This is a genomic window from Myxococcales bacterium (assembly GCA_023898405.1).
GTDB lineage: Bacteria > Myxococcota > UBA727 > UBA727 > JABDBI01.
The window spans coordinates 57672-519044 of the sequence record CP060221.1 but is presented as its reverse complement, the minus strand read 5'-3'; the positions used below and the strand labels follow the sequence as shown (position 1 = coordinate 519044).

Genomic DNA, 461373 nt, shown 5'->3' with positions numbered 1-461373 from the left:
CCGGGGTATCAAGGCTCAGATGATGGAGGGCAGCTTACAGAGTTGGTAAGGCAAAAGCCATTTTCAGTGGTGCTCTTTGATGAAATAGAAAAAGCTCATATCGATGTTTTAAATGTATTGTTGCAGGTGCTTGATGAAGGACATCTGACAGATAGTAAAGGCAGGCAGGTTTTATTTAATAACACTGTCATCATTATGACATCAAATGTTGGATCCGATATTATTTTGGATTCACTTGGCGAGGAAAAAGATATTTTGCAACATCGAATTATGGATCGACTGTTGCAGCTTCTAAGACCAGAACTCATCAATCGTATTGACGAAATCGTCATGTTTGAGGCTATTGATAAAAAAGGATTAGCAGGTATTGCTGATCTGATGCTTGATAAACTCAAGCATCGTGTGTATGAGCAGGGATTTAGCTTAAGTATAAGTCCTCAAGCTAAAGAAATTCTTATCAATGAAGGATACAATCAAAAATTTGGTGCACGCCCTCTAAAACGAGCAATACAGCGTTTAATCGAAGCACCTTTGGCTGAAATCTTGGTAGAATCACAGCTGAATCGGGGGACATGTATTAAAGTTAATTGTGAAGATGGAATAATAAAGTTGCTTAAAAACAATTAAGATAGTCTCCTTTTTATAAAGAATAATGTGTTAATGTGATGTCTAAATTGATTTTATCGGTTAAAATAGTTTAAGATATTTTATGTTTTTATTGTTTAGGATTAATTATGATTAAAAAATTATTTAGAGTTTTTTTGGTATTGCTAATTACTGCATTATTTTCATGCAATGATAATTTTGCCAAGCCCAGTGAGCCGCCATCACCGGTATCGCCTAAGCCCAGTGTGCCGCCGCCGCCATCACCGGTACCGCCTAAGCCCAGTGTGCCGCCGCCGCCATCACCGGTATCGCCTAAGCCCAGTGTGCCGCCGCCGCCATCACCGGTACCGCCTAAGCCCAGTGTGCCGCCGCCGCCATCACCGGTATCGCCTAAGCCCAGTGTGCCGCCGCCGCCATCACCGGTATCGCCTAAGCCCAGTGTGCCGCCGCCATCACCGGTATCGCCTAAGCCCAGTGTGCCGCTGCCGTCATCACCGGTACCACCTAAGCCCAGTGTGCCGCCGCCGTCATCACCGGTACCACCTAAGCCCAGTGTGCCGCCGCCGTCATCACCGGTACCGCCTAAGCCCAGTGTGCCGCCACCGTCATCACCGGTATCGCCTAAGCCAAGCGTGCCGCCACCGTCATCACCGGTATCGCCTAAGCCAAGCGTGCCGCGGCCATCACCGGTATCGCCTAAGCCCAGTGCGCCGCTACCGTCAGCACCACCTGAAGCTGCTGCTGAAATAAAGCTAAAATTAAATGAAGACGAAAAAGAATTAGCTTCTTATCTCACTAATATTTCTATTCCTGAAGAAGTCAAAAAATTAGCTGAAATTGGTATTGATAATTATAAAAAAGCCTCTCTCAAAAGTCAGCGTGAAAAAGCAAGAAAAAGTAATTCAAATGGTGGGGGGCGTCAAGGTGACTGGATTAAAGCAAGCTTGGGCACGTCAGAAAATGAACTGGTTTCCGAACTAGAAAAAATAGATCCACCAAAAACATGGACTATCGGAAGCATTGATGATCTTTATAACAAGTTTGTTAAAGAGCATCCGCCAGTAAAGGAGTTGCCACAAATTACTCTTGTTAAGGGTTTTGGGGTAAATTATTTGCACGACTATCCCATGGGAAAAGACGCTATTGTCCAGCTTGCAAGCCAATTTAACTATTTAGAAGCAATAGGACCACACATAGCACCTGTAGCATCCTATCTCTTTGATAATACACAAGGACCTATGGGTTCAATCGAAGCTCTTAGTGCTGCTCTTCACAGAGAAGCTGCTGTTATGGCAGGAAAACTTTCTCATGCGCTCCATAATATTATTTCAGGTAACTTTCATGGCTCCTACAAAGATGGTTATCTCGAAGCATTTAAGTTAGCTTCTAAGGATCTAAAAGAACTGTTAAGGTTGAGTAAAGATAATATTAAAAAAATTGAAATATTAGCCCAGTGGGCTTTGTGTGAAGCATCAGGCAATTCTCAACTGCAGGTTTTTTCTGCAGCCCCTTCTTATCAAGGAGCTGGATCACCATCATTTGAATCTGATGGAGGCCAATTATGCGATACTTTGGTGTCAGCTCAATATGAGGCTATAGCAAAATTGGCTGTTATCAGGAGTATCCTTAGCAAAAAGGAAGTTGTGGTTCATTTGACATTGGTAGGACAGAATGCTTTCAATAATCCACCTGAGGTTATGAAAAACTCATTTAAAAAATATGCTCAGGCTAGTAAAGGCTATCCTTTGGTGAAAACTTTTATTCATGGATTCGGTCAAAAAGATCAGAATATTGTTCGAGATTCACATGATAATAATTATTTTCGGCTCAAGGAAATAACTGCAGAAGATTTTAAAAAGCTTAAATAGATTGGTATAAATTTCACGATTATAACGCCATGTTTGACAACAGGGGTAATGTAAAGAAAATGTTGAAAGGCTTCTTAATAAATTTTTTCACTAAGTCATCGCGTGTGCTGCGGAATCGTTCAAAAATTTATTAAGAAGTCTTTCAACATTTTCTGGATACGACCGATTGCCTCTATGCCTTGCAGCCGGCTATTCCTCATTTGAGCCGTTATTGTTAGCCTTATCCATTACAGTATGGGACCGATCTAAGAGCTCAATTGAATCAAGTGAACATTTAAAATATTTTTTCAATAGTCTGTTAGGGGGAATAGATGCTTGCTGAAGGCTTGTTAAGCATTATTGGTTCTTGAAATGTTGACGTAATTCGATGCTGAAGCTTTCAAAAAAACATCTTGGAGAGTGAAATGATTAAAATATGGATGACATTAATTTTTTGTTTGCTGGTGCTCGTTAATTGCGCAGGTGGTGAAAACAAAAGCGAGCAATCAAATAAAAAAAATAATCAGACATCTTCACAAACATCACAGCGCAGCAATAATAGTAAGCCTCCTATGCCAAATAATGCTGTCAGGTGGGATAAAGTCGTCTTATCAACTGGGGAGAGTATCTGCGCTCTGGCGGATAGCGGCGATCTTTATTGCTGGGGGATGAATCAACGGTCAACTGGCATAGCCATGGATACAAACGAAACACTCGATGCCCTCGGAACTGGTGATAAAAGTATAAATCTTTTTACTCCTAAAAAAGTGATTCACCCCCATCCTTGGAAGGATGTAGCCATGTCAGAAGCAGGCTTTCTTTGTGGAATTGATACTCAGGACTATTTATTTTGTTGGGGAGCAAATAGAATTTTTTCTTTTGGAGGGGGAGGACCTTTCTTTTATGCTGATGGTGCCTCAAGCAAAAAAATTATTGTGACAAGGCCTCATAAGATGAGTGATGAACAATTTGATTCATTGGCCATTGGAAGATCTACTGTATGCGCTATCAAAAAAGACGATGGATCATTGTGGTGCTTTGGAGATAACTTTTTTGGTTTTGATAAATCATCCCCATCTCCCATCAAGGTTAATGACGGACCATTTTTAAAACCTCTCATGACTGGCAGCAAGCTCATGGCAATGGACTCACGTGGCCACCTTTGGGAATCTGGCAAGGCTTTAATAAGCGAAAAATGGCAAAAGATTGTGGCTAATTGGATGCCAGACCGTGTATGCGGTATCAACGATGCTCATAAATTGCTGTGTAAGGGAAATAATCAAAAAGAAATTTTGGCTGTACAAGATAGCAGTCCTATGGTTACTAATTTTAGTCCTATAAAAGGTGGTGGAGATTTTATAGATATATCAACCAATGCTCGAAGTACCTGTGCAGTAAAAAATGACAACTCTCTTTGGTGTTGGGGGCAGAATACACTGGATATTATTGAAAATGGCGTTAATAAAAGTATGCAAGGAGTACTGGCAACAGGCTCGAATGATTCTTTTGTGACCAGTCCTCAACAAGTTATGGGTATAAAGCAAGCAAAAAAAGTTGTAGTAGCTGGCAATGGTTCCATATGCGCTCTGACCACCACACAAGAGATCTATTGTTTTGGTAGCAATACCTATCGAGATATAAGAGGGAATTTAAGATTAGGAGTTCTTGGTATCAATAATATGAAAGACAGAGTCGTAATCCAAGCTACTAGAGTTGGTAAAGAAAAGTGGGATGATGTATTTCTTTTTGATGGCGAGAGTGAGTTTGTCGCTTGTGCCATCAATGATAAAAAATCTCTATGGTGCTGGGGAGGAAAAGAATTTTCTTCCATAGCTCCCAATCAACCTATAGGAAAAGTACTTTCTTCTCCTGTGCTCATAACACTCTAAGACACTGTAAGCTGACTTTAAAGCTAAAGTAAGTGCCCCAATACTTTGGGGCATTTAAATAATTAGCAAGCCGAAATTATTTAGGAATGTACTCAATAAAAACGCTTGATCTATCTCTTATTAAGTCGTTTTTTCTCACAATAAATTCTATTTTTGAAGTTTTTCTTTTAAATGGTTCGTCTTTATACGAGATATCAAGAGAAATACGATCATTTTCGAAGCCTTTTTTATCGAGGGAAAAGCGTGCTGGAGTAACTACCAGGTTATCATCGTAGAGCAAGGTTTCCACTTCAGTTGACTCGGAACCAACATTATTGATCTGTATGCTTTGGGCTTGGGGGTGAGCACGAGTAAAAATAAGGTATGAACGATCGAGTTCTAATAATCCTGTATCAATGTATTTGTTTTGGACGTTTTTTAAGGCCTGGGCAGCATCAAGTGCTGTGGCACCGCAGCTTATATTTTGATCTCGGCAGCAAAGATCGGAACAATTGCTTTGTTCGTCACTATTTTTATTTTCTTCAGAGAGGCAATAGTTTTCACAGCTTAGTAATGGCAAGGAATGCGTTAAGAAGTACAGGGCACTTTTCCAAGAAAGAGTGGAATCTAGAGCTTTCATGAGCGATAGAGTTCCAGCAACAAAAGCTGCACTGATTGAGGTTCCAGCCGCGGTTTTGGTTAGATTGGCATAATTTATATCTATGTTTTCTCCTGGAGCTAAAATATCTATAGCTGGACCCCAATTACTAAAAGTACTGCGAGTTCCATTAAGGTTGAGTGCTCCAACATTGATGATGCTTGATGAATTTCCTGGAAAAAAATTTGTTGCATCAGCACCGTTATTTCCGGCTGCACTCACAACAATACAATTCTTTTGACTGATGGCATCCAGCATATCGGAAAAAAATTGCAAAAGATCTGGAGCGCTGTTGGCAAAGGGAAGCAGAATAATATCTGCCTTTTTATTAGCTTGGATGTTTTCAAAGTTTTTTGGGCAAGGGTAGGCACTTTGTTCACAAATATTTATTCCAGCTGAATAAAGAGCAGCGGCCATAGTTTGAGCATGACCAGGGGAAGCTCTTTGAACTGCTAAGAGTCTCGAATGCGAGTCTATTCCCATAGAAAAAGGAGAGTGAGTATTGCATGCTCCTAAGGCTAAGAGCATGAGTTCACCATGTGTAGAAGGAAGATTAGATTTTTTTTCATGCCCGAAAGGTTCGATGAATTCTATGCGGGAGCTGCAGGCTTTGAAGCGTTGAGCAAAGCTAAAAATTTCTTTTTGTAAAAAATTATCGATCACTGCTACTTTTACTTCGGGTGATCCTGTGCTTATGTCCCATGCCTCAGGCATGTTGAGAGCGTAGTTATTATTCTGTCTAGAAGCTAAATGTTGCTCTATTTTTGCATTTGTAATTTCATCTGTGCTCGCAACTTCAAGGGAAAAATTGTGCTGAGCATCGAGCACACTTGGATGTTTCAAAAGAGAATTTATAACCAACAGATCTTCTTGTGCCTCAGGCGAGTTTAAATTGATGGGCAGAAAATTTTTTTTATTTTTTTGAGCTACCAATACCCAATCAAGTATGGGAAAAACAAGCTCAAGATTGAGAGGTTTAAGCACTTCTTCAATATTGTTGGCATCCTTTTTGAATAACACTAAATATTGTCCATTAATAATTTGTTCAGATGCTGTGTATGGTCCCACCTTAAGATCAATATTGGGTAATCGGGGAATGTGGTGAGCGCGCACAAAAAAAAGCCCGATTCCGCTGCTTAAAAGCAAAATAAAAATAAATGCATTTATCAAAAGTTGGAGCTTATGGTTTATATACACGGGAGATCCTCAACTATGAGATAACATTATTCACGATATAATATCCTATATGTGAAGGGTAAGTCTCTAGACAAGCAGTGGTTTATGATTGAAGCTAGGCCATGGAATATTTTCTCTAGAGGCAGGAGCGTTGATGACCCACTCCAATTGTATGCAGCTCAAAATTGACCCAGAGTTTCCTGAACCTAGAATTATTTCTCATGCTGTCGCAGTTTTAGAACGCGGTGGAGTGCTCGCTTATCCGACCGATACTAACTATGGTATTGGCTGTGCCATTTATGAAACTGAAGCTATTGATCGTGTATTGAAGCTTAAAAATTTAGATAAATGTCATTTGCTTTCGATTATATGTCCTGATTTATCAGACATTGCCCGTTATGCAATTTTAGAAAATAACGCATACCAAATAATGAAGCGCCACCTGCCGGGACCTTATACTTTTATTTTAAGAGCAACTCCGGAAGTACCAAAGATGTTTCGTTCTGAGAGGCAAACTATCGGAATTCGCGTGCCCGACAATCCCGCCGTGTTGATGATGACACGAATTTTCAGAAAGCCAATAGTTTCCACATCAACAGTACTAAACAACCGTGTATGTAGAAGTGGTACTGAGGTGAACCGTGATTTTGGCTATGGCCTCGATCTTATTCTTGACTCTGGCACTATCGAAACAAAGGATTCGACCGTGATAGATCTAAGCGGGCCCTACCCTGTGGTTGAACGCCAAGGAGCAGGGGATATCAGCCGCATAGTGGTATGAACCAGAGATTGGTGCTACATGTTTTCACAAAGAGCTTGGGCAAACTCAGAGCATTTGAGCAAGCTTGCTTCAGACATCATGCGGTGAAAGTCATAGGTGACTTTCTTTTGGGCAATGGTTTGATTCATGCTCTTGATGATTAAATCAGCTGCTTCATGCCATCCCAAATAGCGTAACATCATTTCACCAGATAGAATTACCGAGCCTGGGTTAACCTTATCAAGATTGGCATATTTGGGAGCTGTTCCATGAGTGGCTTCAAATATTGCATGGCCTGTTTGATAGTTAATATTGCCGCCTGGCGCAATTCCTATTCCTCCTACCTGGGCCGCTAGTGCATCGCTCAAGTAATCGCCGTTAAGATTAAGTGTAGCGATAACGTCAAATTCTGTGGGGCGAGTGAGGACCTGTTGCAAAGTGATATCAGCAATTGAATCTTTTATGAGCAGTTTATTTTTCCAGCGGCCATCACCATGGCTGTGATAAATTTTTTCCAGAGTGCTTTCTACATCAGAAATTACTTTTTGTTGTTGCTCTGCTGTCATAAGGTCAAAGCCAGGTTCAATGGCTTTGGCATTTTCTTCGCTGTTTAAATTTTGGTTGTGATCTTTATTGGCAATAATCCAGCTTTCACGCTCTGTAATAATTTCATTTCGATAATTTTCGGTGGCAAGAGCATAGCACCAATCACGAAAGGCTCCTTCAGTGAATTTCATGATGTTGCCCTTGTGAACGATGGTGACACTTTTTCTTTTTTCTCTTAAGGCATAGTCTATAGCGGCTTCCATAAGTCTGGCACTGCCTTGTTGGGATACTGGCTTAATTCCGATCCCGCTTGTGTCGGGAAAACGAATTTTTGATACCCCCATACTTTCTTGCAAAAATGAGATTATTTTTTTGGCCTCTGTACTTTGAGCCTTAAACTCAATGCCTGCGTAAATATCTTCGCTATTCTCGCGGAAGATTACCATATCGACCGATTGGGGAGATTTTACGGGTGATGGTACGCCTTCAAACCAACGGACTGGGCGCAGACAAACATAGAGGTCGAGCATTTGTCTGAGAGCCACATTTAAGGAACGAATGCCTCCGCCAACTGGAGTGGTGAGAGGACCCTTGATACCTACCAAATAATTTTTAAATGCCAAAAGAGTATCATCGGGCAGCCAGCTGTTAAAACGTCGGAAAGCTTTTTCTCCGGCATAAACCTCAAACCAGGTAATTTCTTTTTTTCCTTGATAAGCTTTTTTGATTGCGTGATCGAATACTTTTTTGCTGGCACTCCAAATGTCCGCCCCTGTGCCGTCACCTTCGATAAATGGAATGATGGGGTTATCCGGTACATCGAGTATGCCATTATTTATTGTGATGGCTTTCCCTTTTTTTGGGGGGACGAGATCTTGGTATGGTGTGTTCATGGGGCTCCCTTTAAGCTTGGGATATTTAACAGCAAATTTTTCGGCACTATTTTTATTTTGTTGACTACATAAAAAATTTTTGGTGCTGTCAAGAAAATGTTGAAATCATAGCAATCCTAGAAATTAACTGAGCCTTTAATTCCTGAACGACCGTAGCAAAACGAATACCTCAATAACTGGATTAACTTTTCCGCCCCCCTGCGTCAATTCCATACTGTACTACGGCTGTTCTAGTAGTTTACGCATATATTTACTAGCTTCGCTCAAAGCTATATTCAGAGTCTCTGAAGGAGATAGGTTAAGATTTGTCTCACTAGGCCATAAAGGTACATGGGAAGATAAAGCATAAACGAATTTCTCAAATGGCTCGATAGATTTTGGCAGTGGATATTGAATAATTTTTGGATTGATATCCGAAGAAAGATTGTTAAATGAAAACCATTCATCCATAGTGAGCAATTTTTTATTATTGGGGGCAGGATCAATCACCATAATCTCACTTTTATTTTCTTCGTTTTTCACAAAAATAATGGCTGCTACATGATATTCCCATGTCTTACCCAATGATTCCCATCTATCAGATGTCTTATTGGGGTTATTTGGCGGTGTCAAATGTCCCTTGAGCCAAATTTTTCCGCTGCGATAACCTTCATTATGAAGCCAGTTGGCGATTATATGAGCGCGTGCGTAGCAACCATCATCGGTATAAGCAAAGGGGATATCTTTGTGGGCACTTATCTCATCAAATAATTTCTTGGCTTCATATAAAGTAGGCTCTTTACCTTCTGATTGAATCATCATTTTTTGATAATAATCTTTTTCTTCTAAGGTTAAACACTTATCATCACAGGGTATTTTTGTTTCATCTTTTAATTTATTGTAATCAGGAATAAATTTAGAAATTAACTGATTATTAACACAGGTAATATTTTGTACTATTGAAAGTTTTTCAACGCTCTTTTTAAGTTCGGATACAAGTTTATTAAAATGTGTAATTAAATTTGCAGCACTAATAAAAAAACCGATTTTATCAATGTTGTTCATCATTGATGTACTAAGACCAGTAAGTATACCTGGAGAAGAAAAGCTAAAATAATCTTGATCTGAAAATTCTTCTAATTGAGTAAGAACTTTATTATTTTCGTCCAATATTCTTATCTTTAAATTTGTTTCCAGGCCATTTTCAGAAAAAAACATAGGGAAAAATGGCTGGTTAGAATCATTTGGCTTGCAATCAAGCACTCCTTGATAAATTTTCCCTTTGCAAACCTTTATGCGCTCACTAAGAGGACCTTCACAATCAACTTCGCTATCATTTACCATTAATTTCAATTTTTCTATCTGGCTCAGATCAGATGCCACAGCCAGGTTATTAGTCAAACAGCTTAGTAAAATAATAGTCAATAAATTAAAAAAAAATTTTTGATATTCATATGTTATCCTGAAAAAAATAGTGAATAATGTAAAATGTATATCAATTATCATCAAAGTCTATGGGGGAATTGCTAAAAATTAAAATATTTTATTATGCAGATAAAGCTATAAATACGAGCTTTGCCTGGCAGAAAATGAGTTCTATTACTTGCCAGGCTCTATGTATTTGACAAGAAAGTTCTATATAGGCACGTCGTGCTTTCGTTACAACGATATCTTGGGATTAGCCGTCATCAATGTGCAGTAAAGATATCAGAAGCGAAAGTTTTAAATTATTTTTCACAGACTAGAGCTTTCATGAACTCATGATTGAGCTGACCGATGACTTGAGTGTTAATTTCTTTGGGGCACACAGCTTCGCACTCAAGCGTGTTGGTACATGAACCAAATTGTTCTTGCTCCATAGCCATTATCATATTTTTTACCCGCTCTTTGCGCTCAGGGTGTCCTTGAGGAAGGTGGCTTAAATGACTGACTTTAGCGCCAACGAACAGCATGGCAGAAGCATTTTTGCACGCTGCCACACAAGCACCGCATCCTATGCAAGCGGCAGCATCAAAGGCATGTTCAGCCATTTTTTTGCTGATGGGAATTGAATTTGCATCGGGAGCACCACCCGTATTTGCACTGACAAAGCCGCCGGCTTGGATGATGCGATCAAAGGCGCTGCGATCAACAACCAGATCTTTGATGATGGGAAAAGCCTGAGCCCTGAAAGGCTCGATATGAATTACATCGCCATTTTTGAATGAACGCATGTGCAGTTGGCATGTAGTGGTGCCTGAGTTAGGGCCGTGTGGTATGCCGTTGATAACCAAAGAGCAGGCGCCACAAATTCCTTCCCGGCAATCTGATTCAAAAGCGAAGGGTTCTTGGCCGTCATGAATCAATTTTTCATTTACGTGGTCAAGCATTTCTAAAAATGACATGTCAGGAGAAATATCTTGAGCTTGGATTGTAACAAATTCACCCTTAGCGTCCTTTGATGCCTGGCGCCATATTTTAAGTACCAAAGAAATATTTTTCATTTGTAGCTCCTTTGTTGAAGCTCAACATTTTCAAAGTTTAGCGGCTCTTTAAATAACTCGGGAGTTTTTCCCACACCTTGGTAAGACCAAGCCGCCACATAGCAGAAATCTTTATCGTTTCGCAATGCCTCTCCATCGGGGGTTTGATATTCTTCCCTAAAATGCCCTCCGCAAGATTCATTTCTCATTAAAGCATCGTGACACATCACTTCGCCAAATTCGAGAAAGTCGGCTACGCGCAGCGCTTTTTCTAAAACCAGATTGAGTTCTTTTGCTGTGCCCGGCAAAGCAAGATCGCGATAGAACTCTTCTCTTAGAGGAGGTATCAAACTCAATGCTTTCTTTAGCCCGGCTTCATTGCGACCCATTCCACAGTAATCCCAAATAATTTTTCCTAAACGACGATGAAAATTGTCGGGCGAACTTTTTCCCTTAATAGAAAAAAGTTTATCAATGCGATCATGCGTTGACTGCAAAGCTTCTTTGGCTTGTTGGCCTTGAGGATCGGCAGCACCTGATTTTACTTCATTGAGATAACGACAAATAGTGTAGGGGAGAACAAAATAGCCATCAGCAAGACCCTGCATGAGCGCGCTTGCGCCAAGTCGGTTGGCACCGTGATCACTGAAATTGGCTTCACCCAAAACAAAGAGCCCTGGAGTCGTACTCATAAGTTCATAATCAACCCATAAACCACCCATAGTGTAATGTGACGCAGGGTAGATGCGCATAGGAGTATGGTAGGGATTTTCACCGGTGATTTTTTCGTACATCTGAAAAAGATTGCCGTAACGATCTGAAATCGCTTTTAGACCCAAACGGTTGATGGCATCACCAAAATCCAAATAAACGCCTAAGCCAGAATCTCCAACACCGCGGCCTTCATCGCAGACCTGTTTGGCACCGCGGGATGCAATGTCGCGAGGGGCGAGGTTGCCATAGCTTGGATATTTTCTTTCTAGATAATAATCACGCTCAGAGTTAGGAATTTCTTGAGGAGCGCGCGTGTCACCAAGATTTTTCGGCACCCAAACTCTGCCATCATTTCGTAAGGATTCGGACATGAGGGTAAGTTTTGATTGATGGTCTCCAGATACTGGAATGCATGTTGGGTGGATCTGCGTGTAGCACGGATTAGCAAAAAGAGCACCGCGTTTATAAGCTCGATAGGCAGCCGAGATATTACAATTGACGGCATTAGTGGAAAGATAAAAAATAGCCCCATATCCACCCGAAGCCAGTACCACCGCATCTGCCATGTGACAGCTCAACTCACCAGTGACAAGATTGCGTACAACAATGCCTTTGGCGTGTCCATCAACAAGTATGAGATCGAGCATTTCTGTGCGAGCATGAAGTTTTACGCGACCAAGACCTATTTGCCTGCTTAATGCGCTGTAAGCACCTATAAGCAGCTGTTGTCCAGTTTGTCCCCTGGCATAAAAAGTCCGAGAGACAAGAGCACCTCCAAAAGAACGGTTGTCTAACAAACCGCCATAATCCCTGGCAAAGGGAACACCTTGGGCAACACATTGATCAATAATATTGACGCTGACTTGAGCCAGCCGATAGACGTTGGCTTCACGCGCTCTGAAATCTCCGCCCTTGACGGTATCGTAGAAGAGTCGGTAGATACTATCGCCATCGTTCTGATAGTTCTTGGCCGCATTGATACCGCCTTGAGCAGCAATGCTGTGTGCTCTGCGAGGGCTGTCGTGAAAGGTAAATACTTCAACGCCGTAACCAAGCTCTCCCAAACTCGCAGCAGCTGAAGCTCCAGCAAGCCCTGATCCTACAACGATAATTTTGTACTTTCGTTTATTGGCTGGACTCACCGGTTTCATTGAATCTTTGTAATTTTGCCATTTATCGGCGATGGGTCCGTTTGGTATTTTTGACTCGAACATTATGTGGCCTCACTAAGTTTAAGTATCAAGGGGCAAATAACCAAAGAGCACTGCTATGGGGATAGAAATAAATAAAATTGCGATCAGAGCAGAAAAAATAACGCCAATCTTTTGTACACGCTCGTAAACGACATGATTGCCTAGGCCGAGGGTTCTGGTGGCAGAGGAAATACCATGACTGATATGGAAGGCGAGCAATATTTGCGCGAGAATATAAAAACCGGAAACTAAGGGGTTAGAAAAACCCATGACGACCATGTTGTAGACATGATGACGGCCAAGGCTGTCATGGAGTAAAGCAAATTCAGGATTGGTAATACCCAAAGTATAATGTGCAAGATGATAGCCGATAAATACGAGCACAGTGAGACCGCTTATGAGCATATATCGCGAGCTAAAGCTTGCCTTGCGATTATTTTTATGAAGATAGTTTTGAGGTCTTGCGCGCCGACTTTGCTGAGTAAGATCGATGGTGAGCCAGATGTGCAGAGCAATGGCAGCAAGCAATACAATGCGAAATCCCCATAAAATTTTGGGGATGCTTTTTAAAAAAGCAGCGTATTGATTGGTGGCTTCCGGGCCAGAAAACATGCCAAGATTACCCAGAAGGTGAGCAACGACAAAAAATATCATAAAAAGACCTGTCAAAGCCACAAGCCATTTTTTTCCAATCGTGGAGCAACAGTAATGTTTTATTTGCATATGATCCCTTTTGCCTCTGAACACTCTGCATAAAAGAGCGCCTCAACGAGGCACTTTTCATGTGGGTTGGCCTCGCTTTTTGTTTAAAAACTTATCCACACACCAGGGGCCTACAAAAAAGTCTTTAATTCTTTAACCACTTTTTCAACCGAGGCCTTGGATTTATTAAAAGCTTCTTGCTCTTTTTGGTCGAGTTTGAGCTCTATAACCCGTTCTATCCCCCCAGCTCCGATAACGACGGGAACCCCCATAAACAAACCATCAACGCCGTATGCTCCACTCAAAAGGGCAGCACATGGAAGTATACGTTTTTGATCTAAAAGATAACTTTCAGCCATTTCAATGGCCGAGATTGCAGGAGCGTAAAAAGCAGAACCGTTACCGAGCAATTGAACAATTTCACCGCCGCCTTTGCGTGTACGCTCTATTAAAGCATCGAGTCTCTCTTGACTCAAGATACCCATAGCAACCAGTTCAGTGAGCGGAATGCCTCCTGCAGTAGAAAAACGTGGCAAGGGAACCATATCGTCACCGTGACCACCCAATACCATGGCGCTGACATCTTGTTTGCTCACCTTGAGCTCTTCGGCAATGAAGGTACAAAAGCGAGCAGAATCAAGAATGCCTGCCATACCGATCACTTTTTGTGGTGTAAGACCAGCAAGTTTATGAAATGCATAGACCATGGTGTCTATTGGATTAGTGATCATTATGACAAAAGCATTGGGTGCATAGGTCTTAATGCCATCGGCAACTTGTTTTACCACATCAAGATTTTTTTGAAGTAGATCTTCACGGCTCATACCTGGCTTACGAGGAAAACCTGCAGTAATAATGCATACATCTGCGTTAGCTATATCTTTGTATTCACCTGTTCCAGTGAGTTTGTTCTCACACATCATGCGGCTTGACATTTGGCTGATGTCTAGAGCTTTGCCTTGTGCTGTGCCAGAAAAAACATCAAATAAAACGACATCCCCCAAGTTTCTTTGGGTAGCGAGGAGGGCAAGGGTTCCCCCAATCTGTCCTGCACCAATCAATGCGATCTTTTTCCTTGTCATGACAATTTCCTTTATAGTGAGGATGGTGCTGTTGGTACCAGCGGTCTTTTTGTTCAACTACAAAAACAAGATGCGTATTGCAAATGGTTCTTAGTAATTAGGTGGAGAAAACATGAAAGTGAGTAGTGATTTTAAGTGCGATCAACGAGCAGAACAAGTACTAAAATTAAGCAAAGAAGTGCTGGGATCTAATTTAATAGAAATAGGAGTAGTTGCTTTAAAATTGAGTGAAAATTTTGAAACCAGTAAGGCAACATTTGAAGCCAAGCTGCTTGAAATATCTCAGGGGCAGCCCAAAGAGAAAAATATTACAGGAGAGGGAGTGGGGTTGGTAGATGCTTGTTTTGATGCTTTGATTAAATGTTATAATCAAACTTTTTGCTCGCTTGATTCCATTTCTATCGAAGACTTTATTGTCAGTGTGCATTTAGAAAGAGCAAGTCTCAGGAAATCTGATTCAAAAATATCAGCCCTATTGCGTGTAAAAAACTCTCTTGATCATGAGTATTCCTTTCAGTCAACTACAACTTCAATTAGTCGCTCAAGTGTATCGGTAGTGCAAGAAGCAGTCGCATTTTTTATCAATGCAGAGTTTGCTTATGAAAAACTCTACAGAGCGCTAGAAGACGCCAAGGAGAGAGCTCGTCATGATTTGGTTGAACGTTATCAAAATCAAATGGCTACGCTTGTTCACGCTACCTCTTATGAGAAATTAGTCGAAAAACTTAGAAAGGAAAAAAAATAAATTAAGCTTTGATTTATTCAAGAGCATTTTAAGTGCTCATAAAATTTTTTTGCTGGGCAGATACTGTTTTGAACGAAAATTATTCTGATCCTTGGGATAATTTTTTAACAGCGATCAGTGCATCTTCAAATAAATGAAAATTATTTGTTTGGTCTATAAGTTCAATGATGCGAGCTTTATTTAGTTTTTCAAGGACGCGCTCGTTTGCACCCGAGAGCATCACTCTCACTTTTCGTTTGTGTAGATTTTTAATTACTGATTCGAGCGTCTGAATTGCTGTGAAGTCTATAAATGGAGTCCACTTGAGGCGAATGATTAAGTATTTTGGGGTGGTGTAGCTTGCCTGAAGTGCGCGTTCAAAATTTTCAACAGCTCCAAAAAATAATGGCCCTTCGATTGAAAACACCAAAACATCAGGAGGAAGGGCCTGAGGACCCAAACGTGAAAATTCCTGTCCTATCTCATATTCACTCGCTTGTTTAATTTCAAAGCTGGCAGCCATGCGGCGTAAAAATTGAAGCATGGCTAAAATGACACCAACGTATACAGCGATGGTGAGATCAGCAAAAAGGGTTAAGAAAAATGTTATGAGCAAAATAGCTGTATCTGACTTAGGTGCTCTTTGCAGCATCTTGATGAAATGTTTGACCTCGCTCATATTCCACGCCACCATAAATAAAATTGCTGCCAGGGTACAAAGAGGAATATTTGTGGCCAAAGGCGCCAAGAGTAATAAAATAAGTGCGAGTGTGAGTGCATGCACAATACCAGAGAGCGGGCTGGTCGCTCCGTTGCGAATATTGGTAGCGGTTCGGGCTATGGCGCCAGTTGCTGCAAAGCCGCCAAGTAGAGGGGCAGCAATATTAGCAAGCCCTTGTCCCACAAGTTCCTGATTCGAATCGTGACGAGTTTGGGTCATTCCATCAGCAACCACTGCGGACAACAGCGATTCTATAGCTCCTAGCATGGCTATGGTGAATGCTGGTCCTATGAGTTCGATACATTTATTGAGGTTTAAAGAAGGGATTGTAAATTTGGGAAGCCCTTGGGGGATACTGCCGAAAGCGCTACCAATGGTTCTGATGCCATCAAAATCAAAAATAAGTTGCAAAGAGGTTACCACCAGCAGTGCAAATAATGGACCCGGTACTCGTCTGAGGAAAGTTATTCTTTGAGTGAAGATTACTAAAAATAACGAAGCAAAAGCCAGCAATGTGGTGTTGAGATGAAACTGCGGGAGCTCTTTAATGAGGTACATCAATTTTATGTGGAAATGTGAAGCATTAATTTCCTTTAGCCCAAAGAATTCTCTCCATTGTCCCACCCAAATGATAACGCCGATACCGGTGGTGAAACCTACAATGACGGGGCTCGGTATGAATTTGATGACCGACCCGAGTTTGAGTGCCCCAAACACGAGCAGTATAGCACCAGCCATCAAGGTTGCTATTTGCAGACCTTCTATTCCGTATTGAGCTGTAATGGTGGATAAAATGACAACGAAGGCACCTGTTGGTCCTGCGATTTGAAAGCGGCTGCCGCCAAAAATAGAAACAATTAGTCCTGCAATGATTGAAGTGTAAAGCCCTTGTTCTGGTCTGACCCCAGAAGCAATGGCAAAAGCCATAGCCAAGGGAAGAGCGACAATTCCAACAATTATCCCTGATACAAGATTGTTAAGCCAATGGTGTCGTCCCAATAAATGAGATTTTTTTGCTTCTAAAAGAGCTAACATTTATGTGTACCGATGCATGAGAAAAATTCCACTCCAAAGCAGTATCGCATCTTTATTGAAGTTCAATGGCAGAATTATTTATCCTTATAATCACCCCCGCATATCTGCGAGAGTTTATGAATGCTGTTGAAACAAGTTTATAAGCGTGAATGAATTACCAATGCCTCACTCACCGCTCGTTGTCCTAGAGGGAGCGGGTTTATGATTTCGTTGTTAATGACCATTGTGCTGGAGCCACCACCATCAAGATTGAGCCCGTTTATGCAGCCATAGTTTTTCATGACATTGCGAAATTCATCGATACTGAGCCCCATGCTTTTATATGTTTCTGCCGTTTGTAGTGAGGAAGATCCGCTGATGATAAAAAAGGCGAGTTTATGACTTTTGAGCTGACAAATACCGGTGCGAGCAAAACGGTGTGTGAGAAATCTTTCATTAGTTTGTTCAACACTAAAGTCAAAGATGGCCTTTGAATCTCTGATCAATAGAGGAGTGCCACCTATGATGTTTTCTACTTTACTCCAGTCATGGAGGTACACTCCTAAAAGATTTTTTTCTTGTTTGTAGAGTTGGTCGAAAAATACTTGCTGGCCATTGCGGTTAAAACCAAAAGCTCCTCGAGTTTTTGCTGGATAGGCGATGAGATTGCCATTTACCTTGAGTACGCCTGCTGGTGTTCCATCTGCCTGAAAAAAACCCCCATTAATGCAAGCCTTAGCTTTGCTTCTTTGGCAGATGGACTCCACTGTTTCTCTACCATTTTGTGCTCTTACAATGCTGAGTGGATATTCTTTTGCATCAAACTGCAAAGCAAAGAGTGTTTGTCCAGCAATATCAATTTCTTCTAGTGATAAAGATTCACGAGCCTGCGGATTGAGAGGAGCGAATTGGTGAGTGCATGAAGAAAAAATAAATAGAAATATGGCCGCATATAAAATTTTCATAGCATTTCTCTTTAACAAAGCTGTTGTGACAAAAGCCTGCTGTCATATGAGAAGGCTTTCGTAAAGCAGATATTTTTTTAGTTTTGTTTAATGGGACTGTTCAAGTTTATTAATGCCCCCTAAAAAGCCAAAGGCAAAACCTTGATCGAGGATTGCCATGAAATTTGAAATACCCCAAGCCTTCACTTTTAGCGATGTAAGTTTGATTCCCCATTACTCTGAAATATTGCCAAGTGAAGTTGATATAAAAATTAACCTCGCTCAAAAATTAACGCTCAATGCGCCCATCATGAGTGCAGCGATGGATACAGTGACAACTGCTTCTATGGCTATTGCCATGGCGCAGGTGGGCGGTTTGGGTATTATTCATAAAAATATGTCTATAGGGAAACAAGCTCAAGAAGTTTATCGAGTCAAGAAATATGAAGCCTGGGTTATCAATAATCCTATTACCATCACACCCGATGCGACCATCGCTCAGGCTAAAGCTTTAGTAAAAGAACAATGTGTCAGCGGTTTCCCTGTAGTGTCGAGCGAAGGCGAGCTACTCGGTATGCTTACTGCTCGCGATATTCGTTTTGCAGAAAGGTCGAGCCATTTAGTGCGCGATGTTATGAGTAGAGATTTAGTGATTGCACGGCAAAAATCTGATACTAATCACTGCTTGAGCTTAATGAAACAAAAGCGAGTTGAAAAACTGCCCTTGGTGGATGAGGAAAACAAACTCACAGGCCTGGTAACCATAAAAGATATTCATAAAGCTTTTACTTTTCCTGATGCAGTCCGCGATCAGCGAGGACGTTTGTGCTGTGGAGCTGCACTAGGCTGCACACCCGACCTAGAAGAACGAGCACATGCATTGGTGCAGGCTGGAGCAGATGTTTTAGTGATCGATGCCGCTCATGGGCATTCTATGAATGTTGGAAGAGCAGTTCAACAGCTGCGTACTTGGTTTAAGGAGCACTTGATCATTGCAGGCAATGTGGTGACCAAAGAAGGTGCACAATTTTTATCTGAATCGGGTGCAGATGCCGTAAAAGTTGGTGTTGGTCCTGGCTCAATTTGCACTACACGAGTGGTTGCAGGTGTGGGTATTCCTCAGTTGAGCGCTATTATGTCCATTGGTTTCGATGCCAAAAAACGAGGCTATTCAGTGATTGCAGATGGTGGTTTGCAATTTTCTGGTGATATTACCAAAGCGCTTGCAGCGGGTGCACATGCGGTAATGACGGGATCATTGCTTGCTGGAACCAAAGAAGCTCCCGGAGAGCGCCTTTTTTATGGTGGACGAGAATTTAAGGTGTATCGCGGTATGGGAAGCACCGGAGCTATGCGTGAAGGCTCGAAAGATCGCTATGGGCAATCTCAGGTTGAAGATGCAAAAAAATTGGTTCCCGAAGGCATAGAAGGTCGCATACCTTATCGTGGAAGTGTATCCGAAACAATATTTCAGTTGATGGGCGGTTTGCGTGCAGGTATGGGATATCTTGGAGCATCATCCATAGATGAGTTGCAAAAAAATGCCCAGTTCATTCGGGTAACACCAGCAGGACTTCGTGAAGGTCATGTTCACGATATAACCATTACCAAAGAAGCCTCGAATTATAATTTTCAAGATTAGAGTGTTTGAATTCTATAGGGGGCATAGATTGAGGACAAGCTTCTTTATTATCTTTCATTAATAACTATTTTTTGAGCCTAAGTTAGATGAAAATGCATTGAGATTATGAATGGATAATTTATACAAATGCCCCATAGAATTTTTTAGCTAGCGACGTAAAGAGCTTTAAAAGATGTGAGAGCTTAATGAAGTATAATTGGAGTTAGAGATGAAATATTCTTTGAACATAATTTTTATGCTGTTTTCACTTTGCCAAACAGTATTTGCTGAGTCTGAATATTTTTTGTTCGTAGGCAATCCAGGCGTTGGTAAAAGCAGCTTGATCAACTCTCTTGTGGGTAAACACGTAGCTGAATCTGGAGTAAATGCAGCTATTGGTTTAACTAAATTCTTCAGTCGCTATGAGCACGAAGGTAAGTATTATTTGGATACCCCTGGTCTTGCTGATGCGCAGATGCGAAAACGAGCAGCCAGAGAGATTGAAAAAGCACTGAAGCAAAATGGCACCTATCGAATATTTTTTGTCATGACTCTGCAACAAGGAAGAGTAAAGCCTGAAGATGTAACAACAATAAATACAGTCATGGAAGCCATCAAATCCAAGTCTGTGGGCTTTAATGTGATCATCAATCAGCTCACAAAGAAAGAAGAAAGAATGTACACCAAAGATCCTGTTGCGATGGGCTCTATTTTTGAGCAAATAAACTCTGGAAGTCACAAGACAAAAATTAACTTTGTTACGCACATTGTCAGTGATAGGCGCATCGAAGACGAAGAGAGTGAGTTTATAGAAATAGATGCAGCTCTGCACAATTTTATTTATGAAAAGAGTAATTCCATTGAAATCGCTAGTGAGGAGGTGGGCACGATCGAGACAGACCAGTACGAAGCTTTGATGGCTAAACATCAAGAAGAAATGGTGCTTTTGCAAAAACAGATTCAAGAAGGCAATGAGAGATATCACAATCTTTTTGAGCAGATGAGTCAAGCACAAATTGGGCTAGAGCGTGCTAAGACAGAGGCCGCGCAAGCAAAAATGCAGGCTGAAGTGGATAGGCAGAAGTTTAAATGTGAGATGCAGGAGAAGCTCAGAAAGCAGGATGATGATAATAAGGCAGAAATGAAAACAATGCAGCAGCGTCATGATGACCAAATCGATAGCTTGCAAAAGAGTCACCAGGAATTAATGAACAAGGCTGCAGATCAAGCAAAAGAAACTGAAAAAAGCTTTAAAAAATACACTGAGAAAATGATTGATAGGGACAGGCAAGCTCAGGGCGAAATAACAAAGGCTCAGGTTGAGGCTGCAAAGAAAGATGCTGAGCTTCGGGTTGAACAGGTGAGAAGAGAGGCGGCTGAAAGGGATGCTAATCGAAGAGATTCTGGCTTTTTAGAGGCTTTAGTCATCGGCTTGGTAAAATTAGCACTGCCACTCTAATCAGTTTTTAAGTTATAGCCGCGAAAGGGTTTTGTGAGGAATTTTTATGGAGCTAACAGTTCATTCTAAATCATTTGTGTTAATCGCGCTGCTCATTTTAGTGTGCGGGTGTGATTACAGTCTGAGGCCTCATCGCGTCACGGGAGACTCTCTTAGTGATAAAAGCTTTAAATCAGGAGGACTTTCTCAGCCATCGACCCCTCTGCGCCAGCGAAGCAAGAAGAGCAAATGTGATTTCGTAAAACAAAAGGAATGTGAGTTATGGTCTTATTCTTGCGCTTGGAATGTTGATGTCTGCATGGAGCGTTGGTCGAGTGAGTTGCCCGATCTGCCGGTCAAGCTTAAAAAGGTTAAGCAGATAAAGGCGGACGATTATGTTTGCGTCATTGATAAACAAGATGAACTTTGGTGCATGCATAGACGAGGAGGAAAATATGAAATTCTTCCCCATGAGACGAGAAAATTTATTCATGTTGAAACTCAAGGAGATCGTGTTTGCGGGGTATTAAAGGGGGGCGAAGGGATATGTTTTACCGAAGGAAAAAAAGATCCAATACCGACATTTAGCAAAAAACTGCTGAAGCTTTACCCCTTTGGTAAAAACATCTGCGGTATCTACCAAGATGGCAAGGTTTTTTGCGATGGTGATAATCAGCGAATAACCGAAATTGCTGGTATGGCACCAAAAAATCTAAGAGCGCTGGAGCTTGCTGTCAATCAAGATAGGCTCATCGAAATTCTCTATGAAGACAATTGGGCAGGTTTGTATGCGTATGAAAGCTCAGGATGGAGAAGAGGAGGGGAGTTAGGGGCGGGTTTTGCTATGTTCCGTGTCGCAGCATCGCAAAAATTTGACCTAACAGGTCTTGATCGTTGCTACATTATCGCAGGGAGACAGAGCTTGGTTTGTTCGGGACCGCATTACAAAAATGGTGAAATGAAAATTCCAAAGGATGTAGAGAAAAAACCTGTCAAGAGTGTGTCGGTGGGGTTTAACCATAGCTGTGCCATCTTGCAAGATGATGATGAAGCGAGATGTTGGGGATGGAAGAGCAAAGGGCAGCTGCAGATTCCTGCAAATCTAAAAGGGGTTAAGTCTATTGTCGCTGGCAATGAGATCAGCTGCTACATCACCAGTGAAAGCAAAGCCCAGTGTGTGGGTCGAGGAAAGGGTTTATAATAATCTTTCATTAATAACAATTTTTTGAGCCTCAGTTAGATGAAAGTGCATCAAGATTGTGAATGGATAATTTATATAAATGCTCCATAGAATTTTTTAGCTAGCGACGTAAAGAGCTTTAAAGATTTGAAAACTTAATCAGGTATAATTTGGAGTTGGAGATGAAATATTTTTTGAGCATAGTTTTTATGCTGTTTTCACTTTGCCAAACAGTATTCGGTAAATCTGAGAATCTCATCTTTATAGGTAACCCCGGGGTAGGCAAGAGCACTTTGATTAACTCTCTTGTAGGCAAAAATGTAGCTGCATCAGGGGTGAGTGCTGCTGTTGGCTTAACTAAATTCTTCAGTGGCTATGAGCACGAAGGGAACTATTATATGGATACCCCTGGTCTTGCTGATGTACAGATGCGAGAACAAGCAGCCAGAGAGATTGAAAAAGCACTAAAACAAAATGGCACCTATCGAATATTTTTTGTCATGACCTTACAACAAGGAAGAGTAAAGCCTGAAGATGTAACAACAATAAATACAGTCATGGAAGCCATCAAATCCAAGTCTGTGGGCTTTAATGTGATCATCAATCAGCTCACAAAGAAAGAAGAAAGAATGTACACCAAAGATCCTGTTGCGATGGGTTCTATATTTGAGCAGATAAACTCTGGAAGTCATAAGACAAAAATTAATTTTGTTACGCACATTGTCAGTGATAGACGCATCGAAGACGAAGAGAGTGAGTTTATAGAAATAGATGCAGCTCTGTACGATTTTATTTATGAAAAGAGTAACTCCATTGAAATCGCTAGTGAGGAAGTGGGCACGATCGAGATAGACCAGTACGAAGCTTTGATGGCTAAACATCAAGAAGAAATGGTGCTTTTGCAAAAACAGATTAAAGAAGGCAATGAGAGATATCGCAATCTTTTTGAGCAGATGAGTCAAGTACAAATTGGGCTAGAGCGTGCTAAGGCAGAGGCCACGCAAGCAAAAATGCAGGCTGAAGTGGATATACAGAAGTTTAAATATGAGACTGAGGAGGTGCTGAGAAAGCAGGATGCTGATAATAAAGCAGAAATGAAAACAATGCAGCAGCGTCATGATAACCAAATCGATAGCTTGCGAAAGAGCAATCAAGAATTTCGGGAAGTAGCGGCAGCTCAAGTGCGAGAAACTGAAAAAAGCTTTAAAAAATACACTGAAGAAATGATTGAGAGAGACAGGCAAGCTCAGAGCGAAATAACAAAGGCTAAGCTCGAGGCTGCCAAGAAAGATGGTGAGCTTCGGGTTGAACAGGTGAGAAGAGCTGAGGCTGAAAGAAGAGCTAATGAAGGTGTATGCCGGATATCTTAGCAATTTTTCTGTGATATGACGCCGCCCAGATCATGTGGGCGGTGCTTTGTAGATTTTAATAGTTAGCTTTAAATATTGACCGATGTCGCTGAGCAATTTTAATTCTTGTTCATTTTTATCGAAGGAAATTCCATTGTACTCACTTATACTGATAATTTCTGGTTTGCTTTGTTCTTCGATAGGCAATGCTCAAGATTATTCAAATCCGCAGCGAAGTTTTACTTTTTCAACAGCCTATGCAGAAAAAATATTTAACTCCAACGAGGGATTGGTTGATTTTCCTATAAGCGCACTTGAGTCCTATGGCGCACTTTTTGATGTTGCCACTAGTTCTATCAATAAAAGTTGGGGTGCGAGGCTACTTATTGCAACTTTAGAATTGCCGTTATCATATTGGTTTACTTTTTCTTTGGCGATTCCTTTCCACGAGTTCGGACATGCCCGGGCCGCATATGCTTTTGGACAAAACTATAGCTACAGGACTCAGGCTTTTGGTAAAACAGTCAGTGCTATTCCGAATTATTGGCTGCTTGGTTTGGCTCGACTTATAACTCCTCCTTTCTTTTTTCCTGGCACAGGATCTGCATGGACTTCTCATCAAGGTGCTCCTCGAGTTAATTCCAAGTTAAGTGAGTATTGGGGGATCGGTAGCACCACAATTATCACTTCGGCAGCAGGTCTTAATAATCAGTCGCTGTTTGCTAAGAAAATTGCACATGGTATATATAGTCAGAGAGGCCATATCAGCCAAACTCTCCACTATTTCATGAATAAGGTTTCAGGTTTTGTTTATTCTTTGTTGGACAGGCGACATAATGCTTTATTATCTGTGGGATCTAGTGATATCAGTGCTGTTATAAAGGGGTATCAAAACAAAGGTTATTCAATCACGCACGGAGATATAGAACTTCAGTCGCTGTTATCGCTCATAAGTGGAACAAGCTATGCCTTATTAAAAGGTTATTATGATTACATCGCTCATGGTGATGCCCGAGTATCTTCGCCTGAGCTTTTTAATGTACGCATACCCGATATAAATAGTTATATAAACGCCAAAGGTCTTTCGTTAGAATTCGTATCTGGTTACCGCTTTAGCGATAGCTTATTTTTTGATGTAGCTTATGAGCTTATATGGAAAGGTGAGCCTGTTCATCAGCTGACCCCGATGGTGCGTTTTGATGTGGCCTCACTTAATCCTTCTCTCAACAGCTTATGGTTGTGTGCCGATATTGTTATAGCTAAAGGTGTTGGTGGCAGTGTTAGCGCAGATTGGGAGCCTTTTAACGATAGGCATACTAGTTTTTGGCGACGTTTTTCTTATTTTGCCGCTTTGTATTTCCACAATGGGTACTCCCTTTATGGAGAGCGAAATATTAGCGCTCTTTTTAAAGAAAATACTTCTAATTTTAGTGGGTTTGCAGGATTGCGTTTAAATTATTAGAAAAACATGAGCCAAATTATTGTAACGGTCGTTTCAATTTCTAAATTATATTTCGTTATTCAAATTTTGAGTATTTTACATCGCTATTTAAAAAATCTATGGGGTCGTTTTTGTAAGTGTTAGTAATTGAAAAATAAATATATCTCTTATATTCAACGACAAAATCAGAGATTTGTTTTGATGAGCTTGGTAATAACTGGTAGGGATGACGAGCAATGAATTTATTCTTAATAATTGTTTCAATGATGCTGAGTTTATATTTTAACCAAGCTCATACTTGTGAAGCCGCGCTTGAAGTCATGGGGGTCGTCTCTGAAATTTTTTCCTGTTGCCCTAATATATTCGATTGTAAGAAATTGAAGGCCGAAGAATATGTATTGTTTGTTGGAAACCCAGGAGTTGGAAAAAGTACTCTTATTAATTCGCTTGTAGGTAAAGAGGTAACTGCATCAGGCATTAGTGCAGGCACCGGTCTAACTAAATCTTTTCAGCACTGCCTCCATGAAGGACGGCTTTACATAGATACTCCCGGCTTGGCCGATACTAAGATCAGTAATTTATCCGCAAGAGAAATTGAAAAAGCTCTGAAATTGAACGGTCCTTATCGCATTTTTTTTGTAATAACTCTAAATGCTGGAAAAGTTAGAGATGAAGACATTAAAACAATAAACAAAGTCATGAACGCTATTAATCAAAAAGGAAAATCATTCAACGTAATCGTTAATCAAATAACAACGAAAGAAAGACATTTGTTGCAAGATGCATCAGCAAGAAAAGTTATCATAGACCAAATAAATTCCGGTCGGCATAAAACGCAAAGTATTATTTTTGTTGGTAGGGATCGGGATCTTGATGACGAATTAACTCAGTTTCTAACTATTAGCGAAGAATTAAATCAGTTCATTTATCAAGATAGTCATTGCTTTTTTCTTGATAATAGAAATGTTTTCCCTGTTGGAGTACAAAATCTGGACTTGGTAAAAAGAAAAATGGCGCGGGACAAGGCCTTAGCTCAGCAACAGATAAAGGACCAAGAAAAAAAAGAAGCAGCAGCAAGGAAAGAGTTGAGCAACCGGGAGAGAACGGTCCGGATATTTCAGGAAGAAGAGAGACGTAGACGTGAAGAAGCTGCTCAACAGCTAAAGCAATTGCAAGAGCAGATGAGACAAGCACAGGCGCAAATTATTGAAGAGCAACAACGCAGAGATAAGTTTGAGAGAAAAGAGGCCATAGTAAAGTCAATAAAATGGCGTCTTATGGAAATAGGGGAAAATGCCAAATTGGAGGCGGAGTATTTCACAGCAGAATATAAGTGGAAACCGCCTGAAACGGTGACCTGGAAATCAGTGATAGACATATTAGGAAGAGCTCTAATTGCGTCAGAAAATACTAAAGAAAAAATAAGACAATTAGTAAGTGAAACTGCTGATAAATTATTTGAGATAGAGAAGGGTCTAAGTTCCGGGGAGACTAAATCAATAGAATCCTTCATAAATGCAGACAGAAAGAAGGATAAACTTAAAGTAGAACTTATGGAAAAGATTTGCCTAGATGAGGAAATCATGGGTGGATTTCTGAAGCATATACTATTAAATTTGCATACAGAATACCTCGTGGGTGGGAATGTGGGGGTTTAGTTTTGTTTACAAAGAATAAATCACCCTGTTATAAAATTGCCGTTATCCTGTAGCTAGACCTTTCCCTTGGCTGTTCTTCCCATGCGCCTCAACAAAAGTCGAGCTATGCACAAGATGCCCTAAGGCGCCCGATAAAGCTCAAAAGAAGCACATGACCAATCTTGATACGTGATTGCGCCGTCGAGCTGTTTGTCTTGGTAACGAGAATCCAAAGCCAGCACAGAGTGCGATGTGATTTTTGTTTTTTTATCAGGCTCAAAGAAAAGTGCAAAAGTAAAACGCTCTACATTCTCGTAAGATTTTTTCACAAAATGTTTGGTGGCTTTTATTTTGTCGTTGCTCGCAAGTTGTCCGAATTGTCCTACTTGAAAGAGACAGACCGATTTGTCGTGAGCATAGATTTTTTCATAACTTGCTTGCGATGTGGGCATGACATAGAGCCCCGCTTCTTCGGGCTCCACAACTAAACTATTATTTTGATAGTAATAAGCTGGCATAAGTGCGGTAAATACGCCGTGATCATATTGTTGACAGGATTCTGTTTAGCAAATATTCTTGTTTGGATATTTTTCCTGGGTATTGCAAATGAAAATCTGTATTGCATTTAATAAATTTACTATATTATTTTTAATTTTATCCCTGTTTTCCTGTTCTAAAGACAAGCAAAAAAACACTGAATTAATTTCTTCTGCGAAAAATAGTATAGACGACACCCTGAAAAATAGTATAGACGACACCCTTCTTAAGGGAGATTTTGAAGGATTTTATAGGTATGCAAAGGAACAGAACTTAGAAATATTAAAAAATAATTTAGAGCAGCTTGAACCTAAGCAAAGAGCAAGTCTTAATTATGGTGCATTACTTAATGCAGGTATAATAACCAAGGAAAATAGGCATCTGTTTAAACCTGATATTAAAAAAATTAATTATTATGTCGATATTAGTAATGATAATAGATGTTGGATGAATTCTACACTTTATAGTATAGCCAATAGTTATTTTTTTGATGATTTCCTTGAAGTCGACCTTATTCTTAAAGACACTTGGAAAAAACGACCCGCTGCTAATATTGATATTGCCAACAAAATAATGCGCTCATTGCGAGAAATAATATACGAAATAAGACTTGGCCCTAACACAACGAGTGAACGCTTGGTTAAAGCCAGAGAAAGGCATGCAGAGTCATTAAAAGTTTTGAAAGATTTGGCTGTAGCAGTTTCTTTTTATCATGAGCTCTTTGTTGGTTATAATTTAGAAGGAGTAGAGTATGTTGAAAAAGATATTAAATCTGCTAGATTAAATTTTATTTATACTTATAAGTATAATAGTATTAGCGATCTTAAATTATCCGAAGATATGATAGAAAATCTGAAACAACAAATAATGGAAAAAGGAATTGGCTCACAAGTTCAAGGTAATGGATGGGTCATTGCTAATCTTGGTAAGCAGTTGTGTTCTTCAATGCCAAGTTTTTATGAACCACATTATTTGGTGGCACTTTTTATTATGCTGGACCCTTGGGGGGCTACGGCACGATATTTCTCAGTTCGAATTACTGACCAAACAGTACCAGAAGACAAACGAGAGGTGTCCTATGGTGCTCCTTCGCTAGGGAACTTGCGGCTTACCCTTGATTCTGAAAATATTTATTTTTTTATTAAGGACTCCATTTTTAATGGCAATTATTTCAATTGGAATGATAATTCGTTATTCAAGCTACGTGATATAGCAACCAAGAAGCCTTTAGGCCACATAATGTATGAACGTGCGGCTGATGCTAGTTTAGATCTTACTTTGGTTGCTAAAACTAAAGGCAGCGAAAAAAATATCCACTTAATAGCTGAACTCTTTAACTTTATGCAAAAAAAATGGGAAACTCATAGATTTTTGAGTCCATTTACTTTGTCTAATACTGAAAGTTCATATGAAGATGGTAATTATAAAGACTATACTTTCTTCTATCAAAATAAAAAATAAGAGAGTAGTGAAGCAAATTTAAGGTACCCGATACATTTCAAAAGAAGCACGCGACCAATCTTGATACGTGATTGCGCCGTCGAGCTGTTTGTCTTGGTAACGAGAATCCAAAGCCAGCACAGAGTGCGATGTGATTTTTGTTTTTTTATCAGGCTCAAAGAAAAGTGCAAAAGTAAAACGCTCTACATTCTCGTAAGATTTTTTCACAAAATGTTTGGTGGCTTTTATTTTGTCGTTGCTCGCAAGTTGTCCGAATTGTCCTACTTGAAAGAGACAGACCGATTTGTCGTGAGCATAGATTTTTTCATAGCTTGCTTGCGATGTGGGCATAACATAAAGCCCCGCTTCATCGGGTTCTGCAACCAAGCTGTTGTTTTGATAGTAATAAGCTGGCATAAGTGCGGTAAATACGCCGTGATCATAATGAGGATTGCACCAATAGCTCTGATTTTTATGAGAGTCAGTGTCTTTTAAATAGTGAAGCATGCGCCCATAGCCGCTGTAATTTTTTAAACCCATCGACTCAGCTAAGTCGAGCAGGTTCAAAATTTTTTTGCCAGCAAGAAACATTATTTCCCCCAGAGCGCAATAAGCACTTCTAAGATCAATCTCTTGAGGCCAAATGTTTTTTTCTTGATCGGGAATGCAGGCATAAAAAGAACATTTTTTATCATCGATATGCCATTTGCCTTCACTGTCTTGAAATTGTTCAGCACCAATTTCAAAGCCTTCGGTCTGGCCCTTATCTCGGTCGGGTGCATAGTGATTTTTGATATCTTCTTTAAGCGCACAAAACTTTCGGGCTATTTCAATATAGTTTTTGGAGTTTTCTTTAAAGCCAGGAATATTTCGAACCCCAACAATACCTTTATTCTTGAGTGCTTCAATAAGAATATCTTTATGTAAGGACATGTCATTGTAATCGATAATATCTAGTTCCATCTCAAAAATTCCTCTTAAAAAAACAGCAAAATATGCTTGCGAAATTATTTGATTTACCAAAGCAGCAGCATCTTTTTGCTGATTTCTTATAGAGCTAAAGCGTGCTCATAAAGAGAGGTTAGAAATTTATTTTTTTTAGTCTGAAAATCCATAGTCGCAAATTTTCTATGTGTTCCATTGCTGTTTTTGAGTGCGCAATTTTTTCCAGGCTTGATAGCTTTATGCCATTTTGCAATTGAGGAATGCACTCAACATTAAATCCAAGTTCGCTAAAAAAAATTTTGACATCGTTTTCATCTTCAAAGGCATTATCTGAAAAATTACACCCTGTTTTTTCTTCGATAGCGCTGAGAAAATTTTTTTGTTGGTGTTGCTCTAAGATGTAGCCGTGCATGCTTTTTTTGCTTTCCATATCGGGAGTTATCCAACTACCTTCAAATTTTTCTAAAATAGAACGTATATTTTTCGCCGCTTTTAATTTTTCGTCTCGATTGAGATAGGGAAATAATCCTTCATTGATAATGCCAAGTTTTTTGTGTGGATCAAAATGTTTCAATGCTGGTTTGATTTGTTCCATATCCAAAATATTTGCCGGATGAAAAAATAAATTATTTCTATTTTTTATGCCGTGTTTGTTTTTGATTGTGTCCAGCAAGTTTTGTTTTTCACTATTCAGAGCCTCAAGATCAGTTTCAACATAGACCATGTCGGGATCTTTAGTCATGCTCAGCCCGCGCAGGGAAATACCGCTGGCAAATTCAAGAACTTGTTTAAAAGAATTATTCACCAAATAATTTTGTATGCATTTATACCGCAGTTCCAGGAGTGTGGACAATATACTGATGTTTAATTCACTCAGTTCAAGCATGCTAAAAGAAGTTTCGTAGAGCTCTTGCGCTTTAAAAAGTGTCGCTACGTCTTGAGCATAAGGAATATCGGTCGACTTCCGACAGTAGGCAACCAATTTTGCTGTTGGGATTATTTTTTCATGATGGCCGGTTTCTGTCATAAAATTCTCCTTTGAATATATAATTTATTTTATCACCACGTTTTTTTTATGGTTAAAAAAATAAGTTTGTGATGGTTAAATATTTTACTGGTTGAGCAGGTTGGTTGTTTTGTGTCTCTTTTTGGAGGGTAAAAAAATATGACAGCTTTTGGGATAGATATGAAAATTTTTGCTCTTGTTATATGCACCTTGCTGAGTTCCTGCTCGGGCGCGAAAAATAATGAATTTCAGACGTTGCAAATACAATGTTTGCAGGAGTTTGAGCAAAAAACCTATGCTTCAAAAGCTAAAACCGAGCTTGAGGGATTGAGCAAGGATTCATGGATAAAGCGCTGCGTAGATAGGGCGCTGGCCATGCTTTCAGCTAGCAAGAATAATAACGCGGCAGAAGCAGTAGATAATCTAAACAATAGCCAGCTTCTCTCAAAAAATTATTTTTTTCATCAAGACGAAGAACTTGATCTGCATGGAAAAAGGGTTACGAGCGCACAAGAGCTAATCACTGATTTTTTTAAAAATGCAGTAAAAAAAGGAAAAAAATATGTGCTAGTGATAACCGGCAAAGGCAACCATAGCAAAGAAGTAGAGTATTTATCTGACGGCTCTCCAGTTGGCAAAATAAAATATAATTTTTTGCGCTGGGTTCAAGAAAAATTATGGAGTGATTATGTAGAAAATATATCCTATGCCCATGGTATTCATGGGGGCGAAGGTGCATTTTATGTTGAGCTAAAACCTTGAAATTTTCAGTGCTTACAATAAAAAGCAAGCAAAGTAGATTTATTTAAGCTTGATATTTATGCCAAGAGAAATGGTTCATTTTTCCAAGCTAAATATTTTTTAAGTTTCGTGCTCTAATGCTTGCAATTATTGCTGTGCCTATTAATCCATATCTATGAGTAGCTTCACAACAACATCAAGAATGCCTGGATTTTTTGCCCTTTCTATTGAAGAACGTCGCACGTACTTGCAGAATGTTTGCCCAAAATTATCCGGTGAAAATTTACGGACTTTAGATCAAAGTCTCAGCCTTCATGAAGCAGATCTCATGAGTGAGAATGTGGTAGGGACTTTTTCTTTGCCTTTTTCTGTGGCTGCAAATTTCATGATTGATGGCAAGAGTGTTCTTGTACCAATGGTGACTGAAGAGCCAAGCATAGTAGCAGCTTCTTCAAAGATGGCTAAAATTGTTGCATCGGTCGGTGGTTTTAACACTAAGATTAACGCGCCTTTGCAAAAAGGTCAGGTACAACTTTTTGAACTAGCTGATATTGATAAAGCTTTACAACTATTTATTGAACATCAAGAAGAGATTATCCATGAACTCAATCAACTTTGCCCCAATATGCTTAGGCGAGGTGGTGGAGTGGTCAGGATTGAAAGTCGTGTTTTGTCTTCAGCAAAACTTGGCCCAATCTTATTGATTGAGCCTTTGGTTAATGTGGTTGATGCTATGGGAGCAAATATTGTTAACCACCTGATGGAAGCTTTAGGAGAGAAGCTTAAAGAGTTAATCGGTGGCACAGTTGTTTTGCGTATTTTGTCTAATCTATGCGATGAAAGGCTTGCACATGCACAGTGCCGTATTCCTGTGCAGCTTTTAAGCACTGACAAGACACATGATTTTGGTGAATACATCGCAAAAAAAATGATTGCAGCTCATACATTGGCAGAGATAGATCCCTATCGCGCTTGTACTCACAACAAGGGGATTATGAATGGGATCGATGCAGTGGCTTTGGCAACTGGAAATGATTTTAGAGCACTTGAAGCAGGAGCGCATGCTTATGCTGCACGCAGTGGAACTTATCAAGCGTTGACATCGATAACATTTGAACAAAATAATAAAAATCTTTTGGCGACCTTGACGATCCCACTCGCAATAGGTGTAGTCGGCGGTATTTGCCGCACTCATCGAGGAGTTAAAGTTGCTCACAAATTATTGGGAGACTATGCATTGAACAGCACAAAATTATCATCAGTGATGGTAAGTGTTGGGCTTGCGCAATGTCTAGCAGCTCTTTTAGCTCTCAGCAGCGATGGCATTCAAAAAGGCCATATGAAGTTACATAATAAAAAATCTCAGTTTTAGAGAAATGTCATCTTTTTGATGAGGCTCTTTATTTAATTATAAAAGCTCAGAGTATTTTTTTATTCGTGTTTGCACGTGACGCACGGCATCTTCAATAGCTTGTTTTGCATTGTGCTCGGAAAAAAACTCAGAAAAATTTATGTTTTGATATTGGCTGACTGCATGAGCAACAAATTTTCTTAAGGAATTAACCAGATCGTTGTTGCTGAAAAATAAAGCTCTTTTACCTGCCTGAAAAGTAAGATTTACGCCTGTGGCAACGATGCCATTTTTTAAACTTTCATTTCTAAGCTCTCTTTTGTCGTTTTTTAGTATGCGCAAAAGTTGCTGATTTTTCTCTATGATGCTGGATATATGATTTTTATCCTCAGTATTTTTTATGAAAAACTTTGGTTGTGAGATGAACAATGTATAGTAGCCAGGTTGAGTATCTTCCCTTGTAAACTCCATGGTGACTTCTGCTAGATTTTTGCTCTTGTAGTCATCATCCATATCGATAAAATCGGTGGCTGATCGCAGAACTACTTTTTCGTCGCTAGCTAAAACAGCAAAAGCATTCATTTTCATGTGGAATGGTTCAAATAAATGTAGCAAGTATTTAATTTGCGGATCAAAAGATAACCATGCATCTTGGGGAATAATGATAGTTCCAAATAAAGGTTTAGGCTCGCCATCTTTATTTCCGATCAAGGCCTCTCGGCGTTTTTTTTGTGTCGTTAATGTCCACGCGTCATTGGTGTGTAATCTTAAATAAAGTTTTCTTTTATTTTGTGTTGTGATCTCAATGGTGGAAGGTTCATCTGCTCCCAAGAAATAATGAAATTTTTTAAGTTCTATGGAAGAAATATAATGTTTTTTGTGTGGCGAGAGGGAAGAAAAACTAAGTATTTTTCCCTGGTAGTTCATATCGTTGTCAATGCCATAGAGAGCTTGGTGACTAAGATCGAACCCGTAGACATCAAAAGTTTTATCGCTGATTTGAGTAGCCTCGATAAATTCCCACTGAGTAGCATCGAGCATTTTTTGATAATAACCGGGCACACCATTTTGGGAACCGCGTACTTTGAGCATGCGTGCGCTGTTGCCTTGACCTGTAAGTTCAATGGAAATTTTTGTGGTGATAAAATCTTCACTGCCAAGTAGAATATCGGGCATTTTTTTCCACCCTGGAAGTGGAAGCCTTCTTTTAGCTTCAATCAAACCCAAAACACGATCAGGAATAGGAGCTTGAGTTTTTTGGTAAGTGTGTTGTTCTCCTGGACATGCACCATTGATCTCATAGTCGAACATGCGGGTGTATATCTCATATTTACCTTCAGGATTGAGCCCTATTACCATGATAGTGCTTCCTTGGGCGCTTAGATTTTGCGCAATAAAATTGCCGCGATGAGGAGTGGTAAAAGCTCGACCAAAATTGGCAGGTAAGCCCGTATCCCAATAGTATATTTTTCTGCCATCCTTGCTTAAAACATAGGCTGTCGTTGTAAAACCGAATTCAATTTTTTTATTGTCAGCATCTTCATAGTAGTGAACGATATCGTCAGGGTGCATGAACTCAATGCTTCGGCGTTGTTCGGGTTTTATTTTTAATGATGAACTCAGTGACCAGGTTTTATGGCCTCTTGGAATATAAAGTTTTTCAGGAATGGGAGCGCCAACAAATGAACTCCATTTTGTGGGAGTTTTAAATTCGGTTGGTTTAAAAATATGAAACTGACCTGTGTTATCAAGAGCAAAAACAATTTCAGACGCTACTGAAAACTGTACGATTTTTTTACCCTTGTCTAATTGAGGGCCGCCATTATTGTTGAAGAGATTCCATTCCGTTCGATTGCCTAATTTATTATTTTCTTGATGATGCTCCAGTTCACCAAATTTTATGATGTCAGCTTTGTTGCCCTTTTTAGGATTGGGTTTAATAAAAATTTTTCCATCTTTTTTTCTTAAGAAATAAAAAAAATTGCTGGTGAAATCTTGCTGATAGGTATCACGTATGTTGACTTCTTGCGGAAAAGGACTGGGAATATGTTCTAAATTTTTTTTAAGTGATCTCAACTCATAGTCAGAAAAAATAAATGAAGCCTGTCCTGAATAAGACTCATTTTCCTGTTGATATCGATTGATTTCTCGTAGTAAAGAGTTGCTAAATTCACCACTTAAAAGCCGTTTAATAATCTGAGGCATGCGCAGTGGCCAAGGGTTACAAAAAATTTGCTCGTTAAAACCTATGCGCAAGATGTCAAAAGTCTGTTTAGGGGAAAAAGGAAGCTTTTTAATCAGATATGCATATTTTTTGTAGGCTGAGCTGTTGGTAGGATGATCCTGCTGATTAAGAGCGTTGATGAATTGAAGTTCATCTTTGTAGTTCCAGCTCGCGTTGGCAAATACTGCCTGAGCTTGGTAGATTTCTTGGCACGTAGTGCTCCAAATATTCAATGGAATGAATGCAAAAAATGATAATAAAAAAAGGTAGTTGAATCGAATGTTCATTGCAGTATCCCAGAGCTTTGCGGCTTCTCTTAGGTGTATGATTTTCGATGAGTTTTTGGACTTTCACTCAGGCTTTGCTGAATTGGCTGATGGCAGGCCTAAATATAAGGCGCAGATGACTTGTCCAAAAAATATGGGAGCGCTAAAAGTTTAAGGGAGAACTTTTTTGGGAAATATGAAATGAGTAAAAAAATCAGCGCCAAGTCAGCTCGACTAATTACAGCAGTTATTGGTTTTCTCATGACGGTGGCAAGCATCTATCTCACCAATCACTATTTTGAGATTCACTTTCCCACTCAGTACAATATCGGTTCCTTTTGTAATATTTCACAGTTTTGGAATTGTGATGCAGCTGCATTTTCACCTCTTGGGAGCGTGTTTGGAGTTCCTACTTCGCTCTTTGGTGTTATTTTTGGTTTTTTCATAATGATCGGAGCGCTGCTCAACACTAAATCTGTGCGCGAAACTAATTTCTTTTTATCCGCGCTCAACCTTTTGGGTTGCGTTGCTCTGTTTATCTATTCGTTAATATTCCTGGGGGGTTTGTGCCCGGGGTGCACAATCTATTATGTGTTATCTTTGTTTTTGATTGCAGTCTTTGTTTGTGCAAAAAACCAAGACCTTCCCAAACCAAAGTTTGCAATTCTATTGGCTTATGGGGGAGTAGGCATAGCCGTTATGTCGGCGTCGTTATTCTATAACAAAGAGCGTATAGCTGCCCAAGAAGTAGCATTGCAAAAGTGGGTTCTAGAGCTAAAGCAGGCGCGAGTCTACGATGATAGCGCTTTAGATTTTTCTTTTGCGTTAGTAAAAGCTACAGACGATTTTAAAAATGCACCTTTGCGCATCACTATATTTTCTGATTTCCAGTGTCCATTCTGTAAAATTTTGGGTAATGAAATTGAAAAAATTTCCTCACGCTACCGAGGGAAACTTAATGTTCGTTATTTATTTTTTCCTCTTGATAGTAAGTGTAATGACAAACTTTCTTCGCAAATGCATCCCTTTGCTTGTGCTGCAGCACGCCTCGCTTATTGTGCCAAAAATAATTTTGTAAGCATTCACGATCAACTGTATGAGCATCAAACTGACTTAAGCGAACAGTGGATTTTGGATAAGAGTAAAGAACTCGGATTGAAAGAATGTTATGAAAACTCTCAGACTCAAGAAGCAGTAAAAGATCTCATCGATAGCGCCGATGGTTTTGACGTGGATGCTGCTCCTCATATGTTGGTAAATGGTCGAAAGATCTCAGGTCTAATTCCAAGCAAAGCTTTAGTTACATTATTGGATGCTTTACTTGTTTCCCATTAAACTCGACTTTGGCCGAAATTTAATATTTCATATGGAGGCAACTATTTGTTTAGGTCACTTGAGATAGAGCGTACAAGATAGCCTCTTCATGTTTTGATTTGAATATCGTTGGTGATAAAAAACGACTATCACACTATAGAAACCATATAGGCACTAAAGTGAGCACAGAATTTTTGCACCAAACTCGGGTTTTTTCAAGCCTAAGGTGCTCTTTGCATTCCTGGAAGGTCACCTCTATCGCCCACCGGCTTGTATAGAGAGATACTATTTGTTCTGGAGTAAGATTGACATCGGTAGAATAGAGATATTCTTCACGGTGGGTACCACTTCTGTCCTGGACATATACCCAACGAACTTTGACAACACCTTTTGCTGCGCGATACCAAAGCCCAGTACCACTTATGAGTCCAACATTCCGTGACTTGCCCCCATACCACGAGACAATGGCCTCTTTTGGTTCGCTTTCAGATACTACTGTTATTGGTCTTTTTATCCTTTTTCCCTTGATCCGTGGACGACCCATTTGCCCTAACTCCTTGGGTTTTGCAGCTTCATGCAATATTGCATCACGGTAAAATTTACTTGCCAAAGTCAGCTTGCTGCCTGAAAATGCTTTTGCACTAGCATGTTGCCCAAATCCTTGGTCACCCACAATAATGAAGCTTAAGTCGGAGAACCTTCTAGCGATCTTTGCTACCAAAAGCCTTGCAATATGTGCTGGAGTTTTATGCCTCTGATTATTTGCTTTGGCAAACACCTTCTTTCCCTTGTGCATCGATCGCAAGCACGAGCGTTTTGGTGCATTGTAGAAGGGTTTTTCTGATTAAAGTCAGAAGAGCAAATGACAAAGCCCAAAGCGAAAATCGATATCGTGAAAACAAATGAAGCCATGGGCAATTGTACGGCTCAAGCCTATAAACCCTAGCCAAATTTGTAATGGTACTTTTACCAACAGTGACGACTCTTGCAACAAAAAATTCTCTAATCCGCAGTAGTGCTGGGACGGTTGAACATCCCTAAAAGTTTTTAGTGAATGCATGAATAATTTGTGGTATGTGCATTTGTCGGCGCCTTGTAGAAAATGTTATTGATTTGCTTTTCTACTCTTGAGGCTGCCGATTTATTCTAATTTCGGCCAAAGTCGAGCTAAAGCCTATACTGCACTACGGGTATAAGTGCCTAATCCTCTGGAATGGGGAAAGCTTCATTAATCTTCATCTTAAGATATTTACTGATATTGCCTGGTCTGACGCCCTCAAGCTGAGGGATATCTTCTGCTTTGAAATAAGGCGCATAAGCTCCTAATATATTCCCCTGTATTTCCGCTACTACCGATTGAATGAGATTATATGTGGCACTGTATAAAAGAGCTCGGTGAATCGTATTTATTATTTTAACGCTTTTACCTTCGTATAATTTATCTAAGGTCTTATCAGTAGTTTCCCCATCAAAAATGTAGGGTTCAAATTCTTTACGAAGCTTACCATTATTAAAAAGTTTGTTTTGAATATCTGTGGGTATAGTATCCAGCATGTTTTTATCATCGCTCGTTAATTCCATTAACTTTTGCGCCTTTTCTAACTCTACAGAATTATTAGAGTCTTTTGCTGACGTGAATATTAATTTTACTGTTTTAAGCCTTCTATATTTCGTTCTTAAATCATCGATTGAAGGATATAGCTTAGCCTTTAGAAGCTGTAAAATAAATCAAAATTTAGGTGGTAAGCCACTTTTCCAATCGCTTTATGCACAAGCTTGCATGAGCGATGTAGTTCATTGATTCCTGGTGGCTTGTACTCTTCTCATAGTTACGAACCAGGCGCCTGTTTCTATTCAACCAGGCAAAAGTTCTTTCAACTGCCCAACGAAATATCTGTGGTACAAATCCCTTTTGTCCTTTCAGGCGTTCTGCCGCTTCGGTGCTTACTCCTACATTCAAGCTTGAACCTACATTTAGATAGGCATTATCACCAAGTATTTTCGCCATCCTGGGAAAGTTTTCACGCTTGTTGAGCTCAACGACTAATCTCTCACCGGCAACCTTATCAGCCATATTTGCTGCAGTGCAAATACACAGCAGCATCAGGCCCATGGTGTCAACAGCAATATGTCGCTTTCTTCCATTTATCTTCTTTCCTCCATCCAAACCTCGGTCATATACCCCAGGCTCAGCCGTCTGGGATTGAGAGTCAACGGAAGAAAGGGATGGAGTTGGTTCTCGACCTGCACAGCTCATCACCATTGCTACAAGAGCAGCATTTAACGCCTGCCACAAACCAGAAACAGACCAGGTGCGAAAGTAATGATAAACGATACCTCGTGGTGGGAAATCATTGGGCAAACAGCGCTACTTGCAACCATTTTTCAAAATATACAAAATGGCATCAACTAAGCTTCGCACGCTATAGAATCGAAGTCTGCCATTTTTTGAATCTGCAGGAAAAATGGGTTCTATTATTTCCCAGGCTGCATCTGATAGGCAGGTTTCATACAAGCGTGACATGGTATTTCCTCTCGAAAAAATCTCATGTCATACTTTCAATTCTCGACGTTATTTTGGGAACCTATTTATCCTAAAAGACTTTTTTTACAGCCTCTTACCGCGAGAAAAATGGCTCGGGGAGAATTGGCACGAATGTCACCATAGGGCGGTAATGGAGCAGGGGGGTAAAGCGGGCTAGGTTAAATTTCCTATCTTCCTCAAGTCATAGCCATTCGCCTAGCGGATTGAAACTCCTCTAGCCGAGATAAGAGGAAAACCGAGATTCCTTTTAACATTTGTCTTTGTGTTTACCTGGTAGACAGTGGAATAAAAATTGCTATAGACAAGCCCAAAAGCAAGACTTTGGTGCAAGACGCTTCTCGTCTTTGTATTCCGCTAAATTTTTTTTTAATTGGAGTGAGTAAATGTTGCGCTGCATTTGTATCTATCTTGTCATTGTATTTTGTTCAGCTACTCCTAGCTTTGCGTTTGGCGGCAAAAACCGTCGGTCCCAGGAAAGTCAAAAAGTCGATTTGAAAACAAGGAGGGACAATCGGCAAAATCAGAATTCGTTTCATAGAAAACATAGCTCGTACCACAGATTTCTTGGTGACATGACGTTAACCTCGCACCAAATAATGGCACTTGGTATGATTTATTTGATCACCGTAAACAGCATACCCGTCATGGCTCAATCTACTCCGCACACAGGCACTCTTTCAAATAGGCAGCTTGATCGCGCGACCGGATTAGTCTGTAACACGGGCAACGAGCTGGTTTGCGATGCTGCGCATGGTTGTGTAGATTTGATGTTAACAACAACCAATGCCATTGGTAGAATCCTCTGTCCTTCAGATACTCCTCACTGCGTTTCAATCGCCAATAATCGGGTTACCTGCTCTGGAGATGGCGCGGTTGTCGAGCATTGCCAAAGACAAATAAATGATCTTGACAAGATACGAAAAGAGGTCGTTCCAGTGACCCCTGCGCACGGCAAGACCAAGGCATACCCAGACGAAACGCTTCCTAGTTTTGATGTATTTTCCGGTTGCCTCGGTTTTCCAAAAGATACCTTTGCCAATCTCGATATTGTTGACCACCCACATGAACAAAAGATTGCTCTTGAATATGACGGAGCTTTCAACGTGAAAACGGCCGATAGCTTTTTGCAAACGCTGCGTGAAGAAAGCCCGTTTTTTAAGTTTATTCTTGACCAAGATTCGCAGTTGATTGAAGTTAACAAGAAGCGCGTCTTTATTCACTATCGAGCTTTTAATACCTATTTGGGCTCTACCCTTCCCAAATTCATGCGAAATGAAGGCGATATCGCATCAGTGAGCTTTCCTTTAGATCACGTGCTAAAGAAAATCATCGCCGCAGTGAGTGGACCCGTCGCTCTCGAGCCAGGTCAAAAGGATGGCCACTTCAGAGTCGCGACTATTACCGATGAGAATTCAGGCGATGAATCAAGCATGCTCAACACAAAAATATACCTTGATCAAAGCGGCAGCATGGACGGCGCTCCCATAGCAAGCCTAAATGCAATGGTTCCCGAATTGCTCGTACGACTTCAAAAAGAGTTAAAGCATGAGCAAATGGTCAATGTCACGGTTTTTACTTTTGATGACAAAGTTCGCGAGCACCAATCCATGAAGATTACCGAAGGAAGTCAAATCCCTCCTTGGCAAGAGGTGCCCACTCTAGGTCTAACCAATCTAATCCCAATCGGTGAAGGCCTGAAATTAGATGATCCTCAGGCACCGCAAATGGTCATTGCATTTACCGATGGTGCACACAATGGTCCGAGCCTAGAAGCCCATTATGATTTTCTTAGTCAACTGCAAGCGTCGGGACAATTTGCCGAGCCTCATCTGTGCAAGGTAGGCGACATAGCTGACCAATACTTCGATCGTATTAGTAAAATTTTTGCAGGTTCTGTTCATCAAGGCAAATCAGTTCCAGAATGCATTGACCACATTATCCAGGCCATCCCAAAACTAATTAAACCTAAAAAGCCCATCGTATTAACGGTCAGAGATGGCAACCTCGTTGTATGGCAACAGGTTGCAACGGGCGTGCAAACTACCTCTGAAACGGTAACTGACGGTGATACGATCACCTTCGGCAAATTCAAAGCAGTGGTAAGTACAGTCCAAGTAAATAAAGAGAGCAAAGAAGAAAAACTCGAGCGCTTGCGTCGTGAAATTGAGGCCCTAGAGTCGGAAAAATAATTGGCAGGCAGGCAAAGCGTGCATTAATGGCGGCCCTCAATAGATTTTTGGGCCGCGAGCTTCTAAATAAGTTCACATTGATGATTTCCGATTTATGTCATTCTTATTCAAACTTCTAAATAAGTTCACATTGATGATTTCCGATTTATGTCATTCTTATTCAAACTTCTATAAAACTTACACACTACTTTAAAATTGAACACTCTTCTAAAACGGGATGATTATTCGTCTTCTGACAAACAATCTCACCAATGATATTATCGGTAGTTATGCTGACCAAGCTTATAATCGGGCATTTAGCACCAATGCTACGCCGGCCTTTAAAGTTGAGAGAAATTTGTTTTGTTATTGTAAAATTACTTCAATTATTAGCAGGCCATCAGTTTATATCCAAGTTCTTGGGCTCGCCTCTCCAAGGATAGCAATTGTTTCGCTTTATACGCCTGTTCGTAGGCGAGTTGGCCAGCTTCGTTAAAACTCTTGCGCTCCCTCAGCATCGTATACAGGATCTTGGCAAGCTTGTGGGCAGTTGCTGTAATTGCTTTTGGAGCACCAAGTCTTGCCCGCATTCGACGGAAATAGGCGCCAAGGGCCGTTTTAGAGCGGTAGAGAGAATTGGCTGCCAGGCGCAGGGCTTGTGATGCTCGATTGGCAGTTGGCTTGCTCCTACTGCTCAAAACCTTTCCACCGGAGATTTTATTGCCAGGGCAAAGGCCAAGCCAGGAAGCAAAGTGTTTCGAGCTTGGCCATTTTGACATATCGGTACCGGTTTCAGCCAGGATTTTTATAATGCTATTGGCTTCCAAACCAGGAATATCTGTGAGATTGACGTGAAGAATCTTTTCCAAAGTGATATCCGCTTCAAAGTGATAGGGGCTGGGATTGGATTTTGTTTTCCTCCGCGCTGTTCGCCGGTTTGTTGGAGATTCCTCCATCGAACTTGGAATCTCAGCTAGGGCTTCTTTTGCTCGTTCAGAAACTTGCCATTTCTTCAGCATTTGCTCTACAGCATCTTCACATTCTAAAGCCTGCTGGTGGAAAAAATCATAAGCCTCAAGTGCGTGTTTCAAGGCTAGTAGATGCTCTTGCCGATAGTTGCCATCGAGAGCTTTGGCTATTTCCTTTTCTTCTTTTTTGCATCGGCAATCTCGATATTTGGCCAAGGCTACTGGATTTCGCTCGCCAGAGACTATCGCCCGAATGATGCTCATCCCTGTAACACCGGTAATGTCTGTTACCACGTGGTTGAGTTGAAGATTCATTTGCACCAGAGCTTTATGCATCAATTGTACTTGCTGCGATGCCAACTCAAATAAACGGCTTCTCTGTCTTACATACCCACGGAATATCACCCCTTCGTCATCAGGGCGAAACGAACCTCGCAGTAACCCATAGGCGTGTAACTGTTGAATCCATTGGCAATCCTTCACGTCTGTTTTTCTACCTGGCACCGTTTTGAGGTAGTATGCATTTACTAGCATGACGTCTATGCCAGCTTGGGCCAAAATATCATAAACCGGGATCCAGTACACACCTGTGGACTCCATCGCTACGCTCTGGATACCATTTTGTTGGATCCACCTCAGCATATTTTTGAGATCTTCTGTGAAAGTCAGATATTCGCGTATCTCTTGGTGACCGTCGGCAAAACCAATACAAATAAATACAGACCTAGAGCCAATGTCTATGCCAGCAACACATGGATTCATGGGTGTTAGCCTAAAAGCAGATGAGGGTTGAGATTTTGGATATTTCTTGTTACTTCTCTTTGTCATGAAAAAAACCTCTTGCATGATCGGTTGTTGTTAAGTCGTTCATACAAGGGGTTATTACTTTTATGCAGGCCCCTCCGGGCTATGCTAGGTCAACACTTATTTTTAGACATTGCCAAGGATGCAGGCCTGGTGGGGAGCTTATAAGTAGGACCAGCGGGCGCATTTGAACGAAAACCTACGGTTTTGAAATCAGTACTTCCAAAGGCCCTCAAACCTCATACTAGAAGTTCTAGTGTAATGTACGGTATGCCGTGGGTCTCGATGTCCAAGGTAGTCTTGGATGAGGCGTAAATCATAACCTTTGTTTGCAAGATAATACCCACAGGAATGCCTAAGCATGTGAGGGTGCACTTTAGTTAGGCCTGCATTTTTAGCCGCCCTTGTAATTATATAATTCACGGGGTTTTAAGTCCAATGGTACAGAAACGTACGCTAAGGGTTTTTAGCATTACTAATTTGCTCAGAATCTTTAACTAATTTGTAAACTGTCGATCGACCAATACCCATTGTGCTGGCTATTTTAGTGGCTCCTAGGCCATCATTTCGTAACTTCATAAGCTGCTTTCTATCTATCGTTGGCTTGCGTCCAAATTTAACGCCTTTACTTTTTGCTTCAATGCGCCCTTCATTAGTTCTTTCCAAAATGCGCATTCTCTCAGCTTGAGCAATGGCAGATAGAATGGTGACAACCATTTTCCCCGTAGCGCCTTCTGTATTGATTCCATCATCCAAGAAACGAATAGCAACTCCGATATCATCAAATTGTTTTACCAGCCTAATCATGTCGGCAGTATCGCGACCTAATCGATCAAGTTTTTTAACAAGTATTACGTCACCTTCTTCAACTTTCATACGCAAAATTTCTAATCCATTTCTTTCCGTGTTTTTGCCCGTTGCGGTATCACTAAAAATTCTTTTCTCCTTCACACCAGCTTCTTTTAGAGCCTTTATTTGGATTTCTAGTGATTGTTGGCTTGTAGATACCCGAGCATAACCAAAAAGTCGCATGATTTTTGTCTCCTAAATCGATTTTTGGATTTATTGTCTATCAATATAGCAAAATACGATTTATTAGACGAGAAAATTCGGGAGGTTATTGGTGTCTCCCAACTTGTAAATTTATAGACACTTTATCGCACTTATTTTGGTTGAAATTTCCTTAGCGTACATATCTGTACCATTGGACTTTAAACCCCTAATAAGGGCTTTCTGGGCGATAGCTTTATTCAAATGCCGCCAATCAAGATAGTTTTTGGCTTTGCACCTGGTTTTTGAGCAGGCCCAAGAACTCATAAAAGAAATTATGAAAACTCTTAAGATTAGTAATGCTGTTTTGGCTCCAAATTACTGGTTTCGTTAGATGGCTGTTTTCAAAAAAAGCGGTTTATACTACTTATAAGCTCCCCACCAGGCCTGCATCCTTGGCAATGTCTAAAAATAAGTGTTGACCTAGCATAGCCCGAAGGGGCCTGCATAAAAGTAATAACCCCTTGTATGAACGACTTAACAACAACCGATCATGCAAGAGGTTTTTTCATGACAAAGAGAAGTAACAAGAAATATCCAAAATCTCAACCCTCATCTGCTTTTAGGCTAACACCCATGAATCCATGTGTTGCTGGCATAGACATTGGCTCTAGGTCTGTATTTATTTGTATTGGTTTTGCCGACGGTCACCAAGAGATACGCGAATATCTGACTTTCACAGAAGATCTCAAAAATATGCTGAGGTGGATCCAACAAAATGGTATCCAGAGCGTAGCGATGGAGTCCACAGGTGTGTACTGGATCCCGGTTTATGATATTTTGGCCCAAGCTGGCATAGACGTCATGCTAGTAAATGCATACTACCTCAAAACGGTGCCAGGTAGAAAAACAGACGTGAAGGATTGCCAATGGATTCAACAGTTACACGCCTATGGGTTACTGCGAGGTTCGTTTCGCCCTGATGACGAAGGGGTGATATTCCGTGGGTATGTAAGACAGAGAAGCCGTTTATTTGAGTTGGCATCGCAGCAAGTACAATTGATGCATAAAGCTCTGGTGCAAATGAATCTTCAACTCAACCACGTGGTAACAGACATTACCGGTGTTACAGGGATGAGCATCATTCGGGCGATAGTCTCTGGCGAGCGAAATCCAGTAGCCTTGGCCAAATATCGAGATTGCCGATGCAAAAAAGAAGAAAAGGAAATAGCCAAAGCTCTCGATGGCAACTATCGGCAAGAGCATCTACTAGCCTTGAAACACGCACTTGAGGCTTATGATTTTTTCCACCAGCAGGCTTTAGAATGTGAAGATGCTGTAGAGCAAATGCTGAAGAAATGGCAAGTTTCTGAACGAGCAAAAGAAGCCCTAGCTGAGATTCCAAGTTCGATGGAGGAATCTCCAACAAACCGGCGAACAGCGCGGAGGAAAACAAAATCCAATCCCAGCCCCTATCACTTTGAAGCGGATATCACTTTGGAAAAGATTCTTCACGTCAATCTCACAGATATTCCTGGTTTGGAAGCCAATAGCATTATAAAAATCCTGGCTGAAACCGGTACCGATATGTCAAAATGGCCAAGCTCGAAACACTTTGCTTCCTGGCTTGGCCTTTGCCCTGGCAATAAAATCTCCGGTGGAAAGGTTTTGAGCAGTAGGAGCAAGCCAACTGCCAATCGAGCATCACAAGCCCTGCGCCTGGCAGCCAATTCTCTCTACCGCTCTAAAACGGCCCTTGGCGCCTATTTCCGTCGAATGCGGGCAAGACTTGGTGCTCCAAAAGCAATTACAGCAACTGCCCACAAGCTTGCCAAGATCCTGTATACGATGCTGAGGGAGCGCAAGAGTTTTAACGAAGCTGGCCAACTCGCCTACGAACAGGCGTATAAAGCGAAACAATTGCTATCCTTGGAGAGGCGAGCCCAAGAACTTGGATATAAACTGATGGCCTGCTAATAATTGAAGTAATTTTACAATAACAAAACAAATTTCTCTCAACTTTAAAGGCCGGCGTAGCATTGGTGCTAAATGCCCGATTATAAGCTTGGTCAGCATAACTACCGATAATATCATTGGTGAGATTGTTTGTCAGAAGACGAATAATCATCCCGTTTTAGAAGAGTGTTCAATTTTAAAGTAGTGTGTAAGTTTTATAGAAGTTTGAATAAGAATGACATAAATCGGAAATCATCAATGTGAACTTATTTAGAAGAAGCAACCCTATTAATCAGTTGACATATTACAGGTTGTTAATAATTTAAATAAAAATTACTCGAGCATATAATTTATGACAAAAATAATATTTCTTTCATTTTTACTAAGCATTTCGTTATCAGCAGTGCAAATACCTTGGGCAAAGCAGGGCTCAACGGGTGATATGGTAGAAGCTGATTCAGCAGTTAAAAGCGATGGACCATTTTTTTGTTTTGAATGCAATGGCGAACTTATTTTGCGTCAAGGCCAGATTCTTGCGGCACATTTTGCTCATAAGCATGATGCAAATATTAATTGCAGCGGAGGAATTGAATCGTGGCAGCATGTACGAGCAAAAGAACTATTGGCTCACAATTTAGATGCCTGGAAATTTGTGTTCACATGTTCTCATTGCCACCTGCAAAAAGGACTTGCTCATTCTTTCAAAGCGATGGAGGGTTTTATTGGCCACATAGAATATTCTTACGATCGTTTTTTTATTGACGTCATGGTGGTTAAAAATTCTATTGAAATTGCTGCTCTTGAAGTTAAATTTACCCACGCTGTTGACGATGAAAAAAGACAATTTTTTAAGTCACGCGATATTCCTATTTTTGAGGTTAAGGCTGAGCAAATTATTCAGGCCTATGAAGAGGGTTCTTTTGAAGCGCTGGTTCAAGAAAGATGGCTTTGCCACAAGTGCGAGCAAAAAAATCGGCGGCCTTGTTTTCAGTGTAAAACATGGCAATCAAAAGATCTTCTTGTTGAAATACCTTCCCCACCTGGGCACCGCTATCCTTGCGCTTTTGTCTGCAATACATGCAGCGCACAATGCCCTGATTGCCAAACATATACCACTAAACATCACATCACCCTTGATGGCCGTTGTTGTTTGTGCAGTCAACAAATAAAGACATGGAACAGTAAAGTTCAAAAACTTATTAAAGAAAAAAACTTGGATGGACTTGAGTCCATCATGAGTGCAGCGCCAAAGGGCATAGACATCAAAGAACTCAAGGAAAAATATGAAGAGATAAAAGCTGAGCGTGAAGAGTTAAACGCAAAAAAGCGCGAACATGAAGTTCAGCTGAAAAAGCAGCGCGAGCATGCATTACTCGAGCAGTGGAAACTAAACGTTGATCAAGCGCTTCAAGAAAAAAACTATGGCCACATAAGAGAGCTGTTACAAAGTGCGCCTGATAATTCTGAAATTGCAAAAGAATATGAGATGCTTCAACAACAACTCTTAGAGCTAAAACCTCGCTGGCAAAAGCATCTACAAGAAAGAGCTGAAGAAATCATTGCAACCAACCGTATAAGCTTAAAAGTACCTTTTATAGATCGTCATTCGGTGGAAAAACTCGGTGGGATTTGGTACGGCGATGAAAATTATGTTGTTGCCGCTAAACATATCAAAGCGTGCTTAAATTGGCTTAAAGATGGCCCAGAAATCCTGCCGCTGGTAGAGCCTTGGTTAAAACAGCAACTAAAAAAGAAGAGCCCTCAAAAAAGACGCACGCAACATAGGCCAACCAATCCTTTGCAAAAAAAGCAGTGTATTACTAATTTTTTTAAACCGAGCCCTAAAAAGGAATAAAACAGTTCACTGAGCACTTAGCATGAGCAGGGAAGAGTTCCTCGAAAATACTTCCGTAGTGCAGTAATAAGGGCTTTCTGGGCGATAGCTTTATTCAAATGCCGCCAATCAAGATAGTTTTTGGCTTTGCACCTGGTTTTTGAGCAGGCCCAAGAACTCATAAAAGAAATTATGAAAACTCTTAAGATTAACCTGAAGTTTGCTCTCATGATTGATCACATCTTTTTGTTGACAAAGTCGTTTAAGCATTTTCAAGTTTAATTTGATGTGATCAAGTTTTTCAATGAATCATATAAGAACAGAATTTATAGAATCAAATCTTGGTGATAAGCGCTTAACTAAGCGCCTTTTATCAATTGTTAGCTCGGTTATTGAAAGTCCAGAGAAATCTTTTCCTGAGGCATTTAGGAGTTCGGCAGAATTAGAGGGGTTCTATCGGTTTGTGGAAAATCCTTACATAGAAATAAAAGACATTTTAGAACCGCACAAGCAAGCTACTTTAAAGCGTATGTGCAATAAGAATAATGATATTATTATTGCGCATGATTCGAGTGAGTTTGTATTTTCAGGAAAGAGACGAGACCTTGGAACAACCTCACTAGGTAAAAGTGCAAGCTTCTTTGGTCATTTCAGTTTAGCTATTTCTGCGTCAGATAGAGAACCATTAGGTACATTGGGGTTGCATTGTTTTAAGCGCGGTGAAAAAATCAGTCCTTATGCACTCAGAAAAAAAGGGATTCTTACACAGACTCAGTCTCGTCGCCTGCCATCGGAAAAACAAAGATGGAATGACGCAATCGATAGCATTTCTAAACTCAGCGAAAGCGCTAAAAATGCAATCCACGTATGCGATAGTGAAACAGATAGTTATGCTTTGCTTGCTGATTTATCGAACAAAGAACATCGATTTATTGTTAGGGGCTGCTATGACCGCGCCCTTGTAAACGGCAAGCATTTACGCGAGGAATTTGCAGAAGAAAGCAGATTGTTTTCTAAAGAAATACATCTTTCTAGAAGAAATAAAAAATCCGGCGGGGCTAATAATAAAAGGCTTGTTAAAAGAGATGCCCGCAATACGATAGTAGATATTAAAGCAAAACAAATTACATTAAAAAGATCAAACTGTGTAGATAAAAAATATGCATTATCTTTAGATATAAATGCTGTTCTTATTCTAGAGCGAAATCCGCCTAAAGATGAAAAGCCTATTGAATGGATTTTACTCACTCAAGAACCAATCGCTTCGCGCCAAGATATCGAAAAGATTATCGAATGCTATTGCTCACGTTGGGTCATAGAAGAATACTTTAAAGTCCTTAAAACTGGATGCTCATATGAAAAAAGACAGTTAGAAAGCTTTCACAGCCTGAAAAATTGTTTGGGAGTCTTTAGAGGCTGTAAAAAAAATCAAATCTCAGGTGGTAAGCCAATTTTCCAATCGTCTGATACATAATCTTGCATTAGCGATGTAGTTCATTGATTCCTGATGCTTTGTATTCTTCTCATAGTTACGCACCAGACGCCTATTTCGATTCAGCCAAGCAAAAGTTCGTTCTACGGCCCAACGAAATATTTGTGGTACAAACCCCTTTTGCCCTTTTAAACGTTCCGCAGTTTCTGTGCTTACGCCTACTCTCAAGCCTGAAGACAAATTCTTATATGCGTTATCTCCAAGAATCTTCGCTAATCTGGGAAACTTCTCGCGCTTATTGAGCTCAGTAACCAATTCCTCGCCGGCAACCCTATCAGATACATTTGCTGCGGTACAAATGCATAGGAGCATCAATCCCATCGTATCAACAACGATGTGGCGCTTTCTTCCATTAATCTTCTTTCCCCCATCCAAACCACGCTCATCTACTCCTGGTTCCGCTGTCTGTGATTGGGAGTCGATGGAAACAAGTGAGGGGCTTGCATCTCTGCCAGCACAGGTTCTGACTATTGCCACGAGAATGCAGTTTAAGACCGCCCACAAACCAGAAACAGACCAGGTGCGAAAATAGTGATAGACAATACCGTGAGGAGGAAAGTCATTGGGTAAACAACGCCACACACAGCCGTTCTTTAAAACATAGAATATGGCATCAACTATGCTCCGAAAGCTATAGACACGACGTCTGCCTCGTTTGGCGTTAGCAGGAAAAAGTGGCTCAATCACTTCCCAGGCACAATCTGACAAACAGGTCTCATACAAGCACGACATGATATTTCCTTTCAAAAAGGTTTTCACGTCATACTTTCGTCACAGCGACATTTATTGAACCAGAATTGCCAAATTGATTTTTTTTACAGCCTCTTATACCAATAGCCTGGTTTCTCCTGCGGCTACGCAATAAAGCAAATGAAGCAAATAGCTCACCAGAACTTTATATACCGCCTCCATTATTAGCTATGCTGCAAAATTATACCGCGGAATCATTGCTTACTGTCGATGAAGTTTTAAGGCAAATAGCAAGGTTGGGAGGACACATTAAATATAACGGTCCTCCTGGATGGCTCGTCTTATGGCGAGGGCTTAGAGAACTTTATGCTATGTATAAAGGTTACCAAATCGCCGAATCTATCTTGTCAACAAAAAGATGTGATCAATCATGAGATATCGCTTAAGCCATTTTTGGTTTTGCCGGTCTGAAAGTATATGCGGCAAGACCTGCAAGCACGTTGACAAAGAATGCTCTGATTGAACGGTGTCTCGTATGCTCGATTTGGAAGATATTTTTTAGCTGATCGTTTACCGTTTCAATTAAGCCTCTGGCTCTCAAACATTTTTTCTCAAACGATGTTAACACGCGTTCGAAGCTCATGTTTTCTTTGACTTTAGTAATAAGTTTTATGCCCTTTTTTGCTAATCCAAATTCCAAATCATCGCTGATGTAGCCGCGATCTGCGATTAGCAAGCCTGAACGGCATTTCATAAGTTCTTTGACGGGTGCTCTATCATCACAATTGCCTGGGCTTAGTTTATGCGCCAGGATTTCACCTTCATCGTTTAATACCAGGTGAAGCTTCAGTCCGAAGAACCATCCCGTCGTCGTTTTAGCTGCTGCCGAAATAGATTTTAAAACTCGATTGCGGTAACGACGATTGAAGTGACAGGCTTTAATCGACGTAGAGTCAACAAAGGAAATGCCAGTATTTTTACCTCAATTTACCGTTAAAAAGATTTCAATAGGTAGTGCTATTTTTGAAGGTAGCAACGTTAAACGCTGGTAGCTGGGGAGTCGTGGAAAAAAGTCTTTAAATCGTGAGCACAGCAGCAAAAAATAGAAAGCTTTAAATGTTCTTACCTGGCTACACTGAAAAAATATCGCTATGGTCATGAGCTCACTCAAGCTCAACGTGTCTGAACAAAATCGTTTCTTGAAGCCAAATTCCTTAAGCATATATCGCAAGCGCTCTTCATACACCTTGCAAAAATCGTCTACTTTGACAAATATCTCAATGAGCTGTTCTTCCATGGCTACTTTCCTTTGCTGGGAAAACTAACCATATGGAATGAATGGCTTTTTTCGATCAGGGTCCCTTAAATGATATTCAGGTAAATTAAATATCTGAATTTATTCTTGCATTATATTTTTTAAATGTTACCCATCCATAGTATCTCGTTTTAAAAAAAAGTAAATTATATAAAATATAATACTAATAATAAGAGGTTAAATATGAAGAATTTTTGCTGTTTTTTTGTCTGCCTGTTTTTTACAGGCCTGTCTGTCAATGCGGATAATACTGAGCTGCAAAAGCGTGTGTTAAAGATTGGAGAAAACTCAACAACTGTAAATGAAATTAATGAACTCTTAGCTAATCATGAAGAATATAGAAATGAACTGTTAAGCACCTTAACAGAGAATTTGATAACTTTTATTAGTGAAAAATACCATGACGCCTATGAAAATCATGCCAAGCTAGCTGCTATACAAGTTGCCCATTATGTTGTATTTATGGATGCTACCTGTTCTACTGCCATGATGAATGCCTATAGGACTGCAGATAATGCTGCCAATGCTGCCTGGAATGCTGCCGTGGATTCTGCCTGGATTGCTGCCAGGAATGCTGACTATAATGCTGCCTGGAATGCTGCCTGGAATGCTGCCAGGAATGCTGTTTGGAATGCTGCCAGGGATTCTGCCAGGAATGCTGCCTGGAATGCTACCAAGAATGCTTTAAAAAAACTTAACCTTACTGACTCGGAAAAGATAGGACAAACAGCTTGGCAACTTACTGAGCTTTATATGCTGGCATTTGTTGGACAACCTCAAGGCGCTTTTATTAATACGCATTTTGTTGGAGGTTATGATGCTGTTTTTAATGTTCTGGAAAATGATAATGGCTTTAATACTCAATTCGATACAACCGAGAAGTTGTTAGATCATATAGCTGGGCACACCTGGAACAAACCAACTGAACTAAATAAAGAACCGCTAGCTAATAACCCCTACATACAAAGCTTGATGTTTGTAGTTGATCCTGGAAGCCGTTTTACATCTCAAATTGTAGAATATTTGGCAAGTAAAGATCTGCTAAAAATAAACCCTAGACCAAAACTTCTTAAAAACGCTAATAAAGTTTGGTAAACTGCTGCACCCCCACCCCATAGGCACAAGCTTTTGGGGTATAGATTTGCAGGAAGCAACGCCTTAATATTTTTAACAAATTAAACATCTGAATTTTTTCTTGAATTATTTGGTAGTGTTGCAAAAAATCCTGATTTAGTGAATGGGCTCCATTTTTACTACTATTGAGGGATGAGAAAACACACTTCATCAGATTTTAAATGGCGCCATTATCAAGGCGAAGCAATCCTTCTTTGCGTACGTTGGTATCTTTGTTACAGGGGCAGTTATCGTGACCTAGAAGAGATGATGAAAGAGCGTGGTCTAAATGCCGATCATACAACAATCTACCGATGGGTTCAGCACTATGCTCCCAAGATATAAAAGCGCGCCAGCTACTTTTTGAAATCACCAAATGATTCTTGGAAGCTTGATGAAACCTACGTCAAAGTAAAGGGGAAGTGGCTCTATCTCTATAGGGCTATCGATTCACGGGGACAGACTATCGATTTTTATCTTAGCAAAACCCGAAATAAAAAGCAGCTAGCTGAGCTTATAATTTTGTAAGCTTTAGTTTTTACCTTATAGGATTTTTAGCATGAAACATATCGATGAAGAACGTTTAGAAAGTGACAATTCCTACCGTTTTGAGTATTTAGCGGAATTTATGGGTTTTAGCTCTGAAGATATCAGTGCCATCCATGGGGCAGCAGATTTTCTAGCGCCCTTGGTGCCACAACTCGTTGATCAGGTTTATGAAAAACTCCAAGCTCAAGATGCCACCTGGCGCCATTTTTTACCAAGACAGCATGGCTACACTGGGGAAATACCAAATAAGCTCGAAGACCTTAAAGCTGATCACCCGCAAATAAGCTTTCGCAAACAACATCTCGCCCGGTACTTAGAACGCCTTGTCACCATGCCTTATAATGATTGCATGGTTAAATACCTAGATATGGTGGGCAAAATCCACACTTATTGGGCTGGCAATCCAGATATTTATATCCCGAATGTGCAGATGAATGCTTTAATGGGTTTTGTGAACGACGCTATAAATAAAACTATTTTGGAGTCAAACTTAGATTTTGCCATAAAAGCTAAGGCTATCAGGGCTTTTGGTAAATTATTGTGGCTACAAAACGACTTCATCCAAAAACACTACAGTCAAAAAACGCCAAACCACTGATTGTCCGTTATTTTTTGCTAAAAAAATACATAAGAAAATCAAGCATTTTGCTTAAGAATAATTTTTAGTTTAATCCGTTAATTTAGTTTAAAAAAATCCTTAAATATTAAGTTCTTCACTTTGTTAATTAATCAAAAAAAGTAACTGCAAGAAAGTCTTAAAATCAAAGGTGTTAGATGAACGCAAAAATTAATTGTAAAAAGGCGATGTTACGGGTGCTTCTTCTGGAATAGGACAGGCCCTGGCTTTAGAATTAGCTAAGCAAGGCTTAGATCTTTTTTTGACCGCGCGTTCTAGTGACAAGCTTGAAAAACTAGCCGGTGAGTTAAAGCAAAACTACGGTGTCGCCGTCCAGACCGCCTCGGTGGATTTGGGTTGTAAGGAAAGTGTCAAAGATTTAGCACAAACAATTTTAAACAGTGAGGAGAATTTTGATTTACTGGTCAACAATGCGGGTTTTGGAAAGTGGGGCTTATTTAGTGACATACCTTCTGAAACTTATTGGGACATGATTAACCTAAAAACATAAGCGTCCTGGTGGAGCTGTCTTATGCAGCCGCTAAAAAATTTAAGGCACAAAAGAAGGGAACCATCATCAATATTGCATCAACCGCCGCCTTTTCGCCCATTCCATATGCGGCAGTTTATGCTGCTTCAAAATCATTCAAGCTTTAAAAAATAATTATGCCGCACATTACTGGCGAAAAAAACCGCCAAATAATAAAAGCAGCCTCACAAATACCTCGAAAAAAATTAATTGAGGCAGCTAAGATTGGATTTAAGGCTTTAGCTATTGGACTAAATTATTAAATATGACGAGGCGTTTTTATTCATTTAAGGATAGAAATCGTAGAAAAATCTCAGTTTGATTTTTGTAGCACAAAATCCTTGGTTAAAGATTTTTCTCAAACAGAGATTTTTAAGGAAATAGATCAAATAAGGTATTGAAATTAGAAGACAATGACTTTAAGGAAGAAGGTCTGTATATTTTTGCCACAATATTACTTAGAAAAGATTTATGAAAGCTTATATCTCACACCTTTTTTTATTCTTGTTCACAAACATTTTATTTTCATTTTTTGTTTGCGGTGCATCTCTCGACTCGCAAATTGTTACTGATTTTTTTAAAAATCAAGATTTTAAGTGCTTATTAGATAAAGCAAAAAATGATGAAGAAATCATTATAGGCTTGCATGAATTTAAATTCGATCTAAATAGCTCATGGCATACTATCAATAAAGACAATATTAAATTTGTTAAAACCTCGGATTCACCTATAAACAATGTACATTTTGGAGCTGAATACTATTTTAATAAGGTAGAAATTAACGAGAACAATACTATTCGCGTAATTTTTGAGACGCGATATAACCCACATATTTCTAGCATGTTTAAGCACGAGTACGAAGCTACTAGCCCAAAATGCTATTGGTGGGAAGTACATAATAGTGACCAATATTCGCCACTATATTTTGTTGCTTTCACGTTAAAGCTTAGCCACAGTAAAATAGTTTCATAACCTAGCTTTAGTCCTTTTTTAAATACCATTTGAACCTAGGTATCGGTCAGAGTGTAATTTTTCCAAACGATCTTGTCGATTCCGGCGGGTAGGACCACACTTATTTGCTAGAAAGTAGCTTATTTGGCCTTAATGAATCCATGCTAGGCAGGGAATTTAGGAATAAGGATCCTCGTTTTTTTTGTCCTAATTTTCAAAAGACCCTGCCAAATGGCATTTTTACATGATCTAATCCGGGGCTAAAGAGAAATTTGGGCTTTGTCCTTCTATAAGCCTTGGGGAGAGTCTCCTCGTTTAGACATCACAACAAACAGCTCAACGTTCGCATAAGTTAGCTTGGCGGACGAAGGTTAAGAAAATGTCCTATGGAAATGGCGCTCAGCTCAAGTTCGATTATTGGACAGAAAGCCTGACATTTATGCTGGGGGAAAAAATAAGATAAGTGATCTCGATAATTTCGGTGCGCATTTTAATCCCTAGTGTTTCTGGAATAGCAATTTCAATGGATGAAAGATTTGGTCGATAGGTTAGATGCAACTTTTCAGATTCGAGGTAATTTTCTAGTTTTAAGCATTGCTCGGCTTCTGAGTCTTTGAGATAAATCATAGCGAGTGCTAGTTTAAGCGCGTACCTTTGGGTTTTTATTGTATTGCAAATTGGATCGGAGCTTTTCAAAATAGGCTCAAGCGTTTTATATGAATCATCTGCCAATTTTGCGAGCAAAAGAGAATGCTTTTCCCGTCTTGAGAAGTCACCTTCCTCAAGGTCAAAGCCGCTTAAAGCTGGATAGGCCATAAGAAAAAATGTGAGCACTAAATATTTCATAACATTCTCCCAAAGAACGGTAAGATAAAAGTTTGTGAACGGCGCTGTCGCACAACTTAAACAAATAAGTCCAATAAAAATATTTGCGCTAATGAATTAATTTCGTAAGCCCAACAAGGGCAGCTTTAAAAAAGGATTGAGTAGAGAATATCTTTAAAAGCAAATATACTCGACTGGGTTTGATGAGAGCGGACCAAAAAATACCTGGCGTTTTAGTAGTCAATAGGAACTGAGCATACAAAGTTACAGCCCACAATTGATTTTTAGGTTGTGGGCGTATCAATATGCACTAACCCAATTAACTAAGACAAGCTCAAAACCAGTATCTTCTAAATATTTTTGGAAATCTGGGCAATGATTATATCCGTAAAGGATACATAGTTTAGAGTGTTCGTTATTTTGTAATATTTCTTCAAGCTTAGAAAACACAATTTGGTTTATATTTTTTATGTCTTCAACTTGTCGTTTAAATTCATCTTCTACCACGTCGTCGCAGATATTTTTATGAAATTTTAACGAAGTATCCTCAAATAATTGGCGCAATCCTATAAATGATGCGGTTTTACTCAGTAAAGGTACGCCAGCGTATTCCAGCAATAATTCGCAGATATTTAATAGGGCAACAGGAAACTTATTGAGTGGAAACAGCACGCGATTCATTAGTAGCTGCTCTGAGTTTTTGAGCGTATTATGAAAATTTACTTTAGTAAATTCATCTGGAGGATAGTCAGCGTGAATTAATTCACAGGCTTTTTCGTAAGAAAGGCCTCTAAACTGATCACATGTCGCTCCAACTGAAAGAAATATAATTTTGTTGAGACAAGAGCTGTCGGAGGCTAATGACATGTAGCTGTATATTGTTCCAAGATTTTTAGATAAATAAATATATCGAGCGGCAGATTTTTCACTCAAACTTGTATATGAATTTTGTAAATCCTTAATCATATCAGCAGTAGCGTATTGTAGTTCATATAAGACCGCTTTGTTGTCGATGGCAGAGGATGCCTCAGTAAAAAAATCTTTTTGGGCATAGTGAGAAACAGCAATTACTGTAATTTCGACCCCATCTTTCTGAAATGTTTTGAAGGCGAGTTGTATTTTCCCAGCAAATTTTCTCATAAACGAAAAATGCTTGTCATCGCCTTGAGCATCAAAGGCAAAAGAGAAAGAAACTACAAACAAAAAAGTGATAATGCAAAAAAAAATTTTGGTATTAAGCATCATAAAAAGACCTTAGATACTATAAACTTCAAGATATAATTACAGCAATAAAAATCCTATCGATGATATGTTAGAGCCATTAAAAAACCAGTGAGCTTGCGAAATAATTTTTCCTGTAGCTCAGCATGGGATAGGTTTAGTAAATGTGAGCTTTATTCAAATGCCGCTAATCCTATTAGTTTTTGGCCCTTGCGTAGTTTTTCTGGTGCTCAATAATCGTCATATCAATCGTAAATCATTATGAGATTTAAAATGAACAAGACCTATATTGTAACAGGGGCATCGAGAGGAATTGGATTTTCAATCTCACAGCGTCTCTCGCGCCTAGGCCATCACGTTATTGGGTTGGCACGTTCGACGAGCACTGAGAAATTTCCTGGTGAGTTGATTTCTATTGATCTTGCCCAAAACAAAGATGACGAAATCCTCCATCGCATTGCTGCTGACAATCAAATCGATGGACTCGTTAACAACGTTGGTGTTGCAATCCCTGCTGAATTCAATGCGATTAGATTTTCCGATTTTTCTCAAGCCATGAATCTTAACCTTTTCGCTGCTATTCGCATATGCCAGATTTTTGCGCCAAGGATGCAAGAAAAGGAAAAAGGAAGAATCGTAAATATTGCAAGCCGAGCAGTATTAGGTCTTTCAGGTAATAGCATGTATGCAGCCTCCAAAGCGGGATTAGTTGGTTTCGCAAGAAGCCTTGCCTTAGAACTTGCTGAGTACGGTATTACAGTAAATACTGTGGCACCTGGACCAATCGAGACAGAAATGTATCGCAAGCATCGCCCAGAAGGAAGCTCCTTAGCGAATGAGAGGCTTATGAAAATACCGTTAAAACGAATCGGGAAGCCCGAAGAAGTTGCCGCAGTAGTTGAGTTTTTGTTGTCAGATGATGCGGGATTTATCACCGGGCAGACTATATTTGTCGATGGTGGCATGAGTATTGGCTAATGTTTATCACTGCTAAATAACAGACTAAAGCCATCTCGATGAAGACTGAAAACACAAATTGGTGCCTACCCGGGTTTGGCAGTTAATTTTCTCGAAACCTTGCCCCAATAGAATTTTTGATGGAACTTGTACTTGGGCTAAATCAAAAAGCTTTTATGGCACTTCAAATCTGCCAAAGAGATAGAAATAAATCCTCGCCAACGCAGTTTGCTGACATCAATTCAAGGCCGTATACCCGTCTAAAACTAGGAATTCTTATCTAAGAAAGCCTCTAGTACATCTAAGACAGTTTTCTTTACATCATCATCTTTCTCATCTTGTAACATTTGAGCTAGATATTGTTTAATCTCAAGGCGTTGAAGTTTGAGCTCAATAAGTACATTTTTAGCTGATTGGCAAATGAATTTATTTTCACTTTTTAAAAAGCCCAAGATTATTTTTATGCTCTCACTATCTATTGATTGATTCTCAACGAGCGTAATCCGAGCTTCGTACCTGACATCGGGCTTTTTATCTCCTACAAACTTAGCGATTTCGCTTGTCATCTCGGGAGTGACGAGCTTCATCATTCGAAGTAGTTGAAGAGCATTATAACGCACTAACCACTTGTTGCTTTTTAGATGCTTCAATAGTCTGTCTCGCAACTCAGTATTTTTTGGTAAAATTTCAGCAAGCATAGTGACAAGTTGATTACTATATGAGCTAATATCCTCTAAAAGTATCGCTATGGCCTCTTCATCTTGTGGCTTTATCGCAACAAGTACATTTGAGACAGTTTTCTTGACATCATCAACTTTCTCACTTTGCAACATTCGAGCTAGCTCTTGCACAATCTCAGGACTCTGTGGCTTGATCTGGATAAGTACTTCTGCAGCTGATTGCTTAAAATTATTATTCTCGCCAGATAAAAGGCCTAAAATTATTTTTATGGTTTCATTATCTCTTGGTTTAATCTCCCCGAGTGTAGACTGAGCTTCTACGCGAATATGGTCGTATTTATCTTTCAAAAGATGAGCGATTTCGGATGAAATCTTAGGAGTGTCGAGTTTCATCATTCGAAGTAGTTGAATGGCTTTGTAACGAACATAGTACTCGTTGCTTTTTAGAAGCCCCAAAAGTTTATCCAGCAGCGGACCATCTTTTGGCATGGTTTGCGCGAGCATAGAAATAAGTTGATCATTACACGAGTCAATATCTTCTAAAAGTATTGCTATAGTCTCTTCATCTTTTGGCTTGATGGCGACAAGTACGCTTGAGACGGCTTCCCTTAAATCGTTATCTTTTTTCTCATCTCGCAACACTAAAGCTAGCTCTTGCGCAATCTTAGAACTCTGTGGTTTGATCTGTATAAGTATATCTCTAGCTTCCGTTCTGCGCCAAGAGTCTTGCCGCATTACGTGAGATTTTAAAGATTCTAAAAGTATTGCTATGGTCTCTTCATCTTGGGGCTTTATTGCAACAAGTGCAGTAAAGACAGTTTTTCTAAAATCAGGATCCTGTGCACCTTGCAATATTAAAGCTAGACCTTGCGCAGTCTCAGGGTTCTGTAGTTTTAATGGTGTATTTGCAGCGGCGTCCTCAAGTGCATCTGCAGCTTTTTTTCTGAGCATATAATTTTCGCTTTTTAAAAAGTCTAAAATATTTCTAAGAGGTTCTTCATCTGTTGGTTTAATATGACCAAGTGATAATAGGATTCCAATGCTGTCGCGTCTGATATTAGTGTCATCGCTTTTTGAGGCTTTAAAAATTAAGTTTAAAGTCTCTTCATCTTTTGGGTTGATCGCAATAAGTACCTTTGAAACAACTTCCCTCAGATAGGCATTCTCATCTTGCAACATTCGAGCCAGCTCTTGCGCAATCTCAGGACTCTGTGGTTCGATTAAGATAAGTACATCTGCAGCTCGTTCCACGATCCTAAAATAATTCTTGCCTGATAAAAAACCTAAAATTATTTTTATGGTTTCGCTATCTCTTGGTTTAATCTCATATAGTGCAGACCGAGCTTCTACGCCAATATTGTCGTATTGATCTCCCACAAGATGAGCAATTTCGGCTGAAATCTTAGGAGTGTTGAGCTTCATTATTCGAAGTAGTCGGATGGCATTGTAACGAACTGACAACTCGTTGCTTTTTAGAAGCTCCAAAAGTTTATCCAGTAGCGGACCATCTTTTGGCATGGTTTGCGCGAGCATAGAAATAATTTGATCATTACACGAGCCAAGACTCTCTAAAAGTATTGCTATAGTCTCTTCATCTTTTGGCTTGATAGCAACAAGTATGTTTGAAACATCTTTCCTCAGGTAGTCATTCTTATCTTGCAGCATTCGAGCCAGCTCTTGCGTAATCTTAGAACTCTGTGGTTTGATCTGTATAAGTACATCTCTAACTTCTTCTCGACGCAAAACTAGGTTAGACTTAAAAGAGTCTAAAAGTATAGTTAACGTCCCTTCATCATGCGGCTTTATCGCAACAAGTGCGGTAATGACAGTTTCTCTAAAATCAGGATCCTGTGCATCTTGCAATATTCGAGCTAGCTCTTGCGCAATCTTAGGATTTTGAGGATCGATTTTTGCAAGTGCATTTGTAACTGCCCACTTAAGCGTACAATTTTCGCTTTTTAAAAGTTTTAAAATAATTTTAAGATGCTCTTTGTCTATTGATTTAATACGACCAAGTAATAACAGGATTCCAATGCTGTCCTGCCTGATGTCAGCGTCATCACTTTTTGATGTCTTAAAAATTAAGTCTAAAGACTCTTTATCTTGAGGACGGATATTAACCAATGCTATGAAAGCCGCAATTCTTACTTTCGAATCCGGATCCTCTAAAAATCTAGCGATCGCTGCTGCGATTTTATTATTCGTCCGCAGATTATCGATAAGTAGTTGGATGACCAATGTGCGACTTGAAACACGAGTATCTTTAAGGGCAAGCCTTACTGTTTCATCCAGGTTTTGTTCTAAAAAAGCGTCAATACAGTTAACACGTCCGAAAATCGTTAACTCAGGATTCTTGTCCAAGTAACTAGATTCTAGCCCCAATGTCTTAAGCTTGCCTAAAAGGAGTGATTCATAAGCTTCAACAGTTTTTAGATTATTATTTTTGTTTAATGCATTAAAAATTCGATCATTCTTATTTTTTATGAGAGTAGAAAAATATTGAATGTCCTTAATGTACTGGGTCCCAAATTCTTCTTTAGATTTTAGCGTATTCAAGATTCTATAAACTGTATTGCTTCTGTTTGATGCTTCTAGTTCTAGAATGAATTCAGAAAGCTCAGCTTTGGATAATGGGTAATCATGGTTATTATTGTTGATTTCACCGCCTATGCTTACATTTGCATCGACTTGGTTACCTTGCTCAAAAGAAAGAACAATGCCTGTTAAATTGTTGTCTATGTGGTCGTAATCTCCTCTGTTATATCCTGAGGCTGGGCTATAATTCTGTATGGCAAGCCTGAGATTTTTATTTTGATATGAAATGTCAACCTCTTCTGCTCCATTGATATGAGCTTTGTATACTCCCATTATCGAGGGATAATTTATTAAGCTAGCAATATTTTTGCTGATGGGAAGAACAATATAGTTGACACCAAATTGGTATTTTATTTTTTCAAAGCCTCTTAAGATTAGCTCTGCTTCTTGCGCGGTGACATTAACTCCGCTGATGGTATGAATGTAAAGCGCCTTTTCAAGCTTACCGTTAATTGTTAGCGACACTTCTGTTGCACTCACATATCCTTTAAGCTGATCTTTTTTCTTTAAGCTTTTGATGAAAAAGACTCTTTCATGGGGATCATTTGGGTATGGAAATGAATATTGTGATGAGCAATCTCCGCCTACGCATCCACGAAAAATTCCAATCAGTGGAGGCACCTCAATAAGCTCAACACTGCGAGTTGCTAGCGTCCTTTGAGATATTGTCTGTGATGCATAGGTATTAAACTCTTTATTAACTCGGCCTAATACTTTGCTTAAATTAGCTTCTTGCGTCTCATTGTTTAGAAGTGAAGTAAGAATAGGTGTTAATGCATCATTATCAGTGAAGAATATCAAATCATCAGCTTTAAGTTTTTCTATTGACTCTTTGGCCTCATGCCAATTGTATGGATTAAGATGGTTCAATACTGCGCCTAGAGGAAAAGAGTCCAGAACATCGTTATCAGATAAAATACCATCGATGACTCCTTTTATCTTTTCAGTCGTTGGAAGATGGGGGAGACCAACTAGAAACTCGGAATTTTCGAGGATACAAGAGTATTTTTCAGCCATTGTATTGAATTGTTTGCATTTTATAAGAATGTCGTTTCTGCTTTTAAACTCTTTAATCAGTCTAGCCTTTTCTTTTTTATTTTTAGTTTCAACAACTCCAATTTTATTTAGTAGGACCAACGGATCTAATTCTAGGAATTTATGAGCTGTTATTGTTTGTAGAAATTCGCCTGGTGTTTTAAATACTTCTTGAACAAGTGCTACTTTTTTACCCAAACTATCTTTCCAAGAAAAAATTGCCTGTGGGTCGATTTGTACGTCTCCAATATAGATGTTGTCGTTTGGGCGAATGGTTAGGTTGAGATACTGTTTTCTATTAAAAATTTTATCAAAATCAGGCTGTTGTTTTAATTCTTCAACGAGCTCAGATTCATTTTCTAGTAGGGTAAAGAGATCAATGTCGTGTTTGGCTGCATCAGCAAATAGTTTTGGCACGTTTTTTTTTATATAAAGCAAAAAAACCAATTTTTCATAGTCTGTCTTTAAAGAAGGAAGAGTGAAATCACTGAAAGCCAAAGATGCAACAAAAAAAATTAATAAACCGAAAACAGCTCTCATTAAAACCCCTAGAATGCTAAAAAAACAAAAGAAAACAAATAGTTTTATAGTGATAATCTTTAATTAGTGAGAGATTTATTATGTTGTCGTGTGAAATTAAAGTGTCAATATATGTAAGGGACGCCGTGTGTCGTTATCTTAGTTTGTGTTGTGAAAAATGCCTTATCATCACCGTAGTTTCTTACTGCAACATACTGTTAACATAGAGGCTGCTTTTAAGTCTTTTTTGGTCAAAAGCTTAAGCAAAGCTCAAAAATGTTTTGAAAGTATTTTTACTAAGCTGAGAAAATATTTTTGTCCACAATTATTTGTCATCCCCGTTTTAAGCACTACCATCACTTATCATTCCCGCCTACGCGGGGATGACAAGGGATAATGGTCAATATGACACGTGATCGTAGTCAAAACAGGGATGATAAGTGACTGCGCTTAATTTTTATATTTATTTAACGTGTAAATATTTTGCTAAAACGGCATAACAACGCCATATTGATTTTCAAAACAGTCTCTTAGTTGTTTAATGCCACTTTCCTTGTTAGAAGATTTCTTCGAATAATATTTTTCTTGAATAAGCTGTGAAATTTCAAAGGAATCCTTAGCAATATCGATTCCTAAAATTGGGATAACTTATTGAAGACTTATGTTAATTATTTATGTTTGGAAAAAATGTATGAATATAAAATTTTTTTGTTGTTGCTTTGGGCTTGCTGCTCAACTTTCTTTAGCACAAAACTCAACGATGTCTCCTCCAAATTTGATGAGCATTGACTTTATCTGCAATAGCGAACCCGCTGCCAAGGTGACTAATAAAACACGGCCTTTTTTTGCAAAAAATCACGATGAGCAAAATTTTACGAGCTCTATTTTTAGCCCTGACTATCGCGTGGTTAAGCAGAATTTCGATAGGCTGATTAATTATGCGGGTGTATGCGATTACAATGATAGAGTTTTGAACGGCATTGGTGAAAGTGAGCTGCAAAGGATAGATAAAGAATTAAATACTCATTACTTTGATTTTGATGAAAAATATTTAGAGCTTCTCGTACAATTGACCAACATCAATGTTCGATATCCTCCACAACCAGTATCAAGAGGTGAGCGCAAGGAGGAGTGTGACATAAGGGAAAGCATCTGTTTGGCTTATAGCCAGTTCCTTTTTCTCGTAGAAAGTCGCGCTGATGTGCAAGCAAACAGTCTGTGGTATTTTAGAAATTCTGATATTCGAGTTATTAAGCAACTGCCTTATTCTTTTCAAAATGCAAACTCGGTAAGCCACATTAAAAGAGCAAGTGAATTATATAAAAAATTAGAAGGTTTTAAGTTTCAGTTAACTGCTATTTGTTCAAAGAATACAGTTGGTAAAAGTGTTGCAAAATCGCATCCGTATAGTAGGAATTCTGCGCCTACAAAGCATTCTAGAGGAGATGAGGTAAGCAAAAATTGGCAATTTATTAATGAGGTGCCAGGTAAGTAGAATTTTTACTCATTCTAAGCTTGATGCCTATGCTTTGTTGCTTGAAAAATTTTTACCGGTCTTTTTTAATTTGTGAATTTATTCTAGGGAAGAAGGGGTTTGATTGAGTCCCATCTGCTAGGTAGCTCCTCATGTATGTTTCACAACCCTCCCAAGTTGCTTTTAGTTATGCTCCAGGGAAAGTAATTCTCGTGGGTGAGCATGCGGTTGTTTATGGTGCCAAGGCTATCGCTGTGCCTATTGATTGCGGAGTACGGGTGGCAGTGATGCCCAGGCCAAAAGAATACACAGGGGCTGAGGGGCCTGTGTTAAGAGGATTAGGCCCATTTTTTATGGGCGAAGCATATTTAGATTCGACCAATGGCCCTCAGGTACTTAAATCTGCCTTAAGTTATTTGCGTAATAATCTTGGTAAGCATGTGAGTGAATTGGCAATTGTGGTTGAAGGATCACTGCCTTTAGGGACCGGCCTGGGATCATCTGCCGCCTTAAGTGTTGCTTTAGTAAAGGGTGTTTTTCGCTACTTATCGAGAGAGGCTGACGAATTCGAGCTAGAACGGCATGTTATGGCTTTAGAAAGTATTTTTCATGGCCAAGCTTCCGGGATTGATCATGCAGTTATTATGAGGAATGTAGCTCTTTCATTTCGAAAGACGGCAATATCTGTGGAAGTACATTCAATAAAATTGGCTTCTCCTATCACTTTAGTTCTTGGAATTGCTGGCCCACACGAGGGAACAAAAAATGCTGTTCGGGAACTTGGGCTTAGAAAAAATCGCCAAGAAAAAGCCTATGAACATATTTTTTTAGGACTTGATCAAATAGCTGATGAAATGGAATTTGCGTTGATCCAAGGTCATAAATCTCAGGTAGGGGATCTAATGAATATTGCTCAAGGCTATTTGAATGCGCTTTCTTTATCCACACCTCAGGTTGAAAAACTTTGCGCCATCGCGCGGGAGAGAGGCGCTTTAGGAGCAAAACTGACGGGGGCTGGAGGTGGTGGTGCTGTGATAGCCTTGGCTGATGGAAATGAAACAGATATCTTTAACGCTTTTAAGGCTGCTGGGTACCAAAGCTTGATTGTACAGGTGCGACCGAATGAATTATCGTAAGAAAAAAGCAAAATCAGATGCAGAAGCGATTTTATTTCTCAATGCCCTTGATCTGAATGAGCCAGCGCTTATAGAACTTGGTGGTGGGGACGAGGCTATTCGTTATTATGCTCGCTTGTCTCCTATTAAAGATAGCAACAAATTTAAGCTTCACCTGCACGAAGGTTCCTTGTTGCTCGATGCTTTGCGTATGAAAAGGTGTCTTCAAGTTAATATGCTTATCAAAGAATATCGCTGCGAAGCCTCAATCAGTCTGAGTGGTAGTGGAATTTTCATTGTTGTTTCCGAATATGCCAAAATAATGGACACTCAATTTAAAATGATTTTTAGTACCTAAGCTTGTTATTTAGAGGTTTTCTATGGTCAAGACATTGCTGTCTTTAGTTTTGTTGTTATCTGTGGCTGCATGTAATCATAATGACCGCATTTTAAAAAAAAACAAAGATTCCGAGGCTAGTGTCGCTCAACCAGAGCGCAAATATGAAGAAGATAAGACAGACAAAAAACATGGCGAAGCTTCTTCTGAAAACGAGGGAAAAAATATTAGTTTGGAAACAAGGCAGCTGCTGATTAAACAAAAAAATAATTTTCCGAGCATTTTAAGCGAGTTAAAAAAACAAGGGCGAAAAATTTCTCACTGGATTTGGTGGGTGTTTCCAACTGAAAAACCTGGTGCTAGTGAGCCCTTGCCTAAAACTAAGATCGAAGAGAAGGAAGTTGAATATGTGCTGCAAAATACTGATGTTGACCAATGGGCGGAAATTTTAGAAGAGATATTTGGCCTGTTGAAACAACATCAAAAGGGTGAATGGAAAACGAGTGGTGGTAATATTCCCAATAGCGATATCATTCCCGCTATCGATCATGGCCGCATAGAATTTGCTCTTACATTTTGGCTCACTAAGGCTCATGATGAGCTCAGCAAAAGACCAAGACTTTTTAAGGCCTTTGCTAATTTGAGAAATTTTGCTTGGTACGAATGGTGAAGAGGACTTAAGCTTATGAAAATATGCCCTTCTTGTAAGGATGAATATCTGGATTATATCGAAGTTTGTTACGTATGTGACAAAAAATTACTGAGCGAAGAAGAAGCAAAAGTTGCGCCACCAAATGCTGATAGACTTTTGTCAAAAGAAGAACTTCTAAAAGAAGTTACTGTGCCGCTGGTTGAGGGCGGTCTTTCCCAATGCCGAGAGCTTGAAAGAATTCTTGAAAAGTCACGAATTTCGTCTGCCGTCTATCCTGTCAATTTGGGGTGTAATGATGGAAGCGCTGTAGTTGGAACAACATCCTGCTCTATGAAATATGTTTTGTTGGTGAAAGAGAGCGATGTGGGTGCATGCAAAGAAGCACTTGAAGGTCAGTTTCATGCTCAGGTTGCTAAAGAAGGAAAAGGGCAGGTAGTAAATGAGGTTATCGATCTGTCTCAGGAAATGATTTCATGCCCTGCTTGTGGCGAGAGCGGAGAGTTAAAAGAAGGCGAATGTGCTTTTTGCGGTTTATTTTTAGGTGAGCATTAGAAGTAAGTTGAAATTCTTTGGCCCTTGGTAATTAATTCGTACGAGTGAAAAAAAATCTTCATAGCCAAAGAATAGTCGAGCTCTTGAACTGACCTCTAAAATCTTTGGAAAAACTTAGAGGCACTTTATTGACAGTATATGCTTAAGCTGGCTTAGTGTGTTCACCCGGTATTTAGGCGCGTAGCTCAGGGGTAGAGCGCTTCCTTGACATGGAAGAGGTCGCTGGTTCGAAACCTGCCGTGCCTACCAAATAGAATAGCTCCGCATGCGGGGCTTTTTTCGTTTTTAGGGAGATATCTATGTCTGATATTCAAATAAAACTTCCTGATGGCAGTTCTCGAGCATTGGCTCAGGGAGCCAATGCTCGAGAGCTTGCGCGATCTATTTCACCGCAGTTAGCGAAAAAGGTGGTGGTGGCTCTTGTTAATGGAAAGATTCAGGATTTGGCAGATCCGCTTAATGATGGTGATCAAGTCGTTTTGCTTGATGCAAAATGCTCAGAGGCCCATGACGTGATCAATCACAGCTGCGAGCATGTTTTGGCCGCTGCAGTGGTAGAATTATTTCCCCAAGCTCAAGTTACGATGGGACCTAAAAATCACCAAGAAGGTTTTTATTATGATTTTGATATAGGAAGACCTTTCTTGGAAGAAGATATTGCCCTGATTGAAAAAAAAATGGCCAGTCTTATTAAGTCCGGCATCAGTTTTAAAAAAAGCTGGAAAAATAAAGCTCAGGCTAGAGAGATTTTTGAAAAATTAGGACAAAGATACAAACCAGAGATTCTAGACTGGATCGATGGGGACAGTGTTACTCTGTATGAGAGCGCTCATTTTATTGATCTATGTCGTGGTCCTCATTTGCCATCCGGAAACTTTATTAAGGCTTTTAAGTTACTGGGTGTCTCTGGAAGTTATTGGAGAGGAGACTCATCAAAAGAGATGTTGCAGCGTATTAGTGGCGTGGCTTTTGCCTCTCAACAAGAGCTCGATGAGTATATTTTTCGTCTTGAAGAAGCTAAACGCCGCGATCACCGTAAACTTGGTCCTCGCCATAATCTCTTTTTTGTCTCTGAAAAATTTTCTTCTTGGGATGATAATCATGTCGCAAGCAGTGAGGCTCGGGTTGTTGTGTCTGTGCCTGCAGCTCATGTAGGTCATAACTCTTTGCAGAAAATTGTTGCGCATTTGGAAGACTTGCTTATGCAGCTCAAAGAAAAACTGCCAAGCAAAAGCTTGTCTTTGCGGGGGATAAATGTACTGCCAAAAAGTGAAGACTGTGAAAAGGCTGTTGCAGATCTCAGAATATTCTCCTGCGCTCAGGATGCAAAAGTCAGAAAAGATGTCTTGGATGAAGTTTTGCGCTTTAACCAGAAAAATAATGAGTGTGAAGTAAAGTGTCAGTATGAGACGCATGCTATTGAAGAAGTCGGTCCTGGCCTCGTGATGTGGCTTCCTGACGGTGGTCGACTGCGTACTTTGGTGGAAGATTTTTCCAAGAAACGCCACATGGATAATGGCTACGATATGGTTTATTCTCCTCACATTGCTAAAAGCGATCTATGGCGAATTTCTGGCCACTTAGGTTTTTATCAGGATTCTATGTTTGCCCCTATGAACGTGGAGGGTAATGAGTATTTGCTTAAACCAATGAACTGTCCCTTTCATGTACTGATGTATAAATTCAAACCACGCAGCTATCGTGAATTGCCTTTGCGCTTGGCTGAATTTGGCACTGTTTACCGCTATGAATTAGCTGGAGTTTTGCACGGTCTCATGCGCGTGAGAGGATTTACTCAGGATGATGCCCATCTTTTTTGTCGCTGGGACCAATTAGATGAAGAGCTTGATAAAGTTTTAACTTTTGTTTTGAGTATGCTTAAGGCTTTTGGTTTTAGTGATTTTGAAGTCAATATTTCTACCAGGCCTGAAAAATATGTAGGTGATTTAAATGATTGGGTACGTGCAGAAAAAAGCCTGAAATTGGCGGTAGAGCGAACAAAATTGTCGTTTCAGACCGATGAAGGGGGCGGAGCATTCTATGGCCCTAAGATTGATATAAAACTTAAAGATTGTTTAGGGCGTATGTGGCAATGCTCGACTGTTCAACTTGATTTTAATAACCCTGAACGTTTTGATTTAAGCTTTATCAATAATAATGGGGAAAAAGAACGCCCTGTTATGTTGCATCGCGCTCTATTTGGTTCGGTCGAACGTTTTATTGGGATTTTGATCGAGCATTATGCAGGAGCTTTTCCTGCATGGCTCTCGCCTAAGCAAGTGAGGGTTTTAACTGTTAGTGATAAGCATAATGATCATGCTATGAAGGTTGCTCAAGCTCTCACAGGTGCAGGTATTAGAGCAGAATTTAAAGAAAGCCACGATAAATTAGGAGCGAAAATTCGTGATGCCCAGTTAGATAAAATTCCTATGATGGTGATAGTTGGTGACCAAGAAGTAAAGGAGAATGGCGGTACGCTGCGTTTAAGGTCGCAGGAAGTCAAAGGTTTTTATCCGTTAGATGCGTTGGTAGAGCTTATCCGTGATGAATGCAAGCAGCCTGTATAAGGTGAGAAGGTGTTGTTACCCCATTGCCAATAAAATCTGTGGCGGGAAAATCACGAAATAAGAAAATAACTTTAGGTTATGTGTAAAACAATGAATTATGGAGCAAGAATGAGCATGTCCAACCCAGGGGGGGGAGATTTTTCATCACAGCAGGGGCGCAAAGAACGATTTGATGAGCCAAGAGTCAATCGCCGTATTCGGGTGCCTGAAATTAGGGTAATCGGTGAAGATGGCGAACAGCTAGGAATTATGCCGACTATACAAGCCCTTAGACGAGCAGAACAAGCTAATCTTGACTTGGTGGAGGTTCAGCCACGTGCAAAGCCTCCTGTCTGTAAAATAATGGATTATGGCAAGTACAAGTATGAGCAAAGCCGTAAGTTGGCTGAATCAAAGAAAAAACAACAGCAGATAGAGCTCAAAGAAATTAAGTTTCGCCCTAAAACAGGCGATCATGATTTTGAAGTGAAGGTAAAAAGTTTAAGACGCTTTTTGGATAAAGGTGATAAGGGCAAGGTAACTGTTATGTTTCGCGGGCGCGAAATCGTTCACCCTGAAGTGGGGCGCGAAATGCTCAATCGGGTGATAGAAGCCTTAGGCGAAGACGCAATAATTGAGCAAAATCCAAGACTTGAAGGGCGGCAGATGGTGATGATTGTTGCGCCTGGCCGCAATGGTAGTAAGAAATCTGCATAAAGCAAAGTACAATTTCGGTAAGTCGGTATTGCGCATACGGGCAAATATATATATCTGCTCACTGACTTTGTTTTTTTAGTAGTTTAGAGAATATAAGGAATAAGATCCATGGCAGGATGTAACAAAGCTCGTGGTTTGAATAAACCAAAGATGAAAAGTAACCGCGCAGCTAAGAAGCGTTTTTCTCTGACAGGTACAGGTCTCGTGAAATATAAGAAGAAAAATCTTAGACACGGGATGTCCAATAAAAATCGTAAACGCAAACGCAATCTACGTAAAGCTGGCATTATGAGCGCAGGCGATGCTGGTTTAGTCATGAGATCGCTAGCAGTTTAGTTATTAATTTTTAAGAGGTTATTTATGGCTCGCGTAAAAGGTGGAGTGGTAACTCGTCGTCGCCACAAAAGAGTATTGAAGAGAGCAAGCGGTTACTACGGTAAGAAAAGCCGTTTGTTCAAATTAGCAAATCAGACAGTAAATCGCGCTATGGCGTTTGCTTTCCGTGATCGTAAACAGAAGAAACGTGAATTTCGTCAATTGTGGATAGCTCGGATTAATGCTGCAGTTCGTGAACACGGTTTGAGCTACAGCGCATTTATCGGTGGATTAAAAAAACATAACGTTGCTCTCGATAGACGCGTATTGGCTGAATTAGCCTGTTTTGATGCACCAGGTTTTAAGGCCGTGGTAGATTCGATCAAATAATACCCAAGTCAGGGCCTGATCGATTTCTGTAAAATTGCTTGTGGATTTATTCATGCAAACTCCTAATGAAACTTCTGTGCCCGATCTGAAATCCGCCTTGTTAAAACTTAAAGACGAGGCGCTTTCGAAATTTTATGAAGCTCAAAGTAAAGAGCAGCTGAATGTTCTTAAAGCGTTTTACTTAGGTAAGAAGGGCGAACTCAAAAAAGTGTTGTCTTCTCTTGGCAAGATTCCCGCTCAGGCGAGAGCTGATCTAGGCAAAGTAGCTAATGAAGTTAGAGACAGTCTCTTGAGTGAACTTGATATCAAAGAAAGAGCACTCAATGATGCAGCAAAAAGTGCACAACTTAAGAAAGCTATAGATACAACATTGCCTGGCCGCAGTCACGATTTCGGTGCGCTTCACCCTTTGACTGAAACTGCCGAGACAATTTTTGCGGTGTTGGAAAAGCTTGGCTTCGTAAAAGCAAGTGGCCCGGAAATTGAACACGATTTTTATAATTTTGAGGCATTAAATATTCCCAAAAGTCACCCCGCACGTGATATGCAGGATACCTTCTATGTCAGTGATGATGTGGTGCTTCGCACTCATACGAGTCCTGTCCAAATTAGGGCTATGTTTGCCAAAAAAGATCCGCCATTACGTATCATGAGTTTTGGACGGGTTTTTAGGCGTGATGACGATATTACTCACTCGCCCATGTTCACTCAGATAGAAGGCCTTTATGTCGACGAGCATGTTTCTCTTGCAGACCTTAAAGGGACACTTTCTGCTTTTGCTGCAGGTGTTTTTTCTAAAAGTGCTCATATTAGAATGAGACCAAGCTACTTCCCATTCACAGAACCATCAATGGAAGTTGATGTAAGTTGTTTTGCCTGTGATAAAGATCCTGCGTGCAGGTTATGTAAAGGCACCGGATGGATTGAAATTTTAGGAGCCGGCATGGTTGACCCTGCGGTATTCACCGCATGTGGGTACGACAGTGAGAAGTACCGTGGTTTTGCCTTTGGTCTCGGAGTTGAGCGAATAGCAATGCTGCGTCATGGTATCCCAGATATTCGTTTATTTTACGAAAATGACGTGCGTTTTCTTCGGCAATTTTAAATTTTTAAGGTGGAGCGAATTTCAGTAATGGCTTGCCTTTGGAGCTTCCATGCAAATTAGTCTCAATTGGCTCAAGGATTATCTCGATATCAAAGCTGAGACAGATGTTGAGCAGTTATGCCAGTCGCTCACCATGGCTGGTCTTGAAGTAGAAAGTGTTACACCATTAAAAGATTTTAATGACGTAGTTATAACATTGGGTGTTACGCCAAATCGTGCGGATGCTCTTAGTCATTTGGGCATTTCTCGAGAACTTGCGGCAATATTGGATTTGGGGACACGCTCTCCCATGCTTTCTCTTAAAGAAATGGCGGGGCCCGTGCATGAAAAAGTTTCTATTGAAATAGAAAATGCAGAGGACTGTCCTCGTTATGCCCTAAGAGTAATCGAAAATGTAAAAGTTCAGGAAAGCCCAGATTGGATACAAAAGCGCCTGGAAGCATGTGGAATTCGTCCGATAAATAATATTGTTGATATTACCAATTATGTCATGCTTGATCGTGGTCAGCCTATGCATGCTTTTGACTTTGATCGTTTAGCCAAAGATGGCATGAGACTTAAAATATCAGTACGTCGTGCATGTGACGGTGAAAAAATCACCGTTTTAGAGGGAAGCGAAATAGAGCTGAGCGCTCATGATGTGGTAATCGCCGATGCTGCTGGCCCAATTGCCTTAGCTGGGGTGATAGGCGGATCTGACAGCGCAATCAGTCATAAAACCACGACTGTTGTGCTTGAATCAGCCTATTTTGAGCCTAAAAATGTGCGCTTAAGTGCGCGTCATCATAATTTTTCTACCGAAAGCAGTTACCGTTTTGAAAGAGGAACTGACCCTAATGGAGTTGTGGATGCACTCAATTATGCAGCTCGATTAATTGTTGAAACAAGTGAAGCGAAGGCTTGTAGAGATCTTATCGATGCGTATAGGAAACGTATTGATCCTTTAGAAATACACATGCGACCTGAGCGTGCTCAGGAAGTTTTGGGAATGGATCCTGAAACCTTCGATCAAGATATCTTACGTAGAAAATTTTTACGTCTTGGTATTGAAACTGTAGCAAAACGTGGCGATGCTATTTATTTCCGAGTACCTACTTTCCGTTCTGACCTGACAAGGGAAATTGATCTAATAGAAGAAGCCGCGCGTATGATTGGCTATGATAAGGTTAATGAAAGTCTGGTTGGAACTATTAAAGATGCCTATTTATTTACTGATCCAAAAATAGAATCAGCTCTTAAAAAGCTGCGGGCTCGTCTTGTAGCCAGAGGTTTTTTGGAGGCCATAAATTATGCTTTTATCAGCAAAGAATATCAAAAACATTTTATAAACGATTCGCAGGAGCTTGTTGAAGTGCTCAATCCCTTGAGCGAACGCTACAGTGTGATGCGCGCAAGTCTCATACCAGGTCTTGTTAAAAATGTATTGCACAACCAAAGAAACCAAGAACCCAGTATCCAGCTTTTTGAAATTGGTACTGTTTTTTTGGGTAAGCGAGGTGAGGAAATCCAGCCAAATCCAGATCAGCTTTCCGGTAGTTTAGATTCAGATAGTTTTGCTGTTGAACGCCAATATTTTTCTGGAGTAATGACTGGTCTTGGAAGCTACAGAGCTTTTGATGCCCCCGAAACTCCAAGAGACTTTTATCACCTGAAAGGTGTTTTAAGTGAGTGCTTAAGTGCTTTAGGTCTGGGGAAGGATGGAGATAATGCTTCGCTTAGTTTCTCTCATGGAGCTCAAGAGTGTTATGTGCACCCAGGCCATAGTATAAGTGTTTTCATCGATGATGAATGGGCCGGTTGTTTTGGTAAGCTTCACCCAGATATTGCTTCGTCCTTGGATGTGGAGGGAGATGTATTTGTTTTTGAATTTGATTTGCATAAAATATCAAACCAGGCAGCAAAGGTAGCACACTACAAAGCATTTTCACGCTTTCCAGCAATAAACAGAGATGTTGCTTTTGTTATGGATGAATCGGTGTTGGTTGGAGATATATTTTCTTTAGCCAATGAGATAAATGAAAAATACAAAAATCTTTGTCAGGTAAGTATTTTTGATGTTTACCGCGGAAAAAACATTGGTGATGCAAAAAAATCTGTTGCCTTCAGACTAAGCTTTCAGCATCAAGAGCGTACTTTAGTTGATGAAGATGTGGATGTTTTTATGCAGGATTTTATAGATAAAGCTCGTGAAAAAACAGGTGCCACAGTGCGATAGAGGGATTTGGTTTATTTTGCACTACTGTTTGTCTGGTGATGTAAACAGAATGTTGAAAGGCTTCTTAATAAATTTTTGAACGATTCCGCAGCGCACGCGAGGACTTAGTGGGAAATTTATTAAGAAGCCTTTCAACATTTTCTGGACAGAACCTATGGTTTGATTGTGTTATTATCTTGCTGTTGATTTAGTTGTTTTAATATTAAGAATTCGGTGAAATTGTGGCGAAAAAAAATATTAAATATTGTTAGTGTTAGCAGTGTAATAGTTTGTCGTTTAAAATTCTTTTAGTTTTTATTCAATAATTTGACTTTGCACAGTGCTAAATGGTCTTCTAAATATGACGGCAAAAAAATTGTCATTGACGTCGGGAAAGGTATCACATGACCACCTTGATGGAAGTACAATGGCAGACAGTAAGTAAGGGTGTTCCATGGTAGAAAGTGCGGCTCATGATTCAAAGACGTTAACCAAAGCTGATATTGTGGAAAGCGTTCACCGCAAGATTGGATTTTCAAAAAAAGACTCTGCAGAAATTACGGAAAAAGTTTTCGAGTCGATTAAAAAATCTCTTGAAAGGGGTGAGTACGTTAAACTTTCGGGCTTTGGTAAATTTGAAGTGCGACAAAAGCGTAAACGAAGAGGGCGAAACCCGCAGACCGGAGAGGAAATAGAAATTACTGAGCGCAAAGTACTGTCATTCAAAGCAAGCCAAATTTTGCGTCATGCTTTATTGGAAAGCAAAGATGGCGAAGATAAATAAACTATCAAAAAATTATTGATGTAAAAATTTAAGATGATTTTAAGTAGATACACAGGCCAAAGAAATAATTTGCTTTCTTTGGCTTTGTTAATTGGTTTTTAGGTTTTTCTCAAGAAAATTTTTTTGGGCACCAAGAGAACAAAGTTTTGGAAGGGCTCTCTTGTTATCAAAAAAGTTAATTTTAATAAAGCCCAGGAAAAATAATAGTCGCTGCTATTCTCGAATTGTCAGTTGATAGCGCTTTGTTTTTAGCTCATAGCGAAAACTATTTTGAGTGAATAAATACGTGTCACCTTGAGCTATTCTTTTTTCAGGATTTTTAAATTCTTTTACACACCTAAGCTGGAAATACAGTTCTTGAGGTAATTGAGCGGTACTTTGTTTTTCTATTTGGCTTAATAAAACTTCTATATTTTTGAGTTGGTCACCATTGTTGTCTTTCGAAAATAGCCCAACGCTACCATGCCATGGCGATTTACCTGCTGCTTCTTTTAATTTTTCAGAAAACTCTACACTGCAAGAATCCCAATCTTTTTTAGAAAGAGCATCTTTTAATTCTAGCTTTAATGCTTGTGTTTTTGAGATTGTGTTCGATACAGAAGCTACCTTGAATAGTGAAGGAAGGTTATAATTAAGAACAAATTCTCGCTGACTCTCGCCAGTCCATTTAGTTTTTATTTTTATGTCTCTTTTATTTTCATCGAGTTGAGCTTTTTCCTTCAGGCTAACTCCTTCGGCACGGTAAACAAAACCATTGCCACCAACGGATGCCGTCGCTCTCTTTTTTGGCTGCGCAATCATTTTGTTGTTAACCCAAACCTCATCGATAGTAAAACTTCCCACTGGACCAGAATGATATGCAAGATCAAGTTCCGCTTCACTGCTGCCCAGTATCCTGGATAAATAAATGGTTGCATGGATATCTTTAGCATTAATATCCGATCCACAATAACTAAAGAAAAATATGAGAATTAAAGGTAAAGAAATTTTCAGTAGTTTTTGCATGTATTTTTCCTGTTTGCTTAAAAAAATAAAAAGTATTTTAAAAAGCACTTTGATCTGGATCAAGACAGTTCTAATACCTTTTCCAGATTTCATAATCATTGTTTAGAGACAATATTCATTTCATACGAAGTTATAGGAAGAGCTGTTTTACAGAGCAGCCGCAGATTTAAGCTCATCTCGATATTTTCAAATGAGCTTTTGTTAAGGCACATATCGAACTCCTATTTTGGGAGCTCGATGCTTTTGGGAAATTCTTTTTTTATATTTTGAAGTGCTTTTATAAGTGGTTGGTCAGTTCGCTAAGGTATCTTTGCTTGAATAGTGTCCTATTATTAATCTGTATGAACCTTGCATGACGATTTAATAATTTTCAGCAAACTTGGGCTATTACCACGCTTGATTTATGCTGTAAGTTTAATAACTAAAATTAGAAATTTCAATCGGTTGCAGTATTGTATAGATGACACATTGTATTGATTTGAAGCTATAGAAGGAGCGAGGGCGAGCGTGATAGCAAGAGAAATATTGATGAATGAAACACTTCCCAAAAAAAATTTTTTTAAATTATCAGAAGTAGCTAATTTATTAAGAGTTAAACCCCACGAAATTCATTTTTGGGAAACAGAATTTCCGCAAATTCGCTCGCAAAAATCTCAAAACGGTGTGCGTATTTACCGTAAGAAGGATGTAGTACTTTTTTCTGCTGTTAAGCACTTGCTTCATGAGCGCAAATTCACAGTATCTGGTGCGCGGCGTGTACTGACTGAATCTGATACGATGCTTGATGAAATCACATCGACAAGAAAGGAGCCAGAGGTTCTAAATACTGCAGTGCTATCTCCCGCTGTGCCTGCCAAAGAAGGTGAGGGAAAGCTTAGTTTAGAATCAGAAATTCTACAGGAGGCTGCGGCTATTTTGGATTCTCAAGATGAATATGATGAACAAACTCATAAAATTTATCAAAGCTGTGCAGACGAATTAGATGATGCTCTGCAGATTAACATTGAACCCAATCATGCTGGCGAAATACTAAATGCAGCAATAAATAAACAGAAAGAAGAACTGCACACCAAGCTGTATTTGAGTAAAGCCGAACAACAAAGGGCTTTAGATTTATTGATGGCATCAAAAAAATCACTTAACGAGGTTTTATTATCTTTGGATAAAATAAAACCATCCGATTTTTGGGGCGATTTTTAACTTAACCGCTTTTACCTAAATTTTTGATGCTTACTATAGCCATAGGGGTGGTGGTTGTGGCTATTTTTGCGATGCTGTTGAGGATAAGCGTAGTAATTGTCGTCGTAAGCATCTTTGAAACCATATCCGTTGTAAAGTCGGTCTGCAGGATCGTAGAAAAATTTTCCATCATAACCATCGTAGGCTTCAGTCCAAGGGTAGCTTTGGCCTTGGTAGATCTTTCTTAAATAAGGCCTGCAGGCTTTGGCTGTGTTGATAATATGAGCGGGATATCTCAAGGGATTGCAATAGTAGGGTAGCTGGCCGATGAACGGGCCAACGTAGTTATCATCGTTTTCGCTCAATTGGCTCTCTTTTCTGATACTCGTTGAGTTATTTGTTTTTTCTTGGGGAGAATTTTTTGTGCTTTTAGAGGCGAGACTAAGCTCTGAGTGTAGATCTTCGTTCCTCTGCGATTCATTAAGTAGCTTCGTTTCCTCTGGTGCTTCTTGCTTAGACCTTCTTCCTGCAAGGTAAGCTTGAAGTAAATCATCGTTCCCGCATGATGAAACTATGATCACGGAGGATATGCTTGCTGCTAAGCATCCTATTTTTATAACTAATTTCATGTAATCCCCCAAACGGAGCTGCGGGTAAAAGTAAGCTATTTTTTTAAGCAGCCTAGTGTAATAATTTACTTTTTTATATGCACATAAATTTTACAAAGTAAGATCCTGTTTTGGAGGTTGTTTGGTGAAAAAATACTTTTGAATTGTTAAGCTTAGTTGAGAATAAATTATGTATTAAATTAAGGGTGTTTGCTCTATGAAAAAAATTAGTTTTATTTTTGTGATAGCTCTTTTGGGCAGCACTTTGCTTGCTGGGCAAACTTCTAATAGACGCTCAAAGATTAATTTCAACGAAGCAAACATCAATACTTTTCAGGATGATCCTGATTATGTTTGGCGATATGTACCAAAATTTGGATGGCGAAAATTTTCCCCCGAAGGAGATGCTTATAAAGAGTGGAAAGATTGGAAAAGCGTGAGAAGGCCGCATCAGCATCACTGGTTTAAACATTGGTAGGAATTTCGTAAGTAGCGCGGTGTTTAAGTCGCAAAGAACGGCGTATCTTAGCGGCTTCTTGACGCTGGAGCTCTTCATCGTTTTCAATAATCAAAGAAGGGCACCTCAGAGGTTTGCTGTAGTCATCGAGACTCACAAAAGTGGCATAGGCCTTAACTGCAAGCTTTCGCTCTCCGGTACGAGGGTTTTCTGCACTTACTGATATGCCTATTTCCATACTAGAGTTAAAAACTGCATTTACTTGACTTTCCAGCAAAACGACAAAACCATGTTTGATAGGAATAACAAAATGCACTTCGTCAAATGAGACAGTAACAACATTGTTGCGGCAATGACGCTGAGCACTTACTCCAGCGCAAATATCCATCCAACTCATAATCTCGCCACCAAACACAGTGCCGTGAGGGTTGGTGTGTTGCGGCATAACCACTTGGGTCATGTGAACGCGAGTATAAGAAACAGTGCCTGGACGTAGTTGAGAGTGGCTCATGAAGACCTCTGCTTATATTGAAAGTTAAGTTTTAAAAAATAACTCATGCAGTTATCGAACAGCGTTTTGTTTTGTTGCAAAAAAAATAATCTGAAACATATATTTTCTTCGTTTAGATACAAGGGATTTAGATGGTAAACAAATACAAAATTTTTTTTTTGTGCAGCAAAGAGTTTTATTAAGGGTTTGTTGAAATTTTCCACTTATGAATCATATGGCCAATCCTTTCTATCTCCAATCGAATATTTTCAGGCAGTTGTTCAATCAGTGTGCCGGGGTCTATGTTGGAACGGAGTATATGGAGTGTATGGAATATGTGGTGGTGATTTATTCATCTTATATCCTCGCACTGATCCTTCATCTTTTTAATATTAAAAATAGAGCCATCTTGTAAGGAACATGCATCGGAATATCCATCAAACCCGGCAGGGAGAAGTCACGAGCAAGATTGCTCCATCACTGTTAGAGGAAAATGAAATTCTATTAGCCTGCTAATAGTATCAGGATAATTTAGCTCCATAACTTCCCTAGAGAATTTGTGGAAGCTCTCGATGTAATGAACTTTATCTTGAGGACATTGTTGAACTTTATTGTCTGAATTGTCTGAGTTTTGCTGTTGATCTTTCTTATTTTTGCTATCGCTCTTTTTTAATGTGTTTGCTTTGTTAGTAGCTTGGTGATTGCCTGTATGCTTTGTCTGTTGAGGGGAGCATGCAAAATACTCAAGGGTAAAATTATGTAACGTGTTATTATTTTTTAGTTTCATTACAGATGCTAGTTAAATCTGTGCAATGTAGTTGTAATATTTATTAAAAATAATCAACAGATTGCTTTAAAAATATTTGCCAAAAAAGTTTTTGAATATTTTAAAAAAAATCAATTATATGGTTAAAAAATTAAAAAAGCCCCTAAGGGCTAATAAAAATTTGGTGGAGGTGGCGGGATTTGAACCCGCGTCCGCAAGATATCTGCTTTAAACTTCTACACGTTTAGCCATCTGGTTTGCGCTCCCACAAAACGCCCAGTGGCAGGCTTTTTATGGCAGTTTTTAGCCTATTTCTCATCTTTAGGCCGACTAAAAAAGCCTAAAGACCAGCCTGTGGGGTTTTTCACCAGCTACCCGGCACCCAAGCCAGTTCCGGACCAGTGGCTACTCTAAGGTTATTAAGCTTAGGCAGCTACAGCAGCAAAGCCGCTGTGCGCAACATTTTTGTTTGCATTTATGTTTTTTCAGTATTTTTACGCGGTTACCGAAAAACCCGCGACGTGCCATTTAAAACTTCCATCCTCCGTCGAATCCATAATCACCCCCGCAGGCTAGTATAATCATCAAAAACTCATGGGGCAAGACCTGTTCTAAATGGTGTTGAGTTTTTGTAATAAAGCCGCTAAGACAGACACGAAATTACGAAAGGATTGCTATATGGCTCGTGTGACCGTTGAAGATTGTCTAAAAGTTATCGATAACCGTTTTGCTATGGTACTGCTTGCGGCTGCACGTACGCGGCAGTTAATGAAAGGAAGTCGCCCACTAGTGGATGGCTACAAGAATAACGAACAGGTGACAGCTCTTAGAGAGATAGCAGCCGGAAAAGTACGCTTTGATAAAGAAGTGAGATACGTGTTGGAGTCTTCTCTTTCTGATTTGAGTAAAGAATACCAGGCTAAACATGGTCTGCGCTCCTAGAGAAAGCTTGGGGAAATTCTATGTCCGATGCAAATAAGTCTGAACTGAGCAGCAATGTGGTAGAGTTTCCCTTGTCAAAAGAGCGTGTAAAAAAAGGGCAAGAAACTTCTGCATGTGTGCTCAATAGAAAGAAACGGGCACTTTTTGCTGAATGGTTAGAACATGGCACTGTCATGGTGCTTTTTGATGCAAGAGCTTCGGAAGTTAAAGTTCCTACAGAATTCAGCGTGCAAGGCAGTTTAAGACTAAATTTTTGTTATGACTTTCATGTGCCTGATTTTAGTTTCAATGAATATGGAGTGTGGGCGACTTTATCGTTCGATTCTGGAGAGCACTTTTGCATGGTGCCATGGGCGAGTGTTTATGGTATCCAATCGACAACTTTAAAATCTGATGCAATTTGGTTTGAGCACTTTCCAGCTGATCTGCAACCTGAGCTGGTTTTAGGTATGACCAAAGAGGAATTTCAGACGCTTTGCAAACAAGAACATTGCGAAGAAGAAGACTGCGATGAAAGTAATAATGTTATTTCAATTGATTTCGGCCAAAAATAGAGGCTCTTGATGGCCCAGTGCCATGATTTGGAAATTCATAATCAATTATGTAATTGTTGAGATGGTAGAGGCGTTTCTTCAGTCTTTTGCGATGTCTAGATATTGTTTGATTTAGCTGATGGTTATTATTTATGCCAGGTGTGCTTCGAGAAAAAAAACTAGATCCATCCTTAGCTTTGTCACTTTTCAAAGTCAAAAAGTCATTTGGTTCTCAAATAATCTGTCAAAATATTACGCTCGATGTAAAAAAATCTAAAGTTCTTTCTATTCTAGGGCCCTCTGGCTGCGGAAAAACTGTCACCATTAAGATGATTATCGGACTTGAGTTGCCTGATGAAGGCTCAATTCTTTTTGATGGAATGGATATTGCTGCGCTCGAAAAGGAAGATGATTTTTTGCCGGTTAGGCAACGTATTGCAATGGTTTTTCAGGGAGCGGCATTATTTGACTCCATGGATGTCTATGACAATATTTCATACCCTCTCGTTGTACAGAAAGCTTGTAGTGAAAGTGAAATAGCAGACCGAGTGCATATGACACTTGCCATGGTGGGCTTGCCTGATGCCGCGCATAAGATGCCAAGCGAACTTTCTGGAGGGATGAAAAAGCGTATTGGTTTAGCGCGTGCCATCATAACTAATCCAGAAATTATACTATATGACGAGCCAACAGCGGGGCTGGACCCAATCAATACCAGAAGAATTTTAGATCTTATATTGTTTTTGCAAGATCGCTTGTCGTGTACAAGTATTGTAGTTACCCATGATATGCCAGCAGTAAGGCTTATTAGTGATGATGTTGCATTTTTTTATGCAGGTAGGGTGCGCGCTTTCGGCAGATTCAGCGAGCTCGAGCGCAGTAAAGATGAGCTTGTGAGAGGATTTGTCCTAGGGGACCCTGCAGTCTTGTTGACAGTTCAAGGAGGTTTGTAGCCAATGACTGCTGTAAAGCGCCGTTCTTATGATTTAATTTTGGGTTTATTTGTCGCAATAGGGCTTATAGTCTTGGTCCTTTTGATCTTTTTGATTGGACGAGAGAGACGTTTGTTCGATAGCACGGTTTCCATTGAAGCTCACTTTCCTAATGTTGCAGGCTTAGCTTTGGGTGCTGATGTTATGCTCTCTGGTGTGGTTGTGGGGCATGTGAGTAAAATTAGGTTTCCTCTATTACGTTCAGATGCACCTGGATTATCGCGAGATATTACTGTAGTGATGGAAATTTCGAAAAGCGCCATGGATTGGATACGCGAGGATTCTATAGCTCGCGTTGATAGCAAAGGTCTATTGGGCGACAAAATTATTAATATCAGCATAGGCTCGTCTGAGCTGCCAAAAATGCAAGTTGGTGGGATGCTTAAGTCGACTCCGCCGGTCGACTTTAATAAAGCACTTCAGCAGGCCCAAGAAATCTTGGAGAACGTAACTGAAACAGTTTCAGATGCACGAGATGTTTTTAAGGGTTTTGTCGCTGAAGGCGGCGATGCTGCTTTGGCAAGCTCTGCTAAGTCATTAAGAAAGATTTTCAAGGAAATTGAATCGGGCAAAGGAGTTTTGCATGAACTCATTTACGATCATCAAGCAGGCAAAGACACTAAGAAATCTATAACAAGTATTAGTTCTACTGTAAAAAAAGTTGAGAACGTTGTTGCTGATATCCAGTCAATTACAAAAGCGGTAAAAGATGGGGATGGCTTAGTTCATGCTTTGCTTTACGATTCTGAAGGGCAAAAAACGGTAAAGCAAATGAACATCAGTTTTGCTAAGCTTTCGTCGCTGCTTGAAGAAATTAAATCTGGGCAAGGTGTGATACACGATTTAATTTATGCAAAGGATAATGGGCAGTTTATTCACTCATTGAATAGTGCAACGCACGACTTAGCCTTAATGACGCAAGATGTAAAAAATGGTAAAGGCTCTTTGGGGCTGCTTTTAAAAGATCCAAGCCTCTATAATGAAATCTATGGTTTGATTGGTAATTTGAGGAGAAATAGATTACTTAAGGCCGTTATTCGAGCAGGTATTTCGGGGCAACAGGATGCCAAATAATCACCCAATATACCAGTAAAGATATCTAAGGGAGTTTCAAAGTTTATCTAGTGGATTTTTTGCTCCCTTTTTTATCGATCGTATTGGTATTGAGCACAGTAGTTTTAGGAGACGAAGGTCCCATGTTCAGTAGAAAAATTAGATTAAAAATGAAGTTAACAAATAAAATCATCTGCATAGTTCTTGCAATGCTGTTTGTTGCGCCAGAATTATCCTGGACCAAAGAAGAAGCGCTAGGAGGGGAAGAGGCGCTTTTTGAAAATTTACCTCGCGTGGTGCTTTATTTAGGCGCTCAATATGGTGTGCCTACTAAAATTAAACCAGGAGCAATGCTTGCTGCATCGCTCGAATCCCTTGAATCAAGTATCGCTCGATTAGTGGTGACACTTCCAAAATCTCTTGAAAAAGAATTAGAGGAAAGCAAACAAGATAAAGACTCTTCTTCATCTTCAAGCTCTTCATCTTCGAGCAGCGGGCCGGAAGCTTCCAAAAAAGAAGTAGAAGTAAGTAAAAAAGATAAAGACTCAACTTCACGCTTATCGCCTTCTAGTGATGGGCAGTCTGCTTCTGAAGTCCAAGAAAAAATAATAATTGATCTTGGTGGCACGAAAAAAGTTTTTAGCTATAAGCCTCTAAAATCCGTTTGGGGTATGGTTTTTATTTTGCGCGACATTTTTAAATTTGTTGAGCTCGAAGCGAAAAAGCAAGGTTTAGCCATAAAATCAAAATCAAAAGAAGAGCCTATCAATTGGGAGAAAGTTGAATATGCCGTTATCAACGCAATGTTGGGGACTCTTGATCCTCACTCAGTTTTCCTTGAGCCCAAATACGCTCGTGATTTAACTCTAACCACGAAAGGTGAATTTGGCGGTATAGGAATATTTCTTTCGATACGCGATGGGGCACTTACTGTCATTAGCGCGATAGACGGTACTCCTGCTGCGATTGCTGGGCTTAAAGCAAAAGATAAAATTGTGAGAATCAATGAGGAGTCTGCCATAAACATGTCGCTCGAAGATGCGGTTACTAGACTGCGAGGAGCTCCAAAAACAAAGGTGAGCATCAGAGTGCAGCGTCCTAATGTTGCAGAAGAAAAAACCTTCGAAATTATGCGTGACATAATTAAAGTCGATTCGGTTTCTTTTGCATTGCTTGATGAGCAGACGGGCTACCTTCGTATCAAAGCCTTTCAGGGAAATACCGCGAAAGATGTGAAAAATGCCATTTTAAAAATGAAAACCAAAAGCCATAATAAGATGAAGGGGCTCATTATTGATTTACGTGATAACCCGGGCGGTCTTTTACGTGAAGCTGTAGCTATTTCAGATTTATTTTTAAGCAATGGTGAAGTGGTTTCAACTCAAGGGGCGCAAAAAGAGTCTAGACAAGTAGAAATGGCTACGCCTGGTCAAATTGATAAAGATCTTAAGTTGGCAGTCTTGATCAATGGCGGTTCTGCTAGCGCATCAGAAATTGTTAGTGCTGCTCTTAAGTATGGTGGTGTAACAGCCGATAATCCAGCAGGTGGAAGAGCAATTGTGATTGGTGATTCCGCCACCTTTGGCAAGGGTTCGGTGCAGATGTTGTTCGATTTTCCAAGTCTTAGAGAAGAAAAGAAAGAAAAAGACAAGCCCATTGAGCCCGCGGCATTAAAATTGACGGTAGCTGAATACCACGGCCCCCAAGATATAGTTATTCAAACCTATGGCGTGATGCCTGATATAAAAATTTCTCCTGTTAACGCAAGCGATTCAAAAGAGCTGAGCCTTTTTCAAAATACTGCAATGCGTGAGATCGATCTTGATGCTCATCTTTTGGCCAATAAAAAAGAAGAAGATAAATATCTTATGGACTTAAGTTTTCTGGCTCCTCCTGCTGAGGAAGAGATCGAATATGGCAAACTCAACTTAGAAAAGTTAAAGAAAGAATTTCCCATTATCGTAGGTCAAGAGTTTCTTAAGGCAGCTAAGAGTTCGAAGCGCAGCGATTTACTGGCCGAGGCAGATAAAGTAAAAGTGAATTTGGAAAGCCAAGAGAAAAAAAAGATTGTTGATGCACTCAAGAAATTTAAAATTGATTGGTCGGAAGGAGCAAAACTAAGCTCGCCAGAAGCGCTTAAAGCTACTGTTAGTTCCAATTCAGGAGCAAAGGCTGGAGAAAAATTAAAATTGTCTGTCAAAATTAAAAATGTTTCTGATAAACCGGCTTATCAAGTACATGCTATTACTCATTCAAAAACTCCCTTATTTGATCAACGCGAATTTATATTTGGGAAGCTTTTACCTAATCAAGAAGTTGAGAGAAGTATTGAACTTGAAATTCCCAAAGACGTTATTAGCCGCAAAGATCTACTCACTTTGGAGCTAAGAGATGTCGCTCAGCAGAAATTATCTCAGCTCAATATACCTCTATCAATTTCAGGTCTTGAGCGTCCGCGCTTTTCCCATATGGTTTTTGTAGACGACAGCAAAAATCAAAATAAAGATGAAGTTGAACTGGTAGTATGGCTCAAAAATATTGGAGAAGCCAAAGCTGAAGAACCCATTGTTGTTTTAAAAAATGAATCTGGTTCCAAAATATTTTTAAAAACTGGACGCGCTCAGCTTGATCCTCTTACACCTAATCAAGAAGGCAGTGCTCGGTTTTCGTTTAGAGTGAAAGAGCCAAGTGAAGTGGCAGATTTTGAACTGCAGATTTTTGACGGACAAATGCATGACATTTGGCGAGATAAAGTTTCATTAAAGCTGGGCAAAAATCACAAAGCAAAAATTGTTATGAAAAAATCTTCCTTACTTGTTTCGAGTAAGTCAGCACAGTTGAGGGAAGAAGCAAATGAAAGTTCTCAAATGCTTGCAACTTTAAAAGAGGGAGTGATGCTCGATGCCATTGGAGAGAACGATAATTATTACTTAGTGAAAGTCAAAGATAATTTATCAGGATTCATCAAGAAATCAGATGTGAAGCCAAATAATGGTAAAGATAAAAATATAAAAAATAACAAGAGTTCTCACTATAGTCTGAACTTTGAGAGAGTTCCTGCCAAGGTGCAACTTAAATTTGCTAATGGTGACGGATGGACAACCAAAGCTAAGGGGCAGGTTGTCGCAGATATTTCTAATGCCAGCAAAGTTTCTGAAGTGCTTTTATATGTCAATATGCGAAAGGTCATGTACAAATCTATGAAAAAATCTCAGACCGAAGAAAAAATTTCTCATGAAGTGGTGTTAAAACCTGGAGTCAATATTATTAGCATTATTGCGCGCGAAGACGCTATTTATGGGCAACGTGAAAATATTACGGTTTTTTATGACGATATGGGGCGAGTACTAGCTATGCCTCCCAAATTATCAACAGCTGAAACTTCAACGAAGAAGCCGGTGACCGTTGAGTAAGAAAAATTGCTGTTTTTGTTGCAAGCGGCATGTGCCGCTTTTTTTATGGGAAAAAAAATTTTATTTGTTTATTCTCTTTTCTAACTTACAAGATGATCGTATGTATAAATGCGCAAAGCTTAAGGAGAGAAGAATGAAAATGGAAATAGGAGCAGACCGAACACGAAGTGAAAAATTAAAGAGTTTGGATCTTGCTGTTCAAAATATTGAAAAACAATTTGGTAAAGGCTCCATCATGCGTTTAGGTAATGATGAAGCAATGACTAAAGATCTCGACGTAACTTCTACCGGTTCGTTGGGAATTGACGTGGCCCTCGGCATAGGTGGGTTTCCTCGTGGGCGGATAATTGAAATTTATGGACCGGAGTCAAGTGGTAAAACCACGCTGACCTTGCATGCAATCGCCGAGGTACAAAAACGCGGTGGTGTTGCAGCGTTCGTAGATGCTGAGCACGCTCTCGATGTTGGATATGCACGAAAGCTGGGAGTAAAAACAGACGATCTATTAATTTCTCAACCTGACACTGGTGAACAAGCATTGGAAATAACCGATATGCTTGTGCGCTCAGGTGCTCTTGATCTGGTGATTGTGGACTCTGTAGCAGCTTTGGTGCCAAAGGCTGAAATCGAAGGTGAGATGGGTGATTCCCATATGGGTTTGCAAGCACGATTGATGAGTCAGGCACTTAGGAAACTGACTGGAAGCATTTCTCGCTCGAAGACAAGTGTTATTTTTATTAATCAATTGCGTATGAAAATTGGAGTAATGTTTGGCAATCCAGAAACAACCACCGGTGGTAATGCCTTGAAGTTTTATGCATCAATGCGTTTAGATATAAGAAGAATTGGCGCTATTAAGCAGGGGGAAGAAGTAGTAGGCAATCGCACTCGGGTTAAAGTGGTGAAAAATAAATTAGCGCCACCATTTAAAGAAATTGAGTTTGACATCATTTATGGTCAAGGAATTGTTAAGCATGGTGAGCTCATTGATTTGGGTGTGCAATGTGCAGCAGTTGAGAAAAGTGGCTCTTGGTTTAGTTACGGCAAAGAAAAAATGGGACAAGGTCGGGAAAATGTGGGGCAGTTTTTGCGTGAGCATCCGGAAATAGCTTTGGAGATCGAAAATAAAATTCGTGCTCACTACAGTTTGCCCTTGGCGCAAGGACCTTCAGTTAATGGTAAAAGCCATACAAAGCCTGTGCTTGAAGCTACAGCTTAGCCTAAAATAATTTTGAGCTTCTTTGTGTAAAGAGCAACGAGCTCAAAATTAATAAATTTTAATAAAAGAAGCCAACACCTAATACTAAGCTCCGACATTAACCGAGCATTTAATTTCTTCCTAGTCCTCGCTTTGCTGCGATCGTTCAGAAATTAAATGCTTGCTTAATTTCTGGGACTGGTATTAGGTGCTGGCTTTTGGTATATGGGTTTTGCTAAATTTTTGCGCAAGTTGCTCTGCAGCTAAGTATAAAGGGTCCAATATTTTTCCAGGAAAACAATGCTGCTTGGTATCTGAGCGTTTTAACAAAGAAAATTCAGTGCACCCTAGTATGACGGTACCTTTTTTTATGCCAATACGATTCAGTACTTGATCTAGACTAATCCTATCTGTATTTCCCGCGAGAATTTCCATAATAAATTTCTGTGATAGCTCAGGCTGTGGATAATTTATAATGGTATTTTTTGAAAAATATGGCACGTGAATTTTTTCTGTAGCACTGGTAATGCTAGCCAAAATAGAGATAGGCTCTGTGCTAACCTGTAAGCTCATTTCAGTACAACACTTCGCTAGTAGTTTTAGTAAATGAATAGTATCATCGCCAAAAAAATTATCATCGACAAAATGATGAAGCGTCTGACATGCAATGACGATAGAATCGCATTTTTGCCCGCGTAAAAAACTTAGCGACCTATGAACTTGGTTTTTGACTTTATCTTCATTGAAGGAAGAGCCTAGCATGTCTTCAAAAGGTACACTATGCAAAATAATTTCAGGAAATTCCCAATCATTTACTGCATGAAATTTTTTTTGCCAAATATTAACCAACTGCTTAACAAAAAAGGCACTTGCCTCAGGGCCAGCTCCTCCAATAATTCCAATTTTCATTTTTGCCCTCTGAACGAAATATATCTTCTTACATGAGCTTTGTTTTTGATAGCCTTATCTTCGCTGTAGTGATAGTAAAGCAGGGATAGAATTTAGAGGCCGTGTCCAGAAAATCTATACTGGTCATATTTTTTATTGTGTCAAAAAATTAATCGTACAAAATAAAACCAGTTTTTAGTTTTTTAATTCAACTTTTTAAATGCTGATTTAAATGCCTCGATCGCAATAGCACGAGAAGAGCTTAAATCACAGATCGGAACACAGTAGTTAAGTTGCTGGAGTTGAGCATCAGACATTTTGCTAAATGGTGCATGAATAGATTTGTCCTCAAGCTGACTTAATTCAGGAACAAATTTTCTGATAAAATTGCCCGAAGGATCGTAGCGCTGGCTTTGCAAAACAGGATTAAAAATTCGAAAATAAGGTTGAGGATCAACTCCGACCGAAGCCGACCACTGCCAGCCGCCATTGTTAGATGGTACATCTGCATCGATAAGATTGCGCATAAAATAACGCTCGCCTTCATGCCAATCGATCAATAAATTCTTGCTCAAAAAAGAAGCAGTGATCATGCGCAAGCGATTGTGCATAAAGCCGGTTTGATTAAAAGCACGCATAGCTGCATCGACAATCGGAATGCCCGTAGTACCTTGTTGCCAAGCCAAAAGATCTTTGCTGCTGTGACGCCACTGAATGTTTTTACTCTCTTTGCGAAAGGGCTCTCCCTGAGAAAAATCAGGAAAAAAATTCCACAAATGTCGGTAAAACTCTCGCCACACGATCTCGGTGAAAAAAATATGAGCCCCAGAATGTGCGCTGTGAAGCAATCGAGGGTGGGTAGTGAATAGTTCGCTCAAAACCATCCGCTGTGATAAAAGACCCACACATAAATAAGGAGACAAACGGCTGGTTTGATGCTCGCCAAAATAATCGCGCAGCTGAGCATAGTTATTGATATCGTGCGAAATAAAATTCTTTAGTCGCTCCAGGCCTGTTTTTTCGCCCGGGGGAAACATAGCTTTATCGTAACTTTGAAGCTCAAGCCATGATGGAGGGCGAATATCTTTGGCATGGCGAGATATATTTTTCTTTGGGGCATTAAGATGGTGTAAAAGATTTTTATTGTGTGCAAGAAGTTCAGAAAATTTGCGGCAAAAGGGAGTAAATACTTTGAAGGGTTCGTGGGAGTTATTTAATACTTGCCCAGGGCGAAACAAAGTTTGATCGATGAAACTTTCGTGTTCACGATTTTTTATAAGAGTTTTAAATAATTTTTTATCATCATCATCGATTGGTTCATGAAAAAACAATGATGAAATTTTTTTATTTTTCAGCAATTGCTCAAAAGCTTGTTCGGCTTCTTTAGTATTTCTCGCTTCTAAAATATGAAAAGGAATACCTAAGTGAGCCAAGTTTTTTTCTAATAACTGCAGTGAGTCCATAAAAAATTGATTGCGCCTGCCACCGTATTTTTTGAAGCTCGGCTCAAAAAAGATGAAGCATGCGTGAGTGTTTGCATTATGTTTGAGAGCGTTTGTTAAAGCTTGATGATCTTTAATGCGAATATCGTTGGCGTAGAGAACAAGAGAGCTCATAAGTTTTCCTGAAGTAATTTTACCAATCCCAGAAATTAATTGACCTTTAATTTCTTCCTCGTTCTCACTTTGCTGCGGGCGTTCAGAAATTAAAAGCTTAGTGAATTTCTGGGATTAATATTGTAGTTCCAAAATTATGCTAAGCGCCGCAAAAAGCAAACGATTGAATTTGAATTTCAACTAATCCTTAAAATATAAACATGAGCCTGGAAATTTTTAAAACTAGATAAAATTTCTAGGCTTTTTAAGGATAAAGCGTATGAAGATTTTTATGGGGAGTAGCCTAACCCTCACACTGCTCATGAGTTTTAGTTGTGGCTTTATGGAAAAGGGCCTTCAGCTCAACGAAGGAATAACAGATAATGTGGATGATATTTCGGCTTTCAATCCAACGCTTGAAAGAGATTATTCCACTATTTTGACTCAAGAAAAAGACATTGTAAAAAATGCGCCTACAGCTCAGATAAATGCTTTAGCATTTAATATCTACGATCAGCTCAAAGATAAAGAAAACATAAGCTATTCACCCATGAGTATATCCATGGCTGTGGCAATGGCCTATGCCGGTGCTGGTGGTGAAACCAAAAAAGAAATGCAAGAAACATTGGGCTATGGTGCAGATGATGCAGCGGTGTTTAGTGGATATGGAAATTTTAGCGCATTGTTGACGCATAAAAATTTTGAAAATGTAAAACTCACTATCGCCAATGCCACATGGTTAGCGCAAGGTTTTGAGGTGCTTGAAGGTTTCCAAAATAAACTTAAATCAGCCTTTAGCATAAAATCCATCAGTCTTGATTTTAAAAATGAGCCTCAGCGTTCTACCGACATCATCAATAAAAGCATTGCCCAACAGACCAATGGCAAGATTGATAAACTGCTCAAAGCTCCCCTCGATAGCGCAAGCAAAATGGTTTTGACCAATGCCATTTATTTTACCGGTAAATGGGAAAATCAATTCGAAGAGCACAATACAAGTAATGCCCAATTTTTTGCTCACAACAGCGAAGAAATTAGCACAGACTACATGAATCAAGTGGCATATTTCGATTATGCTGAAGATGAAGAAAAGCAAGTTGTTCAAGCAAACTACGAAGGAAAAGAATTTTCAATGGTCTTTGTTTTGCCAAAACAAGGGCATGAAGATGTTTTTGCCAAAAAAATGACTAATGATGATTTTGCTCAGATGACGAACAGCCTTGTGAGTACCAAAGTAGATTTTAAACTGCCCAAATTCACTCAAAGGTTTTCGCCAGAAGTTGGACAGATAATGCAAAATATTGGCATGAAGCAGGCTTTTGATGAAGATCTTGCCGACTTTAGCGCTATAGAAACAAAAGAAAAACTTCATATCAGTAAAATTTTTCATGAAGCGGTGGTTGAGGTATCAGAAAAGGGAACCACTGCCGCAGCTGCAACAGCCATTATTATGGAGCCAGCAACAACTTCTATAGGTGGACCAGATGTTGTTGAGCCTCCTGTTGAATTTTATGCCACCAGACCTTTCATGTATTACATGATTCACAAGGCTACCAATGCCATAATTTTTATGGGCAAATATGATAGACCTCAATAATATCCATAGTGTTTAATGATAGAGCCGCTTTTTAAAGCGGCTTTTTTGATGGCACAGATTTTTATCCTTGTTTTCTACCGCTTGACGATGATGATTTGGTATACCAAACAAAAGTATGGTTTTTGGTGCGAGCAAGGGTGAATGAATGGAAGAATACAAAAGCTTTAGAGAAGTTCGTGGCCGCGGTACTGGTGACATAAGGCGAGGGCGCTTTGAAAAAATTCAGGTGAGCTATCTTTTAGAGGAAGCACGTCAAATAAAAACTCAGGTGTTTAAAGACACTTCACGCACCATTATTTCTTACAATGATAGTCCCGATGTTGGATTTAGTGCATCGCTCAATCCTTATCGTGGCTGTGAGCACGGCTGTCTCTACTGTTATGCGCGCCCCACCCATGAATATTTGGGATTATCTTTGGGGCTTGATTTTGAGACAAAACTTTTTGCCAAGATGGATGCTGCTGAACTTTTACAACAGGAGTTTGATAAAAAAAAATGGCAGCCTCAAGTAATTGTTATGAGCGGCGTGACTGATTGCTATCAGCCCATTGAAAAAAAATTAGAGCTCACCAGAGCTTGTTTAGAGGTGGCTGCTCGCTATAAAAATCCGGTGGTAATTATTACAAAAAATCATTTGGTCACGCGCGACATAGATATTCTTAAAGAGCTTAACCGCTATCAGGCAATCAAAGTTTGTATTTCCATTACAAGCCTCGATAAAAAATTGGCTACACAATTAGAACCGCGCGCATCACAACCCAAACGCCGTCTTTTGGCTATTGAACAACTCAGTGGGGCTGGCATTCCGCTTTGTGTCAATGTGGCACCGATAATTCCAGGGCTCAACGATCATGAAATTCCACAGATTTTAAAGCGAGCAAAAGAAGCGGGAGCCAAGGAGGCTTTTTATACGATGGTGCGTTTGCCTTACGGCGTAAAAGATATTTTTAGCCAATGGCTCGAGCGTTATTTTCCCGATCGAAAAGATAAAGTGATACATCGCATTCAAGAGGTGAGAGGAGGACAACTTAATGTATCGACCTTTGGTGATCGAATGATTGGAGTTGGACCTTATGCTGAGCACATTGCTCAAATGTTTAATCGCTATAGAAAATTGTACCAGCTCGATCAAAAAATCATCCTGAGCATCAAACATTTTAAACGTGAAAGTAGAGAGCAGCTCTCTTTATTTGAATAATTTTTAATCTAAATAAGAAACTTATTTTCCCCATAGCCGCTTATGGGCAGCACTGTAAAAGTTTACTGTGGAACTAAAAAGGAAAACGTAATGGCGCTCAAGAGAAGTTATCTTATTGACCCGATAGAGACATATCTCGATCTCATCCAAAAATTATCTTTGGGCTCTAAACATCTTCTTAAAGATGGTGAAGTTGCTCAGACTTTGGCGAGCTTGACCGGTTTGTCAGAGGACTTTTTTTTGAAAATTGTAGATGCTGACATTCTTTTTTCGGTTTTGAGCATGCTGCCTACCGATGAGCAAAAGGCCATCGCAGCCTTGATCTTGTGGCATGAAGATCAAAATACTCATGCTCAAATTGCTCGTAAAATTATTGACAGGATCAATCAGAAAGATATCGATGAGCGTGTTAGAGAAATAATTTCAAAATCTCTCTAGCGTGCGAATAGCATCAACGACTTTTACGGGAAGGGGAACTTTTTTGGCATTAGGATAATCGAAAGATACGATTATGCCTTCTCCTTCAGCGGCAATTTTTTGGTGGTGATGACTAAAGACAGCGTAGTTCATCAAAAATCGATCGCTTTCGATCAAGCTTACTTTGGTGCCGATGGATATGGTGTCGGGAAAAGTCAAAGGTATACGGAATGTGCACAAGGTAGATTTTAATATTGGACCTATGCCAGAGTGTTTCATCTCTTCAATTATTTTGATTTTGTGAAAGTAGGCGATGCGCGCTTCTTCAAAATAGCGAAAATAGAGCGTGTTGTTGACGTGCTGAAAGGCATCCATGTCGCCCCATCGAAGATTATCCTCAATTACCACTGAAAATTCTTTAAGCATGGTATCTCCTTGCAATAATTAGGTTTTTAAAGATGCTAGATTGTCAAAGAAGTCTGTCAATAAAATAAATTGATGCTGATAATCACAAATTGAATCACAAAGTGCGAATGAAGTATGAAGCATGCTCATAGGCTGTTGTGTCGAGGATGAGAAATGCTTTTGGCGAATTTTATTTTTGGTAAATCTAAATCCTTAGGAAACTGTTTTAAAAGTATTTAAATGTTGCCAGTCTTTTCACCATTAGGCGAATCATACATATTTTAATGAGAAGTTCTGACTCTAACTTCCTGGCTATACAGCGCATGGAATCACATACCTTCCGAGCGAAATGAATTTTTAAAGCTTTAGCACAAACTGCGCAGGATCTAACTGACCAAAAATGTTTCTTGGTTAAGGTACAAAAATCCAAAGGTCAACCTATTTTTAGCGCTCAGAGCAGCTGCTTATAAGCCTAAAATTTTTTGCACTCCATGAGCAATAAAAGCATCCGTCATTAAAGACGTTAAGCCGCTTATTAGCGCAAAAAGTGCAATTACTTTCGCCATTATTTTCTCCTGGAAAGATTAAGCAAAAATATATTCTTGTCTTAAGCTTGTCCAGGCCAATCAGGTCTTTACATTTTCATGAATTCACAAATTTTTGCTATATCAGTCAGTTCTCGCAATAGCATTTCAAGCACACTTTGATTAGGTAATATTTGAGTTAAATCTATATTAAACTTTACATTTTTAACATGGTTTTTTTGTGCGCTCTCAAGTACATCAATGATTTTTTTCATTGAAGAATCATTATTCAGTTCTCTTAGCTGCTCTTCATATGCGATTATCATAAAATTATCATAAATTGTAGAGCCTTTTTTTATCCAAAAATCGATTTTTCCTTCACCTATTTCAAAGGTAAATATAGCTATATTGTCATCATTTATTTTTACAAAATTACTGCTATTTGCTTCTTTAATCTTAGGAATTACTATGTTGCCGCCGATATTATTATTATTATTTTCTATGTTACAAATTTTAGGAATGCGAGATTCAATGGCTTTTCTCAAGTCATTATCAAGCGGGTTATTATCTTTAGATCTACTCCGATTTGCCCCCAAGCTAGCCCAGATGCTTTTTCCTTGTTTGTCTTTGATATTGGGGTTAGCATCAGCATTTAGTAACAGTTGAGCAATTTTTAAGCGAACTATATTATCTGCTTCTTCCAGATTATTGTGATTACCTTCCTCAAAATCATAAATGTACTTTCCATTATACCAAGCAGCATAATTAAGCGGAGTTTTTCCTCTGTAGTCTTGCGCGTTCACCATTGCCGAAATTGCTGCTTTTAGGAAATCTACGTCTATTTTTTCCCCTATAACAATTCTATTTAAAGCTTTAATTAAAGCGGCAGCTAATAACCGGCCTAAGGTTGGATTATCTCGAAGCGAGGTATTTATTTTTGAACTTATTTTATTGGCCACATTGGGATTCAAGTATATACTTGGGGGTTGATTTGCAACTTCTACCGCAGCATTAATCAACTCCACTAAAGCATCTAGTCCTTCGTCTTTGCTTATTTCTAAAATATCTACAAAACTATTTTCTTTGTAAAAACGCTCCATTGCTTCAATTGCGGCTTCTTTAACCTGATTTTCATCTATTAAGCGCTCTTTCAATAAATATCTAAAAGTGGCGATAACCCCTGAGCTAATGGCCTCTGATGGCATTTCTGTGGCTTCATCGATCCCTGTTTCAATTATTTCCTTTACTTCTTTGCCTAGGGCTTTAATGGCCACTAATAAGTGTTCCACCATTTTTAAGCGCCCTGCCATAACCGCAACATGCAAGGCAGTCGTGCATCTACTATTATCATCAAAGTCATCACTTAACATTAAATTTGCGCTGGATTCGAGCAAATAATTCAAAATTTCAACATTGCCTTCCATGGCTGCGATGTGAAGTGGAGCAAACCACCCATAAATTCCATCGTAAACTTCCTCATATTCGTCAGGTATGTAATCCCAAGCCCTCGTCGTTGCTCCATATTTAAGTAGGAGCTTTACCATTTCTAGTCGACCTTTCTTAACTGCGAATAGTAATGGCGCTCGAGCTGCTTTATCCACCCTATAGCAAGGGCCATCCACTTTAGCCCCTTTTTTCAGCAGCAGTTCAAGTATATCTAACCGATTATTTTTAATTACTGGATGAAGTATGGATTCACAATCACAATTTTCCGATGAGCCACATGGTGCATCTACCGATTCACAATAACTAAGTAAATATTTGATGATTACTCGATCACCAATACGATGCTTTATAGCCAATTTTAGCGGACTTAAACCTTTTCTATTTTGGGTATTAATATCTGCGCCATGCCCTAATAAATGCAGCACCTGATCCTGGTCTTGATTTTTCACAGCATTATGAAGAGGTGTGTTCCCGAAACAATCGCTCCCGCTGACATCTTTAGGAACCAAAGATTTTGCAAATGAGTCCTTCCACTTTTTTTTAGCATTTTCTAGCTGTTCATTTGCATGCTGCGTATAAGCTATAAAAGGTGAAAGAAAAAAGAAAACTGACGTGATTAATTTAATATACATTTTTACGTTAATCCATTATTTATTTTGTCACTGCGCAGTGCTTTACGTAAATGAACTGTGGTCGTCAACACTGTGTCGGCCAAAAATAATAATGAAATTATTGAGCATAATTAAGCCGTTTTAATGAGTAAAAATTCGCTTTATTTTTCAAGGACTCTTTGTTGTAAAAATTTATCGGGATATTTTGAGCTTTGGTTTGGGCTTTTTAGTTAAGTGCTGTGACTAAACTTTTTAAACTCAATTAATATTGACTGTGAAAAACCTGCGCTCATCGCTCTGAAATTTAACTGCTTAGATTTGTAGCAAGAACTCATGGATAAGGGTGCAGAAATAAATAACTCAGATTTTAACCTGTATTATGAAGCTGCAAATCAAATAGTTGAAACCTTCTTTGATTTGTATTTGAAGGAATTTACAAAGGCGAGCGTTGTTAGGGAAATGATAGCAAAGGGCGCGGATGTATGCCTTACCGACTATGGGGATAAAGCACCGCTTCACTTAATTTTAGAAAATAATAAACTCAATAGTGATAAAAAAAACAAATTCTTCATTTTGCAGCTCGCTGTGGCTCTATTGAGCAGATTGACCTTATTCTTAAATATGGAGCTAAACTTGATGTAGTTGGAGGAAATCCGAGACTCGCTTCTGTTCAACTTGCCTCATTTTTTGGCCGAAAAGAAATAGCTGCTTACCTGGGCGAAAAAAGCAATCAATAGGCAAGGAGAATACTTAAAAAATAGAAGTATATATAAGTATTGTTTGCTCGTCCAAGCAAACGGAGAATAACTTCGTTGCTATGATGAGCAAAGTTAGCCAGTGCAGTAATTACAGCTTGTTAAGCGGTAGCTTTACCTGATGCGCAATGGTAGTAAAAAAATCCTTACTCGTGTTATTAAAATGAATGATAATTTTAACGATAAAAAGAAAGATAAGGAAATCGTTAAAATAATAGCGGTTTTGTTGGTAGAAGTTTTAGATTATTGTTGCCAGAAATGTGGGCGAATAGTGGTATTTGTTGACTGCTTAAGTTTTTATGTTTTTACGTAATTAAAATGCTGTTTCACAAATGAAACTCAAGACATAATGCCTTCACATAGACAAGCAATAAACGACGTAACTAATCAGCTTCGTAAATAATTTATAGGATTTTTTTATTGAAACGTGCGCCTGATAAGGCGCATAGTTAACATTCAAGGTAGATAGCCTTGTCGAAAATAGTATTGATAAAATTCATTTATAGTATTTTAATGAATTTAGAACGATTTTTAAATGCTTTTTTCATGACATTGTAAATTATTAGCAATATATTCAATGCTCCAATTATACGCTGGAAAAGGTCCAGATGGCGATGTGAAATATTTTGCTATTTTATTATTAATGCTCGAGGACTGATATGAAGAGCAATAGTATCAATTATTAATGGTCGTGTTCCAATGGATGGAATCCCAGCGAGCGACAGTTTTTTTGACCAGGGCCCATATTGAAATATAGGGGTAGACTTCCCGTTTATATTTTCTGTGCCCTGCCTGATATTTATCACATCAGGTGTGCCTGAAAATGGAATTATAGCTTGCTGTTGCTGTGGGTATATTAACACCAGATTGTGCCGCCAGCAGGGCAAACATCTTTTCATCGCCTAGTTCATAGTTTTCCATATAATCCGTGTCGACATAAACTGATTCTTGATCGATAAATTCAGAATTGCATTCAAATCGCTTGGTAAAAGATAGAAAATCAATTTTATCCAAAGTTAGTAATAAAAGAAGGGGCTGTAGTAGCTAAGCCCAATTAAGGGTAAGCTACTTCAATGTATAAGAGACGCAGCCGTTTAACAGTGCGCCAGCAGAGCGAACTGATAAAATTATTTGTTGCTGGTGTAACCGCCAGAGCAGCATCAGAACTGGTTATTATTCAATCTAATACAGCCAGTAATTTCTTCTTAAGGTTAAGAAAATTAATAGCCAGCAAACTTCCAAGCTATGACTTAAGCGGAGAAATTGAAGTAGATGAAAGTTATTTTGGCGGAGTTCGAAAAGGCAAGAGAGGACGTGGAGCTGGAGGTAAAGTAGCTGTTTTTGGCCTTCTTAAGCGAGGTGGCAAGGTTTACACAGCCATCATTCCTAATGCAAAAACAGAAACTCTTCTGCCTATTGTAGAAGAGAAAGTTCTTCCGGACAGCATAGTTTATACAGATACCTTTAAATCATATAATGCCTTAGATGTATCTGCATTTCACCATATGCGCATTAATCATTCCAAGCTGTTTGCTGATAAGCAAAACCATATCAATGGGATTGAGAACTTCTGGAACCAAGCCAAACGCAATCTGCGTAAGTTTAATGGGATAAAACAGGATAATTTTTATTGGTTTCTTAAGGAATGTGAATGGCGCTTCAACGGAGGCAATCACCAACAGCTTCTAAAACAGCTAAAATACTGGTATAAACACACTAAACATTAACGCTTAGCTACTACAGCCCCTAAAAGAAAAATAAACTATAATGCAGAACTGAATGTTGAAAATAATGAAATTATATTCTTAGAAGGCTCCTCAGTTTGCTTTTAGGGCTTTTGCTTGAGCTTGGTTAACTTAATCGAAAACAAATAGCAAGGCTTTGCGGCGTGGTGCCATTTCCAAAGCGGAGAAAAAACTTTTATTGTCAAACTTGTGGCGGGAGAAGAAACATGCGCCCAATATGGTTGATTGTATGCAATTTTTATAAATTCGACACTAGCCTAATCAACGGGGTTCCGTAAAATTTCTGCTTTATTTTTCAAATTATTGTAAGCATCGAAAACGAAATGCTTTATAGATTCAAGTTTTTGTAATTGTATTTCACCCCATTTTTTTGATTCGCTCAATTGGTTGAAATAACTTGTTATAAAGTTAACTTTTAAGAATTCAAAAAAGTATTCCATGTGAGGATTTTTGCCATTGGCGAGCAATATTCTCTCTAGGGCAACAAGAAAATAAACGATTTCTAAAACCACAGGCAATTTCCTTAATCTGCCAAATGCTTCGCAATCAATAAGTTCCACTGTTTCGCCGTTTAAAAATATATTATTCGGCTGCAAATCGCCGTGAAGCTGAGCCTTCAATTTCCTTACATAACTTGGAAGATCAGATAATCTTTCCTCTGCGGAATCAGAGCTATCATCATACTTGATAGTAGCCAGATGAAATTCTGCGATTCTTTTGCCTAATAGGCTAATGAAATTTGGCAAATTCTCACCTTCAAGAATCTTAGCAAGAGGGGCTCCTTTGGCGCGTTCTGAAACTGAAATAAGTTGAACCAGTTTTTTATTTAGTATTGGATGCTTATAGGTAACGGCTAAATGTTTAAATGGTATCAATAATTTCACAGACCTAGAAATGCTTATCTGCTGTAATTTGCGGAATGCAGCAATACTCCCCTGTAATTCAGAATTAGCATGGTTACTCGAAAACTCTTCTTCTGCTATGAGGTCCTCTCTCGTTCTCCCCATTTCCAAATTTTCCTTTATCCATCCAGTATTTATGCCAAGTAACTTGAATATCAGCGTAGGTGTGGCCCAAATTCCTAAATTCTCAGCTCCTCCCTTAATTTCTTGGAGCATTTCAAGATCAGAATCAGTCATGGGAAGAAATTTTTGATTGGCTCTTAAAATAATTTTTATTGAATTTGCATCTCCGATGCCTTTTTGAGCAAATGGGAAATCATATAACAACACGTTATCACAGAAGATATTTGTCGCGAATAAAACAAATAATAATACGTAGTTGCACATATGATTTTTCCATTAATTTATATGCTGTAGACTCATAAGTATTACTTAGCAAATCGATCATTTTCAGGCATTAAAGATATGTTAATGAGATTGTAAAACATTAGAAACTGTAAAAAAATCAATTAGGCAATTCTAGTTCACCAAATATGACTGTGACTTAAAAGTATGACGTGAAAACCTTTTTGAAAGGAAATATCATGTCGTGCTTGTATGAAACCTGTTTGTCAGATTTTGCCTGGGAAGTGATTGAGTCACTTTTTCCTGCTAACGCCAAACGAGGCAGACCTCGTGTCTATAGCTTTCGGAGCATAGTTAATGGCATATTCTACGTTTTTAAAAAACGCTTGCGTATGGCGTTGTTTACCCAACGATTTTCCTCCTCGAGGCATCATTTATTACTATTTTCTCACCCGGTCTGTTTCTGTTGTGGGAGGACTTAAATGCCATTCTTGTGGCAATGGTCAGGACCAGTGCAGGCAGAGAAGCAAGTCCCTCACTTGTTTCGATTGACTTTCAATCACAGACAGCAGAACCGGGAATAGATGAGCACGGCTTGGATGGCGGAAAAAAGATTAACGGAAGGAAACGCCACATCATTGTTGATACTCTTGGATTGATGCTGCTATGTATTTATACCACAGCAAATGTAGCTGATAGGCTTGCCGGCGAGTAATTGGTTACTGAGCTCAATAGGCGTAAACATTTTCCCAGATTAGCGAATATTCTTTGAGGCAACGCTTAAAATTTGGTATCAGACTTGGAAGTAGGCGTAAACACCGAAGCTGCGGAACGTTTAAATGGGTAAAAGGGGTTTGTACCACAGATATTTCGTTGAGCCGTTGAGAGAACCTTTGCTTGGCTGAATAGAAAATAGGCGCCTGGTGCGAAACTATAAGAAGAATACAAAGCACCAAGAATCAATGAACTACATCGCTAATGCAAGATTATGTATCAGATGATTAGAAAAATGGCTCATCGCCTGAGCCTTGATTTTTTTACAGCCTCTTAGATGTGGGTTTTGATGGTGAAAGGTGATGTGTCCATTATCTTGCGAGGTGCAATCGTATGGAGCGTCTGAAACAGAAGAGAAAATGTAAGAGTTATCAGGAATTTTTTTATTTTTTACTCCTTAAATTTCAAAGTCTCATGATTGCTATATGAGCCAAGATATTATTTGGGCTGTATCAAGATTTTGAAAAATTTTGTTTTTTATTAAAAATTGTATTTTGTTGATTTAAAATGTGTTTATTTTAATAATATTAAAGAGCTTAAGTTTATTGTGACTTGCTCATGAGTGATAAAAATAGTGTATCAAGTAAAAAAATGCCCCGTTCATGTAATGACTGTACTGCTTGTTGTAAGGCCCTGAGAATTGATTCAATACCTGGCTTTTCCACGAGACTCGATACAGGCGAAGATATTGCCAAAAAAGCGGGTGAAGTTTGTGTTTTTCTCCATAAAAATGGATGTAGCATCTATGAAGTCAGGCCTCTGGTGTGTCGACGATTTAAGTGTGATTGGTTGGAGTACAGAAAAGGTTTTGCCGATAAAGACAAACCATCAAAAATAGGTGTTTTGGGAGTGAGAGGAATAAAAATTATTATTTGAAACGATAAAAATATAGGGGCTGTAGTAGCTAAGCGTTAATGTTTAGTGTGTTTATACCAGTATTTTAGCTGTTTTAGAAGCTGTTGGTGATTGCCTCCGTTGAAGCGCCATTCACATTCCTTAAGAAACCAATAAAAATTATCCTGTTTTATCCCATTAAACTTACGCAGATTGCGTTTGGCTTGGTTCCAGAAGTTCTCAATCCCATTGATATGGTTTTGCTTATCAGCAAACAGCTTGGAATGATTAATGCGCATATGGTGAAATGCAGATACATCTAAGGCATTATATGATTTAAAGGTATCTGTATAAACTATGCTGTCCGGAAGAACTTTCTCTTCTACAATAGGCAGAAGAGTTTCTGTTTTTGCATTAGGAATGATGGCTGTGTAAACCTTGCCACCTCGCTTAAGAAGGCCAAAAACAGCTACTTTACCTCCAGCTCCACGTCCTCTCTTGCCTTTTCGAACTCCGCCAAAATAACTTTCATCTACTTCAATTTCTCCGCTTAAGTCATAGCTTGGAAGTTTGCTGGCTATTAATTTTCTTAACCTTAAGAAGAAATTACTGGCTGTATTAGATTGAATAATAACCAGTTCTGATGCTGCTCTGGCGGTTACACCAGCAACAAATAATTTTATCAGTTCGCTCTGCTGGCGCACTGTTAAACGGCTGCGTCTCTTATACATTGAAGTAGCTTACCCTTAATTGGGCTTAGCTACTACAGCCCCAAAATATATTTTGAAAATATTATTTTCGGCAGCAGATCAAGCTAGCAAAATCCTCATATTGTAGCAGTGGCTTTAAAATTGGGGATTTATTTTAAAGCCAGAAACTTATTTGGAAACAAGTTATTAGATTTTTGCTGAAAGTGGGGAAGCTAAGAGCTTGCTCAGCTCGTTGTACCCGCCAATATATTTTCCATCGATAATGACATAGGGATAGCGAACATTATCTGGCACTTGGAATTTTTGTTTGACTTCTTGGGTCAGCTGATGGTTGCCGTGAATATTGATAGATTCGTATTTGATTCCTTTTTCTTGTAGGAGTTTTTCAGATGCGGTGCAAAGCCCACATCCCACTGGATTACCGTAGAGTTTAATTGAGCTTGTTGGGTTGAATGGCGATGGTGAAGTTGGTTGAGTTACCAAGGGTGGGTGAGGCACGGCAGGCGTGGGCTGAGTAGTCGTATTTAATAATCCGCTCAGCTCGTTGTACCCGCCAATATATTTTCCATCGATAATGACATAGGGATAGCGAACATTATCGGGCACTTGGAATTTTTGTTTGACTTCTTGGGTCAGCTGATGGTTGCCGTGAATATTGATAGATTCGTATTTGATTCCTTTTTCTTGTAGGAGTTTTTCAGATGCGGTGCAAAGCCCACATCCCACTGGATTACCGTAGAGTTTAATTGAGCTTGTTGGGTTGAATGGCGATGGTGAAGTTGGTTGAGTTACCAAGGGTGGATGAGGTGTAGGAAGCTGTGGATGGTTCATATTATCATCTGGGTGTGCAGTCTTGTTTGGGAAGTTTTGAACATGCTTAGTGGTTTGGGGAAGAGCATCGTCTTTTGAAGATTTTTTGGTCGAACTGTCCAAATCTAGTGACTGTGGATGGTTCATATTATCATCTGGGTGTGCAGTCTTGTTTGGGAAGTTTTGAACATGCTTAGTGGTTTGGGGAAGAGCATCGTCTTTTGAAGATTTTTTGGTCGAACTGTCCGAATCTGGTGACTGCTGAGATGTCACATCATTTCGACAAGCGCTTGTTGTAATTGCGCATCCTACCAGTAGTGCCAAATATAATTTCATAATGCAACCTTTGGTTTGAATCTGTTAGTTATTGTAATCGGGTTGCTGGAGTAATGTGTAATAATTAACTGTTTAAACTTTGACATATCGATGTAATATATTGTATTGTTTTTTATGGGGCATGTGGGCCTAAATCTTGCTAAATGAAATGATGATGGAGAAATAATTTAATGACAACAACAGATAAACGTAAGCGATCTTTGTATTTTCCTGATACTATTTTGCGGGAAATGCAAAGCGAAGCAAAAAGGCAGGAGCGTAGCTTGTCATGGATTGTTCAGTACGCTTGGCGTATTGCTAGAGCTGAACTTATGAGGCTGCCATCAGTTGGTGAATCAGGTTATCAAAATGAAAGCCAAGATGATGAACCGCAAAGTTTGAGTCCTACCCATGCTTCACACTCGGGTCCTGAAAGTTTCGAAGACCCAAGCCACTTTTCTCAACATGGTGGTTGATAATTTTCTTTTTCTGCCAAAAAGGTTGGGTTAGTAATCCAGCCTTTTTTTGTGTGAGAAAACATTTTACAGCTTTTCGATTGGATGTGCTCTTTAAAAACCAAGTTTAGTTTTTCGCTCTTCCGCTCCGGGGTAAGGATCCTGTTTTTGGGTAATGTTAGGTAAATTTGAAGCTTTTTCTGCATTAATTTTTATCCACTTTTCCTGATCACTAGGAATATTCGCTTCATCGTATATAGCTTCTACTGGACATTCGGGTTCACAAGCACCGCAATCGATACACTCATCAGGGTTAATATAGAGTTGCTCATCATCAGCATAAAAACAATCTACCGGACAAACAGAAACGCAGTCAGTAAAACGGCATCGTTGACAGTTTTCGGTAACTACAAAGGTCATAAGTGGCCCCATTGGTTTAAAAATCTTAGTTATTGATTAGTCTCTACGGCTTATAACGCATAAAGCCCGAACCGCAATATTGACACCTGTGATTAGGCTTCTTAGGCTATGCCTATCATGAATAATAAACAAGAAAAGACAGTGCTTTTGGAAGAGCAAAAGCGGTTATTAAAAAAATTTGCACATCATTTAAAACCAGTAGTCCAGATCGGAAAAAAAGGGGTCTCTTTAACTTTAATTAAAGAAATAAATCAGGCATTATTTGATCATGAATTAATAAAAATACAAATTTTGCCGATACAAAAAAATGAAATTGAAGAAAACATACGAGAAATAATTAAGGAAACCAACGCACATCATATTGCTACTATTGGAAATGTGATTGTTTTGTTCAAAGCTCGCGAAGAAAATTCGTCGTTCTTTACCGAAGAAAGAAAAGGATAGCTTCATGAATACTCTGTTCCCTCCTATCGAGCCTTTTAATCATTTCCATTTGCAGGTAAGTGAGCTTCATTCCATTTATGTGGAAGAGGTGGGAAATCCAGATGGTAAGCCAGTAATATTTGTACACGGTGGACCAGGCGGGGGAATTGAAGAAAAACATCGATGTTACTTTGATCCAAAAAAGTGGCGAGTTATTCTTTTTGATCAAAGAGGGTGTGGTAAATCAACGCCTTTTGGCGAACTCAAAGAAAATACCACTTTTGATTTAGTATCTGACATGGAGCGGATTCGCGAAAAACTACATATCGATGCTTGGCATGTTTTTGGTGGATCGTGGGGGAGCACCTTATCTCTAAGCTACGCTATTACACATCCCGAAATGACCAAATCTTTGGTGCTGCGGGGAATTTTTTTGGTACGCAAGCAAGAGATTGATTGGTTCTATCAACATGGTGCAGGTATTTATTATCCAGAAGAATGGGAGAAATTTTTAGAGCCGATTCCAAAAAATGAACGAGACGATTTAGTTAAGGCGTATCACAAGCGATTAAATAGCAGTGATAGCGCCACAATTCATAGAGCTGCTAAGGCATGGAGTGCTTGGGAGGGCGCAACCTCAAAGCTTAAGAAAAACCCACAGATGGTAGAAAGCTTTAGCGATGAGCATTTTGCCTATGCCTTTGCCCGTATCGAAAACCACTATTTTATTAATAATGCATTTTTTAAAGAGGATAACTGGATCTTGAATAACGCAGAAAAAATTAAAGAAATTCCAGGCGTCATTGTTCAAGGGCGCTACGATATGCCGTGCCCTCCTGTTAGTGCGTATGAACTGCATAAAAAATGGCCAAAATCGGAATTGATTATAGTGGAAGAAGCAGGGCACTCAGCAAGTGAGCCTGGAATTACCAGTGCTTTGATTGCCGCTACTAATCATTTTGCGAGCTAAATTATGAAGGAAAAATTATTACTTTTTAAACCCAAACATCCAGCACAGTTTAAAAAAAGCTCTTGGTATGGCGTAGTGATGTTTGTAAAAACTTTTGCTCTGTGCTCACAGTATTTGGCTCGAGCCTTGGCTGGCAAGGTAAATGTACCTATCACGGATAATTATCTTCGCAGGTTTTGGCAGATTCAGTTTAAAGAGACCTTTAGCACACTTTTTGTGACGGGGCGTAAGTTTCTTAAGCCCAATCACACCTATCTGTTTATGTCCAATCATGAATCGTGGCTCGATATTCCAGCAATGTTTGCTGCTGTGCCAATGAGTTTAAGGATGGTATCAAAAGCTGGAATAATGAGTATTCCTGTTGTGGGTCCTGCTATGGAAAAAGCTGGTTTTATTGCTGTAGATCGTAAGAATCGCAGTAAAGCCATTAGGCAATTGGAATTGGCAAAAAAACGTTTGAATGATGGTATCTCCATTTGGATGGCACCTGAAGGAACTCGCTCTCGCACTGGAGAAATAGCTCATTTCAAAAAAGGTGGTTTTCATTTAGCGACGAGTTTGGGCTTAGATATTGTGCCTGTTTTTATCGAAGGTGCGCGCGACATTATGCCCGCTGACACATTGATGATAAATAGCAATCGCTCAATGACAGTTCATTTTTGTGAACCAGTCTCTACTAAAGGGGTGGACAAATCTTCGATGAATGATTTAATGGAGAAGGTGAGGACTGCTATAATTTTGAAAAAACAACAAGTCAAAGCCATTCACGATGATGAGAGTGCATTATGAATTTTCATGAAAAAGTGAACTCGCTCGCCAATGCCTTAGAAAAAAGTATTTTGGGCCAGAAGAAACTTATTGATCGTTTGCTGTTGGCGCTTCTTGCAGACGGTCATTTACTAGTGGAAGGTGCTCCTGGATTGGCGAAAACCAAAGCTATTAAAGCACTGTCAGTTTTGATTGAAGGGGATTTTCACCGCATTCAGTTTACGCCTGATCTCTTGCCGGCAGATATCACGGGAACAGAGGTCTATCATCCCGATAAAGGAACATTTTCCTTTCAAAGTGGGCCAGTGTTTCATAATTTAATTTTGGCTGATGAAATTAACCGAGCTGCAGCAAAGGTACAATCGGCCTTGCTCGAAGCTATGGGTGAGAGGCAGGTGAGTGTGGGTAATAAAACCTATCAACTGCCCGAGCTTTTTTTAGTGATGGCCACACAAAATCCTATCGAACAAGAAGGAACATTTAGTCTTCCTGAGGCTCAACTTGATCGATTCATGATGCATGTAAAGATTGATTTTCCCGATAAAGAGACCGAGAAAAAAATTCTAGCGCTTAACCGTGAAGAAGTTCTTACCTCAAAGAAATCACATGAACAACAAGAAGTTTTGTCCCAACATGATATTTTTTCTATTCGCAAAGATATCTATGATGTGCATATGGATCCTGCGGTGGAAGAATATCTGGTGCAAATTATTATGGCCACAAGATTCCCCGAAAAAATTTCTGATACATTAGCTGGCATGATCGATTTTGGTGCAAGTCCACGTGCAAGCATCTATATGGATAGAACCGCACGGGCCGTAGCATGGTTAAAAAATAAAGATTTTGTTGCTCCAAGTGATATCCATGAAGTGGTACATGAAATTTTACGTCATCGTATTGGTTTGACCTTTGATGCCGAAGCCAAAGGGCTAACGCGTGATCAAGTAATCGATGAAATTCTCAATGCCCTTCCTTTGCCTTGAGGTGACTATGCCTGCTTTGTTTCGTCAGCAATCATCAAGCAATGTCGTTTCAAACGGCATTTTTTGTACTTTGGCCGAACTTTTTCATGAAGGGCAAAAGTCTCTCAATAAAACTTTGCATCTAAAGCGCAAAGCGAAAGCTCAGAGCGGCGGGCTTAAACGTTCAAGCATTAGAGGGCGAGGGATGGAATTTTTTGAGTCACGCCCTTATGTCCCTCAAGATGAAATCAGGAATATCGATTGGAAAGTAAGTGCCAGGCTCAACAATCTTTACACCAAGATTTTTGTTGAAGAAAAAAATAGACCAGTCTATTTGGCAATAGATATGCGTCCTCATATGTTTTTTGGTACCAAAAATTGTTTTAAGTCGGTTTTATCTGCTCGCATTGCTGCACGACTCGCTTTTGCAGCATTAAATGGTGCTGATCAAATTGGGGGAGCTATTTTCGATGGTCATCGTGTGATCGATTGTCCCCTAAGTATGCGTCGTAATTATGTGAGCCGTTTTTTAGGGCAAATAGCTAAGAGTACGGAAAAAAGCGGCGAAGAAGTTGCACCGAATTTTTGGCATGGGGTGTTTCAACACCTTTGCAATAGAGTTCATCGGGGATCACAATTATTTTTGATGAGCGATTTTTTAGATTTTGATTCAAGCATGCGAGCATGGCTGATTAGAATTTTAAAAAAAAATGACGTGATTGCGCTTAAGATTATTGACCCTTTGGAACTTGAACTTCCTTCAATTGGTCAGCTTGGTATGAGTTATGGAGAACATCAACTTATATTCAACAGCAATGACAAAAATATTCAGGAGCACTATAAAGATTGGTTCAAATCTCATAGCGCAATGCAAAAAGAATTTTTTCGAAAACTTGAGATACCTTTTCTTGAGTTTAAAACCAGCGATAATCTTGATGAAGAGTTAAATAAATTATTTTTGGGTAAGTGGTGAAACAATGGATGAGCAAATTTTAAGTGAGCTTAAAGATGTTCATTTGCCCCTTGAGCCTTCACTGTTGCCTTTGGCATGGGGATATTATGCGGTAATTTTAATTGTTCTATCTTTGGCCATTGCACTTTTTTTTCTGCTAAGACACTCACTTAAAAAGAGTCGCTTGAGAAAAAATTATATGGCTCAACTAAGCGCTATAGAGCTTAAATTTAATGAAACACATAATGTAAGCCAGCTTCAAACTCAACTTTCATGGTTAATACGCAATCTTGCACGCATGAAATATCCGGCAAACTCTTCTCTCGTAGCGGTTGAGAATGTGGAGTTGAGTCTTGAGCGTTTATGCAAAAATAAATCTAAGAAAGATGAGCTGTTAAGATTATTGAATCAAGATCGTTTTAGAGCCATCAGCCACGTGAATGGTGATGAATTACTTCAAATTTATAAAGAGCTGTCAAAAACATGGCGAGTATAGATTTTCAATGGCCTTACGCAGGTCTTTTAATCATTTTGATGATTCCTCTGTGGCTTATGGGAGGAAAATCTTCAAGTGTAGCTTTTTTGCACTCTAATCTGGTCAGCGTGGTCGAAAGAATTAGTGGCCATGCAGTGTTCAAGGCTCATAAAAGAAAAATTCCTTTTTGGTTTTTTATCTGCTGGTCTTTGTTGACCCTAGGGCTTATGCGACCTCAATGGGTGGGAAAACCCATCGAGATTGCTCGCTCGGCTCGAAGTATCATGCTTACGCTCGACACATCAGAAAGTATGCAAGTTAAGGATTTAGAGATCAAAGGCAAGCCTCTTGATCGATTAAGTGTGGCTAAAACGGTGCTGTTTGATTTTATCGATAAAAGAAAAGGAGACCGTTTGGGCTTAGTGGTTTTTGGCGCTGAATCATTTTTGCATGCACCTTTGTCTTTTGATCGAGAAATGATTAAACGTTTTTTGAGCGAATCCCAGATTGGTTTTGCAGGTTCTAAAACAGCTATTGGTAATGCTATTGGTTTATCGGTTAAAAAATTACTGGATCAAAAAGAGGGCGATCGAGTAATGATTCTTTTGACCGATGGACAAAATAATGCTGGCCAACTTAGCCCTATTCAGGCAGCACAGATGGCGCAAAAATACCACGTGAAAATATACATCATAGGGCTTGGAGCATCGCAGGTGATGGTGGATAGTTTTTTTGGTCCTCGGGCCGTGAATCCTTCGCGAGATCTCGAACAAGCCGAGCCTGAGTTGAAAAAAATTGCAGAAATGACTGGAGGTATGTATTTCAGAGCCAAGGATAGTGAAACTCTCATGCGTATCTATGAAAAGATCGATGCCTCAGAGCCTGTGAAGGTGGATAATCTTTTTAGCATTCCTAAAAAAGAATTATTTTATTGGCCCATAGCACTCATGCTTTTTGTCATGTCGGTCAGTGTAGCTCTGAGTCACGTGAGTATTGCAAGGAGAAACTATGCCAAGCTTTGAGCATTTTCATTTCTTAAGGCCATGGTGGCTTATGCTTATTCCCTGTGCAATCGTACTAGGGTGGTGGCGCTATCGTAAAAATATTCCAGCCTCTAATTGGGCTGCCGTGGTTGACGCACATCTTTTATCGCATTTGCTGAAAAATGGCGGTAAAACTCTGGCAAAACAAATGTATTGGTTGCCAATTTTTTTAACTCTGCTTGCGCTAGCGCTGGCAGGACCAACTTTAGAGAGGGTCAAGAATTTTAGCAATTTGGTGGGGCGGCCTCTCATCGTTGTGCTTGAGCTTTCCCATCACATGCTATCCACCGATATTAGCCCCAATAGACTCAAACGCGCACTTTTTAAACTCAGAGATATATTAGCCCAGGAAAAAGAACATGAAGTTTCTTTGATAGCTTTTGCTGGCGATGCACATGTGGTGACTCCTCTGACGACCGATCATTACACCATCCTTACTTTGAGTGATGAACTCAGTCCGGATATCATGCCTATCAAAGGGACTCGTCTTTTAAGTGCGTTAAAAGAAGCGGCCTCTATGAGTAGGACTGGGGCTGATATTTTGGTGATGACAAGCACCAATGTTGAAGAACAGCCTTCTACGCTATTGAAGTATATCGATGCCAATAAATTGCGCGTAATTATTTGGGGCTTTGCCACTAAAGCAGGTGCGCCGGTTATGGATGTGGATGGAAGGTTTCACTCAAAAAGTGGAGGCATGGTTAATATTTCATCGCTCAATCAGGACTGGTTGAAAGCTATGGAAGCAAATTCTAGGGTGAGCGTTGTGCCTTTTAGCGATGATGGAAGTGATGAGAAAAAAGTGATGTCTTTATTGAGCACTGAAGTTCAAGAATCGATGAATGAAGAAGGAAATGTCTTCGACCAATGGCTTGATTTAGGACCCTACGTTCTTATTATGGCGATGGCGGTATTTATACTCGCAAGCGCTTATCGGGGAGTTGAGTGGTGGATGTTTGCACTGCTATGTTGTATTTCAAGCCCCAAGAGCGAGGCGTGGTCTGTAAGTGATTGGTTTTTACGGTCCGATCAAAAAGCATACCGAGCTTTACAAAAAAATAATCCAGCCGAAGCCGCCAAGCTCTATGATGATGAATTTTCTAAGGGCACAGCATTTTATAAAGCCAAGGAATATGAAAAAGCAGCACAGCACTTGAGCACAGTAGCTAGTTCCGATGGCTACTATAATTTGGGCAATGCCTTAGCTCAGCTTAAAAAAATTCCTGAAGCAATCAATGCCTATTCCCAAGCTCTAAAACTAGATGGCAACAATGCTGATGCTCAAGCAAATAAAGAATTATTGGAAAAATTATTAGAAGAGCAAAAAAATAACCAAGAGCAAAAGCAACAAGAAAATCAAAATTCATCCCAAAATAAAGAAAAGCAAGACAACAAAGACAATAAAGATAATCAAAACAAACAAGACTCCGAGCAAAAAAAGCAATCGGAATCGCGGGACAAAAAAGAGCAGGGTGAAGAGAAAAAAGATTCTCAAAAGCAATCAGAAAAATCTGAAAAAAAAGAGAGCAAGGAAGAGCAAAAAGAATCAGGGCAAGAACAGGAAAATCAAGAAAATAAAAAGCCCGAAGAAAAGCCTGAGGAACAGCCAACTCAAGCTCAAAAAGAAAATGAAAAAGAACAACAAAAAGAGCACAAAGCGGTGAGGCAAAGTTTAGAAAACGAAGAGGTAGACCCCAATACTCGCTATTATTTTGATCAACTTGAACAACACAATAACTTTTTTTTAAAGCGAAAATTCCGCGAAGAATCGCTAAGAAAGTCGGAGGATCGCTGATGCGTAAATTTATTATCCTAAGCGTATTTTTATGCTCATCATTAGTTTTGGCGAAAGACCCTTTTAGCGCCTATGTCAGTAGTACGAGCATTAGTGAAGGCGACTCACTCACCTTGACGCTTGAACTTGAGGGAAAAGCATCTGGCGAACCTGATCTATCTGAGCTTGAAGAAAAGTTTGATATTTTATCGCAGTCTACCAGCAGTGAATCGACATTTATCAACGGTAAATTCAGTCGTAAAAATAAATGGATTTTGGAAATACAACCTCAATCATCAGCTCATACAATAAAAATTCCTTCGATAAAGCTTGGGTCGTATAAAACTCAAGCCATTGAAATCACTCAAAGCGAAGAAAAAAACTCAAAGAGCGAAAATGGTTTTTCCCTGGTGGCTACAACCAATAGCGATAAAGTCTATGTCAATGGAGAAATTATTTTAGACGTCGAACTTAAAACAAGTTTGCCTTTGCAAGATGGCGATTTGGGTACACCAGAGATTAAAGACGCCATCGTTGAGCCCTTGGTCGAGAATGATAATCGAAAATCAATTCAAAATGGCATGCGCACTTTAATATTTCACCGTTCATATGCGATATATCCGTCTAAGCCTGGAAAGCTCGAAATCCCAAGCATCCCTTTTCGTGGAATTGTCGCGGACCCCAATACTCGTCGAGGATGGTTTGCTCACAATCGCCGTGTAAGTACACGTTCAAAAGCAATAACTATTGATGTGAAGGATGTGCCTCCTTCTTATCCCAAAGATCAAGTTTTTTTGCCTCTAAAGAATCTTTTAGTTATCGAGTCATTTGATAGTCAGGATCCTAAATTTGAAGTGAACAAGGCCACAACCAGAAGATTTGAGATCAAAGCACTAGGCGGATTGGCCTCTTTTCTGCCGGTAATCGAGGCACCTACGCAGCCTGGGCTTAAGGTCTATACAGAGACAGGCTTGAAGGTAAATAAAAATACGCCGGATGGAGTAGAGGCAAGTTTAAAATTTTCTCATGTCTACATGCCGACAGCGCCAGGCGCTATTATCATCCCAGAACAAACTATTTTTTGGTGGGATAGTGAAAACGATAAACTTAGAAAAACTACCATTCGCTCTTTGACTTTTCAGGTTGAGGGGAGGGGTACTCCTGAGAGTACAACCGTGACTCCATCGCTCAATAGTGAAAAGAACTCTCAAGCGATCCAATCTCAATCACCACAAGCAAAAGTGCAAAAAAATAACGATGGTTGGATGATTTTTGCTTTGCTTTCCTTTGGCTTATGGTTTGTAAGCATACTTTTGTTTTATATGAACTATCGCAAGAAAAATAAAAAAATTATCCAAGCTGGTCCGTCGAAAATAAAAATATTGGTCAATGAAATAGTAGCAGCAGCAAAATCTGGAGATGTACGAAAAAGTTATACCCTTTTGCAGAATCTTAAGACGAGTGAGCATGCAGCTTTTTTTGAAGCTCGCCAGTCAGGCAACATTGAATTATTTATTGAAGAGCTTGAAGCTTTGCTTTATGGAAGCAACAAGGAGCAAGAAGTAAAGGAAATTTTGCAAAGAATTATAAGTCACTTAACTAAGTTGTTAAAAAATAACGAAGAAGCTAAGCAAAGCTTGTCTCAGATTTATCCTGAGTAATTGCTGCGAGTAAAAACAGTCCCCTGCATTGAAGATAGCCATGTCCTAAGAAAAGGATTATGAGCTTCTCCTTAATGTGCTTATTTATGACATTGCTAATTTTGCATTAGGGGCTTTCATGAAAGATAAAAATCATTATGAACAAAGAAGCCTGAAATCTTGATTTCAGGCAAAGATCATAAATATCATGCTTTTCTTAGAAACATTCCATACCCTTGACAAAGAATTGGTTTTGTTCGCTATTTGATGCCATGCAGGCTGCTGGGTCGTCTATTTTAGGGCAAACTTTTTCTGGACACGACCAGGGGGCCTTGATACTGGATAAAAAAAGTTCCGAGTGAGCATCCTTACAACACTCCGATTAGTATGTTATTTCATACAACACCTTATATAGGACTATCATAACAGGTTATAGTGAACTCGGCTGTTATGGAGATCTCCCCCATTATCAATCTCAACTAGGCAGAATTATATAAATTTAAGTACTTGGCTAGGTTTTTCTCAAAGTTGCGCTTTAATTACGATAGATTTCTTTCATTGTTTTTTTGCCGTCATAAACAATTCCCAATGCACGAGCAGCAGGAGTTTTATAAACAAAATCAAGATATTCAAAAATATATTCGAGCATCATAGGATTTTTTCTGATGTCTTTAATCGAAAAAGCTTTACAACCTTTGGAGTGCTGACGGTTAAAATAAAAATTATTTTTTATATCATCCACTTGATATGATTTTTTGCTGTATTCATTAATATTATTAACGATGGGAAATTGTTTTCCCAAAACATTGATATTTTTGGTGGGGAGCAAAATACTTTTTTCCATGCTTTGATTTTTAAATTGAGTTTTAAAAAATTTATCTGATTCATAACCCCACTCGCCATTGCCTTTCTCTTCGAAAACAAAAATGTCTAAATGTGGCATCATTGCGCTTGCCTCTACATAATTTAACCAGTAGTTTTCTAAATCAGCAGGACTTATTTCAGGGTTTTGGCTGAGCAACAGAGAAAAGAATTTATTTTTTCGATAAGCAACCTGGTAAATCCCCTGATAGCCAGTAATATTTCTCATCATTGAGGTGCCGAAGAGTGGCCTGAATTCAAAACCTTTTTGAAAGAGTTTTTTTCGTATGCGCTCAAGAACATTTTGATTTATTTCAGAGGCGAGTACCCCGAGGTCTACATCATCATCCCAGGGGAGGTGAGCATTAAATCTATAAGCAGCAATCGCTGATCCAGAATCGAGCCACCAGTTAATCTTTAAATCATTTAAGGCTTCTGAAGTATTGATGAGGAGGTCTTGCATTGCTACCAAGGTAATAGGTGATGCAAAGCATTGTTTGATGTCGCAACCCTTCTCACCAAGCTTTGGATTTTCAGCAAGGCAGTTTACAAGAGCTTCTTTGGGAGTTTGTTTAGAAAATAAATTAAATACCGGCAGCAAATCGCTACTGGGAAAACAGCCTGTAATCATCAAAAAAATTGGTGTTATTAAAAAAAATTTCATCTTGTTACCTAGTTTTAAAAGAAATAGCGCATGCCCAAAAATGCTACAGGAAATTGTATTTTGTCTGCCAAAGAACGCATTGACATGCGAATACGAAAAGGAATTCCTATATCAAAAGCAAAGTTTTTATTGAGCTGAAACATAATGCCGATCGGAATATCAAAAATAATATGTAAACTGTAAATATTAAGATCCATAAAACCGACTCCCAAACCACTGCCAATAAAAGGCCTGATGTTCTCACTCAACCTAAAGTAGTAGAACACTTGTGAGGAAAGATCCCAAAAAAGTGGAGAATGAGACAATGACTCTTGCTGGTTGATTGTGTGTTGATATTTGAAATTGAGTGTTGCTCTTAACTCCCAAGCCTCATTGATGAAATATCCAAGGTGTGGGCTTGTTTGTAATTTTAGTTGAAACTCGTTGTAGCGATTGATCTCTAAAGGCAGGGAAAAATTGCCGCCTATGTTTATCTGATGAGCGAGAGAGAAAGGCTTAATTTGTGCGGAAAGAGAACACGCAAAGGAAAAGCAAAAATAATAATAAAATAATTTTTTAAATGAAACCATGATAAACCCTTTAATGTCTTCAAAAAAATTTAATTTGTTTGCTGTTATTCACTTTTCAAGAATAAATATAATGTACTGCAGGAAAAAAATAAAAAAATAGTTAAAGAAATTTAAAAAAATTAAAGTCTCAAAATTTTTGCACCATTTAATTTAAGTCGCTCGAGAATAGCAAGCCGATTTGCATGAAGCTCATTTTTTTAGAACTGTAAAAGCGCTATCGTAATATAGTAAGGCTATTAGTCATGGAGATAGTTTATTCTCTTAGGATCTATAGAACTCATAGGATGCAAGATTATTGTGACTTCAAATTATTTAAAAAATGCCTTAGGGCCGGTATTAACCTTAACTATAGGAACTTTGGCAATTGGACTTTATTTTTCCCTTCAATTATTTTCGCTTGAATTATGGGGAATTCCTATCCAACTTCTTCCTCTTTTTGCTGTGATTGTGGGGAGTGGAATACCGCTGCTATGGCAGATTATTAAAAAACTTTTACAGCGTGATGTAGGCACCGACATTCTGGCCGCTTTGGCCATTGTTACCGCTTTTTTTCTTTCTGAATATTTAGCATGTGTTTTGGTCATAATGATGCTTGCAGCAGGAGAGGCGCTCGAAGTATTTGCTGTAAAAAAAGCTTCGTCCGCATTAAACGCATTGCTAGGTCGAATGCCTCTTAAAGCTCAACGAAAAACTGCTCAAGAGATCGAAAACATTTTTGTATCAGATATTCGTATTGACGATATTATTCTTGTTGCACCTCACGAAACATGTCCCGTTGATGGAGTTGTCATCAAGGGGCAGGGCTACATGGATGAGTCTTATTTAAGTGGTGAGCCTTATGGCGTAAAAAAAGCGCCAGGAGCACGCGTATTATCCGGATCAATTAACGGTGAAAATCTTTTATGGATAAAAGCACGAACTCTAGCAAAAGATTCTCGATATGCCCAGATTGTGCAGGTTATGAGAGATGCTGAAATGCGGCGTCCTCAAATGCGGCGTCTTGCCGATCGTTTGGGGGCTTTTTTTGCGCCTATTTCATTGTTTATTGCGATCGGAGCCTGGATTTATAGCGGTGAGTCTCTTCGCTTTTTAGCTGTATTGGTTGTTGCTACGCCTTGTCCTCTTTTAATAGCGATACCTGTGGCAATTATAAGTACTATTTCTATGGCAGCGCGCAGAGGAATTATTATTAGAGATCCAAGTGTATTAGAAAATTTACCTAAGTGTAGAACTGCTATATTCGATAAAACCGGAACTTTAACCTATGGCAAGCCAGAGTTAACTAGCTTTATCACAGCAGCCCAATTCCAAAAAGAAGATGTTTTACTTAAAGCGGCAAGCCTCGAGCGTTACTCAAAGCATCCACTTGCTGTTGCAATTTTAAATGCTGCACAAAAATTTCATTTATTTTTAAAGGAAGCTGGGCATGTTTCAGAAATACCGGGCAAGGGACTGGTCGGAAACGTTGATGGAGAAGAAATTATTATCACCCACCGAAAGGCTTTCAAAAATGATTTTTCCGATCAAGAATCATTACTACCCCCGAGTGCCTTAGGGCTTGAATGTATTATTTTGATTGACAAAAAATATGCAGCAACACTTCAATTCCGCGATACACCTAGGGCTTTTGGGAAAAATTTTATCGAGCATCTCGCTCCATTTCATGCTTTTACCCGGGTCATGCTTCTTTCTGGAGATAGAGATTCTGAAGTGCAATATCTAGCGAAAGAGCTGGGGATAGAAAATGCATATGCTTCGTTGAGTCCTGAGCAAAAATTAGAAATCGTCAAAAAAGAAGCTGCAAAAGCAAAGACACTTTTTATGGGAGATGGCATTAATGATGCCCCAGCGTTGGCAATGGCCACGGTAGGACTCGCTTTTGGGCAACAGACCAGTGTGAGTTCCGAAGCCTCGGGAGCAGTAATCCTTGAAAGTTCCTTAAAAAAATTAGATGAGCTTTTGCATATGAGCATGCGCATGCGCAGAATCGCTCTTGAAAGCGCTTTGGGAGGAATGGCATTAAGCTTTATTGCTATGGGTTTTGCTTTTTTGGGACATCTGAGTCCTGTATATGGTGCTTTGCTGCAGCAGGGAATCGATGCGCTAGCTATTATTAACGCTCTTCGTTTGGCCGTAGGAAAAAAAGTAGAAATAGATTTACCACATTGAAAATACAACTTTTAGAAAAAAACTTTTATAGCTTGGATTTAAGATAAATACTGAAGTTTAGATTTGTTTTAGAAAAAATTCAGAATAGAGAAAATGAAAATAAGAAATCTCTTTGTCTTTTGATTTGTTATTTAACACAGCCGTTTTGTATGCGTGCTAATTAAACCACTTAATTTTTTGGTGAAGCGCCTTATGAAAAGTTATTTCGTACACGTTTTGATTTTGGTTGCTAATTATTCTTTGTTTGCCGGAATTGATTTTCAAGAACAGCCTTCATTTGTCATTCCTGTAGATAATGCTCCTGTTGACTGTGGAGCTCACTCTCAAAATCATATAGAAGAAGACCACCAGACTTGGGCGTGCTGTGGCTGGTGTAACAAAGATCCAAAACAACAAGAAATCTATCAGGCAATGTTATCCAGTTCTGCTGTTCCTACAAAATGTGGATGTTTGTGTTGTAGTGCAAAATCAGAATCTCCCATCGAGTGTTCTTTTTTTGGTGGGTGTTTTAGTTTCAAAAAAGCGGGAGATCTACTTGAACAGTGTAAAGTTTTATGGTGTTGCTACTGCTGTGAAAGTGCGGATACACAATGAATATTGTGAGCTTAGAAAAAATTTTTAACTAAGCCCACTAATGTCCTTGTGTAAATTTGAGTTTAAACTATTTCGTTGCTGATTGAGCTGAATAATTGAGAAGTGCTTTTTGGGTTTCGGGCGATTGATACATTCCTGTCGAGTCATGACCGACATCATCAACAATGAAAAGCTTGTGATTTGAATAATCAGGATAAAAGGCTTTTAGAAAATTAAAAAAGTTTATACCTCGCGCTAATCGATGTTCTCCTTGGATTTTTCCTGAACAAGTCGTATCCAAATCAGAATCTTTTTCTTTATCGAGGCTGCCCAAAAAATAATAAACTTTTCTTTTGAGATACTGAGTTATCAATAAGTAATCTTCATTGTATTTGGAATAGGAATTTCTGTCGTTTAGACCATATTTGTAGTCGTTGTAGGAACTCGGGCAATTGCCGATTGTTTGTGCGAATACCGGCTCCATACCTAAATAATCTCCAAGGCGGTATGTCGGTAATACAAAATGATTGGGAAAGAATGGGTGAGGTCTGTATTCATTGAGGTAGGCATAACTCGAGGGATTTAATACTAGGAAAGAAAATTGCTGAGGATAATTATTAGGCATTGGTGTTGTGAGAGCATAACGTTGAGTAAATTGTCCACCCGCACTATGGCCTGTTACCGCTATGTGCACAATGTTTGAAAAATTTTTGCTTGATAGAATTGTATCAGTTATATCATCGATTACAGCGAATGAGCTGATATCCTTTGAGCCATTGTTTGATGTGTTACCAATTTTCCAACCAGAGCTGCTCCAAAAATAATCGTTACTTGCTGGTGAATCATCATTGGTCTTAAAGTAGGGAGCAATAAGCAGCACCTTTGATTCAGCATTTTGAGCTTGAATTGCACTTCTGACATCCTTAAAGCGAGTCCATGCATTTCTGGTGGTACCATGAATGGCAAAAACTACATGCTCAATATTTGTATTGCTTTGATCAAGGGGATAGTTGGAGTAGTAATCAATTTTTCTTGAACCAATTTGATGAGAACGAAGGCATTCTGATTGTCCATTGCATGGGCTTGCTAGGCTCGCTTGTAGCCAAGAAGCAAAAATAAAGCTTGTAAGTATAAGAGAGTATTGTTTCATCGTTTCTCCTGAATAGAACGTAGCTATCTTTTCGGAAACGAATACGAGATGAGTGTTCAAAATCAGTTAAAAAAATAATTAGAGATTGTTTGGAAAATAGTAGTTATTTCTTTAATCCGTCAAAAATAAAAACAACTTGAATGTTTCTTTTACATTGAGGGCATTGATTTTTTTGTGACTCTTTAAACCACTCGCGTAAACATTGTTCGTGAAATACGTGACCACACTCTTGTTCGGCTACAGTTTGGTATTTTTCGTTAAAATTAGCAAAGCAAATAGGGCAGGACTCGGTATCGAATGGAGAGCTGGTTATAAAAAGAGCGTCTTCACATGGGTGATGCCAGCTGATCCACATACATCCATTGTCAATACTTTTTAATTTAGCATTGAACTCAAGGTCATGTTGATATTCATAAAAGCTCAGCAAAGGGAAGCCATCGTGAATTAGTTGGTGGACGAGATTATTGCTTTTTGTACTATGAAAGCTTCTAAGCTCTTGCCACACTAAGTGGCAAAAATGTCCCAATATTAGTTTTGAGTGCGTATTGGGTAGATCTATGGAAATCAGATGGGAAATAAATTTATTGTCATCAGCTAAGGCCAAAGTGAGACATACAGACCAAATGTGCCAGGGAAAGATTTCTTGCATAAGGGATGGAATGTCACCTTGTTCTACTGCATGTTTGAAACTTCCATTTTTAAAAGATGAATAGAGCCAGGTACAAAGTTTATATGTCTGGGGAGTCCAAGCAAGACAACCTAGAAAAGTTTCGTTACTGAGATAGCTCAACAACAGAGCAGAGCTTCCGTAGAATGCCAATTTACGAGCGATATTGAGTGACAGATTTGCTAAATTTTCTTTGTTAAGAATGCTAAGATTCTTTTCAGCTTTTTTTTGGTACGCTGAACCTATCTGTTGAACAAGCTCTTCTAAATTGAGATGAGCAATTAGGATAACAGTTTTTTTTGTGTACTCTTTTAATGGGAGAAAATTTTTTATTTCATCGCTTTCAATTATGTGAGCTGAAATTATTTTTTCTTGCTGGGCATTTTCCATTGAAAAACCATTTTGAAAAAAAATAGTACTTACAATAAAAACAAAAATAATTTTCATGATTACTGACTACGACAGCAGCGCTTGAGAAAACCAATAAGGCGCAGGAATTAATTTTTTTGTTTCAAGCGAAATAAGCGCAAGCTTTAGGTGAGCAAAAAAATACAAATTTTGAATTGAGTGAAGTTCTTGTTTGAGATTTCCTTTGGGGAGGTTATTACTATCGCGAACAATAATTTGGGTCATATGCACAATAGATTTATTAAACTGGTCTACCTGCGATGCAATATAAATAGTGTCATCGAGTTCCAGCGGCCTGATAAATTTCATCTCTACCGAGGCTATAACAATGCCTATTTTGTGCTTAATAAGTTCTTTAATACCACAGTTTTTATCCAACAAACTCTGAGTGCGAGCTCGCTCAAGATATTTTAGGTAGACAGGATGATGAACGATAGATGCCGCATCAACATCCTCAAAGCGAACGATTTCTTTAAAAATATTAATTTTATTGTTCATAATGGCCTTTGTTTCCATGAATGATATGGCTTTTAAAAAAATTTAATGCCAACAGCGGCTAGCAATAATTTTTTACAATTTCAGCATGATACCTAAGGTGCTCTTCAATAAAAGTGGCCACAAAATAATAGCTATGGTCATAGCCTGGCCGCATGCGCAAGGTGAGAGGGTAATCATTTTTTTGTGCAGCATCACTGAGTTTTTCTGGCCGTAAGCTTGTGTCAATCAAATGATCAGAATTGCCTTGATCAACCAAGAGGGGCATTTTTTTTTGTGCGTGAGCTATCAAAAAACTTGAATCGTAATGTTTCCAAAGCTCTTGATCTTCGCCCAAATAGACACGAAAGGCATTTTGACCCGAAGGGGAAGTGCTGGGAGATGAGATAGGAGCAAATGCCGAGATAGATTTAAATAAGTCTTGATTCTTAAGACCCACCATCAAAGCTCCATGTCCGCCCATGGAATGACCAAAAATACCTTTGGCGCAAGGAACAGTAGGAAAGTTATCGTCAATAAGTTTTGGTAGTTCTTTTGAGACAAAACTATACATCTGATAATTTTTGCTCCACGGAGCTTGGGTTGCATCGACATAAAACCCAGCGCCTAAACCCAAATGTTCGCAATCACCTTCACCAGGGATATTTGCATGTCGTGGGCTGGTGTCGGGACATACAATTATTAATCCCAATTCATTTGCAACTCGTTGAGCTCCAGCTTTTGCCATGAAATTTTCTTCGGTGCAGGTGAGTCCCGAAAGCCAAAACAAAACCGGACATTTTTGTGTCTCACTCGCTTTGGGTAAAAAGATAGAAAAATTCATTGGGCCTTGGCACACCGCTGAATTAAAAGTGTAGTAAGCAGTTTGCCCAGAGAAACATAAACTTTTTTTATTGAGCCTTAGATCAGACATAGATACCTCTTGGAGCTTTTAAATATGCAAAAAATTAGGAAAATGTGATGATAGAACGAAGAGCACTGCCATTTTTCATGGCATCGAAAGCCTTGTTAATATCCAAAAGCGGATAGTAAGCGCTGATCATTTCATCGATTTTTATTTTTTTCTCGAGATAGTCATCGACAAATGTAGGAAGTTCTGAGCGCCCTTTAACACCACCGAAAGCACTGCCTTGCCACACTCTACCGGTGACCAGTTGAAAAGGTCTGGTAGAAATTTCTTCTCCGCTCCCAGCAACTCCGATGATGGTTGATTTGCCCCAGCCCTTGTGACAACACTCCAAAGCCTGCCGCATTAATTCCACGTTGCCGACGCATTCAAAAGAATAATCTACTCCGCCATCGCTTAGATCAATCAAATATGAAACGAGATCATTATTTAGTTTGTTGGGATTGATGCACTCTGTAGCACCCAAAGATGTTGCCAAAGAAAATTTATCTTCGTTGATGTCTATAGCAATAATGCGTTGTGCACGCGCCATGACTGCTCCTTGAATCACACTCATACCGATACCGCCGAGTCCAAAGACAGCAACACTAGATCCAGGTTCAACTTGAGCAGTTTTTAGTACCGCCCCGATACCAGTGGTAATGCCGCAGCCTAAAAGACACACTTTTTCTAAAGGAGCTTGCTTGTTAATTTTTGCGAGCGCTATTTCTGGGAGCACGATGTATTCGGAAAAAGTTGAAGTGCCCATGTAGTGAAAAATTTTTTTGCCTTTATAGGAAAATCTACTGGTGCCGTCGGGCATGAGGCCTTGTCCTTGGGTAACACGCAGGCTTTGACATAAATTAGTTTTATGTGAAAGGCAAAATTTACATGAGCCGCATTCCGGAATGTAGAGCGGAATAACATGGTCACCAGGTTTAACCAAACTTACTTCGCAGCCAATATCCTCGACTATTCCGGCTCCTTCATGGCCAAGAATTAACGGAAAAACTCCTTCAGGATCAGCACCAGAGAGGGTATAGGCGTCGGTATGGCATACACCACTTGCTTTAAGTCTAACCAATACTTCGCGCGCTTTTGGGGCATCAACATCTATTTCACAAATTTCTAAAGGAGAGGATTTTTCAAAAGCGATGGCAGCTCGTGATTTCATGCATTGCTCCTTGGCAAAGGATTTTTTTTATTTTTTCGATAACATTGATTATCAATAACAACAAGTTAAGAGTGAGAGCAGCAAAGAACTTCAAAAATAGGAAAGTATCAAACAGTAAATTTCTTTTTTTTCAATATGTGGGGAGTTACTATTCATAGCTACAGTGAAATAGTTGCTCAATGTGCCGAACAGCTACCTGAAGAAATTGTGCTGTTAACTTTTGATGAAGAAAAATTATTGTCGATATCAAAGAATGTTAAAAATCATTTTGAAAATAAAATATTGCTATTGATGAGTAAGTGTAGAAAATCTCTTAAGATATAAAATAGTGCTGAGAAAATGAGGTTGCATAATAAAAATTTTTAGCTGTTAAACAGGGGGGGAGCGAGGTTTTTTCTTATGAAAAAATTGCCTTGCTGGTATTTTATGAACGTGAAATTTATGAATATTGATTTTTTATGAGAGAAAATTTTTATCATAGTCATAAGCTTGATCAGCAAACATTATCGGAATTCAAAGCAAACGATAACGCTTTGTCTTATAAACGATTTTTTCAGCAGTATTTACTTTTTTGCCTTAGTGCCATAACAATTTTGTGGCCTCAGGATAAAGCTTCAATAATTTACTGGATTGCATTTTTTTTTGTGGCCATTTTTAGCATGAGTCTATTTGCTATTACACATGAAACTGCTCATAGAACTACTTTTCTGCAAAAGAAGATTAACGATATTGTTTGTTTTTTAGTATCTGTGCCTATTTTTTATTCTCCTTCTCTTTTTAGAGATTTTCATGCTGCTCATCACCGATACACTCACAAAGTTTTACTCGATCCTGAAGTAACTCTATTGGGAAAACCTGTTGCTCAAATATCCTCTTCGTGGTTTATGTATCTATCTTTTTTAACGGGACTTCCTTTGCTGCTTATGAAAATTTCAATGTTAATCGCAGCAGCCATTGGTCGCGGATCTTTCATCAAAAATAAATTTTTGCCATTTATAAATGAAAAAAATTGGTCACGAGTGAAATGGGAAGCTCGGTTCGTTATTTTATTGCATTTAGGATTAATTTTTACTTCTGATTATTATGGCTTTTTTATGGCGTTATTATTGGGGCATAGCCTTTTAAGTTTTTATTTAGCCGCAGAACATGACGGTCTTAGTCATGATGGCAGTATTTTTGAACGAACTCGATCTTTATCCTTTGGGTCACTACTAAATTTTATTATGTGGAATATGCCATTTCACGCCGAACATCATGCATATCCTTGCATTCCTTGGTATGCTCTGCCAAAATTGAGCGAGGTACTAAAGCAGGATATTATCCATAAAGAAAGCAATCTATTGCTGTTGCATAAAAATAATTTTCGCGCTCTGATAAATAAAAATCAGACGAAACAATCTTAGACAAAGCGCACCTAGAGTCTACAAAAGCAAATTAACTTTCACATTATCAACAGCGAGCCTGCTTGCTTCGAGCATCGCTTCATTGATATCTGGGCTGCCAATGCCGATCAGTTGTACTACTTTTTGTTGTGGGGTTACGCGTAGTGCTCCCTTTTCTTTCATCACTGTTAAAAGTTTGTTTGGATCAACATTGCTTTGCTTCGATAGACTGATGGATATAGATAAATGCTTTCCATCAGTAGCTCTACTAATTTCAAGTTTCAGTGCATGAATTTTTTTAAGATCAAGTTTGATGAGAGCGCTAACTCGTAATGCATGAACTTCTGGAGGTACGTCGCCATAGAGATCCTCCAAGTCCAAAATAACTCCGTCGATTTTTTGAGGACTATCAGCGCTGGCAAGTCGTTGATAAAAACTCATTCGTTCATGGAGATCCGGGCAGTATTTATCGGAAATAAGAGCACTTACTGGTAAAGTTACTTCAGGGTCGATGGCATCTTCGAGATGTTGACCTTTGAGTTCTTTTACCGCTTCTTTCAATAGTTCTGCATAGAGATCATAACCCACAGCGGCCATGTGTCCGTGTTGATTTTTACCCAACAGATCGCCTGCACCGCGCAATTCTAGGTCGTGTTGCGCAATTCTAAAACCAGCACCCAATTCTGAAAATTTGTGCAAAATTTCAAGACGAGTTTTTGCTATAGCTGTTAAATTTTCTCGCGCTGTGCGAACCAATAAAAATGCAAACGCTCTTTCTTTGCTTCTTCCGATTCGTCCTCTTAATTGATAAAGCTGCGAGAGTCCAAAATCGTCGGCATCGTCGATAAACATGGTATTGGCTGTGGCAACATCAATTCCAGTTTCGATGATGGTTGTGCACACTAAAACATTGATTTCATGATTCATGAAACTGAGCATTTTTTTCTCGAGCTCTGATTCACCCATCTGTCCATGGGCAACAGAAATTTTTGCTTCAGGAATGAGATTTTGTAGATAGTGAGCCGTTGCATTGATCGACTGAACTCGATTGTGCACAAAATAAACCTGACCGCCCCGAGAAATTTCTCGCATGATGGCTTCTCTGATAACTGCATCATCAAACTGCACAATGGAAGTTTGAATGGCTCTTCGATCTATTGGTGGGGTTTCAATGACACTGAGGTCACGCAAACCAAAATAACTCATCTGCATAGTGCGGGGAATAGGTGTTGCTGACATTGTTAAAACATCAACCAAAGTACGCATTTTTTTGAGATGTTCTTTAGCTTTGATACCAAAGCGTTGTTCTTCATCGACAACCATGAGCCCTAAGTTGGCAAATTCTACATCTGGCGAAAGTAAACGGTGAGTACCAATAACAATATCTACTTTGTTTTCTTTTAATGCACGCAAGGTGGCTTTGATTTCTTGAGTACTTTGAAAGCGACTGAGCACCGCAATATTGACGCCGGTATTTTTAAAACGCTTATTGAAAGTAATGCCATGTTGTTGAGCTAACACGGTTGTTGGTGCCAGGATCGCAACCTGGCGCTTGCTCAAAACTGCAAGCATTGCCGCGCGCATAGCAACTTCGGTTTTGCCGTAGCCAACATCACCGCACACCAAGCGATCCATAGGCTGTTTGCGTTGCATGTCGGAAATAACATCGTCGATAGCTTTTTGTTGATCGGGTGTGGTTTCAAATTCAAAGGCTGCTTCAAATTCATAAAAATGCGCGTCGGGAGCCAAAAATGGAGGACGTTCAGTGATCTCTCGTTTGGCGTAAAGCTTGAGTAAATCTTGCGCCATCGCCATGACAGCTTCTTTGACTTTAGTTTTTTTGCTCTGCCATGCGTTACCACCAAGCTTGTCAACTTTTACGTTGCCATCGACTTGGCCGTGAGCTTTGATCAGATTGATCCGATGAGTAGGTAGGTAGAGTTTTTCATCTTTAGCATAGGTAATGAGAATATAATCATTATCAACTCCTCTGAGATTTAGTCGTACCAGCCCTTTAAACTGACCAACTCCGTGATCGACATGAACAACAAAATCTCCGTTTTCTAAATCACTAAGGCTGGTTGAAAACCCTTTCTTTTTTCCATGTCCACCTTGACGTTTGGTACGTTTGCCAAAAATGTCGTCTTGGGCGATCAAGGCAAGTTTGAGCTCGTCAAATATTCCACCAAAGGCGAGCGTCTTTTTGCTGATATAGCTAAAGGCATGGACGTGCGCTTTATATTTTTTATTAAAATCTTCTTGCCAGTCGAGAGTATTGTTATAACTTTCGATATTGATGCCGAAAGGTTTTAGAAGATTTTTTGTTTCTCGTTCGTGCTCTTTGGATGAAAGGTTAATAATAATAAGCTTATTATCGCTGTGAAGTTTTTTGATACTTGCTGCAAGCGGTTTTAAAAGATGCGGTTCCTCATCTTTTGAGATGCTCATAGAGCTTTGCATAATTTCTTGGCGGATAAAATCGGTATCGCGAGAATTAAAATTAAAGACATTACTAGCATTTGTTTGTAGAGATCCGCGATTGCAATCGATAGACGAAAAATTTTTTAATAGTGCTGATAGTTCATCTGGGGAAATAAAATAATCTTTGGGTGAGAATAATAAATCCCCACGGAGCAATGCCGTTTGGTGTGCTTCATCGATATTTTGTTCGAAACTCTTGAGGGTATCAAAAATGGCTTCTTGATCATCGAATAACACAAGAGGACGATTTTTTTCTTCGCTCGATGAAAGAATGATCTCGAGCAAAGAGCTCATCTCATGGAAAAAAGCTGGTCGGAGCTTTTCTATGCCGTAAAAACTAAGACCGTTTTCGATATCTTTTAGTTTTTCATTGAGCTTTTTGGTGGGATAATTTATTTGGTCGGCGAGAGCTGTTAATTTTTCTTCAGCACGGGATTTTGTCTCATCATCTAAAAATATTTCTCTGACACCGCCAATCATGATCGATGCAATATTTTCAATGCTGCGCTGGGTGTTTTCGTCAAAACTTTTGATACTTTCGATGGTATCGCCAAAAAGATCGACTCTGATAGGTTTTTTTTCACCGTTGGCAAAAATATCAATGATACTTCCTCTGACAGCAAAGGTGCCTTTGTCGATTACTGTTGAAACCTTGCTGTAGCCAAGCATGAACAGGGATTGTATCAAATTATCTCGAGCAATGGTGTCATTGGTTATGAGCCATATGGCATGTTTTTGTTGCTCTTTGGGTGAAGGAAATTTTTCTAGTAAAGCTTGAGCTTGCACCAATAAAATGGGCGGAATCTCGCCTGTGGAAATTTTAAAATGGGCAGCACATTTTTCCATCGCTACAAGAGGATCACTGCTGGTGGCATGCATGATGTTTCTGTCATCAGCGGGCAAGGTCATGACTGTATGTTTGCAAAAAAAATTCAGATTTTTCAAACGTGCAGAAAATTTTTCTGAATCATTGCTGATGATGATGAGTGGCTTTTTATGGGCCAACTGACTGGCAATGAGTTCCAAAGAGAGCTTGGCTTTGGCGTGAATGGTAGAAGCAGGGGCAAGCTTTGAAATAAGTTGTGTTAATGTCATAAAAAAACTTAAGTTAAATCTAAATCAATACCGACAGGGCAATGATCTGATCCCGAAATATCAGGCCAAATGAAGGCATCTTTTACTTTGTTATTGATCTGTGGGCATGCAAGCACATAATCAATGCGCCAACCTACGTTATTTTCCCGTGCATTTGCGCGGTTACTCCACCACGTATAGTGTCCTGCATCATGATTGCGCATGCGAAAAGTATCGATAAATTCATCGCCCATAAAGTGAGTGAAATGCTCGCGTTCTTCTAAAAGAAAACCGCTTTTGTTTTGATTGGCCTTAGGACGCGCCAAGTCAATTTCTTGATGAGCAGTGTTGAAATCACCGATGATAATTTTGGGCATGCTGTAGCGTGAAAGAAAATCTTTTACTGCATCGTAGAATTCTAATTTGTAGGGCACGCGGCTGTTGTCACCGTCTTTGCCAGATCCATTGGGAAAATATGCGTTGACCAGGCAAAAATCATCAAAAAAAGCTGCTTGGAAGCGACCTTCGGCATCAAATTTTTCACCAAGTTCGCTGATTACGTCATTGGGCTTATTTTTTGAAAACAATGCCACACCGCTGTAGCCGGGTTTCATGCCGGTGCTGAAATAAAGATGGTAGCCTTGAAAAAAATCTATTAAAGGCATGATCTGAGCTTCTTGCGCGCGAATCTCTTGAAGTCCGATGATGTCAGCGTGAAGCGCTGGGATTTTTTCATGCAGGCCTTTTTGTACTGCGGCCCTAATACCATTTACATTCCAAGAAACTATGCGCATACATAAAGCCCTAAGCGAAAAATAACACGAACGTGTATATGAAATTATTTTTTTTAAAACAAGGACGGTTCTATGCCTAAAAATAAAAGCATGCGTATTACAGGCGGCTATTTGGTGCGCAGACGTTTTTTAATACCTGAATTGATTGATGAAAATGTAGTGCGACCAACTCCTGATCGAGTGCGTGAGGCAGTTTTTTCTATGATAAAGCCCCATTTGCCAGGTAGTACCGTGCTTGATCTTTTTGCCGGCAGCGGAGCACATGGCTTCGAATCTCTTTCAAGAGGAGCCTCAAAAGTAACTTTTATTGAAAAAAATTCAGCGATTGCTGCGGTCATTAAGAAAAATATCGAGCTTTTAGAGCTTGCTAAATCATGCACACTGGTTTTGGGTGATGCATTACATGTTGTTGAAAAAGCACAAGAAAAAGCAGATGTGGTGTTTGTAGATCCTCCTTATAGTGTGGTCTTAGGAACAGAATTTTTTGATAAGTTAGATGAAGTGGTCAACGATGATGGCATTGTTGTGTTTCGTTGCTTTAAGAAAGAAAAACTCAATATCACCGAAAAGTGGAAGATTGAGCGCGATCGTATTTACGGCGGCACGCGGGTTTTGATTTTGCAAAAAGCTCAACACTAAAGAGCTAAGAGATTGTTTTGAGAATCAAAAATTGGCGTTTTTAAGCCGTGTTAGCAAAATATTTGCAATTGCTAAATGAATAAAAATAGTAGAAGCAAGCAGTTCTTCGTAGTTTTTTGAGAGTTTCCTTGATTTGTTTGACCAAGCCGAGATGTTCTCGACTGCCTATCGTTTTGATCATTATTACTTGCCATCTCGGATTAGACCACCATCACGTGTCATTTTGAGCATTATCCCTTGTCATTCCCGCCATTCCCTTGTCATCCCCGCGTAGGCGGGGATGACACGTGATGGTGGTCAAAACGGGTAACAATTGATAGTGGTCAAAAATAATTACGAAGGCCGTCAAAAAACTATTTCAAATAGTCAACTTTAGTTGTTTTGGTATGCCAATACTTTTTTACCGATGTAGTCAGCAGCCCACTGGCCTGATTCGAGTGCACCTTCCATGAAGCCTGCATGCTCAAAGCTCCATTGCTCTCCAGCAAGAGCAAGATTGTGCACGCCTGGTGATTGCATAAATCTTCGCATATGCCACTGCCCAGGTAACAGCACTCCCGAAAATGCACCTTGGAAAAGTGGGTTGCTCGGCCAATGAATTGATGGTTCATAACCAAGATAAAATTTATGTATGTCTGGATAGAGCCTCTCGAGATGCTCGAGAACTTTTTTGGCGAATAGGTCGGCTGAGTCTTCCATGTTTTTTAGTGATTGCGGCTCACCCATGTAAATGGTCAAGTGAAAAAGCTTATTGCCTTTTTCATGAAAGCTGCTGTCCCAAATATCGTAGTTGTCACTCATTATTTCTGCTAAATCTGACGTATTTTTTCGCCACGGTGCCTGGGAAAATTTCATAATGAATTTTGTTACATTGCCGTAGCCAAGTTCGTTAATAACGCGAGAGATTTTTGGTGTGAGCAAAGTTTTATGGTCCATTTTAATATCGTTTTTTAGTACTGGATTTGGTAGTGCCACAATCACATAGTCGGCTTCGATGAGTTTGTGGTGAGTGTCGTTCTCAAAGAGCAATTTATAGGTATTGTTCTCTTGTTTAAAAGAAATCTCTAAAAGTTTATGACTAAAATTGATTGGATAGGTAAGTTCTTTCGCAAGCTTATCTGTAAGTAATGAATTTCCACCTTCAATTTTTTGTCCTTCATCACCCAAATTGCCATCCATGACAAAATATTTATTTTCTAGGTCAATACTAATGAGTTCATGCAGTAAAAGAGCGTTAAGCTTATTGATGCGTGCGCCATACTCGGTAAATTGAGTCGCGTCGGCAAGTCGCATAAAGAGTGGGGGAGCGTTCAGGTTTTTTAGATATTGCTCAATAGTGAGTTGATCGAGCTTATTTTCTTTTAACGATAACTGCTCAGGTTTTAAAAATTCTCTCTCTTTTGCGATCTGATCTATATCTGATTGAATTTGTTTCAGAGTTGGCAAAAAAGATTCAAATAAGTTATCGGGCGTTACGAGTTTATCGAACCAGTAAATACGATTTTCTCTGCCGCCTTGAGGGTTTTTGAGTTTTACCAAATTAAGTCCAAGTTCATGAGCAAGAGATTGAATTAACTGATGGTCGCTATCGATAAAAGAAGCACCCAGTTCAACTCTAAGAGGCTGTAAAAAAAATCAATTTGGCAATTCTGGTTCAATAAATGTCGCTGTGACGAAAGTATGACGTGAAAACCTTTTTGAAAGGAAATATCATGTCGTGCTTGTATGAGACCTGTTTGTCAGATTGTGCCTGGGAAGTGATTGAGCCACTTTTTCCTGCTAACGCCAAACGAGGCAGACGTCGTGTCTATAGCTTTCGGAGCATAGTTGATGCCATATTCTATGTTTTAAAGAACGGCTGTGTGTGGCGTTGTTTACCCAATGACTTTCCTCCTCACGGTATTGTCTATCACTATTTTCGCACCTGGTCTGTTTCTGGTTTGTGGGCGGTCTTAAACTGCATTCTCGTGGCAATAGTCAGAACCTGTGCTGGCAGAGATGCAAGCCCCTCACTTGTTTCCATCGACTCCCAATCACAGACAGCGGAACCAGGAGTAGATGAGCGTGGTTTGGATGGGGGAAAGAAGATTAATGGAAGAAAGCGCCACATCGTTGTTGATACGATGGGATTGATGCTCCTATGCATTTGTACCGCAGCAAATGTATCTGATAGGGTTGCCGGCGAGGAATTGGTTACTGAGCTCAATAAGCGCGAGAAGTTTCCCAGATTAGCGAAGATTCTTGGAGATAACGCATATAAGAATTTGTCTTCAGGCTTGAGAGTAGGCGTAAGCACAGAAACTGCGGAACGTTTAAAAGGGCAAAAGGGGTTTGTACCACAAATATTTCGTTGGGCCGTAGAACGAACTTTTGCTTGGCTGAATCGAAATAGGCGTCTGGTGCGTAACTATGAGAAGAATACAAAGCATCAGGAATCAATGAACTACATCGCTAATGCAAGATTATGTATCAGACGATTGGAAAATTGGCTTACCACCTGAGATTTGATTTTTTTTACAGCCTCTTAGCACGTTTTGGCGTTAGGAAAAGATCAGTGCTTCTGCCAAAGATATTTTTACTTGCCAATAATCTTTGGCAGCAAGGCCAACAACGGAACCTTTGAAAGCCAGCTAGTGCCTTAATCATTAATAGCAGCCGCCTGTTCATTTTTTTGCGGCAGAGTTTTATTAAGCGAAAGTTTAATGCCAAAAGCAAAGAACAAGGAAGCTAAGATTACGAGAGCAGCATAGCTATTTTTCTTATTAAAAAATTTAAAATATTTTTTATTTTTTTTTTCTTCTGAATCGTTGGTTAAAGAGGTTTCTTCTTGAACAATAATTTTATTTAACTCAGATAAGAATGCCTTTCCATCAACAAAGCGTTCATTGAGATTACGAGCAAGAGCACTGCCAAGCAAACTATCGAGTTCTTTTGGAGGGCCTCCTTTATCATCCCCTCGTTCACTAGGCATCAAATAACGACCAAGAGGTAAATCTCCAGTGAGCATTTCAAATAATATTACGCCGCAGGAATATAAATCTGAGCGATGATCCACTCTTTTTGCATCTACATGCTGTTCTGGTGCCATGTAATTTACAGTACCCATAGTAACTTTGCTTCGCGTAAGATTGGGGTGAGGATCAAAAGCAAGTCCCCCAATTCCTACCAAACCAAAATCCACCAGCACGACACGTGAAGGAAGCCGACTAAAATCGCTATCAGGATAGGCTAGCAATACATTTTCTGGCTTTAAATCTCTATGAATGATTCCGTGTTTATGAGCAGCTATCAATCCATTGAGGATTTGACCGGTAATTAAAAGAGCTTCTCGCCAAGGTATTGGACCGCGATTGATACGAGTCCTTAAGGTGATCCCATCAATGAATTCCATAGCAAAATAATGCACATCACCAATATGACCAGCATCGATAACCGTTACAACATTGGGATTTGAAAGAGACTTCAGTGCATAGGCCTCACGTTCAAAACGAGCTATCAAATCAGTTCGTTGCGATAACTCATAACTCAATACCTTGATTGCTACCAATCGCCCAGTTTTGATTTGGCGGGCCCTGTACACACTTCCCATCGCTCCACGGCCAACTTGATAGGAAATATCAAAACCAGGAATCGAAGGCATAGAGTTCATTTCTTTGATTTTTTCAATGCTGTTACGTCCTGCAAAAACTCCATGGTGGCTCGATTTTCCTAAAGTGCTGGAGGAGTACATTTTTGTCTGCGACTGCTCTCCAAATTTTTTTTCCAAAGCAGGATGAATGCCCAACTTGGTGGGCTGGGGATTTTTTTGCCGAACTTTGCAATTGCTGCATACGAAATTTCTATCACTCATCGTGTGAGATGCAACATATTGCTTATGGCAGCTATTACAAGTTAAAAGCACTCACATACTCCATAATATTACACAATAAAGTCATTATTTAATCTAACAAAATATACACCACTCACAAATCATTTTACTTGATTTGCTATTAATCATTTATATTTATTAACGATTTTGGAAACGAACTCGTCCTTGACGAGCTTGAGTTTGCGCAGGCGAAAATTCTAGTTGAAACTGATACCACTGCTCGCCATAAGCTTTCATTTTCATTTTTTTATCATTTTGTAAGGATAAGAGATTTTGTGCTAAATGTGGGTCTTTATCGCCCAAATAATTTTTTCCCTGGTTCAAGATACTAATAGCTTTTTGAATATCCCCATTTCGCCACACGCAATAAGCCCACAAACTCCATAATAGTCCTGCTTTTTTTACATGCTTGGTGGTATCTCTAAAAACCTCGTTTACTTTATCCATTTTTTTCTCGCGATAATATACCAAAGCGAGCATAGCCTTAGCCACCCAATGTCGCACAAAGGCACGTTCTAAAAAAGGTTTGGCTATTTGAAATTGACCTTTCATATAATAGATAGAACCGATTTGCCCATCGATGGTAGATTTTAGGAAAAACTGCCAATGACCATAGCGAGATTGAATGTTCTTGAGTGTAATAATCGCCTTATCGCTTTGCCCCTTCATCAAATCTGCTTGCAAACCCTTCATTGCATGTTCAAGTTTTTTTCCTAAACTGCGTGAGATAAGGAAAAATACGGCAATCAGTGCTATGAGGCTTGGCACTACAGCGCCAATAACTCCAAAGAAAAAATTGATTAGCCCAAACACAACCGCTGCTACGGCAAAAGATATAAGAGTCGTAAACATAGATCTCACCCAACGCTTAAAAACAGTTTTTTAAAGAAAGCCAAGGTGCTAATTTTTATCTACCACCATGCCCAAACACTAATTTACTACCTTTCTCTTTTAGGTCTGGCCACTCCCGACAGCCATCTTTCCCGACAATTGCTTCAAAAAGCTCACGCTTTTAAGCTCTTTAATGCCCAACACTCTAAGACGGCTGTGAAAAATACGCCCTAAACTCATAAGGTCATCAAAATTTTCGGATACGGCATTTTCTGGAATGCCTCCAAGTAGGGTTTTGGCAAGTTTAAGTGAAGAGTTTGTTATCGGAAAAGATTGCCCAACTGGCTCTTTTATCAAACGGCACGCTATAGGATCATAAAAAATATTTCCGTTATAGCCACTTTCTATTTCGTCAAAATCAGGCAAATAGCCACAAAACTCAAGCATATTGAGTTCAAACGCTCTTAAAATAAATGAGTGGGCCCCCATGCTGCTAAGCAAATAAACAGCTTTTTCAGCCAACAAATAAATTGGCTCACACTCTTCTTCTTCGGGCACCATCACTTCAATTAACTCAGCAATATAAGAAGCATAAGCAAAAGCTCTGAGCGATAAAGCATAACTCCCAGGCTCAATATCAAAAGATATCAAACGCGGCATTTTATTATCGCTCATCTCCACATAAGCCACTTTTGCCAAACTCGGTGCCTGCAGAGTACTAGCTCCTTTTCTAGCGGCTAAGCCATTTTTAAAAAAAGCCACCCTGCGTCCTTTATCGCGCAATAACAACCGTACGATGCAATCTTTTTCACCATAACGAACACTTGAAGTAACAAAAGCATCACCATGCACAGCTGGACGAGCAAATACTGAACGCGAACGTGTCATAACTTAACTATTGATCCACTTTTCAATATGATCGATCGCTTGGTTGATGTCATTCATAGAAGAAGCAATGCTCATTCGTAAAGATCCTGGACCTCCAAAAGGAGTACCTGGAACCATAGCGACGTGTGCTTCTTCAAGAAGTTTTACGCCAAGTTCAATATCATCTTTTAATTTTTTCTGTTTAATAACTTGTGAGTAATCAGCCCAAATGTAAAATGCACCCTGAGGTTTAAATACTTTTATCTGCGGCATAGTCTTAAAGCGCTCTAAACACACGTCTCGCCGTTCTAGATAAGCGTCGTTCATAGACTTTATGGCATTTCTCACATGTTCATCTTCCCGCAGAGCATAGGCAGCTGCATCTTGAATAAACTCAGGTAAGCACGTAGTTTGCTGTCCTTGCAACTTATTCATTGCCGAAATAATTTCTTTGCAAGCTCCCACAAAACCAACTCGCCAGCCAGTCATGGCATAGCCTTTTGACGCTCCGCTAATAAGAATAGTGCGCTTATACATGTCGTTATTGATGGCAGCTGGAGAATAATGTTTATGACCATCAAATAAAAGTTTTTCATATATTTCATCTGAAATAAGCCAAATACTGCTATCTTTTAACACATCAGCTAATTGTGTGAGCTGCTCAAGAGAAATCACTCCTCCGCTTGGGTTATTGGGAGAATTTAAAATTATAGCCTTTGTCTTGCTGGTTATCGCTGCTTTAAGCTCCTGTGCACTCGGCATAAAATTATTTTGAGCTTGGCAATTTACTACTACAGGAACAGCTCTAGCAAGCTTTACTTGTTCGAAATAAGAAACCCAGTAAGGCGCAAACACAATGACTTCATCGCCTTCATTGGCCACTGCATCAAGCGCCATCATGATAGCTGACTTGGCGCCCACAGTGCACATAAGCTGGTCTTCATCATAATCAACGCCTTGATCACGCTTAAATTTTTCTTGCATAGCGCTGATAATATTTTTAGTACCGCGAACGGGTGTGTAGTGTACTTTACCAGCATCAATTGATTGCTTAGCAACCGCACTTATAACCGATGGAGTATTAAAATTAGGCTCCCCCGCGCTCAATACCTTAACTTCAACTCCAGCATCTTTAAGCTTTTGGGCAGCTTGCGCCATTCCCAACGTTGCCGATACTTTCATATTTATTATTCGCTCACTGATGCTTAGTTTCGTCATTATCTGCCTCATATATTTTGATGGAGTTTTCTTTTTTCTTGCAAAGCCTTCGCTACAGGAGATGGAACCATTTTTTCAACATCTCCTCCAAGCATAGCCACTTCTTTTACCAAGCGCGATGACAAAAAATATGTCTCGCTGCTGGTCATAAAAAATACTGAATCAACCTGAGAGTTTACATGCCGATTCATAGCCGCCAATTGAAATTCATACTCAAAATCACTTGCGGCTCGCAATCCTCTCACAATAAAGCCGATCTTTTCGTCCTTAGCAAAATCTACCAACAAGCCATCAAAAGTTTTTACTTCGATGCGCTCACTATCAAGACTTTGCCTAATCAGATCTTGACGTTCTTCTATAGTAAACAGTGATGATTTTTCTTGATTTTGCGTAATCGCAATAAGAACGTGATCGAATACAGATAAAGCTCTTTTTACAATATCGATATGTCCATTGGTGATCGGATCAAAACTACCTGGATAAATTGCTTTCTTCATGTGGCATGTGTGATGGCTTGAGAGAATTATGTCAATCCTTCCTTAGAGGCTGTTTTGCAAATAATTTAGCTTAGGTGCTTGTTTTGGTAAGCCTTCAAAAAGTTAGGGGGATGGCTATTGCAGCTTAATAGCTTTGCATTCCATTTTAGCCTCCTAGTTATCTCCAAAATTAGCTCCATTACAGCTAATTTTTATACTAATGAGTGACCCTTTAAAAACTTTGATGTCGAGCTGTATCAATCTGCCCCGTCAACGAAAAATCATTTGTTAAATACTTTCAAAACAGCCTCTTAGCAAAACTGGAACTTTTTTATGTTGAGATTGAGATTGAAAATATCAATCTCAAAAGCAATACCCGAACCTTTAATATGAGTATAAGAAACCTTAAACTCGATAACTTGATCAAACAACTTCACAGGCGATTAATGAAAACTCACGTAGATAAATTTTTTATCGATTCCAAGTTGCCTGACATGTCATGGTTTTTTCTTCCATTGTGCCCCCTTGTCTGTCAGTGGAGATAACGGTCATTTTCCCTGTGGATTCTCTGGGTTGAAAACAGGATGAAGGCAGAACTAATGGCATTCCAAAACGGTCTCGAGGATGAAATCCTTCACAAAATGTGAACTCTTTTTCGAAGCTAAAGCTTGTATTAAGGCCTTCTAAATCAACTAACACTGAAAGTGCAAAATACTCATTGGAAAGATTCTTCATTTCGCTATAGGAAAATTTTAGTTCATTTCCTATTGGGTCAAAATAGGTGAGAGTTGAGTGAACAATTTCATTGTTATCCCAATGCAACTGAATAAGCTCTCCTTCACGCGTGGTGCACTCGTAATCAAGTGTGCCTGAAAAGGCGAAAGTGCAAAATATTGATGAAAACATAAGAACGTATCTAAGCATAAAGCTCTCCTTAACTATGTAAAACTCTAGCAATAAATTTTGATATCAAACTGTTAATTTGTTTGGTCTGTTTTTTTGTTTGACTATGGATTTTTTTTGATAGTAAACAGACTCAAAAAGAGCTTTTCTAAAGTATGAATATTTTTCTAAATAAATATGCGTAATCTTTTCATGTGCAGCAGTTTTTTAAGCTTATTCTTCAGGTGTAACATTAAGCCCACTTAATTCAGTTAAATTCAATTAGAGGCTGTAAAAAAAATCAAATCTCAGGTGGTAAGCCAATTTTCCAATCGTCTGATACATAATCTTGCATTAGCGATGTAGTTCATTGATTCCTGATGCTTTGTATTCTTCTCATAGTTACGCACCAGACGCCTATTTCGATTCAGCCAAGCAAAAGTTCGTTCTACGGCCCAACGAAATATTTGTGGTACAAACCCCTTTTGCCCTTTTAAACGTTCCGCAGTTTCTGTGCTTACGCCTACTCTCAAGTCTGAAGACAAATTCTTATATGCGTTATCTCCAAGAATCTTCGCTAATCTGGGAAACTTCTCGCGCTTATTGAGCTCAGTAACCAATTCCTCGCCGGCAACCCTATCAGATACATTTGCTGCGGTACAAATGCATAGGAGCATCAATCCCATCGTATCAACAACGATGTGGCGCTTTCTTCCATTAATCTTCTTTCCCCCATCCAAACCACGCTCATCTACTCCTGGTTCCGCTGTCTGTGATTGGGAGTCGATGGAAACAAGTGAGGGGCTTGCATCTCTGCCAGCACAGGTTCTGACTATTGCCACGAGAATGCAGTTTAAGACCGCCCACAAACCAGAAACAGACCAGGTGCGAAAATAGTGATAGACAATACCGTGAGGAGGAAAGTCATTGGGTAAACAACGCCACACACAGCCGTTCTTTAAAACATAGAATATGGCATCAACTATGCTCCGAAAGCTATAGACACGACGTCTGCCTCGTTTGGCGTTAGCAGGAAAAAGTGGCTCAATCACTTCCCAGGCACAATCTGACAAACAGGTTTCATACAAGCACGACATGATATTTCCTTTCAAAAAGGTTTTCACGTCATACTTTCGTCACAGCGACATTTATTGAACCAGAATTGCCAAATTGATTTTTTTTACAGTCTCTAACGCTTAGCTTGAGCTTACTCTGGTTTTTTATATTTGATTCTTTTAAATTTATTTTTCTGCATAAATTTGTGCGACAATTTTTTCTAATACACTAGAAAAGCGCATTGCGACTTTAGCATTATTTTCCATAACTTCTTCATGCGTGATTGTGTTTGTGCTTAGACCAGCAGCTTTGTTGGTCAGGCAAGAAATTCCTAAAACTTTTATGCCCATGTGGCGAGCAACAATTGTCTCTAAAACTGTACTCATACCAACAGCATCAGCTCCCATGCTTTTAAACATGCGGATCTCAGCCGGGGTTTCATAAGAAGGGCCGGTAACTGAAATGTAGACACCCTGGTGCATAGTAATTTTTTCTTGTTCAGCAGCTTTAAGAGCATATTCAATAAATCGCGGTTCATAGGCATGACTCATATCAACAAAGCGAGGGCCAAGTTCAGGATTATTGGGCCCAATCAAGGGATTAATACCGCTAAGATTGATATGATCTTTTATAGCCATTAACTGACCAGGCTCGTAGTTATCACCTATCGCTCCAGCAGCATTAGTGAGGATTAAATTTTTTATACCTAAAAGACTAAGAACACGGATAGGATTGGTGATCGTCTTTGCATTATAGCCTTCATAAAAATGAAGACGTCCGCTCATAGCAATTATTGGATGAGAATTGGTAAGCTTTCCCACAATCAGTTCACCACTATGCCCCTCAACAGTCGATGATGAAAAATGAGGAATATTTTTAAATGGAATTACTTTTGCGTAAGAGCTATTTTTTAAATTATCCGCAAAGTGAGAGAGTCCAGAACCAAGAACAACAGCAGTGTGAGGAGATAAATCTTTAATCGCTGTATTGGATACGATAAAATCACGGGCTTCTTTGAAGGCATTGATATCGATCTGCATAATGAATCTCCTTGTAAAATTTTTTGTTGAGACTATGTAAGCAGCCATGCAATGGCTGTAAAAGTTCAAGCATGAGAAATAAAAATTTTTATTTGCCAGAAATTTAGTTAGTTGACAGGCGTTCTTGACATAAAAGCGGCGCTGTCACCGATTGGGGCACAATACTTATAGCGCTTTCAAGCCGAAGTGTTGCCTCTTCAATTCCTTTTTGATCTGCATGCAGAGTGCAGAGAACTTGATCTTTGTCCACGTGATCGCCAATCTTTACATGCATTTCGATTCCGACGCTGGGATTAATTTCATCGGTCAGTTTGGTACGTCCACCGCCAAGCAGTCCAGCAGCAAGACCAACAAAACGGCTATCAATTTCGCAAATATAGCCAGCATTTTTGGACTTGATAACAATTTTTTGTTGAGCGGGACGAAAGTTTTTAGGTTCAATAATGTATTTTGTATCACCACCCTGAGCTTTCACCATCTCAATAAATTTATCGAGCGCACGTCCAGATGAAAGAGATTGTTCAACGAGCTTGCGGCCCTCTTCGAGTGAGGAAGCTTTTTTGGCCAAGAGCAACATTTCTGCTCCGAGCTCAACAGTGAGTTCTTGGCTGTCCTTGGGGCCGCGTCCGTGCAAGATATCTATGCTTTCAATAATCTCTAAAGAGTTTCCAATCATAACTCCCAAAGGTTGATCCATGTTGGTGAGGCATGCCGTAACTTTTTTGCCCATGTGCGCGCCGAGGGCTACCATGGTGGATGCTAGAGTGCGGGATTGCTCAATATCCTTCATAAAAGCACCAGAACCAAATTTTACATCCAAAACCAAACCATCGATGCCTTCGGCCAATTTTTTAGACATGATAGAAGAAGCAATCAGCGGGATTGATTCGACGGTGCCGGTTACATCTCGCAATGCGTAGATCATTTTATCCGCGGGGGCGATATCTTTGGTTTGCCCCATGATGACGCACCCTATTTCTTGCACTTGAGCCTGATATTGTTTACTGCTCAAATTGCAACGGAAGCCTGGGATACTTTCGAGTTTATCAAGTGTCCCTCCCGTGTGTCCGAGGCCGCGCCCTGCGATCATGGGAACTTTTACACCGCATGCAGCAATTGCAGGAGCAAGAGGAATGCTGATTTTATCCCCAACACCACCGGTAGAGTGCTTGTCAATCAGAGCCTGACCTTCTGAAAGGTGAGAAATAACTTCACCAGAATAGAGCATGGCATCGGTGAGATATGAAATCTCTTCTTCATTCATGCCATTGATGCAAACAGCCATCAAAAAAGCTGACATTTGGTAATTGGGGATGTCTCCCTTGACATAGTGCTCGATCAAAAAATTAATTTCTTTTTTTAAAAGTGGGCGCAGATCACGTTTTTTTTGTATTATCTCGATAACTTGCACAATGAAACCTCATAAAAATTAACAGCCTTGTAGAATTTCTTGCGAACGGGATGCACCAATCCTTGTTGCTCCAGCTTTGATCATAGCGAGTGCAGATGAAAAATCTTTAATACCGCCGGAAGCTTTAATGCCAATATGATCAGGTAAAAGGTGTCGCATTAGGGCAATGTCTTGCGCTTGAGCACCAGCTTTATGAAAACCTGTCGATGTTTTAATGAACTGAGCCTTTGATAGAGCGACAATCGTGATTGCAGAAGCAAGTTGCGCTTTGTCGAGCGCGCTTGTTTCAACTATTACTTTAACGGGGATAGGTCCTGCTGCATGCACAACAGCTGTAACGTCTTCGAGAGCTTTGTCGTAGTTTTTTGCAATCAGTGCCTCATAGTCAAGCACCATGTCAATTTCATCGGCACCCAAGCTAACAGCCACACGGGCTTCTTGAGCTTTTTCTTCACAGCTTTTTTGTCCAAAAGGGAAGTCAATGACCGTGATGATCTTGATCGATGATTGAGCCAAGTATTCTTTGGCTATCGGCACCCAGGCGAGCGGGATGCACACGCCAAAAACTTTAAGCCTCAATGCTTCATTAAGGTGTGTCAGGATGCGTTCTTCATTGAGGTCACCAGCAAGAAGGGTATGTTCGATCATAGAAGCAAGTTTTTTCGAAGTAATTTGAGAAGAGGAATTTAAATTAGCCATGTAACACTGAACTTTTTTATAAAGTGATTGCCTAAAGAACGTCCGAATGATTTTAAATTTTATCGAGAGGGTCAATACCGGAGGGTGATCTTCGCTTAAGAGGCTGTAAAAAAAATCAAATCTCAGGTGGTAAGCCAATTTTCCAATCGTCTGATACATAATCTTGCATTAGCGATGTAGTTCATTGATTCCTGATGCTTTGTATTCTTCTCATAGTTACGCACCAGACGCCTATTTCGATTCAGCCAAGCAAAAGTTCGTTCTACGGCCCAACGAAATATTTGTGGTACAAACCCCTTTTGCCCTTTTAAACGTTCCGCAGTTTCTGTGCTTACGCCTACTCTCAAGCCTGAAGACAAATTCTTATATGCGTTATCTCCAAGAATCTTCGCTAATCTGGGAAACTTCTCGCGCTTATTGAGCTCAGTAACCAATTCCTCGCCGGCAACCCTATCAGATACATTTGCTGCGGTACAAATGCATAGGAGCATCAATCCCATCGTATCAACAACGATGTGGCGCTTTCTTCCATTAATCTTCTTTCCCCCATCCAAACCACGCTCATCTACTCCTGGTTCCGCTGTCTGTGATTGGGAGTCGATGGAAACAAGTGAGGGGCTTGCATCTCTGCCAGCACAGGTTCTGACTATTGCCACGAGAATGCAGTTTAAGACCGCCCACAAACCAGAAACAGACCAGGTGCGAAAATAGTGATAGACAATACCGTGAGGAGGAAAGTCATTGGGTAAACAACGCCACACACAGCCGTTCTTTAAAACATAGAATATGGCATCAACTATGCTCCGAAAGCTATAGACACGACGTCTGCCTCGTTTGGCGTTAGCAGGAAAAAGTGGCTCAATCACTTCCCAGGCACAATCTGACAAACAGGTCTCATACAAGCACGACATGATATTTCCTTTCAAAAAGGTTTTCACGTCATACTTTCGTCACAGCGACATTTATTGAACCAGAATTGCCAAATTGATTTTTTTTACAGCCTCTAAGAGACTGTTGTAAATATTTTTAAAGCAGACTCAAATATTTATGCTAAGCGCTATTAATAAAATTATTTTTTGTTTCTCAGCTCTGCCAAGCTTATCCAAAGTTTTGTGGGTAATTTTATTAATCTGCAAAAGGAATTAAATTAAAATGTAATTTTTAAGGATGATGAGAGATGAATTTTATTTATATAGGAAGAGGTTATTGCTCAGCACTTTATTTAAGTTTTGGTAGGAATCATCATGTCTAAAAAAAATTTTTCTAAAGAAATTTTTGCTTACGGTATCCCCATGGAGCATCAGCCAATTAGTTTTTTAAAATTGCTTGGGCCGCATAAATTAAAAATGTTTTTTGGGCTGTTAGCGCTTGTTATTACCAATCTTCTAGCAGTGAGTCTGCCGTCGCTCATCAATAGTGGCATTGAATTGCTTAAAAATAGCGGAGAAAGAAGAGTAACAATTTTATTTTCCAAGTGGATATTTCACGATGTTCTTAGTGTTATCGCTTGTATAATAATTTTGGCGCTCTTTGGAGCAGTTGTCAGAACCTTAAGTCGTATCCTTATTTTTGATGTTGGTCGCATGGTAGAGCGAGACCTTCGTGAAGAAATTATCAAGCATGTTAGCGGGCTTGACGATAATTTTTTTTCTCACTTTTTGGTTGGCGATATACTCAATCATCTTACCAGTGACGTTAATAATATTAGAATGATGGCAGGCTTTGTGCTGCTCAGCATTTTTAACATGCTCATAGTTTTTATTTTTAGTGTGCCACTTTTATTCAAAATTGATATGATTTTGGCCCTGTGTGCCTTATTGCCTTTTCCTCTGGTAATGTTTGCTACCAGACGACTGACCAGACGAGTATTTGAGGCAACCAAAAATTATCAAGCATGTCTTGGTGCGGTAGTAAATCGTGTGCAAGAAAATTTGAGCGGAGCGCATCTTATACGTCTTTTCCATCAACAAGATGCTGAAGCACAGCGTTTTTATACAACAAATAACGATGCCTACGAGGCTGGGGTTAGACTTGCTAAGCTGAGAAATTTAATGTTGCCAACTATGCGATTGATGATCGGTTTTGCTATTGCTCTGGTATTGTTTGTCGGTGGAAATATGATTTTTATGGGACATCTTGGCGTAGGTGATTTGGTAGAAGTTAATGCGCGAATATTACAGCTTACCTGGCCTGCTATGTCTTTAGGTTTTGTTATTTCTATCATGAGCCGAGGCAAAGCCAGTATTGTGCGAATCAACGAAATTCTTAAATCTCGACCCATCATTATTGACGGTTCTGATGAGATAAGTGCCATACATCAAATTCATGTCTCCAACTTAAAATTGAACAAGGAAAATAAAATACCACTCAACTTTAAGCTTCATGCAGGTGAGATGCTAGGTGTTGTTGGGCCGAGTGGCTCTTATAAAACAAGTTTACTTAAAATGCTTTATCGAAGAGTAGTGGTCGATCCTGGGAAAATATTTTATAACCAGCACGACATAATAAATTTGCAGTTAAATTCGATTAGCAAAAATATTTGTGTGGTGGCTCAGGAGCCTTTTTTATTTCATCGAAGCATTAGAGATAATATAAATTTTTTTGCTCCACATGCTTCCGAAGAAGATTTGGTTAAAGTTATTGCGCAGGTCAGTCTTGATAAAGATATAAAAAATTTTAGCCAAGGTTTGGATACCGTCATTGGGGAGCGTGGCGTGACTTTATCTGGGGGCCAGCGACAGCGGGTAGCATTAGCGAGGGCTCTTCTTGCCAATAAATCGCTGTTAATTCTTGACGATGCTCTCTCAGCTGTCGATGCGCAGACAGAAGAGCATATTCTCTCGAGTATAAAAGAAACATTAAAAGATAGAGTGGTGATTGTGGCAACCCATCGTTTGAGTGCAATAAAAGATGCTCAACAAATTTTGGTTTTAGATGCAGGGGATGTGGTGGCTCGGGGAAATCACCAACAATTATTGGAATCAAATATTTTATATCAAGAACTATGGGGAGAAAGGTATGCATGATTTTGATCTGATAAAGAGATTGATTGCCGACCTTAGGCCTTATAAATATTTCCTTACTTTGGGTTTGATTCTCTATGTTCCATTGACGCTTTTAAATGTTTTGCAGCCGGTCATCATAGGTTGGGCTGTGAGCTATGGCATGCTCAATGGTTCATTTGAAAAAATTATTTCTTTTGCATTGCTTTTCTTGCTGGTAGTGGGACTTTTAGCAATTGTTGAGTGGGGACAGGGGTACTTCCTTCAAGTGGTCGGCCAAAGCTTAATTAAGGACTTGCGCCAAAAAGCCTTTAAGAAAGTTCAGCATTTGCAAATGGGCTTTCTAGATAATACTCCGGTGGGAAAAATAATTACCAGGCTTACCAACGATGCCGAGTCTGCTGCAGAATTATTTTCTATGGGTGCCATTCAAATTGTAGGAGATTTGCTATTTTTGGCTGGTACCTTTGTTATGTTGTTTTTTGTTGATTTACATCTGTCATTTTATTCGATGATGATTCTGCCGATTTTATTTTTAGGAATCTACTTTTTTCGCAACTGGACCAAGCGTGCCTTTATATCAGTGCGAGGAGTATTGTCGAATTTAAATGCTTATTTGCAAGAGTACTTATCGGGAATAGCTACAGTGCAGGGGGCGGGTAGACTTCAAGACAGCGCTCATGAATTTAAAAAATTCAATCAAGAGTATTTGGTGGCCAATCGTCAGGCAATTTTATTGGAGTCGGCTATTTATTCTTTTGTAGATGCTTTGAGTTATTGTGCAAGTGCCGCAGTTTTGTGGGGAGCCTTTAATCTCAAGCAAGATAGTGTTCTTGCCATCGGTGTGGTGGTAGCTTTTCTAGAAGCGCTTTCTCGCTTTTTTCAGCCAATTAGAGAGTTGTCTAATCGTTTTGCTGTGTTTCAGAGCGCAATGGTATCGCTTGATCGTATTTACCAATTGTTGGAGTGGCCTGAAGAGGATGATGAGGCCCAAGAACACAAAGCCCACTTTAACTCGGAGATTGAATTTTCTCAGATAAGTTTTGCCTATCAAAATGGTAAAAGAGTTTTGCATAATGTTAATTTAAAAATAAAAAAAGGTGAGCACATTGCTTTGGTTGGGCGCACTGGCGCAGGAAAATCCACCATCATAAAATTATTGAATCGCTTTTATCAGCTGAGTGAAGGTAAAATTTTTATCGATGGCAAAGATTTAAATCACATGTCTTTGAGAGACGTGCGCACACTTATTTCAGTGGTGCCCCAAGAAGTCTTTTTGTTTCAAGGCACCATTAAAGATAATCTCAGCTTTGCCAAAAAAAATGTGAGCGATGAAGAAATATGGCAAGCACTGCATACCGTGCAGCTTGAAGCATTAATTCAAAAACGAGGAGGGCTTTTGGCTGCAGTAGAAGTTCGGGGACTTAACTTTTCAGTAGGTGAGCGTCAACTCTTGGCGTTTGCTCGGGCGCTTATTGCTAATCCGCCCATTATAGTGCTGGATGAGGCGACTGCCAGTATCGATGCGCGTACCGAGTGGCGATTGCAAAAGGCAACCAAAAAACTTCTAGAGGATCGCACAGCGCTGATCATAGCTCATCGTTTGGCTACGGTTATGGATTGTGATCGAATAGTAGTTTTCGATAAAGGACAGATAGCAGAGCAGGGCACTCATCAGCAACTGATAGCCAAAGACGGCATTTACGCCCATTCTCTTCGTTTGCAAAAGTAAAATCAGAAATTATTGAACAGGTTTATCTGGCGCAAAATGCTTCATGATGTTTAGAGCAGCAGACATGATTGAACGAGGAAATGAGTCTTTCTGATAGTGCTTTTTCAGCTCGCGCAGCCTTTCTGTAATATCTTTTTGAACTTCCCCTGCAGGAAATTGTTCAGATAAAAGCAGGTGTTTCTGGTAGTTTTCGAAAGCTTTTTCAGGCGAGTAGACTTCTTCATAATCCTTTCTTAGAAGCTCATAGGTTTGTTCGCCAGAGGCTATGTTTAAGCAGGAATATAGAATAGAAATAAAAAAAATAATTTTCATGAAAATAAATCTCTCCCGTCGACAAACGAGAAATTTTATCAACAAAATTTTTATTTTCAAGTGGACTGGTTAGAAGAGTTAATTTATCTAAAATCAACCAGTATTGGATAGACTCTTGGGTCATGTCCTAAAATTGTTGAAACCTAAATTTTGAGACTAAATTCATATCTGTTAATGAACAATCAGAGCACGATATCGTGCATAGTATCGGACTTAGAGGTAGTTTTAAAAGTGTCTAAACCTAGCACAGAGTTCATATAACCCATAAATTAAGTATGGGTCTTAAATGAGTTACTCAACAGATGTAACCGCTGCAAAATTCAGTCACATAACAGATCTTCTTCTGCCCCGGCTGAACTTGATTTTTTTACGATAGTTGGTGTCGTGGTAAAGATTACGAACGCTATCCCCATATCTCAGAACTTCTCATTAAAATATGTATGATTTGCCTAATGGTGAAAAGATTGGCAACGTTTAAAGGCTTTTAAAACAGCTTCTTAGAGCAGCAGATGCTTCATTTATATCTTTTTCTGAGTCTTGGGCTGGTACAATAACCCACTCTGGGAAAATGATCATGACCATATTTCTGGCATAGCTGACTATCGAATGCCCTCTTCAGATTGCACACTCTAAACCTTTATGCGGGTTTTCTGTTCCATTGCTACTAAAACTCCGCAAAAGATTTCATTCATGAAAGAGCCAAAAGCGACTTTAGACATTCTCAGGTCTTTAAAAATGGGCACTGTTCCACCAGATTTTGAAGAGCCAGCAACTCGCACGATTGAATATGACTGGGAACAAGTTGATGGCATAGCAGAAGAAGCCTTCCCAATGCGGAATATTAGAACCAAAAGGCTTTTATGCTGACTATAAGCTTAAGCACCGCGATTAGATTTATAATGAACCTGCTAGGCTAATCAAAGATAAAAAGAGGGCGGTCCCCACTAAACTAATTATGCTAATGAGGAAACAATGAAAACTTTAGTTGCTTCGTTCTTATTAGGTCTTAGCGCACTCTCACTTCATGCTCATAGAACGGCAGAGGAGATTGTAAATCTTGGCAACTGGTCCGAAAGCGAATTGACCGATTTGTTGAGTCCAGAAAACTATCAAAGCCAAGTGGATGCTTTAAGGGAAAATTTGTATTCTGCACTACAAACAAATAGTGTGAGTGTCTTAAAGCCTGAGATGAACAACCCCAAGGCGCTTTTTAGCCTTTCTTTAAGCTTTGTGATGATAAACCTTGTTCCAATGAAAGATGCAGTAGGCTCTGCTATTTTTGGAGCCATAGACAAGGCACTGACTCCGCTGTTTAATAGAACGAGCCAAGATTTTCAGCCAAAAACCATTGCCAATGAAGCAAAGAGATTATTAAAAAATGCTGTAGCAGCATGCGTAGAATCTGCTCTTCAAACCTTAGGGGTGTATCCTCAATTTTCGAACGAGCAGTATAGAAGAGTTAAAAATCAGCTGTATCAGGTAGTCGCCCTAGCTTATATGAGCGAGACTACTTATTGCGGTTATTTCAACCGTCTCTATAAGTACGCAGATGACCATCTCAATAAAGATCCTCAATTTGGCGTTTCTTATGATCAATTTATAACTATTGTGGGGGACCCGACTTGGAATCAATCATCCTTAAAAGACTTCTGGGAAATTAAAACACTAAAGGCTCTGGTGAATCCATCGCGCTAAGTAGTGCAACACTGCAGTTTAAATCATTTTGATTTAAGTTTCGATTTTGTTTTTTGTTGTCAATTGCGTATTTCTCCACCTTAGCCATATAAAGGTAGTGTTGCAAAAAATCCTGATTTTGTGAGTGAACTCCATTTTTACTACTATTGATGGATGAGAAAACACACTTCATCAGATTTTAAATGGCGGCATTATCAAGGCGAAGCAATCCTTCTTTGCGTACGTTGGTATCTTTGTTACAGGGGCAGTTATCGTGCCCCAGAAGAGATGATGAAAGAGCGTGGTCTAAATGCTGATCATACAACAATCTACCGCTGGGTTCAGCACTATGTTCCCAAGATACAAAAGCTGCCAAGCTGTTTTTAGGCAAGTTATCAAGGTTAGGCAGGAGTGCTGAGCCGCTGACTTTAACTGTTGATCGCCACCCATCATATCCGGCTGCCTTATCTCAACTTCAAAGTGAAGGTAGGTGTCTCAATGTGAAACTTAGGCAAAGCAAATTTAAATAATATTATAGAGCAGGAACACAGAAGGATAAAATGGAAAGCGCGGCATAGCTGGGCTATTTCTCTTACAAGACAGCCGTCAATATAATTCACGGAATTGAAACAATGCATATGCTATTCAATGGTCAGCTCTACCACTTAATGGATAAAAGTTCACTATCAATTAAAAAGTACATCAACAGGCAATTTGGACTAAGTGACCCAATTCTTGAAATGTAATTTAACCTATTGAAGGGCCTCTTTGTACTCTGCCATTGCTTGCAACACTACCTATATTACGGTCTATGGAGCAACAATTTGATTGATTTTAGGCTGATTTTGGGGTGCTCTATAAACGATCATTTAGGTGATAAAGATGTTGATAGGATACATGAGGGTTTCCAAGTCTGATGGCTCACAAAAATTGGATGTGCAAAAAGATGCATTGATAGCAGTAGGAGTAGAAGAGCAAAACATTTACCAAGATGAAGCTTCAGGTAAGCTTGATGAGCGCCTAGGGCTCAATGCAGCAATGAAGGCATTAAGAAGAAACGATGTGCTGGTTGCATGGCGACTTGATAGGCTAGGTCGTTCTTTAAAGCATTTGGTCAATACAGTCCATGAACTAACAGAACGTGGCATTGGTTTTAAAGTTTTGCCAGGACAAGGGGGTACTATAAATACCACCACTACCTCGGGTAAATTGGTGTTTGGTATTTTTTGGGCTGTTAGCGCTTGAGCGTGAGCTTATCTCTGAGCACAGCAAAGCCGGTCTTGATTCAGCTCGCGCTCGTGGAAGAAGAGGAGGAACACCGTTTAGAATGACTCCTGCCAAATTAAGGTATGCTCAAGCTGCTATGGGTAAGACCGATACTAAAGTAGGAGAGCTTTGCAAAGAGCTTTCAATCAGCAGGCAAACTTTGTACAGGCATGTTTCTCCTCAAGGAGAGCTTCGTGGAGATGGGTTGAAGTTATTAGAGCAAAGAAGTTATTAGCTAGGAGCCCACAATGGGAATTATGTCGTAGCCGATTGAGATTTTAGGACCAAATGTTAGGGAAGGGTAGATGGGCATTTTCAAAAAAAGCGGTTTATACTTACTATACTCGGTGCCGCTGAATGACCAAAACGTGAATATCGAAGCCTGTAGCTTCGCCTAACTTAAAATCCATATCAGCTTTAATTGGGCCAAAGCTGCTTTTCTTTACGAAGAATTTTCAAAATTCTTTCCCTGAATTTTTCGGCAATTTGCAATTCTTTTTTTAAACTATCCTGAATTGCGTATTTTATGCCTTCTGGTCCCAAGCGTTTGATAATTTCTTCATTAGTCATGCTCAAATCGTCCAATTCCGTGTAGTTACTTCTTCTAAGTTTCAATTGAGTGTAATAATTATTTGTTTCAATTTTAATTTCATTCTGGAGCAGCTCAATCTCATCCGCAGGTTGTTGGTTCAAAATTCTTTTCTCTAACAGGTTATTCAAAGTATGAACCGCTACGTTAGCTTCTATCAAGGTAGATGCATCCTGAACGTATTTCTCTAGGGTGAGGAAAAACTGTTTTTTTAGATCGTCATCATGCTTCGATTCAAGCTCTTGAATCACATTGTTAAACAACTTTAAGTGTTCCATACCGCGACTGTTTTCAGTCACTTCTTCAAGGTCTCTAAGAAAAGCCTTTGCATTTTCATTATTTATTTCCGCATCTAGTAGGGCACGTTTGTTTTGTATCTGCAAATGTAAACATTGATCCTTGGCAATATCACTCAAGACGGAAATCAGTGGTACTAGATCTTGTTCTTTAATCATGTGCGAGAGAGTTTCTCTTCTATGCATGCATGCTGCCCTATTTAAATCTTTGGCCAATTTACTCAGTATTTCGTTGACGTTTACTTTCATCGTTTTAGTGTGTGGACTGTCTTCATTCAGTGCAGTTTCGTTATCAAACTTGTCTTCCTTGGGATTATGATCTGTTTTATTCTTTGTCGAGGTAACCTGCTGACTATCTTTTTGGGAATGACTGTCCTTATCTCGATTCCAAAAAATGACAATTATTAACAATATGAATGTAGCAACCGGGATAAAGAAAAATTTACGCATTGTGTTTGTTCCCTAACATGGTTCTTTATTTGCCACTTTCTTTTTGCCGTCATGGTTTGGCAAGAGTTTCGAGAATTCTTTTCGGAGCACCGATAATTAAGTGATCCTCCCCCGACTTTTCGGACAGTAATATACGAGGAAAGCTGTAGCCATAAAGGAAGAAGAAATGAAAAGGCGATTCAAGGGTTATACTCCGGAGTTTCGAGAAAAAGCTAGGTTGGTAGTGTCGCAAAATTGAAGGGGGGGCTAGAAAAATTGTGGTCGTGTCCAGAAAATGTTGAAATCATAGAGTGAGGCCAAATTCACAGTGCGTGATGGATCACTTTCGCGCTCAAGCATAGCTATATATTTATGGACTGAAGGCTAGCTTTTTTACATTCTGCCGATTGCCAACGATAACCTTGCTTTTCGTTGTGGGTGTAACCAAACGTAACTATCGTTTCAGTATCTCCACACGCAGGGCAGCGCACCTGTATTAGGACAGCCATTATTTCCTCAACAGATTGTGGGTTCAATTTGTTGTCGAGGTCACGTAAAAATTTTGGCTCAACATTTTCTTGGTACTACCGGTCAACTTTTAGTCTAGCTGACTATGAAAGTGCGCTGAGTACAAACTGTTATCAATCACTTAAAAAGTTTGTATCGGAATTTAAGGAATTATTTAATAACGCTTGCGAAGAAGCGAAGAAATTGTAAGCAAATTCTTTCCCACTTAATACTCGTTCAACACTTAAGGGTTCGGGCTCTGTATTGCAATAAATTAATTTAATTATAAAATTGCATAAAAAAATTTATGGGGTATTTAACATGATAAATACTGACAAATCAGAGTCGAATAAATCAATTGAATATATCAATAATTTAGATTTTTCTAATATCATCGAAAAATTAGTTCACCAAATGGGATGGCAAAAAGAACATGCTCTGCAAACCTGCCAGCTTTACCGTAACTACTTAATTCTAAAGAAAAAATTTGACCATCTATACGAGTTACCCCCATCGGAAGACATAGATGAGTTTTGGCACATGCATATTCTCGATACTAAGGCATATCAAAAAGATTGCGATATTATTTTTGGGTACTACCTAGAACATTATCCCTATTTAGGAATCGATAATAAAACGGACTTGAATGATTTGAGCAGTGCTTTTGATAGGACTCAAGAATTATATGAAAAAGAATTTGGCGAAGGGCCTATACCAAAAGTGCGTAGTTTTTTGGCAAAATTAAAAGCCTTTGTCAAAAGCGAATATAACAAAGCTTAATATCCCTAATTTAAAGCGATAAAATAAAAGCAAAACAAATAAAAAATGCTGAAATTACAAGAATCATACTGTCTCCATTGATTATTTTTTTTACTGTTTTATCCACATAAGTCAACTGAGGATTTTATACTTATTTTTTTATAATTTTATTATCTGAAGTAAACTTAGTTTGCGAATTAACCATTGGAATCCTAGCAAGCTATGAACGACTCCTCATCAGAAATCAACAAAAAAGACTCACTACGCATTAGCGTTCATATACCAGAAGTGAAGGTACTTGCTGATAGTTTAGAAAAATCAGCTGATAAATTTACCAAGAAAAAGAGGTACATTATCATTAAAGCCTTAGGTATCTCTACGGCGGTCTTTGCGGGGATATTTGGATATCTTCTTCAGATAAACACCGAATATGACAACAAGCAAGCGGCAACAATTCGCAAAAAAATTGAAGATAAAAGATTTTGGGTTCAAAAGATTGATATTGCCATAATGGAACTAAGAAAAACTACTGAACTTATTAAACAATCATGCCGAAGTAAAAAGCCAATAAGTATGGAAGAACAAAAAAAAGAAAGAACTCTGGCTCGAATAGAGTTTATTAAGTCTTTTAGTGGAATTTTGCAATATTTTGATAAAGAAGTACTAAATCTGTGCCTTCAAATAACTTCTATGGAGGAAAGTGTACCGGATATTTGTGTAGAGAACGTGCTTCAAGATAATAAGTTTCAAGCACTTATGGTTGAAGTCAATAAAAAAATGGAAAGTTCTATAGAGATTGACCAAGCAGAGTTGGCCAATCTCCATCGCGGAGTATTAAGTAATATACTGAAAGTACTCTAACACCACTATAAAAACTTAAAATTTTCCTGCGCCGCACATAGCCGCACCGCTTTTCTTAGAAAAAAACAAACGAGCAATCTTTTTAACCAATTTCATATCAATTCTCCGAAATTTTAAATCACCAATAAGTTATAATCTTGTTTGGCTTAACATGGTTTATATGGCGAAAAAAGCAGTTGTAAATAGGTTTTAAAATTTATTAAATAGAAAAATTTTTACATAAAAATAAATCAATTTATACAAAACAAAACCCGCTCTATTCCAAATGGCTTTAGGAGCTGCTTTAGTTTCAGCAATACATTGTCATGGTGCTTATTAATAACGTAAGCCAGGACTTCGCCAGTCTCGTGAGATATGGCATGCCACAGCCATCTTTGATTAATCTTATTTTGGATAAAACTCAATCGGTGAATAAATGGGAAGGGAAATTTTTTTCAACAATTTTTGGGTGCGACCGACTCTTGTCTAATACGAAATACTCCCCTATTGCAAATATCTGAGAATTTTATATTATACTTAATATTGTAAATATTTTTGGTAATTCTATGTACAACTATTTGTTTTTATTGATATTTTCCTGCGGAGTATGGGCAGGAGATTCTTCGTCAGAAGATTCCTTCTCATCAGAAGATTCCTTTTCATCAGAAGATCTCTCATATGATTCAGATTCAGATTCAGATTCAGATTCAGATTCTCTAAGCAAAGACTCTATCTCCGATGACGAATTTAAAAAAATTATGAATAAATTGAAAGGAGGTGCTCTAAGTGTCGGTCAGTTAAATGAACTGCAATCCGCTCTTGCTAGAAGTTATCCACCTCAGAGTAGCAATGGAGAAGCTCCAGCAAAGAAGATTGTTAAAATGTTTGAGCTTCCCAGGGGAGCACGTGTTTATGTCCTTAAAGGTGGAAAGTTATTAGAGAAGAAGAAATGGAACCCAAGGAAGGGCAAGTTTATAGTTTCGCCAAGCAAAGCTATGCAAGTTGTCTACGGCCACTTTGCTGTAGAAAAATATGGTGATAATTATATAGAAATTTCGGACAGAGTAGATGTTAATGATGTTATTAATAAATTAAATATAGCAGCATCTTCCAAGCTTGCTAAAGAAGATCTGTACAGGGTATTGCTCGAAACAGAACTTCAGTTGAGAAAGATTTTTAAAGATAAGCCTTCCGTATTGCGCTCTATCATCTACGTTGGTCTGGCTGAAGATATTCGTCACCGTAGTTATGGTCACGGAAGCGACATTGTTCACTCTCAAGGCCAAAAATTGGCCAGCAAAAAAGTCCATAATGAGGTCAATATTTTGGAATCTGGCAAAAATATTCGTATGAGCTATTTGGTGAAAAATATTCCCCAAAATCAATTAGCGGTTTTTGAAGCTTTGCTTGCAAAGTTGACTTTTGCATTTGATTTTGGCGCGAGTGCAGAAATCGCCGATGAGCAAAGTTGGCAAATTATCAATAATTATTGGCAAGATTCCCGAAGAGAGTTTGCTCTTGAACGTGCCGGTTTTGATAACGAAATTGAAAAGATGAGAGTTAGTATCAGAAATGAAATTATTAATGGTTCTACGACAAGCTTGGTTCAATAAGAAAATTTTGTCTTTTGAGTCAAGCTCGTAAAATTTTCGGACTAAAATTTTATTTCTCAAGCTCAGTATCCTGAGCTTTTTTATTTTCTGAATCATAAATTGCTGATAGAGCCTCAAGATATTCCCGAGCTTTATTTTCTTGGAATTGAGGTTCTTGTGGATGGTATTCAAGGCAGCAATGTTTGTCATAACCCCATGGAACCAAACAGCCCAGTACGCACTGAGCGAGAGTGCAAGGTATAAGAGCAGTCCAATAACAGCATTCTTGATCGTCTTTTCTGCTGCAAAATGTCTTACTAAAGCGCCCACTAAACGAACCATCACGGCTACAATCCATAAAATCTGGCCTGTAGAGGGAAAGGTCTGAAGGGTGGGTATAAAAATGGGATTTTGTTCTTCCCTCAACGCATTTTGCATCGTGATAAGATTGAGATAGTTTTGAATGTAGCTTGAGAATTGCCCCAAATGTATAGGGATTAATTTTTTCTGCTGTAAGCTCTCTAGTTATTAGCTGATCAATTTTTGATATTTCATCCCCAAGTCCCCCCTCTTTAGGAACAGAGGTATAGGTTGTTTTAGCAGACTGTCCTCCATAAAGAGCATGGGTAGATAAAATAAATATGAGAAATATCGGATAGTTAGAAAACAATGCCTTCATGTTTTACTCCCTACTTTTTGATGATGATCACTCGTGTAGACGAGCACGCTCGATTGAGCGAGACCTGTCCAAATATTCTTTCCATCAAAAAAAGGAGACTTTCCCATAAAGATGGGTGAGACTAAATGGCCTTATCTGATGGCCAAGTTTTAGAGACTGTCTTGAAAATAATTTTTCTCTAAGCTGAGAAAGCATTTTTGTTCACTATCACATGTCATTTTGACCATTATCCTTGTCATCCCCTAATTGATGGCCTTTTTCGGTTTATTTATGTGTTAATAACAATGTTTTTAATGTTATTGATTTGTTTGTTTGTTATATATGCGAAAGTGCTTAATTTGAGTGCTAGTTTATGTGTGTAATTGCGTAATTAATTGCGTGTTTATAAAGTCTGGAGGAATTTATTATGAGAATTTTATGTGGTGCGTTTCTTATGCTTCTAGTTTCTTTTAATACTTTTGCTGGCAGAAGCCTGAACGAGATAAAACAGGTTTTGAACTCTGCTAATACGGCAACATTTTCCAAAGAAAATCTTATGGTGGCAAGAATCTCCTCTGAAGATGAAGGCAAATGGAGGCAGGCTTTGGCTGGGACTAAGGAATTTGTGATAGAAAATCGCAAAATAGTTCCTCTTACCACTCCTATGGAGAATTACTTGGATCCTGTTTTTGCTGCCACTAATAGTGTTATTAATACCTTGAATGATGTCTATTATAATTGCATTAAAAATGCCGTTAAGAATAATAGTAAAAGGGATTCTGGTCTTAATTTCTTAAGCAATGAAGTTACCAGCTTTGATGAACAGGTAGATTCATCAAAGTTAAGTAAGACCTGCATTTCAACTAAAATAGCCAAACTCGATGCAACTAGATCAGAGCTTTCAAACTCGTTTGAAAATTTAAAAAGTAAAACAGTGATTTTATCATCTGAGGATGCGAGAGAGGCAATATATCTTGCCAACTTTATTCTGAGAACCGTTATCGATAAAATTAAGAGGGACGCACAGAAATTGTACGAAGCTGCCAATCTATAAAATCAGCGTACACAACTTGATAAATGATCATTGAGAGCAGGGGGCTCGGTGCTTTTGAGTCTCTTGTTTTTTGTATTTAGAATATTTATGAGCGTGTTGTTTTCCTATCTGCGTAAAAAAAGCAAAAGATGCGGCGGTAAAGCGCTTAGAGCCCAAGACTACTATCCTGGTGCAGTTACATTCATACAGATATTCGCTACCTGAGTGCTCTTGGTGAACAATCAGGTAAACCACTTTTAAGATTAATTGCTTCTGAGCAAATCAAAGAAGAAACTCCTGATCGCACAGTGATGGGTTTCAATCTCCATGCATCGGTAGCAATAGAGGCCACTGATAGGGTAGGGCTAGGTATATGGGTCGTCCTCCCTTATTATCTGAGCGGCTAAAAGTAGCCCCCGATGGGCAAAATCTGTTGCTGACGCTCAAAAGCCCATGGCGTAATGGAACGACGACCATTTTATTAACGCCGTTTGAGCTAATAGAACGTTTGGTGGCACTCATTCCCTATCCGCGCAAGAATTTAATCAGATACCACGGTTTTTTTGCCCCAAACGCGGAATTGAGAGAAGAAATAATTTCAGGTTTTGTTTCCCATCAAGGCCACGATTCCAAAAAGCCCGGCCGTCCAAATTTTGCCCAATTGATGGCCAGGGTGTTCGACATAGACGTACTGTTTTGCCCTCGATGTCATTCTAAAATGCAACTGATCTCATTGGTAACCGAACCACAAGCGATCAAAGATATTTTGCGATCGCTTAAGATGGGCACCGCTCCGCCTGATAGAGAAGAGCCATCGATGTATTCGATTGTTTATGAAAACGATGGCATAAATCTTGTGGATGACATATCCCAGATTGAATTTGTAGATTAAGCCTTTTATACCTCAATCGTAGTGCAGTATAGGATAGGCTTAGCGAGCGATAGCCTTATTCAAATGCCGCCAATCAAGATAGTTTTTGGCTTTGAACCTGGTTTTTGAGCAGGCCCAAGAACCCATAAAAGAAATTATGAAAACTCTTAAGATTAGTAATGCTGTTTTGGGTCCAAATGTTAGGGAAGGGCAGGTTGGTATTTTCAAAAAAAGGCTTTTTTATTACCTATACTCTATAGCCTGAGCTAAGCATGTGCCTCATGGGCACATGCATTAAACCGTTCGTGTGGAAAAGTTTTGTAAAGTTAAGAGATGTTTGTGTTGCGTACTTTTTTAACTTATCTGCGTAACCTGCGGCGGAATTTATCTAATATTGCCGACTCTAACGTCCCAAATACCTGCCGACCCCATAGAAAGGCGCTCACTAGGATAAAGGCAATTGTGAGTACTATGTTCTCGCGGGTATACATGTATAACACCCTCTTTATCTCGTATGAGAACCGATCCGTTACCGAGTGTTAAGGGGTATGGTGCTACCAGCCTTTGAGCGAATCCATTTACTACTACTTCCTCATGGTCCTCATTAGTTACTAATGCATTACTTATTTTGCGGGATTCGCCTTTTTTCAAATGGTATTCATCGCCGCTATAGGTATAAAACGCAAAAATTTTTCCGCTGTATCTGCCAATAGTCACGAACCTTCCGGATGCACGCGAATTCTCAACTGTTATAACCTCATCATCTTCAACCCATAATCTTTTACCATTAACAATCGCATTTGCCTTTTTGTATACAGCAGCGGCCAAGTCTCGCCTATGAGCATCTAACAACTTTGCTCTATCACTCTCACTAAGAAAGTCTAAGCTCCGTATACTTCTTTCAGGCACCTCGGACTTTTTTGGCCAAGTCTTGCTCTCTTCAGCTGCCTCTTGAGGGTCGATATTGAATTTCTCGCAACATCGCAAAAATTTTTCTCGGTACATTCCTCCTTCGCTTTTTAAAGCCGAAATTATTTGCGTCATTTCTTCTCTATGAAAACTAAATTTTTGTTCTTCAGGAATGAAGTTAAAAAGGCTTGAAACCTCAATCTCAACCATTTGATTAATACTCAACAATGACGAGCAAACATCATTTGAAGACGAATCTATTTTAACGCGTTTTTCCTTTAGGTAAGCCAGGATTTCTGAACGGTAACTACGGTCTTTAAAATTCTCACAAATAATTCTTATGTGTTCCCATCTCAGTTGGCCGAAGCTCTCTTCACTTAAAACCGATTGGGCAAACAATCTTGCATTACGTTGGGATTCAAATAGTTTTAACAGATAGAGCAGTTGTTCAAATTCCAATTTTTCGCTCAATCTTTTTGCATATTTTCCCGAAACTTCCCCATCTTTAGTTGCTTGGACAATGATTTCAAGTTGATGACTTCGAAGATTCTTTACAAATTTATCTATTATTTCTAACGACGATTTCGCATCATACGCATGGGTTTCTAATTCAACGATGAGATAGAGATGGTCTGAGTCATTAGATTCATCTATTTTTTTCGACTCGATGAGTAAAGTCAGGACCCTCCTTCGATCAGACGCAGAATCAATTTCTTTCAAAATCAAATGAACATCTTTCCAAGTAACAGTGTTAACGGAACCTAAGGCAAAATTTATACAAGTAACACGTTCGTAATATCCACCGCTCTTAAAAGTTTCATTACCTAGGAGAGCTTCGGACAAACTGTTTTGACCTAGACACGGCAGCACAAACAACATCGCTGCGAACAAAAATAATTTTCTCATTTTTCTCTCTTCGTTTTATGGGCAACAAAGCTAAACGTGGAGGCGCGCCAAAAAATGGCGTGCAAAAATTTTCCAACGAACTTGGCTAGGGCGTGTATCAGGATAATTAAAAGCCATCAATATGAACTACTTACGTAGGTGATGTTAGCTGACATAGATGGCGCGCTTCGCGCGGCAAATTATCACAACAAAAAAAGCGTGGGTAGATTATGAACTTATGAGCACGATTCCAGGTCTTTTTGTGCTCGAGGAAGCAAACTTTAGTGACCACGGTGCGAATCGCCTTGGAGCCAGCGCGCTTATGCAAGGCCTTGCTGATGGCTATTTTGTGCTACCTTATACCATTTGCCGCTACTTAAACGAAGTGCGTCCAGTAAAGGATGATCCCCAAGGTCCTAAAGCTCGAGAAACTCAACAAGCAACAGAAGCACGCATCGCACAATTATTTTCTATCAAAGGTACTCATTCTCCAGATAGTTTTCATCGGCGATTAGGAAAAATTATTTGGGATTACTGTGGCATGGGTCGTAATGAAGCTGGATTAAAAAAAGCGCTTCGTGTTGCAGATTTTCTCGAATTTGCAGAAGTTATGTGCCATGACGCACTGACACGTAAAGAATCATGTGGTGGACATTTTCGCGAGGAATATCAAACACCTGATGGTGAAGTACTGCGCAATGATCAAGATTTTTGCCATGTTGCCGCATGGGCGTATAAAGGCGACGGACAACAACCAGAACTTTATAAAGAACCTCTTAATTTTACGAGCATAGAGCTTCAACAAAGGAGCTACAAATGAAAAGTTTTAACGTTACCCTTAAAATTTGGCGCCAGGCCTCAAAAAATGACAAAGGTGAGTTTGTTACACTTGAAGCAGAAGTATCTCCTGATATGTCATTTTTAGAAATGCTTGATGGCGTAAACGAAACACTGATTAGCGAAGGAAAAGAGCCCGTTGCTTTTGAGTCCGATTGCCGAGAAGGTATTTGCGGAGCATGTTCTTTGGTCATTAACGGTATACCTCATGGTCCAAGTCCGGGTACTACAACATGCCAACTACATATGCGCTCATTTAAAGCCGGCGACACAATTACAGTTGAGCCATTTCGTGCTCAAGCATTTCCTACCGTAAAAGATCTTGTTGTTGAGCGCAGTGCTTTTGATCGCATTATTCAGGCGGGTGGTTTTATATCAGCCAATACTGGTGGTGCTCAAGACGCTAATAGTATCCTTGTTAGTCAAAAAATAGCAGAAAAAGCATTTGATGCAGCGGCATGCATAGGTTGCGGTGCCTGTGTCGCTGCATGCAAAAATGCTTCAGCCATGTTATTTGTGAGTGCCAAAGTAAGCCACCTAGCTCATTTGCCCCAGGGACATCCCGAACGCAAGGATCGTGTTGAAAATATGATTATGACTATGGAGCAAGAACAATTTGGTTCATGTACCAATACGCTTGAATGCGAAGCCGTCTGTCCAAAAGAAATCAATACAGAAGTCATAGGTAAACTGAATCAAGAGCTTATGAAAGCTATGGTAAGCGGCAAATAATCTTTGATGGATGAACTACATCCATCTAACCGCTCTGTAGCAACTACCACAAATGGCTTCCAATTCCCATATGCGTTCATTGAGTCTTCTTAGATATTTTAATCATCCAAAATTTGCTATATTTACAAGTAGATTATTACATATATTTACAACGTTATTCCCAAATAATTCATGCGTTAGACTACATCTCAAAACGAAGTAAGATCACTTTGCACCAGCTCACCTGGTTGCAGGAAAAAGTTGTGGGAAAATATGGCTTGTCTACTGCATTAAAAACAATTTTATGATAATCTAATGAACAATTAAATTTTTTGGTTACGCATTAATAATTTGCACTGATCATCAATTTTAGTTCAAACTTTTTAAATTTTATTTATGAGCAATTACCATGATAAGAATTATTTTTCCTTTTTTATTGTTTTCAACTTTTTTCCAGGTTCAGCTAGCATTTAGTGGAGATTACAATGGCGAGATGGTGGACAATGTTTCTGTTTATACAGAGAAATTTTTAAGACTCATTTTTGAAAATCTAAATGTAGCAAAAAATACAGAGCTCAGCGACGAAGATAAAGTTAAAAATAATCAATCAATCAATCAAGAAATATTTAGCCTACTAAACGGCCTTGACCGTGAAGCAAGAGAGTCAGTAGTCAATGTGGAGTTTCTAGAAATTAGTGAAGACGAGAAGAAGTCAGACACTATAAGGACACCGATTCAATATGCGTTATTAGCCAAAAACATGGAGTTAGTTTCACGATTGGCCGATGAAGGTGCTGATATGTTTTGTATTCCCAAAAATGGGAATTCATTATTTCATTTGGCATTAATAGACTTGGATATATTAAAAAAACTCATAGAAATTGTTAAAGAGAAAAAGGTGGTAGACCAAATTAGGGATCGCCATGCAAAGGTGATTATGTATGCAATTTATGAAAAAAAATTTGATCACTTAAAATTCTTAATGTCTGAAGGAAACCCATTCCATAAATTTGTTAACAGCACCGAATTGGGTCTTTCGCCGTTGCATATTGCTGTTGGAGAAGGTCACTCGGAAGCCGTCAGAATTTTGCTGGAGGCGGGAGCGAATGTTTTTCTTAAGGCAGGAAAGGATGAAGTTCAGCCAATTCATGTTGCAGCCGCTCATGGAGATGTTAATAGTTATTCACTTATAGAAAAACAAATAGAAGTTGAGATGGAAAAAAAAGGCGAAGCAAACAAAGAAAAGTTTTTTGCTCCGCTGACAAAAGAGTCTTTTATGACTCCAGCGCACTTTGCAGCATTTAGAGGGAATGCAAAAATTTTGCGCCTTCTATTAAATAAAACCTGCGTTAATCTTAATTGGCAAAATATGTCAGGAATGACGCCGCTTCATTTCGCGGTTAGCAAGAGCCATACGAAGTGTGTTAAGGCTATTCTTGTTCATCAACCCGATCTTTTTGTAAAAGATAGTATGTATAATGATGTTATTGATTATGCTGGCCATAAAAACACATATGGTTGCGGCGCACTGCTTGTGAATTATATAAATTCTTTTCACGATGAAATAAAAAATACGTATAGGAATCTCAATCTGCTTGAGGTGAAAATGTGGTGGTTGGTTTCATCGATTATCGATCGAGAAGAGCAGGATGAGGAGGTAACTAAGATAGTTGTTCACACCAATCCAACATTTAATGAGTTCATAGAAGATCTAAAAAAAATTCGAGAAGAACTTTTCAGGACTGCAAAGTTGGTTAAAGATCTTAACGGCGAAAAAAAGTGGCATAAGTTTAAACTTCCGTACTTGGAATTCAAATCAGAAGAAGGGGATTCTTATGGACCGGCGATTTTTAGAGATTACTTAAACAAAGGCGCCAAATTAATTTTTGACAATGAAAAGGATATTTTTTTGAGCGCCGATGGTGGAACAAGTTATGGGTTTGCTCACCGTGACGGAGAGATTTCCAAGGACTCCGAAATAATAGAGCTCATAGGAGTTTTTACGGCTCTAGCAATTCTTTATCATCCTGCTCACTTACCTTTTGCTCCGTATGTATATAAATCCGTTGCTGGAGAAAAGCTTTCTGTAGAAGATTTCATTGATGAGAGTGTTTATAATCGGTTGATTGAGTTTGAGAAGCTTACTAGTGAAGAGCTTGAGGAAATGCAAATTCCAGTTGAGTGGCGCATTCAGCTCAGTCGAGGCGAAAACGGCATTAAAGACGTTGTTCTGGTTGAGTCAGCGGAATTTCTTACCAAAGAAAACTTTCCAATTTATAAGAGGAACCTCACGAGACTCTTGATGAGCGGAGGAAACAGGTTTGAGCTTATTAAGGCGTTTAAAAAAGGGTTTTATACACTGATTCCGAAATTCTTTTTAAAGACCAATTTGAAAGAGTTAAATAGCAACTTATTTTCGTCTAAGGAACTTGTAGATATTATTGCTGAGTTGCCAATTGATGCTGATGAGTGGAAAAAATATACCGAGTATGAATCAGATGGAGTGGAGGGGTCCTTGCAAGTGCAGTGGTTTTGGAACTTTGTTCGCAGGAGCGACAATGATACTCGAAAAAAGTTATTACAATTCTGCACTGGTTCGGCGCGTCTTTATATTGGGGGCTTCAAGAGCATGAAGTTAAGCGGAACACCATTTTCTATTGAACTTGCGCGAGATAAAGAAATGGTGTTTCCACAGGTTCGTGCATGCTTTTATGAACTAGTTCTCCCTCAGGTTGAGGATGAAGAAACGTTTTATAAAAATATTTCCTTCGCTATTGAAAATTGTGAAGAATTTTCATTTATTTAATACAAATTTAGTCGCACTCTGCGAGTGCGCTTTTAGCTAGAGAGGGGCTTAAATCCGTAGTGCAGTATAGGATAGGCTTAGCGAGCGATAGCCTTATTCAAATGCCGCCAATCAAGATAGTTATTGGCTTTGCACCTGGTTTTTGAGTGGGCCCAAGAGCCCATAAAATAGCCTTATCAACTATGATTTTGGAAAAAATTTTCTTTAATCCTCGCATTTAAGATGACGATGATTTTACGCATAATCGCGACCAATGCGACTATTGGTTTTTTTCCTTTATGATTCGCACGCTATAGAATCGAAGTCTGCCATTTTTTAAATCTGCAGGAGAAATAGGCTCTATTACTTCCCAGGCTGCATCTGATAGGCAGGTTTCACACAAGCGTGACATGGTATTTCCCCTCGAAAAAATCTCATGTCATACTTTCAATTCTCGACGTTATTTTTGGAACCTATTTATCCTAAAAGACTTTTTTTACAGCCTCTTAAGTATCGCTTTGGGTCTATTAATAAAAACTCAACAAGGTATTGCTATTTTAAAAAGAATTTTTCTTTACCCGCGTCCGCTAAGCTACCTATTTCTGGACGTTGAGGTATTTGTTGTGCCCCCTAAACGAGAAGTCTAAATATGTTAAAAAATATAAATTTATTTTGTTTTTTGTTTGCATATTTTGCATGCCAAACATTAGCGTTTTCATCTGACAACATTGAAAAGATTGTGGCAATTGGACATAGAATTCTCGAAAGAGAACCCTCGACCAACGACCATATTCCTGAGTTTTTGCCTTTTATGGAAAATAATTTGGCAATTTTTGCCAAGCATATCAAAGAAAACAGACTTGACGAAACAGTGCTGGAGATTTTGCAGGCTGAGTTTTCTCAACGAGTGGCGAGTATGACTGTTAACTATAAATGGTGGTTTACGGCCCATTATCGAATGGCCATCGCTCTCACCAAGCCAGAAGATAGGCAAACATTTGCTGGAGGTAAAGAGTCTTTACTTTTGAAAGCTCTCTATGAGAAGAAGCTATACAAAACCCACGAAGAGTTTGAGGCAGCTATAAATATTGTGAAAGATCAGTTTCTCGCCCCACTGAAAAATCATCCAGATTTTGAAAAAGGCATAAGAGTGGGGATGAAGGTCTATATAGATGCCATATCTAAAGACGAAGAGTTAAATGAAAATCAAATTAAAAAACATGAAGAAACATTTAGAGAATTGATTGACTGCATTATTCTTGGCAAACAAGGGTTTAATGCTTACTTAATTTCAACCTATTCGAAAGAAACTATTCTAAAAAGCATTCCCCAACTATTGTGGCCAACATTTAATGGAAATTTGAGTATCGGCGATATCAATCGAACGATAGGAAGTAGTATTCATCTCGTTGGTTTGAGTGCAGCCACAATTTTTGCTGACGGGTTTTTAATGCATCCCGACCACTTTTTCACCCATGATCTTGTTCACTTTCATAACTTTATTGTTGCGTTAAATAAAAGCGATTCATCTATGACTGCTCTTAAAGACAGATTAATTGAGAAAAAATATCTAGCAGTCTCTGGCTTTAAAAGCAGGCCAGACTCCATAAGTGAAAAATGTTTTTGTGAAGCTGAATTTATTTATTTTCTCATTCACCACGAAATGTCGATTGCAGAAACGTTCTGCAATCCGATCGAAGCGCTAGAAGATCAAGAGGTTATCATAAACAATTTACGTCTAACTTCAGGTGACCCCCAAACGCCAACATTTATATCTTTTATTGAAGGGTTAAATAACGCCAACTATCTTCTACCGATTGCCCCTAAAAAAGATAAAGACAGTCCATACACTGGTGAAGACATAAAACAATGGATTCACTCATATAACAAAGTAATTAAACTTTCTGAGGGAACTGATCGAGTGTCAAAACTCGCTAAAGAGGACACCATTTTCGAGGACAAACAACTTTAATCAGCTGTAAATTCTAGGCAGCCTCTGATTACCACCTGACCATTGCTTATGGGGCTTATAATAAGCATAAAAGCCAAATTCACCTTTAGCCCCATGTACAAGGAGTATAGGTAATATACACTGTTTTTTTGAAAATGACTTTCTACCCTCCCCTAACATTTGGACCCAAAACCTCGATCTGCTACTCAAAAAGTTGACCAAATCACTTTTATTGGATCCTGGGCTCACGACAATACCAAGGCTCAAGACCAAAAAGTATCTTGATTGCCTGTATTGTAATAAAGTTTTCGCTTATAAAGCCCTCATTACTGCACTGGTGAGAATTTAACCAACAATGTAATGCTCCCTATTTATATACTCATAATATTTTAATACAGGGTTACATAATTCATGTATTAATCATCGACTTTTTTTGCTTAGGTAATACTTCATTTCCTATTCAGACCGCATAATTAAATTTTTGATTGGTGCCACTGGAAATTGTTTTAAATTTTTATAAACGATAGCGGGCATAGTTAAGCTGTAAGGATCATTGTTTATGTTTGATCGCTCTAGAAGAAATTTGTCAAATCTACTTCTATGGTTTTTCTGTATCGGCGCGTACATGCCAACAACCCAGCTTTCAGGTTTGGCTAGGCGCTCTATTCCACCATGTTCTCGCAAGCTTTCTTCTAGAAATTGCCATCGAGCGGGGGCAAATTCTGGCTCAAACCTTCCTAAATTTTTTCTTTCTATAACTGTTCGCCAAATTTCGGCCTTTCTATTTTTAAATTCTGATAAGCTCAAAACAAGCATGCCGCCATAAGTAAGGCCGGCATAGGTATCGTCCCCCACAGGCACAAGATACATCCCACACAACATCTTTATATTATAAGAGCTTAGTACCTGATAAATCTCTACTGAAGGATACAGGTATTCATTGCCAACTACCGTGTTTAGAAATGTCTCTGCTGACGTTTCATCTAACGTTTTCATTTTTAGGCAGGTGCTCAATAGTTTTTTTCTAAAATCTCTTTCTATTGTGGCAAATCCCAAGACCTTAGCCGCCCAGCTGCAACCTGAGACAACGTAAGGTTGGTTGTTTAATAGCAAGGAAACTGAACCTTCTTGCAGGTAACCTAACGTGTCTATTTCCATTAGGTTGCATTCTTCATCTCCAATCGGCAGGCGAATCTTTAAAATATTATTGAATTCATCAACAATATTTCTTACGAGATCTGGGTTTCGGTGGTTAGGGATTTCACATGTCAGCTTATAAACCAGTTCAGCTTCATCTTCAGCATCATCTATGTTAGTTGAAAATATCGGAAACGCGCTTATAATAATTGCCAAGATAAATTTCACTACTACCCCTATAACAATTTTGGTTGGGAGAAGAGAAGCGTTAACCCACTTTTTAAAACTACCCATCTTCTCATCTCTAGCATTTAGAACCAAAACAGCAATCAGCCACCATTTATGAATTCGACATTCGCGAGTAGCTAAAGAAAATCGAGCGAAAAAAGGCGAGCTGGGGCTAGTTGGCGCGTATTATCACCATGGACCGGCAAGCGGTTCTCACGCTGGTAATCAATAAACGTGGCGGTGTCATAGGGCTTATTTCGGAACGAAAAGCGTTCCAAAAATCTTGCTCGAGTAGCAATTTTTTAGGGAGCTTGTACATTGGCTAAAGGGAAAATTGGGCTTTATCCTGCATATAAGCCCGCTATGGACCCTGTGGACAAGCCGCAGGCCGATGGTTTTCACGTAGTATCATACTCAGGCATTTTGTTCTTTCTTATCTAAAACTGGGGTTAATTGATCCATCAGAGAAAAAAATGAAATTTATTTGGCTTTTATTATATCTGTCTTGCTCGGTATTAGGGGCGATCAATGACAATTTTAGTATTGAAGAAGAAGGTTTGGCTGAGTTACTAAGCCGAGCCAATACCAACCAATCAAAAATTGAAATTCCAGATGGCTTGATAAAAAGAACATTTGCCGGTTTTGAGTTTAGGTTTTCTGAGGCTAAAAGCAAAATACTCAATGATGATCGAAAAATATCATTAAATTTAATTAACGAATATTTATATGTAACAGATATTTTACTCACTAAATATCCGCCAGAAAATTACATATATGTTGCCCTAGGTGCAAGCCCAACTTTTATAATGGCAATATTAGCTAATATAGATGGCGCAAGAACAGTGGATTTTCCGCTTTCATTTAGAAATTATTCAGGAGAAATAAAATTAAATTATTCAGTGAAAAAATATATGGATGAAATTTTTAATAAAACATCAAACAATTACAGAGATTATGTTCTAATAGATTTTATATTTTCAGGTAAATCCATAGAAAGAGGTCTTAATTTATTGAAATTATACCTTAAAGATAAAAATTCACCAAAACAAGCTATTGCTTTTGGTTTGCGGCAAGAAGAAGAATTTTTTGACTCATATTTTTTATTTGATCATGTAAGGATGCCAAGAATACTGTCATTTCACATGCGGCTATGCGAAGGCAAAGAATATCGTAAATTTCCATCGATTTACTTCCATGGAATAAATGGTCAAAATCTTAATTTAACAACAAGTAAAAACTATATTAATTTGTTAAGATTCTTCGCGCAGTTAGCTGGGATAAACAGTGTATCCATGTTGTAACAGTGTTGATATTTAGCTGTTGATTAAATATTTAAATTTTATTATTAATATATTGGTTATTAAATGAAAATTAAATATTTTTTTATTGTGTTGTCGTTGTATAATTTTACCACAGAATCTTGGGCTGGAAATTTAAATAGTTTCCCCCAGCATTCGGGCTGGAAAAAACTCGTAGTTAATCAATCAAGTGTTCATTGTAGCGGGCCCAGTGACGCACGTTTTTGGCTCTGCGAAAGTGAGCAATATACTGGTTTTATTGACTTTGAAAAACCTAAAAAACGAGGTGTTCCTTACTTGCTTTATCTGTATTCTGCAGAGCAAAAAATAGAACCAAATTTGTACATAGAAAAAGAAATAGATTCTACTGGTAAAATATCTGAAAGTTATTTTTATGATTACCGAGATTTTTTGCTGTTTGATTTTGATGAAATTATGGAGCATTTAAGTATTTATATCGCTGATTATATTTTGGATATTGGGTTATACTTACGCTTAAAAGAAATTATTGAATGCTACAGTGAATCATTAATATCGTTTAAGCAAAGCTTTAAAAGTATCAATCTTATTCAAATTGTTTTTTGGAATGAAAATACTCTTTTTTCGGAATTTAGGCTTTGCTCAGCGCGTGAAAGTGAGCCAAGACAAGAAATTAAATTTTTAGGTAAGTTTTCAGCAAATGAACGTCATGATTATGATGAATTGGTTATAAAACTGGCAAGATTTGGCTGATTGGTAATTTGCACGATCCGCAAAATCCCAACATAGAGTGGAACTATCATGTAGCTGCTCTCGTTTATATTGAAACAGCAGAAAGCGAAGAGGCTTTTGTGGTAGATCCTTCTTCACTCACCAAAAGCATCCTTACGGTTGATGAATGGCTAGGGCATCACAGTGTGTTAACTAAACCTAAAATTATTAAATACCCAGCTCCGAGAGATTGTTCATTATTTGAAGAAAAGCTACTAATGTTTTCTTCTCATAATGCGTTTTGGGAAGACCATTATGATAAAAACCAAAGCGCAGAAGATAGGCTAGATTTAGCAACTGATTTAAATAGATATTTTCTTAAGAAACTTAAAAAAAATAATGAAAATACTTGCGAATAAAATTCTTATAATGTTTTTTCTAAAGTCACAGTTTTTGGTTTTGCTTTAGATAATGGCGACACCCTGAATAAACTTTGCTGGGATTATTTTTATGGCGTTTTATAAAAACAGCGAAACGGTAAATAATATTCCAGTTAAAATAAAAATTAGCATGGCTCTCTATACTTGAAACCCTCCCGCATTGAAATGTTTGCCTATTTTACAGCTTCCCGAACACTAGGCCTACGATGTGCTCTTTGGCATTAGCGGGCGTTAAAAAATTATCGCCGCCTTTTTCTGATGGATGTAAATCGGTGACTGGCTCACCCTTGAGCGATTCTAACGAATCAGCACGAAAAACCTCGCTCTCACCGCGATGCTCCCGACCGTCACGATAGCTAAAAACCCCTGTTTTGTTTAAGCGCGCATTGACCCGCAAAAAACCTTGCGCTGCGTGCTTAAAACTATTCGGGTTGCCATTAAAATCAAATCTTATTACTTCTTTCATTCAGCCTAGTATAAAGCTCGTTGATAAAAAGGGGGGGGAAATTTTTTGGGTTGTCATGATTTAGATTATAGGCTGATTAGTGCAAATAAAATCCCTGCCTAAATTAAAAAATTCTCTGGTGTTCTAAATACCTGCAAAAAAGATTTTATTATTACACTATGATCTTCAAAAACAGGAATACTCCGCCTTCCAACTTTGTTCACTCCCAACAGAAGAGTTTGTATTTTTAAACAACAATGAGAGACAAATTTTGATGTGTAAAAATTTTATTCTCTTTTTAGCTATATTTTTTGTTTTAAACTTATCAAACATTCTCAGAGCCTCTCATGAGTATCCCATTGAAATTATAATTGATCCTGGCTCTATTGAAGGCAGCGATACAACTACTAAATGCTCTTGCTTTTCTTCTATACGCGAGAAATTTTTCTGCTGCTGCAACACTTCATTGGAAGATCAGGAAAACAATCTTGAACAACAAGAAGACCGATTTAGTAAATTATGGGAGTTAAGAAAACAATGGATTAAGCGCCTGCATTTTTTAGGTTCTCCTCGCACAGCTATAGGAGTAACGGTAGCTTTTGGACTAAGCGCTGGAATTTCTAATTTCTTATGGGCATTCAATTGGGTCGAACATGCCGGTGCCTCTGAAGAGGCAGCTGCAATTATACAGGAAATTGGCGGACTGTCTGCTTCAGCTGAGTGTTTTTTGCTTGGAGCTGCCGCTCCGCTCATATTTTATTTCTACAATAAAAGAGCTCAGGCTCTAGAAGATGAAATCAATGCTCATGGGGACACTTAGAGATAGCTTTAAAAATAATTTTTTTAGTAGGACCATAACCGTATCTAAATTTTGTAGCTTTGCTATTTTTTTAACTACGCTTGAGTTAGAAGCTTAGGACTTACATTTCCCTACCATTAAATTTTTCAAACAAGTTGAGCTATGCAACACCGAATAAAAATTTTATAATGGTTGATTTTGCTTAATTTTTTACTTTTCTTAAATCAAAAAAAATCACTACATTAAAGCCGTGATAAAAATTGTATTCGAATGCTTTTTAAGTCTGTATCAAGCTTTATTTATCAAGCAATTGATGCTGACATATTTAAGGTGAATATATGCAATTAATTTCGGCGAAGACACCCAAAATTATTATTGCTGCCGTTACAACAATTAGCCTACTAAACTGTTCTTCAAAAAATATTTCTTTTGAACCTGATATTATTGACGCAAGCGACTATATCGTTAGTAAGCTTGATCACATTACACAAAAGAAAGTAAAAAAAACAAAGAAGAAAGATGATTCTTCACCTGCTCCAAAAACTCATTTTCCTCTTCCACCCCCACAAAAACGACCACTATCAAAACCGGACAAAAACTCAGATGATCTAAAACATAGTCAATGCGGAGATGGAATCATTGGCCCCAAAGAGCAATGTGATGATGGCAACCGCCGCTCTGGTGATGGCTGCAGCAGCAGATGCAAAAAAGAACGCTGTGGCGATGGTATCGTCAATAACATCGATGAAAATTGTGACGATGGCAATTCAGATGACAACGATGGCTGCAATAAAAAATGCCAAAGCGAATTAAGTTTCTATCAAAGCTATCGAAACAAATTAGAAGTGGGCAATTCTCACACCTGTTTTAAATCTCAAAATAATTGGCGTTTAAAATGTTGGGGCTCCAATGAGCAAGGCGAACTTGGCCAAGAGAATAAAGACAGCATTAGCAATGGCGTGGGAATAGAGATTAAAGAAGCTCGCACTATTCATATAGGACGAGGAATTTCTACCGCTTTGATTGCCGCAGGGGGAAATAACACCAGCAAATTCACATGCCTGGTTACCAGTGCAGGCACACTTAAATGTTTCGGAGACAATTCCTTTGGTCAACTGGGGCGTGGAGATACCATTGCTGTTGGCGCTAATAAGGATGAAATGGGCAAGGGTTTGAGTAAAGTTGCACTTGGATTTGCTCGTAGCGTTAAAGATGTTGATGCAGGCAGCCAACATGTTTGTGTTGTTTTAGATAACAGTAGCATTCAATGCTTTGGCAGAAATAACTATGGGCAACTTGGTTTGGGCGACACCAATAATCGTGGAGATGAACCTGGTGAAATGGGTCTTGCCCTCCCTTTTGTTAACCTTGGCGTTGCCCTCAGAGCACAGCATGTGGCTCTTGGACAAGATTTTAGCTGTGCCCTCATCGAGAACGGACAAATTAAATGTTGGGGCCGCAATGACTCTGGTCAGCTTGGGCAATCGCATACCAAAACGATTGGCAGCACGGCCCAACACATGGGGAAAAATTTACTTCCTATTGACTTAGGAGAAGGAAGAATTGCTACACAAGTTGCCGCGGGAGCAAAACATGTGTGCGCTCTTCTCGATGATAGCTCACTCAAATGCTTTGGTAATAATAACTTTGGTCAACTGGGGCAAGGAAATACAAATAATATCGGTGATGAAGAAAGTGAAATGGGTGACAAACTTTTGGCCATCAACTTGGGAACTCACCATAAAGTTCTTCAAGTAGCTCTGGGTGATAATCATAGCTGCGCACTGCTTGATGGTGGCTCACTCAAATGTTTTGGCAACAACAGTTTTGGCCAACTGGGGCAAGGAAATACAAATAATATCGGTGATGAAGCAGATGAAATGGGCGATACACTCTTAGCAGTAGATTTGGGAACACAACGCACAGCAAAACTAGTTGCTGCAGGAGGAAATACCACCTGCGTTATCCTCGATAATGATGAGCTCAAATGTTTTGGACAAAATACGGATGGGCAACTTGGGCAAGGTAATACAAACAATCTTGGTGACGAAGAAAATGAAATGGGCGATAATCTTTTGCCTATTCAATTGGGATACTGATTTAATCTTTGCCCATTTTCACAGAAGTGAATTCATAAAGTGTAAAAGTTCGGACGAGATCTGACAGTCACCATTAAAAATTAAAAATGGATTACTCCCACTCGCGAACTTATTAGTGACTAAAAAAACAAGGAGTAATCCATGAATATGGACGTTGTAAATCATAAAATCGTTAAGAATAAAATTGGTCTTTTGAATCTTGCTCAAGAACTAGGAGATGTATCCAATGAGCTTCGCAAAAAAGGAATATTTGTTTCCCCATCAGGCGTACGTTCTATTTGGCTAAGGCAGGTCTAGAATGCTTTTCCAAGCGACTGAAGGGCCCAGAAAAAAGAGCAGCCCAAACCAGCGCTGTTTTTACTGAAGCCCAAGTTCAAGCTCTGGAAAAAAAGAAGCTCGATGATTTGGCTAGCGGAGAGATTGAAACGGCCCATCCTGGCTATCTTGAAAGCCAAGATAGCTTTTACGTTGGAACGTTAAAGGGCGTAGGCCGGGTTTATCAGCAAACTTTTGTTGATACCTATTCTAAAGTTGCCTGCGCTAAGCTGAACACAAGCAAGCCCCCAATTACTTCTGCGGATTTGCTCAACGATAAAGTATTGCCACTTTTTGATGGACATAAGGTACCATTGCTGCGCATATTAACGGATCGGGGCAGAGAATATTGCGGTAAACATGATAGTCATGATTATCAGCTTTACCTTGGCATAAACGACATAGAGCACACTAAAACTCGGGTAAAATCACCGCAAACAAATGGGATTTGTGAGCGCTTTCACGGGACTATATTGCGAGAGTTTTACCAGGTAGAGGAAATGCAGGAGGACCTTGACCGATGGCTTGACAGGTATAACAATTACAGGACTCATCAAGGGAAAATGTGTTGTGGCAGGACCCCAATGCAGACTTTTTTGGATGGAAAAAATATAGTTTGGCAAAAAATAGATATTCTAAATTTCGCTGAATAATTTTGTTGCGATTGGGACTGTCTGTCTGATTAAGTATGAACCGTTACACTTAATCACTTTCCAGGCACAATCTGACAAACAGGTTTTATACAAGCACGACATGACATTTCCTTTCAAAAAGGTTTTCACGTCATATTTTCGTCACAGCGACATTTATTGAACAAGAATTGTCAAATTGATTTTTTTACAGCCTCTTAAAATCATATCCACAGAAAAGAAAGTATTGCCTCCCTCGCCTTGGAAAGATTACCTTCCTTTGAGTTAAGAAGCGTGGTCTCGTTTTGATAACAAGTGAATAATATTTTGATATTCGTTTTCTTGAGCATAATCCAACGGAGTTTTTTGATGCTCATCCACACTATTCACCTTAAGATAGGGGTAGTCTCTTAAAAGTTTTTTCAATGCCTCATGGTTGCCTATTTTGGAGTATTCAAACAAATAATATGTAAGAAAAAAATTGGCCATTCTATAGAATTCATCTTCGGGATTTTTATTACTTTGAAAGTGAGTTATTTGCTGGTCATTAAGATAATCCGCGTTAGATTCAGGATGTTCTTCACTTTGAGTTTGAGTTACTTGCTGGTTATTCAAATAATTTCTGTTAGATTCAGAATGTTCCTCAACTGGTGGAATAGCTCTATGCCAGATCTTCTCCATGTCACCCCAATCGGCAAAGTAAGGAAAATCATATGAAGAAAATACGCTAGAAGTAGTAAATACTGTTACTATCACAGCTACGCAATGTAATCCTCGATCTATCATAGACTTCCTCTCACTTGAAAATGATCCTTATCTCTCTTAGAAATAAAGATTATGGCGAACGAGGGGCTTATTCATTACCCCCTGGATCGGTCAAAGATAAGGCATAATTTCACTATTGACTAGGGATTGAAAACTACCCTTTACTTTTATGGTTGCAAAGCATCTTGGATTAGAGGCTGTAAAAAAGTCTTTTAGGAGAATAGGTTCCCAAAATAACGTCGAGACTTGAAAGTATGACATGAGATTTTTTCGAGAGGAAATACCATGTCACACTTGTATGAAACCTGTTTATCAGATGCGGCCTGGGAAGTAATAGAACCCATTTTTCCTGCAGATTTAAAAAATGGCAGACTTCGATTCTATAGCGTGCGAAGCATAGTTGATGCCATTTTGTATATTTTGAAAAATGGTTGCAAGTAGCGCTGTTTGCCCAATGATTTCCCACCACGAGGTATCGTTTATCATTACTTTCGCACCTGGTCTATTTCTAGTTTGTGGCAGGCGTTAAATGCTGCTCTTGTAGCAATGGTCAGGAACTGTGCAGGTCGAGAACCAACTCCATCCCTTTCTTCCGTTGACTCTCAATCCCAGACGGCAGAGGCTGGAGTCAGTTTGCCTCGCCGTGATTAATAACCCATAGGAATATTATTGAATCCGTTTCCGTAGTGCAATCATAAGGGCTTTATTGGCGATAGCCTCATTTCTAATGCTGGCAGTCAAGATATTTTTTGGCCTTGCCCTTGGTTTTTGCGATAGACACAAGACCCATAATCTAAATTATGTTAATATTTTTAATAGGGAAAACATTTTAATAATCGGTCACATTAATGATTACTTTTAGGAAAATATGGATCCAAGTTTTCAATGCCTGGTAAGTTTTTAGGGATTAATACAGCAAAATCTTGCTCTTTAAGAAACTCAAAAATAATTTTGGTGGAAAAATCATAGTTGCTATAAAAATCATCAATGAATTTATGTTTATTAGTGCCAAGAGTGTTTAAGTAAGTTTGCAACTCTTCATTTTCTTTGTTTTGTAGCATAATTTCTGCAAACTCATAATGAGGAATATGTCTTGCGCCAGTTCTTACAAAAACTCGGGGATGGCTTTTTAGTTTATTTTTGATGCTCTTAACCATGTTTTCATTTCTTTTTTTTATGGCGAGTTCATTTGTGTCACTAAGATTTAAGTCCCAACCAAATCCGGAGCCTTTATCCAGTGAGAGAGCGTCTAAGGCAAGAAATTCCTTGGTACTCTGAAATAACTTTACATATTTATTGTGAATTTTGCTTATAGATGTAGGTTTATATTTTATATCTAATTTTGATTTTTCATATGTGCGTGCGGCAAATATTAAAGAACTTAAGAACTCTGTAATATTATCAATTTTTAACTCTGGTTCAAGTCCTTCAAACAAGACTGCATCACCATCTTTAATTAATCGATTTATAACTCCTGCGCTCCAAATTTGATTAGCCGAATTAGTATGTTGTTCACCAAAGATAAAAACTTTAGCATTTTCTAGTTTTTCCACATTTTTAAATATATAAAAATATTTATTGATATCCTTGCCTTTGGGAGGAAAGTCTCTTACGTCTTTAAGAATCACATTGAATCTTTCAATGTAGTCTTTTTGTTCGTTGCTTAGTTGGTTGAATTTAGTGTTTTTATGATCTAAAACATTTTTATCTTCTAAATAAGTAGGCTCTTTACGGACTTCTTGCTGCCCGCAAGAAGAGAGCATAAGTAGTGTTATAATTGTGGTTATAATCATAGGGTTACCTGAATTATAAGAATATATGGATAAGTAATGTTATATTGTTTATTTGAAGTTGCAATATAATAGTAGTTTGTAGTCTCTTGCTTACATCTATCTTTTTACTTTGGGCTAAACTTTAAGGTCAAGAACATTTATTGAGCACGAGTAATACTATCTGAGTGATTCCAGTGAGTTTGCCAATTGGCTAAGTAAGAGTTGGCTAGCTGAGGGGAGTGCCTTAAAATTAAAACATTCTCTGCATTTTTGTTTTCGGCAGCCTGAGTGAAATTAAAAGAGCCAGTGATGACAGTGTGTTTATCAATGATCATCACTTTGTTATGATAAATAGCGTGTTTTTTATCAATGCGAATATTAAATCCTTGGTTGGTAAAAAAGCGGCTTGAAGAATATTTGGCAGAAAGCTGCGACTTATCCAAAATTATTTTTATGGTCACACCACGTTTTTTGGCCTGAAGTAAAGCCTGAGCGATGGCTTTGGAAGTAAAGCTATAAGCTCCCACAAAAATAGAGTTTTTTGCTTGGGATAGAGCACGTACAATTGTTGTTGTACCTCCACCATTAGGGCTAAATGCTACTTCAACATCTCGTGGCTGAGGCAAAGCTTGTGAGTTTTGAGCCGCACTCAAAGGGATGTATTTGTGGGCGTAATATATGATTTTGTCTTTTGCTAGGATGCTCAAACCCACGAGAGCTAAAATATTTATGGTGGTGGCTAAAAGTCGAAACATTAATATTCCTGGGTTTTTATAAAGTTTTTTATATTTTTTGGGCAGGGTAGTTGAGGCGTCTCATAAATCAATCGATGCTTCTTCAAAAAATTATTTTAAGACTGTTTTAAAAGTATTTAGCAACGAGAGCTTGTTTATCTCTTGCGTCTGCTTGCAAATTTTTGGACGTTGTAGAGAATGCCCAGCGGCAGAGATGTAAAGTTCGTGAGAAAATCAGATGCATGAAAAAATAGCGCTTTAGTTTTACAAGAGCTTCTTCATAAAAATACAGTAACTATCGTTAATATACCCGAGACGTTTGAAATCTTCTTTATAACCCAGGCTTTCATAGAATTTTTTAGCGTTTTGAAAATTCATTGTTTGTATTGTTGCAATACGACAATTATTTTGCCTACCCAGTTTATGTATATTTTCCATGATTTCTTTGGCATATCCTTGACCTCGATATTCCTTTTGAACCCATAGCTGATCAGTGTATATGCTCCCGTAAATCACAAATCCATTGGCGCCAGCAATAATTTTTTTGTTATTGTCTTTTATAAAAAAAGCAAATGGAAAAGCTTCCCCATGCTCAGAAGTTTCATGATTAATGTTTTGAGTTAAGAACGAAATATCAATGTCGCTTGGATTTTTTTGATGTTCAATAGTTTTCTTCATGTGGACAATATATTTGAATTTTATGTAGTCAAAAGGTGGGGTGGAACAATTTTAAATATTCGATATGTGAAGGATTATAGCGGTAGATTTAAAAAGATGTCTGCTTTGGGGGATTATCCAATCAGTGTGGCTTTTGTTAAATGCTAAGGGATAAACGACCAGCGCAAAGTATTTTTGAAAAACTTTCGGATTTCCTTAGAATTGCATCCAGTTTTTTTGCATGCTGCTTCTGCTGCATGATACAGGTTTAGGGCGCGTTGTTCACGATCAGTTCGAGAAGGGGTAGATGGTTGTAGTTTTAGTTGTCTGAAAAGCTCCGCTAAATATGCCTTTCCGCCAAATTTTTGACTCATTAGTATTAGCAAGCCAGACATCATATCGTTAATGCTTTGGTGCTGAGCCCATGGTAATAGCCAGACTTTCCAAGAATTATTGAAATTCCAGCGACTTGACCGCTATTTCTTGTCGTCCCCGCCTACGCGGGGATGACACAGGTAATCGCAGGCAAAAATGCTTTCTTAGGCTTAGTGAAAAATTATTTTCAAAACAGTTTCTTAGAAACCGATGATGTCACGATAGAAATATTTTTTAGTGATAAATTCTTCTTAGTTTGCTCAGTGCTTTGGGCTCACAAAGGGTTTAAAGTTTTGCAGAGGTTTGGAAAAATGAAAGCTCTAGGAAGGATTTTTTTACTGGTGACTTTATTGATGGGTGTTATACATGCTAATCAAGCTAATAACAGCAATGATAAAACTTTACTAAAATTATCAACAGAACAGTTAGCAGAGAAGTTCTTTCCTTTCCAGCTTTATGAGTTGTTGAAATATATTATTGCAGGACCCCAGGTGAGTGAACAAGACTATCAGATAGATTGGGCGCTTAAGCAGATAGATACATTAAACAAAAAGGAAAAACAAAGTTTAGGCGAAAAAGTTAGAAATGCATTTTTAATGCCACAACAAAATGAATGTTATTTGTTTGTTTGTGAAAGAAGGCAGCTTGAAGAACAGCGAGCAGAACAGAAAAAAGAGTGAAGTTAAAGTTAGTTTTGCCAGGAGCATTATTTGGCAAACATAAATGCATGAAAAAATAGCCTCAAATAGAAAAATAAATCCGCCCCGTTAGGGCGGACTTGCAAAAAATTAAATTGTATTCTCTTCGTATGTTTTTATTGTTTCCTCTGTTTTGCTAAGCCAAACGTATGTTGGTTTTCTATTAAAGAAGAAGAATTTAAAGAAGCCTTCATCATAAGCATCCTTTGAGTTTGGATGGGCCCAATTGATGATCAAAGCGTTATTAGCTATGAGTTCAGGATCTCGATTAATAAGATCGCTTACCGTTGGATAGTGAGTTTCAACGCTTTTCTCATTCGAAATTTTTATAAATTGATTTAGAGCAGGGTCTACAAGGATGAGCCGCCGAGCCGGACCGTTATGAGTAGGAGGCAAGCACATCAGCAATTGATTAATGCCTTGGGCAAAAATTGTGTTGCCAGAGCCAGATGAAATACGTCAAGAATTAAAAATAAATAAATTTTAAAAGCAGTACTTATTGCTGCCAAAAGACCAAATTCATGAATAATACACTAGCATTTACTATCAGGCATAATTGATAGGAGGGTTTATTATGCGAAGTTTTGTTGTGACAATGAGCTTGATGTTTGTGGCATTCTCGGGTTTTTCCGAGGATGCAGCTCTCATGTCGAGAGTGACGTCAGGTGGAATGACTCCGCCAGAAATGTCAGGTTGGTCTAGTGGAATAACTCTTTTTGAAAGCGGTCGAGTCATAACTTCTTATTGCCCAAATTATGCAACACCTTGTATGACGGAAGAGCTCGCTATCTTGAGTTCAAAAGTAATGGAAAGAATCCGCAAACTTGCTGGAGAAGTTTCTACAGGAGAATTGAAATTTAATGATAGCCCCCAATGTACCGATCTTCCCACCACGAGCTACAGAATAATGATTAATGGAAAGGACTTTATTTTTGCGGCTAATGCTCGATGTCAAATAGGCTTATTGGAGGATTATCCATATGCCGATAGCTTAAAAACTCTGCTCGATAATTTAGGAAGCCTAGAAAGTATAGGCTATTAATTGGGAGATGAATTATTTGTGGCCTTAAGTGTCTAGACAGCAAAAGGCCATTTTTTTTGAATGAGAATTTTCATTCGTATATTATTTGACATCAGCACGGTGAGCACGGCTAAAAGCTTCTAACAGACGATTAAGTTCCTCAATAAACTCCATAGTGGAAAAATAAGATAAGAAAGATTGCTCAAACATTTCGATAAAATCTTGCTTTAATGCAAAATTTTGAAAACCATAGCTGTTTTGAGTGAAGCTTTTAAGGGAAGAGAGCTTATACCATTTATCAGAAATACGAATATTGCTAGCCTCGTCGCTCATTTTAAATTTGATGTAGCCGCCTTCAAGTTCGTGCGCTAAATAGGCACCCTGATAGTCGGCTGAGTCGCTAAAATATACGTCTGGGCGCGCGTTGCCAATGTGACCATAGAGGGAATGGGCAAGGATTATAGCCAATGATAATTTTGTGAGATTCATAGCAAGTACCTAAAAATGGTTTTAACCTTCCTAACAATTGATAAAAGATCTAGCAAGATGGAAGCACTGGAGCTTTTCTGATTGTTTATCCTAGCGGACACTAAAACTATTCGCTGGGGATCTCTATGACCACTGCACTTAATCTATTAAGCCCTGAGGCTAAAGAATTTGCTTTAAAACCATGTTTGCATTTTATTGATGGAAAGATGAGGACGTCAGTTTCAAAAAAAACTAATGATATTCTAGACCCCAGTGATGGGAAAAAAATTACTGTTGCCGCGCAAGCTGGCCAAGAAGAAATAGATGATGCGATAGCAAGTGCACGCAAGGCTTTTAAAAATAGTGAATGGTCATACATGTCGCCAAGTCAGCGAGGAAAAATTCTTTGGCGTATAGGTGATCTTATTGATGAACACGGAGATATTCTAGGTCAGCTTGAATCTCTTGATAATGGCAAACCTTATAAACTTGCTCGTTTCGGTGATATCACTCGTGCCTCTGAAACTTTTCGCTACTATGCAGGGTGGGCAAGCAAACTTGATGGCAGATACATAAATATTGCTCATGCTGGCATGAATACCTTTAACGCTTCGGTGCGGCATGAAGCTATTGGAGTGGTAGGACAGATTATTCCGTGGAATGTTCCTTTGGTGATGGCGGCTTGGAAACTAGCACCGGCTTTGGCAGTAGGGTGCACTTCAGTTTTAAAACCCGCCGAGCAAACTCCGCTTACGGCTACATATTTGGCACAAATTCTGCAAAAAGCAGGTTTGCCCGAAGGTGTAGTCAATATTGTTCATGGTGATGGCTATAGTGGATCTTTGTTGAGCGAGCACAGTGGCATAGATAAAATTGCCTTTACCGGCTCTGCCGAAGTTGGAAAATTGGTGGTGAAAGCGGCAAGCACTAATTTGAAAAAAGTTTCATTGGAGCTGGGTGGTAAATCTCCTCATATTATTTTTGCTGATGCTGATCTTGAAACAGCTATTCCTGCAGCAGCCAGAGCTATTTTTTCAAACTGCGGACAAGCGTGCAGCGCAGGATCACGATTATTTATTGAAAGATCTGTTTTTGATCAGGTTGTTGAAGGTGTAGTTAGTATTGCCAAAAAACTTCACATAGGTCCAGGAATGGCGCTCGGCAGTGAACTTGGACCACTTATTTCGGCTGCACAATTAAAAACCGTTCGTGGATATATAGATCAAGGAGTAAAGGAGGGGGCTTATGCACTGTGTGGATTAGAAGCCTATGAAAGTGAGGGATATTTTGTGCGTCCGGTTGTGTTTGTTAATACAAAAAAAGAAATGACTATTAGGCGCGAAGAAATTTTTGGCCCGGTGTTGTGTGCTCAAGCTTTTGATGACGAAGAAGAAATGTTGAGCGAGGCAAACAATACTCATTATGGTCTTGCGGCCGGCGTATGGACCAATGACTTGAGCAAAGCGCATAGAATCTCGACCGCCCTACGCGCGGGGAGTGTGTATGTGAATTGTTATCAAGTAAGCGATGTCAACATGCCTTTTGGCGGCTATAAACAGTCTGGATGGGGGCGAGAGCTTGGGCCCGATGCACTCTCTTTGTATACAGAGACTAAAAGTGTATGCATGGCGCTTTCCAAATGAAACGAAAAATTAATTAATGACATTGTGCGGGAAATAATATAAGGGCAAAAAAAATTCTAAAAGGCAAAAATAATTGTTTAGAGTGGTTGGACTTATTTAATCTACCGAGGTGAACATGTTTTATCCAAAGAGTAATCTATTATTTATTTTATTTCTTTTGGTAAATTCATATTTTTGTAAAATAATTGCAGGAGACTGCGCTGGTAGTGAACCAGAAGTTGCGGAATTTTTATTTCAACAGCAGGAAAATTTTTTTAATTGGATGCATGAAATGAAATATGAACATTTTGCTCCCGATTCCCTCTTAAAAAAAGTAAAGAGAATTTTTTCTTGCGAGAACAGAGAAAAAAAACATTTTTTAATTGCGCTTTTGGTCTTGAGAGATACTCATTTTTTGATGATTTACCACTATCTATCTGAGACTACAAAAAATCAAAATTTTTTAAAATATCATCAGTGCCTGAGGGAAGTGATCAAGGAGTCAACAGATTCTGGCATATTTTCAAGTTCAGGGGGGAATCTTGATTTCGCTAAACAACTAATAAGCCTAAAGGAACAGCAAAATTTTGAACAAATATTTTGGCAGGAAATAAAAAATATTAACTTAGAGAATATCTCCAAAAACTACTACCGCCTTATGTATAAGTGCTTGTTTAAACAGAAGTCAAAAAAAACAAAGGTAATCAATACTAAGTCAGGTATGAGGGAATCTTTCAACGATAAAATAAATGAATGCAGTGAGAAAGATTTGACAAAAGATGCTTATTGCAAATTTCTCATTAATACTGTTTTTATGCTGTAGGTGTAGTTTTTAAAAATGCTTATTAAAGAGTTTTAAAGCTTGTGCATATATCTGTAGAAGGAGAAAAACTTCGTGAAATTATTTTTAGATACAAAAAAAATAATAGGAACAATAATATTTTTTTCTTTTTCGCTTAAAGCATTAGATATAGGAGATCGCGTCCGCTTTTTTAATTACGTTACAGGCTTTAATGTGACGGGAAAAGTGTGCGAGATATATCGAACACAAAACAAGGAGAAAGTTTTTTTTGTGCAAGACGAAGTATCTCAGAAAAAATTCCAACTTCCTAAAGGACAATTTTTAATTTTGGAATCAGCATTAGAAAAATCAATTACGCGGAATGAAGATAATTTAGCAATGAAAATTGATGAAGAAGAATTTTTTCAAAGTTTAATTCCGCAAAATTATTCATATGATTCTTTCTCAACTAATAATTTATTGAAGCAGGCGTGTGAAAAATTAAGAAATGAGAGAGAAAAATTTAGCGATATTCAGAACCTAATTTTTTTGGCCGAGGGTGGGGAGGAAAATTGGTCGGATAAATCGTGGCATCTTTCCATGTCGGAAGCCATGCTAAAAGTTTTTCCTGAAAAACGCATTCTACGAACAGATTTGGATATAAAAACTTTTAACTCCAAAGATTTTAAGCTTGCTCAGCTTCCTATAAATAATACTCGAAGATTTGCACCAGAAATACAATCAAGTTGGGGCAAGGCGGATGCAGTTATCATGCTGCGAGGCCTGTGCTTGTGCGGGATAATCAACGATAATATTAGTTTTTCCTGTGGTGGTATTCATGTTGTCGATAAGAAAGAAATGGCGAGATTTTTGATGCAAGTCATAAGCGTGATTGATTGGAATAATCCTCAGGCCTTTGCTTATCTCGATGGTCGACATTTTTCATCTAGAATTCAAAATGTTCTTGCCGATTGGGGAGAAACCCGTAATCGATTTAAAACTAGAATCAAACGGCAGAATCAGAGTTTTTTTCATTGGGAAAAAGTAGCTAGAAAAGTTTGCAAAAGTTTTAATCGGTCAAAAGGGAGTGAGGGTGTTGCAAATCCCAAAGTTGATTTTGAAATACGATTTTCTCCTGAAGGCGATTTTCAGGGACTGTATTTTTTTAGATATGCTCTAATACAAAATCAAGATAAGCAGGAAATCCACTTTGGATATTAAAAAATAATAGTTCAAAAACTTCATAGGGATGATTTTTTTTGAAAAATTCTTCTAAATCATTTTGCTTTTTTGAGCTGAGCTTAATAATGGCAATGACTTCTTCGTCTATGCATAATTGTTTTTTATATCGGTAAATGCTGGTGGCATCGTTCACAATGTTTATGCATGCCGCTAATTCATGCTCAATAATTTGGGTGAAAAATTTCTTCCAATCTTGTTTTTTAGGAAAGGTGGCTAAAGCCACCACTATTTTGTTATGTTCTTGAATCATAAACAATCTCATGAAATTTTGATGACAATCTGTTGACAGCTCGATGGTATTTATCAACCCCTTAAAAAAAATAGGGCATTGGATCGATGATGATAGTGCATTGAATTTTGAGATTAGATCTCTAGAGTTCTCGCGCAAGCTAAAATCAAAGGAAACAGTTTATGAAGGTTTCAAGAAACATCCTTTCTATTTTCTGTTTAATATTTTTCTCTTTCAACGCCACCTCAGAAAGCCTGATAGGGACTTACAAAGGAGTCCTTTCGGGAACAGTCTTTTGGACCAAGGATGAATGCACCGTAGAAATTTCAGAAAGCCATGACGAATATTTGAAAGTTGCTATCCAAATTGATAACAACGAAAAGTTTTCTACCGTCATCAAAAGAGCAGATTTAGAAAGTGCACATGAAAACAACAAAGTTATTGAAAAAATAACTGGTAGTAAATCAAGTGAAGGTAACCCGTGGCAAAAAACTTGGATTGAATTTAAAGGTGATAAATTAAACCAAGTATATTTCAAAGAGATCTACTTGTTTCTTTTCCGCAGCAACAGTTGGTGTGGAAAGCTTGAAAGAGTTAAAGACTTGTAGAGCCTGTAAGAAATTTTGTGTAAACGAAGCTTAAAGATTTCAACAATTCTCTTCAAAATTGATGAGGAATTGATTCATTGCCAAACTCCAATTTGGCACCGGCATGGTCCATTTTTTCGAAATATTTTGGATCGCCAGAAATAGCAGTCTTAGCTCCGCATCATCGATACTACTTGCGCGGTAGATTGGAGCCTAATGTTGTGTAATAGTAATCTCACTATCTTCAATCTTAGCTCTACCACCGATGGGGATAGTAAAAATTGGAGTCGTGTGGCCGAAATCTAAATTTGCTAAGACTGGGATGTTTTTTGGCAGTGACAGGCGCTTTAGCTCGACTTTGGCCGAAATTAGAATAAATCGGCAGCCTCAAGAGCAGAAGTAAATCAATAACATTTTCTACAAGGCGCCGACAAATGCACATACCACAAATTATTCATGCATTCACTAAAAACTTTGAGGGATGTTCAACCGTCCCAGCACTACTGCGGATTAGAGAATTTTTTGTTGCAAGAGTCGTCACTGTTGGTAAAAGTACCATTACAAATTTGGCTAGGGTCTATGGGCTTGAGCCGTACAATTGCCCATGGCATCATTTGTTTTCACGATATCGATTTTCGCTTTGGGCTTTGTCATTTGCTCTTCTGACTTTAATCAGAAAAACCCTTCTACAATGCACCAAAACGCTCGTGCTTGCGATCGATGCACAAGAGAAAGAAGGTGTTTGGCAAAGCAAATAATCAGAGGCATAAAACTCCAGCACATATTGCAAAGCTTTTGGTAGCAAAGATCGCTAGAAGGTTCTCCGACTTAAGCTTCATTATTGTGGGTGACCAAGGAGTTAGGGCAAATGGGTCGTCCACGGATCAAGGGAAAAAGGATAAAAAGACCAATAACAGTAGTATCTGAAAGCGAACCAAAAGAGGCCATTGTCTCGTGGTATGGGGGCAAGTCACGGAATGTTGGACTCATAAGTGGTACTGGGCTTTGGTATCGCGCAGCAAAAGGTGTTGTCAAAGTTCGTTGGGTATATGTCCAGGACAGAAGTGGTACCCACCGTGAAGAATATCTCTATTCTACCGATGTCAATCTTACTCCAGAACAAATAGTATCTCTCTATACAAGCCGGTGGGCGATAGAGGTGACCTTCCAGGAGTGCAAAGAGCACCTTAGGCTTGAAAAAACCCGAGTTTGGTGCAAAAATTCTGTGCTCACTTTAGTACCTATAATATTTGGTTTCTATAGTGTGATAGTCGTTTTTTATCACCAACATCGAGGTAGTTTATCAAAGTTTAATACCACTACTTGGTGGCCTCAAAAAACGCTGTATCACATTCTTAGATATGCTCTTAAACATTCGTATTTATCTGTGGAGGCAGCACCTATTTTTAAACAGGCCAGTATTCATGCGCCTGTGGATATTCAAATCAAAACATGAAGAGGCCATCTTGTACGCTCTATCTCAAGTGACCTAAACAAATAGTTGCCTCCATATGAAATATTAAATTTCGGCCAAAGTCGAGCTAACAAGAAATAAATTGCTAAGCGACGTTTAACGTAAACATAATTTAAAAATCCTATTCAAAACAGCTTGATGGTCCGCGCCCAAACCCTTCCAGTAACTCTCCCTTAGTGGTTCCTAGATAATTGTTAAGGTTAAGAATATCAGTGTCATTGTAACATCGTTTGCAGGTACTGAGCGCGTTGCACACCGTCTGGTAAGTTTTATTTGGGTTTGCTCCAGGATTATTTTCCATAAGATTTTTAAAGCGAACTTTGAAAGCTGTAGCGAAGGCATTTTTAGTAACGGAAGTTACTTCCGAAGCGTCGTATACTGCTTGTGCAAAAGCAGTATAGTCACCATTATTGGTAAACATTTTGAAACAGGCATCGAAGGCTGATTGACACATTCCACCAACCTCCCAAGTTTGGCGAGGGTAAGTTTGTTTATCAACAGCTGGAATGGGTGATTGTATTGTAGAAAAATAGGTGGATTTCAACGCTTCTGTGGTAAAGAAGTTGATTATGCCTTCGTTAAAGGCGTCGCCCACTGTTCTTTTAACCATTGTTTCACCATTAGGTGCTGAAATTTTATGCATTACTTCATGCCAAGCAAGATGGTTGGGGGCAGTGCCGACCCAATAGATCTTCTGATTAATTGTGCTGGTCCAACCGCGTAAACCAGCTTGCCAGAGATTATTTTCTCCTTTTGAATCAGGATGTTGTTGTTGCAGACATTCACCGCTGCTATCTCCGATATAGCCAACGCAGACAGCTTTTGCCCAGCCAATTTTATCATCCGGCGCAATCATTTCGATAAAATTATTTTTTTTCAGCACATTCATCATACGACCCATTGCATCGATAAGCATTGGGATAGCGGCTGACTCTGAAATTTTAGAGATGTGATTCGCTTCATTCTTTAGCTGATTGCGAACTGCTATTTCTTGCTCAGCGGCACTGGATTTAAGTGCTATTTCGCCTTTGGAAAATACGCTTGTTAGAAAAACCATAGTAATTGTAAGAAAAATCATTATTTTGTTAGTCATAATAACGCCAATTTTAAAATTTATAATATTATTTTTATGTATTAAATTTCTGATTAAATTGCAGCTTCTAATTTATTTAATATTTCATTGTGTTTGCAGCAACTTATTGATTGCTAAATAGTTATACTGACTCGAAGAAATCATTTTTTGGTGCGTTTAACCAGAATATCGTTTAAGGGACCCTGATCGAAAAAAGCCATTCATTCCATAGGTTAGTTTTCCCAGCAAAGGAAAGTAGCCAGGTAAGAACATTTAAAGCTTTCTATTTTTTGCTGCTGTGCTCACGATTTAAAGACTTTTTTCCACGACTCCCCAGCTACCAGCGTTTAACGTTGCTACTTTCAAAAATAGCACTACCTATTGAAATCTTTTTAACGGTAAATCGAGGTAAAAATACTGGCTTTGAACGCGTGTTAACATCGTTTGAGAAAAAATGTTTGAGAGCCAGAGGATTAATTGAAACGGTAAACGATCAGCTAAAAAACATCTTCCAAATCGAGCATACGAGACACCGTTCAATCAGAGCATTCTTTGTCAGCGTGCTTGCAGGTCTTGCCGCATATACTTTCAGACCGGCAAAACCAAAAATGGCTTAAGCGATATTCAGCTTAATTTATTTATTAACTAAGAGGAAGATATAGGGTAAACGAAGTGTGTTTTCCTTGTTGTGAAGAGCAGGATATATGTCCATTAAAGGCATGTAACGTTGTACGACAAAATGCCAAGCCAATACCTGTGCCATGTTCTTTATTTGAATAGAAGCGATCAAAGATGTGAGGGATAATATTAGGAGCTATTCCTGTAGCTGTATCCATAAATATCACTTTGTTATATTCGCCGGATTTTTTTTCAGAATCCCTTGAGGCAGGAATTATAGAGATCGTAATATCTCCTTTCTTAGCTTGAGCTATAGCATAAAGTGCATTTTTTAAAAGATTGAAGAAAACATGTTTCATGAGTTCACTATGACCAATAAAATCAAAGTCGTTGTGTTGTTGATTAATATCCCAATTTACCAATAGTCTTTCTTTTTTTGAAAAAGGATACGTGCTCAATGCAGATTGTATGCAGGCAATCATGCTGCATTGTTGCAATTTTTCAAATTTAGTTTCTTCACGTAGATTGGCCAGTAATAAAGTTACCATCGCGTTAGCATTTCTGCTCACGGTGTCCAACACGCAAGGTAATTCTTCAAGATTTTTTTGCAAAAAAGGAGCAATTGTTTTTACCGGTAGTTTTGCTTCTTTGGCCAGTGTATATGCATGACAAAAAGTAGGTAAAAGTTGCCCTAAAGCTTGTGCAGCCATAGTCATTGAAGAGAGAGGAGTGCGTAGCTCATGAGCAATTGATTCAGCGACGAATTTCATATTGTTAATTTTTAGTTGCTGGATTTTTTCACGCTTACGTGAAAATAAGACGACATAGCAAATAGGACCTAAGTAACAAAATAAAACCCACAAGAGTTGTTCAGGGACTATTACTTTGCCGTTTAAGCGGACATAAAAACAAATGAAACCCGCAGAAATACCGATAAACAATAAAAGTAATAGTGAACCTAGATCAACGAATAATACCATGATGATTAAGCAAATAAGGCCATTAAGATGCCAAATATTAGATAATGGGTTCATCAGGATCATGAAAGTAAAAAAGAAGGGTAAAACATAAATAAAAACGAGATACCAATAGATGAATAAATATTTTTTTAATTTAAGTGGCCAAAATTGAGTGAACATGAGAGGAGTTACTAAAATACCACCAACTATTCGTAGCCCTATGTTTTCGTATACGTCGCTATTAACAACAGGGTTAATAAAATAAAAACCCAGCACGCCCACAAGTACAGAAATGCCAAAGGTGGCAAAGTAGGGTTCTGATTCCTTAAAAGACCACTGCAAACCTTCATAAAGTTTTTTTGTCCATAAACGAATAAAAAACACTACGCTATAACCTTTTTTCGCACAATAGTAAGTAACCGCCATAGTTGTATTCATGCGGTTCAGCAAATAAATCAATGTATGGGTTCACTTTGGTAAAGCGCTCATGGATTATTTTTAAACCAAGTTCATTAATCCATTTCTGTGCCTCTAAAACAGTAGCCCATTCGATATTATGTTCTGGGGTGATGGGCCCAATAGGAATTTCCAAGAGAAATCGAGCATTGTTTGCGGTGAATTTGATGTAATCAAGCATGCATTGAGTAGGATTAGTTACGTGCTCAATTGAGTGTAAGGAGATGTAAAGGTCGTAGTCCGACACGCATTGTTGCACTTCTTCAATATTTTTACAAATGAGCTTAATGTTGCTACGCCAGTTGGGATTCCAAATATGGAGCAATACTTCCGCAAATGTTATTGCTGAATGTTGATAATCACACATTGTTAGCTGAAAGTTTTTGTCTTTTAGCAATTCGAATACATATCGTGATGGAACTCCAAAGCCCAAATCAATTGCACTACGAGGTTGGGCTAAATTGATTAGTTGGCAAACAGCCTCTTGTCTTGATATATGCCAACTTCCCGCGATTAAATTATGCAAATGAAGCACTGCTCGTATGGTGGTTTCTTTATATATGGAATTATCATGATTGAAAACATCTATATTGTAATCTAAAAACGCTCTTTCTATTGCCGATCGAGTCAGTGATAATGCAGCTATTATACTGTTTATTTCATCCTTAAACCTGGCATCCATAAAAACAGAATTCATGAGAGTGATTAATTTTTTTTCTTTTTCTTGTAAAGATAGTTTATTATATAGCATTTATTTTAACATTTATTCATCAAAGACGGTACGTGCTGTAATCTATCTAGCAAATTTATTTTGTTAAGTGGGGAAAATAACTTTTATTAAAAAAGTATGTCTGTAATTGCTGTTAATATCATACGGGTAACAGATTTTGTTACTTTTTAAGTAATTTTTATTGTTTTTATATTTATTTATTTTGTTGATCTTAAATTTGCTTAACCAGTTGAAAGCTATTAGGTAACCCCATTAATTACCCGGTTCCCGGTGAAACTGTACCTTATTTCTGGCCAAGAGCTGCTCTGGGCCCAAAAAACCAAGCCGGCCGTTTGAGCTTTGCATCAGGCCACCAGGTTCTTTGTTACAATTCCTCAAAATCTTGCCCGAGTAGCAATTTTTGGGGGAGCTAGTGCAGTAATTAGGACTTTAAAGTGAAAGCTTTATTCCAGTGCAGGCAGTCAAGATATTTTTTGGCCTTGCCCTTGGTTTTTGAATAGGCCCAAGAACCTATAAAAAGGTCTTATGGAACTTTTTTGAGCAACGAATTGTTGTTTTGGCTCGAAATGTCGGGGAAGAGTATAAGGCCATTTTCAAAAAAAGGCTTTTATATTTCCTATATCCTGTGAAGCCATACACAGTATTTACAGGCTTCTTATTTCCAGTTATTTTGTTACTTAAATATATTTAATTTTCTTATGAAGAGGTTTTCATGCGTAAATCATTAGCATTCTTATTACTTTCTATTGCAGCGTTGTCATCTATTAGTCTAGGTGCCGTATCTATCGTATTTGGACCCAAACTTGAAAGCGAGCTTAGAAAGTTGGATAATTCCAATGCGGGTCAGGTGTTTTTTAATTTAATAGCGCATAAGTTAATCAGCTATGAACCAACTAATCCTGTTTCGGATGAATTTAATTATTTAAGATGGACCATTTTAGCGCTAAGCAATAAGAACATCGTTTCCGAAAATAGTGAGCAACTGGCGTTGTTTTCTGAATTCTGTGTTGGCCTTAATCGTATACTACCTTCTGACTCGAGAAATACCAACTCGAATTTAAAGAAATACACTGTAATTGATGACATATTGCCATATGAGTATCTCGACGCAATTGAAAATCTGCAAATCATCGAAGAGAAAGCATCCGAGACAGCCAAGTCTCTTTCATTTCTAAGCGAACATATTATGTGGTACATGCTTTTTCTCGATCAGGAAGCCTCCAAATATTATGCTGAGAATTTTAACGTAATTGTTGAGAATAAATATTTGGAAACAGCGTTTAATAGGTTTATAAGAAGTATCGCCCTGTCGCCAGGGCTCAGACAAGTAGATGGTAGAAAAATAATCGATGACTTAATTTTTATTAAGAAGCTCAATCAAAATAATAGCCAGAGCCAAGTTAAACAACTCCTTCCCATAGACGAAATCAAAATTATTTTCAACAATGATGGCTTTGAATCAGAAAATCAAAAGCACACTGAAAATCATAAAAAGGGGAAATCAATTGATGTCACTGGTATAAAGACGGGTTACAACATTTTCTTCCCTAATACATTCGATGTAAATTCGGCCATAATTGTAAAAGTATACGGAGGGAATGAGAAAAAAGAAAAGCAGCGCGATTACACGATTGCCGGATTAACTGCTTTTGACGAATATCTTCTGCGTTCAAATCACGTCGTTGTTTCATTGAATTTGCCCGATCGATTATCGTTGAAACTTAGTCAAAACTTTATGAGTGAAGAACTTCACGCATCCATTCATCAAGCAATTAATAATTTCTATGAAATAGTTTCAAATCGGCCAGAAACTCTTATTGATAATTCTGGCCATGTTGATGTTCAATTGGAAGAAAACGTGAAAAATCTCAAAGGAAGGAAAATGTTCATCATGGGTCAAAGTTTTGGAGGGAGAACTGCGGTAAAGCAGCTGCAACTTTACCCTGGAACTTTTACGGGGGCAATGAGTATTGCTGGAAATTTTAAGTATCCATGTGACCATTTATCGGTCGTAGATAATTTTGAAGTTTTCAAAGACCGGATATTTTTAGCCCATTGTATTCAAGATATCGCATCACCTCTCTCATCGAGCTGTCTGACTTTCAGGAAGTTGTGTGAAAAAGAGAAATCTGCCCAATTATTTTTGTATGCGAAAAGCAGCAATGAGTATCTCAGGCTAGGATTTTCAGGTATCATTTACCACGGTCATGGCTTTCCAAGTTGCGAGCAAGAATTTAATCGCCTATGTGACGCTGTTTCGAATTTTATTCATGAAACGGATATTAATGAGACAGGTGAGTATTTTGATAAACTTAGTGAAATAATTTCAATAAACCACACGCTAGAACCTAAATCTAGAAAAAACAAGGACAATAATATTTGGTATTTTATGAAAGAGAATTTATTTTTTCACGTCCCCAAAGAGCAACGAGCCAAAGCTAAAAGCATGATCATTGATATCGCTAACAAGACTAAAACCATAAGAATTGATAATTGTATGATTCAATAATAAGGTAGCGGAGACAGTTCGTCGTTGCTTCGCAGTTATGCTTCTCTCACTCCCCAAATAGTGTATGGTTAGTTTTTTATTTGGGGAGATTACCGGGGCTAAGTTGAAACTTGGGCTTTAATAGTAACCACACATTTTATTATTTGGTTCTAAATAGTTTTACTAGTGCAGTAATGAGGGCTTTACCTCGACTTTGGCCGAAATTTAATATTTCATATGGAGGCAACTATTTGTTTAGGTCACTTGAGATAGAGCGTACAAGATGGCCTCTTCATGTTTTGATTTGAATATCCACAGGCGCATGAATACTGGCCTGTTTAAAAATAGGTGCTGCCTCCACAGATAAATACGAATGTTCAAGAGCATATCTGAGAATGTGATACAGCGTTTTTTGAGGCCACCAAGTAGTAGTATTAAACTTTGATAAACTGCCTCGATGTTGGTGATAAAAAACGACTATCACACTATAGAAACCAAATATTATAGGCACTAAAGTGAGCACAGAATTTTTGCACCAAACTCGGTTTTTTTCAAGCATAAGGTGCTCTTTGCACTCCTGGAAGGTCACCTCTATCGCCCACCGGCTTGTATAGAGAGATACTATTTGTTCTGGAGTAAGATTGACATCGGTAGAATAGAGATATTCTTCACGGTGGGTACCACTTCTGTCCTGGACATATACCCAACGAACTTTGACAACACCTTTTGCTGCGCGATACCAAAGCCCAGTACCACTTATGAGTCCAACATTCCGTGACTTGCCCCCATACCACGAGACAATGGCCTCTTTTGGTTCGCTTTCAGATACTACTGTTATTGGTCTTTTTATCCTTTTTCCCTTGATCCGTGGACGACCCATTTGCCCTAACTCCTTGGTCACCCACAATAATGAAGCTTAAGTCGGAGAACCTTCTAGCGATCTTTGCTACCAAAAGCCTTGCAATATGTGCTGGAGTTTTATGCCTCTGATTATTTGCTTTGGCAAACACCTTCTTTCCCTTGTGCATCGATCGCAAGCACGAGCGTTTTGGTGCATTGTAGAAGGGTTTTTCTGATTAAAGTCAGAAGAGCAAATGACAAAGCCCAAAGCGAAAATCGATATCGTGAAAACAAATGATGCCATGGGCAATTGTACGGCTCAAGCCCATAGACCCTAGGCAAATTTGTAATGGTACTTTTACCAACAGTGACGACTCTTGCAACAAAAAATTCTCTAATCCGCAGTAGTGCTGGGACGGTTGAACATCCCTCAAAGTTTTTAGTGAATGCATGAATAATTTGTGGTATGTGCATTTGTCGGCGCCTTGTAGAAAATGTTATTGATTTACTTTTCTACTCTTGAGGCTGCCGATTTATTCTAATTTCGGCCAAAGTCGAGATTAGGTTGGCCAAATCAAAAAACGGTTTTTTCGTTCCTAGAATCGGGCCTAATAAAACTCAAAAGCCCTCTCGTGAAATTGTTTATTTTTTAATACAGCAACTTTTATCAAACTCTATCGTGTACGAGGATAAAGATGATTACCGAAGTTTCAGGAGATATTCTGTTAAGCTCAGCCAATGCCATAGTTCATGGCATCGCGCCGTTTGATCATTTTAACCAAGGGCTAGCATTAGCTTTAAGAGAAAGATGGCCATCGCTGTATAAAGATTTCCGCCATTATTGCACTAATTTTCACCCAAAATGTGGCGAGCTTTGGTCTTGGGGAGGACCAGAACAGGTGCGAATTATTAGCTTGTTCACTCAAGATCCGCCCTTAAGCGAACATCAAAAACCTGGCAAGGCTCGTATTGAAAACGTTCATCAATGCTTGCGAGCGCTTAAAAAAGAAGTGGAAAAGGAAAAATATAAGAGCATTGCTATTCCAAGGCTTGCTTGTGGTGTTGGTGGACTTTCCTGGGATGAGGTGAAGCCTACTATTCAGCGCGATTTGGCTGAACTTAATGCTGAAGTTCACGTGTATGGTCAATATGTCGCACAAAAAGAGGCGGCTATTTCTGCCTAAGGGTAGGTTAAGGCAAGCAGTAAATAACCTTTATGCTCTTGCCTTAAAAACTTGAGTAACTCGGCTAACGGATAGCTAGGGGTTTAATGCCCAATTTGCGTTAAGAAATAAAACAAGTATTCCGCGAAAAAAATTTAAGGCAAAAATACTTGTAGGAACAACTGCATTTATAAGAGGCACTTTTATCATTGTTTAAAAATTATTGCGAAAATAACGATAGGCATTTTGCCTAGATCCCCGCCTGCGCGGGGATGACAAGTGACAGCGATCAAAACCATTGATGGTCCATCGCGCCTTGGCCTGGTTAAAAAAATCGGGGCTGTAGTAGCTAAGCGTTAATGTTTAGTGTGTTTATACCAGTATTTTAGCTGTTTTAGAAGCTGTTGGTGATTGCCTCCGTTGAAGCGCCATTCACATTCCTTAAGAAACCAATAAAAATTATCCTGTTTTATCCCATTAAACTTACGCAGATTGCGTTTGGCTTGGTTCCAGAAGTTCTCAATCCCATTGATATGGTTTTGCTTATCAGCAAACAGCTTGGAATGATTAATGCGCATATGGTGAAATGCAGATACATCTAAGGCATTATATGATTTAAAGGTATCTGTATAAACTATGCTGTCCGGAAGAACTTTCTCTTCTACAATAGGCAGAAGAGTTTCTGTTTTTGCATTAGGAATGATGGCTGTGTAAACCTTGCCACCTCGCTTAAGAAGGCCAAAAACAGCTACTTTACCTCCAGCTCCACGTCCTCTCTTGCCTTTTCGAACTCCGCCAAAATAACTTTCATCTACTTCAATTTCTCCGCTTAAGTCATAGCTTGGAAGTTTGCTGGCTATTAATTTTCTTAACCTTAAGAAGAAATTACTGGCTGTATTAGATTGAATAATAACCAGTTCTGATGCTGCTCTGGCGGTTACACCAGCAACAAATAATTTTATCAGTTCGCTCTGCTGGCGCACTGTTAAACGGCTGCGTCTCTTATACATTGAAGTAGCTTACCCTTAATTGGGCTTAGCTACTACAGCCCCAAAAAATCAAAAGGCCATTAAAGGATTAAGAATAACCGTTTTTTTGTATTATTTTTTTGTATTTATTTAGCGATTGTAACTAGTTCGCTAAAACAGTTTAGAAACGCTGCTATTTTGATTTTCAAAACTCTGGGATTGCTTCTCTTATTCAAGCATTGCTTGAGGAGAGGGTTATTTTATTTGTACCGATGAACTTAAAATTACATCAGAGGGATAGGTTTATTGGATTGTTAGCATGCCAAGAAGAGTACGAAAACGCTAGGGACTTTAAATATGCCGTTAAAAAAATAGTGGTGCTCCAGCTGCCACGCCAGAGTCTAGTACTAGAAAATTGATTATAAAGCCTAGTTAAATATGTTTACATAGGAGCGTTAGATTTGAGAAAAAATATCGATGTAAATCACTAGGAATCAAGTATGCGTCGTGCTTGCATATGATCTGAGCAAGTTCTTGGTTGGCTTTTTCCATGTCAAATTGTCTGAAGTTAATCGCTCTTTTATAGATATTACCGATAAATGTGCTGTTGGACTTAGCCGCAGAATTTTTTATTTGCTCGACATATTTATCTTGATCGTCGATGTAAGCGATAACTTCAGGATTGCTGTTGCACACTCTAAGGTTTTGTAAAAAATGATCAAAGATAAGCTCTTTGCTCGTGCTGCTGGCTGCGTAGATTATACCGTCTGAAAAATGTCCTTGCTTATTTTTCCAGTGCTGCTCGATACAGTGAAAGTCTTCATGCCAAAGTTTGATTCCCAGCGATTTAAATTGTGACAGAGTAACCTCCTTTAAGTGAGATGGTCTTGAGGTGAGAGCCAGAACCATCACTTTTTGTTTCTGCCATTCTTCGATAGCTTTGAGCGTGCTGTGCTCAACCATTTTTACTGGTACGAATGCTTGGAGTTTTTTATCTATAGTACCCATAATTTTTTGGGCTGACTCCTTTGCTATACCACTTTGTTGCAGTTTTTTTGTCATTCCGTAAAACCAAGGAGAAGTGCCTACATGTCCTTGTGCATTGAATAATGTGTCATCTATGTCAAAAACCACCACAGTTTTTTTCTTTTGAGCAAGTGCACGTTCTACTCTCCCAATAAAGTCAGATATTTCATCTGAGACAATTATTTCTTTTTCTTGTGGCACAAGGTGAAGGTCTACGTGTCTGCATGCAGATAATAGGCAGATGAAAATTAAAAATAAGCTCACCAAATTTTTCATAAGAATGCTCGAGTAAAAAATCATGAATCACGCGAAGTGTATCCTTGGCAAAAATAAACAACAGAGAATCTAAAAAAAAAGACTTTTTTAAAAAGTAAATTTAAAACTAAAAAAATATTTTCTTATAATTGCTGGTTTATGACGATTGTATGCACCTTTATTTAATTGGCAGCATTAGAATAAAGCTTTTGCCTATAAAGCCATCATGCTTAAAAGAGCTTAATCTTATTGAAAAACAATTTTTAAAAGACCTTGATTATGATTTGTATATTGAAGAATATCGAATGGAGGACATGGTGAATAATTTTTGTAAAAATCATACATAAGCTCATTTATTTGTTTGGTTTTACTGCGCTTATCTAAGAACTCACAGTGCGGTCAGTTTAAAAATCACCAGGTATAAGAAGCATAAGAGCATTTTGAAAGTGCCCAGCTGCTCAGAACTACGAGTCTGTACCAAAAGCTAATTTTCAGGTGGCCGCAAAGTTGACAGTTGCCAATAGTTAAAATTTAAAGGATTTATTTACAGCAGACCTAAGTTTACTAATAAGCGAGTGCGCAAAAACAATTAAAATAATTTTTGTTTTAAAAACCCCAGAATTTTTCCTGTGTTCTTTTATTAAAAATCTAAGTAATTTTTCCTTAAGGGAGCTTAGACTGTTTCTTCCTCTACTTGGAGAGCTATAAATGAAAAAAATAAACTCAATATAAAAGATTGGAGGGGAAGAATATATAGCTCTTTAAAAAATCTTCCTGAAATTTTTTATAACATACCCCATGAAAAAATTGAGCTTGCATTAGCCTAGGAGATTCATGTGAGTTTTTGGTTTGCAATGAAAAGCCTGTGATTTCCGCTAAACATAAAAGCTTATCATGTCCTTCAAATCTGGCGTATAAGATTTTAATAGAATCTGGTGATGTCTTAGTTTTTGGCGGTCCAGCCAGAAAAATATGGCATGGGATACATAAAATAATACCCAATACATCTCCAGGCTACCTGCCACTTAAGAATAGCAGAATTAATTATACTTTTAGGTGCACAAAAAGCCTTTTAGGGAAGGAATATATTTACTCATCGAAAAAAATTTTAGAACAAGCAAATAGTAAAACAAATATTTTTTATAAGTTTTAGCTTAATCAAAGCTTATAAACATCATGAAATTCAAATTTACTAAGAACTGATCGAAATATAAAAGTTTTTTGTTCCTAAGAGGCTGTAAAAAAAATGGTTCAATAAATATTACTGTGATGAATCTTATATTAAGACTTTTTAGAAACGAAATATTATGTTGTGCCTGCATGAAAACTGTTTGTCAGATTTTGCATGAGAAATAATATAATCGATTTTTTTCTACCAATGAGAAAACAAGACAGAGCTCATGTCTGTAGCTTTCGAAGTATAGTCAGTGCATTTTATAAGTTTTGTTTTTGCAGGCTCATGAAAAATGAGGGTTTTCAAATGCATGAAGATGAGCTGTGGAGTGAGTAATATTTTGTTGTGCTATACGTTGAGCTAATTTTTTGGCAGGATCAACCAGATTGGCAAAATCGCTGTGATTGAATACCAAAAAATTAGGAACTCCGGCTTGTTTGGTACCAAGCAATTCTCCCGGACCGCGAATTTTTAAATCGACCTGTGCAAGCTTAAATCCATCGTCGCTTTGACACATAGCATGAAGCCGTTGATAGGCAGTAGAAAATTTATTTTGGACATTGCTTAATAAAAAACAAAAGCTTTCTAAATTGCCTCTGCCAACTCGCCCTCGAAGTTGATGCAGCTGAGCTAAACCAAAGCGCTCTGGGTGAATAATAGCCATACAGGTGGCATCAGGAATATCAACGCCAACTTCCACAACGGTGGTTGATACCAAAAAACGAATTTTATTGTCACGAAATTCTGTCATCACCTGATGCTTTTCGTCTGCTTTCATTTTTCCGTGTAAAAGACCGATTGAATGATCACCAAATTTATCTTTCAAAATTTGAGCAGCTTTAGTGGCGTTTTCTAGATCGAGGTGCTCAGACTCTTCAACCAAAGGAAAAACAATAAAAGTTTTTTGATCGGTTGCGATAATGCGTTCGCAGAGTTTGAGCAGATTTTTGATGGGATCTCCTGAAAGAATTTTAGTCAGCACTGGAGTACGTCCAGGAGGTCGCTCATCGATAACTGAAAGTTCCAAATCACCATACATGGTGAGCGCTAAAGAACGAGGAATAGGCGTAGCTGACATCACCATCAAGTGGGGAGAGCGGCCTTGGCTATCACAAAATTTTTCTGCTAATAGTGCTCGTTGTTTCACTCCAAAGCGGTGCTGTTCATCAATAATAACTAAGCCAAGTTTTTTAAAATTTACTTCTTCACCTAAAAGTGCGTGTGTGCCAATCAAAATATCTATGGAATGCTGTGATGTTTTTTCAAGCAGCTCTCTTCGCTCTTTGGTTTTTGTGCTGGCCGTAAGAAGAGCGATTCTACAATCGAGTTTAGCAAAAAATTTTTGATACACAGTGAATAATTGTTCTGCCAAAATTTCAGTAGGGGCCATGAGGGCAACTTGGTAGCCGTGATTTATAATATAGCGAGCCACAAGAGCGCTGACCGCAGTTTTGCCTGAGCCTACATCGCCTTGTATGAGTCTGCTCATCGCCTGTGGGTTTTCAATATCATTAATGATTTCTTTTAAAACACGTGTTTGAGCGCTTGTCAGAGAAAAAGGCAGAAAATTATTTGTAAGCTTTTCAAGGCTTGCTTTGGGAAGAGCTATGCCTTTTTTTATGTGCTCTGTGCTGCGTTCTTTATAGAGGCGCACAAAAAAAGATAAAATTTCTTCAAACGCAAGACGCCTAAAACTGGGAGAATATGCTTTTTCATCCCACTGGTTGACTGTATCAGGTTGATGGATTGTTTCTATAGCTTCGAGCAGAGGCAGAAGCGTATGGCTTTTAAGAATGCTTGGCTCTAAATGATCGCTGAAATTGTTTTGTCTTAATAAATTTAAACTTCTATCAACAATTTTTTTGTATGCAGCTCCTGTAATTCCAGCTATTTGTGAGTAATTAGCTTGGTGAGTGGGGCCTTGGCGATCCTCATTTTGTGATCTTACTTTAGGGTGCACCATCTGTGTTCGGCCTAAAAAATTTTTAACTTCTCCTGTAAAAATTAACTCAGCACCAATTTTTATAATGTTCTTGACGTAATTGATGGCCGGACCAAAAAATATTACAGACATCCGCCCAGTTTCATCCTCGACAACCGCTTCGAGCCTTTTTTTTGCGCTCACAGAACCGCTTATTTTAACTCCAACTACTCGTCCCAAGGCTACATAGGTGCGTCCAGTTTCCATGTGAAGAAAGCCTGGGCATTCATTTTCCTCGATGACTGATTTAGGGACGCGTAAAAGAGCATCAAAAAGTGTTTGTATCCCAGACTTACTAAGTTGAGAGCAAGTTTTTTCGCCAACGCCCTTGAGGGACGATATGGGAAGAGCAAGATTGGCAGGAGCATTTTGTGGTGAATTCATGATGTCGCTCCTTGGCCGAAAGACTAAAGTTTATTGAAAGCACAGGGCTGTTACTTCACATTCTCTTCGACCTTTTGGGGTATGGATTTCCACCGCATCGCCAACTTGCTTTCCAATGAGGGCCCGTCCTATGGGAGAGCTGATGCTGATACGTTTACTTTTTAGATCAGCCTCATCTTCACCAACAATTTGGTAGGTTTCTTCTTTGCAGGTTTCACAGTCAACGATAGAGACTGTTGCTCCAAAAGTCACCCGATCACCCTCTAAAGTTTTTGGATCGACAACTTGGTACTGTTGGAGACGTGATTTTAAAAAACGAATACGCGATTCAACCATACCCTGACGTTCTTTGGCTGCATCATACTCAGCGTTTTCAGAAAGGTCACCATGAGAGCGTGCCTCAGCTATATCAGCGATTACCTGAGGTCGGACTACCGTGGTGAGGTTTTCCAGCTCCATCGATAATTTTTTAAATCCCTGGGGGGTTATCGGCAGTTTGCTCATTATTCATTCCTATGATTGTGATTAAGTAGCTATCTCAAATGACTTTTTCTCAAACATTTTACAAGGCATTTTTGGTCTGTTTTTATACCACTTACAAAGGTTTTGTAAAAACACTTGGCGATTCCCAAGGCAAAACTTTTAAGTAGCAAAAGATTCTCAAAAATTATCAGTCAAATACTTTTAAAAGTCCCTCTTTTAGCGAAAGCATAAGCAGATGACTCAATTTTTCAAGCCGGTGATAGGTTTAGACATGAGTAGATGCATTATTTTATCTAAAAAAGAGTGAGCTTTAATTTTATGAATAACTGTGCATAGGATATGAGTGCTCGGTTTAGAAATCTAGGAGTTTTTTATGTCCTACCAGCTTGGTTTTATGTCCCCAACCCCAAATGTTACTCGCTTTTTGATACTTATAATCGGCATTTATCTTCTTTTTGCTATTTTTGGTAATACTTTTTTTGGCGCATATTTGTATTCAAAAATGGTTCTTGATCCATACCGTACAGTGTTTTCCTATGAAATTTGGCGTGCGGTCACCTACGCATTTTTGCATGATGCCTCATCTCCCATGCATGTGATCTTCAATGCTTTGCTTTTATACATGATTGGTCCGCAGCTTGAGGATAGATGGGGAGAAAAGCGTTTTTTAATTTTTAGTTTTACAGCAATTATTCTTGGCGCTTTGATGGTGATTGCTGCTTTTTTACTGGGGATTGGTGGTGGAATTGTTGTAGGTTTTTCAGCCGTCACGGTAGGCTTGTTGGTGGCCTGGGGATTAGCCTACCCCGATCAGCAAATTTATTTGTTGGGCATTCTCCCTCTGAGTGGAAAAGCGATGGTTTATATCACGGTAGGTTTAGAAATACTCTACGCTTTTTCTAATACCTCTACTTCAAGTGCAGCACATTTTGGGGGAATTTTAACGGCATTTATTTTTAGCTTTGGTCTTTATAAACCTCAAAGAATTAGGCAGATGTGGCGTCAGGCAAAAATGAAACAAAATCTGCGGAGAATAAAATGAAACTACTGCTTGCTTCGGCATCTCCTCGCCGAAAGGAACTTTTGTGTGGAATTGGTTATGATGTTTGGTGCGTATCTCCAGATGTTCAAGAGCTTGATGAAAGTTCGCAAGAGTCGCCAGAAGACATTGCCAAGATCAATGCAGAAAGAAAGGCAAAAAAAGTATATGCACAAGTGGGGGAGCAAAAATGGGACATACTGATTGCTGCTGATACCGTGGTATCTTTGGGTAATCGCATTTTTGGTAAACCTGCTGATAAAGAAGATGCCCGCTCAATGCTTAAGCAATTGTCAGGACAAACACACCAGGTGAGCACCGGATACGCTTTAGTTAACCGCGTAGGGAAAATAAAAATTGATGTTGTTAAGTCTTTGGTTAGCTTTCGGAGTCTCTCTTCGAATGAAATTTTAAGTTATTTGGCAACTGCAGAGTGTTTTGATAAATCCGGTTCCTATGCTGTGCAGGGAGCTGGTGCGGCTTTGATAAAAACTATAAGCGGCAGTATTAGTAATATTGTTGGTCTGCCAATTGAGGAAGTGTTGCAGCATGCAAGAGATTTATACAACGACGCTAAAAAGTAATTTAAATGCTCTTGAAAATGAAATTAAAGAGAGCTGTCTTAAAGCTCAGCGCAGTAGTGATAGCGTTAAATTGATTGCTGTATCAAAAGGACAGGATTTTCAAAAAATAGTTGCTGCCTATAATTTGGGGCTCAGAGATTTCGGTGAGAGTTACGCTCAGGAATTTGTTCTTAAAAGGGAGCAGGCGCAAAAAGCAGGCATGAATGATATTAAATGGCACTTTATTGGGGCGATTCAAACAAATAAAATAAAGCTGATATCTAAAGCTCACTTTGTTCATAGTATCGACAGCATTTCTCACGCCCAGAGCTTGTCAAAAGTTGCTCCTCATAACATCGGTGTTTTCTTGCAAATAAATCTAAGTGGTGATCAAGGCCGTCACGGATTTAGTGAAGAAGAAATTATTCAAGAGTGGCCCTTGGTGAAGCAGATGGACAATCTTAATTTCTTGGGGATTATGACAATTTTACCTCTTATTCCTACTAAACCTCATCATTATTGGTTCTCGAAAATGCAGCATTTAAAGCGGCAGATCGGAAATAATATAAAACTCTCTATGGGAATGAGTACGGATTTTTCACAGGCAATTATTGCGGGAGCTGATTTTATCCGCATTGGCGAAAGGCTTTTTGGTAAGAGATAGCCTTTGAACAGGGGGCATGATGATACTTTTTCTTTACGCATTTTATCTTTCACGTTCACAAAAAAAGCGTTTATTGAAAAATTTTCAAGAGAAAAATACATTGATTTTGGCGCATCGAGGGCTGCAAAGCAAGCATTTAGAAAATACCGTGGAAGCTTTTCATGCAGCATTTTCAATAGGAGTTGATGGCGTAGAGTTTGATGTACAGATGAGTCGAGATTTGATTCCAGTGGTGTTCCATGACCGCAGTCTCAAAAGACTTAGTGGAGTTGAAAATAATATCGACCAACTATCTTTCGATGAGCTTTCTCAATTGCATTTGCTAAGCGAGAAGTACTCCAAGCACTATCGAATAACAAAATTGGAAGATGTGCTGCGTGTTTTGCCCGATAACAAAGTAATTAATATTGAGCTTAAAGAAACCGTATTATTAAAAGGAGAAAAAAGTGTAAAAAAAGTTCTTGATTGCATTCTTCCTCACAAAAATAGATTGAAAATTATTGTCTCAAGTTTTGATGCGCGCATCTTAAATTGCGTGGCCAAACAAGAAAAATCTCTGGCATTAGGATACTTATTAGATAAAAAATTGACCTTGATTTCTTTTCTAAGATCGAGATTTATACTCGACAAAATTGATTTTCTTCATCCTCATCTAGAATTACTGAATCCGCAATTATCAAGAAAAATTAAAAATATGGACCTTAAATTAATCCCGTGGGGGCATAAAAAAATAGGCAAAGAAGCCTTCATATTTCATGATGGCCACTTTGCATTGATTTCGGACGCCTGCCCTGAATTAGTGCAACACTATCGGCGATGAAAATGCCCGTGTCGTTTATGGTGAGGTCTACGAGAATAAGAACGTTGGGTGTTTTGGCGTGCACGTTCACACACTATAAGTTCACCGCCCTCTTCTTGTTCTGACGATGCATGAGGTCTAGGGCTGTTATTGATAACCTCAATAATTTTATTAGCCACATCAGCATCGACCTCAATATGAGCGCTTGTGTCTCGTATCATACCTGATCCAGAAAAATGCCCTAGATCAACACCAGATGCAGTGCTTAAATACTGAGCGAGGTCAGCTAAATCATGAAAATCATCTTGCCGTCCCAGAGTGATATAGAGGCGGGTAATGCCACTTTGATCCGATGATTCTTGTGGAGCATCATCTTTTTGATTGTGCCGGTGCTGACGATCCTTGCCTTGCTCATGACGTCGATCTTTTTCATGACGGCGCTTCGAATCTCTTCTTTCGCTAGAAGAAGATTCGCTTTTATTGGTGTTATTTGGCTTTAAAAGATACTGTCTTAAAAGTAAAGCAAATGCTGATTGAATATTTTCTTGAGCCAACATTCTTTGAGCGAGATTGCCAAATTGACCAAGCTCAACATCTTGGGCTTCTGAGTTAAGCTGGGAAAGCAATCGTCGAGCGCTTAAGTCGAGTACTTCATCAGAGCTTGGAAGGGCAAGCTCCTCAAAATCTATAAGGCAATGAGCCTTTATAGGATCAAGAAAAGCAAGCTCTTTATTGCTCACAAGGCTTACAATTTTGCGTGGTGTTTTTTCGCTGGCATGGGCTAATTTTTCATAGACCTGTGGTTGTCCAACCATATCGTAGTTGATGACGAATGGAATATTACTGAGTGGATGAGTGGCGAGCATATCACTTTGGCAAATAAAAATTATATTTGAGTTGTTAGCGCATAGCTGTAAGTTCTGCTCAACATCTTGGGAATTATTTTCCTGAGTGCAGTAGTGAGTTTTGAATCCGTAATGAATTAAGTAACGGGCCAAAAATTCGCATTCTTCTGAGTTAAAGCAGATAACAAGTGCACTTTTGGAACGGTGAAACTCTAATGCTGCCAATAGTGCTCTAGGCTTGGGTTCAGTTTCATTGGTGTGATGAATTACGTGTACTACTTGTAAAGAGTCTGTACTTCCATTGCTATCGCGCACATCAACTGTGGATGCGGGGGAATTATTATCTGGATAATGAGTCATAGAAAACCTTTAATTCTTTTAAGCTTCTGCGCTTGCTTGGACTCTAATAAAGGTGGAGGAGGGGTCAATAGCGTTTTTGTCAGAATATTTTCAATAATAAAAAAAATCTATTCAAAGTTCCATAGGAAGCACTGTAAAGGATATATTTTAGCTAGGATTTGGAGGGTGTTGTGACTAATCGCTTAAATGATTTTATTTCTTGCTCGTTTATTATTCGAGATGCACAACCACGTGATATCGATGATATTTTTCAACTAAGCTCGCTTTTGAATACTGTCAATCTCCCCGCTGATAAAAGTGAGTTAGAGCATGTTATAGCCCAGTCAGATACATCGTTTTCCCTAACGGAAGTTAATCCTACTAAGCGTGCTTTTTTATTTGTTTTGGAAAATGAACAGGGAAAAGTAATAGGCACGAGCCAAATTTTTGCTAAGCACGGAACACTGGAATCTCCTCATAGCTATTTTGAAGTAAACACTGATGAGCGTTATTCAGAAACGCTTAATAAATATTTTAAGCATCAAATACTTCACTTGCGTCAGAGTTTTGACGGACCTAGCGAAATCGGCAGCTTGGTGCTTGATAAAGATTATCGTTCTTCTGAACAAAAATTGGGAAGAAGGTTAAGCTTTGTTCGTTTTTTATTTATGGCTATGAACAAGGATCTTTTTTCGCACCGGGTTATCGCAGAATTGCTTCCGCCTCTTGGTCCTAATTTTAAATCAGCATTGTGGGATGCTGTTGGTCGTAAATTTACAGGTCTCGAATACTACGAAGCCGATATGATTTCGCGCAGAAATAAGGAATTTATCAGCACGCTTTTTCCAAGCCAAGATATCTATGTTTCATTGCTGCCCTCGTGTGCCCAAGAAGTAATTGGAAAAATCGGTAAAAATTCTCAGGGTGCAGCTCATCTGCTCAGCTCAATCGGTTTTCAATATAATCAACACGTTGATCCATTTGATGGAGGTCCTCATTTTGAGGCTGCGAGAGATAATATTAAGCTCATCAAAGAAGCACTTAATGCTCGCCTTGTTTCAGCCGAAAAAATTGATTCAGACTCACAATCCTATCGCGGACTTATCGGATGCTTTAAACCTCAAAACAAAGCGGGTAAGCGTTTTCTCTCTGTCATGGCCGATTATCTTTACAGTAGTAAAAGTAAAAAAATTGCTCTGCATCCAAAAAGCATAGAGCGATTAGATATTGATATTAATGATGAAGTAATTATAATAGATAGTAAGTTATGTAATATTTAGGGTTTTTTTTGTGAAATATGTAAATAGAATTTTTTTAGTAAATTGCCTAATTGTGCTGAATATATTTTTTATGTCGTGTTCAAATAATACCATTAAAAGTACAGTATCAGCTGATGAACATTTACCCATCAAAAAACAAGAGCCTAAAGAGCCTAAAGAGCCTAAAGAGCCTAAAGAGCCTGTTCCACATTATTCTATCCCCAAACTGCCGGCAACTTTAAGCACCTATAATATGATATTATTTAATACAGAGAGCACCAATCATTTTTCGAAAAGTAGTAAATATTTTCCTCCAATCCCGCTTTTTATTGGTTATCGAAAAAATGGAAACTTAGCAAAAGCCGCCCCTTTGGTTTCGGCCATGCTGGGTAAGGATTTGTTTTCTCACTTACCAAAAGCAGTTAAAGAGCAGGTAGAGGCTTATAAAGATAAGCTAAAAATAGCTTTTGTGGTGCAATCCTCTCAAAATCTCAATGAGATCGTTACATACTACGCTGGCTATCCAGTAGAAGATGAGACGCGCTTTACTACACGCTTAATGGCTCATGCATGGGCTGACCCAAAAGCGCCGGCAGAGTACAGTGGTGCAAGAGTAAATCGAAATTTTTTGCAGGGACTTTTTGATTCAACAATGGATCTTTCAAGTAAAAAATTTCCCATGAACACATTGAACAAAGTGCATGTTTTCGTGCACGATAAAACTTTTTCTCCTCGTTTTGGTTCACATAAAGTAGTATTTCATGGTGATATTTCAAAGCTTGATGAGCCCCTTGCTGTTTGGAGTGTGGTTATTGATAATGATCCTCCCCCAGGGATACCCCAAAGAGCCATAGCTACTTTGCACTGGCTTTTTTTAAATTTCACTGGTCGTCATCCAGACCCAAGGCCAGAATTCCCCGACCGAAAAATAAGTGACTATGCTTTATTAGGTAAAAGTTTACTAGAGAGAAAACGGGAGAAGAGTGCAAAAATGGAACTTAAGATCAATGACTTTGAAGCCTTCATAGAGACTTGTTCTAAGCTGCCTTTTTTACAAAAATCACAAGCATTGGAAAAGTTAACATCGCTGTTTAAAAAGTAAAATTTCAAAGCTATGAGTTAACCGCGTTTAAGTACTCGAGAAAGTTCTTTTTTGATATCGCGTTCTTTAATGCTTTGCCGCTTATCAATTTTACTTTTTCCAGTCCCAAGGCCAATCAAAACTTTTACTTTGCCGTTTTTAAAATATATTTTAAGCGGCACCAGCGTTGTTGATTTATTGCTCAAGGCTCTCTCAATACGTTTGATCTCTTTTTTATTGAGGAGCAATTTGCGGGTACGCTCCGTATCGATATGATCATGGGTTGCCTGTTTGTACTTTTCGATGCGCAAGCCAATAATGAAAACCTCACCATTTTTTATGAGAGCATAGGCATCGGCAAAGCTCAAATGGCGGTCACGGATAGATTTTACTTCAGATCCAAGCAAGGCAATGCCACACTCATAGGTTTCATCTATAGTGTAGTTGTGCCGCGCGCGCCTATTTTCGGCGATCAGATTATCGTCATGAGGTTTTTTCTTCATAGCTTTATTTTTTTAGTATTAAAAATCGATCTAAACAAGCAGGTGCCGGTTTAGAGAAAATATGAATTATGAAAAAGTATAAATAGTCGTGTTGATTTTACAGCTATCACTGCAGGGCTTTTATCTATAAGGCCATTTTTTTAGTGAATTATTGGAAGGTAAACATGCAGCCTACAAAATATTGCATCAAGCGCATTTTCATCCTCATCATCAATATAGAGCAGTACCATGATAAATCTATGCTTGCTATCTGCTTGTAATATCTCATTTATGCCAGCTTCATCGAAGTTGTAGGGTGGTTGTGAAGCTGAGTCTAAAACAGGGGCTAGGGGAAGAATATGGCATCTATAATTAAAACCAGAGAGAAGCGATTCAATTTTTTCGGATAATGTATGGGTGTCATTGCTGATAATAAGCAATTGTCTGCCTGGTTCATTTTTTAAAACTGTATATTTGATACCTGATGCCCAAGATGTCATTGCAAATGTGAGGGAAAAAAACTGTAAGAAAGAATAAATTTTCATGGCGACTCCTTTGCCGCCTAACAAACGTATCCAAAAGTCTAATCCGTCTGCCAAACATCCGTTTTGATAAAAAACTATGAAGCGTGATAATGTAACGCGTTGCTATGTTCACAATAGATAAATCATCAACGTATATAGCAGCTCGCATAAAGAATTTGCCCCAAAATATTGCAGGCGGCATGAAAGATAATGGCTGATAATAGATTGCCTCTTTTGTAGACAATCCAAGAAAAAATAAGCCCAGGAAAAAAAGTAAGTACCCGCATAGTATGAAATCCGCCCATTAAATGACCGCAGGCGAAAATTAAATTAGTAATAATAATGGCTTTGCCATAGGGCAGAGCAAAGAGAAATTTTTGATTGGGCCACTTTTTTAAAAGTGCGCCTTGCAAAAAACCTCGATAGAAAAGCTCCTCGGGAAACGCCACCACAAAAATTTGTGTCAGAATTTCTTTGCCCAACATTGGTGGCCAATTGAGTGAGAAAAAAAGTTCTTTATCTTGGCTATGGGCTAAAAATAATTGAAAGCCTGTATAGCCTGCAGTGTAGGGAATAAAAATAATTAGACACAAAAAAAAAGTGAAGACAAGTTCTTTAACGATTTTTGGCCAATCGGGTTTTAGCTTTGCATCTTTGTTGCTGAATAGTGAGTCAAAGATACTTTCTATTCGGTAAGCGTAGATATTGAGCGATTTAGGATCAATATGAGCACGTTCAAGCGCCCAAAAGGGCAGGGATAGTTCTGCCATGACCACAGCTAACGATAAGACGGTGCCAAAAATATTTGAAATAAGATTTAAATAAAACGACAAAAATAAACCCATCAGGAGCAACCCCGATGAGCTTAGTGCCATTAAAAAGAGTGAAGGGTGTTTTTTTAACATAAATGATTTAAGTGTTTCGCTGAGGATGCAGTAATGGCAGCCATGTGAACAATATTGCTCGGTGACGCATAGAGTTGGCATACATTGGCCGCCCCATTAACTCCAAGCAAAATAGGCCCGATAGCCTCACATGGAGCAAGTTGCTCAAGAAGTTTATACGAAATATTAGCAGCCTCCAAGCTTGAAAAAATTAGAATATTAGCGTTGTTTTCTAAGCTACAAAAAGGAAAGTGTTCGTTTCTTTTGTTGTCGTCGAGAGCAACGTCAGCTTGCATCTCACCGTCTATATTTAAATCGGGGCGAAGACTTTTCACGATCTCAACTGCGCGTTTTGCTCTTAGGGGGGATGCATAGTCCACTGAGCCAAAATTGGAAAACGAGAGAATCGCGATATGTGGCTTGATAGCAAAATCACGCTTCACTCTGTCTGCAGTTTGAATAGCGATCATCGCTATCTCTTCTGGAGTAGGTTCAATATTTAAAGCAGTATCAGCCAAAAATTTTATGTCGTCTTTAAATGCAATCATGTACATAGCCATAGCGCGCATGCCAGGAGTGATGCCAATGCATTCAAAGATCGGACGAACTGCTGTGGGATAAGCTCGAGTGATACCTGAAACCATACCTTCAGCATGGCCATTTTTAACCATCATGGCAGCATAGTAGGAACGAGAGCGAAAGCGGTGCTTAGCTTCTTCTACAGTAATTCCTTTGCGATTGCGCAAAGCAAAATACTGGTGAGCCATTTCAATACCATCGTTCGCTGTCATGGGATCGATAATGTGAACATTTTCTAAGCTCAGACGGAGCCTGCTAATTTCTTGACGAATATATTGGGCGTTACCCAGTAAAATGGGGATGCAAATTTTTTCTTTAAGCAGGGTGTCAACAGCTTGCAGGACTCTTGGGTCATCTCCCTCAGGAAATACTACTCGAGCCCCACTTTTACGGGCTTCTTCATAAATAAGATTGAGAGCACCGCGAGCAGGGTTAAGTCGTCGAGCTAATGAATCTTTGTAGCTTTGCATATCATCTATGGGACATTTAGCCACGCCTGATTCACTAGCAGCTTGTGCTACTGCTGGAGCAACGGCCAGTAAAACACGAGGATCAAATGGTTTGGGCAAAATATATTCGGGGCCAAATGAAAAATCCTCACGACCATAGGCATAGCGCACACTTTCAGGGATGCGTTCTTTAGCAAGATGGGCAATGGCAAGGCTTGCAGCAATTTTCATTTCTTCGTTGATAGTTGTTGCTCGTGTATCAAGTGCGCCTCTGAAAATAAAAGGAAATCCCAAGACATTATTCACCTGATTAGGAAAATCACTCCGACCAGTGGCAACAACGGCATCAGGTCGAGCTTCTTTAGCGTCAGCATAAGAAATTTCAGGAACAGGGTTGGCAAGGGCAAAAATGATCGGTTGAGGGTTCATTTTTTTAAGCATGTCTTTGCTTAGGATGTTCCCCGCCGAAAGACCAACAAAAACATCAGCGCCATCAAGTATTTCTGCAAGAGTCCGTTTTGAGGTGTTTCTTAAAAAATCTTTATGGCAATCTGAAATATTTGTTTCTCGACCTTCATAAAGAACGCCATCAATATCGGCCATAAAAATATTTTGGATATTAGCTCCTAAACTCACAAAGAATCGCGCACAGGCAAGCGCTGCAGCTCCCGCTCCTGAAAAAGCTATTCTCACAGAATCTATTGGCTTTTTAACAATTTCTAGGGCGTTTACTAAGGCTGCGCCAGCGATGATTGCGGTGCCGTGCTGATCATCGTGAAAAACTGGAATGGGGAGGCTTTTGCTCAGCTCTTGCTCAATGACAAAACATTCAGGAGCTTTAATGTCTTCAAGATTAATACCGCCAAAGGTTGGTGCCATTGCCTTTATGATAGCAATTAATTTTTGCGGATCTTTTTCGTCGAGCTCAATATCAAAAACATCAATATCGGCAAACTTTTTAAAAAGTATACCTTTTCCTTCCATCACCGGTTTTGCAGCAAGTGGTCCAATGTTTCCCAAACCAAGAACTGCCGTGCCATTGGTGATCACACCCACCAAATTGCCCTTGGCGCTATAGCGATATGCATCGTCAGGGTTATCTTTTATGGCGAGAGTGGGAGCTGCAACGCCAGGAGTGTAGGCTAATGATAGTTCATGAGCTGTGCTGCAGGGTTTGGTTGAAATAACTTCGATTTTTCCTGGACGCTTCATTTCATGATATTTCAGGGCGGACTGTTTATTACTCATTTAAAAATTTCCTATTGGTAGGGAGTTTGATTGTTCTATTTGGTTCTCTAATCAAGTTTTATGGTTTAGATGAAAAGAGGGAAAAAAATAGTTCAATTAAAACTAAAAAGTAGGAACTTATTTTAACCAAACCAAGTACTCACGGAAAATTCTATGGCAAAAATACAGAAAATCCAAGCCCGAAGCATTTTTGATAGTCGCGGTATCCCAAGTGTTGAGGTAGATCTTTATCTTAAGACCGGGGAGTGGGGCCGTTTCAGTACTCCATCGGGGGCATCGTGCGGAAGCAAAGAGGCTTTGGAGCTAAGAGATCAAGATGAGACACGCTATCGTGGTAAAGGGGTGAGTAAAGCAATAGCCCACATTCATGGAGAGATCAGTGAAGCATTGCTTGGGAGTGAGGATTTTAATCAGCAGGCTCTTGATGAATGTTTGATCAAACTTGATGGCACGCCCAATAAATCGCGTTTAGGCGCTAATGCAATTTTACCTGTCTCAGGTGCATTTTTTCATGCCATGGCTCAGCTCAACAATCAGCCGCTGTATGGCAAAGGCGTCAGATTACCTATGCCAATGATAAATGTCATCAATGGTGGAAGCCATGCCAACAACGGCTTGAATGTGCAAGAATTTATGATTGTTCCTAAAGGCGCCACGAGTTTTAGTGAGGCTATGCGTATGGCCAGTGAAGTATTTCAAGTGCTTAAATCAACACTCAATGATCGAGCTTTGAGCACGGCTGTTGGTGATGAAGGTGGTTTTGCTCCTGCTCTTGCAAATAATGAAGAAGCTTTGCAGCTTTTGATGATTTCGTGTGAAAAAGCTGGTTATCAGCCAGGCAAAGATATCTATTTTGCGCTTGATGTAGCTGCGAGCGAATTATTAAGCCAAGAAAAAAATTGTTATCACATGAATAACGAATGGCTTAGCAGAGCTGATTTATTGCAGTGGTACAAAAAGTTGTCGGATCAATTTCCTATAATCTCTATTGAAGATCCTTTTGGGGAAAATGATTATCAAGGCTTTATTGAGATTACTAAAACATTGGGGACAAAGGTGCAGATTGTTGGGGACGATCTTTTTGTAACCAATGAGCGCTACATAAAAGAAGGAATCGAGAATTCTTATGCCAACGCAGTGCTGATTAAAATGAATCAAATTGGAACAATGAGTGAGACACTACGCTCGATAGAGCTTGCTCAAAGTGGTGGAATGAAAACTATTATTTCACATCGCTCAGGAGAAACCGAGGACACTACCATTGCCGATCTTGCAGTGCTCACACACGCTGGACAAATTAAAACCGGATCCATGTCTCGTTCTGAACGAATTGCCAAGTACAATCGTTTACTTCGCATCGAAGAAATGCTCGGCGATAATGCAGTTTTTGGAAATTAATTGGGGGTCACATGTTAAAAACTATTATTTTGTTGAGTATGCTATTGGGCTCGATAAGCTTGAGTGCTTATCGCTATGATAGTGGACAGCTTTATGTTAGTGGAGGTTTGGGAGCGCATATCAATGTGGTGCGCCACGAAGGAAAAAGTCCTACTCCTAAAGCATATATGCCTTTTTATGGGACACTCGATTACGCCATCGATAGAAATTTTGGCGTGTTTGCCAGCTTTGCTCCTCAGTTTAGCGGTGGAGTTATATCATTTTTAAGCAGAGCAGGGATTAAATATTGGTTTTCTTTTCTTGAAACACCCTATGTGCCCTATGTCTCTTTAGCTATTACTCCTGAGTTGGTGGTGCCGACGAGTTCGGCAAAAAATCATATAAATATTGGTATTAGTCCTGGAATAGGAATTAATTATTTTGTGATGGCACATTTTTTGGTGGGCATGCATCTAAATTTTAATCCCACCTTTGCATTTATTGACGGTCAAAAACAAATGGAGCTTGGAGTTATTGGCTTGTTTGATGTCAGTTTTAGGATTTAACTTTTTTAAAGACTTTGTCGGAATAATTTTTTTAAAAAAATATCTGCAGAAATTTATCGCTACTAAGCGATTTATTGTTTATTTTCTTGGCGCTTTGTTCGTCGACAAATCTTAGCGCCTATTGACATTTAATTTCCAATCAAACAGGAATAATTCCTTAAGTTAGTTTTAACAAATGAAAAAATAACTTCAAAGGATAACACTTATGAAAGATGTAAAGATTTATTTGTTTTTTATGGCATTTTCTTTATCTTTTGGCTGTTTTAGTATGGAAAATTCAATTGAAAACAGTAAGGAAGAATATGGTAGCGAGACGCAAGAAATTGAGAATTTTAAGTTGGTGATGAAGGCAGAAGAAATCGCTGAAATTATGGCTTTAAGATTACATAATCCGTATAGCAAAAGTATACAATGTGCTAATGAATTACATGAAGAAAAATTGGAACAGCTTCTGGGATGGTATTTAGATTTTGTTAGCGTACAGAAAAGTATGATGGATAAGAGTAAAGATAGTAAATATCAAATGGCTTTGATGGTCTATGGTCCGCTTGTGGCCTGGCAAATTCTTAGCATGGATATTACAGAGTTAATGCTTTTTGGTGTGCCTGCTTATTTTTGTATAAACAAGGCTCTTGATCGAGATAACCAAGCAAAACTGCAAGCTCTAAAAAACCAGACTATTCACAAACTGCCAAATTTAGATGATATGCTTTATAGAGTAGATAATCAATTGGTTGCAAAGATTGCCGAGCTTGCTTATCAAGCCTACAACAAAGTTCATGGAGATGAAGTTACTTTCTCATCAGAAGAAAAAGTTGAGTTCAATAGAGAGTTTGATGAAACAATGAACAGACCTTGGTATCAAAAACTTCTTCCTTGGAGTTATATTGAAAAAATTCGAGGATCTTCGTCTCATCAGCAATCATATAAAATGTATAGTAAAAACTAAAAATTGCTCATTGTTTGAAAAATTATGGGTGCCAAAGTTAGGGCGCCCTATTTTTTTTGGCATTTAAATCAGCAAGTATAGCCATGATTTAATCACCATTAAGGAGTTCATATGGATCGCAACTTAGCTTTGGAAGTAGTGCGTGTAACAGAAGCCGCTGCGCTATCGGCAGCTCGCCTCATGGGCAGAGGCGAATCATCAGCAGCCGATCAAGCAGCTGTTAATGCTATGCGTCATGCTTTTGAAAGTGTTTCTGTCAGAGGAACAGTGGTTATCGGTGAAGGTGAGCGAGATGAAGCCCCCATGCTTTTTATTGGTGAAAAAGTAGGCTCTGGAGATGAATCAGATCCTGAAGTTGATATTGCTGTTGATCCTTTGGAGGGCACCAGTCTTTGCGCTCTGGGTCGTCCCAATGCTTTGGCGGTGATCGCTATGGCTGAGCGAGGCAAGATGCTTCATGCTCCTGATATTTACATGGATAAAATTGCTGTTGGGCCTCATGCCAAAGGAGTTGTCGATCTCGATAAATCTCCTACCAAAAATTTAATGGCTATTGCCCATGCCAAAGGTGTGTATATCGAAGATCTTACGGCCGTGATCTTAGAACGTCCCCGCCATCATGATCTGATCGAAGAAGTGCGCAGAGCAGGTGCTCGCGTGCAATTAATTTCAGATGGAGATGTGAGTGCAGCAATTTCTACCTGCATTGAAGGATCGGGCATTGACGTACTTTTTGGAATTGGTGGTGCTCCTGAAGGTGTATTGGCAGCCGCTGCACTCAGATGTGTTGGGGGAGATTTGCAAGCGCGTTTGGTGGTGAATAATTCCAAAGAAAAAGAGCGTTGTTTGCGTATGGGGATCTCCGATGTGGAGAAAAAATGGCACCTCGAAGAGTTAGCTGGTGGTGATGTGATGTTTGCGGCAACTGGAGTTACCAGTGGCGATATTCTAAAAGGTGTTCGTTATTTCAAAGGCGGTGCAGAGACTCATTCTTTGGTTATGAGATCACGCTCGGGCACTATTCGCATGATCGATACCAAACATCATTTTGATCGTAAGCCTCATTTTGGTAATTAAGGATCTTGACGTTTGATTGCGATGTCCGCTTGATGCGGGCATTTATTTTTTATCGTGAATTTTTTTAAAAAAACAAAAAAGTTTTTAGAGTTTAGGAATAAAGCTATGCATAATGATCGAATTTTTTACAGTGCTTGTGATTGTATCACCCGTTTCAACGCGTCTTCGTTTCCGTTAAAAAATATTGCTCAAGAAATAATAAAATCCAAAAAATTAAATAGCAAAGAACGGAAGTTGTTTCTCGATGTGATTTTTTTGTGGAGCAGAAATAGATTTTTGGCAAAGAAATTTTTAAGCAAAAATTTTAATTTTTTTAGTTCATTATCCGAACAAGAAAAGGAAAAATTAATTTTAACTTTGATTGTTGGCGCTCAATTAAATTGGACCACAAAACTAGAATCTTCGCTAATAGAGGCTTACAACAAGTGGCTGGATGATTTAGGGACCGAGCGCTTTCTTATCGCCATGGGGCCATTGCTTGCCGAAGAAGTACAAAAAAGCTTTTCTCTTAGCTGGCAAAATATTGTGCAGTCTTTGTGGGAAAAACCAAAAAAATACATCGCCTTTGATAACTCCGTCGATAAAGAAAAACTTGTTAAGGAGCTGAAAGAAAAAGATGTGGAAGTTCGACCATGGCTATTTTTTGATAGTGCATTGGAAATCAGCGGCGATCTAAAGATTAACGAACTATCAAAAGAATTAAGAGAACACGTGTGGTTTATGGATGCAGGAAGTCAGCTTATAGCACATCTGATACGTCCCATGGCCCATGAACGCGTGCTTGATATGTGTGTAGGCGAGGGGGGCAAGGCTCGAATAATATCTCAGTATCCCTGTGAGTATTATGCAGTGGATATCAATGATCGTCGTTTAGCAAAAGCTAAAAAAATATTGCCGAGAACAGTAAAATTTTTCAGCGAGGATGCAAGTAAGTTGAGTCTTGAAAAAAACAGCTTTGATTGGGTGCTGCTGGATGCGCCTTGTTCAGGTTCAGGAGTAATGAGAAGAAATCCAGATTTGGTGCATCGTTTTGCTCGGCAGGAATTGGATAACTATTTGAAATTGCAGAAAAAGCTTTTAAACAGTGCTGTAGAAATGCTTAAAGTAAATGGCGTAGTCTTATATGTAACATGCTCGCTGCTCGCCAGAGAAAATCAGCAACAAATAGACGAGATCATGGCCAAAACTAAAAATCTCATTCCAGTTTCACTAAACGACTTAATAGCTGATGGTGAAATAAAAGTAGAAGCTTTGGATTTTGATAAAAATACCTTATCTCTTCTTCCTAATATTCATGATTGCGATGCATTTTTCGTTGCTGCTTTAAGAAAAATTTGAGTTGATTTAATTATGCTTAGCTATGTTTTAGGAAGGCAAAAAAATAGCAAAAAATGAATAAAATTTCATTAAATATCTAGACAACTAAAAATAAGATGACAATTTTACATCCTCGACGAAAAACATTTGTTTTTTGTTTTAATTCCTAACTTCTATTCACTAATGACTGAGGAGAACTCATGGCCACTAAAACAAGAAAAAGACGATCGACCTTTTCATTTAAAGATGTAGAAATACTTTATTTGGTCGAAGGACTTTCTCCGATTATTAAACTGCATAAAGACAAAAAAGTTTCACCAGCAACTATACGACGAGCTGTGGGTGCTTTAAGGAGTGTTGGTAAAGTCGAATCGACTCTTGAAAACTGGGTTAATGAAAATTTGCGTGTCGGAAGTCGTGGTCGCGCTGCACCAAAGATAGGCCAAGAAAGAGTTTATCGTGCTCAACAGATCAATGAGAGCGGACCCTTTCTAAGATTGCCTTTGGGTGCTCTAAAAGCTCTCAAAGGTGATGCGCTTTCTGTTTCTTTCGAGAAAGATTGCATCACAGTGAGCAAAAGAAAAAACTAATAGGAATTATCGATAAAAAAAGAGCCTCCCCTCGTAGGGAGGTTTTTTTTATGAAAGCCATAAAAAATATGGGGAGTTTCAAGGAATAGATTTGCTGCATGATTTTTTTCTCACTAATAAACTGTTTTAGCAAAATATTTGCAATCGCTAAATGAATATAAAAAATGGGGCTGTAGTAGCTAAGCGTTAATGTTTAGTGTGTTTATACCAGTATTTTAGCTGTTTTAGAAGCTGTTGGTGATTGCCTCCGTTGAAGCGCCATTCACATTCCTTAAGAAACCAATAAAAATTATCCTGTTTTATCCCATTAAACTTACGCAGATTGCGTTTGGCTTGGTTCCAGAAGTTCTCAATCCCATTGATATGGTTTTGCTTATCAGCAAACAGCTTGGAATGATTAATGCGCATATGGTGAAATGCAGATACATCTAAGGCATTATATGATTTAAAGGTATCTGTATAAACTATGCTGTCCGGAAGAACTTTCTCTTCTACAATAGGCAGAAGAGTTTCTGTTTTTGCATTAGGAATGATGGCTGTGTAAACCTTGCCACCTCGCTTAAGAAGGCCAAAAACAGCTACTTTACCTCCAGCTCCACGTCCTCTCTTGCCTTTTCGAACTCCGCCAAAATAACTTTCATCTACTTCAATTTCTCCGCTTAAGTCATAGCTTGGAAGTTTGCTGGCTATTAATTTTCTTAACCTTAAGAAGAAATTACTGGTTATTATTCAATCTAATACAGCCAGTAATTTCTCCGCTTAAGTCATAGCTTGGAAGTTTGCTGGCTATTAATTTTCTTAACCTTAAGAAGAAATTACTGGCTGTATTAGATTGAATAATAACCAGTTCTGATGCTGCTCTGGCGGTTACACCAGCAACAAATAATTTTATCAGTTCGCTCTGCTGGCGCACTGTTAAACGGCTGCGTCTCTTATACATTGAAGTAGCTTACCCTTAATTGGGCTTAGCTACTACAGCCCCTAAAAAATTATTTTCAAAACAGCTTTCTCTGCTAAACCAAAGTGCTCATTTTTTAGTGGGTATTTATTTAGTCTGCTGCTGATTGTAGTTAACTCTATAGCGCTTAAACAAATAATGCTTAGATAATAAAAATACACACTTGACAAGCTTTAGCTGATGTGAATGGTTAGCTTCTCAGTGTTTTTACTGGATTCGGTAAAGGAAATTAAAATGAATGTAAAATTTATAAATTTTGTTTTATTTTTATTAGCTTGCAGTTTTTCTAACCACTTGCTTCACGCTAAGCAACCGCAGAAATTACATGAAAATAATAATCTTCATTTAGCTCAACAAGATATGCCTGAGCCATTAGATAATTTAATTCTAGATGATATCAGTTTTTTGGCGAACAACCTGAAGAAAATCCTGAGCAGCCTGAGGGAAATTAAAATAAAATTTCTAACCTTAGGTTCAAAGCAGAGCCGTTTTACTGTGGCATTAATTGGCTCAGGAAAAAATGAGACTTCGTTGGGGGCTTGTATACTCCATCACGAAGTCTCACTTGTAAAATAAAAATAATCTGGTTGTGCCCAGAAAATGTTGAAAGGCTTCTTAATAAATTTTTTCACTAAGTCCTCGCGTGCGCCGTGGAATTGTTCAAAAATTTATTAAGAAGCCTTTCAACATTTTGTTTACATCACCAATAATCTTTAGCCAAATAGTTTTCCAGCTCTAAAGTTAAAGCCCAAACCTACGTTGAATGTGTCTTTAGCTTTAAGAGCGTTATCAAAACCTGCGCTTAGGGTCATATCGACAAAGGGATTAAAGCAGTAAAGCAAGGTGAGAGTAAGTGGAAGTTCTTTCCAAAAAGGAAGATTTTCCCATGTAGCCTGTTTGTTAGGGTTTTTCATTTGAAATTTACCAAGTGAGCTGCTGATATCTGCCCAAAGATTTCCGTACACTTGAATGCCATACCACCAGGCAAGATCAAAGCTCATTTCAATGTTGTCGCGCATTTGTAGCCAAAACACGTCGCCCAATATTCCACCAGCCATCAAGTCATTATAAAAAACTGTTGGGAGACCAATAGTGACATCTTTGATAATTTCGCCATCAAAAATATGAATTGGCAGTTTAAAATCTAAAGAAGCGCTGATCTGATTGATAGACAAATAGTTGTAGCGAATTCCTGCAGTGACAGTCTTTTTGAAGTTGGCACTTTTTTCAGAATTAGGATCATTAAAAGTGACGCCGTCATATCCGAATTGACCCTCAATTTTTTCGGCAATACCAAACCTAGTATTCAAATCTACATCATATTTCTTAAGCCCGTTTGCTCTGGGTTCAATGGAGATGATGCCAACAGGAGTAACCGAAGGACGTTCGATCGCTCTTAATGGATAGCGCAAAGCCATGTTTGGTGATGCTTGCACTTGAAAGTTAAATAGAGTGGCAAGTAGAAATAAACCTACGACAGAAGAAATTATTTTTTTCATATCTAATAAGCCTCCGAACACAAATGAATTATCTGAATAGGAAAAGTACTTTCATTTGTTAAGAGGGGCTCATTATTTTTACTCAGCGCATGAAAGATGATTTTCCTGATCAATGTAGCACAGACCAAACATGCCGCTCGCCATACTTTTTATGTGGGTGTTAATATCGATAGCGTCATTAATATTTTTGCCAAAACAAACAATTTGTTTCTGAGTAGTCGTTAGACAAGTATGAAAACCACCTGAGCTTACACTGTAATATTCTTGGTCTTTGTTTTTGGGAAAGCGATCTAATGAGGAATCGCCAAAACAATGAAGTTTATTGTCTATATCGATACCGCAGGTATGATCATAGCCTGCAGATATGGATTTAAATCGCACATCTGGCGGTGGAGAGGACTGTCCTCTACTATCATCGCCAAAACAGTAAGCTTTTCCTGAATCATCAAGGGCACAGGTGTGAAAGCCACCAGAGCTTACTGCTACAAAATATTTACCATGAGGAGGACTCGATTGAAAAAACATATTCGAGCCAAAACAAAAAAGTTGATGGTTTTGATCAATACCACATGTGTGAAAGGCACCTGCGCTGAGAGATATGAATTGATGCTCTATTGACGAGGGTGCTTGCCCTGCTGCGTTATCACCAACGCACACAGTTCTATCATCGGTAGTTATGGCACACGTATGTAAGCCACCGGCGCTCACCGAACGATAGTTTCCATTTGGGATGTTAAGTTGACCAAATAGGTTGCTGCCCTCGCATCTAAGCTGTTGAGTGTAATCGATCGAACAGCGGTGCCCACCACCTAAAGAGATCTGCACAATATTACTGCTGGCACCGTCAACTGAAAGGCTTAGTGCTTGGAGAGAATTTTCCTCAAGATCTTGATTCTTTTCACAGCTATAAAAGGTCAAGCTGAGTACAAAACTCAGATAAAAGGTAAATTCTCTTATACAAATTATTTTTTGCTCGCTCCACATCGAGGATTTTTTAGTAACCTACACTTGGAGCGTGCAAGAAATTTTTTAATTAATGTTTAAAATGACGTTGGTGAGTAAAGAGCATACATAATCCGAGCTCATCAGCAGTTTTGATAACGTCTTTATCTTTGATAGAACCGCCAGGCTGAATGATAAGCTTGATGCCGTGCTGAGCAGCATAACGGATGCTGTCATCAAAAGGAAAAAATGCATCTGAGGCAAGTGCTGCATGTTCCAAACAAAAATCCCTCTCCTTAGCACCTTCAATCGCAAGTTTAGTCGATTGTACGCGGTTGGGTTGGCCCGCACCAACACCTAGGAGCTTGCAAGATGAAGCTATGGTTATAGCATTGCTTGGTGTGGGAATAACCATGCGAAAAGCAAATTCCATAGCCGCCATGTCAACATCTGAAGGTTGTTTGCGAGTAACGATGCTCCAAGTTTCTTTGTTGATTTGAGCTGAATCGTAATCTTGAACCAAAGCACCGCCAAAAATACTTCGAGTGGCAAAATGAGGAAGTTTAGCTGAGAGAATATTTTTAAGAGCTACTAAACGAAGCTGTGGTTTCTTTGTCAAAATATTAAGTGCTGTATCACTAAATTCTTTAGCTATGACTACTTCAAAAAATCCAGCAGTTATAAGGTGAGCACTATGCTCATCGCAGCTATTCGAAAGAGCAATGATTCCTCCGAAGGCACTTTTTTCATCACAGGCGATAGCCATTTTTAGAGACTCACTTTGATTGTTGCTCAAAGCAGCACCGCAAGGAATTCCATGTTTGATCACCACAGCGCCAGTTGTTGCTGAAGTGTTGTTTTCCATTAGACATCTAAGTGCCCATACTGCATTTTGCATATCAAGAAAATTATTATAGGAAAGTTCTTTGCCTTGCAGAGGAGAGACTTTAGATAAGTTGAGCTCGGTATCGAGTATGGACTCATCTTTGTACAATGACGCCTGTTGATGAGGATTTTCTCCATAGCGAAGAGAATGGCAATGAGTATATGAAAAGCTTGGGCTTTTAGTTTGAGGTGCAGAAAATTTTTGTATCAGCGTCTTTTCGATATATGCATCGTATTGATTGGTTTCTCTAAATACCTGGACTGCGCAGTCTTGGCGAAAATCCAGTGTCGTGCCTTGATGAATTTTGTAGTGCTCAATGAAATTGTTATAGGAGTAAGGATTATTTAAAACGACAACATGTTGATGGTTTTTGGCAGCAGCTCGCAACATCGTTGGTCCACCAATATCAATGTGCTCAATCATTTTAGCTAAGTCGTCAGGGTGGGAGGTGGCAACCTGAGAAAAGGGATAGAGATTGCATACAACAAGATCGATGGGGGGAATATCGAGTTGGGTTAGAGTATCCACGTGATCAGTTTTGGAGCGATCACATAAAATTCCTGCGTGAATTCGTGGGTTTAGGGTTTTTACACGGCCATCAAGAATTTCAGGAAACTGCCCAACGCTACCAATATCGGTGACACAGAAATTATTCTGCTCAAGAAATCGAGCGGTGCCACCCGTGCTGATCATAAGAATATTTTGTTCTTTTAAAAAAGTTGCCAGCTGCAAAAGATTGCTTTTATCAAATACGGAAATAAGTGCCCGGGCGATCGGCGTAGATTTTGTCATAAGAGCTCCTAACAAAATTTTTTTTCAGCCTGCCGCCCTAAAAAAAATGTTCAAGACTTATTAGTTACACGAGCTATTTTCATCAAAAGAAGGATCCCATCGTGCATAAGTTTCTAAGTTATCCTCACCTCGAGCGTGATGTTTGAGTTTTTCTAAACCAGAAAGTTCAAGCTGTCTTATTCGTTCGCGAGTAAGGTTCATGATGCAGCCTACCTCCTCGAGTGTGATGCCTCCGCGATCGGCAACATCAAGCGCGCATGTTTCCTCAAGTTCCCAAACTTCTTTGTCTGGAAAATTAAATTTTACAGAGCCAGTTTCTTCATTGACGTCCAAATAAAGATGGTGTCTGCATGAAACATAGAGGCATGGGCGGGGCATATTGACGCATTGTGACCGTGAAGTAGGATGAACAAGATTATTGACATTTTCAAGCTCACCTAAGGAACGCATTTTGCGATGTTCCCGAGCCATGCGCCGCGTTGATAGGGTTTGTGAACGTTTTTTATAAGAAGCTCCTAAATCTTTTTTTCGATTAGTAAGCTTTTTTAATGGAGGATTCTTTTGAGATGGCTCTTCAGTTTTTGTATGCAAGAGAAAATCTCCTAACAGTCTTTGTTGTTGTGAATTTTTAGAGTTAAAAAAATAACTCTAAATAGGATGGTAACTTATATGAAAATAAATGGTCAAACATGTGTTGTATAAAAATTATAATAAGCCGCCAGGTGATTATTGTTTAAATAAGGGAAGTATTATGTTGAGAGAGTGTTGAATATGAGCGAATTTAATGAAGAGTTATTCCGTTTAGTAAGTAGTCTTAAATGTCGCCTTGAATTGTTAGGAGAAAGTGGTATGACATATTTGCCAAAATCAGAGGAAAACATAGAAAAAATGCCTTATTCGACAAGTGATAATAATGATTGCTTAGAAGCTTTAAAGATAAAACTTAGTAATTGCGAAAAATGTAAGCTTTATCAAACACGAACAAATGTGGTATTTGGGACGGGAAATAGACATGCAAAACTTATATTTGTAGGCGAAGCTCCAGGGCGTGATGAGGACCTTTCAGGAGAGCCATTTGTTGGTAGAGCTGGGCAATTGTTAACCAAAATGATTGAGGCAATGGGTTTAAAAAGAGAAGATGTTTATATTTGCAACGTTGTCAAATGCAGGCCACCAAAAAATCGCGACCCAGAAATAGATGAAATCGCTGCTTGCGAGCCTTTCTTAAAACAACAGCTTTCTTTGATCAAACCTCAAATTATTGTTGGGCTTGGACGTTACGCCTGCCAAACTTTGTTGCAGACCAAGGTAGCAATGTCTAAAATTCGAGGTGAGTGGCATGAATATGAGGGGATAGACTTTATGCCGACTTTCCATCCAGCCTATTTGTTAAGAAATCCTCCGGCCAAAAAAGAAGTGTGGCAAGATTTGCAACAGGTTATGGCTAAAATAAGCTCACAGCAAAGTTAGAATTCGTAATGTTGCTCACTGCGAGAACTAATAAAACCTTTTTTGCAGCAAGGGAAATCAATGCTAAGGGTCCTTTCTATCTTTTTATTTTTACAGGGTGGGTGTGCTGAGATTTTTGATATTCCACCCGCGCCAGCAAGAATGCTAAAACAAAACACAAAAAAAAATGAAGAAAAACCATGGCCAAGCGAGAGATGTGACGAGATGGATTTTAAAAGTTTTTCTCAGAATAAAGCTTTTTCTTTACAGTGGAGAATGTGTTCTAGAAAAACATGGGGAGATAGCAAAAATACCGTTAACTGTATTCGTCATCTTTTCCCTAATTTAACTCCTAAGTGTGGTTCTTGTTTCGGAGCATTCACTGCATGCGGCAAAGATAACTGTAGTAAGTGGCTTTGTTGGCATGATAATCCTGATTGTGACAGATGTGGATGGCGCAACTGTGGAGCTCAGCTGGAGAAGTGTTTAGGCTTTTCTCGCACCACGCTCTACGAATATTATCATTGATACTTTTTAGGCGTTCAGCATTAATAATCTTATTAAAGGTAACTTAAACTTTTAGGAGTACTTTCATGAAGTTTGTTATACGCTCAGCAAAGAGTATATTTTCCACCTTGGTCATCTTATTTTTTTGCAGCAATATATTTGCTGGTGAAATGAAAGAAATAGATGCAAATGATGAAGAAATGTCTGAAGTTGAGGTTAACGAGCAATCGGGCATTACAGATTATTTGGGTTACCTTTGCCCCAAATTATTTTCTATTTTCACTTGCAATCAGTGTGAGCCCTGTCGAACCTGTGACGTTTCCGACAAAATGGAAACTTGTTGCAGTGGCTGCGGCAGATGTCTTTGCGGTTGTTTAAAAATTACTGGCATGTGCTGTGTAGCATGTTGCGAGATTTTGGGTGAGTTGGTTGAGGGAGACTGTGATTCTTAGGTCTTTCTCATCCAAATCTGAGGTTATCCTACCGAGCCTGATAAATGCCTTGTTTAAGGGAAAGTTAAAATCTGCGAAAACTCACGCTAAGGATTTTGCGCTTTATTAATTTGCTCAGAACCTTCTAACTGACATTGAAATGGTCCAAATACCAGTGATAGTCGTATGGTCCATGGATATTCCACGCTTTTTCATCAGCTTTTCAATATGGTGGTAGCTCAACGGATACTCGTCAAAATAATCTGTTTGCTGAAGTAGCAGTAATTGAATTTCATGAATCAAAAGCTAAAGTGTCGACAGAGGTTTTCTAGAGCCTTTTATTTTCGCGTTACCATCCAGTTTGTAGGAGAAAGAAATGATTCAAAAAGGTAGATGGATTGTATTAAGTAGCATTCTATTTTGTTTCAGCGCCTTAGCTATCGATTCTATGAACTCAGAAAATTTGGATTTACAACCACCCAATGAAAATCTGACGGTTGAGTTTGTAACGAAAAATCGGGAATCGGGACAGGCAATGTTTGCTGTCTCAGACAGTGATAATTTCAAAGCTCTCTACTTCGCGCCTCATAAACGAGTTCATAACAACGCCCTAAAATTTACAACGACAACATATTCTTCTCGATTTACTTATGACGGGATTGAGTATGTAGTGACACGTCAAGCCATATCACACTATAAACCACAAGTTAACGGGCCGGATAATAAGCTAAGCTATCAACGCATTGATAATACTGTTTATGAAGAACCCATCAAGCAGATGTCACAAATGCCCTTAGATAAGGAGGGGTACCAGCAAGCCTTTGATGAAAGAAAACTGGAGGATTATTGTGCACGCCAGGGAATAAAAATGGTGCCCATGCTGAAGCACGAAACAATAGATCAAAAGCTTAATCTCTTAGCATTGAACGCCTTGAATAGCGGCCTCAAAGATCCCTTAGTTGTCGAACAAATTAGTGCTCTTCAACAAATGAAGGAACAAAAACCAAAAGATCCCATTTTTGGGAAATTAACTGAAATATATGTGGAAAATAGTGGAAAATCCTTCGTCATGTTGATGGTCAATTTTCAAGGAATTTGGAGAAGCCACGTATTCGTTGACCAATCGCTGGCCTTAGAAAGATATAATGACAGAACAAAGAAAAAGGAATTCATTAAACTCTGGGGAATGGTAATAGAAGGGCAACATTATGTTTTCTACTCGGAATCAACACAAAATTATAAATTCCGAACCCATAAGAAAACTATAGGCAAACTTGAAAAAAATCACGAAGGACAAAAAGAAAGGACAACCTATGAAGAAATCTATACGCCTGTGTATCAGATCGGCGGTGAGTGGGGCGGCAAGGGAGAAGAAAGGGAAGTCCCACAAGAATGCCTTCGCGTGTGCTATAACTGTGAAGTCTATGAAGTGTCACATGAAGATGGACTTCTTGCTATTAACAAAGGTTATGGCAAAGAAAAAGGCATTTACACTTTAAGATTATGTCAAAAAACTTCGATAACTATAAAGGGAGAGCGAACCATGCCGAATGGTGATATCGATACAGTTGAGAAAAAAAGCATCTCCTATACCTTACGCGACCAGCCTCTAAAGGGAGAGAACCCTGGATCATGGAAGCTTCTTAATCACTCTTTTGGTGGCATAGATCTAAGAACGCACGTAGGAACTTTGCCTAAATATTGTTGCAAATGCATAAGCAACGTTGAGTAATGTTAATGCCATGAGAATCTCTTGGGTCTAGGTTTTATTCGTAAAACTTTGACTTAAACATTTATAGATTTCGAAGGCGGCCAAAAAATACGTGCAAAACAGCATCTCAAGGCATTAGGTAGCGCTTGGCATCTATTGCCGCCAGGCAACAATTTTACCTGCGAAAGCAGAGGCAGCTACGCTTAAGGGTGAGGCGAGGTAAAGTTTTCCTGGACCCGAACGCCCCTGGAAATTTCGATTGATGGCAGAGATGCTGACTTGATTTTTATCGCTGCTCACGCCAGGGCCGCAGCCAATACAGGCACCGCACCCAGGAGAAATAACTTTAATGCCTGCCTTAAGAAAAAGATCATGAAAGCCTTTGAGTTTTGCGTAGGAATCAACATCTTTGGAGCCATATTGAATATAAAATTTAACTTTGTCGTGAACTTTTTTGCCTTGAGTTAAAGCATCGCTCACTACACGAGCATACATTTCTATATCATCATATTTTCCTGCAGTGCACGAACCGCCATAGGCAATATCAATAGGGATTTCCCCTAAATTTTTAATTAATTCACCATTGGTTGGGTCCGAGGGGATACCTAAGTCAGGATTGCCAGGGTGAGCTACCATTGGTTCTATTTTTGATAAGTCAATAGAATAGCGTGCTTCGTAGTGACAGTTTTTATCGGGCATGGATAAAAGTTTTGTTAGCGATTGCGAGTTATGCTCCTTTCGTTTTTCTAACAGCCAGTCGACAAGTTTTTGATCTGGTTCACAAATACCAGTTTTGGCTCCACATTCGGTAGCCATGTTACAAAGAGTAGCTCTTTCATCAATGCTGAGTTGATGAAGACCTTCACCACCAAACTCCATAACTTTGTTCAAGGTGAGGCCATCTTTACTGAAATTTAGCAAGATGTAGAGCATGACATCTTTGGCACTGCAGTTTTTTGCTAGCGAACCGTTAAGATCAAAACGAACGGAAGGCGGTACGCTTACAACTGAAAGACCAGTTGCCAAGAGTGCCGCATATTCCGTGGCACCAATGCCAAAGGCAAATGCATTTAGTGCTCCCCCCATGCACGTATGACTGTCGGTCGCCTGGATAAAATCGCCAGGCAAAATAAATTCCTGCCGGGCAACTTCGTGGCAAATACCTGGCGAGATTTTTTGTGTGGCTGAATAATCTCTTATACCCGTGTGAGCTATAAATTGTTTTTGCTGTGATCGTAGTTCATCAATCAGATCTTTGTAAGGAGCATATTTTGGTACTTCATCAGCATAGATAAGATGGTCTTCAAACGCGGCGAAACGCTGAGCATTTTTAATTTTATAGTGCTCGCCGTACTCTTGAATAAGAAATTGATGCACTTGAGCCGAAGTAAACTCATGTGAATAGCCGCCATCAACGTGAGCAACAGTACTTTGGCCGTTTTGTAGCGGCTGGATATCACTATTTAGCAATTTTTTCGCCATAATTTTTTGGGCCATAGTCATGGGAACTTCAGAGAGAATCGCTGGCGAAGTTTTTTGTTGTTCCTGAAATTGATTAAGAAAATTAAATAAACCTCCTGCTCGTAGAACATGGCGTGAAAATTCATCGAATGGCTCGAGAAATTCTTCTAATGCAATAGATTCTCCTGCTTCAAGTCGCCGCAATAATTCGTAGTTGCCCATTATTTGGCCGAGATTAATATTGTTTCGTTGGTGGATGGGAGCGAAGGATGCGGCAAAAATCAAGCCAACTCCGCTAAATTTTTCACACTGGGCCGCAGTTTCTCTGGAAGATCCAGTCCCCTTACGTTCACCGCTGACAATGGCCTGGAAATTGCCCTTTAGTAAAGCGTTGTCTTGAAAAACACGCTCGTTATTATACATGAGACCAGCATAAGCCCTTTTAGCAATCTCTTTGGGATCATGATGAAAGCAAACCCATGCAGGTGTCATGATGTCGGTATTAATATCATCCAATAGATCGCTTGGCCTAAGCTCACTCATGGATAAATCGAGGCCGTCATTGAGCTGCTTGGCAATCAGTGACAGATCCTTTGTAAGAAATAATACCCGTTTACTTGGATCAAGCTTTATGTGAATGGAATTTTCTTTAGACATGGTGTCACCTTGAGCTTAATTGCCGATATGTTTTTTCATATGTGAATAAATTGATGTTTACCAGAAAAAAATATCACTAAAATTGCTCATGCCAAAGTTTAGAGACTGTTTCGAAAATAATTTTTCTCTAAGCTGAGAAAACATTTTTGTCCACGATCTCGTGTCATTCCCGCGAAGGTGTGGAGCCAAATAGAGCGCTATTAGGTCTCTATGTTTAAAAAAACGGCCCACTCTGTTGGGGGTGGCAATGACTCGTCTCGTAGGATTTACGGCAAGCAAACGAGCTATTTATATTACATTTCAACTAGATAGTTAGGCATTTTGTCTGGATCCCCGCCTGCGCGGGGATGACAAGGTGGAGCGGTCAATATGACAAGAGATAATGGTCAAAATGACGCGTGATAGTAGTCGACAGGGGTCACAAGTGATAGCGATCAAAAGCATGGGTCGTCGATCTAAGCTTGGCTTGGTTAGAGAAATCAAAAGCCCAATAAAGGATTAAGAATAACTGTTTGCTTATACTATTTATATTTAGGGGCTGTAGTAGCTAAGCGTTAATGTTTAGTGTGTTTATACCAGTATTTTAGCTGTTTTAGAAGCTGTTGGTGATTGCCTCCGTTGAAGCGCCATTCACATTCCTTAAGAAACCAATAAAAATTATCCTGTTTTATCCCATTAAACTTACGCAGATTGCGTTTGGCTTGGTTCCAGAAGTTCTCAATCCCATTGATATGGTTTTGCTTATCAGCAAACAGCTTGGAATGATTAATGCGCATATGGTGAAATGCAGATACATCTAAGGCATTATATGATTTAAAGGTATCTGTATAAACTATGCTGTCCGGAAGAACTTTCTCTTCTACAATAGGCAGAAGAGTTTCTGTTTTTGCATTAGGAATGATGGCTGTGTAAACCTTGCCACCTCGCTTAAGAAGGCCAAAAACAGCTACTTTACCTCCAGCTCCACGTCCTCTCTTGCCTTTTCGAACTCCGCCAAAATAACTTTCATCTACTTCAATTTCTCCGCTTAAGTCATAGCTTGGAAGTTTGCTGGCTATTAATTTTCTTAACCTTAAGAAGAAATTACTGGCTGTATTAGATTGAATAATAACCAGTTCTGATGCTGCTCTGGCGGTTACACCAGCAACAAATAATTTTATCAGTTCGCTCTGCTGGCGCACTGTTAAACGGCTGCGTCTCTTATACATTGAAGTAGCTTACCCTTAATTGGGCTTAGCTACTACAGCCCCTATATTTATTTAGCGATTGTAACTATTTCGCTAAAACGGCTTAGAAACAACGCAATTTTGATTTTTAAAACAGTCTCTTGGTGAGAACTTATTAAAAAAAATCTCAGGAACTTATAGAATCTATCTATGCTCGCTATATGCAAAGTAACATGGATGGGCACTCTTACTAAGGCTATAGTCTCCTTATGATAAATCGAAACAGGAGGCTTTAATGAAAAAGTCAGAACTCATAAAAAAAATAGTTGCAAATAAAATGGCAAAAGGCGTGATCGGCTGTAAGTGCTGTTTAGGTAATGCTCAAGGTTTTGCTAAGAAATAATTATTTTAAAGGGAAGTGCTTTATGGTCTTAGTGAGTATAAATAAAATTTTGCAATACAAAAATCCTTTGGTTATTCAACGATTCAAACAAGCATTTCCCGATAAAGCTCATAGAGCTGAAGAGTTATGGATTAACATGCTTAAATATTTATGGTTGTGTAAAAAACATGAACAGGATGTCGAGCTCAACCCGCATTTGTCTCATTTACAATTTAGTTGTGTTATGCATCAAGAAATGCGTGATATGGATGAGATGTGGCACGCTTTTATTCTAATTACCAAAGATTATGCTGATTTTTGCCATAACTATTTTGGAGAGTTTCTCCACCATGTACCTAATATTCGTGAAGAAATAGTTCAAAGCGAAGAAGAGTTTGAAAGAGAGCTTCATCTTTATCTATCTTACGTTTACGATCAATTGGGTGAGGAGACACTCAAACTTTGGTTTTCGGAATATTTATAAGCTCTCCCTATTCAAAATGACGAGGACGCCAAAAATGTGGTCATATTTATTAAATTTCATCGGAGCATAGTCAGTTAAAGCTTGATAACATGCTATATCCCGAGGATATCGCGTCAACAATTACACAGTATGGTTGTTGATTGGGCCAGTTATTCAGCCTTTAAACGAAAGTGGAGAGTCTTGATTTTGATTAATGCTTAAGTATGCCATAAAAACCATCAAATATCAATGAAGTCAACATTAATATTAGCAGGGCTTATGGGAGCAAAAAATAAGGTTGTTTGAGATAATAATTTCATTCATACTTCCTCCCATCTAAACTATCCGATGAATGAAAATTTTGGCGCCCTGTGAACTCTAGCTTGCTAATGGGTTTATGAGCACTTTAGAAACGCTACAGTGCAAAAGAGAAATTATTTCCATTAATCGAAGGGCCTCCAGAGCATAATCTTTGCTGCATAAATCCATAGGCGCAATAAAATCCAGAGCGATAGTGCTGTGTCCACCTTGCTCATTAATAGTACTGTGACGCTCCATAAATTTGGCCGACTCCATAAAACCATGAGTTTTCAACGACTTTATGAGGCTGTTATCTTTGATGGGAGGTTCTCTTTCAAAGGAGTTGATGGCCATTGAGAAGGCTAAAAAATTTCTTCCTGCCACGTACTTTAGGAGAGCCATGCTTGCACGTGTTTGAAGAGATACATCTATAGTTTCAGGGCTAACATCTAAGTGAAACAGTGCTTTGTTGAGAATTTTATCGTGGCCTTTTTCCTCTTTCATGAAATCTTTCACTAAATCTATTGAGCTAAGAGCAGTTTTTAAGGCGGGTTTAAGAGAAGATTGACACTGCTCTGTCACGAAGTGATTTTGTCTAATAATAATAGCAAGCGCATTTTGTATTTTTGCTCGTTCAAGTGTATTTAGTCGGGATAAATATTCTCCTCCATGCTCATTTTCTAGGATTTCCAAATAATGATAGCGTCGAGCAACGCTAAATAAACTCTCAGGATGAATGCGATCATTAATGCTCGCAAATTGAAGTGCAGCTTCATTATCCCACTGCCAATTCTGGCGTGCTAAAAGATTTTTTAATTGCCTAATTTCTTCAGAGGTAAATAGAGTACTATCTTCCTTTTGGCAACTTTTTAAAATCAATTCGAGCTGTTCAGTAAAACTCCCTTCGAGATGTCTCCCATCGCTCACAAGATGTTTGTCGAGCGGAGATTTTTTAGGTGAAGGTAAAATATATGAAATAGGATAGTCTTTGAAATTTGAAAAGAAATTTGAAATTGCTGAAATATCATGAGCTGTCAATTTATGATTATTGATCTTATCGGTTAAGATTTCCCACAATGGATTCTGTTCAGAATTTTTTTTTATCATTAGGCTAAGCCAAGGTGTTTTTAGACTTAGGTTTTCATCCTGTGGATTAAAGTCAATCGTGAGTTCGTCATAAGGCCAGTACAAATATTTTTGCATATGTCTTCCTTTTTATTTCGAGGCCTTCAACTAGAAAATTTGTTGTATGATTTTTTTTACGAGCTTCTCATGCTCTTGACTAAGCATTTGAAACAACACACAAAAAATCACCGTGTTAAAAGCCTGTTTTTCAGATCAAGATTAAATTGCTGGAAATAAAAAAGCTAAATCATAGTGTGCTATGTGTTTTTATTGTTCCTTTTATTGCTGCCATATATTTTTTAGAGTTTTAAAGTATCGGTTAGAAAAATACTTATTGATAATCTTATGGCAGAGCTCAAATAGTCTAAGGTGGGCAAAAAGTTACCTCAAAGCTTCGCTTTTAGCATCGCTACGCCAGACAAATTCACCAATTAATTCTGAAGCATCTCTCATAATTTTTTTTATGGCTCGTTCGTTTTCGGATTTGCTTAAGTGGTCAGAAATATTTTCTCGGGCTGTAAAAACTTGCTCAGCAATGAGCTTTTTATTGAGCTTTAAGTCGTAAATATAAATACTGCCATGGACTTCAAGCTGAAACGTTCCCAATTTGATACCAAAAACTCCTGCTTGAGGGATAATCCACCCCCAGTTATTGATGACCACCTCTAAGGCTAAGTCATTAAAATCATCACTAATTTTAAAAACTTTAGCCACGCGTTCTTGAATTTCTGAGCTGAATTCGGCCCTAATTTTTTCAATAATTAATTTGGCTGAATATCGTTTGCAATTGCAAGGTTTGACGGGCTGCTTCAAGACCAATTTCTAACTTTTTGATAGGGTCGCTCTCGTCATGATGAGCCCTGCTCATATTATGGGTAGGGGAGGGAAAGTTACGCACTTTTACCGCCATTCGGTGTTCCTCATTAAAATAACGAAAGGGAATAAATTTTGGAGTGAAACAGCCTGACAATAAAGCCACTAAGCTTGCTAATATAAATAGTTTTTTCATGGTTTTTCCTGAAATAGAGCTTTGAAAATAAGTTTATATTATTGTTAATTATTTCCCAGTAAATAATAGGTTCAATTGGTTAGTGTTTTAATGAGGTTTTTATGGTTTTTATTTTGCAACATGAACACGTTTTTATTGCTTGCAAAGACCCGGTTGTGTAAAGAAAATGTTGAAAGGCTTCTTAATAAATTTTTTCACTAAGTCCTCGCGTGCGCTGCGGAATCGTTCAAAAATTTATTAAGAAGCCTTTCAACATTTTCTTTACATCGCCCTAAAAAGAAATGTAAAAACAAAAAAACAAGATGCCATTTAGTTTGATTCAAAACAGCAGTCAGAAAAACATTTATTGAGCATCAACGTTTTTGGTAGTAAAGCGCAAAACAAGGTAGCCTAATGTTCCTGAAGTTAAGGAGCCAAGGATAACTCCTAATCTTACCCAAGCAGCGTAAGGTTCTGTTGCTTCTGGTGGGTAGGCAAGGGTACCAATGAAAAAACTCATAGTAAAACCAACACCGCAGATAAGTGCTATACCAAAAATTTGTGGCCATGTTGAATGGGCTGGCTTTTTTGCAATGCCAAGCTTAATGGCTAGAAATGTTGTTCCAAAAACTCCAATAAGCTTACCAAATAATAGACCTGCTGCAACACCAAGCATCACAGGGCTAAAAATATTGCCCAAGCCTGGAGGAACGTCTGCAAATGAGACGCCAGCATTACCTAAGGCAAATAAAGGCAGTACACAGTATGCGATCCATGGGTGAAGCCGCTCCAGGAGTCCTCTGTAAGGTGGAAGATCGCTTGACTGATTTTTATCTCGTAGTGGCATAGCGAACGCTATAACTACACCAGCAAGTGTGGCGTGTACTCCTGACTCCAAAACACAAAGCCACAAGATAGCTCCAATAATAAAATAGGGAGCATGAGCCTTGACGCCGAAACGATTCATGAGAAAGAGGAAAATGACGAAGAACATTGCCAATCCCAGTGAAAGGAAAGATAGGTGCGAAGTGTAGAAAATCGCGATGACAATGATTGCGCCAAGATCATCAAAGATAGCTAAAGTTGTCAAAAAAATCTTTAACGACAGCGGTACACGTGAACCAAGAAGCGAAAGAATCCCTAAAGAAAAAGCGATATCTGTCGCGGTAGGGATGGCCCAACCATGGATAGCTTGCGTATTGGTATGATTGAATAAAGCAAAAATTAATGCAGGGAATACCATACCGCCCACAGCTGCAATAGCTGGTAGATAGACTTTAGAAGGCGAATTAAGCTCTCCCTCATGCATTTCTAGTTTGATTTCAAGGCCGACCACCATGAAAAAAATGACCATCAAACCATCATTTACCCAGTGGAGCAAATGCTTGGAAAGCCCCATAGATCCAAATTGAATACTAATAGGAAGCTCGAGAATCTTCTCGTAATAGGGCGATAAGAATGAGTTATCAAGTATGATAGCAACAAGGGCAGCTGCAAACAGAATAATACCTGCTGAAGCTTCTAGTTTAATAAACTTTTTTAGCAATTTAAGAGGCAAGATAGTGTACTCCGTTTTGCCAGAACTTGTTAGACATAAGGGTTTAATAACTACTACAAATCATTGCATTTAAAAATCATTGATGTTGTTCAAGAACTAAAAAAAATAGCTAAACCCTGGAACAATAAATAATAAAACTAGCGCCTAACATTTTTTGATTTGATTAGCAACTAAGTTTGAGACACAGATCGCGCTCATGCGCTTATGTCTACAAATTAGTACATCCGGTGGAAGGTGTTTTTTGAGGTCAATATTCACCTGGTTTGAATAAAAATCCAAGGCAAAGGTGGAATTTTAGGTTTAGGGAAAGAAGGGCCAGTAATGAAGGGAAAACAAAGACAATATGGGCTCTTCATTGTTTTGGTAGCTCTGTTAATATGGCTTAGTGGGTGTGGGCTCAACTTAAAAGAGCTTGCTCCTGTTGAGGCAGGCCCACGTGAAAGCAATTGGCGCTCAAAATTGGATGGAGATCTGCATAAGTTAATCTTTGTGGAAAAGCTCAACAGTGTTCCAGATAATATTTCTGCAATAGGTACTAATGGAACCGGTTCGTACTTATATTTTGGCAGCAAAACGGAACCAAATTTGTTGTACGTATTTGATCTTAGGACTAATAATTTCACCGGGATTGAAACTAAGGTCAAAGACCATAAACATAGCAAAAAGGGTTACTATGACGCTGCAAGTTCCCTAAACAGTTTTACTAACAATCCTCCCGATGAGACAGTGATTACTTCTATTGTGTCTGGGCCAAAAGATACGGCTGTATTTTCTCTGACAGGTTTGCTGCATCGCCAGGGCGGTGTCTATGGGACCGCTGCTCATGGTGGTGTTTTAGAAATCGATAAAAATAGTGTGACGGGTGTATGGGGAAATATTATTGGCAGTTTGAACAGTGGCGATGCCAAGGAAATTTCTACTATCGCTGTAGTGAAAGACAGCTGGATCGCTTTTTCAAGCGATAAAAATAGTATCGGAGCATATCGGAAATTTGGTGATAAATTAGATCAAGCAGAAGAAGGACCAACTGGTATCAATGGTGATCCGATTGGAACGATCGTAACGGCTTCGCTTGGAGTAGGAACAGACCTTTATATCGCCTATGATGGTTTTGTTAAGCTTCGTCACACAGATGAACTTGAAAAAATTTGTGTCATAGATTTAGGTAGAGAGGCTCAAGACCTGATAGATGTGGCCAAACCTAAGGATTTGCAAATAACCCAAGGAGGGAGTGATGTGATCATCATTAACTCTCTTGGTCTTTTAGGGAGAAAACTTTTGGTTGGTATGACGAGCTATAGCCAGTACAGCGGAGGTGTTGCTGTTGTTGATCTTAGCCTTTCTCCTTTTAACGTGATAGCTCCACCGCTAGAACAATCTGGTATGAGTATCAAGCATATTGCACCAGCCAAAGATGGCATGAGTGCTTTAATCTCTACTAACTCCAAAGGTTTTATATTTTATGCTGATGATGAAATGATAAAGATTTCCAATCATAACTTCCAAGATTTTACTCGTGAAAATCTATCGATCGCACAGCCTCTTCTTATTGAAAACGCCAGAGAAGCATCACATAAGGGATTTAGACCAAGCGAAGTTGATGTTGGTGCCGTACAGATTGGGGATTTTTGGTACGTGGCAACAAGCCGGCATGGAATCTTTAAATTTCAATATGTACGTGAAAAATATTAAGAGGCTGGTTTAAAAATATTTAACAAATGATTTTTTCATGAAAATTTTTTCGCAAAATCAACGAGGAATTTGCTGATAATATCCAGCATATTAGCAAAAATTCCTTGTTGGTTAGGAGAAAAATTAACCTAAAATGCTTTGCTAAATATTTTTAAAACAGCCTCTTAAATAAATTGCCAGCTGAGAATTAAGGAACATTTACTTTTGGCAGGCAGCATTGCTTTGGATATATTCGTCGTTTATATCGCACGCAGCTTCCCATAGGCTATACAGAAAATTCTTGAGTGACTTAATAGGAGAGTTGGCGAAAAAATCATGTGCTTCTTGAATGCTGCCTTTAAATAAAACCCGTTCATCATTTATACGAGTAATGATTGCTGTTGAATCAGCATCGCTTTTGTATTCATTATAATTCTGCAAAAATTCATCAACGCTATGTTTTATTGACATTTCTCTTTCTTGAAGCGTGATGCAAACCATGAGATTGTTATGGCCGGCCAAGAGGGAAAAGCCTAAAAGTAAAAGCGAAGGAAGAAGAAGCTTCAACATGAATTACCCCGTTGAAAAATTTCTGCTTTGCATAGGAAACATTGATTATGTTTTCAATACAGGTTTATAGAAGAAATTAATTGCGTTGAGAAATGCGTCGTATAAATAGAAAAACTAATTTTAAAAACATAGAGTACTGTGAAAATTTATTTGAGAGTTTTCAGAAAATAATTACCAAGTTTCAAAAAATATTTGTCATTGGGCTGTGTTTAACACACATATTTTAGCACTTATAAACTGCGAAATATTTTCCTAGGATTATAAGCAAAGGAATCATATGGGTAATCTTCTAATAAGTGGGCAAGAGCAAAAATAAATGAGTTAGAAGCCGAACATTAAATTTGCTTTCTTTGTTTTAGAACATATCTTTTTAAAGAGTATTCCATAGTCTAATGGCTGAGGTGATTAGATAGGTTAGCTAAAATTATCTAGAACGATTTCAAATTTAAAATCGCTCTAGTAGATTCGTTTAGCATAAGATGAGTGACATTTGTGTCTAATATATGGGATTATGCTATTCCTCAAAAATAAATTTATTTTCCTTAAGCTTAGAGTGAAAATAATTTTTCCAAGTATCTAGAAGGGATGTAAAGGCTTCATGGCCTCGGGCATTAAGGTGAGCTGATACTTCATAGAGTCGATCGAGCAGGTTATCTTTAAAAAAATTATAGGAATTTTCAATAATTTTTTGATTGGGGAAATAATTCGCATGATAATTATGATCAATATGTTCATTCATTTTTCGGCATTTTTTAAGATGAACATCGATTTTAGCTTTGCTGCTTTGTACAATTTTATTTTCATGGGTGCTTAAAGCAGCAAGGTATAGTTGCGAAGAAATAATCAAATTAGCTCTTTGACTTAATAATGGGTGCTTCTCTCCACAATGATCGTAGAAGGTTTTACTGTCGAAAAAATTTCCTAGTATTCCCAGATAACAGCTCAATCTGTAATCAGTTTTTCCATCAGATTTTACTAGGGAAATGATCGCTTCGATATCGCTCATAAAAGCTTCAATTGAGACATCAACCGGATCTTTTTGTTCTAAATACCCGGTGCTCAATAGATTGCTTTGGCTACCTGTGATTATGGGAACATCAGTAGAATTTTCATCTGGTGCCTGCAGCGATTCTATATAATTCACATTATTATCGGGAGATTCTATTGGCAATTCCAACAGTTGTTGGCTGCCTATTTCAATAAAATCTCTGTGAGGTTCAATTAATGTATCTGTCTGATCATTTACAGAAGGAATACCTGTAGAAATGGAACCTGTAGCACTATTTAATACTTTCGCTGTGTTTCTTTTCATTGTTGATTTTTTTGTGATGAAATTTTTCTTTGGTGGCAATTGCTTGAGAAATAAATCATCAATCCCAATCTGCTGTTGCAATCTTTTATCAAGATATTGTGTGGAGAGAAAATCTAGCTGCTTTACTATTTTTTCTGCTAAGGGGATCTTTTCTTTTTGTGTGGCTGAATTTCTATCAAAGTCATTGTATATCTCGATATCAAGCAGGCAATTGGCGAGCATAATATGGAAATTAGTAAAGAATAAAATTGAACTAATTTCTTCACATAAAAATGAAACAGGAATTGACTCTATAAAGCTTTTTTCTAGCTTCAATAATTTTAAGGAAGCACGTAGGTGAGTTGGAGAATTGCCTTTTTGGTTAATGGCTTCGATCAGTTCGCGAAGGTATTGAGCTACAAGCTTTATTTCATCTGTGGTTTTTGTAACAGCAATCTTTAAAAGCGCTTTTTTTGATAACTTAGGATTTTTTGTAAGCAACATATAGCTCTGCTTAAAATAATTTTCGTGATCATTCTTTTTCAAGCCTGGTGATTGTCTAAAGACTTCCTTGGCGTCTTTCAATAAAAGAGCAGCAACATCTTGATTTTTATCAAGATGTTTTCTTAATTGTGTCTTTGCAATTTTTGGTTCGGGTAGCTCACCAGAAAAAGGACGTTTTGAGCCACTAACACCCAAACTTAATCCGTTGAGAGAAAATAAAAACAAAAAGATGTAATTTTTCATGATAATTTAAAAACCTTATTTGATTTAATATGCAGTCATTATTGGGTTATATTGTAGTGTTTATTTTAGGCTGTAAATATGGGCATGGGCTCATAACATGCAGACTAAAATGACCTTATTTTAAATTCCAATGATTCCAAATTCTTCAGCCGCTTGAGGTACAACCTTGCATCGGCAATATTGCACATTGGACACTAAGAGACTGTTTTAAAATCATTTGTTAAATACTTTCAAAACAGCCTCTATAATTTGTATTTTTCTCGTACAGGTGCGCACCAAAGGTTTTTTATTTCTCCATCTTAAACAACTAAAAAAGTTGACTGTGCCAAAGTTACAATTTGAGCCTCTTGTTAGGAAAACTGTAAAACAGGAGAAAATTTTCACTAAAGTACCTATTTATGCTGATTTGTTAATTTTTTCCTATGTGCAGGAAACAAATAAGCCGCTCAATTATTCTTCCAAATCTTAAGAAGCTGTTTTGAAAGTCAAAATAACAGCGCTTCCAAGCCATTTTAGCGAAATATTTATAATCGCTCAATAAATGTAAAAAATAGTACAACAGTTATTCTTAATTCTTTATTTGTCTTTTGATTTCTTTAATCAGGCCAAGGTGCGATAGACCGGCTGTAATTTTGACAGCTATCACGTGTCATGGTGGGGGTGACATGGGATAGGAGACAAAAATGTTTTCTCAGCTTAGCGAAAAATTATTTTTTAAACAGTCTCACAATGCCGCCCATTAGCGGCAATTTTTAACAATCACTAAAAAAATAAATATTACCAGCGACGCTCGCAGCGTTGATCATCGTAATCCCAGAAACAATTCCATACGCTATTTTCGCAGCGTGAGACGCTGTAGATTGTTGAGCATCTATCTTCATTTCTATAGCTTTCGCATCGTTGATCTGCATCATCCCAAAAACATTCGCCTGTAGGATAGTTTATGCATGAAGTAGGGTTTCTTAGGTGCACGCAAGGGCCAGCCTTCAAATGAACCCCACCTTCTTGATAGAGTGGTGATTTTTGTCGTGTCGATGCGCTTGTACTCAATGACGCTGCTGATAGCCCCAAAGACAAAAGTGCAAAAGCTGTCAACGTAAATTTGATAATTGGTTTCATTCTTTCCTCGCATAAGTGGCGCCCAAAAAAAATGGGCGTTTCTTATGGTTTGGGGATAAAAGAATGAAATTTGTTTAGTTATTTTTTTGTCGCTTTAGTTATTAAGCTCGTAAAGTGTGTTCAAAATACCGTTGATAAATGAAGAAGATTGTTCGCTTCCATAGCGTTTGGCTATTTCAATAGCTTCATTAATGATAATGCGCATAGAAAGCTGTTTTTGGAATAACAGCTCATAGCAAGCGAGGCGCAAAATTGCCCGATCAATACTATCCATGCGGCTCAACTTCCACTTCGAGCTCGTTTTGTTCAGTATGTTATCTATTTCTTTTAAGGAGTGAAGAGTTCCAAATATGAGCTGAGCAGAAAATTTTATATCTACTTTGCTTTTATCTTTGTAATAAAAGTTATGGAGAAATTGTCCCAAAAAATATTCAATATCGGTAGGCTTAATATCTGAAATCTTACTTTGAGACAGCTGTCCTTGTGCTTCCCATTGAAAAAGCACCTGCATGGCTATCTCTCGAGCTGTTCTGCGATCTTTCATAATTTACATTCTCAAATAATAAATAGTAACCAGAGAGGGGAAAATAGTACCTAAAAAATCTTATGAGCGAACTATTTGAAAGGAAAAATGTTCTTCAGCAATAGTATAAAAATCTTGATAACTATTGCTACGAGCCAATGTGCTGACACCAGTTTCCATCAAAGATCTGCATAAAATAGCGTAGCTTCTTTTGTCGCACTCACCATCGATCATGGCAACTACGCCTCGAGATAAATTAGCAAGCGCAAGAGCCAGAGCATCATCATTTGATTGTGTAAGGAGTTGCGACAAAAAACGATTGTGCAGATTATTGCCATCGATAATATTTAAATTGCAAGCAGAAGATGGAGCAAAATCACGCGGCATGAACAGATCAATTGTACTGTCAAATGCCTGGAAGGAACGCCAGGTTAGGGGGCCAAAGCGAGTTTCAATATTTTTAGTTGTTGAGCGAGAAAAAATATCTTCGGTCTTGATGCGATAGAAAAATATATCTTCAACACAAAGAACCGGAATATTGTTGTTATGGGCAAAGTTGATCCGCTCTTGTCCCACAGTCATCGAGCCATCTGGATTCATGAGTTCACACAAGACAGCACCAGCTTTGAGGCCCGCTATTTTCATGAGGTCGACTGATCCTTCAGTATGTCCCATTCGTTCAAAAACGCCCCCCATCCGAGCAGCCAAGGGAAATACATGACCAGGACGCGCAAGGTGCTCGGGACGTGCATCATCAGCGATAGCGGTTTGAATTGTATGGGCGCGATCTTTTGCTGATACGCCGGTGCTGACACCTGTGGCCGCTTCAATGGAAACAGTAAATGCTGTCTGAAATGTATTGGTGTTGTTGTGAATCATCATGGGCAAGCCCAAGGCTTCTAAGTCCGCCTTCGGCATAGCCAAACACACAACTCCGCTGCCTTCTCTAATTAGAAAATTCATCGATTGGGCAGTAATTTTTTCGGCAGCAATAATGAGGTCACCTTCATTTTCTCGATCATGAGCATCGAGCAATAAAATAGGCTTGCCCTCATAGAGTGCTGAAATAGCTGCGCGCATAGGTGCGCTTAACGAATTAAAATTATGAAGAAAATTAAGCTGATGAGCAGTCATATATACTTCCTTAGTTGCTGAGCATGCGAGCAATATAGCGGCCTAAAATATCCACTTCGATATGGGCCTTTTGTCCTATTTTTAAACGACCAAGATTAGTGAGTTCTAAAGTATAGGGCAGCAAGCAAACACTAAAACTTTCATAATCAAGCTCATTGATGGTGAGGCTTACTCCGTTAAGAGCAAGAGAGCCCTTTTTAACCAAGAGCGATTTGAGATGTGTAGGATAGGAAAATTGCAAAACAAGATTGGAGGCAAGAGAAGAGCGTTTTATGAGGCTAACGACACCGTCCACATGACCCTGAACTAAATGTCCGCTGATTTCATCACCATAGCGCAAGGAAAATTCGATATTGACGAGACTATCTAAAGAAAGTTTTGCTAGTTGGGTTACTTCTTTTGTCTCTTCTCCAAGATCAAAAGTAATACAGTCATGATCGCAAGCGACAACAGTAAGGCAGACACCGTCTATAGCGATGCTTGCACCAAGACTCACAGTGCGGTCTGAAAATATTTTGCTCTTTACAGCAAAGCGATGAGTTGCGAGATTGTTTTCTACAATAGTCCCCTGGCCCGCAATAATGCCGCTGAACATAAATTGAATCCTTGAAAAATCCCAGTAATTTGAGGCCTAGTAAAGCTAACTTTTGGCTCCAAAAAAGCAAGGAGGGGCAAAGAATGCAGTGAATTTGGCTTTAACTTTCCGAGTAGGTTTTTTGATATGATTTTTAGGCAAAGCCGCTGCTGATGGCGGGAAACTGCTATGAAGTTGTCTGCGAAAGAAATACTAAATCCTAGCCAAAAAAGGGAGAATTAAGCTATGAGAGGGATTCGTTTGTGTATCATGTTGAATTTCATTTGTTTTTTTGGTGCTTGCACGGAAGGCGATCTGCAGACGGTTAATTCTGTTGATCTAGTCCGTTATTCTGGCACCTGGTACGAAATAGCTCGTTTTCCCAATAAGTTTCAAAAAAAGTGTTTAAAATCAAAGGCACTTTATAGCTTGAGTGAAAAATCTCTGTTGACGGTAGAAAATAGTTGCACAACAGGAAATGGTTCACCAAAAAAAGTTCTTGGTGTAGCCAGGGTTAAAGATCACAACAGCAAGGCTAAGCTTGAAGTTAATTTTGCACCTAGTTGGCTCCGATGGTTTGGCCTTGGCTGGGGAAAATATTGGATAATTGAACTTGATAATGAAGCTTACGAATATGCTGTAGTAAGTGAACCAACTCGCACGTATTTGTGGTTGCTTTCTCGAAAGCCAAGTATGCATAAAAAAATATATGAAGATATTCTCGCACGCTTAAAAAATAAGGGTTTTGATGTGAAACAGCTGATACTGAGCGGAAGCTTAGATTAGCATCGTTATGATTTTATATCCGCCGTTTATCCGATTGACTCTGTCCTAAGCCTTTCATTTAAGCTTCAAGAAAAAGTGAGGTTAAATATAATGCTTGGGGTTATGAATTGTGCTGTTTTGGATGGTTTTGGTGCAAAAAAAGTGCGCGTTGAAGTGGATATTGCTCGAGGCTTACCCAATTTCACACTGGTTGGGCTGGCATTAAGTTCTGTAAAAGAATCGCGTGTTCGTGTGCAGGCGGCTATTAGCAATGCGGGATTTGATTTTCCCAGAGCAAAGATATCGGTCAATCTAGCACCAGCTGATGTGGAAAAAAATGGTACAGCTTTTGACTTAAGTATTGCGCTCTCCATTTTACAAGCGTCAGGAGTTATAGCTGCAAGCAAAATGGAAGGAATCGCTGCCATTGGTGAGTTATCGCTGACTGGAGAAATTAAGCCTGTAAGGGGCATGTTGGCTCTTGCTGAATCTGTTTGTGAGCAAGGCTTAAAATATTTACTAGTGGCCAAGGAAAATGCTCAAGAAGCTTCATTGATATCAGGGATCGAAGTGAGAGCGGTCGATAACTTTGGAGAACTCGTAGAGGCAATCTTAAATGAAAGGGTAGAGCAGTTAAAGACAGCTGAATCACAATCGTGTGCCGACTTAGAGCAAGATTGGTCTATCGATATGAGTGATGTTGTTGGGCAAGAAGAAGCTCGTCAAGCTTTATTAATTGCAGCTGCAGGAAATCACAACTTGGTTTATATCGGTGGGGCAGGAAGCGGTAAATCTATGATGGCATCGCGATTGCCAACAATATTGCCGCCTTTAAGCTATGAAGAGGCACTTGTTCTAACAAAAATTTATTCCATAGCAGGTCTTACTGTGACGGGAAATTTAATTAGTAAAAGACCATTTCGGTCCCCTCACCATTCTATAACTAAGGCAGGTCTTGTTGGGGGGGGAAGTAGTTATATTCGACCCGGAGAAATTAGTCTCGCAAATTTTGGGGTATTGTTTCTAGATGAATTATTAGAATTCCCAAGAGCAGTGTTAGAAATCTTACGACAGCCTCTAGAAAATGGTGAAGTAACATTGAGCAGGGCTCGACACACCATTACTTATCCTGCAGAGATTTCACTCGTTGCGGCCCTCAATCCTTGCCCATGCGGGTATTATGGACAAGGTAATAAGTGTAACTGCTCTTCTATTGCTGTTAACCGCTATCAAAGCCGATTAAGTGGGCCACTGATAGATAGAATCGATTTGCATGTTTCTGTTCCACCTCTCGACTTGAAACTAATGGAAAACAGCTCACATGGTGAACCTTCAGCTTCAATGCGTGCGAAAGTTATCAAAGCACGCAAAATACAAAAAACACGTTTTAATGGACTAAAAACAAATGGAAAAATGACTCGCAACGATATCAAAAAATTTGCCCTGATGACTACTTCGGCATCTCATTTTCTCGTTGATGCAGCGTCTCGCCTGGGAGTCAGTGCTCGAAGCTACGATCGAATTATTCGAGTGGCGCGGACTATAGCTGACCTAGAAGAGGAAAACAATATTCATAAACATCATATTGCACAGGCTCTTTCTTACCGTCCTGTTGCAGGATTAATAAAATCATAAATTGTCTTATGTTTTTCGCTATTAAATTAAAGGGTTAAAGTGGTTGTTAAAAATAAATTCTTTGTTAGGTGCATAAAAAGCTATTCCACTTAATCAAAAACTGATCGTGAACAAACTTAGTCATTTATTTGTTGAAATTTATTATTAGTGAATCACAGAACATCGATTGATTTTTTGTCAAACGTACTTTTTGTGATGAATTACTTTCATTTCAATTTTGAAACCTTTTGGGAAGTAAACTTTAGAGATCGAAGGGAAGATAGTGAACGCGTGCAGAATAAAACTAGGCTGAGTTATTCTGCAGCAAAATATGGGTGAAAATTGTTAACAAAGGTAGGTTTTTTTTATGCGAACAGGAAGTATTGAAGCCAAAGGTCTTGATGGAGTAGTTGTTGGAGACACTGTCCTATCTAAAGTTGATGGCGAGGAGGGTGAGCTCGTTTATCGTGGATATAATATCGACGAGCTAGCCAATTGTAACTTTGAACAAATTTGTCATCTATTTTTGTATGGTGAATTGCCAAACAACGAAGCTGAGCAGAAACTTCGTTTAAATTTGCAGCAGCGTTATAAAATACCCCAGGATATCATAGATTTTATTTGTCGGCAGGCCCAGCATGATCACCCAATGGCAACCTTAAGAACATCCGTATCTATGATTTCAAGCTATGTTAAAGAGCCATCGCTAAAAAATGAAAATGAGTTGATTGAAACATCTCTTAATCTGATAGCTAAAACTGGCACCATAGCTGCTGCTATTTGCCGTGCTCGTTCGGGAAAAACGCCTGTAGCTCCAGATGCCTCGATGAGTTATTCCAAAAATTTTCTGTATATGTGCACCGGTAAAATTCCAGAAGATGTGGTAGTAAAAACCATGGATACAGCCATGATTCTCCATATGGATCATGGATTTAATGCAAGTACTTTTACTGCTCGAGCAGTAACCTCTACGCTTTCTGACATGATTTCAGCCGTCACTGCTGCGATAGGAACTTTAAAGGGCCCTCTTCATGGAGGTGCTAATACTGCAGTAATGAAAATGCTTATGGAAATAGGAACGATCGATAATATTGAGGCATGGCTTGAAAAAGCGCTAGCAGAAAAAAGAAAAATTATGGGATTTGGGCATAGGGTATATAAAGTCGCTGATCCAAGGGCGAAACACCTAAAGAGAATGTCAAAGGAATGGGGAGAAAGAGCACAGGAAAAAAAATGGTTTGCGATGAGTGAGAAACTTGAAGCATTGATGTTGGAAAAAAAGGGAATTAACGCAAACGTTGATTTTTACTCTGCATCTACCTACTACACTATGGGAATTGAGCCCGATATGTACACTCCAATTTTTGCTGTCGCCCGTATGGTGGGTTGGACTGCACATGTGATGGAGCAACTTAAAGATAATCGTTTAATGCGCCCAGAGGCCAATTATATTGGGCCAATTGGTAAGGTGTTAAAAGAGCAGATGAGTCTGGTTTAAGAAAACATCTCAAGTGAGTAAAAAAAAGATCCTCAAAGAGTCGAGGATCTTTTGCTTTTATAGCGCCTTATATTAGAGAGGCCAATTCATAAAAGTAGTGAGTAAGCTAATAAGTTGCGGGTTTGTTGCGTAGTCAACAGGTTTTTTTCCATCACTATCAACTGCATTGGCAAGTTCTTTGGCAAAAGGCAGATATTCAGCATTGCCTACATTGGAGGCTTTTTGAAATATAGCTGCGCTAATGGCGTAATTATTACCTTTAGCGGCCTCATGAAGGAGAGATGAATAAGCAATTCCATTGATGGTTTTTCGTGTGCTCAATAACAGTCTCATTTCGCATGGCATTCTCTTGTATGGAACGAGAGCTGAATTTGCGCTTGAGTAGTTGCTGTCGTTAATACTGGTAATGATAATTGCATAAAGTGCATCAATATCCTGACAGATGCCATCGATTGATATTTCAACGGAGCACTCGCCTTTGTTGATCTCTTCTTGTACTGCACTTTGAGTTTCGTCATATGGAAGAATTTTTGCTTGGGTGTTGGCGCCAGCTAAAAAGATAACTGCTGATGCAACTAATGAAATATGCTTCATAATTGTCTCCTAATTTTTTAAGCTTAGGGCATTATAAATATGGCAATTATTAATTGGTAATTTTTAAAGAGTTTGTATTTGAAAAAGTAAATTAATTAAGTTGTTACATGTTTGAGGATATAAAAAATCCAAATAAAAATACCCAGGTAATGCTGGTTTTATTTGGACCATTACAGAGTAAAGCTTTTATTCGCTTATATATTTGAGTTTCTCTAGTCCAGATGCCATTTCCTTGCTCAGCATAATTTTTATAATAATTGATAGCCAGCGTTGGTTAAAGCCTGCTCCTGCTTCTCCTTGATCTGTCCAAATAACATCAAGAGCATCACCAACATTGGTATAGCTTATGCTGCCGCGAATGTTTGACGTGCGACCATTCATATCAATAAAAAGTTTATAAACTATTCCCGTATCAGGCGAGGCTTCTGTTATTTCAAGCCAGCCGCTACCCATTTTCTCACTTTTCCAAAGCCATTTTGCGCCCGCTCCCATATCAGGGCCTTCATAGCTATATTCTTGGGAAGGGTCTTTATCTTTGTTCCATGGAGCCCAATTTTGCCAATTCTTTAAATTGGCAATTTGTTCATAAATTATCTCGGGTTGCGCTTTAATAGTAGTTTTTTGAATAACATGCCAGGTTTTTGGTAGTAAGAATCCGCCTGCAAGGTAAATAGCTAGTACAAAAACTATAGTTCCTGCTAAATAATTAAAAATTTTTTTCATCGTCGTCTTATCCTCGTTCGAAAAATTACTTGCGTTTTTTTAACTCAATTAATTTTACTATTAAATTTTTGTTTATCTTGTTTTTGGAAAAGCATGTGCTGTATCCAAAAAATATATAGAAAATATTTTTCTTCATTCTGTCCTATTATTCTAGATAAATAAAGGGATGTTAGTAGGAGTTGTCTAACTACTTACTAAAATTTGCCAAAAATATATCAACAGCAGGAGTAATTATTTTTATTTTGTCAAAAATTAAAGGTGTTTTATCGTTCTGTGTCATTGAGCTACCGCTGGTAAATAAATAAATATTTTTAAGCTGGCCAAAATGTAGTCAAATAAAATACAGTTATTAATAAAAGAAAAGGGAAAAGGAGGAGCACCAATGCTCGGTCCCAAATCTGCTCTAAAAAAAATTTCGTTAATAATTTTGCTTACAGCTTCTTTTGCTTTTAAATCACAGGCTATTTTGGTTTTGAAACTGGCTGATTTGAATACGATGGCGTTGAAAAGCGATGTTGTTATGCATGGCTATGTAGGTGAACAGCAGTCAGAGATCGATCAATGGGGGCGCGTGGTTACTATTAGTAAGGTTGAAGTTATCGATGCTTTATATGGGGTAAAGACTGGTGAGGTGATAAGTCTCTACCAAGTTGGTGGAAGTAAAGATGGGGTCATAGCGCCTATCATTGGAGGACAACATTACCAAGTTGGGCAGGAGATTATTTTTTTTGGTCTAAAAGCAGGGCTCAATTTTGTAAGTTTTGGGGCGGGGCAAGGAAAACTTGACATTGAATCACAGGCAGGCAGAGATATGATTCGTGAAGATATTGGGGATGCTGTGGCTTTTGATTCACAAAATAAAGTGTATCGCCCTTCTCCTCTGACTTTTAATAATGTTGATATATTAAAGAGCGAGATTAGAAGTATGCTCCAGCAAAGGAGCGACAAATGAGCAAAAACACTATTTTATTTGTAGTACTCTTGTTTGCTTCTATTTCTCAAGCCCACCGCTATGTATGTAACGGTATTTTGGCAAATGGTGATGAACGATGGGATACCTGTGGGCCTTGTGATGATAAGAATGCGGCTCGTTGGCCTAATCCAAATATACCTGTTGTGGTTGATAACAAATCTTTGCCAGGTGGAATTGATAAAAAAGAATGGATGGGTGTGGTAGATGATAGTTTTTCTGCCTGGAATGACATTAGCGGATCTAGTTTGCGATTTTTTCAGGTCGATAAAGAAATCCGTCGAGACTTTGGTCAAAATGAGATGTTACATGAAATTTTTTGGGTAAATAATAGCGAAGAGTGGCGTAGACTTGTAGGGGTTGGTGAATTTGGAACACTCGGTGCCACACTACCCCGTTATCGATGTGGTGGAAAGCTGGGGAGCAAAAGACAAATTTTTGATGCCGACCTTGCGCTTAACGCCATGCCCTACATCAATTGGAAAGTAAAATGTGAAGATGATGATTGTATTTCAATTCAGACAACCTTGGTCCATGAACTAGGACATTTTGTTGGTCTTGATCATCCTTGTCTTGCATGTAGTACATCTATTATGAGCGCTCGTGCCGTGTTTGACCTGATGTATCCAGTGTTGGATGACATTAGTGGTTTACAAATTCTATATCCTGACATTCAGACTGGAGGCTTTGGATCCCAGTGTATCTATACAAGCGATTGCAAAGATGGTTTTGAGTGTATTGCAAGCAATGGAAGTAAGTATTGTACGGCTCAATGCAGTAACGATGATGACTGCGAATTGGGTGCTGTGTGTGGAGAGAAACTTGCTAAACATTATTGTTCTTTTGTGGGAGAAACAAAGGGCGGTGGAAGAGAACTGGGGCAGAATTGTTCGCGCATTTCATGCAAGGAGCCACTGATATGTGTAGGAGCAAGTGAAGAAGAATATTATTGTCAGAAGCCATGTGAAAATAATTCTGATTGTCAGGCTCGTGAGTCTTGTATTGAATTTAAAGAAAACTCATCAGTCTGTTTGCAAATAAAACAGCTGGGTGAAAGATGCAGCGGTAAGGAACTGTGCGATCATGGACTTTATTGTGTGATAGATAACGATGGTTTTGGTGCCTGTCGCAAAGAGTGCAGTCTGAATAATAATGGCTCATTCCAATGTCCAGCCAATGAGACATGCATGAGGTTTTCACAGTCTTCAAATATTTGTGTACCGGCAGAGGATGAACTTAGTTTAGGTGGTAGTTCATCCGGTTTTAATCAGAATAATCCAAAGGTAACAAATTTGGGACGCATAGGAAAAAAATCAGAAAAATTAGTGGGATGTAGTGCTGGCGATATCCGCCATGAACAAAATATCTTGATTTTTTATGGCGCTGTATTTTTATTGCTGAGGCTCATTTTTAGAATAAATGAGAAGAAAAAATCGAGAGTGAGGCATTAATAGTTGATGCCCCTAGCGCAAGAATAACTCTATCTTAGTAACCTAAAGCAAACTCAATATTTAGTTGAGGAGGCTCTGTATTACAATCATTGTATTAATCTTAAGTTTATCTCTGGGATTGGTATTATTCTTGCGTAACTAAGATCAAGCTGAATTAAAAACTATCAATTATTAACTAATAAACGGAGCTGCTTGTGAGAGCAGCTTTATTGTTCTAATTGTTCGAAATTAAGGGATTATTTGTTATGTATAAATCAGTCATTGCTTTGCTGCTTTACTTATTCGTTGCAAATAGTTCGCCTGCTCATAACTTTGAGCAGGTCGGCAGTAATAATGCCTATTACCAACTTGATGAAAATAATTACGATCTATTTTGTCGACCGCGAACGAGTGCTCTTGGGGAATTGGTATCGACCGTCTCTAAGGGAGTTGTAGATGTATCATCTACACTTTTTGAAACAGCCAAACGGGTGGCTCCCCATATAAAGGACGGCATTGGTAACGTAGCGCATTATGCGCATAGTACTCTGGACAGCGTTGATCCTGAGGCGCTCGCTCGTATTGCGAAGGCAGCAGCTGATGTAGCGGTGGTATCAGCGCCCGTACTCGGCTCCCTCTTGGGTATTGAGATACCTGCTAGCGCACTGGAAAGCATTTCTGCCTATGCTACGCCTGACAATGCGAAACTTGCGCTTACCATTGCTAAAAGCCTAACGGGAGCCACAGAGGCAATATTTTATACCGATCCCACCAAAGAAAAGCAGCTTACGACTGTGGAAACAGCCGGAGAAGTGGTGAAAAATGCAGCTGATACGGTTAAGGGACTGTCGGAATATTTACTTGCTAACGAAGGAAAAATAAGTAAAGACGAAGAAAATCAAATTAAAAAAGCCATCCAAGATGGGATTAAAATTTTGGAGCAAGAACGCTAAAAAGTGTTTGTGAAGCTTGTATCTAAAGTTTTTACTTGCCACTTTGTTCATAGTTGAGCGCTCCTAGCTAAGTCTCAGCTTTGCAAACTCTTTTTTAGAGTACTTCTAAAGTATGTGTAATCAAAAATGTGCTTTAATCAAATTCAAAGCAAAAAATTAAGTAAAAAGCAAGCTGTTATCTTTCTTAACCCGTCTTTTCATTAGTGATGAATTACTCATAATGCTTTTATTAGTCGGTGGTGGCATATATAATTTCGTGAAGTTTATCGCCAAGTTAGTCAGCTAAGGGATTTTTTTATGACTGAGAATGAACACAGTAAAGTGGAAGAGCACGATTTCCAAGAGAATAAAGATTTAGACCACGGTATTCAACAGCTGGAAGATGGCGGTGATGTGAAAACAGCCCAAGCCCAACAGAACAGTGATTGCAGCGAAAAGTCTCGGAGCGATGAATCTTTTGCAAAAGAGAACTCGAATACGCACGAGATTAGTCCTGATCGCATAGATTTAAATGCAATGTGGGTTGTGCGAAGGCTACGAGCAAAAGGCCATGAGGCCTATTTGACAGGCGGATGTGTTCGAGATCTTTTACTCAATCGAACTCCCAAGGATTTTGATGTGGCGACCTCCGCGCGGCCCGAGGAAGTCAAAAGCATTTTTCGCAATTGTCGTTTGATTGGACGCCGATTTTTGTTGGCGCATGTTGTTTTTCCTGGAAATAAAATCATTGAGACTGCAACCTTTAGAGCGAACCCCAGCGAAGAAGTGAATGGCGAAGGGGAAGAGTCAGATGACCTTCTGGTGATGCAAGACAATGTGTATGGCACTATGAAAGAGGATGCATTTCGCAGGGATTTAACTATCAATGGGCTCTTTTATGATCCGGTTGAAGGAAAAGTGATTGACTATGTTGGCGGATGCGAAGATTTGGCGAAGGGGGTGATCCGTACTATCGGTGATCCAGATGTCCGTTTACAAGAAGATCCTGTGCGCATATTGCGAGCCATTCGTTTTGCTGAACGCTTGGGGTTTAGTATCGACGAGACAACTTTCAATGCTATGAAAGAACATGCCCAGGACATTCTTCGTTGTGCACCTGCTCGCTTACAAGAAGAAGTAGTTCGCCTTCTTATCAGCGGTCACGCCTTGGGTAGTATGAAGCGTTGTCTTGAAATTGGCATTTTAGATTATCTTATGCCGGAACTCCTTGAAGGACTAGGCCTAGTAGAAGGCGAGTTGGCATGTACACAAAAGCGAGAAGAACTCTTAAATGATTGGCATAATATGCTCGGTGGTCTCGATAGAGTGAGGGAAAAAGACTGCCATATTGTATCTTCTGTAGCTTTTACTGCTTTGCTTTTTTCGGCATACCTGCGATTAGAAAAATCAGAATTTAATGAGAGAAACTGGATAGATCGCTTATGTGTTAATTGGGCAGAGCGCATTCGTCTTACTCGAAGAGATCAAGATATCATCCGCATTCTTTTATCGGCGATTCCGCTTTTTCATGTGGAAAAGGTTCACCAAAAATCGGCGCACTATTTAGTGCGGAAACCCTGGTTTCGTGAAGGCTTGTTGACCTTCATAATTTATTTGGTAGCTCACAATGAGCCATTAGAACAAATAAAAATTTGGAAGCTTTTGGCAAAAAATTCAGATAAGAATTATCGCCAAGATAAAGTTGGAATGAGGCCTGTACAGAATCGTTTTAGAAAGCGTCGTCCGCCCATGCGTAATCAATTTCGTCGTTTCAACAAAAAAAGTACTCCAGAGGCTTCTTAAAACAGCAAGTTGGCAGAAGCAATAAAGCTGTTGCAAAGGAAGATCTATGAAAGGCCCGGAATATTTTTGTGACCGCAAAGGTTGGTTGCAAAAAATATCAGGGGCTTTTCATGTTTATATCCAAACAAGGTTTAGGATTTTTCATGTTGTGGATTTTTATTGCCATGCAGACTCACTCACATGAACCAATTCAACAAAGCGGTGAAGAATTTTCATATGTTTCAGAGCAATTTTCTGACTTAAGAATTTTACGATACGAAATTCCAGGTTTTGATCAGTTGACGCTCAAACAAAAGGAGCTTGCTTATTATCTTTCTGAAGCTGCTCGAAGTGGACGAGATATTTACTGGGATCAAAACTACAAACATAATCTTAGGGTTCGCAGAATTATCGAACAAATTGTAATGAACTTTACGGGCGATAAAACCACTCAAGAGTATCAAAATTTTTTGGTGTATGCCAAGCGAGTTTGGTTCTCCAACGGCATTCATCATCACTACAGCAATGACAAAATTCTACCTACCTTTAGCAAAGATTATTTTAGCGATCTGATTAAGACATGTGAAAATGCCCAATTCCCTTTGCTTGCTGGTGAAAGTGTTGATGAGCTTATCCAAAAAATGACACCTATTATTTTTGATCCGATCATCGGCGCAAAAAAAGTAAACCTCGATGAGAATATAGACAAAATTAAATGCTCAGCCGTAAATTTCTATCAAGATCTGAGCGAAGAAGAGGTTGCTGAATATTACCGCTCTCTTAGCGATGCCAATGATCCAACGCCACTTTCCCACGGTCTTAACTCAAAAAAGATAAAATTGGATGGCCGATTGCATGAAAACGTTTATAAAGTGGGTGGCCTTTATGGTGAGGCTATAAGCGAGATTGTTAAATGGCTTGAAAAAGCTCTAATGGTTGCTGAGTCTGATTTGCAGGCATCAAGCATCGCCAAATTGATCGAGTACTATAAAACAGGCGATTTGAAAAAATTTGACGAGTACAACATCCTATGGGTGCAAGACACTGATTCTGTTGTTGATACAGTAAATGGCTTTATTGAGGTATACGACGATCCTTTGGGACACACGGGATCATGGGAGGCTGTAGCTTCAATCAAGGATCTCGAAGCAACCAAAAGATTTGGGGTGCTGAGCCACGAAGCACAGTGGTTTGAAGATAACTCTCCCATTTTAGATACTCACAAACGCACATCAGTTACGGGAGTTTCCTACAAAATTATTAATGTGGTTGCAGAGTCGGGAGCATCTTCTCCATCAACCCCCATTGGTATAAACTTGCCAAATGCCGATTGGATCAGAAAACTGCATGGTTCAAAGTCAGTTTCATTAGGAAGCATTGAACATGCATATAATCAGGCATCACACGGTACGACTTTGGATGAATTTTATTTGTCAGCGCAAAAAGAGTGGATTTTAGTGTATGGCGATATTGCTGATAAACTCCATACCGGTCTTCATGAAGTCATTGGGCATGCATCGGGTCAACTGGAGGAAGGAGTGCAGCCTCCTCATGTGACACTTGGAAGTTACGCGAGTGCTCTAGAGGAGGCCCGTGCAGATTTAGTTGGGCTCTACTATATTGGCGATCAGCATCTGGTGGACATTGGCGTAAGTCCAAGTACCGAAATTATTAAAGCAAGCTATACCCAATACATCAATAATGGTCTTCTCAAACAAATGGCGCGAATTGATCTTGGTAAAAATATAGAAGAATCGCACATGAGAAATCGTCAGATGATAGCAGCCTGGGCCTATGAGCATGGCAGAGCAAATAATGTTATCGAACGTTATGACCTTCAAACTCCAGAAGGGCTAAAAACATATTTTGTGGTAAATGATTTTCAGGCGTTGCGAGAACTTTTTGGAGAACTGCTCAAAGAAGTGCAACGCATTAAATCTCAGGGAGATTTTGAGGCAGGTAAAAACTTGATCGAGAATTATGGAGTGCGTGTTGATGAAACACTGCATAGGCAAGTAAAACAGCGTTGGGAAAAATTGGGTGTCGCCCCCTATGCTGGTTTTATCAATCCACAGCTTGTACCAGTCTATAATGAAAATCAGGAGCTTATCGACGTTGAGGTAAGTTATCCTAATGACTTCGTAAATCAGATGCTTGATTATGGGTTGAGGTATTCATTTCTTCCTCACTACCCCAACTAAAATAAAAATAGATAATTTTGAAAATGTAGTGCCACCTCTTGAGGTGGCATTGTCATGAGTTTGAAGAATAAGTTCATTTTAGTTGAAGATGTATTGGAGGCTGTTTTGAAAATATTTTTTCTAAGCTGAGAAAACATTTTTGTTGACAATTATTTGTCATCCCCGCGCAGGCGGGGATCCAAATCAACTAGACGGTTAACCGTTTTTGCTAGATTCCAGTCTTCCCAGGGATGACAAGGGACAGTGGTCAAAATGATAGGTGGTCCATCGCACCTTGGTTTGGTTAGAGAAATCACAAAAGAAACAATAAAAGACTAAGAACAGCCGGGCGATGTAAAGAAAATGTTGAAAGGCTTCTTAATAAATTTTTGAACGATTCCACAGCGCACGCGAGGACTTAGTGAAAAAATTTATTAAGAAGCCTTTCAACATTTTCTGGACACAACCGAACAGCCGCCTGCTTTTGCTAATTTTTTATATTCATTTAGTAATTGCAAATATTTGGCTAACGGCTTAACAACGACATTTTGATTTTCAAAATAGTCTCTTAGACTCAGAGTGTTATTGATATCGAATGAATTTAACTTCTCTAAAAAGCACAGGACACTGAGAGGAATCGTTGGAGAAATATCACCGATCAGATCTCATGCTCAGTGCGCAAGCTTAAAAACTGATACAATCAATAGCCTACGGGAGAGTTGGTTATATCTTCTTATGACTCTCAAAGTATTGCTGATACATGCAAAACCTGGCTACTACTTTGGATATATTTATGTCAGAAGCAAAAGTATTAGAAATATTACTTATAGAAAAGGTAACGAAAAAAGTTTAAATGTGCATATAAAACCTACTAAATATATTTTTTATATTCCCTGGAAAAACCAGGTTTTCTGGAGGATAAGATGATTCTGGGGCTGCAGAAAAAAACGCCTCGTACGAGGCGTTTTAGTTTCCTGTGATAAGATTTTAACTAGACAACGCCCTTGGCTTTTTCTTCTCGAGTGTGACCACTACTCGCTTGATGCGTATCGCTATGAGCGCTTTGCTTAAAGTATTTTTTGGCCATAAGGTATGCAGCTGGTGAAACAAAAAGTGAAGTCAATGCACCAACAATAATACCAATGGTCAATACCATAGCAAAGTTCTCAATAGTACCAGTGGCAAATATCCACAACGCGGAACTTGCCATCAGCGTGGTGAGCGTGCTGTTGATAGTTCGACTAAAAGTTTGGTTAATAGCCTTGTTTACATAGGGTTTCAACTCTTCAACAGAAAGATTGCCTTTTTTAGGAACATCTTCGCGAATACGATCATAGATGATAATTGTATTGTTGATGGAATATCCTAAGATGGTTAGTAAGGCTGCGATTGAAGGTGTATCAAATTCTACTCTGCCGATGGTAAACACCATCAAGGCTCCCATAACGTCGGAAATAAGGGCAACAATGGCGCCAGGGGAGAAAAAGAGATCAAAGCGAACAGCTACATAAACCACGATTGCCAGGAGTGAATAGATCACAGCAAGTAAACCATCTGTTCTCAATTGTTGGGAAACCTGACTGTCGACAAAGTCAACCTTTCTGATTTCCACATTACCAAATTTAGCAGCCAAGACCTTTTCAATTTTACCTGCAACTCCAGCAAAGTGAATTGTATAACGCACTTGCCCATTTTGTGGTTCATCAGCCATAACAGCGCCATAAATATCAGGAGTGGTATCCTTGTTGGCGGCTGTTTTTCTTAACTCAATGCCACTTTTTTGCTCGAGAAGCTCAGCCAACTGCCGTTGTTGCATTTTCAAAGTGTTTTTTCTTGCCATGGGGTCGGTAATGTTTTCACTGTTGTCATTGAGCCAGATTGAGAGCTGATTGCCTGATTTTTCATCAAACAAAATTTTGGAAGTCCCGAAACTCTGTTCAACAATCTGAGTGATCTTATTAACGTCCTTTTGTTCCAGTGCGGCTACACGTTCCACTCGAATGAGAATTTCATTATTTTGTGAAGCACCAAACTGTTGCACCTGATTTTTGCTAAAGCCAGCATTTTCTAAAGTTTCTCGTACTTCGCCAGCAGGAACAGATTGAGGAAACTTCACTTGCATTTCTAGGCCCCCCAGAAAATCAATGCCCCAGGGAATTCCGAAAACAAGAAGTGCCACAAATGAAACCAGAGGCAAAAGCAATGAGAGGCCTGTTGCGGTTTTAAAGCGGCCAACGAAGTTAATTTCCTTTCTTGGATCAAATATCGTAATAAATTTCATAATTTTCCTCGTTAAGCCCTTTTAGATTGATAAAGTCTTTTGTCCGCGAGATGTCATCATGTCGACAAAAATTCGCGAAATAAAGATTGCGCAAACCATCGACGAAACCGTTCCGATTAGAAGCATCGTTGCGAAATTTTGAATCGGACCTGTACCAAACTGCCACAGCACGAGACCTGCGATAAAGGTTGTAATGTGTGTATCGAGAACCGCACTCATTGCAGCATCGTATCCAGCTTTTACAGCAGAGCGTGGCATTTTCCCTTGGCGAAGTTCTTCTCTAATACGTTCATTAATGAGAACATTAGCATCCACAGCCATACCTATGGTAAGCAATAATGCTGCTACCCCCGGTAGAGTGAGTGTCGCTCCCAAAGCAGAGAGCATGGCAAATATAAATGCCATATCAAAGATGACCCCCAACACAGCTGTAAAACCCACCAGGCGATAGTAAAAAATCATGAAGAGAGCAATGGCAAGACTGCCTAAACTAAAAGCGACTTTTGCCTGATCAATAGAGTCCTTTCCTAAAGATGGTCCAACGGTGCGTTCTTCTCTAAATGTCACCGGAGCAGGTAGTGCTCCTGCCTTTAATACCAAAGCGAGTTGATTGGCATCAGCCATCATTTCTTGATTGGTGCGAGCGCCACCCATACTGATAAAAGCATTTCCATCAGGAATTTTGCTTTGTATAACTGGTGCACTGTCAACCATATCTTCTAGAACAATCGCCATGCGCTTGCCAATATTAGCTGCTGTTAAATCAGCAAAAATTCGTGCGCCGGTTGGGCCAAATGAGAGACTTACGCCAGGACGTGGGTTGAGGTTTGAACCAGGCGATACCCGAGCATCAACCAGGTCATCTCCGCTTAAGGCAATTTTCTTTTCGAGCGTATAGGTTCTCATCAAAGCATTGGGACCTTCACCTATGCCGATTTTGCCAAATTTTACGCTGTACTGTGGAGGTACTTTGTCGGCTAAATAGTTTCTGAGAGTCTCGAGCTTTTCCGCACGAAAGCTTAAATAAATATCTTTGCCCGAGCTCATATCTCTCGAGTAACGCCCGTCTTCTAGCTCAACGCCCTCAGGAAGGTTTTTTAGATTCTTTATAAAGTCAGTGTCATCAGCACATAGTTGGAACTGGAGTTGTGCTGTTCTACCGATCATGCTTCGCGCAAGCTCAGGGTTGTCATTTCCTGGTAGCTGAATCAACACTTTATCATCACCTTGACGAGCTATCAAAGGTTCTGTAACGCCCATTTTATCAATACGATTTACAATAGTTTTAATGGTTTGATTGACCGCATCATTTCGAATGGACTGGATCAACTGTTGTTCAAGACGCAGAGTCACTTTTAGATCGCTCGAGGTGACGTAGGCGAAGTCTGCAAACTTTTTAAGAACTTTATCTTTAAAAGCTGGTACTTCATTTTTATCAGCAAACATCAGTTCAACATGATCTTGAAGACTTGGTTTTTCCCCACTCTGTTTGTAAGAGTTAACCTGAATACCTTCTTCTTTCGCAAAGGCAATCAGTCTATCTGCAGCCCGAGCTGTTTTATCGCTAATAGCTTTGTCGAGATCTACGCCCAACACCATGTGAATTCCACCTTGGAGATCAAGACCTGGAATGATGTGTGATTTTGGCGCCCAAGAAGGCAAATATGTCTGGAAGGCATCTTTGTGTTGCCTTACTTCTTTTATAGCCTGTTCATCGAGAGTAAAGTAAACCAGCGAAGGGTAGAAAAAATAAATAGCTATGCCGAGTAAAGCCAGTGCTACCAATAGCCGAGGCTTCCATGTCTGTTGCATGTTTTCTCCAATGTTTTTTCAATGTTTTCAAAATAAAGATTACGTAGAGCTCTTTGTATCGGAAGTATCTTGTGCTTCACTTGGGCCGACCAACCCCTGTACCGCTTGCTTCAAAACTTTGAGCCGCGTTTTATCGTTTATCTCTATCACAACAATCCGATCTTCAACCGCAAAGATCTTCCCCATAATCCCCGAAGATAAAATTACTTCATCTCCTCTTTTTAAACCAGCAAGCAACGCCTGATGTTTTTTCTGTTGTTTTTGTTGTGGCCTTATCAAGATGAAATAGAGAACTGCAAACATGGCACCGAACATCAATACGGTGCTCCAAATGCTTCCCCCTGCTGGGGCTGCTTGCAAAAAAACTAGTTGTTCCGAAATATTCATAGCTATCCTCCTTAAATGCCGTATTTCAATCATTTTCAAGCACAGAGCGCAATGGGCTCCATTTTAGACGAGTGATTACTCTTGCGTGTTAAATAAAAGTCGTCAAAGCAACCTTCTAAGATAGCACGTCGCGCGTCTGCAACCAAACTAAGATAATAGTTAATGTTGTGTAAAGAAGCGAGGCGGTAATAAAGTATCTCTTTAGTCAAAAATAAATGCCTTAAATAAGATTTAGAATAGTTTAGGCAGGTATAACATTTGCATTTTTCATCAAGAGGGTTTTCATCAAACGCATATATTTTATTTTTAATGGAAACTTTTCCGTGGTGAGTAAACAGTGAGCCATTGCGTGCATTTCTCGTGGGCATAACGCAATCGAACATGTCAATGCCTGCTTTTATTCCATCGAGAATATCATCAGGAGTGCCCACTCCCATTAGATAGCGTGGCTTCGAGCTTGGTAGTAGCTGAGCAGTGTAGTTGGCGGTTTTCCACATCTCTTCTTTATCTTCACCAACACTTAGACCACCAATAGCATAAGCAAAGAGATCGTGTTCAAGCACCATTTGTGCATGTTCCTTGCGCAGATCTTCGTGAATACCTCCTTGGATGATACCGATAAGTTTAGACTCATCGCGAGTCATAGAAGCAACGCAGCGTTTAAGCCATTTGTTGGTGATATCCATAGCTCGTCGAATGTCATCTCGTGGAGATTTGGCCATGGGGCAGATATCTAGTGCCATGATAAAATCAGATCCAATAGCCATTTGTATGGCCATACTTTCTTCAGGTGGCATTGGGTGGATTGAGCCATCGAGATAGCTTTTAAAAATGACGCCATTTTCATCGATTTTTACCAATCCTGCATTCCCACTATTTTTTTGCGCTTTGCCTCGAGGTGCGCCTTGGCTGAGTGAAAATACCTGAAAGCCACCCGAGTCGGTTAAAATGGGTCTGTCCCACGACATAAACTTATGCAATCCACCAAAAGTTTGCAGAAAATTTTTTCCAGGTCGAAGCATCAGATGATAAGTGTTGCCCAAAATAATTTGTGCATTGGCATCTTTTAGGTCCTGATTTGAAAGAGCTTTAACTGAGCCCTGAGTTCCCACAGGCATAAATATCGGCGTAGTGATAATGCCGTGAGGAGTTGTAATGCTTGTTGCTCGAGCGTAGCCGTCAACGGCGTCGAGTTTAAATGAGAATTTATTCATTGACATCATTCCTTATTTCAAAATAACAAGCGTCACCATAAGAAAAGAAACGGTATTTCTTTTCGACCGCTTCAGCATAAATTCTTAAAGCGAGTTTTCTTCCGATGACTGCTGATACCAGCATGAGGAGGGTTGATTTAGGTGTGTGAAAGTTGGTGATAATGGCATCGCATCCCAAAAAGCGATAGCCTGGGCGAATAAAAATTTTTGTTTGTCCTTCACATCCAGAAAAATAATTTACACCTCTTTCATGGGCCCACTGCATAGACTGCTCGATTACGCGCATAGCGGTAGTGCCCACCACAATGATCCTCTTGCCTTGTTTTCGGGCATTATTGAGTGCATCAGCAGCATTTTGATTTAGTATAAAAAATTCGCTATGCATTTTATGGTCGTCAATATTTTCACATCGCACGGGCAAAAATGTACCTGGCCCTACATGAAGCGTAGTTTCTACAATATTTATGGATTTTTTTTTAAGTTCATCAATCAGTTGAGGAGTAAAGTGAAGTCCAGCCGTAGGTGCTGCCACAGCTCCGAGGTTTTCATCTTTGGCAAAGATGGTCTGGTAAGAGGTATTATCATGCTCGTTTGCTTTTCGGCCAAAATAGGGGGGCAGGGGTATCTCGCCAAACTGTTTGGCGTAATCACTCAAATCACAATCGCTTTTTATCTCGTAAAGACCAGGCTCATGTGGAAATTTTTGCAGCACTTCGATATGTGTGTCATTGCCAAGAAATAAAGTCTTTCCTATTAAATTACCTTTGCCGCTTAACAGGGCTGTCCATGAACCAGCGGGAGTAGGTCGTACCAATAAAATTTCTACCGAGCTGCCGCTTTCTTTAAAAGCGAAAATACGCGCCTTCATCACCTTGGTGTTGTTGATCACTACAACATCGCCAGGGTTAAGGTAGTAGCTGATGTTAGAAAAAACATCATCATATGCTTGTTCTTGATTTTTTTTAAGTACACACAAACGAGAGCTTCCACGCTCTAAAAGAGGCGTGGTGGCAATCAGTTCTTTGGGTAAATGAAAGTCATAATCAGATAATTTATTCATCTTACCCATGTATGTGATTGGGCATAGAATGCAAGTTGGCTGGATATAAAAGAAAAGATGAAACGGGCTTTGGGAGTGGTCAAAAATAGATGCTCAGTGCTGCAAGCTAGAAAACCGAGTCCGTATATAAAAAAATCCGGCCATTTGGCCGGATTTTGCACTCAACCCCATCGAGGGTTTTAGGCAAGCTTAGTTTTTAGCGGGAAGGTTTTTTGCAAATGCGTCTACTTTTTCCTTTAATAGGCCGTCAAACGCATTTCTGAAGTTTTCAGAGATGTGCTTGAATTTAGCATAGTGATCAAGTTTAGCTTTTTCTGTAGCGTCACATTTGATAGCAGCACCTTCAGCTCTCAATTGAGCGAGCATGCTTTGCTCAGCAGCAATGGAGCTGAGTTTGATATTAGCAAAGCTTTTTAGTGCAGCTTTACGAACATCATCTTTAAGCTCAGTGCTGAATGCGTCCTTTGCTAGTGTGTCAAGACTTTTTGCTACAGCGTCACGACGTGCTTGGCATTTGGCTGCATCAGTTGCATGGATATTGGAACTATTCCAGCTTCCTGGTCGTGTAAGCGCTCCGCTCAAAAATCTATCTTTGGTCAGCGCTTGAAAGTCCAATCCACTCAAGAATTTGATAAGCGCATTTTCTGCCTTAGCTTTTTCATCACCCTTTAACTGAGCAAGAGTCTTATCTCCAAAGTCTTTGAGAGCTTTTTCTTCAGGTGTAGGAAGATTTTTGTCGGCTCCAGTTTCTTTAGTGGTTTCTTTAGTGGTTTCTTTAGTTGTTTCTGTTGGTTTCGTATCATCACAAGCGCTGAATACAGCGAGAGCCAATACCAGGCCTGAAATTTTCATAAGTTTTTTAGTCATAATTCTACCCTCTAGTGTAGCAATGAGTCCACGGGGAACATAATAATTGCCATTATGATTTACATTTGATCTCTTTACTATATTTTATTTTTTTTCTGTCTAGTGGGTTAATAACATATTTTAAATTTTTAATATATTTTCGCTAACTTAGTGTGAGGATAATAGTACAGCAATATTTGTCTGGTGTTCTTTCCCATTTTAGCCATTCCTAGAGCACCGTATTGGCACATACCCACTCCATGCCCAAATCCCTGGCCCGAAAAGATAATTGTATTGTTTTTAATGGAAAGATTGGTGATCATTGTGGATTTAATGCGCATGGTCCCCATAAGTGTTCGAAATGTCTGTCCTTTTATTTCTTGCTGTCTGTTGCCTTTAATTAAGAACTCTAAGACTCTACCGTACGGTCCTCGTTGTAAGACGTTTATAAATGAAATTTTTTGTTTTAGTTTTTGTTCAACTTCAGGCAAAGGAATACTTTGCTTCCAACGAAAAGTTGGGGAGTTGGAGCAGTACGAACAAGGAACTCCCTGCAGGTAATCGTAGGATTTGCCCCAAACACTCTTAGAATCGCAGGTATGCCCACCACAAGTAGAGTGAAAGGAAGCTTCTATGAGGCGCCCGCGGTAAGTTAAGACTATGCCACGGGTTTCTTTTGCGGCTTTGGTAAGTTTTTGGCTTTCGTGGTGCTTAAAAACCTGATCCGTAACAGAACTTTGAGTGTGAAAAGGGCGGTTTTTACGCTCTTGCATTCTTAGCAAAGCAAAGGTGCGTGCAGCTATTGCCTGAGCTTTGAGCGCTTCCATAGGCCAAGACTCATGTACCTCACCTGCAAGCACAGCTGCAACATATTTTTCTAAGTCTAGGCTGATGATCTTGCCATGGTGCTTAACGAGTATTGTTGGTGCAGGATGTGTTGAATTATTAATCTTTAGGCTGCAGCCAATAGTCGCAGCTAAAATAAAAGTAAAAATTAGCAATTGAAAGTTTTGCGTCATCTTTTTTACCATGGAAAAAATTAAAGTTGTTCATAACGGCAATCCATGAAATTAACGGAACTTTTAATTTCTTCCTAGTCCTCATTTGCTGTGAGTGCTCAGAAATTAAATCTCCGTTAATTTATTGGATTGCTATAAGCTTATTGCGGCATTGATAATCTCAGGCTAGTGAGTTCTTTGTCTGTCATGAAAACTTAGGGTCACTTATGTTTGTGTCTAAATTATTTTTGCCCACCATGCGTGAAGTTCCTGGTGATGCGGTTGTGGTGAGCCATCAATTAATGCTGAGAGCCGGCTTGATTCGTAAAGTTGCTGCTGGAATTTATAATTATCTTCCTTTGGGATTCAGGGTTATACAAAAAATCTCGGCAATTATTGAGCAAGAAATGGATCAGGCTGGTGCGCAAGAACTTTTGATGCCTATGGTTCAGCCAGCAGATCTATGGAAAGAGAGCGGGCGTTACAGCGAGTATGGGCCAGAGCTTTTACGGTTTAAAGATAGAAAGGATACTGATTTTTGCTTAGGTCCTACCCACGAAGAAGTAATATGTGCTTTAGTGAGAGATAACGTAAAAAGTTACAAAAATTTGCCTTTAACGCTTTATCAAATTCAAACCAAATTTCGCGATGAAGTGCGTCCTCGTTTTGGTTTGATGCGCGGTCGGGAATTTATAATGAAGGATGCCTATTCCTTCTGTGTGGATAAAAAGAGCCAGGATCAGGTCTATCAGGATATGTGGGATGCCTATCATCGTATTTTTAAACGCTGCGGATTAAAGTTTCGCGCGGTGCGGGCAGCCACAGGCTCTATCGGAGGAGATATGAGTCATGAGTTTCAGGTGCTTGCCCAGTCGGGTGAAGACGCCATCGCCAGCTGTGAAGCATGCGGCTATGCAGCCAATGTAGAGCTTGCTCATATTGCTACTCCCAAGGAAAAAGAAAGAAGACAGGAAGGAGCTTTGCTTGAGGTCGATACACGTGGACATCACAGTGTAGATGAGCAAGCCAAGATCCTTGGAGTAGGTAAAGAGCGCATTATCAAGACGCTTGTTTATGAAATAGATGATGTCCTTTGTTTGGTGTTGGTTCGAGGAAATCAAGAAGTTAGTGAAGTCAAGCTTAAAGAAGCTTTGAAGGCAGACATAGTGCAACTCGCGCCAGATAAAAAAGTTGCTGATGAAATAGGCCCCATTGGCTTTATAGGTCCTGTTAATACCGGAATTCGAGTTGTGGCCGATAATGACCTAAAAAATGAGCTCAATATGTTTGCTGGAGCAAATAAAGTAGGGTGTCATTGGTCAGGAGTAGATGTTTTAAGAGACATCGATCCTGAATTTTTTGATATTAGGCAAGCGCAAGCACAAGATCCATGCCCAGAATGCCGGGCCCCATTTAATATTTTGCGTGGAATCGAAGTGGGACATATTTTTTATTTGGGTACAAAATATTCCAAGGCTATGTCGGCGACTGTGCAAAATGAACATGGTGAGAACATCGTGATGGAGATGGGGTGTTACGGCATCGGTGTGGGAAGAACCGCCGCTGCTGCTATTGAACAAAACCACGATGATAAAGGAATAATTTGGCCGGTGGCTATTGCGCCTTACCATGTGCACTTGGTTTCGCTCGGAGTGGATAAAGAAGTGAGCGATGAAGCGCACAAAATATATGAAAATCTTTCAAATGCCGGAGTGGAAGTTCTTTACGATGATCGTGATGAACGCGCAGGCGTAAAACTTAATGATGCAGATCTCATAGGATGCCCACTGCGGATTACTTTAGGGAAGCGCGGCATTAAAAACAGAGAGCTTGAGGTGCTGCCTCGTGCAGAGCATTCCCAAGGAGTCAAAATCTTGTCTTTGGATAGCGACTATGTCGGGCAAATAAAAGCTATGCTCGACCAGGCTAAGGGACAGAGCTTGTGTTGATGATTGATGTAAAGATGAATGCTTTCCACAAGTTTTAGTAAAAATTCGGTCCTTAAACCAGATCGAATCAAATCTGCTTGCTAAGCAGTAATGTGCAAGCAGATTAAAAAAGAAGGGATTAAATACAAAGTTTATTTTTCGGGTAGAACATTCTCGACTACTTTATTCTCGTTGCCGTTTAGTTCTGGAATTGCTTTCATGGCAATTTCATCTCTAACGAGAGCCGGCCCAAAGCGGTTTCTTTTGTTTTCTGCATTCCAAACAGGTTGCCTTAAAGGAAAGAGCCATTCGTTGCCAAAGAGTTTTATTGAGGAAATCTGAGCAAGGTTAACATTTGGATCAACCAAACGCTGAGCATTACGGCCGTTTAGTTTTACTCTTCCTTCAGCATAAACCTCAACGGGCTTTTCACCAGGTTGAGTGAACTTATCTCGTAAGAAATGGGCAAATTGTAAAATAAGAGCGGGTTTTCCCGACATCTTTGTCACCTGTCGTCTCGTAAGATAGCGTTTGGGGTCAATATAAATTGATTTGCCGGTTTCTGGGTCTTTGACGATAAAGTTAACGATGCTGGTTTTGCCTCTTAACTTCATGTGCCAAGAGAAATTGTGTCCTTCCTCGGTCCAGCTTCCATTGGTATGGAAAAAGAAGTGTCTTAAGGGAAAAATACTTTGAAACACAAGATGGCTGCACAAGAGCACAAGCCCGCTTTTCTGCCACGTATTTAAATGAGCGGGTGGCTTTAAAGTAGATGAAATAGGATGAAATTGGTCTTTGAAAAAGAACGCCAAGAAACTACGCGGCCAATTAGTATCAAAAAATATGGTTGTTGCGCCAATCATGAACCAAGGGAAAATCCCAATATTAAACAAGTGAAAATTGGTAAGGTGAAATGATAGCGTTAAGCAAAAGGCTATGGCTCGTGTGGGTCTGTATAGTAAAAGAGGCACTACCAAGAGATCATATAAGAGACCCATGTAAGTGAAAAAATACACACCCGCAGTACTTGAAACAAATGCCTCTATGGGGTAGTCCAGCTCGTGGCCCTTGAGCCAATTGTAGAGCGGCATACCATTGATCCAATCTACATTCATTTTGGCTATAGCCCCGTAGAAATACACAATTCCAATTTGAAAGCGTAAGAGCCAAACTGCCCACCCTGGCGTTGTTGAACAAGATTTTCTCTTATTAAAAAGAGCATATAACGACCAGCCTTTATGGGCAGGGATAAATATCATCATGTATGAAACGATAATTACGAGATAGATATGGTTTAAATAATTGGTTATATCAACCAGAAAAATATAGGAAATACATAAAGCTGCAGTTATTGAGGCAAAGCGGTAAAAAATCCCCAAAACTATGGCTAATCCGGCCAATGCATAAATGCGAAATACCCACTCCATGGCTTGTGGAGTAATAGGGTTTACCCATTCAAAGAAACGATATTTAAAGTAAATAAGCTGATAATTGTATTCGCCCACCACTGGTAGAAGCCTAGTGCCTCGCCAGCATTCGTACAAAATTATGGCTCCAAAATATATGCGGAAGACAGCAAGTCCCGCAATGTCCATAGGGCAATAGAGCATATTGTAAATACGATTAAGCAAAGGTGAATTTTTAATCATGTTGGTCACCTCAATAAATACTGACTTATTTTTTATATAAAATTAATGAGCTTAATTGAACTCTGTTTTAAATTTCAAAAAAATTTTCAATCAATTTGGGAGGTTGCCAGAGGCGCTAGATATGCTCACTGTGAAGTAAAAGCTTTTTGAAAAGCCTTATAGAAATATTTTCTGGACACGACCAAATATTCTTTAGGTATAATCCCTAAAGCGCTATTAATCTCTCTAGTTAAGAAAAGTTTCAAAATTATTTCCTAAGGGATTGACAGCTTAAATCAAAGTTCATAACAAAGCTGTCATACATCATGGTACCTCCGCCCGGCCTTGCCCCCCCTAACCGGGCGGGGGTTCTTTTTTTTCTGTGATGTGATGTAAGGTGTTGTCCCTCTAGGCCTCTGCCCGTAAATTCTATGGGTACGGGTTGCTTTTTTATGTAAGAGCCTTAATTGAAGCTCTGTAAGTGCGAAAAGCATGTGAACAGCATCTCTATCTTAACCCGGTTTAGAATTGAAAGCGGAGTATTGGAATTCCATGACCCACGTAATACAGCAAAACTTCGCAGCTCGGAAGAATTTTGCCAAAATCAAAGCGAAGCTCGAAATCCCTAGTTTGATAGATATTCAAAAGCGTAGTTACGCCAAGTTTTTACAAGCAAACGTCCCTGTTGATCAGCGGGAATCTACTGGTCTGCAAGGTGTCTTTGAATCAGTTTTCCCTATAAAAGATTATAACGAGACAGCATCCTTAGAATTTGTAAGCTATCATCTTGATAGGCCAAAATACGATGTTGACGAATGTCGTTCGCGCGGAATGACCTTTGCTGCGCCTATTCGCGTTGTTGTTCGTTTGGTGATATGGGATAAAGACGAAAATACTCAAGAACAATCGATTAGGGACGTAAAAGAGCAAGAGGTGTATTTCGGGGAAATTCCCTTGATGACAGATTTTGGGACCTTTGTAATAAACGGCACAGAGCGCGTCATCGTAAGTCAGCTTCATCGTAGTCCTGGTGTGTTTTTTGATAGCGATCGTGGACGTACCCATGCTTCTGGGAAACTTCTTTACAATGCACGTGTTATTCCTTACCGCGGTTCTTGGTTGGATTTTGAATTTGATCACAAAGACTTAATATATTGCCGAATTGATCGTAGGCGGAAGTTTCACGCCACTATTCTTCTAAAAGCTCTTGGTTATAGCACAGAAGAATTGCTTAAATATTTTTATAATGCAGATACTCTGTTGATGCCTGCTCAAGGCATATTTGAGAAGGTAATTGATTACGATAAACTGCTCGGTCAACGCTCAACTAGAGATGTTGTTGATCCAGAGACTGGTGATGTTTTCGTTCGGAAGAACCGTAAGTTCACCAATCTTTCTATCAAGAAAATGCAAGAAGCTGGTATGAAAGTTCTTCCGGTGGAAGAAAGTCAAGTCGATGGGCTGATTTCAGCTGAAGACATGATCAACGAAGAGACTGGGGAAGTCCTTCTCGAATGTAACGAAGTGCTGACGCAGGCTAAATTAGAAAGCTTGCGTGCCAGTGGTTTTGATAAGGTTAAAGTACTCTTCATAGATGGTCTCAATGTAGGATCTTATTTTTCAGATACCCTTAATCAAGATAAGGTTTCGACACGTGAAGAAGCAATTTTTGAGATATATCGTCGCATGCGTCCGGGCGAGCCTCCAACTTTAGAAACTGCTGAAAATCTTTTTTATAATCTCTTTTTTAATCCAGAACGTTACGACCTTTCTGAAGTAGGCCGGCTTAAGCTTAATCATAAGTTTAATATTGATGAATCTTTGGAAAACCGAGTACTGACAAAGCGTGATATTTTGGAAGTCGTTAAGTATCTAATTGATTTACGTAATGGCGATGGTGTAGTCGATGATATTGATCACCTCGGTAATCGTCGAGTAAGAGCTGTTGGAGAATTGATAGAGAATCAGTATCGTGTTGGCTTAGTGCGTATGGAACGTGCCATCAAAGAGCGTATGAGTGTGCAAGAAGTTGATACATTGATGCCTCACGACTTAATCAATAATAAGCCCGTTGCAGCGGTTGTTAAAGAATTTTTTGGATCATCACAGCTTTCGCAATTCATGGATCAAACCAATCCTCTTTCTGAAGTTACTCACAAACGACGGTTATCGGCATTGGGACCAGGTGGATTGACTCGCGATCGTGCTGGTTTTGAAGTGCGCGATGTTCACCCAACTCACTATGGAAGAATCTGTCCAATTGAGACCCCTGAAGGACCAAATATTGGTCTTATTGCTTCGTTGTCGACTTTTGCTCGTGTCAACGAATATGGTTTCGTTGAGACACCTTATCGTCGCGTTATAGATTGCAAACCTTGTGATGAGATCGCTTATTTCTCTGCTCTGCAAGAAGAAAACGAAGTGATCGCTCAAGCAAATACAGCGCTTGATAAAGCTACGGGCGAAATTGCGGATGCCTTTATTCCTGTACGAAAGGGCGGTGAAACAACTCTTGTTCCAAGAGAAGAAGTCACATTGATGGATGTTTCACCGAATCAGCTGGTATCGGTAGCTGCTGGTCTTATACCTTTTCTTGAACATGATGATGCAAACCGTGCGTTAATGGGATCGAACATGCAGCGTCAAGCTGTGCCTTTGTTGCGATCAGATGCTCCGCTTGTTGGTACTGGTATGGAAGCTGTGGTTGCTCGCGACTCCGGGGTTTGCCAGGTTGCTCGCCGTTCTGGCCGCGTAGATCACGTTGATGCTTCAAGAATTGTTGTGCGCGTAAACGCTCATGAAATTGATGATAGTGGCTCTCAAGTCGACATCTATCGACTATCAAAATATCAACGCTCAAATCACAGCACCTGTTTCAATCAGAAGGCCATTGTTCAGGTAGGTGATATTGTTGAGAAAGGCGACGTTTTGGCCGATGGTCCTTCAACTGATTGTGGCGAATTGGCTTTAGGGCGAAATGTAGTGGCTGCCCTGATGCCGTGGGGTGGTTATAACTTCGAAGATTCGATCTTAATCAGCGAACGTCTTTTGAAAGAAGATCATTACACTTCAATTCATATTGAAGAGCATGAGTGTGTCGCGCGGGATACCAAACTTGGTCCAGAAGAAATCACAAGAGATATTCCCAATGCTGGGGAGGAAATGCTCAAGGATTTAGACGAAGCAGGTGTTGTGCGTATTGGTGCTGAAGTAAAGGCCGGCGATATCCTGGTTGGAAAAATAACTCCTAAAGGAGAAACACAGCTTTCGCCAGAAGAAAAACTTTTGCGAGCTATTTTCGGAGAAAAGGCTGGTGACGTAAAAGATTCAAGTTTACGCATGAGCCCTGGTTCCAGTGGGACAGTAATTGAAGCTAAAGTGTTCACTCGTAAAGGAATTGATAAAGATAGCCGTGCCCGAGCTAATGAAGAAGAAGAAGAAGCACAGCTTTTGAAAGATCAAAATGACGAAATCAGAATCATCAGAAACTCTGCTGTTGAACGTGTAACGGCTTTGTTGGCTGGTAATGTTGCTATTAATAAGTTGGTCGATGAAAAAGGAAAAGTACTGCTTAAAAAAGGTGATGAGCTTACCCAACAGGTTCTATCAGAAATCGAGTGGAAGTATTTCGGTGATATACCTATTTCCGATAAAGATCTAAAAGAACGGGTGCAGAAAATTGTTCAGGCGACCAGTGAGCAAATAGATATTGTTCGAGAATCTTTTAGCGATCGAATTAAGCGTCTTAAGGAAGGTGATGAACTGCCTCCGGGCGTTATCAAGATGGTAAAAGTTTTCGTTGCAGTAAAAAGAAAGCTTCAGCCTGGTGATAAAATGGCAGGTCGTCACGGTAACAAGGGGGTTATTTCCCGCGTGCTTCCTGAAGAAGATATGCCTTATCTCGCTGATGGAACTCCTGTGGATATTGTTCTTAACCCATTGGGTGTGCCGAGCCGGATGAACGTAGGACAGATCCTAGAAGCTCACTTAGGATGGGCTGCCAAGGGTGTGGGGGCTGAGCTTGAGCGCTTGATGCATTGGCAAAAGAATGCGCCAGCTGTGAAGGCCATGCTTAAAGATGTTTTTGAAGACTCACTCGATGAAAAACTGATAGATGGTCTCGATAATATAGAGCTTGGGAAATTAGTCGATAAACTTAAAGATGGAGTACCGATGGCAACACCGGTTTTTGACGGTGCGCCAGAGACTGCAATCAGAGATCTTTTGAAAAAAGGTCTTAGAGATGAGAGCGGACAAAGCATTCTTTTTGACGGTCGTACGGGTGATCCATTCGATCAAGATGTGACAGTTGGTGTTATGTACATTCTTAAATTGCACCACTTGGTTGATGAAAAGATCCATGCGCGTTCAATCGGGCCCTATTCATTAGTGACTCAACAACCTCTTGGCGGTAAAGCTCAATTTGGTGGGCAACGTCTTGGGGAAATGGAAGTGTGGGCTATGAAAGCCTACGGTGCGGCTTATGCCTTGCAAGAATTTTTGACGGTAAAATCAGATGATGTGGTGGGTCGTACTCGTATGTATGAAGCCATTGTGAAAGGTGAACACGTGCTTGAGTCTGGAGTTCCAGAGTCTTTCAACGTTTTGATCAAAGAATTACAAAGCTTGGCATTGGATGTTCAGCTACTGGATGAAGTTGATCCCACAAGAAATTAATTTTAGGGCGAGATAATTATGAAAGATATTTTCAATTTTTTTGAGAAACCAAAGGACCCTCTAGGCTTTAATGCTATCAGGATTCAGTTGGCGAGCCCTGAAAAGATTCGCGACTGGTCATATGGAGAAGTAAAGAAGCCTGAGACAATTAACTATCGTACCTTCAAACCAGAACGTGATGGTTTGTTTTGCGCAAAGATTTTCGGTCCTATCAAAGACTATGAATGCTTGTGCGGAAAATACAAACGCATGAAGCATCGTGGGGTAGTGTGTGAAAAGTGTGGTGTTGAGGTTATTCAATCTAAGGTGCGTAGAGAGCGTCTTGGGCACATTTTGCTTGCCACTCCAGTAGCCCATATTTGGTTTCTAAAGAGTTTGCCAAGCAGAATCGGAGCTTTGCTCGATATGACTCAAAAGGACTTAGAAAAAGTTCTTTACTGTGAGTCATACATGGTTGTAGATCCAGGTGTTTCGCCATTTCAGATTGGTGATCTCCTGAGTGAAGAGCAGTATCAAGAAGCGCTTGATGAATATGGCGAAGATGCATTCTTGGCTGGTATGGGAGCAGAGGCCGTTCGTGAGCTTTTGAGGCAAATTGAACGCGGACCAAATGGCGATGGTAACGGTATTCCGTGGCTTGCAACAGAGCTTAGAAGAGATTTGGCTGAATCAACTTCAGAAGCAAAACGCAAAAAAATTATCCGAAGACTCAAGGTGGTTGAAGCATTTCGTAATTCAACCAACAAGCCAGAATGGATGTTGCTCGAAGTAATTCCTGTTATCGCTCCTGATCTGCGTCCGCTGGTCCCTCTCGATGGTGGTCGCTTTGCAACAAGTGATCTAAACGATCTCTATCGTCGCGTTATTAATCGAAATAATCGTCTAAAACGCCTGCAGGAGCTCAATGCGCCTGAAATTATTATTCGCAATGAAAAGCGCATGTTGCAAGAATCGGTAGATGCTCTTTTTGATAACGGGCGACGAGGAAAATTGATCACGGGTCCAAACAAACGTCCGCTCAAGAGCTTGAGCGACATGCTTAAAGGTAAGCATGGTCGTTTTAGGCAAAATCTTTTGGGTAAGCGTGTCGACTATTCTGGCCGTTCAGTGATTGTTGTTGGTCCTGAGTTGAAATTGCATCAGTGTGGTTTGCCTAAAACCATGGCTTTAGAACTATTCAAGCCATTCATATACAACAAGCTCGAGGAACGTGGTTATGTGACAACCATTAAATCGGCTAAGCGAATGGTTGAGCAAGAAAAGCCAGAAGTGTGGGACGTGCTTGATGATGTGATTCGTGAACATCCGGTTATTTTGAACCGTGCCCCGACCCTGCACCGTCTCGGTATGCAGGCCTTTGAACCGATTTTGATTGAAGGAAAAGCTATTCAGCTGCATCCTCTGGTGTGTAGTGCTTTTAATGCCGACTTCGACGGCGATCAGATGGCTGTACATATACCGCTTTCGATTGAAGCTCAGCTTGAAGCTCGCGTTTTGATGATGAGTACTAATAATATCTTGTCTCCTGCTTCTGGGAGACCAGTTATTGTGCCAAGTCAGGATATTGTCTTGGGATGCTATTATATGACGCGTAGCCGTCCTTTTGCTAAGGGTGAGGATATGGTGTTCTCACGTGTAGGTGAAGTGCGTGCTGCTTATGATGCCGGACAGGTTTCTTTGCAAGCTTCGATCAAGTGCCGTATTGAAGGAAAAATTTACGAAACGACTGTCGGTCGAGTTCTGCTTTATGAAGTAGTGCCTAAGATCGTACCTTTTACCAGCATTAATAAGGTATTGGGTAAAAAGGAACTTGGTCTTTTGATCGATCGTTGTTATCGATTGCGCGGCCAGAAAGAGACAGTGATTTTGTGTGACCGTCTCAGGACAGTTGGTTATACGGAAGCGACCCGCTCAGGGATATCTATCGCCATGGTTAACTTGGTAATTCCAGAGAAGAAAAAAGATATTCTAGAGCGTTGTCAGGCTGAAGTAGAAGAAATTACTAACCAATACGTTGAAGGTTTGATTACCGATGGTGAACGCTACAATAAGGTAGTCGATATCTGGTCAAAAGCAGCTGAAGAAATCTCTGGCGAGATGATGAAAGTTGTTTCAACCAGCGAATTCACCTCTGAAGATGGAAAAGAAAAGAAAATTTCTTCGTCTTTTAATCCCTTGTTCATTATGGCTGATTCTGGGGCGCGGGGCTCTGCTCAGCAGATGAAGCAGCTTGCTGGTATGCGTGGTCTGATGGCGAAGCCTTCGGGTGAAATTATCGAGACACCTATTACAGCAAACTTCCGTGAAGGATTGACTGTACACCAATACTTCAATTCAACCCACGGAGCCCGTAAAGGATTAGCTGATACTGCTCTTAAGACTGCGAACTCTGGTTACTTGACCAGACGTCTGGTTGATGTTGCCCAGGATTCAATCATCACCGAGTATGATTGTGAAACTATCGATGGAATTGAAATTACTCCACTCATTGAGGGTAACGATATCATCGAAGGAATTGGTGACCGGATCTTGGGGCGTGTTGCCTTAGAAGATGTATTGGACCCTGTGAGTGCGGAGGTTCTTGTTGAATGCGGTCAAGAGATCGATGAAAACCTCGTGGTTAAAATCGAAAACGCTGGAATTTCTCGTGTGCGCATTCGGTCAGTGCTGACCTGTCAAACAAGACGCGGTATCTGTGTCCGTTGCTACGGTAGAGATTTGTCTCGTGGACACTTGGTCAACGTAGGTGAGGCAATCGGCGTGATTGCTGCTCAATCCATCGGTGAGCCAGGAACTCAGCTTACCATGCAGACTTTCCATATCGGAGGTATCGCTTCTGGTTCTGCTGAAGAATCAAGTCATGAATGCCGAGGTGAAGGTAAGGTTGTTTTTGAAAACCTTGAAGTCGTGAAGCGTCGAGACGGTAAGTTTGTCGCTATCAATCGTCAGGGTGCCATCAAGATTATGGATGAAAGTGGGAGAGAGCGAGAAACCTATCCTGCTGCCTATGGTGCAGTTATCAATGTAGAAGACGGACAAAAGGTTAAGCCAGGAACTCGTTTGGTTGAGTGGGATCCATATTCTGCCCCAATTTTGACTGAAGCAAGTGGTAGTGTTCACTTTGGTGATCTAGTCGAAGGGGTTACCATGGCTGAACAAGTTGATGAGGGTACAGGCTTATCTCACAAAGTGGTAACTGAAGGACGTGATGCTAATGCCAGACCTCGCGTCACTATTAAAGACAAAGATGAAAATGTTGTGCCTTTGCTAAAAGGAAGCGGTGTTGCTCGTTATTTATTGCCGGTTGGTGCTGTGATTTTGGTTAACGATGGTGCCTTGGTTGAAGCAGGTGATATCTTGGCCAAGGTGAGCCGTGAAGCATCCAAAACTAAGGATATTACCGGTGGTCTCCCTCGTGTCGTTGAGCTGTTTGAAGCTCGACGTCCTAAAGATCATGCAGTGATTTCTGAAGTGAGCGGTTCGGTTTCATTTGGCAAGGATACCAAAGGTAAACGAAAAGTTATTGTTGCACCTGAACTGGGTGAAGCACGTGAATATCTCATCCCAAAAGGAAAGCATATTCGTGTTCGTGAGGGAGATTTTGTTCGCGCAGGTGAACCTTTGATGGATGGTTCGGTTAACCCACACGATATTTTGAGTGTTTTGGGTGAAAAAGCTCTCGCCAAGTATTTGGTAGAAGAAATCCAAGAAGTATATCGTTTGCAAGGTGTGCGTATTAACGACAAACATATTGAAACGATTGTTCGCCAAATGTTACGCCGTGTTCGCATTAAAGATGCAGGTGATACTCGTTTCCTCAACGATGAACAAGTTGAAAAACAAGTATTCGAAATCGAAAACGAAAAAATACTGCAATCGGGAGGCAAGCCTGCTGTTGCTGAGCCTTTGTTGCTTGGTATTACAAAGGCATCGTTGTCGACTGAGTCCTTTATCTCTGGTGCATCTTTCCAAGAAACAACCAAAGTTTTGACAGAAGCTGCTGTCTCAAGCAAAGTAGATTACTTGCGTGGACTAAAGGAAAACGTAATCATGGGACGATTGGTTCCTGCTGGAACTGGTTTGCCTAATTATCGTTTCCTCAACGTCGAGATTGATGATGCTGGGGTTATGGATGAGGGCGGTCTGATGGAAAGTGTTCCGGTTGAATTATTAGAAAGTGCTTAAGCTATCACCTTCTATGAAAAAAGCTCCCAAAGACGGGAGCTTTTTTATGTTATAGCAATTCTAAGCACAAAGCGATGACCAGACAAAAATGAAGTTAAAATACTTCCAATTCACTCTGTGCTTTCGCTTTTTGATAAATTTCCTGCTGGTAGTGTTGGGCTCGTTTGGCAATAGTTATATCGCTGAGTGCAAGAATCCTTATTGCCAAAAGTGCCGCATTTTTTGCGCCAGAGTTGCCTATGGCCATCGTAGCTACAGGGGTGCTAGCAGGCATCTGCGCAATAGCAAATAGTGCATCGAGTCCCAAGAGTGCTGTTGCGTTTAGTGGAATACCAATGACGGGCAATTGACTATGGGCAGCTAATGTACCGGGAAGAGCAGCGGATGCGCCCGCAGCTGCAATGATTACCTTAATTCCCTTGCTTTGAGCATTTTGGGCAAACAGCGCACACTCTTTAGGGGTACGGTGCGCTGAAATAACTCGGGACATAAAAGGGATTTCTAAACGGTTAAAGATCTCTTTTATAGGGAGTAGTGCCTCTTTATCATTCTGGCTTCCCATAATGACCGCTACAAGTGGTGAATTTTGCATGTCATACCTTTTGGTTTAATGATGAGAGATATTTTCCTAAAACTCATAGTAAGATCTCTAAAAAAATCAACTGAGTGATTTGACAAGTTTGGCTAAATAGTAAATACATGGCTTGGATTAGGACTTTTTGCCCAATAGTTTATAAAAACCTAAAGAACTTCAAAAATTTAGATAAGCTGTTGGTTATTCCAGTGCAGGCCTTGAGTTTGCATTGTAAGGTTGGAATTTCTCATATGATGAATGAAAGACAGGGTACAGAGTTGGAAAACGATAAAGAACTATCTTTTGAAGAGCTTCTTAATGAAGAATTTGCTCGTGATGAAGTTCAAGAAGGCGAAATTATTTCCGCTCATGTTTTGTCAGTGAATAAAGATTTTGTTTTAGTTGATATCGGATATAAGTCCGAAGGTTTGATACCGACGAATGAGTTCTCGTTGATCAACGGTGAGCCACAAATTAAAGTTGGCGATAGGGTAGATGTTTTAGTCGAGTCTCGAGAAAATGAATTTGGTCATCTAGTTTTGAGCAAAGAGAAAGCAGATAGGCTTAAAGTCTGGGATGAAATTAGTGACGCCTGTGAACGTGATGAAGTTGTAGAGGGCGTTATTATTGGGCGAGTGAAAGGTGGTTTACAGGTAGATATTGGTGTGCGTGCATTTTTGCCAGGAAGCCAAGTGGACTTGCGCCCTATTAGAAATCTTGAAAAACTTATCGGTGAACGATTCGAGTTTAAGGTTATCAAATTTAATAAAAAGCGCGGCAACATTGTATTGAGCAGGCGTGTTCTCTTAGAAAAAGATCGTGAAGAAAAACGTAAGGTTACTCTAGAGCACCTGGCTGAAGGTGCTGTAATGGAAGGTGTGGTAAAAAACCTTACCGATTACGGTGCATTCGTTGATCTTGGTGGAGTCGATGGTTTGTTACATGTGACCGATATGAGTTGGGGGCGTGTGCAAAATCCTAATGGGCTTTTTGAAGTTGGGCAAACCGTTAAAGTGGTTGTTCTCAAGTACGATGCTGAAAATGAGCGCGTATCGTTAGGCATGAAACAAACTCAAGAAGATCCATGGCAAATGGCTCAGAATGAGTTCCCAATCGGCATGAAGGTCAAAGGCAAAGTAGTTTCCTTGACTGATTACGGCGCGTTTATTGAGTTAAAACCAGGAGTTGAGGGGCTTATTCATATTTCCGAAATGTCTTGGACCAAACGCGTGAAACATCCATCTAAGATTGTAAGTATCGGTGATGATGTTGAAGCTGTTGTGCTTGATATTGATCAAAAAGATAAGCGTATTTCCTTGGGTATGAAGCAAGTTGAGCCTAATCCATGGACCTTGCTTGAAGAAAAATATCCGGTTGGTACCGTTATTCGTGGTGCAGTGCGTAATATTACCGACTTCGGTATCTTTATCGGTATTGAAGAAGGCATCGATGGTTTGGTGCACATCAGCGATCTTTCGTGGACACAGCGCGTTAAGCATCCTTCGGATATGTTCCAAAAAGGTGATGAAGTTGAAGCTGTTGTGCTGAATATTGATGTGCCAAATGAGCGTTTTTCTCTAGGCATTAAACAACTTCATGAAGATCCATGGGGACGAATTCCTCAGGTATATCCTCGTGGAGCACGTGTGAGCGGTGTTGTTACCAAGGTTGCAGATTTTGGTGCTTTCATTGAAATTGAGCCAGGAATCGATGGTCTTTGCCATGTTTCTGAGTTTAGCGATGAGCATGTCGATGATCCTAAGAGCTTCTTGAGTGTTGGTGATCAAGTTGATGTAATGATCATTGACAATGATAAAGAAGAACGCAAAATTGGTTTGTCGATCAAGGCTGTGAAAAAAGCAGAAAAAGGTATGGATTATCGTGCCTATCTCGCTGAACAAAATCACGGTGCAGGCAAAAAAGGTGGCTCACAAAAATCAGGTTCTCAAAGTATGGGAACTTTGGGTGATGCATTTAAAGGAAAATTTGGTCAGTCGTCTGATGAATAAAGATTGAGTTGATCTTTTTTAATGAAGGGCGCGTATTGATGACGCGCCTTTTTTATTTTTATAACGAAATATCAAAATCTTGGGCATTCAAAGGGCGTGTTTAAAAAAATGAGAGCAAGCAGCTTTGCAATGAAAAAAATATTGTCCCTTGAACAGGAAATGTATAGTTGATGACATGTACAAGTGTGACTGAAATTAGGGTGATTGTGTGAAAGAAGCGCTGAGCGAACAAATGGCAGATGTATCTCTTGTTGAAGGAGTAAATAAAAGACGCATTACCATTGGAGCGTTGATTCAAGCTATTTATACTCTTATGTCGAGAATAGCGGGTATGATACGCGACGTGCTTACTTTCCACATATTTGGTGTTGGGGCCTTCACTGACGCTTTTAATATAGCGTTCACTATCCCCAATGTTTTGCGAAGATTTTTTGCAGAAGGCGCGTTTGCTGTGGCATTTGTTCCAGTCTTTATGACGAGCAAAGAAAAAGAAGGAAAAGATCATGCGCATCTTTTTTTTCGAGATGCTTTTGGCTTTCTAGTGCTCCTAGTAGCAGTGGTTTGTATCGTTGGTATTGTGTTTTCACCGCTACTCGTCAAGTTGTTTGCATATGGATTTTCCTATAATCCTGAGCAATTTGCCTTGACTAACATAATGACGAAATGGTTTTTTCCTTATGTTTTTATGGTTAGTATCGTTGCGTTATTTGGGGCTTATCTGCAGTGCCATAACCGTTTTAGTGCCATGGCTGCAGCACCAATTTTTCTTAATCTAGGCATGATTTTGGCTATGTGTTTGTGCGCACAATGGTTCAACCCTCCAATTATGGTTTTATGCTTAGGGGTTTTATTGGGAGGGGTTTTACAATGCATTCTGCTGTTTATTTCTCTGAAACAAGCTGGACTTTGGGCGTGGCCTCGCTTTTGTTTTAATACTAAAGCAATGAAACACTTAATCAGACTTTTGGGTCCCGCCTTATTTGGTGTCTTTGTTTACCAACTTAATATTATGGTCCTGCGACAGTTAGCCAGTTTCTTAGGGGAAGGGCAAATAAGTTACTACTATAATGCCGATAGGCTCACTCAATTTGCAACTGGAGTATTTGGCGTGAGTATTGCCACTGCAGCTATGCCTGAATTGAGCAAAGGAGCTGCCCAGATAGCGAGAAAAACTTTTTTTGATACTTTACGTTTTACTTTATTGATTACTAGTTTTGTTATTACACCAAGCGCAATAGGTCTGATGGTATTCGCTTATCCGATCGTTTCTGTCCTTTATGTGCATGGAGCTTTTACTTCACAAGATGCAATGCATACTGCTCATACGCTTATTGCCTTTGCGCCAAGTTTGGTTGCTTTTAGCTTGTCTCGGCCAGTAATCCAGGCTTTTTATGCGCAAAGCGATACACGTACACCAGTATTAGTAGGAATCATTACGGTTTTTCTAAATCTTGGATTTGGTTTAATGTTGATCAAATATGAGATCATGGGGTTGGCTGCAACCCTGAGTATATCGAGCTTTATCCAATACTTTATATTGCTTTATTTGTTTAAGAAAAAATCAAACAACGATTTTTATACGGCATTATTAAAGCCGCTTTTGGCACATGCTGCCCTTGCTTTGGGAGCATGCGCTGTGGCCTTGTTTCCAGCAAAGCTTGCAAATTGGCACGAAGGATTTTGTACACGAAATGCCGTCGTGCTTGTGCTTAGCTCATGTGTAGCAGGCTTAAGTTATCTTAGTTTTGCTTATGTCTTTAAGCTCGACGAAGCACGGAAATTTATCCATGCTTTAAAAGTGAGATTATTCAAGTAAGTTCACTTTAAGGTGAAAATAGCAGTTTGCTATGACAAGGCTGCATCTTTTTGTATTATTAATTTTTTTTGATGACTCTCTTTTCGTTGTTGTTTTCGGGCAACTTTGTCGTATCGTCAAATGATTTTTCTGCTGGTAGATGTTCCTTTTTATCTTCTGGACAATAAAAATCATAATTGGGATCGGTGTAGTACTCCATGGCCTGTAGAGAAAATGCGCAGAGCATTATTAAAGCTGTTTTCTGCATAGGATTATCCTTCGCTCGCAATGTTTATGAACTTAACAAAAATTTAAAATGCGATATTCGTTTTTTGGCGAAATTGACTGTAGCGCTCTCCCCAAAAGAGAGGAGTGTTAAGGCTGTGCTCATGAATCTAGCGCTATAAGAAAAACCAAAAAGATAGTTTCATAAAGACTTCTTGGAAATGGACAGAGGCTTATCTGAAAAATTTTTTATTGTTGAAGATGGTGCTTTTATTTCTTTGGGCCATTGGAAATAAATGAGACGAAGATGATTAGGAGATAAGCATTTATGTTATTAAAAAAACACCTTGTACTGGTTTTTTTAAGTTTTGCTAGTTTTAAAGTATTGAGCGATAACAGTCTTATCGTGCCTGAGTTAGAAATTCCGCAAGCTACTCTAGCAAAGGAACCTGCTTTAACAGAAGTAGACACAAATGAGAAACTCTTAGAGAATATTTCTTCATGGGTTGCCTTGCCCGTTTTATTATTTTTAGAACCCAACCAAGAAAGCAAATACAATACGCCTTTTAATATGTTGAGATGACTTTTGTGATCCAGTCGCCTTTAGCGTGAGGATATTCCTTGCGCGATACTCCTTGGGCAACAAGCGATTGTTTTAATTGATTGTATGAATTTACTAAATCAAAAGAAAATTGAAGTTTTTCTTTAAAGCAAAGCAGCTTTTGAATATTTTCATTGCCTCGAGGGAAAGCATGAAGATGAACATAGTCTATTGTTAGGGTATCGTTGTAAAGGGCAAAAAAGTGCCGCTTGGCAATGCCGTAGTCTCCTTTGTAAGTAAAGCCTAAGGACTCAATTTTTTTGCTCTCTTGCAAAAAATCTGTGCAGGGATGAAAAATAATTAATACGTCGACTATCGGTTTAGCAAAGCCATGTTTGAAGCAGGTGCTTCCTATATGGTGGCACTCAATATTTGTGATGTGATTGTGGAGGTGTAAGGAAATATGCTTAAAGGCTTTAATCCATTTGGGAGTGTGCGGCTTGAGTAAAATCGTGCCTCGCTTTAAGCCTAGTTCATAAGAGATAAGTAGATTAATTAATTTTGTTTTGCTCATATAATTTTCCAGTTATTTATTCACTGTGGCAATAATCTTTAAGTTGAAAATGATGTCTGATTTATATCGAGCAGTGAAAAATTATTTTGAGCTAAAAGCTTTTTGAAATAGTGATGCTGATCTTGAGGAATGACAGCGATAGCAATGTCGCCACCTCCAGCACCACTCGGTTTTGCACTGCCGTTACATAGCTGAGCAAGACGGTGAATTTCTCGATGTTCCTTACTGATAATATCGATGCCGACAAATTGTCCTAATTGATCCAGCAGGGTGAATAATTGCGTGAAAGCGTTGATAACTTTATCAGGTTCGTAGCAATTTTTAAGAAGACTTTGGATGATTTTTGTGGATTGATTGCAGAAATTAATTATGGCTTCATCGCTGGGGTTTATATCGAGGAATTTTTTTACAAAAGGCGATGTGCTTTGTGCTTTGCCTGTATGAATAATTTTTAGATCGTGCCAGATTGACGAAAAATTTAATTTTTTTACATGAGGCTGATTGCTTGAAAGTTGGTACAAAATAGTTTGCTCATAAACCGATGCAGCGCAGTCAGCGCCAGATCCCACACCACCAGAAAAAATTTTATGTGCTTGATGGCTCAGCCTTAAAAGTTTTGATTCATCATCGATATTATTTTGCAGCAAAATATTTTTACTTAATGCGACAACAGCTGCCGCCGAAGAACCAAAGCCAATTTTTTGTTCGCCATCAAAAAAACTACTGGTATCGAGAGAGTAAGTCCCTCGTGGAATTAAGAAATTATTTTCTTTAAGAGTATGAGTGACTGCTTTAAATAAGTCGCTTTCCTTAACTTCAATAAAATTTTTTGTGGTTTTTGAAAGCAGACGCGTCGTGTGATCTTTTTTAAAATGGCATAGAGCATAGCGATCGATAGCGGACACTAATGCAGGATAACCCAGTAAAACACTGTACTCGCCAGCAATCATGATTTTGCCGGGAGCTTGACTTAGCATGAGTGCACCACATGAGCATATTTGCCGGGTTGAGAACTTATGAGAGCTTTTGTTAAACCCGACTGCTCAATAATACTTTTTATCAAAGGCAGCTTATTTAGTTCGCAAAGAATTTTGACATTTGGCCCTGCGTCCATGGTGAAATAGGCTATGGCACCATGATTTTTTCTAATGTCATAAATAAGATTCATTAGTTCAAGGGTTTTGGGCTGGAGATAATTAATACTTGGCTGAGCAGTCCACATGCTTGCATGCATTTTAAGAGTAGAGTGTTCCATTATTGAGCCAAGTTGCTCTAGTCCGCCCGAAGCAAGAGCTGTTTGTGCTTTAGAAAAATCATTTTCATGGCTGCTGACAAAATTGTCATAAAAAGGCGACGAATCTTTGGTGAGGTTCATTGCTTTTCTCGATGAAATAGATTTTTTTTCTTGGCAGACGATCGCAACCAACATAGCAAGATTTAAATTAGTTTCTAAAGGAAACGCGAAGGATTGATCGTGAGTGATCGAACCACCAAAAAGTCCGGAAAACCCTCCAAAAATGCTTCGAGCCGCAGAGGCACTGCCAATACGCGCGAGTTTAGAAAGTTCACAATGATTGAGTTTTAACGAAAAAAAATGATCGAGAGCAAGACTCAAAGCGGCATAAAAGGCTGCAGATGAAGCAAGACCGGCTGCAATAGGTACACTGCTTTGTGAAAAAATAGATAAAAAACCCTTAAAAGAAAAAATTCTTCGCACAGTCTCTAAATAATTTGTTAGCCGCTCATGATCTTGAGTTGATGCTATCTGACCGTTGATGCTTAAAAAATGTCGGTACAGTGTGCTCTGTTCCACTGTCACATTGCAGCCGAGACAATCGAGCGTCATTGATAAAGATGAGACTGCTGGGATGTTTAGAGTTTGGTTGCTTTTGCCCCAATATTTGACGAGGGCTATGTTAGCATTGGCGTAGGCCGAGGCCTGTTTCATGATAGCTGTTCTCAAGTTGGAGGTGCCGACCGGAATCGAACCGGTGTAAGCGGTTTTGCAGACCGACCCCTAACCACTCGGGCACGGCACCATCTCATGGATTAAAGTTATGTCATTTTATTTATAAAGGTCAAGAAAGGCCTCGAAAATTATCAGAAAATTTTTTAAAAATTATGCTTGCGCTCCGCCTGGTACACTGACAAAGGCGTGAGGGGAAATACCTAAAATTTCATACGAAGACTGCCAGCGATCATGATGAGGTACACCAAATACAAGCTCTTTTGAAAAGGGGCTGTGAAGCCAGTAACCCTTGCTAAGCTCCCGCCATAACTGACCTTTACTCCAAGAAGCATATCCCAACATCAGATCAAAGCGTCCAGGCAAGTGTCCTAGGGCTGCTTCTTCAAGTAGTTTACGAGCGGGAGAAATAGAAACCGTTTTGGTAACCATGAAGCCCGGAGCTAATGGGCGATTATATTTGTGCTCATAAATAATAAAACCCGAATTTTTGTCTACCGGTCCACCGAAAAGTACTTCTTTGTTTGTATGGATAGGATCATGATTCTCGTCATCGTCCATCAGATCTTTGATGGTAATGCCTATAGGGCGATTAAGTATAAATCCTAAAGAACCATTTTTTTGATGCCCAGCAAGCACGATCACTGATTCACTGAAGGGTTGCTCAACCAAGGATGGTGGGGCAATGAGGATCGAAGGAGTCATTTTTTTTGCCATCATCAATATCCAATGAGTAGTTATTCGTAGCCCAATATAGGCAGATAGAAGCTTTGGGCAAGGACTTTAAGCTAAATAGCTGAATGAAAGGTAAAAGAATTTATTTTGTTTTGAGCGCATATATTGTCTTGATCGATGGTTTGTAATCAAGTTTAACCAGCTTTAAGTTTTAAACTTTGATTTTTTTTAGGAATTTTCTGCTAGAGGATGCAATCATGACGCAAGAGAAGAAAGCCGACATTGACAATGTTTCTCATTCTTCCAAGGTTTCTGAGTGGGCAAAAAAAGTGCTGCTGAATGGTTTGGGAGCAGTCTTTTTAACCGAAGAAGGAATCAAAAGCGCGCTTGTCGATATGAAACTACCAAAAAATGTTATCAATGCTGCATTGTCGCAAGCAGAAAAAACCAAAAAAGAGATCAGCGGATTGATTGCACAAGAGGTAAAAGAATTTTTAGGAAAAATTGAACTCGATGAAATAATACGCAAAGTTTTGGCTGGGCAGTCTATTGAGATAACGGCTAAAATTAATTTTGTGGACGACAAAAACAAAAAAAAAGCAGCCCCGAAGGCTGCTGCCTCAAATAAAAGAACTAAGCTTTAGTAATTTTGATGTGCTTGATTACCACGGGAGTCGTTGGTTTGTCACGGGCATCTGTTTCTACGCTTGCGATTTTGCTAATGATGTCTAAAGAAGTAGAATCTTTAACTTGCCCAAAAACGGAATGACGATTGTCTAGATGAGGGGTCGCTCTTTCTGTAATAAAAAATTGAGAACCATTGGTATTGGGTCCTGCATTGGCCATAGATAAAATTCCTTTGGCCGAATGTCTCAACTTAGGGCTGAATTCGTCTTTAAATTTATATCCAGGTCCACCGATACCTGAACCCAAGGGATCACCACCTTGGATCATAAAATCCTTGATTACACGATGAAAAATTGTGCCATCATAGAGCGGTTTTTTAACTTTTGTATTATTTGTGGGATCCAACCACTCTTTGCTTCCTTGTGCAAGCTGAGTGAAGTTATGAACTGTCATTGGTGCATCTTGCCAAAAGAGTTCGGCTACGATGGTCCCCATGCTGGTATCGAATTCAGCTATTAATTTGTCACCATCGTTTAATGAGAATTCACTTTTTAATTCATCCATATCTTTTTTCCTCTGCATAGAAGTTTTATTGTTCGGTTTGATAGAGTCGCTTTTTTCGTGGACGCTATCTGTTTTGTTAGCATTGGGGGCAGCTTGAGAATCTGTTTGTTTGCAGCCTTTGGTGCACCCCATTCCCGTAATCAAAGTTATCGCGATCGATGCAACGATAAAATTTCTCATGTGCTATCTCCATTTCTTGGTTTTGTCAAAACTAGCAATAGTCCCCTAGTTGCCTGATTAAATTGATATTGCTAGCACGTTGCATACTAAGTGAACAGAGAAAAGAAAAGCCAAACCGAGGTTAATAAGGCTCATGAAGACCTTTCAAGATATGATTCTTAAGCTGGAACGCTACTGGGCTGATTATGGCTGTGTTATTGCTCAGCCTTGCGATACGGAAGTAGGAGCAGGGACGCTCAATCAGCATACTTTTTTGCGAGTGTTGGGAGATAAGCCGTGGAATGTGGCCTATGTAGAGCCAAGTCGCAGGCCTGCAGATGGGCGCTACGGAGAAAATCCCAACCGCATGCAGCACTTTTATCAGTACCAGGTTATTTTGAAACCCTGTCCTAAAAATACTCAGGAACTCTATCTTGATTCTCTTAGGGCCATCGGCTTCGAGCCCAAAGATTTTGATGTTCGATTTGTTGAAGACGATTGGGAACATCCAGCTTTAGGATCATGGGGGCTCGGATGGGAAGTTTGGGCTCATGGTATGGAAGTAACCCAATTTACTTATTTTCAACAAAATGGAGGCATTGAGCTTTCTACGCCCTGTTGCGAACTTACCTATGGGTTAGAACGGCTTGCTATGTACATGCAAAACGTTGAAAACGTTTTTGATCTTGTGTGGGCAGTTTTGCCAGATGGAAAAAAAATAAGCTATGGCGATGTCCACAAACGAGACGAGTTTGAGTGGTCCCATCATAATTTTCATCTTGCTGATATTGAAATGCAACAACGGCATTTTGAAGACTATTACCGGCAAGCTCAAATGCTTCTTGAGGCTGAAATGTCTATTCCTGCTTATGACTATGTTCTTAAGTGTAGTCATGCGTTTAATGTGCTTGATGCTCGAGGCGCTGTAAGTGTTACTGAACGAGCACATTATATTGGTCGTATTCGCGCAATGGCTAAAAATTGTGCCCTTAAATATCTTGAACACAATGCTTAAGACTAGGATTTGAAAATGCCAGAATTATTATTTGAAATAGGTGTTGAAGAATTGCCTGCCCACTCTCTAGAGCCAGCCACAGCTTTTATGGCTGATTATTTTGAGGCTGCCCTCAAAGAGAGAGGACTAGCAGCTTTGGGAATTTCAGTTCAAGCAACCCCTCGTCGCTTGGTGCTTATGTGCGATGATGTTGCTATCAAGCAAGAAGACTGTGAAGAAGAAATTTTGGGCCCAAGCGTCACTGTTGCCTATGAACAACCTGGTGTTCTTTCTAAAGCAGGCTTAGGATTTATCAGAGCCAAAGGAATCGATGAGTCAGCGCTTTTTATCAAAAAAACAGATAAAGGTGATGTGATTGCCGCAAAGATATTTATCAAAGGCAAAGATACAGCATCGATGCTGCCCGAGATTCTTCATGATATGATGCGCAAGATTCCATTTAAAAAGCGTATGCGTTGGGAAGAAAGTGGAGAATCTTTTGCTCGCCCTGTTCGGTGGATGGTGACTTTATTTGATGGCCACAATATTGAGTTTAAATTTGCTGATGTGCAATCAGGAAAATATTCCTACGGTCATCGATTTTTAAGTCCCGAAGCATTTTTGGTAGGCTCAAAACAACAGTATCTCGATGAATTGAGCAAACGCTATGTGATGCTTGATGCAAAAGAAAGAGCTCAGTCTATTTATGAGCAAGCCTCGCATAAAGTTAAGGCACTTAATGGGCAACTCTTAGAAGATCCTGAGTTAATGGATACTGTGAAAAATTTAGTTGAGTATCCTTTTGTCGTCGTGGGTAGCTTTGATGAAGAATATCTATCGATTCCTGAAGAAATTCTGATCAGCGAGATGAAAGTACACCAAAAATATTTTGCAGTGTATGGACAAAATAAGCAGCTCAAACCTTATTTTATTTGTGTAGCAGGTGTTTACCCTCATGATGAACAGATTTTTGCTCAGGGTAATGCGCGCGTCCTTCGTGCCCGTTTTGATGACGGAGCATTTTATTTTGCCGAGGATCAAAAGAAAACTTTGGCCAAGCATGCACAAGGCCTTGCCTCGTTGGTTTTTGAAAGGGAACTTGGCACCGTTAAGGAAAAGTCAGAGCGAATCGAAACAATAGCCTTGGAGCTTGCCAAGATATTATCTTTTGACGAGCAGAAACTTGACTGTATTAAAGAAGCAGCACCTTTGCTAAAAGCAGATTTGGTCTGTGGCGTAGTAGGGCAGTTCCCTGAACTTCAAGGTGTAATGGGGAGCATCTATGCTCGAAAAAATGGCCACAGCGAGGATGTTTGTGAGGCAATAAAGACACATTATTGGCCGCGGTTTTCTGAAGATAATTTGCCTGTATCGAAAGTATCAGCGATTTTATCCATAGCTGATAAAATTGATACGCTTGTGGGGATCATGGCAATAGGTAAGGGCCCCAAAGGCAATAAAGATCCCTTTGCTCTACGACGATGTGCCATTGCTATAGTGAGGATTTTAACTTCTTTTGGTTTTGATATTGAGGTTCCTGTTCTTATTGGTAGTGCGTTAGCACGTTATCAAGAAAAATTTGCCTCTAGAAAACAAGAACTGAGCAAAGAGATTACTGAGTTCTTCATTCAGCGTGCTCGAGGGGTGCTCATCGAAGAACTTTCCAGTGAAGACAGAGAGCTTGCAGTTAGTTTTGCTGATGCTGTGTTAGCTGTGTCATCTGCAAATTTATGCGATGTTTTTTCAAAAGCTCGGATCTTGTTGAGCTTGCGCAAAGAAAATCCAGAGAACTTTGATAGTTTGGCACAAACCATCAAACGAGCGAGTAACATTGTTAAAAAAGCCCAGAATATTGCACAAGATTTCAAAGACTGTGATCCAAATGCTGTGCTTACTTTGTCGTGTGAAAAAGAACTGATAGCCTCGGTAGAAGCTGCTAAAGGAGCTTTAGATTATAAAGATCTTTTTGCTCGTATTGTTCTTATTAAGCCTAAACTTGATGCTTTCTTTGAAAATGTAATGGTCATGGTGGATGACGACAAACTCAAGTTGGCTCGTTTAAGTTTACTCAATAGTATCAAAAATACAGCTGATAAAATTGCTGATTTTACTCATCTATAGTGGGTGATTGTTAAAAAACAGTAGTTTCTTAATCAATCTGGAGTCACATAGATAACTTCGGAAAGCGTTATATTCATCATTCTTCGTCCAAAGCAGAACGTTTTGCTTTAGATAGAATCTCTATGAAATGGCCTAGTTGGCCATTTTTTAATGCATATAAAAGATCAGCTTTGTCGTTATAGTTCTCTGTTGTTATAAGTATTGGTCTAGGTATTTAATGGCTTAGTTATAAACAAAGAGAAGTAAGATGAGTGAAGTTTTTAAGTTTGTAAGTAAATTGTTTTCTTTTATTTTATTGGCAGGTCTTATTCTAAATTTTGCTGGCTGCGGAGAAAATAAAGATCAAAAAAATGGTGATGGTAAACCACAATCTTTACAGGAGCCAAGTAAGCAAGAGCCCAACAAAAAACCAGAGAGTGAAAAACCAGAGGGTGAAAAATCAGAGCCTGAAGAAAATCTGCAAGAACCTGAGTTAGGGCAAGCTGTTAATTTGGAAGAAAGTTGCATTAAGCCCAAAGTAATACAGGCACAAGATTTTGCCGAGCTTGCTGATACCAAGTGGAAAGGCCGATTAGTTCGTGATGGAGCTGATAAAGGTATCGATTTTACTCTAAATATTTCGAATTCTCTAGACGTAAAATTCGATGAAATTATCAATAAATTTGTTATTACACTTTCAGATACCTATACTGGGAAGCTTGATGCAGCAACTCCATCTACACTTGTCTTAACTAAGAAAAAAGATGCTAATGTCAGGAAAGAATGCAGTGTGATAAAATGTGATAATAACGACGTTTTACTGCTTAAAGTTAATGATAGTGAATATTATAAATTTACTAAATAATTTTATAAATCTGGGGATTTAAGTTATGAATAAATTGTTTTTGATGACCGTAATGCTAATAGTGGGTTTTGAATCTTCTGCTAAAGAAATTTATCAATGGTATCGCGATTTAAATGATCGCCCAGGGGCAACGTTAGATGAGTATTCCATCAGTAAACTTTTGCCTAAAGAATTTCTCATCAGAATGGGCTTGAGAGACTTTGGCCCTTTTAAACTCGTTGCAGATAAGTTGAAGGCCAACGGTAAAGAAAAAGAATGGGGAACTCAAGTTGTACAGGAAGTAGGGCAGGATGGAGTGAGCAGAACTAAGCTTGTTTTGCCAAACATTGTCCGTACAAACTTTTATATGCCTGCACCAGGAATGGAACGTGAGGTTTATTCATCAGGCTTTGATAACTTTGATAATCCCTATCCACTAACCAAGTTAGGTGTATTGAAAGACATGGGTTATGTAGCAAGAATTACCATGTCTCATAAAAAGCCAGATAAAATTTTAAGGTTTTACGAAAAACTTACATCGCTCAATCCTCCGATAAAAAATGCCTATGGGCGCAGTGTATGCAGGAAAAATAAAAGCCCTGTTGATCAAACTAAAATTCCCTATGGGTTGTGGCGATTAGGGCAGGCTTTCAAACAAAATAGAATTTTCTTGGTAGAGGGTGAGTCAACAGCTTTGACCTTGTGGTACCACGGATATCCAGCTTTGGCATTTGGTGGCGCTTCCAAATGGCATGATAACTATATGAAATATCTTAAGGGTATTAAGGATATCTATGTGCTTATGGAGCCTGATACCGGTGGTAAAGTTTTACTCGATTGTATGCGCAATATTTCTATCGAAGATCAACCCGATTATCAAGATTTTGCAAAAAGAGTCAAGCTGGTAGTTCTGGGAGGTTATGGCGATGCATCGGATCTACATTTGAATATTTTTAGGAATCAAGCAGATCCAAAAGATTTGAGCTTACTAAAAAATACACAAAAAGAGGAACAGTTCAAAAAAATCTTGGAAAAATATATCGATGAAGGAGTTGGACTTACAGATCCTGGATATTTTGGCGCTAATAAAGACAAAGGTTTGCCTCCACGAAAAATTTCAGCTCCCTATAATCCGAGCAACAGATATAAAGAGCTGAAGGGCAAAAAATACACGGAGGATGTGGGTGAGGGAATTTTAAGTGGAAAACCAAAAGCAAATTCCAAAAATAAAGAAGTCTATACCAAGTATGAAATTATTCCCTCGGCTACGCTGCAAGACTATTCACGTAAGAAGAATATTTCCGTTTCAGAGCTTATCAGGCAAGGTTTTGCTGACGGAATTTTCCCGCACCAAAAATACGGACCAATCTTTGGCGTAAAAATGAATGCTTATACTTTACCTGCTGGTTCAAATAATCCAGATGAGCGAAGAGTAGACTATTTCCGTTTTAGAACTTCAATGGATTCTGCCCAAGGAAGCACGGATCGTTTTCCTAATTTCTTGTTCAATGAGAATGGCACGCTGAGAGAATCGCAAAAACGTATAATCTATGGACTTGAGTATTTGCCACTTTATGAGGCTTTGGATTCAGTTTATTTCGTTGAAGGTGAATCTGATACATTGACCATGCGTCACTATGGCATAGCTGCTTTGGCTATCCCTGGAACTCTAGAGTTCAGTGAAAAATTAGTTAGTCCGCTGAAAGATGTGGGTAAAATTATCGTGGTTCTTGAAGACGATTCGGGTGGTGAGCATGGAATGCACAATCTGGTTAATAGCAGTTTGGCAGATAAGATCCTATTTATAGATTTTAGTACCAGCGGAAAAGATCCATCGGATATGCATACAGAGCTCACCAAGGATATCAAAGTTGATTTAGAGAGCTTTGATAATGATGATGCTTACAAATCGCAACGTGAAAAAATCCAGTCTGAGTTTACCAATTATCTTGCAGAGGCTCTGCGTAGATCAGTTTATTGGCGCGATATCAAAGGATTTTTTGGCCAGTACATGGAAAAACGACAGCAATTCGATAAAGAGCAGGAGGCCATCCGGCAGGCTATGTCGAAACAAAAAATGACTGCCGATAGAGATGGTAAGTGTGATTTGGGCAGAGTAAATGATTTTTGTGATACCGCTGATAAGAATGATGCAACTATTGCAAAAATATGCCAACCTGAGCCACGTTGTTTGACTGCCCAGGATTTTAATATGCTCTTTGAGTCCTGGCCCCATGTTGATTTTTATAACGCATTTACTGGCAAGGGGATAAAGAACTACTTTGATGAAAATGGAGAAGTGCGAGAGTTGCGATTCGAGTAAGAATTGTTGATTCTTGAGAAAAGCCCTGCGAATTTGCGGGGTTTTTTTGTTGCTTACTTATTAACAAAGCTCTTTATGCTTGCTAGCTTCATCAGAATCAAAAGCGACTAAGCTGTACTTTTTTATAGAAATGGTGGCATTAACTTGATGTTTTTTGCCCGATAGGCTTAGCGCTATGAAGCAACACTAAAAGGTAAATGAGGCTTTGATGAATAATTTTCCCCGCTCCGACATAAAGCTGCCGTCTTCTTTTACACCAATCAGAAATTTCCAAGGTATCGATGAATATGTTCTGAATAACGGTTTAAAGGTGCTTTTATTTGAAGATCAATCTCAAGCTAATGTGACGGTTAATATTACTTATTTAGTGGGCTCTCGTCATGAAGGCCGGGGAGAGGCGGGAATGGCTCATCTCCTTGAGCATATGTTGTTTAGAGGAACAAAAACACGACGAGATGTGAAGGGTGCTTTGCAAGACAAAGGTGCAAAATTTAACGCAACTACTTGGTTTGATCGTACCAATTATTTTGAAACCTTGACTCCCACCAAAGAAAATCTTGAATTCGCTCTGGCTCTTGAAGCCGATCGCATGATTAATAGTCTCATATTGCAACAAGATCTTGATGCTGAAATGACCGTGGTGCGCAATGAATTTGAAATGGGGGAGAATAACCCGGTTCATGTGCTTCATGATCAAGTTATGTCAGCAGCCTATCGCTGGCACAATTATGGAAAAACTACTATTGGTAATCGTTCCGATATTGAGCGAGTACCAGCTAGTACTTTACGTAAATTTTATGAGCACTACTACCAGCCAGATAATGCTGTCTTAATAGTGGCGGGGCAGTTTGAACAGCAAGAGGCCATGGATTTAATTGAAAAATATTTTGCTGTACTTGCTAAGCCATCGCGCATTTTAGAACAGACCTACACGGAGGAGCCTTCTCAAGATGGGCCTCGTGAGGTTGTGTTAGAGCGCAGTGGAGATATGGCAAGTGTTTCTGCCGCTTATCATGTTCCTGCGGCTTCCCATCCAGATCATGCAGCTATAAAAATTTTTATGGATGCTTTAACTGATGAACCAAGCGGTTTGCTTTATCGAGAGCTTGTTGAAAATTCCCAATCTTCAGAATTATTTTCTATGGTTTATGCTTTATGTGAACCGGGAATGGCTTTATGTTTTGCTCGTCCAATCAAAGATGAACAAGCAGTAAGTGTTCGTGATCGTATGATCGAGCTGATTGAAGAAAATGCTTTGGATGGAATTGATGAACAACAGATTGAACGAATTAAAAACCGTTATCTAAAACGTTTCAAACAATCCTTATCAAATAGCAAAGAGGTGGCACTGAAATTGAGTGAGGCTATTGCCTGCGGAGACTGGCGTTTGTTCTTTTGGTATAAAGAGCAGGTTGAAAATACCAGCTTAGATGATGTGAAACGTGTTGCTTGTTATTATTTTATCCGTAGCAATCGTACGAGTGGAATTTTTATTCCTACAAAGCATGTCGTACGTGCAAAAATAGACGAGGTTGGCGATATCAATCAGAAACTTGATGCGCTTAAAGAAGACAATATCCTCTCTAAGGGAGAATCTTTTATTGCTGATGCCAAAAATATTGAGCAACATATCCAACGATTAAAGCTTAATGATTGGCAATCAGTTGCATTATTAGCTAAAAAAACTCGAGGTGAATCCCTGAGGGCTCAGGCTATTGTTCGCTATGGACGCGAAGAACTCCTGAAGCAATACCATGAAGAACTAGAAATCATGCCTGCGCTTTTGTGGCGGGGAACAACAAAGTACAGCTATCAAGAATTGCGGGACAAGCTAGACTCCATCATGACTTCACTTGATATGGGAGGCCATGCGGGTAGTTTGTCCGTTTCACTTAAAACCGAAAGAAGTTATCAAGCAAAAGCGCTCGAACTTGCGGCCCATGTTTTGCAAAATCCACAGTTTAAAGAAGAAGAATTTTTCATAGTTAAGCAGCGTGAAATTGATGACTATGAAGAGATAAAAAATGATCCACAGCGCTTGGGTTTCCAAGAGCTGGAGCGACTAAAAAACCCATGGCCCAAAGATAATTTTTTCTATGTGCCAAGTTTTGAAGAACATATTACAGCACTAAAATCTTTAAAGCTTGAACGAGTAAAAGAGGCCTATCAAAAATTATTTTCGTGCCAAAACCTTTGTCTTGGTTTGGTAGGAGATATAGACAGTGGTTCTATGGAGCAGATTCCTAATTTGTTCAATGCTTCATCGGCCATTCCGTATGAGCGCCCTCGAAGGCCCTTTATTGAAAATAGTGCCAAAGAGCTTATTTTTAATACCAAAGATAAAGAAATGGCGCTTATCTCATCTGCTTTTAATTTTCCAATGCGTGATGATTATGAGGATTTTGCAGCATTAAAATTGGCAAATTATATGTTCGGCGAAAATATGAACTCTCGCCTGATGCATCGTATACGTGAGAAAGAAGGAATTTCTTATGGCGCTGGCTCCTGGGTTGAGATAAGTAGACATGATGAAACAGCCTCGGTCAATCTGTATGCAATGTCTGCACCATCTAGTGTGTCTCGCGCAAAAAAAGCAATCGATGAAGAATGGAAACGCTTCATTGATGATGGTGTAAGTGCTGAAGAATTAAAAAATGCCCAAGAGAGCATCTTTCTAAGCTTCAAAAATAATTTGGCTAATGATGGATATTTAGTGAGTACCTTATCTCATGATCTAGAGATAGCTAGGGATTTCATGTGGCGAGAAAAACTGTTTGAGAAAATGAATAGTCTCAGCCAACAAGATATAAGAACTGCCATACAAAAATGGTGGAGTAAAGCTCGTTTCTCAATGGTGATTGCCGGGGATGAGTCCAAGATTAATTAAAGATTTTGAGTGATGCATAATGACTATGCCAAATAAATTTTTGGCATAGTTTTTTATTGAGAAAAATTATTTGTTCTTCTGGTAAAAAGAGCCAGCATAATATGCAATGGCTGAAAAAAACAGCGCTATAAAAACACTTGTGTCTTTTAAATCTAGAAATTCGCACAATATAAAAATTACAAAACCGGAGCTAACCGAAAATTGAGCACCAGTTTTAGATGGATTTTTGCTAAACATAGCTATAAGCAACGGCACAAACAGTGCGCTGATGGAAAGGGAATAACTTTTTACGAGCAATGCGATGACGCTGTCAAAATAAAAAGCGATTACTAAGGCCAAACTCCCCACCAAAAAAGTGATGAGCTGTGAATTAAGTACTGCGCGCTTAGAATTTTTATTAGCAAAATCGGCAATTAAGTTTGAGCTTGCAGCCCCAAGTAATGAATCAGCCGTGGAACATATCGCTGCCAACAATGCGCAGGCTACGACAGTCATGCCAAAGCTCGATAGTTTGCTTTGTAAGAGCAGTACCAAAGGAGATTGCCCATCAACAGGAATGATGCCAACACTTTTTGCATAAATGCCAAGAAGCATTGGGATGCTTGCAAAAGTCAGCAGAATAACAGCGGCAAAAAGAGCCGATAGGGTAGCCACTTTTTGGTTTCGCGCTGCAAAAAATCGCTGTGCTAAATCTTGTTCAATAAGAGAAAAGAGTGCAGGTAGCATCAGTACCGATAAAAATCCTTGGCTGTTAAAGGAGTAATCTGAGCCTTTGGGAAAAGTAAGCTCGCCTAAGGAAAAGATTTCTTGCCTTGGGATTACCAAGAAAACTACTCCTAAAAAAACCACGACAATCAAAATTACTTGAAGAATATCTGTAGCAATAATAGCTTTGATACCCCCAAACATGGTGTAGCTAATTACTACTAGCCAAAAAGCTATAAGCCACCAGGGGCTTAAATCAAAAAGCGATGAAAAGAGTTGTCGCGATGCAACAATCTGCGCAGCAAGGATGCCCCCCATGGTAAAGATAGATATGAGAGCTGCAAGTTTTCGTAAATTCGGTGATGCATACTTGGTTTCAAATAATTCGGCAGTAGTGTTTATGTTGAGCTCGCGAAGGCGCGATCCAACTCCAAGCCCCAAAATAATAAGCCCCAGTGACATGCCAAAGTTATAGCCTAAACCCCAAAAACCTTTTTCAAAAGATTCTTGCGCTGTGCCAAATATCATACCCGCACCTAACTGTGTCGCGACAAGCGTCAGTGTAATGCTGAGCGTGCTGAAATTCCGATTGCCTAAAAGGTAATCAGATTGGGTAGAGACACCTTTGGAAGCTAAAAAGGCTACCAATAAATAAACAAAACCTGTGAGAGCCAAAAAAAGGCCGGATGATAGGGATTCCATGTGATTTTCTCCTTTTTACCCGGTCGAATAGGTTGCGCCAAAAAAAATGCTGACCCATTCGGCCAGCATATTGATGATCGCAAATCTAAAAATCAGCACGCATCAAAATCTGGCACATCTTTGGCCAAATGATGATGATGTCGATGATTTTGTTTTAGCACGTCCATGACGAATGAAATATCTGAAAAAGAAATACTGTCAAGACTACTAAGGAAAGAGCATATTAAAGCGTTCGCCCAAGTTTTTAAATTTATCCTGTTTATTATCCATCAGCCGCACTTTGATAAGCGATGTTTGGGGGTGATCAATAAAAAACTGAAGTATTGCTCCAAAATAGAGCTCGGCTGCTCGTTCTGGCGGGAAAGCAAAAATTCCTGTGGATATTGTGGGGATAGAAATGCTCGTTGCTTTGTATTCGCTGGCTTTTAGAAGGCTATTATAGGTTGCAGAGAATAGTTCTAGATCTGTTTGAGGAGTGCTCGCACCCTGTGGACCGACAGTAAAAATAATCATGTTTATTGCGGGGCCTAAACCATACGAATGCATAGCCATAGCAGACCCAGTAGGAAAGCTATTTATTTTATGGAAGGCCTTATAAGCAATAGCCTCATCTATGAGTTTATCTTGGCCATCGACTTTGGCTGCATTATGAATGAGACCATCGATACCCGCACCTCCTTCGAGTCCGCCATTGGCTGCATTTACAATAACGCCTGATTCCTTGAGAAGGTCGCCAAATACGACAGAAATTTCTCGTTTAAGGCCACTGATATTCTTTTGCGCTGAAAAAAATACCTGTGCCTGCGAGGGAGTATCAGAAGGAATTTGTATCGCTTTTGTGCTTAATGTTTTGCTCCACCCACCTGTTTGAGCAAGATCTGGCAACTTTGTAAAAAGTTTTGGAAAAGCAGTCTGATCTTTGAGCTGCACTTTTTCTTGGTCTGCTTTTTTTAGATTCTTTTCTTCCTTGTGAGTATTGTTTTTTTCTTGAAGCTGCAACGATTCTGGTTGGCTCATATGATTGCACGAAGAGAGAAAAGATAATAAAACAGATATCAATAAGCTCGAGCTTTTCATTTTTTATGTTCCTAAATTTAGTTTTATTTTAAGATCGATATCATTTATTTGGTGTTAATAAAATATTTGTTTTTATTATTTTTGTCTGTGGAATCTTTTGAGGTTTTATTGTTTTTTCATTGTGGTCATTTGTTACTAAATTTGACTGAAATCTTGTTTAATTAATATATTGAACATGGCTTTAGTTTTGTCTGGTGATAATGATGCGGTGTGAGAAAGTATTTTATCTGTTTTTTGCTAATTTAATTTCAATCATGCTGCTGGGGCTTGTCTCTTGCAGACAATCAGCCGAACAAGAAAAATTAAATCAATACCTTGATATGATTACTGCTGCTGAACTAGCAACACCTCCGGGAGGTTTGGGGATGACATCGAAGTCTTCTTCTCCTGCTACGACTATTGTGGGAGGTACGCCGAGATTGGTAACACCTGGGGTTTGTGGTGACGGCATTATTAATGGAATTAATGAAGATTGCGATAAAGGAGCGGTGACTAACCCCAATTGCAGCGAACTTGGGGGAATAAGTGGAACCGTGCGATGCAGTGAAAATTGTTTGTATGATCTTTCTGATTGTATTACGCCTGCTGTCAATACAAAAATTGGTGGTGTGACAGAAAATTGCAAATGTAATTGTTCCGGAAATCAATGTAACGGTGGCTGTGCCCCAGCAAGCTCAAGTTCAGTAGGACAGTCACGCTGTCGCTTTGATTGTGATAACCAATGTGTGTGTAAATGCGAAGGTAAGCTCGAGGCTCACCTTGAACGGTGCGATTTTACGTGTCTGTGCGACCTTAATGCAAGCGGAAGCCCAGTTTGTGATTGTTCATTAGAATCTTGCGATGTGCTGACAGCCATTTCACCTAATATTGCCAACATTATAAGTCGATAAAACGATCTTTAAAAAAGTCGGCACTCGATTCAGCCATAGGTATTAATGCGCTGAGTAGTGCTGGCCTTTTTTTGTTGAAATAGAGCTTAAGATAAGTGCAATAAAACTGACAACTGCGAACCAGCCCCAACGCACTATATGGGTGATATCGAAGTTTTCCTGGCTTTCATTATAAAGAGCGCCAAAGAGAGTAATGATAAGAAACGCAAGGCCAAGATATTTTGCAATGTAATAAAACCAACCGGTTTGTTGTTTGCTGTTAATAAAGGTTGGATCATGAGCAAGATTTTTATCGATAAACATGAATGCTATGATCTGAGCAATAGCACCAATGAGCAATGAATAACCCATTACCATAGGTTCAATGGCCCCCAAAAGTGCTACTCCGTTTCCCATACAAAAAAATGTTGAAAGCAGCCACATGATAAAGACACTAATAAGAACAGCTGCTTTGCGATTAAGTTTGAATTCTACTTCAAAATTTCCAGCGACAGATTCCACAATGGAAAATACTCCGGTGATTCCAGCAATAAATACACAAAAGAAAAAAACAGTTCCAACAAGTGGGCTCACCCATGCTGGAAAGGTATGAAGTATTTGAGGAAAAATAATAAATCCTATCTCAAAAGTTGAGCTTGATTGAACGATTTCATGAAAGGGCACACCCGTTTTATTGCTCATAAAACCAATGCAGCCAAAAATAGCAAAACCAGAAATGACAGAGATAAGCGTATCTCCAATGGCAACAGAAATCATGGCTCGTCTCATATTGGTTTCTTTTTTAGTGTGCCTCGCATAGCCTACAACAATCCCCAAGCCTAAGGAAAAACTAAAAAATACCTGGCCAAAAGCATCTCTCCACAGGCTCAGATCCATGAGTTTAGAGAAATCTGGTTTTATATAATAGCCAAAACCTTCCCATGCACCGGGAAGCATTAAAGTTATCAGACTAAATAACGTGACTAGGATAAACAGCAGAGGCATGAAGAATGCGCAAACTTTTTCAATGCCTGCGCTGATATTTTTAGAACTTACGATCCAGGTAAAAAAAGCGACGATAACTGTTGAAAAGAATATTGGTAAGCTCACGCCATTGGTGACAAGAATCGAATCAGAAATTTTTAGGAAATCATGTTGAAAAAAATGGGCACTATTTTCTGGGATAACATTGGTTGCAGCGAAATAGGTGTAAGCAACTGACCAACCTGTTAACACTGAATAAAAAGAGCCAATGGTAAGGCACGAAAGGGCAGCAAGCCAACCAAAAAATTTCCACTTTGAAGAAACAGCTTTGGCGTAGGCTCCACTAATAGGAAGGCCAAAATTTTTACCAATGGCGCCTTCTAAAAAAAGCATGGGAATACCGATTACTATCATGGCTATGGCGTAGGGTATTAGAAAAGCACCACCACCATTTTTATAGCATTTAGCACTAAAAGCTAGAATATTTGCAAAACCGACCGCAGAGCCAATCATTGCAAAAATAAAACCAGATTCTTTGACCCAAGTCATCTTTTTCTGCTTCACAAATTAAATCCTCAAAACATGAGAGCAAACTAAAGGCAAAATTTAATTTTTTTGAAATGACCATTTATGGCTCCCTAGAAATCTAGGAGTAGCTAAGTATTCAATCAATTAAAATTTTGAAGTTATATCGCCGGTGCCCAAATATCTATATGACCATAGCAATGGCTTAAATGATGTCAAGTGATGTGAATTCATACACTACTTTGTAATGAAATATATCTTTTATATTCGATAAACAATATAAAATAGTTGTTTTTTATTGGTGTTGACTTACAGTCTAACAATTTTTGGCTGTAAAAAATATGGTGTGTTTTCCGAATAAGAAAATGAAATTTGCGCCAAAGCCTATTTGATTCTTCTATAACTCCATGCTCGTAGCAATTTAAGAGGATTTAAGATGCTTGGCCAGCAGCACCAAGAGAGCTCTCAGACAAGAATTTTGAGCTTAGATGTGGTGCGAGGAATAGCAATTATAGGTGTTTTACTGGTAAATGGTCCTGCGCTTAATGGTCCGGCCTATAAAGATAGTCATACTTTTGCCTTTCAAAATACTTTGGCTGATGTGTGGTATTCGAAGCTGCTGTATTGTTTTGCCAATGATAATTTTTATCCTATATTTGCGTGTCTTTTTGGACTTTCAACAGCAATATTTATGAAAAATAAGCCAGCATTTTTGGCTCAAAATCTTTTGAAAAGACGATTACTCTCCTTGTTACTTCTAGGTATACTTCACGCAACCTTGGTGTGGTGGGGCGATATTTTGGTAGCATATGCACTTTTAGGCTTTAGTTTGGTTTGGCTCTATTCCAAAAATGCTCATGAAATTCTTTTGTATCTTCTTACCATCGCTTCCCTAACAATTTTTTTATCCATCAGCTTTTACTACCTCAATGATCACCCACCGTTTCCCGCCACAGCAAAAGCGCTTCTTACCTATAGTCAGGGAGACTTTATAGCGGTGAGCAAACAACGCATCAATGATTTTTTGGGTTCTTATATTCCTGGGTATTTGTACGGAATAAATTTGTTTCAGATCGTTGATTTTCTTATGTTTTATAGCCAATTGCTCTTGTGTTTTTATTTTGGATATTGGGTATTTGTGAGTGGATGGCTTAAAAAATTAAGCACAGATTATGTTGTAGCCAAAAGAACAGCTCTGATTAGCTTTGCGCTTACCTTTGTGGTTGCTATTATCTCTGACAGTTTGCCTTTGGTGGGGGAGGCACTTTTTGCGATTAAAGGATTTTTACGGGGAATTTTTTATTCAAGCAGTATAATTTTTTTATGTCACCATTCTTGGTGGCTTAGGCTGTGTCGTCCATTTTCTGTGATAGGAAGAATGTCTTTGACTAACTATTTGCTTCATAATATAGTGCTCAGTCTCGTTTTTTACAGCTATGGTTTAGGGCTTTATGGCAGCTTTGGACCATTTTATGAGTTACCTATCCTGCTTTCTTTAATAATTTTCTCAATGATACTAAGCTCGTTGTGGCTCAAGCATTTCAAAATGGGCCCTTTTGAATGGCTATGGCGAGCTGCAATCTATGGTTGTTTTCCGCAACTCAAGAGACAACAAATTGCAAAGCTTTCAGTCGAGAGACTGCTCTAAAGATAGTTAGCAAATCCTTGGTCGGTAAATAGTTTTCAAGGGCGCTTTATATTCGCTTCCAGCTTGCGTCCAAATTCTTAACTGATAGCAGTATTAGGAGAAAGAATTTTTAAGGAGCACTGCTTGTATAATTTTTTATTAGTGAGCTTTTTGTGCGTTTCTTCCTGTTCGATTATGAAAAATAGCACAGAGACTAATCGTGCCCATCCACTATCGAGTAGTTTTGAAACTATCTATGGCACCTTAACGGTTGAAGATCCATTGGCCCTTGAGCTCATTTATTCAGAGCCAATGCAGCGCCTGAAACATATTAATCAATATGGCACTTTTGAATACGCTGTCAAAAGTCAACGATCGTATACCCGTTATACTCATTCATTGGGAGTCTACTACTTATTAAAACAAGTGGGGTGCTCTCGCCTTGAGCAGATTGCTGGTCTTTTGCATGATGTATCTCATACGGCTTTTTCTCATTCTACCGACGTGCTATTTTTGGGCGACCAAGTGAGTGGAGCTTATCAAGATCGAATTCATGAACAATTTTTGCAGCAAAGGGGGATTGCTCGGATCCTAAATAAGTATGGCTACTCTGCTCACGATATGAATATTTTGCAGCAATATTTTCCCGCTTTAAAACAAAGTCATCCTGATCTTTGTGCCGATCGCATCGATTATATACTGAGCGCAGGTATTAAAGAGGGATTTATGAGTGTCGCAGACGTAAGGGAAACGGTCAAAAACTTGCGATATAAAAATAACACCTGGTATTTGAAAGATTTAAATATGGCCAAAAAAATTGGTGATATTTCCCTGCATGAGACGCTTAATCGCTGGGGTGGGTCTATTTCTTTGGCGGTAAATTTTTTGAGCAAAGAGTTGTTTCAAAAGTCGATAGAAAATAATTTAATTACTTTGGAAGATATTTTGTATGAAAAAAATGATCAAGAAATTTGGCGAATTTTTCGCTGTTCGTCGAATCCCCATATCCAAGCGTTAGTTATGCAAATATCTCACACTCAATGGACAAAGAAAGTTTTTCCGCAGCAATGTGATAAAAAATATTTTTCAAAATTTCGCGGTGTGGATCCTTTAGTGAAAATTAAAGGACGAAAAATTTCTCGTACATCACACATGGATAAGGAATTTAAAGAGAATTTCTCCCAGACCGAGAAAAAAATTAAAACAGGGTTTTGTCTGTAAAAAAATTTTATGAAATCAGAGGTGTAACTTGTTTGATGTTCGTGTGATAGGAGCTGGTCTTGCAGGTTGTGAGGCGGCTTTACAACTTGCTTCGTTTGGTTTGAAAGTAAAACTTTTTGAAATGAAGCCCTATAAAAAAACTCCTGCTCAAAAACTTGATGGTGTAGCAGAACTTGTATGCTCTAACTCTTTTCGTTCAACCAAAACTTCTAATGCTGTGGCTTTATTAAAAGATGAAATGCTTTTATTAAATGGTTTTCTCATGCGTTTTGCGTTGGAAGCCCAAGTGCCTGCTGGAGATGCATTGGCTGTCGATAGAGAAATTTTTTCTCGCCTGGTGGAAGAAGCCATTGAAAAAACTCCTAATATTCAGCTATGTCGTGAGGAGGTGTCTAGTTTGCCTATGGATTCTATTCCCACCATCATGGCAACTGGTCCTTTGACGAGCGATGATCTGGCTAAAGACCTGATCGAAGTGATTGGGCAAAAACGTTTGGAATTTTATGATGCCATAGCTCCAATAATCGATGCTGAAAGTATCGATATGAACAAAGCTTTTAAGCAATCTAGATGGCACGAAGAGGGTGAAGGCGATTATATTAACTGCCCTATGGATAAGGTCGTATATGAACAATTTATTGAGCGTCTTCAAAATTCTTCTCGAGCACAAATGCATGAATTCGAGAATGCGCATTATTTTGAAGGGTGTCTTCCAATTGAAGTTATGGCTGAAAGGGGAGTGGAAACTTTGCGTTTTGGTCCATTTAAACCAGTGGGTCTCTATGACCCTCATCTAAAAGAACGCCCCTATGCCGTGTTGCAGCTGCGCAAAGAAGATAAATATGGCACAAGTTATAACTTAGTAGGTTGTCAGACTCGCATGACTATTCCCGAGCAAAAGGCGATATTTTCTTTGATTCCAGCATTACATAATCTAAAGTTTATGCGCTTCGGTGCGATTCATCGCAATACTTATGTAAATGGCCCTGAAGTTTTAGATGCAAATTTACGGATTAAGAATGCTCAAGGGCAAGCGACAAATATATTTTTGGCTGGTCAGATAACTGGAGTTGAGGGCTATGTTGAATCAATGGCTATGGGCTTAGTAGTGGCATACATAGTGAGGGGGCTCATCAAAAATCAGTCATGTTTGTTTCCTGTAGAGTCAGCCTTGGGTGGCCTCTATGGACATGTTCTGGGAAATCACCGAGCACGAGCCAAAGATCTCTATGTTCCATCCAATATTACTTGGGCGATGGTGCCACCTGTTGATTGCAGGAAATCTTTAGGCCGTGCATATAGGCGCGAGCAAATGTATGAAAGAGGAATAAAGGCCATTAAAGAATTTAAAAGCAAGCTTATGAGCTGTGAAGAAATGAGTTTAGCTCTTTGATTGCCCTATTTTTTTTAAAGTAAAATCGATAAAAGCACGAATTTTTGGCTCTACATAGCGTCGAGGTTGATAGCAAAGATAAAGTGAGAGCTCATCTCCTCTATATTTTTTTAGGACTTCTATAAGTTTTTTTTCTCGAATCGCTTGCTGGACAACATATTCGTGTAATTTCACGATCCCCATGCCTTGAATTGCACACTCAAGCATTGCTTCTGTATCATTAACGCTAACTACAGGTTTTAGCTGTATGATTTGATTTCTTAAATAAATTTCGTCGATAGGCAAACGCATGCTATGTGCGATGTAATGATGAACTGTAAGATCTTTTGGGCGCTCAGGAATGCCAAATTTTTTTAAATAATCAGGTGAAGCACATAAGAGATAGCGTGTTTTTCCTATTACTCTTTGTATGGCGTCATGTGGACCAGGAATAGACATTCCTATTAGAATATCGATATTTTCTTTTTCAAGATCAGGAGTACGTTCGGCAAGTTCTAGGTGAATTTGTACCTGAGGGTAGTGAGTCATGAACTCAGCTAAATAGGGCACAATAAAATGATTGGCAAAATGGCGTCCTGAAGTAATTCTCAGATGGCCAGAGGGCTCACGTTTGGCTTGGGAAATTAGGGCATCTGCATCTGCTATCTCATGCAAAATCCGCTTGCACTGCTGCAAGTAAATTTTCCCAAGTTCAGACAGCTCAACGCGACGAGTTGAGCGATAAAAGAGCGGAGTTTTTAATTCGTCTTCAAGTTGGCTTATTTGTTTGCTCACTGCCGCAGTTGAAATTTTTAATGTTCGGGCTGCTTGGGCAAAATTTAGATTATCGGCCACCTTTACAAAGGTATTTATCTGTTCAAATTTGCTCATAATAGAACCTATTGTTAACTTTTAGTTAATATGTATTATTAAATTATAATATTGTAAATTTATTTATCATAATCATACTTCGCATCATGAAAAAGATTATTGAACCATCCATATTATTATTGATTGCTCTTGTTGGTTTTCCTCAAATCAGTGAGACCATTTATACCCCTTCTCTGCCAGATCTTGCTCACTATTTTGGTATTGGCAATGCTTTAGTCAACCTGACGCTCAGTATTTACTTCGTTGGTTTTGCTTTAGGCGTGTTGCTGTGGGGGCGTTTGGCTGACAAATTTGGACGCAGACCAGCAATGCTTTGGGGGATAGCTATTTACATCATAGGATGCATTTTTTGCTACTTTTCGAGCACTATCAGTGTATTAGTGTTTGCTCGCTTTATTCAGGCGCTGGGGGCTAGTGCAGGTTCTGTTGTTACTCAGACCATTATGCGCGATATTTACTCTGGACAAAGACGAAGTCAGGTGTTTTCTATTATTAGTGGTGCCATTGCTTTTAGTCCTGCCCTGGGTCCATTTATTGGTGGCTATATTGCTGAAATATGGGGGTTTCAAACCAATTTTTTGGCACTTCTTATTATGGGTATTTGGCTTTTTTGCTCTACCTTTAATTCTTTGCCTGAAACCAAGCAAGGGAACGCTGTTTTTGTAAATATGTTCGAGTTGAGCAAAAAAATGGTTGCAGATAAATCCATTTGGGCATTCTCTTTTTTAATAGCTGCATGTAACGGAATAATTTTTAGCTATTATGGTGAGGCACCTTTTTTATTTACTGAAATTTTAGGATTTAGTTCGAGCCAATACGGAATGTTTGGTCTGACTGTAGCATTGCCAATTTTATTTGCTTCTATTTTATCTCACCGATTGAATAAGCACCTCGATAGCGAATCGGTGATAAAAATAGGAGCGCTTACTTTACTTGGAGGAGTATTCTTGTTGGTAGCTGTAGGAAACTTGATCAGTGCAGAACATGGTTTGCTTGGAGTAATTTCGCTTGTTGTGCCCATGATGATTGTGTTTACTGGTGTAGGAATAATGATTCCAAACTGCATAAGCTTGGCTCTGCAGGCTTATCAAACAGTATTAGGAAGCGCTGGGGCTTTCTTTGGTTTGATGTATTATCTTATGATCGGCGCTATGACTGAGTTGATGGGAGTCTTTCATAACGGCAGTATTTGGCCAATGGCTTTGTATTTCTTAGTATTAGCATTTATGATGCATGGCGTGTGCACTATGAGGAAGCCTAGCGTCCTATGTCGAGGCGCTCAGCAAAAAAATATTTGATGAACACTGAACTTTCCCATTTTCTTGAACATTTGCGCTATGAACGCCGTCTTTCCGAAAATACGGTGGCGGCATATCAAGCTGACCTTTCGCATTTTTTTGACTGGGCACGCACCAAGATAGCCATTGAGGATGTGCTGTCCCAGATTAACCACTATCACCTACGTGAATATTTATCCTTTTGTTATCATAGATACAAAAACGTAAGTATTGCCCGTCGTTTGAGTGCGTTAAGAACATTTCTAAAATTCCAAGTGCGTGTAGGGCGTATTAAAAGTTCTCCGGCGGATCTGATTGAAAACCCTAAAGTTTTCAAACCCTTGCCCAAACCAGTGAGTGTCGATGAAGCATTTTCATTATGCGATCTTGAACATGGCGATGAAGCCATTTTTGTGCGCAATCAGGTGATCTGTGAGTTGCTTTATGCAAGCGGCATTAGAGTTTCTGAGCTGGTGGCAATCGATATGGATCACATAGATTTTGAAAATCGTCTTGTAAGAATTATGGGGAAGGGTAAAAAAGAACGGATTGTTCCTATCCATCAAATTTGTATTGAAAGGCTAAAACTGTGGATTATGCGCTATCGTGTAGAAATGCTCAAAGATATGGATGAAAAAGCTCTGTTCGTAGGAAAACGCGGCGAGCGTCTGCACGTTCGAGTTGTTCGAACAGTGTTAGGGCGTCTAGGGCGTGAGCTGAATATTAATAAAAATCTTTCCCCTCATCGCTTGCGTCACTCATACGCAACACACTTGCTTGAGAGCGGAGCAGACTTACGAGCGATTCAAGAACTTCTAGGTCATGCTACAATCGCGACTACAGAACGCTATACCGATGTAGATCTGTCCTCTCTTATGCGCCAATACGATAATGCCCACCCTCATGCGAAGAAAAAAAATAAAAGCTAAGTCTCATATTTGGCTGAACGGGATGGTTTGGCAAAAAAATTAACCTAAAACTTTGCGCAATATTTTGGTGAATCTGACAGAAAAGCAAACGTGCATCATCAGAAGAGAGGAATGTAGACTCCTATATGCCTATGAGGTTTAGAATGTATGGAAGTTCCATGTTCTGCAGGCATATAGAGAGGCTCTCAAACGGAAACAAAGCTTGTTTTTAGGCGAAGACAAAGGAAAAAAATATTTTTATAGGAGTATTTGAGTGTATTCATTAATAAAGTATTTTTTGCTGATTAGCATGATTTTAATTTCTAAAATTTCCTCTGCTGCTTATAACGTCCCTAAAAAAATAAATTTCTATGTGAAAGTTTTTGACAAAAGTGATCCTGAAACAATTTTTCTTGATGAAGCGGGAAATTTTTCTCACAAAGATTTTGTAAAATGCTACACATCATTTTTAAATTCTTTTAAAAAAAAATCTCAGCGTATTTTTAAAATCGATTGGGTAGGTATTATACCCCTTGTACGCGCGGTTGTTGCGCACTCACGATACAACGATAGAGTGAGTGAGCTATTTATTAGATTGCCAAGAGATAATTTTTTCCGGGCTTTAATAAAAAACTATTTTGAACGCTATATCGAAACAAAGATAGTGTTTGAAAAAAATATAGCTTCACCTTTTGACCATTCATTAGATGTTATTCTTGCGTATATGAAACTGGAAAATGATTCCATAATGGCAGGAAGCATTATCCTGTTTATTTGTTCATTGCATAGGCAACCAGATAGCGATAATCGTGAAGTAGAACATCTGGAACATGTGATTCAGTATCACTTAGAAGAATCTAAGCTGCGTCTTAAAATTACGCTTAACAAGCAGTCCAAGTTAAGTCACAACATCTTTGCAGCGCTGGTGAAACTTGCTAACGACACCGACGGGCTTTTTTATCATACGGGCGCGCGGTTTAATATTGCTGGACAATTGATCATGGAAACGAAGCTCGAGCATGATGAGTTCGTCCAGGAGGTTCAGGAATTATTAGACCCTGTTGCGAGCGAAACTCTAATTGTTTTTGATGAATAATCCCTTTATAGCTATAGTGCTAATTTTTAATTTATATGCAGCATAAAAGATAAACCCGTTTTTTTATGGATTTTATCTGTTCTGATGTTGTATTTTTTCCAGAAAAAATTGCTTAGTGCGGTAAGAATCCATTGAGGGAGTCAGGCAGACTTCTCCAGGAGGTTGTTTCTGCAGTAACTTATCACTCTGCTATTCCGATAATGTGTCAGTGGATTGAATGATGGCCGACTAATCATTATCTCTCCACTAAATATTTTTTCATAAAATTGGAGCTTATTCATGATGGTTAAGTTGCTGGTTAATATGTTAGTTTTATTTTCTTTTGCGCTACAAGCAGACCTTTGCCCTTCTAAATTAAAATTTTATAATAAAGATAAAAAGATGTTACTAAAGGGCAATGTTTTACAAGTGAATGGATATTTATTAACATGCTCAAAACATGAAAGAGATAACTTAGCATCTCTAAAATTCTTGTTTCACTTAAAACTTGAATTAATAGCAGAAGAAAATAATGAGGAGTATTCTGTCTGCCGATACGGAATGGCTAAAGGTTTGTTTAGTACAAGCTCGGGTCAGGGAGAAGTAAAGCTAATTTCTCACCAAATAAAAAAACTTGATAACTTCTATGAAATTGCGCACAAAAACAAATTCGTGTTTCAGATAACAACAATGGCACATTTGGAAAAAATAATTGCTCAAGAAATCCCTGAAAATGAACTTCTCACAACTGCAATCTGTTTTGATTTTGATGCAACCCTAGCAAATCTAATAAATCCTCAAATGAACTCATCAGAGTACATTTATGAAGCGGTTGAGCCAATGAATCAGTCGATAGTAAGAGCGCTTAAACAAAAAGTTGGCTTTGTTGGTATTTGTTCGAGCGATTCTATTAATGCTAACGATCAAAATAAAATTAATTTTTTAACGAAAGCAGGAATTGGTCAAAATGATTATGCTGCTGGGTTCCAAGATAAATTTGAAGGCCTTCAAGCTCTATTAAATGCTCATGAAGATTTGCCTTTGATAAATAATTTTATCTTAGTCGATGATTCGGAAGGAAGAATTTATACCTTTACACGACACGAAACACGCAATCATGGCAAGATAATAGGTGTTCTCTATAAAGGTGATGCTCTTAATTAATATAAATGAAACTAAGCGACTTGTGCATCCAAGCTTATACTTTTTATTGGTGAGAGATAGAAAGTCTTAGATATTATTTTTGCTGTCGGTATTAAAAATAATGTGGGCCGAATGAACAAGAATAAAAAATATAAAATATTTTATATGAATATTCGCAGGTTAAAAATGCTAGATAAGGCTCTAAATCAAAAAGTAAAATGCTGATTTAGAGCCAGATTGTTTAAATAAAGCCTATTGTTTAACAGCTACAAAAAGACCTTGTTTGTCAAATCCAAAAAAAGTATTAGCACTAGGTGAAAGTACTCCCATAAAATTAGTGTCGTGAGAAACAAACCCAGTCCAAGGGTTATTGTAGTCCAGAGGAATTGTGTGTTCACCTATTATTGCTTTCTTTTGATTTACTGTCACGAGCTCAAGCTCGCTGCTACCAGATGATATCACATCATATTTGGCTGATATTGGCTGAATCTCTTGCTGTTTCATGCCTATGGCAATGCCATGATTAGTTACCAAGTCAATTACTAACACTCCATTTTGATTAAGCATTGCATGTGCATTAAAGGCTACATTGTCATCAATATCATCCTTTGCAGTACCTTTAATAAGTAAATATCCTAGACCCTTATCTTCCCACGTACCTTGAGCGTTAGAATTATCAACATTACTTCCATTAACGCCTATCCAAAGAGACCATGTGTTATTTGGGTTGATGGTAAAAGTACCATGCTCAAGCATATTACCAGCATACTGGCTTACGTAGTTGTAATTACCGGCAATAGAAGTAGCACTATAATTGGTTGAGATTTTTGGTACCGTTACGCCGTATTTCCCAAATTCATTCCCATTTTCATGGTAGGTAACGCTGTCTGGCGTGTAGACTAAAGTAAATCCAGGCATATCAGGGCTTTCATAGACGTGGCGCTCAAATCCTTCTGCTTTTCGTAATTTTCCTTCAATATTTATGTTGTCAAGCTTTCCTACAAGGCCCTTGAAGCGGAATTTATCACCTTCAATATCAATACTGATCAGATCCCCAATGGCCGCAGCGCCTATAAAAGATGATTTTGGGAGAGAAACTTTACTGCTATCACAGCCGGTTATGCATAGAATAAAGAAAAGGGGGGCACACATAAAAGGAAAATATTTCATAAAAACCTCAATTGCTAGAACCAAAGAATGGAATGGCTAATGACCGACATAGATTCTTAGCGGACTTTTATAAGAATACAATGAGTCTTATAAACGCTATTTATGAGCAAAATAAATTTGAACCAAGGAAATATTTTTAGAACTATGAATGCTGGATATACTCAAGTATCTTTTGCGGTTCAGAGGTGATTTTTCCTGTCTAGAGTAATAAACGTCATAATATTACTCATTAATCAGAATTGAAAAGCTATTTATTGATTAAGTGTTGAATAATAGTTTTTTAAAAAAATATTGAGATAGATTTATTGCCTGCTTAAATTGTTTACGATTTTATAATAATTTTTTATGGTTTCTTAAAAATTTTTTTTGATAAGGAATGTTAACTATGTGGTTGGTATTTTTGTTTAATCTGTTTATTTCTATCAACGTAATTTCAGGAGATTCTGAAATGAAATTTAATGCAGCCACTGGTTGGGATTGGCGCGAAGAGGATTGTTTTTCTGATGACGATGGTTTTCTTGATGATGAGGAGCAAAATAGTGAAGATGAGATTTCTCCTGAAGAACATGCTCAATCAAGAAAAATACAAACACTGCTAGTTTTAAAAAGCCCTTTTATGCTCGAAAATTGCCAACTAGGCTCGCCCTCATATTTTTATCCAGGCACTGATTATAATGTCCACATGAACTTTTTCTTACCTGAGCAAAATTCTAAATTTGGTACAGCCAAAATCATTATAGTTCCAAAAAATAAACACCGTTTCAGTGCAGTGCTTTCTAATGCCAATTTAGATGAGTTTGGCTATGAATTTAAGGATGAATTTAGGCTTGATATAGTTTCTGGTCGTAAGTTCAGAATTATTTTTTTGAATCCGATACATAATCATAAAGATACTATTAATATTTTTAATGATGGGTTAAGTGGTATGCTTAGTTTGGATGAGAAAAATGTTGAGTTTTTGCAGGTTAATAGTCGAGAAATAATATATAAATTATTTATTTCAAAATACAGGCTCACTCATAATACGAGGAAAAACTGATACAAAGTGAGCTCCTTTATTTCTTAGCGAGCACCTCTATGTCTGGTTGTGTGCAGAGTAAAGCTTTGCAAAGCCTACAACCCAAGGGTTCCTTGATGTTTTCCTTGAGAATAGTCTAGCCCTAAGTGCTCATAGGCTTTCTTGGTGGCCTGTCTGCCTCGTGGTGTGCGAATAATATAGGCCTGCTGCAGCAGATAAGGTTCATAGACATCTTCTATAGTTGAGCTTGATTCACTCAAAGAGGCGGAGATAGTGTCAATTCCTAAAGGAGCCCCACTATTGAGGGTGCATAGAAGTTCTAATATTCGATTGTCGATGGTATCAAGTCCATGTTCATCAACGCCCAAGCTCTTAAGAGCTTTTTGTGTGAGCTCTTTATCAATGTAGCCATTGCTTAGGACTTGCGCAAAATCGCGCATGCGCTTTAAAAGACGATTAGCTATTCTTGGGGTGCCTCGACTACGTCGAGCAATTTCTGCCGAAGCTTCATCGTCAATGCTGACTTTGAGAATCTTAGCTGAGCGTTTAACGATCTGAGCGAGTTCCTGAACATCGTAATAATCCAGCCTAGCAGAAAAACCAAAACGATCTCTTAAAGGTGAGGTGAGCAGACCGGTTTTAGTGGTAGCGCCAACCAGGGTAAAAGGTTCCAGCTTAAGTGGCATGATTCGTGCATGAGCTCCTTCACCAAGAACGATGTCAAAACGGAATTCCTCCATGGCGGGGTAAATATTTTCTTCGATAATAGGATTGAGCCTATGAATTTCATCGATAAAGAGTACGTCACCCTTTTTTAAAGCTGTCAAAATTCCTGCTAGATCACCTTTTTTTTCCAAGGCAGGGCCAGAAGTGACAAATAAATTACGACCCATTTCTTTGGCGATAATAGTTGCGAGAGTTGTTTTTCCTAAACCTGGTGGGCCAAATAAGAGACAGTGATCCATAGCCTCATCGCGAGCTTTGGCTGCTTTGGCCATGACCATCAAGTTTTCTAAGTGTTTTTTTTGCCCAACATAGTCACTAAAAAACTGTGGCCTTAATGATTCTTCAAATTTTTGTTCATATAGATTATTGCTATCGCTTGATAGTTCTCGTGTCGCTTTAGAAAAGGATTTTTCTTCAATAATAGTCATGAGTTTTAAGGCCCTGTTAACAGATTGAGCGATTTTCTAACCAGATCTTCAAGTGGAGTACGAATAAATTCTCCAGCATCAATGCTTGCTACAACTTTTTCACATTGATCTTTACTGTAGCCTAGGCTTTTTAGGGCCTGGAGCAAGTTGCTTTGAGCCGTTGTGTTAGCTGTAATAGCAATGGGCATGAGATTAAGCTTTTGTATCTTTTCATTTAGTTCTAAAGCCAAACGCTCGGCAGTTTTTTTGCCTATACCAGAAATACTCGAAAGAATTGCAGTGTTTTTTTGCACCAATGCTTGGCTTAGTTCACCAGCAGAGAGAGTCGAAAGTATGGTGAGGGCAAGTTTAGGACCGACACCAGAGACCCCGATCAAGAGTTGAAAAACTTGTTTTTGTTCTTTTGAACTAAAACCAAAAAGCTCTATAGCATCTTCTTTGACATTGGTATGAACAAAAAAATGAGCATTTTCTCCTGGGCTTAGTTTATCTAGGTCGGGTTTGGTAAGATTAAGCTGATAGCCCACGCCGTTTACCAGGATTACAGCACAGATGTTCTCAATATGTAGGACTTGCCCTTCAATATATGCGATCATTCATCACCTTTTAGTTTTGGTTTTGGGCAAAAAAAAAGCAACAAAAGCAAATAGGCCAATGTTGCAAAAATATATATTAAAAATCTGGAGCGGGAAATGGGATTCGAACCCACGACTTTAACCTTGGCAAGGTTACACTCTACCACTGAGTTATTCCCGCACGCCGTCAACCTGACGATGAAAGTGATATGTAAGTTTTTTTTATTTCGGTCAACCCCCTCAAGAAAAAAAACTAAAATTTTAATAGGCGGTTCAGATTGGTCTTGATCCAGTGATCGGCGAGACAAAGATGAGGATAATTTTTTTCGAACTCGTTAAACTCACGATAGTGCACTAAAACTTTTCCTGTGGATGAACGACGCGCGGGAAATCTTTGATGAACCATCTCATGAAATAAAATTCTCTCAACACAGATGAGCGGGACACATGCTTGATCAAGACAGGGGTTGATCGTAATCAGTTTTTTGCCCGGATGATAGGAGCCTAGGCGGATGCTCTTTTTACGAGCACCATTATGCGTACGTTTAATTCCCCAACGAAGATGAGCGCTAATTTTTTCGTTGAAATACCGCTGATTTAGATCAGCAAAGATAGGGCTAAGATCAAAATAAATTCCAGATGTAGGCAGTGATGTTGTCATAGTCTTATAGCCATTTGCATTTGATATTCAAAACAGTATGAGTTTGGTTAATTAATCATGAATTTTGATTTGAGGAAAGTTATGCAAGGGACACAACCAGCTCAGGCTGCTGTTGATTCGATATCTGGTCTAGATCGCTTGGTAGAATATTTGGGTTTTCATGATGCGGCAAGCATGATCTTATCACTGGTTTTTGTAGTCATAGCACTAGCTTTTGTTGTGAGCGGAATTGTCTTTTTATTTCGTAAACACAAAGAACGTAAAAATGAGCTGCATAAAATTGTCACTGAAGTGCAGGCTTCTAAAAAAGAAGAAATTATTTCAGCGCCTAAAAAGTTGGTTGAATCAGAAGCTCTCCATGCTAAAAAAACAGTTGTTACAAAGGCACCTGATGAAAAGCCACGCGAACCAATTGTGGTGGTGGAAAAAGAAAAGTCGCCAAAGCATGAAAGTACTCAAACGAAGGCATCTCTGGTCACAGAAGAAGTCAAAATCAAGGCCCGGCCAGAGCTAATTACTGTTAAAGAAAGCGAACCAGAAATCAAGGCAGAGGTAGAAGCAGAGCAAAAAGAGATCAAAGAGCAGATCGCTGAAAAATTGAAAATTGAGCCCACAAAAGAAGTAAAAGAATTTGTGAGCGAAGCTCCCAAAAAAGCGCTGAACGCCGCCTTAAAAAATACCCGCGGCGGCTTTATGTCCAAGCTTGCCCGCTTGTTTTCATCAGCTCATGAAATCAGCGACGATGACTTTGAGGCGATGGAGACTATTTTATTTACGGCTGATATTGGAGTTAAAACTGCACAAAAACTTTTAGATAATGTGCGAGAGCGTGTAGAACAAGAAAAAAATTCTGCTCCTTCGTTTCTTCGCTCTGCCCTCAAAGAAGAAATGCGTACAATTTTTGCTACTGCGCCAGCAACGGAAGCTTCAGTTAAGGAAACTCCCAAAGTTATAATGTTTGTTGGAGTGAATGGAGCAGGTAAGACGACCTCTATAGGCAAACTTGGAGCTCAGCTAAAAAATCAGGGAAAGTCGGTTTATTTTGGTGCGGGAGATACTTATAGAGCAGCTGCAGTAAAGCAACTCAATGTGTGGGGAGAGAGAACAGGGGTTCAGGTGGTGAGCGGAAAAGAAAATTCAGATTCGGCTTCGGTGCTGTTCGACACCATTAGCCAAGCTAAAAAAGCTCATGCAGATGTTGTGTTGTGCGATACTGCAGGACGCCTTCACACCAAAAGCGAATTAATGGATGAGCTTAAAAAAGTTCATCGAGTTGTCAATAAAGCTCATGAAGGGGCGCCTCACGAAGTCTTTTTGGTGGTGGATGCCACCATGGGGCAAAATGCCATTATGCAGGCGCGGGAGTTTGCTCAGGCAACACCTTTAACGGGTATCATTCTATCTAAGCTTGATGGTACAGCGAAGGGAGGGGTTGCTTTAGGTATTGTCGATGAGCTTAAGATCCCAATTCGTTATGTAGGGATTGGAGAACAGGTGGATGACCTAAGAGAGTTTAATGCTGATCAGTTTGTTGAGGCTTTGTTTGAAGAAAATAATGTGAGTGAGTAAAAGATGAAAGAAATAAGTTTAAGTTTTGTTGATCCCCATCTGGATAATGAAAAGAAGCAAATATTGTTGCCCAAGCGTCAGAGTAACTTGGCCTCTGGGTGTGATCTCGTTGCGAGTAACCCGGAGCCTATTACTATTGAGGCTGGAGCTCGAGCACTTATTCCCACAGGAGTAGCCATTGCTTTGCCCGCTGGAGTTGAAGCTCAGGTGCGCTCACGATCGGGACTTGCGCTCAAACATGGTTTGATGGTGCTCAATTCACCGGGAACCATCGATGCCGACTATCGTGGCGAAATTAAGGTAATACTTGCCAATCTATCAAATGAGCCTTTTAAGGTGGAGTTTGGTCTTCGTATCGCTCAGTTGGTTATAGCTTCTGTGCTGCTTCCTTCTTTTAAGGTGGTTGAGGTACTGGGCGCATCTCCCAGAGGTGATGCAGGCTTTGGCTCTACCGGTATGAATGCTTAGAGATTATTTACAAAACAGTCTTAGTTATTTTTTAAAAAGACTTTTGTTGAACAAATAGCCATAATTGAGAGGATTTTTTGTCATGATCGATCGTTATCAATCTAAGTCGATGAAAGAGTGGTGGAGCGATGCTCGGAAATTTCGTACATGGTATCAAGTGGAATGTGCCTATCTTAAAGCATACTTAGAATTTTACGATCGTTATGATGAAAAACTTATAAATGATTTATATGGCTACGAAGACTCTATTGACTGGCAAGAATTTTCTATTCGGGTAAAAGAATATGATGCCATTGTAAAACACGATGTTATTGCCTTTTTGCATGTTTTAGAAGAAAAAATCGGAAAGCAAGCGCGGCTTATTCATGTGGGACTTACTTCATCTGATATTGTCGATACTTCTTTTGCGTTGCTTTTGAATGGAGCAGCTGTCGAGATAGATAAAAAGCTTGATCAAATTATTAATTCCCTATGGCAACAGGCTCGGAATTATAAAGGTGTCCTGATGCTGGGGCGCACCCATGGGCAAGCAGCTGAACCTACCACCTTTGGTTTGAAACTTTTGAGCCATGCATGTGAGATGTGGCGAGGGCGGCAACGTTTCAAGCAAGCTACCCAAGAAATAAGTGTAGGAAAATTTTCGGGAGCAGTGGGGGTTTACGCCCACACGCATCCACATATCGAAGACCGAGCGCTGCAAAATCTAGGACTCAAAGCAGAGACTGTTGCAACCCAGGTGGTAGCTCGTGATCGGCATGCGGCGTACTTTGGTGCTCTTGCATGTCTGGCAGGCTCAATAGAAAGACTTGCTGTTGAGATAAGACTGTTGATGCATGGACAGGTAAAAGAGGCATTTGAGCCATTTTCTCTGAAACAAAAGGGGTCATCTGCCATGCCTCACAAGAAAAATCCGGTTCTGAGTGAAAATCTTAGCGGTTTAATGAGAATGATGCGCTCTTATGCTTTGGCTGCCTTTGAAAATCAGGCATTGTGGCACGAAAGAGATATTTCTCATAGTTCGGTCGAGCGCATTATTGCTCCAGATGCCACAAGTTTGATGGAATTTGCTCTTGAACGACTTAACGATATTATTGCTCACTTGGTAGTGGACAAAGAAAAATTGTCCCACAATCTAGAGCAAGCGGGAGATAAACTCTACTCTCAAGGTCTTATGCTTGCCTTGGTGAATAAAGGAATGATGCGACAGCAGGCCTATGAGCTTGTGCAAAAAGCAGCACTCGGAGCTCATGGATCAATGAAAGAAAATTTGCGAGATACAGGTGTCGAAAACTTTTTAACCAAAGATGAATTTGAACAAATTTTCTCGCCAGCGTTTACCCTAAGGCATGAAGATTCTATGTTTGAGCGCGTCGAAAATTTATGTTTGCGGCCAGCACTCAATGCGCGCTAGTGTTGCAGAAAAAATTTAAGCAATCCTTCAAGGGTAATTTGCTGGATCTAGTTAAGGAACAGTTGTATCTTCTTTTTGAATGTGGCCCCTTGGTTATTAAGAACTAGATACATAGATAATTTGGATCCAACATACCTTTATTTCAAAGTTGACAGTCGCCTAAACAGGGGCTTCTTTGAGGATTTAATTGTTTGGCAATACTACCAAGTGGTCAGCACCATTCAAATCTTTGAGATATATGCTTTTCCTGATACTTGAAGGATCTTTTTCTCCATTTAAGTTGACCAAAATCAATCGACCACGACCTTTCTTTAAATCATCTCTAAAATCATAAATTAGCCCAAGTACCACAAGGGATTTATTGGCAATTTTATTTTTATATTTGTTAAGAGCAAATGCCACTTGATTATCGACATTTTCAATAACAGCGCTATTGGGATTTATACCATGCGTAAGATGCAGATTATCTAATTCTTTACGCACAGATTGGGCTTCCTTGCTGTAATCTCCCAAGGCAGCATGAACGGCACCGCAATTTGTATGTCCAACGATCATTAATATCGGAGTATGGAGATTGTTAACTCCGTATTCTATAGAACCCTCAGTTGGTTTCATTTGGTTGCCAATATTGCGAATCCAAAAGAGATCGTTCACAGGATCCTTATGAAAGGCATCTGCCTGTACCCTCGAGTCAGAACAGGAAAGAACGGTTGCTCGCGGAGTTTGATGTTCGGAAAATGACTTGAAATGCTTGTGGGAAATATTTTCTACATGATCTTTGTTGTCTCTAAATATGCTGGTTAAAAATGAACGAATAATATTATCAGAGTCAGACACCGGGGATATATTTAAGGAAAAGGAAGTACCGGCAGCATTCATAACGATAAAAATAGATAAAATATATATTTTCATAAAACAACCATTATTGAGGTATATATGTTGAGTTTAATAACTCCAAACCTGACAAACATTGAGTTTTCAGCGAAGATGGATAAAAAGAAGAATCCAAGGAAAAAGCTGATGAATTTTAAGGAGTTAAAAGTGGCAGTGAGACAAATTTGTTGAAATAACTTTCCAGGTACCTTAACTAGATTTTAGCTAAGGCCATGACTGTTTATTTACCGCTAGTCGAGCTTAGCCCAGAGTATCTTTCAACAAATCTTTAATTTTTTCTATGGCTTGAGTGATAGCTGAGGCTTTGCTGCCTCCGGCTTGTGCAAAGTCAGGCCTGCCACCGCCTTTGCCGTCAATGATGGGGGCTATTTGGGCAACAATTTTTCCAGCGTGCAATTTAGAGCTTAGATCCTTAGTAACTGCGATGAGAAGCGAGCATTTATTATCATCTTGCTGAGTGGCGAGTGCTACAACGCCACTGCCCAATGCATCACGAATAAAATCAGCATAGGCACGCAGTTCATTGTTGTCAGTGGTAATAGTTACGATTTCTCCGACAAAACGAGTGGTGCCAATAGTTTTAGCGGCAGCAGCTATTTCCTTTGCCTTTGTCTTTAAAGAACTTGCCGCTTGGGATTTCAGATCAGCTTCGGATTTTTTAATTTGAATCAAAAGTTGATCGATCTTTAGTGGAAGATCAGAGGCTTTAATGCCAAGTTTGTGAGAAAGATCTGTAAGAATAGCACTTTGATTTTGGGCAAATGTGAGAGCCGCTTCACCAGATACAGCTTCTATTCTGCGGATTCCTTGAGCTAGTGGGCTTTCACTTATAATACGAAAAGACCCAATGTCGCCTGTGCGGGAGCAGTGGGTACCGCCGCAAAGTTCGATAGAATGGGAACCCATATCAAGTACGCGTACTTTGCTTTCGTATTTTTCTCCGAAGAGCGCTAAGGCTCCATAGGCTTTAGCTTCTTCCATAGTCATTTCTTGAATTTTTGCCTCTTCGTTGAGTAAAATCCAGTGATTTACTAAATTTTCGACCGTATGGAGTTGGATTCGAGTCATGGCCTCGAAATGGGCAAAATCAAAACGCAGACGATCAGGAGCAACTAAAGATCCTTTCTGCACTACATGGTCTCCAAGAATTTTTCTTAAAGCTGCATGGAGTAAATGAGTGGCTGAATGGTTACGCATTATGGCTTGTCGACGTTCCCAATCAACATGTCCCTCTAATACTGTTGAGGTCTCAATGTTTCCTTGAAGCACTTCAACCAAATGGATGTGAAGTCCTGCAATTTTCTTTGTGTCATAGACGCGAGCTTTAATATCTTTAGTGCTTAACAGTCCTGTATCACCAATTTGCCCACCAGACTCGCCATAAAAAGGACTTTTATCCAATATAATAATTCCTTTTTCAGAAGCCTTGATGTCTTTTACTTCGTGGTTATCAGAAAGTAGGGCAAGCACTTTAAGTTGCGACATAGAAGACTGATTATGAAAAGCAGTTTTACCCAAACGCTCGCTTAGTTTAATAAATACGTCATCAATACCTTTGAGCCCCAGGCCTTGCCCAGATTTTTCCTCATGCTCTTTTTGTGCTTGGTGAAAACTTTCCCATTCAATGTTTAGCTGCCGTTCTTTGGCTAAGTCTTGTGTTAAATCGGGCGGAAAGCCATAGGTTTCGTGGAGGCGAAACACAATGATGCCGCTCAATGAATCGCCAGCTTTTAAATTTTTTGTCTGCTGAGCAAACAAGGCTAGACCTCTATCGAGTGTGCGCCGAAATGATTCTTCTTCTTGTAAAACAGCTTTTTCAATGACTGCGCGCGCATCAGTAAGTTCAGGATAGATTTCCTTCATGAGCTCAACAACTTCTAGGCATACAAGATGAAAAAAAACACTATCAAGTCCAAGTTGAGCTCCGTGCCGAATGGCTCGCCGCATAATGCGTCGTAAAACATAGCCGCGCCCTTCATTGCTGGGAAACAATCCATCGGCAATCAAAAAAGCTGTAGCACGAGCATGATCTGCGATAACACGCATGGCCATATCATCATGTGAATCAGAAGCCCCATAGACTTTATTGCTTAAAGAAGCGGCCTTAAGAACGAGTGGCAGCAAAAGATCAGTGTCGTAATTGCTAGCAAGTTGGTTGACAACGCAGCTTAGCCGCTCAAGACCCATGCCAGTATCAACGCAGGGAGCAGGCAGGGGGCTTAATGTGCCATCTGCTTTTTGTTCATATTGCATGAACACCAAATTCCAAATTTCGACATTGCGATCATCAATATCGTCGTTACCAAATCCTACCTTTATATCACCACGGTCATAATGAATTTCGGTACAAGGTCCACATGGACCGGTATCTCCCATTTGCCAGAAGTTATCAGCTCGGCCGAGACGTTTGATGCGCTCTTTGGGTACGCCAATTTTTTCATGCCAAATTTTTTCTGCCTCAATATCTGCAGGGATATGCTCATCACCGGCAAAAACACTCACGCTCAATCGCTGTTTATCGAGTTTTATGACTTCTGTAAGAAATTTCCATGCCAAGGTTATAGCTTCTTCTTTGAAATAATCGCCGAATGAAAAATTTCCCAGCATCTCAAAAAAAGTGTGATGGCGCGCTGTTTGGCCAACATTCTCTAGATCATTATGCTTTCCACCAGCCCGAACGCATTTTTGGCTGGTAGCAGCCCTGGTGTATGGGCGTGTTTCTTTTTGAGTAAAAACATTTTTGAACTGAACCATTCCTGCGTTAACGAAAAGAAGGGTTGGATCGTCTTTAGGAATTAGGGGCGCGCTTTTTTCAATGCTATGCCCATGTTGTTGAAAAAACTCAAGAAATGAAGAGCGCAGAGATTGGCTGCTGATGGTCATGATTACCTACCTTAAAAACGTAAAGTGCCGGTATAGAGTTTCATACAAGTATATGCAAGATGTCTTTTAAACACAGCTCGCCCTAAGAGCGTTGACTTTGCTAAGTTTATTGCTAAAACACCTGGGTTAGAATTATTTAACTGTAGATAAAAAAAGAAAGAGGGTCCTAATGAAACCAGAAATTCATCCAAACTATGAATCAGTAAGTATTATCTGTGCCTGTGGAGCTAAATACGAGACACGTAGCACTAAGAATTACAATATTGACATTTGCTCGGCATGCCATCCTTTTTATACAGGTAAAGCTAAGCTCGTGGATACAGAAGGTCGTATTGATCGTTTCCGTAAAAAGTATCAAGCCGCTAAAAAATAATTAAATTTTCGGTCAGGCTGGAGTAAATATGTCCAACACCTTGGAACGACTTTTTTCGCCTGGTTTGTTCGATATAATCTTTCCTTTTTTTGCTTTTATTTTCGTTGTCCTCTTACCGTCTTTTTTTGGAATTTATGTTATTTTCCGAGTAATTAAAGGCAAGTATGAGAACGAAAGTTCAGACACCCCTTCATCTAAAGGGGTAGGCTAGTCCTATGCATGACAAATTAACCAAAATAAAAGAACGCTATGACGCAATTCTCGCGAAGCTGGGCGAATCTGTAAATGATCAAGCGACTATGCTTAAACTTAATAAGGAGCGTAGTCAGCTCGAGCCTGTAGTTGGTGCTTACGAATCCTTGTTGAGGAGTGAACAAGAACTGCAAGATAATCAGGAACTGCTCAAGGATAATGATCCAGAGATTCGGGCTATGGCCAAAGAAGAAGTTGATCGCCTCAAGCAAGAAATTAATGAAACGAATGATTCTATTAAAATTTTGCTTTTGCCAAAGGACCCGTTGGACGAAAAGAACGTAATTTTGGAAATTCGTGCTGGTACGGGCGGAGATGAAGCAAGTTTGTTTGCAGGCGAGCTTTTTAATATGTATGCACGCTATGCTGAAATAAAACGCTGGAAAGTAGAGATAATGAACGTTTCAGAAGGCTCAAAAGGTGGTTACAAAGAAATCACTGTTACTATCAGCGGAAGCGATGTTTACTCCAATCTGAAATATGAAGCTGGTGTGCATCGTGTGCAAAGAGTTCCTCGGACTGAGACGCAGGGGCGAGTTCATACTTCGGCCTGCACAGTAGCTGTTCTTCCCGAAGCAGAAGAAGTTGATGTAAAAATTGAAGAAAAAGATATTCGTGTCGATGTATTTCGTGCGGGTGGTCCTGGTGGGCAGAGTGTAAATACGACAGATTCTGCTGTAAGGATTACGCATATCCCTTCTGGTCTTGTTGTTCAGTGCCAGGATGAAAAAAGTCAACATAAAAATAAGGCGAAGGCTTTGAAGGTTTTACGGGCAAGGCTTTATGATCGCATGCAAGATGAAATAAACAAGGAAAGAGCGGCAGAACGGAAAGGAATGGTTGGCAGCGGTGATCGTTCGGAAAAAATTCGAACCTACAATTTTCCTCAGGATCGATGCACTGATCATAGAGTAGGGTTGTCCGTGCGTAACCTGGCGGAGCTTTTTGCAGGTGAGCTTGATGATCTTATTACAAAGCTGCGCACACATTTCCAGGCAGAAGCTCTAAAGGCCCAGAGTTAGTTTCTTTCCCATATTTTTAATAATCTAAAAACGAAAAAAGCGCTCATGTGAGCGCTTTTTTTGGTGCGGCGAGGGAGACTCGAACTCCCACAGCTTTTGGCCACTACCACCTCAAGGTAGCGTGTCTACCGTTCCACCACCGCCGCTTTCGGAGCAGATTAATCATTATTATCTCTTTTACAAGTCCCCTTGTAAAAAAACTATCTGGAAAGGCAAAAATAAGTTAAGCCTTTTTCTTGAAGCTCAGGAAAAAAATGAGTTGCAAGAATGAAAAAAATGAAATTCCAAAAAAATATTGTCCAGTCTTTTAAATTCTCTTTGAAATGTTTTTGACAAAAATAGAGTTATGGAGGAGGAATCAATAATAAAAGCTTGATTTTTTTTCCTGAGCCGGTAAGAAATCCTCTGTTATTTTATTAGGGAGTGTCGTTTAGATTGTCATCTTGCCAAATTTGGGTATTGATAAACGGCGATGAGCTAGGCTATTTTGACATTGATATTTGCTGAATAGGAACGAACGCACCATGGTAGTTATTCATAAGAAAAAAATTGAGACTGAAGAAGAAAAAGAAGCACGCAAACGACAGGAAGAAGAACGTGCAATGGGTCTCCAAGATGAGTATCAGGCAAAAGGATTTGAGCTTGTAAGCTGGGTCCAAGAACATAAGGGAATTGTAACTGGGCTTATCGCAGCGCTTTTTTTGGCGGGAGGGGCGTTTGGTGCATTTCTGTATTATCAGAAACGCTCAAACGAACAGGCTTCTAGTGCATATATTTCTGCTCTTCGACCAATTGAAAACCTTCCCAAGACAGGTGAGGAAAATACGGCCAAGTGGACCGATGCAAAGAACCAGCTCGTCGGAATCGCTAAGACTCACGGTGGAAGTGGAGTAGGTAACTTGGCAGGCCTTTACGCGGCTCATATAGCACTGGAAAATAATGAAGCAAAGCTAGCTGTTGAGTTGTATCAGGATGCATCGAAAAGATTAAAAGTCGGTGATGAACTTTATCCTTTTGCTATGCTCGGACTTGGTTATGCATATCAAAAAAATGGACAGCCAGCAGAAGCTCTTAGCTCTTTCCAGGCTTTGATTGAACAAAAAATTGCCTTGGGCAGAGAGTCAGCGTTATGGGAGGCTGCAAGATTGGCCGAGAAGGAAAAAGCTCTTAAGTATGTGGAACTTTTATTGGAGGAATTTCCAGGTTCATCCTATGAAAGTGCAGCTAAGCGATTAAGAGATTCTCTGTAATAGATCCTAGGGAATAAGTGTGACCGCAAAGAGAGATTTTTATTATTGTGGAATAGGTTTGTTAGTGCTCCTGTCAAGTGCGGCTTGTGTGCACTTGGGGAACACTGCAGTTCATTCTACTGCAGCTCTTGGACAAGAGTTGAAGCTCGATTTAATGGTTGATCCACAGCAAAATATGCCTTGTTTGGCTTCTTTAATGGGACCTCCCTCCGAGGGGGAACGATGTTCGCTGTGGAATGATAACATAGATGGTGCTCCAAGCTATGATGCTTCTCGAAGGCTCGTATTTGTAGGTGCGCAAAATAGCTATCTTTATGTTCTCGATGCAGACGATGGGCGTGTTCTTGCTCAAATCCCTACATCAGGCAGAGTGGTCACCAATACATTATTTGATTTGGATCAAGGGCTGCTTTATTTTGGAACTGATAAGGGGGTTGTGAGTGCCTATGATGCATTTTCATATAAGCATATTTTTTCATTTCAAGCAGATAGTAAAATAAACAATGATTTGTTGCTCGAAGGGAATGAATTGTATTTCTCAACTGGGGTGGCAACTGTTTATGCTCTTTCGTCAAGAGCGGGTAATGAAAAATGGCGAGTAGAGCGTTCTTTAGCTTTAGAACGTTTGAGATTAACTTCAAATTCAAGCCTTTCTTACGTCGCTGAAGAGAAGGGAATTTTAGTGGCTCCGCATCCAGATGGCTATCTTTCGTTACTCGATAGTAAGAGCGGAGAGCTTATAAAAGAAATTATCTTGAGCAGTGCGCAATCTAATAAGGTGTTCCCTGATATTGTGGCGCCCATTAAATTAATAGGCAGTATATTGTGGGTGGCCTCATACTCTGGTGGTCTGGTAGCCATTGATATAAAAAATTGGCAGATAAAAGAGAAAGTCGATATTGCAGGAATCCAGCAATTGGCATTTAAGGATGATGTGGTTTTTGCTGCTACAAAAGATTCCTTATATGCGCTTAAAAGTGGTGGCTTATCACTGTGGCAAAATAATTTTTTTCAGCTAAAGACGAAAGTCGCTCAACAGAGCACAATTTTTGAGCGAAAAAATGAAGTTGGAAAGCGTGTGTTTTTAGGTTTAGTTTCTCGATTGCTCGTTCGAGATAATCAGTTAATAATGGGAACAAGCCTGGGAGCTATGGGGATGTTTGATTTGCGAAATGGCAAACTTGTACAAGTTGTTGGAAATTCATTGGGATTTGGCCCAAAAATTGGTTTTGGGGGAGATAGAGTTTTTGCTCTTACTCGAAAGGGCTCTTTAGTTCGTTTTTAATATGGAAACTCATGTGCATAATCTGCTAAGAATTGACGGATTTTGCTTAAGATTTATAAAAGGCGGTAGATTGTTGTGAAATCCACACCACTTGAGATAGATGAAAGAAAACAGTTTCGGGTCGTCGCGGCTTTGATTGTAAAGGATGGGAAAGTTTTACTTACCCAGCGTTGGCCAGGGCGGCATTTGGGGCTTACTTGGGAATTCCCTGGCGGTAAAGTAGAAGATGGCGAAGATGACCGAGAAGCACTTGAACGCGAACTTAAGGAAGAACTCGGAGTTACAGCAGAAATAGGGTCGTGCTGTTTTGAGACGCGTCATGGCTATGGATCAAGAGAAGTTCATCTTTTAATTTTTCGTTGTAAGTTGTTGGAGGGAACTCCAAGAGCACTTGATGTCAAGGCTATGGAATGGGCTGACTTAGAAACTTTAGTGGAACGAAAATTTCCACCTGCCGATTTACTTTTCGTTCAAGAACTTGTTGCTGGACGGATTAAGGCCGATGAAATTAATGAAGATGAAGATGATGATGAAGATGACTTTAAACCAGCACAAGTGGTAAGAAGACCTCGTTCATAGTTTAATTTTTTAAAATTTACTTTAAATCGTATGGCGAACATGGCTTGTGTTCGTCATTTTTTTACCCTGATATCAAGTAATGGGCTTTGTAGCAGCTTATCCGTAACGATAGATTTATTAGAAAATTATTGTTTGTAAAGTTTCTAAAGGTGCCGTTTATTTAATATTAGCCAATGAGTTGATGTTAATTGGGCTCAGGTCGATGGTCGATATTGAATTGCACAAGTGCTAATCACTCGATATTTTTAGGTAGACTAAAGCACCTCATCTTTTCTCTGAAGGCAGCAAATAGTTTAAAACCTAGCGGTTGATGGTTGGCATGGTCATTATTAAATCTTCGCTTATGTATTATCCTTCAAGGTGAGTGTGGCTCAAGGGATATAGGCAAGATAGCAATGAACACCGGTCAAAATAAAATGATGCCATTTGAAATTCATAATTAAGAATTCTAAGGTATGCCGTTGTTTTTTAAAAACTGACTCTGTTATTGCGCTTATTAAGTAAATCATAGGGATAATTTCTTGTAATAATTTTTGCAGGTTTGTCCGAAATCTTGAGGAAAATTTTATCGCCAAATAAAAGCAGCAGAAAATGAGTTCATGACCGCAATGATTTCTCTCCAGCTTAAAAAATTAGTTTTCTGTGTAAATTTCTAAAGGCTGTATCCAGGCTCTATCTTTTTGTTTTAGGTAGAGAAAGTAGGTTTTTGCTCTTTCAAGAGTTGCTTTAGGAAAAAGGACAAGTAGAGAGTCTTTATTATGCTCAAGTTTTATAGACTGTGACTTTAGTGGGAAGCCATTTTGGTCGGTTAAATAAAAATCGTAATGGCTTGAGTTTGTTGGCATGTACCAAAGGAAATAATCAGGCTCAGCCTTAAGTTTCCATTTTGCTTCGAAGGAATCCGCGCTGAAGGCTCCGTCTACCAGAAATGGGCCTGGCGGGCACAGAACAGATTCAGACGTATTACTGAGAATAGTTTCCAGGCTTATATTAAGATTTTTTGCGGTCTGCCCGCTAAAACTTGCAAGCAGAAAAGGTGTATCACCTACTACTCTACCGCATGTCTTTGGCAATAAATCAAAGAAAGTTTCTGGAGCAAGGCTTTGACCTTGGCTGAGAGCTGCCTTTTGGGAGTTCAGCATTTTGCCAGAACAAGAGTCACATGCGAAAAAAAACATGAATAGATAACAGAGCAAGGCCCGACCAGCTAAAAGCATGATGTCTCGTGATCGGGTTTGCTTATGCGGCATCAGTCTTCCTCGCCGTGAACGTTAACTTCGTAAGCCCCCATAGCCTCAAATAACTCGCGGACAATATCAACGCCTGTTTTTGAGTAGAGGCCAACGACAATTTTATTACCTTCCATGTAGGCTTCAGGGATTTCTCCCCATTCGATATCTGTATAGCCGTCGCCTGAGTAATCACTGAAGGCTAGGCCAAACTCATCAAATAATTCCTCTAGTAATAAAAATTTTTCATCATCTTCGTCATCTTCGCTACCTTCGATGATGTGCGAAAACCAGCTGTTTAAAAGCTTTGTTCCAGTTCTTGCCGTTTGCGGCGTGTCAAAAGTGGCAATAACTTCCAACTCACTCATAAAAAATTCTCTCCCTCACTAAAATAGACTATTTCTAGATTTCCAGTTGTTTTTTTCGTAAAGCGAGAAAATTGCAAGGCAGTTCATTAGAAAAATTACAAAAAAATAAAAATAACAGCGAACGAATGAGAAAAATTTCGTCCGCTATGGTTATTATCACAACTTCTTATTTATCTTTTTTCAATAAATCATCGGCCATTTCTGTGGCACTAGGATTGATTAATTCGTGACGAGCAAACACGGGATGACCATCGTATTCTCTTTGTACAAAATCAATAGGAAAGGATCTGTTTCTTTTGAAACGGAAAAATTCTTCTAAAATTCCATCTGCGTAGTCAACAATGAGCCCCAAAGCTCCATCGAGCTCATCTCCTCGCATGTTTTTGGCGAAAAATTCAAATAAGTGAGTTTTTTGCTCAGTCCCAATTCTGATTTCCAAGAAGGCGCACTCAAAACCAGTAAAACCTTTTACAGTAATTTTTTCACCAGGATTTAAGCGCTTTAGAAAACGCTCTAATAGAGCATCTGTAATCATGTTTTGGAGATCTTTTCTGATGACCTCGGGACAAAGTGATTTAGGATCCTTTGTAGCTTGCATATTTCGTTTTTTCCATTGCAAATTGTGGTCCATTAAGTCCACAATGTTTTTTACAAAAATGATTTAAAGACTTTTAGGTTTGTGCTGAAGTTGCGCTGGAAAAATAGGAACCAGCACAAACATAATCAAACTGGATGCTTTCTACACTAGGAATAGTAATGCGTATAGCCCTTTTATTAGTAAAGAGTATATTTCAAAAACTTAAATCCGTGAGCCAATATGGCTTATCTTGGTTTTTTTCTTCTTTTTTGCTTTATCATTCTGCATCCCTAGAGCGGAGCCACTTTTATGTTGTTTTGGATGAAGATGCTCGCTTGAGAACCGATGCTTGGCGAAATAAAGAAGCTTTAAGCATAAGCCTTTTTCCTTGCTGGCAAGAGGAATGGCAAACGGGGCTTTGTTATCAAGTGAGTAGGCTTGAAATTTTGAGCTCAGTTGTTGAAGCAATAGGAAAATTGGCAATACCTGGCACCTGGATATATCTATTTAAGCCAAGCCTCCTGCCTTGCACCTATGATGAAAAGTGTGCTCTCGGCGACATTAACTGGCAATTTAAAAGAGAAAGGCTCTTTGGGGGAATAATGAAGGAAATAAAGAGGATAGGAGTTTTGTATGGGGTTAATATAATATTAATTGATGATAGAGATAGTATTGGGCGTAAAAATAGCGCCCTTGTCGAGCGCTTATTTTTATAGTTTATTTTATTGTTTGATTAGTTGTCGTTTTTTACAACAATTCGATCATTTTCAAAAATAACCTTAACTTTGCCACCCTTTAAAGTGCCAAGAGGAGCAAGTGGAAGACGCAAAAATGCGGTACCTGCAGCAAGTTTTTGTGCACGATAAACGCGTTCTTGGCCTGAAATAGGGATTGAACGCCCTCTCGTTCCAGTGCCATGGTTGGCTAAAATATATTTTTCTAGGCTTTCAGTCTTTTTACCAGCTTTTACCAGCTCCTTTAGTGCTCTACGCAATAAAGGACCTGGGTTTTTACGATCGGCAATAAGTTTTTCAACTCCTGGAATGTCATCCAAGAGATAAGCAATTTGAATATCTTTAAAAGAAATAAGCGAGCGTCTTAATTGTTTTTTTACTGACATTTTATTCTCCAAAAAACGATTATAGCGCATTAATACCTGATAAAAAGTTATTATGCATGAATGCGAACTATTCGCCTGACACTATATAGAAAGCTTTCTACTAGTCAAGTGGTTGCATTGTTGATGAAATATATTTAGTGAACATTATTTTTCAATCGCTTGTTTTAAGTCTAACCAAAGATCATTTTTATCTTCAATCCCGACAGATAAACGAATTAATGCATCATCTATTCCAATAGCATGGCGAGATTCTTTAGCTATACTTGCATGAGTCATAGAACTAGGGTGTTCAATGAGACTTTCTACACCACCTAAGCTCTCAGCACAGGTAAAAAGTCTTGTATTTTCACAGACTTTTTTGGCCTGAATTTCATTGCCTTCTATAACAAAACTAATCATGCCAGAAGAACCCTTCATTTGACTTTGAGCAAGAACATATTGAGGATGCTCTGGGTCAAATGGAAAATATACTCTATTAATTTGAGGATGTTTTCTTAAATTTTGATAAATAAAAGATGCATTTTCGCAATGTTGTTTCATTCGTAAGGCTAGAGTTTTTATTCCTCGCAGGGTAAGAAAACAGTCCCAAGGGGCAGGTATTGCGCCTATTGAGTTTGACAGGAAAGCTATCTTTTCCGCCCACATAGGATTGCTTGTCATGATAGCTCCACCTACCACATCGCTGTGTCCTCCAATGTATTTGGTGGTTGAGTGAACTACGATATCAGCGCCTAAAAGTAGAGGATTTTGCAAAGCTGGCGTAGCAAAGGTATTATCTACCACAACCAAAATGTTATGCTCTTTCGCTTTGTTACTCACTGCTTTGATATCTACAAGCTTGAGAAGAGGATTAGATGGACTCTCAACCCAGATCATTTTAGTCTGTTTTGTTATGGCTTGTGCTAATAGTTCTTGTTTGGATAAATCTAAAAATGTGTATTTTATACCAAAGCGTTCGAATACTTTGGTGAAAAGACGCCTGGTTCCTCCGTAAAGATCATCGAGCGCTATCACATGGTCACCAGGATTGAGCCCTAGCATCAGGATGCTTGTTGCAGCACAGCCTGAGGCAAAACAAAAAGCAAATTGTGCATGTTCTAGTGCCTTTAAACTTTCCTCAAGTGCGGTGCGGGTAGGATTGTGGGTGCGAGAGTATTCATATCCCTTATGCTGGCTTGGAGAGGTTTGAGCATAAGTTGAGGTCTGAAAAACTGGAGTCATGACTGCGCCAGTGACTTTTTCGGGGTGTTGGCCAGCATGAATGCATTGTGTGGCAAAGTCCATTGCTTGGGAGATTTTCATATTTGTCCTCGTGAGTTAGTAAAATAATCAGCAGAGATCACTGTTGATCAAACTGTAACAAAAAAAGGAGTGAGCGAATGGGGATACTGACTAATAAGACAGCTATTATCACAGGGGCAAGCAGGGGAATCGGAAGAGAAATTGCTCTAAAACTCGCGTCACTGGGAGCCAATGTGGTGTTGGCAGCCAAAACTAAAGAACCACATGAATTTTTAGAGGGAACTATTGTAAGTGTTGCTCAGGAAGCCACTAAATTAGGAGCTCAAGCCCTGGCTTATCAAATCGATGTGCGAGATGAAGTGCAAATTGCTCAACTGGCAAAAGATAGCGTAGAGAAATTTGGCGGCATTGATATTCTCATAAATAATGCCGGGGCGATATATCTTACTGACACGCTTCATACCGAGGCAAAACAATTTGATCTTATGCATTCGATCAATGTGCGAGCAACCTTTCTTATGTCGAGAGCGTGTATTCCCTACATGCAAAAGCAAGGAGGCCACATCATAAATATGTCGCCTCCAATCTCAATGGATATAAAATGGCTTGAACCTCATGTAGCGTATACTATGTCGAAATATGGCATGTCTATGTGCACAAGGGCGATGGCAGAAGAGTTTAGATCAAATAATATTTCAGTAAATTCTTTATGGCCTAAAACTTTAATCTACACTGCCGCCATAACACGCTTGATGGGTGATGAGGCCAAGAAAAACTGCCGCATACCAGCAATCATTGCTGATGCAGCAGCAAGCATTGTGAGCCAGACCCCAGGAGAAGTGACCGGGCAATGGCTTATCGATGAGGATGTACTCAAGATGGCCGGAGTTAAGGAATTTAAACAATATGAATGTGTTGAAGGTTCTGAGCCTGTATTTGATTTGTATGTAGGTTAGAGCCGTTCTTGCGGGGGGCATGGCGAAAAATAGATTTTTACAACAAAGGTTTTGTCAATATGAAAAAATTATTATTATTTTTTTTTGTGATGCCAATAAAGATCTTTGCTTTTAGTGAGGATGGCGATTACCACTTGCATCTTGGCGGTAGTGTTTCGAGAGAGTTTTTACAAAGCTTGGCAGTGAATGATGTGCGCGATGATTTGATAGCGCAGATAAATGATCCATCTTTGAGTATAAAATTATTTTCTATTTCTCACCAACTACTCAATAGTCCTGAACGTATAAAGTCTGCGACATTAGATGTGATCAATAAAAGTGAGGCCAGTTATTTAGAAATCCGCACCGGTTTGCGCTCTTTTGATGAAAGTAAAAACTACCAGCCTTATCTCGATTCTTTTGTGCAAGCTTTACGGGAGTCACCAAAAGCGGTTAAAGGCTATCTAAGTGTTGATCGTTTTAAAAGTGAACACGATAAAAACTATATCAATTTTATCATTGATGCAGCTTTAAAAAACTCAGATGTGATTGCGGGAATTGATATATCGGGTTTTTCTCCTCACGCACCAAGGATGCTTGAGGGAGAGTTTCTTTCTCAAACCATCGAAAAAATTCTTCAGCATAATCTTTGTTTGACTATTCATATGGGTGAAACCCAATCTCAAGAAGAATATAGAGATTCAACTACGGTATTATCTAGCTTGCAAAAATTATTTGAAAAAAATTCTTTATATCGACAAAAAGTTCGTTTAGGCCATGTAATATTTCTTACTGATGAACAAGTGGGAATTTTATTAGAACTTCGTGTCCCGTGTGAGTTCTGTCCTTCATCATTTATTTTTTTGACAAAGAATATTGAATTCGATCACAAGAAACATCCTTTAAAAAAAATCTTCAAAGAAGGGGTTAGTGTGCTCTTAGGGACTGATGATACGCTTATATTTCAAACAAGTTTTAAAGAGGAGCAGAATAAATTTAAACAATTTTTTATATTAGGCGAGCCTATGCATTAATCAGCTTGCAAAAAGGCTGTGATTTTGTAACTAAGAGCAGTGAAATAACTATTGAAAAAAATAATTGTGCTGAATATTTGGAGATTTAAATTCCATGACAAGAAAAATAGGTGAACATCGCGTTGTTATTGCCAGCCATAATATGGGCAAAATTAAAGAGATTACTGCTCTGTTTGAGGGGCATGCCATTGAAACGACATCTGCAAGAGCACTCGATCTAAATGTTCCTGAAGAGAATGGTAAGACCTATTTAGAAAATGCACTGATAAAGGCTCGCGCATGTGTAGAGGCTACAGACGATGTGTCTTTGGGAGATGATTCGGGGCTTGAGGTGGAGGCGCTTGGTAAACAGCCAGGCCTCTATACGGCTCCCTTTACTGTTGAACAGGGCGGCTTAGCACTAGTTTTTCAAAAATGGCAGCAGAATGAAGCTATCATGAAAGATCCTCGAGCGGCTTTTTTGTGTACTCAGGTTTTGGTGTGGCCTGACGGACACTATGAGCATTTCGAAGCCAAAATAAATGGCCGCCTGGTTTTTCCTCCCCGAGGAAACAATGGGCATGGTTATGATCCAATATTTATGCCTGATGGCTATGACAAAACCATGGCCGAGATGACTTTTGAGGAGAAACAAAGGTGCTCACATCGGTTTGTAGCTTTAAAAGCTTTGCTCGAGAAAGTTTTATAAACTTAGTTTTTTAGAGAGGGCAGGAAATTTTAAAGCCCTTTTCATGCATCCATTCATCGTTAAGGTATTTGCTCAAATAGCGTGTTGATGAATCTACAAGAATTACCAATGCATTTTTTTTACGTGGGTTTAATGGTTGTGGATTATTTATAAAATATTTGATCGCTCCTAGGACAGCGGCACCGGTTGATCCTCCAACCAAAAGTCCTTGTTCTTGAACAAGCCTGCGTGCCATCTGGAAGCTTTCTTCATCCTCAACTTGAACAACGTCATCCATCGCCTTCATATTGATAGTGGTAGGCAGAAAATCTTCGCCGATACCTTCGACCAAATATGAGTGAGGGTTTCCCATCTTTCCTGTGTTAAAAAGATCGTAATAGATACTTCCAACAGGATCGACGCCGATAACTTTTAGTTTAGGATTCCTCTCCTTGATGTAACGAGAAATTCCACTGACTGTTCCTCCTGTGCCAATACCAACGATTAAATAATCGAGGCTATCGCCGCATTGTTCATATATCTCAGGGCCTGTGCTGTAGTAGTGAGCATCGGGATTATCTTGATTAGCATATTGATTAGCATAAAAGGAATTGGGGGTATCTCTCACTAATTTTTGCGCTACTTTGTAATAAGAACGCTCATCGTCGGCCGCTACATCAGTTGGGCAGGTGATAACGTGAGCTCCCATAGCTTTTAGAGCCATTTGCTTTTCTTTGCTTTGTTTATCTGCCATGACGAAAATACATTTGTATCCCCGCAATGCAGCGACCATAGCGAGACCCATTCCTGTATTGCCGCTGGTTGCCTCAATGATTGTCCCCCCGGGTTTTAAAAGCCCTTTTTTTTCTGCTTGATTAATAATGTGCAGGCCAATGCGGTCTTTGATCGAGCCGCCGGGGTTAAGGAATTCGCACTTTCCATAAAGATTGACACTGAGGTTAGGGGCAAGTTTTTGCAATGAAACAATTGGTGTTGTGCCGATAGTCTCTAAAATATTTTCTTTGGCAATAGTAGCGATGCTCATGATAAATACCTCTTATCATTGTCTAACACGAGAAAGCTTATGGATATTTTGCTTTTAAAAAATATTTTATCGACGCTCAAAAACGAGCATGAAAAAAATTTACTTCTTTCGGCTATGGGGGTTGTGGCGGAAGAGTGGACATTAGTAGAAAAATTAGGAGGGGCAGAAAAATTTTTGGAAAGTAATATCGCTCTTCAAAAACTGAGCGAGCAATTATCAAAAGATAAATTATTGGAAAAATTTATAGAGACATTAAGAGAGCAGCTCGATAATTTTTACTCACAAAGTGGTTTTTTGCTCAATGCACGAGATCTATTTAAGGTTCACCATATAAAAAACTTACCTCTGGTGTTTATGGCTTGCTTTAATCAGCAAGTGCTAATGAAACGCCCGCGTATCGCTATAGTTGGAGCAAGGCTTGCAGACCAAGATGCTCTTAAATTCACCTATAAATTAGCCAACCAGTGCGCTCAGAATAATATTTGTGTTATTTCAGGAGGAGCTTTGGGAGTTGATAGTGCTGCACATGAGGGGGCACTTGTCGTTGGTGGAAATACTATTGTTGTTAGTGGAGCTACATGCTCATTTAAAAAATTAAACATTAATCCAATGCTAAAAAGTTTTGATGCCAACAATCAATGCGTATTGTTTCCCTATGGGCCTCACTTGAGTCAGAGAAAATTTATGTTTGTGCAAAGAAACCGCTATGTTGTTGCTTTGGCAGATGCGATTGTTATCGTTCAGGGAGGAGCTGAATCTGGTACTCTTCACACTGCGCGTTTTGCTAAAGAATTGGGGGTTAAACTTTTTGCAATTCCTGGCGCTTTAACTAACCAACTTTCTTATGTGCCTAACATGCTTTTAAGTGATGGTTCTGCAAAAGCTTTAACAAACTTTGAGCAATTGCATGAGGCTGTGGATCAAAAGTTAGCAAAGACAACTATTACAAGGAAAAGAAAAACACAGGTTTTATCAAGCCACAACAATGATGCTCTGCCAGAATTATTAGAACTCTTAAAAAGCCATGGGGGAGTTGCGACTATGGATCAGTTAATCCATTGGTCAAAGCGATCTTTTGTGTCGATTCAAGAAGAAATGTTGATGTTTGAAATGGAATCTTTGATCAAAAAACAAGGACACAATTATATGCTGATAGAAAAATAAATTTTTGAAGTGTCTGTAGTTATGTCACCAGGCTGTTTGGGGAATAATTTATAGCATCTCTCGGTGGCTTTCAAAACATTGACGGTAATCCAGATATAGCGCTTATTTTCATACCAAGGCTAGAAAATCCTTTTGTGTTTTAAGTCGTTCCTATGGGATGGGAGAACTTTCTCGCCTTGAGGCGGTAGCTGTTCAGTAATTGATTTAATGTGTGGTTAAATGTTATTTTTTGTAGTTATTATGCAGGGTTAACTGGATGTGTTGCGCTAACATGCCGAATTATTTATTGATGTGCCTCTTGCCCTTTATAGGGAAAATGAGTTTGATGGATGATAAAGGGTACATTATCCTTTAAAAGCTCACAAAAATAGTTTATTGCCCTTATTTGTCTGTAGAAAAGTTGTGAGTAGGCTGGACTAAGGCCCATTTTTAGACTTTTTAATTTGTATTGGCCTACAACTATTGTATGGTGACTGCGCAAGAGTGCTTAGGTCATCTTATGAAAGACCCGTAAACCTAGAAAGAATCATGATGAAAAAATCCTTGGTTGTGGTGGAATCGCCTGCCAAAGCAAAAACTATTCGAAAATATTTGGGCCCTAGCTATGAAGTGATGGCATCTGTAGGGCATATCCTGGATCTTCCTGCTCGCAGTATGGGAGTGGATTTGGAGTCTGGGCACTTTACGCCTGCCTACGAAGCTATCATGGGCAAAGATAAGGTTATTGCCGAGATTAAAAAGAATGCTAAGAAAGTTGATACGGTATACTTGGCGCCCGATCCTGATCGTGAGGGAGAGGCGATTGCCTTTCATATTGCCAGTGTAGTAAAAGAGGCCAAACCCAAGGATCCTCCACACATTGTTCGTGTGCGCTTTCATGAATTAACCAAAAAGGCCATAAATGAAGCTTTCAAACACCCCGATCATTTAAATCAAAATCTATTTGATGCTCAACAAGCTCGGCGCATTTTAGATCGAATAGTTGGTTATAAAATAAGCCCTATTTTATGGAAAAAGGTTCAAAGAGGGTTGAGCGCTGGGCGAGTACAGTCTGTTGCTGTACGCTTAGTGGTTGATCGGGAACGAGAAATAGAGGTTTTTGTAAAAGAAGAATACTGGACTATCAGTGCCCTTGCTGATGCTCAACTTGATCCAAAGTTTCAGGTGAAACTCGCAAAAATAAACAATAAAAAGGCTGAAGTCCATAATGAAGAGCAGGCCCTTCACATTAAAAAAGCCCTTTTAAACCAATCAGCCAACGTTAGCAAAGTACAAAAAAAAGAACGAATCCGTAGACCAGGCCCACCTTTTATAACTTCAAAACTTCAACAGGATGCGGCTCGCGCTTTTAGATTTAGTACTAAAAATACTATGCGGATTGCTCAAAGTCTGTATGAAGGTATCGAGCTTGGAGAGGAGGGCGCAGTAGGTTTAATAACTTACATGAGAACCGATTCAACTCGGGTGAGTGACGATGCAATCAAAGAAGTAAGATCTTTTATTGAACAGAGTTTCGGAGCTGATTTTGTTCCAAAGTCACCCAATTATTTTAAAAATAAGAAAAGTGCTCAAGAGGCTCATGAAGCGATTAGGCCTACTTCAGTTGAACGCACACCTGATAAAGTAAAAGCCTTTTTAAAACCAGAGCAGCTGAAGCTTTATACACTTATTTTTGATCGCTTTGTAGCATCGCAAATGACACCGGCTGTTTACGACCAAACGACGGTAGAAGTAAGCAAAGATGAATATTTACTCAGAGCCACTGGATCTATTTTGCGCTTTGCCGGTTTCTTGAAAGCCTATCGAGAGCAAGCAGATGAAGATGATCAAAATGCCAAGGATGAAGCTGATAGCGAACGTATACGGCTGCCCGATATTAAAGAAGGTGATCGAGTTCATTTAAGCAAAGTAGAAGCCGAACAACATTTCACCCAGCCGCCACCACGTTTTAGTGAGGCAAGTTTAGTTAAAGAACTTGAGGAAAAGGGAATCGGACGGCCTTCAACCTATGCTGCCATCATGTCAACAATAGTCGACAAAGGCTATGCTGAAAAAAACCAGGGAAGATTTAACCCTACCGAGCTTGGGCGCATTGTGACCGATCTTTTATTGGAAAATTTCCCCAATATTATGAATGTGGAATTTACTGCATCGATGGAAGAAAAACTCGATTCCATCGAAGATGGAGCGCATAACTGGCTTAAAATTCTTAATGATTTTTACGATCCGTTTAAAGGCTCAGTAGATAAAGCTGCTGAGAATATGCGCAACATTAAGCGAATGGAAGAAAAAACTGATTTAAACTGCGAAAAATGTTCTTCCCCTTTGGTTATAAAATGGGGGAAAAATGGATCTTTTATTGGCTGCTCCGCTTATCCTGAATGTTCTTTTACTGCTCCTTTCAAACGGGTGGATGGAAAAATTGTCATTGAGGAGAAAAAGCAAGTTAGTGATGTAAAGTGCTCTTCTTGTGGAGCTCCTATGGTTCAAAAGCGAGGGAAATTTGGAGAGTTCTTGGGGTGCTCACGCTATCCTGACTGTTCTAACACCATGCCTTTGCCCTCCGGGATTAAGTGTCCTAAGGGAAATTGTGGGGGAGATATAGTAGTCAAGCGTTCTAAAGGTGGAAAAACCTTTTACGGATGCTCCACATATCCCAATTGTGATTTTGTATCTTGGCAAAAACCAGTGGCGAAAGCGTGTGAGACATGTGATTCTGGTTATTTGTTGGAGAAAGTAAGTAGAGATACGGTCAAATGGGTGTGTCCAAGTTGTAAGGCAGTAACAAGCCCTGATGAGTGATGCCAGGCTGAGTATGCTCTTGGTTTTTTATGTTTTTTTTCAAACACGGTGCTATTGACTCGCTTGTGCCGCATGGAGCCTTCTTGTATGGTCCCGTTCTGGATTAATAAAAGGTAGGCATATTCATGTTAAAAGCTGTTATAGCAAAAGAATTTAAAAAAGCCTTAGAAAAGCTTATTGTCCAAAAGCAGTTGGACTCTGAACAAATGCTCTCTTTGTTGCCAAAAATGATAGTAGAGCGTCCAAAGAACCCTGCACATGGGGATTTTTCCTGCAATATAGCGATGGTTTTAGCTAAAATTGCTCAATGTTCGCCAAGAGAATTGGCTGCTACGTTGAGCTCATTCTTAAAGGATTCTATTTTTTCGAAAATTGAAATAGCTGGTCCCGGTTTTATAAATCTTACTCTCAAAGAAAACATCATGAGTTTTGTTGTTTCTGAGGTAACAAGGCAAGGAAAGGATTATGGTACCACCAAACTTGATCCTTCTCCCAAAGCGCTTGTTGAGTTTGTCTCAGCCAACCCAACAGGAGGTTTACATCTTGGACACGCTAGAGGGGCCTTTGCCGGAGATGCTTTAGCGCGCATGTTATCTGCAGCAGGTTATCAGGTCACCAAGGAATATTATGTCAATGATGCAGGCAATCAGGTAGAGATTCTCGGCCGCACTATTCATAAGCGTTATCGAGAATTATTTGGCGAGAGCATTGAGATAGAGTCTGGAGAGTATCCTGGTTCTTATGTTATCGATATAGCAAAAGCTCTCAAAGAACGGGATGGCAATAAATGGTTAAAGCTTTCTGAGGAACAATGGTTGCAGCCCTTAGTTAAATTTGGTGTTGACTATAACTTGGAGGTCATTAAGTCGACTCTTGCTAAGCTCGACATTCACATGAATTCTTGGTTTTTTGAGCATACACTTCACCAAGGGAGTGCCCTGGATGATTTGATTGATTCGTATGATAGACGCAATATGATCTATGAGGCCAATCAAGCTCACGGCACAAGTGAAAAAATTCGCCGCGATGAAAGCAAAGCTGCCAAATATTCTCACTTACAAGAAGGCGGCTGGTTTCTAAAGACAAGTTTATTTGGTGATGAAGAAGATAGAATAATTAAACGGAAAGATGGGCGCTTTGTATATCTCACAGCTGATTTAGCCTACCATCATCAGAAATTTGTCCGTGGATATGATCTAATCGTTGATGTTTTTGGGGGTGATCATGCAGGACATATTGGTCGCATAAAAGCTGGAATGGAAGCAATGGGGCACGATATCAGCAGGCTTCGCTTTGCTATTGTACAGATGGTCCGTTTATTAAAAGATGGTCGGGAGGTTCGTTTTTCAAAACGAGCTGGAGAAATTGTTGGTATTGATGATCTGCTTGACAGTGTTGGAGCTGATGTGGCTCGCTTTGTTTTTCTGATGAGAGCCCTTAATTCTCAGTTTGATTTAGACTTAGATGTTGTGACTCGGCAAAGCCAGGATAATCCTGTTTTCTACGTTCAGTATGGTCATGCCCGCATGGCCACCATTTTGAAAAAAGCTCATGAAGAAAAAGGAATTTCTTTTGATGCATCGCTGTTCGATCAACAAGCGATGAAGCATTTGAGTTTGTCTGAGGAACGAGAGTTATTGTTAAAAATTTCTGAACTCGCTCATGTTGTACATGATGCAGCTCTGGCACTCGAACCACATCGATTAATCTATTTTTGCCAGGATTTAGTGAAATCCTTTCACTCATATTTCACTAAGTACCGACACAGTGAAAAAATTATTTCAGATGATCCTGATAAAACCTTTGCTCGTCTTTCTCTTGTGTCGGTAGTTAAGCAAACCATTGCTAATGCACTCCAATTTGCCGGAATTTCGGCACCAGAATATATGGAACTGACAGAATCAGATTCTGATAATTAGGAATTTACATGACAAAAACTCATGAACATATCAGGAATTTCTCAATAATCGCCCATATTGATCATGGCAAAAGCACGCTGGCAGACCGTATATTGGAGCATACGGGTGCCTTGCAGAAAAGGGAGATGAAAGAGCAGTTTTTGGATAAGATGGAGCTCGAGCGAGAGCGGGGCATTACCATCAAGTCTCAGGCTGTTCGGCTTAACTATAAGCATACAGATGGCACAAATTATATCTTTAATTTAATCGATACGCCAGGTCATGTTGATTTCGGCTATGAAGTTAGTCGCTCTTTGCGCGCATGCGAAGGAGTGTTGCTGGTGGTGGATGCAACTCAAGGCGTTGAGGCCCAAACTCTGGCTAATGTCTATTTGGCACTGGAACACGATTTGGCCATAGTTCCCGTGATAAATAAAATTGATTTGCCAAGCGCCGATCCAGATCGAGTAAAAGAGGAAATCGAAGATGTTATAGGCATAGATGCAAGTGATGCAGTGCTTGTATCTGGGAAAACGGGATTAGGAATCGAAGGATTATTGGAGGCCATTGTTGAGCACATTCCTCCTCCGGCCGATCTTGACGATAAAGCGCTGAGTGCTTTGGTCTTTGATAGTTGGTTCGATAATTTTCGCGGTGTAGTGGTATTGGTTCGTGTCATATCTGGCACACTCAAACCAGGCGATGCTATCAAGCTTATGCATAATCAAAAGGTGTTCAATGTGATTGAGCTTGGCGTATTTGCACCGCATCCGCAAAAGGTGGCACAGCTAAAATCAGGTGACGTAGGTTTTATTATTGCAAATATCAAAGTGGTGACCGATGCAAAAGTTGGAGAGACCATTACGACTGCTGAAGGTGGATGCACAACACCTTTGCCAGGATTCAAAGACGCTAAACCTATGGTTTTTGCTGGAATATTTCCCGTAGACAGTGTGGAGTATGAAGGCCTTCGAGATGCGCTTTTCAAGTTGGTATTAAATGACGCTGCTCTTACATTTGAGCCCGAGTCTTCCCAGGCTTTGGGTTTTGGTTTCCGATGCGGATTTTTGGGGCTTCTGCATATGGAAATCGTTCGCGAGCGGTTGGAGAGGGAATTTAATCTTACTTTGATTACCACGGCCCCTACGGTAATTTATCAAGCCTATCTGAAATCGGGCGAGCAAGTTAGAGTTGATAACCCTGCAAAGATGCCAGATCCTACCCGCATCGATTACCTTGAAGAGCCCTATATTAAAGCAAGCATTCATACACCCAATGATTACGTTGGTGCTTTGATGATGTTGTGTGTGGAACGCCGAGGTGAGCAGATTGGCATAAACTATGTCAGTGAACGTCATGTGGTTATAGAATATTTATTACCTATGGCTGAGGTGGTGTTAGATTTTTTCGATCGTCTCAAGAGTATTTCACGTGGCTATGCGAGTTTTGACTATGTGTTTGATTCTTATCGTGTCTCCAAACTTGTTAAAGTTGACGTATTACTTAACGGTGATCCGGTCGATGCACTTTCAATCATAGTTCACAAAGATACTGCTCAACGCAGAGGAAGAGTTTTATGCGAAAAAATGAAAGAAATTATTCCTCGCCAACAGTTTCAAGTAGCAATTCAAGCTGCCATAGGGGGGAAAATTATTGCGCGTGAAACGGTATCAGCGCTACGCAAGGATGTAACAGCGAAGTGCTATGGTGGTGATATTACTCGAAAACGCAAACTGCTCGAGAAACAAAAAGAGGGCAAAAAACGAATGCGTCAAATTGGGAGAGTAGAGCTTCCGCAAGAGGCATTTTTAACAGTATTAAAAATAGATTAACTCATGAAGGTAAAAGATGTTTGACAAGTTGACGAAAGGAAAGCTCATAGCTGGCTTGATTGCAATTACAATAGCAGGATTTTTTTGGAATGTTTTTTTCCCTCCTGGTGGATCAGGAGCAAATATTCTTTTAGGAATTTTTGTTGCCGTCTTTTTTATTTATTATTTTTCGGGTTATTTCGGATCACTTATTGATCAAGAAATTTTTCCAGGCGGGAGCAAAAAGCGAGCTCGACTGTATCGGGCTTTGCATAATTTTACTGTGGAACTAGCCACACAATTATCTAATATTAAAAAAAGTAAATCAAAATTGCGTAAAATCGGACAAAAACCCATTGAAGACTTGGAACAATCCCTCAGCCAAGCTCAACAGGTGATGAGCCAAATTAAATCTCAATGGAGTCAACAAGGATCCATGAATGACCATGAACATCTTTTGAAAGATGCTCATGAAAAACTAGAAAGAAGTAGCAGAGCAGTTTTTTCTCTCCAAAGAAAATGGCGTTTTCTTTATGGAATGCCTTCACTCATTTTCGCGCTCTTCTGCGCATTGCTCATACGGGAAGTTATTATTGAACCTTACCAAATTCCCTCAGGTTCAATGATTCCTACGCTGCTTGTTGGGGATCATTTATTTGTTTCTAAATATTATTATGGTTTGTCGAAGCCATTTAGTAGTGAGCCTGATTTCATTATTCAGTGGCGTAAACCAAAACCTGGTGATGTAGTAGTATTTAAGGCACCTGACTATGTTGGGCGTCATGCCGGACAGGCTTGGATTAAACGGGTAATTGCCACTGAAGGACAGACTGTTCAAGTGATAAACAATGTCGTTTATGTAGATGGCAAGCCTTATGAACATGTAGAACAGGCAAAGCCCGTAACCTATATGGACTTTTTTGGTTTTGGGGGACCTGATGGTGGGGTATGGCGTAAGCAGACAGCGCTACGAAGCATTGAAAAGATCGGAAACATAGAACATCAGATTCATATTATGCCTTTTGCTCCTTCGCCTGCTTTGGGAGCGAAGTGGCCTGTTGCCTCAAGCATGAGTTTGCCAGGCTTGGAATGTAGTATGGAATCATGCAAAGTGAAGCCAGGCTTTTTATTTGTGATGGGTGATAACAGAGGAAATTCTGCTGATAGCCGAATTTGGGGGGCATTGCCTGTAGCTCGTATTAAAGGAAGGGCAAGTTTTATATGGATGAGTGTTGATGGCTCAGAACAATCAGTGAAGATCGGACCATTTAATCTACCGAAATTCCGTTTTGAACGTTGGTTTACAGGAATTCATTAGAGCAATGAATTGCGAACCTAATAAAAACGCCCCAACAATTGTATAGGGGCGTTTTGTTTTTTAGCGGTAAAATAGTGATTTATCTTAAATAGATCAATCTTAAGCAAAACCTCATGATTGATCACATCTTTTTGTTGACAAGATAGATTCGGCGATTTGGTAACCTTTATACATAGCATAAAGTTCTCTAAGCCCTCGCCATAAGACGAGCCATCCAGGAGGACCGTTATATTTAATGTGTCCTCCCAACCTTGCTATTTGCCTTAAAACTTCATCGACAGTAAGCAATGATTCCGCGGTATAATTTTGCAGCATAGCTAATAATGGAGGCGGTATATAAAGTTCTGGTGAGCTATTTGCTTCATTTGCTTTATTGCGTAGCCGCAGGAGAAACCAGGCTATTGGTATAAAGACTCCCAAACAATTTTTCAGGCTGTGAAAGCTTTCTAACTGTCTTTTTTCATATGAGCATCCAGTTTTAAGGACTTTAAAGTATTCTTCTATGACCCAACGTGAGCAATAGCATTCGATAATCTTTTCGATATCTTGGCGCGAAGCGATTGGTTCTTGAGTGAGTAAAATCCATTCAATAGGCTTTTCATCTTTAGGCGGATTTCGCTCTAGAATAAGAACAGCATTTATATCTAAAGATAATGCATATTTTTTATCTACACAGTTTGATCTTTTTAATGTAATTTGTTTTGCTTTAATATCTACTATCGTATTGCGGGCATCTCTTTTAACAAGCCTTTTATTATTAGCCCCGCCGGATTTTTTATTTCTTCTAGAAAGATGTATTTCTTTAGAAAACAATCTGCTTTCTTCTGCAAATTCCTCGCGTAAATGCTTGCCGTTTACAAGGGCGCGGTCATAGCAGCCCCTAACAATAAATCGATGTTCTTTGTTCGATAAATCAGCAAGCAAAGCATAACTATCTGTTTCACTATCGCATACGTGGATTGCATTTTTAGCGCTTTCGCTGAGTTTAGAAATGCTATCGATTGCGTCATTCCATCTTTGTTTTTCCGATGGCAGGCGACGAGACTGAGTCTGTGTAAGAATCCCTTTTTTTCTGAGTGCATAAGGACTGATTTTTTCACCGCGCTTAAAACAATGCAACCCCAATGTACCTAATGGTTCTCTATCTGACGCAGAAATAGCTAAACTGAAATGACCAAAGAAGCTTGCACTTTTACCTAGTGAGGTTGTTCCAAGGTCTCGTCTCTTTCCTGAAAATACAAACTCACTCGAATCATGCGCAATAATAATATCATTATTCTTATTGCACATACGCTTTAAAGTAGCTTGCTTGTGCGGTTCTAAAATGTCTTTTATTTCTATGTAAGGATTTCCCACAAACCGATAGAACCCCTCTAATTCTGCCGAACTCCCAAATGCCTCAGGAAAAGATTTCTCTGGACTTTCAATAACCGAGCTAACAATTGATAAAAGGCGCTTAGTTAAGCGCTTATCACCAAGATTTGATTCTATAAATTCTGTTCTTATATGATTCATTGAAAAACTTGATCACATCAAATTAAACTTGAAAATGCTTAAACGACTTTGTCAACAAAAAGATGTGATCAATCATGAGAGCAAAACTCAGGTTAATTATTTTGTGTACAGCGTCTCCACTGCAGATTAAAAACTAAGCCCGCGCGAACATCAGCACTATCAACTGTTGCAAGAGCATCTTCGCGAAGTGAATTAGAGCGTACAAACATCGAGGTGTTTGCTCTTAAAATTACGCTTTGTCCGCAATCCGACCACGTAACAGCTGAAGCAGCGATAGCATTTTGAATCAGGTACTCATCTTCAAGTCTTCCTCTGAATTTTTTCTCGTACGCTGGACCTTCGCTGCCTGCAAAAAAATATTCCACTCTAAATTGGCTATAGGCTCCGTAAGGTAGACTGTTGAAGCCACGGTAATCAATTTGAAAAATTGAAACACTGTAGCCTTGTGGAATATGAACTGGAACGGCAATATTGCATATTTTGCGGTTAAAACTTTTTCCAGTGTCTCCACCTGCTTCTACCACAAATGAGTCAAATAAAATACTAAGGGACTTAGCATCGTCAGCAACAGCAACCGCAGCACTTCCTCCAGGGCACCCTGTGCCGCCGTACTCGGGGTTTCCTAATCTGACATCGTCATACCATGCAGCAGAGGCGTTAAAAGCAAGCGTGAGTGATGCAAATATAAAAGCAAATTTTCTCATAGCTTTTCCTAAGATGAAGCGAGCCCCTCCTGCTGTGCTTCATCTTTTTATGTGATTGGATGTTTAGGAAGGACTGACGAGATTGTCCTAAGAAAAGAAAAAAAATATCAAATTAAAATTGTATAAAATTCTAATGAAGGTCCATGAAAAAAAGGTTTTTTCTTTATTTGCTTATATGAAATAAATAATTTTTTTTTTGCTTAAAAATGATCAATAGTGAACGAAATATGACTTTGGGATCATAATGAAGAAATAAAAGTAGGCTATTTTGCTGATTATGGAGTTTATTGTAGACGTAGTTAAATATATAGGCTGTATGAATTAGTACCATGTGTTTTAATGTTGTTGTAATTTGAGTGCAACTTTAGTTTTTTAGGTTTATGATGATGGCGACGAGTCTAATTATACGCCTAAGAATTGTTGGTGATATTTTAACATCAAGTAATGAAAAATAAAGTGCTAAATGTAATGGTGAAAATATATTACCTGGAGAATCTTAAATATAATATGATTTCAAATAAAAACAGCCTCTTTGTGAGGCTATTTTTTTATGGTTAATAAAATTACAGTTTTCCAGTATCTATTTTGGCTATAACTTTATTGGATTTATCCAAAGCTGCTAAAATGCGTTTTTGTTGTTGTTTGGCTACCTTGTTCCATTTTTTAGATTGAACAAATTCGCCCAAAGCCTTGTTAGCTTTCAATAACATGACCAATCCTTCACCTGCTTCTTGAGCGCTTAATTTTTTAGCTTTCTTTTCTAGAGATAACATGGTCAAGCTGCTTGGAGCCTGGCTGGCATTTGTTGGAGGATTAATGTATCCGTCGGCTAGGCTTGCGGTAGCTTGAGCAACGTTTAAAGCTGTTTCAACGTTACCAGGTGTCACAACCGCCATAAGCACGGGAGTAACAGCAGCAATAACCGGAATTAAAGAAAGGCCTACTCCTGATGCAACTAAAGCGCCACCCAAAGCGGTTGCTCCAATCGGAATCAATACATTGGCGATACTTACTCCGGTCTTTATCAAAAACATGAGCTCATCGCTATTGGTGATGGTGGTTAAAGCTTTGTTCGCTAAACCTAAAGCGCCTTTAGCCACATCTTTCATAGTTTTAAATGTTGATGATACAAAATTAGTAACGGTACCGAAGGCTGATTTAACTGTATCTTTTAAGAATAAGTCAGACATCGTGGCTTCGTCTAAGACTAAGTCGCCATTTTTGATATCTTCCATCATCATTGGATCTAAAGCCATTTGAGTTACTAAATCTTTAGCTAAATCAATGCTATCTTGGTCTTTCAGCATCATTTCATCAGCCATCATATTAACCACAGCATCAGCCATGTAATGAGCTTCTAATTTTTCAAACGAATCAAATTGAGGATTTTCAGCTTTGAGCCCAAAAGAAAGGGACAGCGCTGCAATTATGCTAAACATAGGAATTTTCATATTTCTTACTCCATTCCAAAAAATATTTGCCAAAGTATTTTGAACACTTGGAGTCTGAATTTAGCAACCATAGATGATATACGCAGGTATAATGATCTGAAGTTTTAATGTCTTTAAAAATGTTCTGTAGATATCATAGAGCTGCCCAATCACTTTGGGAGAGTAGCAATGTTTAGGCGAGTAATGGTGGTTAATTGAGGTGAGATTGCTCAAAGGAACATCAGAACTTCAAATGAGTTAATCATAGAATCCGTGGCAGTAATGCTAGAAAATGTAGCCTATAGTGAGATTGAATAGAGGGATTGGGAATTGAGGTACCCAAGCACCTTCATTTTTATTAGGAGCAAAAATATAATTTAGTGACAAGCCTGTAGAAAGAGTTAGCCCACTTTGAAAAAGCCAAGCATAGCCTGATTCGATGCTCGGTATCACAACGAAGTGTGCCGAAGTAGGAACAAGCCCGCTATAACCTGTTCGCAAGAGAGCCTCTATAAACCAGCCACTTTCATGTGCTAAAGAAAAAGGCGAAAAACGAACACCAAGGCCACCGCCTATGCCAAATAGTTCGCTTGGTTTTGCTAGAGAAGCAGGGGGCCAGAAAAAGTGTGTGTCTAAAGCTAAAATTATAGATGTGTTTTTGCTCGTTTTTACGCCAAAGTGAAGATCCAAAAAACCAAGAGCCAAAGCTAAAGAATTAACTTTTATTGAGCGCATCTTTGGCTGCTGGTTTTGTTCTACATCTAGTGATGAGCAGCATAAAGAGAATAAAAATAGGACTAAGAAAAAAGATATTTTTTTCATTATTTTCCTGAGAGCCTTAGCAGGCTTATTCATTGTTTATACACAGGACCACTAAAATTTACTCTACTCAATAATGACTCGAGCCCAGCGTTTTTTTCCTGCGCGTAAGGTATGAGATCCTTGAGGTAAAACAAAAGCGATATCTTCGATTCGTTCACCGTCTACACTTACGGCACCTTGACGAAGGAGACGCTTGGCTTCAGAATTTGACGGCACAAGTTCAGACTCGACTAATGCATTGAGGAGCAAATAGCCATCTTTTGCTGCAAATTTGAAACTAGGGGCATCAACAGGGATTTCGTGACGATTAGCTGAGCCAAACAAACTATCAAATTGAGCTTTTGCTTCTTGAGCTTTTTCTGGTCCGTGAAAGCGTGTTACCAGCTCCATAGCCAATTGAATTTTGGCATCCTTAGGATGAATAGTTTTTAAATTTTCAATTTCTTCACTGCTTTTAAAAGAAAGAAGATCGTAGTAACGCCACATGAGTGCATCGCAAATGCTCATCAGTTTGCCAAACTGAGTATTGGCATCTTCTTCTACCCCAACATAGTTATTGTAGGATTTCGACATTTTTGCGCCGACGATTTTTCCATTTTCTTCTCGTGCTTCCAAACCTTCAAGCAAAGGCACTGTCAAAATGCATTGGGGTTCAAGATTAAAGTGTCGCATTAAATCTCTTCCAACTAAGAGGTTAAAAAGTTGATCGCTTCCTCCAAGTTCAACATCTGCCTTGAGCGCAACTGAATCATAGCCTTGAACAAGCGGGTATAAAAGTTCATGCATGGAAATTGGTTTTCCACTTTCAAGACGTGTTTTAAAATCTTCTCTTTCGATCATACGAGCCACAGAATACTTGCTTGCAAGTTTGATCACGTCATCAAAAGTAAAAGGTGCAAGCCATTTTGAATTGTATTCAATGATGGTCTTTTTCTCATCCAGAATTTTAAAAACTTGGCGTTTATAGGTGCTGGCATTAGCAATAATTTCGTCGTCAGTGAGAGGAGGGCGCGTGGTATTACGTCCAGAAGGATCGCCAATGCGTGATGTAAAGTCACCTATCAAGAAAATAACTTGATGTCCCAATTCCTGAAATTGGCGCATTTTAGTAAGTAATACTGTATGACCGAGATGTAAGTCAGGAGCTGTAGGATCAAAACCAGCTTTGATGCGAAGAGGAATTTTTTTCTCTTTGCTTTGAGCTAGTTTTTTTAACAAATCTTCTTCAACTTCGATATGAACAGCCCCACGTTTTAAAATTTTTAGCTGTTCTTTTGCATCGATAAAATCAGTCATGTCTGCTCACTTATGCTTTAAGTACATTTTCGGGTGTTAAAATAAAATCCATCTTTATATCATGTGCCTGAGTTGGTACAGCTTCAACTATTTGTTCTTTCAAGGCTACTCCCATGAGAATAGGAGATTTTGGTGAAAACAAAAGTGGGGCCAGGCATCGATCATAACATCCTTGCCCACGCCCAAGCCGTCTTCCGTGTTTGTCAAAAGCTCTTCCAGGCACAATGATGAGATCGAGCCTTGGAGACTCAATATAGTTCTGGGAGTGTTCTTCTATCCAGAGAAGCTGCGGCGCATTTTTCCAGGAGGGGGACGGAAAGAAAAGAGAACAGCCAGCATTTTTAAGTAAATTGGCAATAAATTTAATTTCAATCTCGTCGCTCATAGAATGAAAGAGCGCAACCTTTTTGATTTTTGAACGCCCATTTTGCAGAAACCAAGAAGAAAAAATTTCGGCAGCTTTTAACCCAGCCTCTTCGTAATCGCATTTTTTTTTAAGGCTGAGTAATATTTTTATTTGTGCTCTAAGTAAGTTTTTTTCAGATTGAGTCATGGAGCGGGACGACCGTCTGGTTGGGTGGTTTGGTTTGGTTCATTTTTAGGTGAAGGTTCAGGTTTAAGCTGTAAATCACCGAGAGCAGTCTCAACGTCATTTAATGCATTTGAAGCTTTGTTGCGGATACTGTCTCTTAGTTCAAAAAGTTCATCCTCTTTTTGTTTAAGCATGTCAGCAAGCTTTAGAGCAATCAGCAATACGCTCTGATGAGTAGAAACACTACGGGATCCCTTTCGGATATCTTCGATCTGATCAGCGACAAAATTGGCCAGTTTCTGTAGGTACTGTTCGCCTCGATCTGAGCGCAGAGCAAGTCTTTGCCCGAGTAAAACAACTTCAACTTTCTTTTTTTCATCTTCTTTAAAAATGCTGCTATCCATTTAATCGCCCTAAAAAGTAAATATACTAGCCCTTGTAGCGTCAAAATTTCAAAATAACAACGACTGAGCAAGGGCAGGTTTAAAGCAAGCATATTATAAAAGTTAAAGGTAAAATTGAGCAAGTTTGGCCAGGAATTTATAAATATAAATAGGCAATCCTAAACTTTGAAAAAAGCTAATTAAAATTCGCTTTTAAGAATTCGTCTAATAGCGGGATTTTTTTTCCTTACTAATTCAGGAGAAGAAGCTTGAGAGTATCCAACATATTCGTTGAGACGGTTAAGCGAACTATTAATGACGTTTCGTGATACCCGACTTGCAAGTAATAGCAATTTTATATGTTCTATTTCCGCTTTAGTGAGTAATTTGATTTGATCACAATAGTCTTCAAATGTGCAACGTATTTCAGAGTAGACTTCTGAATCATATTTGTGGTGTGAGTTTTTAATGATTAATTTTATTTCTTTAATTATTTCTTGATAAGGATCAATCGTTTTGTAGAATGTTTCTTTTTTATGTTCCTGTGTTTGGAAAATATAAGCACTGTTAGGGCACTCATTTTCTTTGTTTTTAGGTGAATAATCTTTATCGCTTTGCTCAATGCCCCAAACGGTTTCATTGATTGCATTTGAAAGAATCTGCCAATCATGCTCATCTTCAGAGGAGTAACTGGCGATGGTTAATGGGGAAAAAATAAATAAAAACACGTAATTGTGTATTTTAAACATAATTTAAGTCCTAATTAATAAGAGTAAAATTGAGTTTGATTTTTATGCGATTTTTAGAAAAATATCAATATGAGTTTTTAATTATTTAAATACGGGTAATGAGTTTTTTATTTTCGTGTTTAAAATATTTATTTTAAAAATACTAAATTGATCTAAGTAAAAATATGGGCTGAATTTGCTGATAGCCAGTAATAAACTAGAGGTAAAAATATAAGCCCTAAGAAACAGTAGGAAAGCGATTGTACCATTTTCTGAAACGATGAATACCGTCGTCACCTTGGGCAAGAACTGGTTTGTTTTTATATACTTTTGCATTCCAAATAGGTATGTCTTGAGCAAAGGTAGAGTTAATAAAATGAGATAGTGCTCTTGTGATAATTGGCGTCGTGGGACTTGATTTTGTCTCGCGCACTCGGGTAGTAAGATGGGCAATAACGTAGTTGCCGTGGACGGGAGTTACTGATGATAAGGTGATACACTCTCGCCCTAAAACTGAGTGCAAATGAATAGTCTGCAATCCTGGAATAACATAAGCTATTTCCATCATGGTATTAAACTGAATACCTAGCCGCTTTGTTACAGTCTGGTGTCTAAAACTCAGATTTCCATTTGGCTTTTCAGTAAGCTCAGGGCCATTCATAGGCACACCATGAACAGAATTAAAATGTTCCATGTCGACGCCATTTTCTAAGACATCAGATTGGCGAGTGTGAATATGATGAGCTCGTCCAATTGGCTTGCCCCATTTTTTACCGTCAAATAATGATATCTCGATAAATTCTTGATTATGAGCTGTTTTATTTGGATCAAAGTGCACAAAAATAATCCCATAGCGTTCAATGACACGCCATGCTCGTGTATTCATATTAGGGGTAATTTTTCCTTCTGATGAAATTTTTTGACAGCGACCGTCTCCATCAAATTGCCATCCATGAAAAGCGCATCTTATTTGATTGCCACATACTTTACCCTTAACACCGAGATGGGCACCTAAATGCGGGCAGTAAGCATCAAGAGCGTGAACTGAACCATCCTGTGCTCGGTAGACGATTAAATCTCTATCGCAAACTGTGAGTGATTTAATCTGCAGAGGCTTGAGTTCATGAGACCAGGCAACCTGGTACCAGCTGATGGGGTAGACTGCTTCAGAATTTTGTTGATGGAAAGTTTGCATAGCAATTTTAACACGCCTCTTTTATGCCTTTGAAAAAATGAACACTCATAAGTTTAATTCGTGTTGTAGCTTTTATTGTTTACAAATAACCATTGGTACAAATGAATTCATCCGCGAGAAAATAAATCTTAGCGATGTGTGTTTAACTAGAGATGTCGGTATCATTTATTTGAGATAGAAAGCATGAAAGAAAAAACAAAAAGGCATTCTTATCACAAGGAACTAAAAAAACTTCAGATCGAATTGGTCAAGTTTCAACATCATCTGATCAAAAATAATTTACAGATTCTGATCTTATTTGAGGGACGAGACACTGCAGGAAAGGATGGAGTTATAAAGCGCTTCGTGCAACATTTAAGTCCCCGTGAAACCAGAGTAGTGGCTTTGGGTAAACCTTCAAATAGTGATATCAACTCATGGTATTTTCAACGCCATGTGGCACACCTGCCCTGCAAGCAAGAAATGGTTTTGATGAATAGGAGTTGGTACAACCGAGCAGGTGTGGAGCGTGTTATGGGCTTTTGTAATGAACACCAGTATCGGGAATTCATGAAGTCTATTTTGCCTTTTGAATTTCTTTTAGTCAGTTCTGGTATCCAGATTTTTAAGTATTACCTAGATATTTCTAAATCCGAGCAAGAACATCGTCTCAAAGCTCGTAGAACGGATCCTCTTAAACAATGGAAGAGCAGCCCTATTGATGCCGTCGCTTTAGAATATTGGGATGATTACAGCAAAGCGCGTAACGATATGCTTATTGAAACGCATAACGATATAACTCCTTGGTACATTGTTCATGCTGATGATAAAAAAACAGCACGACTAAATGTAATACGCCACTTTATGTCGTGCGTGAGCTGTCCAGATAAAGATGAATATGCTCAAAAAGCCGACGATAAAATCGTGTTTAGCTTCGATGAAAAATATATTAGAAATGGTGCTATAGCTCCTTAAAAAATGTTTTGAAAATTAATTTTTTAGAGTCACGTTAGAACTCTTAAAATTTATTGTTAATCATTTTCAGTAGTCTCTTGGCTAATTTTTAACTTCTTGGGGAACTATAAAAACATTGTTTTGAATTTCTGATGGGGCAACATTTAGATTGTCGCTTATAATTTTTGCTAGCGAGCGATTATTGATGTAGCTGTGCGTATACCCCAGCAAGCCAAGAGAATGTTCCCGCTGGAAATCGCGGTCATTGAGGTAAAAAAATCGATCCCCGTCTCGCAGAGCCTTGAATTGCATGGAGAGTATATCGTAGATAGTTTGACCTACAGCTTTCCCTTCGAGTTCAGGCTCGCCCAGCATTGCAACCCAAAGATCCACATCTTCTAATGAAGGATAGATAGTTAAGAGAAGGTCACGGTATTCAGGGGGAATTTCGCTGCCGCCATTAAACATCGCTCGTGTTTGTATATAGTCCGGAAGTCCATGATCCCGTGAACGCTGAATATTTATCATGGCAAGATCAAGTCCCCGATTTGTACCTGGTGGTCCAAACAAAAAATTCCTAATGCCATCAACAATTTTATTGTCGATGCGCTCGGAGTAGCTTGATGCAGCTCCTCTAAAAAGATCCGCAAGTGTATTTTCATTAAGCAGGGATGGTTTAAAAAACGCATCAAATAACGCTAACTGTGTTGTCTCGCCCTGTTTGTTTTTTAAGGGAATTGTGTCTGCCACCATGGTGTGACCGAGTCTGAATCCTGCAGCTGAAAAAAGATTGGTGATGCGAGGATCAGCGCTTTCTTGATAGCCTTCGTAGGCTGGTAAATTTATACCCAATGCAGGTAAAAATTCGTTGTAGCTGATAGCTTGAATGAGCGCTCCCACAATTTTTCTGGCGGATTGAAATACAATTTCATCATTATTAATCCCAGAACGAGATCTGATTTCTCGAGCTAAGCGATTATGTTCGCGCATAAAGAGGGTATGCATAGAAAGAAGACCTAAAATTTCATTTGCTCGCGTATCTCCTGCTACATAAAGATCTGCGGGAGAGCTAAGGTCTGGATTTTCAACTAAGCCAGCCATAGGAGGGGAGCTGCCGTCTGCTTCGCCAAAAGGCAAAAAATCCCCTAAGGAAGTTTTCAATTCTCCTAGGCTATAACTTCTTAACCAATCAGCACGAAGATCTGAAGAACCATAAATTTGAGAGCCATCAATGAAACTGGTGATAAAATTAAATTGCATACGCGGATTCTCTTCGTCTAAGCCCGTATCAGATATTTTTTCGCTACGGAAAAAAGTAATCCCATTTCTGGTCATATCATCATCGAAGGGCGGAATAGAAAAACTATCGTCGTTGCCAATGGGGGCTAAGGTCATGTCATGATCGATAAATTGTCCCCAAATGTAGGCTATTTGAGAAAGATGTGCGGGGCTTGGAATAGAGGTGTCTTGAGCAAAAATGGTGTTGGATACTAAGCGTGGGTGAGGCAAGCCCGATGTGTTTGGTGTATCACCATCTGGCATGTAGTGAGCCGGCATCATTCTGCGTATAGCAGATACCATGGTGGGATTGATAAGAGCCTCAAGACCTGCTGTTTGCATGATAGTCGGTATGAATATGGCGCTGCTCGTATTTTGTTCTGTTCCTTCTGCTCCCATACCTAAATTATTAGGATTATTGCCAGAGCCATTAAAGGTGCGGAATTCTCCCAGTGATACTATGAAACGACTAAAACCATTACCGCCACCTCCGTGCCTGCGGGATGTGGGATTAAGAGTATCGTTGGGGTATATTTTTTCATTTTCGGCTTTCAAAGTATCTTGTTTTTCGTTCCAGGTAGAGGCATCAGTGGTAGTGCTATGCTCTTTAAGTACTGATGGCTTTTCTTTAAGTTTGATGGGTTTTGAACAGCCGCTCAAGAAAAAATATATCAATAATATTCCAGCCTGTAGCTTAAATAATTTTAGTGTCATATAAACCCTCGCCGCATATCTATTGAACAGCATGGGATAGTATCAGCTTGAATATTATTAATGATGTAAAGCAAGAAAAAACTATAAAGTTATTATTATGTCAGTAATTTATGCTGAACAGTGCACAGCCTCTAGAACTCAAAAAAATACTTTTTAAAAAGTTCTAGAGATTGATAAGTTTTTTATGAAGCCAGAATGTATGCAAACATCAGAGGAGCAACGATAGTTGCATCTGATTCAATGATGTATTTGGGTGTGCTCTTTTCTAGCTTGCCCCAGGTGATTTTTTCATTGGGAACAGCACCCGAATAAGACCCAAAAGAAGTAGTGCTGTCACTGATCTGGCAAAAGTAACTCCATCGTCTGACGCTGTCTTGCTCAAGATCTTGGGCTATAAGAGGAACGACACAGATAGGAAAATCACCAGCAATACCTCCACCGATTTGAAAGAATCCAATGCCGTGGTTTTTGGTATTTTCTTGGTACCAGTCGATCAAAAAGTGCATTTGCTCAAGCCCACTTTTGATCGTGTTGATATTTTTAATTTTTCCTTTGATTACATTGGATACAAACATATTTCCCAAAGTTGAATCTTCATAACCTGGTGTAACGATTGGTAAGTTTTTTTCCATAGCAGCCAGTAGCCAGCTGTTTTTCGGATCGATTTGGTATTCTTTTTTGAGTGCACCTGATTTTAAAAGTTCATAGAAAAATTGATAGGGAAACATGCGCTGGCCGCTTTGATCTGCTTTGCTCCATAAGCCGATCATGGGGTGTTCGATTTTGCGCATTGCTTCATCTTCGGGAATGCAGGTGTCGGTTACACGATTAAGTCCCTTTTCAAGGAGCTGTTCTTCTTGTTCAACAGTTAATGCACGCCAATCCTTTATGCGAACATATTCATTGTGAGCCACCAGGTTAAAAACGTCCTCTTCCAAATTGGCGCCGGTACAACAGATTATGTGGACTTTATCTTGACGGATCATCTCAGCCAGACTGATGCCAAGCTCGGCAGTGCTCATTGCTCCGGCAAGTGTTACCATCATTTTGTTGCCAGCCTTAAGCTGTGAAACATAAGCTTCAGCAGCGTCAACTACACTTGCTGCATTAAAATGCCGATAATTTTCGACCATAAAAGATTTAACGATTTCAAATTGGTCATTTTTGCTCATAGAGCCTCCTTAAAAATACCTGACCTATCTAGCTAAACTAAAGGCATATGCCAATAGATATAACAAAAACTGTTCTTAAGAGGACGCTATGAAGCTTTGTCAAAAAGTAACGTTAGATAAACGGCACATGTTGAATATGTCGCTCGTTGTCCAAGATGATGCAGCTGCTTCGTGGCTTACTAAAGCTCATGAACTCAGCTTTTACCCTTTTTCGTTGAGAGCCCATAGTGATTTGGAATTGGAAGGAGTGAGCAAGGCCTGCAAGCTAGAGCTTACGATTATCATTAGTGATAATGAACAAAATAAACCTATTTTTAAAGGTCTATCGTCAACCAGTTCGCTCCTACTGGTTGCAGAAATTATTCAAGGTTTGACAGAGTGCATCGAGGTTTTTGGTTTTAAACTCGAACAAATCCAAGCACAAGAAATATTTTTAAAAATATCATTGAGCAGCGAGGCGCGCCCTAAAGGAGAAGTTCTAGGAGCATTGATGCTTCTTAAAACGAGTATCAATGCGCTGCTTTTTGTCAGAGGCTTGGAGCTTCGACATGCCAAGCTTGTGCAGAGCTCTTTTGAACAAGAAAGTACAAATATTATTGAAAAAATATTCTATGAGCGCGCCGATGTTGCATTGTGAACGAGCACAAAATTTTGTTTCTCTTAATATTGAACATGGTTTTTTTACTCGTGAGGGTGGAGTTTCGTCGCATCCATTTGCATCTTTGAATTGCTCTTATTTGGTGGGTGATGAGCCAAAAAATGTCGAGATAAATCGGCAAAAGATTCTGAATTTTTTAAAGCTTTCGAGCAAACAGCTCATGGTGCCCAAAATTGTCCATGGTAACAATGTATTGATGCTTAACGAAAACGATAGTGCAGAGACTGTTGCTCAGACGGAGGCTGACGCACTTATTTCTTGTTCTACCTCTCATGTGCTTGGTATGACCTATGCTGATTGTTTAGCTATCATGGTGGCAGCTGAGGATGCTTCTGTTGTTGCGATAATCCATGCAGGCTGGCGAGGGCTTCTTAATGGTGTGGTGGATGACACATTAAGAAAAATTTATGAAAATTATTCACGAATAACACTAAGAGCCGCTATTGGACCTGCTCTATCAAAAAGTGCCTTTCACTTTTCGGGTGATGGCTTTCTACAATTTGAGAAGCGTTGGCCTCAGTGTACTGCCATCGAGAACGGCAAAACTTTTGTCGATCTTGTTGAGGTAGCGAAAGCACAGCTCAGTGCATATTCTATCGATGTAGAAAAAGTGGGTGGGTGGACAGAGCAGGATCCTGTTCGATATTTTTCTTATCGCCGTGATCAAAAAGAGAGCGGTCGTCATCTTGCTGTCATTTGTAAAAAATAATTTAAATATATTCATCAAGAGGGGCTTTTTTAGCCAAATCAATTTCTAACAACTATAAAAACTTAAGCGCTTATGATGGCTCTCGGTCGAGTGACGGATGCTTATTGCTTAAAATTTATACAAGATAATCGCTCAGGTAGCCAAAAAAACGTACAACTTTAGACACCCGGGGGGGAATGATGTCTGATGGTTTTGCTAATGCTAAAAAAAATATAAAAAAAGCTGAAGAAAGAAAATTAATCGAAAAATCGCTTAAGGGAGATGAACAATCTTTTGCAGTACTTTATAAACGTTACCATGGTCAAGTACACGCCTTTTGTTCACGCATGCTGCGAGGAAGATTTGATGTGGAAGATGCTGTGCAACAGGTTTTTTTGGAGGCATGGCGCTCCCTGAATCGCTTTGAAGGACGTTCACTTTTTTCTACATGGCTAACAAAGATTGCCATACACACGTGTTTGAGTTTTCACCGTAAAATGGGGCGTGTGGTCCTTCATTCAAGCGATGAAATAGATCCTTTGGAAAACGGTGTCGATATCATGTGGAGCCAAAGCCCAAGCGTTCCTGAAAATGAAATTTTACTAGGAGAGAGAAAAACAACGGTTAATAAACTGCTTTCTCGCATGACTCCCAAGAAAAAACAGGTATTTGTAATGTCTGATATGCAAGGAATGACGGCGCCTGAGATCGGGGCAATACTAAAAATACCCGATGCTACGGTGAGAACAAGGCTCTTTCATGCTAGGCGAGAATTCAGTTCTTGGGTAGAGCGTAATAAAAATTATAAAGATATTTTAGCTTAAAAAATGTCGTTGCTGTCGATGGAAGAATTGAGGAACTAGAAATAGCCGCTTCTCAAAAGATACGGCTATTTTTTTGTATCTCATTCTTAATCTCTTATTCTATATATTTATTTGATGTCACAAATCTTTGAGATATTTGCCCGAATGGAGGTCAACTTATTCAGAAGGGCATTGAAGTGACAAAAAATATTTCCTTATTATTGTATATCGCCATGCTGTACAAAACCGAGCTGGTGTCTTTTGCCCTAAAATCACAGCTTTTATCTCACTGTCTTTTGCTAAAGCCTCTTTTGCAATTCCTAATGTTTGGCTGGTCCACTCAAGAAAAGACTTAGCTTTATCAAATTGGGTTTTTAGTTCCGCATTTTTATTTGACCTTAAACGAAATTTCTCCGTCGTTTTTTTGAGTGATTTAACGTCTGCAGCTGATGCTACGAGTTGATTACGCATTTCTACCTTAACGTCAGTAAGTGATGGTCTATTAGCTAGAGTAAATACCTGACGATTATATATCTCCGGCAAATAATGTACGTCATATGCTGCATACTCTTGTTGGGCTGGCGTAAGTTGAGCTTTTTCCCAATCACTGGTTTGCTGTTCTTTTGAAAGACCGACAGCGAAATACTTTTGTACGATATCTTTATAACTTATTGCATTATTCATTCCTAAAAATGATTCTGCTATTTGAGTATCCCAAATATTTTCCACACTACCCTGAGGAAGAAGAGCATTTATTAACTGAATGTCAATCTTTGCAGCATGAAAAATTTTCACCACCGTTTCATCGCTAAAAATTTTAAAAAAATCACTCAGTTCAATATGTTGAGCATTGATTTTCTGTATATCTACCAGGTAGATGTCTGGGGTTAGAACGTCGTTCTTAATAATTCCCACTTGTATCAGTCGGATAGTCGCTGGTTGTCCGTAGAATTCTGTGTCAATCGCTAAGGTCTTAGCATGCATCACTTTTATTAAAAAATTTTGCAGCTCTTCCTGGTTATCAACCATTTGAAAATTAAGCGCTAAACAAACATAAGAGTAAAAAATAACAAATATATAAAAGAGTTTTTTCATATTATATAAACCTGAAAAATTTAATTATGATAACTGGTGTGTTTATGTAGTTATTAATCGATATTTATGCAACCGATGAATAGGGTTTTTTCTGGTTGTTATGAGTGTTGAGTTGTTGTTTAATTGTTGTAGTTGTATTGTGGTTTAAAAGACTTAGAAATTACCTGAATAATTATCAGTTGTACTCGCTGTCGCCAAAAATCAAGCTCAGCCGGGGGGATACGCAATTTAATACCAGCAAGAACTCTTTTGCTACCTTCTTTGTCGTGCATATTAGCTGGAGTTACAGTTCTCAAAGAGAAAGCCCTTGTTATCCACAAGAATGTTACGTTTTATACCTTTTATCTTCTTTCCTCCATCAAAGCCTTTATGCCCCCTTTTTAAACCGTTTTGACTGATTGTAAGTCAATAATGCCAATGTTTGCATATGGGTTCTTACCGAGTCTTCTAGGCAGCTTATGTCGTAGACGTTCATGAAGTTGAGAACAAAGCCCTGTACTTTGCCACTTTCTAAAGTAGCCGTATACTGTTTGCCTAGGAGGAAAATCTTTTGCTATAAACGCCACTGGCAGGGATTATAGGTACTGCCTGCAAACTTTGGACACTTTTAAAACAGCTTCTCAGTATTTAAGAATGATCGGCTCTGATGCGAGCAGCCGTATGCGTGAAGCGTAATTCTGGTTCACAGGCTCTACCATATTTCCAAAAACAAGGCTGACTCTTGGAGTTTTATTTCTTATTCCTGGCTTTACCGCCAGTAGGTATCGATAATGAGGACTCTGATTGCTATTTAATTTCTCTCGCTACGCTTTTGCTAAATACTCAAGAATTTATTGAAGGAGTAAAAGAAGGTAGTAATAAAATTTATAAAAACTTAGTCAAAAAATATCATGAAGCACAAATACAACAAAAAACTCTAAGCAGTAATAAAGAAAGTGCTTTTCGTATATTTAAAAATTATCTGATTGCTGAGCATTCAGATGTTTGTAAACAAGGTGAAGTGGGTGACTCTGGCTCGGTTTTTCAAAAAATTTACAAAGATATTCTTATTGCTACCAATAATAAATGGCCCTTACCTGTAAAGCTTCAAGTAGAGGATGATGATGGAGTTTCTTTTGAAAAAAAGCATATTTTCTGAGCTACACTGGTGTAGATGGGCAAAAAATGGACAGTGATTCAGAAATTACATTTGAAAATCAATTATTAGAAAGCTTTAAAAGTGGAGGAGTGGTTAGGGGAAAAATCTTAAACATACCGAATCAGTTAATATTTGATACAGATATGTCGGCTGCTGAAAAAATAAATTTCTTTGTTATTCCTAAAGAATTGTGAGCTACTCCTCAGCAGCAAGAGATTAAATACGAGTTGTCTTTTATGGCGGTTAATGTAAGTCAGGTTCATTATATTTGTTATATAAAATTTAATAATGTCTGGTGTATTATAGATGACAAGAGTGTTTCAAAAATAGGACAGAATACTAAGGAAATCCTCAAATATATGAGGGACAGTCCCGACAATCTATCGTATAGAATTAATTTAGCCCAGTACAAGCGTGTTAATTAAATAAGACAGCAAGTTCATATACTCGATTAGCAGTAAGCTGGCTGGAGGCTGCTAATAAATTATTTAAATATCAGCAGCTGAAAAGTCTATTTAACAGATTGATTAATCTAAGAAAATATAATTCCCAGACTCATCTTTGATGGCGGTACCTGCCATAGTGGTTTTTATAGGTTTACCATTAACAAAGCATTTTGGGGGCATGGATTTTTGACATGTAGGTACATCTGAAGAAGAAAATTCAGACGCAGAAATGCTTTCTTCATGGTTTTTTGTTGAATTGGTATCAGCACAACCGCTTGATATTAAAGTGAAAATAGTTATCAAAATTGCCGCAATATATTTCATAAATGTTTTCCTGTTTTTGTGTTCTAAATATGTTGAATTGATTTAGTAATTATTTATTTTTATTTGCAGTAGATCTATGGGTTCTTATTGTTTTTTATTTGGAAATTATTTTTTTTGTAATGAAAAATAATATTATTTCAAGCTGTTATCTTGTTGTTTGAGCTTTTTCCTGCTGCAGCCTTATTATCACGAAAGAGTTTACCAATGGTTCTCGCCAATGAACCATTTTTGTGCTAAAATAGTCAACTCCTAGGGCTGTGTGGTGGCTTGCTAACACCATCAGAAGCTAAAGAATGGGATAGGGACTTTTTAGTTTTTTTTGATTCATTAATGTTTAGTTATTTGGTAAAGGGTGAGAAGATTTTATGGCAAAATTTAGAATTGGCGACAAAGTGGTCTATCCAGCGCACGGTGTAGCGGAAGTCGATAAAATTGAAAAAAAGAGTATAGGGGGCTATGAACAGTCATTTTATGTTTTACGTCTGCTTGACAGCGGAATGACTTTGATGGTGCCTACAGCGAATGAAGAACAAGTTGGTATGCGAAGTTTGGTGGAAGAATCTGATGCTGATAAAGTCTTTGAGGTTTTACGCAAAAAAGAAAAAATCACTGACGGAACGACATGGAATCGTCGCCACCGAGAGTATATGGAGAAGATAAAAACTGGTTCTGTTTTTGAAGTGGCAAAAGTTTTACGTGATCTTTACGTGCTTAAAGGCGATAAGGAACTAAGTTTTGGAGAAAGAAAGATGCTGGATACTGCGCGTTCGCTCCTCATGCTTGAAATCAGTATAGCTAAAAACATTAGTGTGAGTGACGTAGAGAATAAATTTAAACAAATTTTTCGTTGCTAGTTTTCTGAACCGAGAGTTGTTATGAGTCGATCACCTTGGTACCGCCTGAGTTTGAGTGCTGTATTATTCATTTCAGTGTTTTGGCTTTGGTATAGTCGTTTTGACGAACTCGCCTACCATACGTGGGAAAAGTCTGAGCTTATTGATATAGGCGATGCTCTGAATTTTTCCGAACAACGCGCAAAGATCCCCCCGAATTCCTACGTATCAGTCAGCGGTGTCTTAGGAAATAAAGCGGCTTCTCTAAAAGGTTTGCGATCTGGTTCATTTCGCTTTGGGCATTATCAGGTTCGTCATCTTTTAGGTTCAAAATTATATATAGAATACCCTGAATCAGTTTATGGGCGGACGTATCGCCCGTTCATGAAAGTTCAGCTCAAAGGACGGCTTGTATCTTTTGGGCCAGACTCAGAGCTTATCAAAGTGCGTCAGTTTTTTAAAGATTATTATAATGTCAAAGTCGACGACAGCGCCATGCTGATAGTTGTTGATGAAGAGCCGCGAAGTGAGCTGATTTATTTGATTTTTGCGCTGTTATCGGTGTGCGTTATAATTTTAAGTTTTTATTTTTCTCTGCGATCTTTTAATAAGCCAAGTAATCCTTAGCGTTTCTTTTATTCAGTAGGATCTTTAGTATCTTTGTTTTTTGGATTTAATTGAGGACTTGTTTCCTCCTCTCCTTTCAGAGCATGGCGGAAATTTCTTATGGCTGTGCCCAGTCCAGTGGCTACACCTGGTAAGCGTTTTCCACCAAAGAGTACAAGAACTATGGCAAATATTATGGTTAACTCCCAAGCCCCAATTCCAAGCATGATGGCCTCCATCGAAAAATATTCTAGAAATTGTGAAGTCGCACTACCTTTGGCAGAAAAAAAGTGTAGCGACAATAGATACTCTTTCTCTTTAAGGAAACTAAAATATTTTGCTTCTGGGCTTTTGAGTGATTTGGGAATTGAGACTGCTCAACTCGACGTAAGAATTTTATTGGAGCATGTGCTTGGCTATGACCATCAAGAGAGCTTTTTTTATCCTGAACGTATGATGACCTCAGAACAAGAAACACAATTTCTAAAACTTCTAAAACGAAGAATGTGTTTTGAGCCAATAGCGTACATTATAGAAAGTAAAGAATTTTTTGGCTATGATTTTAAGGTAAATAGTCGCTGTCTCATACCAAGACCAGATACTGAATGTGTTGTGGAACAGTGCCTTTCACGACTTAAAAGTGGTGATCGTGTATATGATATTTGTACCGGAAGCGGGGTTATTGCTATAACTCTTCTGCGCGAATGCCCACAAATCACTGCTGTGGCAAGCGACTTATCTCAGCAGGCATTGGATATAGCTTCTATTAATGCTCATAAATTGGGAGTAGCTGACAGAATTGATATGCGGTGTGGTGATTTATTTGCTCCGTTCGGTCCTATGGAGCAAGCGCAACTTGTTGTTGCTAACCCTCCCTATATTGGGCAAGAGGACTATGAAAATTTATCCGCCACTGTTAGAAAATTTGAACCTGAAATGGCTTTGAAAGCGGGAGACGAAGAAGGTATTGTATTTTACCGCCGACTTTTGTCTGATGCTCTTCGGCATTTAGTAAGTTCAGGATATTTAGTGCTGGAAATTGGCTTTAATCAGGCGCACCTCATAAAAAGTCTTGTTAGCGAATATTGGCGAGATTGCCAAGTGATAAAAGATTTGGCAGGGAACGATCGAGTTATAGTTTTACAAAAAAAATAAGTGAGTAGTAGTTAAATGGAAATGTTAGTTATTGAAGGTGGGTGCTCTTTAAAAGGCGAAGTAACAATATCGGGTTCAAAAAATTCGGCCTTGCCCGTGCTGATAGCAAGTCTTTTGTGTGATGGTAAAAGCTCTATTCGTAATGTTCCCAACCTTGCAGATACTCGCTTTTTATTGTCGCTTTTGGGTGCTCTTGGACCTGAATGTCATTTTGAAAACAATGAAGTTATTATCGATGCTACATGTATAGGAAGTCATCGAGCAAATTATGAGATGGTGCGAAAAATGCGTGCTTCGGTATTGGTGCTTGCACCTCTCCTCGCACGCTTAGGACGCGCCGAAGTTTCATTACCTGGAGGCTGCGCTATCGGTAGTCGGCCCGTTGATATTCATCTGCAGGGTTTGGAGTGTCTTGGGGCAAGCATAGAAGTTAGCGAAGGCTATATCCATGCTGAACTAAAAAAAGGGCATTTTATTGGGGCGGATTTCCAATTGCCTATGCCCTCAGTCGGAGCAACAGAGCAATTGATAATGGCAGCAGTGTTGGCTCAGGGAGTGACTACGCTTAGTAAAGTTGCGAGGGAGCCAGAGATTGTAGAACTCTGTGCCGCACTCAATAAGGCAGGTGCAAATATTGAGGGAGCCGGGACATCGACACTTCGTATTAGTGGGGTGAGTTCACTTTGTGGGCTTGATTATAGTATCAAAGCTGATCGCATAGAAGCAGGAACTTTTATTGCTATTGCCGGAGCGACCGGCAGCTCTATTAAGCTTAAAAATATTTGCGGGCAAGATATTAGCAATATAACTGAGAGATTTGCCAGTGCGGGACTCCGATTCAAAAGCTATGAGAACAGTTGTGAAGGGCTTATAGATTTAGAAGTTATTCCTTGTTCTCGATTGAAAGCGACTGACATAGAGACAGGTGCTTATCCTGGTTTTCCAACTGATATGCAGGCCCAATTTATGGCTGCCATGGCATTGGCGGAAGGAACCTCAGTTATTTACGAGCGAATTTTTGAAAACCGCATGATGCATGTGCCTGAATTAGGGCGCATGGGAGCAAATATAAAAGTTGAAAAGGGGATAGCAAAAGTAAACGGGATAGAATGCTTGAGTGGAGCTCAAGTAATGGCTACTGATCTCAGGGCTTCGGCGAGTTTGGTGATAGCAGCTTTGGCAGCTCATGGTACGAGCGAAATCAGGAGAGTGTATCATCTTGATCGAGGCTATGAAAGTTTGGAGAAAAAACTGGAACAACTAGGAGCACGTGTTAAGCGTGTCACACAAATATAAAAGGAGAGTTTATGAATTTGCAAAAAAGAGTAGTGGAAGACTGGAAGGCTGCTATGAAAAATAAGGATGCTCGGAAGGATGCCTTGAGCATGATCATAGCTGAATTAAAAAATCGGGCAATCAAAGATAATATTATGGGGGGAGATGGACGCAGTGTCAGCGATGATACAGCATTTGAGGTGCTACAAAAGATGGCGAAACAGCGTCGAGAAGCAATGGAGTCATATCGCGCTGCGGGCCGACAAGATTTGGCTGAGAAGGAAGAGCGAGAACTGTTTGTGGTAGAAGCTTATCTGCCAAAAAGTTTGACAGATGATGAACTCGAAAGTTTGGTTAAGGAAGCCATTGCCGAGTCTAATGCGAGCAGTATGAAAGATATCGGTAAAGTAATGGGAGTTGCGATTAGCAAAGCAGCCGGCCGTGCCGACGGAAAGCGAATACAGGCAGTTGTTAAAAGTTTGCTCTAGCTATGTTCGGTTTATAAATGAACAATAATGTGATCCAAGAAATAAAAAAACGTATTCTCTTAAGTTCAATTGTGGGACAAGCAGTTGAACTGAAAGGGAGAGGTTCACATTTTTTAGGTTTATGTCCTTTTCATAAAGAAAAAACCCCATCTTTTCACGTGAGAGATCACTTGGGTAGCTATAAATGCTTTGGATGTGGGGCTTCTGGCGATATTTTTGCATTTATTATGCGTATAAGAGGGATAGCTTTTAAAGAAGCCCTTGGTGAACTGTGTGATAAAGCAGGCATAGAAGCTTTTAGTCAAAAAGCTAAAAGCCAATTTCTGCCAGATGAGCAGATTTTACTTCATGCCCAAGCTGTCGCATCCCGTTATTTTGTGGAACAGCTTTTTAGTGATGCTGGTCGTCATGCTCTTCGCTACTTATTAGAAGAGCGTCGCTTAAAAGAATCGATGCTCCGTCAGGCAGGTTTGGGATTTGGCGGTGTAATAAAAAATGATTTTATAAATTATCTTTTGAAAAATAACATAAAAGAGAAAACTGCAATCGAGGCAGGTCTACTAAAGCCAGGAGCATTTTCTCTAGTTCCTCAGTTTTTGGGAAGAATCACTATTCCAATAAAAAGAGTTGATGGCAAAATTATTGCTTTTGGTGGAAGATCGTTGCTTAGTGAAAGCGATAATGCTCCAAAATATGTAAATACTCAGTCTTACAAATTTTATGAAAAGAAAAAAAATTTTTATGGGGTTTTTGAATCACAAAAAGCAATTTTAAAAGGCAAAACACCTTTTTTGGTTGAAGGATATTTTGATGCTATGGCGCTTTGGGCTATAGGTGTTCCTGCCTTGGCGCTATGTGGTACAGCCCTATCGGACGAGCATATTAAGCAATTTAAAAGAATTTCTTCGCGCGTGATTATCTGTTTTGACGATGATAAAGCAGGGTTTAAAGCATTGAAAAGTTCTTTGGTGAAATTTTGGCAGGCAAACATTACTACTCAGGCGGTGGTGCTTGAAAAAAAAGATCCAGGAGATTATCTGGCTTTGGGTCAATTAAACATTCTTAAAGAAAGAATCCAGCAATCTATAGATGCGACGTGCCTTGTTATTGAGCGTGTAGCCCTAAATATAGATCGCGAAATTAGTAGCAGAATCCATGAAATTGATGAGCTTTTGCCTATACTAGCAAGTATCTCGCGCCCTCTGGTCCGCAGGCAATACGTGGCATATTTAGCAAATAAATTGCATGAAGATCCTGGCATCTTGTGGACAGAAATTTCTCAAAAGGCCAAGAAAAATTCTTATAGGCAAGAGGTTCAAAAAGTTCAGGAAAAAAACAACGAGTTTCAATTGAACGTGGAAGAAAAATGGTTGCTGGAAATTTTATATTCAGCCCCGGATTTGATGGATGAGATTTCTGATTCATTGTGGGAGCGAGTACGCCCCGAGTTAAGAACATCTTTTGCGCAGATTGAAAAACATCACGAACTGATTAAACAGTTGCCTCAAAGAGATGACGTGTTGAAGTTTTCACTAGATGAAGCTCGAGAAATGCTATCAGCTCTACAAGTGCGGGTTGATAAATCTGTGAGCCGTAATGTCTTGAAAGCCAAGCGTCAGAAGTTGCAAGAAGCTGAAAAAAATAAAGATTTTGCATCAGTGTTTGAAACCTTGCGTGAGCAAAGTTCGATCTTGGCAAAGAATAAAATTAGGAATTCTAAGCCCAGGGAGCATAGTGTGAAGTCTTCCGAAGAACCTAAAAAAGTCATTGAAATAGCAAAGTTAGACTCACAAGAAATAGAGTTTGATTGCGAAAACGATTGGTTCTAAATAAGCTCTTTTAAATTGTACAGAGGTGGGCATTGCCTAATGCTGTTAGGGAGCCTAAAATTCCAGTGTGTATATTTACTGCGTAGATTGATGATTGTCCTTGAATAGTTTGTTAGGCTGAATCACTAAACAACATGTAACGGCCTTTCACTTTGTTTTTTGCTTTGAAAAACGAAGCATAAAACTATGAGCATAGGCTCTAGACAGGCTCTCATAGGCGTGTGGTTTGGTAAAATAATTTTATTGTCGGTGGTACGAACGATGAGTTTAAAATCAAAAAAAGAAACCCCTGTTGCTTCTTCAACTAAAGGAACGAAGAAGAGCGCTGTAGTGTCTAAGGCTAAGAGCGAGGAAAACAGCGCTGCTTTAAAGACGTCGATAAGTGGAGCTAAAAAGAGTGGCAAGGTGGAAAAGGACCAAATACTGAATAAGTCAGGTACTTCTGAAAAAGCTATTTTAAACAAGTCTTTGTTCGAGAAAAAAGAGATTAAAAAGCTTTTGCAAAAAGGTAAAGAAAGAGGCTCCATCAGTTTCGACGAGCTCAATGAGGGGCTTGGTCCGGAAGTTAACAGTGTCCAAGAAATTGAGAATGTCATTGCCATGCTGGCAGAGTCAGACATTGAGGTCATAGAAGATCCATCAAAAGAATTTCCTGACATGATGATGCGGGAAAGTGATGAGGAATTTGACGAGGAAAGTGTTGAAGATGAAACAGAGTTCAATGAATTTGCCAAAGGCAATGATCCCGTTCGTCTCTATTTAAGTAGAATGGGATCAGTAAATCTTCTCACGCGTGATGGCGAGGTTGATATTGCTAAGCGTATTGAACAAGGTGAGATAGAGGTACTTGATGCTGTGCTAGGAACAACCATTTGTCTTTCCGAAATTTTGGAACTCGGAGATCGCTTAAGAAAGGGCAAAATCCGCGTTAAAGAAATCGTCAAAGAAAATGAACCTGGTGAAGATGGGCAAACAATTGAATTTGACGAGCCAAAAGTGACAGAGCGCGCGTTGCGCATCATGAGCGAACTTAAAATTCTACGCGAAAGATATGAAGAGCAGCTTGAGAAATATCAAAAGGCGAAAAGTTCCGGCAAAAGCATGGAACATCAAGAAAGGCTTGCAGAACTACAAGCTGAAATTGTAATGCAGTTGAGAGATCTTAAGATCAACAAACGCCAAATTGATCGTATTGTACAGCGCATTAAAGTATTGGTTCGCAGAATTACGAAAGCGGAATTTGAACTCGCTAATATAGAGCGTATGGCTCGTGATAATAGCACTACTATTTTAAGGGAACTTAGAGAAGCGCGTGACTCGAATGAGCAAATGCTTGTATTGGCAAAGAAATGGCATCAACCAATTGAGCTTTTACAAGAATGGTATCGCACCATTGTAATGGCGGTGCATCGCGTTAAACGCGTAGAAGAAGAAGCTCAAGTTGATGTAGATACTCTGCGAGAAACCAGTAAAAATATTGCTCGTGGAGAAAGAAAAGCTAACAGAGGAAAAGAACAATTGGTTGAGGCCAATCTGCGCTTAGTTGTTTCCATCGCTAAAAAATATACCAATCGTGGTTTGCAATTTCTTGATCTGATTCAAGAAGGCAATATTGGTTTGATGAAGGCTGTTGATAAATTTGAATATAAACGTGGCTACAAATTTTCCACCTATGCAACCTGGTGGATTAGGCAGGCGATTACTCGTGCAATTGCCGATCAAGCGCGTACTATTCGTATCCCTGTACACATGATCGAGACTATCAACAAACTTATTCGGACAAGTCGCTATTTGGTACAAGAGCTGGGCCGGGAACCAACTCCTGAAGAGATCGCAGAAAAAATGGAGTTGCCTGAAGATAAAGTGCGAAAGGTTTTGAAAATTGCCAAAGAACCAATTTCTTTGGAAACTCCCATTGGTGATGAGGATGAAGGAGGCTCTTCTTTGGGTGATTTTATCGAGGATAAAACAGCAACCAACCCATCCAATGCTGTTATGCAGATGAATTTGGGGGAACAAACCCGTAAAGTTCTTGCAACTTTGACTCCTCGTGAAGAAAAAGTTTTGCGCATGCGCTTTGGTATTGGTGAACGTTCGGATCATACCCTAGAAGAAGTTGGACAAGATTTTGAAGTAACGCGTGAACGTATTAGGCAGATTGAGGCTAAAGCCCTAAGAAAGTTGCGTCACCCTTCGAGAGCTAAAAAATTATTTGCCTTTTCAGAACCAGGCAGGCCTGTAAATCGCAGCACTTCAAATTCGAACTAATAAATTAGTTTGTTCCAAGAATTAGTGAGGCCAAAGATGGTCTCATTTTTTTTGCGATACTTTTAAAATACTTAAAGCAGATAATTGTGTTTTTTAACAGTTTTTACGGGTTTTCTTAGTCTAATCGAGTAAGGGAGAGATTTTTATCAAGAGTGGTGATTCTTGAAATAAAAGATATTGTCTGAACGCTCTTAGCTATTTGGATTTGTGCCTCACTTTTTTAACTTTTGAAGTGAGGGGCACGAAATTTCTAAAATTAAAGAGGAGCGAGAGTATGAAACATTATCCCTTAGCTTTAAATGTTGTTTTAACCTTTTGTTCGCTGATCGGGAGTTTAGCTTTATTTTGTTATAGTTCAGACACGTATCAAGAGTATGAACAAATTGAAATTTGTGACGATAACCGAAGTGAAATCAACCCTAAAATTTATGCAACATCAAAATATTACAAAGGAGTTCACGGGAAGAATAAAAAAAATGCGCAGAAAATCAAAAATATTGGTTGGCGAAATTTTAAAAAAGAGTGCAAACATTTTTTTTCTGAAACAGATTTATCAAACAGGCAAATAAAATCTTTGTGCGAAAAATATTTTAATGAAATAAAAATTTACCCTCCAAAAGCTCATGCTTGCAGCAAACGACAACCTCAGAAAAATTTCCAAGTAAAGAGTGGCGTTGGACAGCAAATGATCTCATACGATCAACAAAAAATATGGAGCGGTGATTATAGAAATAGTCGAGACAAATCTAAAAAAAACAAGAGAAAAAATTATTGCAAAGAAAATTATTCTACGCCAAATATTTCTGTGTCATGTGGCGAAACTATGCCATTTAGATTTATTTGCATAACGATGTTTTGCCAGATGTGGTAATTGTAAAACCAATTTTACGACGCTAACTGAATGCTCACGACCAAAAGATCGCGAGGTGAGCATGGTAAGCACTGTTCGTGTAGTTGTGAACATTAAAAAAGATATTCTAGATCCTGCAGGGGAAGCGCTTAAGAAGTCACTGCAGAGGCAGGGGATTGAGACGCCTCTCGTTCGTATCGGTAAGGTCATCGATGTGACGCTCAATGATCGGCAAGAAATTTCTGAGCAGATCAATAAAATAAAGACGGCAGCATCTGAAATTCTTTCCAATCCAATCATGGAAGATGCACAGCTTTCATTCATCGACGAGAATGATCATGAACAATAAAGTGCGTCCAGGTGTTGTGGTATTTCCTGCATCAAATTGTGAGCGAGATATCATTACCGTACTAAAAGAAGTTTATGAACTTGAAGCACTTCCTATTTGGCATAGTGATGAATTCATAGGCGATGATATTACCCACTTGTTTTTGCCAGGTGGGTTTTCTTTTGGAGATTATCTTCGAGCAGGGGCCTTAGCTGCGCATTCCCCGATTATGCGTGCAGTTAAAACTTTTGCTCAAAACGGCAAAAAAATTTTAGGCATCTGCAACGGTTTTCAGGTTTTGTGCGAAGCAGGTCTGCTGCCTGGAACATTACTTAAAAATAGTCATGGCCGTTTTGTATGTAAGATTACCAAGGCTGATTATTCTGGAATGAATTGTTCTTTGGCACCTATAGCGATTGATGTCGCTGTAGCTCATGGCGAAGGAAGATATTTTGCCGATGAAGAAACCTTGGAGCAACTTGAGCGTAATCAACAAATTATTTTGCGTTATCAAGAACTCGATGAAGATAATGCCGCGAGCATAAATGGTTCTGCTCATGGAATTGCTGGAATTGTGGCAGGGATAAAGCGCAATATTATCGGGATGATGCCTCATCCTGAAAGACTAGCAAGAGAAGCAATGCATGGGCGAGATGGCTGCGTAATCTTACAAGAATTTCTATTTGGTTAAGAACGATGGATAACAAAAAACAAAAATCATTTCGAACTTTGGAAGATCTTCATCTTGTTGATGAATCGCAGGCAAGTGAAGTTGGCTTAACTACTGAGGAATTTAAAAGAGTACAGCGATTGATCGGGCGTATGCCCAATAAAGTAGAGCTTGGAATTATAGGCGCTTTATGGAGCGAACATTGCTCCTACAAATCTACCAAAGCCCATTTATCGAAATTGCCAAGCAAAGGCCAATATGTTTTGGTTGGACCAGGAGAAAATGCAGGAGTGCTTGATATCGGCGATGGCGATGCTCTTGTTTTTAAAATAGAAAGTCATAATCACCCAAGCTTTATTGAACCATTTCAAGGTGCAGCCACTGGAGTTGGTGGGATTTTGCGTGATGTTTTTACTATGGGGGCACGTCCTTTTCTTGCGGCCAATCTTTTGCGTTTTGGTGAACCAAGACATAAAAAAGTTCCTCAACTTTTTGATGGAGTTGTGCGTGGTATTGCAAGCTATGGCAATTGTTTTGGTGTGGCTACAGTCTTGAGCAATGTAGATTTTGATAAAAGTTACAATGGAAATAATTTAGTAAATGCCTTTGCCATGGGAGTGGCTAAAAAAGAAGCGATATTTTTAGGGGCTGCTGCGGGTATCAAAAACCGTTTGCTTTATGTGGGGGCAAAAACAGGCCGTGATGGAATTATGGGTGCTGTGATGGCCTCAGATACTTTTGGTGATGAAACTGATAAAAGGCCAACGGTACAAGTAGGAGATCCATTCAAAGAAAAATTGCTTTTGGAAGCATGTCTTCAGTGCTTTGAAGAGGGATTAGTTGTTGGTATTCAGGATATGGGTGCCGCAGGGATGACCTCATCGTGTTTTGAAATGGCTAATCGTGGATCGGTAGGTTTGTCTATTAATCTCGATGATGTACCCGTGCGAGATGCTTTTATGAGCGCCTACGATATTATGCTGTCGGAAAGCCAAGAGCGTATGGTGATGGTTGCTCAAACAAAAAATGTTTCACGAATACAAGAAATATTTTCACGGTATGAACTCGATGCTGTTGATATAGGTGCAGTAACTGGCGATGGTATTATTTCTATTCATTACCATGGAAATGAAGTTGCTCATCTTGCTCCAACATTAATTATAGAAAATGCACCTCGCTATAGGCGCAGTTATCACAGCACTATTCCAAAAAATATATTTTCTCTAAAACAACGCTGTGAAATTGATTTGAAACAGGCATTTTCTTCTTGGCGAAATGATCTTGGACAAAAGGATGTATCTTTCATTACCGATCAGTTTGATCATCATATTGGAATCAATACTTTGATTGAGCCTGGGTGTTCTGATGCAGCCTTTGTAAAAGTGCCGAACTCTCAAAAGGCGGTTGCTTTATCCTTATTGGCGATGCCGCGACTCTTGAAAAATAATTCCTTTGAAGGTGCTCGCAGAACTATTTTCACAAGTTTATTAGAGATTTCAGTACAAGGATGTAAAGCAATAGGAATTTCTAACTGCCTTAACTATGGATCTCCAGAAAATGAAGAGGTGATGACTCAGTTAAAAAATTCCATTGATGGTATGGCACAGGCAGCAACGCAAATAGATGTTCCTATCATTTCGGGTAATGTAAGCCTCTACAACGAAACACGTGGGTCTCCAATATTACCAACCCTTGCTCTATCAATGGTAGGGCTTTCGGGTTCTCCGCAGAAGAAAACTATTTTTTCTGCCGCATGCGAGGAAGATGAAATAGTGCTATTAGGGAGTGCGCCAAAAGATTATGTAGGAAGTGAAGCAGTATTTCACGATGAGACCTACGACAATCATCACATTGATGCGTGGGAGCATGAGAAAATTATCAAGCTTGCTCATGCCGTTTCAGAATTAGTTTCTAAAAATATTTGCTGTTGTATGAGTGTGGTTTCAAAGGGAGGACTGCTGCTCTCCTTGATAAAAATAGCTACACATTCGCAGTGTGGCATGCAGGTGAATTTTTCTGAAGGTATGGCAAGAAATGAAATTGCCATGCATCTGTTATCGGAGGACTCTCCTCGGATAGTAGCTTGCATATCCCCCAATAAGCGCGATCAATTTGTTGAAACTTGTTCTCAGGTAGATTTCAATCCACTTGGTTTTATCAGGGGAAACTCATTATCTGTTTTTCATGGAAGAGAAATTATTCATGAAGAGTCTGTTTGTGATATGAGAGCACATTATTTTAATCATTTAGGAGAATGGCTTGCCAAGAACTAATGATCGCTTTCGCGATAAATGTGGTGTAGTTGGTATTTATGGCCATGACGAGGCAGCGCATCTGGCTTATTTAGCAATGCATGCGCTTCAACATCGAGGACAAGATTCAGCCGGCATTGTCACTCACCATGCTGGCACCTTCACCCGTGAAGTGGGAATGGGGCTGGTGAGTGATGTATTTAGTGAAAAGAATCTTGCTCGCCTCAAGGGAAATATAGCTGTAGGTCATGTTCGCTATACCACTGCAGGAAAAACAAATCTCAATGATTGCCAACCAATTTTAGCTCGAACCGGTCATGGTCACATGGCGGTAGCTCACAATGGAAATTTAGTGAACGCTGATTTTTTGCGCAGCCGGCTGGAGAAAGAAGGAGCCATTTTTCAAGCTCATTCTGATACGGAAGTTATTTGTCATCTCTTTGCTCACTCTCGCTGCGATAATTTAATTTCTCGTCTGCGCGATAGTTTGGAAAAAATCCAAGGAGCGTATTCGCTGAGTATGATGATTGAGGATAAACTTGTTGGTGCACGAGATCCTTATGGCATTCGTCCCTTGTTCTTAGGGAAATTAGAGCAAGGCTATGTTTTGGCTTCGGAAGATTGCAGTTTTCCTTTGATCAATGCTCAGTGCATTAGAGAAGTTGAACCAGGAGAATTAGTGCTGATAGATCAAGAAGGGGTTAAAAGCTATGACCTTGTTGATCGTTATAAATCAAAGGCAGCTCCCTGTATTTTTGAACATATCTATTTTGCGCGACCTGACAGTCATTTATTTGGCCGCTCAGTTTTTAGTACAAGAAAAAATTTGGGAGTTCAGTTAGCCAAAGAATCACCAGTTCAGGCAGATGCTGTTATTGCCGTTCCTGATTCTGGCGTGCTGGCGGCAATGGGCTATGCCCAATGCTCGGGCATTCCCTATGATATTGGTTTAGTGCGTAATCATTATGTGGGAAGAACTTTTATAGAGCCCGAAGATCGTATTCGTCATTTTGGTGTGCGTTTAAAGTTGAGCCCGGTAAGGGAAGTGGTAAGCGGAAAGAAAATCGTTGTTGTTGACGATAGTATCGTGAGAGGCACAACAAGCAAAAAAATTGTTGAACTTTTGCGCTTAGCAGGAGCTTCAGAGGTGCATATGCGCATCAGCGCTCCAATGACAACCCACCCTTGTCATTATGGAATAGCGACCCCCACTAAAGAAGAGTTGATCGCCTCTCGAAAAAGTGTCGATGAAATAGCGTTTTTTCTAAATGTCGATTCCTTGGCTTATTTGTCTATCAAAGGGATGTATGAAGCATTTTCGCAGGCAGGCAACAACGCAAATATGTGTGATGCCTGTTTTAGTGGTAATTATCCCGTTTAGCTGTATTTTTCTACTTTGTTTTTAAAGTAGAATTTTTCAAATATAAAGGTTCCGAATGGAAATACGGCCGCCAAGAAAGCTAAAAAGTATTTTTTTGATGACCACTTAAGCTCAAGTCCACACCATAAAGCCCAGACGACATATCCCAAAAATAAAAAGCCATGAACAGGGCCTAAAATCTTTACTGCTACAGGTAGATGAGCATAGTACTTCAAAGGCATAGCGATAAAAAGTAGCAATAAAAATGAAGTACCTTCAAGTCTGCCCAAGAAAAGAAATAATTTTTCCATTGTTGCACCTCTCTTAGTAGCGAAAATAATCGATCAGTTTAATTATAAAAGGGTGGATAGGGGCTCCCACGGGAACAATTCCTAAGAGCGAATTACAAAGGAGCAACTGACCATCAAGCTCTTCTTGGTTAAAATATTTTTTGTGCACAGAAAATTTTTTTGAATCTTTAATAAAATTAATTGCAGCTTCTCGCATAATGCTCTCAAGCCCACCCTCAAGTGAAAAAAATTGCTCTTGCTTAAAAAGAAGGAGTCCACAGCGGGAACCATCAACCACAAAGCCTTCTTGATTGCTCAGTAAAGCCTCGAAAACACCCTTGGACTGAGCTTCTTTGAGCGCTAGTGTGTAAGGAAGGTAGTTGGCAGTTTTAAGATGGGCAAGTTGAGGGTGTACCTGATAGCGAGAAATAATTACTTCTACGCCCTGATAAATGCTCTGATCAATAGGAACCATATCTTCAATGGTTATGGCGTAAAATTGTTGATTGATGATTATTCTAATTTTTTGATCATGATTGCTTTTAACAAGCGCTGATTGAATCTGATTTCGCACATGATTTTCTTTTGGAATAGAGTACGAAAAAAAACGCGCATGTCGACACAAACGCTGCCAATGTTGAGCCCAATAGCACAAAACTCTATTTTTAGAACGAAGCGTAGTAAAAACACTTGATCCGTGAAATGAGGCAAAAAGATTTTCGTCCAACGAAGCTTTACGGCCGTTAAGAATTAAGTGGGCCATGAATACTCCAGAAAATTTTCTAAAATAGTGTGACTGTTTTCGCTGAGATAGCTTTCTGGGTGAAATTGCACGCCAAAGATAGGAAGTGTTTTGTGACTTATTGCCATAATGCAGTCATCATCGCTGTAAGCATCTATTATGAAATTAGCTGGAGCTTGCTTGACAGCGAGGGAATGATAACGAGTAAAAAAAGTGGGAGAGTTAAGACCTTTAAATAGTCGTTTTTGATGATGAGTAATCGCTACTCTTTGCCCGTGCAGAGGGGGAAGTTTACAGATTGTTGCGCCAAAATAATGAGCGATAGCCTGATGGCCAAGACAAATACCTAAAGCGGGAATTTGTCGATGTAGAATGGCAGATATTTGTTCCAATAAATTGTGATTCTTGCTTGGATTACCTGGTCCAGGACCAACTAAGGCATGAGTGTAGTCGTCGAGTATCAAAGAGGTGTTCGGCGAAGAAACTCGAACATTTACACCAAGTGAACGAAGCAGTGCGATAATATTGAAACCAAATGAATCATTGTTTTCTATAAACAAGACTTTTTTCGCTTTGAACTGTTTTAGATTTTTTGCTGGCTTCAAGCAGGGGCCAACTATACAGGCTCTTCTATGTTTTTTTAAGGTTTGCTTGAGAAGAATATCCTTAATAAATTCTGCTTTGCGATTAACTTCTTCCCATTCGTGTTCAGGATTGCTGTCAATGACGATACCTGCTCCACTGTTGATAAACATGCGTTTATGAGCTCTTAGAACGCTGCGAATAAGAATATTAAAATCACTTCCAAAGCCCGAGGAAATATAGCCTAAAGTCCCTGTGTAAGGACCTCGAGGCTGTGTCTCAAGTGCAGCAATAGATGCCATAACATTTGCTTTGGGAGCTCCTGTGATGGTTCCTCCTGGAAATAGGGCGTGAATGATATCTTTGAGAGAACTTTGGCTGTGGCCGTTAATTTGCGAGACCAGATGCATGACGTGGCTATAAAATTCTACGCTTCGATCTTCCGTAACAATTACTTGTTCTGGACAGACTTTATGCATATCGTTCCGCAAAAGATCAACCAACATAACATGCTCAGCGTTTTCTTTGGGACAGTTTTTAAGCTCATTCATGTGAGCATTATCTAACACATTATCTTCGCATCGTTTTTTTGTACCAGCGATAGGACGTGTGCCGAGTATACCCTTGTTGAGTGAGAATAATCGCTCTGGACTACCACAGATGATAGACCAATCGTCGTGTTCCATGAGGCCCATAAATGGACTTGGATTGCATGTGCGCATGGATTGATAAAGAGATAAAGCATGGGTGTTTTTGCTGAAATAAAAAGGCAAACTCAAGTTTACTTGATAAACGTCGCCATTTTTAATTGTGTTTTTAATGCTTGATACTGCGTCGAGAAAATTATCTTTGTTCATGCCTGCATTGATATGCTGCATATTCAATGGAGAAATCGAAAGCTTTTTCATAAGAATTGGATCGTGGTGTATAATCTCACCATCATCTATTACTAATCCTTTTTCATAACGACTAAAAAAAGCTTCAGGGAAAATTTGTTGGCCTTGGTGAGTAGCTAAGCCAAAATATCGAGAAAACTCATAGCTAAAAAAGCCTAAAAATGCTGGGAAAAAATGTTGACAAGATGATAGTGTAAGGTGATCAAAAATATCCAAAGCATGACCGATCTTGTGTTCATCTTTATATAAATTTCCATGTTTTACGTGGACGTTATAGTTTGGAGCAATACCGCATATCAGCAACGGAGTTTTTTTGAGTGGGTGCTGAAATTCTAAAAGCGTTGGTTTAAGACCCGCAACTTGGGCCGATTGATAATATTCTAATATTTCCATGCTTAAAGTTTTTTCAGGAAAATTTAATAACGCAAGAGCTAATAGAAAATAATTTATCTGATCTTGTTTGAATAACTGGACATGAAGTAAGAGAGAACAAGGAAACTTTAAAGCCCAACAAAAAGCGAGCTTAATAAGCTCGCTTTAGCATTGAAACAACAAAAACTATTGCTTGTCGCCGAGTGTACAAGTTTTATCGGCTTCGTTAAAGTTGCAAGTGCCTTTGCCTTTCAAAAGACCAGCTGCTTTATCGCAAGTTGCTTTATCTTTTGCTGCATTTGTGCAGATGTCAGCATCAGCTCTTTCTTCGCAAGTTTCGCCATTCAGCACACATACCATTGCATTGTTGCCTTCTTTGCCGCAGTCTTCTTTGCTGAGCTTGCCGCAATCAGGACGTTTGTTGCCGCAGCCAGCTGCGAAAGTTAGAGCGAAAGCTGCTACAGCCAATAATGAAATCACTTTTTTCATGGTTATCTCCTTCGTTAAAGATTGTTGTAGTTCTTAAGTTAAGAGTATAAGAAGAACTATCGGGGGATGTTTGCCAAAGTAGTAGACTAAGCGCACCCCTGCCCACCAATCAACACCAAGAATAAATCGTTGCGTGTTGTTGTCAAGCACTCAGTTAAAAAATTAATATACTTCAACCTCGAGGAAATATGATTAAAAAGAGACTTCAACCTCGAGGAAATATGATTAAAAAGAGACTTCTCGTCAATAACTGGAAATAAATTCTGGCAAATGAATCAGAGATTCGTTATTGCAAATATTTGATTTGCCGGTTAGGGAAGTCTTCGTGAACGGGTTATTAGGTTGGTAAAAAGGGGAATTCCCATGTCTTTTGCCCCCAAGCATATAATGGTGCCGGTTGCAGTCGATCCTGACGACGATTTTATGCTCGCGGAGCATGCTGTATTTGCAGCGTGTGATATCGCAGAAAAATTTACTTCAAAAATAACCTTATTGCATCTTGCTCCAGTAGTAGATCCAAGCATAGGTGCTTCCCTAGACGTGAGTGGTAAGATTTATCATTCATTCATGCTTGTACTTCAAGCACGCATAGATAGAGGCAGGCTAAAGCTTAAAGAGCTTGAGCATTACGCTCAACAAAGAGGAATAAATGTAGAAGGACGGGTTATCGACAGTATTGAAAGAACTGCTGATGTTATACTTGAGACTGCGGAAGAACTAAATGTCGATCTTTTGGTCTTAGGCTCTCACGGAAGAAGCGGTCTATCGAGAATGCTTTTTGGATCGGTAGCGGAAACCGTCAGTAAGAAGGCTTACATGCCTGTTCTGCTTTTGCATCCCATAAGAGAAGAAGAAGAGGATTAACATGCATACGGTATTTTATTTTTCCTTGCTCACGCTTCTTGCCACGTGGTTATTACTGGTAATAGGTGGGCTAGTTAATCCAATGGGCGCTTCGATGGCTTGTCCAGACTGGTATTTTTTTCCTACCTGCAATGGAGAGTTGTTGCCTGACATGGTGGGAGGAGTGTTGTATGAGCATGGTCACCGTTTAGTTGCAACGACGGTCGGCATATGTGTCCTTATTCTAACGTTTCTATGTTGGCGATCAAACATGGTTGATCGTCTAACGAAAAAAATGTGTCTAGTCGCCCTTTTCCTAGTTATGGTTCAGGGAACTCTTGGAGGTATTACCGTGTTACTCAATTTGTCTGCCTTTGTTTCCACTTTGCACTTGATATGCGCAATGGTGTTTTTTGCGCTTTTAGTATGTATTTCTTTCCGTTTGTCTCCGGGCTTTAAGCCAATGCCTCTTTTTGAAAAGTCGCAGTGGGGAATGCTTGCTGCCATAACCTTAACTCTTATCCAATTGGTTTATGGTGGAGTGGTAAGACACTTGGGTGCTGGGCTTGCTTGTGGAGAGGATCTTGTCGGCTGTGGACCAGAATTATGGCCTTCGTGGTTTTATGGGCAGCTTCATATGGGGCATAGAATTTTAGGGTACGCCATTTTCTTTGTGGTGCTTTATGCAGCGATCAAATCTCATTCTTATGCAAAAGCCCGAAAAGATAGATTACTTGCAGCGTTATCAGTGCTTCCTGTAGTGGTGACATTTGCACAAATAGCTTTGGGTCTGCTTGCTATCTATACGGTGCGCTCAGCGTCTGTCGTAGCAATGCACACTGGTTTTGGTGCACTTTTATTAGCGTCTTTATTGACCGTTTACCTGCTTCAGCTTCAGCCAAGTCGTGCTCAAATGGGATCTCGAGCATAATTTGACTTTTCCATCATTAAAAAAGCCTCAAAAGAATTTTTTGAGGCCTAGATATTTTTTCGAATTTATCCCTTAGAATTTATAGCCCAAGCCAGCAGCCAGCATAAGATTATCTAATCCGCCGCCGTAGAATCCGCCACTGTTGAAAATTCTATCCATCCAAACAACACCACGTACGCCAAAGTATACGTGCTCATTAAAACGGTACTGCGTAGCAAAAGAAAGGCCCCAATAATAAACAAGCCCTAATTTTATGAGCCATGAGTTGGTAGGCGCCCAGCCAACTTGAATATTAGAGAGGGGAATCCACCATAAAGACAAAGGAGGTTTGGTGAATGAAGCTTCTTTCCCTTCAAAATTAAAATTTCTTGGGTAGATTATTGTCCAATCCAGCCCTAAACCAACATATAATTGTCGCCACTGATAAGCATAATTAACTCCGTAGAGGAACAGAGCCTCGGTAGGTAAACCCGTTCCTTTATTGAGGCCAAGTTCAAAATCAAAAGTAGAGCCAAGTTCGCCGTGAACATCAAAACCGCTCCATGCGCTTTTTATTGCTGAAGCATAAGAAGTGTTAAGCGCAAAAAAAGAAACTGATAGAATTAGAAAAATAATTTTAGTCATGTTTTGATTGTATCTGGCTAAAAAATTATAGCAATAAAAGTTCTGTTTGGTGAATTTAAAACCATTTTATGTAACTTAAATCAACCGGTTGTCCGTTAATTCCCTTGGCGGGAGAAGCAATCCAGCGAGCAGTTTTTCCTGGTTCTACCACGCGTTGCATAAGTGACTTTACAAATGTCTTTTCTTGTTCGCTAGGAAGCCACTGAGATATGTTTTTTTTCCATAGCTCTTCTGAAATGAGATTTCCTTCGAGGTCAAATCGTGCTGCGCTGTATTCACCAACGTTTCGGTGAAAGCGTTTGTGAGGGAGAGTTAAAATAAAATCTATATTATTGTTTTTTATCTCTTTGTTCCACTTCTCTATTACTTTTTGACAGTCCTGAGCATAGGAATCACGCAACACTTCATTCATGGCTGCTCGCAAAGGAATCTCCTTGGAGCAAAGCTGATGCTCCTTAACAATTTCCAAAGAGTAATTTTGGGTAAGGGCTCTATGTTCTGTATGCAGTTTTTCTTCATATGCTCTACCTTTAAGTCCAGATGCAAAATAGGATGCTGCATTAGAGCTTATTTCTGATCCAAAAAGATCAAGCGAACTTGAATACCAGAAATTAATATATTTTTGTATGAGAGGCAGTGGTATTGCTCCAAGAGGAGCGATGTCATGGGTATCGTGTTGATTCATCATTTGGCAGGAACGCCTGATAACCCTTTGTATTCCACTTTGTCCAACAAATAAGTGATGTGCTTCTTCCGTTAGCATGAAGCGACAGGTGCGAGCAAGAGGATCAAAGGCGCTTTCAGCAAGTGCTAGAAGTTGAAATTTTCCATCTCTGTCGGTAAAAGTCGTGAACATAAAAAAGGAAAGCCAATCATCGATAGGCTCGTTAAACGTATTAAGTATGCGAGGATTATCGTCATTACCGCTGCGACGCTCCAAGAGTTGATCAGCTTCATCACGACCATCGCGTCCAAAATAGCTATGTAAGAGATATACCATGGCCCAAAGGTGACGACCTTCTTCTACATTAACTTGAAAGAGGTTTCTTAAGTCATACAAAGAGGGACAGCTTTGCCCTAAACGACGTTGTTGTTCTACAGAGGCGGGCTCAGTGTCCGCTTGAGTCACGATCAAACGTCGCAGATGAGTTCTATACTCTCCAGGAATCTCTTGCCAAGTTTTCTTTCCTTCATCATCCCCAAAGGGAACACGACGATCACTTTCAGGGGGAGTGAGAAAAATTCCCCAGCGATAATCAGGCATACGCACATAATCGTAGTAAGCCCATCCGTGAGCATCAACACCTATCGCGGTTCGTAAATAAACAAGAGTATTGAGAAAACCATCCGGGCCCATTTCTTTCCACCAGCTAATAAAATCAGGCTGCCACCTCTCCAAAGCTCTCCTAAGTCGCGCATCGTCTGCTAAAGAGACATTGTTTGGAATCCTGTCATTGGAAATAGCGTACATAGTTTTTTCCCCTCAATCATGTAACTGTTTTTTGCTTAGTGCCCTAACACCAGCTCAATGATGTGAAAAAGATTTCAATTGTATTAAAACTATGACTTTTTCTCGTCATGCTCAAATTTTTGCTGAGGAACGTTAAGTTTGCTTACAGCAAAAAAGTTCCCCAAGCTTGGCAACCCTTATTGGCATCCAAAATAGATATGCAAGACTTGCCTCAACCATAGCCTTTGAAAGGACTGCTAATGCTAACAGTAGATAGAAATACGCATGAACGCTTTTCATATTGGCGAACGCGGACTTTTTATTCGATCTTTATTGGGTATGTCTTTTATTATTTCACTAGGAAAAGCTTTACATTTGCAATGCCAGGATTCATGAGTGAACTAGATTATAGCAAATCTGATGTTGGGCTTTTGCTTACGATCTTTTCGGTGACCTATGGTGTTAGCAAGTTTATCAGCGGAATCTTAGGGGATAAATCAAATCCACGCTATTTTATGAGCATAGGTTTAATTATTACTGGCATTATCAACCTATGTTTTGGTATGTCGTCACATATGTGGCTATTTATTGTTTTTTGGGGGCTCAATGGCTGGTTTCAAGGTTTTGGCTGGCCTCCTTGTGCTCGTCTACTCGCCTACTGGTATTCGCGCCGCTCTCGAGGGACATGGTGGGCTATTTGGAGCACTTCGCACAATATTGGCGGCGCATTAATTCCAATTATCGCAGCGCTTTGTCTGCAGTGGGCTGATTGGCGTTTTGCTCTCTATATCCCTGGAATAATGTGTATCATTATGGGAATTTGGTTGATGGAACGCTTAAGGGATACTCCAGGCTCAGTTGGACTCCCTTCGGCAGATGCTATTGAAGGATTATCTGAGCAATCGAGAGAAAAGAGTGTTTCCCATTTAAGCGTTAAAGAAATTCTTTTTAAGTATGTTGTCTTCAATAAATACATTTGGTTTTTGTCTTTGGCCAATTTTTTTGTCTATATCATACGTACTGGTATCAATGACTGGACCATGCTTTACTTGTCTGAAGAACGCGGATTTAGTCTGGTAGAAGCAGGCATGACTATACCGTGGTTCGAGGCAGGCGGTATTCTTGGCATGCTCTCGGCTGGGTGGTGCTCAGATAAAATTTTCAACGGCAATCGAGGAGTTATATCTTTTCTTTACATGATGATGATGGTTATGCCGCTTACAATATTTTGGATTGAGCCTTCGCATAACTATGCATTCAATGCATCTCTCATGTTTTTGTCTGGATTTTTTATTTTTGGTCCACAGATGTTGGTGGGATGTGCTGCAGCTGAAAAATCGCACAAAGATGCGGCAGCTACGGCTTCTGGTTTTGCCGGAACATTTGGCTATCTCGGTGCGGCATGTGCTGGTTATCCTTTTGGGCTTTTGCTCGAAGGTTATAGCTGGAATGGTTTTTTCTTTGCTATGCTTTTATCAGCAGTGTTGGGAGCACTTTGTTTTTTGCCCTTTTTCTCATCTGAGTTCGATTGGTTTCGAGTTTCACTGCGATCAAAGTTGTTTCAACGGTGAAACTCGAATTGCTCTTATTCGTCGATGCTCAAAGGGATACGCAAAAATCTATGCCCCATTTGATCCTTGTGGGGCAGCTGACCACCGGTAATATTCACTTGAAGTGATGGAAGTAGAAGCTTTGGGGCATTAAGCGTTTTGTCTTTGTTTTCTCTTTGTAAAATAAATTCTTCCATTTTCGTATCAGCTTTTATAAGGCGATTGTGCTTTTTAGATTCTAAAATAGTGGTTGAAGCTTTAGGAGTTTCACCTGTTGGCGGGTAGTCATGACCAACCCATAATATGGTGTCGTCTGGTAAAGTATAGAGTTGGTGTTTGATTGAATTAAATAAGTCGTAAGCACTTCCGCCAGGAAAATCTGCTCTGCCACAACCAAGGTTGGGCTGAAATAAGCTATCACCACTAAATACATTATTTCCTATGAGGTATGCTGTGCAGCTAGGTGTATGACCTGGGACCGCAAGAGCTTTGATTTCTATTGAGCCTGCGTTTATGATCTCATTATTTTTTAGTAGATGTTCGTAGGGGAGTTCATAGCTCGCCACATCAGTTTCATAAATTTTTCTAAAGTAATCTTGCGAAGATAAAAACCCTTCTCCTATGGCGCTTTTAATTTTAAAAAGTTTTTTAACGAAAAATGAACCAGTCATATGATCAGCGTGTACGTGAGTATCAAGCACAAGTTGAGGGATTAGCTTATTATTTCTGATAAAATCCTTTAGCTTATTGGTGGAATCATGGGAGATTTTTCCCGAGGCGGCATCAAAATTAAGTACAGGATCGATAATGACTGCATCTTTAGTTTGTTGGTCATGGATAACATAGCTAAAAGTGCAGGTGACGTGTTCAAAGAATGGCGTGATGTGCATGATGGTTACCTTAGAAATATGTAGTATGTTGTGTTAGCATAGATTCTAGGAACTCAAAAAGAAAGATGAAATAAGTTTGAGTCATTTTTATGAGTGAAACTGCATGCTTTACGATGGATTGGCTTCATGATAGTGCCTCATGAAAAATATAATAGCGAGGTTAACGCTATGAGCGAAGCAGTAATCATTGGTGCCAAACGAACTCCCATTGGATCATTTTTGGGTTCATTGTCAAGCTTATCGGCTCCAAGCCTTGCAGCAACAGCCATTAAAGCTGCTATTTGCGAAGCCAAAATTCAAATCAGCGATATTGATGAAGTAATAATGGGGCAGGTTCTTCAAGGAGGTGTAGGGCAAGCTCCAGCTCGACAAGCTGCGCTTTCTGCAGGTTTATTATCATCGACTCATTGTACAACAGTGAATAAAGTGTGTGGTTCAGGCCTTAAAGCTCTCATGCTCGCTCAACAATCAATCGTGTTAAAAGAAAGTAACTTTGTTGTGGCTGGCGGAATGGAGAGCATGAGTCAAGCACCTTATTTTATAAACAAGGCCAGAACAGGTTTTCGTATGGGTGAGCAAATTATGCATGATCTCATGATCCATGATGGTTTGTGGGATCCATATGGAAATGCGCACATGGGTCAATTTGGAGATCAGTGCGCTAAGGAACATAGTTTTACTCGCCAGGCACAAGATGAATTTGCTAAGGAAAGTTATAGAAAAGCTTTGAAGGCGCAAGAACAAAGATATTTTGAAGAAGAGATTGTTCCGGTAAACATAAAAAATAAAAGAGAAGAGTACGTTGTAAGTTTTGATGAAGAACCATCTCGTTTTTTACCAGAAAAATTTGCACAGCTTAAAGCAGTCTTTTCTAAAGAGGGAACTGTCACTGCAGCTAATGCTTCTAAGATTAATGATGGTGCAGCAGCGCTTGTTATAGGTTCACAAGAACAAGCGCAAAAACGCTCGTTACCCGTTTTAGGTAGAATAATAGCCTCGACAACCTTTGCCCATGAACCGCAATGGTTCACTACCGCACCTGCAGAGTCGATCAAAAAGCTTTGCCAAAAAGCTTCTATCTCGGTCGAAGATATTGACTTGTTTGAAATCAATGAAGCATTTGCTGTCGTAGCTCTTTACGCTATCAAGGAATTAGGACTTGATGAATCGAGGGTAAATGTTTTTGGAGGTGCCATTGGATTGGGGCATCCCATAGGCTGCTCAGGTGCTCGTTTAGTAATTACATTGCTGAACGCTCTTAGGAAAAAATCCAAACGTCTTGGTTGTGTGTCCCTTTGTCTTGGCGGTGGGGAAGCGGTATCTATGTTGATTGAACGGGTAGCATAAAGAGAGGTAAATGATGACTATAGCGAAGATCGGAGTGATCGGGGCAGGGCAAATGGGTGCTGGAATTGCTCAGGTTGCAGCGACGGCAGGTTTTTTTTGTGTGGTTACCGATGCTAGGAATGATGCGCTTTTGAACGGAGCAAAAAATGTTGAAAAAAGTCTGGCGAGATTCGAATCGAAGGGGCTTATAAATAGTAAAAAAGAAGTGTTGGAGCGTATACATTGGCATGCTGATCTTGAACGATTACGCCAGTGTGATCTTGTGATTGAGGCGGTTGTTGAAAGCGAGTCGATCAAACGGGAAGTTTTAAGAAGTTTGGATGCTCAATTAAAAGAAGAAGCTATTATTGCTACCAACACTTCTTCAATATCAATTACTCGGCTAGCTCAGGCTACATCTAGGCCTAAACAATTTATTGGTATGCATTTTATGAATCCAGTGCCACTGATGAAACTTGTTGAAATTATCCGGGGCCATCATACGAGCGATGAAACTTTAAATAAAGCTATCAAAACCGTGGAGAGCTTGGGCAAAGTCTCCACTATCGCTCATGATTACCCTGGCTTTATTGCCAATAGGATTTTAATGCCTTTGATCAACGAAGCATTTTTTGCGCTGATGGAGAACGTGGCATCTGCTCATGATATTGATCAAACTATGAAACTTGGCTGTAATTTCCCTATGGGACCATTAGCATTAGCAGATTTTATAGGGCTTGATACATGTCTTGCCATTATTGAGGTAATGCATAAGGGTTTGGGCGACGACAAATATCGCCCCTGTCCCTTGCTTAGGAAATATGTTGAGGCAGGAATGCTTGGACGTAAGAGTAATCAGGGTGTTTTCCAATATTGCAATGAGTAGGTTTTCTTTTATGGCGTATGAACATTTGATCTTAGAAGATAGAAATAAAACTCGCATTATTACCATTAATCGGCCCAAAGTTTTAAATGCCATCAATAAACGAGTTTTATTCGAAATAGAGCAGGCGCTCATAGAAATTGAGGAACACAAAGATATTCGCTGTGTAGTGATTACAGGAGCAGGAGATAAAAGTTTCGTAGCAGGCGCTGATGTTTTGGAAATGAAATCTTTAATGCCTTTAGAAGCAGAAAATTTTTCCGCGATAGGGCATAGGGTGATGGATAGGATAGCCTGCTTTAAAATTCCAGTTATCGCAGCGGTCAATGGTTACGCCTTGGGTGGGGGACTGGAATTAGCTTTGGCATGTGATTTTATTTATGCCTCTGAAAACGCTACGTTTGGCCTAGTAGAAACCAAGCTCGCTTTGATCCCAGGGTTTGGGGGAGTAGCTCGTTTGTCGCAGAGAATTGGTTTAGCCCTTGCTAAAGAGATGATCTTTTCAGCAACACAAATCAACGCAAGTGAGGCTCTGAAAATTGGCCTTGTCAATCGTGTGGTGAGCGGAGGCGAAGTACTGGAAGCAGTAAAAACACTCGCAGATAAAATTAATGATCGTGGTCCTTATGCTGTCTCATTAGCGAAAAAGTTGATGTTGAGAACAGATAGCGCGAGCGTAGCAGATTTAAATGCTATGGAGCAAACTGCCTTTGGTTTAGTATTTTCGAGTCGAGATCATCAAGAAGGAATAAATGCTTTTCTAGAAAAACGAGCGGCAACTTTTGAGGGAATCTAAGGAGTAAGAATGAGCTTTTTATTAAATGATACTCATAAGCTTTTACAAAAAACCTGCCAACAGTTTGCTCAGAAGCAGTTGGCACCCAAAGCTCATGAGTTCGATCAAACCCACGCGTTTCCTAAAAATGAAATTTCTGCCCTTTCAGATTTAGGGCTTATGGGGGTATTCATTCCCACAGAGTATGGGGGAGCAGGGCTTGATGTTTTGTCTTATGTCATTGCTATGGAAGAGATAAGTGCTGGCTGTGCTTCCTGCGGTGTAATCATGAGCGTCAATAATTCTCTTTTTTGTGATCCTATTTACAAATTTGGTAGTAGTAGGCTGAAAGAAAAATTTCTTCCTGATTATGCTTCAGGTAAAAAACTTGGTTGCTTTGCTCTAAGTGAGCCAAACAATGGCTCAGATGCTGCAGCGATGCTTACTACAGCTCAACTTGATGGTGAACATTACATCCTCAATGGAACTAAGGCTTGGATTACTAATGGCTATGAGGCTGATGCTGCCATTGTCTTTGCTACGGTTGATCCGAGCTTAAAACATAAAGGGGTAGTTGCAATTTTGGTGGATATGCCTAGTCCAGGTTTAAGTTTGGGAAAAAAAGAGCATAAGCTTGGCATACGTGCTTCATCAACCTGTAACTTAATCTTTGAGGACTGCAGGGTACCAGTATCTAATATTTTAGGGGAAGTGGGAGATGGTTTTCGAATAGCTATGTCAGTGCTTGATGGAGGTCGCATTGGTATAGCAGGTCAAGCATTGGGTATTGGAAGAGCTGCAATGGAAAGTGCAGCTCGTTATGCCAATGAACGCATTGCATTTGGTAAAAAATTGGCGCAGATACCTTCTATTCAAAACAAATTTGCTGATATGGCACTAAAACTCGACGCAGCTCGTCTATTAAGTTATAGAGCGGCCTGGCTAAAGGATAATAAACAGTCTTTCACGAAAGAAGGGGCTATGGCTAAACTCATGGCCTCTGAAACAGCTACCTATGTAGCTCATCAAGCATTGCAAGTTTTTGGCGGTAATGGCTATGTCAGTGAATATCCCATGGAACGCCACTATCGCGATGCAAGAATTACAGAAATTTATGAAGGAACCAGCGAAATTCAACGTCTGGTGATTGGCACCAGAGTTTTAAAAGAATTTGCTGAGTAATAATTTAGGAGGCTCGTAATATTATGATTACTGAAAGTCTCAAAAATTTACCCACTTCTGTAAAAATTATGGAGGTGGGGCCGCGCGATGGCTTACAGAATGAAAAAACTATCATTGATACAGAACAAAAGATCCAATTTATTGAGAACCTGGTGGATGCTGGAATCAAACGTATTGAGGTGACGGCATTTGTAAGTCCGCGCTGGATACCACCGCTTGCAGATCAGTTGGAAGTTGTATTGGGAATTAAAAAAAAACCTGGTGCGAGCTATGCTGCGCTCGTTCCTAATGCTAAGGGATATGAGAGGGCAGTTGGGACAGGAAAAATAGATGAAATCTCCTTTGTGATAGCTGCTTCGGATACGCACAATCAAAAGAATTTAAATGCAGATACAAAAGCCGTTTTAGAACGTTATCGCGAAGTAGCATATTTAGCTACAAGGGATAGAATTCCGTTTAGAGTTTATCTCTCTTGTGCCTTTGGTTGTCCTTACGAAAACAAGGTTTCGACTCGAAAAATTATTTCTTTAACCAAACAAATGCTAGAACTTGGGGCTTATGAGGTTGCTTTAAGTGACACAATAGGCATTGCTTCACCGCGTGATACCATGAATATTTTAGCTCAGGTTTTACAAGTCGTGAAAAAAGAAGAGCTCGCCCTGCATATGCATGATACACGAGGCATGGCGTTGGCAAATATTTGGATAGCGCTTTTGATGGGAATTGCCTCTTTTGATTCAGCGGTGGGAGGTCTTGGTGGTTGTCCATATGCTCCTGGGGCTTCGGGAAATGTGGCTACAGAAGATCTGGTGAATATGCTTAACAGCGTTGGTATTCAAACGGATATTTCTATTGAAAGCTTGGTAAAGGTTTCGCAAACTATGGCGGTTTTGCTTAAGAAAGCACCTGCGGCAAAAATGGCTGCTATGTGTCGAAGTTAGAGTGGTCAATGGGTAAATATATTAGATTATGGTTGATAATATTTATGTTATGTTTTGCAGCCTGCCAGTGTCAACGACAGCAACAGGGGAGCCAGTCTATCTCGCTTTTGCAAAAGATAAAAGCAGCAAATGATGGTCAGCAGATATCTCACGCTGAACTTATGGAAGTAGTGACTGTTTTAGGAGAAATGAAAGCTCCAGGTGCAGAAGATCAGATTATTAAGCTGATGTTGAAAACTGATGACTTAGCGATCGGGAATGCGTGTATTATGGCTTTGGGAGAAATTAAATCACCTCAAGCTATGCTTTCTATAATTAAATTTATCGACAATAAACCAAGTGTTATGCGCCGACAGGCCATTATTGCAGCGCGAAAGATAGCTGATGATGTAGCGGCAGGTTGGCTTTTGGCCAATGCTTATGGTCATGAAGATCCAACCGTAAGAAAAGAGGCTTTGAGCGCTTTTGAAGAAGTGAATGCGAAAATTAAAAAAGAAAGTAAAGAACACTGAAACCCTGTCGAAGCATGTTGTAGAAGCGCAGTTTTTATTTGATTCTTTTTTAAGAATACTTTGGATATAAAATCGAGAAAAGTTTTTTATCGTGGGAATATGGCCCCTCAATACCAAGGAGAAAGTATGGCTAAGTTAATAGTTGTCGAAGGGATGGATGGAGCCGGTACAACAACTCAAACAAAATTGTTAGTGGATTATTTGAATCATCAAGGGATGAAAGTTCTATCTTCTGCAGAGCCTACCAAGTCTTCACTTGGGCTTGCAGCTCGTAAATTTCTCGCATCGCCTATCGAGAATGAGCCACATTTGTTAACGGCGTTAGCTTTGTGCTTTGCAGCCGATCGAATGCAGCACATTTACGATGTCTTGGAGCCTGCCCTGAAAACACATGATTTTATTGTGTTGGATCGTTATGTCTTATCAAGTTTGGTGTATCAAGGACTTCATTTACCAACTACATTTGTAAAAGAAATTAATCGTTATGCCTTGGTTCCGCATTTAACTATTGTGCTCGATGTTAATGCCCGTGTTGCTTTTGAAAGGCTCAGTGGGCGTAATGGCAAAAAAGACTTTTATGAATCCGCAGATTTACTCGAAAAAATAAAGGCTCGCTATATTCATTTCGCAGGCCAGGATCCGGCTCACACAGTCTTGGTGGATGCGTCAGGGGATATTAGCCAAGTTCACTCTCATATCGTTCATCTATTTAAAAGTAAGTATAAGGTCTAAGGGATTTTTCTATGCTTAAAGTAGATAATGCGCTGATTATGGGAGTATTAAATGTTACTCCTGATAGTTTTTCTGATGGAGGGTTTTATCTTGAGTCTGATAGGGCTATCGCTCGAGGGCTTGAAATGGTTGAACAAGGCGCTGATATAATCGATATAGGTGCTGAATCAACCTCCTACTATACTGATCCACAAAAAAAACCAGTAGAGATTTTAGAGCAAATTAAGCGTGCAGTTCCTGTTATCAAAGGCTTAGAAAAGGCTGGTGTTAGGGGTATATCGATCGATACTTCGAGCGCTGTTGTTGCGCAGGCAGCCTTAGATCATGGAGCGACGTGGATCAATGATCAGCGTGCAGCTATGGCAGATAAAATGATGCCAGTGACAATGAAAAATGCTGAACGTGTTGTATTAATGCATGGTTTTGGTTTGGGTTTTGGTGTAAACGCTGGTGAAAGAGTAAATTACTCACACCCAATCAATGAGCTGAAAGATTTTTTTCAACAACGAGTCAGAGAATTGTTGCAGCTTGGCCTAGAGAAAGAAAAAATTATAATAGACCCAGGTTTTGGTTTTGGTAAAGGTTTGGAAGATTCTCTAACTATTCTTGCTCAACTATCCAGTCTGAAGGTTCTGGGTTTTCCAGTGCTTATTGGGCTTAGCCGCAAGTCATTCATTGGTAAGCTTTGTGGGATTGAGGACCCAATGAAAAGAGACAATGCGTCCTTAGGTGGTAATGTCATGGCTCTTTTATCAGGAGTGGGGGTGATAAGAACCCATAATGTGAAGATGCTAGCTGAAGCTAAGTGCTTGATCGATGCAACATGGCTGAGGAGGTCACGATGAAAATCTACACTAAAAGAGGAGATTTAGGGCAGACAGATCTTTTTGGTGGAGGTCGCGTATCAAAAAATAGTTTGCGGGTCAAAGTTTTTGGGGATATTGACAGTGCTAACTCTGCAATAGGTTTAGCATACAGCATAGTTGGTTCGAGTAATCACTTAAAAGAACTTCTTGAAAAAATTATGAAACTGCTATTTTGTGCAGGTGCGGAAATAGCAACAGCCCCAAAAGATTCGGCAATCAATTTGCTTAAAAGAGATTTAAAAAATCATGTTTCTCAAAAGCATATTAAATGGCTTGAAGACAATATCGATCAGATTGAAGGACGGCTTGCCCCACTGAAAAGTTTTGTTCTTCCGACCGGAAGCGATACGGCGGCGCGCTTGCATTTTGCGCGTACGGTGGTGAGAAAAGCGGAGATATCTTTGGTGGAACTTAAAGAAGCAGGTTCTGATGTTCGTGAGGAAATTGTTATATTTTTCAATCGCTTAAGCGATTTGCTTTTTGTTATGGCTCGCTTTGCCAACCATGAAAACAGTTTTAATGACATATTATGGGATGGCTCTCTTGAGAACGCTTAGGCTCAATTGACAGGTAAGAACTTAATTGACATAGTCTGCTCCAACTTTGAAAGACCCCTACTAGGGCACGATGAACGTGCGCTGTAGATGGTGACGGAGAAAATCATGTTTATAGAAAAGAAAAGAGAGTTAATTCAAAGCTTTGCTCAGCATCCTTCCGATACAGGTTCATCCGAAGTGCAGATTGCCCTTTTGACTGAAAGAATATCGGAACTTACAGAGCATGTGAAAGTTCACTCTCATGATCACCATTCTCGAAGGGGCTTGCTAAAACTAGTTTCTCGCCGCCGTAGCCTCCTTAATTACCTTAAGAAAAGGGAATTAGAACGCTACAAGCAAATTGTAAGCAAGCTTGGGCTTCGTAAGTAAGTTAGTTCAATAATTTTTAGAATGTAATGCAGGTATGAGGGTAAACGTGAAGGAATCTCTAATGCATAATAGTGTAAAATTTCATAAAAATGAGGTTGCCGTTGCGCGTGAACCTTTCATATTTGAAAGCGGGAAGTTTGCTAAGCAAACCGCGGGCGCTGTTTGGGCTCGCTGGGGTGACTCAATCGTATTGGTTACCGTGTGCAGCTCAGGAAAAGCTCGAGAAGGCGCTGACTTCTTTCCGCTTACCTGTGAGTATCTAGAAAAAACCTATGCAGCAGGACGTATCCCAGGAGGATTTTTCAAACGAGAAACCAAACCAAGGGATGCAGAAATTCTCAACGCTCGTCTTATTGACCGCTCTATAAGGCCATTATTTCCTGATGGTTTTTTTGAGGAGGTGCAGGTTATTGCCACTGTGGTCTCTCACGATGGCATTCATGATACCGATGTATTAGCCCTTAATGCTGCTTCAATGGCTCTGCACTTAAGCCCTCTACCTTTTTCATTAACCAGTGGACCAATCTCTGGAGTAAGAGTTGGGAGGATTGATGGTAAATGGATCGCTCATCCCACGCTTCCTCAGTTAGCCCAGTCTGATGTTGATATTATGGTTTCCTCTCACAAAGATGCCATTGTAATGGTGGAAGGTGGAGCCCAGGAGCTTTCTGAAGAAGAGCTGGTTGATGCGCTATTTTTTGCTCAAAATGAAGGGCTAAAAATAATTCAAGCTTGTGAAGATATGCGCGAGCACATGGGGAAAGAAAAAATTATTTTTACCCCGGCATCAGTAAATCAAGATTTATATGAAAAGGTTAAGTCTGCATCTGCAGCAAGTGGACTGAACGAAGCTTTAGCAACAAAAGAGAAACTTGATCGCTATGCAAAAATAGATGCATGTAAAGAATCTGTTTTGGAAAAAATTTCCCAAGAATTGGGAGAAAGTGATGCAAGTGAAAATGCAAAACGAATTGGCGATTATTTTTCGGATATTAAGAAGTATCTTATGCGCCATCAAGTCCTTGATGACAAAGTGAGGATTGATGGAAGAGGCTACGAAGAAATTAGACCAATCTGTTGTGAAGTAGGCTTGCTTCCAAGGACTCATGGTTCAGCAATGTTTACCCGTGGAGAAACGCAAGGACTTGTAAGCGTGACTTTGGGGACTGGCGATGATGAACAAAAGATTGACAGTCTGATGGGTGAGACATTTCGGAAATTTATGTTGCACTATAATTTCCCACCTTTCTCTGTAGGCGAGGCGCGCATGCTTCGTGGAACGTCAAGGCGCGAGATTGGGCATGGTGCTTTAGCTGAAAGAGCCGTTGCAGCGATGACACCTCAGGATGATGCTAGTTTTCCTTATACAATTCGTGTTGTTTCGGAAATTTTAGAGAGCAATGGCTCATCTTCTATGGCAACCGTATGTGGGGCTACTTTGGCTATGTGGGATGCCGGAATCAAACTTAAAGCTCCAGTTGCTGGTATTGCCATGGGGATGATCAAAGAAGGTGATAAGTTTGCTGTGCTGAGCGATATTTTGGGTGATGAGGATCACTTGGGCGATATGGACTTTAAGGTATGCGGAACACAAAACGGTGTGACCGCTATCCAAATGGACATAAAAATTGATGGTCTGTCTCGTGAAATTTTAAGCAAGGCTTTAGAACAAGCACGACTTGGTAGACTTCATATTTTGGGCGAAATGAAAAAAGCTCTGTCCAAGGAAAGGGATGAAGTCTCCCCTAACGCTCCTCGTATTTATCGCTTTAAGATTAATCCTGACAAAATTAGGGATGTAATAGGTCCAGGTGGAAGAATAATACGTGATATTATTGCTCGATCAGGTGCTAAGGTCGAAGTGAGTGATGATGGTACCATCCAGGTGGCTGGTGTTGGTAAAAAATCGGTTGATAGTGCAGTGAGCATGATCAATGATCTTACGAGAGAAGCTGAAATCAATAAAGTCTATAAAGGTTTAGTGCGCAAGATTCTTGAGTTTGGTGCTTTTATAGAACTCTTTCCTGGTACTGAGGGTCTTTGTCATATTTCTGAATTATCCGATAAGCGAGTTGATAAGGTTTCAGATGTTTTGCAAGAAGGCGATGAGGTAAATGTCGTTGTCTTAAATATTGATCGAGAAGGCAAAATACGCTTGAGCCGTAAGAAAGCTATCGGCAAGCAGGCAGGAGATGTGATTTAAGTAAAATACCTAGGTGTAGGTGATTGTGTTGCGGGCTGAAGGTTTTTACTGTAGCCCGTTTTGTTTTTTGAAGTATCAATATTATGTTTTATAATGAAGACGACCTCGGATAATAAAAATAATATTGATTGAAATGAAAGGTTGGTGTTTCTTGATTAAATGTAGATTCAGTGTGCTGCTTTTAATAGCATCATTTTTTTTGACTAAAAATTTTTTGTTTGCAAAGGAATCAAATTTCAAAAATCACTCTATGGTTATTACCACCGGGTTATTTGAAAATACTCATTACTACGATGCATTTTATGATAGCCGAATTTTTGCCGGCACAGAGAAAGCAGATTTTGTGATAGAGCGTGCCAACAAAGAAATTTTTAGTTTTGAAAACACATTGTTTTTTAGTAATGACGAAATTAGCAAGAAAGAAATTATTGATTCAGCAAAAAATTGGTCGAGTTTAGAAACAAAAGCAGTCATTGGCCATAGTTACTTTGGCATAGTGCAGGAAGGTTCTTTAGAAAGCAAAGTTCAAAATTATTTGGGAGCAGCTTCAGTAAGCATAAAAATATTGAGCAGAAAAAATGGGGAGAAAACCATTTATGCCGTTTTAAAAAATGCTGGAGCTCATCAGAATATTTCTTGGCCCACATCGGAAAGTGAAATAAGGATGATTCCTGGAGTTGTGATAAAAACTGAGCAAGCTCGAGTTGTGGTGGCGGCGCGGGCTGTGGGAAGAGCGGCTCATAAACTTGGCATTGCCGACGAAATTTTGAAGAAAAACAACGCTGTTTTATTGGATGTAGGATCTAACAGTGGACAATCGCTCAACCTTGATCCGCAGCTTATGCAAGAGGCTAAGATTAGAAATATTGTCTCGTTAGCAGGCACGTCGGAGATGGGAGCTTTGGGCAATAACGATCAAAATTTTACCAAACTTGATCTTATCTATCCATTTAAGAATAAAGAACACAAAGTAGTAAATACACATTATGGTAAGCTTAATCTGTGGTCTTTAGGTGATAATGAACAAATATGGTCGCTCTTTAGAAACCTGGGCGATCCTGCCAAAATTGAAGATGCCCTATCATACATGGGGTCGCTAAAGAAAGATCCCAAAAAAACTTTTAATGTTGTAAGGGTTTTTTCAGAAAGAGCAGCAGCCAAGGCGGCGCGTTCAGTTTATGTAGATTTGGTTCTTTTGGTTTCTGCTGATCCCTATGCTCAACTACCAACGCGTGAACAAATAGATTTAAGAAATTCTTCTACAGATGCTTTTGAGCAAGTAGCTCCTATAATTTCTTTGTCGACATTGAGTGTTGCTGAAGTTGTGATGCATCAGTCAAAAAGTGGTGTATTGGAGCGAGTCGAAGTGATTCGCCATGCAGTAAGCGATCAAGGGCCCAAATCTGTCGATCTTTCTGCTCCTTTACTAGAACCGGACACCACAGAAGCCCTGCCAAGCATGAATTCCTCTTGGGAAAAAAAACAGTTAGATGAGGTTGCTGGTGGTTTTCTTTTAAAAAGCACTCAAGCTGATGTGGCACTTTTTGAAAGTAACCTATACTCAACACCTATCAAAGGCGCCTTGGGGATTGATCTTGCTCTGGCCCGTCTCAAGAGGCCTGGAATTATTTCTGTTATAAAAATTCCAGGACTCCAGCTTAAGAAAATAGCACGATTGATCATGGATAATAAATTGAACAATAATTTTGTTCTGTACGGCATGGATCCTAAGGGACGTTTGATCAGGGAACGCACTCTCAATGACGAAGAAACCTATGCTTTGGCTTTAAGCGAAAATGCATTGTTAGAAATTTTTGGCGTGTCGCGAGTTGGTGGTTTTACTGATGCAAAATCAATAAGGGCACCATTTATTGAATCGGTCTATGGCAAGCTTGATAACCTTCTCTTTTTGAGCGGAGCTAAGACTATAGCCATTCCTGAAACAGAGCGCCTAGTTGAGGGTGTTTTAAAAAATAGCAGGACGCACCAACTATTTTTAGATGCAATGGCAAAAGCTCTAAAAGACTCTAGTAGAGATGAAGTGATAGAGAGTATGAAATACTCTCAGGGTAAACCAGGGCACTCTTTGTATTTCAATGTTAACTACTTAGATTTTGGTTTTAGTCATAATTTGGCTAATCAGGCATACATTGACTACAAAGATGCTAAAGTTCGTTTGCCTATGAGTAGGGCTGGAGCTGATCTTAATACACATTTGCTGATATATTCAAAACTTTCCCTCACCTACGATGCTCCTGGATTAATTACGACCTTGAGTAATGGAATTCGTTTTTTGGCCATGGAAGGCTTTGATAAAAAGCCTGCAAAGGATAAATTTACACTTGGCTTGGATTTCCGCCTTCCATGGGAGAGAGGCTTTTTTAAAGATAAAAGTGTTGTGATCTCGCCTATCTTTAAAAATGTTTACGAAACCAAATTAGCTCCCTTTACATTTCTGTCTAAGAATACCGAAGAAGATTGGAAAAAACTGAAAATGATTCCCCGAACTAATAAGTTGGATTCATTGCTTGGACTCAATTTTAATATGACTAACCTCGGGTTTGAGTTTGATGTGGGTGCAATGATGGCGACTGATTTCCGACAGGATTCGGTGAGAGAAGCACTTGACTTTGGTCCTGGGCTTAATTTTTCTAGTAAGTGGAAATTAATAGGTCCGCTAGAGTTGAGCTCTATTATCAAAGCATCATATTTGTTCCCGCTGCCTGATAGCCGGGCCTTAGGCAAAGCTGCTTTAGGAGTAGAAGGAACAGTGTGGTTGAGAGTGGCTCACTTTTATAATTTTAGTCTGTCTTTAATGAACGACTTCTTATTAGCTACCTTACAAGATAAACCGAAAGTTTTGGCAACGAGTTCAATTTTTGGTGTTACCATTTCCTATGGAAATTTCATGAGGATTTTTTAATTAACTGATGTGCTAGAAGGCTATGATAAAAAAAAAATTGCCCATAAACCAGATCAGTGAAGATATTGATGAGGAAGAGCGTGAGCTCTTTCTCAACGCTTTTTTTCAGAATTTTTCAATTAAAGATAAAAAAACTTCACCTGATACAACAAATTCAAAAAAATCTCCTCAAACTGCTGAAGAAAGCGATGAGGAGCTTTTTTTGTGTGCGGTAAATGAGGGCAATTTTTATTCTTATGAAAAAAAACTGCACTCATCCCTGGCTCAGTCAAAGAGCCCAAGGCGCAATAAGAAAGATCAACGGAATAAGCGTGATGCCATTGATGCACGAATTGATCTGCACGGTTTATATGCTGAAGATGCGGTCGAACGCCTATTGAATTTCATTTATAGAGAAAAAAAGCGAGGGAGCAAAATTTTGTTGGTGGTGCATGGAAAGGGGACAGGTGTATTAAAGAAAGCGGCTTGGGCAGTGGTGGAAACGAGCGATATTGTTAATGATTATCAGGTTGCACCAAGCAAATATGGGGGTGAAGGAGCTATTATATTGAAAATTAATCAGAAATTTAAACGGTCATGATAACAATATCGCTTTAGATTTTATGGTGCTCAGTTGTTTATCCATGTTTGTCTTGCTAGAAAATTTTAATGAAAAATAATCATGAAAAAACAGTTAGTACCAAGATAAAAAACTCAATTTTTTATTTTTTGCTTTTTATTTTGCCAAAAAATTTTATCTCCTTGCTGGTTGGCAAGATCCTAAGCGTAGCGTGGCCAAAATCCATTAATTTATTTTTACTTAGAAATTTTATAAAAATTTTTTCTATCAATAGTAATGAAGCAGAAAAAAATATTGAGGACTATGAAAGTATTCAAGAATTTTTTTGCAGACGGCTTGGCGAAGGTACGCGAAAAATTTCACAAAAAAGTAACGTAGTTATAAGCCCTTGTGACGGTGTGGTGAGCGAGTTTGGTCTTATTGAAAATGGTCGATTGTTACAAGTGAAAGGTAAATATTACCAGTTGAGTGAATTGCTTGGATGTCCCAAGCGTGCAGCCCATTTTGAAGGTGGGCATTTTTGTACTATCTATTTATCTCCAAGGGATTATCATCGCTTTCATGTTCCTATTGATGGCTGCATTCGAGAGACAATTTACATCCCTGGAACTCTTTGGCCGGTGAATAGGTGGGCGGTAAAAAATATAAAAAATTTATTTTGTATTAATGAAAGGATAATATCGCTTTTTGAAGAGCAGCAAAGAGCAAAGTCTTTAGCTTGTGTAGCAGTTGGTGCTACTATGGTCGGCAAAATAAAACTTCAATACTGTTCTTTAGAAAGTAATTCAAAACAAAAATTAACGAGCATCAAACATGAGGGCGAAAACCAAGTTAGGGTAAATAAAGGACAGGAACTTGGTCGTTTTATGTTTGGATCAACCATTGTTCTTCTGTTTGAAAAGGGACTCATTTCAGGGTTTGAGCATAGTTCAGGAAATATCAAAATGGGCGAAGTGTTAGCTCGTCTAGCGGAGAACTTGGAGTGACTGAAAGCATCCAGGAAACTAAAAAAAATAGGCGGCATCAAAAAATTAATAAACCAATTTTTACGGCCTTATTGTTATTGTCGCTTGCCATTTTTAGTATAGAGTTCGTTTTTGATGTGAGACAAAATCTTGCCTGGTATCATACTGTTTTACTATTTGATCTTTGTTTGATCGGGGCATATTTCTCGTATGTACTTTCACTTATCAAACAAAATCGTCATAGCTTACTTGAGTTAGTAAATAAAAATAAGGCTGATTTAGCTTATTTCATAGTGGTGTGCTTTTTTTTATTTATTCCAAGGCTCGCTGCCGCTTTGATTATTGTTCGACTCATATTTAATTTTCTAGCTCGAGTACTCGAATCATCGTGGGGAGCCAAACTCGCTACGGCTGTCAACCTGAGACCAAGCCAGACCTTGGCTTTAAGTTTTTTAGGATTGATTGCTACAGGAGCACTTTTACTGACTTTTCCTGCCGCTACCACTAACGGTCAGGGCGCAAAGCTCATCGATGCTATCTTTACCATGACCTCAGCAAGTTGTGTCGCAGGCCTTACTTTGCTTGATATCGGAATGGAATTTTCACGCTTTGGTCAAGGCGTCATTCTTTTAGGTATTCAGGCTGGGGGGCTTGGGATAATGGTGCTCTCAGCAGCCTTTACCTTGCTGGTTGGTGGTACGATACCTCTAAAAAGACAGGTTGGTTTAAGCCGCGTGTTGGACATATCGACTCCAGATGGGCTGCGCAACTTGATTCGGGCTGTAACCGTAACGACCATTGTTATAGAATTTATTGGTGCTGCAAGTTTATTTATTCTGTGTAGTGATGAAGTTCCTGGATTTACTGATCGACTTTGGTGGGCAGTTTTTCATACCATTTCAGCTTTTTGCAATTGTGGACTTGGACTTTTTTCTGATTCCTTAAGCGTCTTCATAAATAAGCCTGTTGTTTGCCTTATTTTTATGTCGCTGATTACTGCAGGAAGTTTGGGTTTTTTTGTTTTCTCGGACATCACCAATCGCGAGGTGTGGAGTATCAAAAAACCAAAAGCTATTTGGAGTCGCCTACAAATTCAGAGCAAAGTTGTTATTGTCGCCACAATTTTCCTCAACACTTTTGGAATGTTGGTGTTTTTATTTTTTGAATATGATGGAGTATTACGAGGTTTGCCCTTTGAGTCGAAAATTCTAGCTTCGCTTTTTGAAACGGTAAATTTACGTTCGGCTGGTTTTTCGCTCGTTTCGCTAGAGGGACTTACCCAACCTTCTATCATGTTTACCATCGCTTATATGTTTATTGGTGCAGGGCCAGGTTCCACAGGGGGAGGAATTAAACTGACAACTGCAGCAATAAGCGTCATGGCTGTAAGAGCCATGTTATGGGGACGGCGTGACGTTGAAATTTTAGGCCGCCGTATTGCACCAGAGGTGGTTAATCGTAGTTTAGCTATTATGCTTATTTCTGGAACTATTGTTGGAGTAGCTTTAACGCTCCTCTTAGCGACACAAAATATTTCTTTTGATAAATTATTTTTTGAAACGGTTTCAGCTTTCGGTACAGTGGGATTCACAATCGATAGCACTTCACATCTTAATAGCACAGGTAAAATATTAATCATCTGCATCATGTTTATTGGTCGTATCGGACCTTTAACCCTTGCGCTAGCAGTTGGGGAAAAGAACAAAGCTCAAGGCTATCGCTACCCCAAGGGTAATATAGCGGTGGGATAGGAGAGTTAGCTTGAAATTATTTGTGGTTATTGGACTCGGTCAATTTGGTCGTTCAACAGCAAGTGTACTCTATGAAGGTGGAGGTGACGTCATTGCTATTGATGCCGATCAAAATCGAGTAGAGCTTGTAAAAAATAATGTTGGACAAGCAATATGTCTTGATGCAACTGATATTGATGCCTTAAGAACAGTCGGAGCGGGAAGAGCGGATACTGCTATCGTTGCGCTTGGAGAGGATGACTTAGAAGCAAGCGTAATTTGTTGTGCAGCGCTGAGCGATCTGGGAGTGGGAAGAATTATTGTTCGATCAGCTTCAGAGCACCACAGCAGAATACTTTCTCGTGTTGGTGCAACGAGAGTTATTTACCCTGAAAAACAAATGGGTGAGCAGCTGGCAAAATCATTGATAGCTTCGGGCGTGCTTGATCAGGTGACACTTTCTACCGGACAAGTAGTAGCGAATGTCAGGCCTCGTGAAGACTTAGTCGGTAAAACTCTTCGCGAAGCATGTTTTCACGATCATTTTCGTATTGCTGTTATTGGTATTCAGCAGCCAAAACGCAGTGTTGATGATAGGGGAGAAGTGCATGAAGAACTCATTTTGCTACCAATACCCGATCTTGATAACGTTATTAATGAAGATGATATTTTGATTATTGTGGGTAATCAAAGTCAGATTGAATTAGTCGCTCGTAAGGAATAGTCGAATATAATGACAAGCTTTGATGATAATAGAAGTCGCATTCTTTCAAAGATTTCAGTTGCTGCACGCACACTTTTAACTCCACCTAAGAATGTAGAATTTATTGGTTTTTTAAGCTCAGGACCAACAATTCGTTCTCGCTCTCGTCTTGCTCTTGCTGCAGTTTTTTTTCTGACCATTCCTATATTGCTTGTCGGTGTTATGCGTACTGAAAATGTGGGCTACCATGCTTCATTATTAAGTGACTATGATAATTACGGACGGCTTATATTAGAAACAAAAATCAGGATAAAAGAGCTCGATGTCGCGTTGTGGGAATATGTGGTTGAACAAGAATTTGAAAACGGACAAGCCGCGATTGTAGCTTCTGAAGACGTAAAAAAAGCGATTACTGCCTTGGTGCTGCAGAGACCTGAAGAAATAAATATTGGACCACGAGATTTTTTGCCGGGGCTTGCATCAAGGCTTGATAGCTCAATAAAAAGATCTATAGCTAATTATAGCTCTATGGCGTCAGTACGTTTAAGTATAATGTCATTGTTGCGGGAAATAAAAGCTATAGAAAAGCAAGTAGTCATACATGCCCGTTCTGAACGGCAGCTGACTCTGGGAGCTCTTTCCAAAGTTGGCCGAGATCAATTAATTTTATTTTTGGTGTTGGTGTGCTCCATTCCTATTTTTGTAGGCTTTATTCCAGGCTGGATTGTCAGACCATTAACAAGGCTACGTCAAATGGTGGGCAAGATCGAAGCGGGTCATTTCAAAGATATTAATATTGCTGGCCAAGATGAAGTCTCAGTACTAGCAAAAAGCCTAAGAACGCTTTTTGCTCGTAAAGAAGAAATAGATGGTAAAAAATCTTCTAAGTTGTTTGAGTTGCGTAATATTCTACGTTCAGTCATAAAACGAGTGGATGAGCCAGTATTTATTGTCGATAGAAATTTGAAGATCAGTTATACAAATGAAGCTGCATCTGCTTTGCTTGCTATACCGCAACATCAGATGGAAGGAACTTATCTAAGCGATTGTATGTATTGCCCTAGCACTAAGAAAGCTTTGGAAAAAGCATTTAGTGGTGATGGCCAGGATGAGTCTCTTTTAGTAGAGATTGAGCTATCAGATGGTCGTTCTTTTTCTAGACATGCACGAATCGGGGTTGTCAGAAACAGAGATGGCGAAGTTTCTAGAGCAGTGCTTGTACTTAACAAATCTGATAGCATTGCTACATTAGAGGAAAAGTCTTGAAGCAGCACAGTGTATTGGTTGAAATTCTTTTACTTCATTTATAAGCCCATCGACATGGCTTGAGCCCTCAGAATCATTTTTATGGGTATATTTAAAAAAGAACGATATAAATTCAACTTTTTCTTTTTCATCAATGATATTTACATCAGGAATGAGTAGGGCGTCATAATCGTTTCCTTCCTGTGGGGAATCTCGGCGCTCGATAGATATAACAGGGCCTAAAATACTTGGAGACTCTATGATGGCTTTTCCTTGCCTGATAATTTCCTTTTGATCTTTGATAGCAATATGGAGCTCTGCCGGGTGAACAGTGCTGCCGGTGTAGTAGCTTATTTGAATGTTTTCTCCAGTGCACTCGTAGAAATTAGGTGCAGACGCGTTAATATTGAAGGTGTAGATCACGAGTAGAACAAATAATTTTTTCATTGTGGCAGCACTCCTCAGTTTTTTATTTTTAGTACGTTGAGATAAGCTTTGGCGGTTATTCAAAGGGAAAAAAGATGAAAAATATATTAATGATTCCTGGTGATGGCATTGGGCCTGAAGTTACAAGCCATGCTCAACAGCTCCTCCAATTATTGTCGAAAAAATATGATTTTGGGATTGCTGTGACAGAGGTCGATTGGGGAGCGGAGCGCTGGCTAAGATATAAAGAGGGCATACCTGAAGGAGAATTAGAGCAGATACCAAACAAGTACGATGCAATTTTATTTGGAGCCCTGGGTGACCCGAGGATACCTGATATGGCTCATGGTAGAGCAATCTTGCTTGGGTTAAGAACTAAACTAGAGCTCTACATTAATTTTAGACCCGTAAAATTATTGCACCCGCGATTGTCTACTTTAAAGAAGCAATGTGATGTGGATATCGCTATTTTTAGAGAAAATACCCAAGACATTTATGGTGCTGTTGGCGGAGCAATTAATCAAGGTTCAACAGATGAAATAGCGATTGATGAAAGTATTCATAGTTATAAGGGAGTTGAACGCATCATTGAATCTGCATTTCTTTATGCAACAAAAATGAATCGTAAACGCGTATGTTTAGTTGATAAATCAAATGCCATAAAATTCGGTGGAAGTTTGTGGCAGCGAGTTTTCAAATCCAAAGCAAAAGAATACCCACAGGTGAAAGCGGAACATCTCTTTGTTGATGTGGCTGCCATGCAAATGGTTCAGTCACCTGAAAATTTTGAAGTGATTGTAACCTCAAATCTCTTCGGTGATATTCTGAGTGATTTAGGCGCTGGGCTCGTGGGCGGCCTAGGTGTTGCTGCGAGTGCCAACATAAACCCTAAAACAGTAGCATTATTTGAACCAGTGCATGGATCTGCACCCAACCTGGTTGGAAAAAATACCGCTAATCCTTTTGCAATGTTTTTATCTCTTGGCATGATGCTTGAGTATTTGGGCTTTAGTGATCTCAAAGGCCTTATCGAAAAGTCGGTAACTTTTGCCATTGAAAAATCTGTTTGCACTCCAGATCTAGGCGGAAGACATACAAGCACCGAAGTTAGCTCTTTTATTATGGATTATATTAAAGAAGCTGCCTAAGTATAGGAAATTTATTAGATAGAGCTTGCTCTTTTATTTTGAGTGGTAAGCTCTATGGAAAAATACCTATTTACTTTTATCTTGTTAGTGTCTTTTTTGTTGTCACTTGAGTCTTTGACTTCGGCTGGCCGGCTTAGTTTGTCTGATGAGCTCGCTTGGCTTTTTAATAAAGAATACTTCCTTAATAATATGGACATAATTCATATTAAGGAGTTAATCAGGGGCTTACGTGATAAGCAAATTGAGCTTAGGAAAAATAAAGATGATAAAAATTTTCACAAAATTTATAAACTTTTAGGGCAAACACTAAGTAAAGCGAATGAGCTAGAGCGCGCTTTATATCGGACGGAACAGGTCGAGCGCAATTACAAAGATAGAAATCCGCAGCTCATCAGACAAACAAAAAGTTATGTAGAGCGTACCAAACAAGAACTTTTGAAATTATTGCGAGACTTTTATGATGGCGATAATAGCTTGGAAAAAATTTTTGAGCTTTGATATGCCAGCAACGACAAGACTACTATTAAGCCTTGCGTAAGTGACACTAATTTTGTAGGGGATGAAGCTTAATAATTATTAGAGTTAAATGTTTAGAAATGAGCAAAAAGAAAGTTTCAGCAAATAATGCATTAACAACATTACTTAATAAGCAGGAAAGCCTGCATGTTAAAACCCATAATCAGCATTATGTTAACTTTTATTGGAAACCAAAAAATGAAGCTCTTCTTTTAGGAAATTAAAACATTACTTAACCCAATAATAATAATGCAGACACTCCTCTAGCACTGGCTGCCGCAGAGAGTGTCTGCTAGTTATTTAAAGAAGTTCTGGATTGCAAATACCTAAGTAATCCTTGGTCGAAGCCGTATAAAAAAATCCTACTTTGGATAAATTCTTGTGGATATAATTTGCGAATAAACAATGAGGATAAGTAGTAGGATGAATACTATCCCAAAACAGTTTTGAGTTTGGGGCTTCACATGTAAATTTCGTTGGAGTTGAAAAGAATTTAGATGTGTAGCAGGCTTTGTTAATTATTGAAAACTTTTGCTCATGGTAAAACTCCTTAACAAAAGTTTTATCAAATCCGAAATCTAATTCTTTAGCCTTGGAAAATTGTTCCAATAACTCAAAACTGTCTTCCATTACCCTATCAGCCTCAATAATGGTGAGCTTAGTGTCGCTGTATTCATCCCTAAAAGCATTTGCTATTTGTTTAAGTAAATAATTGTGAGTTTTGCTAATTCTAGTTAACCCTTCAGATAAACTTATGACTCTCTTGCTCGCGGGCTCTTTAATGTTGAGATGATAACTTTTGTTGTCGAGTATTTTTGGGGTTGTGCCCAAATCAGGTAAATTCACAACCATAAATTTTCGTGCACCAGCTTTATACAAGGTTCTTAGATGACTATCAATACTTCGAGTAACTGCGTTAATAATGGTGTTAGAGCCAGCTCGTGGATTATTTGGAACATCGATAAATATATCTGCATCTTTTACAGAATCGAGCCAAGTGAAATAGTCATTCCCGCCAATCCAAATAACAAATAATGTTGAGTCAATTTTTTTGATAGTTTCCTCATTAATAAGCTTCTTATATTTTTCAATTTCGTTGCCGATATTTCCAGTTATTGCTAGTTGCGCAGACAAATAGGCACTCTCCTTGAAAGTCAATTGATCGAATTCATCATCCAAATGTGGAGATGAAAGAGAGCCTCCCACTGCCCAATTTTGTATGGCTACTCCCGTAACCATTTGCATATAATCAACCCAGTTGGGTCCATTGCTGAAACGACCTGCAAAATATGGTTCAGGAGGAAATACCCTTAGCCAATTTTTGAGATTTCCCTGGTCCGATAAACTGTCACCAAAAATAACGACACGGTCAATCTCGCCTCCTTGTTGTTGATTATTAGTTGAAAAGACGGGGGAAAGAAAATTCATGGAAAGAAAGGAAGATTTAACAGCAACGTTCAATATTCTTTTTTTGTAGTAGGAATGTGGAAAAGCCTTTCGTAAAGCATTTTTGCAATATTTTTTGGCGCCCTCTGAGGAGTTTTCATAAATAACAGGACGGAATTTACTAAAAGGCAATGATGATTTACCATTCATAGAAGATACTTCAAAAAATCCATCTATTTTTTTGCCTTCCACATAAATATATTCATTTTGCTCCCCTCTTGCCCAAAGCCATGGCAGCCCCGGATGCAAAAATGATGTATTTTGCGAAGAACTTGTTGTGTCAAAGTATCGGCACGCAAGCCTGTACCCTGCGAGCGCATTTTTATTTAAAAATAACAAAACAAAAAATGTCAAAATAATAAGCCTTTGATAGCATCCCATTTTTTGCAAAAGCATATCCCCCCCAAGAGTAACGCAAGCAAATAAGCGCTCTGTGTGGAGAATTTATTTAAAAATCAATGGATTTGGCTCAATAGACAATTTTTTCTTATTTTTTATTGAAAATCAGTGCCCCAATAAGAAGGCAATAGTAAGTAAATGCAGAGCAATATAAATGTGAGGTTATTAGCGTGAATTTATTGAATTTTAAAAAACTATTTGTGGTTGCGAGTGTTTTAACTCCCCTCGTGTTTTCAGCAGAAATTTATGCGGCTGAAAAACAAGATGAACTTGGCTTTAAGCAAGTAATGAATATTCTAGATGAACAAATCAAACTTGGCGATCTTAGTGATACATCAGCGCTGATAGCAAAAGAACTCATGAATGAAATTTTGCTTAATGAGAGTGCTTATAACACGCTAAAAAATGATGACGGAAATCTTGTGCTTGATGAATCAGCAGCTCGTTATATTTTTGGCTCTCTTAAAGATAAAGCTACTAGTGCAATAAATAAGGGCTTGGAAAAGTATTATAATTCGAAAGACTACGCTCGAGAAAAGTACGATGCTTTTCAAGAAAAACTTGATGAAAAGATGCCAGGGTTTCGTAATAGTCTTGCGGATGCACTGGTTGCCGTAAATGAAACTCTGAGTAAGATTGATCCAAAGGTAGTTGGTAAGATTGTTAAAATAGCAGGTTCAATAATTGGCGCTACTTCTTCAATCCTTGGAGCAGCTTTTGGGGTGCCCGTAATTCCTGGACTTGCCATCTCTATCGCAACCGCCGTTTTAGGTAATTCATATACTGTATCTGGTGCCTTAGCAGGAGCGAAAACTTTGCTCGATATAGCAGAACACGTACTTAGAGTTGATCCAGATGCAACTCCTCAGGACGATACTGAAAAAGGTAATGCTTTAAAAAAGATAGCTGAAGCAGTTAGATGGGTTGGCCAACACTATATCGATAATTATTCAGTGTATAAACCAGAAGAAGTAGAAGCTGTAAAAGCAGGTCTTAAAGCGATCGGTAAAATCTTTGCTTACTTTATGTAAGATTTTTTAGACAAGACAATGAATGAGCAATAGGCTCTTCATTGTCTTATTTGCTTAGTTATAACCTTTCAAAATCTCCATATTTTTTATGAGCGCTTTGCAATTTTGGGATAATTTATTATCACAAGCGAAAAATTAATAAAAATTTTAACTTTCCTCTCATCAATCGCACAGATAGCAAAATATTTTTTAAATTAATGGTATTTTTTTTTACCTCTTATAGAATCTTTTTATTCCACCTCGAGAGTTGTTCTTAAGGCAGATAAATAAAGGGCAAAAAAATAATTATCGTGGTGGAGAGATGAAATAAGGAGACAGTATGGTTGAAAAGATTCAAGGTAAAAAGGTTCAAAAAGCTCCAGTCGCTAAAGGTGGACAATCTGGTCAGAAAACAAGCGAAAAATCACGTTCAGAAGTTAGTCAAAAAAAAGGAAGTGATAGCAAAAAGAAGTAAATGCTAAAGTGTCTTTGTAAAAAAACGTATCTGTCTTAGTTGTAAAATATTTTTTAAAATAAATACGCACTTAGCCTGAGCCATAAATAGCTCGGGCTTTAATCAATCAAAGGCCTGTTGGTGATAAAAATAAACTTCGTATTGTCTTATTTACTTTTGTTTCTTCCATGAGTTTTTTTATAGTCTCTAAAAAATTGGATCAGCGCAAACATTTCTAATTAGAATTGAAGTTGTTGAAAGTATCGACCCCATATTCGCTTTCTGAGCTAAGGCCTACTTCATGCCCAACTCTGCTGATCATAGCTATGAATTAATTCAAATGATGTCTCATATTTTTCTATTTTCCGCTGTAGCAGGAATTTTAGTTCCTTTGCTTCAAAGAATTCGCCTATCACCGGTCTTAGGATATTTAGTGTGTGGCATAGCCATAGGTCCCTACGGTCTTGCCCGTTTAAGTAGTGATAATAGTTGGTTCAAATATTTAAGTGTATCCGATACTTCAAGTGTTTCGATTTTGGGAGAGTTCGGAATCATTGCGCTTATGTTTGTGATTGGATTGGAACTTTCTTTAAGGCGTTTACAGGAGCTCAAACTTTATGTTTTTGGGCTTGGTAGCACTCAGATAATATTTTCTGGAACTCTCATTTTTCTTGTCGTGTATGCATTAGGCAACAATGCCTATACTTCAATTTTATTAGGAACATCCCTGGCTCTTTCCTCAACAGCTATCGTGATGCAGCTTCTGGCAGAAAAGCGATTGAACCACCAAAAAGTTGGGACCATGTGCTTTTCTGTCTTACTCATGCAAGATCTTGCTGTTGTTCCTATCCTTGTACTCGTTAGTTCTTTTGCTCCCGAAGCTGGACAGCAAACACTGTATTTGCTTTTTGGCTCTATCCTGGTGGCTATTTGTGCAATTGTGTTCATATACGTTATGGGCAGATGGCTCTTAAGGCCATTACTTAATTTGGTCAGCAATGCCAGAAATCCGGAATGGCTGAGTTCTTTTGTACTTTTAATGGTGGCGAGCTGTGCGAGTATTACTATTCTGGCAGGCCTGTCGGGGGCTTTAGGAGCTTTTTTAGCAGGATTATTAATTGCTGAGACAGAATTCCGTTACGAAGTAGAAGTCATCATAAGTCCTTTGAAAAGCTTACTGCTGGGTGTTTTTTTTATGTCCATAGGTATGATTATAGATTTATGGAAAATTGTAACGCACCCAGTTTTATTGTTTTCTTGGGTCATAGGTCTTTTTATTATTAAAGCATTCACCATTTTTATTACAGCAAGACTTTTTAAAATTATAAAAGAAAAAGCAATGAAGCTGGCTCTCTACCTAGCTCAGCCGGGTGAGTTTGCCTTTATGGTAATCAGCGTAGCGCTTGCTGCAAAAATTATCGATCCTGAACAAGGGCAATTTTTTCTTTTAGTAACTGCCCTATCTATGTTTCTTACACCAATAATTTTTGAATTGACGCCCTTCATTACTCGTGGTTTAGCTGCAACTGATGACGTGATTCAAAAAAATAGCTATTTGGAAAAAATAGTGATTCTCGCAGGATTTGGACGTATAGGACAAATTTTGGGTACTATTTTGCAAGAGCAAGGCATTCCCTTCGTTGCACTTGAGTATGATTCCCAAAAAGTTCGCTTTTGGCAAAAAAGAGGATTCCCGGTAATTTATGGCGATGCGAAAAATATTGAGCTGTGGCGTTTGGTGCATGCAGACACTGCCTTAGCAGCCGTAATTACTATTGACGAGAAACATTCAGCTAAAACTATAGTCAGCTCAATTCAAACAAAATGGCCTAAGCTACCCATTATACTTCGCGCCAACGACATAAAAGATATTGACCCTTTGCATGAACTGGGCGCTAAATATGTTGTACCTGAGACGCTCGAGTTAAGTTTGCGAATAGCAAGAATATTAATGTCTGAACTCGGGCTTGAGCACGATCGAATTGATAAGGCGCTCGAGCAGACTTGGCAAAGAAGTTGTTATCCAAGAAGTGTTTTTTAAAATTGAGATCACCAAAAATAAAATTATTTTTAGTCCAAAACTAGTTTTAAACGCTATTAGATTGCAGGTCGTGAAAAACTCTAAACTAAGAAATTTTCACAATGCGAAAGGCCTAAGCAGTAACTTTAGTGTTTCTAGTGCGGATAATTCACAAATATAATAATAAAGCCAAGAAATGAGGAATGTATGAAAGCAAAGTGGTTATTTTTTTCTGTAATTTTTTTCATGCTAGGATGTACCTCGATCAAAAATATTACTCCTCAAAAGCATGCTCTTGTAATACAGAATTTTCGTTTTGCTCCTCTGGGAATGCTGGAGCAGGAGCTTGTAAAGCGCGGTTACCAAATCTCAGTATTTGATGCGGAACATCGCGGTATGCAATTGGCCCATATGAATCCACTTGATTATGATTTAGTTGTAGTTCTCGGTGGACTTATGAGTGCAAATGATACAGAAAGTTACCCCTATCTCGAAGAGGAAATGCGTTTTTTAAAAACCCGTGATCTGCATCAAAAACCATCTATAGGAATATGTTTGGGGGCTCAGCTCATGGCTCGTTCTTTAGGAGGATCAGTGCGCGTTGGAGAAAATGGACGGGAGTTTGGGGTTAAAGAATTATTTCTTAGCGATCACGGTAAAAAAACTCCTTTTAAACTCTTAAAAAACTTTCCGGTAGTGGAAGCACATAATGATACCTTTGATATTCCTCAGGGAGCACTCCTGCTAGCATCGAGCAAGCAATATAAAAACCAAGCTTTTTTGCACAATAAATCGCTAGCTCTTCAATTCCATCCTGAGGCGGATGCTCACACCGTTCAGATATGGATGGATATTTTTCAAAGAAACGATAATACCGAAATGAAAAGTAAGTTTGGCTATCTTAATGAAAAACTAAGGCCACAAATCCAGAAATTTTGGCATTCGTGGTTGGATATGCTCGAAAAAAATGAACCCTCTTTAGCTGCAAATTTTTAAAATAATTTTTTGCAAAAAATGTGGGAGATTTAGTCTTTTGAAAGTTATCGATATACCCCTCCCACAACTGTTCTAGTTCATTTTTGGGATTCATTTTTATATGAATCAAGGCTCCAAGCAAAATATTGTTTCTTTGCAGAAAAATAACTTTAATATCAGTGAGTTATATTTTTATTGTGTTTGTTCTAAGAGACCGTATTTGATTTTTTGTGCTTTATCTATACATTTTTCCCTTGTAAATTCTAAAAACAGCGCAGAAAAATGAAACAAGGTGATCATGTTCAGCTTATTATCAATAAGCTAGGGAAACACGGCGAAGGTATTGCTCATAGTGAAGGACTTCCCATTTTTGTTGAACATGCTTTGCCACATGAAAAAATTCAAGCAAAAATAATCTTGGTCAAAAAAAGCTATGCCAGTGCACAGCTGTTGAGGATAATCTCACCCAACGAAAAACGAGTAACTCCATCTTGTTCTCACTTTGAAACTTGTGGCGGCTGCCAGATTATGCATTTATCCTATGATGAGCAATTAGAGCAGAAGCATAAACTAGTAAAAGAGGCTTTAAAAAATACTTTAGCAACTAAAGATTCTTTCGAGATTTTTCCATGCTTAGCTTCACCACAGCCTTTTAATTACCGAAATAAAATTCAGTTGCCGGTTACACAAAGAGCCAGCACGATTGTGAGCGGATTTTACAAACGAGGAACACACGAAGTCGTTCCCTATGATCGCTGCTTAGTACATCATTCCATAATGGAACGGTCGGCACACAACATAACCCAACTGATCCAAAATTCTATGCTTAGGCCCTATTGTGAAAGCACGCAAACAGGGAGTTTGCGTCATTTTATTTTGCGAGCCAACAGTAAAAACGAAATTCTGGTAGGTTTGGTTACCAATGGTACTGAAAGTAGCCATGTGAGAAATTTAGCTCAATCTATTAAAACGTTGCTTCCCAATATTGTGGGCGTAGTAGAAAATATTAACCAACGAAAACAAAATACTATTTTGGGTGAAGAAACCAATACATTATGTGGTAAGCCCTATCTTAGGGAAGAAATCGACGGCTTGCTCTTTAACACTTCTCTTGCATCTTTTTTTCAGGTTAATTTGCATGCTGCGAAAATTCTCTACCAAATAGCCCTCAATTTTGCTCAACTTACAAAAAATTCTATTGTGTTAGACGCTTGTTGTGGAATTGGCACCATGACTCTACTTGCATCTCGTCTGTGCAAAGAAGTTATAGGAGTTGAATGCGTGCCGCAGGCTGTAGTAGATGCTCAAGAAAATGCTCGAATAAATAACATCCATAATGCACGCTTTATAACTGCCAAAATCGAAGATAAAACTGAATTATTTCAAGGAATCGATTGCGCATTACTTAATCCCCCACGAAAAGGTCTTGACCAAAAAGTCTGTCAAGCACTCGATACCTTTGGACCAAAACGGCTTGTTTATATTTCTTGCAATCCTCACACATTGGCTCGTGACGCACAGTTGCTCACTCGTTATTCTTTGAAAAAAATTCAGCCGGTTGATATGTTTCCTCAAACAATGCACGTAGAATCTGTGGCATTGTTTGAGCGGATCTAATTTTAAGCTTTTAGAAGTCTATTTGCTTTGTCCACAAGTAGCAGACCAATCGTGGTCATCGTAAGCAAACAAAGAAAGAGCCAAGTTTTTTATTAGACATTGATGCAATAACCCTTTCTATTGTCTTCCAATTAAAATCAGATATTTTATTTCAATTGAGTTCATGTTTTAAAGCACATTCGCATCTTCCATATCATCAAATAATTTTAAAAACCCTTTTTGCCTTAGTACATCTTCATAGTTCATGTGACCACGAGCATAATCATGCAATTCCACATTATTTAAACCATCATTCCAATGGTATCGCCCACTACAACGATTGCATTTCATACCATTACATCCCTCCGAGCGTTCATTAAGCTGTCCACAATGGGGGCACATACGATATCTGCCATGGAATGATTCATCATCATCATCTTTATATTCGCTATACGGTTTTGGTGGCGGTGGCAATTTGCCCAATTTGTAGAGCTTAGCGAACAACATTTTTTGCCCGTAAAGAGAAACGCAATCCTGACCACAAATCTTTTTGCCACATTCTAAGCAGCCCTCAAAAGTACAAATCGGACAACTAAAGTAATTATTATCATCCTCAACACGTTTGCCATTGATACATTCGGGAGTAAAACACGGTTTGTAATCCTTCCATTGGGTTTGTGCTGAGAATCTCACCAAAATACTTTGCAACGCATCTATGTTCTCTTTATCGCAGCCAGCTTGATAAAAGTTTGCCAGTTTAACTAAAGAGCGACATTGTTGGTTAGGGCACACAGGCTTTTCATGCCTATTTTTTATCAAATGTTCTAAGTTTTCCTTAAGGCAATCCGAGCAAGTTTGATGGGTACACTCATCATTTCCCCCTATACAATCGAGCAGATTTTCTGTTTCATCAAAACATATAGGACATTCACCTGAAATCACTACATTATTTTGATGGTCATCAAGGGGATTTTTTAATCCTAACTGGTGAGCTAAATCATCGCTTGCAATTTTATTCAATGCTGGAAATATTTCTTTGTTAAAATGTCCCAAATTGGCATTTATAACGTTGTGATATTCTTGATTAAATAAACCACTATCAATAGTTAACATGGCTTTTTTTCTAATTTTTGCTATCTCATTAATATTCTTTGCTAATAAACTTTCGTTCATTATATTTTTATATGCTTCGCTCCCATATCCCATATCAATTAATATTAAAGCGAGCTCTTTGTATCCATGCTCAATGGCCTGAAGAAGCACTACCAAACCGTCATGAAGATTACCACTCAGACCGATATTTGCCGTTACCAGGGTTTTCATAACAGTGGTTTCTTTTAAGGCTGCGGCGAGGGCAAGGGCAGTATAATTTTCATTGTTTTCTATGTAAGGATTGGCACCACCATCAAGCAATGCAATAACGGCATCCTTTTCTTTGCGAACAATGGCTAAGTGAAGTGCAGTGTTTCCTTGGTCATCTTGCTCATCCACCTCTGCTCTGCTTTTTATTAAAGCTTCGATAACTTCTATTTGACCAGTGTTAGCAGCCAGATGAAGTGGGGTGAAGCTGTTAGAATTTTCTTTTATATTAGGATTGGCGCCACCTTCGAGCAATGCAATAACGGCATCCTTTTCTTTGCGAACAATGGCTAAGTGAAGTGCAGTGTTTCCTTGGTCATCTTGCTCATCCACCTCTGCTTCGCTTTTTATTAAAGCTTCGATAACTTCTATTTGACCAGTGTTAGCAGCCAGATGAAGTGGGGTGAAGCTGTTAGAATTTTCTTTTATATTAGGATTGGCGCCGCCTTCGAGCAATGCAATAACGGCATCCTTTTCTTTGCGAACAATAGCTAAGTGAAGTGCAGTGTTTCCTTGGTCATCTTGCTCATCCACCTCTGCTCTGCTTTTTATTAAAGCTTCGATAACTTCTATTTGCCCAGCGCTAGCAGCCAGATGAAGTGGGGTGAAGCTGTTAGAATTTTCTTTTATATTAGGATTGGCGCCGCCTTCGAGCAATGCAATAACGGCATCCTTTTCTTTGCGAACAATAGCTAAGTGAAGTGCAGTGTTTCCTTGGTCATCTTGCTCATCCACCTCTGCTCCGCTTTTTATTAAAGCTTCGATAACTTCTATTTGCCCAGCGCTAGCAGCCAGATGAAGTGGGGTGAAGCCGTAAGCATCTTTTACATTCAGATTGGCACCACCTTCGATCAACGCAATAACGGCCTCTTTATTATGAATAGCCAGATGAAGTGGTTGTCTATAGCGCAAAAGTAAGCCCGCTAATTCTAAACGCCTGATCCTTTCTACTTTCTTCTCTCCTTCAGCCTTAATCTCCTCAATGCTTTTATTTGAGAATAAAGATTTAAAATCGATGTCGGCTGGGTGCTTTCGATGAACTAATTTTGTTTTTTCGGCCAAAATTACTTCTCTTTGTTGTTTAGTCGCCGTAACTTGATAGTCTAAATTAGGATCAGCAAAACCCTTTATAAGTTCCCTAATTGCTACTGCATGTCCATTTTGAGCGGCTAAATGAAGAGCTGTGTAGCCTGTTTGGTTGCATCTTTTATTTGGATTGGCACCTTCGGCGATTAAAGCTTTTACAATTGGCAGCCAAATGAAGATAGCTAGCCTCACTGGCTCGTCCACTCCTTAAGCGAAAACGACCGTCACCCGGTCGACTATTGATATCAGAACCTTGCTCGATCAAAAGCAAAGCAACCTCTTGGTTTTCATTAGCAATAGCTAAAGTTAGGGGAGTGTGTTCATCACTATTTCTTGCGTTGGGGTTTCCACCTAAGTCCAAAAGTTTGGCCATTATCTCCGGATTTTCGTTGGTGGCAGCTATCGTATGCAGAGGAGTTCCACCGAATTTATCCCTATTTTTATTAAAAAATATTCCTCGTTTGCCATTGATAGCAAATCCGGCTGAAACAAGAGCTTCAATGGCTTTTGTGTGTCCGCCTTGAGCAGCAAGAAAAAGCGCCCTTTCACCGGCTTTATTTTTTATATAGGGATCAAATGGCACTTGCGTTAATAATTCTATAGCTTCAACAAAGCCAGCTTCAGCAGCTACAAGTAGTGGAGTTCCTCCTAGATGGTCTTTTATATTAGTATTAGCATTAGCCTTAATAAGCTCTTCAATAATTGCTGTTTGACCTGCTTCTACTGCTAAATGAAGGGCGTTTTTGATGAATAATCTTTAGCATTTGGAGCGCCGCAATCCGCCTTCAAAACATTAATCATGCCATAAATACCAGAAGAAAATAGAGATAAAAAAGCATCTTTTATTTTCCCATTTTTTGACAATATTTGCGACTTGCCTTAATCAATCCCTTGACGGTGCTTAAATGCCCGCTTTGAGCAGCCCAATGAAGAGGAACTCTACCATGGGCATCCCTTTTATTAAGTTTAGCGCCATTGTTGAGCATCTCAATAATCACTTCGTCATTACCAGCTTTTGCCGCAGCATGAAGATCATGTGGTATAGCTTGCTCATTATCTTCTAGCTACTTAAAAGAGGCACCTCTTCTATAATGATATTACCTGAATCAGAAGAATGCAGAAAATAAGAGCATGTAAATAAAATTAAAGAAAATGATTTAAATGTAAAATTCATAAAGCAATTTAACCGTGTTTAATGGAAAATAATAAACTAAAATAACACCTAAATATTGTCTGGCAACTCATGATTTTGAAAATCTGGTCCCGGCCTTGACTGTAGTTTTAAAAAATATATAGAAATTGGTTTAAATAGGTGTTTTAATGAATAGATTATTTTTGGTTTTTTTGTTTTTGTTTGGTTGTTCTTATTCGATAAATGGCACTAACCAATCCGTTGAAGAAGCTTTTTCCTTTCTTGAGAATAATTTAAATAATAGTTTTTTTCAGGGCGAAATTAGAATAAATCAAAGCATTATTGGAAGAACTAGCTTTAGATTCGAAAATGGACATTATTTGTATGGTCAAGGAATATGTATTTATCTTGTGGATGAAAATAAAAAAGATCTAGGTTTTGCATTGGTTCGTTTGCAAAATAATCAAATTCGAATAGCCCAGCTTAGGTCCAATAGCGGGCAGGGAAAAGGAATCGGAACGGGTTTGATAGCGATTGTGGCTGAATTAGCCAGGCATTTAGGTGCAGAAAAGATAGATTTAAGTTCAACCACCAGCGCTATTGAGTTTTATAAGAAAATTGGTTTTTTGCATGGAGAGCCATCATTAATTAGTGAGCATCCTATGTATCTTAATTTAAACAATGAAATCTTCTTAAATAGAGCAAAAAAAATGGGTTATTTCAACGATTAGATTGGCCGGAAGTGTTATGTTCCTAAATAAAATTGTGAAAATACCCTAAAGTTTGAAGCTTTAAACTAATAACTAATGACGGAAAGCCATTCTTGTTTAAACAGTACTACTAGTTTACCAATGCACTTTTAACCCGAAGCTTTACTTGGACAATTTCACAGCAAAGCAAACTTATATACAAAAAGTTCAAAATCTTAAGCCAAGCCCACAAAGGACCTGGCTGTCTTGCCATGAACCATGAGATCTCTGCATTTTAGCCAATCTTTATTAAATAATGAGGTAACCTTATATTTAGGAAGCTTGATGAAATACATTAAATATCTAATTTTTTATTCTTATATTTTAGGATTTTTCACTAGTATCCACGCGGAATATAACCATATTAGTGGATGCGTGGTTCCTGAAGAAGAGCCCTCATCAGCATTGGAATTTTTCTTATATCCAAACGAGTTAGAAGCATACCTTTTGCGCGATTATTTGAAAGAACAAGAAGGTATTTTAATTTCGGTTGGCACCTTTAGAACGCTCTTTAATGCAACCATGGGTAATTTTACTAGAATCATCATGTTGGATAATGATGAGCTCATTAATAAATTCAATAAGGCCAATTTAGACTTAATCTCACTTATTGGCCAAAGCCCTTGGTCGACTTTGCAACAACGTTTGGTTTATGCCGCATTGTTGGCTCAACGTCAGTTTTCAATTCAAGATATCGACCTAGTTATAGCCTCAACCCATCCGCCTAGTTTTGCTAATCAGATACAAAATTTATTATCGTTGCTTAAGAAAAGGAGTGTTTTTCCTAAAGAGCAGCCGATTATTGATCCAAGTTTAGGAGCCGACCTAAATGGGAGGCTATCAGAAGCCATAGGCCGTTTTATGGGTGTTGGAGCAGATTCGCAGAAAAACCGAGTCTACGACTTAGAAGACCTTAGCGAAATAAATGCAAGCATGACTTTTTGGCATTCAGATGAAGCTTGGCAAAAAATTCAAACTCTTTTGGCGGATAATAGAATCTCTGTGGTAATGGGCGACCTAAAAGGGCAAAAAACTCTTAAGGGTATTAGAAATTGCTTAAATCAAGTTGGATTTGAAAACACCCCGCTACTTTTCGATGTCTCCAATGCGCTTGACTATTTTATTGATAACAAAAGTGATTATCAAAAATTTATTGACAATATTTCGTTATTTAATAATAGACGCGTAACAATCCTTTTAACATCTAAAAGACTAATGAAAACTAGCTCGTGGGTATATTTTTCTGTGCCTGGTATTTTAATATCAGATTGGCCCACAACTAGTGGTAGAATAGCTAAATCTAACTCTAACTCAGTTATTGAGCTATTTCGAATTCTTCAAATAGTCCCTTCAAATAAGAGAGTTTTTATTGTTGGCAATCCGACACAATAATAAATTCGGTATCCCCTACCTTAGCCAGATTTCTAGAAAATTAGGCCTAAGAAACAGGGCCCCCTCTGTCTAAATTCCTCGCTTAGCATGGGTTCCTTAAGGCCTGGCTGGCTATTTGCTAGAAAATGAGCATAGTTCTACCGGGAACCAGGTTGTACCGCGGTTCCATCGACTACCGGACACCCATTTCGCCGCACGATTGCGCTTGATTGACGATGGCTCAAGCTAAAGGTTTAGCCATTACTGTTGTTGCTGATATCTTTAAATAATTGTTCAAACAAATCGCCCAAGGTGCCGTTAAATCTTTTCATAACTATGTCATACATATTAGGCAAACTGATTCAAATCATCGCTAGGGATGAGGCCTAAGCGATAAAACTCATCAACAAAATCTCCTTCGTTGTTGTTTGAACCTTGGCCTTTTTTCCATCTGCAAAAATTCTCAGCATTTTGCCATGATTTTTTTGCCGAATCTTTACTGATCCAATCAGTATATTCGTGCAGCCATATGAAAAGAAGTAGTTTATCGATTTTAGCATTGGGATTAACTTCTGAATTAAAAAGTTGAGTTACTTTTTCGAAATTTTCTGAATATTGTTTCCACACGAGATGCATTTTTCCTTCGCCGAAAAAAAAGAATCTGTCTCCATCGTTATGGACAAGATCATGACCGAGCAATGACATCGACGACATCTGGAATCTTCCTCGATGTGCAGGTCCAGGTTTGGCTGAAAAGCTAAGAATGTCGTATCCATGAGCAACGGTGTAGAGCCATGTACCAATTCCAAACAGCCCAGATTCGCTGTATATCGGAATGCAATACTTATTGACGGAATCGGACCCAATTTTAACGTGTCTAACGTCAGCGTATAAAAATAATTTACTGTCCTCTAATCTTTGCTCATTGAGAAGAAAATCAGCGGTTGAATTAAAAACCCCACAATATCGATCTTGAGCTAAATCTGTCATCATGCATAGCTTGGTTCCAACAATAAAAAAAGTTTCAAACTTAATATTATTCAATGATTTCATATCATCGATCTGAATGCTCAGTGCATTTAGCTCATCTTTAACTTTGCAATAATTTTTTCCTGCTTTGATGTACGTGGCAAAAAAAGAAATCATTTCATCCATTTTTTGGTGTAGCTGCTGCCTCATGTCATCCGTAACCGCGTCTTGTTTTTCTTGGTTACCATATTCCACAAAGAACTTCGCACGTTCCATATCAAATTCATATGAATTATCATTACAAAATATGGAGCTGCTTACCAACAAAGAAAACAGCGCTGTTGCTCTTATTGACAAATAAGTCATTTGTTAATTCCTCTTAACAAGTGCCTGCAGAATACATATCGCAGAACCGCATCGCCGTCTTCATACTGAAGAGCACCGAGAATTTGATAGAGCGGCTAATTCGAGGACACTCCATCCTCTACAATTTCATTTAGCGTATCCATTATTCCACTCCAGAGCTTTGAGTCAGTTGATCGACCATTAAATTTGGTTTCAGCTCTGATCTGTTCACAATCTCCATTGTAGTATTTTTCAACGGTTTTTTTCATTGCGACCGGCCCAGATACAGCCAACGTTAGAGTAAATCTATCGATATCGAACCCGAACATTTTACTTTGTTTTGTGCTTGGCCATAGGCCACTTTGAAGCTTCTGTATTGTTTCGCTATATTTAGTGATGAATAAAGACATGGGATTTTCTTTTGGAGCAAATTCGCCACAGACGGCATAAAGCATATTGATTTTTCCCTGCAGATATTCAATTAGTTTTATTTTTCGGTCTTCAGTCTTATGAGGAAAGGAGGATGAAAGGCTAATAATATCCATTTCATGATATAGCTCCATCGCTTTTTCGTCAGGCAGATCTTTGTGGATTGGTAGTACCTGCATTTCTAGTCTCTTGACAGATTTCGAATTTTTAACGGCGTCTTCGTCGTATTCGACGATTGAAATGGTGCCGGGAGAATCGCTATTTAAATTGCGGTAGTTTTCCGCGACTACACTCAAATACTCTCTGACAAATTTTCCGCGGCGCTTTGAAAAAAGCATTTGATTGCTGACGACGTACCTATTTTCTCTCTCGGAAAATAATCCCATCAAGAAATCACACTCCGGTTTAGGGATCTCCAAGGTAAAATCGCCTCCCGCGATTCCAACGGTAATGTCAAAATCAAAATACACGCCACCATATAAGTACAAAATAACAAGGCGTGTGATATCGCTCGCTGCTGCGAGATTTCTTACCTTCATAATGGGATGCAAAAGCTCTTCATCAAAGCTTTTCCTTAGTACGTCAATGTCTTCAGCCAGATTGTTATCTGGGAGCTGACCTTCATTTGCTAACGTTGTTATTTCGGACCACACTTTCTCAATTGCAACCAACTTCACATGATCACGTTTTTCACCAGAAAAGGTGTTTTCAAAGTATTCAAGGATACTTTCATACTTCCTGCCCAGCGGGGCTTCAGTCAATGCTCTGGTAAAGTTTTGATTTTCGTCTCGAGCACATAGTTTTCCCTGTGCGAGCCTATCGCGCAAATCCTTTTCGCTGTATCGGACGGAGCACCACCAAACCAAATATAGTGCAGATTGTTAGGTATAGTTGGACTGTCAGCGACATGTGCAGGGCTTGCTGAGGAAATCGCAGCAGCATAGCCTTGTGAACCCATTGCTAATGTTATAATGACGCTAATAAAACTCAAAAAAGTCATTTTAATCCTCAGATTACATTTTTTTTCTTATACAACCAGCGGCAATAACAACTGAGTTAGAGGCTGTACAAAAAATCAATTCTGCATTCTTTTTAATAAATGTCGCTTCGGCGAAAGTATGACGTGAAAACCTTTTTTGCAACATATTGGTATGCGGTTCCCTGGACTAACAATTCTATAACCGTAGGTTTTCATTCAAATGCGCCCGCTGGCCATTCTGACTATTTTCCGAGGCCATCTGACGTTGTTGCTTATTTGGGCACTAAGCTGCCCTATTTGGCTTCTGATTATTTAGAGATTGTTTTAAAAATAATCTTTCTCTAAGCTAAAAGCGTTTTTGACCATTATCCCTTGTTATTCCCGTGCAGGCGGGAATCTAACTAGACGGCAATACTTACTCAGTCCAATGATTAACACTTTTTTAACTATGCAGCGCTCTTTCTATGCTCAAAAAGAAACGACATAATTTGTGTCGGGGGCCAGCAATGACTTATCTCGTAGAATTTACGGCAAGCGAAGAAGCTATCACAGGGAATAATTTATATTATTCATTTTAGTTGGACAGTTAGGCGTTTTGCCTGGATCCCCGGCTGCGCGGGGCTGACAGCTGAATCAATAATTCGGCTCACAAATCCTCCAGGGCAATAAAGCAGCGCAAAGTTAAGTGTATTGCGTAAAGTGCACTTGAATAAAATCCAAATAACTATTAAAGCCTAATCGAGCCTAAATGGAGCTATCAATGGATTTACACCAAAATAATACCACTTATTATTTAGAGAAATTTGAATACGACTTTGTCGCAGCTGAAAAACATGGGGTTGATCTAAATCCAAAAAAATATGACACCCCAACACTAAAAAATTTAATTGAAGGGTTCGAAGAATTATTGCTTAGTCCATTTGATTCGGATGATATATGGGCAGAAACTAGAGTTATCGCTTTACTTGTTTTTGCCGAGTTAGCGATTGTCCTCCCAATCGAAAAAGATTTAGGAAACATAGATACAAGAAATATAGTCAATATTTACCTTAGCGCACTACAATCTGAGCTCCTTGAGCGAGACCACATTTTAGGTTTTTGTGAAAGCCCTCAGTTAATAAACTTGTATCTTCCGTTTCTTGACTCAGCAACGCTCAAAAGCACAGAAATTCCTAGCCATTACTCACCTAGAACGAAAGAATTTGCCAAGCTGATAATTGACACACTCTCGCAAGCAGAAAAATCATACGCTTTCCAAGACTAACGATGGTGCACTCGAGTTTACTAACCTAAATATAATTTTGGAGGCCATATCGCCTCCGTTGGTCTATCTACTTTTAGTAACCAAGTTTTTTTAAACCCTTGGCAGAAGTCGTCCAGTCAGGCTCGACGCGAACAAAAAGCTTGAGCATAACCTGGCAGTTCAAAAGATATTCAATATCCTTTCTTGCACGCATGCCAATGGTCTTAATGCTTGCCCCACCCTTACCAATGACAATAGCTTTTTGACTTTTTCTTTCCACATGCAAAACGGCTTCGATTTCAATTAATGGTTTTTTTTCATTTTCGCGACGACTTTCATCGAAATGCTCCACGCTCACAGCAATACGGTAGGGAAGCTCATCGTTTAACTCAAGCATGGCTTTTTCACGGATAAGTTCAGCAACGATTTCTTTTTCGCTGGCATCGGTAAAAAGTTCATCGCTAAAAATAAACTCACTTTCCGAAGCTCTGCGTGCAAGTGCATCAAATAAATTATCAAGTCCGTCTTGCGTCACAGCGCTCAAGGGAATGATTTCATCAATGCCACATTCTTGGGCATAAAGAGCCGTGAGCTCAAGCAGTTTTGATTTATCTTTGATCTCGTCAATTTTGTTGACTACCAACAACAGTGGCTGTTTATTTTTTTCAGCACCGCTTTTGATCTTATTAATAAAAGCTGCATGTTTTTTAATCGGATCCTTGGCATCAACAATAGCAACGACCTGCTCTACATCATTTAACGCCTGAAAAATTTGATCATGCATAAAATGATCGAGCCCTGTCTGCGTTCTTACAGCACCTGGCGTATCAAAATAAATTTGTTGGCAGTTATTTTTGGTTCTAATACCGCGAATTATTCTGCGTGTCGTTTGTGCTTTTCTGGTAGTTGGAGCAATTTTGGCCCCCACCAGTGCATTGAGCAAAGTGCTTTTACCTACATTTGGCTGCCCAACAAAAGCAACCGTCGTTACAAAAGTTTTTTTATCATTCATTATTTAACAACCACATTTACTAATCGATCAGGTACAACAACAATTTTTACGATTTCTTTTCCATCAATAAATCGCTGTACTTCACTATCATTAAGAACTAATTTTTCTACTTCTTCTTTGCTAAGGCCTTTAGATATTGGCAAAATATTCCGCACTTTGCCGTTAACCTGTGCCACGAGCTTTATGGCATCCTCGATAAGCAAATCTTTATTAAAGACAGGCCAACTGGATGCGAGCAAAAACCCCTTTTGTCCAAGCCTGCTGAATATTTCATCGCATATGTGTGGGGCAAAGGGCGATAAAAGGTGCAAAAACTGAATTAAAGTGGAACAGGCAATTTTTTCGCTGGCCGTTGCAACATTTACAAAGGTCATCATTTGAGCGATTGCTGTATTAAAACGCAATTCTTCGATATCTTGCTCAACTTTTTGGATAGTTTTATGAAGCTCACTTAAAAGCTCTGGGCTTTCTTCACCAAAATGCAAAACTGAGCTCAACTCGTTGCTCTCTTCGTTGACAGCTAATCTCCACACTCTATGTAAAAATCGATGTACACCTTCAACACCATTCATCTGCCATGGTTTTACTTGCTCTAACGGACCCATGAACAATTCATAAAGGCGCATAGAATCAGCACCGTATTGTTGAATTACGTCATCGGGATTTACCACATTAGAACGAGATTTGGACATTTTTTCGATTTGGGTTTTTAATAACAGGCCGCTTTCTTTTGTATAAAAAGCACCATTTTTTTCTTCGACTTCGCTTGGGTGATAATATTTTCCGTTTTCATCTTGGTAGCTTTGTGCCAAGATCATCCCTTGGTTAAATAATTTTTGAAATGGTTCTTTGGTGTGCACTAAACCACAGTCAAACAATACTTTGTGCCAGAAACGCGCGTATAAAAGATGGAGCACAGCATGTTCAACGCCGCCAATATATAAATCGACAGGCATCCAATAATTCTCAAGATCTTTGTCAAAAGGTGCCCTATCATTTTGCGGATCGATATAGCGCAAATAATACCAGCAAGAACCAGCCCACTGAGGCATAGTATTTACTTCTCTTTGTGCTTTTTCTCCATTAGGCAAAGAAATTGTGCGCCATGAATCATCTGCACGTGCTAATGGAGGTCGCCCGTCATCTGTAGGACGGTATTCATCAATCTGAGGTAGTGTTACCGGAAGTTCATCTTCCCTCAGAGCAAAAGGCTGCATGTTGGAATCATAAGCGATGGGGAATGGTTCGCCCCAGTAACGCTGTCTCGAAAACAGCCAGTCACGCAATTTATAGCTCACTTTCTTTGTGCCATAACCACCCTCCTCTAAAGCTTCGATAGCTTTTTTTCCGGCAGTTTGAGGAGTTAGACCATCAAGAAAATCTGAGTTGATCATGCGGTCTTGTTCGATCACCTGAATAATTTCGATAGCGTACTGAAGAGCAAACTCTTGATCACGTTCATCATCACTGGGAACTCCCATCACAGCTCCCGATCCATAGTTGGCTAGTACATAATCGGCTATATAAATAGGCAATTTCTTTTTGCTCAGCGGATGAACAGCATAGCTTCCCGTAAATACGCCTGACTTTGATTTATTAGCGTTGGTGCGTTCTGCATCATCTTTCTTTTGAGCATCATCAATGTATTTAAGCCCTGCTTCTTTTTGTTTTTCATCGAGCAAAGTTTTGGCTAAGGAATGTTCAGGAGCAAGCGCAATAAAAGTCACGCCAAAAATTGTATCTGGTCTGGTAGTGAAAACTTTTAATGAGTCGCTTGAATTATCGACAGTAAAAGAAATTTCAGCACCTTCTGATTTGCCAATCCAATTGCGCTGCATTTCTTTTACGCTCTCGGGCCAATCAACATCGTCGAGATCAGTGAGCAATTGTTCTGCATAGGCAGTAATCTTAAGCATCCATTGACGCATTAAGCGTCTTTCAACCAGATCACCTGTCTCAACATATTTGCCATCTTTAACTTCTTCGTTGGCCAAAACTGTTTTAAGCGCTGGGCACCAATTAACATTGACATCTGCCAAGTAAGCGAGTCCTTTGTGATAGAGCTTCAAAAAAATCCACTGAGTCCATTTATAGTAAGTTTCATCAGTCGTGCTAATTTCTCTCGACCAATCATAAAAAAATCCCAGCCGTTTGATTTGAGCTCTGAAATTATCAATATTGCGTTTGGTAATAACAGCAGGATGGATACCGTCTCTCATAGCAGCACGTTCTGCAGGCAAGCCAAAAGCATCCCACCCCATCGCATGTAAAACATTAAAACCTTTCATGCGCTTATAACGTGCAACCACATCAGTTGCCGTATAGCCTTCAGGATGTCCTACATGTAGCCCTGCTCCTGAAGGGTAAGGAAACATATCAAGAGCAAAATATTTTGGTTTTTTCTTCAATTCGTCCAGATCACGTGGGGTGATAAAAAGAGAATTATTTTCCCATTCTTTTTGCCATTTATTTTCGATAAGTTTTGGTTGATAACGCACTTAAAAACTCCTGCAATTTTATCTTACCTCAGAGCGAGCTGTTATTTTTTACCACTGAGCCCAGTCTCGCAATGTCGGTTTGACTAAAAAAATAAAATTTCTGCTTTCTTTTTTGTAATAAGGTCAAAGGGAACTAAAGATTGCTTTTCATTTGTTTGGGGAATCAGCTTAAAAAAGAAAGCAATCGGAGAGAACTCATTTATGCTCAAATCCTCTTTAGGACTCTTGATTATCTGCCTGTGGGCACAGTTTTTGGAAGCCAAAAAAAATATTGTTGTAATCCTTTCAGATGAAGAATCTATAACTCCTCATGGTTGGGAAGAGGTTATCGATACATGGGCTCAAGAGGAATTGCCTGCGCGACAAATGCTTAAAAAAAGAGGTAAGGAATTTAAAAATGCTTATGCCAACGCAACAGCCTGTGTGCCAGCTCGCGGAGTGTTTTATACCGGCCAAGATCCTGAAATAACAGAACTTAAAAACACCAATGGCATGGCTAAGCAGCTAGGTGATCCTCGCATGACAGAACTTGCCCCAAAGAGCGTTCCTACAGTTGGACACTGGCTTCAGGAAGCCGGCTATGACGAAGAAAAACTGAGCTATTTTGGTAAGTTTCACCTTGCAGATAGAGACTTATATGATGAAAAAGGAAAATTACTACAAACCTTAAGCCCCAAATTTAAAGAAATACCTGAAAATATCCAAGCTTACCGTGACGCAAAGGTTTTAAAAGATTTTGGTTTTCCTAATGAGTGGTTTGGACCAGAACCGCACGGACCCGATATAGAAAACGATGGTTTTCATCGTGATCCGATCTATGTACGCGAATTCCAAACATTTATTAATCAACAAGCTAGCTTAAGAGAAGATGGGGATGAAAGACCATTTGTTAGTTTTGTTAACTTGGTAAACCCCCACGATATTGTTTTGATGTGGAAATATTTGCTTGATCGTAAGTTGCACATAGATCAGAATGCTCCCATTCCCCCTGTTTGCCGCGAAACAGATGTTCTGGATCTTTCTTTTGAAGCATCGGTGCATAAAGATTACCAATACACTTACAAAAAAATGTATTGCTGGATATGGGCCATCAATTCCATTTATAAGGGCGAAGAAAATATCAATAAGCTCAGACAGTTTTATTATGGCCTTTTAAAGAAATCTGATGAGCATCTCATGAGTATTATCAATATTCTTAAGGAAGCGAATTTTTATGACGACACCATCATAATTTTCAGCTCCGATCACGGTGATTACCTTGGCCGTAGAGGCGGACAACAACAAAAATGGCATGGATTGTTCGAAGAAATTGTCCATGTCCCGCTTTTCATTTCGGGCCCTGGTATCAAGCCTGGGATAGTGAAACAGTTCGTAGGGCATGTGGATGTATTGCCTACAATTCTTGGACTCTTAAATATCGATGCAAATGAAACACTGCAAAAATTAGAAAATAATTTCACCAAAGCCCTCCCCCTTCTAGGTAGAGACCTGTCAGGTATTTTATTTGATGATGAACAGGAGGATTTTTCACGCGTTGTCTACTCTCGCACAGAAGATGACATATCTCATGGGAAAAATAACTATGCTTTAACGTGGTATAATCTTCTCCCTCGTTGGATGCTGCCTTTAGTACCCTTTGGAACATTTAAACCCATTCAAGGAAGCAGGTTCGTTGAATCAATTAGATTTTATGAGCGAGGAAAACGATGGTCATTTATGCGCTATTGGGATCCAGACGGAAAAAATCCTGATGAATATCGACTGTACAACCTGGATGATGACGGCTTTGAAGTAAACAATTTACTTCAAAATTTTGACAGCATTAACTTGCTTGAATCCAAAATAAGAGACCATGAGAGGTTTGTAACTTTTGTTCGATATAAAACTAAGTTGAAACGCTGGCGAGAATTTTATCGGCATATCTAAAAATTAAACTTCTGGCGAGGAGTTTAAAAGTGGTCTCTATCGCATTTTCATGGTGTTGGTAGAGCCGTAAGGGTAACCTAAACGACAATTCTTATTAAACTCGCAAACTTTTTTTATCGAATATTTGCTAATTCCCCATTTGTGGTGGGGCCTAGAAGTACAGATTTTCCTTTAAACAAGAAAATCCTACTCTAAAGGCTACATTTTTTGGGGAACTACCATTTTAGCTATGTATTAATAATGCCAGATTGATAAATAACCCCAAAATGTCTTTGCACGTATTCGCTCCATTCATTGGGAATTGTAATTGTGTTGTTCTATGCTAACCACCCTGGCTCTAGCTTTGCCTGATAATTCAAAATAATTATTTTGTTACGAAGCTTAAAAAATTAAGGAAAAATGCTAGTGAATAAAATATTAGTTTTTTTGACTGTGCTGAATTCTACCTTTAGCTTTGCTTCGGATACGAGAGATAAACAAAATAACTTCTGCTGGGATTATTTTAGCCTGAAGTATCATAGTGAAAGCGAAGTCATAGAAGGCATTCCGAGCAAAATAAAAAATTTATTGGATAACAAGTCCACAGCGATACTTGGTCCAAATTGTTGGAACGCTGCTTTATATTTTTTGGGAGCCGTTTCTTGTGTACGCTTTACCTCCGCAGATGAATTTGAAGCATTTCTTCAATTACCGTATTTCGTAGAGATTAAAAATAACGAAGATCTTTTGCCCGGAGATTTAGTAGTACTAAAACCCCACGAGCAACATCAACATGCATTTATATATTTAGAAGAAGATCTTTTTATCCATAAACATGGGCCAAGTATTCACCAAGTTTATGAACAAGTAAATTGGCAAGGTGCTATAAAAAATTACCTATTCACTGAGCTTGTTTTTAACGAGGCTCGGCAAAAAGTTCCATCGTTAAAAATTTATCGCTATAATAAAAATCCGTATAATTTAGTCAATGAATTACACAAAATGACTTTCAATGTTTTTAAAAACATTGAAAAACAAACAGAAAATCTTGCTTTGGGTGAACGCGCTATTGAAAACATAGAAATAAAAGAAATATTACAAACAATTAAGAGCGCAATGCAATTTGATTATTTACTGGAAAAATATATAAATTTTTACGTTGATAATATGGATTTATATCACTTATTGCAAGAGCAAAACAAAAGGTAGTGTCGCATTTGGAAAAATTGCATAAAATAATTTCCTTCCGCAGATTATTTTATGCTGCCAATGAATCGAATTGTTGATGCAATGGTAGATTGGAATTTTGGGCCATTTGGCCCTTGCGCAACATATGTATAAGTTCGATACCGGCAAGAGTTTTTTTAGCAGAAGAAAATGATTTAAATCCCATCATAGGGCGTGTTATTCGTTTCACGGCTCGGTGATCCTGTTCTACTATGTTATTCAAATACTTTTTTTGCCGTATTTCGATTTTTGTTTTGTTATCTTGATTATATGACTTGATGGCAGCTTGATTTGTACCGCTTTTATCGATGTTTATCTTGTGTGGAACACCACAGTTTTTAATAGCTTTGGCTAAAAATCTCCTGGCCGCATTCTTATCACGTTTGGCAGTGAAGAGAAAATCAATGCTTTGGCCTGATTTATCAACTGCTCGATAAAGATATTTCCACTTGCCCTTAACCTTGATGTAGGTTTCATCCAAGCGCCAGCTACTACCAACGGATTTTAAGCGTTTTCTAGCTTCTGCTTCCAAAAGTTGAGAATATTTTAGGACCCATCTATTGATTGTTGAGTGATCAACACAAATGCCTCTTTCTAGCATCATCTCTTCGATATGCCTTAAACTTAATGGGTATGCCAAATACCATCGAACACATCTTAAAATTATTTCTTTTTGAAAGCGGCAATATTTGAATTTCATAGTCAGAAGATTATAACTCAATTTTTCTATAAGTCTCCTACCAAGCAATTAATGCGACACTACCGTTTGGCAGATGTAATAGATCACCACGCATAGAAATACGATAGATATAAATTTTTTCGATAAATACAAATTGAAAGTTAGTTCTTAGGTCATGAATAAAGTCATAAACACGTTCTTTACTTTCTGAATTAGTTAATAACTCTTCATATTGATCATTAAAAAACTGCTGTATGTCGTTAAGATGGTTTTCCTGACAAAAGATGCTAATTGAGATCATTGTTATAATGGATAAAAATAATGTATTTTCAAAAGTATTCATTTTTATTTAACTTTTCCTTAGCTAGGTACTATCAGCAAAAAAACCAAAAAAAATCAGCGTGTGTCATTTTTGTAAAAAAATATTGTGTTTCTATTGATCCGCAGAATTAATTTCAATCAGGTCTTCAGGGACTCTGAACTTGGTGAATATCCGCTTAGCAAAAATGTCTTGTATATCTTCATTTTGTTGATTATGGATATTATTTTTTTTGCTGGGAGATATATTAAATTTTTCTTTAGTTATCTTAGCGTAATTGTAATATTCATCTCCAGGCTTCAAACTTCTGGAACTTAGTTTCCCAGTTTGTCTATCTACTTGTTTCAGCTTTAAACGAGATATACATGAATCTTCTGATAAGTTAATAAATTTATACCGAAATAGGTCGAGCAAATAATACGTTGGAGTTTCATTCTTTTTTTTGCTTATGCGTAACAAATTCCATACATGTCCTTCATCATAAATATCAAATTTATGGTCAATAAAATCGCAATACATCAATTGAATATGCCCATAGAATTTAAGTTTTTTGCTTTCTAGTAATTTGCTGAATATGCCTAAGCAAAGTGTGGAATAATGCCGGCAAACCATCCTATCGTCTTGATTGAAATATATAAAATGTTTAAATTTTTCAATATTATTATTAACATAATAAATGCTGGATGCAATAAAGCTATTAAGATCACTCTTTATTAATGATTTAATCATATTTTCAATAACTAAATTCCACTCATCTGATTCTGAATTAAGCACTACTGAGCCATCGAGAGAACCTGGGGAACGGTAAATATAAAAACCTTTACTGAAATATTTATTATCAGAATAGATAGTCTCGCATTCAAAGGCTTCATGGAAATCATTTTTAGAAGCCTGTTCAAGGTTTAGCCTCTTTGGTTTGCGAGTAATATTTATTTTTGCTCTAGTTTTAGTCAACTTTTTAATTGGCGACTCAACTGATACGCACTGTCGGCTCTTACCTTTCTTAGGGCTAAATCCGGTTGATTCTTTAAAATAATCAAGCGGGGCTTCACTTAGTTCTTTTAAGAACGTATTGTCCTGCTCAATTATTATCGAGAAATCAGGTGTAGGTAAACTACTCGCTGTGTCAATTGCATCTAGAGCTTGCATATTAATTTTTTCGTCACAAAGATCATGCTGTGAATCAGTATGCTCTAAAATATCTAAAAAGTCATTTGTGACTTCGTTCGTCGACAAAATATTTAAAGAATAAAACAATAAGATAAATAATTTAAAATAGCTCATAGTCAGTAAAACCCAAATAATAATTCAATAATTTAATGATACCATTTATACTGAATTAGTAAACATGATTGCTGGTTATGATTAAATCATTAATTTAGTTGTATTTTTTGAGAAATGTTTACTGATTAAGTGATATCGTATCATCTTTATAGCAAAATGTTCCAAGTTAGCTCACAAGTTTTAACGTGGCGTTTAGGCAGAAGGCCAATCAAGCATTTTACCTTTTAGTAAATTTTGGATATGAGCATTTACATCAGTGGTTACCCAAGTAGCTGGATGCAAAAAGTTACCGGGGTAAATAGCCGCTTCTTTATCATCTATTGTTATAGCTTGAAAATAAAAATAAGTTACATCTCTTAAGTTGAGCGCCCAAACTTCGATAAAATATTTCTGACTTGCGATATTAACACTTTTTCGAACTAATCCCACTACAGATAGCTCTGCTTTTTTATCTCCAAAATTAACAGAAGTAGGTTGATATTTTTTGAAATAGTGGTTGTTGCTTGGCCTATAATCTAATAGCGTATGGCTGTATGAATAAAAATTTGGACTTTTGTCATACAAAACGCTGTCAGGAACAACCACAGAATTTTGATCTATCCTAGTTGCAGAATCCATCTTATTTAAAAAGATACCCAAGATTTTCCCGATTTTGACTTCAGAATGTTTTGTTGGGTTAGCTTGAAAAGAAAGGCTCATAACTATTGAATAAATTGTTATTTGTAGTGCCAATTTCATTTAAGTCACCCTTATAAATCATTGAATCAATCAGAAGTGTCTATTGATGAATAAAGTATTTTCTTATTTAAGGTGCTGCCTTCTTGTGAAGACTTTCAAGAAAATAGGATTATGTCTTTCTGCTCGGTCCTTCACAATGCCTCTATCTCATTCGGATAAACTTGGCTCTATTCACACAAATCGTTACGGATATATCTAAGTATTTTCATTTGCCCAATGACTATTTAGAGAATTATTGCTTCTTATAGGAGATAAGTAATTTTTTGGGTATTTCTCAGCTGAGTAATTATTTTGATTTCCAAGAATACTTTTGTGGTGCTTCCTATAAAAGAGTTTTTTATGAAAATGTTACAAATGATTTAAAATGTTTTTATTTAAGCTTTAGAAAGAACTTTCTCAAATGTTACGAGTGTTCTTTGCTCTATCAATAGTCCCACCAGATTTAAAATTTAAAATGAACCACTGATAAGCCTGTTCCCGATCTGCCCCACCTCCCTCTGTTAATAATAATTGATTGCATATCTCAACCAAGTCTACAATGATTCGCTCATAACGGTAATATGCCAATGCACTAAGATTAATATTTGCTTTTTGGTAAGCTTTGTAAAACATGGACTCATCCCGCTTGGTCTTCCATATATCATCAATCCCACCACCTATGAACATGAGATCGCGTTCTTTGGGTGCAAACATCGGGGCATCCCAATCCACAATGTAAACTTCACCAGCATTGCTAATTAAAATATTTCCACCATGGATGTCCGTGTGACAAAGAACAAATTCCAATGGCTTTTGTCTGAGCTCAAAAGCTAATTTTTCTGCACAGTCGATCAGATGATTTATTACATTCCGTTTTACTTTTATGAATTCGTTGAGTTTAGCTGCGATGGGATCTTTGAAAATTTTATTTGTCATCTGCCCGAAAAAACTCTTCATGTCGTCGCGATATTTTGGAGAGAACGTTTCTTTTGGGATACGTTTTTTTAGTTCTAGTGAAATATCAATTTCATGGAGCGCCTTCAAAGCCCTGCCCATCTTTTGTTTTTGCAGGTCTGATAATTCAATTTCGAACCCATTTTTTCCCTCAACAAAGGGATACAAAATCATTTTGTAGTCGCCAAAATCTACCCATCCCTGCTGGGATTTGCTTTCAATCGGTGCGATGATTTCTTTAAAGCCCTTCGATTTAAGAAAAATTGGAACACTAACAGCAATCTCGTCAAGGTCCTTTCGTAATTTTAGAAAGTAGATCAATCCATGATCAGCTACAATGCGATAGACAGCTGTGTCTCTATCGCCAAGAGGCAGAAAAGTTAGTGAAACAGTATGCAAGTGATAGTGTTCTTTTAGATGAGAAATGATGAGTTCGTCAGCAATGTCAGGTTTTTCAAGCATAGAAAAATCCCATACAGAGCTCTTCTATAATTTCAAGCTGTTCCATGTGTATTATATCGCTCACAATCTGGCCTGTAAAATGACTATTAAAACTAACGTTCTCGAAATCTTCAGGGAATTCCGCCTATGCAATAAAAAATTATTTTGAGAGGAAAAATGGAGACACGTTAGAACAACGATAAATCAGTGAATGACCCAGCTGTCATAAATTCTACTATTGAATTTTTTGCTGAAACTTTAACAGGCATGGGTCAGATATTTATTTTTTATCAAAATGCAATAATACCGAGAGCAGTGCGAATCTTTTCTATAAGTTCGTGATCCTTAAGATCCAGCGCCATCAAATCTTTGCTCAATTCATGGGCAATAATTTTCTTAATTGGTTCTTTTAATGATTTTCTAATATTTCCCAAAAGATGGGGAGAAGAAACAAGGATAAGTTTGGCAAATCTGCCAGTATCGAAAGCCTGCGCCAAGAATTCGGCGATTTCTTGTGCAAAGACTTTTCTTTCGTGATCGGTAGGATCTTCATTATAATCCAAAGCATGCCTTGCTGAATTGGCACTTTCAAAACTTCTTCCCGGCCTATCAGTATGAATATCCACATCTTTCATAGCCGTCTGAGGATGAATCAACTCTTTAATTCTTGAGATTTCGTGACCATTTTTTTTAATTTCTAATATTTTTGCTGCATCTCCATGCGCGATTAATACCCAAGTAGTTATCATACCGTCTCCTGCCCAATTACAACATAAAAGATAACACGCAATAAACAGCAAGTATAAATATTGGAAGTGTTGTTTAATTTAGATTATTTAAGGCAGCACTATATATTTAGCAAGCTTGCTCTTTAGAGGATATAAAAAATCAAAATTCAGCTCATAGGCTGATATCAACAATGCTTGGCACCCTTATAGACTAGAAGCCCTCCAAGCTTTGAATTTGCAAGAAAATAGGCTCATTATTTCTCCGGCCGTATTTTTTTATACAGACATGACATGGCGTTTCATATGGAAAAAATCTATCGCTTCTTAGAGTGTTGGTTCCGATATCTAGCGAGTATTGACTCGTAGATACCTAAGCAAAATCGAATGGTTGCATGGGTTTTTGGGGTATCCCAACATCCCTAGTTTTTTGGGATTTTCAACATGAAAATGTTCAATATATGATATTATCGGCAACAATACGTTTAATTAGCATATTAATATGCTGTAAAGCTATTGTTATTTGACGAATAGAATTATATAAGTGTGGTTTAAATACTTACAATCGATTTTCAAATGAACTTAATTAATTATCTAAACACGATCCTACTTGTATTAACCTTTGCGCAAAACGCTCAACCTGCTAATTTTTCTAGCATCCTTGAGGATGATTTACTTGGGGCAGTAGAAGAAAATAATACCGAAAAAACTCGCAGTCTTTTGAAAAAAGGTAAACCTGAGGGAACTCTTCATTATGCTCTTCAAGTAGCTTCCAGTCTTGGTTATGAAGATATAGTTAAATTGTTGTTAAAGTATAAGGCGCCGCTAAGCCCTGAGACCCCTCGGCTTACCCATTTGTTTCGTGCTGTTACGGCAAAAAATATTAACATTGTAAAACTTCTGATAAGTGCAGGAGCAGATATAAATCTCAAGTCTCCTGTAACCATAAAAGATGGGAAAACAATATTAGTGTCTCCAGTAGCAAAGGCTATTTTTGATAATAATATCGAAATGGTAAAGCTATTTCTTGAATACGAAAAAATAGAACTTAGCAATATTTTTGATTCTGATTCAGCACTACATATTGCAGCAATGGAAGGTCTTTATGACATGACCGGCATACTGTTAACACGGGTAAATGTAAATGAAGAAAACAGCAATGGTGAAACGCCTCTCAATCTTGCGGTCAAAAATAAGCATTTAGATATAATTAAGTTATTGTTTCAACAAAATGATCTAAACGTAAAATATTTGGTCAGTCTTACTGTTTTACATCAGGCTATAAATGAAAAATCTGACCAGGAAACAATTGATTTTCTGATGGAACAAGAAGCCTGCAAGCAAAACTGTCAAGGTATTTCACCCTTGCATTGGGCTGCAAAGAGCAATAACTCAAAGTTGATTAAGCATTTTCACAAAAACTACCATGCAAACTTAAATGCTGTAACCGATCTTAATAAAACTCCCCTAGATTTAGCGATAACATATCAAAGCTTTTCTGCGCTAGTTAAGCTCATTAAGTTAGGCGCAGCTGATAAAAGAAAGATTGAAGAATTAGCTCAACAAAAAGACTTTGATAACTCTATCCTAATTTTTACTCCTAGCGCTATTCGAACAAATAATCTAACGGAAGGGTCGCTCCATGGGAAAATGTCAGGAAAATTTTTAAATCTTAGTCAAAACGCAAATCAATACCTTCCAATTACAGTAGATTTTAAGTTGATTGATAGAGCAAAAAATTATTATGAAGCCAGTTTTTCACCTGATGATAATTCATTTAAAAAGACCATGATTTTGCAAATGGTAGCAAATTTGAAAAATTTGCAAATGATAGATTCATTTAGATTTATTGAAAAAACAAAACAGGGAATCTATAAAGAATCTAAAAACGTGGCGTTTGCAGAAGATAATAAGTTCAAGAAAGATAAAAAAGGCAAGCCTATTAGAAATGATAGAATTTTATCATTTATTCATGAATTGTCAGTCAGTTACACAGACGATTATCAAAGCATAATAATTAAATTCACAGGAAACGACGGTAAAAATAACTACAGTGAACAAGTAACTTTGAGCAAAAATCCTGAATTTTTACCTATTGTAAAAGAAGCGGTTGCGCCCAAAAAAATAGCCTCACCTGGTGTTCCAGTTAATAATAGTAATAATATTATTATAACAGAAAAAAATCGCGAAGTTTTGCGCCCTACTCTAGACTATTTTTTAGGTTCATTTAAAGGCAGTTCAAACAATAATTGGCATATTGCTTCAGCTGAAATAAAGAGTGTTGATGGTAGTGATAATGAATATCAGATGAAAATAAATGTTGGAAATCCTCCTCGCCTTGCTAGTTTTAATTTTACTTTGGAATTAGAAGACAAGAAAGTTGCAAATCTAAAACTGCCGCCACCTAAACGAACCACTCTTTACAGTTGGAAATTTTTTAATGGTTTCAATGTTGAATTAAATAACGCTAATGAAATTATTTTATCCTGTGAAAAAGCCAAATCAAAAGGTGCTTCTTACACACAACAAGTTGTCTTTACTTTGGAAAGATCAGAAAAAATAACCCAAATTGATTTCCCGCAAACCTATGAGTCTGATTATAAAAAACCTAACAATAATCGTGAATATCATACAGATGTTAACAACGATAATTCTACCAAAGAACAAGTAGATATTAATAAAGACCTTGAGTCAGAACCAAAGCTTTCGAAAAATAAGCGAAAAAAAATGGCAAGAAAAGCGCGTGCTGAGAAAGCTAAGCTTGAAGAGCAAAATAAAAGCTATCAAGATGCTTGGACAGAAGGCTTACTAAATAATAAAGATGATGATTTTAACTCCAATAACTTGGCACTGGTTCAAAGTCACTTAAACAAAGACAATAGTAGATCTTCCAGTGATGACGATGTATATTTTGCTCCGGTTGCTACCCCAAAGAAAATCAAACAAAAACCGGTTTATTTGAATTCCCATAAAGATACAGCAGAACTCACAGAAAAACATGAGCGACCATTAATAAAACTAAATCCTGGTCGACTAAGTGATTGCCCGCTTTTACCAGGCCTTTGGTTTGGCGAAGGTTATGCCGACAATGGCCGAGGCTTGGAAAAAATTCCTAATAAAAAAATTGTGTTGTCGTTAGAAAATCTTAACGGATTAAAAAATTCCCATGTGGGTTGGGGCAGTTTATGGGCCTCTTCTTTAGGAGCCAGTGGCAACTATAGTAATGGCAAAGATGTCCACTGGTCTTATCACCAACAAAACGATGGAAATAATTATTTGCATGTCAGCCACCATTATTTGTTCAATCTAAAAGCAAGTAAAAAATATGAAGGTTTTTATGAATTGCATGTGGAAAAAATAAGTGGAAACAAAACACTGAGTGAAGTTAATATGTACTTAATTAGAAGACAATTTAACGAAAAAGATACTGCAAAATTCGCCTCTGATTATATTGGATTTAAACCTGATTTAAATAGAGAAAATTTAGAAACCCAAAAAAGAGAAGAAATTTTAAGTAATGTAATTAATAAATTATCAGTCACTAATTTTAAATTAAGCCATCGTGGTGAAGTCGGTGTAATTACTTGGGATAATCAAGGTAATGCATATTATAATGGTGAAAAAATTAATTCTACCGTGCATTTAATATCAGAATACGGCGGCATTATTGAGTTAAATACTGAAAATAACAATAACAACAATAATAGCATTAAAACAAGGGTTATTAATTTTAAAATTAACAAGCATCGTGATTTAGTTTTATGAAGCTGTAAAAAAATTTTTTTGCTAAAGAAGTCATGAAAATATGGCGTATATACGTACTATGCCGCTTTCTGCGGCCTCGTTAGAAGCTATTCGTCATGCCGCAAGACCGTAAGTATTAAGTGCTCTCAAGCTCGAAAAATCCATTATTTACCGCGCGAACTCGAAAGCAAATCGGGTTGTGTCCAGAAAACGTTGAAAGGCTTCTTAATAAATTTTAGAGCTCTAAGCAACCATCGCTCAGGTATCCCGAGAATATCGATATTATTTTGGTGGTGTAATGAAGAAAATTATAATTGCTGTTTCATGTTATTTTTACTTAGCTTTGGCCTGCTTTACTAATCCGATCACGCCCCCTAACAACGGCACCTATATCAACAATTTTTTATTGGTTGATCAAAAGCTTAATGTCTATTCCAATTATCCATTAGAGCAAAATAATCCCTCCATTACCTCTATTATTTTGGCAATTGCCGGGCATGAACACGCTCCTGAAAAATTATTACATACCATGAATGAAACTTTAAAATTTAATGATAGTTTTCAAAATACTTTGCTTATAGTTCCCTTTTTTAAAACCATAAACGACAATATTGAACCGAAGGAACTCTTTTGGAACCAAGACGGGTGGCTCTGTGGCGGGATAACCCAAAATAAGTATATTGAAATGAGTTCTTTTACTGTAACTGACTTGTTATTAAGCAATCTAATTGCATCTGACAGCTTTCCCAATCTGCAATGCCTAACTGTAGTTGGTCATAATGCCGGCGGGCAATTTACCCGACTTTATGCTAAATCATCAAAGCTTGCTGAGCAGTTTTCTAATATTGAGATTGACTATTTTATATTACAGTAAATCAATTAAAACATAGCAGTTATTATATGAATAATTTATCAGCGCTTTATTTTTAATATTTTTACGAACGATTGTTATCAAGTCATAAGTTCGCTCATCGATAAAGAGCCTAAGCGGTTTCGACTATTTTGTTGTTAATAGCTTTAACTGGATTGAGTTTTTAGGATTTTAGTAAATCATCAACCAATAGAGCAGAAAAATTCTGTTAACATGGGACCTGTTGCGAAATTTTTTAGTCAAAAACGTCAACGGTCCAGTGTTTTTACCCATTCCTCATGCTCTTTTGGTTAGCTCTTAAGCAAGGATGAGCTTAATTTAACAAATTTTTAATTTTTATTCTTTCCAGGTTTTCTTCGGAAGAATTATCTTTTGTTTTCCTGTATTGAAGACCGCATGCATTGCACAAATCAACCTTACCGCTCGGTCCTCGCCTTCTTTCTGGCGTCTCGCTAGCGCCGCATTGCTTACAGCCGAATTTAATTCGATGACCGAATTTTTGTTTTGTTATTGGAGGCTTCCTAGTAGGTACCCACTCTCGTATTTCAAAATGAGTAGCACTACTGGGTAGCCATTCAGCTAAGCGGACCTCTTCTACCTTTTTATTTTCATCATCAAGTCTCACTGGAGTGCGGTTATAAAGAGAAAAATTGCTAAAAAGTTCTTTGTCTTTCTCATTCCTCAAACCAGTCTTTCGAAAAAAAGCATCAGAATTCACTCCTTTTTTTTCTTTCGATCCAAATTGGCTCTTCCCTTTCTTGTTTGGGCTATCCGAGTCAATCTCCCAATCATCGTCGTCCACGTCACTAATATTTTCTTCTATGCTGACGTTCAAGCTCAGCGACATTCTGGAAAATACGCAAAGCAACACTAACAATATTTTTAAAAAATTCATAAAATATTCCAAATAAATAATTATACTCCTACATTAAGCATGCTTACTTGTTAATTAAAATAGATCTTATTACGTTATATTTAAAATATTATACAATTCCCCTTAACTAACTATGAAAGCTAGGTTTTCTGGCTAAGCTCATCGATTATGTGACGGCGAGATGAGCGTTTAGGGCAGGTAGCTAGCTTCCTCATTTCTATTTTCAATATTTACACACTGATCCAGGAACCTCAGGTTACGGTGGATTGCCAACCGTAATTATCAAAGATGGCAATCAACCATTTTCAATGACATCTGGTCAGAATAAATTTCCTACTCTTAGTTGGGACAGTTTGGCTAAGACAACAGCTGGTAGCCCTCTCTTTGAAAAGCGTACAGATGGCACGTATATGATTTGTAGTTATACCTCCAGCGGAACTTTTGGTTCTGAATACAGCTATGTTTTGGAAACAAAAATCAATTAAATAGTGAGGAGAGCGGGCATCCAGTACCCGATCCCCCAAAATTTTGTCCGAGTAGAATTTTTAGTGAGCTTGTACACTGACCAGAGGGAAAATAGGGTTTATCCTGCCTATAAGCCTCGGTAAAGTATTTTAATTTACGGAGAGCATACGAACTTGGGGATGAAGTGGCTAAGAGTTAGTGCTTAGTGTTTTTTACCAATATTTTAGCTGCTGCTTTAGAAACTGTTGATGATTGCCCCCATTAAAGCGCCATTCACACTCCTTAAGAAAGCAACAGAACTTGTCGTGCTTTATGCCGTTAAACTTGCGTAAATGCCGTTTGGCTTGGTTCCAAAAATTTTCAATACCATTGATATGGTTTTGTTGTTCAGCAAACAGCTTTGAGTGATTGACGACCGTGACATTAATGAAAGCGATTGCCAATATGTCATGCGTTCCAAACTAAAGTTAAAAAGATCGGCACAACGAGGGTAACAAAGTCTAGAGCGAGTTTTTCTTAAAAAAATTTTTCGGCTGAAATAAATTTTCAGCCGTTTTTTTTTTCAGCTAGAACTTTCCGCTCGGTGCCATTGCCATGAACCCTTTTTTTGCAAAATTTTTTCCTGAAAAACTACCGATGATAACATTTTTTGTATAAATACGGTCACCGCACTGAACAAGGCATGAGTCACCATCTTCTGAAATTACGCATGAGTCGACAATAGACTTCTTCTTAGAGACCTCTAACTCTTCAATTTTCGCATATTGATTCTGATTACTAAGCCTTGCATATTCATGCCAAAAAATTTGCGAAGCAGCTGATTTTTTTCCCCTAAAGAGTGCTAATACTTTGTTACGCAACTCTCTATCCACTATTGAAAACGTACTCGATGCAATTTTTAAGATTATTTTTTCGCTTTTCAATAAACTCCAAACTGCTCAGCCATAAAAATGCTCCTCAACAATTTAAAAAGCTTTTTTAGCTGGAGTCATGTTCAATTTTTGCGAGACTTTAATCTAGACGCAAAGCCTTTGACTCTCTAGCCTTCCCTAACATTTGGACCTAAAATCTCAATCGGCTACCCAAAAAGTCGACATAATTTCCATTGTGGGCTTTTGGGTCGACCGTAAAAACCAATTACACGACCAAAAGCTATAGGATTGCCTGCACTGGAATAAAGCTTTCGCCTATAAAGCCCTCATTACTGCACTACGGCGGACATTAAGCGGAAGGGTCATTTTTCGTGTCTGGGGAAATTTTAAAGAACATGCTCGTTTGCGGTTTTAATTTTGAGTTAAACATTCTCAAATTTTGGGCAATGGATTGTTGGCGATAGAGATCATATATGGAAAAATTTGTCGGCATGATGGTGAGATCTTGCGTAATGCTGACATCTTCAACTTGCTTGCCTCTATTGATCACCAGCACAGCGCAGGAGCCATCATTCAATCGTTTGCGCCAATATTCTACTTCGCCAATCTTTTGGATCCGGTATCCCTGTTCTGTTGGATCTTGATTGACAGCAATAATCGATGGATTAGTAAGGAGTTTTTTTTCGAACGAGTTCATATTTCTTGGATCATTACCAAGCATGAGTGGCGATGTCATTAAAGACCATAGTGCAAAATGGGTCATTTGCTCGTCTTGAGTCAAGCTTGGATCGCCTACCACGAGCATATCAGCATCATTCCAATAGCCATTACCAGCAAGTGATTGAGCCTTGCTATTTATTTCGGCTACATCCATTACCGAAAGAAACTCGCCTGTAAAATCACTATCAAATACCGCACCGCCAAATATTTTTGGTCGAATATCTTCGCTTGTTCGTCCTGAGGTGGCCAGCTCGCGATACCACTCTTTGGCGCCCATAGCATTAACACTTAGATGCACATTTTTGCCACCATCAATTTCGTCCAAAATGTGCCTCCATTTTTGTACGGTTTCGCGCAATTTATTTGGTGGCCAGTCGCTCGAGTTGTGATAAACACAAGCATCTAGTTTGATGAAATCAACACCCCAAGACACAAGTTGTTTGGCATGCAATTCTTCGACACCATAGCTACCAACCGGATCCATCCCGCAGTCGTGAGTTCCTGGCACGACATGTAATCCAAATTGCAAACCTTTGGTATGGGCTAGGTCGGCAAGAAATTTAATTCCCTTGGGAAATTTATTTTGATCCCATAGAAGTTCGCGATTTTTACCCAATGAAGGTGCTCTCCAACCACCATCGACAACAATATATTTATAACCGGCGGCAACTAAACCAGTATCACTCATAGCATCGATCACTTTTTCAACAATTTTTTCATTGATTTGTTTTTTTCCAAACCAATTCCAACTATTCCAGCCCATTAGAGGGCTTACAGGACGATTGGATTTGTTTCGCGGTTTCAAGATACTCATGAATGGTGACGGCGATAAAAGTCGATAGTTAGGTCTCGAACTAAAATTACTATTTTGCACAAGAAACAAATTTTTATGGTCAATGCCCAATTCATAATTCATCGGACGATAGATAACTTCCTTAGCAGGACTATCCATCACTTTCCAATTATCTTCACGGAAAGAATAGTAAGCATGATGCCAATTGTATTTTTCAAAAATGCTGACGATATCTTTCATATAATCAACAGCGCCTGGAACATCACGATGGATACCAAATTCACCGACAAAAATTCTATTGGGATTTACGCGATTTCTTATCCGCCATTCTTCAATCTGTTTAAGTTCTTTTTCTAATTTATTTTTATCCCAGTTGTCTCCATAGTTTTTTTTAACTCTATAAGGAACAAAGCCAGGATATTTTGCTAACACGCGTTTAAAGGTAAGCCTAAAGGGCGCATACATATGAAATGAATAAATTATTTTTTCATCATCAATGGGCGTGATTATGGAAAGACCTGTGTACCATGCGTCTTCTCCCACATCTAATATGATAGGAATATTCGCTGACCAGTGTCGTATGCGTTCCACCAGTCGGCGATAAAATAAATTGATGTCTTGAGGGGTGCCTTTAACACTCTCGTACCATTTGGCATATGCTTTAGTGGATTCGCCATCATATTTTATGGGGCCTGCTTCTGGTTTGGGTTCGTTCAATGGGTTGATACCGGCTAGAGCTGGGTGATTTCTGATATGCGGCATCAAGTCATCGAAAAAACTCACAGCGGTATCTTGTGCTTTAAAGTCTTCCCAGATTTTTCGTTCTTGCACTTGATTTCGCGTATGCTGCCGCCATCTTCGATTAGGGATATTTAAAAAGACCAACACTACTTTGACTCTTTCCTCGGCAGCAATATCAAGCACTTTAATGAGTGTCGAAAGATCAGGTTTGTAAATTCCCTTATAAGAATTCATCGGACCTATGAGAAAGTCGCCATCTTGTGCATTTTTTGCCGCGCTTTTCCATTTCGAAGGCGTCATCCTTACAAAATCTAGATTCATCCGTCTTATGGCTTTGAATTTTTCGCGGATAGTTGTTAAATCGAATGGCTCATTTTTATCGAACAGATTGGTGCCACGTCGTTGCTTTTGGAAGAAAAATTCATTGGTTGTAGCTTGAGAGTGATTGAGAGCTGTTTTTATCTCACTTGGCTTGATGTTTAAGTTTAATGAACTTTTTACGCACGAAAGATCTAAGACCGTTAAAATCACCGCCAAAATGATGGTCGGATTTTTATTGACAAGTAGGTTTTTAACCATGGTAATCGCGCTATACAATTTTTACCTCCATTTTGCTTTTCCGTATCCAAAAAAGATTCAGGCTGTTGCTGCGAAGAGTTTCGAGATCAAAATTATCGCATTTATCATCGCGCACCCGATGAGTCTGATCGTTGACAGAGTTAGGTAATACAAAAGCCTTTTTTTGAAAATGCCTACCTACCCAAGCCGGTCGTGTCCCAAATTTGTTGAACTAAATTCTACGGTCCGTCCGTTAACAAATTGAGTTTTTTCGAGAACAAGATTTGAGAGGCAGGTCGTGACTGTATACTTACCGCTGGAATGTCCTCGTTGCAAAGACACCGAATCAGTCGTTAAATTTGGCAAGACAAGCAACAATAAGCAACGCTATTCCTATCAAAATGAAGCTTGCGATAGTAAACCTTCATAGTGAGCTATAACAATAAGGGCTGGCTGTCAGAGATAAAGGAAAAGATAGTCGATATGGCGATGAATGGCTCTGGCATGCCATAGCTCATGAGACTGGCGAAGTCCTAGCTTACGTTATTGGTAAGCACCATGACGACGCATTGCTGAAACTAAAGCAGCTCTTAAAGCCATTCGGGATAGAGCACTATTTCTCAGATGGTTGGGGAAGATACGATAGGCATATTCCGTCGAGAAGTCTTTCCATGGGGAAAGAAAATACCCAAAAGATCGAGCGAAAGCATTTGACTCTACGAACAAGATTAAAACGGCTGGTGCGAAAAACTATTTGCTTTTCTAAGTCTGAGACTATGCACGATATCGTGCTTGGATTGTTCATTAACAAATATGAATTTGGGCTCGAAATTTAGGTTTCAACAAATTTGGGACACGACCCACAAAATCAGGATTTTTTGCAACACTACCCATTTTTGAGATGAGAGCTAGGTTAAAGAATACCAAGCACCACGCCCACTGCCATGCAAAGTTACATGGCGCTTTTCAACTAATTTTCTAAAATGTTCCTTAAGAGTATTACGACTCGCTCCCGTGAGTTGGACCATATCACCAATTGTTACACGACCATGTTCTCGTGCGTGCTCTAAAATTTGCAGAGATAGCTCAGGCAAAACTGATAGTATAATTTTCTCTCTCTCTACTTTTTTAGCCAATCTTTTCATTTGCTGAGATAATGAACGCAAAAAAAATAATATCCATGGTTGCCAATTAGGCTTACCTGTACGAATAGTTCCTTGGGTTTGACGCAAAGCAAGGTAATAACCTTCTTTGCTCTGCTCAATCACGCTTTCTAATGAACTATAAGGAACATAGTGATAACCAACTTGCAACAATAACAGCGTAGTTAAAATTCTACTTAATCTACCGTTACCATCTTGAAATGGGTGTATTTCTAAAAATACAACTACAAAAATAGCAATAACCAAAAGAGGATGAAGACTTTTGTTGTTCAATGTTTCATTTACAAAAGTCACTATTTCTGTCATTAACTTAGGCGTATCGAAGGGACTTGCAGTCTCAAAGACAATTCCTATCTGCCTACCTCCTTCGTTGAATGCAGCAACACTGTTGCTATTTTTTTTATATTCGCCGCGATGATAATCATCCTTAGAACTATATTTTAATAAATCACGGTGCAGTTGTTTAATATGGTTTTCATTAAAGTTAATATCTGCAAAAGACCTGAATACCAGTTCCATGACCTCTGCATAACCAAAAACTTCCTGTTCATCACGAGTTTCAAATGTTTTTATTTGGAGATTTAAAAGTAATTTTTCAATCTCTTTATCGGTTAACTTGCTCCCCTCAATGCGGGTTGAAGAACCTATACTTTCAATGGTAGCAACACGGCGTAAAGCAGATAAGCGTTCCGGAGCAAGAGTACCTAAAGCTCTCCAAGCACCTTTAAATTCATCAATTTCAGCTACTAGTGAAAGAATTTCTTGAGTTATTCTTAATGTTTCTATCCTAATCATACCCAATAGTTCACCCAAATACACCCATTTGTCAACCCCAATACTACATCCATTTTCACTCATTTATTCCTTGTTCCCCACAAAAGGCAGCGCTGCAAGCAATGGCAGAGTACAAAGAGGCCCTTCAATAGGTTAACTTACATTTCAAGAATTGGGTCACTCAGTCCAAATTATCTGTTGATGAACTTTAATTGATAGTGAACTTGTATCCATTAAGTGGTAGGGCTGACCTTTGAATAGCATATGCATTGTTTCAATTCCGCAAATTGTATTGACGGCTGTTTTGTAAGAGAAATAGCTCATGCTATGACGTGCTTTCCATTTGAAGTTGAGATAAGGCAGCCGGATATGATGGGTTGCGCTCAACAGTTAAAGCCCGTGGCTCAGGACTCCTGCCTAACCTTGATAACTTGCCTAAAAACAGCTTGGCAGCTTTTGTATCTTGGGAGCATAGCGCTGAACCCAGCGGTAGATTGTTGTATGATCGGCATTTAGGCCACGCTCTTTCATCATCTCTTCTGGGGCACGATAACTGACCCTGTAACAAAGATACCAACGTACGCAAAGAAGGATTGCTTCGCCTTGATAATGCCGCCATTTAAAATCTGATGAAGTGTGTTTTCTCATCCATCAATAGTAGTAAAAATGGAGTTCACTCACAAAATCAGGATTTTTTGCAACACTATCGATTAAATAGCACAATTGAAACCTCTTTTTGATGTGGATATATTGATGATTTTTAATCAGAAAATAATAATAATAGTTCTCCCATTAATAGTTTTCAATTTAACATTTTTTTATTCTTGTTTGCCAGATAGTTTAAACAAAGAAGAAATAATAAATAACGTCACATTATGGAAAAAATACCCATTGAGTGATTTTGGCATAAATATCGGTAACTATGAAAAAAAGACTGTTATTCAAGCACATACAGCGAGCACTTTATTTACTCTCACTGATGACCACATTTATTTTATTTCCAGAAAAAGAAAAGGATCAGATGAATTATATTTTTCTTCCGATGGGCTGGGATTTAAACTAGTAGATTTAACAACAACTTTTGCTAATTTTACTTTGAGGGAGTTAAACCCGCTTAAAGATAATCGAGTTATATTTGACGCAAAAAACAAGGCACGTTTGGTGGGGGAACTGGTTTCGCCTGGAATCGGGTTGGTTCAAAATGGGCAATTGATTCGAAAATGGCAGAATAGCGAATTATGGAACGGAACTAACTCAATAGTAGTAACTTCTGGGCCACAAGACAAAGAGGTCATTGCTTTAAAAAATAGGGACCAGTTTTTTTTCCAATTTAATTCGATGGCTCTTAATGAGAAATGGGATACGAGCATTAAGGATAGCAACGGCCACATGTTGGGCCTAGATACTGAAAAAATGCTGATGTACGTTGCACCTAGAAGAGATGGCATAATATTGGGAAAATATAATGCAACAGAAAGGTCATATGACATATCTGCTATCCCTAAAAACCAACTTTTACCTGGAGGAAGTTCTGACGAGAAATTGCTAGGAGGAGTCAAAAAGTATTCAGCTCATGAGTTGGGTTCAATTTTTGCCTTGTTTGATGATGAGGCAATGCTCTTTGCTTTAAAGTCAGTCGGAATTAGCAAAGATGGCATGCATGAACATATTTGGGATTTAAAAATTCTAAAAGATGGTGCTTTGAATAAAATAACTATCCCTAACAACCCTACCATTTTTAAAGCCGAAAATGGCTCGGTCGTTCAAGTGTTTACAGATAAAGGGGTTTGGTTGCTCAATAGCGATGGCAAGTTGGAAGAAAAAGAAATTATGAATGGAGAAAATTATGCTTTTAGAACTGCCAATGAATTTAGGCAATTGAAAAAAGCCAATCTAAGGCCTTATTCTCTTTTTACTAAATATATTATTTATGAAAAATTATCAGATAAATTTCACCTTATTGTTACTGATAAAGAACTGCACGTTGGGATACGCGACCAAAGCATAAAAATTGGAAAATAAAATACAAAATTCATTCAGCAATGAAATGCTGATATTTAAAACACCCGGTTCCTGGGTAAAACTATGCTCATTTTCAGGCCAATAGCTAATCCGGTCTTAAAGAATCCATGCTAGGCGAGGAATTTGGGCAGAGGGAGCCTTCAAGCGCGACTCTGACAAAGCAGCGTCACACATGAGCACACGCGTGCGCGGGCAAAAACCAACTCGATGGTAGGTTGACAACATGCGCAAAAATTTTTCAGCTATTGCACTTTTGTCATGTGATTTATCCGCACCTGCCGATTTATTGCCAGAAACATTTTCTACGCAAATATAAGAGCGTTCTGGAGCAAACTCGCCATCATCGCCTTTGGCCACGCGAAAGAAAAATCTAACACCGCGTTCGGCTTTTGAAGGTCGTCCGCCAATGCGACCCAGATCGCGTGCAGCCTGAAGACCAGCTTTGATACACTCTCTGCTCATTTCTCGTTCGAGCTCGGCAAATGCTCCAACCATTTGCATCATCATGGGCCCAGCCGGGGTGGTTGTATCAATCGACTCGGTTAGAGAACGAAATCCGCTTCCAGCTTTATCGATGTGCTCCATAATGATAAGCAAATCCTTTAATGAACGAGACAAACGGCGAGTTTCTAAACTACAACCACATCACCTGGGGCTAGTTGGAGACGCTTCTTTGACAGAGGTGGACGCCCATGTACCTTAAAACCCTTTCGAGCCCTGACCTATCATCCGCCTCTATTGCTTCCGACGCATGAAGGTTAAATCCCATAACCGTGTGGTCATCGTTTAATTGTGGGATTGAGGTTTCATGGTCAATTATCCGTAGCAGGGGTTTGCCTGAACTTAACCCAAATACGCTCAGATATCTGATCGATGCTGCATAGCACTTGGCTAAACTATGGTTTACAAGAAAAGTCTGGGGATATTTAATGATGAGCAACGAATGTTGTGTCTTCACCTTCAATGAGCGCTTTGATTAAATAGAACCAGAATTATTCTCACCATGATTCTCTAAAAATAGCTTTAATAGGCTGTAGATATTCTTTTTGAGTATCTTTTTCCAAATTTCTTAGCTGATGAATAAAATCACCAAAAGATATTTTTTTATCGCTTTCATTGAGCATTTCAAAAAGCTTCTCCAAACTTTGACCTGAGTCGGCATCGTTAGAATCAAGGATTAAATGCAGCGTTATGCCTGCCCTTCTTTTTAATCCAGCGGGAGGCCACGCATCAATAACCAAGCTAAAGAATGACAATGAGGGGCTATCTTCATGAATGGCTATTTTTGCCATGTTTAGTGGAGAAAGTGGCAATCGTCCGGCTGGAACCTGATGAGTATGCACGGGAAAGGGCACTAATTGATGCTCAACAAGCCCGCCAGGAATGGCTTTTAACGTGCTGGGTGCGTCGTAAATTCCAAACAAAAGATTCCGATTGGCAAGATCTCCTCGCAATTCTTCATCTTTTGGAGCATCTGGACTCAGCCAACCATGGGCCTTAAGACGGGTAAATTTTTCACCCGTTCGCGCATCTTTTTCTAGCAACGAACCATTTGCCTGCACGTTAAGACAAAATGTTATGAATTCCTTCTCAACTCTATACTCCTTAATAGCTTCTAAAATAATGGAAGGTATTCGCGCAGTCATCTCATAAGGAAAACAGGCCATAAGTAGGGGGACACTCGCTATAGGAGCGGTGTTGTAGTCGGCCAGAAATGGCGTTGTAGCAGTAGTGGTATCAGCCAATTTAGAAAGACATTTATCAGCAAAACAGAGCGTACCTTCTGGCCCTTCAAGGTGGCTTTTTCTAAGAAGGAAGTCTTTTAACAAAGAAGCATAGCCATTTTTTGCCCTTTCCTGCTCACGGTCAACTACGCAACTGAATTGGCATAGTATAAAAAAGACTATAAGTATTTTTGACACAAGATATCCCTTACTCCGAACACAGTTTATAAGCACCATAAAAGCCTTTTTTTGATTTAGCCAATGTACAGCCTATAAGTAATATAAACCACTTTTTTTGAAAAACCCCACCTACCCTTCCCTAACATTTGGAGCCAAAACAGCAATTGTTTGCTCAAAAAAGTGACATAGTCTTTTATGCGTTCTTGGACCTACGAAAAACCAAGCGCAAAGACAAAAACTATATTGATTACCTGTGTTGGAATAAGGCTACAGCCCATAAAGCCCTTATTACTGTACTACGGTACAGCCAAACTTTTGAAAGCTACACACAAAAACAAAATATTTATGTGCTGATTGCCGAACATCCAGTTGGTTCGATCAAAAATCAAAGTTACAGGCTTCTTATCAAGGCCCATGATCTTTAGATTTAATCGAGCGATGTCTTCCTTAGGCAAAGAGAGTTTAGACAAAAGTCTTTGCAAACGCCTAAATGAGGAATCGGATTTGGCCTTACCACCAAAGTGCCTGGCTATTTTAGACAACTGGACACTGTGCGACCACCAAGGAGTGCTGCAATCATTAAAGATGCCGCCTTGACTTTGGCAAGGTTAAGTTTAAGGTTTTGGCGAAAGATATGCGTAATTTTTTTTGCCATAAATCCATAAGGATTAAAAAAGTAATAAACATCCTTCGCTGTTTTTACGGCCTCAGAATCAGGCTAGGAAATATTTATCGTATAGTCTATTGTGACGCTAGTATCAATGAAGTATTCAACATAAATACAATAGGAGTAAGGATTATGAAATATATTTTATTAAGTATGATGATTTTAGGAGGGTGTGGACCATTAAAGGAACCGCATGAAATTAAAAAGTTTCCTCAAAATAAACCAGTAAGCGTCTCTCCTCAAGATGAACAAACAATTCGTGGTCTGGAGGGTGAAATAGCAAGTATTGATCTTAATAATGTAGTAGAGGGCTTTTGCGGTAAAAAAGCATACTGTGTAGCACGAGATAAGGCATATTTTAATACACATAAAAAACGCGATCAGCTTAACCAAAGAACACTTCTGGGCCTTCTTAAAGCTGTTGAATATGGAATAAACAGTGAAATACTTGTAAAAGCCGTTAGAGATGCAAAAAAAGCTAGTAAGCGTAAAGATGTGAGTCAGATGGATTATCATAAAGGTAGGATCTCGCCAGAGGGCATGACATTGCTGATATGTATGACAACAAATACATCTGTGCCTACTGGTTCAGGCTTTTTTTATGACAATCATTGTTTTTTATCTAACTATAATACCAATCCCAGAAATTAACTGAGCCTTTAATTTCTGAACACCCGCAGCAAGGCGAGGACAAGAAGGGTTCCCGATAATGGAAAATTAGGGACAGACCCTAAAAAAAACCTCAGGGCAACCCTCATGATTGATCACATCTTTTTGTTGACAAAGTCGTTTAAGCATTTTCAAGTTTAATTTGATGTGATCAAGTTTTTCAATGAATCATATAAGAACAGAATTTATAGAATCAAATCTTGGTGATAAGCGCTTAACTAAGCGCCTTTTATCAATTGTTAGCTCGGTTATTGAAAGTCCAGAGAAATCTTTTCCTGAGGCATTTGGGAGTTCGGCAGAATTAGAGGGGTTCTATCGGTTTGTGGAAAATCCTTACATAGAAATAAAAGACATTTTAGAACCGCACAAACAAGCTACTTTAAAGCGTATGTGCAATAAGAATAATGATATTATTATTGCGCATGATTCGAGTGAGTTTGTATTTTCAGGAAAGAGACGAGACCTTGGAACAACCTCACTAGGTAAAAGTGCAAGCTTCTTTGGTCATTTCAGTTTAGCTATTTCTGCGTCAGATAGAGAACCATTAGGTACATTGGGGTTGCATTGTTTTAAGCGCGGTGAAAAAATCAGTCCTTATGCACTCAGAAAAAAAGGGATTCTTACACAGACTCAGTCTCGTCGCCTGCCATCGGAAAAACAAAGATGGAATGACGCAATCGATAGCATTTCTAAACTCAGCGAAAGCGCTAAAAATGCAATCCACGTATGCGATAGTGAAACAGATAGTTATGCTTTGCTTGCTGATTTATCGAACAAAGAACATCGATTTATTGTTAGGGGCTGCTATGACCGCGCCCTTGTAAACGGCAAGCATTTACGCGAGGAATTTGCAGAAGAAAGCAGATTGTTTTCTAAAGAAATACATCTTTCTAGAAGAAATAAAAAATCCGGCGGGGCTAATAATAAAAGGCTTGTTAAAAGAGATGCCCGCAATACGATAGTAGATATTAAAGCAAAACAAATTACATTAAAAAGATCAAACTGTGTAGATAAAAAATATGCATTATCTTTAGATATAAATGCTGTTCTTATTCTAGAGCGAAATCCGCCTAAAGATGAAAAGCCTATTGAATGGATTTTACTCACTCAAGAACCAATCGCTTCGCGCCAAGATATCGAAAAGATTATCGAATGCTATTGCTCACGTTGGGTCATAGAAGAATACTTTAAAGTCCTTAAAACTGGATGCTCATATGAAAAAAGACAGTTAGAAAGCTTTCACAGCCTGAAAAATTGTTTGGGAGTCTTTATACCAATAGCCTGGTTTCTCCTGCGGCTACGCAATAAAGCAAATGAAGCAAATAGCTCACCAGAACTTTATATACCGCCTCCATTATTAGCTATGCTGCAAAATTATACCGCGGAATCATTGCTTACTGTCGATGAAGTTTTAAGGCAAATAGCAAGGTTGGGAGGACACATTAAATATAACGGTCCTCCTGGATGGCTAGTCTTATGGCGAGGGCTTAGAGAACTTTATGCTATGTATAAAGGTTACCAAATCGCCGAATCTATCTTGTCAACAAAAAGATGTGATCAATCATGAGAGCAAAACTCAGGTTAAGAAACAACTTGCTGTCACTCGAACTATATTTTTAAACCAGAAGTCATTTTACAAAATCATGCTTTAAGCAAAAAAAAACGCCATAAAGGCGTGGTGGCGAAGGGGGGACTCGAACCCCCGACCTACGGATTATGAGACCGTCGCTCTAACCTGCTGAGCTACCTCGCCAAAGGCATAAAGCCTATTGAGCTACATTCTCAATAACAGCTTTTTCACCTTTTTCAACTAGTTCAATGACAGAAAGTGGTGCACAATCACCTTTTCTGAAACGAGATTTCACGACGCGGGTATAACCACCTGCTCTCTCGGCATTGCGCTTAGCAACATCATCAAAAAGTTTTTTCAAAATTTCAGCATCATGAATTTTTTTGGCAGCCATTCTGCGGGAATTGAGGTCACCTTTTTTTCCTAAGGAAATTAATTTTTCAGTGTAACCGCGCAGCTCTTTGGCTTTAGCATCTGTTGTTTCAATCCGCTCATGTCTCAACAAAGCGATCGCCATATTTCTAAAGAGAGCTTTGCGATGGCCTTGGTTACGGTTTAATTTTCTACCATGTTTTAAATGTCGCATTTTCTAATTCCTACGATTCAATAATCTAGTGGTTATCTTCGTCTTTATCATCTACTTTAGCAGGCGAAGACGGCAAAATTGTCTTCTTAGGAGGCCAACTGTCTAGTTTCATTCCCAATGAAAGACCCATTTCTGTTAGGATTTCCTTAATTTCTTTCAGGCTCTTACGGCCAAAATTCTTGGTCTTAAGCATTTCACTCTCAGTTCGTTGAACTAGATCGCCTATTCGCTTAATTTCAGCATTTGCCAAGCAATTGGCAGACCTTACCGAAAGTTCAAGTTCATCAACAGAGCGTAACAAGTTATCATTAAATCTCTCAGAGTGCTCTTCTGCTTCAGGTACAGTAGGTTCAACATCTTCTGGAATATTGATCAAAATAGAAAGTTGTTCTTTCAGGATTTTAGATGCAATTCCTACCGCATCCTCAGGTTTTACCCCTCCATTAGTCCAAACTTCCAGAACCAAACGATCATAGTCAGTTTGTCTTCCTACCCGAGCGTTAGTAACGTTGTAGTTAACTTTGCGGATCGGAGAAAACAAAGCATCAATTTGTATTGAATCAACCGGTAAATTGCCTTCACGAAACTGGGACGCTGAAACATAGCCTTTTCCGGTACCGATTACAAATTCAGCTTTAAATACACCGCCGTCGCTCACCGTACAAATATGCTTATCTGGATTAAGAACCTTCAAAGTTCCATCCGACTGAATATCACCAGCGGTAACTGTGCATGGACCATGCTTTACTACGTTGACAGTCTTTTGATGGCCCTCAAGAAGCTGAAGTTCCACTTCCTTCAGATTGAGTATGATATCGGTACCATCCTCCTTGATATCAGGCAATGCCATAAATTCGTGCTGCGCACCTTCAATGCGCACCGAAGTAATAGCAGCACCCTGCAGGGAAGACAACATTGTTCTACGCAACGCATTACCAAGGGTAACGCCATAACCACGCTCAAGAGGTTCAAGAACAAACTTTCCATACTGTTCATTCAATGAATCACGTTCTACAATTAGGCCCTTCGGGCGAATTAAGCTACGCCAATTCCGATACATTAATCACCTTCGCACAATCTGAGAGATAAAACCCACACAACTAAAACGAAAAAGCTTTACACTCTTCTACGTTTAGGAGGTCGACATCCGTTATGAGGAATAGGGGTCACATCTTTTATTAATGAAATTCTATTAAACTGATTTGATACTGCTCTAAGAGCAGATTCCCGGCCAGCACCAGGACCCTTTATATAAACTTCAACAGCCCTCATGCCATGCTCTTTAGCTTTGCGACATGCTTCTTCAGTAGCAATTTGTGCCGCAAAAGGAGTGCTCTTTTTGGAACCTCTGAAACCTTTTGCTCCAGAAGTAGACCAAGAAACCGCGTTACCCTGAGGATCTGTTACGGTAATAATCGAATTATTGAAGGTAGTGTAGATATGAACAACACCTTGACTGATATTTTTCTTTACCTTCTTTTTTCCCTTCGGAAGTGCCATTTTTTTTACCTTAAATTATAACAACAAAAAATTAAACAAACTAGGCCCTGCTCTTCTTACGGCTTCGTGTCCGTGCATTAGAGTGAGTTCTTTGTCCTCTTACTGGTAGGCCCTTTCTGTGCCTCAACCCACGATAACAACCTAAGTCCATAAGCCGCTTAATATTCATCGAAATTTGCCGTCTCAAATCACCTTCGACCTGATAACTTTGTTCGATGACATCGCGAATTCGTGCTACGTCATCTTCACTTAGCGCATCAGTTCTCAAGTCACTGTTAACTTTAGCTTTCTCTAAAATTTGCCCTGCAGCAAAAGGACCAATACCATAAATATAGGTAAGCGCAGTCCCCATTTTCTTATTTCTGGGAAGATCAACACCTGCAATACGCGCCACTTCTTTACTCCACTACAATTTGAACAAAAAAATATTTGATCATCTGACTATCAGGTCAAATAATCGACAAAATCTAACCTTGTCTTTGTTTGTGTCTGACATTGTCACAAATAACTCTAACGACACGTTTACGACGAATTACTTTACACTTTTCACAAATCTTCTTCACAGAAGCTCTTACTTTCATAACGTTTTGCCTTTTTTCCGAAATAAAAAACAAACCTAAAATTCAAACACCCAGCCTTGCTAGCAGCAAAAAATCCACTTGACAAGTACCAGACAGCCATACTTCATCTAAAGTTACTCCTCATCGGAAAACCCTAGAGCCCCCAAAATTCTTTGAAAAACTTCCTTAGGCTGACCCGCACCTTCAACTGAGCGAAATCGGCCAATTTCTTGGTAAAATCCCAATACCGGAGCTAGATTGGATTCAAATAAATTAAGCCTTTTCTCAATTGCAGCCGACCTATCATCTTCGCGTTGAAACAACTTCCCATGCCCTGCTGTGCAAACCAGATCACTATTAAGAAAATCAATATGATATGTTGCCTTACACACAGGACAAACTCGACGCCCAGAAAGGCGTCGCACAATTTCATCGCGTTCTACTTTAATTTCAATCAAAAAATCGATCGCAAACGCCGATTCCTGCAAGGATTTTGCCTGACTTAAAGTACGAGGAAAACCATCAAGTAAAAAACCATCTTCACAATCGCTCTGTCCAAGTCGAGCAAAAGTCATCTCAGTAACAAGCTCGTCAGAAACGAGTTCACCAGAGTCTAAAATAGCTTTTATCTTTTTAGAAAGATCTGATTGACCAGTCTGCAATGCACGAAACATATCACCAGTACTGATATGAGGCACCGACAAAAAGGAGGTCAGCAACTCAGCTTGTGTACCCTTACCAGCACCTGGAACACCAAATAGGCTTAGTTTAATAGCTTTTTTCATATCAGTACCACAGATCCTAATGTGCCTTAGCATACCAGAATTATTTAAGCTCTCGCTGTATTAGATGATTCTGCGCTTCTCGCCTTAATCTTGACTTCTGATCTACCGGAAAAGCCTTCATATTCTTTAGCAATAAAATGGCCTTCAATTTGCTGAACAGTATCAAGAGCAACACTAACTACGATTAGCAAGCCTGTCCCACCAAAATAAAACGGAACCTGATTGGAAGTAAGCGATTGTATTGTCACGGGCAACACACAAACAGCAGACAGGTAAAGAGCTCCGCCAAAAGTAATCCTGTTGAGAACAAAATCAATATAATCCGCTGTGGACTTCCCAGGACGCACACCTGGGATAAACCCTCCGAAACGACGAAGGTTATCAGCCACATCTACCGGATTAAATTGAACAGAAGTATAAAAGAACGCAAAAAACAATATCATCAAAACAAACAGACACTGATACATCCAACTTCCAGGATGCAAAGCATTTTGAACTGATTGAATCCAATCAGCATGAATTAAACTAGCCAATGTAGCTGGAAATAAAAGAATAGTAGATGCAAAAATAGGAGGCACAACACCAGCAACGTTTATTTTTAAAGGCAGGTGGGTAGATTGACCACCATATTGTTTGTTACCAACAATACGTTTGGCATATTGCACAGGGATTCTTCTTTGTGCTTTCTCGATGAAAACGATTCCGGCTAATACTAAAAGCATTACGACGACTAAAACGATAATCTCAGATGGCTTGTATGTACCATTTTGTAGCCCCATAACAGTAGCCATAATTGCATTAGGCAGTCGCGCAACAATACCGGCAAAAATAATAAGCGAAATCCCGTTACCAATTCCCCGTTCGGTAATTTTTTCACCAAGCCACATGATAAAAGCTGTTCCGGCTGTGAGCGTAAGCACCGTCATAAGAACGAAACCAAAACCACCCCATGCTGTTGCCCAATCAGCATTTACAACGCCTTGTCCATTGTAGGATTGCGATTTGAGATAATTGGCAATCATCACGCCTTGAATACATGAAATTAACACTGTTCCATAACGGGTAAATTGGTTAATCTTTTTCCTGCCCTGCTCACCTTCTTTTTGAAGCCTCTGAACTGTAGGTACAACAACGGCCATCAGAGACATAATAATGGATGAGGTAATGTAAGGCATAATCCCAAGCGCAAAGACACTCGCATTTTCCAAGGCTCCCCCGGAAAAGAAGTTAAAAAGATTAAGAAAGCCACCACCACTTTCCTGACGAGCATTCAAAAGCTCTCTGATTGCCACTCGATCAATCCCTGGTGATGTAACGAAAATACCAACGCGATATACGGCGAGTAACGCCAAAGTATATGCTAAACGTTTTCTTAGTTCGGGAATTTGAAATAACTTGGAAATCTTAGAGAACATAACGTCTCCGCCCCCATAAGAGAAAGCTACTCATACAAGTAGCTGTGTATGACAACATCCTACGCTAAAACGATTAGGCTAGGATCTCAATCTTTCCACCAGAAAGTTCTATTTTTTTTCTGGCAGAGTCCGAGATTCCATGTACATGAAGTTGAAAACCACTTTTAGGTTCCCCTACTCCTAAAACTTTAACTCGGCTCTGAGCATTACGTAAGAGTCCTGCTGCAATGAGAGCTACGGGATCTATTTTCGAGTTGGCCTCAAAACGCTCCGCCAGAAGAGCCAAATTGACAATCTCATTTTTAGTTGCGCAGGATGTAAAACCTTTCTTTGGTAATCTTCTGGCCAGTGGATTTTGCCCACCCTCAAAACCAATTCTCACATTACCGCTTTTACGCGCCTTTTGCCCCTTGTGACCGCGACCAGAAGTCTTTCCATGGCCACTCGACTCACCTCTGCCTAAACGTTTGGGCGATTTCCTCGCTCCAATAGGAGCTACAAGATTGTGCAGACCCAAAAAATTTTCTTTTGTTTCCATAACCTATAATCCTAACTATTTGAATCTTCAATATTTACTTGGACTAAATGCTGAACCTTTGTAACCATACCTCTAATCGCTGAGGTATCAGCCAGGATAACTTCACGATTTATTTTTCCAAGTCCGAGTCCTTTAATGGTTAAACGTTGACTCTTGCACCTACCAATAGTGCTTCTTATTTGCTTAATTTTTAATTTCCTCATCTTATTACTCCGCAATTTCTCCCTGAGAAATCGTCAAGGCAGTTACGCACGGGCAATGCGTCTAAAATATTCTTCTTTGGAGCGCAAAGCGTCAAGACCTTTTAAAGTAGCTCGAACAACATTATGCGGATTCTTACTGCCAATAGATTTAGTTAAAATATCATGAATCCCTGCTGCTTCTAATACAGCTCTGACAATACCACCAGCAATTACTCCAGTACCCTCTGAAGCAGGACGCAAAAGCACCTTGCCAGCTCCATAGTGCCCCACCACTAGATGTGGAATAGTGCTTCCATCAAGGGAAACGCGTCGGATGCTTTTTTTGGCTTGCTCGGTACCCTTTCTAATAGCCTCCGGTACTTCACCAGCCTTTCCCAATCCAACACCTACTTGGCCTTTTCCGTCGCCAACAACAACAAGAGCACTAAATGAAAACCGTCTACCACCTTTCACTACCTTTGCCACACGGTTTACATTAATAACCTTTTCACTAAATTCGCTCGAGTTTTCATTTTTTTTATTTGTTAATTCCATACCCTTTCTCCGAGTCGCTGCCTTATCTAAATTGTTAACCCTGCACTCCGTATACCATCAGCTACGGCAGCAATCCGTCCAGTATAGCGAAAACCATTTCTATCAAAAACCGCATGTTCAAGCTTGGCTTCTTTTAATTTTTCGCCCAGAGCTTGCCCAACTAGCCTAGCCACATCAATCTTTTTTAATCCCTTGGTTCTTTCCTTGATTCCAGCATCCAAAGAACCCGAGCTTGCCAAGGTGATGGCCTGCGTATCATTGATGGCCTGAACATAAACGTGCTTGGCTGTCTTAAACACACTCAGACGAGGTCTCTCAGCTGTTCCACTGATAATCTTTCTGATACGAGCCTTACGACGCAAATGTAGCGCATGTTGTTTATTTTTTTTACCTATAGCTTTTAAATCATACTTCATAATATTTACCAAAGCCTCATTGCTTTAAAAGTCCCCTTCTTACTTACCAGCAGACTTTCCTTCCTTTCTCTTGATAATTTCTTCAGCGTATTTAACCCCTTTCCCACGATATGGTTCGGGTGGGCGAAAACTTCTCACTTTCGCTGCGGTATTTCCCAAGAGTTGCTTATCGATTCCTGTCAAGGTAATTCTTGTACGCTTACCATCAACCACGGCTGTTATTCCTTCAGGAAGAGGGTAAACCACAGGATGAGAGTACCCCAACGACATATGGAGCTCTTTACCTTTCACTTCAGCTCTGTAACCTACACCATTGATATCTAAGTCTCTAGTAAAGCCAACGCTCACTCCGTTGACCATATTAGCAATCTGACTGCGACACAAACCATGAAGACTTCTAGACTCACCATCCTCATCGTTTCTTTGCACTACCACACTTCCGGATTCAACTTTCGCTGTAATCTTGCCTGGCATATCAAAGGCTAGTGTACCCTTAGGCCCTTTTACTTCGACTCTGGAGCTTGCAATCTTAACATCAACCTTCTCAGGAATTGAGATAGGCAATTTTCCTATTCGAGACATTTCTATAAACCCTTACTGCTTATTACCAAACTAAGCACAATACTTCGCCGCCAACGCTTTGTTTACGAGCTTCTACGCCTGTCATAACGCCTTTTGAAGTAGAAATAATGGATAAACCCATTCCACTTCTAACAACGGGAAGATCAGTTGAAGAAGAATAAGCCCTCAATCCTGGTCTTGAAACCCGCTTTAGGCCTTCAATAACGGATTTACCAGTCGAGTCATATCTCAAAGATACGCGCATCATCGACGCTGGTCCCCGTTTTTCGACACTAAATCCTGCTATATAACCTGCGTTTTCGAGTATTTCAGCTATTCGCTTGGACATTTTCGAGCAATTAGTCAAGACTTCTTGTTTTCTTCCCAAAACTCCATTGCGTATACGCGTTAAAAAATCTGCTATTGGGTCATTAACCATAACAATCCCTTCTAATTCCTAAACGGAACTCCTAAGTATTTCAAAAGAATTTTTCCAGCTTTGTCTTCGCCCGCACTTGTAACCATAGTTATATTGAGGCCTCGGACTTTATCTACTTTTTCATATTCAACTTCAGGAAAAATGATCTGCTCTTTGATACCAATGGAACAATTTCCTTTCCCATCGAATTTGCTCTGTATACCGCGAAAATCTCGTACGCGAGGCAGGGCAATATTTACTAAGCGATCAAAAAACTCCCACATTCTTTCGCCGCGCAGAGTGACCATAACACCAATAGGCATATTTTCTCTTAGCTTAAAAGTCGCAATAGATTTTCTCGCTTTAGTCACCACAGGCTTCTGCCCTGAAATAGAACGCAAAGTCTCAACCCCTGACTCCAAGGCTTTAGGGTTCTGGGTTGCTTCACCAAGACCCATATTGAGAACAATCTTTTCCAAGGAAGGAACTTGCATCATATTTACAATGCCAAGCTCTTCTTTTAGTTTAGGAATTATTTCCTTTTTATAAAAATTCTTAATCCGTGGCATAGTGGGCCCAGACATGGTTATCTCCTAACAACAATATAACTTCAAGTAACTGAAAACCTTAGACTTGTTTTCCAGTAGTGTTCTTTCCGCGAGTAACTCTAAGCTTTTGTTTGTCTTTAATTAAATACCCAGTTCTAAACGGTCTATTTTCTTCTTCAGACATCAACATTAGATTAGAAACATGAATAGAAGACAGACGCTCAATAATTCCGCCCTCAGGATGCTTCTTGCTTTTCTCTGGTTTCAAGTGACGCAAGTTTTTAGGGCCACCCTCAAGCACCACACGTTCACTGGCAATATCTACAGATAATACCTTAGCAGTCAATCCCTTGGTCTTACCGCTTATAACCTTTACTAGATCACCTGTTTTAATTTTCATTTTAAAACCCACCTAGAGCACTTCAGGTGCTAACGAAACAATTTTCATAAAATTCTTAGCGCGCAACTCTCGAGCTACTGCCCCGAATATACGTGTACCTATTGGCTCATTATCCTTATTTACTAGAACAGCAGCCGAATTATCGAAACGAATATAGGTACCGTCTGCTCTACCAATTTCTTTTTTGGTTCGTACTATGGTCGCTCTTACGACAGAACCCTTTTGAACTTTAGAACCTGGAGACGCCTCTTTAACGCTTGCTACAATAACATCACCAACGTAGGCATAACGGCGATGAGATCCACCTAATACCTTAATACAACAAATCTTTTTAGCTCCGCTATTATCAGCCACTGCCAAACAAGTCTGCGTTTGAATCATAACTTACTCCAAAACAAAATTTTTTATACCCACTCTATAGCTTACGGGTCTCGACCACTTTAGCTAAACGCCATTTTTTAGTCTTTGAATAGGGGGCTGATTCTTTTATCACAACAACATCCCCTAATTTACATTGATTATTTTCATCATGCGCATGGTATTTCTTTGAACGTTTCATAAATTTCTTATAAGCCGCATGTCTTACAGTATTTGTAACAGTGACCGTGATGGTTTTGTCCATTTTATCACTTGATACAACACCTCGTAATGTTCTACCAATGCCTCTTTTTTTATCCTGACTCATTTTTTAGATCCTTTTACTTCTTCGTCAGCTGGCTTTCTTTTGTTAAAACTCGTGCCAATTCTCTTTTGGTCTTACACGGCGCGGA

425 protein-coding genes, 5 tRNA genes, 1 other RNA gene and 7 pseudogenes (2 of these 438 running past the window's edge) are annotated in these 461373 nt (G+C 39.2%); 230 read left to right on the top strand and 208 right to left on the bottom strand.

Features of this window, described 5'->3' with window-relative positions:
* The 3 genes from H6731_02475 to H6731_02465 form a co-directional block, all read left to right on the top strand.
* Window positions 1-627, top strand: partial view of an AAA family ATPase gene (locus H6731_02475; protein USN51290.1) — the 3' end only. It extends 1914 nt beyond the left edge of the window; 627 of the gene's 2541 nt are visible here — the last part of the coding sequence; the start codon falls outside the window, past its left edge; its stop codon occupies window positions 625-627.
* Between the two features lie 107 nt (window positions 628-734).
* On the top strand, window positions 735-2474 hold the full coding sequence (locus H6731_02470) for a hypothetical protein (GenBank protein USN51289.1): 1740 nt from the start codon (window positions 735-737) through the stop codon (window positions 2472-2474).
* 404 nt (window positions 2475-2878) lie between these two features.
* A complete protein-coding gene (locus H6731_02465; GenBank protein ID USN51288.1) occupies window positions 2879-4342 on the top strand; it encodes a hypothetical protein in 1464 nt (487 codons plus the stop codon).
* A 76-nt stretch (window positions 4343-4418) separates the two neighbouring features.
* Here H6731_02465 and H6731_02460 read toward each other — a convergent pair whose 3' ends face one another.
* Entirely contained in the window at window positions 4419-6176 is a 1758-nt protein-coding gene (locus H6731_02460; protein ID USN51287.1) for a S8/S53 family peptidase, read from the bottom strand.
* 133 nt (window positions 6177-6309) lie between these two features.
* Between H6731_02460 and H6731_02455 the strand changes: the two genes are divergently transcribed.
* A complete protein-coding gene (locus H6731_02455; protein ID USN51286.1) occupies window positions 6310-6936 on the top strand; it encodes a threonylcarbamoyl-AMP synthase in 627 nt (208 codons plus the stop codon).
* A 14-nt stretch (window positions 6937-6950) separates the two neighbouring features.
* Here H6731_02455 and icd read toward each other — a convergent pair whose 3' ends face one another.
* The 6 genes from icd to mdh all read right to left on the bottom strand — a co-directional run bounded on the left by icd (window position 6951) and on the right by mdh (window position 14486).
* Window positions 6951-8354: an NADP-dependent isocitrate dehydrogenase gene (gene icd, locus H6731_02450; protein ID USN51285.1), complete on the bottom strand. Its 1404-nt coding sequence runs from the start codon at window positions 8352-8354 to the stop codon at window positions 6951-6953.
* A gap of 219 nt (window positions 8355-8573) precedes the next feature.
* Window positions 8574-9551 (bottom strand): hypothetical protein, encoded by a 978-nt coding sequence (locus H6731_02445; GenBank protein ID USN51284.1) that lies wholly within the window; start codon window positions 9549-9551, stop codon window positions 8574-8576.
* A gap of 509 nt (window positions 9552-10060) precedes the next feature.
* Window positions 10061-10807, bottom strand: a complete 747-nt coding sequence (locus H6731_02440) for a succinate dehydrogenase/fumarate reductase iron-sulfur subunit (GenBank protein ID USN51923.1) — start codon at window positions 10805-10807, stop codon at window positions 10061-10063.
* Between the two features lie 5 nt (window positions 10808-10812).
* A complete protein-coding gene (locus H6731_02435; GenBank protein ID USN51922.1) occupies window positions 10813-12726 on the bottom strand; it encodes a fumarate reductase/succinate dehydrogenase flavoprotein subunit in 1914 nt (637 codons plus the stop codon).
* Between the two features lie 15 nt (window positions 12727-12741).
* Window positions 12742-13425, bottom strand: a complete 684-nt coding sequence (locus H6731_02430) for a succinate dehydrogenase cytochrome b subunit (protein ID USN51283.1) — start codon at window positions 13423-13425, stop codon at window positions 12742-12744.
* Between the two features lie 110 nt (window positions 13426-13535).
* On the bottom strand, window positions 13536-14486 hold the full coding sequence (mdh, locus tag H6731_02425; GenBank protein ID USN51282.1) for a malate dehydrogenase: 951 nt from the start codon (window positions 14484-14486) through the stop codon (window positions 13536-13538).
* Between the two features lie 112 nt (window positions 14487-14598).
* On the opposite strand from mdh, the gene H6731_02420 reads away from it, so the two are divergent.
* Complete coding sequence (locus H6731_02420; protein USN51281.1) at window positions 14599-15231, top strand: hypothetical protein; 633 nt, start codon at window positions 14599-14601, stop codon at window positions 15229-15231.
* Between the two features lie 79 nt (window positions 15232-15310).
* On the opposite strand, the gene sulP is transcribed toward H6731_02420, so the two are convergent.
* Both sulP and H6731_02410 read right to left on the bottom strand, forming a co-directional pair.
* Window positions 15311-16966, bottom strand: a complete 1656-nt coding sequence (gene sulP / locus H6731_02415) for a sulfate permease (protein ID USN51280.1) — start codon at window positions 16964-16966, stop codon at window positions 15311-15313.
* Between the two features lie 137 nt (window positions 16967-17103).
* A complete protein-coding gene (locus H6731_02410) occupies window positions 17104-17910 on the bottom strand; it encodes a phosphodiester glycosidase family protein (protein ID USN51279.1) in 807 nt (268 codons plus the stop codon).
* Window positions 17911-18067: 157 nt separating this feature from the next.
* Here H6731_02410 and guaB point away from each other — a divergent pair, with 157 nt between their 5' ends.
* From guaB to H6731_02380, 6 genes are all read left to right on the top strand, one after another.
* Window positions 18068-19531, top strand: a complete 1464-nt coding sequence (gene guaB, locus H6731_02405; GenBank protein ID USN51278.1) for an IMP dehydrogenase — start codon at window positions 18068-18070, stop codon at window positions 19529-19531.
* A gap of 208 nt (window positions 19532-19739) precedes the next feature.
* Window positions 19740-20969: a 50S ribosome-binding GTPase gene (locus tag H6731_02400; protein ID USN51277.1), complete on the top strand. Its 1230-nt coding sequence runs from the start codon at window positions 19740-19742 to the stop codon at window positions 20967-20969.
* Window positions 20970-21015: 46 nt separating this feature from the next.
* The gene (locus H6731_02395) at window positions 21016-22149 is read left to right on the top strand and encodes a hypothetical protein (protein ID USN51276.1); all 1134 of its coding nucleotides are present in this window, start codon (window positions 21016-21018) and stop codon (window positions 22147-22149) included.
* Window positions 22150-22310: 161 nt separating this feature from the next.
* Window positions 22311-23498 carry a 50S ribosome-binding GTPase gene (locus H6731_02390; GenBank protein USN51275.1) on the top strand — a complete coding sequence of 396 codons (1188 nt, stop codon included), beginning with the start codon at window positions 22311-22313 and terminating at the stop codon, window positions 23496-23498.
* Window positions 23499-23631: 133 nt separating this feature from the next.
* On the top strand, window positions 23632-24939 hold the full coding sequence (locus H6731_02385) for a hypothetical protein (protein USN51274.1): 1308 nt from the start codon (window positions 23632-23634) through the stop codon (window positions 24937-24939).
* A gap of 215 nt (window positions 24940-25154) precedes the next feature.
* Window positions 25155-26576, top strand: a complete 1422-nt coding sequence (locus tag H6731_02380; GenBank protein ID USN51273.1) for a 50S ribosome-binding GTPase — start codon at window positions 25155-25157, stop codon at window positions 26574-26576.
* A gap of 119 nt (window positions 26577-26695) precedes the next feature.
* Here H6731_02380 and H6731_02375 read toward each other — a convergent pair whose 3' ends face one another.
* Complete coding sequence (locus tag H6731_02375) at window positions 26696-27073, bottom strand: hypothetical protein (protein USN51272.1); 378 nt, start codon at window positions 27071-27073, stop codon at window positions 26696-26698.
* 88 nt (window positions 27074-27161) lie between these two features.
* Between H6731_02375 and H6731_02370 the strand changes: the two genes are divergently transcribed.
* The gene (locus tag H6731_02370) at window positions 27162-28553 is read left to right on the top strand and encodes a hypothetical protein (protein USN51271.1); all 1392 of its coding nucleotides are present in this window, start codon (window positions 27162-27164) and stop codon (window positions 28551-28553) included.
* 18 nt (window positions 28554-28571) lie between these two features.
* Here H6731_02370 and H6731_02365 read toward each other — a convergent pair whose 3' ends face one another.
* On the bottom strand, window positions 28572-29495 hold the full coding sequence (locus tag H6731_02365) for an isopenicillin N synthase family oxygenase (protein USN51270.1): 924 nt from the start codon (window positions 29493-29495) through the stop codon (window positions 28572-28574).
* Between the two features lie 118 nt (window positions 29496-29613).
* The gene (locus H6731_02360; protein ID USN51269.1) at window positions 29614-30504 is read right to left on the bottom strand and encodes a hypothetical protein; all 891 of its coding nucleotides are present in this window, start codon (window positions 30502-30504) and stop codon (window positions 29614-29616) included.
* A 159-nt stretch (window positions 30505-30663) separates the two neighbouring features.
* On the opposite strand from H6731_02360, the gene H6731_02355 reads away from it, so the two are divergent.
* Both H6731_02355 and H6731_02350 read left to right on the top strand, forming a co-directional pair.
* Window positions 30664-31245, top strand: coding sequence for a Smr/MutS family protein (locus H6731_02355; GenBank protein ID USN51268.1), 582 nt, complete (start codon window positions 30664-30666; stop codon window positions 31243-31245).
* A 154-nt stretch (window positions 31246-31399) separates the two neighbouring features.
* Window positions 31400-32596, top strand: a complete 1197-nt coding sequence (locus H6731_02350) for a hydroxymethylglutaryl-CoA reductase, degradative (protein USN51267.1) — start codon at window positions 31400-31402, stop codon at window positions 32594-32596.
* A gap of 36 nt (window positions 32597-32632) precedes the next feature.
* Here the strand turns inward: H6731_02350 and H6731_02345 are convergent, their stop codons facing one another.
* Window positions 32633-35086 carry a hypothetical protein gene (locus H6731_02345; protein ID USN51266.1) on the bottom strand — a complete coding sequence of 818 codons (2454 nt, stop codon included), beginning with the start codon at window positions 35084-35086 and terminating at the stop codon, window positions 32633-32635.
* A 180-nt stretch (window positions 35087-35266) separates the two neighbouring features.
* Between H6731_02345 and H6731_02340 the strand changes: the two genes are divergently transcribed.
* Window positions 35267-36400: a thioredoxin domain-containing protein gene (locus H6731_02340; GenBank protein ID USN51265.1), complete on the top strand. Its 1134-nt coding sequence runs from the start codon at window positions 35267-35269 to the stop codon at window positions 36398-36400.
* A gap of 133 nt (window positions 36401-36533) precedes the next feature.
* Here H6731_02340 and H6731_02335 read toward each other — a convergent pair whose 3' ends face one another.
* The 4 genes from H6731_02335 to H6731_02320 form a co-directional block, all read right to left on the bottom strand.
* A complete protein-coding gene (locus tag H6731_02335) occupies window positions 36534-37157 on the bottom strand; it encodes a transposase (protein ID USN51264.1) in 624 nt (207 codons plus the stop codon).
* Between the two features lie 422 nt (window positions 37158-37579).
* A complete protein-coding gene (locus H6731_02330; protein ID USN51263.1) occupies window positions 37580-37960 on the bottom strand; it encodes a hypothetical protein in 381 nt (126 codons plus the stop codon).
* A 154-nt stretch (window positions 37961-38114) separates the two neighbouring features.
* Complete coding sequence (locus tag H6731_02325; GenBank protein ID USN51262.1) at window positions 38115-38741, bottom strand: IS5 family transposase; 627 nt, start codon at window positions 38739-38741, stop codon at window positions 38115-38117.
* A gap of 6 nt (window positions 38742-38747) precedes the next feature.
* Window positions 38748-38903 (bottom strand): transposase, encoded by a 156-nt coding sequence (locus tag H6731_02320; GenBank protein USN51261.1) that lies wholly within the window; start codon window positions 38901-38903, stop codon window positions 38748-38750.
* A gap of 956 nt (window positions 38904-39859) precedes the next feature.
* Here H6731_02320 and H6731_02315 point away from each other — a divergent pair.
* Window positions 39860-41113 carry a hypothetical protein gene (locus H6731_02315; GenBank protein ID USN51260.1) on the top strand — a complete coding sequence of 418 codons (1254 nt, stop codon included), beginning with the start codon at window positions 39860-39862 and terminating at the stop codon, window positions 41111-41113.
* 368 nt (window positions 41114-41481) lie between these two features.
* Here the strand turns inward: H6731_02315 and H6731_02310 are convergent, their stop codons facing one another.
* The 3 genes from H6731_02310 to H6731_02300 form a co-directional block, all read right to left on the bottom strand.
* On the bottom strand, window positions 41482-42888 hold the full coding sequence (locus H6731_02310) for an IS110 family transposase (GenBank protein ID USN51259.1): 1407 nt from the start codon (window positions 42886-42888) through the stop codon (window positions 41482-41484).
* Between the two features lie 189 nt (window positions 42889-43077).
* Window positions 43078-43287 carry a tyrosine-type recombinase/integrase gene (locus H6731_02305; protein USN51258.1) on the bottom strand — a complete coding sequence of 70 codons (210 nt, stop codon included), beginning with the start codon at window positions 43285-43287 and terminating at the stop codon, window positions 43078-43080.
* A 33-nt stretch (window positions 43288-43320) separates the two neighbouring features.
* Window positions 43321-43896, bottom strand: a complete 576-nt coding sequence (locus H6731_02300) for a recombinase family protein (protein USN51257.1) — start codon at window positions 43894-43896, stop codon at window positions 43321-43323.
* A gap of 528 nt (window positions 43897-44424) precedes the next feature.
* Between H6731_02300 and H6731_02295 the strand changes: the two genes are divergently transcribed.
* From H6731_02295 to H6731_02285, 3 genes are all read left to right on the top strand, one after another.
* Window positions 44425-45831 carry an IS110 family transposase gene (locus tag H6731_02295; protein ID USN51256.1) on the top strand — a complete coding sequence of 469 codons (1407 nt, stop codon included), beginning with the start codon at window positions 44425-44427 and terminating at the stop codon, window positions 45829-45831.
* Between the two features lie 331 nt (window positions 45832-46162).
* Entirely contained in the window at window positions 46163-47665 is a 1503-nt protein-coding gene (locus H6731_02290; GenBank protein USN51255.1) for a hypothetical protein, read from the top strand.
* A gap of 283 nt (window positions 47666-47948) precedes the next feature.
* Window positions 47949-49118 (top strand): IS4 family transposase, encoded by a 1170-nt coding sequence (locus tag H6731_02285; GenBank protein USN51254.1) that lies wholly within the window; start codon window positions 47949-47951, stop codon window positions 49116-49118.
* On the opposite strand, the gene H6731_02280 is transcribed toward H6731_02285, so the two are convergent.
* The gene (locus H6731_02280; GenBank protein ID USN51253.1) at window positions 49080-49895 is read right to left on the bottom strand and encodes an IS5 family transposase; all 816 of its coding nucleotides are present in this window, start codon (window positions 49893-49895) and stop codon (window positions 49080-49082) included. The two genes, H6731_02285 and H6731_02280, sit on opposite strands and share 39 nt — an antisense overlap.
* Before the next feature lie 161 nt (window positions 49896-50056).
* Between H6731_02280 and H6731_02275 the strand changes: the two genes are divergently transcribed.
* Complete coding sequence (locus H6731_02275) at window positions 50057-50260, top strand: hypothetical protein (protein USN51252.1); 204 nt, start codon at window positions 50057-50059, stop codon at window positions 50258-50260.
* Between the two features lie 8 nt (window positions 50261-50268).
* On the opposite strand, the gene H6731_02270 is transcribed toward H6731_02275, so the two are convergent.
* Window positions 50269-50793: an IS982 family transposase gene (locus H6731_02270; protein ID USN51921.1), complete on the bottom strand. Its 525-nt coding sequence runs from the start codon at window positions 50791-50793 to the stop codon at window positions 50269-50271.
* A 15-nt stretch (window positions 50794-50808) separates the two neighbouring features.
* The gene (locus H6731_02265; protein ID USN51251.1) at window positions 50809-51123 is read right to left on the bottom strand and encodes a hypothetical protein; all 315 of its coding nucleotides are present in this window, start codon (window positions 51121-51123) and stop codon (window positions 50809-50811) included.
* A gap of 201 nt (window positions 51124-51324) precedes the next feature.
* On the opposite strand from H6731_02265, the gene H6731_02260 reads away from it, so the two are divergent.
* From H6731_02260 to H6731_02235, 6 genes are all read left to right on the top strand, one after another.
* Entirely contained in the window at window positions 51325-52236 is a 912-nt protein-coding gene (locus H6731_02260) for a hypothetical protein (protein ID USN51250.1), read from the top strand.
* A 171-nt stretch (window positions 52237-52407) separates the two neighbouring features.
* Window positions 52408-52599 carry an IS6 family transposase gene (locus H6731_02255; GenBank protein USN51249.1) on the top strand — a complete coding sequence of 64 codons (192 nt, stop codon included), beginning with the start codon at window positions 52408-52410 and terminating at the stop codon, window positions 52597-52599.
* Window positions 52600-52617: 18 nt separating this feature from the next.
* Window positions 52618-52782, top strand: coding sequence for a DDE-type integrase/transposase/recombinase (locus H6731_02250; protein USN51248.1), 165 nt, complete (start codon window positions 52618-52620; stop codon window positions 52780-52782).
* A 31-nt stretch (window positions 52783-52813) separates the two neighbouring features.
* Window positions 52814-53401 carry a protoglobin family protein gene (locus H6731_02245; GenBank protein ID USN51247.1) on the top strand — a complete coding sequence of 196 codons (588 nt, stop codon included), beginning with the start codon at window positions 52814-52816 and terminating at the stop codon, window positions 53399-53401.
* A 229-nt stretch (window positions 53402-53630) separates the two neighbouring features.
* Window positions 53631-53930: an SDR family NAD(P)-dependent oxidoreductase gene (locus H6731_02240; GenBank protein USN51920.1), complete on the top strand. Its 300-nt coding sequence runs from the start codon at window positions 53631-53633 to the stop codon at window positions 53928-53930.
* Between the two features lie 8 nt (window positions 53931-53938).
* Entirely contained in the window at window positions 53939-54076 is a 138-nt protein-coding gene (locus H6731_02235) for an SDR family NAD(P)-dependent oxidoreductase (GenBank protein ID USN51246.1), read from the top strand.
* A 1237-nt stretch (window positions 54077-55313) separates the two neighbouring features.
* Here H6731_02235 and H6731_02230 read toward each other — a convergent pair.
* Both H6731_02230 and H6731_02225 read right to left on the bottom strand, forming a co-directional pair.
* On the bottom strand, window positions 55314-55745 hold the full coding sequence (locus H6731_02230) for a hypothetical protein (protein USN51245.1): 432 nt from the start codon (window positions 55743-55745) through the stop codon (window positions 55314-55316).
* A gap of 279 nt (window positions 55746-56024) precedes the next feature.
* Complete coding sequence (locus H6731_02225) at window positions 56025-56969, bottom strand: hypothetical protein (protein ID USN51244.1); 945 nt, start codon at window positions 56967-56969, stop codon at window positions 56025-56027.
* A 249-nt stretch (window positions 56970-57218) separates the two neighbouring features.
* Between H6731_02225 and H6731_02220 the strand changes: the two genes are divergently transcribed.
* Window positions 57219-57923 carry an SDR family oxidoreductase gene (locus H6731_02220; GenBank protein USN51243.1) on the top strand — a complete coding sequence of 235 codons (705 nt, stop codon included), beginning with the start codon at window positions 57219-57221 and terminating at the stop codon, window positions 57921-57923.
* 245 nt (window positions 57924-58168) lie between these two features.
* Here H6731_02220 and H6731_02215 read toward each other — a convergent pair whose 3' ends face one another.
* Window positions 58169-62752 carry a HEAT repeat domain-containing protein gene (locus H6731_02215; GenBank protein USN51242.1) on the bottom strand — a complete coding sequence of 1528 codons (4584 nt, stop codon included), beginning with the start codon at window positions 62750-62752 and terminating at the stop codon, window positions 58169-58171.
* Window positions 62753-63422: 670 nt separating this feature from the next.
* Between H6731_02215 and H6731_02210 the strand changes: the two genes are divergently transcribed.
* From H6731_02210 to H6731_02150, 13 genes are all read left to right on the top strand, one after another.
* Window positions 63423-64226: a hypothetical protein gene (locus H6731_02210; GenBank protein USN51241.1), complete on the top strand. Its 804-nt coding sequence runs from the start codon at window positions 63423-63425 to the stop codon at window positions 64224-64226.
* 131 nt (window positions 64227-64357) lie between these two features.
* Complete coding sequence (mvk, locus tag H6731_02205; GenBank protein ID USN51240.1) at window positions 64358-65341, top strand: mevalonate kinase; 984 nt, start codon at window positions 64358-64360, stop codon at window positions 65339-65341.
* Entirely contained in the window at window positions 65328-65678 is a 351-nt protein-coding gene (locus H6731_02200) for a hypothetical protein (GenBank protein USN51239.1), read from the top strand. Before mvk ends, H6731_02200 begins: the two co-directional genes overlap by 14 nt.
* Window positions 65679-65700: 22 nt before the next feature.
* On the top strand, window positions 65701-66327 hold the full coding sequence (locus H6731_02195) for a DUF1810 family protein (GenBank protein ID USN51238.1): 627 nt from the start codon (window positions 65701-65703) through the stop codon (window positions 66325-66327).
* A gap of 15 nt (window positions 66328-66342) precedes the next feature.
* Entirely contained in the window at window positions 66343-66861 is a 519-nt protein-coding gene (locus H6731_02190) for a hypothetical protein (GenBank protein ID USN51237.1), read from the top strand.
* A 174-nt stretch (window positions 66862-67035) separates the two neighbouring features.
* Window positions 67036-67110: transfer RNA gene (locus H6731_02185), tRNA-Val, on the top strand.
* 50 nt (window positions 67111-67160) lie between these two features.
* Window positions 67161-69428 (top strand): threonine--tRNA ligase, encoded by a 2268-nt coding sequence (gene thrS, locus H6731_02180; protein USN51236.1) that lies wholly within the window; start codon window positions 67161-67163, stop codon window positions 69426-69428.
* 114 nt (window positions 69429-69542) lie between these two features.
* A complete protein-coding gene (gene infC, locus H6731_02175) occupies window positions 69543-70124 on the top strand; it encodes a translation initiation factor IF-3 (GenBank protein USN51919.1) in 582 nt (193 codons plus the stop codon).
* Between the two features lie 108 nt (window positions 70125-70232).
* Entirely contained in the window at window positions 70233-70460 is a 228-nt protein-coding gene (gene rpmI, locus H6731_02170; protein USN51235.1) for a 50S ribosomal protein L35, read from the top strand.
* A 24-nt stretch (window positions 70461-70484) separates the two neighbouring features.
* The gene (rplT, locus tag H6731_02165) at window positions 70485-70829 is read left to right on the top strand and encodes a 50S ribosomal protein L20 (protein ID USN51234.1); all 345 of its coding nucleotides are present in this window, start codon (window positions 70485-70487) and stop codon (window positions 70827-70829) included.
* An 85-nt stretch (window positions 70830-70914) separates the two neighbouring features.
* A complete protein-coding gene (gene pheS, locus H6731_02160; GenBank protein ID USN51918.1) occupies window positions 70915-71934 on the top strand; it encodes a phenylalanine--tRNA ligase subunit alpha in 1020 nt (339 codons plus the stop codon).
* Between the two features lie 49 nt (window positions 71935-71983).
* Window positions 71984-74149 (top strand): phenylalanine--tRNA ligase subunit beta, encoded by a 2166-nt coding sequence (locus tag H6731_02155; protein ID USN51233.1) that lies wholly within the window; start codon window positions 71984-71986, stop codon window positions 74147-74149.
* Between the two features lie 433 nt (window positions 74150-74582).
* Window positions 74583-74912 (top strand): integration host factor subunit alpha, encoded by a 330-nt coding sequence (locus tag H6731_02150; GenBank protein USN51232.1) that lies wholly within the window; start codon window positions 74583-74585, stop codon window positions 74910-74912.
* Window positions 74913-75125: 213 nt separating this feature from the next.
* On the opposite strand, the gene H6731_02145 is transcribed toward H6731_02150, so the two are convergent.
* Window positions 75126-75917, bottom strand: a complete 792-nt coding sequence (locus H6731_02145) for a hypothetical protein (GenBank protein USN51231.1) — start codon at window positions 75915-75917, stop codon at window positions 75126-75128.
* Window positions 75918-76445: 528 nt separating this feature from the next.
* Between H6731_02145 and H6731_02140 the strand changes: the two genes are divergently transcribed.
* Window positions 76446-77117 carry a MerR family transcriptional regulator gene (locus H6731_02140; protein USN51230.1) on the top strand — a complete coding sequence of 224 codons (672 nt, stop codon included), beginning with the start codon at window positions 76446-76448 and terminating at the stop codon, window positions 77115-77117.
* A gap of 11 nt (window positions 77118-77128) precedes the next feature.
* Here the strand turns inward: H6731_02140 and H6731_02135 are convergent, their stop codons facing one another.
* A complete protein-coding gene (locus tag H6731_02135; GenBank protein ID USN51229.1) occupies window positions 77129-77725 on the bottom strand; it encodes a hypothetical protein in 597 nt (198 codons plus the stop codon).
* 196 nt (window positions 77726-77921) lie between these two features.
* On the opposite strand from H6731_02135, the gene H6731_02130 reads away from it, so the two are divergent.
* Window positions 77922-78182, top strand: a complete 261-nt coding sequence (locus H6731_02130) for a hypothetical protein (GenBank protein USN51228.1) — start codon at window positions 77922-77924, stop codon at window positions 78180-78182.
* On the opposite strand, the gene H6731_02125 is transcribed toward H6731_02130, so the two are convergent.
* A complete protein-coding gene (locus H6731_02125; GenBank protein ID USN51917.1) occupies window positions 78169-78621 on the bottom strand; it encodes an acyl-CoA thioesterase in 453 nt (150 codons plus the stop codon). The two genes, H6731_02130 and H6731_02125, sit on opposite strands and share 14 nt — an antisense overlap.
* Before the next feature lie 978 nt (window positions 78622-79599).
* Window positions 79600-79984: a transfer-messenger RNA gene (ssrA, locus tag H6731_02120) on the bottom strand.
* 111 nt (window positions 79985-80095) lie between these two features.
* Here ssrA and H6731_02115 point away from each other — a divergent pair.
* The 6 genes from H6731_02115 to recA all read left to right on the top strand — a co-directional run bounded on the left by H6731_02115 (window position 80096) and on the right by recA (window position 87569).
* Complete coding sequence (locus H6731_02115; GenBank protein USN51227.1) at window positions 80096-80359, top strand: DNA-directed RNA polymerase subunit omega; 264 nt, start codon at window positions 80096-80098, stop codon at window positions 80357-80359.
* Window positions 80360-80379: 20 nt separating this feature from the next.
* Window positions 80380-80913 carry a hypothetical protein gene (locus H6731_02110; protein ID USN51226.1) on the top strand — a complete coding sequence of 178 codons (534 nt, stop codon included), beginning with the start codon at window positions 80380-80382 and terminating at the stop codon, window positions 80911-80913.
* A gap of 131 nt (window positions 80914-81044) precedes the next feature.
* Window positions 81045-81845, top strand: coding sequence for an ATP-binding cassette domain-containing protein (locus H6731_02105; GenBank protein ID USN51225.1), 801 nt, complete (start codon window positions 81045-81047; stop codon window positions 81843-81845).
* Window positions 81846-81848: 3 nt separating this feature from the next.
* Window positions 81849-82958: an MCE family protein gene (locus H6731_02100; GenBank protein USN51224.1), complete on the top strand. Its 1110-nt coding sequence runs from the start codon at window positions 81849-81851 to the stop codon at window positions 82956-82958.
* A gap of 149 nt (window positions 82959-83107) precedes the next feature.
* Window positions 83108-86350, top strand: a complete 3243-nt coding sequence (locus H6731_02095) for a PDZ domain-containing protein (protein ID USN51223.1) — start codon at window positions 83108-83110, stop codon at window positions 86348-86350.
* 139 nt (window positions 86351-86489) lie between these two features.
* On the top strand, window positions 86490-87569 hold the full coding sequence (recA, locus tag H6731_02090) for a recombinase RecA (protein USN51916.1): 1080 nt from the start codon (window positions 86490-86492) through the stop codon (window positions 87567-87569).
* Between the two features lie 183 nt (window positions 87570-87752).
* On the opposite strand, the gene H6731_02085 is transcribed toward recA, so the two are convergent.
* On the bottom strand, window positions 87753-88457 hold the full coding sequence (locus H6731_02085; protein USN51222.1) for an aspartate/glutamate racemase family protein: 705 nt from the start codon (window positions 88455-88457) through the stop codon (window positions 87753-87755).
* 182 nt (window positions 88458-88639) lie between these two features.
* The gene (locus H6731_02080; GenBank protein ID USN51221.1) at window positions 88640-90052 is read right to left on the bottom strand and encodes a deoxyribodipyrimidine photo-lyase; all 1413 of its coding nucleotides are present in this window, start codon (window positions 90050-90052) and stop codon (window positions 88640-88642) included.
* 259 nt (window positions 90053-90311) lie between these two features.
* Here H6731_02080 and H6731_02075 point away from each other — a divergent pair, with 259 nt between their 5' ends.
* The 3 genes from H6731_02075 to H6731_02065 all read left to right on the top strand — a co-directional run bounded on the left by H6731_02075 (window position 90312) and on the right by H6731_02065 (window position 93264).
* A complete protein-coding gene (locus H6731_02075) occupies window positions 90312-91628 on the top strand; it encodes a serpin family protein (GenBank protein ID USN51220.1) in 1317 nt (438 codons plus the stop codon).
* Between the two features lie 145 nt (window positions 91629-91773).
* Window positions 91774-92826 (top strand): PA0069 family radical SAM protein, encoded by a 1053-nt coding sequence (locus H6731_02070; GenBank protein ID USN51219.1) that lies wholly within the window; start codon window positions 91774-91776, stop codon window positions 92824-92826.
* Between the two features lie 90 nt (window positions 92827-92916).
* Entirely contained in the window at window positions 92917-93264 is a 348-nt protein-coding gene (locus tag H6731_02065; GenBank protein ID USN51218.1) for a hypothetical protein, read from the top strand.
* Here H6731_02065 and H6731_02060 read toward each other — a convergent pair.
* Window positions 93250-93669: an acyl-CoA thioesterase gene (locus H6731_02060; protein ID USN51217.1), complete on the bottom strand. Its 420-nt coding sequence runs from the start codon at window positions 93667-93669 to the stop codon at window positions 93250-93252. The two genes, H6731_02065 and H6731_02060, sit on opposite strands and share 15 nt — an antisense overlap.
* Window positions 93670-94282: 613 nt before the next feature.
* Window positions 94283-96250: an ankyrin repeat domain-containing protein gene (locus H6731_02055; GenBank protein USN51216.1), complete on the bottom strand. Its 1968-nt coding sequence runs from the start codon at window positions 96248-96250 to the stop codon at window positions 94283-94285.
* Window positions 96251-96562: 312 nt separating this feature from the next.
* Between H6731_02055 and H6731_02050 the strand changes: the two genes are divergently transcribed.
* Window positions 96563-96871, top strand: coding sequence for a hypothetical protein (locus H6731_02050; GenBank protein ID USN51215.1), 309 nt, complete (start codon window positions 96563-96565; stop codon window positions 96869-96871).
* 742 nt (window positions 96872-97613) lie between these two features.
* Here the strand turns inward: H6731_02050 and H6731_02045 are convergent.
* Window positions 97614-97883, bottom strand: coding sequence for a hypothetical protein (locus tag H6731_02045; protein USN51214.1), 270 nt, complete (start codon window positions 97881-97883; stop codon window positions 97614-97616).
* Between the two features lie 174 nt (window positions 97884-98057).
* Between H6731_02045 and H6731_02040 the strand changes: the two genes are divergently transcribed.
* Complete coding sequence (locus tag H6731_02040) at window positions 98058-98711, top strand: IS1595 family transposase (GenBank protein USN51213.1); 654 nt, start codon at window positions 98058-98060, stop codon at window positions 98709-98711.
* 275 nt (window positions 98712-98986) lie between these two features.
* Here the strand turns inward: H6731_02040 and H6731_02035 are convergent, their stop codons facing one another.
* Complete coding sequence (locus H6731_02035; GenBank protein ID USN51212.1) at window positions 98987-99961, bottom strand: hypothetical protein; 975 nt, start codon at window positions 99959-99961, stop codon at window positions 98987-98989.
* A gap of 227 nt (window positions 99962-100188) precedes the next feature.
* Here H6731_02035 and H6731_02030 point away from each other — a divergent pair, with 227 nt between their 5' ends.
* From H6731_02030 to H6731_02020, 3 genes are all read left to right on the top strand, one after another.
* Entirely contained in the window at window positions 100189-100458 is a 270-nt protein-coding gene (locus tag H6731_02030) for a transposase (GenBank protein ID USN51211.1), read from the top strand.
* Window positions 100459-100469: 11 nt separating this feature from the next.
* Window positions 100470-100691 (top strand): transposase, encoded by a 222-nt coding sequence (locus tag H6731_02025; GenBank protein ID USN51210.1) that lies wholly within the window; start codon window positions 100470-100472, stop codon window positions 100689-100691.
* A gap of 617 nt (window positions 100692-101308) precedes the next feature.
* On the top strand, window positions 101309-101626 hold the full coding sequence (locus H6731_02020; GenBank protein ID USN51209.1) for a YkgJ family cysteine cluster protein: 318 nt from the start codon (window positions 101309-101311) through the stop codon (window positions 101624-101626).
* A 35-nt stretch (window positions 101627-101661) separates the two neighbouring features.
* Here H6731_02020 and H6731_02015 read toward each other — a convergent pair whose 3' ends face one another.
* Entirely contained in the window at window positions 101662-102315 is a 654-nt protein-coding gene (locus H6731_02015) for an IS1595 family transposase (GenBank protein USN51208.1), read from the bottom strand.
* Window positions 102316-102480: 165 nt separating this feature from the next.
* Entirely contained in the window at window positions 102481-103440 is a 960-nt protein-coding gene (locus H6731_02010; protein USN51207.1) for a glutaredoxin family protein, read from the bottom strand.
* Between the two features lie 170 nt (window positions 103441-103610).
* Here H6731_02010 and H6731_02005 point away from each other — a divergent pair, with 170 nt between their 5' ends.
* Window positions 103611-103895 (top strand): TIGR04563 family protein, encoded by a 285-nt coding sequence (locus tag H6731_02005; protein ID USN51206.1) that lies wholly within the window; start codon window positions 103611-103613, stop codon window positions 103893-103895.
* Window positions 103896-103988: 93 nt separating this feature from the next.
* Here H6731_02005 and H6731_02000 read toward each other — a convergent pair whose 3' ends face one another.
* On the bottom strand, window positions 103989-104294 hold the full coding sequence (locus tag H6731_02000) for a 4Fe-4S binding protein (GenBank protein USN51205.1): 306 nt from the start codon (window positions 104292-104294) through the stop codon (window positions 103989-103991).
* Between the two features lie 117 nt (window positions 104295-104411).
* Here H6731_02000 and yhbY point away from each other — a divergent pair, with 117 nt between their 5' ends.
* Genes yhbY through H6731_01955 form a run of 9 tightly spaced genes read left to right on the top strand, consistent with a single transcriptional unit; the run spans window position 104412 to window position 113322 of the window.
* Complete coding sequence (gene yhbY / locus H6731_01995; GenBank protein ID USN51204.1) at window positions 104412-104738, top strand: ribosome assembly RNA-binding protein YhbY; 327 nt, start codon at window positions 104412-104414, stop codon at window positions 104736-104738.
* Between the two features lie 4 nt (window positions 104739-104742).
* Entirely contained in the window at window positions 104743-105687 is a 945-nt protein-coding gene (gene pip, locus H6731_01990) for a prolyl aminopeptidase (protein ID USN51203.1), read from the top strand.
* A 3-nt stretch (window positions 105688-105690) separates the two neighbouring features.
* Window positions 105691-106476 carry a 1-acyl-sn-glycerol-3-phosphate acyltransferase gene (locus tag H6731_01985; GenBank protein USN51202.1) on the top strand — a complete coding sequence of 262 codons (786 nt, stop codon included), beginning with the start codon at window positions 105691-105693 and terminating at the stop codon, window positions 106474-106476.
* Window positions 106473-107438, top strand: coding sequence for an AAA family ATPase (locus tag H6731_01980; GenBank protein ID USN51201.1), 966 nt, complete (start codon window positions 106473-106475; stop codon window positions 107436-107438). The genes H6731_01985 and H6731_01980 overlap by 4 nt, the downstream gene beginning before the upstream one ends.
* Window positions 107439-107445: 7 nt before the next feature.
* Window positions 107446-108390, top strand: coding sequence for a DUF58 domain-containing protein (locus tag H6731_01975; protein USN51200.1), 945 nt, complete (start codon window positions 107446-107448; stop codon window positions 108388-108390).
* 4 nt (window positions 108391-108394) lie between these two features.
* Window positions 108395-108865: a DUF4381 family protein gene (locus tag H6731_01970; protein ID USN51199.1), complete on the top strand. Its 471-nt coding sequence runs from the start codon at window positions 108395-108397 to the stop codon at window positions 108863-108865.
* Window positions 108853-109866: a VWA domain-containing protein gene (locus H6731_01965; protein ID USN51198.1), complete on the top strand. Its 1014-nt coding sequence runs from the start codon at window positions 108853-108855 to the stop codon at window positions 109864-109866. The genes H6731_01970 and H6731_01965 overlap by 13 nt, the downstream gene beginning before the upstream one ends.
* A complete protein-coding gene (locus tag H6731_01960; GenBank protein USN51197.1) occupies window positions 109853-111682 on the top strand; it encodes a VWA domain-containing protein in 1830 nt (609 codons plus the stop codon). Before H6731_01965 ends, H6731_01960 begins: the two co-directional genes overlap by 14 nt.
* On the top strand, window positions 111682-113322 hold the full coding sequence (locus H6731_01955) for a BatD family protein (protein ID USN51196.1): 1641 nt from the start codon (window positions 111682-111684) through the stop codon (window positions 113320-113322). The genes H6731_01960 and H6731_01955 overlap by 1 nt, the downstream gene beginning before the upstream one ends.
* A gap of 514 nt (window positions 113323-113836) precedes the next feature.
* On the opposite strand, the gene H6731_01950 is transcribed toward H6731_01955, so the two are convergent.
* Both H6731_01950 and H6731_01945 read right to left on the bottom strand, forming a co-directional pair.
* Window positions 113837-114826, bottom strand: a complete 990-nt coding sequence (locus H6731_01950; GenBank protein USN51195.1) for a LicD family protein — start codon at window positions 114824-114826, stop codon at window positions 113837-113839.
* 14 nt (window positions 114827-114840) lie between these two features.
* The gene (locus H6731_01945; protein ID USN51194.1) at window positions 114841-115395 is read right to left on the bottom strand and encodes a hypothetical protein; all 555 of its coding nucleotides are present in this window, start codon (window positions 115393-115395) and stop codon (window positions 114841-114843) included.
* A gap of 411 nt (window positions 115396-115806) precedes the next feature.
* Here H6731_01945 and H6731_01940 point away from each other — a divergent pair, with 411 nt between their 5' ends.
* Entirely contained in the window at window positions 115807-117564 is a 1758-nt protein-coding gene (locus H6731_01940) for a heavy metal translocating P-type ATPase (protein ID USN51915.1), read from the top strand.
* 192 nt (window positions 117565-117756) lie between these two features.
* Window positions 117757-118158: a hypothetical protein gene (locus H6731_01935; protein USN51193.1), complete on the top strand. Its 402-nt coding sequence runs from the start codon at window positions 117757-117759 to the stop codon at window positions 118156-118158.
* Between the two features lie 67 nt (window positions 118159-118225).
* Here H6731_01935 and H6731_01930 read toward each other — a convergent pair whose 3' ends face one another.
* From H6731_01930 to H6731_01910, 5 genes are all read right to left on the bottom strand, one after another.
* Window positions 118226-119287, bottom strand: a complete 1062-nt coding sequence (locus tag H6731_01930) for a hypothetical protein (protein USN51192.1) — start codon at window positions 119285-119287, stop codon at window positions 118226-118228.
* Window positions 119288-119390: 103 nt separating this feature from the next.
* Window positions 119391-120401, bottom strand: a complete 1011-nt coding sequence (locus tag H6731_01925) for an E3 ubiquitin protein ligase (GenBank protein USN51191.1) — start codon at window positions 120399-120401, stop codon at window positions 119391-119393.
* Window positions 120402-120410: 9 nt separating this feature from the next.
* A complete protein-coding gene (locus H6731_01920) occupies window positions 120411-120860 on the bottom strand; it encodes an acyl-CoA thioesterase (protein USN51190.1) in 450 nt (149 codons plus the stop codon).
* A gap of 58 nt (window positions 120861-120918) precedes the next feature.
* Window positions 120919-121770: an S-formylglutathione hydrolase gene (gene fghA / locus H6731_01915; protein USN51189.1), complete on the bottom strand. Its 852-nt coding sequence runs from the start codon at window positions 121768-121770 to the stop codon at window positions 120919-120921.
* 34 nt (window positions 121771-121804) lie between these two features.
* On the bottom strand, window positions 121805-122917 hold the full coding sequence (locus H6731_01910; protein USN51188.1) for an S-(hydroxymethyl)glutathione dehydrogenase/class III alcohol dehydrogenase: 1113 nt from the start codon (window positions 122915-122917) through the stop codon (window positions 121805-121807).
* Window positions 122918-123375: 458 nt separating this feature from the next.
* Here H6731_01910 and H6731_01905 point away from each other — a divergent pair, with 458 nt between their 5' ends.
* Window positions 123376-124320 (top strand): fatty acid desaturase, encoded by a 945-nt coding sequence (locus H6731_01905; GenBank protein ID USN51187.1) that lies wholly within the window; start codon window positions 123376-123378, stop codon window positions 124318-124320.
* 18 nt (window positions 124321-124338) lie between these two features.
* Here the strand turns inward: H6731_01905 and mfd are convergent, their stop codons facing one another.
* Window positions 124339-127875: a transcription-repair coupling factor gene (mfd, locus tag H6731_01900; GenBank protein ID USN51186.1), complete on the bottom strand. Its 3537-nt coding sequence runs from the start codon at window positions 127873-127875 to the stop codon at window positions 124339-124341.
* A gap of 8 nt (window positions 127876-127883) precedes the next feature.
* On the bottom strand, window positions 127884-128648 hold the full coding sequence (xth, locus tag H6731_01895) for an exodeoxyribonuclease III (GenBank protein ID USN51185.1): 765 nt from the start codon (window positions 128646-128648) through the stop codon (window positions 127884-127886).
* Between the two features lie 72 nt (window positions 128649-128720).
* On the opposite strand from xth, the gene rsmD reads away from it, so the two are divergent.
* Window positions 128721-129287, top strand: a complete 567-nt coding sequence (gene rsmD, locus H6731_01890) for a 16S rRNA (guanine(966)-N(2))-methyltransferase RsmD (protein USN51184.1) — start codon at window positions 128721-128723, stop codon at window positions 129285-129287.
* 372 nt (window positions 129288-129659) lie between these two features.
* On the opposite strand, the gene H6731_01885 is transcribed toward rsmD, so the two are convergent.
* Window positions 129660-130895, bottom strand: a complete 1236-nt coding sequence (locus H6731_01885) for an FAD-dependent oxidoreductase (protein USN51914.1) — start codon at window positions 130893-130895, stop codon at window positions 129660-129662.
* 77 nt (window positions 130896-130972) lie between these two features.
* Between H6731_01885 and H6731_01880 the strand changes: the two genes are divergently transcribed.
* Window positions 130973-131788 (top strand): IS5 family transposase, encoded by an 816-nt coding sequence (locus H6731_01880; GenBank protein USN51183.1) that lies wholly within the window; start codon window positions 130973-130975, stop codon window positions 131786-131788.
* Between the two features lie 137 nt (window positions 131789-131925).
* Here the strand turns inward: H6731_01880 and H6731_01875 are convergent, their stop codons facing one another.
* The 11 genes from H6731_01875 to H6731_01825 all read right to left on the bottom strand — a co-directional run bounded on the left by H6731_01875 (window position 131926) and on the right by H6731_01825 (window position 142573).
* Window positions 131926-133188 (bottom strand): serine/threonine protein kinase, encoded by a 1263-nt coding sequence (locus tag H6731_01875; GenBank protein ID USN51182.1) that lies wholly within the window; start codon window positions 133186-133188, stop codon window positions 131926-131928.
* A 105-nt stretch (window positions 133189-133293) separates the two neighbouring features.
* Window positions 133294-134007: a hypothetical protein gene (locus tag H6731_01870; GenBank protein ID USN51181.1), complete on the bottom strand. Its 714-nt coding sequence runs from the start codon at window positions 134005-134007 to the stop codon at window positions 133294-133296.
* Between the two features lie 99 nt (window positions 134008-134106).
* Entirely contained in the window at window positions 134107-134874 is a 768-nt protein-coding gene (recO, locus tag H6731_01865; GenBank protein USN51180.1) for a DNA repair protein RecO, read from the bottom strand.
* A gap of 3 nt (window positions 134875-134877) precedes the next feature.
* Entirely contained in the window at window positions 134878-136071 is a 1194-nt protein-coding gene (locus H6731_01860) for a pyridoxal phosphate-dependent aminotransferase (protein USN51179.1), read from the bottom strand.
* Between the two features lie 8 nt (window positions 136072-136079).
* Window positions 136080-136568 (bottom strand): pantetheine-phosphate adenylyltransferase, encoded by a 489-nt coding sequence (coaD, locus tag H6731_01855; protein ID USN51178.1) that lies wholly within the window; start codon window positions 136566-136568, stop codon window positions 136080-136082.
* A gap of 450 nt (window positions 136569-137018) precedes the next feature.
* Window positions 137019-137471, bottom strand: a complete 453-nt coding sequence (locus tag H6731_01850) for a hypothetical protein (protein ID USN51177.1) — start codon at window positions 137469-137471, stop codon at window positions 137019-137021.
* Window positions 137472-137737: 266 nt separating this feature from the next.
* Entirely contained in the window at window positions 137738-138553 is an 816-nt protein-coding gene (locus H6731_01845; protein ID USN51176.1) for an IS5 family transposase, read from the bottom strand.
* A 117-nt stretch (window positions 138554-138670) separates the two neighbouring features.
* Complete coding sequence (locus tag H6731_01840; protein ID USN51913.1) at window positions 138671-139519, bottom strand: purine-nucleoside phosphorylase; 849 nt, start codon at window positions 139517-139519, stop codon at window positions 138671-138673.
* Between the two features lie 109 nt (window positions 139520-139628).
* Complete coding sequence (locus H6731_01835; protein USN51175.1) at window positions 139629-140936, bottom strand: thymidine phosphorylase; 1308 nt, start codon at window positions 140934-140936, stop codon at window positions 139629-139631.
* Between the two features lie 18 nt (window positions 140937-140954).
* Window positions 140955-141635, bottom strand: a complete 681-nt coding sequence (deoC, locus tag H6731_01830) for a deoxyribose-phosphate aldolase (protein ID USN51174.1) — start codon at window positions 141633-141635, stop codon at window positions 140955-140957.
* Window positions 141636-141757: 122 nt separating this feature from the next.
* Window positions 141758-142573: an IS5 family transposase gene (locus H6731_01825; GenBank protein USN51173.1), complete on the bottom strand. Its 816-nt coding sequence runs from the start codon at window positions 142571-142573 to the stop codon at window positions 141758-141760.
* 306 nt (window positions 142574-142879) lie between these two features.
* Between H6731_01825 and H6731_01820 the strand changes: the two genes are divergently transcribed.
* Together H6731_01820 and H6731_01815 are read left to right on the top strand one after the other, a co-directional pair.
* A complete protein-coding gene (locus H6731_01820; GenBank protein USN51172.1) occupies window positions 142880-144661 on the top strand; it encodes an ABC transporter ATP-binding protein in 1782 nt (593 codons plus the stop codon).
* Entirely contained in the window at window positions 144654-146369 is a 1716-nt protein-coding gene (locus tag H6731_01815; GenBank protein ID USN51171.1) for an ABC transporter ATP-binding protein, read from the top strand. Before H6731_01820 ends, H6731_01815 begins: the two co-directional genes overlap by 8 nt.
* Window positions 146370-146378: 9 nt before the next feature.
* On the opposite strand, the gene H6731_01810 is transcribed toward H6731_01815, so the two are convergent.
* Window positions 146379-146681, bottom strand: coding sequence for a hypothetical protein (locus H6731_01810; GenBank protein ID USN51170.1), 303 nt, complete (start codon window positions 146679-146681; stop codon window positions 146379-146381).
* Window positions 146682-147371: 690 nt separating this feature from the next.
* On the opposite strand from H6731_01810, the gene H6731_01805 reads away from it, so the two are divergent.
* The 4 genes and pseudogenes from H6731_01805 (at window position 147372) to H6731_01790 (ending at window position 149856) form a co-directional block, all read left to right on the top strand.
* Complete coding sequence (locus H6731_01805) at window positions 147372-147548, top strand: hypothetical protein (GenBank protein USN51169.1); 177 nt, start codon at window positions 147372-147374, stop codon at window positions 147546-147548.
* 105 nt (window positions 147549-147653) lie between these two features.
* Window positions 147654-148376, top strand: coding sequence for a hypothetical protein (locus H6731_01800; protein USN51168.1), 723 nt, complete (start codon window positions 147654-147656; stop codon window positions 148374-148376).
* 153 nt (window positions 148377-148529) lie between these two features.
* Window positions 148530-149101: pseudogene (locus H6731_01795) on the top strand (IS6 family transposase).
* A 136-nt stretch (window positions 149102-149237) separates the two neighbouring features.
* Window positions 149238-149856 (top strand): annotated as a pseudogene (locus H6731_01790) (recombinase family protein).
* 182 nt (window positions 149857-150038) lie between these two features.
* Here H6731_01790 and H6731_01785 read toward each other — a convergent pair.
* Entirely contained in the window at window positions 150039-150956 is a 918-nt protein-coding gene (locus H6731_01785) for a hypothetical protein (GenBank protein ID USN51167.1), read from the bottom strand.
* 516 nt (window positions 150957-151472) lie between these two features.
* On the opposite strand from H6731_01785, the gene H6731_01780 reads away from it, so the two are divergent.
* From H6731_01780 to H6731_01770, 3 genes are all read left to right on the top strand, one after another.
* Window positions 151473-151652, top strand: coding sequence for a hypothetical protein (locus H6731_01780; GenBank protein USN51166.1), 180 nt, complete (start codon window positions 151473-151475; stop codon window positions 151650-151652).
* Window positions 151653-151763: 111 nt separating this feature from the next.
* Entirely contained in the window at window positions 151764-152222 is a 459-nt protein-coding gene (locus tag H6731_01775) for a hypothetical protein (GenBank protein USN51165.1), read from the top strand.
* 201 nt (window positions 152223-152423) lie between these two features.
* On the top strand, window positions 152424-153062 hold the full coding sequence (locus H6731_01770; GenBank protein USN51164.1) for a hypothetical protein: 639 nt from the start codon (window positions 152424-152426) through the stop codon (window positions 153060-153062).
* 230 nt (window positions 153063-153292) lie between these two features.
* Here the strand turns inward: H6731_01770 and H6731_01765 are convergent, their stop codons facing one another.
* A complete protein-coding gene (locus H6731_01765; protein USN51163.1) occupies window positions 153293-153466 on the bottom strand; it encodes a hypothetical protein in 174 nt (57 codons plus the stop codon).
* 141 nt (window positions 153467-153607) lie between these two features.
* On the opposite strand from H6731_01765, the gene H6731_01760 reads away from it, so the two are divergent.
* Window positions 153608-154654 carry a hypothetical protein gene (locus H6731_01760; protein USN51162.1) on the top strand — a complete coding sequence of 349 codons (1047 nt, stop codon included), beginning with the start codon at window positions 153608-153610 and terminating at the stop codon, window positions 154652-154654.
* Between the two features lie 49 nt (window positions 154655-154703).
* On the opposite strand, the gene H6731_01755 is transcribed toward H6731_01760, so the two are convergent.
* Entirely contained in the window at window positions 154704-155312 is a 609-nt protein-coding gene (locus H6731_01755; GenBank protein USN51161.1) for a hypothetical protein, read from the bottom strand.
* A 406-nt stretch (window positions 155313-155718) separates the two neighbouring features.
* Between H6731_01755 and H6731_01750 the strand changes: the two genes are divergently transcribed.
* The 3 genes from H6731_01750 to H6731_01740 all read left to right on the top strand — a co-directional run bounded on the left by H6731_01750 (window position 155719) and on the right by H6731_01740 (window position 157216).
* A complete protein-coding gene (locus tag H6731_01750) occupies window positions 155719-156345 on the top strand; it encodes a hypothetical protein (protein ID USN51160.1) in 627 nt (208 codons plus the stop codon).
* A 48-nt stretch (window positions 156346-156393) separates the two neighbouring features.
* Entirely contained in the window at window positions 156394-156549 is a 156-nt protein-coding gene (locus H6731_01745) for a hypothetical protein (GenBank protein ID USN51159.1), read from the top strand.
* A gap of 148 nt (window positions 156550-156697) precedes the next feature.
* The gene (locus tag H6731_01740; protein ID USN51158.1) at window positions 156698-157216 is read left to right on the top strand and encodes a transposase; all 519 of its coding nucleotides are present in this window, start codon (window positions 156698-156700) and stop codon (window positions 157214-157216) included.
* A gap of 363 nt (window positions 157217-157579) precedes the next feature.
* On the opposite strand, the gene H6731_01735 is transcribed toward H6731_01740, so the two are convergent.
* The gene (locus H6731_01735) at window positions 157580-159010 is read right to left on the bottom strand and encodes a hypothetical protein (protein ID USN51157.1); all 1431 of its coding nucleotides are present in this window, start codon (window positions 159008-159010) and stop codon (window positions 157580-157582) included.
* A gap of 157 nt (window positions 159011-159167) precedes the next feature.
* On the opposite strand from H6731_01735, the gene H6731_01730 reads away from it, so the two are divergent.
* From H6731_01730 to H6731_01715, 4 genes are all read left to right on the top strand, one after another.
* Window positions 159168-159809, top strand: a complete 642-nt coding sequence (locus H6731_01730) for a hypothetical protein (protein ID USN51156.1) — start codon at window positions 159168-159170, stop codon at window positions 159807-159809.
* Entirely contained in the window at window positions 159806-160558 is a 753-nt protein-coding gene (locus tag H6731_01725; protein USN51155.1) for a succinate dehydrogenase/fumarate reductase iron-sulfur subunit, read from the top strand. The genes H6731_01730 and H6731_01725 overlap by 4 nt, the downstream gene beginning before the upstream one ends.
* 388 nt (window positions 160559-160946) lie before the next feature.
* Window positions 160947-163343 (top strand): ankyrin repeat domain-containing protein, encoded by a 2397-nt coding sequence (locus H6731_01720; protein USN51154.1) that lies wholly within the window; start codon window positions 160947-160949, stop codon window positions 163341-163343.
* A gap of 628 nt (window positions 163344-163971) precedes the next feature.
* Complete coding sequence (locus H6731_01715; protein USN51153.1) at window positions 163972-165294, top strand: hypothetical protein; 1323 nt, start codon at window positions 163972-163974, stop codon at window positions 165292-165294.
* Between the two features lie 435 nt (window positions 165295-165729).
* Here the strand turns inward: H6731_01715 and H6731_01710 are convergent, their stop codons facing one another.
* Window positions 165730-166638: a hypothetical protein gene (locus tag H6731_01710; protein ID USN51152.1), complete on the bottom strand. Its 909-nt coding sequence runs from the start codon at window positions 166636-166638 to the stop codon at window positions 165730-165732.
* 473 nt (window positions 166639-167111) lie between these two features.
* On the opposite strand from H6731_01710, the gene H6731_01705 reads away from it, so the two are divergent.
* The 3 genes from H6731_01705 (at window position 167112) to H6731_01695 (ending at window position 169045) form a co-directional block, all read left to right on the top strand.
* Window positions 167112-167939, top strand: coding sequence for a hypothetical protein (locus H6731_01705; protein ID USN51151.1), 828 nt, complete (start codon window positions 167112-167114; stop codon window positions 167937-167939).
* Between the two features lie 63 nt (window positions 167940-168002).
* Window positions 168003-168668: a hypothetical protein gene (locus H6731_01700; GenBank protein USN51150.1), complete on the top strand. Its 666-nt coding sequence runs from the start codon at window positions 168003-168005 to the stop codon at window positions 168666-168668.
* 8 nt (window positions 168669-168676) lie between these two features.
* Window positions 168677-169045, top strand: a complete 369-nt coding sequence (locus H6731_01695; protein USN51149.1) for a hypothetical protein — start codon at window positions 168677-168679, stop codon at window positions 169043-169045.
* Between the two features lie 199 nt (window positions 169046-169244).
* Here the strand turns inward: H6731_01695 and H6731_01690 are convergent, their stop codons facing one another.
* On the bottom strand, window positions 169245-169532 hold the full coding sequence (locus H6731_01690; GenBank protein ID USN51148.1) for a DUF2213 domain-containing protein: 288 nt from the start codon (window positions 169530-169532) through the stop codon (window positions 169245-169247).
* 250 nt (window positions 169533-169782) lie between these two features.
* Here H6731_01690 and H6731_01685 point away from each other — a divergent pair, with 250 nt between their 5' ends.
* The 3 genes and pseudogenes from H6731_01685 (at window position 169783) to H6731_01675 (ending at window position 173377) form a co-directional block, all read left to right on the top strand.
* Complete coding sequence (locus H6731_01685; protein ID USN51147.1) at window positions 169783-170331, top strand: hypothetical protein; 549 nt, start codon at window positions 169783-169785, stop codon at window positions 170329-170331.
* Window positions 170332-170648: 317 nt separating this feature from the next.
* Window positions 170649-172409: a DUF4215 domain-containing protein gene (locus H6731_01680; protein USN51146.1), complete on the top strand. Its 1761-nt coding sequence runs from the start codon at window positions 170649-170651 to the stop codon at window positions 172407-172409.
* Window positions 172410-172556: 147 nt separating this feature from the next.
* Window positions 172557-173377, top strand: a pseudogene (locus tag H6731_01675) (transposase).
* A 261-nt stretch (window positions 173378-173638) separates the two neighbouring features.
* Here the strand turns inward: H6731_01675 and H6731_01670 are convergent.
* Window positions 173639-174139, bottom strand: coding sequence for a hypothetical protein (locus tag H6731_01670; GenBank protein USN51145.1), 501 nt, complete (start codon window positions 174137-174139; stop codon window positions 173639-173641).
* Window positions 174140-174403: 264 nt separating this feature from the next.
* Here H6731_01670 and H6731_01665 point away from each other — a divergent pair, with 264 nt between their 5' ends.
* On the top strand, window positions 174404-174559 hold the full coding sequence (locus H6731_01665) for a transposase (GenBank protein ID USN51144.1): 156 nt from the start codon (window positions 174404-174406) through the stop codon (window positions 174557-174559).
* 6 nt (window positions 174560-174565) lie between these two features.
* A complete protein-coding gene (locus tag H6731_01660) occupies window positions 174566-174769 on the top strand; it encodes a hypothetical protein (GenBank protein ID USN51143.1) in 204 nt (67 codons plus the stop codon).
* Window positions 174770-174963: 194 nt separating this feature from the next.
* Here H6731_01660 and H6731_01655 read toward each other — a convergent pair whose 3' ends face one another.
* The 3 genes from H6731_01655 to H6731_01645 form a co-directional block, all read right to left on the bottom strand.
* On the bottom strand, window positions 174964-175911 hold the full coding sequence (locus tag H6731_01655; protein USN51142.1) for a hypothetical protein: 948 nt from the start codon (window positions 175909-175911) through the stop codon (window positions 174964-174966).
* Window positions 175912-176048: 137 nt separating this feature from the next.
* Window positions 176049-176645 (bottom strand): phospholipase D family protein, encoded by a 597-nt coding sequence (locus H6731_01650; GenBank protein ID USN51141.1) that lies wholly within the window; start codon window positions 176643-176645, stop codon window positions 176049-176051.
* Between the two features lie 243 nt (window positions 176646-176888).
* A complete protein-coding gene (locus tag H6731_01645; GenBank protein USN51140.1) occupies window positions 176889-177302 on the bottom strand; it encodes a GNAT family N-acetyltransferase in 414 nt (137 codons plus the stop codon).
* Between the two features lie 527 nt (window positions 177303-177829).
* Here H6731_01645 and H6731_01640 point away from each other — a divergent pair.
* On the top strand, window positions 177830-178336 hold the full coding sequence (locus H6731_01640) for a hypothetical protein (protein USN51139.1): 507 nt from the start codon (window positions 177830-177832) through the stop codon (window positions 178334-178336).
* Window positions 178337-178444: 108 nt separating this feature from the next.
* Here H6731_01640 and H6731_01635 read toward each other — a convergent pair whose 3' ends face one another.
* Entirely contained in the window at window positions 178445-178762 is a 318-nt protein-coding gene (locus tag H6731_01635) for a hypothetical protein (protein ID USN51138.1), read from the bottom strand.
* Between the two features lie 166 nt (window positions 178763-178928).
* On the opposite strand from H6731_01635, the gene H6731_01630 reads away from it, so the two are divergent.
* Entirely contained in the window at window positions 178929-179396 is a 468-nt protein-coding gene (locus H6731_01630; GenBank protein ID USN51137.1) for a hypothetical protein, read from the top strand.
* A gap of 81 nt (window positions 179397-179477) precedes the next feature.
* Here H6731_01630 and H6731_01625 read toward each other — a convergent pair whose 3' ends face one another.
* Window positions 179478-179864 carry a hypothetical protein gene (locus H6731_01625; GenBank protein USN51136.1) on the bottom strand — a complete coding sequence of 129 codons (387 nt, stop codon included), beginning with the start codon at window positions 179862-179864 and terminating at the stop codon, window positions 179478-179480.
* 125 nt (window positions 179865-179989) lie between these two features.
* Between H6731_01625 and H6731_01620 the strand changes: the two genes are divergently transcribed.
* From H6731_01620 to H6731_01610, 3 genes are all read left to right on the top strand, one after another.
* Window positions 179990-181486, top strand: a complete 1497-nt coding sequence (locus H6731_01620; GenBank protein USN51135.1) for an aldehyde dehydrogenase family protein — start codon at window positions 179990-179992, stop codon at window positions 181484-181486.
* 115 nt (window positions 181487-181601) lie between these two features.
* Window positions 181602-182288: a hypothetical protein gene (locus tag H6731_01615; GenBank protein ID USN51134.1), complete on the top strand. Its 687-nt coding sequence runs from the start codon at window positions 181602-181604 to the stop codon at window positions 182286-182288.
* Between the two features lie 72 nt (window positions 182289-182360).
* Window positions 182361-183467, top strand: a complete 1107-nt coding sequence (locus H6731_01610) for a hypothetical protein (GenBank protein ID USN51133.1) — start codon at window positions 182361-182363, stop codon at window positions 183465-183467.
* Here the strand turns inward: H6731_01610 and H6731_01605 are convergent.
* Window positions 183412-183738 (bottom strand): divalent-cation tolerance protein CutA, encoded by a 327-nt coding sequence (locus tag H6731_01605; GenBank protein USN51132.1) that lies wholly within the window; start codon window positions 183736-183738, stop codon window positions 183412-183414. The genes H6731_01610 and H6731_01605 overlap by 56 nt on opposite strands.
* 161 nt (window positions 183739-183899) lie before the next feature.
* On the opposite strand from H6731_01605, the gene H6731_01600 reads away from it, so the two are divergent.
* A complete protein-coding gene (locus H6731_01600; GenBank protein ID USN51131.1) occupies window positions 183900-184325 on the top strand; it encodes a hypothetical protein in 426 nt (141 codons plus the stop codon).
* 192 nt (window positions 184326-184517) lie between these two features.
* Here H6731_01600 and H6731_01595 read toward each other — a convergent pair whose 3' ends face one another.
* Entirely contained in the window at window positions 184518-184679 is a 162-nt protein-coding gene (locus tag H6731_01595) for a hypothetical protein (protein USN51912.1), read from the bottom strand.
* A gap of 59 nt (window positions 184680-184738) precedes the next feature.
* Here H6731_01595 and H6731_01590 point away from each other — a divergent pair, with 59 nt between their 5' ends.
* Window positions 184739-185062, top strand: a complete 324-nt coding sequence (locus H6731_01590) for a hypothetical protein (protein ID USN51130.1) — start codon at window positions 184739-184741, stop codon at window positions 185060-185062.
* Window positions 185063-185172: 110 nt separating this feature from the next.
* Window positions 185173-185760 carry a transposase gene (locus tag H6731_01585; protein USN51129.1) on the top strand — a complete coding sequence of 196 codons (588 nt, stop codon included), beginning with the start codon at window positions 185173-185175 and terminating at the stop codon, window positions 185758-185760.
* A gap of 139 nt (window positions 185761-185899) precedes the next feature.
* On the opposite strand, the gene H6731_01580 is transcribed toward H6731_01585, so the two are convergent.
* The gene (locus H6731_01580) at window positions 185900-186871 is read right to left on the bottom strand and encodes a hypothetical protein (protein ID USN51128.1); all 972 of its coding nucleotides are present in this window, start codon (window positions 186869-186871) and stop codon (window positions 185900-185902) included.
* A 332-nt stretch (window positions 186872-187203) separates the two neighbouring features.
* On the opposite strand from H6731_01580, the gene H6731_01575 reads away from it, so the two are divergent.
* Complete coding sequence (locus H6731_01575) at window positions 187204-187467, top strand: transposase (GenBank protein ID USN51127.1); 264 nt, start codon at window positions 187204-187206, stop codon at window positions 187465-187467.
* Window positions 187468-187491: 24 nt separating this feature from the next.
* On the opposite strand, the gene H6731_01570 is transcribed toward H6731_01575, so the two are convergent.
* Window positions 187492-188853, bottom strand: a complete 1362-nt coding sequence (locus tag H6731_01570; GenBank protein USN51126.1) for a HAMP domain-containing histidine kinase — start codon at window positions 188851-188853, stop codon at window positions 187492-187494.
* Window positions 188816-189634, bottom strand: coding sequence for a hypothetical protein (locus H6731_01565; protein ID USN51125.1), 819 nt, complete (start codon window positions 189632-189634; stop codon window positions 188816-188818). The genes H6731_01570 and H6731_01565 overlap by 38 nt, the downstream gene beginning before the upstream one ends.
* A gap of 691 nt (window positions 189635-190325) precedes the next feature.
* Here H6731_01565 and H6731_01560 point away from each other — a divergent pair.
* Window positions 190326-192122: a hypothetical protein gene (locus tag H6731_01560; protein USN51124.1), complete on the top strand. Its 1797-nt coding sequence runs from the start codon at window positions 190326-190328 to the stop codon at window positions 192120-192122.
* A gap of 271 nt (window positions 192123-192393) precedes the next feature.
* Here the strand turns inward: H6731_01560 and H6731_01555 are convergent, their stop codons facing one another.
* Both H6731_01555 and H6731_01550 read right to left on the bottom strand, forming a co-directional pair.
* Entirely contained in the window at window positions 192394-192981 is a 588-nt protein-coding gene (locus H6731_01555) for a transposase (GenBank protein USN51123.1), read from the bottom strand.
* A gap of 110 nt (window positions 192982-193091) precedes the next feature.
* Entirely contained in the window at window positions 193092-193415 is a 324-nt protein-coding gene (locus tag H6731_01550; GenBank protein USN51122.1) for a hypothetical protein, read from the bottom strand.
* Between the two features lie 221 nt (window positions 193416-193636).
* Here H6731_01550 and H6731_01545 point away from each other — a divergent pair, with 221 nt between their 5' ends.
* A complete protein-coding gene (locus tag H6731_01545) occupies window positions 193637-194125 on the top strand; it encodes a macro domain-containing protein (GenBank protein ID USN51121.1) in 489 nt (162 codons plus the stop codon).
* A gap of 335 nt (window positions 194126-194460) precedes the next feature.
* Here H6731_01545 and H6731_01540 read toward each other — a convergent pair whose 3' ends face one another.
* Together H6731_01540 and H6731_01535 are read right to left on the bottom strand one after the other, a co-directional pair.
* Window positions 194461-195114 carry an IS1595 family transposase gene (locus H6731_01540; GenBank protein ID USN51120.1) on the bottom strand — a complete coding sequence of 218 codons (654 nt, stop codon included), beginning with the start codon at window positions 195112-195114 and terminating at the stop codon, window positions 194461-194463.
* 390 nt (window positions 195115-195504) lie between these two features.
* Window positions 195505-196374 carry a DUF2608 domain-containing protein gene (locus tag H6731_01535; GenBank protein ID USN51119.1) on the bottom strand — a complete coding sequence of 290 codons (870 nt, stop codon included), beginning with the start codon at window positions 196372-196374 and terminating at the stop codon, window positions 195505-195507.
* Window positions 196375-197197: 823 nt separating this feature from the next.
* Between H6731_01535 and H6731_01530 the strand changes: the two genes are divergently transcribed.
* Window positions 197198-197506, top strand: a complete 309-nt coding sequence (locus tag H6731_01530; GenBank protein ID USN51118.1) for an alpha-ketoglutarate-dependent dioxygenase AlkB — start codon at window positions 197198-197200, stop codon at window positions 197504-197506.
* A gap of 304 nt (window positions 197507-197810) precedes the next feature.
* On the opposite strand, the gene recG is transcribed toward H6731_01530, so the two are convergent.
* Together recG and greA are read right to left on the bottom strand one after the other, a co-directional pair.
* Entirely contained in the window at window positions 197811-199892 is a 2082-nt protein-coding gene (gene recG, locus H6731_01525; protein ID USN51117.1) for an ATP-dependent DNA helicase RecG, read from the bottom strand.
* Between the two features lie 30 nt (window positions 199893-199922).
* Complete coding sequence (gene greA / locus H6731_01520) at window positions 199923-200396, bottom strand: transcription elongation factor GreA (protein USN51116.1); 474 nt, start codon at window positions 200394-200396, stop codon at window positions 199923-199925.
* 352 nt (window positions 200397-200748) lie between these two features.
* Here greA and H6731_01515 point away from each other — a divergent pair, with 352 nt between their 5' ends.
* Genes H6731_01515 through H6731_01500 form a run of 4 tightly spaced genes read left to right on the top strand, consistent with a single transcriptional unit; the run spans window position 200749 to window position 203461 of the window.
* Complete coding sequence (locus tag H6731_01515; GenBank protein USN51115.1) at window positions 200749-201417, top strand: rhomboid family intramembrane serine protease; 669 nt, start codon at window positions 200749-200751, stop codon at window positions 201415-201417.
* The gene (maf, locus tag H6731_01510) at window positions 201414-201998 is read left to right on the top strand and encodes a septum formation protein Maf (GenBank protein ID USN51114.1); all 585 of its coding nucleotides are present in this window, start codon (window positions 201414-201416) and stop codon (window positions 201996-201998) included. The genes H6731_01515 and maf overlap by 4 nt, the downstream gene beginning before the upstream one ends.
* Window positions 201964-202641 (top strand): YggS family pyridoxal phosphate-dependent enzyme, encoded by a 678-nt coding sequence (locus H6731_01505; GenBank protein ID USN51113.1) that lies wholly within the window; start codon window positions 201964-201966, stop codon window positions 202639-202641. The genes maf and H6731_01505 overlap by 35 nt, the downstream gene beginning before the upstream one ends.
* A gap of 16 nt (window positions 202642-202657) precedes the next feature.
* The gene (locus tag H6731_01500) at window positions 202658-203461 is read left to right on the top strand and encodes a hypothetical protein (GenBank protein ID USN51112.1); all 804 of its coding nucleotides are present in this window, start codon (window positions 202658-202660) and stop codon (window positions 203459-203461) included.
* Here the strand turns inward: H6731_01500 and H6731_01495 are convergent.
* Window positions 203449-204645: a hypothetical protein gene (locus tag H6731_01495; GenBank protein USN51111.1), complete on the bottom strand. Its 1197-nt coding sequence runs from the start codon at window positions 204643-204645 to the stop codon at window positions 203449-203451. The two genes, H6731_01500 and H6731_01495, sit on opposite strands and share 13 nt — an antisense overlap.
* Window positions 204646-204815: 170 nt before the next feature.
* Here H6731_01495 and H6731_01490 point away from each other — a divergent pair, with 170 nt between their 5' ends.
* Together H6731_01490 and H6731_01485 are read left to right on the top strand one after the other, a co-directional pair.
* Window positions 204816-205904: an arginine N-succinyltransferase gene (locus H6731_01490; protein USN51110.1), complete on the top strand. Its 1089-nt coding sequence runs from the start codon at window positions 204816-204818 to the stop codon at window positions 205902-205904.
* 10 nt (window positions 205905-205914) lie between these two features.
* Window positions 205915-206985, top strand: a complete 1071-nt coding sequence (locus tag H6731_01485) for a hypothetical protein (protein USN51109.1) — start codon at window positions 205915-205917, stop codon at window positions 206983-206985.
* 17 nt (window positions 206986-207002) lie between these two features.
* On the opposite strand, the gene smpB is transcribed toward H6731_01485, so the two are convergent.
* The 4 genes from smpB to H6731_01465 form a co-directional block, all read right to left on the bottom strand.
* A complete protein-coding gene (smpB, locus tag H6731_01480; GenBank protein ID USN51108.1) occupies window positions 207003-207467 on the bottom strand; it encodes an SsrA-binding protein SmpB in 465 nt (154 codons plus the stop codon).
* 140 nt (window positions 207468-207607) lie between these two features.
* On the bottom strand, window positions 207608-207991 hold the full coding sequence (locus H6731_01475) for a hypothetical protein (GenBank protein ID USN51107.1): 384 nt from the start codon (window positions 207989-207991) through the stop codon (window positions 207608-207610).
* A gap of 125 nt (window positions 207992-208116) precedes the next feature.
* Window positions 208117-208815: a CPBP family intramembrane metalloprotease gene (locus H6731_01470; GenBank protein ID USN51106.1), complete on the bottom strand. Its 699-nt coding sequence runs from the start codon at window positions 208813-208815 to the stop codon at window positions 208117-208119.
* A 53-nt stretch (window positions 208816-208868) separates the two neighbouring features.
* Complete coding sequence (locus H6731_01465; GenBank protein USN51105.1) at window positions 208869-211130, bottom strand: NADP-dependent malic enzyme; 2262 nt, start codon at window positions 211128-211130, stop codon at window positions 208869-208871.
* Window positions 211131-211283: 153 nt separating this feature from the next.
* Here H6731_01465 and eno point away from each other — a divergent pair, with 153 nt between their 5' ends.
* The 6 genes from eno to H6731_01435 all read left to right on the top strand — a co-directional run bounded on the left by eno (window position 211284) and on the right by H6731_01435 (window position 217006).
* The gene (eno, locus tag H6731_01460) at window positions 211284-212528 is read left to right on the top strand and encodes a phosphopyruvate hydratase (protein ID USN51104.1); all 1245 of its coding nucleotides are present in this window, start codon (window positions 211284-211286) and stop codon (window positions 212526-212528) included.
* Window positions 212529-212539: 11 nt separating this feature from the next.
* The gene (locus tag H6731_01455) at window positions 212540-213073 is read left to right on the top strand and encodes a hypothetical protein (GenBank protein ID USN51103.1); all 534 of its coding nucleotides are present in this window, start codon (window positions 212540-212542) and stop codon (window positions 213071-213073) included.
* 205 nt (window positions 213074-213278) lie between these two features.
* Window positions 213279-214022, top strand: a complete 744-nt coding sequence (locus H6731_01450) for a hypothetical protein (GenBank protein USN51102.1) — start codon at window positions 213279-213281, stop codon at window positions 214020-214022.
* Between the two features lie 111 nt (window positions 214023-214133).
* Complete coding sequence (gene glpX / locus H6731_01445; protein ID USN51101.1) at window positions 214134-215099, top strand: class II fructose-bisphosphatase; 966 nt, start codon at window positions 214134-214136, stop codon at window positions 215097-215099.
* 105 nt (window positions 215100-215204) lie between these two features.
* Window positions 215205-216437 (top strand): RsmB/NOP family class I SAM-dependent RNA methyltransferase, encoded by a 1233-nt coding sequence (locus H6731_01440; protein ID USN51100.1) that lies wholly within the window; start codon window positions 215205-215207, stop codon window positions 216435-216437.
* A 179-nt stretch (window positions 216438-216616) separates the two neighbouring features.
* Window positions 216617-217006 (top strand): hypothetical protein, encoded by a 390-nt coding sequence (locus H6731_01435; protein USN51099.1) that lies wholly within the window; start codon window positions 216617-216619, stop codon window positions 217004-217006.
* Between the two features lie 186 nt (window positions 217007-217192).
* On the opposite strand, the pseudogene H6731_01430 reads toward H6731_01435, so the two are convergent.
* Together H6731_01430 and H6731_01425 are read right to left on the bottom strand one after the other, a co-directional pair.
* Window positions 217193-217672, bottom strand: a pseudogene (locus tag H6731_01430) (IS1595 family transposase).
* A gap of 49 nt (window positions 217673-217721) precedes the next feature.
* Window positions 217722-217946 (bottom strand): hypothetical protein, encoded by a 225-nt coding sequence (locus H6731_01425; GenBank protein ID USN51098.1) that lies wholly within the window; start codon window positions 217944-217946, stop codon window positions 217722-217724.
* A 252-nt stretch (window positions 217947-218198) separates the two neighbouring features.
* Between H6731_01425 and H6731_01420 the strand changes: the two genes are divergently transcribed.
* Window positions 218199-218540 (top strand): hypothetical protein, encoded by a 342-nt coding sequence (locus tag H6731_01420; protein USN51097.1) that lies wholly within the window; start codon window positions 218199-218201, stop codon window positions 218538-218540.
* A 137-nt stretch (window positions 218541-218677) separates the two neighbouring features.
* Here H6731_01420 and H6731_01415 read toward each other — a convergent pair whose 3' ends face one another.
* From H6731_01415 to H6731_01400, 4 genes are all read right to left on the bottom strand, one after another.
* Window positions 218678-219463, bottom strand: a complete 786-nt coding sequence (locus tag H6731_01415; GenBank protein ID USN51096.1) for a hypothetical protein — start codon at window positions 219461-219463, stop codon at window positions 218678-218680.
* Between the two features lie 78 nt (window positions 219464-219541).
* On the bottom strand, window positions 219542-220447 hold the full coding sequence (locus tag H6731_01410; GenBank protein ID USN51095.1) for a hypothetical protein: 906 nt from the start codon (window positions 220445-220447) through the stop codon (window positions 219542-219544).
* 49 nt (window positions 220448-220496) lie between these two features.
* On the bottom strand, window positions 220497-222083 hold the full coding sequence (gene purH / locus H6731_01405; protein USN51094.1) for a bifunctional phosphoribosylaminoimidazolecarboxamide formyltransferase/IMP cyclohydrolase: 1587 nt from the start codon (window positions 222081-222083) through the stop codon (window positions 220497-220499).
* Window positions 222084-222143: 60 nt separating this feature from the next.
* Entirely contained in the window at window positions 222144-222554 is a 411-nt protein-coding gene (locus tag H6731_01400; GenBank protein ID USN51911.1) for a DNA-binding protein, read from the bottom strand.
* 300 nt (window positions 222555-222854) lie between these two features.
* On the opposite strand from H6731_01400, the gene H6731_01395 reads away from it, so the two are divergent.
* From H6731_01395 to H6731_01380, 4 genes are all read left to right on the top strand, one after another.
* The gene (locus H6731_01395; protein USN51093.1) at window positions 222855-223553 is read left to right on the top strand and encodes a uracil-DNA glycosylase; all 699 of its coding nucleotides are present in this window, start codon (window positions 222855-222857) and stop codon (window positions 223551-223553) included.
* A 60-nt stretch (window positions 223554-223613) separates the two neighbouring features.
* Window positions 223614-224060 (top strand): hypothetical protein, encoded by a 447-nt coding sequence (locus H6731_01390; GenBank protein ID USN51092.1) that lies wholly within the window; start codon window positions 223614-223616, stop codon window positions 224058-224060.
* A 65-nt stretch (window positions 224061-224125) separates the two neighbouring features.
* Window positions 224126-224491, top strand: a complete 366-nt coding sequence (locus tag H6731_01385; protein USN51091.1) for a hypothetical protein — start codon at window positions 224126-224128, stop codon at window positions 224489-224491.
* A gap of 355 nt (window positions 224492-224846) precedes the next feature.
* Window positions 224847-226202, top strand: a complete 1356-nt coding sequence (locus H6731_01380) for a hypothetical protein (protein USN51090.1) — start codon at window positions 224847-224849, stop codon at window positions 226200-226202.
* Between the two features lie 132 nt (window positions 226203-226334).
* Here H6731_01380 and H6731_01375 read toward each other — a convergent pair whose 3' ends face one another.
* Window positions 226335-228299 (bottom strand): aconitate hydratase, encoded by a 1965-nt coding sequence (locus tag H6731_01375; GenBank protein ID USN51089.1) that lies wholly within the window; start codon window positions 228297-228299, stop codon window positions 226335-226337.
* Window positions 228300-228853: 554 nt separating this feature from the next.
* Window positions 228854-229507, bottom strand: a complete 654-nt coding sequence (locus H6731_01370) for an IS1595 family transposase (protein ID USN51088.1) — start codon at window positions 229505-229507, stop codon at window positions 228854-228856.
* A gap of 383 nt (window positions 229508-229890) precedes the next feature.
* Between H6731_01370 and H6731_01365 the strand changes: the two genes are divergently transcribed.
* Window positions 229891-230331, top strand: coding sequence for a hypothetical protein (locus tag H6731_01365; GenBank protein ID USN51087.1), 441 nt, complete (start codon window positions 229891-229893; stop codon window positions 230329-230331).
* A 357-nt stretch (window positions 230332-230688) separates the two neighbouring features.
* Here H6731_01365 and H6731_01360 read toward each other — a convergent pair whose 3' ends face one another.
* From H6731_01360 to nhaA, 4 genes are all read right to left on the bottom strand, one after another.
* Window positions 230689-231813, bottom strand: coding sequence for a hypothetical protein (locus tag H6731_01360; GenBank protein USN51086.1), 1125 nt, complete (start codon window positions 231811-231813; stop codon window positions 230689-230691).
* A gap of 303 nt (window positions 231814-232116) precedes the next feature.
* Window positions 232117-232449, bottom strand: a complete 333-nt coding sequence (locus H6731_01355) for a hypothetical protein (GenBank protein ID USN51085.1) — start codon at window positions 232447-232449, stop codon at window positions 232117-232119.
* A 40-nt stretch (window positions 232450-232489) separates the two neighbouring features.
* Window positions 232490-232744 (bottom strand): membrane lipoprotein lipid attachment site-containing protein, encoded by a 255-nt coding sequence (locus H6731_01350; protein ID USN51084.1) that lies wholly within the window; start codon window positions 232742-232744, stop codon window positions 232490-232492.
* Between the two features lie 343 nt (window positions 232745-233087).
* Entirely contained in the window at window positions 233088-234281 is a 1194-nt protein-coding gene (gene nhaA, locus H6731_01345; GenBank protein ID USN51083.1) for a Na+/H+ antiporter NhaA, read from the bottom strand.
* A 321-nt stretch (window positions 234282-234602) separates the two neighbouring features.
* Here nhaA and H6731_01340 point away from each other — a divergent pair, with 321 nt between their 5' ends.
* Window positions 234603-235973, top strand: coding sequence for a hypothetical protein (locus H6731_01340; GenBank protein ID USN51082.1), 1371 nt, complete (start codon window positions 234603-234605; stop codon window positions 235971-235973).
* Window positions 235974-236171: 198 nt separating this feature from the next.
* Here the strand turns inward: H6731_01340 and H6731_01335 are convergent, their stop codons facing one another.
* From H6731_01335 to H6731_01310, 6 genes are all read right to left on the bottom strand, one after another.
* Window positions 236172-236522, bottom strand: coding sequence for a hypothetical protein (locus tag H6731_01335; protein USN51081.1), 351 nt, complete (start codon window positions 236520-236522; stop codon window positions 236172-236174).
* 514 nt (window positions 236523-237036) lie between these two features.
* Complete coding sequence (locus tag H6731_01330) at window positions 237037-238560, bottom strand: hypothetical protein (GenBank protein USN51080.1); 1524 nt, start codon at window positions 238558-238560, stop codon at window positions 237037-237039.
* Window positions 238561-239337: 777 nt separating this feature from the next.
* Window positions 239338-239679 carry a hypothetical protein gene (locus tag H6731_01325; GenBank protein ID USN51079.1) on the bottom strand — a complete coding sequence of 114 codons (342 nt, stop codon included), beginning with the start codon at window positions 239677-239679 and terminating at the stop codon, window positions 239338-239340.
* Window positions 239680-239773: 94 nt separating this feature from the next.
* The gene (nusB, locus tag H6731_01320) at window positions 239774-240223 is read right to left on the bottom strand and encodes a transcription antitermination factor NusB (protein ID USN51078.1); all 450 of its coding nucleotides are present in this window, start codon (window positions 240221-240223) and stop codon (window positions 239774-239776) included.
* Between the two features lie 60 nt (window positions 240224-240283).
* Window positions 240284-241336, bottom strand: coding sequence for a 3,4-dihydroxy-2-butanone-4-phosphate synthase (gene ribB, locus H6731_01315; GenBank protein USN51077.1), 1053 nt, complete (start codon window positions 241334-241336; stop codon window positions 240284-240286).
* A 10-nt stretch (window positions 241337-241346) separates the two neighbouring features.
* On the bottom strand, window positions 241347-241931 hold the full coding sequence (locus H6731_01310) for a riboflavin synthase (GenBank protein ID USN51076.1): 585 nt from the start codon (window positions 241929-241931) through the stop codon (window positions 241347-241349).
* A gap of 249 nt (window positions 241932-242180) precedes the next feature.
* On the opposite strand from H6731_01310, the gene H6731_01305 reads away from it, so the two are divergent.
* The 3 genes from H6731_01305 (at window position 242181) to H6731_01295 (ending at window position 245787) form a co-directional block, all read left to right on the top strand.
* Complete coding sequence (locus H6731_01305) at window positions 242181-242696, top strand: lipocalin family protein (protein ID USN51075.1); 516 nt, start codon at window positions 242181-242183, stop codon at window positions 242694-242696.
* A 90-nt stretch (window positions 242697-242786) separates the two neighbouring features.
* Window positions 242787-244310 carry a YifB family Mg chelatase-like AAA ATPase gene (locus H6731_01300; GenBank protein ID USN51910.1) on the top strand — a complete coding sequence of 508 codons (1524 nt, stop codon included), beginning with the start codon at window positions 242787-242789 and terminating at the stop codon, window positions 244308-244310.
* A gap of 346 nt (window positions 244311-244656) precedes the next feature.
* On the top strand, window positions 244657-245787 hold the full coding sequence (locus H6731_01295; protein ID USN51074.1) for a citrate synthase: 1131 nt from the start codon (window positions 244657-244659) through the stop codon (window positions 245785-245787).
* 72 nt (window positions 245788-245859) lie between these two features.
* Here the strand turns inward: H6731_01295 and H6731_01290 are convergent, their stop codons facing one another.
* Both H6731_01290 and H6731_01285 read right to left on the bottom strand, forming a co-directional pair.
* Window positions 245860-246381, bottom strand: a complete 522-nt coding sequence (locus H6731_01290) for a hypothetical protein (GenBank protein ID USN51073.1) — start codon at window positions 246379-246381, stop codon at window positions 245860-245862.
* A gap of 186 nt (window positions 246382-246567) precedes the next feature.
* Complete coding sequence (locus H6731_01285; protein ID USN51072.1) at window positions 246568-247104, bottom strand: SRPBCC family protein; 537 nt, start codon at window positions 247102-247104, stop codon at window positions 246568-246570.
* 382 nt (window positions 247105-247486) lie between these two features.
* Between H6731_01285 and H6731_01280 the strand changes: the two genes are divergently transcribed.
* The 5 genes from H6731_01280 (at window position 247487) to H6731_01260 (ending at window position 254419) form a co-directional block, all read left to right on the top strand.
* On the top strand, window positions 247487-248056 hold the full coding sequence (locus H6731_01280; protein USN51071.1) for a hypothetical protein: 570 nt from the start codon (window positions 247487-247489) through the stop codon (window positions 248054-248056).
* On the top strand, window positions 248053-249525 hold the full coding sequence (locus H6731_01275; protein ID USN51070.1) for a hypothetical protein: 1473 nt from the start codon (window positions 248053-248055) through the stop codon (window positions 249523-249525). The genes H6731_01280 and H6731_01275 overlap by 4 nt, the downstream gene beginning before the upstream one ends.
* Window positions 249526-249770: 245 nt before the next feature.
* Window positions 249771-250457 carry a hypothetical protein gene (locus H6731_01270; GenBank protein ID USN51069.1) on the top strand — a complete coding sequence of 229 codons (687 nt, stop codon included), beginning with the start codon at window positions 249771-249773 and terminating at the stop codon, window positions 250455-250457.
* Window positions 250458-250754: 297 nt separating this feature from the next.
* Window positions 250755-252239: a polynucleotide adenylyltransferase PcnB gene (gene pcnB / locus H6731_01265; protein ID USN51068.1), complete on the top strand. Its 1485-nt coding sequence runs from the start codon at window positions 250755-250757 to the stop codon at window positions 252237-252239.
* A 164-nt stretch (window positions 252240-252403) separates the two neighbouring features.
* Window positions 252404-254419, top strand: a complete 2016-nt coding sequence (locus H6731_01260) for a dihydrofolate reductase (GenBank protein USN51909.1) — start codon at window positions 252404-252406, stop codon at window positions 254417-254419.
* Between the two features lie 970 nt (window positions 254420-255389).
* Here H6731_01260 and secF read toward each other — a convergent pair.
* From secF to H6731_01225, 7 genes are all read right to left on the bottom strand, one after another.
* The gene (secF, locus tag H6731_01255; GenBank protein USN51067.1) at window positions 255390-256679 is read right to left on the bottom strand and encodes a protein translocase subunit SecF; all 1290 of its coding nucleotides are present in this window, start codon (window positions 256677-256679) and stop codon (window positions 255390-255392) included.
* A gap of 21 nt (window positions 256680-256700) precedes the next feature.
* Window positions 256701-258491, bottom strand: a complete 1791-nt coding sequence (gene secD / locus H6731_01250; protein ID USN51066.1) for a protein translocase subunit SecD — start codon at window positions 258489-258491, stop codon at window positions 256701-256703.
* Window positions 258492-258530: 39 nt separating this feature from the next.
* Window positions 258531-258878 carry a preprotein translocase subunit YajC gene (yajC, locus tag H6731_01245; GenBank protein ID USN51065.1) on the bottom strand — a complete coding sequence of 116 codons (348 nt, stop codon included), beginning with the start codon at window positions 258876-258878 and terminating at the stop codon, window positions 258531-258533.
* 35 nt (window positions 258879-258913) lie between these two features.
* Window positions 258914-260092, bottom strand: coding sequence for a tRNA guanosine(34) transglycosylase Tgt (gene tgt / locus H6731_01240; GenBank protein ID USN51064.1), 1179 nt, complete (start codon window positions 260090-260092; stop codon window positions 258914-258916).
* Entirely contained in the window at window positions 260085-261152 is a 1068-nt protein-coding gene (queA, locus tag H6731_01235) for a tRNA preQ1(34) S-adenosylmethionine ribosyltransferase-isomerase QueA (protein ID USN51063.1), read from the bottom strand. Before queA ends, tgt begins: the two co-directional genes overlap by 8 nt.
* Window positions 261153-261341: 189 nt before the next feature.
* Window positions 261342-262019, bottom strand: coding sequence for a hypothetical protein (locus H6731_01230; GenBank protein USN51062.1), 678 nt, complete (start codon window positions 262017-262019; stop codon window positions 261342-261344).
* A 128-nt stretch (window positions 262020-262147) separates the two neighbouring features.
* Window positions 262148-263017 (bottom strand): SpoIID/LytB domain-containing protein, encoded by an 870-nt coding sequence (locus H6731_01225; GenBank protein ID USN51061.1) that lies wholly within the window; start codon window positions 263015-263017, stop codon window positions 262148-262150.
* A gap of 206 nt (window positions 263018-263223) precedes the next feature.
* Here H6731_01225 and H6731_01220 point away from each other — a divergent pair, with 206 nt between their 5' ends.
* The gene (locus H6731_01220; protein USN51060.1) at window positions 263224-264945 is read left to right on the top strand and encodes a proline--tRNA ligase; all 1722 of its coding nucleotides are present in this window, start codon (window positions 263224-263226) and stop codon (window positions 264943-264945) included.
* A 131-nt stretch (window positions 264946-265076) separates the two neighbouring features.
* Here the strand turns inward: H6731_01220 and H6731_01215 are convergent, their stop codons facing one another.
* Window positions 265077-266573: an HTTM domain-containing protein gene (locus H6731_01215; GenBank protein ID USN51059.1), complete on the bottom strand. Its 1497-nt coding sequence runs from the start codon at window positions 266571-266573 to the stop codon at window positions 265077-265079.
* 531 nt (window positions 266574-267104) lie between these two features.
* Between H6731_01215 and rpoB the strand changes: the two genes are divergently transcribed.
* Together rpoB and rpoC are read left to right on the top strand one after the other, a co-directional pair.
* Entirely contained in the window at window positions 267105-271229 is a 4125-nt protein-coding gene (gene rpoB, locus H6731_01210; GenBank protein USN51058.1) for a DNA-directed RNA polymerase subunit beta, read from the top strand.
* A gap of 18 nt (window positions 271230-271247) precedes the next feature.
* Window positions 271248-275414 (top strand): DNA-directed RNA polymerase subunit beta', encoded by a 4167-nt coding sequence (rpoC, locus tag H6731_01205; protein USN51057.1) that lies wholly within the window; start codon window positions 271248-271250, stop codon window positions 275412-275414.
* A 94-nt stretch (window positions 275415-275508) separates the two neighbouring features.
* On the opposite strand, the gene purE is transcribed toward rpoC, so the two are convergent.
* Window positions 275509-276006: a 5-(carboxyamino)imidazole ribonucleotide mutase gene (gene purE / locus H6731_01200; protein ID USN51056.1), complete on the bottom strand. Its 498-nt coding sequence runs from the start codon at window positions 276004-276006 to the stop codon at window positions 275509-275511.
* 233 nt (window positions 276007-276239) lie between these two features.
* Between purE and H6731_01195 the strand changes: the two genes are divergently transcribed.
* On the top strand, window positions 276240-277997 hold the full coding sequence (locus tag H6731_01195; GenBank protein ID USN51055.1) for a 30S ribosomal protein S1: 1758 nt from the start codon (window positions 276240-276242) through the stop codon (window positions 277995-277997).
* Window positions 277998-278205: 208 nt separating this feature from the next.
* Window positions 278206-279813 carry a murein biosynthesis integral membrane protein MurJ gene (gene murJ, locus H6731_01190; GenBank protein ID USN51054.1) on the top strand — a complete coding sequence of 536 codons (1608 nt, stop codon included), beginning with the start codon at window positions 278206-278208 and terminating at the stop codon, window positions 279811-279813.
* A gap of 58 nt (window positions 279814-279871) precedes the next feature.
* Here the strand turns inward: murJ and H6731_01185 are convergent, their stop codons facing one another.
* A complete protein-coding gene (locus H6731_01185) occupies window positions 279872-280060 on the bottom strand; it encodes a hypothetical protein (protein ID USN51053.1) in 189 nt (62 codons plus the stop codon).
* Window positions 280061-280345: 285 nt separating this feature from the next.
* On the opposite strand from H6731_01185, the gene H6731_01180 reads away from it, so the two are divergent.
* On the top strand, window positions 280346-280600 hold the full coding sequence (locus H6731_01180; GenBank protein ID USN51052.1) for a hypothetical protein: 255 nt from the start codon (window positions 280346-280348) through the stop codon (window positions 280598-280600).
* Here H6731_01180 and H6731_01175 read toward each other — a convergent pair.
* From H6731_01175 to H6731_01155, 5 genes are all read right to left on the bottom strand, one after another.
* Complete coding sequence (locus tag H6731_01175) at window positions 280584-281132, bottom strand: GrpB family protein (protein USN51051.1); 549 nt, start codon at window positions 281130-281132, stop codon at window positions 280584-280586. The genes H6731_01180 and H6731_01175 overlap by 17 nt on opposite strands.
* 38 nt (window positions 281133-281170) lie before the next feature.
* A complete protein-coding gene (locus H6731_01170) occupies window positions 281171-282109 on the bottom strand; it encodes a hypothetical protein (GenBank protein USN51050.1) in 939 nt (312 codons plus the stop codon).
* Window positions 282103-283080, bottom strand: coding sequence for a diphosphomevalonate decarboxylase (gene mvaD, locus H6731_01165; GenBank protein ID USN51049.1), 978 nt, complete (start codon window positions 283078-283080; stop codon window positions 282103-282105). The genes H6731_01170 and mvaD overlap by 7 nt, the downstream gene beginning before the upstream one ends.
* A 17-nt stretch (window positions 283081-283097) precedes the next feature.
* Window positions 283098-283171 (bottom strand) — tRNA-Cys (locus H6731_01160).
* An 80-nt stretch (window positions 283172-283251) separates the two neighbouring features.
* Window positions 283252-283803, bottom strand: a complete 552-nt coding sequence (locus tag H6731_01155) for a YqgE/AlgH family protein (GenBank protein USN51048.1) — start codon at window positions 283801-283803, stop codon at window positions 283252-283254.
* 227 nt (window positions 283804-284030) lie between these two features.
* On the opposite strand from H6731_01155, the gene H6731_01150 reads away from it, so the two are divergent.
* The gene (locus H6731_01150) at window positions 284031-284417 is read left to right on the top strand and encodes a hypothetical protein (GenBank protein ID USN51047.1); all 387 of its coding nucleotides are present in this window, start codon (window positions 284031-284033) and stop codon (window positions 284415-284417) included.
* Here the strand turns inward: H6731_01150 and H6731_01145 are convergent.
* Window positions 284407-284982 (bottom strand): peptidylprolyl isomerase, encoded by a 576-nt coding sequence (locus tag H6731_01145; protein USN51908.1) that lies wholly within the window; start codon window positions 284980-284982, stop codon window positions 284407-284409. The genes H6731_01150 and H6731_01145 overlap by 11 nt on opposite strands.
* A 295-nt stretch (window positions 284983-285277) precedes the next feature.
* Between H6731_01145 and H6731_01140 the strand changes: the two genes are divergently transcribed.
* From H6731_01140 to H6731_01120, 5 genes are all read left to right on the top strand, one after another.
* Entirely contained in the window at window positions 285278-286138 is an 861-nt protein-coding gene (locus H6731_01140; GenBank protein USN51046.1) for a glycine--tRNA ligase subunit alpha, read from the top strand.
* A 15-nt stretch (window positions 286139-286153) separates the two neighbouring features.
* On the top strand, window positions 286154-288238 hold the full coding sequence (locus tag H6731_01135; GenBank protein ID USN51045.1) for a glycine--tRNA ligase subunit beta: 2085 nt from the start codon (window positions 286154-286156) through the stop codon (window positions 288236-288238).
* Between the two features lie 247 nt (window positions 288239-288485).
* Window positions 288486-289082 carry a hypothetical protein gene (locus tag H6731_01130; GenBank protein USN51044.1) on the top strand — a complete coding sequence of 199 codons (597 nt, stop codon included), beginning with the start codon at window positions 288486-288488 and terminating at the stop codon, window positions 289080-289082.
* A 25-nt stretch (window positions 289083-289107) separates the two neighbouring features.
* On the top strand, window positions 289108-291384 hold the full coding sequence (locus H6731_01125) for a hypothetical protein (protein USN51043.1): 2277 nt from the start codon (window positions 289108-289110) through the stop codon (window positions 291382-291384).
* A gap of 208 nt (window positions 291385-291592) precedes the next feature.
* Window positions 291593-294271 (top strand): insulinase family protein, encoded by a 2679-nt coding sequence (locus tag H6731_01120; GenBank protein USN51042.1) that lies wholly within the window; start codon window positions 291593-291595, stop codon window positions 294269-294271.
* A 66-nt stretch (window positions 294272-294337) separates the two neighbouring features.
* Here the strand turns inward: H6731_01120 and H6731_01115 are convergent, their stop codons facing one another.
* Both H6731_01115 and H6731_01110 read right to left on the bottom strand, forming a co-directional pair.
* Complete coding sequence (locus H6731_01115) at window positions 294338-295678, bottom strand: sodium:solute symporter family protein (protein USN51041.1); 1341 nt, start codon at window positions 295676-295678, stop codon at window positions 294338-294340.
* 207 nt (window positions 295679-295885) lie between these two features.
* Window positions 295886-296755, bottom strand: a complete 870-nt coding sequence (locus tag H6731_01110; protein ID USN51040.1) for a macro domain-containing protein — start codon at window positions 296753-296755, stop codon at window positions 295886-295888.
* A gap of 200 nt (window positions 296756-296955) precedes the next feature.
* Between H6731_01110 and H6731_01105 the strand changes: the two genes are divergently transcribed.
* A complete protein-coding gene (locus H6731_01105) occupies window positions 296956-297645 on the top strand; it encodes a hypothetical protein (protein ID USN51039.1) in 690 nt (229 codons plus the stop codon).
* A 42-nt stretch (window positions 297646-297687) separates the two neighbouring features.
* Here H6731_01105 and H6731_01100 read toward each other — a convergent pair whose 3' ends face one another.
* Window positions 297688-299172 carry a sodium-dependent transporter gene (locus H6731_01100; protein ID USN51038.1) on the bottom strand — a complete coding sequence of 495 codons (1485 nt, stop codon included), beginning with the start codon at window positions 299170-299172 and terminating at the stop codon, window positions 297688-297690.
* A gap of 397 nt (window positions 299173-299569) precedes the next feature.
* Between H6731_01100 and H6731_01095 the strand changes: the two genes are divergently transcribed.
* From H6731_01095 to trmFO, 3 genes are all read left to right on the top strand, one after another.
* Complete coding sequence (locus H6731_01095; protein ID USN51037.1) at window positions 299570-300781, top strand: DUF418 domain-containing protein; 1212 nt, start codon at window positions 299570-299572, stop codon at window positions 300779-300781.
* Window positions 300782-300904: 123 nt separating this feature from the next.
* Window positions 300905-301981 (top strand): HD domain-containing protein, encoded by a 1077-nt coding sequence (locus tag H6731_01090; GenBank protein ID USN51036.1) that lies wholly within the window; start codon window positions 300905-300907, stop codon window positions 301979-301981.
* Between the two features lie 28 nt (window positions 301982-302009).
* Entirely contained in the window at window positions 302010-303374 is a 1365-nt protein-coding gene (gene trmFO / locus H6731_01085) for a methylenetetrahydrofolate--tRNA-(uracil(54)-C(5))-methyltransferase (FADH(2)-oxidizing) TrmFO (GenBank protein USN51035.1), read from the top strand.
* On the opposite strand, the gene H6731_01080 is transcribed toward trmFO, so the two are convergent.
* Window positions 303363-304244, bottom strand: a complete 882-nt coding sequence (locus H6731_01080) for a LysR family transcriptional regulator (GenBank protein ID USN51034.1) — start codon at window positions 304242-304244, stop codon at window positions 303363-303365. The genes trmFO and H6731_01080 overlap by 12 nt on opposite strands.
* An 83-nt stretch (window positions 304245-304327) precedes the next feature.
* Here H6731_01080 and H6731_01075 point away from each other — a divergent pair, with 83 nt between their 5' ends.
* The 4 genes from H6731_01075 to H6731_01060 all read left to right on the top strand — a co-directional run bounded on the left by H6731_01075 (window position 304328) and on the right by H6731_01060 (window position 308668).
* On the top strand, window positions 304328-305542 hold the full coding sequence (locus H6731_01075; protein ID USN51907.1) for a multidrug effflux MFS transporter: 1215 nt from the start codon (window positions 304328-304330) through the stop codon (window positions 305540-305542).
* The gene (locus tag H6731_01070; protein USN51033.1) at window positions 305512-306450 is read left to right on the top strand and encodes a tyrosine recombinase XerC; all 939 of its coding nucleotides are present in this window, start codon (window positions 305512-305514) and stop codon (window positions 306448-306450) included. Before H6731_01075 ends, H6731_01070 begins: the two co-directional genes overlap by 31 nt.
* A 253-nt stretch (window positions 306451-306703) precedes the next feature.
* Window positions 306704-307525 (top strand): hypothetical protein, encoded by an 822-nt coding sequence (locus H6731_01065; GenBank protein ID USN51032.1) that lies wholly within the window; start codon window positions 306704-306706, stop codon window positions 307523-307525.
* A gap of 279 nt (window positions 307526-307804) precedes the next feature.
* On the top strand, window positions 307805-308668 hold the full coding sequence (locus tag H6731_01060; protein ID USN51031.1) for a hypothetical protein: 864 nt from the start codon (window positions 307805-307807) through the stop codon (window positions 308666-308668).
* 231 nt (window positions 308669-308899) lie between these two features.
* Here H6731_01060 and H6731_01055 read toward each other — a convergent pair whose 3' ends face one another.
* A complete protein-coding gene (locus H6731_01055) occupies window positions 308900-309817 on the bottom strand; it encodes a hypothetical protein (protein USN51030.1) in 918 nt (305 codons plus the stop codon).
* Between the two features lie 448 nt (window positions 309818-310265).
* Between H6731_01055 and H6731_01050 the strand changes: the two genes are divergently transcribed.
* The gene (locus H6731_01050; protein USN51029.1) at window positions 310266-310856 is read left to right on the top strand and encodes a hypothetical protein; all 591 of its coding nucleotides are present in this window, start codon (window positions 310266-310268) and stop codon (window positions 310854-310856) included.
* Between the two features lie 74 nt (window positions 310857-310930).
* On the opposite strand, the gene ruvB is transcribed toward H6731_01050, so the two are convergent.
* From ruvB to H6731_01030, 4 genes are all read right to left on the bottom strand, one after another.
* Window positions 310931-311989, bottom strand: a complete 1059-nt coding sequence (gene ruvB, locus H6731_01045) for a Holliday junction branch migration DNA helicase RuvB (GenBank protein USN51028.1) — start codon at window positions 311987-311989, stop codon at window positions 310931-310933.
* A 5-nt stretch (window positions 311990-311994) separates the two neighbouring features.
* Window positions 311995-312585, bottom strand: coding sequence for a Holliday junction branch migration protein RuvA (gene ruvA, locus H6731_01040; GenBank protein ID USN51027.1), 591 nt, complete (start codon window positions 312583-312585; stop codon window positions 311995-311997).
* An 85-nt stretch (window positions 312586-312670) separates the two neighbouring features.
* Window positions 312671-312745, bottom strand: a tRNA-Gly gene (locus H6731_01035).
* Between the two features lie 72 nt (window positions 312746-312817).
* Window positions 312818-313225, bottom strand: coding sequence for a hypothetical protein (locus tag H6731_01030; protein ID USN51026.1), 408 nt, complete (start codon window positions 313223-313225; stop codon window positions 312818-312820).
* Between the two features lie 57 nt (window positions 313226-313282).
* On the opposite strand from H6731_01030, the gene ftsY reads away from it, so the two are divergent.
* The 3 genes from ftsY (at window position 313283) to purB (ending at window position 316673) form a co-directional block, all read left to right on the top strand.
* Window positions 313283-314794 (top strand): signal recognition particle-docking protein FtsY, encoded by a 1512-nt coding sequence (gene ftsY / locus H6731_01025; protein USN51025.1) that lies wholly within the window; start codon window positions 313283-313285, stop codon window positions 314792-314794.
* Between the two features lie 3 nt (window positions 314795-314797).
* A complete protein-coding gene (gene dut / locus H6731_01020; GenBank protein ID USN51024.1) occupies window positions 314798-315262 on the top strand; it encodes a dUTP diphosphatase in 465 nt (154 codons plus the stop codon).
* Between the two features lie 82 nt (window positions 315263-315344).
* Window positions 315345-316673 carry an adenylosuccinate lyase gene (purB, locus tag H6731_01015; GenBank protein ID USN51023.1) on the top strand — a complete coding sequence of 443 codons (1329 nt, stop codon included), beginning with the start codon at window positions 315345-315347 and terminating at the stop codon, window positions 316671-316673.
* 183 nt (window positions 316674-316856) lie between these two features.
* Here purB and H6731_01010 read toward each other — a convergent pair whose 3' ends face one another.
* Together H6731_01010 and alaS are read right to left on the bottom strand one after the other, a co-directional pair.
* Window positions 316857-317585 (bottom strand): carbonic anhydrase, encoded by a 729-nt coding sequence (locus tag H6731_01010; protein USN51022.1) that lies wholly within the window; start codon window positions 317583-317585, stop codon window positions 316857-316859.
* 222 nt (window positions 317586-317807) lie between these two features.
* A complete protein-coding gene (gene alaS / locus H6731_01005; GenBank protein ID USN51021.1) occupies window positions 317808-320450 on the bottom strand; it encodes an alanine--tRNA ligase in 2643 nt (880 codons plus the stop codon).
* Between the two features lie 169 nt (window positions 320451-320619).
* On the opposite strand from alaS, the gene rpmE reads away from it, so the two are divergent.
* Window positions 320620-320823, top strand: a complete 204-nt coding sequence (gene rpmE / locus H6731_01000) for a 50S ribosomal protein L31 (GenBank protein ID USN51020.1) — start codon at window positions 320620-320622, stop codon at window positions 320821-320823.
* A gap of 215 nt (window positions 320824-321038) precedes the next feature.
* Window positions 321039-322097 (top strand): peptide chain release factor 1, encoded by a 1059-nt coding sequence (gene prfA, locus H6731_00995; GenBank protein ID USN51019.1) that lies wholly within the window; start codon window positions 321039-321041, stop codon window positions 322095-322097.
* Between the two features lie 61 nt (window positions 322098-322158).
* Here the strand turns inward: prfA and H6731_00990 are convergent.
* Window positions 322159-322243 (bottom strand) — tRNA-Leu (locus H6731_00990).
* Window positions 322244-322621: 378 nt separating this feature from the next.
* On the opposite strand from H6731_00990, the gene H6731_00985 reads away from it, so the two are divergent.
* From H6731_00985 to H6731_00975, 3 genes are all read left to right on the top strand, one after another.
* Window positions 322622-323347, top strand: a complete 726-nt coding sequence (locus tag H6731_00985; protein USN51018.1) for a tetratricopeptide repeat protein — start codon at window positions 322622-322624, stop codon at window positions 323345-323347.
* A gap of 19 nt (window positions 323348-323366) precedes the next feature.
* On the top strand, window positions 323367-324632 hold the full coding sequence (locus H6731_00980; GenBank protein ID USN51017.1) for a PQQ-like beta-propeller repeat protein: 1266 nt from the start codon (window positions 323367-323369) through the stop codon (window positions 324630-324632).
* 96 nt (window positions 324633-324728) lie between these two features.
* Window positions 324729-325211: a (deoxy)nucleoside triphosphate pyrophosphohydrolase gene (locus tag H6731_00975; protein USN51906.1), complete on the top strand. Its 483-nt coding sequence runs from the start codon at window positions 324729-324731 to the stop codon at window positions 325209-325211.
* Window positions 325212-325843: 632 nt separating this feature from the next.
* Here H6731_00975 and H6731_00970 read toward each other — a convergent pair.
* The 3 genes from H6731_00970 to H6731_00960 all read right to left on the bottom strand — a co-directional run bounded on the left by H6731_00970 (window position 325844) and on the right by H6731_00960 (window position 327406).
* Window positions 325844-326461 carry a hypothetical protein gene (locus H6731_00970; GenBank protein USN51016.1) on the bottom strand — a complete coding sequence of 206 codons (618 nt, stop codon included), beginning with the start codon at window positions 326459-326461 and terminating at the stop codon, window positions 325844-325846.
* The gene (locus H6731_00965) at window positions 326461-326808 is read right to left on the bottom strand and encodes a hypothetical protein (GenBank protein USN51015.1); all 348 of its coding nucleotides are present in this window, start codon (window positions 326806-326808) and stop codon (window positions 326461-326463) included. The genes H6731_00970 and H6731_00965 overlap by 1 nt, the downstream gene beginning before the upstream one ends.
* A gap of 166 nt (window positions 326809-326974) precedes the next feature.
* On the bottom strand, window positions 326975-327406 hold the full coding sequence (locus H6731_00960) for a hypothetical protein (protein ID USN51014.1): 432 nt from the start codon (window positions 327404-327406) through the stop codon (window positions 326975-326977).
* Window positions 327407-327564: 158 nt separating this feature from the next.
* Here H6731_00960 and H6731_00955 point away from each other — a divergent pair, with 158 nt between their 5' ends.
* Complete coding sequence (locus tag H6731_00955) at window positions 327565-328101, top strand: hypothetical protein (GenBank protein ID USN51013.1); 537 nt, start codon at window positions 327565-327567, stop codon at window positions 328099-328101.
* A gap of 17 nt (window positions 328102-328118) precedes the next feature.
* Here H6731_00955 and H6731_00950 read toward each other — a convergent pair whose 3' ends face one another.
* Both H6731_00950 and H6731_00945 read right to left on the bottom strand, forming a co-directional pair.
* A complete protein-coding gene (locus H6731_00950) occupies window positions 328119-328505 on the bottom strand; it encodes a hypothetical protein (protein ID USN51012.1) in 387 nt (128 codons plus the stop codon).
* A 144-nt stretch (window positions 328506-328649) separates the two neighbouring features.
* Window positions 328650-329789 (bottom strand): aminotransferase class V-fold PLP-dependent enzyme, encoded by a 1140-nt coding sequence (locus tag H6731_00945; GenBank protein ID USN51905.1) that lies wholly within the window; start codon window positions 329787-329789, stop codon window positions 328650-328652.
* Window positions 329790-329884: 95 nt separating this feature from the next.
* On the opposite strand from H6731_00945, the gene H6731_00940 reads away from it, so the two are divergent.
* The 3 genes from H6731_00940 to H6731_00930 all read left to right on the top strand — a co-directional run bounded on the left by H6731_00940 (window position 329885) and on the right by H6731_00930 (window position 332404).
* Window positions 329885-330703, top strand: coding sequence for an SDR family oxidoreductase (locus tag H6731_00940; protein ID USN51011.1), 819 nt, complete (start codon window positions 329885-329887; stop codon window positions 330701-330703).
* 59 nt (window positions 330704-330762) lie between these two features.
* Window positions 330763-331716, top strand: coding sequence for an amidohydrolase family protein (locus tag H6731_00935; GenBank protein ID USN51010.1), 954 nt, complete (start codon window positions 330763-330765; stop codon window positions 331714-331716).
* A gap of 94 nt (window positions 331717-331810) precedes the next feature.
* Complete coding sequence (locus tag H6731_00930) at window positions 331811-332404, top strand: non-canonical purine NTP pyrophosphatase (GenBank protein ID USN51009.1); 594 nt, start codon at window positions 331811-331813, stop codon at window positions 332402-332404.
* A 10-nt stretch (window positions 332405-332414) separates the two neighbouring features.
* Here the strand turns inward: H6731_00930 and H6731_00925 are convergent, their stop codons facing one another.
* Window positions 332415-333413, bottom strand: a complete 999-nt coding sequence (locus H6731_00925; protein USN51904.1) for a cysteine synthase family protein — start codon at window positions 333411-333413, stop codon at window positions 332415-332417.
* A 54-nt stretch (window positions 333414-333467) separates the two neighbouring features.
* Here H6731_00925 and H6731_00920 point away from each other — a divergent pair, with 54 nt between their 5' ends.
* From H6731_00920 to lepB, 5 genes are all read left to right on the top strand, one after another.
* On the top strand, window positions 333468-334592 hold the full coding sequence (locus H6731_00920) for a DNA-processing protein DprA (protein ID USN51008.1): 1125 nt from the start codon (window positions 333468-333470) through the stop codon (window positions 334590-334592).
* Between the two features lie 531 nt (window positions 334593-335123).
* Complete coding sequence (gene topA / locus H6731_00915; protein ID USN51903.1) at window positions 335124-337394, top strand: type I DNA topoisomerase; 2271 nt, start codon at window positions 335124-335126, stop codon at window positions 337392-337394.
* A 125-nt stretch (window positions 337395-337519) separates the two neighbouring features.
* A complete protein-coding gene (locus H6731_00910) occupies window positions 337520-339313 on the top strand; it encodes an arginine--tRNA ligase (GenBank protein USN51007.1) in 1794 nt (597 codons plus the stop codon).
* Between the two features lie 8 nt (window positions 339314-339321).
* A complete protein-coding gene (gene lepA / locus H6731_00905) occupies window positions 339322-341124 on the top strand; it encodes an elongation factor 4 (GenBank protein USN51006.1) in 1803 nt (600 codons plus the stop codon).
* A gap of 16 nt (window positions 341125-341140) precedes the next feature.
* Window positions 341141-342421, top strand: coding sequence for a signal peptidase I (gene lepB / locus H6731_00900; protein ID USN51005.1), 1281 nt, complete (start codon window positions 341141-341143; stop codon window positions 342419-342421).
* A gap of 111 nt (window positions 342422-342532) precedes the next feature.
* On the opposite strand, the gene H6731_00895 is transcribed toward lepB, so the two are convergent.
* From H6731_00895 to H6731_00855, 9 genes are all read right to left on the bottom strand, one after another.
* Window positions 342533-343936 (bottom strand): IS4 family transposase, encoded by a 1404-nt coding sequence (locus tag H6731_00895; protein ID USN51004.1) that lies wholly within the window; start codon window positions 343934-343936, stop codon window positions 342533-342535.
* 92 nt (window positions 343937-344028) lie between these two features.
* Window positions 344029-344640, bottom strand: a complete 612-nt coding sequence (locus H6731_00890) for a DUF4360 domain-containing protein (GenBank protein ID USN51003.1) — start codon at window positions 344638-344640, stop codon at window positions 344029-344031.
* A 563-nt stretch (window positions 344641-345203) separates the two neighbouring features.
* Window positions 345204-345986 (bottom strand): hypothetical protein, encoded by a 783-nt coding sequence (locus H6731_00885; GenBank protein USN51002.1) that lies wholly within the window; start codon window positions 345984-345986, stop codon window positions 345204-345206.
* Window positions 345987-346355: 369 nt separating this feature from the next.
* On the bottom strand, window positions 346356-346892 hold the full coding sequence (locus tag H6731_00880) for a hypothetical protein (protein ID USN51001.1): 537 nt from the start codon (window positions 346890-346892) through the stop codon (window positions 346356-346358).
* Window positions 346893-346955: 63 nt separating this feature from the next.
* Window positions 346956-348188 (bottom strand): tyrosine--tRNA ligase, encoded by a 1233-nt coding sequence (locus H6731_00875; GenBank protein ID USN51000.1) that lies wholly within the window; start codon window positions 348186-348188, stop codon window positions 346956-346958.
* 10 nt (window positions 348189-348198) lie between these two features.
* Window positions 348199-348741, bottom strand: a complete 543-nt coding sequence (locus tag H6731_00870) for a 5-formyltetrahydrofolate cyclo-ligase (GenBank protein ID USN50999.1) — start codon at window positions 348739-348741, stop codon at window positions 348199-348201.
* A complete protein-coding gene (locus H6731_00865; GenBank protein USN50998.1) occupies window positions 348738-349124 on the bottom strand; it encodes a cell division protein ZapA in 387 nt (128 codons plus the stop codon). Before H6731_00865 ends, H6731_00870 begins: the two co-directional genes overlap by 4 nt.
* Before the next feature lie 179 nt (window positions 349125-349303).
* Window positions 349304-349852 carry a hypothetical protein gene (locus H6731_00860; protein USN50997.1) on the bottom strand — a complete coding sequence of 183 codons (549 nt, stop codon included), beginning with the start codon at window positions 349850-349852 and terminating at the stop codon, window positions 349304-349306.
* 217 nt (window positions 349853-350069) lie between these two features.
* Window positions 350070-351026: an aromatic ring-hydroxylating dioxygenase subunit alpha gene (locus tag H6731_00855; protein ID USN50996.1), complete on the bottom strand. Its 957-nt coding sequence runs from the start codon at window positions 351024-351026 to the stop codon at window positions 350070-350072.
* Between the two features lie 183 nt (window positions 351027-351209).
* Here H6731_00855 and ppk2 point away from each other — a divergent pair, with 183 nt between their 5' ends.
* Complete coding sequence (gene ppk2 / locus H6731_00850; protein ID USN50995.1) at window positions 351210-351980, top strand: polyphosphate kinase 2; 771 nt, start codon at window positions 351210-351212, stop codon at window positions 351978-351980.
* Between the two features lie 81 nt (window positions 351981-352061).
* Here the strand turns inward: ppk2 and H6731_00845 are convergent, their stop codons facing one another.
* Window positions 352062-353951: a peroxidase family protein gene (locus tag H6731_00845; protein USN50994.1), complete on the bottom strand. Its 1890-nt coding sequence runs from the start codon at window positions 353949-353951 to the stop codon at window positions 352062-352064.
* A 182-nt stretch (window positions 353952-354133) separates the two neighbouring features.
* Window positions 354134-355123 (bottom strand): deoxyhypusine synthase family protein, encoded by a 990-nt coding sequence (locus H6731_00840; GenBank protein ID USN50993.1) that lies wholly within the window; start codon window positions 355121-355123, stop codon window positions 354134-354136.
* 88 nt (window positions 355124-355211) lie between these two features.
* Between H6731_00840 and H6731_00835 the strand changes: the two genes are divergently transcribed.
* The 3 genes from H6731_00835 to H6731_00825 all read left to right on the top strand — a co-directional run bounded on the left by H6731_00835 (window position 355212) and on the right by H6731_00825 (window position 357293).
* Window positions 355212-355760, top strand: a complete 549-nt coding sequence (locus H6731_00835) for a hypothetical protein (GenBank protein ID USN50992.1) — start codon at window positions 355212-355214, stop codon at window positions 355758-355760.
* Window positions 355747-356490 carry a laccase domain-containing protein gene (locus tag H6731_00830; GenBank protein USN50991.1) on the top strand — a complete coding sequence of 248 codons (744 nt, stop codon included), beginning with the start codon at window positions 355747-355749 and terminating at the stop codon, window positions 356488-356490. Before H6731_00835 ends, H6731_00830 begins: the two co-directional genes overlap by 14 nt.
* A gap of 176 nt (window positions 356491-356666) precedes the next feature.
* Window positions 356667-357293 (top strand): RNA polymerase sigma factor, encoded by a 627-nt coding sequence (locus tag H6731_00825; GenBank protein USN50990.1) that lies wholly within the window; start codon window positions 356667-356669, stop codon window positions 357291-357293.
* Window positions 357294-357449: 156 nt separating this feature from the next.
* Here the strand turns inward: H6731_00825 and H6731_00820 are convergent, their stop codons facing one another.
* Both H6731_00820 and H6731_00815 read right to left on the bottom strand, forming a co-directional pair.
* On the bottom strand, window positions 357450-358367 hold the full coding sequence (locus tag H6731_00820; protein ID USN50989.1) for a ribonuclease D: 918 nt from the start codon (window positions 358365-358367) through the stop codon (window positions 357450-357452).
* 119 nt (window positions 358368-358486) lie between these two features.
* Window positions 358487-358663, bottom strand: coding sequence for a hypothetical protein (locus H6731_00815; protein USN50988.1), 177 nt, complete (start codon window positions 358661-358663; stop codon window positions 358487-358489).
* Between the two features lie 425 nt (window positions 358664-359088).
* On the opposite strand from H6731_00815, the gene H6731_00810 reads away from it, so the two are divergent.
* Together H6731_00810 and H6731_00805 are read left to right on the top strand one after the other, a co-directional pair.
* A complete protein-coding gene (locus H6731_00810) occupies window positions 359089-359505 on the top strand; it encodes a hypothetical protein (protein ID USN50987.1) in 417 nt (138 codons plus the stop codon).
* 26 nt (window positions 359506-359531) lie between these two features.
* Window positions 359532-359699 carry a hypothetical protein gene (locus H6731_00805; GenBank protein ID USN50986.1) on the top strand — a complete coding sequence of 56 codons (168 nt, stop codon included), beginning with the start codon at window positions 359532-359534 and terminating at the stop codon, window positions 359697-359699.
* Window positions 359700-360032: 333 nt separating this feature from the next.
* Here H6731_00805 and H6731_00800 read toward each other — a convergent pair whose 3' ends face one another.
* A complete protein-coding gene (locus H6731_00800) occupies window positions 360033-360275 on the bottom strand; it encodes a hypothetical protein (GenBank protein ID USN50985.1) in 243 nt (80 codons plus the stop codon).
* Between the two features lie 365 nt (window positions 360276-360640).
* Here H6731_00800 and H6731_00795 point away from each other — a divergent pair, with 365 nt between their 5' ends.
* Window positions 360641-361129: a CarD family transcriptional regulator gene (locus tag H6731_00795; protein USN50984.1), complete on the top strand. Its 489-nt coding sequence runs from the start codon at window positions 360641-360643 to the stop codon at window positions 361127-361129.
* Between the two features lie 21 nt (window positions 361130-361150).
* Entirely contained in the window at window positions 361151-361735 is a 585-nt protein-coding gene (locus H6731_00790; GenBank protein ID USN50983.1) for a hypothetical protein, read from the top strand.
* A gap of 8 nt (window positions 361736-361743) precedes the next feature.
* Here H6731_00790 and H6731_00785 read toward each other — a convergent pair whose 3' ends face one another.
* Window positions 361744-361953 (bottom strand): twin-arginine translocase TatA/TatE family subunit, encoded by a 210-nt coding sequence (locus H6731_00785; protein USN51902.1) that lies wholly within the window; start codon window positions 361951-361953, stop codon window positions 361744-361746.
* A gap of 112 nt (window positions 361954-362065) precedes the next feature.
* Here H6731_00785 and prmC point away from each other — a divergent pair, with 112 nt between their 5' ends.
* The 10 genes from prmC to H6731_00735 all read left to right on the top strand — a co-directional run bounded on the left by prmC (window position 362066) and on the right by H6731_00735 (window position 374210).
* Window positions 362066-362869: a peptide chain release factor N(5)-glutamine methyltransferase gene (gene prmC, locus H6731_00780; GenBank protein ID USN50982.1), complete on the top strand. Its 804-nt coding sequence runs from the start codon at window positions 362066-362068 to the stop codon at window positions 362867-362869.
* 15 nt (window positions 362870-362884) lie between these two features.
* The gene (gene murA / locus H6731_00775; GenBank protein ID USN50981.1) at window positions 362885-364165 is read left to right on the top strand and encodes a UDP-N-acetylglucosamine 1-carboxyvinyltransferase; all 1281 of its coding nucleotides are present in this window, start codon (window positions 362885-362887) and stop codon (window positions 364163-364165) included.
* 11 nt (window positions 364166-364176) lie between these two features.
* Window positions 364177-364632: a GatB/YqeY domain-containing protein gene (locus tag H6731_00770; protein USN50980.1), complete on the top strand. Its 456-nt coding sequence runs from the start codon at window positions 364177-364179 to the stop codon at window positions 364630-364632.
* A gap of 17 nt (window positions 364633-364649) precedes the next feature.
* Window positions 364650-366461 (top strand): DNA primase, encoded by a 1812-nt coding sequence (gene dnaG, locus H6731_00765; GenBank protein ID USN50979.1) that lies wholly within the window; start codon window positions 364650-364652, stop codon window positions 366459-366461.
* A gap of 261 nt (window positions 366462-366722) precedes the next feature.
* A complete protein-coding gene (gene rpoD / locus H6731_00760; GenBank protein USN51901.1) occupies window positions 366723-368729 on the top strand; it encodes an RNA polymerase sigma factor RpoD in 2007 nt (668 codons plus the stop codon).
* A gap of 274 nt (window positions 368730-369003) precedes the next feature.
* The gene (locus H6731_00755; GenBank protein USN50978.1) at window positions 369004-369600 is read left to right on the top strand and encodes a hypothetical protein; all 597 of its coding nucleotides are present in this window, start codon (window positions 369004-369006) and stop codon (window positions 369598-369600) included.
* Window positions 369601-369661: 61 nt separating this feature from the next.
* A complete protein-coding gene (purS, locus tag H6731_00750; protein ID USN50977.1) occupies window positions 369662-369928 on the top strand; it encodes a phosphoribosylformylglycinamidine synthase subunit PurS in 267 nt (88 codons plus the stop codon).
* A 1-nt stretch (window position 369929) separates the two neighbouring features.
* Window positions 369930-370598, top strand: a complete 669-nt coding sequence (purQ, locus tag H6731_00745; GenBank protein ID USN51900.1) for a phosphoribosylformylglycinamidine synthase subunit PurQ — start codon at window positions 369930-369932, stop codon at window positions 370596-370598.
* Between the two features lie 5 nt (window positions 370599-370603).
* Window positions 370604-372850, top strand: a complete 2247-nt coding sequence (purL, locus tag H6731_00740; protein ID USN50976.1) for a phosphoribosylformylglycinamidine synthase subunit PurL — start codon at window positions 370604-370606, stop codon at window positions 372848-372850.
* A complete protein-coding gene (locus H6731_00735) occupies window positions 372837-374210 on the top strand; it encodes an amidophosphoribosyltransferase (protein ID USN50975.1) in 1374 nt (457 codons plus the stop codon). The genes purL and H6731_00735 overlap by 14 nt, the downstream gene beginning before the upstream one ends.
* Here the strand turns inward: H6731_00735 and H6731_00730 are convergent.
* The 4 genes from H6731_00730 to H6731_00715 form a co-directional block, all read right to left on the bottom strand.
* The gene (locus H6731_00730) at window positions 374207-374500 is read right to left on the bottom strand and encodes a DUF3817 domain-containing protein (protein ID USN50974.1); all 294 of its coding nucleotides are present in this window, start codon (window positions 374498-374500) and stop codon (window positions 374207-374209) included. The genes H6731_00735 and H6731_00730 overlap by 4 nt on opposite strands.
* Before the next feature lie 13 nt (window positions 374501-374513).
* Entirely contained in the window at window positions 374514-375242 is a 729-nt protein-coding gene (locus H6731_00725) for an aminotransferase class IV (GenBank protein USN50973.1), read from the bottom strand.
* Window positions 375230-377092, bottom strand: coding sequence for a chorismate-binding protein (locus H6731_00720; protein ID USN50972.1), 1863 nt, complete (start codon window positions 377090-377092; stop codon window positions 375230-375232). Before H6731_00720 ends, H6731_00725 begins: the two co-directional genes overlap by 13 nt.
* Window positions 377093-377257: 165 nt before the next feature.
* Complete coding sequence (locus H6731_00715) at window positions 377258-377560, bottom strand: hypothetical protein (GenBank protein USN50971.1); 303 nt, start codon at window positions 377558-377560, stop codon at window positions 377258-377260.
* A gap of 363 nt (window positions 377561-377923) precedes the next feature.
* Between H6731_00715 and H6731_00710 the strand changes: the two genes are divergently transcribed.
* On the top strand, window positions 377924-378424 hold the full coding sequence (locus H6731_00710) for a universal stress protein (GenBank protein USN50970.1): 501 nt from the start codon (window positions 377924-377926) through the stop codon (window positions 378422-378424).
* 1 nt (window position 378425) lies between these two features.
* Window positions 378426-379334, top strand: coding sequence for a heme A synthase (locus H6731_00705; protein ID USN50969.1), 909 nt, complete (start codon window positions 378426-378428; stop codon window positions 379332-379334).
* A 72-nt stretch (window positions 379335-379406) separates the two neighbouring features.
* Here H6731_00705 and H6731_00700 read toward each other — a convergent pair whose 3' ends face one another.
* Window positions 379407-379958 (bottom strand): hypothetical protein, encoded by a 552-nt coding sequence (locus tag H6731_00700; GenBank protein ID USN50968.1) that lies wholly within the window; start codon window positions 379956-379958, stop codon window positions 379407-379409.
* A 55-nt stretch (window positions 379959-380013) separates the two neighbouring features.
* Window positions 380014-381429 carry a benzoyl-CoA 2,3-epoxidase subunit BoxB gene (gene boxB, locus H6731_00695; protein USN50967.1) on the bottom strand — a complete coding sequence of 472 codons (1416 nt, stop codon included), beginning with the start codon at window positions 381427-381429 and terminating at the stop codon, window positions 380014-380016.
* Window positions 381430-381668: 239 nt separating this feature from the next.
* Here boxB and H6731_00690 point away from each other — a divergent pair, with 239 nt between their 5' ends.
* Window positions 381669-382979 (top strand): MFS transporter, encoded by a 1311-nt coding sequence (locus tag H6731_00690; GenBank protein ID USN50966.1) that lies wholly within the window; start codon window positions 381669-381671, stop codon window positions 382977-382979.
* 14 nt (window positions 382980-382993) lie between these two features.
* On the opposite strand, the gene H6731_00685 is transcribed toward H6731_00690, so the two are convergent.
* The gene (locus H6731_00685; GenBank protein USN50965.1) at window positions 382994-383848 is read right to left on the bottom strand and encodes an MBL fold metallo-hydrolase; all 855 of its coding nucleotides are present in this window, start codon (window positions 383846-383848) and stop codon (window positions 382994-382996) included.
* A 168-nt stretch (window positions 383849-384016) separates the two neighbouring features.
* Here H6731_00685 and H6731_00680 point away from each other — a divergent pair, with 168 nt between their 5' ends.
* The 17 genes from H6731_00680 (at window position 384017) to H6731_00600 (ending at window position 402340) form a co-directional block, all read left to right on the top strand.
* The gene (locus H6731_00680) at window positions 384017-385195 is read left to right on the top strand and encodes a thiolase family protein (protein ID USN51899.1); all 1179 of its coding nucleotides are present in this window, start codon (window positions 384017-384019) and stop codon (window positions 385193-385195) included.
* 13 nt (window positions 385196-385208) lie between these two features.
* Window positions 385209-386060 (top strand): 3-hydroxybutyryl-CoA dehydrogenase, encoded by an 852-nt coding sequence (locus tag H6731_00675; GenBank protein USN51898.1) that lies wholly within the window; start codon window positions 385209-385211, stop codon window positions 386058-386060.
* Between the two features lie 10 nt (window positions 386061-386070).
* Window positions 386071-386853 (top strand): enoyl-CoA hydratase/isomerase family protein, encoded by a 783-nt coding sequence (locus tag H6731_00670; GenBank protein USN50964.1) that lies wholly within the window; start codon window positions 386071-386073, stop codon window positions 386851-386853.
* Between the two features lie 9 nt (window positions 386854-386862).
* Entirely contained in the window at window positions 386863-388014 is a 1152-nt protein-coding gene (locus H6731_00665; GenBank protein USN50963.1) for an acyl-CoA dehydrogenase, read from the top strand.
* Window positions 388015-388037: 23 nt separating this feature from the next.
* Window positions 388038-388955, top strand: a complete 918-nt coding sequence (locus tag H6731_00660) for a hydroxymethylglutaryl-CoA lyase (GenBank protein ID USN50962.1) — start codon at window positions 388038-388040, stop codon at window positions 388953-388955.
* 8 nt (window positions 388956-388963) lie between these two features.
* The gene (locus tag H6731_00655; GenBank protein ID USN50961.1) at window positions 388964-389467 is read left to right on the top strand and encodes a HEAT repeat domain-containing protein; all 504 of its coding nucleotides are present in this window, start codon (window positions 388964-388966) and stop codon (window positions 389465-389467) included.
* Between the two features lie 126 nt (window positions 389468-389593).
* A complete protein-coding gene (gene tmk, locus H6731_00650) occupies window positions 389594-390199 on the top strand; it encodes a dTMP kinase (GenBank protein USN50960.1) in 606 nt (201 codons plus the stop codon).
* Window positions 390200-390210: 11 nt separating this feature from the next.
* A complete protein-coding gene (folP, locus tag H6731_00645; GenBank protein USN50959.1) occupies window positions 390211-391044 on the top strand; it encodes a dihydropteroate synthase in 834 nt (277 codons plus the stop codon).
* Entirely contained in the window at window positions 391041-391622 is a 582-nt protein-coding gene (locus H6731_00640; GenBank protein USN50958.1) for a cob(I)yrinic acid a,c-diamide adenosyltransferase, read from the top strand. The genes folP and H6731_00640 overlap by 4 nt, the downstream gene beginning before the upstream one ends.
* A 102-nt stretch (window positions 391623-391724) precedes the next feature.
* Window positions 391725-391991: a 30S ribosomal protein S15 gene (gene rpsO, locus H6731_00635; GenBank protein ID USN51897.1), complete on the top strand. Its 267-nt coding sequence runs from the start codon at window positions 391725-391727 to the stop codon at window positions 391989-391991.
* Between the two features lie 61 nt (window positions 391992-392052).
* The gene (gene pnp, locus H6731_00630; protein USN50957.1) at window positions 392053-394194 is read left to right on the top strand and encodes a polyribonucleotide nucleotidyltransferase; all 2142 of its coding nucleotides are present in this window, start codon (window positions 392053-392055) and stop codon (window positions 394192-394194) included.
* 172 nt (window positions 394195-394366) lie between these two features.
* Window positions 394367-397117: a hypothetical protein gene (locus H6731_00625; protein USN50956.1), complete on the top strand. Its 2751-nt coding sequence runs from the start codon at window positions 394367-394369 to the stop codon at window positions 397115-397117.
* Window positions 397118-397139: 22 nt separating this feature from the next.
* Complete coding sequence (locus H6731_00620; GenBank protein USN50955.1) at window positions 397140-397697, top strand: Smr/MutS family protein; 558 nt, start codon at window positions 397140-397142, stop codon at window positions 397695-397697.
* A gap of 68 nt (window positions 397698-397765) precedes the next feature.
* Window positions 397766-398662, top strand: coding sequence for a phosphatidylserine decarboxylase (gene psd / locus H6731_00615; GenBank protein ID USN50954.1), 897 nt, complete (start codon window positions 397766-397768; stop codon window positions 398660-398662).
* The gene (locus H6731_00610; GenBank protein ID USN50953.1) at window positions 398659-400392 is read left to right on the top strand and encodes a Trk family potassium uptake protein; all 1734 of its coding nucleotides are present in this window, start codon (window positions 398659-398661) and stop codon (window positions 400390-400392) included. Before psd ends, H6731_00610 begins: the two co-directional genes overlap by 4 nt.
* A 10-nt stretch (window positions 400393-400402) precedes the next feature.
* Window positions 400403-401095, top strand: a complete 693-nt coding sequence (locus H6731_00605; protein USN50952.1) for a TrkA family potassium uptake protein — start codon at window positions 400403-400405, stop codon at window positions 401093-401095.
* Window positions 401096-401104: 9 nt separating this feature from the next.
* The gene (locus H6731_00600; GenBank protein USN50951.1) at window positions 401105-402340 is read left to right on the top strand and encodes a PAS domain-containing protein; all 1236 of its coding nucleotides are present in this window, start codon (window positions 401105-401107) and stop codon (window positions 402338-402340) included.
* Here the strand turns inward: H6731_00600 and H6731_00595 are convergent.
* On the bottom strand, window positions 402323-402766 hold the full coding sequence (locus H6731_00595) for a hypothetical protein (protein ID USN50950.1): 444 nt from the start codon (window positions 402764-402766) through the stop codon (window positions 402323-402325). The two genes, H6731_00600 and H6731_00595, sit on opposite strands and share 18 nt — an antisense overlap.
* A 74-nt stretch (window positions 402767-402840) precedes the next feature.
* Between H6731_00595 and H6731_00590 the strand changes: the two genes are divergently transcribed.
* Entirely contained in the window at window positions 402841-403893 is a 1053-nt protein-coding gene (locus tag H6731_00590) for an isocitrate/isopropylmalate dehydrogenase family protein (protein ID USN50949.1), read from the top strand.
* Window positions 403894-403947: 54 nt separating this feature from the next.
* Complete coding sequence (locus H6731_00585) at window positions 403948-404391, top strand: hypothetical protein (GenBank protein USN50948.1); 444 nt, start codon at window positions 403948-403950, stop codon at window positions 404389-404391.
* Window positions 404392-404709: 318 nt separating this feature from the next.
* Here the strand turns inward: H6731_00585 and H6731_00580 are convergent, their stop codons facing one another.
* Complete coding sequence (locus H6731_00580) at window positions 404710-406251, bottom strand: SGNH/GDSL hydrolase family protein (protein USN50947.1); 1542 nt, start codon at window positions 406249-406251, stop codon at window positions 404710-404712.
* Between the two features lie 173 nt (window positions 406252-406424).
* Here H6731_00580 and H6731_00575 point away from each other — a divergent pair, with 173 nt between their 5' ends.
* From H6731_00575 to rlmD, 4 genes are all read left to right on the top strand, one after another.
* Window positions 406425-407285, top strand: coding sequence for a hypothetical protein (locus H6731_00575; protein USN50946.1), 861 nt, complete (start codon window positions 406425-406427; stop codon window positions 407283-407285).
* Between the two features lie 734 nt (window positions 407286-408019).
* Window positions 408020-409759 carry a cation:proton antiporter gene (locus H6731_00570; protein ID USN50945.1) on the top strand — a complete coding sequence of 580 codons (1740 nt, stop codon included), beginning with the start codon at window positions 408020-408022 and terminating at the stop codon, window positions 409757-409759.
* Between the two features lie 186 nt (window positions 409760-409945).
* On the top strand, window positions 409946-410734 hold the full coding sequence (locus H6731_00565) for a hypothetical protein (protein ID USN50944.1): 789 nt from the start codon (window positions 409946-409948) through the stop codon (window positions 410732-410734).
* 261 nt (window positions 410735-410995) lie between these two features.
* Window positions 410996-412330 carry a 23S rRNA (uracil(1939)-C(5))-methyltransferase RlmD gene (gene rlmD / locus H6731_00560; protein USN50943.1) on the top strand — a complete coding sequence of 445 codons (1335 nt, stop codon included), beginning with the start codon at window positions 410996-410998 and terminating at the stop codon, window positions 412328-412330.
* Between the two features lie 168 nt (window positions 412331-412498).
* On the opposite strand, the gene H6731_00555 is transcribed toward rlmD, so the two are convergent.
* The 3 genes from H6731_00555 to H6731_00545 form a co-directional block, all read right to left on the bottom strand.
* Entirely contained in the window at window positions 412499-414946 is a 2448-nt protein-coding gene (locus H6731_00555) for an ankyrin repeat domain-containing protein (protein USN50942.1), read from the bottom strand.
* Window positions 414876-415337 carry an ankyrin repeat domain-containing protein gene (locus tag H6731_00550; protein ID USN50941.1) on the bottom strand — a complete coding sequence of 154 codons (462 nt, stop codon included), beginning with the start codon at window positions 415335-415337 and terminating at the stop codon, window positions 414876-414878. The genes H6731_00555 and H6731_00550 overlap by 71 nt, the downstream gene beginning before the upstream one ends.
* 259 nt (window positions 415338-415596) lie before the next feature.
* Window positions 415597-415752, bottom strand: coding sequence for a hypothetical protein (locus H6731_00545; GenBank protein USN50940.1), 156 nt, complete (start codon window positions 415750-415752; stop codon window positions 415597-415599).
* A gap of 322 nt (window positions 415753-416074) precedes the next feature.
* Here H6731_00545 and H6731_00540 point away from each other — a divergent pair, with 322 nt between their 5' ends.
* On the top strand, window positions 416075-416617 hold the full coding sequence (locus H6731_00540; protein USN50939.1) for a GNAT family N-acetyltransferase: 543 nt from the start codon (window positions 416075-416077) through the stop codon (window positions 416615-416617).
* A gap of 303 nt (window positions 416618-416920) precedes the next feature.
* Window positions 416921-418027, top strand: coding sequence for a hypothetical protein (locus tag H6731_00535; GenBank protein ID USN50938.1), 1107 nt, complete (start codon window positions 416921-416923; stop codon window positions 418025-418027).
* Window positions 418028-418354: 327 nt separating this feature from the next.
* On the opposite strand, the gene H6731_00530 is transcribed toward H6731_00535, so the two are convergent.
* Complete coding sequence (locus H6731_00530; protein USN50937.1) at window positions 418355-419341, bottom strand: hypothetical protein; 987 nt, start codon at window positions 419339-419341, stop codon at window positions 418355-418357.
* Between the two features lie 95 nt (window positions 419342-419436).
* Entirely contained in the window at window positions 419437-420576 is a 1140-nt protein-coding gene (locus H6731_00525) for a hypothetical protein (protein USN50936.1), read from the bottom strand.
* A 296-nt stretch (window positions 420577-420872) separates the two neighbouring features.
* On the opposite strand from H6731_00525, the gene H6731_00520 reads away from it, so the two are divergent.
* The gene (locus tag H6731_00520) at window positions 420873-421073 is read left to right on the top strand and encodes a hypothetical protein (protein USN50935.1); all 201 of its coding nucleotides are present in this window, start codon (window positions 420873-420875) and stop codon (window positions 421071-421073) included.
* A gap of 415 nt (window positions 421074-421488) precedes the next feature.
* The gene (locus H6731_00515; GenBank protein USN50934.1) at window positions 421489-421992 is read left to right on the top strand and encodes a hypothetical protein; all 504 of its coding nucleotides are present in this window, start codon (window positions 421489-421491) and stop codon (window positions 421990-421992) included.
* Between the two features lie 73 nt (window positions 421993-422065).
* Here the strand turns inward: H6731_00515 and era are convergent, their stop codons facing one another.
* Window positions 422066-422983, bottom strand: a complete 918-nt coding sequence (era, locus tag H6731_00510) for a GTPase Era (GenBank protein ID USN50933.1) — start codon at window positions 422981-422983, stop codon at window positions 422066-422068.
* Window positions 422983-425481 (bottom strand): leucine--tRNA ligase, encoded by a 2499-nt coding sequence (locus tag H6731_00505; GenBank protein ID USN50932.1) that lies wholly within the window; start codon window positions 425479-425481, stop codon window positions 422983-422985. The genes era and H6731_00505 overlap by 1 nt, the downstream gene beginning before the upstream one ends.
* A gap of 201 nt (window positions 425482-425682) precedes the next feature.
* Here H6731_00505 and H6731_00500 point away from each other — a divergent pair, with 201 nt between their 5' ends.
* Together H6731_00500 and H6731_00495 are read left to right on the top strand one after the other, a co-directional pair.
* Entirely contained in the window at window positions 425683-427407 is a 1725-nt protein-coding gene (locus H6731_00500) for a sulfatase-like hydrolase/transferase (GenBank protein ID USN50931.1), read from the top strand.
* 405 nt (window positions 427408-427812) lie between these two features.
* On the top strand, window positions 427813-428595 hold the full coding sequence (locus tag H6731_00495; protein ID USN50930.1) for a C40 family peptidase: 783 nt from the start codon (window positions 427813-427815) through the stop codon (window positions 428593-428595).
* A gap of 49 nt (window positions 428596-428644) precedes the next feature.
* On the opposite strand, the gene H6731_00490 is transcribed toward H6731_00495, so the two are convergent.
* The 6 genes from H6731_00490 to H6731_00465 all read right to left on the bottom strand — a co-directional run bounded on the left by H6731_00490 (window position 428645) and on the right by H6731_00465 (window position 433756).
* Complete coding sequence (locus H6731_00490) at window positions 428645-429313, bottom strand: IS6 family transposase (GenBank protein USN51896.1); 669 nt, start codon at window positions 429311-429313, stop codon at window positions 428645-428647.
* A gap of 37 nt (window positions 429314-429350) precedes the next feature.
* Window positions 429351-429635, bottom strand: coding sequence for a hypothetical protein (locus H6731_00485; GenBank protein ID USN50929.1), 285 nt, complete (start codon window positions 429633-429635; stop codon window positions 429351-429353).
* 90 nt (window positions 429636-429725) lie between these two features.
* Window positions 429726-430895, bottom strand: a complete 1170-nt coding sequence (locus tag H6731_00480; GenBank protein USN50928.1) for a hypothetical protein — start codon at window positions 430893-430895, stop codon at window positions 429726-429728.
* A gap of 192 nt (window positions 430896-431087) precedes the next feature.
* Window positions 431088-431633: a hypothetical protein gene (locus H6731_00475; protein USN50927.1), complete on the bottom strand. Its 546-nt coding sequence runs from the start codon at window positions 431631-431633 to the stop codon at window positions 431088-431090.
* A 396-nt stretch (window positions 431634-432029) separates the two neighbouring features.
* Window positions 432030-433028, bottom strand: coding sequence for an aminoglycoside phosphotransferase family protein (locus tag H6731_00470; GenBank protein ID USN50926.1), 999 nt, complete (start codon window positions 433026-433028; stop codon window positions 432030-432032).
* Window positions 433029-433297: 269 nt separating this feature from the next.
* On the bottom strand, window positions 433298-433756 hold the full coding sequence (locus tag H6731_00465; protein USN50925.1) for a host attachment protein: 459 nt from the start codon (window positions 433754-433756) through the stop codon (window positions 433298-433300).
* A 552-nt stretch (window positions 433757-434308) separates the two neighbouring features.
* On the opposite strand from H6731_00465, the gene H6731_00460 reads away from it, so the two are divergent.
* Together H6731_00460 and H6731_00455 are read left to right on the top strand one after the other, a co-directional pair.
* Window positions 434309-437497, top strand: coding sequence for an ankyrin repeat domain-containing protein (locus H6731_00460; GenBank protein USN50924.1), 3189 nt, complete (start codon window positions 434309-434311; stop codon window positions 437495-437497).
* 277 nt (window positions 437498-437774) lie between these two features.
* Complete coding sequence (locus H6731_00455) at window positions 437775-438350, top strand: hypothetical protein (protein ID USN50923.1); 576 nt, start codon at window positions 437775-437777, stop codon at window positions 438348-438350.
* 310 nt (window positions 438351-438660) lie between these two features.
* Here H6731_00455 and H6731_00450 read toward each other — a convergent pair whose 3' ends face one another.
* Window positions 438661-439242: a hypothetical protein gene (locus tag H6731_00450; protein ID USN50922.1), complete on the bottom strand. Its 582-nt coding sequence runs from the start codon at window positions 439240-439242 to the stop codon at window positions 438661-438663.
* Between the two features lie 245 nt (window positions 439243-439487).
* On the opposite strand from H6731_00450, the gene H6731_00445 reads away from it, so the two are divergent.
* Entirely contained in the window at window positions 439488-439706 is a 219-nt protein-coding gene (locus H6731_00445; GenBank protein USN50921.1) for a hypothetical protein, read from the top strand.
* A gap of 192 nt (window positions 439707-439898) precedes the next feature.
* Here the strand turns inward: H6731_00445 and H6731_00440 are convergent.
* The 3 genes and pseudogenes from H6731_00440 to H6731_00430 form a co-directional block, all read right to left on the bottom strand.
* Window positions 439899-440099: pseudogene (locus H6731_00440) on the bottom strand (IS1595 family transposase).
* 153 nt (window positions 440100-440252) lie between these two features.
* Window positions 440253-440609 (bottom strand): hypothetical protein, encoded by a 357-nt coding sequence (locus H6731_00435; protein ID USN50920.1) that lies wholly within the window; start codon window positions 440607-440609, stop codon window positions 440253-440255.
* A gap of 298 nt (window positions 440610-440907) precedes the next feature.
* Window positions 440908-443409 (bottom strand): cellulase family glycosylhydrolase, encoded by a 2502-nt coding sequence (locus H6731_00430; protein ID USN50919.1) that lies wholly within the window; start codon window positions 443407-443409, stop codon window positions 440908-440910.
* Window positions 443410-443668: 259 nt separating this feature from the next.
* Between H6731_00430 and H6731_00425 the strand changes: the two are divergent.
* Window positions 443669-444206 (top strand): annotated as a pseudogene (locus tag H6731_00425) (hypothetical protein).
* 72 nt (window positions 444207-444278) lie between these two features.
* On the opposite strand, the gene H6731_00420 reads toward H6731_00425, so the two are convergent.
* Both H6731_00420 and H6731_00415 read right to left on the bottom strand, forming a co-directional pair.
* Window positions 444279-445328 (bottom strand): Fic family protein, encoded by a 1050-nt coding sequence (locus tag H6731_00420; protein ID USN51895.1) that lies wholly within the window; start codon window positions 445326-445328, stop codon window positions 444279-444281.
* Window positions 445329-445498: 170 nt separating this feature from the next.
* Window positions 445499-445955 (bottom strand): annotated as a pseudogene (locus tag H6731_00415) (IS6 family transposase).
* Window positions 445956-446060: 105 nt separating this feature from the next.
* Here H6731_00415 and H6731_00410 point away from each other — a divergent pair.
* Entirely contained in the window at window positions 446061-447329 is a 1269-nt protein-coding gene (locus tag H6731_00410; GenBank protein ID USN50918.1) for a hypothetical protein, read from the top strand.
* A gap of 96 nt (window positions 447330-447425) precedes the next feature.
* Here the strand turns inward: H6731_00410 and H6731_00405 are convergent, their stop codons facing one another.
* The 3 genes from H6731_00405 to H6731_00395 form a co-directional block, all read right to left on the bottom strand.
* A complete protein-coding gene (locus H6731_00405) occupies window positions 447426-447914 on the bottom strand; it encodes a recombinase family protein (GenBank protein USN51894.1) in 489 nt (162 codons plus the stop codon).
* Between the two features lie 413 nt (window positions 447915-448327).
* Window positions 448328-449251 carry a hypothetical protein gene (locus tag H6731_00400; GenBank protein USN50917.1) on the bottom strand — a complete coding sequence of 308 codons (924 nt, stop codon included), beginning with the start codon at window positions 449249-449251 and terminating at the stop codon, window positions 448328-448330.
* A gap of 278 nt (window positions 449252-449529) precedes the next feature.
* Complete coding sequence (locus H6731_00395; GenBank protein USN50916.1) at window positions 449530-449775, bottom strand: hypothetical protein; 246 nt, start codon at window positions 449773-449775, stop codon at window positions 449530-449532.
* Between the two features lie 257 nt (window positions 449776-450032).
* Between H6731_00395 and H6731_00390 the strand changes: the two genes are divergently transcribed.
* Window positions 450033-450551 carry a hypothetical protein gene (locus tag H6731_00390; GenBank protein USN50915.1) on the top strand — a complete coding sequence of 173 codons (519 nt, stop codon included), beginning with the start codon at window positions 450033-450035 and terminating at the stop codon, window positions 450549-450551.
* Window positions 450552-450732: 181 nt separating this feature from the next.
* On the top strand, window positions 450733-452136 hold the full coding sequence (locus tag H6731_00385; protein USN50914.1) for an IS4 family transposase: 1404 nt from the start codon (window positions 450733-450735) through the stop codon (window positions 452134-452136).
* A 109-nt stretch (window positions 452137-452245) separates the two neighbouring features.
* Here H6731_00385 and H6731_00380 read toward each other — a convergent pair.
* From H6731_00380 to rpmC, 19 genes are all read right to left on the bottom strand, one after another.
* A tRNA-Met gene (locus H6731_00380) sits at window positions 452246-452322 on the bottom strand.
* Between the two features lie 13 nt (window positions 452323-452335).
* On the bottom strand, window positions 452336-452725 hold the full coding sequence (rplQ, locus tag H6731_00375) for a 50S ribosomal protein L17 (protein ID USN50913.1): 390 nt from the start codon (window positions 452723-452725) through the stop codon (window positions 452336-452338).
* Window positions 452726-452750: 25 nt separating this feature from the next.
* Window positions 452751-453785, bottom strand: coding sequence for a DNA-directed RNA polymerase subunit alpha (locus H6731_00370; GenBank protein USN50912.1), 1035 nt, complete (start codon window positions 453783-453785; stop codon window positions 452751-452753).
* A gap of 56 nt (window positions 453786-453841) precedes the next feature.
* Window positions 453842-454225, bottom strand: coding sequence for a 30S ribosomal protein S11 (gene rpsK, locus H6731_00365; protein ID USN50911.1), 384 nt, complete (start codon window positions 454223-454225; stop codon window positions 453842-453844).
* Window positions 454226-454265: 40 nt separating this feature from the next.
* Window positions 454266-454619, bottom strand: a complete 354-nt coding sequence (rpsM, locus tag H6731_00360) for a 30S ribosomal protein S13 (protein ID USN50910.1) — start codon at window positions 454617-454619, stop codon at window positions 454266-454268.
* A 73-nt stretch (window positions 454620-454692) separates the two neighbouring features.
* Window positions 454693-454806: a 50S ribosomal protein L36 gene (rpmJ, locus tag H6731_00355; GenBank protein USN50909.1), complete on the bottom strand. Its 114-nt coding sequence runs from the start codon at window positions 454804-454806 to the stop codon at window positions 454693-454695.
* 113 nt (window positions 454807-454919) lie between these two features.
* Window positions 454920-455570: a nucleoside monophosphate kinase gene (locus H6731_00350; GenBank protein USN50908.1), complete on the bottom strand. Its 651-nt coding sequence runs from the start codon at window positions 455568-455570 to the stop codon at window positions 454920-454922.
* 44 nt (window positions 455571-455614) lie between these two features.
* Entirely contained in the window at window positions 455615-456985 is a 1371-nt protein-coding gene (gene secY, locus H6731_00345; protein USN50907.1) for a preprotein translocase subunit SecY, read from the bottom strand.
* A 73-nt stretch (window positions 456986-457058) separates the two neighbouring features.
* The gene (gene rplO / locus H6731_00340; protein ID USN51893.1) at window positions 457059-457502 is read right to left on the bottom strand and encodes a 50S ribosomal protein L15; all 444 of its coding nucleotides are present in this window, start codon (window positions 457500-457502) and stop codon (window positions 457059-457061) included.
* A 32-nt stretch (window positions 457503-457534) separates the two neighbouring features.
* The gene (gene rpmD / locus H6731_00335; GenBank protein ID USN50906.1) at window positions 457535-457726 is read right to left on the bottom strand and encodes a 50S ribosomal protein L30; all 192 of its coding nucleotides are present in this window, start codon (window positions 457724-457726) and stop codon (window positions 457535-457537) included.
* Between the two features lie 42 nt (window positions 457727-457768).
* Entirely contained in the window at window positions 457769-458260 is a 492-nt protein-coding gene (gene rpsE / locus H6731_00330; protein USN50905.1) for a 30S ribosomal protein S5, read from the bottom strand.
* 26 nt (window positions 458261-458286) lie between these two features.
* Window positions 458287-458676 carry a 50S ribosomal protein L18 gene (locus H6731_00325; GenBank protein ID USN50904.1) on the bottom strand — a complete coding sequence of 130 codons (390 nt, stop codon included), beginning with the start codon at window positions 458674-458676 and terminating at the stop codon, window positions 458287-458289.
* A gap of 39 nt (window positions 458677-458715) precedes the next feature.
* The gene (gene rplF, locus H6731_00320; protein ID USN50903.1) at window positions 458716-459258 is read right to left on the bottom strand and encodes a 50S ribosomal protein L6; all 543 of its coding nucleotides are present in this window, start codon (window positions 459256-459258) and stop codon (window positions 458716-458718) included.
* A gap of 22 nt (window positions 459259-459280) precedes the next feature.
* Window positions 459281-459676 carry a 30S ribosomal protein S8 gene (gene rpsH, locus H6731_00315; GenBank protein USN50902.1) on the bottom strand — a complete coding sequence of 132 codons (396 nt, stop codon included), beginning with the start codon at window positions 459674-459676 and terminating at the stop codon, window positions 459281-459283.
* A gap of 11 nt (window positions 459677-459687) precedes the next feature.
* The gene (gene rplE / locus H6731_00310; GenBank protein USN51892.1) at window positions 459688-460224 is read right to left on the bottom strand and encodes a 50S ribosomal protein L5; all 537 of its coding nucleotides are present in this window, start codon (window positions 460222-460224) and stop codon (window positions 459688-459690) included.
* A 58-nt stretch (window positions 460225-460282) separates the two neighbouring features.
* Window positions 460283-460603, bottom strand: coding sequence for a 50S ribosomal protein L24 (rplX, locus tag H6731_00305; protein USN50901.1), 321 nt, complete (start codon window positions 460601-460603; stop codon window positions 460283-460285).
* Between the two features lie 12 nt (window positions 460604-460615).
* On the bottom strand, window positions 460616-460984 hold the full coding sequence (gene rplN, locus H6731_00300; protein ID USN50900.1) for a 50S ribosomal protein L14: 369 nt from the start codon (window positions 460982-460984) through the stop codon (window positions 460616-460618).
* 34 nt (window positions 460985-461018) lie between these two features.
* A complete protein-coding gene (gene rpsQ / locus H6731_00295; GenBank protein USN50899.1) occupies window positions 461019-461288 on the bottom strand; it encodes a 30S ribosomal protein S17 in 270 nt (89 codons plus the stop codon).
* A 13-nt stretch (window positions 461289-461301) separates the two neighbouring features.
* Window positions 461302-461373: the 3' end of a 50S ribosomal protein L29 gene (gene rpmC, locus H6731_00290; protein ID USN50898.1), read on the bottom strand. The gene runs 117 nt beyond the window's last position; only the last 72 of its 189 coding nucleotides appear in the window; the start codon falls outside the window, past its right edge — the gene reads right to left on this strand; its stop codon occupies window positions 461302-461304.

Excerpts from the sequence above, each read along its gene's own strand:
- H6731_01435 (USN51099.1), top strand. The coding sequence starts at position 216,617 with ATGGCCACTAAAACAAGAAAAAGACGATCGACCTTTTCATTTAAAGAT.
- H6731_01590 (USN51130.1), top strand. The coding sequence starts at position 184,739 with ATGCACATACCACAAATTATTCATGCATTCACTAAAAACTTTGAGGGA.
- H6731_01010 (USN51022.1), bottom strand. The coding sequence starts at position 317,585 with ATGAAAATATATATTTTATCTATTTTTATCGTTATGAATGCTGCCGGT.
- H6731_00875 (USN51000.1), bottom strand. The coding sequence starts at position 348,188 with ATGACTGATTTTATCGATGCAAAAGAACAGCTAAAAATTTTAAAACGT.
- H6731_00530 (USN50937.1), bottom strand. The coding sequence starts at position 419,341 with ATGACTTATTTGTCAATAAGAGCAACAGCGCTGTTTTCTTTGTTGGTA.
- rplQ (USN50913.1), bottom strand. The coding sequence starts at position 452,725 with ATGCGACATTTAAAACATGGTAGAAAATTAAACCGTAACCAAGGCCAT.
- H6731_00490 (USN51896.1), bottom strand. The coding sequence starts at position 429,313 with ATGAAATTCAAATATTGCCGCTTTCAAAAAGAAATAATTTTAAGATGT.
- H6731_00790 (USN50983.1), top strand. The coding sequence starts at position 361,151 with ATGAGTCGATCACCTTGGTACCGCCTGAGTTTGAGTGCTGTATTATTC.
- H6731_01620 (USN51135.1), top strand. The coding sequence starts at position 179,990 with ATGACCACTGCACTTAATCTATTAAGCCCTGAGGCTAAAGAATTTGCT.
- H6731_01425 (USN51098.1), bottom strand. The coding sequence starts at position 217,946 with ATGTATAAGAGACGCAGCCGTTTAACAGTGCGCCAGCAGAGCGAACTG.
- H6731_01220 (USN51060.1), top strand. The coding sequence starts at position 263,224 with ATGTTTGTGTCTAAATTATTTTTGCCCACCATGCGTGAAGTTCCTGGT.
- H6731_01540 (USN51120.1), bottom strand. The coding sequence starts at position 195,114 with ATGTATAAGAGACGCAGCCGTTTAACAGTGCGCCAGCAGAGCGAACTG.
- H6731_00595 (USN50950.1), bottom strand. The coding sequence starts at position 402,766 with ATGAAAAAATTATTTGTTCTACTCGTGATCTACACCTTCAATATTAAC.
- H6731_01400 (USN51911.1), bottom strand. The coding sequence starts at position 222,554 with ATGGCTCGGGAACATCGCAAAATGCGTTCCTTAGGTGAGCTTGAAAAT.
- lepB (USN51005.1), top strand. The coding sequence starts at position 341,141 with ATGTTTGACAAGTTGACGAAAGGAAAGCTCATAGCTGGCTTGATTGCA.
- H6731_01370 (USN51088.1), bottom strand. The coding sequence starts at position 229,507 with ATGTATAAGAGACGCAGCCGTTTAACAGTGCGCCAGCAGAGCGAACTG.
- H6731_01380 (USN51090.1), top strand. The coding sequence starts at position 224,847 with ATGATTCAAAAAGGTAGATGGATTGTATTAAGTAGCATTCTATTTTGT.
- H6731_00515 (USN50934.1), top strand. The coding sequence starts at position 421,489 with ATGGATTTACACCAAAATAATACCACTTATTATTTAGAGAAATTTGAA.
- H6731_01650 (USN51141.1), bottom strand. The coding sequence starts at position 176,645 with ATGTTTCGACTTTTAGCCACCACCATAAATATTTTAGCTCTCGTGGGT.
- H6731_00910 (USN51007.1), top strand. The coding sequence starts at position 337,520 with ATGTTAAAAGCTGTTATAGCAAAAGAATTTAAAAAAGCCTTAGAAAAG.
- H6731_00620 (USN50955.1), top strand. The coding sequence starts at position 397,140 with ATGATAAAAAAAAAATTGCCCATAAACCAGATCAGTGAAGATATTGAT.
- H6731_00465 (USN50925.1), bottom strand. The coding sequence starts at position 433,756 with ATGATAACTACTTGGGTATTAATCGCGCATGGAGATGCAGCAAAAATA.
- H6731_01105 (USN51039.1), top strand. The coding sequence starts at position 296,956 with ATGATGCGGTGTGAGAAAGTATTTTATCTGTTTTTTGCTAATTTAATT.
- H6731_00655 (USN50961.1), top strand. The coding sequence starts at position 388,964 with ATGGGTAAATATATTAGATTATGGTTGATAATATTTATGTTATGTTTT.
- H6731_01290 (USN51073.1), bottom strand. The coding sequence starts at position 246,381 with ATGAAGCATATTTCATTAGTTGCATCAGCAGTTATCTTTTTAGCTGGC.
- H6731_02075 (USN51220.1), top strand. The coding sequence starts at position 90,312 with ATGAAGATTTTTATGGGGAGTAGCCTAACCCTCACACTGCTCATGAGT.
- H6731_02055 (USN51216.1), bottom strand. The coding sequence starts at position 96,250 with ATGTATATTAAATTAATCACGTCAGTTTTCTTTTTTCTTTCACCTTTT.
- H6731_01505 (USN51113.1), top strand. The coding sequence starts at position 201,964 with ATGCAAGAGATTTATACAACGACGCTAAAAAGTAATTTAAATGCTCTT.
- ruvA (USN51027.1), bottom strand. The coding sequence starts at position 312,585 with ATGATCGCATATATTGAAGGGCAAGTCCTACATATTGAGAACATCTGT.
- glpX (USN51101.1), top strand. The coding sequence starts at position 214,134 with ATGGATCGCAACTTAGCTTTGGAAGTAGTGCGTGTAACAGAAGCCGCT.
- H6731_02210 (USN51241.1), top strand. The coding sequence starts at position 63,423 with ATGAATATAAAATTTTTTTGTTGTTGCTTTGGGCTTGCTGCTCAACTT.
- H6731_00865 (USN50998.1), bottom strand. The coding sequence starts at position 349,124 with ATGGATAGCAGCATTTTTAAAGAAGATGAAAAAAAGAAAGTTGAAGTT.
- H6731_01230 (USN51062.1), bottom strand. The coding sequence starts at position 262,019 with ATGACTAAAAAACTTATGAAAATTTCAGGCCTGGTATTGGCTCTCGCT.
- H6731_01560 (USN51124.1), top strand. The coding sequence starts at position 190,326 with ATGCGTAAATCATTAGCATTCTTATTACTTTCTATTGCAGCGTTGTCA.
- H6731_02470 (USN51289.1), top strand. The coding sequence starts at position 735 with ATGATTAAAAAATTATTTAGAGTTTTTTTGGTATTGCTAATTACTGCA.
- H6731_00885 (USN51002.1), bottom strand. The coding sequence starts at position 345,986 with ATGGCTGATGCTGTGGTTAATATGATGGCTGATGAAATGATGCTGAAA.
- H6731_00785 (USN51902.1), bottom strand. The coding sequence starts at position 361,953 with ATGGAGGCCATCATGCTTGGAATTGGGGCTTGGGAGTTAACCATAATA.
- H6731_01750 (USN51160.1), top strand. The coding sequence starts at position 155,719 with ATGAGAATTTTATGTGGTGCGTTTCTTATGCTTCTAGTTTCTTTTAAT.
- era (USN50933.1), bottom strand. The coding sequence starts at position 422,983 with ATGAATGATAAAAAAACTTTTGTAACGACGGTTGCTTTTGTTGGGCAG.
- H6731_01775 (USN51165.1), top strand. The coding sequence starts at position 151,764 with ATGATAAATACTGACAAATCAGAGTCGAATAAATCAATTGAATATATC.
- H6731_00860 (USN50997.1), bottom strand. The coding sequence starts at position 349,852 with ATGTTTAAAATACACAATTACGTGTTTTTATTTATTTTTTCCCCATTA.
- ppk2 (USN50995.1), top strand. The coding sequence starts at position 351,210 with ATGAAAGAAAAAACAAAAAGGCATTCTTATCACAAGGAACTAAAAAAA.
- H6731_02265 (USN51251.1), bottom strand. The coding sequence starts at position 51,123 with ATGGAAGAACAGCTCATTGAGATATTTGTCAAAGTAGACGATTTTTGC.
- H6731_01350 (USN51084.1), bottom strand. The coding sequence starts at position 232,744 with ATGAAAAAACTATTTATATTAGCAAGCTTAGTGGCTTTATTGTCAGGC.
- H6731_01815 (USN51171.1), top strand. The coding sequence starts at position 144,654 with ATGCATGATTTTGATCTGATAAAGAGATTGATTGCCGACCTTAGGCCT.
- H6731_00600 (USN50951.1), top strand. The coding sequence starts at position 401,105 with ATGACAAGCTTTGATGATAATAGAAGTCGCATTCTTTCAAAGATTTCA.
- H6731_00680 (USN51899.1), top strand. The coding sequence starts at position 384,017 with ATGAGCGAAGCAGTAATCATTGGTGCCAAACGAACTCCCATTGGATCA.
- H6731_02370 (USN51271.1), top strand. The coding sequence starts at position 27,162 with ATGAAAATCTGTATTGCATTTAATAAATTTACTATATTATTTTTAATT.
- H6731_02310 (USN51259.1), bottom strand. The coding sequence starts at position 42,888 with ATGACAAAGAGAAGTAACAAGAAATATCCAAAATCTCAACCCTCATCT.
- H6731_00460 (USN50924.1), top strand. The coding sequence starts at position 434,309 with ATGAACTTAATTAATTATCTAAACACGATCCTACTTGTATTAACCTTT.
- H6731_01600 (USN51131.1), top strand. The coding sequence starts at position 183,900 with ATGAAGGTTTCAAGAAACATCCTTTCTATTTTCTGTTTAATATTTTTC.
- H6731_02285 (USN51254.1), top strand. The coding sequence starts at position 47,949 with ATGAATCATATAAGAACAGAATTTATAGAATCAAATCTTGGTGATAAG.
- H6731_00685 (USN50965.1), bottom strand. The coding sequence starts at position 383,848 with ATGCACATCACGCCATTCTTTGAACACGTCACCTGCACTTTTAGCTAT.
- maf (USN51114.1), top strand. The coding sequence starts at position 201,414 with ATGAAACTACTGCTTGCTTCGGCATCTCCTCGCCGAAAGGAACTTTTG.
- H6731_02380 (USN51273.1), top strand. The coding sequence starts at position 25,155 with ATGAATTTATTCTTAATAATTGTTTCAATGATGCTGAGTTTATATTTT.
- H6731_01185 (USN51053.1), bottom strand. The coding sequence starts at position 280,060 with ATGCAGAAAACAGCTTTAATAATGCTCTGCGCATTTTCTCTACAGGCC.
- H6731_00475 (USN50927.1), bottom strand. The coding sequence starts at position 431,633 with ATGAAATTGGCACTACAAATAACAATTTATTCAATAGTTATGAGCCTT.
- H6731_02245 (USN51247.1), top strand. The coding sequence starts at position 52,814 with ATGAAACATATCGATGAAGAACGTTTAGAAAGTGACAATTCCTACCGT.
- H6731_00675 (USN51898.1), top strand. The coding sequence starts at position 385,209 with ATGACTATAGCGAAGATCGGAGTGATCGGGGCAGGGCAAATGGGTGCT.
- H6731_00450 (USN50922.1), bottom strand. The coding sequence starts at position 439,242 with ATGAATTTTTTAAAAATATTGTTAGTGTTGCTTTGCGTATTTTCCAGA.
- H6731_02320 (USN51261.1), bottom strand. The coding sequence starts at position 38,903 with ATGTCACGCTTGTATGAAACCTGCCTATCAGATGCAGCCTGGGAAATA.
- H6731_00770 (USN50980.1), top strand. The coding sequence starts at position 364,177 with ATGAATTTGCAAAAAAGAGTAGTGGAAGACTGGAAGGCTGCTATGAAA.
- H6731_01070 (USN51033.1), top strand. The coding sequence starts at position 305,512 with ATGTCGAGGCGCTCAGCAAAAAAATATTTGATGAACACTGAACTTTCC.
- H6731_01730 (USN51156.1), top strand. The coding sequence starts at position 159,168 with ATGGCGCGCTTCGCGCGGCAAATTATCACAACAAAAAAAGCGTGGGTA.
- H6731_01125 (USN51043.1), top strand. The coding sequence starts at position 289,108 with ATGAATAAATTGTTTTTGATGACCGTAATGCTAATAGTGGGTTTTGAA.
- H6731_01175 (USN51051.1), bottom strand. The coding sequence starts at position 281,132 with ATGAGCAAAACAAAATTAATTAATCTACTTATCTCTTATGAACTAGGC.
- secY (USN50907.1), bottom strand. The coding sequence starts at position 456,985 with ATGTTCTCTAAGATTTCCAAGTTATTTCAAATTCCCGAACTAAGAAAA.
- H6731_00390 (USN50915.1), top strand. The coding sequence starts at position 450,033 with ATGAAATATATTTTATTAAGTATGATGATTTTAGGAGGGTGTGGACCA.
- H6731_01170 (USN51050.1), bottom strand. The coding sequence starts at position 282,109 with ATGCTAAGTCAAGCTCCCGGCAAAATCATGATTGCTGGCGAGTACAGT.
- H6731_00725 (USN50973.1), bottom strand. The coding sequence starts at position 375,242 with ATGGCCCACTTAATTCTTAACGGCCGTAAAGCTTCGTTGGACGAAAAT.
- secF (USN51067.1), bottom strand. The coding sequence starts at position 256,679 with ATGAAATTTATTACGATATTTGATCCAAGAAAGGAAATTAACTTCGTT.
- rlmD (USN50943.1), top strand. The coding sequence starts at position 410,996 with ATGAAACAAGGTGATCATGTTCAGCTTATTATCAATAAGCTAGGGAAA.
- H6731_02050 (USN51215.1), top strand. The coding sequence starts at position 96,563 with ATGGATAAGGGTGCAGAAATAAATAACTCAGATTTTAACCTGTATTAT.
- H6731_00985 (USN51018.1), top strand. The coding sequence starts at position 322,622 with ATGGTAGTTATTCATAAGAAAAAAATTGAGACTGAAGAAGAAAAAGAA.
- H6731_01225 (USN51061.1), bottom strand. The coding sequence starts at position 263,017 with ATGACGCAAAACTTTCAATTGCTAATTTTTACTTTTATTTTAGCTGCG.
- H6731_00840 (USN50993.1), bottom strand. The coding sequence starts at position 355,123 with ATGAGCAAAAATGACCAATTTGAAATCGTTAAATCTTTTATGGTCGAA.
- H6731_01680 (USN51146.1), top strand. The coding sequence starts at position 170,649 with ATGCAATTAATTTCGGCGAAGACACCCAAAATTATTATTGCTGCCGTT.
- H6731_01080 (USN51034.1), bottom strand. The coding sequence starts at position 304,244 with ATGAGCAAATTTGAACAGATAAATACCTTTGTAAAGGTGGCCGATAAT.
- mfd (USN51186.1), bottom strand. The coding sequence starts at position 127,875 with ATGACATTAACACAACTTATTTCAAAGCTTGCCCCTGCTTCTACCATT.
- H6731_00585 (USN50948.1), top strand. The coding sequence starts at position 403,948 with ATGGAAAAATACCTATTTACTTTTATCTTGTTAGTGTCTTTTTTGTTG.
- H6731_00535 (USN50938.1), top strand. The coding sequence starts at position 416,921 with ATGAAATACATTAAATATCTAATTTTTTATTCTTATATTTTAGGATTT.
- H6731_02390 (USN51275.1), top strand. The coding sequence starts at position 22,311 with ATGAAATATTTTTTGAGCATAGTTTTTATGCTGTTTTCACTTTGCCAA.
- H6731_01385 (USN51091.1), top strand. The coding sequence starts at position 224,126 with ATGAAGTTTGTTATACGCTCAGCAAAGAGTATATTTTCCACCTTGGTC.
- H6731_01260 (USN51909.1), top strand. The coding sequence starts at position 252,404 with ATGCAGACTCACTCACATGAACCAATTCAACAAAGCGGTGAAGAATTT.
- H6731_02060 (USN51217.1), bottom strand. The coding sequence starts at position 93,669 with ATGCTTAAAGAATTTTCAGTGGTAATTGAGGATAATCTTCGATGGGGC.
- H6731_02095 (USN51223.1), top strand. The coding sequence starts at position 83,108 with ATGAAGTTAACAAATAAAATCATCTGCATAGTTCTTGCAATGCTGTTT.
- H6731_02375 (USN51272.1), bottom strand. The coding sequence starts at position 27,073 with ATGCCAGCTTATTACTATCAAAATAATAGTTTAGTTGTGGAGCCCGAA.
- mdh (USN51282.1), bottom strand. The coding sequence starts at position 14,486 with ATGACAAGGAAAAAGATCGCATTGATTGGTGCAGGACAGATTGGGGGA.
- H6731_02430 (USN51283.1), bottom strand. The coding sequence starts at position 13,425 with ATGCAAATAAAACATTACTGTTGCTCCACGATTGGAAAAAAATGGCTT.
- H6731_02190 (USN51237.1), top strand. The coding sequence starts at position 66,343 with ATGAAAATATGCCCTTCTTGTAAGGATGAATATCTGGATTATATCGAA.
- H6731_02150 (USN51232.1), top strand. The coding sequence starts at position 74,583 with ATGGTAGAAAGTGCGGCTCATGATTCAAAGACGTTAACCAAAGCTGAT.
- H6731_01705 (USN51151.1), top strand. The coding sequence starts at position 167,112 with ATGAAATTTATTTGGCTTTTATTATATCTGTCTTGCTCGGTATTAGGG.
- thrS (USN51236.1), top strand. The coding sequence starts at position 67,161 with ATGTCTGATATTCAAATAAAACTTCCTGATGGCAGTTCTCGAGCATTG.
- H6731_01450 (USN51102.1), top strand. The coding sequence starts at position 213,279 with ATGAAAGATGTAAAGATTTATTTGTTTTTTATGGCATTTTCTTTATCT.
- H6731_01455 (USN51103.1), top strand. The coding sequence starts at position 212,540 with ATGTTAAAAACTATTATTTTGTTGAGTATGCTATTGGGCTCGATAAGC.
- H6731_00970 (USN51016.1), bottom strand. The coding sequence starts at position 326,461 with ATGCCGCATAAGCAAACCCGATCACGAGACATCATGCTTTTAGCTGGT.
- H6731_01805 (USN51169.1), top strand. The coding sequence starts at position 147,372 with ATGAAAGAGCCAAAAGCGACTTTAGACATTCTCAGGTCTTTAAAAATG.
- H6731_01180 (USN51052.1), top strand. The coding sequence starts at position 280,346 with ATGTTATTAAAAAAACACCTTGTACTGGTTTTTTTAAGTTTTGCTAGT.
- tmk (USN50960.1), top strand. The coding sequence starts at position 389,594 with ATGGCTAAGTTAATAGTTGTCGAAGGGATGGATGGAGCCGGTACAACA.
- rpmD (USN50906.1), bottom strand. The coding sequence starts at position 457,726 with ATGAGGAAATTAAAAATTAAGCAAATAAGAAGCACTATTGGTAGGTGC.
- H6731_01965 (USN51198.1), top strand. The coding sequence starts at position 108,853 with ATGGCGAGTATAGATTTTCAATGGCCTTACGCAGGTCTTTTAATCATT.
- H6731_01475 (USN51107.1), bottom strand. The coding sequence starts at position 207,991 with ATGAAAATTTATTCTTTCTTACAGTTTTTTTCCCTCACATTTGCAATG.
- H6731_00455 (USN50923.1), top strand. The coding sequence starts at position 437,775 with ATGAAGAAAATTATAATTGCTGTTTCATGTTATTTTTACTTAGCTTTG.
- H6731_01140 (USN51046.1), top strand. The coding sequence starts at position 285,278 with ATGAAGACCTTTCAAGATATGATTCTTAAGCTGGAACGCTACTGGGCT.
- H6731_01030 (USN51026.1), bottom strand. The coding sequence starts at position 313,225 with ATGACAACATCACTGCCTACATCTGGAATTTATTTTGATCTTAGCCCT.
- H6731_01285 (USN51072.1), bottom strand. The coding sequence starts at position 247,104 with ATGAAAAAAATTTTTAATTATTTAGCAGGAACTATAGTTTTTGTACTA.
- H6731_01645 (USN51140.1), bottom strand. The coding sequence starts at position 177,302 with ATGAAGAAAACTATTGAACATCAAAAAAATCCAAGCGACATTGATATT.
- H6731_00955 (USN51013.1), top strand. The coding sequence starts at position 327,565 with ATGCGTATAGCCCTTTTATTAGTAAAGAGTATATTTCAAAAACTTAAA.
- H6731_02455 (USN51286.1), top strand. The coding sequence starts at position 6,310 with ATGACCCACTCCAATTGTATGCAGCTCAAAATTGACCCAGAGTTTCCT.
- H6731_01115 (USN51041.1), bottom strand. The coding sequence starts at position 295,678 with ATGGAATCCCTATCATCCGGCCTTTTTTTGGCTCTCACAGGTTTTGTT.
- H6731_02080 (USN51221.1), bottom strand. The coding sequence starts at position 90,052 with ATGAGCTCTCTTGTTCTCTACGCCAACGATATTCGCATTAAAGATCAT.
- smpB (USN51108.1), bottom strand. The coding sequence starts at position 207,467 with ATGAAGAAAAAACCTCATGACGATAATCTGATCGCCGAAAATAGGCGC.
- H6731_00890 (USN51003.1), bottom strand. The coding sequence starts at position 344,640 with ATGAGAAAATTTGCTTTTATATTTGCATCACTCACGCTTGCTTTTAAC.
- H6731_01910 (USN51188.1), bottom strand. The coding sequence starts at position 122,917 with ATGAAATCACGAGCTGCCATCGCTTTTGAAAAATCCTCTCCTTTAGAA.
- H6731_01095 (USN51037.1), top strand. The coding sequence starts at position 299,570 with ATGCTTGGCCAGCAGCACCAAGAGAGCTCTCAGACAAGAATTTTGAGC.
- H6731_00590 (USN50949.1), top strand. The coding sequence starts at position 402,841 with ATGAAAAATATATTAATGATTCCTGGTGATGGCATTGGGCCTGAAGTT.
- H6731_02225 (USN51244.1), bottom strand. The coding sequence starts at position 56,969 with ATGATGCTTAATACCAAAATTTTTTTTTGCATTATCACTTTTTTGTTT.
- rpoC (USN51057.1), top strand. The coding sequence starts at position 271,248 with ATGAAAGATATTTTCAATTTTTTTGAGAAACCAAAGGACCCTCTAGGC.
- greA (USN51116.1), bottom strand. The coding sequence starts at position 200,396 with ATGAGCAAACTGCCGATAACCCCCCAGGGATTTAAAAAATTATCGATG.
- pcnB (USN51068.1), top strand. The coding sequence starts at position 250,755 with ATGACTGAGAATGAACACAGTAAAGTGGAAGAGCACGATTTCCAAGAG.
- H6731_01500 (USN51112.1), top strand. The coding sequence starts at position 202,658 with ATGATGATACTTTTTCTTTACGCATTTTATCTTTCACGTTCACAAAAA.
- H6731_00500 (USN50931.1), top strand. The coding sequence starts at position 425,683 with ATGCTCAAATCCTCTTTAGGACTCTTGATTATCTGCCTGTGGGCACAG.
- purL (USN50976.1), top strand. The coding sequence starts at position 370,604 with ATGGATAACAAAAAACAAAAATCATTTCGAACTTTGGAAGATCTTCAT.
- H6731_02395 (USN51276.1), top strand. The coding sequence starts at position 21,016 with ATGGAGCTAACAGTTCATTCTAAATCATTTGTGTTAATCGCGCTGCTC.
- H6731_02010 (USN51207.1), bottom strand. The coding sequence starts at position 103,440 with ATGAAATTATATTTGGCACTACTGGTAGGATGCGCAATTACAACAAGC.
- H6731_01960 (USN51197.1), top strand. The coding sequence starts at position 109,853 with ATGCCAAGCTTTGAGCATTTTCATTTCTTAAGGCCATGGTGGCTTATG.
- H6731_01555 (USN51123.1), bottom strand. The coding sequence starts at position 192,981 with ATGGGTCGTCCACGGATCAAGGGAAAAAGGATAAAAAGACCAATAACA.
- H6731_00845 (USN50994.1), bottom strand. The coding sequence starts at position 353,951 with ATGACACTAAAATTATTTAAGCTACAGGCTGGAATATTATTGATATAT.
- H6731_00795 (USN50984.1), top strand. The coding sequence starts at position 360,641 with ATGGCAAAATTTAGAATTGGCGACAAAGTGGTCTATCCAGCGCACGGT.
- H6731_01605 (USN51132.1), bottom strand. The coding sequence starts at position 183,738 with ATGATTCAAGAACATAACAAAATAGTGGTGGCTTTAGCCACCTTTCCT.
- rsmD (USN51184.1), top strand. The coding sequence starts at position 128,721 with ATGCCTAAAAATAAAAGCATGCGTATTACAGGCGGCTATTTGGTGCGC.
- H6731_02295 (USN51256.1), top strand. The coding sequence starts at position 44,425 with ATGACAAAGAGAAGTAACAAGAAATATCCAAAATCTCAACCCTCATCT.
- H6731_01130 (USN51044.1), top strand. The coding sequence starts at position 288,486 with ATGAGTGAAGTTTTTAAGTTTGTAAGTAAATTGTTTTCTTTTATTTTA.
- H6731_02410 (USN51279.1), bottom strand. The coding sequence starts at position 17,910 with ATGAAAATTTTATATGCGGCCATATTTCTATTTATTTTTTCTTCATGC.
- H6731_01630 (USN51137.1), top strand. The coding sequence starts at position 178,929 with ATGCGAAGTTTTGTTGTGACAATGAGCTTGATGTTTGTGGCATTCTCG.
- H6731_01375 (USN51089.1), bottom strand. The coding sequence starts at position 228,299 with ATGTCTAAAGAAAATTCCATTCACATAAAGCTTGATCCAAGTAAACGG.
- ribB (USN51077.1), bottom strand. The coding sequence starts at position 241,336 with ATGACTGCTCATCAGCTTAATTTTCTTCATAATTTTAATTCGTTAAGC.
- H6731_01810 (USN51170.1), bottom strand. The coding sequence starts at position 146,681 with ATGAAAATTATTTTTTTTATTTCTATTCTATATTCCTGCTTAAACATA.
- H6731_01150 (USN51047.1), top strand. The coding sequence starts at position 284,031 with ATGACGCAAGAGAAGAAAGCCGACATTGACAATGTTTCTCATTCTTCC.
- H6731_01495 (USN51111.1), bottom strand. The coding sequence starts at position 204,645 with ATGACTCATTATCCAGATAATAATTCCCCCGCATCCACAGTTGATGTG.
- H6731_01625 (USN51136.1), bottom strand. The coding sequence starts at position 179,864 with ATGAATCTCACAAAATTATCATTGGCTATAATCCTTGCCCATTCCCTC.
- purE (USN51056.1), bottom strand. The coding sequence starts at position 276,006 with ATGCAAAATTCACCACTTGTAGCGGTCATTATGGGAAGCCAGAATGAT.
- ruvB (USN51028.1), bottom strand. The coding sequence starts at position 311,989 with ATGACTATTATTGAAGAAAAATCCTTTTCTAAAGCGACACGAGAACTA.
- H6731_01055 (USN51030.1), bottom strand. The coding sequence starts at position 309,817 with ATGAAATATTTTCCTTTTATGTGTGCCCCCCTTTTCTTTATTCTATGC.
- purS (USN50977.1), top strand. The coding sequence starts at position 369,662 with ATGGTAAGCACTGTTCGTGTAGTTGTGAACATTAAAAAAGATATTCTA.
- H6731_00350 (USN50908.1), bottom strand. The coding sequence starts at position 455,570 with ATGAAAAAAGCTATTAAACTAAGCCTATTTGGTGTTCCAGGTGCTGGT.
- secD (USN51066.1), bottom strand. The coding sequence starts at position 258,491 with ATGCAACAGACATGGAAGCCTCGGCTATTGGTAGCACTGGCTTTACTC.
- H6731_02360 (USN51269.1), bottom strand. The coding sequence starts at position 30,504 with ATGACAGAAACCGGCCATCATGAAAAAATAATCCCAACAGCAAAATTG.
- H6731_02215 (USN51242.1), bottom strand. The coding sequence starts at position 62,752 with ATGAGAGCTGTTTTCGGTTTATTAATTTTTTTTGTTGCATCTTTGGCT.
- H6731_00580 (USN50947.1), bottom strand. The coding sequence starts at position 406,251 with ATGCTTTTGCAAAAAATGGGATGCTATCAAAGGCTTATTATTTTGACA.
- rpsK (USN50911.1), bottom strand. The coding sequence starts at position 454,225 with ATGGCACTTCCGAAGGGAAAAAAGAAGGTAAAGAAAAATATCAGTCAA.
- H6731_02365 (USN51270.1), bottom strand. The coding sequence starts at position 29,495 with ATGGAACTAGATATTATCGATTACAATGACATGTCCTTACATAAAGAT.
- H6731_01565 (USN51125.1), bottom strand. The coding sequence starts at position 189,634 with ATGCTATATAATAAACTATCTTTACAAGAAAAAGAAAAAAAATTAATC.
- H6731_01580 (USN51128.1), bottom strand. The coding sequence starts at position 186,871 with ATGACTAACAAAATAATGATTTTTCTTACAATTACTATGGTTTTTCTA.
- purB (USN51023.1), top strand. The coding sequence starts at position 315,345 with ATGATCGATCGTTATCAATCTAAGTCGATGAAAGAGTGGTGGAGCGAT.
- H6731_00470 (USN50926.1), bottom strand. The coding sequence starts at position 433,028 with ATGCTTGAAAAACCTGACATTGCTGACGAACTCATCATTTCTCATCTA.
- H6731_01985 (USN51202.1), top strand. The coding sequence starts at position 105,691 with ATGAAGGAAAAATTATTACTTTTTAAACCCAAACATCCAGCACAGTTT.
- rplN (USN50900.1), bottom strand. The coding sequence starts at position 460,984 with ATGATTCAAACGCAGACTTGTTTGGCAGTGGCTGATAATAGCGGAGCT.
- H6731_02105 (USN51225.1), top strand. The coding sequence starts at position 81,045 with ATGCCAGGTGTGCTTCGAGAAAAAAAACTAGATCCATCCTTAGCTTTG.
- H6731_02130 (USN51228.1), top strand. The coding sequence starts at position 77,922 with ATGAAAAAAATTAGTTTTATTTTTGTGATAGCTCTTTTGGGCAGCACT.
- H6731_01975 (USN51200.1), top strand. The coding sequence starts at position 107,446 with ATGCCTGCTTTGTTTCGTCAGCAATCATCAAGCAATGTCGTTTCAAAC.
- H6731_01155 (USN51048.1), bottom strand. The coding sequence starts at position 283,803 with ATGACTCCTTCGATCCTCATTGCCCCACCATCCTTGGTTGAGCAACCC.
- guaB (USN51278.1), top strand. The coding sequence starts at position 18,068 with ATGAAATTTGAAATACCCCAAGCCTTCACTTTTAGCGATGTAAGTTTG.
- H6731_02195 (USN51238.1), top strand. The coding sequence starts at position 65,701 with ATGGTCAAGACATTGCTGTCTTTAGTTTTGTTGTTATCTGTGGCTGCA.
- rpsQ (USN50899.1), bottom strand. The coding sequence starts at position 461,288 with ATGAGTCAGGATAAAAAAAGAGGCATTGGTAGAACATTACGAGGTGTT.
- H6731_01955 (USN51196.1), top strand. The coding sequence starts at position 111,682 with ATGCGTAAATTTATTATCCTAAGCGTATTTTTATGCTCATCATTAGTT.
- H6731_01820 (USN51172.1), top strand. The coding sequence starts at position 142,880 with ATGTCTAAAAAAAATTTTTCTAAAGAAATTTTTGCTTACGGTATCCCC.
- dut (USN51024.1), top strand. The coding sequence starts at position 314,798 with ATGAAAGAAATAAGTTTAAGTTTTGTTGATCCCCATCTGGATAATGAA.
- mvaD (USN51049.1), bottom strand. The coding sequence starts at position 283,080 with ATGAAACAGGCCTCGGCCTACGCCAATGCTAACATAGCCCTCGTCAAA.
- H6731_02260 (USN51250.1), top strand. The coding sequence starts at position 51,325 with ATGAAGAATTTTTGCTGTTTTTTTGTCTGCCTGTTTTTTACAGGCCTG.
- H6731_02070 (USN51219.1), top strand. The coding sequence starts at position 91,774 with ATGGAAGAATACAAAAGCTTTAGAGAAGTTCGTGGCCGCGGTACTGGT.
- fghA (USN51189.1), bottom strand. The coding sequence starts at position 121,770 with ATGTCTGATCTAAGGCTCAATAAAAAAAGTTTATGTTTCTCTGGGCAA.
- H6731_01735 (USN51157.1), bottom strand. The coding sequence starts at position 159,010 with ATGAGAAAATTATTTTTGTTCGCAGCGATGTTGTTTGTGCTGCCGTGT.
- H6731_02125 (USN51917.1), bottom strand. The coding sequence starts at position 78,621 with ATGACCCAAGTGGTTATGCCGCAACACACCAACCCTCACGGCACTGTG.
- H6731_02420 (USN51281.1), top strand. The coding sequence starts at position 14,599 with ATGAAAGTGAGTAGTGATTTTAAGTGCGATCAACGAGCAGAACAAGTA.
- H6731_02275 (USN51252.1), top strand. The coding sequence starts at position 50,057 with ATGCTGCAAAATTATACCGCGGAATCATTGCTTACTGTCGATGAAGTT.
- nusB (USN51078.1), bottom strand. The coding sequence starts at position 240,223 with ATGAAAGATCGCAGAACAGCTCGAGAGATAGCCATGCAGGTGCTTTTT.
- H6731_01850 (USN51177.1), bottom strand. The coding sequence starts at position 137,471 with ATGCTTAGATACGTTCTTATGTTTTCATCAATATTTTGCACTTTCGCC.
- H6731_01905 (USN51187.1), top strand. The coding sequence starts at position 123,376 with ATGAGAGAAAATTTTTATCATAGTCATAAGCTTGATCAGCAAACATTA.
- rplF (USN50903.1), bottom strand. The coding sequence starts at position 459,258 with ATGTCTCGAATAGGAAAATTGCCTATCTCAATTCCTGAGAAGGTTGAT.
- H6731_02115 (USN51227.1), top strand. The coding sequence starts at position 80,096 with ATGGCTCGTGTGACCGTTGAAGATTGTCTAAAAGTTATCGATAACCGT.
- H6731_02045 (USN51214.1), bottom strand. The coding sequence starts at position 97,883 with ATGAAAAGATGTTTGCCCTGCTGGCGGCACAATCTGGTGTTAATATAC.
- H6731_02040 (USN51213.1), top strand. The coding sequence starts at position 98,058 with ATGTATAAGAGACGCAGCCGTTTAACAGTGCGCCAGCAGAGCGAACTG.
- H6731_01760 (USN51162.1), top strand. The coding sequence starts at position 153,608 with ATGTACAACTATTTGTTTTTATTGATATTTTCCTGCGGAGTATGGGCA.
- H6731_00670 (USN50964.1), top strand. The coding sequence starts at position 386,071 with ATGGCGTATGAACATTTGATCTTAGAAGATAGAAATAAAACTCGCATT.
- purH (USN51094.1), bottom strand. The coding sequence starts at position 222,083 with ATGACAAAATCTACGCCGATCGCCCGGGCACTTATTTCCGTATTTGAT.
- H6731_02100 (USN51224.1), top strand. The coding sequence starts at position 81,849 with ATGACTGCTGTAAAGCGCCGTTCTTATGATTTAATTTTGGGTTTATTT.
- H6731_02230 (USN51245.1), bottom strand. The coding sequence starts at position 55,745 with ATGAAATATTTAGTGCTCACATTTTTTCTTATGGCCTATCCAGCTTTA.
- H6731_00935 (USN51010.1), top strand. The coding sequence starts at position 330,763 with ATGAAAAAATTATTATTATTTTTTTTTGTGATGCCAATAAAGATCTTT.
- H6731_02340 (USN51265.1), top strand. The coding sequence starts at position 35,267 with ATGAGTAAAAAAATCAGCGCCAAGTCAGCTCGACTAATTACAGCAGTT.
- H6731_00870 (USN50999.1), bottom strand. The coding sequence starts at position 348,741 with ATGACTCAATCTGAAAAAAACTTACTTAGAGCACAAATAAAAATATTA.
- H6731_00930 (USN51009.1), top strand. The coding sequence starts at position 331,811 with ATGACAAGAAAAATAGGTGAACATCGCGTTGTTATTGCCAGCCATAAT.
- H6731_00715 (USN50971.1), bottom strand. The coding sequence starts at position 377,560 with ATGAAAAAAGTGATTTCATTATTGGCTGTAGCAGCTTTCGCTCTAACT.
- H6731_01570 (USN51126.1), bottom strand. The coding sequence starts at position 188,853 with ATGGCGGTTACTTACTATTGTGCGAAAAAAGGTTATAGCGTAGTGTTT.
- H6731_02155 (USN51233.1), top strand. The coding sequence starts at position 71,984 with ATGCAAATTAGTCTCAATTGGCTCAAGGATTATCTCGATATCAAAGCT.
- H6731_01585 (USN51129.1), top strand. The coding sequence starts at position 185,173 with ATGGGTCGTCCACGGATCAAGGGAAAAAGGATAAAAAGACCAATAACA.
- H6731_01410 (USN51095.1), bottom strand. The coding sequence starts at position 220,447 with ATGTGGAGCGAGCAAAAAATAATTTGTATAAGAGAATTTACCTTTTAT.
- H6731_01440 (USN51100.1), top strand. The coding sequence starts at position 215,205 with ATGCATAATGATCGAATTTTTTACAGTGCTTGTGATTGTATCACCCGT.
- rpmI (USN51235.1), top strand. The coding sequence starts at position 70,233 with ATGGCAGGATGTAACAAAGCTCGTGGTTTGAATAAACCAAAGATGAAA.
- H6731_02300 (USN51257.1), bottom strand. The coding sequence starts at position 43,896 with ATGCGACTTTTTGGTTATGCTCGGGTATCTACAAGCCAACAATCACTA.
- H6731_00755 (USN50978.1), top strand. The coding sequence starts at position 369,004 with ATGAAACATTATCCCTTAGCTTTAAATGTTGTTTTAACCTTTTGTTCG.
- H6731_01330 (USN51080.1), bottom strand. The coding sequence starts at position 238,560 with ATGAAAAATTACATCTTTTTGTTTTTATTTTCTCTCAACGGATTAAGT.
- icd (USN51285.1), bottom strand. The coding sequence starts at position 8,354 with ATGAACACACCATACCAAGATCTCGTCCCCCCAAAAAAAGGGAAAGCC.
- H6731_00405 (USN51894.1), bottom strand. The coding sequence starts at position 447,914 with ATGGAGCACATCGATAAAGCTGGAAGCGGATTTCGTTCTCTAACCGAG.
- H6731_01925 (USN51191.1), bottom strand. The coding sequence starts at position 120,401 with ATGAAAATTATTTTTGTTTTTATTGTAAGTACTATTTTTTTTCAAAAT.
- recG (USN51117.1), bottom strand. The coding sequence starts at position 199,892 with ATGAATTCACCACAAAATGCTCCTGCCAATCTTGCTCTTCCCATATCG.
- H6731_00660 (USN50962.1), top strand. The coding sequence starts at position 388,038 with ATGATTACTGAAAGTCTCAAAAATTTACCCACTTCTGTAAAAATTATG.
- H6731_01390 (USN51092.1), top strand. The coding sequence starts at position 223,614 with ATGCTAAGGGTCCTTTCTATCTTTTTATTTTTACAGGGTGGGTGTGCT.
- H6731_01700 (USN51150.1), top strand. The coding sequence starts at position 168,003 with ATGAAAATTAAATATTTTTTTATTGTGTTGTCGTTGTATAATTTTACC.
- H6731_01770 (USN51164.1), top strand. The coding sequence starts at position 152,424 with ATGAACGACTCCTCATCAGAAATCAACAAAAAAGACTCACTACGCATT.
- H6731_01360 (USN51086.1), bottom strand. The coding sequence starts at position 231,813 with ATGCAAAAATATTTGTACTGGCCTTATGACGAACTCACGATTGACTTT.
- H6731_01670 (USN51145.1), bottom strand. The coding sequence starts at position 174,139 with ATGATAGATCGAGGATTACATTGCGTAGCTGTGATAGTAACAGTATTT.
- H6731_00700 (USN50968.1), bottom strand. The coding sequence starts at position 379,958 with ATGACTAAAATTATTTTTCTAATTCTATCAGTTTCTTTTTTTGCGCTT.
- H6731_01970 (USN51199.1), top strand. The coding sequence starts at position 108,395 with ATGGATGAGCAAATTTTAAGTGAGCTTAAAGATGTTCATTTGCCCCTT.
- H6731_01470 (USN51106.1), bottom strand. The coding sequence starts at position 208,815 with ATGGGTTTATTTTTGTCGTTTTATTTAAATCTTATTTCAAATATTTTT.
- H6731_02140 (USN51230.1), top strand. The coding sequence starts at position 76,446 with ATGAATGAAACACTTCCCAAAAAAAATTTTTTTAAATTATCAGAAGTA.
- ftsY (USN51025.1), top strand. The coding sequence starts at position 313,283 with ATGAATTTTGATTTGAGGAAAGTTATGCAAGGGACACAACCAGCTCAG.
- H6731_02400 (USN51277.1), top strand. The coding sequence starts at position 19,740 with ATGAAATATTCTTTGAACATAATTTTTATGCTGTTTTCACTTTGCCAA.
- H6731_01785 (USN51167.1), bottom strand. The coding sequence starts at position 150,956 with ATGCGTAAATTTTTCTTTATCCCGGTTGCTACATTCATATTGTTAATA.
- H6731_01725 (USN51155.1), top strand. The coding sequence starts at position 159,806 with ATGAAAAGTTTTAACGTTACCCTTAAAATTTGGCGCCAGGCCTCAAAA.
- H6731_02085 (USN51222.1), bottom strand. The coding sequence starts at position 88,457 with ATGAAAATTGGAATTATTGGAGGAGCTGGCCCTGAGGCAAGTGCCTTT.
- H6731_01270 (USN51069.1), top strand. The coding sequence starts at position 249,771 with ATGTATAAATCAGTCATTGCTTTGCTGCTTTACTTATTCGTTGCAAAT.
- H6731_01335 (USN51081.1), bottom strand. The coding sequence starts at position 236,522 with ATGTTGAAGCTTCTTCTTCCTTCGCTTTTACTTTTAGGCTTTTCCCTC.
- H6731_01465 (USN51105.1), bottom strand. The coding sequence starts at position 211,130 with ATGAGTAATAAACAGTCCGCCCTGAAATATCATGAAATGAAGCGTCCA.
- H6731_00825 (USN50990.1), top strand. The coding sequence starts at position 356,667 with ATGATGTCTGATGGTTTTGCTAATGCTAAAAAAAATATAAAAAAAGCT.
- H6731_00640 (USN50958.1), top strand. The coding sequence starts at position 391,041 with ATGAAAATCTACACTAAAAGAGGAGATTTAGGGCAGACAGATCTTTTT.
- H6731_00880 (USN51001.1), bottom strand. The coding sequence starts at position 346,892 with ATGAAAAAAATATCTTTTTTCTTAGTCCTATTTTTATTCTCTTTATGC.
- rpsE (USN50905.1), bottom strand. The coding sequence starts at position 458,260 with ATGGAATTAACAAATAAAAAAAATGAAAACTCGAGCGAATTTAGTGAA.
- rpoB (USN51058.1), top strand. The coding sequence starts at position 267,105 with ATGACCCACGTAATACAGCAAAACTTCGCAGCTCGGAAGAATTTTGCC.
- H6731_00800 (USN50985.1), bottom strand. The coding sequence starts at position 360,275 with ATGAAATATATTGCGGCAATTTTGATAACTATTTTCACTTTAATATCA.
- queA (USN51063.1), bottom strand. The coding sequence starts at position 261,152 with ATGAATAAATTATCTGATTATGACTTTCATTTACCCAAAGAACTGATT.
- H6731_00410 (USN50918.1), top strand. The coding sequence starts at position 446,061 with ATGATTTTTAATCAGAAAATAATAATAATAGTTCTCCCATTAATAGTT.
- H6731_01395 (USN51093.1), top strand. The coding sequence starts at position 222,855 with ATGAGCGAATTTAATGAAGAGTTATTCCGTTTAGTAAGTAGTCTTAAA.
- rplE (USN51892.1), bottom strand. The coding sequence starts at position 460,224 with ATGCCACGGATTAAGAATTTTTATAAAAAGGAAATAATTCCTAAACTA.
- H6731_01615 (USN51134.1), top strand. The coding sequence starts at position 181,602 with ATGTTTTATCCAAAGAGTAATCTATTATTTATTTTATTTCTTTTGGTA.
- rpsH (USN50902.1), bottom strand. The coding sequence starts at position 459,676 with ATGGTTAATGACCCAATAGCAGATTTTTTAACGCGTATACGCAATGGA.
- H6731_01195 (USN51055.1), top strand. The coding sequence starts at position 276,240 with ATGATGAATGAAAGACAGGGTACAGAGTTGGAAAACGATAAAGAACTA.
- H6731_02000 (USN51205.1), bottom strand. The coding sequence starts at position 104,294 with ATGACCTTTGTAGTTACCGAAAACTGTCAACGATGCCGTTTTACTGAC.
- yhbY (USN51204.1), top strand. The coding sequence starts at position 104,412 with ATGAATAATAAACAAGAAAAGACAGTGCTTTTGGAAGAGCAAAAGCGG.
- rplX (USN50901.1), bottom strand. The coding sequence starts at position 460,603 with ATGAAAATTAAAACAGGTGATCTAGTAAAGGTTATAAGCGGTAAGACC.
- H6731_00480 (USN50928.1), bottom strand. The coding sequence starts at position 430,895 with ATGAGCTATTTTAAATTATTTATCTTATTGTTTTATTCTTTAAATATT.
- H6731_02110 (USN51226.1), top strand. The coding sequence starts at position 80,380 with ATGTCCGATGCAAATAAGTCTGAACTGAGCAGCAATGTGGTAGAGTTT.
- H6731_00710 (USN50970.1), top strand. The coding sequence starts at position 377,924 with ATGTCTTTTGCCCCCAAGCATATAATGGTGCCGGTTGCAGTCGATCCT.
- H6731_01310 (USN51076.1), bottom strand. The coding sequence starts at position 241,931 with ATGTTCAGCGGCATTATTGCGGGCCAGGGGACTATTGTAGAAAACAAT.
- H6731_00385 (USN50914.1), top strand. The coding sequence starts at position 450,733 with ATGAATCATATAAGAACAGAATTTATAGAATCAAATCTTGGTGATAAG.
- H6731_01050 (USN51029.1), top strand. The coding sequence starts at position 310,266 with ATGAAATTTAATGCAGCCACTGGTTGGGATTGGCGCGAAGAGGATTGT.
- H6731_01930 (USN51192.1), bottom strand. The coding sequence starts at position 119,287 with ATGAAACAATACTCTCTTATACTTACAAGCTTTATTTTTGCTTCTTGG.
- H6731_00920 (USN51008.1), top strand. The coding sequence starts at position 333,468 with ATGGATATTTTGCTTTTAAAAAATATTTTATCGACGCTCAAAAACGAG.
- rpmE (USN51020.1), top strand. The coding sequence starts at position 320,620 with ATGAAACCAGAAATTCATCCAAACTATGAATCAGTAAGTATTATCTGT.
- H6731_02355 (USN51268.1), top strand. The coding sequence starts at position 30,664 with ATGAAAATTTTTGCTCTTGTTATATGCACCTTGCTGAGTTCCTGCTCG.
- H6731_01980 (USN51201.1), top strand. The coding sequence starts at position 106,473 with ATGAATTTTCATGAAAAAGTGAACTCGCTCGCCAATGCCTTAGAAAAA.
- pip (USN51203.1), top strand. The coding sequence starts at position 104,743 with ATGAATACTCTGTTCCCTCCTATCGAGCCTTTTAATCATTTCCATTTG.
- H6731_02330 (USN51263.1), bottom strand. The coding sequence starts at position 37,960 with ATGGAATTAACGAGCGATGATAAAAACATGCTGGATACTATACCCACA.
- H6731_01655 (USN51142.1), bottom strand. The coding sequence starts at position 175,911 with ATGATTATAACCACAATTATAACACTACTTATGCTCTCTTCTTGCGGG.
- H6731_00805 (USN50986.1), top strand. The coding sequence starts at position 359,532 with ATGGACAGTGATTCAGAAATTACATTTGAAAATCAATTATTAGAAAGC.
- H6731_02465 (USN51288.1), top strand. The coding sequence starts at position 2,879 with ATGATTAAAATATGGATGACATTAATTTTTTGTTTGCTGGTGCTCGTT.
- H6731_01060 (USN51031.1), top strand. The coding sequence starts at position 307,805 with ATGATGGTTAAGTTGCTGGTTAATATGTTAGTTTTATTTTCTTTTGCG.
- yajC (USN51065.1), bottom strand. The coding sequence starts at position 258,878 with ATGAATATTTCGGAACAACTAGTTTTTTTGCAAGCAGCCCCAGCAGGG.
- H6731_00855 (USN50996.1), bottom strand. The coding sequence starts at position 351,026 with ATGCAAACTTTCCATCAACAAAATTCTGAAGCAGTCTACCCCATCAGC.
- H6731_00420 (USN51895.1), bottom strand. The coding sequence starts at position 445,328 with ATGATTAGGATAGAAACATTAAGAATAACTCAAGAAATTCTTTCACTA.
- H6731_01120 (USN51042.1), top strand. The coding sequence starts at position 291,593 with ATGAATAATTTTCCCCGCTCCGACATAAAGCTGCCGTCTTCTTTTACA.
- H6731_02135 (USN51229.1), bottom strand. The coding sequence starts at position 77,725 with ATGAAATTAGTTATAAAAATAGGATGCTTAGCAGCAAGCATATCCTCC.
- H6731_01145 (USN51908.1), bottom strand. The coding sequence starts at position 284,982 with ATGCAGAGGAAAAAAGATATGGATGAATTAAAAAGTGAATTCTCATTA.
- H6731_01340 (USN51082.1), top strand. The coding sequence starts at position 234,603 with ATGAAGGGAAAACAAAGACAATATGGGCTCTTCATTGTTTTGGTAGCT.
- mvk (USN51240.1), top strand. The coding sequence starts at position 64,358 with ATGTATGTTTCACAACCCTCCCAAGTTGCTTTTAGTTATGCTCCAGGG.
- H6731_02220 (USN51243.1), top strand. The coding sequence starts at position 57,219 with ATGAACAAGACCTATATTGTAACAGGGGCATCGAGAGGAATTGGATTT.
- H6731_00720 (USN50972.1), bottom strand. The coding sequence starts at position 377,092 with ATGGAAATATTAGAATATTATCAATCGGCCCAAGTTGCGGGTCTTAAA.
- H6731_01690 (USN51148.1), bottom strand. The coding sequence starts at position 169,532 with ATGAAAGAAGTAATAAGATTTGATTTTAATGGCAACCCGAATAGTTTT.
- H6731_01535 (USN51119.1), bottom strand. The coding sequence starts at position 196,374 with ATGAAAAATTTGGTGAGCTTATTTTTAATTTTCATCTGCCTATTATCT.
- H6731_00690 (USN50966.1), top strand. The coding sequence starts at position 381,669 with ATGCTAACAGTAGATAGAAATACGCATGAACGCTTTTCATATTGGCGA.
- H6731_01325 (USN51079.1), bottom strand. The coding sequence starts at position 239,679 with ATGAAACCAATTATCAAATTTACGTTGACAGCTTTTGCACTTTTGTCT.
- H6731_00835 (USN50992.1), top strand. The coding sequence starts at position 355,212 with ATGAAGCTTTGTCAAAAAGTAACGTTAGATAAACGGCACATGTTGAAT.
- psd (USN50954.1), top strand. The coding sequence starts at position 397,766 with ATGAAAAATAATCATGAAAAAACAGTTAGTACCAAGATAAAAAACTCA.
- H6731_01300 (USN51910.1), top strand. The coding sequence starts at position 242,787 with ATGCTTGGGGTTATGAATTGTGCTGTTTTGGATGGTTTTGGTGCAAAA.
- H6731_01305 (USN51075.1), top strand. The coding sequence starts at position 242,181 with ATGTTGAATTTCATTTGTTTTTTTGGTGCTTGCACGGAAGGCGATCTG.
- H6731_01415 (USN51096.1), bottom strand. The coding sequence starts at position 219,463 with ATGAAAAAAATAATTTCTTCTGTCGTAGGTTTATTTCTACTTGCCACT.
- recA (USN51916.1), top strand. The coding sequence starts at position 86,490 with ATGGAAATAGGAGCAGACCGAACACGAAGTGAAAAATTAAAGAGTTTG.
- H6731_00730 (USN50974.1), bottom strand. The coding sequence starts at position 374,500 with ATGGAAAAATTATTTCTTTTCTTGGGCAGACTTGAAGGTACTTCATTT.
- H6731_01515 (USN51115.1), top strand. The coding sequence starts at position 200,749 with ATGTCCTACCAGCTTGGTTTTATGTCCCCAACCCCAAATGTTACTCGC.
- H6731_00950 (USN51012.1), bottom strand. The coding sequence starts at position 328,505 with ATGTCAGTAAAAAAACAATTAAGACGCTCGCTTATTTCTTTTAAAGAT.
- H6731_01720 (USN51154.1), top strand. The coding sequence starts at position 160,947 with ATGATAAGAATTATTTTTCCTTTTTTATTGTTTTCAACTTTTTTCCAG.
- H6731_01860 (USN51179.1), bottom strand. The coding sequence starts at position 136,071 with ATGACGAAACTAAGCATCAGTGAGCGAATAATAAATATGAAAGTATCG.
- rpoD (USN51901.1), top strand. The coding sequence starts at position 366,723 with ATGAGTTTAAAATCAAAAAAAGAAACCCCTGTTGCTTCTTCAACTAAA.
- H6731_01295 (USN51074.1), top strand. The coding sequence starts at position 244,657 with ATGCGAACAGGAAGTATTGAAGCCAAAGGTCTTGATGGAGTAGTTGTT.
- H6731_00940 (USN51011.1), top strand. The coding sequence starts at position 329,885 with ATGGGGATACTGACTAATAAGACAGCTATTATCACAGGGGCAAGCAGG.
- H6731_00960 (USN51014.1), bottom strand. The coding sequence starts at position 327,406 with ATGCAAGCTACAAAGGATCCTAAATCACTTTGTCCCGAGGTCATCAGA.
- H6731_00665 (USN50963.1), top strand. The coding sequence starts at position 386,863 with ATGAGCTTTTTATTAAATGATACTCATAAGCTTTTACAAAAAACCTGC.
- H6731_01755 (USN51161.1), bottom strand. The coding sequence starts at position 155,312 with ATGAAGGCATTGTTTTCTAACTATCCGATATTTCTCATATTTATTTTA.
- H6731_00325 (USN50904.1), bottom strand. The coding sequence starts at position 458,676 with ATGAAGTATGATTTAAAAGCTATAGGTAAAAAAAATAAACAACATGCG.
- H6731_00895 (USN51004.1), bottom strand. The coding sequence starts at position 343,936 with ATGAATCATATAAGAACAGAATTTATAGAATCAAATCTTGGTGATAAG.
- alaS (USN51021.1), bottom strand. The coding sequence starts at position 320,450 with ATGACCATCAGCAGCCAATCTCTGCGCTCTTCATTTCTTGAGTTTTTT.
- H6731_00485 (USN50929.1), bottom strand. The coding sequence starts at position 429,635 with ATGAATACTTTTGAAAATACATTATTTTTATCCATTATAACAATGATC.
- H6731_01545 (USN51121.1), top strand. The coding sequence starts at position 193,637 with ATGATTACCGAAGTTTCAGGAGATATTCTGTTAAGCTCAGCCAATGCC.
- recO (USN51180.1), bottom strand. The coding sequence starts at position 134,874 with ATGACACGTTCGCGTTCAGTATTTGCTCGTCCAGCTGTGCATGGTGAT.
- rpmJ (USN50909.1), bottom strand. The coding sequence starts at position 454,806 with ATGAAAGTAAGAGCTTCTGTGAAGAAGATTTGTGAAAAGTGTAAAGTA.
- H6731_00705 (USN50969.1), top strand. The coding sequence starts at position 378,426 with ATGCATACGGTATTTTATTTTTCCTTGCTCACGCTTCTTGCCACGTGG.
- deoC (USN51174.1), bottom strand. The coding sequence starts at position 141,635 with ATGGCTAATTTAAATTCCTCTTCTCAAATTACTTCGAAAAAACTTGCT.
- H6731_02200 (USN51239.1), top strand. The coding sequence starts at position 65,328 with ATGAATTATCGTAAGAAAAAAGCAAAATCAGATGCAGAAGCGATTTTA.
- H6731_01920 (USN51190.1), bottom strand. The coding sequence starts at position 120,860 with ATGAACAATAAAATTAATATTTTTAAAGAAATCGTTCGCTTTGAGGAT.
- sulP (USN51280.1), bottom strand. The coding sequence starts at position 16,966 with ATGTTAGCTCTTTTAGAAGCAAAAAAATCTCATTTATTGGGACGACAC.
- H6731_02015 (USN51208.1), bottom strand. The coding sequence starts at position 102,315 with ATGTATAAGAGACGCAGCCGTTTAACAGTGCGCCAGCAGAGCGAACTG.
- H6731_01365 (USN51087.1), top strand. The coding sequence starts at position 229,891 with ATGGTCTTAGTGAGTATAAATAAAATTTTGCAATACAAAAATCCTTTG.
- lepA (USN51006.1), top strand. The coding sequence starts at position 339,322 with ATGACAAAAACTCATGAACATATCAGGAATTTCTCAATAATCGCCCAT.
- H6731_01740 (USN51158.1), top strand. The coding sequence starts at position 156,698 with ATGGGTCGTCCTCCCTTATTATCTGAGCGGCTAAAAGTAGCCCCCGAT.
- H6731_01950 (USN51195.1), bottom strand. The coding sequence starts at position 114,826 with ATGAAATTTTTTTTAATAACACCAATTTTTTTGATGATTACAGGCTGT.
- dnaG (USN50979.1), top strand. The coding sequence starts at position 364,650 with ATGAACAATAATGTGATCCAAGAAATAAAAAAACGTATTCTCTTAAGT.
- eno (USN51104.1), top strand. The coding sequence starts at position 211,284 with ATGGCAAAAATACAGAAAATCCAAGCCCGAAGCATTTTTGATAGTCGC.
- H6731_02255 (USN51249.1), top strand. The coding sequence starts at position 52,408 with ATGAGAAAACACACTTCATCAGATTTTAAATGGCGCCATTATCAAGGC.
- H6731_01215 (USN51059.1), bottom strand. The coding sequence starts at position 266,573 with ATGATTAAAAATTCACCTTTGCTTAATCGTATTTACAATATGCTCTAT.
- H6731_02445 (USN51284.1), bottom strand. The coding sequence starts at position 9,551 with ATGTTTTTTTCTGAAAATGGCCTGGAAACAAATTTAAAGATAAGAATA.
- H6731_01550 (USN51122.1), bottom strand. The coding sequence starts at position 193,415 with ATGCACATACCACAAATTATTCATGCATTCACTAAAAACTTTGAGGGA.
- H6731_01665 (USN51144.1), top strand. The coding sequence starts at position 174,404 with ATGTCACACTTGTATGAAACCTGTTTATCAGATGCGGCCTGGGAAGTA.
- H6731_01870 (USN51181.1), bottom strand. The coding sequence starts at position 134,007 with ATGTTTACGACTCTTATATCTTTTGCCGTAGCAGCGGTTGTGTTTGGG.
- H6731_02145 (USN51231.1), bottom strand. The coding sequence starts at position 75,917 with ATGCAAAAACTACTGAAAATTTCTTTACCTTTAATTCTCATATTTTTC.
- H6731_00820 (USN50989.1), bottom strand. The coding sequence starts at position 358,367 with ATGAAAAAACTCTTTTATATATTTGTTATTTTTTACTCTTATGTTTGT.
- H6731_02290 (USN51255.1), top strand. The coding sequence starts at position 46,163 with ATGACAAAAATAATATTTCTTTCATTTTTACTAAGCATTTCGTTATCA.
- H6731_00570 (USN50945.1), top strand. The coding sequence starts at position 408,020 with ATGCCCAACTCTGCTGATCATAGCTATGAATTAATTCAAATGATGTCT.
- rplT (USN51234.1), top strand. The coding sequence starts at position 70,485 with ATGGCTCGCGTAAAAGGTGGAGTGGTAACTCGTCGTCGCCACAAAAGA.
- pnp (USN50957.1), top strand. The coding sequence starts at position 392,053 with ATGCATAATAGTGTAAAATTTCATAAAAATGAGGTTGCCGTTGCGCGT.
- H6731_00370 (USN50912.1), bottom strand. The coding sequence starts at position 453,785 with ATGTATCGGAATTGGCGTAGCTTAATTCGCCCGAAGGGCCTAATTGTA.
- H6731_01135 (USN51045.1), top strand. The coding sequence starts at position 286,154 with ATGCCAGAATTATTATTTGAAATAGGTGTTGAAGAATTGCCTGCCCAC.
- H6731_00830 (USN50991.1), top strand. The coding sequence starts at position 355,747 with ATGTTGCATTGTGAACGAGCACAAAATTTTGTTTCTCTTAATATTGAA.
- H6731_00965 (USN51015.1), bottom strand. The coding sequence starts at position 326,808 with ATGAGTGAGTTGGAAGTTATTGCCACTTTTGACACGCCGCAAACGGCA.
- H6731_01275 (USN51070.1), top strand. The coding sequence starts at position 248,053 with ATGAGCAAAAACACTATTTTATTTGTAGTACTCTTGTTTGCTTCTATT.
- H6731_01945 (USN51194.1), bottom strand. The coding sequence starts at position 115,395 with ATGGTTTCATTTAAAAAATTATTTTATTATTATTTTTGCTTTTCCTTT.
- H6731_01715 (USN51153.1), top strand. The coding sequence starts at position 163,972 with ATGTTAAAAAATATAAATTTATTTTGTTTTTTGTTTGCATATTTTGCA.
- murA (USN50981.1), top strand. The coding sequence starts at position 362,885 with ATGGAAATGTTAGTTATTGAAGGTGGGTGCTCTTTAAAAGGCGAAGTA.
- folP (USN50959.1), top strand. The coding sequence starts at position 390,211 with ATGCTTAAAGTAGATAATGCGCTGATTATGGGAGTATTAAATGTTACT.
- H6731_01280 (USN51071.1), top strand. The coding sequence starts at position 247,487 with ATGCTCGGTCCCAAATCTGCTCTAAAAAAAATTTCGTTAATAATTTTG.
- H6731_02005 (USN51206.1), top strand. The coding sequence starts at position 103,611 with ATGACAACAACAGATAAACGTAAGCGATCTTTGTATTTTCCTGATACT.
- H6731_02345 (USN51266.1), bottom strand. The coding sequence starts at position 35,086 with ATGAACATTCGATTCAACTACCTTTTTTTATTATCATTTTTTGCATTC.
- H6731_01935 (USN51193.1), top strand. The coding sequence starts at position 117,757 with ATGAAAAGTTATTTCGTACACGTTTTGATTTTGGTTGCTAATTATTCT.
- prfA (USN51019.1), top strand. The coding sequence starts at position 321,039 with ATGCATGACAAATTAACCAAAATAAAAGAACGCTATGACGCAATTCTC.
- H6731_01800 (USN51168.1), top strand. The coding sequence starts at position 147,654 with ATGAAAACTTTAGTTGCTTCGTTCTTATTAGGTCTTAGCGCACTCTCA.
- H6731_02350 (USN51267.1), top strand. The coding sequence starts at position 31,400 with ATGAGTAGCTTCACAACAACATCAAGAATGCCTGGATTTTTTGCCCTT.
- tgt (USN51064.1), bottom strand. The coding sequence starts at position 260,092 with ATGAATAAATTCTCATTTAAACTCGACGCCGTTGACGGCTACGCTCGA.
- H6731_01110 (USN51040.1), bottom strand. The coding sequence starts at position 296,755 with ATGAAAAGCTCGAGCTTATTGATATCTGTTTTATTATCTTTTCTCTCT.
- H6731_02020 (USN51209.1), top strand. The coding sequence starts at position 101,309 with ATGAGTGATAAAAATAGTGTATCAAGTAAAAAAATGCCCCGTTCATGT.
- H6731_00945 (USN51905.1), bottom strand. The coding sequence starts at position 329,789 with ATGGACTTTGCCACACAATGCATTCATGCTGGCCAACACCCCGAAAAA.
- boxB (USN50967.1), bottom strand. The coding sequence starts at position 381,429 with ATGTACGCTATTTCCAATGACAGGATTCCAAACAATGTCTCTTTAGCA.
- H6731_02065 (USN51218.1), top strand. The coding sequence starts at position 92,917 with ATGGCGCTCAAGAGAAGTTATCTTATTGACCCGATAGAGACATATCTC.
- xth (USN51185.1), bottom strand. The coding sequence starts at position 128,648 with ATGCGCATAGTTTCTTGGAATGTAAATGGTATTAGGGCCGCAGTACAA.
- H6731_01420 (USN51097.1), top strand. The coding sequence starts at position 218,199 with ATGAATGTAAAATTTATAAATTTTGTTTTATTTTTATTAGCTTGCAGT.
- H6731_00540 (USN50939.1), top strand. The coding sequence starts at position 416,075 with ATGAATAGATTATTTTTGGTTTTTTTGTTTTTGTTTGGTTGTTCTTAT.
- topA (USN51903.1), top strand. The coding sequence starts at position 335,124 with ATGAAAAAATCCTTGGTTGTGGTGGAATCGCCTGCCAAAGCAAAAACT.
- coaD (USN51178.1), bottom strand. The coding sequence starts at position 136,568 with ATGAAGAAAGCAATTTATCCAGGTAGTTTTGATCCGATCACCAATGGA.
- infC (USN51919.1), top strand. The coding sequence starts at position 69,543 with ATGTCCAACCCAGGGGGGGGAGATTTTTCATCACAGCAGGGGCGCAAA.
- H6731_00565 (USN50944.1), top strand. The coding sequence starts at position 409,946 with ATGAAAGCAAAGTGGTTATTTTTTTCTGTAATTTTTTTCATGCTAGGA.